Origin of the sequence: Shewanella sp. Isolate11 (assembly GCF_022398315.1) — a bacterium.
Lineage (GTDB): Bacteria > Pseudomonadota > Gammaproteobacteria > Enterobacterales > Shewanellaceae > Shewanella.
Genome location: NZ_JAKEVF010000001.1, coordinates 807,402 through 1,207,500, shown reverse-complemented (window position 1 = coordinate 1,207,500; position 400,099 = coordinate 807,402). Strand labels below are relative to the sequence as shown.

The following is a 400,099-nucleotide window of genomic DNA, read 5'->3' as shown; positions in this document are numbered from 1 at the left end:
CTCTTGTAAAACATGAGCATAAGACATATTGCTATGAACACTCTTCACTATTGCTAGTGACAAATTGCATTGAGAAATAAATCGTTTTCGATTAACTCAATACCTGTGAGTGTCCCTTCACTATTGCTAGTGACAAATTGCATTGAGAAATAAATCGTTTTCGATTAACTCAATACCTGTGAGTGTCCACACAGATTACTTGATAAATTGTTAAAGAGCGTTAGCGCATCTCGTCGTTCCGAGTGGCTAGGGCTGCGTATTCTACTCAGAGCGAGCATTACGTCAACCCCTTTTTCAAGATTGTTTTAACAAAACAGTTTGATCGATTAAATATCAAACAATGCGAGTATATTTACATCGTTTCGAGCTTATTTAGTCGCAATAATAGTTCTGCTATAGCAGAACTATTATAACGCTTTGTCATTGTTCGATGACTAGAATGCATATGACATTAGGTATAGATCCCGCTTATAGCGATTTTAAGTAAGCAGGTACATCGGCTATCGAATCTAAAACAATAGTGGCTTCGTCTATGGCTTCCTGAGTAACGTCTTTGCCTGTACGAACCAAAATACGTGTTGGAATACCAGCAGCTTTAGCTGCCAACATATCATCGCGTTTATCACCAACCATTGCAGATTTCGATAAATCGATTTTTAAAAATTGCGCCGCACTGTTGATCATTCCTGGCTTAGGTTTGCGACAATCACAATCTTGCTTGTATTCACCGATACCTTTTTCGCTGTGATGAGGACAATAGTAGATTCCATCGAGTTCGACGCCTTTATCGACAAAGTTCCAATCCATCCATTCTGTTAATGTATGAAACTGGTCTTCAGTATATAAGCCGCGAGCAATTCCAGATTGATTTGTCACCACAGCAAGTTTATATCCCATCTGCTTTAACGCCAGACAAGCATCGAATACCCCCTCGACATATTCAAAGTCATCAACTTGATGCACGTAGCCATGGTCAATATTGATCACACCATCTCTATCTAGGAACACAGCAGGTTTCACAGACAAATACCTCTAATTAGATCGAACTCAATAGTTAGCCTTTATTATCACACCACTATGGCAGAAATGCACCGCGGTGAAGCTAATTATTCATGAAAAAATTTCTGACATTAAAGCAAGTTACTACAGAATTGACTCTATACGATGTTGTAATTCAGGTAACAGTTGCTGCTCGAACCAATCATGACGTTTTAACCAAATATTATTACGCGGGCTAGGATGAGGTAACGGGATTAATCTATCGCCGTAATCTTTCCAGTGGCGAACTCGCTCGGTCAGCGAACGATTATCCATACAATGATAATGTTGCGCATATTGGCCTATCGCTAATGTCAGCTGGATATTAGGTAAATGATTGAGTAACTGAGCCCGCCACTGCTTGGCACATGCTTTAGGTGGTGCTAAATCACCACTTTTACCCTTACCGGGATAACAAAATGCCATTGGCAAAATAGCAAATAAATTGCTGTCATAAAATTGCTGCTTCGAAACGCCTAACCACTGACGTAAACGATCGCCACTGAGATCATCAAATGCAATACCTGATTGATTAGCAACCACTCCCGGCGCTTGACCAGCAATTAAGATTCGCGCTTCAGTACTCGCTTGAATAATAGGCTTAACACCATCGGGTAAATTGGCCTCACACAAACGGCACACCTGTACCTGTTTTATTAGTGATGCGAATCCAGATGTAGATTGTAGTGGTTTGTTTTTCATGTAATTTAGAACAACTATATTTTGACCATTTATGTTCTGACCATCTCGGACAAATTTTCCTTCCAACGTCATTCTGATAACTGTCCATCTTGATTCATGACTTAACTCTAGATTCATGACTTATTGCAGGCCACTCGCAAGACTAATTAATAGGGTCAGTTCACATAAAAATAGCTTTTTAAACCCATCTTGTTAACCTTAGTCATGTAACAGACATCGGCACTGCAACTGGCTATGGCGCATTTTATCATTAGCCAATGGAAGCAGGAAATCATGGTTTTCCTTTATTTATAGCGTTATAAACGGTAACCTTACTCGGATCTGTACCAATATCGCTATTAACAATACGGGAACTATGAGCCAAGAAACGTCAAACGTTCATGTAACACGCACTCAAGTTGTAGTAGAAGCCATTAGAGAGAAGATTCTTTCCGGTGACATAGCAGCAGGCAAACCATTACGCCAAAGTGCTTTAGCTCAATCCCTTAATGTTAGCCGTATTCCAATCAGAGAAGCATTAGTGCAATTGGAAGCGGAAGGTTTGGTGAAATTTGAGGCGCATAAAGGTGCGACGGTAACAGTACTCTCCGCCGAACAAGTAACAGAGCTATTTGAACTCAGGGCCTTGATTGAAACAGACCTTTTGCAAAAGGCGATGTTGAACATGACAGATGCCATTTTAGATAAAGCACAGGCTTATCTTGATGAGTTAGAAACCGCCTTTAAAAATCAAGACTCCATCAGCAGTTGGAGTGTATTGAATACTAAATTCCACAGTTGTTTATATGAAGCGGCTAACCGCCCTCATACACTTGAAGTGGTTCATGGCCTTAATACAAACTGCGACCGTTATATTCGTCTACAGCTTTTGACAGAAGGCGGAATTCCCAAGGCGGAGCAAGAACACAAACAACTGCTTGAGTATTGTAGAAAAAAAGATATTGCTAAGGCCACCATGCTACTCAAGACACACATATTACATGCAGCTGAGACTATCCGTAAATTAGTTGCTAAGCAGGTAGGTTAATAAAGACCACCTATTTTAGATTTTTTAATTTTGTTGAGATAAAGCAGATCTTCCTACTGTCTTTATCATTTTGAGAGAATATATGATGCAGTACGCTACTATCACAGGTTGGGGAAAATGTGTTCCCCCCGCGACACTTACAAACCATGATCTTGCTACCTTTATCGATACTTCTGATGAATGGATTAAGCCGCGTACAGGGATCAGCCAACGTCATATCAGCCACGTAGGCACTTCTGAACTCGCCTCAGTAGCCGCAAAGAGAGCTCTAGCAGCTGCAGGACTTGAAGGCAGCGATATTGATCTTATCATCTTAGCAACTGCTAGCCCTGATACCTTGATCCCCAATATTGCCTCAACTGTACAGGCTAATATTGGGGCCAACTGTGGTGCTTTCGATATCAACGCGGCCTGTAGTGGTTTTTTATATGGTATGGGTCTAGCCAGTTCACAAATTAAGAGTGGTCAATGTAAGCGCGTGTTAGTGATAGGCGCTGAACGTCTTTCTTTCTATCTTGATTGGTCACGTCGTGAAACTGCCGTTCTATTTGGTGATGGCGCTGGGGCTGTGGTACTCGAAGCCAGTGACCAAGAAGGTGGAGTGTTAGGCTATGAGCTAAATAACGACCCCGCTGGTCGTGATATCTTAAAGGCAGGTTTTGGTACTGCAATGGACAGATTCAATGCCGCCTCTCTGGATTTCTTCATCGAGTTCAACGGCCAAGAGATCTTCAAACGCGCTATCGCGGGTATGGGTAAACTCAGCACCACAGTACTAGAGAAATGTGGCGTAGACAAAGATGAAGTGGATTTAGTCATTCCACATCAGGCCAACGAGCGTATCATAGATACCTTGATTAACCGTATGAAGATCCCGAAAGAGAAAGCTATCGTTAACATCGCTAACTACGGTAACACTTCGGCGGCAACGATTCCCATCGCGATTTGTGATGCACTGGAAAATGGTCGTATTCAACCTAATCAAACTATTCTTTCTTGTGCATTTGGCGCAGGTTTAACCTCTGCAGCCGTGCTGTTTAAATGGGGCGATAGAGTGACACCACTGAAACAAAGTGATGCAGAGTTACCCCCATGCGATAAAACAGGTATTGAGTTAGTGGCTCCAGCAGTAAAGCACTTCTGCAGCTAACCCTCCCTACACTCAAATTAAAACGCCAGCTTTTGCTGGCGTTTTTTATTACACTATGGGCAACATAATCTCTATTACTTAACCCGTTGTAATTCATCCCAATAGATGGCTTGTTTGAAATATTGCCCCAGTAAACGATTGAGCTTAGCAAAACTGCTAACCGGAAGTTCCTCGCCAGAAACACAAGACCACACAAAACGGTGACAATTATTATCGAATAGATCGTAGTCTCGATATTGATAAATCGCCTGCTCGGCGCGAATTAAAATCTTGTCAGCAATCAAAGGTTGATGCTGATGATCGCAAGCTTGAAAAATTCGACTACCACTCCTGCCCGCTAGAAAGCGCGCAGATGAAATAGGTCTGATTAACCCGCTGCCATGAAGTTCTAATAAGGTATCCTCACCGAGCCAGATCCCCGTATGTTCAATCACACCAAATACAAAACAACAGACAATTGAGCCGGGCTTGGGCGCGACTTTAACCTCGCCCAAATGCCACAAACTCGGTGATAACGGTGAGGCCTGCTGCTGATCAGGCGCTTTAGGCGCACGACCAAGACGTCTATCAACAGTAAGCTGCTTTTGCTTACTACGCTCATCCGCTACCAGCATAGCCCCTAAGGCCGCACCACCAAGCCAGATTAAAGGTAATGCCATAAAAACTCCCATTATCATTCGCGTTACTTATTATGACTGTAACCTAAGCAACAGGTTTTGAATGCGAATATCAGCTAGGAAAAATGTAACTAATGCTGTCGAAACCACTCATAGCTCGAAAGCTGGCTCTAACAAAACAGATCGCTGACCTTTAATTGTTTAGCGCCGCCCATTGTTGCCATCTGAGCCAATAACAATTCGCCACAAGCTAAGGCATCGATTAATGCATTATGAGCCGCATATACCGGTAATCCATAACGCTCACGACTAGCCCCAAGCCGCAGACTGCCCTCTTTTATGGTTTCGTGCTGGCGTAGCAAACGTTTTCTTTCTAAGGCTAATGTATCGACCGCCATTAACTTAGGTTTATTGAATCCCTCCTGAGATAATGCCGCCTGTAAAAAAGCCAGATCTAAAGGAGCATGATGTGCCACTAAGACTTTGCCTTGAGTCACGCTTAAAAACCAATCCATCACTTCATGTAAAGGTAAAGCCTGATGGAGGTGGGCATCCAAAATACCGTGGATAGTGGCGCTTTGCCCTACACTTCCCTCTATTTTCAGTAATTTATGTTCAGCTTGTTTTAAAATAACTTGTCCTTTTTCAATGGGCACTAAACCCATGCTGAGGATCTGATCATCGCTAGGGTTAAGTCCGGTCATCTCAAGATCCAGCACCATAAAGGACGCATCGAAAGCTGATTTATCCAGCATCGGCATTAAGGCTTGGTAATAAGATTTGAGCACACTGTTTTGGCTCTTAAAGGCGCGCCAACACAGTTGGCTTTTCACCAGTTGATGATGCAGCACCTTAGAAACTCCGAGTAAACTTAAGTTTTAGACCCGCCTGCGCATCATGCACAACTTTAAAAGCATCACGAAGTTGATGGCGAACCAAAGATGAAAGCTGCTGTGGCTTGAGATAATTACTTAACGCTTCATTATGGGTAAACTGATACCCCTGATTCGATAGCCGCATGTGGGCGATAAACTCATGAGCATCGGCCAGATTCAAGGCATCTTTGCGATTAATAATATTTTGCTCCATCAACAGACGAATACGCTTAGCAGTATTAACCTCTTTAATTCCCGCAGAAAGAGCATAAATACGTGCAATATCATTAATTAATGCGCTGCCCTTGTGCTTTAAATCGATTCCCTTCACCTCTTGGCCATCGCGCTCTAAGACAAACTTCTTAAAAAAGCCTAGCGGTGGAGAAACTTGTAATGAGTTGCCCGCCATCCCAGCTAAAAAAATGTCATTGTCTTTGGTGAATTCCAGCACCCGAGTTTGTAAGCTATCAAATAACGTAGATGGACCATAAACACAGCGCATATCGAAAAAGATACTGGCATGCATCAGCGCTTTCGGCTCGGGTCTTTGAACCCAATTTTCAAACTGTTGCTGCCACTGTTTTAATGTCATCCGCCACTTGGGGTTTTGCGCCATAATGTCACCCGGACAATAGACATAGCCACAAGCATCCAATCCTGCACACACCGCCTTTGTCAGGGCTTCAAAATAACCCTGTGCCTGCTCGTCCATCTCTTCGGCAACTAACAATCCATTATCTTGATCTGAGCAAGCGGCTTGATCTTGCCGCCCTTGAGAGCCAAAAGCTAGCCAACAAAAAGGCAACGGTGCCTGTCCTAAAATCTGTTGATTAAGCACAATTAAACGCCGGGTTAACGCATCGGTTACTGAAGTTAATACTCGGCCTATCTCTTCTGCGCGAGCATCGGCACTAATTAAATTTTGCAGCAACAATGGGATCTGCTTACTAACATTAATTAAGCTTTCTAAACTATTCTGCCGCTCAATTTCGCCAATCAACAATAATGGCTGCGAGCTTTGTCCCCGTAGAATATCGGTACTGGTGATCACCCCGATAGGCAGGTCGTGGTCCATGATGGGAAGGTGATGAATATTGTGCTGACTCATCAATAGCATAGCTTCAAAAACTAGTGCGCTGGAATGCAAATAGGTTGGAGAAGGTGTCATGGCTTTATAAACAGGAAGATCACCATTTAAGCCCTCGGCTAATACCCGGTTTCTTAAATCTCTATCGGTTAAGATCCCGACTAGCTTTTGATTATCGAGAATCAACACAGAAGATACCCGAGCGTTACGCATTAACCGCGCCGCCTCACTGACGCTGGCTTTGACATCCAAAGTCAGCGGCTGGTTCGACATCAAACTACTTACCCTATTGGTCGAACCTAGCTCTGCCGCCTTAAATCGTCCTTGATGCCGTAAGCGTTTAGCAAATGCCCGATTAAAAAAGCGGTCAAATTCACGACTTTCGCTACGCAATGCATTAAAGGTTTCAGGATCGAGATGATACACCAGTCCATCTTCTAAGATCTGAATGCGATTACTGATTTTCTCTCCCGACAATAACGAGGGAAAACCAAAGAAATCACCATCCCCTAACCGGTCGATTAGCTCACCTTGCTCATCACGCACTTCAAAAGCACCGCTTCGAACAATATACAACTGCGGATGAGACTCATCTAAAGGCACATATTTAGACGCCTTACTGTAATAGCCAACGGTTAATGAGCGGCAACAGCGTTCTAAGGTTGCTGCCGACAAACTATCAAAAGGAATTAGCTGGCCTAAAAATTGTACTACGGGTTGTAACTCGCTCGCGTCCATAATCTCTCTCAGAGTAAGCGCTGTTTTAACAACTATAGCCTTTTCTTACAAACAGTTGCCATACGACTTAAGGCCAGCCCATTAAGGCTAAATAATACAAAGTTTCCTCACCTCTTATCGATAGGATGACATCAGCACTCCTGGGATAAATTTGCCTATAGATATCGGCAGCCTCAAAGCCTGTAAACTCAAACGGCTAACTTAAAAACTCAGCTTGATACTAGGGCGTTATCAGTTTCTAACCGGTTTTGCATAAAAAAAGGAGCGCAATGCGCTCCTTTTTAATTAACTTATCAAGCATTAGTGATCGTGTGCTTCGCCAGACCCTTTAGGGAAACGAATTGACTCAACCATATCAACCACATTTTGCGGTACCGCAGTCGTGACTTTACTAACGGCAAAGGCCACTGCAAAGTTAATCATCATACCTAACATACCGATACCTTCAGGAGAGATCCCAAGGAACCAGTGATCAGCACTGTTAGCCGCTGGATTAATAAACTTGAAGTAGATGATATATAGTGCCGAGAAACCAAGGCCTAAAACCATACCTGCGATAGCACCTTCTTTGTTAACGGTTCTAGAGAAGATACCCATGATAATTGCTGGGAACAGCGACGATGCCGCTAAGCCGAACGCAATTGCCACAACCGCAGCCACAAAGCCTGGTGGATTAATACCGAAGTAACCCGCCATCACAATGCCTGCCGCCGAAGCAATACGAGCATACATCAACTCTTTCTTATCGGAGATATCGGGCATCAAATTCTTCTTCAACAAATCATGAGACACTGAGGTTGAAATAACCAAGAGTAGACCCGCTGAAGTTGATAATGCTGCCGCTAAACCACCTGCTGCCACTAATGCAATCACCCAAGCTGGTAAATTAGCAATTTCTGGCGTAGCAAGTACCATGATATCGCGGTCAATCTTCATCTCATTGGTATCACCTTTGGCATAATAGATCTTACCATCGGCATTCTTATCATCCCATTGGATTAGACCGGTTTTTTCCCAGTTTTTAATCCACTCAGGAGCAGTTTCATAAGCAACACCTGTCGACTCTGGACCATTGATGGTTTCAATCATGTTTACACGAGAGAAAGCCGCCAATGCAGGAACAGTGGTGTACATAATGGCAATGAATACCAACGCCCAACCTGCAGAGATACGCGCATCTTTCACTTTAGGCACAGTGAAGAAACGCACGATAACGTGAGGTAGACCCGCAGTACCGAACATTAGCGCACCCGTGATGAAGAACACATCAAGCATACTCTTAGAACCTTCGGTATATTGGGAGAAACCAAGTTCACCCGATAAGCCATCGAGCTTATCTAACAGATACACCCCAGTATTATTGCCCGCTGCATCAATCAACTGCGCACCAAAGCCAAGCTGAGGTAAAATGTGGCCTGTCATCATCACAGAGATAAAGATAGCCGGTACCATAAAGGCAAAAATTAACACACAGTATTGAGCCACTTGGGTGTATGTGATCCCTTTCATACCGCCTAATACCGCATAGAAGAACACCACGGCCATACCGATATAGACACCCGTTTCGATATCTACTTCTAGGAAGCGAGAGAACACCACACCCACACCACGCATTTGGCCCGCGATATAAGTGAAACTGATGAAAATGGCACAAATAACCGCAACAGTACGTGCGGTTTGTGAGTAGTAACGATCACCGATAAAATCGGGTACCGTAAACTTACCAAACTTACGTAAGTAAGGCGCCATACATAAGGCTAACAGCACGTAACCGCCAGTCCAGCCCATTAAGTAAACCGAGCCATCATAACCGACGAAAGAAACAATACCTGCAAGAGAGATAAATGATGCTGCCGACATCCAGTCTGCCGCCGTCGCCATACCGTTCATCACAGGATGAACTCCACCGCCAGCAACATAGAACTCTTTTGTAGAACCAGCACGAGACCAAATCGCAATGCCGATATATAGGGCAAAGGTGAAGCCTACAATAAGGTAGGTTAAAGTTTGAACATCCATACTCGTTACTCCCTAATCTTCCTGAACGTTATACTTTTTGTCTAACGCGTTAGCTTTCTTCACGTAAACAAAAATAAGTGCAACGAATACGTACATCGCGCCTTGTTGAGCAAACCAGAAACCCAGTTTGAAGCCCATCAGGTGGATCTCGTTAAGTACATCAACCAGTAAAATGCCACAGCCAAACGAGACTGCGGCCCAAATTCCTAGCAGTCCAAGTACAAGACGTAAATTCTCACGCCAGTAACCTTCTGCCTTTTCGTTATTTTCAAAAGCCATTACGACTCCCCTATGCTGATTATGATTAAGTCATCGATTAATCTAGCAAGCGAGGATATTACGACAATCGCGACCTTAGTCTAACGCCAACGTCAACCCGAAACAAAAAACCAACATAGTCATTTAAAAACAGATAGATACAAGTTAACGCTGGCGTCAACTTTAGTTATTTTCAAACACTTAGGTTAGACTAAGGTCGAACTGAAATGTAATGAAAATGTACAAAAAAACCGCCATGTGGCGGTTTAGTATTTTTGCTCTACTGGCTGTCAATTGAAGAATTACTCCAGCGTAGAAAGGTATTTTAATAGAGCAGAGAGTTCTTCTGGTGAGCGAGTTTTATTGGTCACCATGTACTTACCATTGACTAATAAGGTCGGTACACCCCGAATTCCAGCCAACTCGGCTTGAGTATCATAATTCGATAACGCCAGTTGGCTATCTGCCGATGCCATAGCCTTTTCAACATCACTTTGTGGCACACCCTCGGCCATAAAGAATTGGCTTAACTCTTCCTTACGAGTAAAGGCACCTTGTCCTTCATGGATGCGCTTAAACAGATTGCCATGGGCCTGCTCGGTTACCTTGAACTTCTGCGCTAAATAATAAGCTTCTTGGCTTAACTGCCAACTTGGGCGTCCTGCACCAACAGGGGTACGTTCAAAATCGACCGAATCACCTAACTTTTCCATGGTGGCCTTAAACAAACCATCTTGTCGGTAACAATGGGGACAGTTATACGAAAAGAACTCTCGTACTACCGGCTTAGTCGCCTCAGGGATGCCCGCCACTTTCACGTAATCACGACCTTCTATAAATTGCGCTTGAGCAGCTACTTGCACCGCAAATAACCCCGCAAAAATAACCATCATGAAACGGACTACATAAGTGATTTTTTTCATATTATTCTCTTTCTAATTGATTTAAATGCATTTTACGATTCAAAATTTAGCAACACTGCAACGCTTCAAACAGATCCACATGCCGATACTGATATCCCAGTTGCCGACTGATTAGCGAGCCATCGACCCGTTTATCCTCATTCGCCTCACCCAAAGTATCAAACTGTGGTGCAGTTAATTCAAGCCCTTCGGCCGCCTGCTGATAAAATGCCTGTTTACTGGGATGATGAGCGGTGCAGACATTATAGATAGGCGCTAATGGACCTAAGTGAGCCAAGATGCAGCTAACCGCAGCAACGGCATCATCCAGATGCGTCATATTAACGGCTAAGTTTGCCCCTTTAAGCCCAGTTTTACCGGCTAAAAATCGCCCAGGATGACGCTTAGGCCCCATAAGCCCTGCAAACCTAACAACTGTTGCCGAAGCAAAAAAAGATTCCGCCTTTAGTAAGGTTTCACTGCTATTAGAGTGAGCCTCAGCATCGGCTTCAGTCATTAATTTACCATTTGCAGGATAGACACCTGTGGTACTGATAAAAACGATTTTTTGGTAGATATGAGCGCCAATTAAATCAACTAAGCGGCTGAGTCGCTCGAGGTAATCATTATCGCCACGACGCAGACCGGGAGGAATGTTAATCACGATAGCATCGGCGTGTAACTTGGCTAAGTCGGGTGGGTTAAGTTTGACATCATGGGTTAAATCGAGTTTAAACCCATCAATTCCATCTTGGTTTAACCCTAGTGCCTTCTGGAGATCTCGCTTAGAGCCACTCACTTTGATACCTTGAGTGACAAGCGCTTTGGCCAATGGCAGTCCAAACCAACCACAGCCTACAACGGCAACTGAATTTATCATTTATCTTTCTGTTTAAGCAGTTTGTAAACTTAAAATACCTTAAAGGAAAGCTTGATTAAAGTCGCTTGTTACCGCTAGCAAAAATAAAAACAGATCCCTTCCTGAACTTTTAAGATTCTACTGACACTTTCATCTAACTCATCGAGCTTGACCGACTCAACCACTTCGACCGATTCATTTTCGAGCACACGTAAACTCGGCTCTGCGCCATCGACGTCACAAGCCCAAACATTTGGCCGCTTAGCCGATGAAGTGGTTCGCATCACCTTAGCAATACTCCCATCAGACAACTTCACTATGGTGCCGGGTGGATAGATCCCAAGCGCCTTAACTAACGCAGCTATCAAGGATTCAGCATGTTTTTGACGGTGGTTTTTAAATAAATAACCTAAGGCAATCTGAGGAGAACGTCCCTCGCCCACACTAATCAAATCCATGTAATCATTGGCTAAACTGACTAATTGAGTATTAAGCGATAATGCAGCTTCAGTTAGCCCATGTGGATAACCTGAGCCATCGACAAACTCATGGTGATGCAACACGATATCTAGCACCTCGGGGCTATATAGCTCTGTCTTAGCCAACATCTCATGACCAAAATTCGGGTGCATCTTTAAGAAATTAGTTTCAGAGGTCGTCAAAGGTAACTTCTTACGCTTGATACTCTCAGGAACTTTCAGCTTACCAATATCATGGAACAAACAGCCTAACGCAATATCGCGCATCGCCACTTTAGACAAGTCCAATGCCTTAGCCAGACTCAATGCTATTACCGCAACAGTAATACCATGCTGAATTTCGTTTTGTTCAGCTCTACCGGCACTTACCAGAGCAAAATGTGGCTGAGTTTCCTCATATAAATGTTCAAGCAGGGCTTCAGTTAAACTCGAGCCTTCACGATAAGCTCCGCTAGGATCGCTGGCTATCTTGCTAAAGATGGTGCGATTTTGTTCAACAGAATCATTAAAGCGTTTTTGGCTATACCTGAGGGATTTACGCAGAGACTGACGAGCAGCCATGACAAGATCGGGTTTGGGAACAGCTTTGTGACTCTCGTGGCTATCATCCTGATCACTCTCGTCATCAGCAACATAATCACCCTCCAATAAAATGACAAAAGGCACATTCAAGCTTTTGATCAGTTCGATTTGCTCTTCTTGATCTATTTTGATGCGGTTGCGTAGAAAGGGATGATTTTTCCAAGACAGGGGCAGCTTTACCGTCTGACCGATCTGCAACTTAGCAATAGGTATGGTTAGGGGCTCAGTTTTGGCCACTGTCGGCAACTCCACTCAATCACGTCATTCCCAGAACAGCAAAATCAAAGTTTCGCCTTACCCAGAAATTTATCTTACAAATAGATAAAACATGATTAAGTTTAATAACATAAACGCCGACAATAGCAACTTAAAACACCAAAAAAGTCATAATATTGACAGTTAGGTTAATGTTTGGCTTGCAAATAGAGTATTAAAGTAACTACTCCGCTTTCCAGTCATTAAGGTAGTAAAGCAGGTGTTTAGACTTAGCAATGAAGATGGAGCTCCAAAATAGGAATAAGGCGTCAAGCCCCACACTCCAGGTAAACAGGAAGTGACCATGGATTAAACGTTGCAGTAATAGACTCGCATCGACAATCAATAGCAGTATCAGTAACCATTTGAGTTGATTAAACAAGGGGCGGGCCCAAGAGGGAGAACGTTTACGCTCGGCGATCACCAAACCGTAGAGAATAATAGCACCAAAACCTGCCGCCAATGACAACAAAAAGTCTGACTTTTGTGGATAAATAAGAGCGACAAGTCCAGCTCGATCACTCGCTTGAGTCAACGAAGCGATAAACACACACCAACCACGCGCAATGAAAGCCAGCATCAGATACAGCATCAAAGGTGGCTTGAAATGGCCTTTGTCATCGAGCCAATTAATATGGGAAAAATTCAACCGTGGTCTCCACTCTTTTTCTTATATATGGTGACACAAACCCTAATTTCAATTGTGATGAATCACTTAATGTAAAACGCCATCCGAAGATGGCGTTTTTGTGCAAGCAAACAGTTAGCCGAGTAAAGCCAACAGCTCCGCTTCATCGATAATTTTAATCCCTAACTCTTGTGCTTTTGTTAACTTAGAGCCCGCGTTTTCTCCAGCCACTAAACAATCGGTATTTTTAGAGACACTCCCTGCAACCTTAGCGCCTAATGCCTGAAGTTGTGCTTTTGCATCATTACGATTTAACTGAGTTAACGTGCCAGTTAATACCCAAGTCTGTCCTTTTAGCGACAGTTCGTCTTCGGACACTTCTTCAATCGCAGGCCAATTTACACCGGCATCGATAATGCCCTGTACCACCTCTAGGTTATGAGGCTGGGCAAAGAAGTGCACGAGATGCTGCGCCACAATCACCCCCACATCTTCGACTTGCATAAACTCATCGGCATTGGCCTGAATGAGTTTTTCATAGGTTTTAAAGTGACTCGCCAAATTCGCCGCCGTTGCCTCGCCCACTTCGCGGATCCCTAAAGAGTAGAGAAAACGCGCAAAAGAGGTTTGTTTGGCGTGCTCGATGGCGGCAACTAAATTGGTAGCCGATTTCATTCCCATACGATCTAGCATGGTAATAGCCGAGGTCGTGAGCTTAAACAGATCTGCGGGGGTCTCTATCAGCTCTTTATCGATCATCTGCTCAACGACTTTATCGCCTAAACCATCGATATTTAACGCCTTGCGAGAAGCAAAATGTTTTATCGCCTCTTTACGTTGGGCTTCACAGAATAATCCGCCACTGCAACGTGCGACGGCTTCACCTTCTACACGCTCCACATCACTGTTACACACAGGGCAAGTGGATGGAAAACTAATATCCATGGCATTATCTGGACGCTTGTCAGCAACGATAGCCACGATTTGTGGGATCACATCCCCAGCACGACGAATAATGACACTATCGCCAATTTTCACCCCTAAACGGGCAATTTCATCGGCATTATGTAAGGTGGCATTTGACACCGTTACGCCACCAACAAACACAGGTTTTAAGCGCGCCACAGGAGTCACTGCACCGGTGCGCCCCACTTGAAAATCAACCCCTTCAAGCACAGTGATTTCTTCTTGTGCAGGGAACTTATAAGCCGTTGCCCATCGTGGAGCTCGAGCCACAAAACCTAAGGTTTGCTGCTGAGCAATATCATTGACCTTTAACACCACACCATCAATTTCATAGGCCAGTTCACTGCGGCGCTGCAAAATATCTTGATAATAATGCAATATCGCCGGAACATCATCGCACAATTTAACTTCACTACTAACCGGGAACCCCCAGCCTTTTAGCTGCATCAATTGTTGATAATGGCTATCGTCCATCGGCCATGATGTGGGCTCAACCACACCCAGCGCATAGGCATAAAACGCCAATGCTCGACTGGCGGTGATCTTGCTGTCGAGTTGGCGTAAACTGCCTGCCGCAGCATTTCGCGGATTTACAAACAGCTTTTCACCTTTTTGACGGGCTTTTTCGTTAACGGCCTCAAAAGCAGCCTTAGGCATAAATACTTCGCCGCGAACTTCCAATAAAGGCGGGAACTGCTCACCGCGCAGTTTCAAAGGAATCGATTTAATGGTGCGCACGTTCTCGGTAATATCTTCACCGACACTACCATCACCACGGGTAGCAGCACGCTCGAAGATACCATCACGATAAAGCAAGCTTACCGCTAAGCCGTCGAGTTTTGGCTCGCAGCAAAATGCTGGCTCAGCCACGGTTTTGTCACTCACTCGCTTATAAAATGCATTAAACTCAGTTTCACTAAACACATTGTCTAGGCTGAGCATCGGCTTTAAGTGGGTCACTTGCTCAAATTTTGCTAGCGCTTCACCACCCACACGTTTGGTCGGTGAATCTGGCTCTGCAAACTGCGGATATTGTGCTTCTAATGCTTGCAGACGACGCAATAATCTATCGTACTCGGCATCGGGAATAGAAGGCATATCATCGACATAATAGCGATAATTATGTTGATTGATTTCGCTGGTTAGCTGTTTAATTTCATCTTGTATTGCTGACATTGTCTCTATCCAAATCAAGCAATAGAGGCCGCTGTTGCGGCCTCTATTTTTCTAGGAATTAATACCTTTTATATAAGCGCTCTAATCCGCTGTAAGTAGGCTTGTTTCTTCTGCTCGTTCCAGTTTTCACGGCCACCGTCGAGTAATTCACCACCGAGGTCGTCGGCAATTTGGTGGGCAGAATTAAGCATATTGGAGAAATTCATTAACGGATCGCCATAACATGGGATCGTCATAAATAGCACCACACCTTGAGTGGTAAACTGCTCCATTTCATCGGGATTAAATATCCCCGGTTTAACCATGTTCGCTAATGAGAATAAGACTTTACCCGTTCCGGCATTATCTTCATGGCGATGGAAAATATCCATATCACCAAACTTGAAGTTAAGGGTCAGCAAGCTAGGTAACAATTCAGCACCGTTAAGCTCCTCGCCCTCTTTCGCCACCACATGCAATACCAGTACATCTTTAGGTTCTGCTAAAGTTTCCTCTTGCTTCTCTTCACCTGCTGATGAAACTTCGGCGTCACCCGATAGCGGCTGCGACACCAGGCTTGTGGTTTGCGGCTCAATATCAACTTCAGTCTCAACCGGCTTTGGCTGATTCGCTTGTGGCTGTGGCTCGCTGGTTTGTGACTGGCTGGATTGTGGCGCTGCCGTCTTAATTTTTTCAGGCTTTCGATTGACAACAGGATCTTCAAATAGCGAAGGCTGTGGTTGAGCTTGTGGCGCTTGGCCTAAACCCAACTCCATCTGCTCAATGGTTTCAGATTCATCGGACGTAATTGAAGGTTCATGACGAGTCTTAGGCGCCTTCTTTATCGGTGAATCTGATAAGGAAAATGATTCAGTTTCAGCTGAAGTCTCAGTCGATTCAACCTTAACGGTGGTGTCTTGTTGAGCTTCAGCAGTCGCTTCGGTTTCACTGGCTTTACGCACGCGCACTTCACCAATACCATCGGCATCGAAGCCATCGGGGTCGCGTTTTTTATCCGTGTAAAGATCTGCGATGGGAGTTTCTTTATATGACTTAGGCTGTTGCCTTCTAATGGACCAAAAACCATGCACAAGTACCGCGATAATGGCTATCGCTCCTAACACAGACAATACCAGTTGCAAATTTTCCATTGATTACCCTGCTCTTCCCAAAATTATCCAGCGTCGGCTAATGCCACCGCTTCATCAATATCTACGGCGACTATACGCGACACTCCAGGTTCGTGCATAGTGACACCTATTAGTTGATCTGCCAATTCCATGGTGATCTTATTGTGACTAATATAAACAAATTGTACGCTTTGAGACATCTCTTTTACTAAGCGACAAAAACGCTCAACATTGGCATCATCAAGCGGTGCATCGACTTCATCCAACATACAAAACGGCGCAGGATTCAGCCTAAAAATAGCAAACACCAATGATAAAGCGGTTAACGCTTTTTCTCCACCCGAAAGCAGATGAATAGTGCTGTTCTTTTTCCCCGGAGGCCTTGCCATAATGGTAACTCCGGTTTCCAGCAAGTCATCATCGGTCAGAGCCAAATGAGCGCTACCGCCGCCAAACACTTTCGGAAACAATAAACCTAAATCTTGGTTTACCTTATCAAAAGTGGTTTTAAAACGTGTCTTGGTCTCTTTATCAATCTTACGGATCGCTTCTTCCAGACTGTTAATGGCCTTATTAAGATCCGCATCTTGATGATCAAGATAGCGTTTACGTTCACTCTGCTGTTCAAACTCTTCGATGGCGGCCAAGTTAATTGCCCCCAAATGCGCAATTCGCGCGCGAGTACGTTCCAATGACTTTTGCCGCTTCGACAAGGACACACTGTTATCCAGCTTGGCTGTCACCATTTCGATATCAATATCATGCTCAACTAAGATGCCTTGTTGGCTATCGGCTTGTCCATTAATGCCTTCGCGTCGTAACTTTAACGTGCTGATAGCTTGAGTCAAGTGCTCTATCTTACCAAGTTGTTGTTTTTGTTTTGATCCTAGCTCATCAAATTGACTCTGAAGCAGAGCTTGCTCACGGCGTAAACTGTCCAGCTGCAACTGTTTTTGCTGTTGCTGCTCAAGCAATTGCGTCAATTGTTGCTGCACTTTATTGGTAGAATCATGGTTATTGGCTTGATACTGCTGATCCAGTTGATTTTGCAGTGCAGCCAATCCTTGAGTGAGCTCAGCAACTTGCTTTTGGTACTGCTGCTGTTGCTGCAAATTAAGCGCTTTTTCGGTATCGACAGCTTGTAATAACCGCTGACTTTGAGCGTATTGCTGAGTAAGCTCTTGTTTAGATTGCTTTAAGCGTTTACTGAGCTGATGGCTTTCTTGATAAGTCTTAGTCACCAACTCAAACTGCTGCTGTAATTGCTGAGTTTGCTGCATATCGGCTTCAGCCGCATCGCTTAACTGCAGTAATTGTTGTTCATCTGCAATCAAACTCTCTGTTAGTTGCTTTAGCTGCTCAGTTAGCTGTTGCCGTTGTTGCTGAGTTTGGACCTGTTGCGCGCGCGTCACATCAATTTGCACTTTTAGACGTTCAAGCTCTAACTGTTGCTGTTGTAACTGCTTAGTCAGTTGCTGTAATTCGCCGCGCTGAGTTAATAACTGCTGCGCCACCTTACTGCTATCCGCGCGAAGTAACCCTAAGCTCTGCTCACTTTCGGCAATGCTCTGGCTTAACGCCTCTTGTTCCATCTTAAGTTGAACTAGCGAGCTACCCTGTTGGCTTTTTTGCAAAATAAAGCCATGACCCACAAGGTAACCATCAGCGGTCACGATGCGCTCATCATCAGCAATCGAGCTCAGCAAGGCTTGAGCTGCAGCAAGATCTTTTGCCCAGCGAAGATGGGCTAACCAAGGTGCCAAATTGACAGGGGCACTCATCCCTTGCCAACGATTATCCCTTTGCCATTGTTCAGATTTAACGAAACCGCTAGCGGTATCATCATTAACCGTTTGGGTTAACACCCCTTCAAGCGCCAAATCTACTGCGACTTCCCAACCGGGCTCAACGGTTAAGGTTTGCCACAGTGCCTGAGATTTTCCAGTGTCGCCTTTAGGTAACAATCGTTGAACCACATTAAAGCGACCACGTTCTTCTGCAAGAGATTGTGATAACGCATCAATCTGACTCAGTAACTTTTTATCTTGCTGTTCAAGCTGAGTGAGTTGTTGCTGTTTTTGCTGCTGAATTTCGACTGACTGCTGACACTGCAAAGATAAGTTGTCGCAGTCTTGAAGTTGCTGGGATAACTTATCCTCTTTTTGCAGTTCAGCTAGCTTGGCTAACTGATTCGAAAGCACCAATTTTTGCTGCTGTTTTTGTTCTAGATTACGGCGTAAATGTTTCTGTTCTGAGCCCGTCATCTGCGCTTGCAATTGCTGCTGGTGTTGCTGCTGTTTTACTTGAGCTAAGGCGTCGCTATTTTGCTCTAAGGTTAATTCGGCTTCAGACAATTGCTCGTCGATCACCTCTTGCTGTAGCTCAAACGCTTGTAATTGCTGCTGTGCCTGTAGATGACGTTCAGACAACTGGGCTGCGGCACTGACAATCGATTGTAGATTTTGCTGAGTATCGGCAAGTTTATTTTGGGTTTCTTGAATGCGGCTATTTAAGTGAGCATCTTGCTCTTGGCGATGCTTTAACGACTGCTCCAGCTTAGCGATTTGATTACCGCTTAGATAGAAAGCTTCTACCTGACGGTGCTCATCTTGGTCTAATTCATCGAGTTTGACTTTCAAAGCCACGGCTTGTGTTTCTATTGCTTGGCGCGCCGCATCTTGCTCACTCTTATCACGCTCTTGCAAACCAATATCGGCTGATAACTTTTCCAGCTGAGACTGAAGCTCTAACCAACGCGACACATTTAACTCGGCATCTTGTTCACGCTCAGCCTGTTTCAATTGTCGGTATTGCTTCGCGGCCTCAGCTTGCTCGGCGAGCTTGTCGATTTGCCGACCTAACTCTTGGCGAATATCGCCTAAACGTTCAAGATTCTCACGGGTATGACGAATACGGTTTTCGGTTTCACGACGACGCTCTTTATAGCGTGAAATACCGGCCGCTTCTTCAATAAAAACCCTTAGTTCTTGTGGCTTAGATTCGATAAGTCGAGAAATGGTGCCCTGTTCGATAATGGCATAACTGCGCGGCCCAAGTCCGGTGCCCATAAACAGATCGGTAATATCTTTACGGCGACATTTTTGACCATTAAGGAAATAACTGGCATCGCCATCGCGGCTTACCTGACGCTTGACGGCGATCTCTTGATAACTGGCATATTGTCCTGCAAGGCGACCTTGCTGATTGTCAAACAGCAACTCGACGCTGGCGACAGAAACAGGTCTACGTGCCGATGAGCCATTAAAAATGACATCGGCCATGGAATCACCGCGTAAGTGTTTGGCTGAACTTTCGCCAAGAACCCAACGAACGGCATCGATAACATTGGATTTGCCACAACCATTAGGACCAATAATTGCGCTAAGCGGTTGGTTAAATGGGATTTTAGTTAGATCTACAAACGACTTAAATCCAGCAAGTTTTATCTGTTTGAGTCTCATTGGGTCGTTTAGTCGTCTTGATGAACGGCGATAAAAATACGCCTGTTGTTATTAAAACTCACTTTATCAAAGCGAGCTGCATTTTGTAACGTTTTTTCTCGCCACTTGCTTCATTTGTCACTTGTTTTTGTGACTATGCTGGAACACAATCGAAATCAAACACAGCTCATGACTAAAAGATATTATGGATAAAACAGCCGTTTCCTCTTCTAAAAGTGGAGTGAACTACTTTCTTGAAGGATTTCATTTAATTAAGCAGCCAGGATTGCGCCGTTTCGTGTTTATTCCGCTGTCGATCAACATCCTGCTTTTTTCCGCCGTAATCTATATTGCCATTGGTCAATTAGATCAGGTCTTTAGCTGGATGAATAGTCAAATCCCCGACTACCTTAGCTGGCTTAACTTCCTGTTATGGCCCATCGCAGTTCTGGCACTGTTAGTGGTGTTGTCATTTTTGTTTAGTTCGGTGATGAACTGGATAGCAGCGCCGTTTAACGGCCTATTGGCTGAAAAGGTCGAGCAATATTTAACTGGCAAAAGCCTTAATACTGGCGGCACCATTGACCTAGTTAAAGACTTGCCGAGAATATTAGGCCGCGAATGGATCAAACTTAAATATTATTTACCCCGTGCCATCATATTCCTGGTGTTATTTTGGATCCCCTTCATAGGTCAAACTGCGGCGCCAATATTATGGTTTATGTTCAGTGCCTGGATGATGGCGGTGCAGTATTGCGACTACCCGTTCGATAATCATAAAGTGCCGTTTAAAGAGATGAAGTTCGCACTCAATCAAACCAAAGGCAGTAGCTTTAGTTTTGGCGCGGCGGTAACGCTATTTTCGATGATCCCTATCGTTAACTTTATCGTTATGCCAGTCGCGATTTGTGGTGCCACCTCGATGTGGGTTGATAAATATCGTGCGGCTTATAAAAATAACCAAATCGCACCAGATTGATTTTTTTTGCGATAATGAAAAAGCCTCAAATACCCACGGTATTTGAGGCTTATTTAATAAAACCCATCGAGTTAATTTATTGATAACCCAATTGGGCTTTATCCTCTTCTGTTAACTGTTTTGCTTTACTTAAATCAATCACCACAGTGGCAGAAATCTTATCTTGTATCGCTTGTCGATTCGCATCCCATAAAATCTGCATAAAACCTAACAAGCCGGTAGCAAAACCGGCACCATAACCACCATATCGCCCAAAAGCGCCCCAGAGTGTAATGGGACTAGAATCGAGTTTAATGACTCTAATATTAAGCAATTTCTTGCCCAAAGTTTGCCCATCAAACCAGGCAATAAAAACCGTAAAATAGAACGCCGCCCAACCGAAGCCTAACCCTAAATCATTCAGTAATCCTTTAGCCCAGTTGATAATACTATAATTTGAACCTTTATCTTGATCACTATCTTCCAGTTCTAACTTTTTGTTAGGCAGCTGAGTATCAATCACTTCATCGACTAATGCTTGAGGATCAGGACTCAACTCGGATTGTGCTTCAGACTCATTGTGCTCATCAATTGTTTCAGAGGCTTTAGTTTGAGGTACTTTGTTGTCTACTATTCTTTCTAAAGCATGACGTTGAGGCTCTGTTAAGTCTAAATCCTCAACCAGATCACCTAACACTCGGCGCTTTTTCTTCGACGTCATTTCGGTACTATTAAGTAAATCGGCAATCTGATTAAAATGTTTATCGATGCAAATAAAATCCTCACAACTCTTCAGGGCTATAATATCGATAATGGAGATAAAAGCTGCCACATCAGGATCATCAATCTTCACTGTTTCTTCTGACGTCCTAGGTACCGTATCTTCACTGCTTTGATAATCAATCAAATTGTCACTGGTCACAAAAATCGCCATGATCAACATCGAAAGATATAAACACCATTTCAATACCTCACCAATTTGATGGCTACGTCGCTCGATTAAAATCGTTAATGCCACCAGCAGAATAAATATAAACCCAGCCTGCTCGGCGAGTACACTGATCAATAGTCCATCAATCAATATGGCAACGCCACGCTTAAACGGCGAGGCTAAAGGGGTATAAAGCACATTGGGCGCGATATTAAACGCCAACGGTGTGACTAATGTTTGTGGATCTTTATCAGGCTTCACACAGGTACTCCAAACAGAATTCACTCTAATAATAACGTTATTAACAATTCAAAAATCAAAATTTAATCACCAACTTATCAACCAGATTCGCTTTGTACTAGTGTTCCAGTCAATACATTAATGATAAATAATATACATTTAATAACTAAAAGGAATAACGAAGATGAAACTAGCATTTCTAAACTGCTGATTTCGCACTATGATTTATCTGTATAACTTTAAGGAGCAAGCAATCCATGAGTAAAATTTTCGAAGATAATTCACATACCATAGGTAACACACCTCTTGTTCGCCTAAACCGTGTAAGTAACGGCCAAGTTCTGGCTAAAGTTGAAGCGCGCAACCCAAGCTTTAGCGTTAAGTGTCGTATCGGTGCCAACATGATATGGGATGCTGAGAAAAAAGGCTTACTCACTGCGGATAAAGAGATCATCGAACCGACTTCAGGTAACACAGGTATTGCCTTGGCCTATGTTGCTGCGGCTCGTGGCTACAAGTTAACCTTAACTATGCCAAACACCATGAGTCTGGAGCGTCGTAAATTGCTTAAAGCCTTAGGTGCTAACTTGGTACTTACCGAAGGTGCTAAAGGCATGAAAGGCGCTATCGACAAAGCCGAAGAGCTACGTCAATCAGCACCAGAGAAATACCTTATCTTAGGCCAGTTTGATAACCCAGCGAACCCTGAGATCCATGAAAAAACAACCGGCCCAGAAATTTGGAACGATACAGACGGCACTGTCGATGTCGTCGTTGCTGGTGTGGGAACAGGTGGTACTATCACAGGTGTGAGCCGTTATATTAAAAATACCCAAGGTAAAGCAATTACTTCTGTTGCCGTTGAGCCTGTGGATTCTCCAGTGATAGCTCAAACTCTAGCGGGCGAAACGGTTCAGCCTGGTCCTCATAAGATCCAAGGTATCGGTGCTGGTTTTATCCCTGGTAACTTAGATCTTGATTTGATTGATCGTGTTGAAGCGGTAAGCAACGAAGATGCTATTGAGATGGCACAACGCTTAATGAAAGAAGAAGGTATCTTAGTTGGTATTTCTTCTGGCGCCGCTGTAGTGGCAGCCAATCGTATTGCCGCATTACCTGAGTTTGCAGGCAAGAATATTGTTGTCATTCTTCCTTCAGCTGCAGAGCGTTACTTATCTTCTGTATTATTCCAAGGTCAGTTTAGTGACGCGGAAAATATCCAGTAAGTTTAAGTAGACACTAGCGACAAAACTAAAGCCCCAGAGACCAAGCCAGCAAAGCTGACACTCTAGGGCTTTTTATTATCTATTTAAGGATTTTCAACAGATGAAAAAACAGCTGACACATAATGCTCTGTTAGCCTGTTTGACTTAGCACAATGCACTAGCTATTTCACTTTAACTCGCAGTATTTAAAGCAATTTCGCGAACTAGCTCGATTATTAACACTTTGATTAGTGCCTTAATCCGCTGTTACAGGTAGAGTGATAGCTATTATTGATTAATTCATTGCAAGCCGAGGCTCTTTCACAGTGACTTTCTATCAAAACCCAAAATCGATAAAAGCTTTTGATGCTAAATTTGAAGCGCAGAAAATCGCCTTCGCTCCCGTCGCCTTTCAAGTCGCCCGTTGTCTCTTAAAATTCAATATCTTGGCCTATATCGACAAGGCTAAAGGTGAAAACTGTAGTCGTTCCGACATCGCCAGCCAGTGTAATATCAGCGAGTACGCCGCCGGAGTTTTGCTTGATATGGGCTTGAGCATGGGGTTGTTGTGGCTAAAAGATGAACAATACCAATTAGATAAAATTGGTGACTTCATGCTTAACGATGAAATGGCAAAGATAAACTTAAACTTCATCCACGATGTCTGCTATCAAGGTTTATACGATTTAGATGCCTCTTTGCTTGAAGGAAAGGCTAAAGGGTTGAAAGTGTTTGGCGACTGGGAAACCATCTATCCTACCTTGAGTGAATTGCCCCTAGAGGCGAAAAAAAGCTGGTTCGAATTCGATCATTTCTACTCCGACTTTGCCTTTGAAGCCTTATTACCTCTTATCTTTCAACATCAGCCTAAGACCATTGTCGATATTGGCGGTAATACAGGTAAATGGGCATTAGCTTGCACTGGCTTCGATAACAAGGTGAAGGTCACCATTATGGATCTGCCAGGGCAATTACGAGTCGCTCTTGCCAATGCAAAAACACAAGGGGTAGCAGATCGAGTCTCTGGCTTTGAATGTAACTTATTAGATGAAAACACCCCATTCTACTCTGGGGGCGATCTGTACTGGATGAGCCAGTTCTTAGACTGTTTTTCAGAGCAAGAAATTTTGACCATCTTAAAAAATACCGCCGCCAATATGCGACCTGATAGTGAACTGTGCATATTAGAAACCTATTGGGATAGACAACCCTTCGAGGCGGGAGCCTATTGCGTCAACGCGACCTCACTCTATTTCACCGCCATGGCTAACGGTAACAGTCGTATGTATCACTCAAAAGATATGTTAAAGCTTATCTCTAAAGCGGGACTCTTTGTCGATCAAGATATCGATAATATTGGCTTAGGACATACCTTATTGCGCTGCAAGCTAAAGCCATAATTTTTAATCATCGTATTTAACCATTTGATAAAAAACCGATGAGAAAGGGAGCCGTAGTTACTGGCTCCTTTTTGATATTACATATCAAAGCCTTATAAACATTCCATTCATAACAATCCTGCAGTAGCAATCATAAAAGCTCCTTACCGATAACCCACACTCAAATCGATTTAATACCAATCGCAGTAATTATCTGATCATTCTTGCTAGTTAAAATTGCCGATAACCGTGTTGTAAATTTTGTTATTAGAATAACTATTTACTGCAATTTACGCCTTGTTCTCGACAATTTTTCCTTCGCCCTTTTCTGTTACAAACGGGCTGACCACTAATTTACTTTGATTGGTATAACAGCCGTTATAGCCAGCTCTAGTAGGATAAAACGGTAAAAAACGCTCTTATGCACAGATACATTTTCATTATTCTCAATATCGGCCAAGCAAATATTGTAAAAATCTTATGATACATAGCTCACAAAAAGTTCAATTAATTTATAATTTATTTCTTTACCTATGTTTATTTAACTAACAATTTAACCAATAAAAAAACAATTACCATCAAATTAAAAAACATTTAACGAAAAATAAATCAACCAATAAAAAACAAAACACATACAAACCACACAAAATAAAAACAACTCTCCACAAAGAAAAGCACATTGAGTACAAATCAAACAAAAATACCTAACCAAGGTTTTATTTAAGTTAATAAAATGAAAATTTATTTATCAACATAAAATAAAACATCCCTGTAACAGCCATGTTGCAGTTGTTATCTCCCTATGATTATATCGCTGCCGAGTTAAAAGCTTGTCAACATAAGTGATGAATTGAAAAGCTTTATCTAAATTAAAAAAGCTTTATCAAAATAAAGTTAACACTAAAAATTATAATGTCGTTCCAGGGAGAAAATAATGCAGCCTAATACTATATTGGCTAAAGCTGTGCGTTATGCATTAATTGGTGGTGCTGCCACTGCTGCACTGAGTGCCCCAGCTGTGTATGCAGCAGCTGATGATGAAAAAGTTGAACGTATCGAAGTTACAGGTTCACGTATTAAGCGTACCGATATGGAAACAGCAACACCTGTTACCGTCATGAGCGCTGATGACATGGCAAAACAAGGTTTCAACAATATTCAAGACGCACTACAAAGCTTAACTTCTACTACGGGTGCAATGACCACTCAAGAAGTACATGGTTTTACTCCTGCAGCTTCTTCTATCAGCCTTCGCGGCGCTGGGGCTAACCGTACTCTAACCCTGATCAATGGTAAGCGTCTAAACCAATATCCAAAAGCAGCTGGCGGAGTAAACAACTTCGTCGATACCGCTAACCTGCCAATGGAAGCGGTACAACGTATCGAAGTATTGCAATCAGGCGGTTCAGCGATTTATGGTGCCGATGCTGTAGGTGGTGTTGTTAACATTATCTTGAAAAAAGATTTCGAAGGCGCGGCAGTCAAATATCGCCATGGCGATACCAGCAATGGTGGTGGCGAAAGTGACCGTGTTGCACTCTCTCTAGGCTCATCGTCTGACCGCGGTAATATTTCGACCTTTATCGAATTCACCGACACTGAAGTACTAAGAGCAACGGATCGTGAAAACTTTGGTGTTCATACCGATAAAGTGGCTACTAGTCCATATTCAGCATACAGCTCGTACGGTGCTCGTATTGCGGGTACAGGTAGCGGATACCGTGTGCTAACTGCAGATGAATGTGCTGCAGGCGGATTTGTTTGGACAGGTTCAACTTGTGGTTATGACCGTTCTTCTGAGCGTGATCTTTCTCCAGAAAATCGTCGATTCATTAGTACTACGACATTCAACTATGAGCTCAACGACGACATAAGTTTCGTCGGTCGTTTAGATTTCGCCGAAGCCAAGTCAACGACTAACATTGAATCAATGGCAATTGATGACTACGACATTACTGTTAACGGCAATAGCTTAACGGTTTCATCTGGCAATCTAAGCAAAACCTTTAACGATAAGACAACGGCTCTTGGCGGTGACTTTGCAAACGCTACCGATGGCGAGTATTACTATGCTCGTCGCCTGCACGAGTTTGGTAGCCGAACAACTGAAACTAAGACCCGTAACTATTTCTTCAGTGCCGGTTTCGAAGGCTTACTCGCCGATGAATATAGCTGGGATGCCTCAGTTAACTATGGCCGTACCAATGTTGATGCTACCCGAAGCGGTTACGGTACCATTGCTAGCGTATTTAACTACATCACAGCAGGTACTGACGGTAATTCACTGCTAAGTCCTATTGCGGCAAGTGATGTTGAAGCGATGTCTTACACCCCATTTGAAGCTGCACAGTCAACCCAGAAAAACGTTCAAGCTAACATTTCTGGTCACGCCTTTGAAATGCCAGCAGGCGATGCACAATTTGCATTTGGTGCTGAATATACCAAGCAAGATTACGCTTCTAATACCGATTCAGAAACCTCTCTAGGTAACGTTTTAACCACAGGTGGTTCTTCTGGTCACGGCGAGCGTTCATACTGGGCAACCTATGCAGAATTAAGCGTACCTGTACTTGAGGACCTCACTGTTAACGGTGCAATCCGTTACGACGACTACAGCGATTTCGGTGGTAACGTTTCACCACAGATCACTGTTGAATATCGCCCTATCGATGAACTATTGATCCGTGGTGCCTATTCACGCGTTTTCCGTGCTCCAGACATGCACCGCGTATATGGCGATCCAACCAATGGTTTCAACACGGTTATCGATTTTAAACAGTGCCAAGCCCTAGGCGGTACTCCAGGTCAAGTCAATGCCGATGCACATATCAATGAAGTGTGTAATGAACTGCATATCACAACCACTGGTGGCGCAAATAAAGACCTCAACGCTGAAACAGGTTACACAGCTAACATCGGTGCAGTTTGGGGTGGTGACAGCCTAAATGCTTCGTTCGATCTTTGGGAATGGAAACTTGATGATATGGTCAGCAGCATTAGCGCAAGCAAGGCTGCACGTGAGTACCAACAGTATGCAAACATGATCACTCGTGATGCAAGCGGTACAATCACTCATATCAACGCTACGGCTCAAAACCTTGCCTTCCAAAAAGTCCGAGGAATCGACCTAACTGTTGGTTATGGTTGGGATCTAGCTTCTTTCGGTGATCTAAAGCTGAATGTTAGCGGTACTTATATCCTTAACTCTGAGTACCAACTTTCACCAACGGATCCGATTGAAGATGACATCGATAACGGTGGCCTACCACAATACCGCACTAACGCAGTACTTGGCTGGTTCATTGACGATGTAGAGTTAACGATTGGCGCATACCATACCGCTCGTATGCACGGTGTAAACTACAAGTCACTGAAAGCATCTGCCATCGCTAACGGCGCTGACTTCAATGAGAGTGATTATGAAGTTGCTTCGCAAACCACTTGGAATTTAACCAGTGCTTACCATGTGTCTGATAACATCAAGCTCTCAGCGGGTATCGTTAACTTGTTCGACGCAGGTCCTAACTTCGATCCAACTGACACTAGCTGGCCACACTACCCACGTTCAACTTACAATGCACGTGGACAAGAGTGGTTCATCGAAGGTGAAATGAGATTCTAATTCTCAGTTAACTTAAAACCTAAAAACGGCATCATAAGATGCCGTTTTTTTATCACTAAATGTAATCAATTAATCAACTCAAACAACACTTAATTATTGCTCGTTTTTGATATAAGAAGGCAATCAAAAAGTTTAATAAAAATAGTCAGACTAATGCATTAGTAATCCAACTTATTAAACCATTCTCATCCGATAAAATTCACACTCTAAACCTAATCCACAATATACAATAAACTTATTACTCATTGCTTTTGCTGGATCACTCAAACCTTTAAAATAAAACCATTTCATCTTAAAAGATTTAACAGTTTTAACTTGAACACTTTTAATAAAATTCAAGCGCATCAAAATCTTAATACCAGCCGGTTTCATGGGCAACAATAACCAGTACGCTCGATACTAAAAATAACGCCAACATAAAACGCCAAATAAACTTTATCCATACTCCCCAATCGACACGACACACACCTAACGTCGCCATTAAAGAAGCGGAGGTTGGTAATAACACATTGGTAAAGCCATCGCCTAATTGAAACGCCAACACAGCCACCTGACGGCTAACACCGACAATATCGGCAAGGGGAGCCATTAACGGCATGGTTAACGCCGCCTGGCCAGAACCTGAGGTAACAAAGAAATTAAACAGCGACTGGAATAACAACATAAACCAAGCCGATAACGCCCCAGGTAATTCACCAATAAAACTCCCAGCTCCATTTAACAAGGTATTAAGCACACTCGGAGTGGTTGGATCGCCACCGCCAAGCAAAATTAAGATCCCTGAAGCGCTACCGACTAAAATAGCCGGCTCAAGCATAGTGCCAGCCCCTTGCTTAAAGCTGGTTGCGACACGGTTGATAGTCATGCTATTGAGTTTAAACAGCACACCAATGATCCCCACTACAATCCCCATGGTAAAGAACTGGCTAGCTATTTCAGGGATAAACCAAGCATTAGCAATCACGCCCCAAATGACCCAAATGACCGTTAACAAAATGGTCAGTAACACTAAGATATCACCTAGATTAAAGCGGCTGTCGAGACTGGCATGACTTTGATGTTCACGAAAATATTGATCGCTTTGATAACTGTAAGAACGCTGTGGATTGGCACGTATTTTAGCGCCGTAGCGCATAGTGAATATGACCCCCATTAAGGTAAATCCTGCCCACATTACACCACGTACGCCAGCTCCCGATAACACTGGCACACCTGCAATACCCTGAGCAATCGCCACACTAAAAGGGTTCATCCAAGAGCTGGCAAAACCAATCTGAGTGGCGACATAGGTCACCATGACTGTCGTGATGCCGTCAAACCCCAAACGGATCATCAAAGGACAAATAATGATCGCGAACGCGATTGCCTCTTCACCCATTCCGAAAACCGCACCGCCCAAAGAAAACAGTGTAAACAGCGCCGGAATAAACAATGCTTCATTACCACGGGTTTTATCGATCAGCCGTAAGATGCCATTATCGATAGTGCCGGTCTCCATCACCACACCAAAGGCGCCGCCGATGACCAACATAAACATGATGACACCGATGGCCGTTCCCCATTTTGAGCCCGAGGTCAGTCCCTCGAATGCAAAATTAAAGAAACCGACACCACCGTCACCTTGAAACAAAGCCACAGGCTGCTTCATGGCTTCACCAGCAGCATCGAGTTGAAATCGAAATGAGTTAGGGTCGACTACATTACGGCTTTTATCGCCTGAATCGGTTTGATAGATGATCTCTTGCGTCTCAAATGAGCCAACGGGAACAAGGTAAGTCAGTAACATCGCCGCAAAGGCAACAAAGAAGATGATGACCAGTGTATCTGGCATCTGCCAGTTTTTTACGTTCTGATGTTTATCTACACAAGTCTTTTCGACATTTAAGGACATGGGAAAACCAATCTTATGATTATTTTCCGGCAAATATAAACCAATTCAACAAGGATTACACTTAAGAGGAATTGTTAGGGGGATTTAGAACAATTAAGGCTCGCATCACGGAATTTTGATGCGATGAACCTAAACCCGTTGGCCAAAGAGTGGCCAACGGAGGTGATGACTATAGGTAATAGTCCATCTTAAATTAGCGCTAAGGAGAAAACTAACGCTGAATAATATCTGCGACTCTATCCTTATTGTTGTGCATATCCGCTTGTGAACAGATGCTTTTTAGCAAATCTTGCTGAGTCACATAACCGATTAATCTCTGCTTCGCATCAAGTACCGGTGCACCACTCTCACCCGCCTCATTGAGACATTTAAAACCTTCAAATACCGACTGTTCGGAATGAAGCGTAATAGGTACTTGATTCATCACATCATTAATATGCAATCCCGCAGTAGGTTTACTTACTTGTGCAGTGACCGGTGGGTTTTGTGACGCTTGCGCTGTCTGATTAACACGCTGAGTCAACCAATAACCTAAACCAACAAATACCCCACCACCGACAATATTGCCTAGCACCACAGGAAACAGGTTATGAGAGACAAAGTTACCAAGGGTTAAATCACTAAATTCAGCGGCACTGACGCCTACCAAATCAAAAAAACCACTACCCGCAAAGTTAGCAACCAAAATACCGTATGGCACCATAAAGAGATTGGCGATACTGTGCTCGAAGCCGCTGCTGACAAACATCGCAACCGGTAAGATTAAAAGCATAACCTTAGTTAATACATCTTTGGTCGCAAAGGTCATCCACACACCAAGGCATACCAGCATGTTACACAGAATGCCCAGAGCAAATGCTTGTCCCCATGTGTGATGCAATTTGTGCTGCGCAATATGTAGCGCATTTAATCCCCAGGCGCCGCCATCTAATTGATGCATTCCACCAACAAATACTAAGCCGATGACTATTATTGCACCGACAAGGTTGCCCACGAAAACTCGAGCCCAAACCACGGCTAATGTTTTACTGCTGATCCTTTTTTGCGCCCAGGCGACACTGGTTAAAACAGTGCTGGTAAATAACTCACCACCCGCAACGACAACCAAAATAAGTCCTAAACTGAAAGCTAAACCGCCCGCCAGTCGAATCAAACCCCATGGGCCTGTTGCTCCCGTGGTCACCGTAATATAAAACACAAAAGCTAAAGCAATAAACGCCCCAGCAAACACTGCAAGCATGAATGATTCCAGTGCAGATTTACCGATTTTAGCAACGCCATATTGTTCAGCATTTTGATAAGTACTATTGCTGACATTACGCTTGCCTGCACTGATTTTAGCGTCTAATACCTGAGGACGCTGCGAGAAAGATGGCATGACTTTCTTCCTTTTGGATAAAATTCTAAAGCTCTAACCCAATCGTACTCAGCTTGTATTTCAATGCCGTATGTGACACAAGTTTGAATACGAAATAGACAAATATTGTAAATTGGTATGACCATTTATAAAAGTAAAAACAGCTCAAAAAGTGACCTCAAGCAAATAAACGCCTCAGTCGCAAATTTCACCCTAAGGTTAACCATTAGTTACAGCAAGGTAAATCGCTTAAATCTAAATAACTTAATAAAAGCACACTATGGGTTTAGTCAAATTTACTCATTTTAGCTCTTGGATCCATTACTGATAAAACTCCTAAGCTTTTTATAAAGCGGCAGTATATAAAAAGACATCAAATAAACAACCTCATCTAACAACTGCGCTTTAAAACCTATTTAACACAGCTAAATTCAACCTACCTTTAGAGGCTCATAATAAGAGAAAAACACTTATTAACTCCCTCAGCAAACTTACCAATAAGTCTTATGCTAAAACTGTAGAACAAGCCTCCCTCTTGACTCAATGCTTTCTCCTATACTTACTGGGATAATCTATAGGAAGCTAACTTATACACTAGTCCTGTTTTAGCACCATGTCATACAGATTGATGATTGCATGACCGCAACATTAGCGATAACTTAACTATATTGTTGTAAATATTGTGATATAAAAAATGAGTCGCAATAGCGAAACAACACCAAAATGATAGCTTGTTAACAGTTTTGACAATCTGTTCAGCTATTCTGGTGCAGCGATATAGCAGGTATGTTAATATCAACAGGGTAAATTGGTCTTACCAATTATATTTTTAATCAGTTTCAATGCATTCATCTCTGTCTTATTTACACTGCTGATAATGAAACTGCTCAATTAAAGAAAATTTCATCGACACGTTAACACGGTTCGATACACAGCTTCTCAGTCAGGTGATATTTGTAGAAGCTGTTAAGATTTAGCTATTGGTGTATCGCGACACTTGCTCAGCCTAATCGATACCCAATAACCTTTATATCAAACAGAAGGTATTAGTACGATGACGGATAAAACTGAATTATTCACCAAAGCGTGGGAAGGTTTTACACCTGGTGATTGGAAGTCTGAAGTAAATGTACGCGACTTTATTCAAGCTAACTACTTACCCTATGAAGGAGATGAGTCTTTCCTAGCAGATGCCACTGAAGCGACTTCCCAGTTATGGGATAAAGTGATGGAGGGGATTAAACAAGAAAACCGCACTCATGCCCCTGTCGATTTCGACACTTCAAAAGTATCTACTATTACCTCTCATGAAGCTGGTTACATCAGCAAAGACCTTGAGACCATCGTTGGTCTTCAAACTGAAGCACCTCTTAAACGTGCCATGTTACCTAACGGCGGTATCCGTATGGTTGAAGGCTCATGTGCCGCCTACGGCCGTGAACTCGACCCTAACGTCAAATACGTTTATTCAGAGTTACGTAAAACCCATAACCAAGGGGTATTCGATATCTACACCCCAGAGATCATGCGTTGCCGTAAATCAGGTATTTTAACTGGTTTACCCGATGCTTATGGTCGTGGGCGTATTATTGGCGATTATCGCCGTATCGCGCTTTACGGTATCGACTACCTAATGCAAGACAAGTTTGCTCAGTTCTCTTCACTACAAGAGCGTTTTGAAGCGGGTGAAGACTTATCAGCAACCATGCAACTACGCGAAGAGATTGCCGAGCAGCACAAAGCCCTAGGCCAGATGAAACAGATGGCGGCAAGCTATGGTTGTGATATCTCAGCGCCTGCAACGAATGCTAAAGAAGCGATTCAGTGGACTTACTTCGGCTATCTAGCCGCAGTGAAGAGCCAAAATGGCGCGGCAATGTCTTTGGGCCGTACTTCAAGCTTCCTCGATATTTATATCGAACGTGATATCAAAAACGGCACCTTAACTGAGCAACAAGCTCAAGAGATGATTGACCATTTCGTGATGAAGCTACGTATGGTGCGTTTCCTACGTACTCCTGAATACGATGAGCTATTCTCGGGCGATCCTATCTGGGCCACAGAATCAATTGCAGGTATGGGATTAGACGGTCGTACTTTAGTGACCAAATCTAGCTTCCGTTTCTTGCACACTCTTTACAACATGGGGCCAAGCCCAGAGCCAAACATCACTGTGCTTTGGTCTGATAAATTACCGCTTAACTTTAAAAAGTACTGCGCTAAAGTCTCTATCGACACTAGCTCAATTCAGTATGAAAACGATGACCTAATGCGTCCCGATTTCAACTCTGATGATTATGCCATCGCTTGTTGTGTAAGCCCTATGGTCGTTGGTAAACACATGCAGTTCTTCGGCGCGCGAGCCAACCTTGCTAAGACGATGCTTTACGCCATCAACGGCGGTGTTGATGAGAAGCTAAAAACGCAAATTGGTCCTAAATTCACACCTATCGCTGATGAAGTCTTAGGCTTTGATGACGTGATGGGTCGTCTAGATACCATGATGGACTGGCTAGCCAAGCAATATGTTACTGCGCTAAATGCAATCCACTTTATGCACGACAAATACTCTTATGAAGCGGCCCTAATGGCACTGCATGATAGAGATGTACGTCGTACTATGGCTTGTGGTATTGCGGGTCTTTCTATCGCTGCCGATTCACTTTCAGCGATTAAGTTTGCCAAAGTGAAACCCGTTCGTGACGAAAACGGTATCGCTGTCGATTTCGAAATTGAAGGCGATTACCCTAAATTCGGTAACAATGACGCCCGTGTCGATGAGTTAGCCACAGAGCTTGTAGAGCGCTTTATGTCTAAAATCCGTCACTTAAAAATGTACCGTGACGCGATTCCAACACAGTCTATTCTTACCATTACCTCAAACGTGGTTTACGGTAAGAAAACCGGTACAACACCTGATGGTCGTCAAGCAGGTGCACCATTTGCGCCAGGTGCAAACCCAATGCACGGCCGTGATGAGAAAGGCGCTATCGCCTCACTAACCTCGGTCGCTAAACTGCCTTTTGCTCACGCACAGGACGGTATTTCATACACCTTCTCTATCGTGCCAAATGCTCTAGGTAAAGATGATGATGGTCGCCGGTCTAACCTTGCTGCGCTAATGGATGGCTATTTCGCGAACAACGAAGCACGTGAAGGTGGTCAACACCTCAACGTTAACGTAATGAATCGTGAAATGCTTGAAGATGCCGTTGCAAATCCTGACAAGTATCCACAACTGACCATCCGGGTTTCAGGTTACGCTGTACGCTTTAATGCGCTTACACCTGAGCAGCAACAGGATGTGATCACCCGTACCTTTACCAAAGGGATGTAATTCTCTGCAACCCCATGCTTTAACGGTAGATTTTTACTGAATTTAAGTTAGGCTGTTTAGTGATTAACAACAGCCTAATTTATTCAGATAAATGGAGTCGCAATGACAGTAAAAGGTCGGATTCATTCGCTAGAATCCTTTGGTACAGTTGATGGCCCTGGCATTAGGTTTATTACTTTTATGCAAGGCTGTTTAATGCGCTGCCAATACTGTCATAACCGAGATACATGGGATCTGCATGCGGGTCGTGAAATAGAGGTCGATGAGCTAATGCAACAAATCATTAGCTATCGACCTTTTCTCGAATCTAGCGGTGGTGGTGTAACAGCCAGCGGTGGCGAAGCCATACTGCAGGCGGAATTTGTCGCAGAGCTATTTAAGGCCTGTAAAGCACAAGGCATACATACCTGTCTTGACACTAATGGTTTCGTGCGTAAATACACACAAATCATCGATGAACTCCTCGATAACACCGATTTAGTCTTATTAGATATCAAGCATATCGATGACGACAAACACAACCTATTAACTAAAGTCAGCAATCACCGTACCCTCGCCTTCGCCCACTATTTACAACAGCGCCAGCAAAAAACCTGGATACGCTATGTAGTAGTTGGTGGCTACACGGATGATGTTGAGTCTGCAAAAGGTCTGGCAGAATTTATCAAACCCATGACCAATGTAGAGAAAGTCGAATTATTACCCTATCACGAATTGGGTAAGCATAAATGGGAAGCCTTGGGTGAAACCTACGAACTTGATGGGGTGTCTCCCCCGAGCCGAGAAACCATGGAGCAGATAAAGCAAGTCTTTACCGATGCGGGCATCAATGCCATCTATTAACGATAGCAGTAATAATTAAAGCTCTTCCCAGTAACTGCGGTCGAGACGCTCGAAAGCAATTTTTAAGATAACGGCCATATCCTGATAACAGGCTTTGGCACCCAGAGGGGAACAAGTCACCCCCATACCTTGCAGTTTGGTAGAGAGATTATTACACCAATCAAACAGGGATAATGGTAACGGATGATTAGCTCGCCATCCCAGCCATAATAAGCCTTGAAGAGGCAGACTGATAAAAAATAGTGCGATAGTAATAGCTTGTGGCAATGCAGCCCAACCATCAGCGTAAAGTTGGCTACTCGCTGCAACCACGGCTAACGGCGGCATAAGACGAATCGCCAGCTCAGTCGCACGAACAACACGATATTCTGGAAAGTAAAAACTGAGCTGCCTGACCATAGGCCACGTCTTCATATAATGACGTCCCTTATTTAAGGTCTTAAACACATTTACAGTCAATGATGACACCTGAACAACGAAACAATGTCTTTACTCTAGCACAAGCAATAACAGAGTCCCAAGCTCTCGCTCCGCTAGCCTGACAGTTTTCAGCCCGTTTAATTGGGCAAAATGACTTAGCTTGCACTACATATTATTGCAGCCATTAAATTTTAGTGAACCTAATTGATTCATCTACTTTGCAAAAGGTTTTAACATGTCAAATAAATTGGTATTAGTCCTCAACTGCGGCAGCTCTTCATTAAAGTTTGCCATTATTGATGCCCTAACAGGTGATGAACAAATTTCTGGTTTAGCCGAATGTTTCGGTCTTGAAGATTCACGTATCAAATGGAAAGTCGACGGTCAAAAATCAGAGGCGAAACTTGGTGCCTTTACCGCTCACCGTGAAGCCGTCGAATATATCGTTACTCAGATTTTGGCCGATCATCCACAAATTGCTGAACAGATCCAAGCCATTGGCCACCGCATCGTTCACGGTGGTGAGAAGTTTACCCACTCAGTAATCATCGATGAAAACGTGATCCATGGCATTGAAGATTGCGCAGCTCTGGCACCGCTGCATAATCCGGCACACTTGATCGGTATTCGCGCCGCCAAGGCATCATTCCCCAAATTACCACAAGTCGCCGTATTCGATACCGCATTCCACCAAACCATGCCAGCACACGCCTATGTTTATGCTCTGCCCTATAAGTTTTACCGCGAGCATAATATTCGTCGATACGGTATGCATGGCACCAGTCACCTATTTGTCAGTCGTGAAGCGGCAAAGGCGCTAGGTAAAGATTTATCTGATACCAACGTTATTTGTGCCCATTTAGGTAATGGCGCTTCTGTGACAGCTGTCAAAGGCGGCAAGAGCGTCGATACCTCGATGGGACTAACACCACTGGAAGGGTTGGTGATGGGCACACGTTGTGGTGATTTAGACCCATCCATCATCTACCACTTAGTCGATCGCCTCGGTTACACCCTAGATGAAGTTAACAACATCATGAACAAACAAAGTGGTCTACTCGGTATATCTGAGCTGACTAACGATTGCCGTGGTATCGAAGAGGGATATGAACAAGGTCATAAAGGCGCAACTTTGGCGCTGGAAATTTTCTGCTACCGTTTAGCCAAATATATCGCCTCTTATACAGTGCCACTTGGCCGCTTGGATGCGTTAGTTTTCACTGGCGGCATCGGTGAAAACTCGGATGTGATCCGCGAGAAAGTGCTTAACTTATTGGAAATCTTTAATTTCGAAGTGGATAAAGAACGCAACCTCGCAGCACGCTTTGGCAAACAAGGTCAAATCACCACAGACAACGGCCCTATTGCTATGGTGATTCCAACCAATGAAGAGTGGGTCATCGCCGAAGATGCCGTATCACTTTTAAAGTGAATCAAGCTTCAACAGCAGTAAACACAGCGGGCTATCCCCTGTGACACAGAATTTTATTAAGCTGCCAACCTTGAGTAAGCAGTGTAAAAAGAGGTCATTATGTCTCGCAACATTATATTAATTCCCAATGGAACCGGCGTTGGTTTAACGTCTATCAGCCTAGGGATGGTGCGTGCCTTAGAGCGTCATGGCGTCAAGGTACGTTTCTTCAAACCTATCGCCCAGCAGCGACCAACTGACTCAGGCCCTGAGCGTTCGACTACCATCCTCAGTAAATCACCCACGGTCAATCCATTAGAGCCGTTTGATATGGCTCATGCGGAAAACTTAATTCGCACCGATCAGACTGATGTGTTGATGGAGCAGATCATTGCTCGTGCTAATGAATTTGCCGAGCCAAGTGAGACCCTGATTGTCGAAGGTTTAGTACAAACCCGTAACCACCCTTTCTCTGATGACGTAAACTATCAGATAGCCAAGGCACTGGATGCGGATATTATTTTCGTCGCCGCGCCCGGAAATGAGACACCTACGGCGCTGATGAATCGCCTCGAAATCGCATACAACGCTTGGGGTGGCATCAAAAACAAACGTCTCATTGGTGCTATCATCAACAAAATTGGCGCTCCGGTTGATGACGAGGGCCGTGCTCGCCCAGATCTCTCAGAAGTGTTTGACCCGAATACCACGCAACGCCCTGACACCGCAAGCATGTTCCAACTGCCGGGTAAAAGTAAGCTCAGAATTCTCGGTAGCGTGCCTTATAACCTAGACTTAGTCGCACCACGGGCATCTGATCTAGCAAAACATTTACGTGCTCGCATCATCAATGCCGGTGAAATGAATACCCGTCGTCTCCGTAAAGTCACCTTCTGTGCTCGCAGTATTCCAAATATGGTGACTCACATTAAGACTGACTCTTTGTTGGTGACATCGGGTGATCGCTCAGATGTTATAGTCTCAGCCTGTTTAGCCTCGATGAACGGTGTCAAAGTCGGCGCCCTACTTCTTACGGGTAGCTACGAACCTGAGCCAGAGATCATGTCCTTATGTGAGCAGGCCTTCGAAACCGGTTTGCCGGTATTTTTAATCGATACCAACACCTGGCAGACCTCACTCAATATCCAACGTTTTGACCATGAGGTCCCTGTCGATGATTCTGTCCGTATCGAGCAAGTACAGGAATATGTCGCCAGCCACATCGATCAGCATTGGGTTGAAACCATCACCGAAAATTCCCCTCGCGAACACCGTTTGTCACCGCCTGCATTTAGATACAAGCTTACTGAGCTTGCTCGTGCTGCTCGCAAAACCGTGGTATTGCCAGAAGGTGACGAGCCCAGGACCATTGAAGCCGCCGCCATTTGTGCTCAACGAGGCATTGCACGTTGTGTTTTAATTGGACACCGAGAAGAGATAGAACGTATCGCTAGCCAACAAGGTGTGATACTCGGTGATGGGGTTGAAATTGTCGAACCTGAAGCGGTACGCGACCGCTATGTCGAACCTATGTTGGATCTTCGCCGTCATAAAGGGCTTACCGAAGTGGTTGCTCGTGAGCAACTTGAAGACAACATGGTGCTCGGTACCATGATGCTAGCTCAAGGTGAAGTCGACGGTATTGTCTCTGGTGCAGTAAACACCACAGCCAACACCATTCGTCCGCCACTGCAGTTGATTAAAACGGCACCGGGTTCTAGCTTAGTCTCTTCAATCTTCTTTATGTTAATGCCAGACCAAGTGCTGGTTTATGGTGATTGCGCGATTAACCCAGATCCCAATGCTGAACAGCTCGCCGATATCGCAATTCAATCGGCAGAAAGTGCAGCGGCCTTTGGTATCGAACCTCGTGTCGCCATGATCAGTTATTCAACAGGAAGCTCAGGTACTGGCTCTGATGTGGATAAGGTGCGTGAAGCGACTCGCATTGCCAAAGAGAAGCGTCCGGATCTAATCATCGATGGTCCTTTACAATATGATGCGGCAGTCATGCCAAATGTAGCCCAATCGAAAGCACCTGATAGCCCTGTAGCGGGTAAAGCGACCGTTTTCGTATTCCCTGACCTTAATACAGGAAACACGACTTACAAAGCGGTTCAACGAAGTGCCGAGCTCATCAGTATTGGCCCCATGCTACAAGGGATGCGCAAACCCGTGAATGATTTATCACGAGGTGCCTTAGTCGATGATATCGTATACACCATTGCACTGACTGCGATTCAAGCTTCACAAAATGAATAAACTTCCTATATAAGTGCAACATTAAAAAGCCTGTCGATAGACAGGCTTTTTAATTTAAGTCGCTTAAAAGAGAAATATAATCGAGTGAAATAGTTCACTTATCACTATGCGTCAAAAAATGAACAAGAAATATTAACCTTTTAGTTCAACAACTTAATAATTATGCCATCACTCTTCAACATACTTGTCCACAGAATCTGTGGATAACCATTGAAATTGCAGCCCCATGATTAACCATCAACACTTGCAGCTGCAAACCGGTTTTAATGGTTTTTCTGATGGCTATAAAAAATCAGGTTCATACTATAGTCTTGCCAAACAATAATAGAATCGAGATACTTGATAACAAATTCTTAGCGCTATCACTCATGAAAAACTGCTTTCTTATCCTACTATTGCTGCTGACCGGTTGTAACCCTGACTCTGAAACCATGCAAGGCGCACAAACTCCAGAGCAAGTCTCACTGGGTTTTTTTAATGCTATCTATGTCGATAGAAACGTCGAGCAAGCGAAAGAGTATGTTGACGATTCGATGAAGCAAGTACTCAGCCACTACTACATAGCCTCTGCGGTACAAAGACACGTGCTGAACTTATCCATGACTGACGTGACCATGGAGATTGAAGAGATTGATATCGATTTCTTCCGTAAATTTACTAAAGATGTCACCGTGATCGTAAAAATGTACGGCAAGAAAGGCGGAGAACAATGGATTGACGATCGCACGATTCGTTTACATAAGGTCAAAAACCGCTGGCTGATTGTCGAAGTGCTGCCCGAAAAAGGTAATATTAACTAATTAGAACTCGGGAAAACGGGTCAATTTCAAATTCAACACAAAAAAATAGCAACCTTAGGTTGCTATTTTTTTAGTCCAGCAGACATTTGCATCTATCTTTTAACGCCGAAACTTTTACCAGGATGATTAGTCGAGGAAGGCCTCTTCATCCTTTTCTACAGGTAGTGATTCAAGTACTTCATCTTTAACTTGATAATAAGCACTTTCGTAATCGTGAGCTTCCATAACAACTCCAGGTCTTTGTAGGTCTAGGCATGCATTTATCTGATGCATTTTGCCTTAGGTATTAAGTTGGCCTATCGGCTAACCATTTGAGCAGCATCATACCTCAAAAAAACATGACTTTCAAAAAACTTTCAGAAAAGTTAGTCAAAAAGCACTAATAAACATAAAAATCACCAGTATATGAAAAAAAACCTGAAAGACTTTCACTTTATTAACACTTATAGCGATTAAAATGTGAACACTTAAATCCAAACAATCTAGGGGAATGCCACCAAACTGCTATGAATTAGTATATGAGGCCAGAAAGTGATTTGTATTTTAGAGAGGTGTTCAATGAATGCTTTGGTAGAATTTGAAGCAAAACGATTGGCTGATCTACTTCACAAAGGAGATTTGCTTTCCATCCATATGTTTATGGACTCCATGTCGATGCCATTCGACGTTCAAAGTAAATTGATGAGCGAATTTGCTTCGTTAAAAAGCCCCGATCACAACAGTATTGCCGCGCTGATTGAATCCCATAGCAATTCATCGCTCAATGAGTACTTAGGCTATTGACTAGGTTTAGTTATTAATTAGATTTTAGAGATTAGCTACGATGATTAACCAGAACTCATCCATAAAAAAAGGGCTTAAATAAGCCCTTTTTTACACCCCAAGCTCATGGAGTCTCTCACCTAAATTAAAAATCAAACATCTGATTGATGTCTGTAGCGCAAAACTTTCAGTGCTTTGTTCGGATCTATATCGATGAAAACTGAAGGATTAGCCAACTGCTCGACAAACTCAAGTGTCGGGCATTGGTCAATGACTTGCTGCTTCAGAAAAGCAATATCTAGCTCTGGTGCATTTAAACACAGCAGCAGATCCCCCTGCTCAGCGAGCAAACTCGGCAAGCGCTTTAATAGGCGCGCATAATCTTTAGTCGCAACAAAACTGCCACGTTGGTTACTTGGCGGATCGGCAATGATGAGATCATAAGGTCCAAACTTAGTCAGCTTACCCCAAGACTTAAAAATATCATGCCCGAAAAAACGCGCCCCATGGGCAAAATCATTTAGTAGATGATTTTGCTTACCGATGGATAACGCCCCTTTGCTCATATCGATATTGATCACTTCATCGGCACCGCCTTGCAATGCCATTACAGAAAAACCACAGGTATAAGCAAACAAATTAAGTACTTTACGCTGCTTGGCGTGTTGTTTAACCCAAGCTCGCCCGGCACGCATGTCGAGAAATAAACCGTGATTTTGGCCTCTCAGCAGATGCACTTGAAACTTAGCGCCATTCTCCATCACATAATGGGGCTCAGGCACTTCGCCCTGCAACACTTGCGTCTGAGTTTGACCACCGCAGCGATGTTGAAACACCAAATTAACGGGGATATCCTGGACTGCGCTACTAAAACGCTGGTTTATCGCCTCGGTTAGACGAGTAACTTCATCTTGAGTGATTTCTTTAAAGCTGGTCAATAACAACACCGGCGGAAACCAGTCTAAACAGAGATGCTCACTCTCAGGGAACATTCCACCACGGCCGTGAAAAAGGCGCTCAGCATCTTCACCTAAAGTGATCTGCTGTAACGCCTGAATAAATAACTGCATTAAATCTATTTACCTTTAATTTTGATCACTTTTTAAAACGGCTTTACCGCTCGTTTCCACGACTAAATCATCCACTCTGTCGGCTAACAAAATGGCCAACCAGCTGCCACTTTGGCTCGATTCTAAAGCAATTTTAACGATCATAGTTAATGGTACCGATAACAGCATTCCTACCGAGCCCAGTAACCAACCCCAAAAAATCAATGAAAGAAAGACCACCAGAGTCGAAAGCCCTAAGCCGCGGCCCATATACCTAGGCTCGACCACATTGCCCATGACCATATTAGTCGCGAAATAGAGTAGCCCTACGCCACCTGCCGTCGCTGGCCCCATCTGAATAAATGCCAACAATACCGCAGGAATCGCTGCGATAATTGAACCGATATTAGGTATGTAATTAAATAAAAACGCCACTACAGCCCATAGCAAAGCGTAATCGACACCAATCAATGACAAGCCGACACCAACTACCAAACCTGTTCCTAGGCTCACTAACGTTTTAATCACCATATATTGATTAACCGAGTGAAGAAACTTATCAATTTGCTTGAGGCGCATATCGGGATCGTCCAAGGCAAAGTGCAACTTCTTGGGTAAGTTTTCCGACTCAAACAGCATAAAAACCACAGTTAAGATGATCAGAAACAAGTTGGCCATAACCCCACCGACACTGGATAACATGTTAGTGGTCATCGACAAGGCAACCCCGGGATCGAAATAAGCTAAAATCTGCTCGCGAGACAATTCGATATTTAAGGTCTTAAGCTTTTCCAATATCCATGCAAACTGATCGACTAATTGAACTCGATAAACAGGAAGCTGCTTAGAGAACTCATTAATCGAACTGCCAACTAGAGAGGCGAGCCACAATCCCATTAATACGATGACAATCATCATAAACATCACAGCTAGAGCTCTGGGAATTTTAAACTTAGTCATGCCATTAATAGCGGGATTACAGATCACCGCAATAAATGCCGACAATACAAAAGGCACAACGATGGGACTGGCGGCTTTCATGCCCGCCATAATCACCACAAGAAACGCCATGATCGCAAATCCCTTAAAAGCGACACCTTGGTTTTCAAATCGAGTCATCTAAATAAAATCCTTCTGAATACTCCATAAAATTGATAGGCTTAAATTACCTATACATACACGCTAATGCTTATGAATCCTGAAATCGCCATCATTCGAATCAAAAACTTACGCCTACGCACCTATATTGGCATAAAAGAAGACGAAATAAATAATAAGCAAGACGTCACCATTAACGCTGAAATCCATTACTGTGCGGCCAAAGCCCGCAACAGTGATAATATGGAAGACGCTTTGAATTATCGCACAATAACTAAAAAAATCATTGCTTTGGTTGAGAATAATCGCTTTTCACTACTGGAACACTTAACCGATCAAGTACTCAATATTGCCAGCGAACATGATTGGGTCGACGTCGCCAAAGTCGAAATTGATAAACCACACGCACTGCGCTTTGCCGATTCGGTCTCCATGCAGCTGTGCTACAAGAAACCGACTCAGTAATAATTGTTAGGCCAAAAGCCTCTCCTTTTCGCCTGTGGGAGCAATTCCCGCAGGTAAATTACCGACAACGCCAAACAGACCTCATCCTATGAAAAATGGTGAAATGTGATCCTAAATTGATGTCGTAGTGTATATTTTTCTTATTACAGCTAAAAAGAAACCGCTATGAAAATACTCATCACTGGTGGTACCGGATTTATTGGTCGACAACTGGTTAAAGCATTAAGCCCAGCGAATGAGCTGACACTACTGACGCGCTCAGCAGGAAAAGCACATCTCGAACTGGGACAGCAACATAAACTTCTCGGTAACCTTAGCGCCCTTAACTCGCTCGATGCTTTCGATGCAGTGATTAACCTTGCCGGTGAACCCATTGCCGACAAACGCTGGAGCCTGGCACATAAACAGGTCATTTGTTATAGCCGCTGGGATATCACAGCTAGACTCAGTCAACTTTTTAAAGCCAGTAAAAATCCGCCATCGGTATTTATCAGCGGCTCAGCTATTGGTATTTATGGCAACCACGATAGCCAAACTCCCCTCGATGAGCATTTTAATCTGGCTCACTTTCATGACACCGATGACAAAGAAAAATTTCCCCACAGCGTATGTTCACGCTGGGAAGAGCTGGCCTTAGAAGCCGAGCCTTATACTCGCGTCTGTATTATCCGAATTGGACTGGTACTGGGATTAAACGGCGGCGCCATGAAAAAGATGTTACTGCCATTTAAATTAGGTGTAGGAGGCATTGTTGGCTCAGGTGAGCAAGGAATGAGCTGGGTACATCAACAAGATTTAATTCAAATCATCTTGTTCCTACTGGAAAATACTCAATGCCAAGGGATCTATAATGCAACCGCACCACACCCTGTCAGCAATAAAAAATTTACTCAGTCCTTAGGTAAAGTCCTCAATCGACCGACATTATTGCCTATACCAGCGTCAGTACTCAGTATCGCTTTAGGTGAACTATCAGAACTCTTGTTAGAGGGACAATACGTTTATCCCAAACGTCTTCAAGCGGCAGGCTATCAATTTAAATTTACCGATTTAGATAACGCATTTAACGAGCTGTTTAACCGAGATTAAACAGCTCGTTGTGATTACCCTGTTATAACTCAAATCACGCCTTGAGCAGGTCGCTACAGGACTTTTGAAGTAGCTGCCTACAGCGCCAAGTGCCAAGCAGTGCCACGACTAATGCACCACATACTGGCGCTAATAGCCACCAATTCCAATGCATATAGACGACAAGTTCAAACACCTGAGTTTTAAGTAGATATAAGGTAAATTCAGCCACAATAACGGCTAACAGCCCAGAAATGGCGCCTAGTAAGGCAAACTCGAGTGCAGTAGCCATACGCAATAACCAGCCTGAGCCCCCAAAGGTACGTAGCACCGCAAGCTCTCGCTGCCGAGTTGCCATTCCCGCCTCAGTTTGGGCTATCATCACTAAGCTACTCGCCAGTAATACCAGTACTAATACCAATGTCAGCGACAAAGAAACCTGATCGATAATCTGTCTTAATTGCTTCACCATAGCTCCAATATCTATGATAGATACGGTCGGAAATGACCGAATCAACTCAAGCACTAAAGGTTTCTGATTATCATTAAGATAGAAACTGGCCATAGAGGTATAAGCAAAGGGCGCTAACGCTTCTTTGCTAAAAATCATGAAGAAATTAGGCTGTAACGTCTCCCAATGTACGCCTCGGATACTGGCAATCTTGACGGTTAACTTTTGATTGTCGATAACATAAGTCAGGCTGTCTCCAATGCCGACCCCAAGGCGCTCTGCAACACCGGATTCTACAGAAACCTCATCGGCACTCTGATTAAACTGGCCTTCCAGCAGATCATTATTGGGCGGCATACTTTCGCGCCAAGTCAAATTCAACTCACGAGAGATCCCCACTCGACCTTCTACACCTTCATCGGCTTGTTCCCGTGAGATTAAGGTTTCACCATTAATCTCAACTAATCGGCCACGGATCACCGGATAGATATCAGTTGCCTTTATTTGATGCTGATTAAAATAATCTTCCAGTGGTTGCTGTTCATCAGGCGCAATATTGACCAAGAAATAGTTGGGAGATTGCTCTGGCAGCTGTTTCTGCCACTCATCTAAGAGATCTTGACGCAAGGCTATAATGGTCAACAGCAGTACCAAAGCACTACTAAAGCCGACTAACTGCACCGCATTTTGCTTGGCTCGACGTCTCAGCCCGGCCAGTGCTAATTGCAATGGATTGGTGGTTTTCATACCGACGCTGTGACCAGCCCGGATCAGCAAAAAGCCGCAGACACTCAGTAACACACCCAGTAGTAATACCCCAGCCACAACCGTCATGGTTAACGCCAAGCTTTGTGAATAGAGATAACCCAGCAGCGCCATAGCGGTAAGGCTCAATAACAAGTGTAACCACATCCCCAACTGCACACCTTCAAGCTGGCGTTGTAACACTCGCAATGGTGGAATGGACAACAAGCGCATCAACGGATAAGCCGAAAACATAAATGCCGAAATTAACCCAGTTGCTACGCCAAGTAGCAAGGGGCGAGTTAATGGCGCGCCATAATCCGCAATCGATTGCGGCAGATAAGCGGTGATCAACGCATCCAGTGCTATGCCTCCCACTAAACCAATGACAACTCCTAATGCCGTTACCAACAACAGGTGCAAACCAAATAAAATACGGATCTGTTTTGCCGAGGCGCCAAAGGTTTTCAGCATGGCAACGACATCGAAATGACGCTGACAATAACGCTGCGCAGCAATACCTATGGCGGCGCAAGCCAGCGCAATACCCAGTAAACTGGCCAGCAATAAGAATCGTTCTGCGCGCTGCACAGCATTAGCAATTGGAGAGTCTCCCGACTGCACATCAACCCAACGCTGACTGTTATTCAATAATGGCTTCACCGCGGTTTCAAACGCCGTTAGCGCAGCTGCATCACCAGTAAATTGATGCACGTAGCTGACGCGGCTTCCTGGCTGAATCACACCGGTTTTATCGACATCATCTAAACGCATGAGCACGACCGGAGAAGAAGCGAATGGATTAAACCCCGCATCGGGTAAACGTGCAATTTCTTCACTTAGGTTAAATTGCGCATTCCCCAACTCCAAAGACTTAGGATGAGCTAAAATTCCGCCTAAACGAGTTTCATACCATAAACTACCGGATTCGGGCAGTTTATCGGTGGCGCCTTGAGTTAATTCGATCTGACCTTTAAGGGGATAGCCGTCAGCAACCGCCCTCACTGTCACTAATTGAAAATTATCATTAGCAAACACCATTGAATTAAACTGCATGCTGGCCACATGCTTTAATCCCAATTCATCTGCCTTAGCAACAATTTGTGGATCAAGTGGCACTGGCGAATTAATGATTCTATCGGCAGCAATAAACTTTGATGCCTGGCCATTAATGGCAATCTGTAATCGTTCACTCACTCTGGCGAGACCGGTAACCGAAAGCACAGCAAGAGAGATAGCCAAGATGATCAACATCAGCTGACCTTGAAATAGTTCGCGCTTAAATAACTTCCAAGCGATGCGCTTTTCCATTAACTGGCCTCCACTGAAACCGAGTTGTTTTCCTGTGTGGCTGGCTGCTCGACGAGAGTGGATTCACTTAGCCTGCCAGCCTCCATGATAAATTGACGTTCGCAGCGCTGAGCTAAATGTAAGTCATGGGTCACGAGCACTAAAGTGGTGTCACTTTCACGATTAAGTTCAAACAACATATTGGCGACTTTATCACTGTTAGCTCCATCGAGATTACCTGTGGGCTCATCGGCAAACAGCACCTTAGGTTCACAAATAAAAGCGCGAGCAATAGCCACTCGCTGCTGCTCACCACCGGATAACTGGTTAGGGAAATGAGTCAATCTGTGGCTCAACCCCACACGTTCCAGCATCGCCTCGGCTTTTTCTCTGGCCTGTTCTATACCTGAAAGCTCAGCCGGCAGCATCACATTTTCAAGGGCGTTTAGGGTATCTACTAACATAAAGGATTGGAAAATAAAGCTGATTTTTTGCTTACGCAGTGCCGCTTTGGCCTCTTCATCTAAGCCATGAAGCGGCGAACCATCGAGATAAATCTCACCCGAAGTAGGTGAATCTAATGCCGCAAGTAATCCGAGTAAGGTCGACTTACCTGAACCCGATGGGCCGAGAATCGCCACACTTTCGCCTAACTTGACATCTAAGTTGATGCCGTTGAGGATAGTAAGCCTTCCCTCTTGGGTAGCCACTGACTTAATGAGATTATTAACCGTGATAGCGCTATTATCTGACATAAAATCCTTATTCACTCATCGTTTTACTATGGTTTCTAGGCTGTTAGGAATGGCCTTGATACTCTTTATCGTCCCCGCCCATGCTAACCCGATATTGATCTTAGGTGATAGCTTAAGTGCAAGCTATGGTATGGAGCAAGATAAAGGTTGGGTACATTTATTACAAAATAAACACCCGGAATTATCGATCATTAATGGCTCTGTCAGCGGAGAAACATCGGCTGGCGGCGCCCGTAGATTGCCCGCTTTACTCGAATCGACTCAAGCAAAGCTGGTGTTAATTGAACTGGGAGGAAACGATGGCCTACGGGGTTTCTCACCCAAACAACTGAAAGAAAATCTTACAAAAATGATCCAGCTGAGCAAACAGGCTGGTGCCCAAGTATTGCTAAGCGAGGTCATGGTGCCGCCCAATTATGGCCCGCGATACGCCAAGATGTTTACTCAGGTTTACCAAGATTTGGCCCAAGAGCAACAAGTCACCCTAATGCCTTTCTTCATGACGGATATCGCAATTCACCCTGAATTGATGCAGGCGGACGGTATTCACCCAAATGAAGACGCCCAAGCGCAAATCGCCGACTTCGTGGCGCCTTGGCTGAAAAAATCCAGCACTCAATAGCCAAAATGCAAAAAGCCCACAATGATGTGGGCTTTTTGTTGACTAACAGCAATAGAATCTAACTTAGAGGCTGATTCTTCTCTGCCATACGATTAAATACCGCATTGACGCAAAGTGATGCTCCATGCGCAATTTTATCGGCAATCTTCTTCTTAAGCTGATAACGCACCTTAATGACCGTCTTATCTTTCGCTAGTGACATCATGACATCGTCACTGGTTGATAGCCCATCGATAAGCCCAAGTTCTAACGCCTGCTGTCCATACCAATGTTCACCGGTAGCCACTTTGGCGATATCAAGCTCAGGGCGATATTTAGCAATAAAGGCTTTAAACAGCACATGAGTCTCTTCCAACTCTTGTTGGAACTTCTCACGCCCTTCGTCAGTATTCTCACCAAAAACGGTTAGCGTGCGCTTAAAATCACCCGCAGTATGCTGCTCATAATCAATATCATGTTTCTTCAGCAGACGATTGAAATTCGGGATCTGCGCGACAACACCGATAGAACCGACAATCGCAAATGGCGCAGCATAAATTTTATTCGCCACACAAGCCATCATATAGCCACCACTGGCGGCGACTTTATCGACACAGATGGTCAAAGGTATATCGGCACTTCTTAGGCGATCAAGTTGGCTAGAAGCCAATCCATAACCATGCACCATACCGCCGCCACTTTCGACATTAATCACCACTTCATCATTAGGTTCAGCAATGGTCAAAATGGCGCTGATTTCTTCACGCAACGAAGCCACTTCGCCTGCATCGATACTGCCTTTAAAATCAATAACAAAAACTCTAGGGGTCGTCTCTGGCTCAGTTTGTTTCTTCTCAGCCTTATCTTTCTGTTTTTGCTCGGCTTTGAGACTTTTTTCGTAGGCTTTAAACTGCTTCTTAGTTAGCAGTTCCTCTTTTAAATCATGTTTTAATTTTTCTAAATCATCAGAGATATTGGTTAGCTTAAGCTCACCTTTATCAGCCTTTTGCTTAACCGCTGAGGCTAAAATAATAATCACCACTGCTGCAATCGCGACAACGATAGTGATAGCTTTAGCTAAGAAGAGTCCGTACTCGTACAAAAATTCCAAAATTAAGCTCCGTTAAGGCCATTTATCCCAATTCCAATATGAACTGCTCACCAAAGCATTTACTGTAATGGATATGACTGTTTTTTAATTGCTCGCTATTCTATCAGCACTGTCTTGAATAATACCAATGGATGTCACCAACTGGTTAAATAATAACCGTGACACCAACAAGAATACCTTAGTAAAAATCCACCTTCATAGAAGGTGGCTTTGATTGGCCCCCTATAAGGGGGCTTATTCATTAATCAACGTTCAATTGTAATTGACGCTCGGCTTCTTCCTTCTCTTGTTTGTCTTGATGTCGCACATATCGCCTAATTATTTCTTCGNAGTAAAAATCCACCTTCATAGAAGGTGGCTTTGATTGGCCCCCTATAAGGGGGCTTATTCATTAATCAACGTTCAATTGTAATTGACGCTCGGCTTCTTCCTTCTCTTGTTTGTCTTGATGTCGCACATATCGCCTAATTATTTCTTCGTTTGCTCCTACCGAATCAACGAAATATCCTCGCTGCCAGAAATGATTACCCCACAACTTCTTCTTTCTTAAATACGGATACTTCGCAAACAATCTAATCGCTGTTCTTCCCTTTAATACACCAACCAGTTCTGACACGCTTAAACTCGGCGGCGTTCTCACAACAAGATGAACATGATCCAACTGAACATTTAATTCGACTACTTTACATTTCTTCATATTACAGAAGATGTAGATACTACGATGAACCTCTTTACYCACATTTCCTTTTAGAATTCGATACCTATACTTTGGAGTCCAAACTATGTGATATTGGCACCTGTAGAAAACGTGCGAAGCTGATTCATATCTGCTCATGCTATTTACCTCTCTTTATTTGCTGGTTACAAACAAAGTTAGTATTTAGCATGAGCAACCTTCAGGCATAGCCTAAATCAGACGTTCACCACCTCCATAGGAGGTGGTTTTAGAATGACAANCGTGCGAAGCTGATTCATATCTGCTCATGCTATTTACCTCTCTTTATTTGCTGGTTACAAACAAAGTTAGTATTTAGCATGAGCAACCTTCAGGCATAGCCTAAATCAGACGTTCACCACCTCCATAGGAGGTGGTTTTAGAATGACAACAAAAAGCCCAGCCGAAGCTGGGCTCTTACATCAAACCTGCGAGGTTACTGACAAGGTTGGATCACAGTACTATCTGTCACCATGATTGTCGCTTGACCTTGGCCAGCACTATTGGCAAAACCAGCCACCTGCTGCTGCATTTCAGCCGTTGCGGCCGCAGCGCTGCCATCGGTCACACTAGGCACTTCACTTGGGCTCACTATCGAGCTGTGATGCCCTTTGGTAAAGCGAACAGCACCAGAACCTGCCGTAGTGCTGTCAATACAGCCTAAGCCAAGGTTTGCAATAAAGGGTTCGGTACCCGCTGTCGGGAAGTTATCGACGCTATTAGGCAAAACCTGATCGGCTAAATTGCTACCATCGCCCACCACTTCGATAACATGAACCGGTAAGCCCGTATCTTTTAACATTGCCGCATGGTTAATCGGATCAGCGCCATCGATCACGGTTTGTACCGCAAAGGCAAACGTCGGTAAAAACTCAGCATAAACGGCTTGCACTAGGGCGGCATATTCAGTGCTACCAGGCGCATAACCTTGAGTATTAGCGGCATCAACCAAAGCTTGGAACGTCGCGCTTGCTGTGACATTGGCAAACAGGACTGGTCCAAAAGTGGCTGAACCAATAAAGGTACCCGATAATCCGCCCGATGGTGCAACCAAAGACACCGCATTTAAGGCATGAACATAACTTAAATCGCTGCCATCAGGGTGAGTCAAACCGCTATTGGCATAAGTTGCAAAATCGGCTCCTACAATGGCACCTAAACTAAGTCCCTGAGCACTGATCTTGCTCACATCAAACATCTGCGGCATTTGCGCTTGCTCCAGACCACCAGCTAGTCCGGTAAGTGCGACACGCAACGCAAGATGATCAACCGTAGCTTGTTTAAAGTTGTCACGGACAGACAAGGTACTTTCGATATTCACAAACACTAATGGATTACCATTATTAAAGGCATCAGGTGTACCGATAATCGCCCCAAAACTTGGATCTGTTGCAGAAACCTCATAGATGCCATCGCCGTCAGCATCGAATGAACGCGCGCCATGCAGTGGCATATCGATGGCAATAGTAGCAACGCCCATTGCAGCATAGCTACCAGCATAAGCCAATGACATCTCTTTCGCGCCGCCTAAACCATGCATCGCAATCGTCGTTGGCCAGCCTGCTGTCGGTGGAGTGAAAGTTCCTCCCTGACTGGCATAAAATGCAGCCAAACGCTGAGCATTCGGCATTGAAATCAACACTGGCACAGTTTCACTGCCAGTAGGTGCAGGAATGGGATTAAATTTGGTCAGATGTTTTGCCTTATCTGCGGCCGTACCATCATCGAGTAACCAAGCTTTACCAGCTAACAAGGCCGGATCGGCAAGAGCCGCTGTAGGGTCTATGCCATAAGCCATGGCTTGAGCAGCATAATTTTGCTGACTCATGGTACCCGCCTGCAGCGCAAGCAATACAGCAACAGGACTGTCGCCTAGGGCTTTCCAATGGCCATCGATACCAGAACAACTTGCCGAACTACAGCTGCCATAGGTTGGTAGTGTGAGTTCTGCGACATATACATCGGCCAAACTAGCAAGCGCATAAGCCACACCATCTGCCGAAGTTAATCCCGCCGCCTGAGCAACTGTCAATCCAAGTGGATGTGGCTGAGGCACTGTCATCGATGGCGCAAAAGGAGAACCATCTTGCAGCATCAATAATTTGGTCGTCTCATAGACGTCAGCAATCGATTGGGTCGTGAACAAACCAGAATAGGTAATGGTCGATGTGTCGACGCCGTGCTCAGCTGACATCCCTTTTTCATAGCTATTGACTAAAGTTTGCAACATCAACTGATCGTCGGTTTCCAGCGGTTGCGTTTCGATATCCAGCTTTAACGAGTTATAGCTTGAAGACGCAGCAACCGCCTGACCGGCAGAGTCTTGGATCAGTGTTGTGGTTGCATAAAGATATGATTGCCCAGGTTTCAGTGGCTTTAGCGGCACGATGGCGATGGTATTACCCGATGCTTTTGAAACAAAATCAACGCCAAACTGTAATTCATCACCGACTTTACAAGCCGATACCGAAGGCGCTGACTGACATTCTGGATCCGATGATAACGGCCCACCAACGGTTGCCTCAAAAACGCGTACTGCTCCAGGTTGAAATACCGAAGCGGCAGACAAACTTTGCGGATTGCCATCATGATCATCGGCTGGATCAACTGAGATTGAAATAGGAGATGTGGTAGACCAACCATCGAGAGCGCCCAAGGCCATCTGAGGATCGGTATAGTCGCTGCTACCGTCACTCATTTCGCCTGGCATAGTGAGAGTGCCATCGGTAGTACCACTAAATAACAGGTCATTTGGTAGCGGTACAACACTATTAGCAGGATCAAATGCAATATGAGATTGAGGAAGCAGTGGTTGAGTATTTGCTGCCAGTTCATCAACACTGTCTTCACTACAGCCAGCCATTCCTAATGCGGACGCAATTGCGACCCCTAAAAAGAGTCTTTTCATCTTTTTTCCCCAAATCTTGTTGTAATAATTTTGTTTTCCCAAAAAATTGGTCACAATAGTCATCCATGCGTGACCAATAGGACTTTTTTAGTCCTTAGTATTAATCAAGTTAACGTAAAATTAGTGAGTTAGCTACATTTTTGTCACATCTGAACAATAGATAAACAGCCTGAAATGAATCATTTGTTTTAAACGCTTGTTTTAGGCTTATTTAAACCATAGAAATAGCGGGTAATTCCGCTAACAGGAAAAATGAACTCATGTTGGAATATCAGGCAGCAAAAGATTTATTAACAGATAAAACGATTCTTGTCACAGGAGCAGGTGATGGTATTGGGCGTATTGCCGCACTGACTTATGCCCAGCATGGCGCTACCGTTATTCTACTTGGACGCACAGTCAAAAAACTTGAAGCTGTTTATGACGAAATAGAACAAGCTGGCTACCCTACTCCAGCAATTGTGCCTTTAGATCTTAATGGCGCAACGGAGCAAAATTATATTGATATGGCTGAGACCATTGAACAGCAATTTGGTCACCTTGATGGCCTACTGCACAATGCCAGTTTATTAGGGGTGCTTGGTCCATTTGAGCATATCTCTATGAGCTCAGTAAAAGAGGTACTTCAAGTTAATTTGGTTGCAGAGATCATGATGACCAAAGCGCTAATCCCGGTAATGAAAAAAGCGCCGAGTGCGTCAATCATATTTACCTCTAGCAGTGTGGGTCGACAAGGACGTGCTTTCTGGGGCGAATACGCTATTTCAAAATTTGCCACCGAAGGAATGATGCAATCAATTGCCCACGAATACCAAGGCACTTCACTTCGCGCCAACAGTATTAATCCCGGCGCCACTCGCACTAAGATGCGTGCTAATGCTTATCCTGCAGAAAATCCGCAGACATTAAAAACACCCGAAGAGATCATGGCGACTTATCTTTATCTTATGGGTGATGACTCAAAAGAGATCACTGGCCAGCAGCTTAATGCTCAATAAGAGTAAGGCCAATCAATATAAGACGATAGCCACAATATACGTGAACCAAATGCACGTAAATTAACTCACTTGTTTATGCCAATCGAGCTTAAATAAGGAAACAAAAAGGGAAGCCATAAGCTTCCCTTTTTTATTGAGTCATTGCTGTAGGCAATTACTTATATTTACGCATGACCAAAGTTGCGTTGGTACCACCGAAACCGAAGCTGTTGCTCATAATAGTATTCAGTTCAGCATCGCGATATTCTGTCACAATTGGCATACCAACCGCTTTCTCATCAACATTATCAATATTGATGCTTGGCGCAATAAAGCTGTTTTCCATCATGATTAAGCTATAGATAGCTTCATGTACACCAGCAGCACCAAGGGCGTGACCCGTTAGCGACTTAGTCGATGCAATTGCTGGAAGCTTATCACCAAAGGTTTCTGCTAGCGCTTCGAGTTCACGCATATCACCCACTGGCGTAGAAGTACCATGAGTGTTGATGTAATCGATAGGCGTATCAACATCAGCCAAAGCCATCTGCATACAACGCACAGCACCTTCACCTGAAGGAGCAACCATGTCATAACCATCAGAAGATGCGCCATAACCAATCACTTCAGCATAGATTTTTGCGCCACGAGCAAGTGCATGTTCAAGTTCTTCGACAACTACGATGCCGCCACCACCAGAGATAACAAAACCATCACGGTCAGCATCATAAGTACGTGAAGCCTTTTCTGGGCAATCATTGTACTTAGTAGATAGTGCACCCATAGCATCGAAGCCCATGGTGAGCGTCCAATCAACTTCTTCTGCACCACCCGCAAACACCATATCTTGTTTGCCCATCTGGATCAGTTCAACCGCGTGGCCAATACAATGAGCACTGGTTGCACAAGCAGAGCTAATTGAATAGTTCATGCCTTTAATTTTAAATGGTGTCGCTAGACAAGCACTCGCAGTACTCGCCATGATACGAGGAACGATATAAGGTCCAACGCGCTTAACCCCCTTTTCACGCAGGGTATCGGCAGCTTGTACTTGGTTAGCCGATGATGCACCACCTGTACCGGCAATAATACCTACACGGGGATTTGAATATTGCTCTTCAGTTAACCCTGCATCGGCGATTGCTTGCTCCATTGCGATATAAGCGTAGGCAGCTGCATCACCCATAAAACGTAACGCTTTACGATCGATATGTTCTTTAGGATCTAACTTGATATCACCCCAGACATGACTACGTAGGTTCATCTCTTCAAACTGATCTGAGTGAGTAATACCACTGCGACCCGCTTTGAGTGATTCGGTGACTTCTTGCTTGTTATTACCAATACTTGAAACGACGCCAAGCCCGGTGATCACGACTCTTTTCATTATTTACTATCCATTCCGTACATCTAGTACCAATTTTGCTGCGCCAATAGTAGCGCTTTTAGTGCAATTAAGTGGTCAGCTTTCCATAAAGGCAGGTAAAATAATGCCTAATAACGGTTTAAGAGTAAATTCCTTAACCGCAGAACGCGAACAAAAACCGCAAATGAGTATAAATATAAGTGATAAAAAAACGATGACAGATTTATTAAGCCGTTCTGACACACAACAGTCACCTTGTATCGCCATAATGGGAGAGCAACTCACTCCCCTATTACAGCGATTCGCTGTCATCCCATCATCTATCACTATAGTTGTTCATCTATTTATTGCTCAGCACCATGATTTAGCTGATTTAGTCACGCAGTGTCATACCTTTGATGGCACAAGCTTAGAAGACATTCGCCTGCAACTTAACGATATCTATCGCAGCGAATGCCAAGGTAGCCACACAGTTATTGCCCGAGAGGGAAAATCACGTATTCATCTGCATATTGGTGAGATTGAAACTAGCCTAAGAAAGCTTTGCAGCAATGGCGCACAAGGGATTAGCCATTGGATCCCCAGCAGCATTAACGTTATTGATTCCTTGTCCCAAGGTGCTCTATGGCAAATGGCTAGACTTTCAACGCCACAAAGCCAAGTGTTATTGCCAAGCGATCTTTATCAGCAGCTGAGCAGTGAAGCCATCAATAGCTTCTACCCTAAGGCCAATCAAGCAGGCTTTGCACTTCATATATTAGGCCGTGACAGTGAGAGTAAGAGTGGGCATGAAAGTGACAAACTCTACATCGAAACAAAGCCGGTTTTTAATGTCGATAACATCAGTAAAGAGATTGCTCTCAAAGAGCGCCAAGCGCTAAAACAGCAGCAAGATGCCAGCCTAAACGACAATCCTTTAGAGGCTGCTAATACAGGAAATATCGCCATTATCGGGGGAGGAGTCGCGAGCGCCTGCCTAGCACTATCGCTTGCTGAGCGCGGCCAAGCAGTATCACTGTTTTGTATGGATCAAGCACCAGGGCAGCAAGCCTCAGGCAATAAACAAGGCGCCATCTATCCACTACTGACACCAGAACATGGAGTGCTTAGCCACTATTTCATACAAGGTTATCTATTTAGCCGACAACGCATTTTATCTTTGACTCAGCAAGGATTTGATATCAGCCATGATTTTTGTGGCATATTGCAAACCGGATTTGATCAACGCAGTCATGCTCGCTTAGACAAAATTATCACCAGCCAGCCTTGGGCGGCATCTATTGCTCAAGCCGTTAGTGCAGAAAAAGCGAATCAAATTGCCGGCATTGAGATCAATCATCCTGGGATTTATTACCCACTTGGCGGCTGGGTTTCACCGCAACAATTAAGCCACGCGGCTATCGACAAGGCGGCAAAAATCACCCAAGTCGAACAACACTATCAAACTCATATAAGCGAAATACACCAACGAGATGGTATGTGGTACCTAGAGGCTAAACAGGGTGAACAGCAGATGCAATTTGGCCCATTTAGTAATGTGGTTCTGGCAAATGGCCGTCACCTTACCGACTACCCACAAACCCAACATCTGCCTATCAGCGGTTTTCGCGGTCAGGTCAGCCACATTCCATCACGGGGTGAACTTAGATCGCTTAATACTGTACTTTGTTCCCACGGCTATTTAACACCATCCCATGAACAACTGCATTGCACTGGAGCCAGTTATATTAAAGATCCCGACAACCTCGACTACAGCAGCAAGGAACAACTGGACAACTTATATAAAATCCGCAGCAGCTATGATGCAAAGTGGGCACAAGAACAAGTCGATATCAGTGGTCATTCCGCCAGAGTGGGAGTACGCATGGTCACACGAGATCATGCGCCCATGATGGGCTGTGCGCCCGATTTTGAATCTATATTAAGCCGCTACCAAGCGCTACCTCAAGGCAAGGCGCACGGTCAATATTGGCAAGCCTATCAGGCGCCGATTCATCACGGCTTATATGTCTTAGGTGGATTAGGTTCTAGGGGACTAACATCTGGTCCGTTAGCTGCCGAGCTGCTCGCAGCCCAGCTATGTGGTGAGATCATTCCGACCTCTGTTGACGTGCTAAGGCTGCTCAACCCTAACCGCATGTGGATGCGAAAGTTGGTTAAAGGCAAGGCCCTGTTTTAAAATGCTTTAGGCGTTTTTATGATCTTTAACTTTAACCCGGTTATTGGTGTCACGGCTTTGGCGGATCAGTTCATCACTGCCCTGTGTATTACTCTTAGCCAAACGATCATACAGCAGAACGTTGACCGATGAAGCAAGATTCATACAGCCCACGGTGGGAACATACACCACGGCATCGGCGTTATCCACCAGCGATTGGTCTATGGTGCCATCTTCAGGGCCAAATAGATAAATCGCTTTGTCAGGGTGTTGAAACTCAGGTAAAGGAATGGCGCCTTCGACCAAATCGACACAGATAACCTGAGTATCTTCATCGAGTCCATCTAACAAATTATCGACGCCAATCAGTGGAATATTCCGGCTCACGCGTTTGGTGTCGGTATTGTATTGCTCACCTCGATGTGAAGCAGCTAAAGCATAACGCTTACCCGTATACCTCACCTCATCGGCTTGATAACAACCCGCCGCGCGCATTACACCGCCAACATTCGTCGGGCTTTTAGGGTTCACTAGCCCAATGGTAACCAAGCGGGTTTGGGCAGGTTTCTCTGTCATAGTTAGGCTGCAATACCTGAATTGATCTGCTGGCGTAGCTCATCCCAAGCATCTTGCACTAACACGAAATCTGCGGGCTCTAATTCCGTTTTGGCTGTAGCTAAACAAAGCTGCATCTTTTCTGCCAATGCCTGTTGCGACAAATCTTGCTCAACTTCAAGCTGAGATAGCACCACGGCAAAATGTCCCTGCAAATAGCCACTGGCAAAAAGTTGGTCGTCATCACCTTGAGCGACTTTAGTTTCAATCCATTGGTCTAATGCTTGTTCATACTGCTCTAACATGGTTACTCCAGTTTTATTCAAATCTATTTATGCCGTGACAAGATCAGGGTTCGCAACCTGATACATCACATAATCATGGTAGCCCGTGACAATTTTATAAAAGCCACAAAGCTCACTATCGAGTTCAGGGTCGCCACTATCCACAATTAATGGCCGACCTTCAAGTGCTTTTAACTTGGTTTTTGTGGCAAGAATTATAATATTGTCTTTACCTACCTGACGAACAAGCTGTGGCGATAACTGCTGATTGCCACGACCAAGAATATGTCCTTGGCCACCAATTAAGGTGATCACTAACTTACAAGGACGATTAACTGTTAACGCTAGCAATTGAGCCGCGCTTAAATCGCTTGCGACTAGCTGCTGATGTTGGATCAAATCGACCCCAAGTAGGGTGTTATCTAATCCCAGTTCTTCCATCACGGCAGCGACCGTACTTCCAGACCCCATAATGAACAGCTCATCTTCCATCTGCTCAATGGCTTCGGCAGCAATATCGCTAAGCACCAACTTATCAACCTCTTTGCCCCCCATCTTCACCGCTTGAATATAGCGCGGCTCGGCTGGAACTAACATCTCACCGAAGCGGCGGGCACGAACAGTACCAGCTCGAAATGCAGTTTCATCGATGTCCATAACATCAGCAGACATCAAGCTTACCAGCTCACCATCGAGCAACATCTTCAGCACCATTCCCGATGCATGTGGCGTAATGCCATACACTCCCGAATGGATTTTCACTCCCGCAGGCACACCCAATACCGGTAGAGTTTCATCGACAACATCAAACAGATCCCGAGCAGTGCCATCACCACCCGCAAACAGTAACAAATCTAAATTATGTTGCTGAATAGCTTTGGCGGCTAACTGAGTATCCTCGGCGCTGGTGTTTACACTGGTTTGATAAACCACCTGCACATTAAAGCCGAGTGATTTAGCAAGCTCCCCACCCATCGCCCCCGCAGCGGTAATGACCTCTATGCGTGATTGATAAGCTGCAACCACCTGTAATGCCTGTGTCATTCGCAAATGAGCTTTAGGTTCAGCGCCGCGAGCCAATGCTTGATCGGCAACACCATCGCTACCTTTCAACGCGACACTGCCGCCTAAACCAGCCAGAGGGTTAATGATTAAACCTAAACGAAACCTGTTATTCACCCTGCTCTCACCTTTTACTTATATGCTTAATTGACACAGTTAATCTAACTAGTAGCTTGGATATTATCATTGCGCTGTTCACGTTTAGGAATGCACAACACCGCTAACATCGACAAACCCGCACAACCAGCAGCAACCGCCCAACACAACCAGGTTTGTGAACCGTCACCCCAAATAAAACCACACAACCAAGTGCCTAAAGCACCACCGACACCAAAACTCAAACTGGCATACAGAGCTTGGCCTTTACTGCGGTGACGAACGCCAAAACGTTGATGCACAAATTGAATTGAAGAGGCGTGTACCAAACCAAACGTAAATGCATGCAATATCTGACTTAATCCCAACAGCAGCATATATTGCGCGCCAAAGGCCATCAATAACCAACGAACCGCGGTCATTGCCACGCTGACAAAAAGTAAAAACTTGACCCCATAACGCCCAATCAATCTCGGCGCAAACATAAACATGACGATCTCGGCTATCACCCCAAATGCCACAAATACACCCGCGGTAAACTCGGTATAGCCCAGTTGTTTAAGATAAAGAACGAAGAAGCCATAAAACGGCCCAGAACTCATTTGCAGCAACAGAGCCGACAATAAAAACCAAAATATACCTTTATCAATTTTAAGGGGTTGGCTATCAATATTCTTATCGACCACAATTCGGGTATTTGGCAATGACAGTGAACAGCCAAATAATGCCAAAAATAATCCTAAGCCAACAAAGGGCAAAATTTCAGTGCCCCACTGGCTAATCCCAAACCCCATCGAAACCACAAACACCAAATAACCTAAGCTGCCAAAACTGCGGATTCGGCCGTAACCCCCACTGTTATCACCCAAGGTTTCTAAGGTGATCACCTCAAGTTGGGCTAAAATCGCATTCCAGAAAAACGTATAAATACAAAGGCTCACAGCAAGATAAATAAATCCGCCATGATAAAAGAAGGTTAAAAAGGTTACCGCCGAACAAGCAGAGCCCAGCTTAACCAGTTGGCCACGCATTCCGGTTTTGTCGGCCACTGCTGCCCAGATATTGGGCGCTATGATTCGAGTCGCCATTAAAATCGCCAACAGGAAACCAATTTGCTGCGCATCAAACCCTCGGTGCTCGAAAAACACCCCAAGATAAGGAACGAGAACCCCAAGAATGGCAAAAAAGAAGAAATAGCAGGCGCTAATCCAACTTAACGGTTGTGGCGATTGGGACAGGCTCATGGTGTACGGCTTAATCTCATGAAAGGTGAAAACGAAAGAAGGCACCTTAACGTGCCCTCTTTTTATCAGGTTGATTTATTATCGCATGCCGATGACGGGAGTGGCACTTTTAACGTCGCTGTTTTGAGCACGATGACGCAACAAGTGATCCATTAACACTATGGCTAACATGGCCTCGGCAATAGGAACTGCGCGGATCCCAACACAAGGATCATGGCGACCTTTAGTCACCACTTCTGAGACTTTACCATCGATAGTCATACTCTCCCCAGGCACACTGATACTGGATGTCGGTTTCATCGCAATATGAGCCACAATCGGTTGTCCAGAAGAGATACCACCGAGAATGCCACCAGCGTGGTTTGAAGCAAACCCGGCGGGAGACATCAAATCTCGATGTTCAGAGCCTTTTTGATTAACCACATCAAAACCATCGCCTATCTCGACACCTTTGACCGCATTAATCCCCATGAGCGCATGAGCAATATCGGCATCGAGTCTATCAAAAACCGGCTCACCTAAACCTACAGGTACATTGGTTGCAACCACAGAAACTTTGGCACCGATTGAATCGCCGCTTTTTTTCAGCTCACGCATATATTCATCCAGCGCGTCGAGCTTATCAACATCGGGGAAGAAGAATGCGTTTTGCTCCACTTGCGCTAAGTCGACCTTACTAGCGGTGATTGGCCCGAGCGCTGATAAGTAACCGTTAATCTCAATACCATGAACTTGCTTTAGGTATTTTTTGGCCACCGCCCCAGCCGCAACTCGCATTGCAGTTTCACGAGCGGAAGAACGACCGCCGCCACGATAATCACGTAAACCATACTTTTGCTGGTAGGTATAGTCGGCATGACCTGGGCGGAACTGATCTTTAATGTTGGAATAGTCTTGGCTACGCTGATCGGTATTTTGGATCACTAAGCCAATTGATGTTCCTGTGGTTTGACCTTCAAATACACCAGATAAAATTTGTACCTCATCGGCTTCGCGTCTGGCCGTAGTGTAGCGAGAAGTGCCTGGACGACGGCGGTCAAGATCGTGTTGCATATCGGCTTCGCACAGCTCGAGTCCCGGAGGGCATCCATCAATAATGCAGCCTAACGCTTTACCGTGGCTTTCACCAAATGTTGTCACCACGAAATTTTGACCAATACTGTTTCCCGACATCTGCGACTTTCACCCCATTTTGTTAATAGACGCTTCGAGCATAGCTCAAATTTAATCTGATATATATTCCTAAATAAGCTAACTCATTCAGAAACTTATTGGTTATTCACTGTCTTTATAGATAGCAAAAAGTGATTCATTCTCAATCAATTGGTCGCGCGTAAGCACAAACACACCATCACCACCGTTCTCGAAGCTTACCCAAGTAAATGGCACATCAGGGAATTGTTCGATCAGATGCACCATAGAATTACCCACTTCAACCACTAACAAGCCATCTTCGGTTAGGTAGTCCGATGCATTTGCCAAAATACGCTTGGTTAGATCGAGCCCATCTCGGCCAGAAGCCAAACCTAACTCTGGTTCATGGTGATATTCATCAGGCATATCACCAATATCTTCGGCATCGACATAAGGCGGATTTGATACAATCAAATCATATTGTGGCGCGCGGGGAATCGCGGCGAACAAATCTGACTCGATTGGGAAAACTCTGTCCATGACACCTAAGGTTTCAACATTTATTTGAGCAACATCAAGCGCATCGGTACTTAAATCGAGAGCATCGACTTCGGCATCTTCAAACTCGTAGGCACAAGCAATTGCAATGCAACCACTCCCGGTACACATATCTAGAATGCGGTTAACGGGTTTGTTGTATAACCAAGGGCTAAAGCGGTTGGCTATCATTTCGGCGATGGGTGAACGTGGTACAAGCACTCGCTCATCGACAAAGAATTCAAGTCCAGCAAAATAGGCTTTGTTAGTCAGATAAGGAACTGGTAGACGCTCACGAACACGGCGAATGATCAGCTCAACAATTTTATGTTTTTCACTGCTGGTTAAATTGGCATGAATAACCTGCTGACCAATCTCTTCAGGCAGATGCAGCGCATGGAATACTAAAGCAATCGCTTCATCCCACGCATTATCAGTACCGTGACCGTAATAGATATTGGCATCATTAAAACGGCTGACAGCCCAACGTAACATATCGCCGATTGTACGTAATTCCGTCACGGCTTCATCAACAAAAATCTTATCCAAAACTTACTCCAGCTTGATAGTTCCGACTCATTGTAACTGAAGTCTATTCAGATGGCATCGGATTCAATAAAATAGCCCCATGAATAAAGAAAAAGATGATGACTTAGGCCTATTTTCGGCGCTAACTCAAGGCATAAAGCCGTTAACACAGGATAAGCGCCACTTTAAAGCGCCGCCTAAACAAAAACGTGAGCTGGAGGTGAAAACCACACAGCTACATGCTGATACTTACTTTTCAGATACTTATCAACCACACTTGCCTCTAGAAGGCGCAATGCGTTGGTCTCGAGAAGATGTGGACAGTTATGAGGTCAAACGGCTGCGCCGCGGAGACTATCAGCCCGAGCTACTGCTCGACCTACACGGCATGCGTCAAACAGAAGCAAAATTAGAACTAGCCGCTTTGATCCAGGCCTGTATTAAGCAGCATTGTGCTTGTTGTTGCGTGATGCACGGCCATGGCACCGGCATTTTAAAGCAAAATATTCCGATGTGGTTAGCACAACATCCGCATGTCAAAGCGTTTCACAAAGCCCCTAAAGAATGGGGTGGCGATGCTGCGTTATTGGTATTAGTCGATATTGGTGACAGCCCGCAGTGGTCTTAAACTGCCCTGTAATAAAAAAGGACGCTTAAAGCGTCCTTTTATGTTTCGATTTCTAAATTATTGAGCGAGTAAAAATCAACCCACGGTATGGGGAGTATTTTGCCAAACAATTTCGCCATTACTGCCCTGTTTATCTATCAGGGTAATTCCCGAGGTTGCAAATAAAGGCGGTTCGACTCCAGCTACTAGCTCGCTAACCATATAACCTAGTAACGGCATGTGAGCGATAACTAACACTGATTTAGCATTATATTGTTCAGCATAAGCCAAGACCAATTCAACGGCAGTTTGCGGATCGGCAGAAGGCGTAACTTCATCGAGCACTAACCATTTCTTAGGCTCAGGAAAATGTTTACTCACTTCCTGCCAAGTTTGCTGCGCACGTAAATAGGGGCTCACCACTACTAAATCAAATTCGTTAATGTCCTGGACAAGCCAATTGCTCATGATCCCAGTTTGATAACGACCGACCTCTGTCAATACACGTTCTCGGTCAGAATGTGCGTTGTACCCAGCCTCACCATGCCGCATCAAAAATAGCTGCATACTACTTCTCACTGTATATTTTGTTATTCAACGCAATTGTAGCGCTAAAGTCGCAGGCAACAAACCTAAAGTCAGTTAATAATTAGTCGAATAGAAGATAAGATATTTGCTAAAGTAAAATTTCCAGCCCAATATGTAGGTTTACTGTTTTAGTTAACTGATATTTCAATCAATTAGCGTCTCTTTTTTCAGCATTTAAGGATAAATCACACTTGCCGAGCACTAAGTTCATCACTAAAAGTCCTAATGACCATCGTCAATATCAATTTATTCAACTTGATAATGAGATAAGAGTGCTTTTGGTTGAAGATATGCAAGCGACTCAGGCCGCAGCCTCTATGGTGGTGAATGTGGGTCACTTTGACGATCCGGTATCACGCCCTGGTATGGCGCATTTTCTTGAACACATGCTATTTTTGGGTACGAAGAAGTATCCAGACTCCGGTGAGTATCATCAATTTATTAACCAACATGGCGGCAGTAATAATGCTTGGACAGGTACCGAGCAAACCAACTTTTTCTTCTCGGTCGACAGTGAGGTTTTTGAAGAATCTCTCGACCGCTTCAGCCAATTTTTTGTTGCGCCTAGCTTTAATCTAGAACTGGTCGACAGAGAAAGACACGCCATTGAGTCCGAATTTAGCCTAAAACTCAAAGACGATATACGCCGTATTTATCAAGTGCAAAAGGAAACTGTCAGCCCGAAGCACCCGTTTTGTAAGTTCTCTGTTGGCAACCTAGAGACCTTATTCGGACCAGAACAGCAACTTAGAGATGAATTAATTGAGTTTTATCAGCAGCATTACAGCGCCAACTTAATGACCCTTTGTTTGGTTGCACCTCAGCCATTAGCTCGCCTGCTGCAGTTAGCACAAACTTACTTCAATGGGGTGAAAAACCGTCAGCTGACAAAACAGTACCCTGACACTCCGATTTATGGCGCTGAACAACTAAAGCAGCAAATAAATATTGTGCCGCTAAAAGAGCAGCGCAGGGTCGCCATCACCTTTACCCTACCAGCTATTGAGCAATTTTATAAACGCAAGCCGCTCACCTTTATCAGCCATTTACTGGGCTATGAAGGCGAAGGCAGTCTGCTGAGTTATTTAAAACATCGCGGCTTAGCCAGTAACCTCTCTGCGGGAGGAGGCGTCAATGGCTATAACTTTAAAGATTACAATATCAGTGTTCAGCTAACCGAAAAGGGGTTGAATCAACTGGATGATATCATTCAAGCCGCTTTTGAATATTTAAAGCTGATAAAAACACAGGGATTAGAACAATGGCGTTATCAAGAAAGAGCCAACCTGCTCAAACTCGCATTTAAATATCAAGAACAGATTAAACCGCTAGATTTAGCAAGTCACCTCAGCATCAACATGCATCACTATGATCTCAATGATGTGATTTATGGTGATTACCGCATGGATGGCTTGGATATTTCACAAACCATGGAGTTACTTAACTTAATGACGCCAGACAATATGCGCATTCAGTTAGTCTCCCCAGGCCTTGATACCGAAAAGCAAGCCGCATGGTACCATTCACCTTATCAAGTAAAGGAGATTGATGAGTCACGACTGACTAAATGGGTTAACCCATCCATCCGTGAGGAACTTACCTTACCTGAAGCCAATCCTTTTATTATCGAAGACTCTATCGCTCGCAATGATAAGAGTAAACACCCTGTCCCTACAGTCGTGTCGCAAGAGAGTGGCTATCGTATTTGGCATCGTAAAGACGATGAATTTAATGTCCCCAAAGGCCACATGTATTTATCGTTAGACTCACAGCAAGCCGCTTTAACACCACGTCATGCCGCACTGACTCGTTTATATGTCGAAATGCTGCTGGACTACTTAATAGAATGTACTTACCCCGCAGAAGTGGCAGGTCTGAGTTACAATATTTATCCTCATCAAGGCGGTATCACCTTACATTTGACCGGCTTCACCGGCAAACAAGAAGCTCTGCTTTCTTTGCTAATAAATAAAGCCAGAGAGCGCAATTTTACTGCCGATAGATTTAAGCAAATTAAACGACAAATCTTACGCAACTGGTATAACCAAAGCCGTGCCAAGCCTATATCACAGCTGTTTACCAGCCTGACGGTGACCTTGCAAAAACGCAGTTACGAACCTTTACGCTTAGCCGAAGAGCTTGAAGATCTGACCCTTGACGACCTGCATGATCATGTACGTAACTTCTATGAAAAAATCCATCTCGAAGGCTTAGTTTATGGTGATTGGTTAACTAAAGAAGCCCAAGCATTAGGCAAACGATTAGACCATATCTTATCTCTGGTATCTTCACCGAGTGCAGAGTCTGAGCGAGAATTAATTAATCTCAATAATCTGGGTACTCTAGTCAGAGAGGTATTAGTTGAGCATCAAGACAGTAGCATTATTGTCTACTATCAATCGGCCGAAGCAACACCATTAAAAATGGCGCTATTTAGCCTACTTAATCACACCATGTCATCGACCTTCTTTCATGAATTAAGAACCAAGAGACAGCTCGGTTATATGGTGGGTACGGGCTACTTACCCTTAAATCGCTACCCTGGAATGATTTTCTATATTCAATCTCCGACGGCAGGCCCACTGCAGTTACTCGAGGCTATTGACGAATTTATTGCGGATTTCAACTACGCCGTTATGCAGATCACCAACGAGCAATGGGAACAAACCAAGCAAGGACTCATCAATCAAATAATGGAACACGATCCGAATTTGAAAACCCGCGGGCAACGTTATTGGTCGAGCATTGGTAATAAAGATTATGAATTTAATCAGCGAGAGTTGGTGGTTGATGAAATAGCCCAACTCACACGTTCCGATCTGATTAAATTTATGATGCAAAAGATGCGAACCAAACACTGTGATCGTTTAGTACTCTTTACAACTGGAGAGCAGCACAGAAACCAAGACCGATTACCTTCAGATAATATGATCACCGATCTGCGTAGCTTTAAACAACAAGCCACTAAATTTAACTATTAATTTATCGATATCCCCCTAAAAGGGAAGCCTATCTGCTCTCCCTTTTAATACTGCAGACAACACCTTGAAGAAGCACAAAAGCATAATAGAGCTAAACTTATTGTTCTGTTTGTTATCGAGAAACATTTATAAAATCACCTATCAACCCACTCTAAATTGTCAATTTTTAAGCAAATTGACAAATAAAAGTGCAAATAATAACGATTAATAGGCTTGTAACTCGCTAGTTCTTTGACAAATCATTTACTTTCTGGAAAAGTAGATTAAACATCCAGCGCCTACAAGCATTACAGGCTAATAACCAAACAAACAATATGCCTAAGATCCTGACAACGCTCGTCACCATAGTCATGTTAGCAATCACGCTGACAGGTCAAGTTTTCGCCAGCGAACCATTACTAAAAGTTGATCACTTTAATGTCGCGGAAGGTCTTTCTCAAAGTACTGTTACTTCTGTTGTAGAAGATCAATATGGATTTATTTGGTTAGGCACACTAAACGGACTAAATCGATTCGATGGTAAAAAATTTAAACATTATTATTCAAACAACAAGAATTCATTACCGAGCTCCTTTATTAGAAGCTTATTTATTGATAACAACAATCGATTATTAGTCGGAACAGATAAAGGACTAGTAGTATACAATCCAGAGTCAGAGAAATTCGACCAAATAAAAACTATAAAAGACATTCAAAACACTCCTATATGGTCAATTAGTCAAACAAATAAAAAACTGTATATCGGAACAGAAAACACTGTAATTATAGTCAATAATGATTCGTTTGAAGTTGAAGAAGAAATAAAAACAGAAATTAGCGGAATAAAAAAGATAATCCCTTTTAATAACAAATTATTTATAAGAACCTATAATGGGATAATTTTAAAGATTGAAGATTCTAAAGCGGAAAGGGTTGAGAACGCCGACAATATTGCAATATTAAATAACAATATAGTGTTCTTTAAAGATGGATTAGCTCTCGATGAAATTCGAGAAAACAAACCACCTCAATATACCTCAATATCTCAAAATGAAAATGGCGCATATAGTTATTCAAATAATTTACTATATAAAACAGATGAAAATGGAACATATGCCATAGGAGAAATACCACTAGAGAATGTGGACATATCAAAGCCAGATATTTATATCGGAAGTAACAATATATTCCTTACAAGTCAAAACAATGGCGTTATTATTGTAAACAAGAAACAAAATACATTAAAAACATATAGCATAGATCATAATATATGGTCTTTAAGCAAATTGAATAATAAGAGTTTACTAATCACATCTGACTCCGAATACATCTCGGTCTATGATAAAGACCTTAATAAGCTAGAGAGTTATAATTCAGGAGTTTCGGGGCCTAAAACAGCCGTATCAGATATTAAACATATTTATGCCGGAACTGCAAATGGCTTAATATCAATTGATATAATGAATAGAAACACCGAGATAATCAACAATAGTCAGTTTTTTGTTGTAAAAAAGTTCAATAATATTCTTGTTGCAGGAACACTCAATGGCAAGATTATAAAAATTAATTTAAAAAATGGAAAACAAGAAGAAATAAGTATAGATCCAGGAAATCCGATCTATGATATAATTTTATTTCATGAAGATCAAATCATGGTTGCTAGTCAAGGAGGCTTGTTTCACATTTATGAAAACCAAGTTCGTCATATATTTAAGGATGACTTAGTAACAAACCTACATTATAAAAATGGTGAAATACTTTTTGGAACCAGAAGCTCATTGTTAAGTTACAACATTAAAAACGATGAGGTAACACAATTAATATCAACAAACAAGCCTATATACTCTATTGGAACATTCGAAGACAGTATAATTGCAGCATCTAATTCTGAAATCATATTTATAAGCAAAGATAGAAGCTCAACAACATTTTCATCAAACTACGGAAGTCAATCTGAATACAATACTCAATCAATTGTAAGAATAGATGATATGTTTTACATTGGTGGATTTGAAGGTGTCACCAAATTATCAGTAAAAAAAATCACTGATAAAATAAAATCATCACCTCTCCCAGCAACTTTTCTCGATGAAATACTAATATTTAATGTTCCTCAAGAAGTAGGCAGCCAAACACTAAATAAAGGGTTATCATTCTCAAATAAACTATATTTAAGATATTCTGATTACCCCTTTACACTCAAGTTTGTCACTCCAGGTAACTTAGACTCTAGCCTTGAATACTCTTACCAGATGCAAGGTCTTTCTGATACATGGATTGGATCTAAAGGAAATGATTCAGCAACGTATACAAACTTATCTCCTGGTGAGTACACCTTCAAAGTTCATGCAATCGATCCTTTAACCAACAAACCCGGTCCGACAAAAAGTATAGATATTGAAATCACCCCACCTTGGTGGTTATCACTAAGCGCTAAATTGGTATATTTATCAATTGTTATTGTCATAAGTGCCATCATGATTAAGGCCTTTTTGCGTCGACAAGAAGTTCAACGTCAAATCGCGAAGTCAGAAGAGCGTCTGAAGCTTTCACTTTGGGGTAGCGGCGATGAAATGTGGGACTGGGATATCGAAACTGGACAAATATATCGCTCCAACATTTGGGGTTCATTAGAATTTCCACGCGATGGTCAGCGATCAGGTGAAAGCGGAGAAGAAAGTAATATCCACCCAATGGATCAAGAGCGAGTTAATACGGCTCTTAATAATCATTTTTATGGCGTTACCGATCACTTTGAAGCAGCATATCGAGTTAAAGGTAAGGATGATCAATGGGTGTGGATTCTAGATAGAGCTAAAATCGTAGAAAGAGATGAAAACGATAAAGCCCTACGTATGACAGGTACCATCAAAAATATTAGTAATTTCAAACAGGCCGAAGAACAGCTTAGATTGTTTGAACGTGCAATTGAGAATATTTCTGAAGGCATGTTCATCTTAGATAACCAATTTCACTTTGTCGAAGTCAACACCGCCTGTTGTGATTTATCTATCATGAATCGTGACGAATTTATCGGTAATATCTTAAAATTTAGTCTTTACCCGCCCAGTTATTCACAACAAATCCGTACAATTCTCCAGCAACAAGGTAGTTGGAGCGATGAAGTCGAAGCGTCTAAGGGCGATGGCTCCAGCTTTTTAATGGAATTAACCATTGATGCCATTTACGATGAGCAAGGAGTATTAACCCATTATGTTGGCGTTTTCTCAGATATCTCCAGACGTAAGCGACAAGAAGAAGAACTGCGTAAGTTAACCAACAACGATCTACTCACCAACTTACCCAACCGTTCGAGTTTAATGGTAACCCTTGGTAACTTAGTTAAAAAAGATATTCACCATACCTTAATGGTGCTCGACCTTGATAATTTCAAGAAGATTAACGACTCTCTCGGACATCAAGTGGGTGATGAACTACTAATCAAAGTGTCGCGAAGAATCGAATCTACCATACCATCACATACCACCATCTATCGATTGGGTGGTGATGAATTTGCTATTTTGATTGATAACAACCCAGACATAGGCTCTAGTGCCGTAATCGCTAATAATGTTGTCGATGCATTCAGCCAACCCTTTGAGTTAACCAATGACCGTGTTGTTGTCGGGGTGAGTATTGGTATCGTTCTCTATCCAGAAGATGATCAAAACGAGCAGGCATTACTCCGAAAAGCAGATATCGCCATGTATCATGCCAAATCCGCAGGCGGTAATCGTTATCAATTCTATTCTGAATCACTTAATAAAAACGCCATCCGTCAATTAGAAGTTGAGAACCTGATTCGCGAAGGGCTACGCGACGATAGGTTTGAAGTTCACTATCAACCTAAAATTGATTTGAAAACTGGCAAAATGGCCGGTATGGAAGCCTTAGTCCGCTTAAATCATCCCGAACATGGCCTGATTTCTCCTGGTGAATTCATCCCACTGGCCGAAGAAAATGGTCTTATCGTTGAAATTGGTGAGGTGGTATTACGTAAAGCCTGTTTCGCTGCTCAAAATTGGCGACAACAAGGTTTATTCAATGGACGAGTAGCCGTCAATTTATCGTCACTCCAATTTGCTCTACCCGATCTTGAGCAGCGAATAGCGTCAATTTTACGTCTAACTCAGTTACCTGCAGCTAATTTAGAGCTAGAAATCACTGAAGGTACCGTCATAAAACAGCCGGAAAAGGCTATTAAAGTCATGATGCAGCTATCAAAAATGGGAGTTAGCCTCGCATTAGATGATTTCGGTACTGGTTACTCCTCTCTTTCATACTTAAAACGTTTTCCAATCGATACGTTAAAGATTGATAAGGCTTTTGTTGATGATATCGACAAATCTGACCGTGATTTAAAAATGGTCGATTCCATTATTACTATTGCTCACAATATGGGGCTATCCGTGGTAGGTGAAGGTGTCGAAGATGCTTCACAACTTAGCATATTAAAGGCACTTAAATGCGAGGAAATACAAGGATTTATATACAGCAAAGCGGTATGTGAACAGGACTTCTCTTTGCTGCTAAAGCAAGATTTCATCCCTGCCCACTCTTTGAAAAAGGCTAAATAACAGGATAAATAAACCCGACATAAAAAACAATAAATCTACTTTTTTGCAAAAAATAAAAAACATTGGCATAGCAGTTGCTTAACTTATCTCAAGTGTCAACAAAGTGTTGGTTGGCTAGATAATTACTAACTCAGAGAGAATTAAGACAATGATTAAAGGACTAGTTACTGCTTCAGCGTTCGCCCTAGTGTTCAATGTTACTCATGCAAATGAAAGCCAAGATATACTAATAAAAAATAAGTCTGAACAAACTGCTGGCTTTCCTCATGTAAAATTCAAACCATTGGAAATGGAACTCGCAGGTTTTCCCCATGTGAAGTTTAAGCCGATGGAAGTTGCTGGATTCCCTCATGTGAAGTTTAAGCCAATGGAAGTTGCTGGTTTCCCTCATGTCAAGTTTAAGCCAATGGAAGTTGCTGGTTTCCCTCATGTCAAGTTTAAGCCAATGGAAGTTGCTGGTTTCCCTCATGTGAAGTTTAAGCCAATGGAAGTTGCTGGTTTCCCTCATGTGAAGTTTAAGCCGATGGAAGTTGCTGGTTTCCCTCATGTGAAGTTCAAGCCAATGGAAGTTGCTGGTTTCCCTCATGTGAAGTTCAAGCCAATGGAAGTTGCTGGTTTCCCTCATGTTAAATTCATCAACTCAGCAGTTGCTTAAGTCTTAGGAGAATTATTATGATTGATTCATTGAAAAAAGTACTTGGACTTAACCACAAGCCACAACGCAAAAAAGCTAAATTACCAGCTGGTTTAGAACACCTAGAAGTGATCCCAGCAAAAGGCTGGTGGAACTAAGCCACAAATTTTATTCTCTCGAGTAAACTAAAAAAGGAGCATATATGCTCCTTTTTTAATGTCTAAATTCATTTGATAAATGCAGGCTAGAGGCTCAATTGAATACAGTTATCACCTTGGGCGCGCTTTAGTGCAAAACGTCTATGTGTTGAAAATAGCGGATAGCTAAGAGGTCCCATAACCAAACCTAATACAGCCCAACGCTTGACCCCCAATCCAGACCTAAATGCTAAATTCCCCATGACGATACTACTAAGAACAAGAATACTCACTATTAATACAACCACTTAAACCTCTTCACCATCTATAACAAGCTTTCCTGCCAACTAAGAGCCATCCATAGGACGCCATACAAGGCCTTCCCCCTGAGGAAAAACTTAAGCATCATACTTAAAACAAGGATAGATGCGAATAAAAAATGAGCACAAATTGGTTCTAAAAACAAAAAATGCGACCTATTCGTCGCATTTTTAATAACCTAACAATTGTTTCAACCGTTAGTCGTGAAAGCAGGCACCCGTTGCCGCCATTTCCTGTAATTTGTCACAGGGCTTAAAACGCTCACCATGCTCACTAGCATATTGATTAAGCATAGCCACCAAGTTATCTGCGCCTAATGTGTCAATATAGCGGAATGGTCCACCCAAAAATGGAGGGAAACCAATACCGAATATGGCACCAATATCACCATCGCGAGCAGAAGCAATAATCCCCTCTTCTAAACAACGAACGGCTTCATTAAGCATCTGCACTACACAACGTTGTGCCAATTGCTTTTCATCGCCCTTCGCAGATGGAGTGACACCTAAAACGCCATAAACGCTTTCGTCTACTCGTTTCTTATTGGCCTTACTCTTAGCGCCATACTGATAAAAACCTTTAGCGTTCTTACGACCTTTACGATCATCAGCAAGTAACTTGTCAAATGCGGCCGGTGCTTTAAATCGCTCACCAAGTTCTCCCTCTAGGATTGGTGAGATCTTAGCTCCCACATCGATACCAACTTCATCGAGTAATGTCATTGGCCCAACAGGGAAACCAAACTTAACCAAGGCTTTATCAAGATGTTCCACACTTTGACCTTCAAGCAGTAAATTTGCCGCTTCGTTCATATACAAGGCTAAGATACGGTTGACATAAAAACCTGCGCCGTCTTGAACAACAATGGGTGTCTTACCTTGTTTACGAGCAAATGCCACCGTGGTAGCAATGGTTTGCGCCGAAGTTTGTTTGTGGGCAATCACCTCTACCAATGGCATTTTCTCCACTGGCGAGAAGTAATGTAAGCCAATCACATTCTCAGGACGTGACGCAGCTGCAGCAATCTGCGAAATGGGTAACGATGAGGTGTTGGACGCAAAAATAGTGTGTTCATTACACTCTCTTTCAACATCCTTCACCATTTGATGCTTGAGATTTAAATCTTCAAATACCGCTTCAACCACCATATCGGCATCTTTAACACCCTGATACTCAGTTGTCGTTGTCATCAGAGACATTAAGTTATCACGCGCAGCAGGTGTCATATGACGACGTTTGACGCCTTTGTCGAGCAATTTATAAGCGTAGGATAAGGCGTTGCTTAAACCCGCTTCGTTGATGTCTTTAACCCTTGCCGGAATTTTGGCTTTGGTGGTGGTTACCGATGCGATGCCGCCCCCCATCAAACCACCGCCTAATACCATCACTTTATTAACAGCTTTAGCTTGAACCTCGCCTGCTCCGGACTCTTTCTTCATTTCGGTTGTAGCAAAGAAAATGCTACGCAGTGCGGCTGATTCTGGCGAAATCACTAAATCACCAAAATGACCAGCTTCCACTTCTAACCCCATAACCATGCCTTTGCTCATCCCTTGGCGAACACAATCGATGATCTTGGCTGGCGCAGGATAATTCCCTTGAGTCTTACGGTTCACTTGCTTTAACGCTTGATCAAAAATGATGTTACGTCCTACAGGCGTGCCTTCAAGTAAACGATTAACTAACGAGAGTTTGCGTTTAGGTTGAACTTTCTTGCCCGTCAGAGCCATTTCGATAGCAGTTTGGAGCAAGATAGATTCTGGCACTACATCATTAACAAGCCCCATTTTTATCGCCTGTTTAGGACGTAACTGTTTACCCGTTAGCATCATGTCTAATGCTGTCGTAATGCCAACCAAACGCGGTAAACGTTGAGTGCCACCACCGCCAGGCAGTAAACCTAACTGCACTTCTGGTACGCCCATCATGGTTTTAGGGCTGTCGCTACACACTCGTTGATGACAAGCCAGCGCCAGCTCTAAGCCGCCACCTAAACAAGCACCATGAATTGCCGCAACCACAGGAATATTAAGTGACTCTATAGCGAAGAAAACTTCATGTCCCTGCTTTGAAAGCAGCTTGGCATCGTCAGCTGTTTGGCAAGCTGCCAACATAGAAATGTCGGCGCCAGCGACAAATGAATCCTTCTTACCCGAAATAAGTACCAAACCTCGGATAGATGCATCGGCTTTGATCTCGGCGATAACTTCAAATATTTCGGGACCAAATTCGGCTCGCAAGGTGTTCATTGTCTCACCCGGAACATCCATGGTGAGGATCGCAATACCATTTTCTAGTCGCTTTAAACTAAAACTCTTTTCCATGAGATCACTCCACTTCTACAATCATTGCTGCGCCAAGACCACCTGCTGCACAAGCCGTTGCTAAGCCTGTTCCGCCACCACGACGTTTAAGCTCACGACACACTTGAGTAATTAATCGAGTCCCCGTCGCCGCAAAAGGATGACCATAGGCTAGTGAACCACCAAGCACATTAAACTTACTCATATCGATTTCGCCGATGGCGCGACTACGGCCCAATTTTTCTTCGGCAAACTTCTTCGAGGCAAACATCTGCATATTGGCCAAAGTCTGCGCCGCAAAAGCTTCGTGCATCTCAATCAAGGTTAAATCTTCCAGCTCCATCCCTGCACGCTGAAGTGCTAGAGGCGTCGCATACGAAGGCCCCATCAGCATATCCTGCCAAACATCAATTGCAGTAAACGCATAACTCTTGATGTAACCAATTGGCTGGTAACCCAGAGCCTTGGCACGGCTCTCACTCATTAACAATACAGCAGAAGCACCATCGGTCAGCGGCGTACTGTTTGCCGCTGTCACAGAGCCATGTTTACGATCAAATGCTGGGCGCAATTTGGCGTAAGACTCAAGCGAAGAGTTAGCACGAATATTGTTATCTTTTTCGATAAATGATTTATAAGGCGGAACATGAGCAGTCATCACCTCATGATGCAGATATCCAGCATCCCAAGTTTGACTGGCCAATGTGTGAGAACGATGGGCTAAGGCATCCTGATCTGCTCGGCTAATATTGTAAGTTTTTGCCATTTGCTCGGCGGTTTGCCCCATAGACAAACCAGTTGAATACTCAGCAACCGCTGGAGGCACTGGTAGCAAGTCTTTCAGCCCTAGTCTTTTAATAATCGCCAACTTTTGCCCAAAACTTCGGGCTTTGTTAAGGTCAACTAAAGCATGTGCAAGCTTTTTTGATACACCGATAGGTAAAACAGAAGAAGAGTCGGCACCGCCAGCAATACCAATATCGATATTGCCCGCCATAATCGATTCGGCCACATTAACGGTAGATTGAAAACTGGTAGCACAGGCACGAGTAACACTGTAAGCATCGGTCGCGACATTCATGCCGGTACCAAGCACAATTTCGCGAGCAATATTGGGCGCAGCAGGCATCTGTACAACTTGGCCATACACTAACTGCTCAATCTCTTTGGGGTCGAGTTCAGAACGAGCCAATAACTCATTGACCACCATCTTCCCCATATCCAGCGCCGACACACCGTGAAATGCAGTCGCTTGTTTAGCAAAAGGGGTTCGCAGCCCCGCTACAATCGCAATACGATCGCCTTTTGCATTGGTTACTTGCTGTAAATCACCCATCTTTTCCCCTTACGTTACCCAACTCACCAAAGTGAAAATGGTGTAATCATTGTTTCCCTACGTTGTTGTTATACTAAACCCACAACAGGTCAGACCATTAAAGTGTGATCTGATTCTAACTTCTTATTTTACAATTTTAAACACCCGTTTAGTTTTTAATCTTAAATAATCTGTTTAGGATTAATTAATATTGATTAATAAACGCTATTTCACTCGCTGGAGCAGTTTAAATCCCTGATCAGTCATGCTAACGTTAATCGCCTATTTAGCGATAGACCAAGTCCCGTTCTCAGGCGGTTTACAGCGATAAAAACCTGATGAACTCAAACTTGACTGAATTTTTTTACATAAGCTGCTGTCTACAGCACACTATTAATAAAACAGAGTAGCAACATGCCCTTAAGCCGATTTCATGCATTACGTGATTACCTAAACAAAGTTATCCTTGGTCAGCCCACTCTCACAGAAAACTTATTAATAGCCTTGATTGCCGATGGTCACTTATTAGTTGAGGGACCTCCAGGTCTTGCCAAAACCCGTGCAGTGAAAGCGCTTAGTGATGGCGTCGAAGGTGACTTTCACCGTATTCAATTTACTCCGGATCTGCTTCCTGCAGATTTAACCGGTACCGACATCTACCGCGCACAAACTGCGACTTTCGAGTTTGAGGCAGGTCCAATTTTCCATAACTTAATCTTGGCCGATGAGATTAACCGCGCTCCAGCCAAAGTGCAGTCGGCGCTGCTAGAAGCCATGGCAGAAGGCCAAGTCACTGTGGGCAAACATAGCTATAAGCTACCAAAACTGTTTTTGGTGATGGCAACACAGAACCCACTTGAAAATGAGGGCACCTATCCCCTACCAGAAGCGCAGTTAGACCGTTTCTTAATGCACCTAAACTTGGATTATCCCAGTGCGGAAACCGAATTTGAAATCATGCGTTTGTCACGCAATGAAGCCAAGACTCAAAGCTTACCTAAAGTCTCGCCGATAGCAGAGGCCGAAGTCTTTGCCGCCAGATCCGAAGCGTTAGACATCTATCTTGCCGAGCCTTTGGAGCAATATATCGTCAATATTGTTATGGCCACTCGTCAGCCACAGCGTTATAACGATACCTTAGCCAACTGGCTCGAATATGGTGTCAGTCCACGGGCGACCATCTCTATTGAGCGCTGCGCTCGCGCCCGAGCATGGTTAATGGAACGCGACTTTGTGTCGCCAGAAGATATTCAAGCAGTCGTGCCTAATGTCTTGCGTCATCGCCTATTACTTAGCTATCAGGCTCAGGCCGAAGGTGTCGATGCCGACACGGTGATCAGTCATATACTTAGCCAAGTTGCGGTGCCTTAATGTCCAATAGTGAACTTCCGCTATTTGCCGATGGCGTATCACTCAATCAGAAAGAACTGCTCGCCTGCCAGAATATTGCTCGCGCCCTGCCCGAGCGCCGCACTAAAGCCCGTGCCGCATTAGCGGGTCATAGAGCCAGCAATATTAAAGGCAGAGGCATGGAGTTTGCCGAAGTGCGCCATTACCAAAGTGGTGACGATGTGCGCACCATAGATTGGCGTGTTACGGCTCGAACTGGCAAGGCACATACCAAACTGTTTGTCGAAGAGCGAGAACGTCCAGTTTTGATCTTGCTGGACTTAAGTCATAGCCTGTATTTTGGTTCGAGTTTGATGTTACAAGCGGTGCAAGCCTCTCACCTTGCCGCCACTTTAGGTTGGAGCGCTGTTGGTCATGGGGACCGATTAGGGGCACTATTAGCCAGTGAACAGCAACATATTGAGCTTAAACCTCGGAGTCGTCAAACGGCCATGCTAGCCTTGATTTCGGCAGTGCAAAAATTGCATCAACAGCAGCTAGATGGTCTCGAACAATTTCAAAATGAACCAGAGCATCTGCTGCGAGCCTGTCAACGACTGAGACGTATTGCCAAACCCGGTTCACTTATCTGGATCATCAGTGATGGGGCAAATTTTACCCCTCAATGTCTTGCACCATTAAGCGAACTCAAGCGCCACTGCGATATAGGCGCCTTTTTAATTTCAGACCCCTTAAGACAAGGAGAACTGGCTTTACCCTCACAATTTCAATTACCGGTGAAAGATGGCAACAGTGAGTTACTCCTTAATCGCCAAAGTTACAATAACTGGTTGGCAACACAGCAGCAGCAACAACAGCAATTTATCAGCATGATGACCCAGCTCAACGCACAACCTAAAGTGATCAGCGCCGCCAGGCCATTGAACCAACAGATTGGAGCCCTAAGATAGATGCCTTCGGCTAGCAACAATCCCGCTCTTACAGCAATGAAAGATATTCAGCCGCCAGCAGATATAGGGGCATGGCCCCTCGCCTATGGCTATTGGTTGCTATTAGCCTTAATCATCATCGCGGTGATAGGGTTAACCATTATCTTAATTAAACACCACCGTCACCGCGCCGCAAAACGTGAAGCCTTGATGCAGTTATCTCAGCTTGATAGTACTCACCCACAGCTGGCAATCGAAGTAAATGCACTACTTAAACGCAGTGCCATGAGCTATCTTCCCCGACAACAAGTGGCCGCACTCGATGGTGCCGCTTGGCATACATGGTTGCAGCAACAAGTTAATCAGTTTGATAATAATCTGGCGCAGTTGCTCGATAAACGCTATCAACCTCAGCCGTTAACTGCAGATGAAGCACTGCAATTGAAAGCTGCCGCCGCTCAATGGCTAAAACAGGCGCTGCCGTTAAAACAGCAAAACAGTCGCAAGGAGGAGCCATGTTGACATTAGCTTGGCCTTGGTTATTACTGTTATTGCCATTACCACTGATTTTTTGGAAACGTTCTCAAAGCCAACAAGTCAAAACCGGCGGTCACCTGAACTTGCCCGGAGTTGGCGATAATGGCGCGATTAGCCAACAATCCTCCAGTAAATCTAGTCAGTTCCCACTGTGGATCATTTGGGTGTTACTGGTCTTTGCCGCCACTCGTCCGCTTTGGGTTGGTGATGTTATAGAACTCCCCAGCAAAGGGCGTGACCTCATGCTGGCTATCGATTTATCTGGCAGTATGCAAATTGAAGATATGGTGCTCGACGGTAAGCCCGTCGACCGCTTTAGTATGGTTCAACATGTGATGAGCGACTTTATCGAGCGCCGCAAAGGTGACAAACTCGGGCTAATTCTGTTTGCCGATCATGCCTATTTGCAAGCGCCACTGACGCAAGACAGACGCTCCATCGCCCAATTCTTGTCAGAAGCGCAAATCGGTTTAGTCGGTAAACAAACCGCCATTGGTGAAGCGATTGCCCTAAGTGTAAAGCGCTTCGACCAAGCTAAAGAAAGCAATCGGGTATTAATATTATTAACCGATGGTTCCAACAATTCTGGCTCCATCTCACCCGATGAAGCCGCAGCTATTGCCGCTAAACGCGGCATCACAATCTACACCATAGGTGTCGGCGCCGACGTGATGGAAAGACGTACCCTATTTGGGCGGGAAAGAGTCAATCCGTCAATGGATCTCGATGAAGCGCAATTAACCCGTTTAGCCACTACCACCCATGGCCAATATTTCCGTGCTCGTAATTCACAAGAGCTGGAACAGATTTACCAAGAGATTGATAAATTGGAACCCACGGATAGCGATCAACTCAGCTACCGCCCGCAGTCTGAACTATTTTACTATCCACTCGCACTGGCGTTATTGGTCAATGTGTTACTGATGTTATGGCGTCTGCCTTTTATCGCAACTCGCCTAACCTTGAATAAATCGGGGGCGCAATGATCCACTTTCTTCGCCCCGAATGGCTATTAGCCTTAATCCCACTCGCCTTACTATTATGGTTGCTTCGCCGCGATGAACAGCAGCAATCGAGCTGGAATAAATATATCGCCCCGCACCTTGCGAAAGTCTTGGTATCGACGCGGGCTCAGAGTAAAAAAAGCGATCTCAATGTGATCACTTTTTGTTGGTTAGTTGCAGTTATCGCCCTTGCAGGCCCGGCATTTAGTAAACAGGATTTACCCGTGTTTGAGGCCAATCAAGGCCGAGTGATTGTCATGGATATGTCATTATCAATGTACGCCACCGACCTGGCCCCCAATCGCCTCACCCAAGCTAAATTTAAGGCCACCGATTTAATCAAAAGCCTTAAGGAAGGTGAAACGGGATTAGTCGCTTATGCTGGCGATGCATTTACCATCAGCCCGCTAACCCGTGACATGTCGACTCTGCTCAACTTACTACCAACACTCAGCCCTGAGATCATGCCAGTAAGAGGTTCCGATCTCCCGGCTGCGCTTACACAAGCTAAGAGCCTACTCACTCAAGGCGGGCATCTAAAAGGTGACATTATCTTGCTCACCGATGGTGTCAGTACAAATCAGATAAACCAAGCTAAAAGCGTATTAGGTGGGAGCCAATATCGATTATCGGTATTAGCTTTGGGGAGTCCACAAGGTGCGCCTATTCGTTTACCCGATGGCCAGTTAATGCGCGACAAAAGCGATCAAATCATCGTGCCTAAAACAGATTATGATGCGTTAAACAACATAGCCAAAGATAACGGTGGCCAGTTGTTTAGTTATCGCGCCGATGGTGGCGATCTACAGGCGCTCAATAAATGGCTAGCACAGAGCCAATCGACGAAAGCGTCAGATTTACAAGGTGAAACTTGGCTGGATGTCGGCCCTTATATCGCGCTTTTATTGTTATTACCTGCGCTACTGAGTTTTAGACACGCGCTAGCCGTATTCGTCTGTTTGCTGATTTTTACCCCGCCAACTCCCGCTTATGCCGATAGTTGGCAACATCCTTGGCAAACCGATGACCAGAGAGCGATGCAAGCTTATCAGCAGCAAGACTATGCCGAGGCGGCTTCCCTGTTTAGCGATCCTAACTGGCAAGCGAGTGCCCACTATCGCAATGGCGATTATCAGCAAGCACTCGAGTTATACCAGCAAGATAACTCAGCCAAAGGTTTATACAACCAAGGCAATAGTCTGATGCAATTGCAAGACTATGACGCCGCGATTAAGCGCTACCAAAAAGCCCTTGAACTAGATGCAAATTTAACCGATGCCAAGGCTAACCTGGAACTGGCTGAACAGTTAAAACAACAATCAGAGCAGCAAGACTCTGATCAAAAAAGCTCTGATCAACAAAGCTCTGATCAACAAAGCTCTAATCAGAATAATTCTGAGCAGCAACAGAATAAAGACCAGTCTCAACAAAACGATCAGTCTAACAACAATCAAGGTCAGCAAAATAGCCAAGATCAGAACCAAGGAGATCAAAACCAATCGGATAATCAGCAAGGCGAACAAAGCCAAGCTGAGCAGCAGGATGCCCAAGGGCAAGATGAGCAAAATCCTAAGCAGCAGGAGCAAACTGACCAAAACCAGCAAGACTCACAGCAAACGCAAAGCAATCAAGCCAATAGCAGTGAAGAAAATGATAATGAAGCTCAAATGAGTGCCAATCCTGATAGCCAATCTAAGGCTCACCAAGATGACGCTCAACAACAAGCCAATTCTGCAACACCAGAGCCACAGGCAAAAGAGCAGCAACAACGCTCCAGCCAAACGGCGCAACAAGCCGCAGCACAACAGGCTGAAAATGCAGATAAAGATAACCAAGGTGATGAACAGGCTCAGGCGCTGACAAACGCAATCGCCCCAGAAGAACTGCCGCCACAGATGCAACGAGCACTGGGCAGCGTTATCGATGATCCTCAAGTCTTGCTTCGCAACAAAATGCAATTGGAATATCAAAAACGACGTCGTCAAGGCGTGACATCAAAGGATAGCGAACAGTGGTAAAACGATACTTTGTGACTTTAGCCTTATTGACACTTTGCCTTTGTGAACCGGCTTATGCACTCACTAAGTTGGAAACCTCCGTCGATAGAAATCCAGCGATTGAGGGCGAATACTTGGTTCTGACAATTAAAGCGGATGATGAAGTCGATAATGCTAGCTTAGATACCAGAGCCCTACTGAAAGACTTTATCGTCGGCCGCACCAGTGTCAGTCGCAGTACTCAGATCATGAATTTCGATGCCAGTAAGGAAACTCGCTGGCAGATCCTGCTGGCGCCCAAGCAATCGGGAATCATAACCATTCCAGCATTGACCATAGACAAGGTCAGCTCAGATCCCATCACCCTAAAAGTTGCCGCCACTGGCAGCCAACCTGAGCAGATGAAGAACCTGTTTATCCGCTCAACGGTTTCTACCGAAGAAGCCTATGTCGGCCAATTGATCACCTACAAGGTCAAGCTTTATCTGGCTGTAGAACTACAACGAGGCGTATTGAGCGCGCCTCAAGTCGAAGGAGCTCAACTCAAACAACTGGGAGATGATGTCGACACCACCGAAATTCTCGACGGTCGCCGTTACCGAGTTATCGAACGTACCTATAGCGTGATAGCCGATAAGCCAGGGACTCTATCGCTCTCTGGCGCCAGTTTCTCCGGCGATGTGCTCGTAGATACCTCACGCCGTGGAGGCATGTTCTCTTTCAATCAGAGTCGTCCGATGGAGGCCAAAGCGGCGCCAAGCGAAATTACCATTTTACCGGCACCCGAGCATTACCAAGGGAAATGGCTGGTAAGCGATCTTGTCATTATTAAGGAAGATCAGCCAGATACCAACACGGTTGAAGTGGGGTCGCCTATCACCCGCAACATCACTTTAATCGCCTCAAATAGTGATGAAAGCAGTTTACCCGAAATCCCAATGTCGCTGCCGGATAGCTTCAAAACCTACCCTGAAAAACCGCAGCGACAAACCTTTGTGCGGGAAAAACAGGTGGTCGCTCAACTGACACAAACCACAGCAATCGTTCCAACAAAAGCAGGCACTTATACTCTGCCTGAAATAAAGGTGCCTTGGTGGAATAGCCACAGCCGAAAACAAGAATTCGCCACACTACCAGAGCGTACTATTACCGTGACTGCAGCAGAAAATAGCAATGCAGTGACACCCACTTTAGTAAGTGAAGCCAAGCAAACCGACTCGGGTTACTGGCCCTATTTAACAGCCCTATTTGCGGCGCTGTGGCTGCTAACACTATTGCTTTGGCGTAAGCAATATCGTGAAAAAGTAACCATGAGTCCTTCATTTGCTGAGCCAGTATCACCAAAAAAAGCGCCCAATGGCGATCTGCAAACACTCACGGCAGCCTGTCAAACAGCAGAAGCAGGTAACATTATGCTAGCGCTACAAGCATACTTCAGCCAACGGCTGAATCGTGCAATGACCCTAACTGACATTGGAGCATTAACGCCTGAGCTGGCTCAAGCAATCACTCAATTACAACAGGCCAGGTACAGTAAAACCCACCAGCCAATCGATACCAAGGCAATTATTAACGCGGTTAAACAAGCTTCTATAACGGGTCAATCGGCGCAGAAATCAGCACTTTCGCCCTTGAATCCGTCAGTTTAATCGCCACTTGCTTAAGGTTCGTCAAAAGGGGTAACGTAGGCTTGCCCCTTTTTTATGGCGTTGGTTAGGCCAGCGAGTCGAGCAAGAGGGAAAAATGTTTAACATTGCCCGCAATAAAACTGCTAAAGCCTCGGTCAATAATGACATGCTAAGTAAACAACGACGCTACGATAGCCTTGTCAGGGCACTTCATGCCGATCTGTTCCGCTATGCCTTTTGGCTTTGCGGCGATAAACATATTGCTGAAGATATCACTCAAGAAACCTTTCTTAGGGCTTGGCGCTCTTTAGAATCCTTAAAAGATGATAAAGCCGCTAAAGCTTGGCTGATCACCATTTTAAGACGTGAAAATGCCCGCCGCTTCGAGCGTAAGCAGTTTAACTATAGCGACATAGAACAATCGTCTCTCGAAGATACGCATTCACCCTCTTCAGAAGACAATATGGAACAACATATTGTGCGAAAACAGATAAGCCGTCTGGAAGTGGAATACCGCGACCCATTGATTTTACAAGTGATTGGCGGTTTTAGTGGCGATGAAATCGCAGACATATTACAACTGAACCGAAATACCGTTATGACACGTCTATTTAGAGCGCGAAATCAGCTCAAGGAGATGCTTGACGACACGCACAATAAGGGGCATTCACATGGATGAATTAACCTTCCGCCGCGAAGCCTATGCGAATCCACATAATCAACAAGCCGAGTTTTTGGCAGCAATGCAGGCATCAGATCAAAGAGTCACCTTCGTGAATGACCTAAAACAGTTAGATAAACAGCTCGAAGCGGCCATGAAAGTCGAGCTACCCGAAGGATTAGAAGCCAAGTTATTACTCAACCAACAACTACATCGTCACCAGCAGCAAAGACGTAAAATCGGCTTTGTTGTTACTTTAGCCGCCTCGATTGCCTTTATTGCTGGGATAGGTTTCAGCTTGCTACGACTTTCACCTGTCGATTTAGGCCAACACGCCCTTGCTCATGTTTATCATGAGGTCAAGGCGATGCAGAGCGAGCAAAACATCAGCTTCAATAGCATCAATACCCAATTAGCCTCACTGAGCGGCTTAAACCATGCACACTTTACCCAACAGCCTGGCCGAGTGCTCTACAGCTCCTACTGTGATTTCCAAGGTGTCAGGAGCCTTCATCTGGTAATGCAAACCGAACAAGGCAAGGTTAGCGTGTTTATCGTGCCTAAAGAGCAGAGAATGACCTTAGCACCGAGCTTTGCCGATAAACGATACCAAGGTATGGGATTTAATGCTGATAACGCCTATTTAGTACTGGTTGCCGAAAACAAAAATGAATTAAGCGATGTTAAAGAAGAAATAAAACAAGCCTTTATTTAATGTCACATAACTTCATGGCTTCAATAAATTTACTCCACTATGGCTATCGATAGCAGGCTTTACGCTACAGATAGCCAGTTTCATAAACTCGCACTAGCGCCAACATGCTCTTAATCACTCAGTTATTGTGATCTACGTCAAATTCTTGCTAGCATAACGGCTTTAAAGATTCGCAATCACAATAATAAATCGCGACCCATTGCGACTAAAAATATTGGCAATAAGAGTAAAATTTTCTTGAAGTCGCCTGACTGCATCCAAAATTTTACGCTGTTATCGACGTTTTTAACCTGCAACAACGACCTTAAAAATTATTGCGACTGCTAATTAGTACGCGTTGAGCTTTGAAGTTTTTTGCAGCAGTTTATTAGATAACCTGAGCGAGTGATAAACAGAGCCGCTGAATAGATTTTTTATTTTCAAACTAATCACTTGTATCGTTGATTTAGCTTGTTAAATTTAAATTTTTCGACACTCATCATCCCGAGTTCATGTTTGATATTGATACACAGCAGCGCTTTTGAACTGTGGTTATTCCACATGAAAAAGTGCTAATGCAGTAGAAATAACAACGAAGCTCAACACGCCTTCAACATAACAATAAAAATGGCTTACGCATGACTATTGAATTACCAATCTTAATTACTTTTGTTGGCTATCTCGTGTTAATGATGGGAATTGGCCTTTGGGCCTATAAAGCCACTGACTCAGTTGACGATTATATCTTAGGTGGCCGTTCTATGGGGCCAGCAGTAACCGCACTTAGCGTCGGCGCTTCGGACATGTCCGGTTGGCTGTTATTGGGTTTGCCTGGGGCAATTTATCTTGGCGGTCTGGGCGAATCATGGATTGGTATCGGCCTAGTATTCGGCGCCTGGCTAAACTGGCTTTTCGTCGCCAAACGCTTACGTATCTATACCCAATTTACCGATAATGCCCTCACCCTACCTGATTTTTTCGAAAAACGTTTCGATGATAAAAAAGGCATTCTCAAGCTAATTTCGGCCGTCACCATCTTATTGTTCTTCACCTTCTATACCTCCTCTGGCATGGTCGGTGGCGCCATCTTATTTGAAAAAGTCTTTGGTTTAGATTACACCATCGCCCTTATTATCGGCTCCATTATTATTGTGGCTTATACCTTTGTGGGTGGTTTTTTTGCCGTGAGCTGGACCGATTTTTTCCAAGGTTGTCTGATGTTGGCCGCGCTACTGTTTGTGCCTATGGCTATTTTTTCGGAGCCCGCCACCCAAACGGGTTTAAAACAGCTCGATCCTCAAATGCTGTCGATGTTTAGCGAAAACACCACCTTTATAGGCCTAGCTTCTTTGCTGGCTTGGGGCTTAGGATATTTCGGCCAACCGCATATTTTATCTCGATTTATGGCCATCGGCAGCCCAGATGCGCTTAAGTTATCCAGACGCATCGCCATGAGCTGGATGATCGTCGCCTTAATTGGTGCGCTTGCAACAGGCATTGCCGGAAGCCTCTATTTCGCGAAAACACCATTGGAAAATTCAGAAACGGTATTCATCCACTTAGCCCACGCAGCTTTTAATCCTTGGATTGGGGGATTACTAGTGGCGGCTATTCTTTCTGCCATTATGAGTACAATCGATTCACAATTGCTGGTTTGCTCTAGCGTGATCACCGAAGATTTCTACAAAAAATGGTTGCGTCCACAAGCCAGCAGTAAAGAACTGATGCTAGTAGGGCGTATTGGTGTGTTGGCCATTGCGGTTATCTCGGGTGTTATTGCACTTAATCCTGATAGCAGTGTATTAGGCTTAGTGAGTTACGCTTGGGCAGGTTTTGGCGCTGCATTTGGCCCTGTGGTTATCTTGTCACTGTTTTGGCAGCAATATAGTCGTAATGGCGCGATTGCAACGATTCTAGTGGGTGCTGTCACCGTAGTGCTATGGAAACAAGCCAGCGGTGGATTATTTGATCTATATGAAATCTTGCCAGGTTTTGCTTTTGCGACACTGGCGGGAATAGTGGTGAGTCTAATTTCTAAACCCAGCGCGCAGATAACAGAGCAGTTCAAACTGTTTAACGCCAAACTGTAATCGACAAACTGTAATCGACAAAAAAAGTTGACAGAAATCACAAAAAGCGTACACGTGTACGCTTTTTTTATTTGTTTCAATTTTGGCTGTTTTGGTATTTTTATTTACAAAAAATTAACCTACTTAGAAACGGCATAACCCCTGAAATCCCCAGTGGTTAAGGCTATGCAGCAAAATTAAAACAAGCTTAACGCCACACTCCTCTTACCACTCAAATTTATAACAATTAACAAACAAATTTTAGACACTGGTCGGAGTTGTTAGCCGTTCTTCACATCCCTACTATGCAGCAGACTAAAAATGGATCTCTGTGGATGGTATATGCCGATTCATATAAACAGAGGCCAATAATAATGAGAATGAATCATGAAATTATTTAACAAGACGCTATTAGCTGTTGCCGTAACACTTGCAAGTTCACAAGTTATGGCTTCAGGTTTTCAATTAAACAGCCAATCAGCAACCGGTATTGGCCGTGCATTTGCTGGTGACGCCGTCATTGCTGATAACGCATCAGTACTTTCTCGTAACCCAGCGGCAATGGCGCTGTTCGATACAGACGCTATCTCTGTAGGTTTAACCTATGCCGATATCAGCGTTGATGTTAAAGACGTGAACTTTGCTGGCGGTGCTGTAGATTTAGGCAGCATCGACGATGCAGGTACTTCAAAAGCTATCCCTAACCTGTATTATATTCATCCTATTAACGACAAATTTGCTGTCGGATTTGCTGCATTTTCTAACTTCGGTACCGGTACCGATGCTAGCTCTTTATCAAAAAACCAAGCAGCAGCACCTTTTGACCTGCTGGGTGAAACTGAAGTGACTACTGTTAACTTCAATACCAGTATTTCTTACCGCATCAACGACATGTTCAGCATTGGTTTAGGCATAGATGCCATTTATGGTGAAGGTCTGTTAACTCGCAATGCTGGAGCCACGCCATTAGTCGATGTTGATGCCGATGGCTGGGCATTTGGCGGTATCCTAGGTGCAACCTTCGAGCTAGATCAAGACAACCGTTTCGGTGTGAGCTATCGCTTCAGCCCAACCGTTAATGTAAAAGGCGACATCAATACCATTACTACTCAGGACCTGTCTGCTGCAGGCTTGGGTAACCAAGTCATTGCAACTTCATTTGACAGCCTAGATGTGCCATTAGCGGATATTTTCCAATTCGCCGGTTTCCATCAATTGACCCCTAAATTTGCCGTTCACTACACTGTACAGCACACTTCATGGAGTGTTTTTGAGCAGATCACGGCTAAAGATGGCGCCAATACCATTGCAACAGGCCAACTCGCTGGCACTCAACTTCCAGCAGTGAGTTCAGTTGCATTGAAAGAGTACAAATGGAAAGATTCATGGTTATTCAGTGTCGGTGGTACTTACACCATCAACGATCAATTCACAGTACGTGCAGGCTATATGCATGACCAAGGTATTGTTGATGAAATCAGCTCAATTTCATTCCCTGACTCAGACCGTAACTGGTTCACAGCAGGTATGAGCTACAATATTAACCTACACAACACCCTTGATTTTGGTATCGCCTACATCAAAGGCGATGAAGTGAACATGATTGAAAACAGCGCAATTACCGGTCCTGTAAATGCAATTACCGAATCTAGCGGTATCTACTACTCAGTACAATACAGCTATAGCTTCTAAATTGTCGCTCTAATCACCGTTTAAAAACCGCACTTTTAGTGCGGTTTTTTTGTGCTTCTTAAAAATCTTTTCTACAGTTAATAAGACCGTTAATGACTAGGGGGAGATTATGGCCAAAGTAATTGGTTTAGGAGGAATATTTTTTAAAAGTCCCGATCCGAAAAAGCTGGCACTTTGGTATCAAACACACCTGCAATTGCCCGTTGAAGACTGGGGTGGTGCAGCCTTCTATTTAGACAATCTAACTGCCCTCGCCCGCAGCGGCTACAGTGTCTGGACTCCTATGTCGTCAGATTCTGATTACTTCACCCCTTCAAACAGTCATTTCATGTTTAACCTGATTGTCGATGACCTTCATCAAGCCTTGCTACAAGTGCAGCAAGGTGGCGCACAAGTGATGGGAGAAACCGAAGACTCAGAGTTTGGAAAATTTGGTTGGTTTATCGATCCTGACGGTAACAAAGTAGAGCTCTGGCAACCTAATATCAAGACTTAAGCAGCCATATACAGACTCACATCGCAGAGCAAAATCTCATTGAATAACAGCGGCTAAAAATAACACTATCACAGGAGTATAGCTCCATCGTATTTTTCTAATAAAAGATTGCGATTAACACCAAACTCCATTAGAATTTTCTTATGAAGTTAGAAAAGGTCAGTTACAATATGGGTATTCAACAACAAGTATTAATGGGTTTTCTGCTTACATTCGCTGTGTTTTCTGCATCGGCAGAGCCTATCGCGACTATTACTATTGTTGCAGAAACGCAACCAGAACGTCTCACACTGGATGCGCAACTCGAAGCCACCAAGGCTGCGACCGTTTCAGCACAAACCTCTGGGCGTATTATCAAGATCAATTATGATGTCAATGACATAGTGCCTCAGGGCGCGGCATTACTTGAAATAACCAGCAAAGCCCAAGGAGCCGAATTAGCCGCAGCAGAAGCCGAATATGCTAAAGCTGTCGCCCAAAATGAAGAAGCGCAAAAACAACGTAGCCGTTATGCGCAGCTGTTTCCTCAAGGGGCTATATCACAAGGCGATATGGATCAAGTGATTGCCAACGCCAGAGCAACGGCTCAAGCGGTCAGTGCCGCCAAAGCACGTATTGTTCAAGCAAATGAATCACTGCAGTACACCGTCGTTAGCGCGCCATTTTCAGGTGTCGTTACTCAGCGTTATGTGGAACAAGGTGAAACCGTTGCCCCAGGCCAAGCATTACTCAGTGGATTTTCTACCGAGCAGATGCGCGCGGTCACTTATATCCCACTAAGATATTTAGATGCGTTACGAGCACAATCACAGGTGAAAATTAGCCTCAATGATGGTCAACAATTACTGTCTGATAAATTCACAATTTTTTCATTCGCCGATCCGAGTAGTCACAGCTATAAGGCGCGTATCGATCTCCCCAAAAACCAGCCAAATCTAATGCCCGGAATGTGGGTTAAAGCTCAATTTATTACCGGAGAACGATCGGTCATTACTGTGCCTAAATCGGCTATCAGTTTTCAAAATGAGATGAGCGCCGTTTATCTTCAGCAGCACGGCTCATATCAACTCAGTCAGATCCGTTTAGGCACCATGATTGACGGCCAATATGAAGTGTTATCCGGCTTGACAGTGGGAGATGTTATCGCCGCCGATGCTTATCAAGTACTACTTAATTTAGATAAATAATGGGCTTGAGCCGTATTGAGGAACCATAAATAAGATGACTTCTAAGCAGATCAATCAAGGCGACACCCCAAATCCAGCCCACACTAAATTGGGATTTTCTGGCCGTTTGGCAGCTCTATTCCAACTCAGTGCCATTACACCATTGCTAGCCTTACTCGGGCTATTATTGGGTTTATTCGCCGTAATAGTCACTCCAAAAGAGGAAGAACCACAGATAGATGTGACCTTTGCCGACGTCTATATCCCCTTTGTTGGTGCCAGCCCCAGTGAAGTTGAGCGTGTCGTCACTCATCCCATGGAGCAGGTGTTGTCACAAATTAAAGGCGTAGATACCTTATACTCATTCTCGCAACCCGACGGCGCTATGCTTATCGTGATTTTCGAGGTGGGAATTCCGCGCAATGATGCCATTGTGACCCTGTATAATCAGGTGTATTCCAATATGGATAAGGTGGCGACTCAGGCCGGTGTAGGTCAACCACAGATCAAGCCTCGTGGTATCGATGATGTGCCTATTGTTAGCCTGACACTTTGGTCTAAATCTAACAATATCTCCACTGAGCAACTCACCGACGTGGCTAAAGGATTAGAAACCGAACTTAAACGTATTCCAGGTACAGGTGAGATCTATACCATAGGCCGTCACGATATTAGCCTGAATGTGCGTATCGACCCCACTAAGCTTAACTTTTACGGCTTAACCTATGACGACATCAGCCAAAGCTTGGCCAGTAACAACCATGTGTCACAGCCTGTTTCACTGACTCAAGACAATCAAGAAATTAAAGTTCAAACTGGGCAATTTTTAAGTTCCCAACAAGAAGTTGAGCAACTGGTTGTTGCCGTATATCAAGATGAATCAGGGAACAGTTCACCTGTCTATTTAAGCGATATCGCTAATATCACTCTTAACAGTGACATTCCGACACAGAACGTCTGGCACAGTGACAAACAAGCCAGCTATCCAGCGGTCACCATTGCTATCGGTAAGCAAGCAGGTGAAAACGCCGTCGATATCGCCGACGCCATTTTAACTCGCATCGACAAAGTCGAAAATATACTGATCCCCAAAGATATCCAGCTCACCACGTCTCGTAACTATGGTAAAACAGCCGGTGATAAAGCCAACACCTTGATGTTGAAGCTAGTGTTTGCCACCACTGCGGTGGTGACTTTAGTCTTCTTAGCCATGGGGCTGCGCGAAGCCATCGTCGTGGGTATCGCCATTATTATTACTTTAGCATTAACTCTGTTCGCCTCCTGGGCTTGGGGATTTACACTCAACCGTATCTCTTTGTTTGCACTGATTTTCTCAATTGGGATCTTGGTCGATGATGCCATCGTCGTGGTCGAGAATATTCACCGACACATGGCTTTGGGTAAACGCTCATTTACCGAGCTTATTCCCATTGCAGTAAACGAAGTTGGCGGCCCGACAATATTAGCGACACTGACGGTGATCGCAGCATTGATGCCAATGGCATTCGTATCTGGCCTGATGGGCCCATATATGAGTCCGATCCCTATCAACGCCAGTATGGGGATGTTAATCTCGTTGGCCATTGCCTTTATCGTTACCCCTTGGCTAGCGGCTAAGCTGCTAACAAATGAGGGTCACAAACCACATAAAGACGAGACAGATACCAGCTCGAATCCGATGATGAATCTGTTTACTTGGCTTATTTCACCCTTTGTAGTTGGCGACCATGCAGCTAAAGCACGTTTAGGACTCACTGCCGCTATCGCCCTATTAATAGCGATAGCTATCGCCTTGCCGATAAAGCAATTGGTGGTGCTAAAAATGCTGCCATTCGATAATAAGTCAGAATTTCAAATTATGGTCGATATGCCTGAAGGGACGCCTGTGGAGCAAACCCAGCGTGTATTAAAGGCTTTGGGACAGAAACTAGATCATCTTGAGGAAGTTGAACATTACCAGCTTTACGCAGGTAACAGTGCACCGATGAACTTTAATGGTTTGGTGCGTCACTACTTCCTAAGACAAAGCCAAGAAATAGGCGATATCCAAGTTAACTTAGTCGATAAATCCGAGCGTCATCGCGATAGCCACAGTATCGCTGTTGAAGTCAGAGAGTCGTTACAACCAGTGGCTATGCAATACAACGCTAATGTCAAAGTGGTCGAAGTCCCCCCTGGACCGCCGGTTTGGTCGCCAATTTTAGCTGAAGTGTATGCGCCAAATGACGCACTACGAGAAACTGCGGCGCAGCAGTTGCAACAGCTGTTTAAACAGACCCAAGATGTGGTCGACATTGACATTTACCTCCCTGCCGCACAGCAGAAATGGCAGGTGAATATCGATCGCTCCAAAGCCAGTATTTTAGGTGTGCCTTACAATAATATCGTCCAATTAGTTGCCACTTCCGTGGGCGGTAAAGAGGTTAGCTACCTACACAAGCCTAATAGAAATACTCCTATTCCTATTAAGCTACAGTTGGATGAAGGCGCTAAAGTCGATTTAGAACAGGTGCTCAATCTACGCCTAAAAAGTCAAAATGGCGGCTCAGTGCCCGTTTCAGAGTTGGTTCATATTAATAAAACCCATATCGATGCGGCGATCATCCACAAAAATATGATCCCGATGATCATGGTAGTAGCCGATATGGCAGGCCCCTTAGATAGTCCCTTATACGGGATGTTTGAAATGGCCTCAGCTATAGATGATCCTGAAGGGCTGGGGTTTGAGCAGCATTTCGTCAACCAACCAGCAGGGCTAGATAACATTGCCGTGTTATGGGATGGCGAGTGGAAAATCACCTATGAGACATTCCGTGATATGGGTATCGCTTATGGGGTGGGCATGATTGCGATTTACCTGTTAGTAGTGGCGCAATTTAGATCCTATATCGTGCCACTGATCATCATGGCACCGATCCCACTCACTATCATAGGTGTTATGCCAGGACACGCATTATTAGGCGCACAGTTCACCGCCACCTCTATGATAGGTATGATTGCTCTTGCGGGGATTATTGTTCGTAACTCCATATTATTAGTGGATTTTATTAATCAAGAAACCGCATCAGGAGTCCCGTTAGAGCGAGCCGTTATTCATTCAGGTGCCGTGCGGGCGAAACCCATCATGTTAACCGGGTTAGCAGCAATGATTGGCGCACTGTTCATTTTGTCGGACCCTATATTTAACGGCTTAGCCATTAGCTTAATTTTTGGCATCTTGGTATCCACCCTATTAACCCTAATTGTGATACCTGTGCTGTTTTACGCAGTGATGCGTAATAAACCCGTCAATAAAGCAACAAACTAACACGCAAAATTAAGGAGCTTATCATGTCTATCGAACGTTCAATCTTCGCCTTTGCCGGTTTTATGGTACTGCTATCATTAGTACTTACTGCATTAGTGAATCACAACTTTATCTGGCTTACCGTCTTTGTTGGCGCTAATCTATTTCAAAGTGCATTTACGGGGTTTTGCCCGGCAGCCATGATCATGAAAAAATTTGGCATGAAGAGTGAAGCCGAAATCGCCCTCGGAAAACCCAATGCTTAATCTCAACCTGTAATTATATTGGAGCGCCCATGCCACTAATTTTAAATCGAGTTAAATCGTTTATCGCATTGTTGTTTATTGCTGCTTTAGGTTTCTCTTCTGCCAGCTTTGCTAAAGATGAAGCGGGCGAAATCGCCTGGAAGATGATCGACCAAGGGGCGCTAGTGGTCGATGTACGTACACCTGAAGAGTTTAGCCAGGGTCATCTCGCTAATGCGATAAACATTCCTTATGAGCAAATTGCCGAGGAGTTTACCAAACGTAAAATAGCCAAAGATACACAGGTCGTGCTTTATTGTCGCAGCGGTCGTCGTAGCAGCATTGCGCAATCTAGCCTGGTCGAACTTGGCTTTAGCCACACCCATAATGGTGGTGGTTACCAACAACTGACTGAACAAAAACCTGAGTAATATTGTAAACAGTTAACGATTCAATGCCTGCCCGCAAACACTGGCAGGCATTTTGTTTTTCGGCGTCGAATATAGCTGATACAATTAGGCTAATTCACACAGACAATACGATATCGATGACACAAGCTAACAACCCATTACATGGAATTAAACTCGCAGACTTGCTCAATGACTTAGTCGATCACTACGGCTGGGAGGAGTTAGGTGCCCGTATCGATATTCGCTGCTTCAACCACGACCCCAGTATTAAATCGAGCCTCAAATTTCTACGCAAAACCCCCTGGGCCAGAGAAAAAGTCGAATATCTTTATTTAAAGATGAATAACTTACCTCTACCAGCACCTAAGCCTTATGCAGAAACAGGCATTAAAGATAAAGCAGTTGAAGACAAGCCAAGCGGCATCAATGCCGATATATGGGGTAAAAATCAGCCTAATTAAGAGGCGATATAAACAAAAAGCCAATCCCTAAAGATTGGCTTTTTGGCTATTAAGCAGCTTTAAAAGCTAGCTAATGTTTAATTTATGCTCAAAGCTAGCTAATGTATTAATTTCTGCTCAAAGCTAAATTTCGCTATCACCCTGTTTAGCAAAGTGATGCTCAGACATCATGTGACCAAGCTCAGTCGACTTTGTTTTAAGATAAGCTTCATTGTAACGATTCTTACCCACCTGCAGCGGAACACGTTCAATTACTTGAATACCAAGTTCTTTCATTGCTTTTACCTTGCGTGGATTATTGGTCATCAGCTTCACTTGCTGCACACCAATTTTCTCCATCATAGGCTTAATCATGTCGTACTTACGCATATCGGCTTCAAAGCCTAATTGCTCGTTAGCCTCAACCGTATTGGCACCTTGATCTTGCAGCTCATAGGCGCGGATCTTATTCAATAAACCAATACCACGACCTTCTTGACGTAAATAAAGAATAAAGCCCTGTCCCGCTTCAGCAATGTTTTGCATTGCCGTCTGCAACTGAAAACCACAGTCACAACGTAAACTAAACAGTGCATCACCCGTTAAACATTCCGAATGGATACGCCCCAGCATAGGCGCATTGGCATCCAGCTCGCCGAACGTTAACGCAACATGTTCTTTGCCTGTGTCAGTATCTTCAAATCCATGCATGGCAAACACGCCCCATGGCGTGGGTAGTTTTGAAGTGGCGACATACTTAATCGACATGAAATAACCTTTACTGCTTGCTGTGTCAGAGACGTAGCGATAATGAAATGATAAGGGAAACCAGCTACCTTATTCTCAGACCGAGCATTCTATGTGTTTTTGCCTATCAGTGAAATAGCCAACAACGGGAGTTGGTTGCTGCTTCACCTTCATTGTGTATTGGAAAGTGCATCAAAGATACGCTGTCAGTCGAATGAGTGATATGACCTTGCTCACTCATTCGACATAAACTGGCATCTTAAAATGCTTTGGGAGCGTAACCAGTGACTTTAGTCAAGCCCATTTCACGACCTAAAGCTGTCATTGGGTGAACAACCACCAGCCCGCGAACCGATTTCTTTAATTTACCCATATCGGCCTGTTCAGCCTTAGTCAGCTCTCGACTAAAAGGTAAAGATTTCACATCGGTACCTTTTTTGTTTAATTGTCGAGTTTGCTGATTTTTTACATGAGCAATCTGCTTAGTTACGGCATTGATCTCTTGCTTAAATTGTAAAATTACCGCGTGATCACCGCGCTTTTCTGCAGCGGCGAGTTTACGACGATATTTATCCAGACGATCATTAAGCTGCTGTAACTCTTGCTTTAAATTCATTGTTTTGCCTTAAAAAATAACTTTATTGCCAAGGTTTGCAGATTAAATCTGTCCAGATTGGCGAATTCAATCCGGCATTATATCACTATTGATGCAGCTGATGGATCACTTGATTACGACTTCCACGAAACTGCAAGCTGGGATCGGCTTGCGATTGTTCAAACTTACCATCTACCAGCACATCGATATATTCGAGAACTTGGCTTTGCGCATCGGTTAACTCCGCTTTTTGATAGCCAGTCCATAACCAAATATCTTTATCGGGACACTCGGCTTTTACCCGCTTAACCAAGGCTAAAATCGCGTCGACATTCTGAGGAAATAACGGATCACCACCGGTTAACGATAAGCCCCTACGTTTAATTCGAGTGTCATTTAAATCTTTGATGATCTGCTGCACCATCTGGTCATCAAATTCATGGCCTGAATCTGGACTCCAAGTAGATTGGTTATAACATCCACGGCATTGATGTTCACAGCCCGAGACAAACAGAGTCGCACGCGAACCAGGGCCATTCACCACATCCAGAGGAAAGTATTGCTGATAATTCATCTTTTACCTTTTTGACACAAAAGGCGCCTATACAGGCGCCTTGGCTTTCTCACTACCGACTATAGATGTTTTACTCGGCGTTTCACTTCTTCCTGCTTACCATAGTTAAATGGCCTGGCATCAGGGCTACCCAGATAGCCGCAGACTCGACGGGTAACCGACACTCGGCTTGGTTCATGGTTGCCACATTTAGGACAAGTAAAGCCCTTGCTGGTACAACTAAATTCGCCAGTATAACCACAGTCATAACATTCATCGATTGGGGTGTTGGTACCATAGTAAGGCACGCGGCTATAGCTGTAATCCCATACGTTTTCTAGCGCTTCGATATTGTGCTGCATATTCGGATACTCACCGTAGCAGATAAAACCACCACTGGTCAGAGTCGGATATGGCATTTCGAAATCGAGCTTATCGTAAGGATTCACTTTCTTCTCGACATCAAGATGGAAACTGTTGGTGTAATAACCACGGTCGGTTACGCCATCAATCACGCCGAACGCCTTAGTATCAAGTTTACAGAAACGACTACAAAGGTTCTCACTTGGCGTACTGTACAGACTAAAGCCATAACCAGACTCTTCACGCCAGCGAATCGTTGCTGCTTTTAGATACTCGATAATCGCAATGGCTTTAGCACGAAGCTGCTCACTATCGAACAGGTGAGTATTTGTACCATAAAGTGCATTCACCGTTTCATGTAAGCCAATATAGCCTAACGAAATTGATGCACGGCCATTTTTAAAAATCTCACTGATATCATCGTCAGCGCGAAGACGAACACCACAAGCGCCTTCCATATAAAGGATAGGTGCGACTCGGGCTTTTACCCCTTGCAGACGTTCAATACGCGTATCGAGTGCGCGGCGAGCCACCACTAGACGTTTATCTAAAATGGCAAAGAATTCGGCTTCATCGCCCTTAGCTTCAAGCGCCATACGAGGCAAATTAAGACTCACTACACCTAAATTGTTACGGCCTTCATGGATCAACTCGCCCTCTTCCTCATAAGTACCAAGGAAACTGCGACATCCCATCGGGGTCTTAAATGAGCCAGTGACTCTTTCGACTTGCTCATAATTTAAGATATCGGGGTACATACGCATGCTGGCGCATTTCAGTGCCATCTGCTTGATATCGTAGTTACAATCACCGCCTTTATGGTTAATGCCATCGCGGATCGCAAATACCAGTTTTGGGAATACCGCCGTTTTACGGTTCTTGCCCAGTCCCGCCATACGCACTTTTAACATCGACTCTTGAATTAAACGCGATTCCCAAGAAGTCCCCAGACCAAAACCGAAGGTCACAAATGGGGTTTGTCCATTAGCGGTATGCAGAGTATTAACTTCATACTCAAGCGATTGGAATGCGTCGTGACACTCTTTTTCCGTCTGCTGAGTCGCAAAGGCTTTGGCGTCAGTGATACTCCATTTGAGAGCAATTTGATAATGCTTTTCGTAACTTTTGGCCACAAACGGTGCGAGCACTTCATCGATACGATTAATCGTGGTACCACCATAAATATGGCTGGCCACTTGCGCGATAATTTGCGCGGTCACAGCTGTCGCAGTAGAAATCGACTTAGGGGTTTCAATCTCGGCGTTACCCATCTTAAAGCCCTGAACCAACATGCCGGACAGATCGATCAGCATACAGTTAAACATAGGGAAAAATGGTGCGTAATCAAGATCGTGATAATGGATCTCGCCAGATTCATGAGCCGACACCACATCCTTTGGCAAAATATGACGAGTAGCATAATGCTTAGCCACAATACCAGCTAACAGATCGCGCTGAGTCGGGATCACCTTAGAGTCTTTATTAGCATTTTCATTTAATAAAGAAGCATTACTCTGCTCAACCAAACCACGAATATCGCGATTGAGTCGACTACTGACTTCGCGATGGACATCTCTATCATGACGATATTCGATATACACACGAGCAAGGGACTTATAAGGCCCTTCCATCAATTGGTTTTCAACTGCATCTTGTAGATCATGAATATCCACTTCTTCCAGATGCGCTAAAGCTTGGGTAACTTGACTGGCGACTTGGGCTGCGTAGGTAACATCATCAATACCTGCTGAGTTAGCAGCGGCGACCACTGCATCTCTAATCCTTGTTTCGTCAAAAGGCGTGCGGTAACCATCCCGCTTAATAACTACTGGCATTGTTCAATACCTCCCTAAGTAACGTTTAAATAAACACCATATATAGTGATAATTAAATACCAAAACACAATATATAGCGCATTAAGCTACAAACTGATTAAGAGTACATTGATCCAGATCATGATTTTACTGATGGAATTTTGTGACAAAAGATTAGTGCAATCTGTGCCACCAAACGTAAAAACTTGCCTTGACCGACAGTCAAAACAGCGCTAGATGAGGTAAAAAATTGGGACAAACTGTGGACAAGTGTAGCCAAGTTACGTAATTCGCTGAGTTCAACCAAATTATCGATAACTAAGCTAACGAGATGAGTTGAAAATTTACTTTTCTGCCCTTGGCTAACAAGCAGCCAAGGGCAAACCACTAGATTTTATGTTCGGCAAAAACCGCTTCAATTATGTGAGCGACTTGTTTCACAGCCTGCTCACCCGCAGCGATGGCTTCGTCAGCATGATGAAACTCCATGGTGCCAATATCTGCCACATTAGGCGTAATCAATAACTCTGGAGGATCGCCCATCAGACGAATCCGCTTATGGCGCTGCTCAAGGATATCCATTGATTGTGACATCACAGCTAACATGCCCGGTTGCGTTTTATTGCCCAAAGAAAACTTATCGGTTAATCCAGAGACATATTCTCGGCCTCTGGCGAGCAGATCCATAAAGCCAACATCATGATTTTGCTCTTTTACCTCAGTAGCCTCTTCGCTGACTACCTCTTGAGTCGATGATATCGAAACTGGGATCTGTTCTAAACGGGTTTTACGATGACCATACAAATCGACCGCAATCACTAAATCGACGCCCATCGCCCGGCTAACAGAAACAGGAACTGGATTCACAACCGCACCATCGACCAACCAACGTTCACCTATCTTAACCGGAGGTAAAATCCCCGGCATAGAACAAGAAGCTCGCACCGCATGCCGCAAATTTCCCTGCTTAAACCAGATCTCCTGACCACTATAGAGATCGGTAGCAACGGCGGCGAAAGGTAAATTCATCTGTTCGATATTAAGATCGCCAATATGCTGCTGCATCACATCAAACACTCTATCGCCACCAATCAAGCCACCTTTGCGCCAGCTCAAATCCATCAAGCCTAGTACATCCCAACTAGAAAAACTGCTGACCCACTGCTGCAATTCCGGCAGTTTATCCTGAGCATAGGCTGCACCGACAATGGCACCAATAGAGCAACCAGCCACCTTATCTGGCTTAATGCCCATCTTTGCCAGTTCATTTAACACGCCTATATGCGCCCATCCTTTTGCCGCGCCACTACCTAGGGCGATGCCAATTGTTGCCATGGATTTGCTCTCCAATAAATCCTTAAACCACTATGAGTTCATCTTATGCCAAAGTTAACCTCTCAGCAGCAAACTAATGATATTTTTTGCTGAGCTGTTAATTGCCTTATTAACCTGAACTCGGGATAACGAGTGTCGGAAAATCTAAATTTAACAAGCAAATTCAATGCCATAAAGGATTAGTTCGAAAAGGAAAGTCTATTTCCTGACTGAATGCGCAGATTTTTGAGCATATCAAGGCGCTCTGTCGTACACCATAGCGAGCTATGGTTAGGCAGAGCAACGCAGAAAGGCACGCAAAGATGCCTATTCAGCGGCTCTGCTTATCTAGAGCTCAGGTTTATTAGTCACATTCTTTACCCATACCATCTCAGCAGAAAATCACGGGGCTAGACCTGAGTTCTACGCCAAAGCCAATGGCTGAAATGCCTAAGTCGTTGTATAATGCCGCCCTAGGATAATATTGGAGCACACCTTTGCAATTTTCAGATTTTTCACTCGATAAACGTCTACTGACTAGCCTTGAACATATGGGTATCGAAACGCCAACCGAGATCCAAGCGCAATCGATACCTGTGGGTTTGTCGGGAAGAGATCTGATGGCATCCTCTAAAACTGGCTCAGGGAAAACCTTGGCATTTTTGCTGCCTGCGATGCAAAGAGTGATCGCCACTAAGGCGCTGAGTAAACGTGATCCTCGAGTATTAATTTTATTACCTACTCGCGAGCTAGCGACCCAAGTCTATAGCCAACTCAGATTATTGGTGGCTAACACCCAATATAAAGCGATGAAAATTTTGGGTGGTGAAAACTTTAACGACCAGGCTAAAGCACTAGCAAAAGATCCTCACTTTGTAGTGGCAACCCCTGGTCGTCTGGCCGATCACCTTAAACAAAATCACCTTTATCTCAACGGTCTAGAATTGCTTATCTTGGATGAAGCCGACCGTATGCTGGATCTTGGTTTTGCCGAGCAGCTAAAAGCCATCAATAGCGCAGCCGATCATAAACGCCGTCAAACGTTAATGTTTTCAGCCACGCTAGATCACGGTGAAATCAACGATATTGCCGCCGAGTTATTAAAAGATCCTGAGCATGTCGCCATTGGTGCCTCTCATGTTGAAAACCAGGACATTAGCCAAAAAGTTTACCTGTGTGATCATCTTGACCATAAAGAACAGCTATTACTGGCACTGCTAAAACAAGATCAACAAAAACAAGTTATTATCTTCACCGCCACCCGCAGTGACACCGACAGGTTAGCCACTAAATTGGCCGAACAGGGTTACAGCACGGCATCATTAAGCGGTGAACTAAAACAGGCAGCACGAAACCAGATCATGGATCAATTTAGCCGTGGACAGCAGCAAATATTAGTGACAACTGACGTGGCCTCTCGTGGCCTAGATCTGCTAAATGTCTCGTTAGTGATCAACTTCGATATGCCAAAACTGGCTGAAGAATATATTCACCGCATTGGCCGAACTGGTCGTGCAGGCGCAAAAGGGGATGCTATTTCCCTTGTTGGCCCTAAAGATTGGGACAACTTCAAGCAGGTACAGCTATTTTTGCGTAAAAACTTCGAGCTGAGCGAGATAGAAGGATTAAAACCTAAATTCAGCGGTTTAAAACCTAAGGTAAAAACACCCAAACAGAGTAAAGCAAAAAACACTAAGGCTGAAACTAACAAGGCGAAAGCAAAATCCTCAGCTAAGCCTAAGGCCAACCGAGATAAGCGATTTATTACAGGAGTCGATGTGGGTGATGCGCCTATGCTGCGAAAACCCAAATCTAAATTGCAAGATACGCCGGAAGAGTAAGCCTACGACTCTGACGAGTCATCGCTTAAGTCTATCAGGCGCCCGCTTATAACATAAGCGGGCGCCTTGCTTTTTGCGTTATTGAAGCTTTCTCGATGAATTTATTGCGCTAACTACTGCTCAATTGTCCATTTAAGGTTACAATAAACGCCATCTGTTTTTTTATATTAGGTTTATCATGAGAGTTTGTGGCGTTGAGTTAAAAGGTGGCGAAGCCATCATCAGTTTATTAAGTTATGAAGGCGATACTTTTAACATGCCTGAATGCCGTTCTCGTGCGTTGACCATCTCGAATTCAGCCAAAACAGAGTCGATTAAAGAATTTCACTTTGCCTTTTGCAAGCTGATGCAGGATTACAAAGTCGATGAAGTCGCAGTGATTGAGCGAGAGCAAAAAGGTAAATTAGCCGGCAGTGCCACCAGTTTTAAAATGGAAACCGCGATTCAACTTTGTGGTTTGCCAGTACAGCTTATTTCACCGCAAACCATTAAAGAGCAACTGAAACGTAATCCACCTATGGTCGATTTCGAAGGCTTAGATCTTAAACGTTTTCAAAAAAGCGCTTTCGAAGTTGCTTATACCCTACAAAACAAGCACATTTTTGCTAAAGCAGACTAGCGGTCGTTTAACGCTGGGGAGCCTTCCCCAGCGAAATTAAGTATGAATACACTTCCCTACCTTCAAGGTTACAGCAGCGAAATTCTCGCTCAGGTACAGACACTGATCAGTGAAAATCGCCTCAGAGCGGTAATGGAAAAACGTTATCCTGATATTCACGATATCCGCAGCGATAAAGCCCTGTATGACTACACCATAGCACTGAAAAACCGTTACCTTAAAAAGTCTTCGCCCCTAAACAAAGTCTTGTACGACGATAAGATCACTCTAAAGAAGCAGGCGCTGGGCTTACACAGCTATATTGCTAAAAATCATGGTGGTAAAACCAAGTCAAAAAATGAAATCCGTATTTCGTCGAAACTCAGACAAGTGCCAGAACCCTTATTGCGTATGGTCGTGGTCCATGAACTGGCACATTTGAAAGAGAAAGATCATAACAAGGCTTTTTATCAACTTTGCTGCCATATGCAGGGCGATTACCACCAATTAGAATTCGATTTACGGCTCTGGCTTACCATGCTTGAGCTTGAAGACTAATTAAATTGATTTAATAACATGTTTTAACTTTATACCTGTCCCATCATCATCTTGCGCACTTTCACCAATTGGCTAAATTCCTGCATCTGCTGCTTTGACAGGGTGCTTGCCATAGGAATATTGGCTTTCATCGGATCCACGGGACGACCGTTAACATGGAATTCATAGTGTAAGTGTGGCCCAGTAATGCGACCAGTTTTGCCAGAAAGCGCAATAACCTGTCCACGTGAAACACGCTGACCTTTATGCACCAAGGCTTTAGACAAATGCAGATAACGAGTACGGTATTTGCTGCCGTGATCGATCACCACGTACTTACCGGCATACCTATGATCGGTCACCATAGTCACTATACCATCACCTGGAGCGACTATTTTAGTGCCAATAGGCGTGGCAAAGTCAGTGCCATTATGTGGCGCAGTACGTCCGGTGACAGGATGATGACGATGACGATTAAAACTGGAACTGATACGATAATTTCGCTGTAGAGGAATACGCTGGAATGCTCTGGCTAAGCTACGGCCCTGCTCATCATAAAAGTTACCATCGCTGTTTTGATAGGCATTAATGCTGCTGCTACCTCGTTGGATCATCACCCCTAAAATGTCGCTATTGCCCGTCATCTCACCATCAATATATTGCTCGCTGATCAATACAGAGAATTGGTCTCCTGCACGTAAATCACGGGAAAAATTGAGCTTTTCTTTAAGTAGTGATTCAATGCGTTGGATTTCTCCAGCATTCAATCCAATATGTTGAGCCGATAGATAGAAAGAGCCTTGAATCTCACCCGTTAACGCCCGATTTTGCCAGATACCTTCAACATTAATCTCATCAACTTTAAAGCCCCCTTCTTCATAGCGGCTGAACACCACTTGGCGAGCAGCGCTAAAGTAGAGCTCAAGTTTTTGCAACTCGCCGCTGTCATCCAGCCAAAAGCGGATCTGGTTACCCGGCATCAGGGTATCAAGCGCCAGAATGTTGAGGTCGGCCTCGAGCACGCGATACATGGTTTGTTGATCAACATTGGCCTCAACAAACAGCGCACTCAAAGTGTCGCCTTTAACTATGGTTCGTTGAAAATCAGCAAGGTTAGCGTCTATTTGCAGACTATCATCAGCTGTAAAGCTAGTTACAAATGATTCTACATCCAGTGCAACGGGGATCCGCTGAGGTGAGTTCACTCTATCAGTTGGCATTAACAGTGAGATACCGACAAGCATACCCACACCAAGCAAGAGCTTTTTGTGTAGCGGAGGTAACATCAATATACGAGATGGAGACATATTGGAAAAAAAATTTTTACTCTGACGCAACCTATGCCTCAATTTTCGATAACTTAGTGATCATTTCCCCCAAAAGCGCCAGTGGCAGGGAGGTCGATGCTCTTTTATATCAAAAAATAGCCAATTTACAAAAGATCCATCGCACAAATTAATCGCATGGATCACAACTTAAGTATTTAAACTATAGATAAGTCGACCTTAAAACATAAAAAAACCTGTAAATTCAGCAGGTTTTATTATTCATTTTTACAATAAATAGCCATGTTGTGTTGAATTAAAGTTTGTTTAAACTCTATGGCCGATAATTTAAGGCAAGGCCAATTCGATTCGGCTACCCGAGGCGGTTTTGATAATATCGATTCGGCTACCTAACTGCTCTTTCATCTCGCTCACGTGAGAGATCACGCCAACCATTCGCCCTGCCGATTGCAGGTCCATCAAGGTTCGAATGGCGAGTTCCAACGAATCTTGATCTAGGCTGCCAAAACCTTCATCGATAAACAAGGTATCAAGCTTGATCCCCCCCGCGTAGGCTTGCACGACATCGGATAAACCCAATGCCATAGACAATGCCGCCATAAAGCTCTCGCCACCACTTAATGTCGCCACTGAGCGTACTTTTGCGGTGTAGGCATCTTCCACCTCGAGTTCAAGCCCAGAAGCTTTATTGCCCTTGGCTCTATCTTCTTTTCGCAGCAGACGATAACGCCCTTTACTCATTAGCTGTAGTCGCTGACTCGCCTCGAGTAACACGTCATCAAGCAGGACACTCAGCACAAACCTTTGCAGGCTAATCTTATTACCTGTGTTGCCATTGGCCACATCCGATAAGGTGCCCACAACCGCATATTGCCCTTCTAACTTAGCCGCCTTAACGTCCAACTCTTTTAACTGCTGACGGGTTTGTTCCAGCTGGCGCATACGTCCGCTCAATTGTTGCCATTGGCTTAACTGGCTTTGCTGTTGCTCGACTAACTCGGTTTTATGTTGAGTTAACTTGTCTACATCGGGTAAGGCTTTATCTTTAAGCTTATCGGTTAACTGTTTGATATTGGCCTGATTACTGATGCATTGCTGCTCATAATGTTTAATCTGTTGCTCTAAATTCACCGCCTCATCATCTGTGATGATGGCCGATTTAAAAGCCTGTTCTGAGGCAAATTTTGACTGAGTTAGTTGTTGGTTAAATTCATCATTAGCCAGCGTCAATTGAGATTGTGCCCGTGACGCACTCTGTTTATTCGACTCAAAATTAGCCTTGGCAGTTGCCGCTTGTTGCTCAGCCTGCTGATGCTGTTGACGCAATGAGTTAATCTGTTCTCTCTGGGTCGATGCTAGCTTATCGACTTTGGCTATTTCCTGCTCAAGGCTGGCCAAATCATGTAACTCGGCAGGAATGGCTTGTTGTAGATGTTGCAGTTGACCTAAAGCGCTTGAGTGACTTTTCTCAAGTTGACGATATTGCTCTCTATCTTGCTCAAGCTGTTGATTAAGCTGCTCTAGCTGACTTTGCCACTGACTGAGACTCAGCTCAATTTCTGTCACTTGCTGCTGAGCTTTATTGGCTTGTTCAAAGCCATGTTGCAACTGAGCCTGTTTAGATTCAAGCTGCTCAAGTGTCAACTTATCGATGTCTTTCACTTGCTCAGCCACTTCATGTTGACGCTGCTGAGCATGGGTTAAGCTTTGTTGTAATATGCGATAGTCGCTTCGTGCTTGGTTTAACTCTGTTAATGCATTTGATTCCTGTAACTGGGCAACCTCACGGGCTTCATCACTGGGAATGTCATGCTCACTTTGAGCCAGATTTGGATGCTCGACACTACCACAAACGGGGCAAGCGTCACCCGGACTGAGTTTGGCAGCCAATAAGGCCGCCTGCCCCTGATGCCAACGTAACTGTAATTGCTGACTATACTGCTGATGTTGTAAATGTTGAGCTTTTAACTCAGCCCCATGAGCCTTAGCTTTGGCTAACTTAAGTTCAATTGCATCAATCTCGAACTGAGCGGTTTGCCACTGCGTGAATAGTTTGATCTGTAGCTTAATCTCACTTAGCTGTTGCTGTAATGGCAGTTGCTGCTCACTTTGGGCTTTCAATGCAGGCAATTGTTTCTGAGCATCTTGTTGCTGATGATTAAGCTGCTGTAGTTGCCCCTTAAGCTGTTGCCCCTGCTTTGCAGCCTGTTGCAATAGTTGATCACTCTGGGCAACACCTTGTTTTAGCTGCTCTAATTGCTGTAATTGTGGTAACCGGGCTTGATGTTGCTGTAACAGATTTAGGCTTGTCTGTAGCTGGGTTTCCAACGCGGGCAGTTCAGCTATCGCGACTTGGGTCTTATTCAGATTTTCTATACTTTGCGTATATTGTGCCTGCGCCGCTTGTAGCTGAGTTTGTGCCTCGTTATACTCCTGCTTTCTAGCACTAACAGATTGATAAACAACCTGTAATTGCTTAGCTGCCTGAGCTAAGCGAAATTTATCTTGTTTATCATCTATTTGCTGTTTTTGACCTGCTAAGTCCTTGGCGGTAGCTTTTAACAACTCAAGGGCGTTAAATTCATCGGCTAATTGATTAGCTTGCTCAAGCTGCTGAGTCGCAATGATGACTTGTTTATCTATGGCTTGTTTTTGCTGATTAGCATGTTCAAGCTGAGGAGTCAGACTTTCTAGCTCTCTAGATAAAGCCTCATCATTTTCAAGCTCGGCACCATCAAGAATACCGTCACGACGATGACGCATCGCCTCGACCTCTTTTTTGATCCCTGCGGCTTGAAATTTGAGTTTGTCTTCGATTTTTCGATAGATATGAGTTTGAAAAAGCTGGCTAAAAATCTTCTCGCGCGCTTTCGAGTCGGCCATTAATAGCTCGCGAAACTTCCCCTGGGGCAATACCATAACTTGGCGAAACTGATCCACATCCAGCCCAGTAAATTGTTCTATCTGTGCTGTCGCCTCTGACACTTTAGCCGCAACCAACAAGGTTTCGCTACCATCAGTTTCGATTCGAGTCAGCTGCGCCTCTGGCTTGTGAACCGTAAATCCCTCGCCACTTTTCTTGGCTCGGGGTTGTTCAGGCACACGACGAATATGGTAACAACGATCGCCCAACTCGAAAGTGAAACTGACTTCGGTAAGCAATTCATCATCGGCCATATCGCAGCGCATCTGCGCCCCTTCGCGCTCATCGCCTGTAGTCTTGCCATAAAGGGCAAAACAGATGGCATCTAAGATGGTGGTTTTACCTGAGCCAGTGGGGCCATTGATCAGAAACAGCGGATTTTTACCTAGCGCATTAAAATCTACCTTCTGCTTAGCCGCAAACGGACCAAAGGCTACCATCTCCAATGATAAAGGTCTCATTGGTCCTCCTCCGCTTTATGCAAAGTATCGACAATATCGACCATCAAAGCTTGTTGCTCATCGCTCATCGGCGCGCCTGCTACTTGACTAAAAAAGTCACTAAACATATCCAGCTCACCTTTTTTAATCTGATCACTTCTGATAGCGAGTTGCTCACTCTTGGCCATCAGTCCAGTACGCTCAAGATGCAGTACGTTAGGATATACCGCTCTTAACTTACCCATGGGGTCTAAGATGGCATTAGTGTCTAGCAGGCGTACCATCAAATAATCATCGCGATGGGGATCACTGATGCCCTTCTCTAATAACTCGCTTAACAAGCCTTCAACAATGCGCACATCGCGCAACGGGCTTAGTGGCAATAACTCAATGCTGGCTTTCCCCGCTTGATCCAACTCAACCAAGGTGACCGATTTTTTCTGATTTTGCTCGCTAAATGAATACTTTAAAATAGAACCAGAATAGCGAATATTCTCAGAGCCTTTATATTGAGGACCATGCAAATGTCCAAGCGCGGTATAAGCAAACTCATCAAATAGACTAGGAGAGATTTTATCTGCTCCCCCGATACTCAGCGGCCGCTCAGAATCTGATTCGCTACCCCCATCGAGAAAACAGTGACTGATCACAACCTTGGCTACCCCCTGACTGTCATGGGCTTTAACCTGCTCGAGTAAGGCTATCATCGCCTCTTCATGACTCGTCGCTTCGCATTGAAAAACATTGCGTACGGTTGCAGGTTCGGCATAAGGCAGCGGATAAAACAGCGCAGAACCTGATTGGCCTTCTATGGTAATTGGAGCAACTTGTTGACGTAATGGTCCGGTAATATGCAGGCCACTTTGCTGCATCTGCTGTGAAGCAAAGCCTAGACGTTCATGACCATCATGATTGCCAGCGATCAAAATGGTTGTAATACCCAGCTCATGCACCAGTTGATTGAGCACCTCATCGAGCAATGCAACCGCATTAGCCGGCGGAACAGAGCGATCATAAATATCCCCAGCCACAATCACGGCATCGACTTGATGAGTCTTAGCCAATTCGATAATTTGCGACAATACATGACGCTGATCATCCAACAGACTTTGATTATGTAACTGACGACCAATATGCCAGTCCGAAGTGTGGATAAATTTCATCAGTTCTCGCTTAAAAATGAGCAGGATAGGTGCGAATGGAATTAAGTTATAGTAAGAAATGCCAAGCCATTAGGCAATCACCTTAGCGGTAATCACAACCGGGGTTCGACGCGGCCAATGGCTTGGTTAAAGTTCATTTAAGACAATAGCCTCAAAGTGGCAATCTAATTGATGACGGCTAAAACCAGCTAGCGACATCATATTGGTCGGAAAGTAGCTTAACGCTCATGGCAATTGACATGATAACCACTAATGGCCTAATGAGCTTAGTGCCTTTGGTCATCACCATACGAGAGCCTAGTGTCGCTCCAATAGCTTGGCCAACCAACATGGCTAAACCTAATAACCAAACGACTTTTCCACCTATGGCGAAGAAGATAAGTGAAGCGATATTAGTTGAAAAATTAAGCACCTTGGCATGAGCCGTTGCCTTGGCTAAACCATACCCTGCAAGTGAAACAAAGGCTAAAGCAAAGAAACTCCCCGTCCCTGGGCCGAAAAAACCATCATAAAAGCCAACGCCTAAACCGGCAGTAAAGCCAAAGGCGGTGGGCGTGAGCAATTGCTGCTTATCTTCTTCACTGATTTTTTTTGAAAAAAGAAAATAACCACCGATGGCCAATATCAGAAAAGGCAGTAAGAACTGCAATACGGAAGTGTCGATCAACTGCACCGCGATAGTACCCAGCGCCGAGCCCACAAAAGCACACAAGATGGACCATTTCATCTTGCTCAGACTCACGAAACCTTTTCGCACAAAATAGAGACTGGCAAAAAAGCTACCACCGCAGGCTTGCAACTTATTAGTTGCCAGTGCGGCCGTAGGAGGCAATCCAGCCCACATCAACGCAGGAATAGTGATCAGCCCGCCGCCACCGGCAATTGCATCAATAAAGCCTGCAATCATGGCAACAGCAAAAAGCACGGCGATTAGCTCATAAGTGAGTTCAAATGACATGGAATAGATTTACCTAAACAACTAAATAAGGAGCCGCTATTAAACGCGCTTTACTATCACAAGGCAAAGAAGATTTTTACCATTGAGCCTTGATTGCGACATAAGCTGATCGAATCAAGGCTCAATAACATTAACCACTACTCATTTCGAATTCATAGCCGTTAACTAACTGACTTTAACCTACCGTCTCAAAGAGTAACATCGAACGCTTCAAGGTAGTTTTTACCTGCGGCATCAAATTCAAACTTCAATACCTGTAAACAGGTCTGGTAAGTTTGCTGGCTAAACCAAGTACTATCCAACGACTCAAACGCATGAATAATACCTAACTGACCACCATCACCTTGCATATCTACTGGCGTTAGCGCCGCTATAAAGCTAGCCACCAAACCATAGAGATCTCGCTCTGCCTCCCCTTCCGCCTGCCACAATACCGGATCGGCATAACGGCTGGCATAATGACTCGTTGCAATATCCAGCCCTATACCAAAATTCACCAAAATGGATTTCTCTCGGTTACAAATGATATTTTTCGGACAGATAGCTCCATGATAAATATCCATCTGATGCAGATATTGCAACGCAGATAATAACTGACTAAACCACATCAAAGGCTGCCCTGACTTAATCTCTTGTTGCTCATCTAACGCAACACCAAACTCCCATGCTCTGGCAATAAACAGCTCTTCACTCTGAGGTAACTGCCCAAACGCGAGCACTTTTTCAACATGGGGATGATGTAACTTTGATAAACTTCGGTAAAGGTTACTCAGACTTAACCAATCATTTTCAACATGACTGTATATGGACAAACCAGATTGATAATTGCCCTGTATATGTCTGGCTCGCCAAAACTGACTATGCTCAGTTGCGGCAATAAACTGCTCTAGGCGATAATGGTGATCAATAATGGCACCATTTTTTATCTCGATACGCTCAGGCAATGTATCGCAAACCCCATTGTCAATCAGTGCCGACAGGTCGCATCTCAGGGCATCTAAATCTACTGTGCCACCAATGGCGGCCAATCTAAACCACTGATAAACCCTAGGTTGTTTGGTTTGCTCTGCTAACGCTAAAAACCCTATGGCGTAAGCTTTGATATCTTCACTGGTATTGAGGTTATCTTTAATATCGATAAACTCTACATCGCCTTGATCAGAGACGAACACACAATTGCTTGTCCAGCCGCCAACAGTAAAGCCACGGCGATGGATCTGCTGCAACCCAGTCACCGAGCGACGAAGTATTTCCAGCAGCTGATAAGTGGTAAAGCGCTTATAGTCAAGCACATTAAGCGGTACACCACGAGGCATTCGGATCGGTAAAACCAATTGTTCGCCATCTTGAATTAGCGGTGCACAATGAGGCACACCACTACACCCAGATAACGATTGTAAGCGTTTGAACTCATCTCTTAGGCGTATTTCATAGTGGTGTGACTCTTCGCTGTTTTCAAATTGAGTCGGCACCAATATTTTAAGCAGCCAAGGCGCGGTCCAATCGCCGGGATTATATTCCGACTGCCATACTTCCAAACCACTTTGAATAAACAAACATTTAAGTTTGATAAAGTCTTGGATCTTATTATTACGCTGTTCAACCAAAGCCACTTGACCAATGGTTGCTAGAACCATCTCTTTCTGCTCATCAGTCACTTGATGTTTATGGGGCGCGGTTAAACCCCATTCGGTGGTTAAGGCCGATACAATTTGTGCCGGCGTATAGATACTCAAAGAACCTTGCTGTTTCTCCAGTTCAATTTCTTCGCCCTTACGACCGGTAACAAATACCATTCCCTGACACCAAGGCGCATAAACCCCCACCGGAATTTTATGTTTGACGTTTCCCGCCAGCACCCTGGCAACATAGTTCGCTTTGGCTAAGCTGTTATCCACCTGACGACCATCTAAAGACCAAGCATGGAGTCCTGCATCTAAGCGACCGATATAACCTTTGACATCGACCACATAAACTCCCCACTCGCCAATGACTAAAGCATCCACTTCCATGGCTTGCCCGGATTTAGTAGGGATCTCAACATTGGTGAGTAAGATATAGTTCTCAGGGAGCTCATCGGCGAGCATAGAGAATGCCCAACGCTCTGCATCATTAACTGGGGTACCAAAACTGATCTGCTTTGCCATTCTTGTCTCCGTGTGTGGCAATAAATCGGCTCAAGCCGATGCTAATTAAGTCCAATCAGAATAAGAAAGTGTGCTACTCAGCGCGTTTTTGGCGACTCATGCAAGGCAGTGGATGATGGAATGGTGATTCCCTCATGGCCATTTAACGCAAAATAATACGCCTTAAAGGCGAGTTTTAGCACTTCTGATGTTGTGTTAACGCGTTTAACCGTAGAACAACTATGCTCTTGACTCGTTGCAATCAACATGGATGTTGTGAATGCCTTTCATGTAGGAGCTGTCTCAGAAGCGCTAAATTCTCGCTGAGCGATCACATCTTTATACTGATTGGTATAAATCCAATTTACCCCATAAAAAAGCCACTATAAATAGTGGCTTTGGAAATAGTGAAATCGCTTAATGCTGACAATCATCGCTACATTGATGGTCATCATCACTAAATTCATCATCGCCCTCTTGATGCTGCATCACACCCCAACCATCGGTGGCACCACCAAATTCGGCCGCAAAATTATTGAGTTCGACTTCTTGATCGACAATCGCCTGATATTCTGGAACCATGTTTAAACACACGATCAGTTCCCATTTACCCAATTCATCATTAAGATGAAGCTCGATTTCTCCTTCGAGATCAGATTGTGTCAGCTCTTCAACCGCCGATTCGGCATCACGCTGGTCTTCAAATACTAAAAAGAAATCAACATCTAAAGCTTTAGTAAGATCGATACCCGCATCCGCCATGGCCGCAAGCATTTTACCATTGTCATCATCAGGAAATTGCATAATAAACCCCATTAAGATTAAAACTTATTCTGCCGCAACGACAGTGACACTTTCGCCGTTAAAACTAACAACCTGACCCGCGACAACTTTTTTGCGCTTACGGGTTTCCACTTCACCATCGAGCGTGACCATCCCTTCGCTGATAACAAATTTGGCTTCGCCACCACCGCTCGTCATCGACTGAACTTTGAGGATCTTATAGAGTTCAATAAACTCTTCCCCTGGCAATAATGCGAGGGTTTGTACTGCTGTTGTCACTGTAAACACCTTCTTTAAAATCGATGCCGCGATTATAGCATATTAACAACTACGTTCATGAGCGAGTAAGCCGTAGTAACAGTCATCAACCCACTGTTGAGCCAACTTATAGTTATGACGTAATACGCCTTCGAGTTGAAAGCCACACTTCTCAAGTACTCGCTGAGAAGCTTTATTTCCCTGAGCACAGACACCGATAAACTTATGCACCTGAAAAGCTAAACAAGCCCAATCGATCACCGCGCTAAGACTTTCGGTTGCATAACCTTTACCCTGGCCATCTTGCCCGAGCATATAACCCACTTCAACTTGAGCAAGCGCCAAGTTACTAGCATAAAAGCCAGTAAATCCTACCGCCTGACCCGTGCTGATCTCTTCGATAGTCAATGTTAACCATTCACCAGACTCGAACTGCCACGGCTGAAGACGACTATCGAACTTTGCTCTGTTCACCTCTAGGCTATCAGGCGCTCTGACAAACTGATTCAGCTGAGGATCTTGCTGTATGGATAAAAACAGCGGCCAATCCTCAGGCTGTAACGTTCTAATCTTCAGTCTCTCGCTATAGAGTTCGAGCATAACAATCGAAATTAACCGCGACTGGTCACTTCAAGTAAGTGATAACCAAACTGAGTCTTAACAGGGCCTTGAACTTCGTTTAGTGGTGCACTGAATACCACTTCATCAAACTCACGAACCATCATGCCTGGACCAAACGAACCTAAATCACCACCTTGTGCACTTGATGGGCAAGATGAATGAGCTTTAGCGACTTCAGCGAAATCTGCGCCCTCTAGGATCTGTTGTTTAAGCTGCTCACACTGCTCTTCGCTGCTAACTAATAGATGACGTGCTGTTGCTTGTACCATGTCGTGCTCCTGATTCTCAAACAGATAAATACGATGATTATTTGAACCTTATCGCGATTCATTTAATCACTTACATTAACATAACCTGAGCTCTGGATAAGCAGAGCCGCTGAATAGGCACCTTTGCGTGCCTCTCTGCGTTGCTCTGCCTAACCATAGCTCGCTATGGTTAGGCAGAGCGCCTTGATATGCCCAAAAATCTGCACATTCAGTCAGAAAATAGACTTTCCTTTTCGAACTAATCCTTTATAGCATTGAATTAGCTTGTTAAATCTAGATTTTCCGACACTCGTTATCCCGAGTTCAGGTTAATATAAAACCCAGCAAGTATAACATTTGCTGGGTTTAAAAAACGACGAAACAAAGATTATTCGTTAGGCTTTTTTAGCATCAATCCAATGATGAATTTTTTGCTCCATCACCGCCATAGGCAATGAACCCGAAGTCAAAATTTGATCATGGAACTGCTTAAGATCAAACTTATCTCCTAAGGCCTTTTCCGCTTCGGCGCGCAAAGCAAGGATCTTCAGCTGGCCAACCTTATAAGATAATGCTTGACCCGGTAGCGCCATATAACGCTCAACCTCGGCAATAATGTCAGACTCAGCCATTGGAGAGTTATCTTTCATATACTGAATGGCTTGCTCGCGGCTCCAGCCTTTTGCATGAAGACCGGTATCGACCACCAAACGCATCGCACGCAGCATCTCGTCAGACAATTTACCAAAGTATTGATAAGGATCTTCAAACAGTCCCATCTCAATGCCAAGATATTCAGCATACAAAGCCCAACCCTCTTCAAACGCGGTATAACCGCTAAAGCGTTGGAACTCAGGAACCCCAGTAAGCTCTTGTTTAATCGCTATTTGGAAATGATGGCCTGGCGCAGCTTCGTGCAGCGACAATGTTGTCATGCCCCACTTAGGCTGAGCCTTTAGGTTATAGGTATTGATGTAAAACACCCCAGGGCGAGAACCATCCACCGCTGGTGCATCATATGAGGCACCCGCCGCTGACTTTTCTCGGAAACTCTCAACCGGCTTAACCACATAGTCAGCCTTTGGCATCACGTTAAAATATTGCGGTAACACAGCATTAATTTTATCTTTTAACACCATGTAGCCATCAATCAAGCCTTCACGCTCGGTAAAGAAATATTGCGGCTCAGATGAAAGCGATGCGAAAAATGCTTTTAAATCACCTTCAAAACCCACTTGCTGACGTACTTTATCCATCTCACCTAAGATACGTGATACTTCGGCCAAACCGATTTGATGGATCTTATCTACAGGCATCGTCGTTGTAGTATGGGCATTGGCTAAATGTTGATACCACAATTTACCATTGGGCAATCCCCACCAACCATCACTTGAACGTGCTGCAGCCAAATAGGTATTTTGGAAATAATCCGTTAACTGGCTTAATGCCGGTACTAATTTATCATTGATAAATGCAGAGTATTCATCAGTTAACTGCTGCTTTTCTTCGGCTGTAAAGCTATCTGGAAACTGATTAATTGGCGCATAAAACAAACTGTCTTGGGCCTTATCGACAAGTTGGGCCTGCAGCTGAGGAATAATGCGCTCAACCAATACACGAGGCAGTACGACTTTGCTCTCGATCCCTTCGTTCATACGCGTCTGTGCCAGTTTAGTCCAGTTAACGAAGCCAGATAGTCGCGACAACCAGTTTTGATAATCTTCAACGGTTTTGAAAGGCTGAGCACTCTCGCCACTTCCAAGCTGAACCATAGTAAACACTGTGCTATAAAACTGATTCATTGGCATAAAGTGTTCAGGGAAGGTTTCGCCGACTAAAGCGATGTTTCTATCATAGCTAAACAAGTCATAGCTAAGTTGTAGTGACTCGGGTAACGCACTACGATCGATAGCTTTAACGGCTTTTAAATAGTGGGTGTTAAGATCATGGCGCTGCTTTAAATACTCATCGGTTAACGCACCGCCAAACTGAGCGTTATAATCATTTACGCCAACGAAAGTTGCAGAAATCGGATTAAGTTTTAAGCTGTCTTTGAAAAACTGATCCACCAATGCAAGATAAGCCTGCTCGGCACTCTGAGTTTGAGCGACTACAGCCTGCTTTTCGACCGGCTTATTAACACTGTTATGTTGCGCATCCGAGCAACCTACTATGGCGAGCCCCATAGCTATCGTCATTGCAAGTAGGGTTTTATTCATTTTGTTAATATCCTTTATATTCTGTGCAATTGTGCTTAGTTATCTATAACCTGAACTCGGGATAACGAGTGTCAAATATTTAAATTTAACAAACTAAATCAATGCTATAAATGATTAGTTTGAAAAGAAAAGTCTATTTTCTGACTGAATGTGCATATTTTTGTGCATATCAAGGCGCTCTGCTTATCTTGAGCTCAGGTTCTATACTTACCAAAAGTGAGATTGAGGAGCAGCCGATGATCTATTCATTTAGTAACTCAGGATACCGAGACCCAGAAACGGGGGTCTACAACCAAACCTATTTTATGGAGATCTTCAATCGTGAATGGCACCGTCATATACGGGAAAACCAATCTCTGGCCTTATTGTATCTGTGCCCACACATTGATGAAACACTTAAACAACCGCATCTACTCGAATTATTCATAAAAAAAGTTCAAGAAGGCATTATGCGTACCACTGATGTAGTCGCGCGATTAAACCTAGATAACTTCGCCTTAGGTTTATTCAATATCGATCAATCTGGCACTCAAACCGTAATTGACCGCATCGAGCTTAAACTGATTGAATTTAATCTAGAATATCAGAAAAAACATCCACATCAGATAGAGTATGAAATAGCAGCCTGCGTTTGTAGGCCAAAAGCCGATCTTAATATTGAAGCGATATTTGAAGATATGAATGACTTATCACATCAATTAGAGCAACAAAGAGAACGCCACTATGCGATGCATTGCATCAACCTGCATTAAATCATCACAGTTCAGCGTAGCGATATCAGGCAAGGTTAAATTGAAACCATAAAAAAAGCCCCTTACGGGGCTTTTTAGACAATCAAAGAGATTAAAGTGAAACGTTATAAATACGTGCTTTCTCTTTGATATAAGCTAAGTAGCTGTTTGCTGTACGTGCCGTCTTATCATCTTTAGCTGCTTTTAAACAAGCATTATAAGCGGCTTTAAGCTGCTTATTACCTAGATATGCTAGGGCTAATTCAAATTCGACTTCACCTTCACTTACACCACCAGCGGCTAGCGCTTGTCTCAGAACAGGGATTGAATCCTTGTACTTCTCTTGTAATGTAAGTAAACGCGCTTGCTTAAGGTATAGCTTACCATCGTTGTTAACTGCGGCAGCCTTACCGTAATAGTATGCTGCTTCTTTTAACTCTTTAGCATTATGATAGAAGCTAGCAAGGATAGAGAAGCTACGCTCTTCTTCCTTGATCAGGCCACTCTTCATATGCTTTTCATAGATTTTCGCCGCACGGTATGGAGAACCACTTTGTGCTAGCAATTGGGTCAGACGGGTAATGTTAGCCGACGTCTCCAAAAATCCATTCATGTAAGCTAAGTCATAAGTAGCTACTGACTTTTCATAGTCTTCAGTCATCAAATAAAATTGCGCTAACTGTACCCAGAGGCGACCATCATCTTGGAATAATGGCACCATAGTTTCGAGCACTTTAATCGCATTTTTATAATCTTTCTTGTTGAAGTAAGCGGTTAGCTTCATTTGGTACAAGCCTTTATCTGGCTTAGTACTGATGGCTAGACCTTTATCAACAACCTGAAGCACTTTATCCCATTGTTTCATTTCTGAGTGGGCGATAGCTATACGGCGATACACTTGTGCATCTTCCTTACAGGTAAATTTCATCCAATCATAATAAACAGGGATAGATTCTTTGAATTTTTTCTCTTGAATCAATAAGTCAGCGTATAAACGTAAGGTTGCACCGTGGTCGGTACCGCCCAGAATATCCGCATCGACAGCTTGCTTTAGATACTTGATAGCTGTCGACATTTGACCTTTTTCAGCGTAGAAGTTACCCAACATACGGGCAATATACGCCTTATCAAAGTCGTCACGCGGACTGGCTTCAAGTAAAACCGCGATAGCTTCGTCAATGTTGCCTTCTTGATAAGCTTCGAAAGACTTTTGTACTTTCTTGGCAGAACCTTGGCCTACGGCCTTAGACTGTCGCTTCTCAATTGGACACTTTTCAGCGGCATTCGCTACAGGTGCAATTAGAGTTCCACCGATAGCAAGCAATAGTGCAGCTGCAAGCGTATTAACTTTTTGCATCTCTATTTGCCTCCATCAAGTTTAAAGTCTAATTGAACTGTCATGCCTGGTTGTTTAAGGGCTTTGCCATCAACAATCTTTGGCTTGTATTTCCACTTTTTCAGAGCGCGTTTAGCTTCTCTGTCGAAAATACGCTTAGGGTCAGCATTAATTACTTCAACATCATCAACACCACCTAATTCATTAATGGTGAAGCTAAGTTGTACCCAACCTTCTTTACCATCACGAGCGGCAGCAATTGGATACTGTGGCTCAATACGAACGATAGGTGTTGCATCACCGTCACGGGTCATCATGTTACCAAGCTTAAAGCCGGTACTTGCTGAACCTGCAACTACACCAGACATGTTAAATGCCATGTTGGTGTCGATGTCAGACGAACTATCTGGCGGTGGCGTATCTGGTAATGGTGGCTGCTCAGGCGGTGTAGGTGGCTTAGGTTTAACCCTAGGCTTATCCTGCACTTTTGTATCCTGCTTTTCCATACTGATCTCAATCACCGGAGAATCAGTTGCTGTGTCGGCGCGTTTAGCGCCGCCACTGACCAAGAAGGCCATGAAAACAAACAGGGCAAAAGTAACAGCACCACCAACTAATAATGATACTATTGCTCTCAGCATATTACTCTTTCCCCGCTGAAACCGAGATTTTATCGATACCCGCTTTCTTCACGTTATCCATGACTTTGATTACAAGACCATGCTGTGCTTCTTTGTCTGCTTCGATCAAAACGGCAGCTTCTGGTGATTCAGCTAACATACGTTCAACGTTTGCTGTTACACGCTCGATGTCAACCTGACGGTTTTCCATCTTGATGATGCCGGTCTTGCTCACACCGATAAAGATGTTTGCAGACTTCTTAGTTGTCGCTTGTGAAGCTTCTGGCTTGTTATAGTCAAGACCAGATGGCTTAATGAACGACGTTGTTACGATAAAGAAGATCAGCATGATAAACACGATGTCGAGCATCGGCGTCATATCAATTTGCGCTTCTTCTTCTATACTTGAATGCTTTTTACGTGCCATGTTCAATACTCTCTCTAGTGGTGTGGCAAGCTATCTTTGAGCTTTTCTAAACTGATTTTCATTTTCGCGTCTAATCGAGTGCTAAAGAAAACGCCCGATAACGCTGCGACCATACCTGCCATCGTCGGCATTGTGGCCATTGAAATACCAGCTGCCATCATACGAGCGTTACTCGTACCATGAACTGCCATCACATCGAATACCTGTATCATACCGGTTACGGTACCTAGTAGACCGATCATAGGACAGATGGCTACTAAGGTTTTGATAATCAGCATACGAGCATTCATATCTTGTTTCGCTTGGGATACCCAAGCTTCACGGATACGGTGTGCATGCCAAGAGGTAGAGTCCTCTCTTTTATCCCATGCGGTGATAATGTTCTTGTGCTCTTTTGGCGCAATCAAATTGAGATACCAATAGCGCTCAAGCATTAACACCCACATTAGGAATAGCACTGCCGCAACCAACCAGAGGACGTCGCCTCCGGAGGCCATGAAGCCCCTGACGGAATCCCAGATGTCCATCAGGTATAGCATCATTAGGCTTTCCTCTTCTCAGCGTGCTCAGCAACAATACCAGCACTTTGCTCTTCAAGAACTTGAACAACTGACTTGCTACGTGCAATAACGATTGCGTGCATAAGCATTAGAGGTAGTGCAGCAACTAGACCTTGTACCGTTGTCATCAGTGCCATAGAGATACCACCAGCCATTAGCTTTGGATCACCTGTACCGAATAACTGGATACTTTGGAAGGTTGCAATCATACCGGTTACGGTACCAAGTAGACCCATCATAGGCGCGATAGCCGCTAGAACCTTAATGATTGAGATACGTGTTTCAAGCGCTGGCGTTTCTTTCAGAATTGCTTCATCTAGTTTTAGCTCAAGCGTTTCAACGTCAACATCTTTATTGTCTTGGTAAGCTTTAAGAACACGACCAAGTGGGTTATTACCTGGGTTATCAATGTTCTTACGTTGTGCATTAACTTTGGCACCAACAACATAAAGCGTGATTAGACGTTCGATAGAGATCAACGCACCTAATGCAAGAAGAGCAATAATGATGTAACCGATAGTACCACCCGCTTCAATACGCTCTTCGATTGTCGCTTTTTGAGTGAATACGTTTAGTAGCACACCACGTGCAGGGTCAACAAATAACTTGTGAACGCCAGAAGTTTGACCTTCGAACCCTTTAACACTAGCTACTTGCTCGCCACCAGGCTGTTGAGACAGCTGCTGGATTAGGCCTAGATCAGAGTTGTAAACAACATATTGACCATCAGCTAGTAGGTTATAAGCACCTACACGAGTTACTTGAGTGTTATGCACGCTGCCGTCGATTGCTGTAATAGCACCGTCGAAAGTAACCACTTTTCCAGACTCAGCCATTTCAAACAACTGAGCTTCCCAGAACTTTTCTAGTTCTTCGATTTTTGGTAGTTCTTTACGCGCGCCAAGTTCAGCAATAAACGTTGCACGGCCAGGGTACTGGGCACTTACGTTTGAAGACATAAGCTTACCAGCGAAATCGCCCGCTTCACCTTTAACAACACCAAACATCTCACCCAAGTCACCTTGAGCAATTTTTTGGTCTTCTTCTAACTGAGCAATTTTACGCTCGTTGTCTGAGAAAGCTTGTGAAAGGTCTTTACCACGTTGTTCTTCAGCTGCTAGAGCCGCTTTTTCGCGCTTAAGCAGAGCCGCTTTATCGCCACGCTCAGCTTGGAACTCAGCTTCACGCTTTTTGTTCACTTGTGCAGCTGCAGCACGATCAGTTTGAACTTGCTTTAGTAGCTGGTCGATATTCTTAGGCGCATCAGCAGCACTAACCATACCAGCAGTCAATGATAGAGTAGCAGCAACGATTGCTGTAGAGATTAACTTTTTCATTATTGTGCAGCCTCCGCAGCTGGGATTGGTAACGCAAACATATCTGGAGCACCTTGGCCACGAGCCTGGCGAATTGCTTTAGTAATGTTACGTAGGTAGCTATCTTCTAGCTTGTCCCATGCTTTAGACTCTGGGTTAAACATCCATGCAGACTTCTGGTCTAAGCTTTGTGCGTAGTAAGCAACGCGACCGAAGTTAAGGAAATCAACTAGGATTTCTTTACCATCGATTTGAAGCTGTCCAGTTTCAACATTTAGTTTTGAACCGTATTCACGCTCGATGTTGTATGCGTCTAGAATTAGACGATATTTTTCAGCAAGAGTTACGTTTGCAGTGTTTAGCGTGTCACGAAGACGTTGAATACGCTCATGACGAGTTTCTAAGTTAAATGGCAGATCAAGAGCAACGAACTGCTCTAACGCATCAACCATTTTGAACATTAGTGGTACAACACCTTGACGAAGTTTATCAACACCGTTGATATCTTCTTGAATAGCTTTCATTGTTGCTTCTTGGTCTGCAACCAAACCTGCAACGTAATCGTTATATGACTTAGTAGACTCACGAGTGTCTACAACTTGGCCATACTCAAACGCCATGTCTTGCGCTTGATCGTAGAATTTATCAACTTTCTTTTGTGATGCTGCTGCATCAGCGTGAATTTTTGAATCCGCTTTCTGAACGTTAGAAAGTGGATCTGCAACCACTAAGTTACTGCCTGCTAAGGCCAGCGCGCCTACGAGCGCTGTAGCGATTTTAGTTCTATTGCTTACCTTGGACATAGTTCCCAACCAATTTGAAGTGAAAAATAAAAGGTTTAACTTTATAGCAACATGGTGTTTCTGCTTATCTTGCAAGAATTCCGCCGCTATAAATGTGCATTTCTCTTGTGATTGTTAGTTATTATCTTCCTCTTCTACACCCTGTCAGGTGTAGACCCGCAGGCATCATTTCACAAAATGTTGACCTGTGTCAACATTTCAAAAGCGCTAAAACTAGCGGAAAAAACGATTAGACCTGCTAATTTGCCTAAGAGGTGTTTTTTCGGACAAGTTACTGTTCCCAAAAATGATGACCGTTTGAGCTAAATCACTATTTCAAGCATTTAACATATTAAAATTTAAAACATTTAAACAAAAACATAAAACACACTTTACATTAACAACTTGGCAACCAAACCTTTGTTATAGAATTTATATTTCGTCATTTTTACGAATTAAGATAAATAAATTCTCAGTAAAACATCGCCACCATAGGCATGCATAAACGCATTCAGCTAACTTAAGCGTTTTTAATGGCAGAGATCCTCCAGGCTAATAATTGCTTGTCACTATCTTCAACTGGGGTTACACCTTCGATAGTGGCACCATTGTGGCTGAAAAGGGACTTCAGCTTTAAAGTATCGTCATTGCTAAGTGCTGCTGAAGCCAGCTCTGTCAGTCTGTGTTTTAGCGTTGCGATTTGATTTTTTGCATAATCAACATATTGCAACTTTTGCTCAACTGTCCAAAACAAGCCTTGTTTAAAAATTGCCATAATATAAGAAAGCAACTCGCTATCCTTTAAGGCTGATTCATCACGGGCAGCCAATGCTGCAACCAATGTGTTCAATCGCTTTCTTATTTGTTCACAAGCAGGGTCATTCTTTATTGCCTCTAATGCTTTGGAGTCACTGATATGTCCCATGCTATTTATTAGCTCCACAAGCACGTTAAATACCTCATCAACTTCCTTTGATGACACTAAAGTTAATATGTTCTGGTTACGAATGATGATCATCGATTTATGATGATGTGTCACTATCACTAATCGCCCTTGCGGTTTGAGCACTCTCAATGCTTCTGGTATTGATCGGCTTAAATCTGAGTACTCGATGCCATATTGCGACATCACCAGATCATAGGTCTCACTAGCAAAAGGCAACTGACAACAATCTATCGATGATTTAAGCTCTAAACTCACCTCCTCTGCCAACAACTGCTTACTTAGATCAGTGTTAATCACAGCTAAGTCAACACCGTCGACCCTGCCGCGTTTATCTTTGCCTTTAAAGTATTGGTTGACTAGCAAGGGTAAAGCACCATTACCGGTTGCCAAATCTAATAACTTGAATGCTTCAGGGAGTTTTTCAAACTCCTCAATCCAAACCGTCTGTAAGACTCCAGAATAATTTCCTGTAAAACTCTCGCCAAAAGAGGTTAGATGCCCTTGCTGCCAATATTCATCCCAATGCTGACTCATCTGTTCCTCCTTAATTATCCTTGTTCAGCGCTTCTATTTAAGCATAAAAAAAGGCCCATTTATGGGCCTTTTTGAAGTTTACTATTTTATATATCTATATGTATTACTTAATTGTCTTAGAACTAATTCTTAGAACTTAAGTGTATAACGTGCAGTGTACTCACGGCCATAGTTGTTATACAGGCTTGGGTTTTCATACTTTCCGTCTGAAGATAGTACTGGATCTTCATCAGTTAAGTTGTTCACGCCAACCATGATAGAACCGAATTCGCCGATATTATAAGTATATGTCACGTTGTGAATTAACCATGAATCCAAGCTACCTTCTGGAACTAGGTCACCATTGCTATCATAAGTGCTCGACTCATAAGTGCTATCGGTATAGTTCATGTTCCAAGAAACACGGTGATCACCCATAGTGTAAGTGGTAGTTAACACAGACTTGAAGTCTGGTTGTCCAGACCAACCAGCAGTATTCACTGCATCGGTACCACCTTCAACTTCTTGAGTATAATCAAGTACAAAGCTGTTGGTCCAGTTTACACCGAAATCACCAATGCTAGTTTCGAAGTTACCGTTAAATGCAACGTCAACACCCTTAATGGTCAGCTTATCAGTGTTACCATAACCTGTACCTACTTGAATTGCTGGGCCTAAGTTACCACCTTGACCTGGAGCACGAGTGACATAGAAGGTGTTAGATGTTGCTAAGCTACCACTTGCAATACCACGCATTACGTTAGTGATAGAACGTTGGCTAATTACATCATCAATTTGAAGATCGAAGTAATCAACTTTAACACCTAGGTTCTCAACGATATCCCAAGCCAAACCTAAGTTTAAGTACTTAGAAGTTTCAGGACCTAGATCTTTGTTAGCGCTGATGTAAGTATCATATTGTCTTGAAGAACAAGCAGAAGCTGGCGTACCTACAGAATCACAGTAAGCGTAATCGGTACCAGTTTCAGCACTGAAAGTGGTTGCTGCGTATAGTTGGTCTAGAGCAGGAGCTCGGAATGCTTCTGAGTATGAAGCACGAACCACTACGCTATCAAGCGCTTGCCAACGAACAGAGGCTTTAGGCGCTACGTTAGTACCAAAATCATCATAATCATCGAAACGAGCAGCAAGGTTAACTTCTACAGTATCGGTCACAGGTAGCGCCGCTTCGTAGAATGCAGCCCATACTTGACGATCGCCACCGGCAGAGTTACCCGCACTACCACCAATTAGACCCGCTTCTGACTGTGCGTCGTATTGTGAGTTATATTCTTGGCGGAAGTATTCCATACCGAAGTAATGCGCAACTGTACCACCTGGGAGTTCAAACAGGTCAAAACCGATACCCGCGTTGTACTGATGGAATTCAGCAGTATCTTGCGTCAGGGTTGTCGCCTTTAAATTGTTAACACCTTGCTCAGATCCTAAATCGATACCATTTGCTTCGTTGTATGCAAGACCTGAATAGCTTAGGTAGTATTCACCGATAGACTTGTTATCAGCCTTATTGAAGTGGTAGTAGAATTCCCAAGTTGCATCGTTCCATGCACCGATAGAGCCACGAAGACCTGTTAGGTAATCTTGGTTGTAATCGTCAACGTTACCGTCACGAGTACCAATACCAACCCAACGCCATAGACCGTATGCACCGTCTTGACCGTATGGGTTATTTGGGTTGCTTGCTGACATATTTGTCCAAGCCGCCGCTGGAGGAGCGTAACGACCAAACGAGTTGTTCTGAGTGAACATGACACGACCGAACCACTCAACATCATCGAATACTTCATAGTTAGCATCTACGTATACCGTGTTACGGTCAACTGATGCTTTGTTGTATGAAACGTTACCATAAGCATACATACAGTATGTTGAACCTGGACCCCAGTCATCATCTGCAGCAACTTCTTTAAATACGTCATCACCATACTGAGCGGCTAAATCGCCACAAAGTGGTGAAGCTTGAGCCTCTGAGAAATCAGGAGTAAGCACGGTAGCACCGTAGTAAGACCAGCCATCAGTTTCTGAGTAAGCTTGGATAACACCATCGCCATTAAGATCTTTCATCCAAGGTGCAGTGAATTCACGGTCACCATCAGAAATACCTAGACGATCTTGATGGTCGAATGCAAAGGTAATGTTACCCTTATCCATTTCATAACCAGCAATAACCGAAAATTCTTTACTTGTTAGGCCGCCATCACGATCACGTGAACCGCCACCAACACTAAATTCAATACCTTGGTAGTTCTTCTTCATGATGATGTTAACAACACCAGCAATTGCGTCAGAACCGTAAGTAGATGAAGCACCATCAGTTAGGATTTCGATGCGCTCAACCGCTGCCATTGGAATAGCGTTAAGGTTAGCTGAAGCACCACCTAAAGTTGGTGAACCTGGGAAACGCTTACCATCAATCAGTACTAGAGTACGGCTTGAACCCGCACCACGTAGGTTGATAGTCGCTTGAGACTGTGCAGAGCTACCTGAACGCTCAGAGAAAGAACCAAAAGAGTTAAGGTTACTGTTACGTAGCGCATCAGCTACAGTAAAGTTACCTTCAACTTTCATATCTTCTGCAGTAATAGTTGTAACAGGTGAAGCACCTTCAAGATCACTACGCTTAATGCGTGAACCTGTAACTTCAATTCGTTCAACTTTATCTGCTGACTCTTCGTCTGCTGCATAAACTGCTGGTGCAGTAAACGCTGTCATAGCCGCACCACTAATTAGTGCAAAGCGCACTGAATTAGCTAATAAGCTGTTCTTATACATGTTGTTTCTCCCTGGACTTTATTTTTTATTTTTTATGTGAACGTAAACACTATCAACGCCATTCGTTACACATGTGTACATTCGCAAACAAATAAAACCATAACTGAAACATTTAATCAACATTTGCATCATTGAATTTACAGATTTATGAATCATGTGGTCGTTTTGTAGACGAAGCCCACACTTCTTAGTTAATTAGTGATGTTGAACGGGTTAAGCATAATGAAAACTGAATTATCGACTGATTATTACCAAACACATTGAATAATGAAGAATAACCATTCAATAACAACAACTTAAATATATAATTCAATGAAGATAAATATCCCAGGATATATTTTAGTGACATTATAAATGAGTCGGTGTTGTAACAATTGATACGTTCAGTAACAGGTTAATAACTGAATACTGATACAAGTGATAAGTTGTAAAATGTGGTAAATACTATATTCAGTACCACATTCGTAAACTATTAATTACGCAGTAAGTGATATCTTGACTAAAGGGATTTAGATATCAAAGTCGCTCATTATTTATACAAAATTTAAAAATGACGACTTTCGATTGATAGCGTTTAAAACCTCAATCAATTAGGTAGGAACTAAACAATGAGCAATTGATAGGGGATAAACTTTTATCACCTATACCTTGAGAATATAAAATTGAATAGGGCGCTGTTTGGCAATAATACCAATCAGTAAAGATGTGAACGCTCTGCGAGAATATCAAGATTCTGAGACAATGCCTTTAATTGCTCCTGCATTGAAGGCATTCACAACATCCATGTTGATTGCCCTCAATTGCTCCTGCATTAAAAGACATTCACAATATCCTGGTTGATTGCAAAGAGTGAGAACATAGTTGTGCTAAGAGCAAACTCATTAAAGCAGTATCTTAAGTGCTTAAGTGCTAAAACTCACCGAGTAGCCCCCCTCTTAATATGATTGAGTACATCTGATATTTTCTGTGCAATAAAAAAACACGCTCTAAGGCGTGTTTTTTTGCAAATGAAGCAATAAAGATCAAAGTGAGTAACGTATACCTATCGCTACGCCATCTTCTTCATCTTGAGCCATCGCTTCGGCGTCTCGTAGGCCTTCCACAGTAACCGCATCGAATTCGCTGTAATCTTTACGCCCTTCGATATACAGCACTGTATGGTTGTCCCACACATAATGCAAACCCACAACGACAAACTGGCGCTTAAAGGTAGACTCTGGATCAACATTATTTGGCTGAGTGATATAGTTTTTACCCGCATCTAAAATGTTGTAAGAGATAAATGGACGCCAACCATTTTCAAATTTATATGAGAATAGAGTTTCGATACCGTATGAATCTTTGATCAATCGGCCTAAATTATCTGTGTCATGATTCTCATTGTAGTTGTAGTTTGCTGCAGCATAAAAGCCATCATCATCAAACCCACCCCAAGTGATCCCTGCACCATAGATCATATCGGTTGCGCTGATTTTATTACCCGACCCCCTGAAAGTCACATCAAACTCACCACGGTTAAGACCTGCAGTCAACATGAGTTTATCTGTCACGTTATATGTGACAGCGACACCATAGGTATGACCATATTCGACCTCTTCGGAATCAAGACCTTGGTCCCAACGCTCTTGACAGTCTGAGGTTGATATTCCGTCATTTTCACAAGTATAAAAAGTATCGTTTTTTAACTGTGTTTGAACGGCAAAACTAAAGTCACCAAATTCATTACGATATTGGACGGTTTTATCACCACGACCAACACCATTTACCGCACCATCCGCCTTATTGTAGGTATAAACACCAGCGGCGTTGCCGTCCCACACAAAACCATAGTTAGTGTTGTAAACCACATCATACCAAGCCCCCCATTGCTTACCAATTGTTAAGCTACCGTATGAATCATTGGCAACACCAACATAACCAAGACGGTTGTTTAAAAATTCTCCGCCTTGAGATTCAAAGTTACTCTCACTGCTATATACAATGGTACTGTTACCAAACGGGTTAACACCCCACTCTAACTTCGTAAAGGCTTTCCATCCGTCACTTAATTCACGAGTGAAACCAAAATTAATACGTGATGCGCCGTTGACCACTTCCGTTACACCATGAGTGTCAATAACACGAGCATCAACAAAGCCACCAATTTCAACGGCATTTTTATCGTCTTTATAAATCTCAATCGCAGATGCAGTTGGTACAACAATCACTGTTGCTAATGCAGTTGCTAATAAACTTTTTTTCATCTGTTTACCTATCCTTCTATCAGTATTCCGCTCGCATTCAATTTGGTACAAGGGTCGTTGCTTAATTTCGTCATTATTTTAATAGAGATTAGCAAAACAACAGCAGCCTCTCATAGATGAATATCACAAATAATGCACCTCGCATCGAACATATAAACGTAAAAATTCCTTTTAAATCATACTAAAAACTATTTTTTAACATTGTATCGAGATAAGTACAACTTAACATCAACCTCACCCTAATTAAATTAACGATAGCTGTTTTGAAGTAACTTCGCTGAAACTCGTATTTAATAATGAAAGTACAGGATCAGAAATAGGCGCGATTTGTTTATCTAAATAATATTGATAGTCAATCTGCCCCTGACAACAGGCAATGGGTTGCGCCCCGTTGGTGGTGATCACATACTCAACTTTAGCCCCACGTTTTCCATATCGGGGATCGCCACTGCGTTCACACCATAAACCTGCCGCTTTAACATGGGGAGACGATTTAGCCGTGTAATCCTCAATATCTCTCCTTAAGCGCTTTGTAAACACCAACAGCTCATCTAACTCACCCGACTGCAACGCTTGTGTTATTCCTGCTAAATATTCGACTACATCTTGCTTAGCAAACAAACGGTAATACAACTGAGCTTGTACCTGTCGAGCAAGTGGACTCCAATCACTACGTACCTGCTCCATGCCCTTAAATATTAACTTCAACTCACCATCAGGTTGTGTATATGCACCAACATAACGTTTCTTAGACCCCTCGGTTGAACCGCGCAGCGTTGGCATAAAAAACTGCTCATAATGGCGTTCATATTCAAGCTCAAGGTAACAGTCTAGATCATAGTCCTGTTTAAGCAATTTCTGCCATTTCAGATTAATCCTTTTAACTAACTGTTTTGCAAAATCATCTATATCCTCAATTGAGCTCACATCTGCCAAATGGACAAAGGTGGAATCGGTATCGCCATAGATAACCGTTAACCCAAGCGCTTCAATCCAAGCTCGGGTCTGCTTCATGATTTGGTGCCCACGCAGGGTGATCGAACTGGCCAGTTTGGCGTCATGAAACACACACCCTCTCGAGCCAAGCACACCATAAAGGGAGTTCATAATAATTTTAATCGCTTGGGATAAAGGGGCATTCTGATGTTTTTTAGCCAGCTCCCGCTGATTGGCTAATTGTGCAATCAGTTTAGGTAAGATGGGGTCTTGGCGACTAAAACGCCCGCCTAAAAAACCACTAACGGTTTGGCCTTCGTCCTGTAATAGCCCTTCTACCAACCCCTTAGGGTCGATCAAAAATGTACGAATAATTGAAGGGTATAAGCTTTTAAAGTCCAGCACTAAAATATTTTTATACAAGCCGGGTATCGAATCCATAACATAGCCACCGGGGCTTTCGATGCCATCACTAGCTGGCTCACTCGGGGCAATATAGCCAGCTCGGTGTAGATGGGGTAAATAAAGGTGATTAAATGCCGCTACCGACGCCCCCACTCTACCCAGTTCTAAACCCGTTAATCGTGAGCGTTCCAATGCGAATTCGGTTAATGCTGTTTTCTGAAAAACATCCCAAACCAACCGACAATCAGTCAGATTATATTTAGCCAATGCCACTTTATCTTGATGAAACATCTGAGTGATACCTTCACCACGATTAGCAACATCATCAATAGCTTTACCTTCACCTAACAACTCCCGCGATACATACTCTAACGAGTAACTATCAAATTGATAAAAAGCGGCCTTTAACCAATCGATACCATCTAGCACAACCCTTCCAGGTAGTACCAAGGTTTCTGGACGAAACTTGTCTTCTACCTTCCAAGTTAAAGGCTGGTGATTGCGCCCGAGAAGAAGTGGAATATGATGTTTAGCAGCGCGGCGATACAATAAAGCTAAATCAAAAGTTACCACAGCCCAGCCGATGATAATGTCGGGGTCCACGGCTACAAACCAATCTATTAATGCCTGAATTAAACTGGCTTCATCTTTAACCCATTGAATTTCAAAAGCTGTATTAGATTGATCATCAAACACTTTAGTCTCTTGTGCAAATTGAGTCTGTTGCTGATGACTGTCGTCCACCATGATCACACGCGAAATATCCTCGCCATACAAGCCAACACTGTATAACTCGCCATTCATGGCACATTCAAAATCCAGCGAGACAATAGACAGCGGCACATCGACCTCCGCCTTACGAGCACGAGTTGCAATCATGGATGACATGTTATGTGACGATTCATATTCGCCTACAAACTCCACGTCTAAGGCGATAAAACGTTCTATGAGATATCTCTGCTCAGGCCTAACATCGGCCTCATAGAGTGCAATGCCTAAATCGGTGGCATTTTTAGACACGGCCCGAAAGCTGGCATTACCGGAAAGATATAACGCAGACACAGGCTCTTGCTTGAAAGTTTTAAGCGCTAAATCTTCATGGCGAATGCCCTGAACTCCCGTCGCAGTCAGCAGACGTGAGCAATCTTGAGTACGGCAAAAGCAGACTCGTTCAGTATTATTAACCACCACTCGCAGCGGTCCATCTGGTGTTTTAAGATAATAATGCAGCGCATTACCAACATAGTGGCGGGTTAATATTCTGCCTTTAACAAATCTGGCTGTTGATGAATTCAAGAATACTCACTTACGCAATTAATTCATAAAGTTACATGGTATTTAGCGAAAAACTATTGAAATAGTCTCCCCAGCTCTTCTTAGGCTATGTAATCACTGTTATTATGTACAGCATTATTTATCTGCCGCCAGCTTACATGTTATCAGCTAATGTCAAAACTCAGATCCGCACCATCTATAAAGATATTGCGACATCACTGCCTAATTTTCGCTCACGCCGAGAACAAAATTACATTGTGGCCGAAATCTCGAAAACTTTGGCTGGCGAATATGACAAGCATAGACGCATCATCGTCGTAGAGGCCGGAACCGGCATTGGTAAATCATTAGCTTATATTCTTGGCACAATCCCATTAGCCTTAGCCAGTAAGAAAAAAGTTTGTATTGCAACGGCTACCGTGGCATTGCAGGAGCAATTGTTAAATAAAGACCTGCCCTTCTTCTTACAACATTCGGGTTTAGATTTTACCTTCGGCTTAGTGAAAGGTCGGCAACGATACGTCTGCTTAGCCAAATTAGAGATGTTGATTGGCAGCGATGATGGAACTCAAATGGCCATGTGGCAAACTAAACCCGATCACAGCCAAATTGAGCTACTACAAACCTTACTAAAAGATTTTCATCAAGGACGCTGGAATGGTGAGCGCGACACCTTAACGAGTCCATTACCAGATCACCTGTGGGCTCAGATCTGCTGCGATAAACACAGCTGCCATCGTCAACTGGCAAGCCATAGGCATTGCCCTTTTCATAAGGCCCGTGAAGATATCAATGATTGGGATGTGTTAATTGCTAACCACAGTTTGTTGTTCGCCGATTTAGAGCTAGGCGGCGGGGTTATTCTTCCCGAACCTGATGAACTTTTTTATGTTATCGATGAGGCGCACCATCTTCCCATCGTCGCCAGAGACTTTTCCAGTGCTCAGGCGACTCTTCGCGGTGCGATCGATTGGCTGGAAAAAATTGCGAAAACCAGTGCCAAATTACAAAACCAGCTTAAAAGCAATCACATTATCGCACCAGCCCAGGCAATGATGGATCATATTACCGATTTAACAGGCCTGTTAAATGGGGTAGCACAATACTGTGATGGACAGGCTGCAGCTTTTGATAACCCAGAAAATCGCATTCGTTTTGAACATGGCAAACTTCCACAAGCCTTAGTGATCCAAGCCGAAAACTTGTCTACGGCCAGTAATGGTGCGCTCAAGCAATTTAATAAGATGCTAATTTTACTAAATGAGAGTATCAAAGATGGAGAACTGCCCAAACATCAGGCAGAGCAACTGTTGAGCGAAACTGGTTTTATGCTGCAACGCCTAGAGAACTTGCATAAATTATGGAAGATGACCGCTAAGCCAGACAATAGCAAAGGCGCTCCAATGGCAAGGTGGGTAGAACAACTACCCGGTAAACAAAATGATTATCTATTTAATGTCTCCCCCATCGAAGTCGGTTTTATGCTGGAGTCCTTATTATGGGAGAAAGCCGCCGGTGTAGTCTTATGTAGTGCTACCTTGCGAGCATTAAATAACTTCAATCATTTTACCCACCAAGTGGGCTTATCGGTTAATGATGGCAGTCGTTACTTAGCTATGGATAGCCCATTTGATTTTGAACAAAATGCCACGCTGTTTATTCCAAAGATGCGCTCAGAGCCCACGGATGAACGCTATACCGATGAACTAGCAGAGCAAATTCTCACATTAATAGAAGGTGAAACGGCTACCTTAGTATTATTTGCCTCTTACTGGCAGATGGAAAAAGTGGCCGATTTAATCCGTCCTAAAATTAAAACCCATTTGCTCATTCAAGGTGAAGATTCACGTCAACAGCTATTAAAGCAACACAAACAGCGCTGCGATGATGGCCAGATCAGCATCATCTTTGGCACCGGCAGTTTTTCAGAAGGTTTAGACCTTCCCGGTGAGTACTTAACCAATCTGATTATAACTAAACTACCTTTCGCAGTGCCCACCTCGCCGGTTGAACAAGCCCATGCAGAATATATCAAGGCCAAAGGGGGTAATCCCTTTTTGCAATTAACTATTCCAGATGCGTCGCGTAAATTGATCCAAAGTTGTGGTAGATTACTGCGTAAGGAAGAGGATTATGGTCGAATTAGCATATTAGACCGACGCTTGGTGACCAAGCGTTACGGCAAATCACTCCTCGATGCCTTACCGCCATTTCGCCAAGTGATAGAATAGGAACACCTTTGGAGTTACTTTTAGAACCAAGCAGTTGGGCAATTTTAGTCGCAACCGGTTTTCTCGCTGGGTTTATCGATGCTGTCGTTGGCGGCGGCGGACTATTATCTATTCCGGCCTTGTTGACCATAGGTATTCCTCCACATTTAGCATTAGGTACCAATAAACTCGCAGCCAGCTTCGGCTCATCGATGGCCGCTTTTACCTATTACCGTAAACACTATTTTACCCCACAATTTTGGTATCACGCCGCCATCGCTACCTTCATAGGTGCGGTTATCGGCACCTTTGTGGTTTATCTGATCGACAGCCAATGGCTAGAGAAACTACTGCCTATCATCATAATAGTAATTGCAATCTATACCTTGCTAAAACCTGGTTCTATGGGCAAAGCAACCTACAGCGCTCCGTCAAAGTCTCCTTCAAAATTTAAGCAGTGGCGCCAAGGGCTACCACTAGGATTTTATGATGGTTTTGCCGGTCCCGCCGTTGGTGCTTTTTGGACCATCAGTAGCGTGTCACAATATAAACTGCCGGTACTCGAAAGCTGCGGCTTAGCCAGAGCAATGACTTTTATCAGCAACCTCACCTCTTTATTAGTCTTTTTGGCGCTAGGTCAAGTCAATATCATGATAGGTTTAGCCATGGGGATATGCATGATGTTGGGCTCATTTGTTGGTGCTCGCACTGCAATTAAGTTTGGTGTCCCCTTTATTCGTCCGCTATTCATCACCATTGTTATCTTAATCGCGGTTAACTTAGCTTGGAGTGCATGGGCATGAACACGGCTGAACTAATTTATCGTTTAAGAGTCCAACTCAAACAGCTAGAACAGGAAGTATTACAACATGATAGCCAGCTTGCTAAAGGCCAGCGCAAACTCTTGCATGATACTGAACGTTTTAATCATGGTTTGTTTCAACAAACCGGTGCGCAGCTAGCACCTTGTATTGAACAGATCAGTAAAAAAATCACTCAACTGGAGCAACTACTAAAAGGTAATATCTCGAATGACACGATAGCGTTAAGCTGTGAAGGCATTCACGATAGGTTTACCGCTCTTCGTCGGGCGCTGAACACCACCAGTTTAGATGTGAAGTCAGCAGAACAGCAACGTGACGCTCGTTTCGCCCATGCTAAAAAACGTAGACAAAAATCCCACGAAGAGAGTGGTTTTAGTTGGATTGCTTCCGGAGTGATGCACAACAGCCATCAGCTCTATGATGAACTGAATAAGCATCTCAATTGGGTTAAAACATTTGAGCAAAAAATTGAATATTTGCAGTTAAAATTAGAAAACTGTCATAGTTCAGAAAAAATTGCACTGCAAAATGAGATACTTTTAGTGCATCGTCGCTTAGGAAAGTGTCGACAGGCAATTAGTTATATTGAAGACCGTATTCAGGCGTTTGAACGCCCATATAAGGGTCAAAATCGTTAAGGAGCAACAATGAAATCAGTATTACCCTTCACCGCCATTCTCGCTCTATTCGGTGGATCATCGGCAATGGCTGCCAATTTGACGATTCCTATGTCATTTGAATATTTAGCGCTCGATGGTAAAAAAGTCGAAAGCAGCCTGTTTAACCACAAATCGGATCTTGAGTTAGACAATGGCAGCCATAAGATAGCTATCCGTTATCATGAGATGGTTGAAGATGATTTCAGCGATAGCCAAAGCTTTATAAAATCATCCCCCTTTATTGTAACCATTGCGGTGGATGGAGATCATAGCTATTCACTTATGCCTGCTGAAGGTGACGTTGTTAAGCGTCCAAAAAGTTTTGCCAAGTCACCTCAAGTGATTATTAAGCGCAAAGATGGTGGCGAGGTCAATTATAAAGTCACCCAAACCGATCTCACTGAAGACAGCTTCGTTGCCAAGCTATTTAATGGTAATAGCCAAGATATCGAAGTAGCCGCCGCAGCAGCAACCAGCACAGCCGTTGCCTCCAGTAGTAACGCAGCTAATACCTCAACAATCGAAGCTAGAACCTTGCCAGCAAAAATCCCCACTAGTGACGTGGATCATGCTCAGCAGATGCTGCAGTATTGGTGGTTACATGCCGATGATAAAACTCGTAAAGAGTTTATGAGCTGGGCCATAAAGCAATTATAATATTTGGTTATGCTACCGCTTATTTATCACGCCAGCTACTCGCAGCTGGCGTTACCTTTACACCACAGATTTCCGCAATTCAAATATCAGCAGCTTTATCAATATTTAATTGATAACCAAATCGCTAACGCTGAACAGTTCCACCAGCCAAGTGCCGTTGATCGCCATTGGCTAAATCAAATCCACAGTCCCGATTACGTTACGCAGTTATTAAGTCTAAGCTTGTCGAGTCAAGCCGTTAGGCGCATGGGATTACCCCTTACTCCTGCAGTGATAGAGCGTTCACTACATTCTGTCTCAGGCACTATGCAAGCTTGTGATTTAGCCATTCAGCATGGTATCGCCCTGCAACTGAGTGGCGGCTATCATCATGCTCATTATGATTTTGGCAGTGGTTATTGCGTCTTTAACGATTTAATCGCCTCCGCAGTACATGCAAAGCAGTCTCATGACTTATCCAGAGTGCTGATCTTTGATTGTGATGTGCATCAGGGGGATGGAACGGCGACCATGAGTCAGCAATATCCCGATGTGATTAGCTGCTCGATTCATTGTCAGCAAAACTTCCCAGCCAGAAAACAGCAATCAGATATCGATATTGAGTTACCTAAAGGAACCCAAGATTCTGTCTATCTCGACGCCATAAAACAAACGTTAGACCTTGCCATTCGCTTCTATCAACCGGAACTGATCATTTATGATGCCGGAGTCGATGTTCATCATGATGATGATTTAGGCCACTTCGATATTAGCACTCAAGGAATTTATCAACGGGATCATTTGGTACTGAGCACGGCAAAAAAGCTAGAAATCCCGATTGCTTGCGTTATTGGTGGCGGCTATAGCAAACAGCCACAGGCGTTATCAGAACGTCATGCACAAGTTTTTATTGCCGCCAGTACAATATGGTAGCAAACTGATACTTGTCTAATAAACAAGCTAATAGGGAGACGCCAATGCAACTGGAAATTCGCAACTACTATGAAATACTTTTGATGGAGCAACTTTCCGATGAAGGTTTACTCGACGAGTTGCCAGCCGACTATTTAGCCGATCTATGCTGCGTCACGCTCAATCAACTACCCGTTCGTTATATACGCCATCTGGTCGATACATACTTCTTCGAAGACCAACATGAACTCAAGCAAATGAAACAACAAATTCAAACAGCACTGGAAAAGTCACGAGCCTTTTTAAAACGTCAACAAGCTAAAGAGAAAGCAGAAAACGAATAGTTGTGTCTACGAATAGGTGTTTCTGGTAATTAATAACTGCGCAAGAAAATACGATAATATAAAGGCAGAGAGGTTTTGGAGGTTCCCCTAGAGCCACACTCCGGCACATGAGTCGCCTGCTGCGGTTGCTCCCTTCCGGGCCTGGCCGAGTTCACAAGTTATCATTGCGGAGGGACCCTAGGGTCACCATAGATTCTTAAGAAAGCCTTCCTTAAGACGGCGAGCATTATCTACTATGGCCGCGATGCAATCAAGTGATTATCCCAATGATCGCTCCTGTTTGTCATTAACTGCACACTCAGTATACAAATGCCCGTCAAGACGGGCATTATATCCATTAAAGTTTAGTCGCTAGTCAACATCGAAACCTGTAACTAGCAAATAATCTTACAGAGAAAGATTGGCGCGATTCTGCTCCAAGAGTTTAGTTCCAATGCCTTTAACATTGGATAACTCGTCAATCGAAGCGAATTTACCATTAGTATTACGATATTCAATAATAGCGATTGCTTTGGACTCACCTATACCTTTTAACTGGGTAAGTTGGCCAACATCGGCACTATTGATATTAACGGTCAGAGGAACAACTTGTTGATTGTCGACTGTGACTTTTTCAGCAGCCAGCGCAGGCGTCATCACCATAGCACCAGCCAACACAGCGGTTAGCAGCATTTTCATGGGTATCTCCTTATTAATCCTTAATGATATTCGCGGCCTAACATTCCCTCTCCTTGGCCACGCATACAAACATAGGACAACATCAAAAATTACGCCAATGTGTGATAACCCCCTTTCAACCAAAGTAAAATAGTGATCAAATTCACAAGCAATGAAATCTCAATTTATTTCATAAGTTTATCAAAAGATGAATTAGCGGCTATTAATTGAAAAAAAGATGAATTTTTTCTACTAAATTGTCATGCCGTTATCACCAAGGCACTAAAAAATCCGATCCTGCGCACATAATTTTGTTGCTAACAATGTAAGCCGATAACAAGATAAAAAACTTGGTGCTTGTTTAGCCCTGAGATAATGTGGCCTGCACAATAGAAAATAGGGATTTTTCGATGCAGACCCCAGCGACACAAATCACATTAGAGAATAAAGCCACCAGCTCCAAAAACTTGCTCATCTTGTTTGGCAATATTGTGCTGTTTGCCTTGCTCTATCTGTTTTTACCCTTCGAACAGAATATCAATACAGGGCTATCTATCCTTATTTTTGCAGCAATTCTCTGGCTCAGCGAAGCAATCCATATCAGTATTACCGCCATATTAATTCCTATATTGGGAGTTGTACTAGGCGTCTTTGAAACCAAAACTGCCATGAGCAATTTTGCCAACCCGATCATCTATCTTTTTTTCGGAGGGTTCGTTCTCGCTGCGGCCCTTAATCATCAAGGCATAGATAAGCGTATCGCCCACAAGGTGATCACCGTATCGAAAGGTAAATTGAGCATCGCTTGTATGATGCTATTCGGTATTACGGCACTGTTATCAATGTGGATAAGTAACACTGCCACAGCCGCAATGATGTTACCGTTAGCCTTAGGGATCTTGCAGCAACTGGATATCAAAGAGCATCGCAATACCTACTTGTTTATCCTGCTTGGCATCGCATATTCAGCCAACATAGGTGGCATTGGTACCTTGGTAGGAAGCCCTCCAAATGCAATTGCTGCCGCTCAGGTTGGTTTAACCTTTGCCGATTGGCTTGAATTTGGTTTGCTCACCGTCGCCTTAATGCTGCCTAGCATGTTGATCGCGCTCTACCTTTACTTCAAACCGAATTTGAATGTGGTTTGTGATATCCCTAAGAGTGAGCAACAACTCACGCTGGAAGGTAAACTCACCCTACTCATTTTCATTGCAACTGTGTGCTGCTGGATCTTCAGTAAACCGCTTTCTGCTGCACTCGGCGGGATAGCGCAATTCGATACCATTGTAGCTCTTAGTGCTGTCGTATTATTGGCAGGGCTAGGACTGGTTGAATGGAAAAAAATTGAAAAGACTACCGACTGGGGCGTGTTGATCTTATTCGGCGGAGGCCTGACCTTAAGTGCCATTTTGAAAGCCACTGGCACCAGCGTATTTTTGGCCCACTGGGTTACCGATATCTTTGGTAACACTCATATGGCTTTATTTATTTTTGCAGTGATTTTCTTTGTGGTGATGCTAACTGAGTTTGCCAGTAATACCGCTAGCGCTGCGCTATTAGTGCCCGTGTTTGCAGCCATTGCTGAAGCCTTAGGTTTGTCTCCAGTAATGCTATCGGTATTGATCGGTATCGCTGCCTCTTGCGCCTTTATGTTACCAGTTGCAACGCCGCCTAACGCCATTGTTTATGGCTCAGGTTATATTAAACAGTCTGAGATGTTACGTGCTGGTGCCATCATCAACTTCATCAGTATGCTGGTACTGTATGTTATTTCGCATCTGTTCTGGACGATATAGTTTTTATTAGCGATACAATAGCAGTCGAGAAGTTGATTGCCATCGATTAAAATCATCAAAAAAATAGCGACTTAGCCTAGGGTAAGTCGCTATTTTTACTACAGGTAACCTATCAGACTCTCGAAGTTTAAGCCCTTTGGCTCAGCTACAGATCTCGCTTGGTTTTAGCACTCTCTTTGCTGGCGGTGGCTTTAGCCGATGAGGATTGTCTAGCCTTACCCGCCATTGCTGCTTTACTCATCGCCGACAGGGAAAAGTCTTTCAGCTCACCAAGTAGCGCACTATGAATTTTTGTCAATTTAGGTCTCGCCTCTGCGCTAAACACCACTGGCCGGCAAAGCGCCATGGTTTGATATCCAAGTCGCGCGGTGAGTAATCCACCACCTAACCCTTGTGCCATACGGGTTGAGATTTTACCGGACAATTCCAACGACAATAATTGGGTACCAATATCGGTAACCACTTCACTGGTTCCCGCATAAATAATATTGGTGATCACCGAGCGAATAAGCTTAATCCGACTCCAATAGCCCAATTCAATCCCATAACAACGAGCCAATTCTCGTATCATCTTCTGATTACGCCATAAAATAATCGCCATATCCAACACCGCTATCGGGCTCGCAGCCAGAAGCAATGCCGACTCGGTCGCATAGCGATGAACCAGCTTCTTTGCCCGTACATCAATTTGATTTAGAACCGTCGACTCAAACAGTAATACTCGTTCGGCATCATTATGCTCATCACTGAGATGTTTTTTGTACTGATTAATATCAATCTCTGTCGGCAACTTGTTTAAGATATTGTCGATAAAGGGATCGGCTTCGCCAACTTGCATACTCTGAGCTAAGCGCTCACTTACCTGCTGCGCCTCTTCGGTTCCCCGCAGTCGTTTAAGCTGTCGCCACTCTTTAAGCCCAATACTACTTGCCCACAACACCACGACGCCAGTCACCGCAGTATAGATACCAAACAGCCATGGACTTTGAAGCCAAGCAGAATGCAAAGATAATAGGGTTTCCAAAATGGCAATAACACCGATCCCCAACAAGCTGCCCTTAGCTAACCAAGACCAGCGACGCTTAATCGGCTTGCTCCATAAAGAGAGCGTTTTTTTGTCTTCGAACACTTGCTCCAATTGAGCCTCTTGGTGTTGTTCTTCTGACTCCGTAAGCAGCTTCTGGCCGTTAAAGTGCTTGGCGGTCTTCAATGTGATAGCAAGATCGGCTTGTTGATGTTCAAACACCTGCTTTTTTTTGATTGAACCAGATTGCGATTTCATCTTCTACCCTTTTACACCAATTCAGTATTAGAGCCTCAGAAATGCGAAATTCTCGCTGAGCGATAACATCTTTATACTGATTGGTATTATCCTGTGTACTTTCAGATCTATCTGACCTATTAAGCAAGCTTGTCGCCCAGCAAGTACTGTAATAAATGATCGAGCCGAATATGCTCAAAGTGACTGTCTTTCGGTGTGGTCGCTAATAATGGCGGAGCAAAGTTTACAAACTCGAAGCCTTGATTGTCCCAGAACTCGGCTTGAGGTAACTGCTTAGGCACTTCACCGGGAAACAAGGTGATCTCTTGATGGGTTGCCATATCTCGACCTTTAACAACCTCAATCTGAGCACCGCCATCTTGCACCATGCCATGTTGTGTCGCTTTAATTGCGCTAATTGCCATCACCTCAACATCACAACCTTCAAACTGTGCATGTTGTTGACTGTGTTTAACCAGCTGAGTTAAAAGAGACAATACATTGGCCTGTTGAGAGCGAGTAATATGATCGACCTTGCTAGCGGCAAACAGCAACTTATCTATTCGAGGTGAAAATAGGCGTTTTAACAAATTAGATTGGCCGAAATGAAAGCTTGCCATAATGCCATCGATCGCCAGTTTCATATCGTCAAATTGAGCCTTGCCGCGGTTGAGCGGTGTAAAACAATCTACCAGCACAACTTGGCGGTCAAACTTAGCAAAGTAATCACTATAAAAGGGCTTTACTACCTGGGAAACATAGCTGGAATAACGCCGTTTAAGTACATGATAATAACTAGACTTGGATGAAGCCTCCAGCGTCTCTAACTGCGCTGCTTGCATGCCAAATAACGGAAAAAACGCTAAGATAGGCGTATCGGCTAGCTCTCCTGGCAATAACATCCTTCCTGGTTGTGCATTATAAAACCCATGAGTCTCAACACTATCTACCAATAACTCCTGATACTGCTTTGCAATCGTTTTTAATACTTGCTCATCAGCACTGGCCGACAAATCAAGACCCGCACAGGCTGCAATAAATGGCTGATAATATTGACTCAGAGCCAAAATGGCAGCTCTTTGATATTGTTGATCAGACCATTGCTGATAGCTGAGTTTTAACATGGGCAAATCCAGCAGCCACTCACCAGGATAATCGACAATATCCAAATAAAGCGTCGAGCTATCACTGAATTTGGCAAGTAAGCCTTTTTGCGGTTGATAGCGAAGCGCCAGTCTTAGCTCACTGATGTTTTTAGTCGACTCAGGCCAATAAGGTTCATCGGCACACAAAGAGTTCATCGCGCCTTGATAATCAAAACTCGCAATCGTCATGTCAGGCTGCATCGTACGTTTAACACCGTACAAACGCTCTTCACGCGATACTTGCCAAAGCGGCAGCCCCTTATCTTTGCTTACCGTCAGCAATTGATTAACTAAGCCGGTGATAAATGCGGTCTTGCCAGCGCCAGAAAGCCCGGTAACCGCTAAACGAATATGATTATCAGTAGTGCGCTTGACTAAAGATTTTGATTGGGATTTAAGCTTTCTCAATGAGCGATTAAATGAATTCATTGGCTAATCTTAGCAAACCGTAGCAATGGCAAAGGGCGGTGTATGCCGCCCTTTGGAAGGATTATAAATTATTGATCTCGCGTTTAAGATCGAAAGTATCGGAAGTAACATGACGCTCCAGATTTTGCAGTCTAATTTCTAGTTGTCTAAATTGACTACTCACATCTTTTAAAGCCGCGGTGGCAGGCTCTCCGGCTTGCCAAACCTTCTTCTTCAATTCAATCTCTTTATGAGACTGTTTGCTCTTTGAACTGCCGGGTTTGATATCCAAAATCATCCAAAGTAGCACATAGATGATAATCACAATTCCCGAACCACCCAATAAAAATATCGATGCTGCTAAGACTCGCACTAACCAGGTTTCAAAGTTGAAGTAATCGGCAATCCCTGCACATACTCCAGCTATTTTTCCTGATTCAGGAATTCGATACAAGGTACGTCCGTTAGATCCGCTCATCTCGATTCCTCCACTGTGGAGCCTCACTATCCAAAATCGCTTCCAATGTTTCGATGCGTTGGGCCATCTTGTCAGCTTTGCCGATTAACTCATTAAGTTGAGTAAACTCTTCTTCAGTGAGTCCCTGGCTCACTTGGCGTTTACTACGGTAATGTAGTATCAACCAGATGGGCGCCACCACAACCATGAAAACAATAATGGGGGCAATTAATATGTCCATATCCATAACTCACCTCTAAATCGTAATTATTTAGTCTGCTTTTTCGCTTTGCTTGCTTTTACTTTCGCTTTCAAAGCTTCAAGCTCAGCGCTCACCGCATCTTCGGCTTCTAATGCTGCAAACTCGTCATTAAGCGTTTTTTGATTACCTAAGTCGTAAGCTTCAACTTGAGACTCAAGGCCTTCAACTCGGCGCTCATATTGCTCAAACTTACTCATAGCATTATCAATTTTGCTCGAATCTAACTGGCGTTTCACTTCTAAGCGTGAAGAGGCAGTCTGTTTACGCATGATTATGGTCTTTTGACGCGCCTTAGCATCGGCTAGCTTCTCTTGTAGCAGGTTAACTTCTTCTTTTAAGCGGCTGATCTGCTCTTCAATCACCACGAGCTCTTGCTCTAGCGTCATTGCCAATTCAACGGCTTTCTGCTTTTCAAGTAATGCTGCTTTGGCTAAGTCTTCTCTGCCTTTCGACAATGCAAGCTCGGCTTTCTCCTGCCAATCTTGAACTTGCTCTTGCACTTTAGCAATGCGACGAAGGATCTCTTTCTTTTCTGCTAGTACCTTAGCCGAAGTTGAACGCACTTCAACTAACGTATCTTCCATCTCTTGAATGATCAGACGAACCATTTTTTCTGGATCTTCCGCTTTATCAAGTAGTGCGCTGATATTAGAGTTAATGATATCCGCGAAGCGAGAGAAAATACCCATAATACTGTCCTCAAAATTAATGTTGGTTTCGCTAAAAACAATACATTTAGCATGCCAACTTTTTATAACCCATACAATACAAACACTTAACTAATATTTTAACTTTTTCTTTATTTTAATACCTGAGGCACATATTATAATTTTCACCAATTATTAGTGTTAAAGACTAAAAATAATCGTGGCTAATCAATTTCAGCAAGATAATCTCATCGGTCAATCTAACGCCTTGTTAGAAGTACTTGAACATGTGTCCAAAATCGCGCCTTTATCGAAACCGGTATTAATTATCGGTGAACGCGGTACCGGAAAAGAACTTATCGCCGAACGATTACATTATCTGTCAAAGCGTTGGGATCAAAGTTTTATCAAACTGAATTGCTCATCCTTAAGTGAGAACTTACTCGAAAGTGAGCTCTTTGGCCACGATGCAGGCGCCTTTACCGGTGCCAATAAAAAACATGAAGGCCGTTTCGAACGCGCCGATGGCGGTACCCTGTTCCTTGATGAATTAGCCAACACTTCGGGTCTGATCCAAGAAAAATTATTACGGGTCATCGAATACGGTGAATTTGAGCGAGTCGGTGGCAGTAAAACAGTACAAACTGACGTACGCCTTATTTGCGCCGCCAATGAAGATTTGCCATCACTGGCCCAAGCCGGTGAGTTTAGAGCCGATCTGCTAGACCGCTTAGCATTTGATGTGATCACCCTGCCGCCATTAAGACACAGGCCAGAAGATATCATGCCTTTAGCAGAGTATTTCGCCGTGGGGATGGCAAGGCAATTACAACACGAGCTGTTCGATGGCTTTACACCTAACGCCGTAAAACAGTTAATGGAATACAGCTGGCCGGGTAATATCCGCGAATTAAAAAACGTAGTCGAACGTTGTGTCTACCGTAATACCGATCGACATGAGGCGATTGATTCCATTGTAATTGACCCCTTCGCATCGCCTTATCGTCCGACCACCCGAGTGAAAACTCAATCACGACAGGCCAATGTTCAAACTAGTGGTACTACTGCGGCAACAAGTGAAGTGGCACCAGTAAGCACAGCGCCTCAAATTAAATCAGCTGAAATCAGTTTCCCACTAGACTTTAAAGAGCACTGCGAAAACCAAGAAGTCACACTGCTTAAAAAAGCGCTAGAAGCAGGCCAATATAACCAGAAAAAAACAGCAGAACTGCTTGGTCTAAGCTACCATCAATTACGTGGAATCTTGAAAAAATACAATTTATTGGATAAATAATTGCCTTAGGGACAGATGAGGTTTGCGCCCAGCTCCATAGCGCTGTTAAAATGAACATCTTCATTCAAACAACAATTACATCTATTGATGAAAGTGCTGCTTAAGCGTCTCACGTTAGGTTCGGCGTTCTGCTGGCTAGTTCCGCTGCTAACAGCCTGTGGCCCCTCACAAGTTCCTTCGGGCTTAGTTTATTGCTCCGAGGGTAATCCTGAATCATTTAATCCTCAGCTCGTAACTTCAGGCACAACCGTAGATGCCACTTCGCAACTTTACGACGGCTTAGTTAATTACGAGGCTAAATCCGGTGAAGTCATGCCAGCATTAGCCAGTGATTGGACGATCAGTAATGATGAGCGTGTTTACACTTTTACTCTGCGTACTGGGGTTCATTTTCATCATTCGAAGCACTTTAGCCCAACACGTAATTTTAATGCAGACGATGTCCTGTTTTCATTTAATCGTATTATCGATACCAGTAACCCTTACCATCATATTGCCAAAACCGGATATCCATTTTTTGAGAGTATCGACTTCGCCCAGCAGATTGAACACATTGAAAAAATTGATGATTATCACGTTGCCTTTCACCTTAAACGTAAAGATGCGTCCTTTTTATCCAACTTAGCCACGGGCTTTAGCGTGATCTTGTCAAAGGAATATAGCGACCAATTAATAAAAGCAGGTGAACCTGAACTGTTAGATAAATATGCTATTGGTACAGGACCATTTAGGCTCGTGGATTACGTTAAAAATGACTTTATACGATTTTATCGCAATCATCATTACTGGCGCTCAACTCCAGAAGTGGAGCAATTGGTTTTCGATATCACCCCTAAAAGCACCACACGCTTAGCTAAACTAATCACAGGTGACTGTAATATATCAGCACTTCCTAAGGCCGGTGAACTACAGGTTGTTATCGATAAAGCAGATTTAGAAGTCGACTCTTTACCTGGATTCAACGTGGCATTTTGGGCATTTAATACCGAGCGCATACCATTCAACGATGTGCGGGTACGTAGAGCTCTTGCCTATGCTGTTGATAAAGACAATATTTTAAGGGCTGTTTATCAAAAAACAGCTGTCGAAGCTAAAGGCGTCTTAGCGCCTTTATCTTGGGCATATTCGCCCAATGAAAGCTTGCTTGAATACAATCCAGAAAAAGCCAAAGCCCTATTAAAAGAAGCCGGTATTAATGATCTGACCATTGATATCTGGGCCATGCCGGTGGCACGTATTTATAACCCAAATCCTCATAAAACAGCTGAGTTAATTCAGGCGGATTTAGCTAATATTGGCGTAAAGGTCAACATTGTTACCTATGACTGGAGCGTATTTAATCAGAAGCTAAGTAAGCAGAGTTACGATTCGGTTTTAATTGGCTGGAACGCCGATAACAGTGACCCAGATAACTTCTTCACTCCAATCTTAAGCTGCGCCTCAGCCAGTACTAACAGTAATCGTTCGCGCTGGTGCAATCTTGAGTTTGACCAGATATTAGATAAAGCAAAATCCACCACTAAACGCCGTGAACGGACTTTGTTATATCAACAGGCTGAGAAGATGATCGCTGAGCAAGTACCACTATTACCTTTAGCTCACGCCACACGGTTAGTGGTCAAGCAAAAGAGTGTTAGCCAATCTAAGTTGACACCTTTTGGCGGTATCTCTTTTACCAATACCACAAAACTCAGCCAGCAAGCCCCTGCTTTCAAGGAGGCTAACTGATGGCCCGTTATCTTATTCGACGTTTAAATCTATTTTTGGCCACCTCTTTTGTGTTGTTCATAGTGATGTTTATGGCGACTACTAAGTTCCCCGTTGATCGCACCGTGGCGCTTACTGGAATTCAATCACCAACAGCACAAGAACTGAGCGTGATCAATCAAGATTACCGCTTAAGCAGCAATTCGATAAGCCAATTTGTCGCCTATTTGGAGCAACGCCTTTCTGGTAATCTGGGTATATCGACCACTTCACAAAATCCGGTTATTGATGAACTTTCAACAGTATTGCCAGCCAGTTTTGAACTGGGATTTTTTGCCGGTTTTCTGGCGCTGTTGTTTGGTATTCCATTAGGTGTATTAGCCTCCTTAAGTAATAATAAAATCACTCAACATACCATCATGGCTATTACACTAACCGGTTATTCTATCCCCGTATTTTGGTTGGGATTAACCTTATCATTATGGTTTGGAGTACGTTTAGGCTGGCTACCCATTTCGGGGCAAATCAATTTATTGTACGAGATAAAATCGGTTACGGGCTTTCTGCTGATCGACACACTATTATCAAATTCAAAATATGCAATCTCGGCATTTATCGATGCGCTGCATCATATTATTTTACCTGCGGTCACGCTCGCCATTCTGCCCTTCACTGTAGTGGTGCGTATTACCCGTAGTGCCATGATAGCCATTATGGAAAAAACCTACATCAAAGCCGCTGAAGCTCGCGGTCTGGTGACATCGACAATCGTATTGCGCCACGCCTTACCCAATGCCTTTATTCCGGTTTTAAAAAACCTAGGTTTAATGCTTGGAGCATTCGCCAGTTATGCCATTGTGGTTGAAGTGATTTTTAGTTGGCCAGGAGTAGGAGCTTGGTTAGTGTCGGGGATTTATCAACGCGATTATACTGTTATTCAGGGCGGTATCTTAGCTGTGGCATTGATTATCATTTTCTTAAGTATTTTAATTGAAGTGATGCATACGACATTGAATCCCATCAGCAGGAAAGAACTCTATGCCTCAAATTAAAATCTATCAAGAGGATCACATACCTTCTCCCCTGAGCCGAATTTGGAGTGCTTTCACAGACAATCCCTTCGCCTTTGCAGGTCTGTGGGCGGTTTGCTCCTTGATATTACTGGCCATATTTGGTCCTCTTATCGCGCCTTTTGCACCCGAACAACAAGACCCTCACGCGTTATTATTGCCACCTTCATGGGATCCTGCAGGCACTGTTGAACACTTTCTCGGCACCGATGATTTAGGCCGAGATATTTTCAGTCGCCTATTGCATGGAGCTCATCTGACCTTTGGCATGGCCATAGGAATCGTTGCCACAGCATTAGTATTAGGCTTTGTTATTGGTTCGATTTCCGGCATGATGAAAGGCTTAAAATCCAGCGTGCTCAGCCACCTATTAGATGCACTGCTGTCTATCCCCTCTCTACTGATGGCGATATTAGTTGTCGCGGTCACAGGCCCTGGTCTGGGTAATGTGTTCTGGGCTGTAGGTATCGCCCTCACACCTCAATTTGTTAGGGCTATTCATCAAGCGGTACACGAAGAACTGCAAAAAGAGTACGTCACAGCCGCTCGATTAGATGGTGCCAATCCATTACAAATCTTTTGGTATGTCATTCTGCCTAATATTTTAGATACTATGATTATTCAAACCACACTTGGGATCTCTGCAGCGATTCTGGATATTGCGGCGCTAGGTTTTCTCAATCTAGGGGCACAAGCTCCGAGCCCAGAATGGGGAGCTATGGTATCACAAGGGCTCGATAACCTGCTCACGGCACCTTGGACAGTATCTATTCCGGGCGTCGCCATTCTTTGTAGTGTGTTAGCCATTAATCTAGTAGGTGATGGGCTTCGCTCAGCACTGTCACCGATCCGCCATTGATGGAACTGTCTTATGCCACTGTTGGATATTAGAAACCTCACTATCGAACTTAACACTCCTCACGGCCGTGTTAAGGCCGTTGAGCGTGTCAGCCTGACCATCAACCCCGGTGAAATTCATGGCCTTGTGGGTGAATCTGGCTCTGGTCGTTCCTTGTTAGCCAGAGCCATATTAGGCATTCCAGGGCATAACTGGACCATACAAGCCGATCGGATGATGTGGGAAGGCCAAAACCTGATGGACATGACCTCAAAAGAGCGTCGTGCATTAATGGGCTCCGAGATGGCTATGATCTTCCAAGATCCGATTAGCAGTCTCGATCCAACCATATCCGTTGGAGTGCAGATAATTGAAGCAATGCCGGAAAATCGTACCCTCCCTTGGTGGAAGCGTGAAAAGGATAAGCGTGTCAAAGCTCAGCAATGGCTGCATAAAGTCGGGGTGAAAGACGCCCAAAAAGTCATGGGCAGCTACCCTTGGGAGTTGTCTGATGGTGAATGCCAAAAAGTGATGATTGCTATCGCCGTCGCCAACCAACCTAAACTGCTGATTGCCGATGAGCCAACAAACTCGATGGAAGTCAGAACTCAGGCGCAGATATTTCGTTTACTCAGTAAGCTTAATCAATTGCAAAATGTCTCTATTTTGTTGATAAGTCATGAACTTGAGACATTATCTCAATGGTGTGACCGTTTATCTGTCATGTACAGTGGACAAATTATGGAGTCAGGGCCGACCAGCGAATTAATCGCTCAGCCTTATCATCCTTATACTAAGGCGCTACTGGATAACATTCCTGATTATTCAAATCCTGAACATCATAAGACCATGATGAACACATTGCCGGGCTCAGCACCAGCATTACAACATTTACCTATTGGTTGTCGACTCGGTCCCCGCTGTCCACAAGCACAGAAACTTTGTGTTAATCAACCTAACCTATGTCACCAGAAAGATCGCTATTTTGCGTGTCATTTCCCTTACCATAACGAGCCATGTAATGACGAGTCCCTTACTAAAAGTTAGTGAGTTGAGCAAAACCTTTTATGCCGGTTATAAAGGCTTTAAGCGTCAATATAATCGTGCATTGGAACCAATTTCGTTCGAGTTAAATCGCGGCGAAACCTTGGCAATTGTAGGTGAAACCGGCTCAGGGAAAAGTACCCTTGCACGGATTTTAGTCGGTGCCGAAGAGCGATCCAGTGGAGAAATACTGTTTGAAGGCGAAGTATTAGAAAGTCGTAACCTTAAACAGCGCTGCCGTTTAATCCGGATGATTTTCCAAGATCCTAATACCTCCTTGAACCCCAGTATTACCGTAGGTGAATTATTAGATGAGCCACTGAAATTCAATACCAAGCTCGATAAGCATGAAAGACGCGCTCAGGTTATCGATAGATTACGTAAAGTGGGATTACTGCCGGAACATGCGGATTTTTATCCGCACATGATTTCAGAAGGGATGAAACAGCGTGTCGCCGTTGCTCGAGCTCTGATGCTTGACCCCAAAATTATTATTGCCGACGAAGCGTTAACTGCGTTGGACCTTTCGGTTCGCTCGCAAATTTTAAACCTGCTACTAAAATTGCAGCAAGAGATGGGGCTGTCTTATATTTTTGTATCCCATAACATGAATATTATTCGTCATTTCAGCGATAAAATCATGGTACTTCACAATGGGAAAATGGTGGAGAAGGCAACAACAGAAAAATTATTCAATGAGCCTCAGCATGAGTACACACAAAGGCTTATTCAGGAGCAAACCATGTTCTCCTATAAACGCTAAACTGCTCCAACCACTGGGATTAACTAACCTAATTACTAAAAAACATGTGCCATTTCATATTGGTTTAATTATCCTTATGGCACTTTTTCAAGAGAAGCAGAAACATGATAATCAAACCCAAAACACGTGGCTTCATTTGTACAACTACTCATCCGGTTGGCTGTGAAGCAAATGTACTAGAGCAAATCAATATCACCAAAGCTAACGGCCCTGTAGCTAATGGCCCTAAGAAGGTATTAGTGATCGGCTCTTCAAGCGGCTATGGTCTGTCTTCGCGCATCGCAGCAGCCTTTGGTAGCAATGCAGCCACGCTAGGCGTCTTCTTTGAAAAGCCTGGTACAGAAACCAAACCAGGTACTGCTGGCTGGTATAACTCTGCCGCGTTTGACAAATATGCCAAAGCAGCGGGACTTTACTCTAAGAGCTTAAATGGCGATGCCTTCAGCCACGAAGCTAAGCAACGTGCGATTGAGATCATTAAACAAGATCTTGGCCAAGTGGATATGGTGGTTTATTCACTAGCATCACCTGTGAGAAAGCTACCAGACTCTGGCGAGCTGATCCGCTCATCGCTAAAGCCAATTGGTGAAACCTATACTGCAACTGCGGTAGACACCAACAAAGACCTTATTATCGAAACCAGTGTCGAGCCTGCAACCGAGCAAGAGATCAAAGACACAGTAACAGTAATGGGCGGTGAAGATTGGGAATTGTGGATCAATGCCCTATCGGATGCAGGCGTATTGGCTCCTGAATGTAAAACTGTTGCTTATAGCTATATCGGCACCGAGCTAACTTGGCCTATCTACTGGCATGGTGCTTTAGGTAAAGCCAAAATGGACTTAGACCGCGCTGCTAATACACTCAATACTCAACTTTCAACGACTGGTGGCAGTGCCAATGTCGCCGTACTGAAAAGTGTTGTTACTCAAGCAAGCTCTGCGATTCCTGTCATGCCTCTGTATATCGCTATGGTCTTTAAAAAGATGCGTGAAGAAGGTTTACACGAAGGTTGCCAAGAGCAAATTAACCGTATGTTCAACGAACGCTTGTTCCGTGCCGATGGCACAGCGCCAGCTGTTGATGATGCAAACCGTCTTCGCTTAGACGACTGGGAATTGAAAGAAGATATCCAGCAACATTGTCGCGATTTATGGCCACAAGTAACCACAGAGAACCTAAGCGAACTTACTGACTATCGCGAATATAAAGAAGAGTTCTTGAAGCTGTTTGGTTTTGGTGTCGCATCCGTTGATTATGATGCAGATGTGAACCCGGAAGTTGACTTCGATGTTGAGCAAATTTAATCGTTAGCTAAATGCCTAACTCATATAAAGCCACGATCATTATCGTGGCTTTTTTATTGGGTTGACTCAAACTGATGATAGCTCGCTCATATTTAAAAGTAAGGCTCTGGCTCCTAGCAATAACAACCAACAATGGCTAAAACCAACAGATGGACTCCAAGTAACAGCAACTGTATAGCTAGCTTAAAATAACAGTAAAAAAAAGCCCGTTGAATATTCAACGGGCTTTTTTAAGTGCTATTCAAGCTAAAGGTATTACTCGGCAGCAGTATAAACCACTTCACTGTTAGCTTTTAACAAGCTGATAAGTGAACGGTAATCATTTTCGCTGTACTGTGAGTTCAAACGCTGTTTAAGTGCATTAAGGGTACTGTCATCAATACTCTCAGCCTGATTGACCTTATCAAGCACAATCACGGCATAACCATTGGCTAGTGCCGCAGTATCAACCACTAAAGCGTCAGCAGGCTGAGCCATTTTGAACGCTTTAGCCACTATTGAACTGTCAATAGCTTGATCTGTACGCGCTACCTTAGTCGCCGCAGTCAGTTCAGTGCTAGTGTCGCCAGCTTTAATTGCTGTCATTAATGATTGCGCCTGTTCACGAGCTAGCTCGTTGGCTTTATCTTGCTGAAGACGAGCAACAATAGAGGCTTTGACGGTATCAAAGTCTAAAGTACCTGCAGCAGTATGGCTATTTACGCGAACAACCAACACATGATTCGGGCCAAGCTCAATCACGTCACTGTTCATGCCATCAAGCAATACAGAATTAGAGAAAGCGGCTTTAATCACCTCTGGCGCGTTAAATGGCGCTGGAGCGTTATCACGTGAGAATACTGCAGTGGTTTGAACACTCACACCCACTTCTTTGGCTGCTTCAGTTAGTGTATCAGGAACTTCGTAACTGACATCTGCTAGACGTTGTTGTAAACCATAAAACTCATCAACAGCATGCTTAGTCTTAAGTGTGGCGATAATCTTATCTTTAACATCACTAAATGGTGCTGTAGCGGCAGCTTGAGTATCAAGTAATTTAATGATGTGATAACCAAAGCTGGATTTAACCACTGGAGAATATTGGCCTTGCGCTAGGCTAAATAATGCGTCATCAAAAGCAGGATCCATGACCCCTTTCTCGAACCAATCTAATTCACCACCTTTTTCGGCACTGAATGTGTCATCAGAGTTGGTTTTAGCCAGTTCAGCAAAATCGTCACCCGCTTCAAGCTTAGCGTAAAGTGCATCCGCTTTTGCCTTAGCATCATCATCGCTGCCATTAATAAGAATATGTGCGGCTAGACGTTTTTCAGGCTGTAGATATTGTGCCTGGTTATCGTCGTAGTAGGTTTGAGCCTCTTGCTCAGAAACCTCAACGCCGATAGCCATATTATCGGCATTCAGTTCGATGTAGTTTAATGAAACGGTTTCAGGACGAACAAACTGATTTTGGTTTGCTTGATAGTAACTATTAGCGTCATCATCAGAAACGGAAACTTGATCGATGAAAGGAGCTGAATCAACAACATGATAACGAATATCACGTGTTTGCTGTTGGATTTGTGCTAAATGATCGGCTTCACCCGCTAGAACGAATTCAGAGCCAACTAACGATACAACTAATTGACGACGTGTCATATCATTACGCATCATGTCGCGGAATGTGCTAGCAGAATAACCAAGTTGGCGAATAAGCGCTAAATATCTGTCGTTATCGAATTTGCCATCAGTTTGGAACGCAGGCTCATTCATGATGGCATTCTTAATTTGCTCATCAGAAACGGTTAATCCTAGCTCAACTGCTGTTTGGTCGACTAGTTTGTCGGCAATCAGGCGATCTAATACGCTCTGTTTTACACTGGCTAAATAATTTTCATTATTTGCAAGTGCGCTATACATGTCACCTAATTGCTGCTCTAATCGAGCTCGCTCGCTTTGATAGGCTTGTTCTAAGGCTGATTTACTGATCTCATCGCCATTCACTGTCGCAACAGTTGGCTCAGAAGATGAACCTAAATAGCTACTCACACCAGTAAATGCAAAGGACAATATGACAACGACGAGAATGCTTTTTGCAATCACGCCTTGTGAACCTTCGCGAATCTTTTCTAACATCAGATTTCTCGCTCGTTACATTAAAAAATAAAAAGGCGCATCACCATGGAGGATGCGCCATTTTTGTAAAGTGTTAGACCTAGTTTACATGATACGTAAGTTAGGCCAACGTCATGATAATCAAATAAATTATCAATTCACCTACTCGTAAAAAGCACTGTCTGAACAGTGCTTATCGCTTTACGTGTATGGCTTACAAAGGCCACCTTGACTAAGAAATTCTTAGTTTACAGCGTCTTTAAGTGCTTTACCTGCTTTGAACGCAGGAATGTTTGCCGCAGCAATTTTGATCTCTTTACCCGTCTGTGGGTTGCGACCAGTACGCTCTGCACGTTGACGAACTTCAAAAGTACCAAAACCAACTAGAGAAATCTTATCGCCATCTTTTAGGCCATCAGTCACAGCAGAAATAAAAGAATCTAGAGCACGGCCAGCTGCCGCTTTAGAAATATCAGCACCAGAAGCGATTTTCTCGATTAGTTCAGATTTGTTCATGTCATCCCCTTGAAATTAATTTTTTTGCGCCGCAACCAAATCCTTCTTAGAGCGGTCTGCGGAGGCTTTTTATAACAAGCTTGAAACTAAAGTTCAAGCCAAATAGGAAAACCAAAGAATTAAAATTGGAATAAGCTCAAAACCAGTAGCGCCAAGGCCTGTAGCTAAAAGTTATCCACCAACCTAGGCTACCACAGGTTTCGATTTTAAAAAGCCCCTTTTTGCATTTTTTTTAATGCAAATAGGCATTTTCTTGCGTTACCCCAAATTTTTAACAACTTCAAAGCCTTCAATTGGTCGTTCTAGCGCCAATTCCAACACTTCGTCGACCCAACGCACCGGACGAATTTCTAGATCGGCGACTACATTAGCTGGAATTTCCTCTAAATCGCGCTCATTCTCTTTAGGAATCAACACTAATTTAGTACCACCGCGATGAGCTGCTAAGAGCTTTTCTTTCAATCCGCCGATAGGTAATACTTCGCCTCGTAAGGTGATTTCCCCAGTCATTGCCACATCGGCGCGAACAGGGTTGCCTGTGAGGCTAGAAACCAGAGCAGTACACATAGCTGCACCGGCCGAAGGACCATCTTTAGGCGTGGCGCCTTCAGGCACATGCACGTGGATATCACGCTTCTCGTAGAAGTCAGGATTAATCCCCAGTTGTTCAGCACGCGCTCGTACCACTGTCATCGCCGCTTGAATCGACTCTTGCATGACATCACCAAGTGAACCTGTATAGGTTAGCTTGCCTTTGCCTGGTACTGAGGTCGCCTCAATCGTCAACAAGTCACCGCCGACTTCTGTCCAAGCTAAACCTGTCACTTGTCCAATCTGGTTATTCGATTCAGCCTTACCGTAGTCGAAACGTTGTACCCCAAGAAATGACTTCAAGTTATCTTGGTTAACATCGATATGTTTAACCGACTTGTCGAGTAAAATTTGCTTAACCACTTTACGACAGATTTTCGATAACTCACGTTCAAGGGCACGCACCCCCGCCTCACGAGTGTAGTAACGAATAATGCCGATAATGGCACTGTCTTCGACCTTGACTTCACTGGCTTTCAGGCCATTACGTTCGATCTGTTTGGGTAATAGATGTTGCTTAGCAATATTAAGCTTTTCATCTTCGGTATAACCCGAAAGACGAATGACTTCCATACGATCCAATAACGGGCCAGGAATATTCATCGAGTTCGATGTCGCCACAAACATCACATCGGACAGATCGTAATCGACTTCCAAATAATGATCGCTAAAGGTCGAATTTTGCTCAGGATCGAGTACTTCTAGCAGTGCCGAAGCTGGGTCACCACGCATATCCGAGCTCATCTTATCAATCTCATCGAGCAAAAATAGTGGGTTTTTAACCCCTACTTTGGACATTTTTTGAATCACTTTACCCGGCATAGAACCGATATAAGTACGACGATGGCCTCGGATTTCCGCTTCATCACGCACGCCACCTAATGCCACTCGAACATATTTACGTCCTGTCGCCTTAGCGATAGATTGTCCTAGTGAGGTTTTACCTACACCTGGAGGTCCCACTAAACACAAGATAGGCCCTTTAAGCTGCTTTACGCGGCTCTGTACGGCAAGATATTCTAAAATACGCTCTTTTACCTTCTCTAAACCGAAATGGTCGGTATCCAGTACATCTTGCGCCTTAGCTAAGTTACGCTTAATTTTGGAACGCTGCTTCCAGGGCACAGAGATCATCCAATCAACATAGCTGCGAACCACCGTCGCTTCTGCTGACATTGGAGACATCATTTTTAATTTATTTAGCTCAGCAGTTGCCTTGTCTTTAGCTTCTTCAGGCATACCCGCTTCTTCAATCTTGCGAGTTAAGGTCTCAAACTCATCATGAGACTCGTCAATATCACCAAGCTCTTTTTGAATCGCCTTCATCTGCTCGTTGAGATAATACTCACGCTGGCTCTTTTCCATCTGCTTTTTCACTCGAGAGCGAATACGCTTCTCGACTTGGAGCAGGTCGATTTCAGACTCCATCATCGCCATCAGATATTCCAAACGCTCAGAGACATTAATCATCTCCAGTACGGTTTGTTTATCTTCAAGTTTTAATGGCATGTGTGCCGCCATGGTATCGGCAAGACGTGCAGCTTCATCGATACCCGACAATGAAGTTAATACTTCAGGTGGGATCTTCTTATTCAGCTTGATATAGCCTTCAAACTGGCCAATTGCCGAACGAACCAGTACTTCCTCTTCTTTATCGACAATGTTGTCTGATTCAAGATACTCGGCCGAGGCTACAAAATATTCTGTTTCCTGACTGTACTTAACAATACGCGCACGTTGTCCGCCTTCGACTAGGACTTTAACTGTGCCGTCAGGTAATTTGAGCAGTTGTAAAATAGAAGCAACGGTACCGACTTCAAAAATATCATCACTGGTCGGCTCGTCTAGTTCTGCATCTCGCTGCGCCACTAAAATAATCTGCTTATCTTGCTCCATAGCAGCCTCAAGACAGCGGATGGATTTTTCCCGACCAACAAACAGCGGGATCACCATGTGGGGATAAACCACAACATCTCTTAAGGGGAGTACAGGGAGTTCGATTCGCGCTTCACGCTCTAAGGTCATAGCTCGATTCCGTTTGCTAACAATGTTAATGAGTATATTGGGGTATATCGAATGGTTTCAATGGCAAATATAAAAAAAGGAGCCCAATGGACTCCTTAATCATAAATTAGCGTTACGTTAGGCTAATTATTATTCAGCAACCGCAGGTTGTGGCTCTGCCGATTCATAAATCAAAATCGGTTCGGATTCACCACTAACAACTGATTCGTCAATAACAACTTTAGCCACATTCTCAGATGAAGGCAGGTCATACATGATATCCAGCAGCATGCCCTCAACAATTGAGCGTAAGCCACGTGCACCTGTCTTACGGGTCATCGCTTTTAGCGCAATCGCTTTGAGCGCATCTTCTCTGAATTCAAGCTCAACCCCTTCCATGTCAAACAAGGCAGCAAACTGTTTAGTTAGGGCATTTTTAGGCTCAGATAAAATCTGAATCAGTGCTTCTTCGTCAAGCTCAGCCAAGGTCGCTAACACAGGAAGACGACCGATAAACTCAGGAATAAGACCATATTTAACTAAATCTTCTGGTTCAACCTGACTTAACATATCAGAAATGGTTGCTTTATCTGCTTCGCCTTTAACTTCGGCGCCGAAACCTATGCCGGTACCGACGTGTGAGCGTTGTTCGACCACCTTTTCAAGGCCCGCAAACGCACCACCACAGATAAACAAAATCTTAGAAGTATCGACTTGTAAGAACTCTTGCTGAGGATGCTTGCGTCCACCTTGTGGAGGAACAGCGGCAACCGTACCTTCAATCAGTTTAAGTAAGGCTTGCTGAACCCCCTCACCTGATACGTCACGGGTGATCGATGGGTTGTCAGACTTGCGGCTGATTTTGTCAATCTCATCGATATAAACAATACCACGCTGAGCCTTCTCAACATCGTAATCGCACTTTTGCAGTAGCTTTTGAATGATGTTCTCAACATCCTCGCCCACATAACCCGCTTCGGTTAGTGTGGTCGCATCGGCCATGGTAAACGGCACATTGAGAAAACGCGCTAAGGTCTCTGCAAGTAACGTTTTACCACTACCTGTAGGACCTATCAGCAAGATGTTACTCTTACCCAGCTCAACTCCATCAATTGGTGAAGCATTCTTTAAACGCTTGTAATGGTTATAAACCGCAACAGATAAAACTTTTTTAGCCTTATCTTGCCCAATCACATAATCATCAAGATGCGCTCTGAGCTCATGTGGCGTTGGCAATTTATCTTGATCTTGCTTTGGTGATATCTCTCTGATCTCTTCACGAATAATATCGTTACAGAGCTCTACACACTCGTCACAAACATAAACAGAAGGACCAGCAATTAGCTTACGAACCTCATGCTGACTCTTACCACAGAAAGAGCAGTACAGCAGTTTTCCGCTATCACCGTTGCTTTTGTTATCGCCCATTACTCTACCTCTTTTGCAGTTTCACTCACTGCACAATTCATCTTTCAGTCGCTTCTTTGAGCATAGCTCAGCAAGCGACAATTATCAGCCTCGTTTATCCAGCACTGAGTCAACTAGACCGTAAGTTTCGGCTTCCATTGCACTCATGAAGTTGTCGCGATCGGTATCGCGCTCAATCACTTCTAATGGCTGCCCTGTATGATCGGCTAACATTTGGTTTAATTTGTTCTTAATTCCCAAGATCTCTTGCGCGTGAATTGCGATATCAGACGCTTGACCTTGAAAACCACCTAATGGCTGGTGAATCATCACGCGAGAGTTTGGTAAACAATGGCGCTTGCCTTTAGCACCACCGGCTAATAAAAATGCACCCATGCTGGCAGCTTGGCCAATACAAACCGTACTTACGTTTGGCTTAATAAACTGCATTGTATCATAAATCGCCATCCCCGCAGTTACTGAACCGCCAGGCGAGTTGATATAAAGATAAATATCTTTATCTGGACTTTCTGATTCCAAAAACAGCAACTGGGCCACAATCAGATTTGCCATATGCTCTTCAACTTGGCCAACTAAGAAGATGACTCGCTCTTTTAACAGGCGAGAATAGATATCATATGAGCGTTCACCTTTAGCTGTTTGTTCAACAACCATGGGGACAAGTGCATTCAGTACTGATTCCGGCGCATTTTGCATTATTTATTTCCCTAAAATAAAAATGGCTCGTACGAGGAGCCTCATACGAGCCATTATAAATGGCTAATAGCCATTTAAGTCAAGCATAGGTTACGCTTGTGCAGTAGCCTTGTTCATAAATTCTTCGAAATTGACTTCTTTCTCGGTCACTTTCGCAGATTTTAGTAGTGCTTCAACTGCTTGCTCTTCTAGCGCAACGTTGCGCATGTTCTGCATCATCTCTTGGTTGTTGTTGTAGTATTCAACAACTTCACTTGGATCTTCGTATGCAGAAGCCATAGAAGCGATTAACGCTTGTACACGCTCATCTTCAGCTTTTAGCTCGTTAGTCTTGATCACTTCACCAAGAAGTAGACCTACTTTTACGCGGCGCTCAGCTTGTTCAGTGAATAGATCCGCTGGAAGCTCAGGCATGTTAGCCGCTTGCTGACCAAAACGCTGCATCGCTTGCTGACGCAGTACGTTTACTTCACCATCGATAAGTGCTTTTGGTAGATCAATTTCGTTTTGCTCAAGCAGACCGGTAAGAACTTGATCTTTTACGTTTGCTTTAAGCGCTTGCTCAAGCTCACGAGTCATGTTTTTAGTGATTTCAGCTTTAAGTGCTTCTAAACCACCTTCAACCACACCAAATAATTTTGCGAACTCATCGTTAACTTCTGGTAGGTTTGCCGCTTGAACTTCTTTAAGAGTAATAGCGAACTTAGCCACTTTACCTTTTAGGTTTTCAGCGTGGTAATCTTCAGGGAAAGTCACTTCGATATCGAACTCTTCACCGGCTTTATGACCTTCAACACCAGATTCGAAACCTGGGATCATGCGGTTGCTACCTAGTTGCAGTTCGAAATCTTCAGCTTTACCGCCTTCAAATTCTTCACCGTCGATAGAACCAACGAAGTCAATTTTAGCTTTGTCGCCGTCAGTCGCTGCGCGGTCAACTGCTTCAAAAGTCGCGTGTTGCTTACGTAGTGTTTCGATCATTGCGTCAACATCAGCGTCTTTAACTTCAGATACTGGCTTCTCAACTTCGATAGCTTCTAGACCTTTTAGTTCTACTTCTGGGTAGATCTCGAAAGTTGCTACGAATTGGAAGTTTTCAGCATCGGTTTCACCAGGAACGAAAGTCGGTGCACCCGCTGGGTTTAATTTTTCTGCAATGATGGCTTCAACGAAGTTACGCTGCATCACTTCACCAGTGATATCTTGACGAATAGCCTTGCCATAACGCTTGTTAATTACGCTTACAGGTACTTTGCCTGGGCGGAAACCTGGGATACGCGCACGCTTAGCTTCATTTTTCAGACTATCAGAAACGGCTTTTTCGATCTGTTCAGCTGGAACAGAAATCGTTAGGCGGCGTTCTAAACCTTGTGTTGTTTCTACAGAAACTTGCATTGTTTTACCTCGAAATATGTCAAACATCTTTTTGTAATAGTCGAATTTTCAACTATTAAGGTATTCGTTTCTTGATCTAAAAAAACGACTAAAATGGCTTGGTAACTGGGCTTGGCAGTCGTTGCACATAGTTGAAATTTATCAAGACGCGACATTATAGCCACGGTTTTCCGCATAGTCGAGCCTCAAAGACCGAATTCCGGACGTAAAAAAAGCGACCAGAGGTCGCTTTTTTAATTTCTTTATATAAAAGAAGTGGGGTGACTGATGGGACTTGAACCCACGACAACCGGAATCACAATCCGGGGCTCTACCAACTGAGCTACAATCACCACTGTTTGGTACGCCCGGCAGGATTCGAACCTGCGGCCATCCGCTTAGAAGGCGGATGCTCTATCCAACTGAGCTACGGGCGCTTCGCTATGAACACGGTTCATATCCTAACTGGGCTAAATAACGTGATACGCTATTTTTAAAAATGGTCGCTGTTATAAAAGAGAGGATTTTACCTCTTTTCAACTCTTAGTTAACTATAACTACCATTTTTTGAATTTGGTCGGTGATAGAGGATTCGAACCTCTGACCCTCTGGTCCCAAACCAGATGCGCTACCGGGCTGCGCTAATCACCGAAGGTATTACTTTTGTTCGACAATTTAAGAGTGTCTAACTCTGTCCACTTTAACCTTAATACTTAAGGTACGCACTGAACCGCGCATTTGCTGGACTCGGCTAAAGTTAACTAGCGAGGCGCAAAGTTTACGACGTAAAGCCTCTCGTCGAGAACGGAGCGCATCTTATCCCCTCACTTAATGGGCGTCAACGATTTTTTTGAAAAGCCTATTTAGATGCTTAATTTAGCACCTATTAGCGATTAAGTCATTGCCAAACACTGCAGTAAAAAACCACCAGATATGATACTTAGTGGCATCAGCTTGCAGCATCGAATTTCTATTTCTGTGGTAATTCGATTTAGTCAGTTTAACAAAAGTGCCTTGCTGCGGGATTATCCTAAATTTAAAACGGTCTGTTATACAGCTAAATCAATGACACCAACCATTGCCCCTGCTAAAATGTCGCGGTTTTTATTATCGCGCCATATAAAGGAAATCCTACCCCCATGACAGCCAAATTAATCGATGGCAAAGCGATTGCTCAATCCATACGAACTCAATTAACTGCTAAAGTCACTGCCCGTAAAGAAGCTGGTTTACGTGTTCCAGGTTTAGCGGTCATTCTTGTGGGCGCCGATCCGGCATCACAAGTTTATGTTGGTAGTAAACGCCGTGCCTGCGAAGAGGTCGGTTTCCTATCACAATCTTTCGATTTACCGGCTGATACTTCAGAAGAAGCCCTATTAGCACTCATTGATAAGTGCAATGACGCTCCTGCGATTGATGGAATTTTGGTGCAACTGCCTTTACCTAAGCACATTGAAGAATCAAAGGTCATCGAACGTATTCGCCCTGATAAAGATGTCGATGGTTTCCATCCATATAACGTGGGGCGTTTAGCTCAGCGCATTCCCGTACTGCGCTCATGCACGCCAATGGGGATCATGACACTCATCAAATCTACCGGCGTTGATACCTATGGTTTAGACGCTGTAGTCGTTGGCGCCTCTAATATTGTCGGTCGTCCTATGACGCTGGAATTATTGCTAGCAGGCTGTACGACAACCACTTGTCATCGCTTTACCCGCGATCTTGAAGACAAGGTTCGTCGCGCAGATCTAGTGGTAGTTGCTGTTGGCAAAGCTAACTTCATTCCTGGTGAGTGGATTAAACCTGGCGCGATTGTTATCGATGTGGGCATTAACCGCCTCGAGAACGGCACTTTGGTAGGTGATGTTCAATTTGATGTTGCGGCTGAATCAGCCAGCCATATTACCCCTGTACCGGGTGGTGTTGGTCCAATGACTATTGCTAGCTTGTTGGAAAATACCCTTTACGCCGCCGAGAATTATCACGACTAAGCCGGTTGCGCATTAAGTGTAAAAAAGCCTGCATTATAAATGCAGGCTTTTTTGTATTAGCGCTATTAAATCGCGAGTTACTTCTTACGCCAAGTCGTCCCTTCAGGGCCATCTTCTAAGATCACACCAAGTGCGTTCAAACCATCACGGGCAATATCGGCAGCAGGCCAATCTTTCTCGGCACGGGCACGATTTCGTTCGACAATTAATGCTTCGATTTGTGCCACTTCATCATCACTGCCCTGCCCCTTGAAGAAAGCATCGACATCTTGATCTAAAATACCAAGCACATCAGCAAGCTGCTTCATGCTCACACCTAGCGCAGAAGCTGCAACTAAATCATCAACCTTCAAACGATTAATTTCACGCACCATATCAAACAGCACAGAATAAGCTTCTGGTGTATTAAAATCATCATCCATGGCTGCAGTAAACTTAGCCACAAACTCAGTCGCGGGGGCTGCTTTAACAGTAAGATCAAGCCCTTTCAATGCCGTATAAAGACGCTCTAAAGCCGCCTTAGCCTGCTTAAGGTTATCTTCTGAATAATTAAGCTGACTACGGTAATGACCCGATAGTAAGAAATAACGTACTGTCGAAGCATCATAATGGGCTAACACATCACGGATAGTGAAGAAGTTATTCAGTGACTTTGACATCTTCTCTTTGTCGACCATCACCATACCTGTGTGCATCCAGTAGTTCACATAAGGCGTGTCATGAGCACAGCAAGACTGAGCGATTTCATTTTCATGATGCGGGAACTGTAAATCTGAACCACCACCATGAATATCAAAATGCTCACCTAAATGTTTGCTATTCATCGCCGAACATTCGATATGCCAACCAGGACGACCTGGGCCCCAAGGAGAATCCCAAGTTGGTTCACCAGGTTTAGACATTTTCCATAAGACGAAATCCATAGGATCACGTTTATTTTCATCGACCTCTACTCGCGCACCGGCTTGCAGTTGATCTAAATTTTGCCCTGAAAGACGGCCATATTCAGGGAACGAAGACACACTGAATAAAACATCGCCGTCATCGGCAACATAAGCATGGTCGCGTTCAATTAAACGCTCAACCATTTCGATGATTTCAGGGATATGTTGTGTTGCCCGCGGCTCAAAATCGGGACGCTGCATATTAAGCGCGTCAAAGTCACGATACATCTCTTGTGTCAGCCGCTCTGTCAGAGAATCACAGCTCTCATTATTTTCGGCCGCACGCTTAATGATCTTGTCATCAACATCGGTAATGTTGCGCTGAAAATTCACTTCGTAACCACGGAATCTCAGGTATCGGACTATCATGTCAAAAGCAACAAACGTACGTCCATGACCGATATGACACAAATCATAAATGGTCACCCCGCAGACATACATGCCAACTTTTCCTGGCTGTAATGGCTTAAATTGCTCTTTTTGGCGGGTAAGACTGTTGTATAGCTTCAACATGGAGATTCTCTATAAATAATTGACAACAAATAGGCTATTGAGTCTATCACCTGAAAACCGACGCTTCCAGCATGAGAGCGCGAATGCAGCGCGTTTTTTGCCCTTGGACACATTAACGCCAAGCCAAAGCCTAAAAGCGCAGCAAAAATAAGCTGGTTTGAATGAAAGTGGAGCGAATCGCTTTATGCTATACCCTGAATAGGCTAGAATCTGGCGCTATCAATCTAAGACTAACCAAGAGAAAACTCTAATGATCTTAATGCAAACCAATCACGGCGACATCAAAATTGAACTGAATGCAGAAAAAGCCCCTGTCACTGCGGCTAACTTCACTCAGTATGTTAAAGATGGCTTTTACGATGGTACGATTTTTCACCGCGTGATCGACGGTTTCATGGTTCAAGGCGGCGGCTTTACCGAAGATATGACACAAAAGCGTCCGAATGAGTCAATCAAAAACGAAGCTAACAATGGGCTATCAAATAAAGTAGGCACCATTGCAATGGCACGTACTTCAGATCCACATTCAGCCACGGCTCAGTTCTTTATCAACATCAACGACAACACTTTCCTCGACTTCAAGTCTGAATCAGGCCAAGGCTGGGGTTATTGTGTATTTGGTGAAGTGGTTGAAGGCATGGATGTCGTCAATAAAATCAAAGCCGTTGCAACGGGTAACCGTGGCATGCATCAAGATGTACCACTAGAAGCGGTTATCATCGAAAAAGTCACTATCGCTGAATAACTGACTCGAGTAATCATCCGTTGAATTACACACTCTTTGTGGGCGATTTGCACTTAAGTGCCGATCGCCCCGATATCGCTAACGCGTTTTATCGTTTTCTCGACAACCACACTGAAAATTGCGATGCCCTGTATATTTTGGGCGATCTATTTGAAGTTTGGGTAGGCGACGATATTGCCGAAGCTTTTGCCCTTGAATTAGCCCAACGTCTCAAACAATTCTCCAGCCACACGCCTATCTATTTCATTCATGGTAATCGTGATTTTTTACTCGGTAAGAAATATGCCCAGTTGGCGGGGATGACATTGTTACCAGAGGTGCACTGTATCGACCTGTACGGCAAAAAAACGGTGTTATTACACGGTGACAGCCTATGCACCTTAGATAAAGCTTATCAGCGCTTTCGCCGCTTTAGGAATCAAGCTTGGGCAAAGTTTATCTACAATCATCTTCCTAAAAAGCAACGCCTTGCCATCGCCAGTAAATTGCGCAATAAGAGTCAGCAAGGTAATCAGCAAAAAAGCTATACCATTATGGATGTCGAGCAAAACGCTGTAGCTGAGCTAATAGCGCAAACCGAAAGCAAGCTGATGATCCATGGCCACACTCACAGACCCAAGATCCATCAGTTGCCAAATGAGTGTCAGCGTATTGTGGTTGGCGACTGGTATGATCAAGGCAGTGTCTTAACTATCTCTGCAACCGATACCCGACTCGAAACCTTACCCTTTACCGATTAAGTGTCACTCGAAGCTCTCATCTCAAGATCAGGCTTCAAGCTCATAGCTAATCTCATACCTAAGCACATAGCAAAACTCAGTTTAGCTCGGCCGACCCGAATGGAATTTGAATTCATCATCTTGGGAGACAATTAACTGCGCCTCTACCTGAGCAAAATGTTCCACCCGTTGCTTGATATCTTCTGTGGCAATCGATTGCGCTAGCTTAAGGTAATCTTGGTAATGACGCGCTTCTGAGCGCAGTAATGACACATAGAATTTCTGCAACTCACTATCCAAACGCGGTGCCAGTTTGGCAAAACGCTCACAAGAGCGAGCCTCGATAAAGGCACCTACAATCAGCTTATCGACAAGCGTCGCTGGCTCATGAGTACGAACGTGTTTCATCAGCCCCTTTGCGTAACGTCCTGCAGTTAAGTTTTGATACTCGATGCCTCTAGCCTGCATAATCTCAAGCACTTGTTCGAAATGATGAAACTCTTCTTTGATTAAACGCACCATTTTTGCAATCAAATCGCTGCCAAAGTCGACACCCGCTTTCGGCTGTAACTCCCCGACCAGCTCATTTTTTTTCACATCTCGAGCCAAAAACTCACTGATAGAGCGCTGTTTGTTATAAACAAAATCTTCGTAAGGCTTAGCCCAACTCAGCAGCAACTCACCACTGGTTTTATCGATGGCATATTTGCGGATCATGAACATCGCGGTCTGAGCCGCTTTTAGCTCGCAATTGCAGTGGTCGATAAGCAGCTCATTCAGCCGCTCAGGGTGACAGGCCATTGCAATCCATTCATCAGGGGTTTCACATTTTAAAAACTGCTTAATTGGGGCTAATAAAGTTTGCATCGACTCTCTAAATAACTTGGCTCTAATCTGGCTGAGCATTTTAGCAATAAAACCACAGTTAAAATATCCTCTGACTCCAACTGAGTACAGATATTGCCAATTGAATAAATGCTAAGAGTAGCTACAGCGAAAATAATGAGACAAAACGATAAATTACCATCGGCTGGTGATTCTCATAATCCCATTTTGATGCATAAAACAGATGATGTTTATCATGGCTATTTTAATCTGCCGGTAGATTCAAATCAGGACGCGAGTAGTTATTAGCTTGACTAGTGTTCTTTTATGTTCAATAAATAAACTATATCGGTCACATTGATGTGACTGTTTGGGGGCCTAAGGTCTATTGGCTTGCAGACCAAAAGGCATATGGGTTCGTCTGTAGTTTGGCGAGCACGATATAAGAGCTGAACAAGGATAACTATAATGATATTGAATCACTTAATGGGGTTATACACACATCCAAAAGAAGAGTGGCATACTATTGAAAAAAACCATGAGGCCGTTAAAAGCAGCCTTAGTCATGTATTACTCATTGCACTCATACCCACCATCTGTACCTTTATCGCATCAACCAAGATTGGCTGGAACCTCGGGGTTTCCGAGCCACTATTTCTCACTGCCAATAGCGCATTAATGATGTCTGTCAGCATGTACTTTGGTTTGATCGCCGGGGTCTTTGGACTCGCCTACCTCGCCTTTTGGATGGCAAAAACCTTCGATGCCAGCCCAAGTTTTACTCAAGCTTTAGAGTTGGCATCTTATACTGCCACACCCTTGTTTATGGTGGGTTTAGCCGCCTTGTATCCTTCACTATGGTTTATGATGGTCGTTGGTTTAGCCGGTTTAACCTATTCGGTTTATCTGTTGTATACCGGGGTACCAATCATCATGAATATTCCTGAGGAAAAAGGCTTTATCTATGCCAGCTCAGTGGTGACTGCCGGCCTAGTGTTATTAGTCGCCTTAATGGCATCGAGCATCATTTTATGGAGCTTCGGACTCGGTCCAATGTATCAATAGCTAACATCATTAACGATCAAAAAAAGGCTTTAGATTTCTCTAAAGCCTTTTCTATTTGAGCCTCTAGCCCTGTAACAGAATCAAATATTAATTTGACGAGTCGCGTAATGGTACAGTTAAGTTAAACACTAAACTGTCTGGCGTTGAGTCTTTATTATCAGCACAGAAATAACCTTCACGCTCAAACTGATACGCCTTTTCTGCTTCAGCATTCACGAGTCCTGCTTCGACAACACCGTTGCGCACAACCAATGATTCAGCATTAAGCACTTCATCAACAGTCTCCGCCGCCGCTGGGTTCGCTTGGTTAAATAGCTTGTCATAAAGACGAAATTCCGCCTTCACCGCAGTAGTGGCTTCAACCCAATGAATAACCCCTTTCACCTTACGACCATCTGCAGGGTTTTTCCCTAATGTCTGATCATCATAAGTACAGTAAATAGTGGTCACATTGCCATCGGCATCTTTTTCACAGCGTTCAGCCTTAACCACGTAAGCGTTACGTAAACGTACTTCTTTACCTTGTACTAAACGCTTATATTTCTTATTGGCTTCTTCTCTGAAATCATCGGCATCGATATAGATTTCACGGCCAAAAGCTAATTCACGTGTTCCCATCGACTCAATCGTTGGGTGCACCGGAGCGCTTACCGACTCAGTTTGGCCTTCGGGATAGTTTTCGATAATCAACTTAACCGGATTAATCACCGCCATAGCACGAGGCGCATGCTCGTTTAACTCTTCACGAATACACGCATCGAGCATACCCACTTCAACCATGTTCTCTTGTTTCGTCACACCGATGCGGCGACAAAACTCCCGGATCGAAGCCGGCGTGTACCCACGACGACGTAAGCCTGCAATAGTAGGCATACGTGGATCATCCCAACCTGAAACCAAGTTACGTACCACTAAGTCATTCAGCTTGCGCTTAGACATCAAGGTATATTCAAGATTAAGACGTGAAAACTCGTATTGACGTGTGCGATTTGGGGCTTGGAAATCATCAAGATTATCCAATACCCAGTCATACAAGCGACGGTTATCTTGGAACTCTAAAGTACATAGTGAATGGGTAATATTCTCAAGCGCATCCGAAATACAATGGGTGAAATCATACATAGGATAGATGCACCACTTATCACCGGTTTGATGATGATGTGCAAAACGAATACGGTAGATAATGGGATCACGCATGCACATAAATGGCGAGGCCATATCGACTTTTGCACGCAGGGCACACTCACCCTCTTTGAATTCACCTAAACGCATTTTTTCAAATAACGCTAAGTTATCTTCGATAGAGGTATCGCGATAAGGGCTGTTTTTACCAGGCTCTTTCAATGTGCCACGGTATTCACGAGTCTGTTCGCCATTAAGAAAGCAGACATAAGCTAGCCCTTTACTGATCAACTCTACCGCATATTGATGTAATTGCTCAAAATAATTAGATGAATAGCGAATTTCACCATCCCACTCAAATCCTAACCAATGCACGTCAGCCTGAATCGAATTAACATAATCGATATCTTCTTTTTCAGGGTTGGTATCATCAAAACGTAAGTTACATTGCCCCTTATAGTCCTTAGCTAAACCGAAGTTCAAGCAAATAGACTTAGCATGACCGATATGAAGATAGCCGTTCGGCTCAGGTGGAAAACGTGTGTGCACGTGGTCGTGCTTACCGCTTTCTAAATCTTCATCAATGATGTTACGAATGAAGTTACTTGGACGAACTTCTGTGTCCACATGACTCATGGATATCCTCTTTACCAACTGTGCTATGACTAATCCGCATTTTAGCCGATCAGTATCGATTAGGGAAAACCAGCATATTCCTACAGATCTGATTGAGTTACAACGTCTCGCCGCTAAAAACTGGTCTCATTTACCACAAAAACAAAAAAGCAGCGAATAATCGCTGCTTTTGTTAGCAAAATGCCCTTTTATTCAGTAACCACATTCACTACTGGGATCAAGGTTTGCTGCTTTATGCCTTTGCGCTTAAGCCATAGATAAAAGCCAATCAACGCAATGATAAAGAAACCAATCCATAATGACGATTGTAGTGGATGCTCAGCAAAGGTTGCCGCCTGATAAAATACCGTTGCTGTGCCATAAGCTAAAGCAAAGGTCCAAGCTGCTGCAAAGGTCGCCCAACGTGAACCAAACTCACCTACTAAGGCCCCCATTGCTGCAACACAAGGTGTGTAGAGCAAAATAAACAACAAGTAAGCGAAAGCTGCGACAATACCAGTAAAGCCTGCATGCAATGCTGTAAAGGTACTAGTATCAACTTCTAACTCTGCAGAAGCCGCCTCAACCGTCGATACGTCACCAACAGACATAGAAAGAGGATCATCTGCTGCGATACCAAACAAGTTCTCAGGTATGGTCGCTAACGCTTCACTGAAGCTTTCTGATAACGGAGTCAAGGCCTCATCTTCATCGCTAGGTGTTGAATATAAACTGTTTAATGTTCCAACCACCGCTTCTTTAGCGAAAATACCCGTAATAATCCCCACTGTTGCAGGCCAGTTGTCTTGTTCGATACCCATTGGAGCAAACAGCGGAGTCACTTTCTGACTGGCAACACTCAATACTGACTCAGAGCTGTCTTCGTGGCCAAATGTGCCGTCGATACCAATCGCATTAACAAAGTTTAGCAAGGTCACCACGATAACAATGGTTTTACCCGCACCTTTAATAAAGCTCTTGGTACGCTTACCCGTACGAGCCATCACTGTCTTAAATTTTGGCTTCTCGTAATTAGGCAACTCCATGACCACGGCACTGCTGACGCCGGGTAAAATTGTTGAGCGTAACAGCAAGCCTGTACCAATCGCAGCCAAAATACCAATGAGATACAGTAGGAAAACTAAGTTTTGTCCCGACTCAGGAAAGAAGGCAGCTGCAAATAAAGCATATACTGGTAAACGTGCACCACATGACATAAATGGCGCCATCATACCAGTAACGATACGCTCACGTTCGCTACCTAAGGTTCGAGTTGCCATGATGGCAGGCACCGAACAACCAAATCCAACAATCATAGGCACGAAAGCCTTGCCCGGTAGACCTATACGACGCATCAGGCCATCAACCACAAAGGCCGCTCGCGCCATATAGCCTGAGCCTTCGAGAATCGACAAGGCTAAAAACAGCGCCGCAATCACAGGAATGAAGGTGGCAACGGTTTGAATACCTTGGCCAACACCACCAGCAACAATCGTCACCAACCAAGCTGGAGCACCGAGATTCGACATCAAGGCGCCAAAATGATCCACAAATAATGCACCTGCGGTGATATCGAAGAAATCGATAAATGCACTGCCCACGTTGATGCTGAACATGAACATCAGATACATGACGAATAGGAAAATCGGAATTCCGGCAATGGGGTGTAGCACCAGCTTATCGAGTTTATCGCTTACCGTTTGTACATCACCATTGCTAACCGCACTATTATAAGCCTGCTGTACAAAGTCAAAACGCGTGGTTGCCACCATGATCTCGATGTCTTTGCCATCGGCAGCCAGTGCTTCAGAACACTGTGCCACTTCAGTCAACATCTGGCCATTTTTGCACTTACCGCAACCTAATCCATTTGCTAACATCGCTAGCGCACGGCCACGACTTAACTGATTATCACGCTCAAATAGTGCCTCGATACCTGATTCAATTTGCTTGTCATAGCTAAGGACTAATGGCGCTTCAGAGACTTTGCCCTCAAGAAGATCAACAACCTGCGCTTTAACTTGTAAGATATCCGCTTCTTCACGCGAACAAACGGCGATCACTGGACAACCAAGTTGCTCGCTCATCTTAACGACGTCTATATCGATTCCATGGGCTTTAGCCACATCAATCTTATTGATCACCACCACCATAGGTATACCCAGTTCTCTGAGCTGAACCGTTAAATAGAGGTGTCTTTCGATATTGGTAGCATCGATCAGATTGATAATGCCGTCCATCTTGGCATCGGCCAGATACTGCTGGGCAATCTGCTCGTCCAAAGAACAGTCGCAGCTACTTCCTGCAGGAAGCAGATCATAAATACCAGGTAGGTCAGTTAGAAATACATCGGCCCCATTTAAGGTAAAGTGACCGGTTTTTTTCTCGACAGTCACACCCGACCAATTACCTACCTGCTGGTTAGCACCAGTGAGCGCATTAAACAGAGTCGATTTACCCGCATTAGGATTACCAACCGTGACACAATGAAATTGTTTAGCCATGAGCAACATCCACCTCAATTACATCCGCTAAATCTTTACGCATACACAACTTACTACCACGAATAGCCAACTCTAGACCCGAGCCCATAGGCGCACGTCTAAGTAGAGTAAAAGAGGTGTTTGGGGTGATTCCCATAGATAACAACTTGCGTTTAACGACAGAAGGCAACTGAATTTGGCCAACTTCTGAAATAACTGCACTGTCGCCAGGCTTTAATTCACTCAATTTCATATCGTAGTACTACCCTTTGAGGTCTTGCATATTCTCAACTAGCTTCGATTCTAACCAAGCACAGATCCAAATAACTTTACCTAGATCAACATTTGGGAGTGGAAACGATAATAGTTTTCAATTGAGTTATATTATGTGACATATCTCTCAGTGAGTAAAACCCTTTTGTAAATGATAATGATTTTTATTTCGATGCAATTAGGGCGCCGCGTATGCCTTGCATTTGTGATCGTCATCACACTTATCACCAATACCATGGGGATTTTCAGTTTTATCGACTAAAAGCCAACAACTTTTTCACACAAAAGAAACATTTTCAGCCTATTATTTAGGCTTAGCGAATTTAGCAAATCATTAAACATAAAAATTAAAATCCGCTTCTTTAGTGCTTGGGATGAAAATGATGAAAATGGACTCTACGTGGATGAAACGATTCAACTTAATGACCTTACTGGCAAGCTTTCTGCTGGTGAGTACTTCTGTTATTGCAACCCCCTGGGATGATATGCCTGCCAAAGACGTCGAGAAGGTTCTCGATGAAAAGTTTGCCAAAGGCGAATACTCCCCTAAAGGTGCTGATACATGTTTAATGTGCCATAGAAAAAACGAAAAAGTCATGGCGCTTTTCGATGGGGTGCACGGAAATCCGCAAGTCCAAGGCTCGCCAATGGCAGACCTACAATGTGAGGCTTGTCATGGCCCACTAGGTAAGCACAACCGTGGTGGCAAGGAACCCATGATCACCTTTGGTTCCAACTCTCCGGTTCCTGCAGCAAAACAAAATAGTGTGTGTATGAGTTGTCATAACGATGACAAGCGCATGGCATGGGAAGGAAACCATCATGATAACGCCGACGTCGCCTGTAGTGACTGCCATCAGGTGCATACGGGCCATGACCCTATCTTGAGCAAAACAGAAGAAGTCAGCGTTTGTACGACTTGTCATACTCAACAAAAAGCCGATATGCACAAACGCAGCTCACACCCTATGCAGTGGCAACAGATGGTATGTAGCGATTGCCATAATCCTCATGGCAGCTTAAACGAATCAAGCTTAAAGCAGATGAGTGTTAACGAGAACTGTTATGCCTGTCATGCTGAAAAACGGGGTCCCAAATTATGGGAGCACGCCCCAGTTACCGACAACTGCGCAAACTGTCACAACCCACATGGCAGCGTGAACGAAGCGATGTTAATAAGTAAACCACCACAGTTATGTCAGCAGTGTCACGCCTCGGTCGGCCATACCTCAAACGCGGTCTTCGGTAATATGCCTAACGCCTTTAATGCTGGCCAAAGTTGCATGAATTGCCATAACCAAGTTCATGGTTCTAATCACCCATCTGGCAAGTTATTGCAACGTTAATAGGGAGTATTGACATGAAGAACCACAATGGACATCGCACGCTCCCGATAAAACTCAGCGCTATCACCTTGGCCATCATGAGTTCAATGGCTTATGCAGATGGTTATGGTATTGCATCGGCTAACCGTGAATCCCTAAAGCAAGATGGCTGGGACTGTAAACGTTGTGAACTAAAAACCGGCACTCAGGGCACTATCGGTGTTGGGGTAGCAAGTAATGATGGTGAAGACAGCCGTTTTGGCAATACCACAGGCACAGATGAAGACGGCTTTGTTGCCAGCGTTGAAGCCGACGTTTCACATTTAACTGAGTCGGGTTACCAGACCCGATTTAACGCCGATAAATTGGGCTATGACAACGGTTCAGCGGATCTAACAACAGGCCGCCGTGGACAATACAGTATCAATGCGTCGTATCGAGGCATCACGCGTTACGATACCAACAGTGCCATGAGCCCATTTAGCCGCCAAAACAATCAGTGGTTACTTCCTTCACAGTGGCAGTCCGCCGCCACAACAGATCAAATGAGCGACCTGCAAACTGCGGCTATGCCCATTGAATTGAAAATTGCCCGAGACCGATTCAATTTAGGCGCCGATTACAACGGCAGCTTCTATAAAGCCAATATCGACTATCAACATGAACAACGAGAAGGCTATCGCACGAGCAGCGCTAACTTACTCAGTAACAGCGTGCAGCTGGCACAACGTGTGGACGACTCGACAGATAATGTCACCTCAAAATTTTATCTTAGGGGTGATAGCTGGTTAGCTGGGATAGATGCGGGAGTCAGCTATTATCGTAATGATGAAGAATCTCTCTATTGGCAATCACCATTTTCGCCCACCTTTGGTGCTGCTTATTTTGGCCAAAATGCAGTTGCACCGGACAACAAAGCCTATCGCATTGCTGGCAACTCACAATTTTCAAGCGACGGACAACAAGTACTAATGCATGTGGGTTTTACCCGCATGACTCAAGACCAAGCCTTTTTACCCGCAACGATCAATGGCCCATCTCCAGTGCTTCCTAACGACAACTTGGATGGTCAAGTCGATATTTTAGAAATGAAACTGAACTATTCAGGGCGATTAACCCAAGATTTGTCCTTAAGAGCAAGTTATGACTATCGCGATCGTGACAATAAAACTGAATTTGACAGCTACCCTCAAGTGATCACCGACAGTTTCTACAGTGGTGATGCAACACCTGCAGAATATGATCGCACTCGTCAGCAAGCAGCGGTTGCAGCTAAATATCGCTTCAGTCGCGCGATTTATCTCGATGTCGGTTACGATTATGACTACAACACCTACAGTGATTTAGATCGTCAAACCCTGCGAGAAAACAGCATTTATGGCAAGCTAAACTACCGTATCACATCACAATGGTTAGTATGGCTAAAAGCATCTGGAAGCGACCGAAGCGGTAGTGAATATATGCCAGTAACGACCACTGCGAGCCCAAGTAATCCTCTGCTACGCAAAAGCTATTTAGCCGATAGAGAACGTCAGCAATATGGACTCTATGCCAGTTACTCAGCCGGAAGTTTAGGCGTCACAGCAAACCTTCATTGGATGCAAGATGACTATAACGAAACCCTTATCGGCCTTACCGAGGTCGAAACTCAAGGCTATGACTTATCGGCCAACTATGCGATTAACGACAACATCAGCTTAAACGCTTTCGTCAATCAAGATTGGCGCGACAGCGATCAAGCTGGCAGTAGTAATTTCGGTACGCCTAACTGGTTTGCCACCGCTGAGGAGCAATCCACCCTCATAGGGACTGGAATCAATTACGGCAACTTAATGGATAACAAGCTCAATCTGGGTCTGGATTACACCTATTCCGATGGCCAGAGTGATACCCAAGTCACTCAAGGCTTACAATCTCCTTATGGCGATTATTACTCGACTAAACACAACGTTAATGCCTTTGCACGCTATCAAGTCAGCGAAGCTGTCGGTTTACGATTCGACTGGATTTATGAGCAATACCAAGATACAGATTGGGCCAACCAAGGGCTCACTTTGGATGCGATACCCAATGTATTGAGTTTTGGAGATTTAAGCCATGATTACAGCTCCCACTACTTTGGACTGACATTAAGTTATCAGCTCTAACTGATGCCACAAGACTAATTTCCAAGGAAGAGATGATGAAAACAATGACAAATCTTAAACGTTATGGAACCACAGTAGCCTTAGCAATCTTACTAACGGCTTGCGGAGGAGACGATGGCGAACCGGGTGAGCCAGGTGAACCAGGCGGCCAACCCGCTGTTGATATTAGTTCTCTGCATATCACTTTTAGTGATATCACTATGGAAGATGGTGTCGCTACCGTAAATTATCGTGTCAGTAACCAAGATGATGATCCTGTAGTGGGCATTCCCAGCACCACTTATATCGCCGCACAATTATTACCCCAAGGCTATACCGGGTCTGGCGATAGTTCACAATGGCAATTTTTCACTTCTGAGACTTGCCCAACCAGTTGTGTTGGTGAGTATACCGATCATAAAAACGGCTATTACAGTTACCAATTCAGTGCTGCTTTCGACGGTATGAATAATATTGAATACCAAGCAGGTTCGACGCAACGTCTGGTCATTAAATTGGGCGGAGACAGTCTCCCTGATGGTACCGCTTTGCCATTAATTAATGAGCATTATGACTGGCAAGCTCCCAATAATGGTGAAAGTAGTGAGCCAACTTATACTCGCAACTTAATTAAAATTGAGACCTGTAATACTTGTCACAACGACCTCGCGTTTCACCGCGGCAGATACAACCAAGTTGAAACTTGTGTCAGCTGTCATAACGCTGACCACGTTAGCAATCCTGAAAACATCTTCCCACAGATGATCCACAGCAAGCATTTAACCGGTTTCCCTGGCTCAGTCGCTAACTGCCAAACCTGTCATGCCCAGGATGATACGCTGCCTGAAAATGCGAATTGGGCTCAAGTCCCCACCATGGAAGCTTGTGGTTCATGTCATACCGCTATTGACTTCAAAGCCGGACAAGGTCACCCAGCCCAAGCTAACAATAGCAACTGTGTTGCTTGTCATAACCCAGATTGGACCGCGAGTGCCCATAATGACAGCGGCGATGAGTCGGCTCTTGAGCAATTTAAGGCCGAAATCACAGCGGCATCGCTCAGTGGGGACACTGTATCACTCACATTAAAATTGAGTAATCCTGCAACCGGCACAGCATATACCGACAGCGCCGATAAACTCGACTTTTTGTCAGACCTTCGAGTCTACGCAAACTGGGGAACAAGCTTCGATTATTCAGCCAGCTCTGGTTCGAATATTCGCTTGAAAAATATTACACCTATATCGGGAAGCGCCGGCAGCTACAACTATGAAATATCGGGTTTAACTGTCCCCGCAGGTAGCGAAACTGATACGGGTGTATTAGCTATTCAAGGACGGATCTGCGCCGCCGATGGCGTGTTAGGCGACTGCGCTGATACTAGCTTTAGTACGGTAAATATCAAGTCAAGCCACCAGTTCTTCAATGCTCAAGCATTAACAGACTCAGGCAGACGCGTAGTCGTGACCAATGAAACCTGTGGCAGCTGTCATGGTGATCAACAGCTCAACATACATGGTTCACGCAATGACTTAGAGGGTCAATGTCAACTGTGTCACAACCCGAATAGACAAGCCGATTCAACCGTGGCAAATCCATCCAATGCGAATGTGGATTACAAGCACTTTGTTCATAGCATTCACAGTGGTAACCACGCCGACTTTGCCGACATTAACTACCCGGGCAATATCGGTAATTGCGGCCAATGCCATACCGAAAACAACGGTGTATCAACGGTGGCTTTACCTCTTATTAGCACCATGAAGCCACTGGCGATTGATGATGGCACCTTTACCAGCCCTACAGCGGCTATTTGTAGTGATTGCCACCTAAGTGATGCAGCTAAAAACCACATGACGCAGCAAGGCGCTGTGTTTATGGGTACAGAAGCCGATGCAACCGCTGGCACTGAAAGTTGTGCAACCTGTCATGGACAAGGTAGCAGCTACGACGTGTTGAAAGTGCATCCGATTCAATAGCAAAGCATTAGCTTACTGTATTGATTAATGATTTAGCTCTACAAGGAACGCAATGATGAAGAGAACAGCAAAGGGACTAAATTTCGCAATGGGGCTGGTGACCGCAACCACCTTGTTACTACTTTCCGCCTGTGGCGGTGACGATGGCAAAGATGGTGAACCCGGAAAACCAGGCCCCGTTGGCCTTGATATAGCTCAGGCAACGAGCCTGAATATTGAGCTTGAAAACCCGATGATTGAAGAAAATACCATTAGCGTTGATCTAGTGTTGACCAACGCCAATGGAGTGCCAGTCACGGGATTAGAAAGTTTTGCTGATGCCAATATCTTCGGCTTAGGTATAGCTAAGCTCGTTCCACAAGGCGGTAAAGGTTACAAGACACCCCAGTGGATTAGCTATATCAATGCAATGCGTTCCCCAGATGCAGCAAGAACCTTGACCAATTTTACTTATACTGAAAATGGTCAAGATGTTGCGGTTAACTTCACCCCAGGGGATGCAATACAAGCCGGTATAGAGTCCGGCTGTGGTGTAACTTGTGTCACTGTAGTCGACCCTGGAGTTTATCGTTATACCTTCGAGACTAAGCTGGATGCGCTGACCGAAATTGACGATCTAGATTTAAGCTATGATCCAACTTTAGTTCATCGTATTACACTTGAATTCCAGGCAAATAGCGATCGTGAAAAGCTGGTGAATGCGCATATCGACTTTATTCCAGAAGAAGATTTTAGAACCGCCGAACCAGAAGAGACTCGCACCGTTGTTAGTATCGAAGATAACTGTGTCGCGTGTCATAACACCAACTATGCCGATACATCAGCAACCGCCAAACCGCTGTTGCTGCATGGTGGTAGACGTTATGACACGGCAAACTGCCAAATGTGCCACAACAGTTACAGTACCGACCCTGAAACAGGCTCATCTTTAGACCTAGCCGCCATGGTACATGAAATCCATAAAGGCGATTACATCATGGTAGGGCGTGGCACCATTCATGACTTTAGCGGTGCTATAGCCAAAGCCGCCAACGATCCCAACATTGGTTATCCTCTTTATCGAGATGGACAAGATGTCTCTGAAAAAGTGACCCTTCCGGTAGACATTGGCAACTGCCAAAGCTGTCATAGCACAGATGGTAATGGCCCTGCCGATGCCACTGCATTTATGCACCACCGAGGACTTGCTTGTGCCTCGTGTCATATGACGGGCTTTAACCCTATCGACAACCCTGAGTTCTTAACACCACCAGCGGGTCAAAAAGATAGGGGCTACGTAGGTAACTATTTCCATTACTATTCAGATCCTGCAACCGATGGTATCCCTGGCGCTGACGTAACAGGTGTATTTAACAGCGGTGGATGTGGTTCATGCCATGCAGAAGAGGATGAACAAGGCAGTGCTCAATACCATTTAGCAAAAGCTAATATCAACCAATCTCTGCGTGAAAAATACACTTATAGCATCGGAAATGGTACCTTTGATGCGGCTACAGGTGAACTCAACTTTATCGTTGATTGGAGCAGTGATGTTGCACCACAAACTGACCCTAACGTGAAAGAATTTTGGGTAAGTTTAACGGCATTCGATGGAACCGAGTTCACTATGGGCCCTCGCCCATCAAGTGGTGCCTTAGGTCGCAGTGAGAGTCGAATCTCAGTTAATTTAGCAGGGGTTGATACTAATGCGAACCTCACTGCAGCGGCTAATGGCTCGGCAATCACTTATACCTTAACGGGCATCACTATTACTGGCGGTACCTCCCCAGAGCCTTACTCGCAGATAGTCAATTTAGGCCAAGGTTTCATGGATGGAAAACTGCTTATTTGTGCCAATTCAGATGAAATCGATCCAACTGCTGATGCGGCGATTGATTGTAGTGATACCACAGCCACTATCTCAGAAGTCATTGTCGGCAGTAACAAAGCCTCTTTCTCATCGACTGGCGATGCCATTGATAGTCGTCCGCTGTTGGTGTCTGAGGCAAAATGTGCTAATTGCCATGGTGAACAAGCCGATTTCTCGCAAGCCCATTCAGGAACTCGAGGAGATTATGCCCCTGATAATAGCTGCGGAACCTGTCATTCAGCGATACCAAATACCGCTGTAGCCTTAGCAGATGGTAGCTGTGTTACATGTCACAATGGTGCTCCAGCTCATAGCATTAAGCCATTTGAACGCGGATTTGATTTTAAGGTGATGATCCACGAAATTCATGCCGACACTCGTAGTCAGCGCCGTACAACCACAGAAGGTATTACCTTCCCAGAAAACCCTGCTAACTGTGCAGCTTGTCATGATGACGGTCAAATTAGCCTGAGTAATTTGGCTAACAAACCCGCCTTTATGGCTAGCAATGGTGAGTTCTCGCCCATAGTCGCTGCATGCGCTTCTTGTCATGCACCTACCCGAGCTGAGTCTGCATCAACAGTAAGTCACTTCGAAGGTAATGGTGGTGTTTATGAAGGTACTTCTGGCACCTACCAAGTGGGTGATGAAACCTGTGCTCTGTGTCATGATGCAGGAAAATCAGCAGGGTTTGACTCAAACCACCCTATCAAGTGGTAACACTATTGGCTGTTTAACCTTTAATCTATAGTGAACAAAGCGGTGCATTAGCACCGCTTTTTTATGCCTGAAAAAATAAGTAAATACCTCGCTTCTATCTATGCATCAATATCGATAATAAGCCGAGGCCCTCCCCTAGCGACCAATTTTTACTTATATAAAGTCTCAACCCCGTTGTCCTTAAAACGATAAGGGTTACAGCTTAAATCCGCTCAGGATTCCTTTGTTGCTTAAACATCAAAAATACAAGTAAATTACTCTTTATTCATAACACTATGTGTACAATTTACAAACAACATAACTCGCCGATATTTTGATCTAAAACATATTTTTTGGCCCTGAATGACTACCTCTTTAGAAATAGAAAGATCTGCCTCACACATTAGCATTAGCTTGGCAGATTTTAGCTATTCATTGCGTTAGCATTTCTTTGGGGATTTCTATTTCCAGCATTAACTTAAGTCGCACAACAGCTAAATATGATTCGGGTAGATAACACTATCTATGCGCTTAAAGTGATGCCAAACCTATGCAGGGAAAAAATGATGATCGTAAAAAATAAGTTAACGCTGCTGTTAGCAGCAGGAGCTGTATCACTCGCCCTTGGCGGCTGTGGTGGCAGCGATGGTAAACCAGGTGAAGATGGTAAACCAGGTGAAGTTTCTGTTGATATCAACAGCATCAATGCCGTTCAAACTCAGGTTGAACAAGCTAGCTATGATGACGCTAGCAAAACCTTAACCGTTGAATTTAGTCTTTTGAATGCTAATGGTGTCGCTGTTACCGGTCTTGAAAACACCGATAACTCAATCAGAATATCTTTTGGTCGAATAGGCACACGTAGCGAAACCTTCACACCATTTGCATTGGCTGATGCGACTCAAGTCAGCGCACGTGCCGATGGCGATGAGCAAATTTGGTTATCTTATCGCAATAAAGATAAAGGTAACGGAGCATTTTCTGGTAGCTCATACTGGAGTTCAACGTCAAGCTGCGCCGACGGCGAAACCTGTCTGACTTATTTAGGTCAAGGTAAATATCAAGCTGTCGCGACCGATATTATTGATACCTTAGACTTTGGATACGGCTATGATGCCAATCAAATCCAAGGTATTTATCTCCAAACTAACAATGTTGGCGACAATAAGATCAGCAATGTTGAAACCTATTACTGGGATCCACAAACAGAGAAATCAGTAAGCTACCCATTAGCGGCTGTAACAATTGATACTTGTACCAACTGTCACGTTGGACAAGTAAATATTCATCATGGTAACCGTGGTAACACTGCTGAACAATGTACTTTCTGTCACACCGACTACACAACCTACAGTAGTGAAGGTACAGATGCCGCTGGTAATACCGTTCAATTTACCTATGACGGTTCTATCAAAGGCTTAGTTCACGCAATACATACAGGTATCACTGAAGGTGAACGTCGCAAGATTGGTAAATTTGAGTCAGTGATTACTGATGAAGCTAAAAACCCAGCCTTCGCCTATAAGTTTGATGGTGCCGCCCTTGATGCCAATGGCGACCCAAAGAAAGACTTAAACTTCCCAGCCTCTACAGCCAACTGTGAAAGCTGTCACGTGAGCTATGAGACTACTGCAGATACACTGCCAGCTGACTTAAGCGAAAATGCCCTAGGTTGGTTTGCTGATACCGATGTTAACAGCTGTCAAACTTGTCACGGTAACTATCACCACGGTGATGAAGTTGAAACCGTCGATAATGACACTGTGCTGGTAGGCTGTGTGTCATGTCACAACTCAACAGACAGTGGACGCGGCGGTGCTTTCCGTCACTTTGCTGGTACAGGCCAAGTGGGCAATGAAGCTGCATCTCAAGCAGGGATCTTAGTTGAAGCCAGCTACAGCAATCTAGCTTGGGATAATTCAACATCAACCCTAACCTTTGACATCAACTTAACTAAAGATGGCGTAGCGGTTACAGGTGATTATGTACCTAGTGTGGGTTATTTAGTCAACGCAGTAGATAGCGCAGCTCCTGATGCATTTATCGCAGCAAGAGCACGTGGTAACGCGACCGCTAATGCCGATGGTAGCTTCACAGCCACCGTCGATGCTTCTAGCGCAGATTATAGCTTACCCGCCCTTGCCGATGCGCTGAATTCTGGTGCAGATGTTGCAATTGCGACCAGTTTCAGCACTTGTATTAAAAACAAGAGTTCAGAGCTTGTTGCACTGATTGATACCGATGGTGACGGCGATCCTGACTGTGATGGCGTTGATTCTCGCGGCCGTGCAGCTAGTGTATTGAGCCCTAATGCTGCTAAGACTGTGTTCCTAAAACTGGATGGCAGTGCAGGTGCTGAACGTGCAAGTGCAGCCAATTACGATAGTTGTGCTAATTGTCATAACAACGACATGGTTGTACGTCATGAAGCACCTCATTACCGTAATGCTGATTTAAACACCTGTGCTCAGTGTCATGAAGCCGGTGATTACAACAGCTTAATTGTCCGTGTTCATGGCACTTTCGGTAAGGCACATGGCCGCGAAGATGTACAAGCACTGGTTAGCAGTGCGGCATGTAGCGCGTGTCACAGCGACAGCGATTACTCACTAGACAATGCTCGTTCAACACCTATGCGTTGGAATAGAAAAGATGATACTTTCTCTAGCCCACAAGCCGGTGTATGCGCATCATGTCACGTGTCAGACAGCTACGATATTGGTAACGGTAAAGACTCTGCCAAGTCACATATCGAAAGCATGGGTGGCATCATTGCTGGTACTTATGGCGAAGCCGGCTTAAATGGCGAATCTTGTGTAACCTGTCACAACGCTGACAACATCAAGAAAAATCACGCTGTAGATTAAGCTCCCAGATATCCATCAAAAAAAGGTTGGAAGTGTAAACTTCCAACTTTTTTATTGGGCCACACTCAGGTGACTTGATGCCGCATTAGCTCAATGAATAAAGTGAATAATTAATACCAATCAGTAAAACCTCCCCCGCACCTCTATCTCGACGCCTCTATCTCGACGCTTTTGTCCTACTATAAGAAAGCAATTCACTTAGCCAATTTTTATTCAAAAAGTAGCACTAATATTGATCTAAAACTAATTTATCCACCCCTCCCAACTACCCCTTTAGAAATAGAAAGATCTCGGTCACACATTAGCATCAGTCTGGCAGATTTTAGGCTTACATTACGTTAGCATTTCCTTGGGGAATTCTATTTCCAGCATTGACTTAGGTTGCATAGCTTACAAATGAGAATCGGTACAGAAAACTGTCCATGCGCTTAAATTAATGCCAAACCTATGCAGGGAAAAAATGATGAACGTACAAAAAAATAAATTTGCGCTGCTTCTAGCAGCAAGTGCCGTATCCATAGCGCTAAGTGGTTGCGGCGGTGATGATGGTAAAGATGGTGAACCTGGTAACTCAGGCGGAACAGCTGCTCAAGAGATCAACACACTAAATCTTGATATCACGCAAGTGACTTATAACGATGGTGTGCCAACCGTTACCGTTTTTGCGACTAACGAAAAAGATCTGCCTGTTGTTGGCTTAAAAGATATCGAAATTGAAAATGCAGCGCAGCTAATCCCACAAGGCGCAGCTCATCCTGGCGATAGCGCAAACTGGCAAAAGCTAGGTTCGACAGATCAATTTGTCGATAATAAAGATGGTAGCTATCAATTTACTTTCGATTCTTTCAGCACTGATGTGTTCGATCCGCAGCTAACTCAACGTTTTAATGTTGTTGCACCAGCATCGACATTACTCGATGGCGTAACTCCTGTTCCTGTGCGTGAAATCGTTGAAGATTTTGACGGTGAAGGAAATGAAGCCCTTTACACCAAGAATGTTGTGTCTCACGAAGTGTGTGCTTCTTGTCACGTTGAAGGCGAGAAGATTTACCATAGAGCCACTTCAGTAGAAACTTGTATCACTTGTCATACTCAAGAGTGGGCAGAAAGTCGTGGTAAACCAGAAGTCGCTTTCAGCCACTTAATTCATAATGTTCATAACGATGCCAAAGTTTTTGGCCGTAATGACAAGCTACCCGAAACCGCTCACAAGATTGTTCAAGATAACTGTCAAGCCTGTCACGTACAGTCTGACGAGTTAACTGAATGGGGTAACTGGTCTCGCGTTCCAACGATGGAAGTGTGTAGCAGCTGTCACGTCGATATCGACTTTAAAGCTGGCCAAGGTCATTCGCAGCAAAATGACAACAGCAACTGTATCGCTTGTCACAATGCGAGCTGGACAGAAACTATCCACACCGAAGCTTCGACTCAGAAAAAAGCATTAATTGACCAGTATGGTATCAATGTTGAATCGACTATCGATGCAACGACTCAAGCAGCAACAATTAGTATTGCTGTTGTCGATGCTGCAGGTAATGCCGTTGACATCAACACCGTACTCCCTATGGTGCAACGTTTCGAAGTGGTCACTAACGTGGGTCCAAACAACGTAACTTTAGGCTACGGTGGTAAAGACTCAATCAATGCGGTGACTAACGGCGTTCTTGCTGCTGGCGTAACGATTGATGCAGGTAAACTGGTTTACACCACCAGCAAAGATCTTAAATTAGGTGTAGCCGGTGCCGATGATGAAACCGCCTTCACTTTCGTAGGTTGGGCAATGTGCTCCACAGATGGAGCCTTCGTTGACTGTGATCCTGCATTAGATGCTGACAACGTTAGCCTATATACAGGCATGAAAGCGGGCTTAGCTTACGCGACACTTTCTGGCCAAGAGCCAAGCAAGCGTCACGTAGACTCTGTCGCGTTCAGTGCTTGTGCTAACTGTCACACCCCTGAGTTCGAAGTGCACAAAGGCGGCCACCACGCTGGTTTCGTCATGTCTGAGCAACTTTCACACACAACCGATGCCAATGGTAATGCCATTATCGGTGTTGATGCTTGTGTTGCCTGTCACACTCCTGACGGTACTTATGCCGGTGGTACCAATAAAGGCGCATTAGAGATGAAACTTCACGTAGTTCACGGTCAAGAAGGTATCATCAAAGATTGTGCTCAGTGCCACAATGACTTCAACTTAGACTCATTCCAAGTTAAAGGTGCATTAGCCACAGCTGCAGGTACTTACACTACGCCGATCACTGCGACTTGTACTTCATGTCACACCAGCGACAGCGTGAAAACCCATGCAACTAGTCAAGGTGCTGTTATCGATGGCGCTAAAGATGTGGCTAATGATGCGGCTCAGCTAGAAAGCTGTTTCTTCTGTCACGCTCCGGTCATTGAAGATCACACAAAAATGAAGATGTAATTTGCTCATCTTCAATTGAGAGTGGGGAACTGTTCCCCACTTTCGCGCTACATTTTTGTGCAGATTAGGAAGTCTAATATGAAAATCATCAATAAATTAAAAAGCGTTCTTCCAGTTGCCATGGCGACTGTGGTGCTTTCATTGAGCATGAGCCACAGCGCAGTTGCGTCTAAGTGGGATGCAAAAATGACACCGGATGAAGTCGAAGCAACCCTAGATCAAAAGTTCGCTGAAGGTCAGTATTCACCTAAAGGCGCCGATTCATGCCTAATGTGTCACCGTAAATCAGAGAAAGTGATGGATCTGTTTAAAGGTGTTCACGGTGCGACTAACTCAAGTAAGAGCCCAATGGCCGGCTTACAGTGTGAAGCCTGTCACGGCCCTATGGGTAAGCATAATCGCGGCGGTAATGAGCCTATGATTACCTTCGGCCCTCAATCGACCCTATCGGCTGAAAAACAAAACAGTGTCTGTTTAAGCTGTCACCAAGACGATAAACGTATGTCTTGGAACGGTGGTCATCATGACAACGCCGATGTGGCTTGTGCCTCATGTCACTCAGTGCATACAGCCCAAGATCCTGTGCTTTCAAAGAGCACCGAGATGGAAGTATGTACAAGCTGTCATACCAAACAAAAAGCAGACATGAACAAGCGCTCTGCTCACCCAATGAAATGGGCACAAATGGTATGTAGTGACTGTCATAATCCACATGGCACCATGGCTGATTCAGACTTGACCAAGCCAAGTGTTAACGAAACCTGTTACTCCTGCCATGCAGAGAAACGCGGCCCAAAGCTATGGGAACATGCTCCCGTGACCGAAAACTGCGTAACTTGCCATAATCCACATGGTAGTGTGAATGAAGGCATGTTAAAAACCCGCGCACCTCAACTATGTCAGCAATGTCATGCCAGCGATGGCCATGCAAGCAACGCATACTTAGGTGAAACTGGACACGGCTCAACCGTAGGTGGAAACGCATTTACTGGTGGTCGTAGCTGTTTGAACTGTCATAGTCAGGTTCATGGTTCTAACCATCCATCTGGCAAACTGTTGCAGCGATAAGGAGACGAGAAGATGAAATTCAACTTAAATTTGGTCACCCTCGCCCTCATTGCTAACGCCAGTGTTTTTGTTCCAAACATGGCTTTCGCTGGTGGCTATGGCGTTCAAAATGCCAATACCGACAAGGTAAAGTTCGACAAGTGGGAATGTAAAAACTGTAAAGTCGAATCTGGTGTTACAGGCACTGTTGGCGCTGGCTTTGGCTACAACAACAGTGATGACATTCATTCGGCAAATGCGTTTGCTGCAGAAAATGCTTTTGCTGGTAAAGTCGATGCCGACGTCAACTATATCAACGAATCGGGTTATCGCTCGACTGTCGAAGCCCATGACTTAGGCATGGAAGACGGCCGTTTTGATGTCAACACAGGTAAAATTGGTAAATATAAGATTAACGTCAACTATCGCCAAATTGCCACTTATGACACTGATAGTGCTATGAGCCCTTACTCAGGGATTGGCGGCGATCACCTGACCCTAGCTAACAACTGGCAAACCGCCGGTTCAAGCCAAGATATGCTTGACCTATACAACAGCCTAAACCCTGTTGAATTGTCACTAAAGCGTAAGCGTGCAGGCCTAGGTTTTGAATACATGGGTGATTCATTATGGAGCACCTACGTCAACTATCAGCGTGAAGAAAAAACCGGTTTAAAAGCCGCATCTGGCAGCTTCTTTAACCAGTCTATGATGCTGGCCGAGCCTGTGGATTACACCACAGATACCGTTGAAGCCGGTATCAAACTACGTGGTGATAATTGGTTTACAGCCTTAAGTTACTCAGGTTCAAGCTTTAAGAACGAGTACAGCCAACTGCGCTTTGATAACGCGTTTAACCCAACATTTGGGGCGCAAACTCAAGGCACTATGGCACTCGATCCTGATAACCAAGCGCATACGGTTTCATTGCTGGGTCAATATACTGCAGGCAGCACTATCATGAGCGGCCGAGTACACTATGGCCAAATGACTCAAGATCAAGCCTTTGTAACTTCTGGTTACGGCTATCAACTACCGACTGAATCACTCGACGGTAAAGTCGATATGAGTGGCGTCAACTTAAAAGTGGTCTCACGCCTTAATCGTACTGTGCGCCTAAACGCCAGCTACGACTACAGCGATCGTGACAACAAGACCAATATTGAACAGTGGACTCAGATCAGCATCAACGCGACCAACGGCCAAGTGGCTTATAACACGCCTTATGACATCACCACCCATCGCGGTAAAGTCGGTGCCGACTTTAATCTAGCACGTGGTATGAAATTAGAAACGGGTTATGATTTCCGCCGCGATGAGCGTAGTAACCAAGACCGCGAAACCACAGATGAAAATACACTTTGGACCAAGTTCCGTTTAAGTGCATTAGACAACTGGGATATGTGGATCAAGGGCAGCTATGGCGAGCGTGATGGTTCAAAATATGAAGCATCACAATGGACTTCAAGCCAGTCAAATGACTTGCTACGTAAGTACAACCTAGCCGATCGTCAACGTACCATGGTTGAGGCTCGAGTTAGCCACACGCCAATCGATACCTTAACGATTGACTTCGGTGCACGTTATGCGCTGGACGATTACAACGAAACCGAAATTGGTTTAACTGAATCGAAAGACCTCAGCTACGACGTTAATGTTAACTATATGCTGACTGACGATATGATGATTAACGCCTTCTACAATCGTCAAAATATCAATTCAGAGCAAGCAGGTAGCACAAACTTTGGTGCCGCTAATTGGTTTGGTGAAATTGAAGATCAGGTCGATGTCATTGGTACCGGCTTTAGCTATAACAATCTGTTAGAGAAGAAACTCCGCCTAGGCGTAGATTACACTTACTCAGATTCAAACAGTAACACCCAAGTCACCCAAGGTATTAGCGGTGATTACGGCGATTACAGTGCTAAAGTCCACAACGTCAATGTGTATGGTCAGTATCAGGTTTCTGAGAAACTTGCCGTTCGCCTTGACTACAAGGTGGAAAAATACAACGACAACGACCCAGCCAACAGCCTAGCAGTTGATGCCATTCCAAATGTGGTCAGTTTTGGTTCAAACGACCATGACTATACTGCGCAGTTAATCATGTTCAGCATGAGCTACAAGCTGTAACTCACTCGAGTCAGTAACTAAAAACCCGCTTTATAGCGGGTTTTTTTATGGCGTATAACACACGCTTTGACAAAAGCCCTACTGGGCTCTAGTGCATTAGCAGAGATTACCGTAAGCTCTATACAAACCTGTATCGCTATTAAATCCCATGTATTTTCTAGACTCTCAACTCGCCCAACAGATTGTCGACCGAACTATGGCAATCATAGATCACAACATCAACGTGATGAATAACCAGGGTGTTATCTTAGGCTCTGGCGATCCTCATCGTATTGGTTTCGTCCATGAAGGCGCGCTACTTGCGATCAGTCAAAATCGCACCGTCACCATCAATAGTGCCAGTGCATCGAGCCTACATGGGGTCAAACCGGGAATTAACTTGCCATTGCATTTCCAAGGGGAAATCATCGGCGTAATAGGCATTACCGGCGATCCACAACACCTTAACGCCTATGGCGAACTATTAAAGATGAGCGCCGAGATGATTGTCGAACAGGCTAACTCTCTCGAGCTTGCTCAATGGCAAAATCGACAGCAAGAAGAGTTTATTCTGCAGTTTATTAAGGGGGAATACAGCGATATAGCGCAGTTAGAGGCCTGGGCTAACCGACTCAATATCGACCTGTATATGCCGAGAGTCGCGGCGGTAATTGAAGTGCAAGACGGTGGCCATGCTATTGGCAATTCACTGCTAAAGCAGGTACTTAATCTTCTGGAAAACCCCTCTCGTGGCAATCTTATCGCCATGACCTCGATGACCGAGTTAGTGATTTTAAAACCGGCATTTTTAGACGGCAAACAGTGGAATGCCAATCTAGAGAGTCAACGTATCGATCAGCTTCTGAAACGTATCCCTAACTCGATGCGTACTCACCTAAAAATAGCTTTAGGCCATTACTTCCCTAACCCAACGGACATTCATCGTTCTTACCAAACCGCCAAAGAGACTCTGCAATTTGGCATACAGATGCAACCAGATAAGAGTAAATATCTGTTCGAAGATTTCTCATTATTGGTGATGTTATCTGGCTTAAAACAAGACTGGCGCGGTCAGCAGCTACTCACGCCTTTTCAGAAGCTCATTGCCCATGATAATAACCAGCAGCTGCGCAAAACTCTAACCGCCTACCTTACTCATTTTGGCGATCAAGGTGCCTGCGCTAAGCAGCTGTATATTCATCGAAATACCTTGCGTTACCGTCTCGACAAAATCACTCAAATCACCGGAATCGAGCTCAACAAACTCGATGGTTTATTGCAGTTATATTTGGGACAGATCTTACTGACCAAAGAGTAATTGAAGATGCTGCGTGTTAAAACTCGGCATCGACCTCAAAACACATCCGCTCATGGGTAAACGGATGCTCAAAAGCCAGACGCTGAGCATGCAGATGCAATCGTTCGGCCTTAACGCCATATAAGTCGTCGCCGATAATAGGCAGATTGAGTCCTTGTTGATGTGCACAATGCACTCTCAGCTGATGAGTTCGTCCCGTTTTAGGGTAGAGATACAACCAAGTATGATGTTTGTCTCTTTGCTTTACCTGCCATAAGGTATGCGCCGACTTGCCATGTTGATAGCAAACCAACTGCCTAGGCCTATCATCCAGATCGACTCGCAGCGGCAAGATGATCTTCCCCTGATCCGCCTCAACAATACCGGCTAATTTAGCGACATAGCGCTTTTCGACACTTCGGCCAATAAACTGCTGTACTAAGGCTTTGTTAGCTTCACTACTCAATGCAATTACCATCAATCCCGAGGTCGACATATCCAAACGATGAACAATTAAGGGCCCTGTCGCGTCAGGAAATTGCTGCCGCATACGACTATAAACCGAGTCGTTAATGTTTTTCCCTGGAACCGAAAGAAACTCAGCAGGTTTGTTGACCACAGCAATAGCTTCATCCTGATAGATGATCTCGAGCGGTTTACCCTCAGCAGGATTAGTCAGCAGCGGATCGGCATCCATCTCAATGCCTTTGAGCATATGCCCTAAAATCGGTTTACATTTCCCCTGACAAGCACCATAGAATTGCTGATGCTGCTTAATCTCAGACTTAGGTGATGCACCCCACCAAAACTCCGCCATCGCCAAGGGCTTTAATTGATGCATAAAGGCAAATTGCAATAACTTAGGTGCGGCGCATTCACCGGCCCCCGCAGACGGCTGTTTACTCGGCGAATTGGCAAATAACTGATTCAAATCTTGATAGTCACCAGCCCGATTTAAAAAGCGATATTGAGCAAATAACTTAGTCTGCAGTTCATTAGACTGCTGGGCACGCTGGGCTTTAAGCTTGGTAATATCCTCAAGTAAATCGCTTAGGGTTTGTTGATGCAGTTCAATCCGTTGCTGCCAGTGTAACTTCAGTGCTTTTAACTGATTTTTCTCAGCAACGCTTTGTTTACTCAGTTGCAGGTTCACCTCGGCTATCTGCTCTGCTGCCATTGTCGCTTCAGCCTCTGCTCGCGCGAGTTTACGTCCCTTTCTGGCTTCAACAATTTGTAACCTAACCTCTTCAATTTCAGCTGCACTTTGGCTTGTCAGTTTGGATAATTCAGCACGAGCCTGTTCGAGTCTAGGAGAAGCTTGTTGGGCGTGCAGCTTTTCGGTTAGCTGGTTGATAGCTAATTGCTCACCGTGGAAGAAGCTTTCTTCGGCCAACATATCAAATACCGGAGGCACAAAGCCTTGCAACAAATTACTTTCGGCCAACTTACCAGAAAAACCGGCCAGATAGCCGATATCCCCATTGAGATTTTCGACTACCAATACGCCAAACATCTTGCCGATAGCGCCCTTTTTATCATCGCCTAAGCCAAAGTTGTGCTGCCAGTCACTCTGATGCTCAAGATAATCTTGTAGCTGTTTAGCTGCCAAAATCGATAGCGGATGCGGCTCATAGTAAAATGGAAAGGTGAAACGCTCAGGCAGCGCGATATCTTCAATAGGGGCTTTGAAAGTATGCAGGCATAGCGCGGGATCAAACTGACTGGCACTTGATACCCTTGAATGGCTCAATTCAGAGCTAGACCCTAATTGACTAAGAAAAGAGTTACTAAGAAAAGAGTTGCCAAGACTGGGGTTACCGAGAGTTGGCTGACTAAGTACAGATTCACTCAGTTCCGATTGACTCAGTTGCGATTGACTTGTATTGGCGCGTTTAGAGAATGTCATGGGCTAACTGCTTTTTGATGAACGAATACCACTAGCCAAGCATGACCAGAGCCTTTAAGTGGCGCGATTTTACCCTGCATCGCCACACTTGTCATCAGAGCCCTCCCATTGTGCAGTGCAGCGAATCACCTGCCGTAATTGCAGCTAGCCTCAGGATTAAGCCTAAAAGCAGAACAAACACTTGCCGTAAGCTGAGTGACAGATCACACTCTTTGACCAAACGCCCCAATTTATTGTGCAAATGCACAACAATTAGACTTTGACTCAGCGAAATCCTATTAAGATACATAAAGCCAAATTATCTGCTGCTACGGATAATAGCTTTAGCCTGAAATTCCTTGGCCGTGTCGTCGTACGGCTGACAATCGGGTCCATGTTCGATCAAGTTATAAAAATAATTTAAGACCTAGTTCCACCACACTATAAATATAATTTAAGACAAGGACACCTTATGAGCCTAGTAATCATCCTACTAGCCGTGATCGCCTTTATCGTGATTGCGACATCCAAGTTTAAGTTACATCCCTTTTTAACCCTGATATTAGCGTCGTTTATTGCGGCATTTGCCTATGGCTTGCCAAGTAGCGACATCGCCAAAACAATCACCTCTGGTTTTGGCGGCATCTTAGGTTATATCGGTCTAGTGATTGTTTTGGGGACAATCATAGGTACCATCCTAGAAAAAAGCGGCGCTGCCATTACCATGGCTGACGTGGTGATTAAAGTCCTGGGTAAACGCTTCCCAACGTTAACCATGTCTATCATCGGCTACTTAGTCTCAATTCCTGTGTTCTGTGATTCAGGCTTTGTGATCTTGAACTCGCTGAAGCAGTCGATGGCCAATCGCATGAAAGTGTCGAGCGTCTCTATGAGTGTCGCGCTAGCCACTGGTTTATATGCGACTCATACCTTCGTGCCACCAACACCCGGCCCTATCGCTGCGGCAGGTAACTTAGGTTTAGAATCAAACCTTGGGCTAGTGATTGTCGTCGGTATCTTCGTTGCTGCCATTGCTGCTCTAGCAGGTATGCTATGGGCCAACCGTTTTGCCGGTGTTGAGCCTGACGGCGAAGGCGCAGAAGAGTTAAAAACCAGTGCTGAAGATTTTGAAAAGCTCAAGGCAGCTTATGGTCAATTACCTAGCCCAGCGAAAGCCTTCGCACCTATTTTTGTTCCTATTCTATTAATTTGCTTAGGCTCAATCGCCAAATTCCCTTCAAGCCCATTGGGTGACGGTAGCCTGTTCGATATCTTAGTGTTCCTAGGACAACCTGTGAACGCCTTGATGATTGGTCTATTTTTATCCCTCTCTCTGCTAAAAAGTGACGATAAAATCAAAGAGTTCAGCGATCGCATCAGCCACGGCCTAGTGGTTGCCGCCCCAATCCTATTGATCACAGGTGCCGGCGGCGCATTTGGTGCGGTGTTAAAAGCAACAGATATCGGCACCATGCTAGGCAGTACTTTGTCAGCATTAGGAATTGGTATCTTTATGCCTTTCATCGTTGCCGCAGCCCTGAAGTCGGCTCAAGGCTCTTCAACCGTAGCATTAGTGGCAACTTCAGCATTAGTTGCTCCTATGCTAGGCGATATTGGCTTAGCCAGTGATATGGGTCGCGTACTGACCGTAATGGCAATTGGTGCCGGTGCAATGACAGTTTCACACGCTAACGACAGCTTCTTCTGGGTTGTAACTCAGTTTAGTCGTATGAGTGTTAAACAAGCTTATAAAGCCCAAACCATGGCAACCTTGATTCAAGGTGTCACCGCGATGATTCTAGTTTACCTACTTAGCCTAGTACTACTGTAAACCTCAACTCACAGCCATGATGCGAAAAGCATCATGGCTGATATCCCTTTTACTCCCTCACTGACAGGAAATATTAATGAAAATCGTCATTGCGCCCGATTCATACAAAGAAAGCTTGAGCGCCATGGAGGTAGCCACCGTCATCGAACAGGGATTTCGTCAAGTTCTACCCAAGGCCAACTACGTCAAAGTCCCAGTGGCCGACGGCGGTGAAGGCACAGTACAGTCTATGATTGATGCTACCGGGGGGCATTTAGTCAACCTAGCGGTCACCGGACCATTAGGCACTAAAGTAAAGGCCCACTATGGCATTTTAGGTCTTACCCATTCACAACAGAGTAATGAAAAAACGGCGATTATCGAAATGGCCTCAGCCTCAGGTTTACATCATGTCGCCAGTGGTGCTCGTAATCCCTTAATGACCACCAGCTTCGGCACCGGCGAGCTGATTGCCGATGCGCTCGATGCTGACATCAACCATATCATTATTGGTTTAGGCGGCAGTGCTACCAACGATGGCGGCGTGGGAATGCTACAGGCTTTAGGGGCACAATTTCTCGATATTAAGGGCAATGAAATTGCCGTTGGTGGCGCAGCGCTTGCCAATATCGACAGCATCAACATCAGCAAGCTCCACCCTAAACTCGCGAGTTGTCATATCGAAGTGGCTTGTGACGTTAATAACCCACTTTGTGGTGAGCAAGGCGCATCAGCTATTTTTGGCCCACAAAAAGGGGCCTCTGACGCCATGGTGACGCAGCTTGACCAAGCCTTAAATCATTTTGCCGACAAAACCGTCGCCGCAGGAATAAGAGAGTGCCGAAATATAGCTGGCGCTGGCGCAGCAGGCGGAATGGGTTATGCGGTACTAGCCTACCTCAACGCCCAATTACGCCCAGGGATAGATATCGTGATGGAAACCGTTGACCTTGCAAGCCATCTTGTTGATGCCGATTTGGTGATCACCGGTGAAGGCCGACTCGACAGCCAAACCTTAATGGGAAAAACCCCAATGGGCGTGGCCAATGCCGCCAAACAATTTGGCGTTCCCGTTATCGCTATCGCCGGTTGTGTCAGTGAAGATGCCAACATATTATTGCAACATGGCTTTAATGCTATTTTCTCTGTCACCCCAAGGGCAATGGAATTACAACAGGTGCTGTCCAGTGCTCAACATAACCTGTTGAGTACTGCGGTGAATATCGCCGCCTTATACAACACCAACCGTTAATCTACCAGTCTAAGTATCTGTTTAACCGCTGATACTTATTTGAGTACATCAAACCCAATACGCCGAGACAGAAACTGTACTCGGCGTTTACTTTCTCAGGCTTTAATGCGAAATATCTAAGATATTGCTACAAAACGGCCATTTCACTTTTCCTCTTGATGCGGTATAAAGCTTACAGTAAAGTTAGCTCCTTTTTTTCGACCACATGCTGCACATTGCATGTGCGTCACAGGTTAAGCGATGCACCTCGATGACATCTAAACAGATACGAAAAGCGACGGCTTCAGAAGATGCGTTATTGCGTATTTTCACGCTACCGGAAGCACCAAGCTCTACCCTTAGTCAGATTGAGAAAAACCTGTCACAGAACTTGATGGGATTTTTGAAAGAGAGCATCGTTGCGGTAGAAAAACCGCTTTCTGAAATCGAAAAAGATTTCCAAACTCACCAAATACCGGCCTCACCTAGCTTCGTTTCTGACTATGCAGAGCAGATGATGCAAACCTTGGTCGCTCACAGCGTACACACCTCTGCGCCAAGTTTTATCGGTCACATGACCTCAGCACTGCCCTATTTTGTGTTACCGCTGTCGAAGATGATGGTGGGGTTAAATCAAAACCTAGTCAAAATAGAAACCTCTAAGGCATTTACGCCTTTAGAACGCCAAGTGCTTGGCATGATGCACCATCTAGTCTACGACCAAGATGAGACTTTCTATCAAGATTGGATGCACAGTGCCAACCATTCGTTAGGGGCTTTCAGCTCAGGCGGAACGGTCGCGAACATCACTGCATTATGGATAGCCCGTAATCGACTACTCAAGCCGACAGACGATTTTAAAGGCGTGGCACAAGCCGGATTAATCTCTGCATTACGCTACTACGGCTATGACGATCTCGCCATTTTAGTGTCGACCCGTGGCCATTACTCTTTAGGTAAAACCGCAGATTTACTCGGCATTGGCCGCGACAATATCATCCAGGTGCCTTGTGCTAAAGACAATAAAGTCGATGTCGCTAAGATGCGTGCCACTGCCGAAGCGCTTAGTCAGCGAAACATTAAGGTGATGGCCATTGTTGGTGTCGCCGGTACTACCGAGACGGGTAATATCGATCCCCTTAACGAGCTTGCTTGCCTCGCAGAGGAACTAGATTGTCATTTCCATGTGGATGCTGCGTGGGGCGGTGCCAGCCTATTATCGCGCAAATATCGTCACCTGCTGAGCGGCATAGAACGCGCCGATTCTGTGACCATCGATGCGCACAAACAGATGTATGTGCCTATGGGCGCGGGCATGGTGCTATTTAAAGACCCACAATTTGCCGATGCCATTAAGCATCACGCCGAATATATTTTACGTAAAGGTTCTAAAGACTTAGGCAGCCAAACCTTAGAAGGTTCTCGCCCCGGAATGGCGATGTTAGTCCATGCTTGCTTACAGGTAATTGGCCGTGATGGCTATGAGATCTTAATTAACAACAGCCTGGAAAAGGCCCGCTATTTCGCAGAAATGATTGAGCAACAAGATGATTTTCAGTTAGTTTCACGCCCCGAGCTGTGTTTGCTGACCTATCGTTACGTGCCAAGCCAAGTGCAGACATTATTGGCACAAGCCGCAAAGCAGCAAGACTTAAACAAGCTTAAACAGATCAATGCTCTGCTCGACGGTTTAACTAAGTTCATTCAAAAGCGCCAACGTGAACAAGGAAAGTCCTTCGTGTCACGCACCAAGATCATCCCAGAAAACAACCTGGATCTGACTGCTGTGGTGTTCAGGGTCGTGTTAGCCAACCCGCTAACAGGCAATGATATCCTGCAACAGGTATTGGCCGAACAGCGAGAGATTGCACAGCAGGACGAGCATTTCCTACCCGAGCTATTAGCGCTTTCATAAAATCTGTCCGATCATAAAAAACGCCTCAATGTTGAGGCGTTTTTTATGGGCTCTAATTAATTTTTACTTGGGTAAGGATTGCTGATGTAACTCAATCAGCTTAGCCATAGACTTGGCTGCTTTAGCTTGCACGTCAGCTAAGGTTTCCTGTTCAGCAAAGGCCTCAACCACTTCGTAATAACACTTCACCTTAGGCTCGGTACCGGATGGTCTGACTATCACCCTCGCCCCGCCCTCGAGCCGATAAATCAACACATCACTGCTAGGCAAGTCGATGGCGTCAACCTTACCATCGCTAAAATAACGTTTACCGACACTGATATCGTCGATTGATAATACTGCTAGTCCGGCAATCTGCTTAGGCACATCGGCTCTGAGCTGCTCACCTATGGTTGGTCTGTTGGCATCCCCTGTCAGCGCGATACTCACCTGTTGGTTAAGATAGAAGCCATACTGACGATAAATAGCTTCGAGTCGGTCCCATAGGGTTTGCCCTTTAGCTGTCAGCTCCGCCGTTAACTGGGCAAAAGCGAGCAGCGCCGACAAGCCATCTTTATCCCACACCAGTGTACCAATGGTGTAACCCAGCGCCTCTTCATAGGCAAACAAAAAGCGATGGGTGTCAGTTTGCTTAGCCATGCCCACATTTGTCAGCCACTTAAATCCGGTTAATGTGGTTTCACATACGGCGCCCATCGATTCGGCTATTTTAGACAATAGACTGGATGACACGATAGTACAGCAGGTTAAGCCTTGATCTTTACTGGCATGACTCAATAGATAATGACCGAACAGCACACCAACTTGATCGCCAGTAAGCATCTGATAGGCATCTACCGCTGCCATATCGGCAGTGGCATCGGGCTTTCTGACTGCAACAGCAAAGCGATCAGCATCGGGATCATTAGCACAAGCCAACATCGCACTCTGTTTATGAGCCTCTTGCATAACCAAGTCCATGGCTCCCGCCTCTTCGGGATTTGGAAAGTTCACCGTTGGGAAATCACCATCTGGCTCACGCTGCGCTGCCACAGAAAAAACTTGGGAAAACCCAGCATCTTTTAATACTGTTTCAGCCATTTCGGCACCAACGCCATGCATCGCGGTATAAGCCAGACTCACCTGCTGAGGATTTTGATGATTTTGCAACGCTTCAGCCTGTTGGATCCCCTGACGATAGGCTTGATAAAACTCATCGCCAAGTAGAGTTAACAAGCCTGCCGCGCTTGCTTCATCATGATCCATTAGCGTCACAGCTTGAGTTGCTGCCTGCTCGATACGTGCCGCGATTCCGCTGTCATGAGGAGGAATAATCTGCGCGCCATTACCCCAATAAACCTTATAGCCATTGTATTGCGGCGGGTTATGACTTGCGGTCACCACAATGCCAGCCGCAGCACCAAGATGTAAAACACCAAACGCCACTAACGGGGTGGGTGCGACTTTGTCAGTCAAAAACACCTTAATACCACTAGCCGCTAGAACGCTGGCAGCATCATGAGCAAATCGCTTCGAGTCATGACGACCATCGTAACCAATCACGACTCCGCGACTGGCGGCATCTTTAAATTGCGCCTTTAGATATTCAGCAACCCCTTTTGAAGTTTGCTGCACTACCAACGGATTCATTCGCATTGGGCCGGCGCCGACCACGCCACGGATCCCTGCGGTACCAAACATCAAGCGGCCACTGAATCGCGCCGCAAGTTCAGCATGCTCGCCGTTGTCGACTAACCTTTGTATCTCGTTGCGGCTGCTTTCATCGCCGTCGAGGTCGAGCCAATGTTTAATCTTTGCCTGTAAATGGGTGTCCATATTTCGCCTCTTTACGCCTTAGCCAGATATTGGTAGCAAGGAATTATGATACTGATTGGTATTACTACTAACCTTAAGTCGCTCTGGGAGTAAGAACAAGTCGATTTGCATTAAAACCGTACTATGGCATTAGCCCAAGTTGATGCTTGCAAGGGATTGCGCCACAGTAACAGCAAAATAGTGTAAACTTGCCGCCATTACCTTAACTAAAGCACTATTTTTACCATGAGTCAGCCTCCGAGTCCGAGCCAATATCAAGTCTGCATTACTCAAGCGGGTGAAGATGCATGTGCACTCTTGGCCGCAGAAAGTCAGTTATCTAAACAAGCGGTAAAGCAGGCGATGGCGAAAGGCGCTGTATGGCTCAGTCGAGGGAAATATACGCAAAGATTACGACGCGCAAAGAAGCCGCTACAACCCGGCGATAAATTATATTTTTATTATAATGCTGAGGTTCTGACCCAAAGCGTTGATGATGCCCAATTACTGTTAGACAAAGGCGATTACAGCATCTGGTATAAGCCCTATGGTATGTTATGCCAAGGCTCAAAATGGAGCGATCACACCACGATTAATCGCTTCGTTGAAACCCATCTAACGCCGCAGCGTCCGGCGTTTATTGTGCATCGACTCGATAAAGCCGCTACCGGGCTTATTATCATAGGTCACACTAAAAAAGTGACTGCGAAACTGGCTGCGCTATTTGAACTGCGCCAACTGGATAAACAATATCGAGTGATCGTGAACGGAGAGTTTCCCGCGCAGATGCAAACCATCAATAGCGAGGTCGATGGTAAACCCGCTTGTTCCCATGCCTATTTAGTGGAATATGATGCCGAGCACAATCGCTCGCTGGTACAGGTAAAGATAGACAGTGGACGTAAACATCAGATCCGCATCCACATGGCCAGCATAGGCTTTGCGGTGATTGGTGACAGGCAACATGGTAACGCACAACTAGGCGATCCTAACCTACAGTTAACCGCCTGTTTCCTAGATTTTATTTGCCCGTTAACTTCTGAGAAAATACACATATCCTTGCCAGAGGAATTGCAGCCTCAACTAGCTAAGTTAAATGAAATAAGCTGACTGAAATAGGTTGAGTCAAATAAGCTAGGTTAAAGTCGATCGAAAGCGGACTTAATCAAATTCAATCTGATAGCGTTTGATCTGCTCGCCCTCAAAGCTATAGCTTTCCATTAGGGTCATGCCCGCTTTTTCAAGCACACGTTGAGACGCTATATTATCCAGCAACACCTCAGCCTCAATCTTGCTTATCCCCAAATGTTGGTGGGCATAATCAATACAGGCCTTCACCGCCTCGGTCGCGTAACCGCGCCCCCAATAGTCAGGCAGCATACGATAACCTATGTCGATCCCCCCCGCGCCACGGTTCAACAGTGGCTCAACCTTGATGCCGCAAAAGCCTATCAGTTGACTATCTTGTTTGCAGATCAGTGCATAGCGGGCAAAACCATGTTGACGATAAGCACTGAGCCACGCGGTTTCAATAAGCTGGCGCGCATCTTCAATACTTGCTATACGGCCGCTGTCCCCAGTATATCGATTGACTTGCGGGTCGGTGGCAAAACGCAATACAGCAGCGGCATCATCGAGGGTGAACTCGCGCATCATTAGTCTTGGAGTATCAATAATGCAGCTGGTCATCTCTTTCCTTAACGCAGGACTTTTTAACGGTTTTTAGCTAATAGGCTATTATACCGATTGATATTACTCTTTACTCGAGCTTTCCCAAGGCGTGATCCCCGCCATATCTTCAAGATTATATGGCGTTAACTGGTAAACGTAATAGTTAAGCCAATTACTGATCAATAAGCTGCCATGTCCATGCCAGCGAGCCACAGGGGCTTGCTCAGGGTCATCGTGACGAAAATAGTTCAGCGGCACATCAGGGTTTAACCCTTCGGCTAAATCGCGTTGATATTCGTCCTTTAAGGTCGACTTTTGATATTCAGGATGTCCCATTACAAACAGATTGCGATTACTCCGGCTAAGCACCATATAAGCGCCTGCTTCATCCGATTCAGTCAAAATTTGCAGCTCTGGATGAGTGCGTAAATCTTCAACATCCATTTCGGCAAACCGTGAATGGGGCGCAAAGAACTCCTCATCGAACCCGCGTAATAAGGGGAAATGCTTGGAAGTACGCTGATGGCAAAACACACCAGAGCGCTTTTTGTTCAATAATTTACGCTGTAATCCATAGAGGTGATAAAGCGCAGCATGCGCCGCCCAGCATAAAAATAATACCGAGGTGACATGGTCTTGCGACCAATCGATGATCTCACGAATATGATCCCAGTAGCTGACCTGTTCAAATTCAATCTGACCAAGTGGCGCCCCCGTGATAATAAGACCATCATAATTTTTATGGCGCACATCTTCGAAATCACGATAGAAGTTATTCATGTGATCGCTTGGGGTATGTTTGGATTCTTTATCGTGGATACGCAATAAATCGACATCGACTTGTAACGGCGTATTACCCAGTAATCTAAGCAGTTGGGTTTCTGTCTCAATTTTATTAGGCATCAGGTTGAGGATCAGCACCTTCATCGGTCTGATATCCTGATTCGCAGCCCGAGTTTCGGACATAACGAAGATATTTTCTGATTCGAGGATCTCTGCTGCTGGCAGATTATCAGGAATTTTTACCGGCATACCGCGCCTCTTTCACATGTTACACATACTTTAAGGGTATGCGATGACAATTAAATCGGCGCGATAACCTTAAATTTATCGTCCGACTCGTTGAACTAACACCGATAGCGACTCTGGAGAGCCAACATCGACTTGATAGGTTTGAGTATTAATAAACAGTAATTTATCGTTATGGTGGATCTTGGCACCAATGGCGTAAGTATGTCCCTTCTGGAACTGATCTGCGGGGATCACAAACTTAAACGCAGCAGGCGAAACAACCGGTGTTTGCGCAATTTCAGCCAATATCACAGCTGCCGTATCCATTTTTGAAATATCTTGCACTTGCACGGTCAACACGGCATCTTGAGGTAAGGCGATACGTTCCTTGAACCAAACCTCACCCACAATTTCAACACTGCTATTTGAACTGGCACACCCAGTAAATAAGCCCAAAGCCATTAATGAAGTTAACGCTAATTTAAACCACAGTTTCATACTCTTCTCCCTAATCATACATAAAGACTTCTAGATGTCTACAAGTCTATATTATAAATCTTGTTCTCCACCCATTATCTTCTTATCATAGGTCAACCATTTGCTATCGAAAACCTCCATGACACAAGCAACAGCCATTATTGTGGGCGCGAGCTCACTTCTCAGTCGTGAAATAGCCAAGCAACTCGCCGATCAGGATGTCGAACTAGTGTTACTCGCACAAGATCCTGAATCTTTGACCGATTTTGCCGCCTCCTTAGCCACTAAAGTCACTGTGCATGGCTTACAGATAGATCAGCCACAGACGATAATTTCAACCTTGGAATCATTATGGCAACAGTTGCAAGCCGTGCATTTAGTTGTGGTTAATACCGGCCTTAACAGCTATGACCCAAGCCTACCCTGGCAACCCGAAGCCGACATTATTACCGTCAATGTACAAGGCTTCAGTGCGGTTTGTAATACGGCATTTAGGTTATTTACCGAACAGGGATATGGTCAACTGGCAGCGGTAAACTCAATTGCAGGTCTACGCGGTGGCCCAAGTGTGGCTTATCATGCCTCTAAAGCCTATGCGAGCAATTATCTTGAAGGTTTGAGCATGCATGCACAGCGTCTCAAATTACCAATCACCATTACCGATCTACAACTGGGGCTACTAGATAAAGCCGCAATGCAGCAAAGCCGCCTATGGCTATCTCCTCCTGATGTAGTCGCCAGACAAGTCGTCAAGGCAATGCAATCAGCCAAACGTAAAGCCTACATCACCAAGCGCTGGCGTTTGGTGGCTTGGTTAACCGTATTGCTGCCTGAGTTTATTTATAATACTCGTCACTGGCGCACCAAAGAGCAGCGCAAAGCCGAAAAAGCGGCTAAAAAAGCTAAGTAACCTGAGCTCGCAGCAAAATTCAACTGACCTAATGTCTGAAAACGAAAAAGGAGCTCAACGGCTCCTTTTTTACATCCATAAAATTGCAACATCAATTATTGCATTGGCACTCGCTTCATCAAAACTTCCGTGGTGTATTTTTTATTGTGAATCACAGGAAACCGATCATAAGTCTGAAATATGACTTTGCCCTGATATTGAATCATCGCCACGACACCATAGTTAATTGACTTATCTATCGTCTCGGATGCAAAAGTAAACTTAAACGGCACAGGGGCTCTGGCAATATCGAAGCTCTTCTGCGCAACAATCACCCCGGGGGTATCGAGATCGATCACTGCAATGGTGATTGAGCTACCTTGCGGTAGAGGGATCTTCTCTAAATAACCTGCAGCCCCATTAACAATCACTGGAGGCTCAGGCTCAACAGTGACACAAGCACTCAGTAGTATTAAACAACAAAGGCTAATAATGGCGTGAATTTTTGATTTCATAATCTCATCCTATAAACAGCCGTTAATTAACATCGGCATATCGAATTAAACCTTCCTGTGTCGCCGAAGCAACTAATTGTCCATCTTGGGTAAAAAATTCACCTCTGACAAAACCTCTACCACCACCGGCATTCGGGCTATCTATGCTATAGAGCAGCCACTGATTAAGATCCAGCGGGCGATGGAACCACATTGCATGATCTATTGTAGCCATTCGCACACCCGGTGTTAAAAATGACACACCATGTGGCTGTACTGCTGTCACTAAGAAATTAAAATCGGCAGCATAAGCCAGCAAGTATTCGTGCATTGCCAAATCATCGGCAATCTTGCCATTGGCTCTAATCCACACATAACGTTTTGGTTCAGATTCTGCTGGTGCAACAGGACTACTGGGATTCACCAATCGCATCTCTAATGGCGAATCGGCCATGAATTTTTCCAGCACATGAGCAGGGACTTTGTCACGTAATGTCATCGCTAGTTCCTGCTGATTCAATAAGCCTTCAGGGCCAGGCACATCGGGCATCTTGCTTTGATGTTCGAAGCCTTTCTCAACCGCTTGAAATGAACAGGTCATGTAAAAGATGGGTCTACCTTTTTGGATCGCTTTGACCCGTCTAGCGCTAAAACTACCGCCATCACGCATGATTTCAACATCATATACAATAGGCAGTTTCTCATCGCCAGCACGTAAAAAATAGGAATGGAAAGAGTGAACTTGTCGATCGCTATCGACAGTTTGCGCCGCTGCACTTAGGGCTTGTCCCATCACCTGGCCACCAAAAACATGACCAAAACCTAAATCTTGGCTTTGCCCTCGGTATAGACCAACTTCGATTTGTTCAAGCGAAAGCAGCGATAACAGATCATCTAAAACTTGGCTCATTACACTTCACCAACAACATAAACTTATTAGCGCCAAGCTTACCTTAGAAAGGCATTATGTTGCTAGCTTACTGGTAATATTGAAGTTATCAGACTCACTTGTGAACTAGAATGAAAACACTGAATTAAACATCAGAGTTAACAACTTCGTTATGCGCCAAAACTACTCGATATCGATCCCGCGACTTTGCGCACGACGGCGTGCCCAAGCTGTGACCTGCGCCTCAGCACTGGCATGTTGACAGCAAGGCGCGGCATGCATAATTTCATGCCAACGGTCGTGAACCTTCTCAGGTTTGCAATCCTCTTCTTCAATAGATACGTGGACAAATTCGGTAAATCCACCGCGACTCACACTTCCCGCGCCTACCAGAAGATGCTGGCCTGTCGGCGCTAACTTAGAGCTGAGAAATAACATGACGGCTTTCACCGAGGACATGGAAAAAAGTGCTTTTACTTCAGGCGCAAGATGGTTTTCATTCATCTTGGTTAAGGCGTGAGGAATAATGGCATTAACACAAATATTATAATCAACCCCTTCCATAGACAGGCTATTGACAAAACCGACCAGCGCCATCTTACTCGTGCTAAAACAGGTCTCATAAATATTGCCATACAGCCCGCTGGCCGCGCTACTGACAATTATTCGGCCGTAGCTTTGTTGCTTCATGATAGGCCAAATCAGTTTAGTCAGATTAAAGCAAGCATTCACATCGACATCTAGTTGCCGCTGCCATTGCGCTTTAGTTAACCGTTCAAATGCACAAGGTTGATGAATACTGGCATTGTGAATTAAAACATCGACCCGTCCCCAGCGCTTGATAACCTTGTTGACCATATCGGCTATCGCCACCTCATCACAAACATCGATGGCAAACGCAGACGCTTCGGCACCTATTTTACTTACGGCATCTATGGTGGATTCCAGTTCGGTACGACCTGTTTTAATATCTTGTTCTTGTGAATATCCGGAATCGATTAAAGCAACATGCGCTCCCCTTTGAGCTAAGGCAATAGCATAGGCTCTGCCCAACCCTGTGGCGGCTCCGGTAATAATCGCAACTTGCCCATCAAAACGCATCACCTGAGAATTCCTTTTATTAACGCAAGCTTAGCTGTTATGACTCCTAACTAATTTAATAAAGTAGTTAAATATTAATTAGATAGAATAGAAACATCTATAGCCCACTTATCCGATAGCTTCTTACATAGGAGCATATTTAAAGCAATTATTCTTTGAAGTTAACAGCAGATTTAATTATGGATTTAGCGATAAACGTGCGTCCCTTCAAGCTTTTAGCAATTAGTCCACCAGCAGGCTGTTAACCCTTTAAAAAATCCGTCATTACACTCGTCCATACATTGAAAATAAACCGAGGCTGTTCACAGATTGCTAATACAAGCGCTTCATCGACTTAGTATTTCTTGCTATGCTTGCAGCAGATCACTCTCCTCATATTGCATTAGCAACATAACGACGAACTTAGATAATGAATCCTTGGATCCTTGCTTCACGCCCTCGCACACTCCCAGCCGCGATAGGCCCTTTACTAGTCGGTAACGTTTTAGCGTTTAACCTCGAATCATTTAGCTGGTTAATTGCACTCACCTCGATGCTTTGTGCCGTCCTACTGCAAATTGCAGTGAACTTAGCCAATGACTATTTTGATTTTAAAAGTGGTATCGATACTCAAGAGCGAATCGGGCCATTACGAGTAACCCAAAGTGGCTTACTCGCCCCCCATAAAGTACGTAATGCAATGATCTTATGCCTGTTATTGGCATTAGCAGTTGGCTCTTTACTTATTCATCACGGCGGCTGGCCAATTGCCATTTTAGCCGCGGCCTCTATATTAGGTGCGCTGGGATATAGTGGCGGCCCTTACCCGTTGGCTTCCCATGGTTTAGGTGAAGTCGCTGCGTTTGTCTTTTTTGGTTTAGTCGCTGTGGTAGGAAGTTATTTTCTGCAAGCCCAAGACACTAGCACCAGTGCTTGGGTTTTGGGTAGTGCCATCGGCTTATTTAACGCAGCGGTGATGTTGGTAAACAATACCCGCGATATCGACACTGACAAGAAAGCAGGCAAGTTTACTTTGGCGGTAAAAATTGGTGAGGATCAGGCAAAAGTAGTTTATCAAGCCCTAGTTTACCTGCCGTTTGCATTGATCATTGGCAGTTTCTTATTGGGTATTTTACCGGGCTTACCTGTGCTGCTAAGCGGCCTGTCATTAATCCTAGCCCGCAAATTAAATCAACAATTTAGTGTTAATTCTGGAGAAACCTTGAACCCCTTATTAGGCCAGACGGCTAAACTCACAGTTATTTTTAGCGCGTTATTCAGTATTGGATTCGTTTTCACTTTATAAGCTAAACAAAAAGCCGTAAATGATTGGTTTAAGCACTATATTCATTCAAGCTAAATTTATTCAAGCTATAGCTACACAGTGCGTTGACCTATCAATTACGGCTTATTGGATGTTACTTAATACTTGTTTCTTACTCTTTGTCATCTGATGCAAAAGTTAAAAATTCAAGTATTTCACCTGTCGATTACAGCTCATAAGGCTCGCCATCTTTAGCAGTAAACTGCTTATTGCGATGATCAACCTGTCCACTGATCAGGCTTGTCCAGCTGCGTGATGCGGGTGTACTCTCACGGCTAACTATGGTCATTAATGCTGCTTCCACTTGCACATCTTCAATTCCTGCTAAATCACAAATCTCATGCTTGCCCTTAGCCGCTAAAGAAATCTCAAGATGAAAACCATTATTTTTCATCAAAATGGTGCTGGGTTCACATTTATGTCCAGTGAAGGCAACAAACTGTCTTGGTTGCGCCAAACCACTTTGCTGACCATTAGCAAAAAAAGCCAGTAACTGATTGTAATAAACCACATAACTGCATACATCTTGGTGCGAGCCATGGCTCAAAGGAAAGTACTGATCGAGGATCTGCTTGGCGTAGACCATATTATCCGTCTCTTGCTGAGCCTGATCTAATGCGTTATTTCCATTGGTCAGTGTCATAGGCATCACCTGCTTGATGAAGTTGTATATAGGTTGCTCGATTATGTCCTGTTGCTCAGCCTGAATATTCATAGCCTCATCCTTTACGTCTTGTGATTTATTGCTAACTCGGTTTGTAAACCATACTGTTAGAAGTCGTGATAAGCATTGCTGCTATCTTTATCACCCTGAGTCCTAAGTCGGTTTGGTTGCCTAGTTTTTAAGCTAGTATTTGTAGTCTAGCCACTTTTTGATTACAATTTCACAATAAAAATTTCACAGTGTGAATTTTACAAAATGAAAAACAACAGCAGCTTGATGAGAAAATCTCACTTTCTAGGCACTAAAATCCGTAACCTACGAAAGCGAAACAATTTAACGATGGAAGATCTCTCGGCCCGTTGTATTCGAGTGGATGCCGAATCTGCGCCTTCTGTGTCTTATCTGTCGATGATTGAACGGGGTAAACGGGTACCGAGTGCAGGTATGTTGGCTGTGATTGCTGCCGTATTTCAAAAAGAGGTCGACTGGTTTCTTGACGATGCACCAGAGGCACACGCAATCACTCCCGTTAAAGGTACCCGCGGCGGTATTAGCGGTATGGCGCTGGAACCCAGTTTTTTATTCTCCAATGAAATTTTACAAATTGCGATCCCAGAGATGTTGTCACAAACGGGGATCAGCGGCAGGCAATTTGCTCATTTACTCATCCGCGCCCATCAAGAACATCATCAAAATCATTTTCCCGATCTCGAACGCGCTGCCGAAGAAGTCGGTCAAAAACGTATGCCGCTAAGCTTAGATGATCTTTTGGACATCACCGCAAGCTTAGGTCTTAAAGTCAATTGGTTCGACCAAGCCCCCCAGGTAATAAAAAAAGAAGCGAATGCTACTGATGAGCATATCATCACCTCTTATTTCGAATTACCTAACCATATTTATGTCAATAAGTTACTGGAAAAACACACTAATCGACTCAAATATGATTTAGCGGTTCATATTGGTCACTGTGTATTACACAACAAAGATGGCCTAAAAAGCATCATGGTTGCGGGTCGCAGCCACGGCACCAGCCTTGGCGATGTCAGTATTAACTCGTCAAATTCATCGAGTGTCGATCCCCAAGATATTTTGCATGCTTGGCGTGACTTTGAGTCTAGTTTTTTTGCTGGCGCACTACTCTGCCCTAAAGTGCCTTTCAGACAACTGCTAGACCGCCACGGCTATGAGATTGATGTAGCGAAAAAAATCGGCGTTTCCCCCTCGGTGGCAATGCGTCGAATGACGGCGGTGTCCCCTTATCGTTATTGGCACTATTTCGATGCCTATTCGCCGGGTAAATTAAAAGCGGTTTATCGTGGTAACGGCATTCCACTGCCTTGGGGCAATATGCGACAAGTGGAAGATCCCTGTCAGCACTGGGCGGTATTTAGAATGATTAACGCCCAATCGACAGGAAGCTCAGCACAGCTTTCCATTCTTGATGTGGCCAAAGAGCCTAAGATCTATTGCTGCGAGTCAATACGTGTCAAGGACTTAGCGGGCAATCCCCATGTGCTTTGTGCCGGCATCGATCTTAATCCCGCTATCGAAGCTCAAGGCGGTGATGCCGATGCCATAGCCAGAGAGCTAAAACAGCTTTGTGTCGATAACCATGGCTCTGCGCCACTACCTTCGGGACTCAAGAGTGACATTAAGCGCGTGGCTAAAATATTAAATATCAACTGGGTTGAACGTGGAATGGACAGTGAGGCAAGATTGATCTGCTCTCGTGGTGCCAGTTGTCCCAGAGAGCCAAGCTGCTATGCCAACGGCCAATGCGCTGGTTAATACCCGTCAATAGTCTACTCAACATAAAAACGCCTCCAATTGGAGGCGTTTTTTCTCAACCATTTAAATTTAAAGCTTATCTAGCGTCCGCTGTTTATGGCTCCAGTTGAGATGATATTTCTCACCGCTCGGCTTATCTGTACGCTCGAAGGTATGAGCACCAAAAAAGTCGCGCTGGCCTTGGAGTAAGTTCGCAGGTAAAGTCTCACAGCGATAACTATCGTAATAGGCTAGTGCCGAGCCGATACAAGGGACAGGTACACCACGTAGCGTCGCAATAGCAACGGCACTGCGCCAATCGAGTTGTTTGGCCGATAACGCAGAGCTAAAGCTGTCAGCCATAAGCAAATTAGCTAAACCCGCTTGATTATCGGCTTGTTGGTAAGCCTCGGTGATCGACTGCAGGAATCGAGCACGAATGATACAACCGGCACGCCAAATCTTAGCAATCTCGGCAAAGTCCAACTGCCAGCCATTTTCTGTGGCCGTCATCGCCATCAGCTGAAAACCTTGGGCATAACAAGCAATTTTGGCGCAATAAAGTGCACTCTCAAGTTGGTCTATAAATACCGCACGCTCTTCGCCGGTTAACGGCTCAACACTTGGGCCTGCAAGCCGGTGACTCAACTGCTGACGCTGCGATTTTTGAGTGCTAACCGCCCGAGCATAAACCGCTTCAGCGATCGTTGGGGCTGGGCAACCAATTTGCAAACTGCTAACAGCAGTCCATAAACCGGTTCCCTTTTGACCGGCTTTGTCGAGAATCATCTCCACCAAAGGCTTACCCGTGATAGGATCGGCTTGAGCCAATACATCGGCGCTGATCTCCATCAAATAGCTGTTTAAACTGCCGCGATTCCAGCGCTCAAATACTTGGCTAATTTCGCTAGCGGTCATTCCACAAGCATTACTAAGCAGATGATAAGCCTCACAAATTAGCTGCATATCGGCATATTCGATACCATTATGCACCATCTTCACATAGTGACCCGAGCCCGCAGGGCCAATATAAGTTGTGCAAGGCTCACCTTCTGTCACCGGATTACCCGGTTCTTGACGCTCTATTGGCAGCCCCGTGTCTGGGTCAACCTTAGCGGCAATCGCTTCCCAAATGGGTTTAATGCGATTCCAAGCGTTCAAGTCACCACTTGGCATCAAAGAGGGGCCAAAACGGGCGCCCATTTCTCCACCGGATATAGCGCAGCTAAAGAAATTAAACTTACCAGCATATTGGCCTTCACGAGCCACAGTATCTGTCCATAAACTATTACCGGTATCGATTACGATATCGTCAGCTTCGATACCTGCATCTAACAAAGCACTGCAGACACCGTCTACCGGGCCACCTGCAGGGACAGATAAAACAAAAATACGAGGTTTAGCGAGCGTTGAAACCATTTGTGAAAAATGACTACAGCCGACAATCCTTTGTCCCTGGCCTGCAAGTCGTTCACTTTGTTCCTGTTCAAGCAGTGCTTCAATCTTGGCAACATCAAGATCGAAAGCTGCCACTTTGTAGTGATTATCGGCGATATTGAGCGCAAGATTTTTGCCCATCACGCCAAGTCCAATCACGCCAATATCATATAGGTCAGAATGATTTTGCATTTGATTTTCCCCACGGGAAATAATGATTATGCCTACGCTAAGCTTATTTATTTTGTAATTTCATGATTACATTAGAGTTATAATTAAGTCTTTCGCTTAAAAGGCTTAATTAAGCATAGCTGACAGGCTTGAAGTGAGCGCAATTATACTCAATCCTCTTGTGTTGTGACCAGTTGATATTTCAGATCAAGCTAATCACTAAAACAGATTTACTGTTTGCAAAATCAAGCAAATATTCGATTAATTTATGTCTAATATTTCAAACTTCAGTGATGTGAAGTCACAGGGGTATTAAAGCAACAAGAACACAAGCGCCATAAAAAAGGAGCCTAAGCTCCCTTTTTCAATTTTCCATTAATCCCTTGCCTCTAATCATTAACACATTAGGCAAGCTCATTATACGTGCGCATCAGCATAACCCATTCGGGTCAACACATTGCGTACGAGTTCTAGAGTGTAAGGATCTTCAATGGTCGCAGGCATGTTATAGCTTTGATTGTCTGCAATTTTTCGCATAGTGCCACGCAAAATTTTACCCGAGCGAGTCTTAGGCAGTTTAGGAATGGCACTGACGAGTCTAAACGCCGCAACGGGACCTATCTGCTCGCGCACTAAGGCAATCAGTTCTTTGTAAAGCTGCTCATCTGTTAAGGTGCAGCCTTTCTTTAGCACTACAAGTCCAAGCGGCACCTGGCCTTTTAGTTGGTCCGCAGCGCCAATCACTGCCGCTTCGGCAACAGCCTCATGCTGACACAAGACCTCTTCGAAACGTCCAGTCGATAATCTGTGGCCAGCAACGTTAATCACATCATCGATACGGCTCATAATATAAAGATAGCCATCTTCATCCATATATCCTGCATCACCCGTGAGGTAAAAGCCGGGATACATAGATAAATAACTGTCTTTGTAACGGGCCTCATTATGCCAAAGCGTGGTAAGTGTCCCCGGTGGTAGCGGCAGTTTAATCACCACATTACCGGTTTGATTGGCTGAGACTTCATCACCCATTTCATCGACCACTTGCACGTTATAGCCCGGAACAGCCAAAGCTGGCGAACCAGCTTTTACTGGTACTGGCGCGACGCCCATCAAGTTGGCCGCAACCGGCCAGCCTGTTTCTGTCTGCCACCAATGATCGATCACAGGCTTTTTCAGTTGTTGCTCGGTCCAATGTAAAGTATCGGGATCACATCGTTCACCAGCCAAAAACACAGTGCCCAATCCACTGAGATCAACATTATTCAAATATTCACCGTCAGGATCGTCTCGCTTAATAGCTCTGATTGCCGTTGGCGCGGTAAAGAAACTCTTCACCTTGTACTTATCGATAATACGCCAGAAAATCCCAGGATCTGGAGTGCCTATCGGCTTACCTTCAAACAGCAAGGTAGTCGCCCCCACCAACAAAGGCCCGTAGACAATATATGAGTGTCCCACAACCCAGCCCACATCGGATGCTGCCCAGAACACATCTCCGGCTTCGATGTTGTAAACATTCTTCATCGACCAACTTAGCGCCACCCCATGGCCACCATTATCACGCACCACACCTTTAGGTTGCCCCGTGGTACCCGAGGTATAAAGCACATAAAGGGGATCGGTTGCCGCAACAGGCTGACAAGCGATATTTGGCGCGGTGGCCATCGCACTCTGCCAATCGACATCTCGTCTTTCGACCAGCTCAGCCGTTAACTGAGGACGATTTAAAATAAGGCATTGACTCACCTGATGTTTGGTCTGGCTCAGCGCCTCATCAAGCAAGGGTTTATAAGCCACGACACCAGAAGGCTCAATGCCGCAAGATGCCGATAGGATCATGCTTGGTTTGGCATCATCAATACGTGTTGCCAACTCGTTCGCCGCAAAGCCACCAAACACCACAGAATGGATAGCACCTAGGCGAGCACAGGCCAACATGGCGTAAGCCGTTTCAGGCACCATAGGCATGTAAATCACCACTCTGTCGCCTTTATTGACCCCTTGAGCGGCCATGTAACCCGCAAGACGACTGACTTGTGCCTGTAATTCGGTATAAGTGATGCCATATTCAGTATCGGTTATTGGACTCACATACTGGATTGCAATCTGCTCTCCACGTCCGGCCTCCACATGACGATCAACTGCGTTATAGCAGGTATTGAGCTCTCCCCCACTAAACCAACGGTACATGGGTGCATCATTATCATCCAATACCCGAGAGAATGGTTTATCCCACATTAGACTCTTTGCTGCCTCTTCCCAAAAAGCATTAGGATTTTCAATTGATTGCTGATGTAGCTGCTTATGTAATGCCTTCATGACCCTCTCCCAATGATATGCCTCTAATTGAGCTCCATACCGGCTTGTCCTTAAACTTTACATGGGTATTGATCCCTATTTCATTATGGAGAGCGCAATAAGATTTCCCATTAGACCTTTGCCTAACACTAACGTTAACTTCAAATAGGAGTGTCATGCTGATGATTGAATGTGAACTGAGATTGACAGCTGTAGGGGAGTTTTTTAGGAAATAGCGAAGATTTGACCACTGCAAATCTTTACCTTTACGTAAACTTCATATATCGTGCTATCAAAGTTAATTGTTATGGTAATTTTTAATGAATGATAAACACAGTCCAAAGACGACTTATTCGATTAGCGATCTGTCAAAAGAGTTCGATATCACTACCCGAAGCATCCGCTTTTATGAAGACCAAGGTCTACTGAAACCTAAGCGCCGCGGGCAGACTCGCATCTATGGCCTTAAAGACAGAGTGCGTCTCAAGCTGATTTTACGCGGTAAACGTCTCGGATTCTCATTAGCCGAAACCCGCCGTCTATTCGAGCTCTACGATGCCGACAAAAACAGTAGCTCTCAGCTGCACACCATGCTCGAACTGGTGGAAGAGAAAAAAAGTGCCCTGCAGCAACAGATGGATGATATCAAAGTGGTACTGATGGAGCTGACCTCAGCAGAACAACAATGCCGAGAAGCATTAGCACTGCAAGAATCATAATTGCCGTACCGTACTCAATAAATTTAATACCATAAAAATTAACACAAGCAACTGATATTAAAAATATTAACAACAAATAATTATTATAAAAATAGACCTGTAGGATAACACAATGACTCAACTCTACTCATCTCTCAACTTCGGTCTTGGCGAAGATGTCGATATGCTCCGCGATGCCGTACAAGGCTTCGCCGCCAATGAAATCGCGCCTATCGCAGCCAAGGTCGATCAGGATAACGCCTTTCCAAACGAGTTATGGCCAGTACTCGGTGACATGGGGTTGTTGGGTATTACTGTGCCTGAAGAGTTTGGTGGTGCCGATATGGGTTACCTTGCTCATGTGGTAGCGATGGAGGAGATCTCTCGTGCATCGGCGTCTATCGGCTTAAGCTACGGCGCCCATTCGAACCTTTGTGTTAACCAGATCAACCGTAACGGTAACAGCGAACAAAAAGCCAAATATCTTCCTAAACTGGTCAGCGGTGAACATATCGGCGCCCTCGCAATGAGTGAGCCCAATGCTGGTTCTGACGTGGTTTCAATGAAGCTTAGCGCTCAAAAGCAAGGCGATCGTTATATCCTTAACGGTAACAAGATGTGGATCACCAATGGTCCTGACGCCGATACCTATGTTATCTACGCCAAAACCGATATGGATAAAGGCCCTCACGGCATCACCGCATTTATCGTTGAACGAGGCTTTAAAGGCTTTAGTCAGGCGCAGAAACTCGACAAACTCGGAATGCGTGGCTCGAACACCTGTGAATTAGTATTTGAAGATTGTGAAGTCCCTGAAGAGAACATTCTTGGCGGCCTAAATAACGGCGTAAAAGTATTGATGAGCGGCTTAGATTACGAACGCGTAGTGCTATCTGGCGGCCCACTTGGGATAATGACCGCTTGTATGGATATCGTCATTCCTTACATCCATGAGCGTGAGCAGTTTGGTAAATCTATCGGTCAGTTCCAATTAGTCCAAGGCAAACTTGCCGATATGTATACCGGCATGAATGCGGCTAAATCCTATATTTACAACGTGGCCAAGTCGTGCGATCGCGGTGAAACCACTCGTAAAGATGCCGCAGGCGCTATTTTATATTCTGCGGAGTTGGCGACCAAAATGGCACTCGATGCTATCCAGCTACTTGGCGGCAATGGCTATGTTAACGAATACGCCACAGGCCGATTACTTCGTGATGCCAAACTATATGAGATTGGTGCGGGTACCTCAGAAATCCGCCGCATGCTAATTGGCCGTGAGCTTTTTAACGAGTCGAAATAAGCACTAATCACCCGTACGGCCGGGTCAAGACTCGGCCAACGGGAGCATTCACTCCCGTTTAAACCGTCTTACAAGGAACATTGCCGTGACTCAACTCAGCAGTCGAATCAATCCCCGCAGCGATGAATTCAAAACCAAACAGCAGCAAATGAGCGCCGTGGTCGCTGACCTGCAACTTAAGCTGGCCGAAATAGAACAAGGCGGCGGTGCCGTCGCGATGGAACGTCATCTGGCACGTGGCAAACTCTCTCCTCGTCAACGGGTAGAAAAACTGCTCGATCCAGGCTCACCATTTTTAGAAATCTCCCAATTTGCCGCATATCAGGTCTACGATGATGTGGTGCCTGCCGCAGGTATTATCGCGGGTATTGGCCGAGTCAGTGGTGTCGAATGTATGGTGATCGCCAACGATGCCACCGTAAAAGGCGGCACTTACTACCCGCTTACGGTCAAAAAACACCTTCGTGCTCAAGATATCGCCAAGCGTTGCCACCTGCCTTGTATCTACTTGGTCGACTCAGGCGGCGCCAACTTACCCCGACAAGATGAAGTGTTTCCCGACAGAGATCATTTCGGCCGCATCTTCTATAACCAGGCGCAGATGTCTGGTCTAGGGATCCCGCAAATTGCCGTGGTAATGGGTTTATGTACCGCAGGCGGCGCGTATGTACCTGCTATGGCGGATGAATCGATTATCGTTAAAGAGCAAGGCACGATTTTCCTTGCGGGGCCACCACTGGTTAAAGCGGCGACTGGCGAAGAGGTTTCTGCCGAAGAACTTGGCGGCGCAGAAGTGCACACCAAGATTTCGGGTGTGGCAGATCATCTGGCACAAAATGATGAACACGCACTGGAGTTAGCGCGCAAGGCCGTCACTCGTCTTAATCATAATAAGCAGATTGAAAGCCTGCTAAGCCCGGTTAAACCACCTAAATTCGATATCAATGAACTCTATGGCATCGTCGGCACCGACCTTAAAAAGCCCTTCGATGTCAAAGAAGTGATCGCGCGTATCGTCGATGACTCTGATTTCGACGAGTTCAAAGCCAACTACGGCGCCACTTTGGTCTGTGGTTTCGCACGAATTCATGGCTACCCCGTTGGTATTGTGGCCAATAATGGCATCTTGTTCTCTGAGTCAGCACAAAAAGGGGCTCACTTTATTGAGCTATGTTGCCAGCGCAAGATCCCACTGCTGTTCTTACAAAATATCACTGGTTTTATGGTGGGTAAAAAGTATGAACATGAAGGCATTGCCAAACACGGAGCCAAGATGGTGACCGCCGTCTCTTGTGCCAATGTGCCTAAATTCACTGTGATCATTGGTGGCAGCTATGGCGCGGGTAACTATGGTATGTGTGGACGAGCTTTCGAACCCACCATGATGTGGATGTGGCCTAACGCCCGTATATCAGTGATGGGCGGCGAACAAGCCGCAGGCGTATTGGCAACCGTGCGTCGTGATGGTTTAGCCCGTAAGGGAGTCGAGTGGTCTCAAGAAGATGAAGCCGCCTTCCGCGCGCCAATTGTCGAGCAGTATGACAAAGAGGGACATCCTTATCATGCCAGTGCAAGGCTGTGGGACGACGGCATTATTGACCCAGCACAAACTCGAGACGTTGTCGGCTTAGCCCTGTCAGCCGCCTTAAATGCCCCCGTTCAGGAGACCCATTTTGGCGTATTCCGCATGTAAGCGAAGCGACTAATGGTACTGAACAAGAGTTAAGGACACGGATATGACAACGCCCATAGACCCATGCAAGACCAGATTTAACTATTTAATCTGCTCCCTCAATCAAGGGGTTGCAGAGATGGTGCTTAACCGCGCCGACAAACATAACGCCTTCGATGAGGTGATGATCAGTGAAATGATCGCCGCGCTAGACGGTTTTGCCAGCAATGATGACTGCCAGCTGTTAGTGATCAAAGCCGAAGGCAAAAACTTCAGCGCCGGTGCCGATCTCAACTGGATGCGCAAACAAGCCAACATGGATTTCGCGCAAAACTTAACTGATGCTAACGAACTCGCCAGCTTGATGCATAAACTGGATAAGTTTCCAAAGCCCACCATCGCCTTAGTACAAGGGGCAGCCTTTGGTGGTGCCCTAGGACTGATTTGCGCCAGCGATATCGCCCTCGCCAATCAGCGCGCCAGCTTCTGTTTAAGTGAAGTCAAACTGGGATTAATTCCAGCAGTGATAAGCCCTTATGTGGTTCGCGCCATGGGGCAAAGAGCGGCACGTCGTTATATGTTGACCGCCGAGCGTTTTGACGCTGAAACCGCATTGAAACTTAACGTCATTCATGAAATCGATGACGACCTAGATAGTGCAGCAGCGCCTATCATTGCAGCGCTTCGCAGTAATAGCCCACAAGGCATGGCGTGGGTCAAAAAGCTGCTCTCTCGTCTCGAAGATGGCGTAATAGATGACAGCACTTTAGCCTACACCAGCGAACGTATCGCCAGCATCCGCGTGTCGGATGAAGGTCAGGAAGGACTCAATGCCTTCTTCGACAAACGCAGCCCCAAGTGGAAGTGATATGAAAATAATAACCACAAAATCACTGATAAATATTACCCAGCCGTCTGTCACAGCTGTATTGCACGGAGTCGTTGATTATGTTTAATAAATTACTGATCGCCAACCGAGGTGAAATCGCCTGTCGCATCATTAAAACCGCCAATGCAATGGGCGTGAAAACCGTTGCGCTGTACTCTGATGCCGATAAAGATGCCCGTCATGTGGCCATGGCCGATGAATCTTTCTATCTCGGTGGTAGTGCACCTAGCGAGTCCTATCTTAAAGGCGAGTTGATCATCGATATCGCTAAACGCAGCGGCGCTCAGGCAATCCATCCCGGCTACGGTTTTCTGTCTGAAAATGCCGAGTTTGCCCGTCAATGTGAACAAGCCGGTATCGCTTTTGTCGGCCCAAGTAGCGAATCTATCGAAGCCATGGGAAGTAAAAGTGCCGCTAAAATCATCATGGAAAAGGCGAATGTACCTTTAGTGCCTGGCTATCATGGGGATGATCAAAGTGACGCCAGCTTACTTGCGGCCTCGAAACAAATAGGCTTTCCGCAGCTGATCAAAGCCGCTTATGGCGGTGGTGGTAAAGGTATGCGTATCGTCGAGTCAGAAAGTGAAGCTCTTGCAGCTATCAACTCGGCTCGTCGTGAAGCGGCCTCCTCTTTTAGTAACGATAAGCTACTCATTGAACGTTACCTAAGACAGCCTCGCCACGTCGAAGTACAAGTGTTTGCCGATAGCCAAGGCAACTGTATCTATCTGTCAGATCGCGACTGCTCAATCCAGCGACGTCATCAAAAAGTGGTTGAAGAAGCCCCAGCTCCGGGACTGAGTGATAGTTTGCGCCGAGCCATGGGAGAAGCCGCCGTAGCCGCCGCTAAAGCCATCGATTATGTCGGTGCAGGTACGGTTGAGTTCCTGCTCGATACCCATGCGACAGAAGAAGCCAATAGCTTCTACTTCATGGAGATGAATACCCGTTTACAGGTCGAACACCCTGTCACCGAAATGGTCACCGGCCAAGACTTGGTTAAATGGCAGCTGATGGTTGCCAGCGGCAGTGAACTGCCACTAAGCCAACAGGAAGTACGCATCCATGGTCACTCTTTCGAGGTGCGTATATACGCTGAAGATCCACAAAATGATTTTCTACCTGCCAGCGGTAAGCTCAACTTCCTGCGTGAGCCCGAGCAAAACCGTTTCGTGCGTATCGATTCAGGTATTCGTGAAAATGATGTGATCAGTAATTTTTACGATCCGATGATTGCCAAGCTCATTGTCTGGGATGAATCTCGTCCACGCGCCTTACAACGTCTGGTGCATGCCTTAGAGTCATATCAGATCAGCGGTCTGAAACATAACATCGAATTCTTAGCCAATATCGCTGAGCATCATGCCTTTGCGGCTGCAGACTTTAGCACTGACTTTATCGAGCGCTACGGTGAAACCCTGATTGGTACGAACCTTGATGCCGACAACAGCAACGAACAAAATGCGGCGCTCGCCTTGGCGGCGCTATACCACCTTTGCGCCCAAAAAGAGCAAGCTAAACTCAATGCCATTAATAGTAACGACCCATACTCTCCTTGGGGGCAAGTCAGTGGTTTTAGGTTGAACCGCAGCGGCGTACATCAGTTATCTTTACTCGATGATCAGCATCAATTGCAACAGCTTAATCTTTCTCAAGTGGGTGAACATTACTTGCTTGAGCTCAACCAGCAACAACTCAACCTGAGCGGTAAGCTGGTTGATGATCTGCTCCATGCCGAGATCAATGGTCATAAGAGCAAGATCCCTGTGAGTCGTGAAGGCGAAGATTTCACCCTATTTCTGCCCACTGGTAGCTATCACTATCGTGCGATTCAAACCGAACAGGTAGAAGAACAAGCCAGCGCAGAAGATAAGCTTAAAGCACCGATGAACGGCACCATAGTCACTCATTTGGTCAATGTTGGCGATAAGGTTGAAAAAGGCCAAGGCTTAATGGTGATGGAAGCGATGAAGATGGAATACACCATAGAAGCCCCCTTTAATGGCACAGTGGCAGCGTTCTTCTTCGAGCCGGGTGAATTGGTGAGCGACGGCGCCGTGTTACTGGATGTCACCGCCGCTGAGGAGGCGTGATCATGTTTGCAGACAAAGATGCATCAGCCAACGTCAGCGAAGTCAGCATTTTTGAAGTGGGTGCCAGAGATGGGCTGCAAAATGAGCGCGCCGTGAGCACTCAAGCTAAGCTGGCACTCATCGAGCAACTGGCCGACGCAGGACTTAAGCGTATTGAAGCTGGCAGTTTTGTGTCACCTAAATGGGTGCCTCAAATGGCCGATTCTGGCGAGATATTTAACCGCCTACCGAAACGCAACGGCGTGATCTACAGTGCTCTGACGCCCAACCTGAAAGGGCTGGAACTTGCACTTGACGCTGGTGCAGACGAAGTTGCTATCTTCGGCGCCGCCTCGCAAAGCTTTAGTCAGCGAAATATCAATTGCTCGATTGAAGACTCGATTGAGCGCTTTATTCCTGTAGTAGAGCTGGCTCAAGCTCGCAACATCAAGGTGCGTGGCTACGTGTCATGTGTCTTAGGCTGTCCCTATGAAGGGGATATCGCCTCAAGCGAAGTCGCTCGAGTGGCAGAGATCCTTTACAAAATGGGCTGCTACGAGATCTCACTGGGTGACACTATAGGCGTTGGCACACCGCTAAAGGCCCGTAAAATGGTGCAAACGGTAGCCGAGCGGATTCCCGTCGATAAATTAGCGCTGCATTTTCACGACACTTACGGTCAGGCACTGGCCAATATCTTAGCCTGTTTAGACACGGGCGTGACTGTGTTCGATAGTTCAGTCGCCGGACTCGGCGGTTGTCCTTATGCCCAAGGGGCATCGGGCAATCTCGCCACCGAAGATTTAGTGTATATGTTGCATGGTTTAGGGATTAACACTGGCATTGACCTCAATCGTTTAATCCAGGCCGGCAACCATATCAGCCACGAATTAGGCAGACCGAGTGGATCTAAGGTCGCCCGAGCATTAACAGAAAGCTCGCAATAATATAGCAGCTGGAGTTTGCTCCAGCTTGTTCTCAAAGGAGAAAGGATAATGGCAGGACTCAATAAGCTGGTTGGCAGCTATGAAGAAGCATTGGCAGGCCTAACCGATAATATGACAGTCATGGTGGGCGGTTTTGGCTTGTGTGGTATTCCTGAGGGATTAATTGCCCAGATGGTTAAAACCGCCGCGACGGGCCTGACAGCGATTTCAAACAACGCTGGCGTAGATGATTTTGGCTTAGGACTTTTACTTAAAAGCCGTCAAATCAGCACAATGATCGCTTCATACGTGGGTGAAAATGCCACTTTCGAACAGCAAATGCTGTCGGGCGAATTAAATGTTATTTTGACGCCTCAAGGCACTTTAGCCGAAAAAATTCGTGCAGGCGGCGCAGGCATTCCCGCTTTCTTCACCGCGACTGGCTACGGTACTCCTGTTGCAGAAGGCAAAGAAACCCGTGAAATCGATGGCCGTCATTATGTGCTTGAACCCGCACTGACTGCTGACTTTGCCTTAGTCCGCGCCTGGAAAGCCGATACCATGGGCAACCTCGTGTTCCGCAAGACAGCAGCAAACTTCAACCCTATGATGGCGACAGCCGGCAAAATTACCGTTGTCGAAGCCGAACATATTGTTGAGCCAGGTGAACTCGATCCAGACCATATCCATACACCTGGCATCTATGTCGATCGCCTTATTCAAGGCTCGTTCGAAAAGCGTATCGAACAACGTACCGTTAAGAGCAAATAAGGAGGCAACATAATGGCATTATCAAGAGAACAACTTGCACAACGTGTTGCTCAAGAACTACAAGATGGTTATTACGTTAACTTAGGAATAGGTATCCCCACTTTAGTGGCGAACTACATACCACAAGGTATGCAGGTGATGCTGCAATCGGAAAATGGTTTGCTGGGCATGGGTGAGTTCCCGACCGAAGAAACCATAGATGCCGACTTAATCAACGCGGGTAAGCAAACCGTAACGGCCGTCGATGGCGCGTCATTCTTCTCATCGGCTGAAAGCTTCGCCATGATCCGTGGCGGGCATGTGGATTTAACGGTGTTGGGCGCCTTTGAAGTGGATGTCGAAGGCTCAATTGCCTCTTGGATGATCCCCGGAAAACTGATTAAAGGCATGGGCGGCGCGATGGACTTAGTGGCTGGCGCCGACAATATTATTGTTACCATGATGCACGCCGATAAATACGGCAACTCTAAATTATTACCTAAGTGCGAGCTGCCATTAACGGGTTATGGTTGTATTAAACGTGTGCTTACCGACTTAGCTTTCCTCGAGATTAAAGAGGGAGCTTTCCATCTGTTAGAGCGCGCCCCAGGAGTCAGTGTCGAAGAGATTATCAGTAAAACCGCAGGCAAGTTAGTGGTACCTGATAATGTCCCTGAAATGCAGTTTTAATAGCAATTAGTTTTAATAGCGATCAGTTTTAATAGCAATTAGTGTCATCAGCCATAAACATCAAGCCCAGATACTACTCTGGGCTTGATGCTATTTAGTAATCCAAATCAGATGAAAGCTGGGGCACAATTAGATGATAAAAGCACCATCATCAAGCCTGCACGCTTGATTTAACATTTTATTATCAGTCAAACTGAGCTAATGGTATTAAACTCTGATAAATTATCTTCATGGATCGAAAAACGACTTTAGTTCACTGTTTGCTTTACTTATCACTACTGCTTATGAGCGGTCAGCTTGATGCCGCAAACAATGCCGATAACAACCAAACTGGAAGTAACGATCTATTCAATGAGCCACTTATTTTTGGCATTGCCATTGGCTTTCCTCCCTATCAATTTAATCAAAACGGACAGGTTGCAGGCTTCGATGCTGATGTTGCAAAAGCATTGATCGCACATTTAAATCAAGATTATCGCTTTAAACAAGATAATTGGGATACGGTACTCAATGATTTAAGGTTTAAACAAAACGACTTGATTGTGGGAATGGAAATCAACCCCGTCAGACAACAGATATTTGACTTTTCACAACCCTATTATTTTCGCCAAGATGCATTTTTTGTACTCGATGAGAACCAAAGCATCAGACAAGTAGGCGATTTAGGCGATATGCTCATTGCCGGTGACAGGCACTCATCTATCGAAGATTTATTAAAACAAAATGAACGACTCTATGATTATCGACTTATTACTACGCTCTCTAAAGCCGATTCCATGCAGCGTTTAGCCAGCGGAAAAGTTGCCGCAGCCATTATGCCAAAAGCGGTGGGCTATTACTTAGCGAACCAACAAGGCATTAAAGTAAGAATCTTGGATTTTCCGACCCAAGGAACTCCGGTAGCGATCGCGGTAAAAAAAGGTGAACAGCAGCTGCTAGCACGAATCAATGTTGCTCTAGCGCAGTTAATAAATGATGGCACCATCGCTGCCTTATATAAGCAATGGTTCGCACAACAAGAAGAGTCAAACTGATTTTAAGCCGAGCTCAAGAGAATGTGAGTCGACCTAAAACCCGCTTTAACCTATGCGGTTAATCCCACAAGAACTCACGGAAGTGTTTACGGCACACAGATTCATAGCGCTCATTACCGCCAATCGCAACCTGCTCCCCTTCTTTCATTGGCTTACCGTCGCTATCGAGACGTAGCACCATATTGGCTTTACGGCCACAATGGCAGATAGTCTTTAGCTCAACCAATTTATCAGCCCAAGCTAAAAGATATTGGCTACCGCTAAAAAGCTCACCTTGGAAGTCGGTCTTGAGGCCATAACACAGGACGGGAATGTCTAGAATATCGACAACATAAGTCAGCTGCTGTACCTGTGCTTTACTCAAAAACTGCGATTCATCAATTAAAATACAGTGCAGCGGCTGCTTTAAGCTAGCTTCACGGATCATCACAGCCACATCGTCGTTACTGCCAAATACTTGTGCTTCGGTTTCGATACCAATGCGTGAAGAGACTTTACCCACGCCGTAACGGTCATCAATAGAGGCTGTCATGACTAAGGTATTCATACCTCGTTCACGGTAGTTATAAGACGATTGTAATAATGACGTCGACTTACCGGCATTCATTGCCGAATAATAAAAATAAAGCTGAGCCAAAACAGATTCCTTTTAAATAAATTGCAGCAGTTTAATAGCCACTCAAGTGAGCCTAAGTGTATCACTCTCATGGGCGCTTGATGAGTTTCTGTTTGTGAGCCAGATGGCAAGGTTAACAACTCATCGATGGTGACTAATTATTCAGGCTAAAGTTAACCAAGCAAGTATCCCGCATTAAAAAATCTTAGGATTCATAGCATTAACAATGTAGTAGCTGTTCAGATTCAGTGGGAGACTAAATCGCTCATAAATTAGAGTAAAACATCAGTATGTTTCTAAAATGTAAAGCCAAACTTAATTCAACCTTAATTGTTGTTTTATAAGATTTTTCTAACGGTATTTTTATGTGAAAAATGCGATCTACCTCCAAAGTAATAGTGCTTGTTGCGATTGACCTCAAAAAAAAATCACCGAGTAAACAGTAGACTTTCTTCGAGCAAAAAAATGCGTGCTCGCATAAAAAATATAACTCGTATTCAATATAAAAATAACGACTCGTTTCGATGCTGATGATCCCCTGCAAGATTGAGCGCTGTGACCAGTCAAATTTCAACATATTGGGTCAATGGAGAAAATGATGAAATTTTTCAAATCTAAAAAGCTGGCATACGTTGTTGCCGCTGTACTAACCGGAGCGCTAGCCGGTTGTAGCGGTGATGATGGTAAAGATGGTGTTGATGGCACCGATGGTGATCATGGCAACTCTTGGACACCACCGGTTGTAACCACATCAGTCGAAACTAACGTTAATGTGATTAACTATGCCTTTGATGAAGGCTCAATCACTTATGAGTTTGAAGTTACCAATGAAGACGGTGAACTGATCACTGGTCTGTTAAAAGCAGAAGGTAAAGTTGCTGCCTTAACCGAAAAAGGCTTTATCAACAATCGCACTGAAAGCGAAGAAGATAACGTAAACATTGGTGGTTACGGTGGCATCAACATGGAGTCATCAAGAACTCCTGATACTGAAGGTGCTACTATCACTGAAATCAGCGATGGTCACTATGAATTCTTCCTACCGTTAGCAGGTGTTAACGCGGGTACTGAAGGTATCGTTTGGCTACGTGTTGGCGGTAACTCAACAACCGGTATCGCAAGCTCAACTCAGTTAGTGGTTAACAAGCCTGAAGGCGCTTTCTCTACCAGCACTGAAGCTTGTTATTCATGTCACGTTGATTACTCAACCAGCCCTAACCGTCATGCTAGCTATGTTGCCCAAGGCATGGACGGTCAAGTAAACTTCGTTGAAGGTTGTCTAGTGTGCCACGGTTCAGTAAGCCGCACAGCAACTAACGATGAAGACTTCTCTATCGGTGGTTACGCAAGTAACACCCTATCTAAGATTGGTCACATTAATCACCAAGAGTTCGAAACTGGCTTTAGCGTAATGAACTGTAGTTCTTGTCACGTTGAAGAAACAGTGAACATCAACATTGCAGGTCCTGGTTGTATCGACTGTCACGACACTGGCGGTATCCCTGGTGATATCTTGCCAAGCAATGGTGCTGATCTACGTGCACTGCACGAAGGTAAAGCATTTATCACAGAAAGAAATACCATCAAAGACAGCTATAAAGTCACTGGTACGCCATTAACTTTAGATGCAACAACTAACGCATGGTGTACCACTATGTCACTTATTGAAGTGGCTGCTGACGGTACTGAAACTGTAGCGGATCTACACAGCATGTATGATGCTGGCACTGTAAGCTACACAGGTTCATACCTACACGGTGTGTACAATAAGTCTGTCGTTGGTCGTATCTCTAACAGCTATGCTGAAAGCTATGAAGCCGATGGCAGCAAAACCATGTGTTATGACGCTGCAGCTATCGACCCTGTAGCATGGGCTGATGCAGGCCTAATGGCATCATTACGTGTAAGCTTCACTACTGCTGACGGTAACGAAGATCAAATCACCACCATCCACGGTTACACTGATGTGACTAACCAAGTTGATGCGACTGTAGCTGATTACGACCGTCGTCATGCGGTAGGTAACGATTCTTGTACCACTTGTCACAACAGCGAAGCCAACTTCCACAAAAACGGTAACTTCGCCGAAGGTGGTCTAGGTTGTATCGCTTGTCACAACAACGGTCAAGACCGTCGTGCTGGCAACTCAGCACCTGGCTTTGGTCCTATGGTTCACAGCATGCACTGGGGTGTAGGTAGTGTAAGCACTGATGCTAATGGCGATGAAGTGTCAAATGCGGCAAGCGTTATCGCACCACAAACTAGCTGTGTGGCTTGTCACGACAGCGGCGTGGTTGACTTGAAAGCGGTTCCAAACCAATTCATCAAAGCACGTGCGTTCGGTGTAAGCGACAAGATGGCTAGCCCAATCACAGCTAACTGTTATGCATGTCACCAGTCAGACAGCGCGCTGAACCACATGACTCAAAATGGTGGTACTATTTCTGAAGATGTGGTTGACGGTTGGTACAAGCTAACCACTCAAGAGTCTTGTGCAACCTGTCACGCTGAGGGTAGCAGTGTTGGTATCGAGAAATACCATAACTTTACTCGCTAATTAGACTCATCATCTAGTTAGCTCTCGAAAGAGAGTCCCTGCTAAAACAAAGAGCCTAACTCACGTTAGGCTCTTTTTTTATTACTTGATGACTTTGGTAGAGCCGTTTAACACCACAAAAATTAAAGTAAAAAACACACTAAACATCACCTATTTAATCCTCAATTAAGTCACTTAAGCTAAATTAATTGATCAATTTGAGTGCCCTAGCCTCAAGGGAAAAATAAATAACTATAAAGCGGTTGCATATCGCTACTTACAACAAACAAAGGATGCTATTTTCAATGAAAAAAAGTTTTGTCGCCCTAGCCGTAGCTAGTAGTATATCTGCCTCTTTATTATTAGCTGGATGCCAAACGGCTCCCCAGCAAAGCGAAAACACTCAAGCAGTCGTCACCATGAACGCCAGTAATCCGTTTTTTGCCAAAAGCACCCTGCAATACCAGGCTCCAAACTTTGCCATCATCAAAGATGATCATTTTCAGCCCGCTTTAGAGCAAGGTATTGCCCAGCATTACCAAGAAATCTTGGCTATCGCCAATAACAGCGAAGCGCCAACTTTTGCCAATACCATAGTGGCAATGGAAACCTCAGGTGAGTTACTGAGCCGTACTTCAAGTGTTTTCTACAATTTAACGGGTTCAAACAGCAATCCGACTCTACGTAAAGTTCAGGGTGAAATGGCGCCAAAAATGGCTGCCCACAACGACAACATCCACCTCAATGCTGAGTTATTTGCTCGTATCGATTCGTTGTACCAACAACGTCAGCAACTCGGGTTAACGGCCGAAGAAGTGCGTTTAATCGAGGTTTATCACCAACGATTCGTCATGGCAGGCGCTAAGTTAACTGAAGCGCAAAAAGCAAAAATTCGCCTGTTGAATGAAGAGCAATCAACCTTAACCAATGAATTTGGCCAACGTCTATTACGTCTCACCAAAGAGATCGCCGTTGTTGTTGATTCAGAAGCTGAACTTGCCGGGTTATCAGCGAGTGAAATTCGCAGCGCTAAAGCCGACGCGGAAGCCGCTGGCCATCAAGGTAAATACCTTATCAGCATCACCAACACCACACGTCAGCCTATTTTAGCTAAGCTAGAAAACCGTGAGTTACGTGAGCGCGTATGGACAGCTTCAGCCACTCGTGGTCTGACTGGCGAGAATGAAACCGCCTCACTGGTTGCCCGTCTTGCACAGCTTCGTTCTGAGCGTGCGGCTTTGCTTGGTTATAATAGCTGGGCTGATTATCGCCTAACGCCACAAATGGCCAAAACCCCTGAAGCGGTTTACAAAATGTTTGGTTCAATGGTGCCTGCCGTTGTGGCTAACACCAACAAAGAATCTGCAGACATCCAAGCGATGATCACTAAAACCGGTGGTGACTTTACTGTTAAACCATGGGATTGGGCGTTTTATGCAGAGAAAGTACGTCAAGAAAAATTTAGCCTCAACGAAGCATCAATTAAGCCTTACTTTGAATTTGAGCGTGTACTAAAAGACGGTGTGTTCTTCACCCTAGAAAAACTTTATGGCGTGACATTGAAGCCGCGTCCTGATCTGCCGGTATACCATGAAGATGTAAAAGCCTACGAGATGTTCGATGCCGATGGCAGTTCTATGGCGATTTTCTATGCCGATTACTTCTCTCGTGAAGGTAAACGTGGCGGTGCATGGATGAGCTCGTTTGTAGGCCAGTCAGAGCTGCTTAACAACAAGCCTGTCGTCGTTAACGTGATGAACATTAAGAAAGCACCTGAAGGTGAACCAACATTCGTTAGCTATGATCAAGTGACCACCATGTTCCATGAGATGGGCCATGGAACTCACGGCATGTTCTCTAAAGTGAAATACCCAAGCCTTGCTGGCACAGCGGTATCTCGTGACTTCGTTGAATTCCCGTCAACTTTCGAAGAAGATTGGGCCGCTCACCCAGAAGTGCTAGCAAACTATGCTAAGCACTATGAAACAGGTGAAGTAATCCCAGAAGCCTTGCTACAAAAACTACTTAAATCACGAAGCTTTAACCAAGGTTTCGACACACTTGAGTACATGTCAGCAGCTTTAGTCGATCTTGAGTGGCACTCATTACCTGCAGGTACGCCACTGCAAGATGTCGCCAAGTTTGAAGCGTCTGCGTTAGAGAAGCATGGAGTTAACCTTGCTGCGGTACCACCACGTTATAAGTCAACCTACTTCGCTCACGCCTTCCCAGGCGGCTACTCAGCGAGCTACTACGCCTATATGTGGAGTGAAATCTTAGCCGCCGATGCCTTTGCCTATGTGCAGACTCAAGGTGGACTAAACCGTGAAATTGGTATGAAGTTCCGTAAAACCATACGTGAAGTGGGTAACAGCGTACCACCAATGGAAGCCTACAAAAACTTCCGTGGTCAGGAACCCACTACCGATGCACTGCTTGAGCGTCGTGGATTAAAGTAATCCGCTTAAAATAGCCATTAAAAATGCCGCTAAGTTTTAAAGCTTAGCGGCATTTTTTTATCTCAAATACAATAATCGTTACGGCTGATTAGCCTTATATCTGAGTATAAATATGCTCAACACAAACATCACACCACAAGTGATCAAACCCGCTGTCACCGACTCAGTAAAGCCAAGCACTATGTAACCCACCAAGCTGATAAAGGCCACGATTAACGCATAAGGCAGCTGAGTCAATACATGGTCAATATGATGACAATTCGCGCCGGTGGATGACAAAATTGTCGTATCCGAAATTGGCGAACAATGGTCACCAAATACCGCACCAGCAAGCACGGCAGCAAGCATAGGCAGCATCATGTTGCTATGTGATCCCATGGCCATATCGGCAGCAATTGGCAGCATAATACCGAATGTGCCCCAACTGGTTCCGGTAGAAAACGCGGTGATCCCCGCCAGTACAAATAACACAGCAGGCAGTAAAGCAAATGGAATGCTACCCGTGGCGAGGTTAGCCATATATTTACCGGTTTCCATTTGGCCAATGACACCCGCAATGGTCCAAGCAAATAACAAGATATAGATGGCAGGTAACATAGACTTGGCGCCGACAATCAGACCTTTAAAGATCATTGCCTTGTCTAAACCTTGGCTGAGCACCAACACTAATGTCGTGGCTAAACCCACAAGTGAGCCGTAAAACAATGATAATGCCACATCGGTTTTTTCAAAGGCGCCAATAACACTAAATGGCAAGCCTTCGGCTGCTAGCGATTCAGCGCCGCTGTTTATCAGAAAATAAACGGTCGCCAATACTAAAACGCTGATAGGCAAAAACAAACCTAAAATCTTGCCTGAATCGGCTTCAGGCAGCTCATGACTGGCACCAGGAGGTAAACCTTTAGATTCATCATAGAGGTTACCTTTTTGCGCATTCATCTCATGTTGACGCATAGGACCAACATCTAAACCCATAAAGGCTACGCAAAGCAGTAATAACAACGCGAAGATGGCGTAAAAGTTCATTGGGATCATCTGTACAAATACACTCAGATGTCCTGAATCAGTAAAGCCGTGGGCCGTTAAGATGCCACCTATCAAGGCGATAATATAAGCGCCCCAGCTCGATACGGGAGAGATAACACAGATAGGCGCGGCAGTAGAGTCCAGCAGATAGGCCAATTTACTGCGCGATACATAATATCTGTCGGTCAGCGGACGAGCGACACTACCCACGACCAAGCTATTGAAATAATCGTCAATAAACACCACACAGCCAAGGAACATGGTCAGCAGCTTAGCATCACGTTTATTCCGTATATGCTGGCGTGCCCAATCGGCAAAGGCTTTAGCCGCACCACTGACGGTAATTAATGCGGTGATCATCCCCAGCACAATAAGGAAACCGAGTAGGTAAACGTTCCAGCTATTTAATGCGCCATCATCCCAAACTAAACCGACCACTTGCTGACCGAGATATTGACCCGTTCCAAGCAAGGAGTAATCGGTAATAAATATGGCCCCTAATAAAATCCCAAGTCCCAGTGACAATAAGACACGGCGGGTAAAAATAGCCAGTAAAATAGCCAATAATGGCGGCAGCAAAGAGAGTGCCGAATCGGCATAACTTAAAGTTGTCATTGTTTAATTGTCTTCGTTAAATTACGAATGGAGAGCAACTGAAGAGGTTGGATTTGACACCTGTCCTATCAGTAGCGCTCCATAGTGATACCAAAATCAGTATATTTTCTTTTTATCGTTGCCGATAAAAAGCACTATGGCAGTACTGTATCTATTCGATAACAGTCCCAGCAATGAGCTTTGATACACTCATCACTTCGGCGTGAAATCCTTTCCTATTCACTAAATACGGCATCACCCTAATGAATAGTACTGATATTTAACGCACCTCTACGTATCAGGACGTCAACCAAAAGCATGATCGGTTAACGTGACCGCACATAAAAACACAGGCGGCTTTGAAGATGCTACTTCAAAGCCGCCTATCGTGATTTATATCACATTATATTTTAAATATACACCAAGCGGTTTACCGTCTGGTTACATCTAAACTAACAATTACAGCTGTTCAATCAGCTTAGGGATAGCTTCAAACAGATCGGCTTCTAAACCATAATCGGCAACCTGGAATATAGGCGCTTCAGGATCTTTGTTAATCGCCACGATCACTTTTGAATCTTTCATACCAGCCAAGTGCTGAATAGCACCAGAGATCCCCACGGCAATATACAGATCAGGCGCGACAATCTTACCGGTTTGTCCAACTTGAAGATCGTTAGGTACATAGCCCGCATCGACTGCCGCACGAGAAGCACCGACTGCGCCGCCCAGTTTATCCGCCAACTGCTCAAGAATAGCAAAGTTCTCACTACTGCCTAACGCGCGACCACCTGATACCACCACTGAAGCGGCACCCAAATCGGGACGCTCAGACTCAGTCAAGGTTTGCGAGATAAACTCGACTTGACTATTAAACTCACCATCGAGCTGCTCAACTTCAGCAGCGCCATCGTTAGCGACCGCATCGAAAGCACTCACGCGCACTGTCATCACTTTTACATCATCTAAGCTTTGCACTGTCGCCAATGCACTACCAGCATAAATAGGACGAACAAAAGTGTCTTCGCTGACCACTTCAACCACTTCAGATAGCTGAGCAACGTCCAGTAACGCCGCGACTCTAGGCAGTAAATCTTTACCCTGGCTCGATGCTGCTGCCAAAATATGCTGATAAGCACCAGCAATCGAAAGCACTAACTGAGCACCGCTGTCGGCAACGCCATTGGCATAAACAGGTTTATCGGCAACCAGTACTTTTCTAACACCAGAAAGTTTACTCGCTGCTTCGACAACGGCTGCACAATCATGACCGGCCACTAATAAATCAACTTCAGCGCCAATAGCTTGACCACAAGCAACCACTTTTGCGGTATCGAGTTTTAGATTTGCATTATCATGTTCTGCAATAACGAGAATAGCCATTAGATCACCTTCGCTTCATTTTTTAGCTTTTCAACCAACTCCTCAACAGAAGCCACCATCACACCAGCTTCGCGCTGTTTCGGCGTCGCCACTTTAAGCAGTTTATGATGTTGCTTGATGCTCACACCTAAACTGTCGATAGTGATGGTATCTAGTGGCTTACGTTTGGCCTTCATAATATTGGGGAGTTTAGCGTAACGCGGTTCGTTCAAACGTAGGTCTGTGGTAATAATGGCTGGCAGAGGTAATTTAAGTGTCTGCAATCCACCATCAATTTCACGAGTCACTAGTACCGTATTACCTTCCACTTTGACTTCAGAAGCAAAGGTCGCTTGCGGCACACCAGCCAGCGCAGCTAGCATCTGCCCAGTCTGGTTGTTGTCACCATCGATAGACTGCTTGCCTAAGATGATAAGCTCTGCCTGTTCTTGGCCTTGAATCGCATTAAGAAGTTTGGCAATAGATAGCGGCGCAAGCTCTTCATCGGTTTCGACATGAATACCACGATCGGCACCCAGTGCCATCGCAGTACGTAACTGTTCTTGAGCGGCCTTAGGACCGATAGTCGCGACCACTATCTCAGTGACAATACCGGCTTCTTTCAAACGAACCGCTTCTTCTACGGCAATCTCACAAAATGGGTTAATAGCCATCTTTAGGTTTGCGGTATCGACATGGGTATTGTCAGCGTTCACCCTGACTTTCACATTGGCATCGACGACGCGTTTAACTGGCACCAATACTTTCATAATGCTTCCTTCTTACGTCTTTAAATCTGGAAAAATAGTGCATAGCAGGGCTATCACAAACTCATGCCACTTTACGTGCTGTTGACGTTAACGTCAACAAGAACTATCGACTTAATTGATATCTATCAATATCGGTTTAACCTTTGCTTGCAAGCTTATATTGATGAAAAGAATGCTAACCGAATTAACAGTTTTAAATAATATTGATAAATAATGATTTATAGGTTTGATTAAATAGTTATTAGTTTCTATTATTAAGCCCGTATTTAAATTTACTTTGTATATTTTCGAGTGGGAAATAATTAACATGAGCGAGTTTCTAGATATTTTAACCCATGGTCGTCGTTTTAAAGCTGCGGTCAAAGAACTTTCAGTTGAAGATTTAAAAGATGTAGCAAGTAAGCTCGAAAAAATCATTACTGAAAAAGCAGAACAAGCCGAAGAAGAACAAGCGGCTATGGCTGAGCGTAATGCTAAAATCGAAGAGATCCGTCAACAAATGGAAGCCGTTGGTTTATCAATTGATGATCTCGGTGCTGTAGCGGCAAAACCAGCACAAAAGAAACGCGCTCCACGTCCACCAAAATATAAAATTGAAGTTGATGGTGAAACCATCACTTGGACTGGTCAAGGCAGAACACCTACGGTATTTAAAACCGAATTAGATAAAGGCCGTAGTTTAGAAGAGTTTTTAATCTAAGCTAAAAAGTAGCTGATATATCATTGCGACTTTTTAAATAGAAGCCAACTTCAATAAGTTGGCTTTTTTGTTAGAAATTGTTACCACTAAATGGCTGATTATCGCTACAGCCCAGTACAGTTGAATTAACCATGTTTCCCCTTGCTATCTGAGCTTAAAAGCTCACTTGATCATTGTTCGCAAATTAAGATAATCTCTTACAATCACCGGGCCCGACATAATAAAAATACCTATGCATAAATATACAATCCCGGCGGCGTGTGGCATCTCAACGCTCATGCTCGCTAGCTTTCCGCTGTACGCTAATTCTCAACTTACTGATAATACTCCAAAGATAACCGCTCTCTCTAATGCCACATTAATGATTGAGCCTGGTAAAACAATTAGTAATGCCACTCTATTAATTGAAAACAGTAAAATTAAATCGATTATTACTAAAGGAAAAATTCCTGAAGACGCTTACATAATCGACATGAGCAATAAAGTAATCTACCCCGGGTTCATCGACCCTTATGCCGATTACGCCATCGACTTTAAATATGACCAACAAAAAGTCACGCCCCCTGTATACGAAATTAAACGTATTGGTGGTAATGCAGAAAATGGGGCTATCCATGCTGAAAAAGAGTGGTTCAACTATATCTATCCAGATAAAACTTCGGCAAAAAAATGGTTAGATAATGGCTTTACCAGTGTGCAAACCGGATTACTCGATGGCATATTCCGAGGCCGTGCTACCACAGTGTCTTTGGCGCCCTTAAAAGCGAATGACGTAATATATCGCTCAAAGTCGAGCCACTTATTAGCATTCGATAAAGGCAGTTCGCTTCAAGATTATCCTGGGTCTTTAATGGGTAGTATGGCACTTATTCGCCAAACCTTATCCGATGCCAAATGGTATAAAGACAACTATAGTAAATCGGCCAACACCAGCTCTATCGATAAAGTAGAATTCAATATCGCTTTAGATAGACTCGGTAATATTGATAAAGAAAACAGCTTATTTGCCACGCAAGATTTAAATAGCCAATTAAGAGCCGCGCGATTATTAAGCGAATATGGTCTTAAGGGTAGTTTATTAGGCAATGGGCACGAATATGCTCGTATTGATGAAGTTAAAGCGACTGGTTATAGCATTATTCTACCGCTTAACTTTCCAGCAGCCCCTGATGTTAAAAATGACACGAATGAACGAAATATTTCTTTAGCTCAGCTACGTCATTGGGAAAGAGCCCCCTATAACCCCAAAGCGCTGCAAGATGCCAAAATCCCCTTCGCGCTAACCCTAAATGGCATTAAAGGCGATGCGTTTTGGCCAAGATTAAAGCAAGCTATTGATGCCGGACTCAGTAAAGAAGCCGCGTTGGCAGCACTAACCACAGAAGCCGCTGAGTTAGCCGGAATAGGTGAATTCAGTGGTCGCCTCAAGCCAGGGTACATGGCCGACCTCGTGGTTGCCGACGGTGATCTGTTTGAAAAAGGCAAAATCGAAAGTGTATGGCTACAAGGGAAAGAATCACAACTGATCCCTCGTGATACCAAGTGGTTAGCTCAAAGCTACCAATTAGCCTTAGGCGAATTAAGCTTAGATTTAGCCATTGAACAAGGCGATAAATTGTCAGGCAGTTTAAGTAGTGGAGAGCAAGAGATCCCACTGAATGCGATTGAATATGCTAATCAAAGATTACTATTTAATGCCGATTTAACTGAAGCAGGATACCCAGGTATTAACCGCTTTACCTTGTGGTTCGATGAGCAAGGTATTCACGGTCGTATGTTAGATAAGAACAATCGCCAGCATCCTTTAGCCGGCGTGGTTATCGACAGTGCAGCAGAAAGTGACAGCGATAAACCGCAACAATCCAAAGTACTCGTATCACAACTCACCACGCCCAATGTCGCCTATGGCTTAGCTCAGCAACCCGAATCGGAAAAGCTACACATTAAAAATGCCACTATCTGGACCTCCAGTGAACAAGGCATTATTGAGCATGGCGACCTGTTAATTAACCGTGGTCGCATAGAAAAAGTGGGCCAAAACCTGAGCACACCATCGGGTTACCAAGTGATCGATGCTACCGGCAAACATGTCACTGCGGGGATCATCGATGAACACTCACATATTGCCCTCAATGGCGGCATTAACGAAGCAACCGATGCCATTACTTCTGAAGTTCGTATTGGTGATGTATTAAACCCCGATGATATTGCTATCTACCGTGCGATTGCAGGTGGAGTCACGACTGCGCAAATTCTTCACGGCAGTGCCAACCCTATTGGCGGTCAGGCGCAAGTGATTCAGATGCGTTGGGGCGAAAGCGCCGAAGGGATTAAGTTTAAACAAGCGTTGGGCAGTATTAAATTTGCCTTAGGTGAAAACGTTAAGCAGAGCAACTGGGGTGATAACTTTAATCGCCGCTTCCCTCAAAGTCGTATGGGTGTGAAATCTCTATTTGAAGAAGGCTTTAACGAGGCCATTGCCTATGATAAAGCACTGGCGGATTATGATGATTTACGCTCTAGCGAACAACGCCGGCAAATTGCCCCTAAGCCCAACCTTCGTCTGCAAGCCATCAGCGAAGTGCTCAAAGGCAAACGCATGGTGCACATTCACTCTTATGTACAATCAGAGATTTTAATGTTCTTGCGCCTCGCTCAAGCTTATAACATCAAGCCAATCACCTTCACGCATATTTTAGAGGGCTACAAAGTCGCCGATGAAATGGCAGCCCAAGGTGCCTATGGTTCAACCTTCTCTGATTGGTGGGCTTATAAATTTGAAGTTTATGATGCCATCCCGATGAACACTTGCCTGATGCACAACAAAGGCGTGTTAACTAGTATCAATTCTGATGACTTTGAGATGCAGCGTCGTCTCAATCAAGAAGCCGGTAAGTCGGTGATGTATTGCGATATGAGCCCTGCCGATGCTTGGAATATGTTAACTATCAATCCGGCTAAACAACTAGGCATAGATAAAGTTGTCGGTTCTATCGAAGAAGATAAACAAGCCGATATCGTACTGTGGGATCACTCTCCTCTATCTATTTACGCCAAAGTCGACAGCACTTGGATTGAAGGCCGTCGTTACTTCGACCGTGTACGTAATAATAAAACCCAACAAGCCATTGCCAGTGAGCGCGCCGCATTGATTCAAGCGGTACTCACCAGTGATAAACCTAGCGTTCCCGGAGAACTCCCCATTGAAAATAATGAGCCACAATGGCACTGCGATACCCACTATGATGTTTGGCGTCAACATGCCAGCACTGCGCTAAGGGAGGCTCACTAATGAAGTCATTTAAATACAGTTTAGCCGCAGGTTTAAGCATGGTCAGTTGCAGTCTGTTGGCCCATGACATGGTGCCCGCTCAGTCGCAAAGCCAGCCTATCGTGATTCAAAATGCGACGATTCATACGGTGAGTAACGGAATCTTACAAGGCAGCGATGTTCGCTTCGAAGCCGGTAAGATCACGGCCATTGGTCAGCAACTTGCCACAGATAACGCGCAAGTGATCGATGCCACTAATCAACACCTCTACCCTGGACTTATCGCGTTAGACACAAGTATTGGTATCGTCGAAGTGGCCATGATGCGCCCCAGTAACGATAGCTATGAAGTGGGCGAAAGTAATCCACAACTGTTGGCGGTTAGCGCCTATAACCCTGACTCGGAAATCATCCCAACCATTCGCGCCAATGGCATTACCCATGCTCAGGTGGTCCCTAAAGGCGACGCCCTTGCGGGCCAATCTTCACTGGTTGCTTTAGACAGTTGGACCATCGAAGATGCCTTAGTCACCACACCAGAGCAGTTCCATCTGTATTGGCCTAGCATCCGCCGCTTATCCAATGATGATGAAAAGCGTAAACAGCAACAAGAAGAGTACGCCAAGCAACTTAAAGCTATCGAGTCAGCACTGCTAGACGGTTACCGCTATGAGCTTGCAGCCAAAGCCGATACCGTCAGCAAAATCGATAATCGTTGGCAAGCCATGCTGCCGCTCTATGAAGGCAAGGCGCAGCTATTTGTCCACGCCGACACGAGCGAGCAAATCGAGCAGGCGATCAATATGACTCGTCCCTATGGCTTTAAGCTAGTGTTTGTCGGTGGTTATGATGCTTGGCGTGTGGCCGATCAAATTAATGAGATAGGCGCTTCAGTGATCTATACCGATACCTTTAGTCTGCCAATGCGTAAAGATGAACCGATCGCAATGAACTTTAAAATCCCAAGCTTACTGCAAGGTGCAGGTATCCCTTTTGCCATTGGATTTAGCGGCGATTGGGATGCTCGTAACCTGCCCTTCGCAGCGGGTCAAGCCATGGCATACGGACTGACCGCAGAACAAGCGCTGAAAAGCATCACCTTAAATGCGGCGAAAATCCTAGGGATTAACGATATGGGTGCCATTGAAGCGGGTTATCGTGCCAACCTAGTGCTTTCCGACGGCGATATCCTCGATCCCTTATCCAACAAAGTCAAAGCGGTATTTATTGATGGGCGACAAATAGATCTCAATAATCGTCACCAACAACTTTATCAAAAGTACCTTAAGCGCTAGAATTGCCTTTCTAAGCCGTTCAATATTGGCCACTTATTCGGTGGCCAATATTCATACGGCATTCTAATCAAACAGGCCCGTTTCATGAAAAAGACCATCTTTATCATCTCAACCTTACTACTCAGTGGTTGTGCCGGCGATTATGCTTTTCACAGCAATTTAGACGGTGAGGCCATCGATAATTACTTTAAAGTGGGTGATGTGGTTGTGTATCAAAACAATCAACATCCTACTGGTGCCTATGAGCTAAAAAGCTTAGTCGAAGGTGAATCTTGCCAAGAAAAGCCTAATGATGTTCCCGCTTCTATTGCCGATGCGCGTACCAATGCACGTCGCGCGGCAGCTGAACTTGGAGCCAACGGCCTGATCATCAAAAGCTGCGTGTTATTTGAAGAAGCCACCAACGCCTGTATCACCAATGCAATATGTATCGGCCAAGCGATATTAACGCCTGAAGCCAAGGCCGAATAATCACAGCTTAATGATCTTGAAAAAAGTTTGTGAATAGCGTCTCGTAAACAGAGAGTTAAATGACCTTTAGTAATGAAATTCAGGCGGTCGCCATTTGCCGAACCCCCTATAAACAGAAGTTTGGTATTCCCAGACAACCGGGGCTTGCCACATCTGCACGTGGATTTGTCGAGCTACAAGCCCCCTTCAATCATATCGATAGCGTACGCGGGTTAGAGCAATATTCTCATATCTGGCTACTGTTTTGTTTTCATGAAAATTTAGCCCAAGGCTGGAAAACCACGGTGAGACCCCCTCGCCTAGGTGGTAACGAAAAGCTCGGTGTATTTGCGACTCGCTCTACCTTTCGTCCCAATGGCATTGGCCAGTCGGTGGTGAAACTACATGCTATCCACCAGCAAAAAGGTAAAGTGATGCTTGAGATCTCCGCCATGGATCTTCTCGATGGCACTCCTATTGTCGACATCAAACCTTATATTCCTTTCTCTGATGCGATTACTGATGCCAAGGGCGGAATTGCACATGAGGCCCCCATATTGGCTCAAGTCAGTTTCTCTACTGAAGCACTAAACCAACTGGAAAAGTATGATGCCGAGCGTTACCCCAAGCTCAAAAATATTATCCAAGAGGTATTAGCCCAAGATCCACGCCCAGCTTATAAAAAGGCGAAATTTGACCCCAAGCAATATCAAGTTGCCCTGTATGACTTAGATATTCTGTGGCGCGTGCAAGATGAGCAGATTCTGGTTGAAACCATCAGAGCTTCAACGCTGACGGCTCAAGATCAATAGGAATTGAATCATGTCTGAGTCTATTGATTATCAAGCCCAACACAAACAACGCTTAGCTTATATGCCTTGGTTATATTTCTCTTTAAAGCCTAAACACCTGTGCTGGGCTAAACCTTGGCAAGAGCAAATTCAGGCCAGATTGATGGCACTCGAGACCATTTCAATTGGCAACAACAGCTTTATAGCGCCTCAAGCAAACCTATTTGCCGAACCCGGACGCGACATCATCATAGGTGATAAATGCATGATCGCCGCCGACAGCTTTTTACATGGTCCGATAGAAATGGGCAATGAAGTGGCGGTTAATCATGGCTGTTCACTCGATGGTGGCCGCGGAAAAATCATTATCGGCAATCAGACCCGTATCGCCAACAATGTCACCATTTATGCCTTTAACCACGGCATGAAACCTGAGACGCCCATCTATCAGCAAAGTGCCAACTCCAAAGGCATTGTGATTGGCAAAGATGTATGGATTGGTGCTCAGGCTGGCATTGTCGATGGTGTGAATATTGGCGATTGTGCCGTGATCGGCATGGGCGCCGTTGTGACCAAAGATGTGCCTGCCTACGCAATTGTCGCAGGGAATCCGGCCAAAATTATTGGTGACAGACGCGATAAAACATAAGCAATTGTCACTACACTTATTTTTCACCCGCTCTAAAAGGATCTTATCTGTGAAGACTGCTGCAATAATAGGTTTAATTGGCACAGCGCTACTTTGCCATGCCCAAGCCGCTCCCTTTAAGTTTGACGAAGCCAGTTACCGCACCGATGTGCAAACCCTCGCCAGCGACGAATTTGAAGGCCGTGCGCCTCTGTCTCACGGTGAAAAACTGACCGTTGAATACCTTGAAAGTGCCTACAAATCCATGGGACTCAAGCCGGCTTTCGGTGACAGCTATCGTCAAAGCGTACCTATGGCCAAAATCACTGCCGATCAAAACATGCAGCTCAAGGTGGGCAAGTTAACTTTTAGCAACGGCAATGAGTTTACTGCTCGCACCGAGCAAGTCGAGCCTTCTGTCACCCTAGATAATAACGACATGGTATTTGTTGGCTACGGTATTAACGCCCCTGAATATCAGTGGAACGATTACGCCAATGTCGATGTAAAAGGCAAGACAGTGATCCTCTTGGTTAACGACCCCGGCTTTGCCACTCAAGACCCGAATGTATTCAAGGGGAATGCCATGACCTACTACGGTCGCTGGACCTATAAATATGAAGAGGCGGCCAGACAAGGCGCTAAGGCGGTCTTTATTGTTCATGAAACCGCGCCAGCCGCTTATGGTTGGAATGTGGTTCAAAACAGTAATACCAACAGTAAATTCACCCTAGTCGATAAAAACAATAATCGCTCCCACATCGGTGTAATGGGCTGGATTCAACATGCCACAGCGCAAAAAATCTTTGCCGAAGCAGGATTCGATTACGATCAACTTAAGCTTAAAGCAGCCAAACCTGGCTTTAAGTCTCTACCTTTGAAACTTAAAGCCAGCCTCAAGCTGGATAACCAAATTGAGTTAGCCACGTCATACAATGTCGCGGGTTTACTGCCGGGTTCGACCCAAGCCGATGAATGGTTAGTGATGCACGCGCACTGGGATCATTTAGGTAAAACGCTTAAAGACGGTAAGACTCATATCTACAACGGCGCCGTCGATAATGCTTCGGGTGTCGCGGGTGTGTTACAGCTAGGACGTTATTTTAAAAGCCTTAAAGGCGACGCCGCACCAAAACGCTCTATGCTGTTTGCCACCTTCACCGCTGAAGAAACGGGTCTGATTGGCGCACAATATTTTGCCGAAAATCCGCCGGTTGCCACAAAGCAGTTAGTCTCATTTTTGAATATCGATGGCATGAATGTTGGCAAAGGGGTCGATTATATTCTGCGTTATGGAGAAAACGTCTCCGAACTGGAACAATACCTCGACGATGCGGCTAAGGCACAAGGTCGTACCGTTAAGGCCGACCCAAGACCACAAAACGGCCTGATGTTCCGCTCAGATCATTTTGCTCTGGCTCAACAAGGTGTGCCGGGATTGATGTTTATGAGCCTAGGAGATACCGATCCAGACTACATCGCCCATAAATATCATCAACAAGCCGATGATTATGATCCTAACTGGAATTTAGGCGGCGTATCTCAAGATTTAAGCCTAATAAGCGACATCTTAAATAAACTGGCCAACAACAATGACTGGCCAAAATGGCTTGAAGAATCTGACTTCAAGAAACGCCGTGCTAAAGATGGTTTATAGGTCGCTGATTAAATTAAGTAGAATGACCAGTTAGCCATACTCACTAGCGGGACTGATGTAAATAGGATTCATTAGTCCCGCTAAATTTACGAAAAACCACTGATTTATGGTGCACAATTAAGCCATCAATTTTACACATCACCTCCCCCCATGCCCCGCTTTTGAAAAGACAAAACCTAGCTTATTCCCTCATTAGCCTAGCAATGATTTCTACCCGTCACAGAGCCAACAAACTAGGTGACATCAACATTCAGGGTGCTAAAATGTCGGCCTATTTCATAACATAACTGGATTTTGACAATGCGAGCGAGCAAGTACCTGCTGTCAACACAAAAAGAGACCCCAGCAAACGCTGAAGTGGTCAGTCATCAATTAATGCTACGTGCGGGTATGATCCGTCGTAACGCATCAGGTCTTTACAGCTGGTTGCCCACAGGTTTGCGCGTGCTTCGCAAAGTGGAAGCTATCGTTCGTGAAGAGATGAACAATGCAGGTGCCGTTGAGATCTTAATGCCTATGGTTCAACCCGCTGACCTTTGGGTTGAAACTGGCCGTTGGGAAAAGTTTGGTCCCGAACTATTGCGCTTCCAAGACCGTCATAACCGTGACTTCGTCTTAGGCCCAACTCACGAAGAAGTGATCACTGACATCATTCGTAAAGAGGTTAACTCTTACAAGCAGTTACCCCTGAATCTGTATCAGATCCAAACCAAATTCCGTGATGAAGTTCGTCCACGTTTCGGCGTAATGCGTTCACGTGAGTTCTTGATGAAAGATGCATACTCTTTCCATATCGATCAACAAACCATGGATGAAACCTATCAGGCAATGTTTACTGCCTATAGCAACATTTTAGGTCGTATGGGACTGGCCTTCCGCCCTGTATTGGCCGATACCGGTTCAATCGGTGGCAGCTTGTCACACGAATTCCACGTATTGGCTAACAGTGGTGAAGACTTAATCGCTTACTCGACTGAAAGTGATTACGCTGCCAACATCGAAAAAGCCGAAGCGCCAATTCCAACAGAGCCTCGCGGTGCAGCCACTGAAACCATGAGCCTTATCGATACGCCAAACGCTAAGTCCATCGAAGAGTTAGTCGAGCAGCATGGTATTGCGATTGAGAAAACCGTTAAAACCCTTATCGTTAAAGGTGCCAATGAAGATGCGCCACTAGTGGCCATCATCGTCCGTGGCGACCACGAGCTTAACGAAGTTAAAGCCGAGAAGATTGACGCCGTATTGGCTCCATTTGAATTTGCCGATGAAGCCGATATCCGTAACGTCATTGGTGCAGGTCCTGGTTCTCTAGGCCCTGTGGGACTGAACATTCCAGTTTACGTCGATCACAGCGTCAATATCATGAGCGACTTTGCCGCTGGCGCAAACCAAGACGGCAAGCACTATGTAGGCATCAACTGGGAACGCGATGTGCCAGAGGCTCAAGTAGCCGATCTACGTAATGTTATCGAAGGTGAAGCCAGCCCATGTGGAAAAGGCACTATCGGCTTACTACGCGGTATCGAAGTAGGTCATATCTTCCAGTTGGGTACTAACTATTCTGAGTCTATGGGCGCTAACGTGCTTGACGAAAATGGTAAGTCTAAAACGCTACTGATGGGTTGTTATGGTGTTGGCGTAAGCCGTATCGTGGCTGCTGCTATCGAGCAAAATCATGACGACCGCGGTATCATCTGGCCAGACGCTATTGCACCGTTCAAAGTGGGCATTCTGCCAATGAACATGCACAAGTCTCATCGTGTTAAAGATATGGCCGAGCAGCTGTATCAAGACTTAAACGATGCGGGCATCGAAGTGATGTTTGACGACCGTAAAGAACGCCCTGGTGTAATGTTTGCCGATATGGAACTTATTGGTTTACCGCACGTTATTGTTATCGGCGATCGCAATATCGACAACGGCGTATTCGAATACAAGAATCGTCGCACTGGCGAGAAGCAAGATATTCCATTCGATGAAATTATCGACTTTATCAAGTCGGCTAAATAATACCAATCGGTATAACCCAATCGAAACCCAAAAGCCCAGCAACAATGCTGGGCTTTTTTCTGTTTGTTGGAAATGACCCAGCGGAACCTAATTTGGTCGCTCTAGCAATTAAAGTCGCGTAAAAGCGTTATTGTTTAAATAAACTACGGCAATCTTCCCATGCAAAGACACCTGCTTCACATTACAAGTTTGCCTCTGTATATCTACATTTTTCATTATCTTCAGAATAACTAATTGAACTTGCCAACACGCTTAAAAGACCATTTATGACATTGGTCGAAGTCGCTCTAGAATTTTCTCTTACGTGACTTCTCGACTCTCGTTCTCTAATTCTTGCGTCACTTTCAGCTGCACCGATCACAAAAGAACAAGCTGATTCTTGGAAATGATTAGAGGAACATGCACATAAACAAAATATACATAAGGAAATAATGTATTTCTTCAACATTGATTTCCAATTTGAAATACAACTAAAAGCGGGGAGCGATAAAATCCTTTTCACACCAAACATCCTTTACAACAAAGCTGACTTACGACATTAGTGAACAATAAAATAATAAGCAATAATAAAATTCAAGGGTTACAAAAAATATAGCTAACACTCAGCATTCAATTCGATGCGATGTACACACAATACTTAAAGTGCAAATACTACAATAGTCTTGAACTACGTTTGTGGGTCACATATTCTAAATTTATACAGTAACCGTTTAACCCATAAATAAAAAAACAAATCAATCCAACAAAAACAGATGGAAACTCTCGCGGAATAAGGGGTCAGTGTGCCGGATAAAACAGCGTTAGTCTTAGGCGGTGGTGGTGCACGGGCGGCGTATCAAGTTGGCGTGCTTAAGGCGGTAGTGCAAAACTATCCCCGTAACCATGGCGTCCCTTTTAAGATCATCTGCGGCACTTCTGCAGGGGCGATTAATGGCACCTCCATTGCTACTCACGCCTCTTGTTTTCATCTTGGAGTGCGAAAACTCGAATGGGTTTGGCGCCACTTCAACACCCATAAAGTGTACCGTTCCAGTTTTGGTGGCATATTTTCTCATATGCTACAGATGATGATTATGGGTCTGCAAGATGAGAAAATAAATCCCGAAGCCGGTAGCTTATTCAATAATGAACCACTGCGAGAACTGCTCAACGAACTGATTAATTTTGCGCGTATCGATCGTAATATTGCTAATGGCGCACTCGACGCTCTCTGTGTCGATACCTCTTGCTATAACTCTTCCCGCTCGGTGAGTTTTTTTCAGGCTCAGCATGATATTGACGAGTGGGTAAGAGCCAGACGTGGCGGCCAACGCACTCACCTTAATACCGAACACCTGTTAGCCAGCTCAGCAATCCCCTTGGTATTCCCCTCGATTAAACTTAATAGAGGTTACTATGGTGATGGCTCTGTGCATCAACTGGCTCCGCTCAGTAGCCCAATTCATTTGGGTGCCGAAAAAATTATGGTGATCAACCTAGATAGTCCACACAAACAGGTACATCAAGAATTAGAGCATCACCCAAAGACGGCGACCATTGCGGGTCACCTGCTGGATACCATCTTCTCTGATACGCTTAATAGCGACTTAGAAAGGTTGCAGCGGATCAACGCCACCTTACAACTCATTCCTGAACAGAAACGCGCCGAGTCACCACTAAAAACTATCGAGACGTTAGTGATTAAACCCAGCCAAGATTTAAGTCTTATCGCGGCACAGCACTTTCATGACATGCCTCTGGCGGTGCGGCTGTTACTCAGGTTGATTGGCATTAATCAGCAGTCAGATTCGAGTATCGTCTCCTACCTACTATTTGAGCAATCTTATTGCAGCGCATTAATCAACTTGGGATATCTGGACGGTATGACACAGATGGATGAAATTAAGCACTTTTTTAAACTCGATTAATGGCAAAGATGAGCGAGAAAGCGCTTAAGCCAATGTCGCGCCCTGCAACAGATATTGTTCCGCTTTTTCTATACGCCTAGGTTTACCCAGCAAAATTAAGATATCCCCGCGACGAATTTTCCAATCTATCTCAGGGCTTTCAACCTCGGCTCCAGCTCGGCGTACCGCCCTGAGTTCAACCCGTAATTTCTGCCACGGAATATCGGCCAGAGTCAGACCAATCACCTGCGCCCCTTTGGGTAATGCCACCGCATGTAGTAGCTCTAAACTAAAGTCCGCCGATGAACCAGAAAAGAAACCATGCAGATATTGATAGTGGTTGCGGCGCTCATACTCTAAACGTTTCAAAATACGATTAAGCGGAACCCCACACTGAAACAAGACCTGTGACACCAGCATCAAACTGCCCTCTAACGATTCAGGGATCACCTGACTCGCTCCTGCTTTTTCCAGCTCAGCTAAGCCTTCATCGTCGCGGGTTCTCACTAAAATTTTTGCCTCAGGAGCAAATTGGCGACACAGAGGCAATACATCCTCTAAGGTGCGATGACCATCGAAAGTCAGCACAATCAATTTGGCTTCACGAATATGTGCCTGTTTTAAAATAGCTCGTTTAGTCGCATCACCAAAATACACTGGCTCGCCCGCTCGGCGCGCCTCGGCAACACGAGTGGGGTCAAGATCCACCGCCAAATAGGGGATCGCTTCGGTTTTCATAAAGCGGGCAATCGTCTGTCCAACTCGGCCATAGCCTAAGATCAATACCAGATCGTTTGCATGCTCTATCAGCGGAAAAGTTTCAGCCGCCTGATCCTGTCGAGCACTCACTCCATGCAATCGTCTAGCGATATCGACACTGTGTTTTACCAGCCAAGGGGCTAACGCCATGGAGATCACCGCCACCATCACCAGTTTTGTGCTTAGGGTGATCTCAAGCAGTTGATAATTCACCGCCAGCGCCAATACCACAAAACTGAATTCACCCACTTGAGCTAGGCTAATCGCGGTCGCAACTGAGGTTCTAAAGGTCTCTTTGGCCGCTCGCAGTAGACCGAATACAATCAAAGCTTTAGCAATAATAACTGCCACAACTAATAACAACACTTGCCACCAGAACTGCAGCACCAAACTAAAATCTAATAACATGCCGATAGAGATAAAAAACAGCCCCATGAGCAGGTCACGAAATGGTCGAATATCTGCTTCGAGCTGGCGCTTATACTGACTCTCTCCCAACAGCATCCCTGTCATAAATGCTCCCAATGCCATCGACAGACCAATCCATTGGGTAAAGGCACCAGTCGCCAAGGCCACCACTAAGGTGGATAACACAAATAGCTCATTGGAGCGAGAGCGAGCCACCTCATCGAAAATTTTCGGCAGCGCCCATTTACCCACCGCCATTAAAATAATGAAGGCTAAAACTCCTTCAGCCATGGCATAACCGATTTCACTCCAGGTGAGAACCTCACTGTCGGACGCCAACAATGGCATAAGGATAAGTAGCGGAACTACGGCTAAGTCTTGAAATAACAACACACTGACAGACAACTCGCCATGTCGCTTTCGCAACCAACCTCGCTCATTTAACAGCTTGAGTACAATCGCGGTAGAGGAAAGAGCAATAGCCGAGCCCACCACAATTGCGCCATTGAGGTTAAGCCCAAACAACATGCTGATACACATGGTTAGCACCGCAGTGATAAACACCTGTGCACTACCTAAACCAAACACGGTACGCCGCATTGCCCATAATCGTGGCAATGAAAACTCTAAACCGAGGGAGAACATCAACAACACCACCCCAAGTTCGGCGACCGAGTGGATCTGTTGCTGTGTAAACCAATTAAATACCGAAGGACCACTGATCACGCCAGTGATGAGATAAGCCAAGATCGCAGGTAAACCTGCGCGGCGGAACAGAGCAATTGCGACAACCGCAATAATCAACATCAATAAGATTTTAATAAGAAAGCTATGTTCCATTACGGCTCCAATTAAAGGATGGATCGCTTAATCAACATTAGCGACCAAGTGTGGAAGATCGCCTATAACACTAAACTGTTTGTTTTTTATTCTCTGCCAGAATAATGACTCTTGTTTCAATGTAGCAAACTGACTAACTAAATGACAAACATAGATAAATTTAATTTAATAACAGGCACGAAATTTGCTTTTAATTGGATATATACCGAGTCCGAACCGATGTGGAGTAATCTATGGACTTTGCCTTAGCGACAGAATTTTCGCCAAGTGCTTACCGCTATCACTCAGAGTCTCATTACTCTGACAAGGGTGCCCCTAATATGGTCACCATTTTACAGCAGTTACATCAAAGCCTTGATCCACGGACGGTATTTGCCTGCTTCGGCAAAATAATAGGCCAATATTTGCCGGTTAACGGCATTCAACTGCACCTCAAAGAGTATCGACTAAGCTGGGGGCGTGAGCAAGGTTTACAGGTCAAACAACATCTCACCTTAGATGATGTAGATGTTTGTATCCATTACCGTTTACATGAGCCATTGCAACATTCACAAACTGAGTTATTTCATCAATTGCAGGAATTACTATTACGACCACTGATAAACGCTATTGATTACGATCAGATATCTCGTCAGGCCATGTTCGATGCGCTCACCCATCTGGGAAATCGCCGTTATTATAACGAGATGGTCAAACAAACGATTGCTCGTTCGCAGCGTAATGGTGAACCCTTTGCGTTAGTGGTCTTGGATCTGGATAACTTTAAAACCTTAAATGACCAACATGGCCACCTTATTGGTGACGATGTACTTCTTAGCTTTGCTCAGACGTTACAGCAAGCGATTCGTGAAAGTGAGCTCGCCTTTAGGATCGGCGGTGATGAGTTTGCAGTATTAATAAACGGCGACACGGATGATGCCAGCGTACTGTGTCAGCGAGTATTGCAGATGGTTGACAGCAACAACTTACTCAATCGCTTTAATGTACAAACCAGTATCGGCGTCGCTCAGTGGCAAACACAGCAATCTTCCTCAGAGTTGTACTTCAACGCCGATAAAGCACTGTACCAAGCTAAAGCGGCCGGCAGACGCTGCTATCGAATCGCTGCCTCGGTATGAATTCAGTGCAAGATTAATTGAGATGAAAAACCAGCCCCGGCTGGTTTTTTGTTGCCAGAAATGACTTTTCAACCCAATAACCGACAGCGGCAACTAAGCGATCATCAAAATAGATCAGCGGGACACGACAGCGAAGCCAGGGTGGCACCGCCAACTCTTGCCACAGCTTTTTCAACTCCCGCCCTTTATCTCGAAAATGAGGATGACAACGCAGCGAACTGGTTGCGCCGAAGCGAACACTCACCCGTTCAGTCTCTTTAGGCAGTCGTAGGCGTATACCCTCTTCATGGCGCTCGGCCAATAAACTCACGCCAGCGTCCAACAGCCAGCATTGAGATTGACTCTCGGCCACTTCGGCCAGTGAAATCACTTTTGTCTGGCGATAAACCAAGTTATCAAGCTCACTTTCGACATAGAGGCAATGCTGAAAACGTCGCAGCACCATGGTACCGATTTTCAACTCTACCTTAGCATCGACTTTGGCTTGTAACAGCTGGCTGAGTATTTGTTTAAGCTGTGCCGACGAAGGCATTTCAAAACCAATATGAGCGATAAAGCCGCGTAATATTTGCGCTTGCCATAGCGCAGATTGCTGCGCAAGTAAGCTTAAATCTAAGGCGGGAATACTGGCGTGCGCGGTATTGACTAACATGGCAGGTAAGCGAGCATTTACCTCTTGCTCAATCAAAGCCTGTTGCTCGGCGCATAGTTGAGCACTGCGTGTGGCAGTTTGTGCAATCGCTGGCCAACGTGACTTTAACGCCGGAATAACTTCTAAACGCAAAAAGTTACGGTCAAAACGATTATCCTGATTACTCTCATCTTCGATATGAGAGATGTGATGAGTTTCAGCGTATGTCTCTATCTCGCTGCGAGCGACATCAAGCAAAGGGCGTAACAGCCAGCAACGCTTGTCAAAGCTTTGCACCTTGCCCATGGCGGCTAAGCCTTTAGGCCCCAGGCCACGTTTTAACGCCAACAGTATGGTTTCTAACTGATCGTCTTGATGATGAGCGGTCAGTAACACGTCACCCCTTGTCAGTGTTTGTTTCAGCGCATGATAGCGTGCTTCTCGGGCGCTGGCTTCAAGGCTGACTCTAGCACCTTGTTTAACATCAACCCGTTTGATCTCAATGGCTAAATCATACTCTCGCGCCATGGCTTCGCAGTGCTGCTGCCAAATTTCGGCATTATCGCTCAGCCCATGATGCACATGCACCAGCAGATATTGAAATTGGCGATGCTGATTGGCGAACTCGGCTAATCCCGCCGCCAATACCTGTGAGTCGACGCCGCCACTGTAAGCCAGCACTAACTTAGTACCAGCCTTGAGTTGTAGTGGCTCGATTAATGCTGAAATCAGCGCCGCTGGCGACAATTCAGAGCCGTTCATATTAGAACAAGATCCTTACCTTATCTGAGCCGGTTAGGGTTTCTAGCGCCAACATCAATTCATCGCTAGGATTCACTCGCCACTCATCACCCAGCTTAAATTGCGCCTTTGCTTGTGGCTGAGCGTAATTAAGCACCACAGGCACACTGCCTGCCTTCCAAGGGGTTAACGCCTCTTGAAAACGATTTAACCACTGAGGATCTACAGCAGTGGCATCCACATCGACTTCGACCGCATGCGCGAAATGACTGCGCGCTTCGCCCATGTCGATAATATTTCTTGCCGTCATGCGATTGCCGCCAGAGAAGTCATCGAAACTCACTTCCCCTTCGACGATCAAGATACGGTCTTTCTCTAATAGCTCGCTAAATTTTTCAAACGCCTCGGTAAATAACATTACCTCGAGGCGAGCGCTCTTATCGTCTAAAGTCACCAGGCCCATCTTAGAGCCGCGCTTGGTCATCATCACTCGTGTTGCGACCACTAAGCCAGCGGCCTTAATGGTTTTCCCTCGCTCAGTAGGGTGCACATCTTTCAATCGACCCGAAGTGTAATGTTTCAGCTCTTTCAGATACTGATTAATCGGGTGACCTGTGAGATATAAGCCTAAAGTTTCACGCTCTCCTTCCAGCCAAACTTTGTCAGGCCAAGGTGTACACTCAACAAATTGCTGCTTACTGTCTTCGGGTTCGCTATTAAGCAGACCAAACATATCGTGCTGACCAATGGCCTCGGCTTTAGCATGTTGATCGGCGGCGCGAATGGCCTCAGGCAAGGTGGCCATCATCGCGGCACGATGCGGCCCTAGAGTATCGAGTGCACCTGCACAGATCAGTTTTTCAATCACTCGCTTATTCAGCTTTTTCAGATCGACACGGGCACAGAAGTCAAACAGATCGATAAAAGGACCATCTTCACGAGCTTTAAGAATAGATTCAACTGGGCCTTCACCCACCCCTTTAATCGCGCCGATGCCGTAGACAATTTTAAGATCTTCATCGACGGTAAAACGGAACAAGCCTTTGTTAACATCGGGCGGCAATAAAGGTAAGTTCATCCGATCACACTCATCGACTAACGTCACGATCTTATCGGTGTTATCCATATCGGCCGACATTACTGCCGCCATAAACTGCGCAGGATAGTGGGTCTTCAGCCAAAGAGTTTGATAAGAGACTAACGCATAAGCGGCTGAGTGAGATTTGTTAAAACCATAGCCCGCGAACTTCTCCACCAAATCGAAGATCTTCATCGACAGTTCGCCATCGACGCCGTTATTGATCGCGCCCTCTTTAAAGATGCTGCGCTGCTTGGCCATCTCTTCAGGTTTTTTCTTACCCATAGCACGACGCAACATATCGGCGCCGCCCAAGGTATAACCCGACAACACCTGTGCAATCTGCATCACCTGCTCTTGATACAAGATGATGCCGTAGGTCGGCTCGAGTAACTGTTTTAACGATTCATGTTGATATTGCGAGTCAGGATAAGAAACCTCTTCCCGGCCATGCTTACGCTCAATAAAGTTGTCAACCATGCCCGACTGCAGCGGCCCGGGACGGAACAACGCCACCAGTGCGATCATATCTTCGAAACAGTCAGGTTGCAGACGCTTAATCAAGTCTTTCATCCCGCGAGATTCCAGCTGGAATACCGCGGTGGTTTCATAGCGCTGCAATAACCGGAATGACGCGGGATCGTCTAAAGGAATCGCCTCAATCTGAATGGGGTCTTTACCCTGCTTAGCCAGATGTGGGTTAATCATCTGCAGCGCCCAATCGATAATAGTTAGGGTACGCAGCCCCAAGAAGTCGAACTTCACCAGACCGGCGGTTTCCACATCGTTTTTATCGAACTGAGTAACGGGGTTATGCCCTTCAGAGTCACAATAAAGCGGCGCAAAATCGGTGATCACCGTTGGTGCGATAACCACACCACCGGCATGTTTACCCGCGTTTCGGGTCACCCCTTCGAGAATGCGGCACATGTCGATAAGATCTTTTACATCTTCATCGCCATCATAGGCTTCAGGCAATGCCGGTTCGGCCTCAAAGGCTTTTGCCAACGTCATTCCGGGTTCTGCTGGGATCATCTTCGAAATACGGTCAACAAAACCGTAAGGATGCCCAAGAACTCGGCCAACATCTCGCACTACCGCCTTGGCCGCCATGGTACCAAAAGTGATAATTTGCGATACCGCATCGCGGCCATAAAGCTCGGCAACGTGGTCAATCACTTCATCACGTCTATCCATGCAAAAGTCGACGTCGAAATCGGGCATGGAAACACGTTCAGGGTTCAAGAACCGTTCGAACAGCAGGTCAAATTCTAATGGGTCGAGATCGGTAATTTTCAGCGCATAGGCCACTAATGACCCCGCCCCCGAACCACGGCCAGGACCGATTGGAATACCATTATCTTTACCCCACTGAATAAACTCCATCACGATAAGGAAGTAACCGGGGAACCCCATGTTATTAATCACCGTCAGCTCAATATCAAGCCGCTCATCGTATTCGGGACGTCGTTCTGCGCGCACCGCTTCATCGGGAAACAGAAACTCAAGACGCTCCTCTAAGCCCTTTTTCGACACATCAACAAGGAAGTCTTCAATTGATAGCTCACCGGTAGGGAAATTAGGTAAGAAATACTCCCCCAGACGCACGGTAACGTTACAGCGCTTAGCAATCTCGACTGTGTTTTGTAACGCCTGAGGAATATCCTCAAATAACTCACACATCTCATCCTGACTACGGAAATATTGCTGCTCACTGTAATTGCGAGGCCGTCTTGGATCGGCAAGAGTAAAGCCATCAGAAATCGCCACCCTGATCTCATGGGCTTCAAACTGCTCAGGCTGAATAAACACCACTTGGTTCGTTGCCACAACCGGCAGATTTTTCTCGCTGGCTAACTCGACTGCCATGTGCAGATAGCGCTCTTCATCGGGGCGGCCAGTACGGATCAATTCAAGATAATAACGATCAGGAAAATGGGTCTGATAAAACTCGACTAATGAGTCGACCTGACCACGGTTACCTTTAAGCAGCGCCTTACCCACATCGCCATCTTTGGCGCCAGAGAGCAAAATCAGTCCTTCGCTGTATTTAACCAGCCAATCTTGATCTATGGTTGCACGATCGCGAACGTGGCCTCGCAGATAGGCGTCACTGATCAACAAAGTCAGATTTTTATAACCCTCATTGTTCATCGCCAGCACAGTGATAGCGCAAAACTCATCTTCAAAACCCGGCACAAGCATAGAGAAGTCGGTGCCAATAATCGGTTTGATACCCGCGCCATGACAGCCACTATAGAACTTTACCAAACCACACAAGTTGGTCTTATCGGTTAAGGCAAGTGCAGCCATCTCAAGCTCGGTTGCCTTGGCAAGGATCGGCTTAACTTTGGCAAGTCCATCGGACATGGAGAAATCACTGTGAACGCGCAGATGCACGAAACGAGGTTCTGACATAATTGATAATATCTTTTATTATTTTGGCAAATCTCAGCCAATAAGGATCACAAATTGAGATTAACAGACTCACGCACGCCAAGCTAGTTTAGCTCGAGACGCTTGCCTCAAGCCCTGCAAAACCCGCTAAATGCATTAGCAAAGCCAAATCAAGACTAGAGCTAAATCCGTTGAAGGCTCTGGTAAAACGGCTAAAGGCTCTAGCTAAAACAGCTAAAGGCTCTGGTAAAACCGCCGAATGCTCTAACCCTGCTGCAAACGCTCCTGAACTGGACGAAAACTTTTTCGGTGCTCGGCCAAAACGCCATGCTGTGCTAACGCTTCAAAATGCGCCTTAGTGGGATAACCTTTGTGCTTAGCAAAACCAAATTGCGGATACTTGGCATCGAGCTCGTCCATCTCTTTGTCTCTCACCACTTTAGCGATGATCGAGGCGGCACTGATCCCAGCAATCAAACCATCGCCTTTGATAACCGCATGAGCTTCGACCGAAAACTCAGGCACCCGATTACCATCGATAAGAATTCTATCTGGCGTGGCTCTAAGGCCAGCAACAGCACGCTGCATCGCCAACATAGTGGCATGTAAAATATTAAGCTCATCAATTTCAGCCGGACTGGCTCGACCAACGGAGACATCTAACGCCTTTTGATAAATCTCATCATACAGCGCGAGGCGTTTTTTCTCGGTGAGCTTCTTAGAGTCGTTAAGTCCTGCGATAGGATTATTGGGGTCAAGCACCACGGCTGCAGTCACCACATCGCCCACCAAGGGGCCACGACCGACTTCATCGACGCCAGCATAATAGCCAACGCAAAGGGTCTGAACTTGTTCGTCAGTAATATTCTTATAAACGGCCATTATCGCCCTCAATCAGAGCGGCAACCGCATCGGCGGCGCGCTCACTCGCATTACACTTAAGTAGCTTGTGAAGCTCGGTAAACTTATCGATTAACCCAGTATGATCGCCATCGAGCTGAGCTGACACAGCCTCTGCAATCTTCTCGGCGGTACAATCGGCTTGAATAAGCTCAGGAATAATATCTTCACCTGCTAATAAATTCGGCAAGGAATAACGGTCAATCTGCATCATCCCTTTGGCGATTTTGTAGGTAATAGGACTAACCCGATAAGCCACCACCATAGGACGTTTAACCAACATAGCCTCTAATGTCGCTGTTCCTGAAGCCAACAAAATGGCATCTGCCGCCGCCATTACGGTACGAGACTGACCTTCAATAAGATGAATATCGAGATCCGGCGCATGAGTCTTAAGCGCCAGCTCAAATTGCTCACGCCGCTTTGCATTCACGAGAGGAGTGACAAATTTCAGATCGGGATATTGCTGGCGTAACCGCTGCGCCGCTTTAACAAAAGGCTCGGCTAACTGTTTTAACTCACCACCGCGAGAGCCGGGTAACACCGCCAAATATTCCGCATGATGATCGAGTCCAAGTTGCGCTCTGGCACTGTCTTTATCACTCTGCAGTGGAATATCATCGGCTAAGGTATGGCCGACAAAGGTGCAAGGTACATGATGTTTATCGTAAAACGCTTTTTCAAACGGCAGCAAAGACAACACCATATTGGTCGCCTTGGCAATTTTAAAAATGCGTTTAGGTCGCCATGCCCACACAGAGGGACTGACATAATGCACAGTTTTAATGCCACGTTGCTTTAATTTAAGCTCGAGGCCGATATTAAAATCAGGCGCATCGATACCTATAAAACAATCGGGGTTGAGCCTAGTGATCTCATTAATTAAGGTTTTTCTTACCTTAAGTAATCTTGGTAATCGTGATAACACTTCAACGATACCCATCACAGCTAATTCTTCGAAGGAAAACAAAGACTCGAAACCTAGCTCATCCATTAGCGGACCGCCAATACCGACAAACCTTGCATCGGGATAACGCTGTTTTAGCGAGCGGATCAGTCCTGCACCAAGAATGTCACCAGAAAGCTCCCCGGCAACCATGGCAAATATTTTTTGTTTGTTGTCAGTCGTCATCAGAATTTTCCGCACGATTGAATTAATATCTTGTCATAAAAAAAGCCCGTCTAAACGAGCTTTTAATCTGTGACCAATAGAGACTTAACGAATAATGCCTCGGCTGGAATTGACCACAAAGTCGATAAGCAATTTCACTTGTTCATCTTGCATATCATCAGCCAATTCAGCCACCGCTTCATCTACGGTGAGTCCTTTACGGTACAACGCCTTATAAGCACGACGTACCGCAAGTTGGCTCTCTTTAGAGAAGCCACGACGTTTTAAGCCTTCACTGTTTAAGCCACGAGGAATCGCAGGCTGACCCGATGCCATCACAAAAGGTGGCACGTCTTGTAAGATCAACGAATATCCAGCAGTAAAAGCATGAGCACCAATATGCACGAACTGATGCACTCCCGTCATACCACCAAGAATTGCCCAGTCCCCCACATGCACATGGCCCGCAATTGAGGCATTATTAGCCATAATCACGTTATTACCCACTACGCAGTCATGAGCAATATGCACATAAGCCATAAACAGGTTGTTAGAACCGATTATGGTTTCGCCCTTATCTTGAGTGGTACCACGGTGAATGGTCACCGACTCACGGATCACATTGTTGTCACCTATGATAAGACGGGTCGGTTCACCCGCATATTTCTTATCTTGGCAATCTTCACCCACTGAGGCGAATTGGAAAATACGGTTACCCTTACCTATTACCGTAGGACCCTTCACCACAACATGTGAACTTAGGTGACAATCGTCACCAATTTCAACGTCGGCGCCAATGTAGGTCCAAGGTCCAATTGTGACATTGTTACCTATTTTGGCATCTGGATGTACGTAGGCTAACTTATCGATCACTTGCTAATCTCTCTACGGGCACACATGATTTCGGCAGAACATACCAGTTCGCCATCGACTCTTGCTTCACCGGTAAACACGCCGATTCCGCGGCGCTCTTTAATCATTTTTACTTCAAAATGAAGTTGATCACCTGGCTCAACAACGCGCTTAAATCTGGCATTATCGATCCCAGCAAAATAGTAGAGTGCGTCACTAGAAGGCGTATCACTCATGGTCTTGAAAGCTAACAAACCCGTCGCCTGAGCCATAGCTTCAAGGATTAACACACCAGGCATCACGGGAGCCACAGGGAAATGACCTTGGAAGAAAGGCTCATTTATCGTGACATTTTTGATCGCATGCAGTGTTTCACCGGGAGTAAAATCTAAGACTCTATCGATCAATAGAAATGGATATCTATGGGGTAAAAACTTTAGGATCTCTTTGATATCCATTGTGTTTAATTGATTTGACACTCAACTTTCCTTAGCTGCCACAAGGCAGTTAATCATCTGATTTAACGTTTTTTTCAAGCTTTTTCACGCGATGGAACAACTCATCAAGTTGTCTAAATCTAACAGTATTCTTGCGCCAAACTTTATTTTCCATCGCAACGGTTGCCGAAGAGTATACACCAGGCTCTCGGATAACACTCGTCACGTTTGTAGAACCTGAGATATGGGTACCATCGACGATAGAAAGATGACCCGCAATGGCACAACCACCACCAATAATACAATATTTACCTATAGTTACACTGCCTGCAAAGGTAGAACTGCCAGCTAGCGCACTATTTTCACCCACAATCACGTTATGGGCAATTTGTACTTGGTTATCGATAATCACACCATCATGGATTTCAGTATGATCCAGTGCACCACGGTCAATAGAAGTGCAAGCACCAATTTCTACTCGATTACCGATACGGACACCGCCAGTTTGCGGGATCTTGATCCACTGGCCGCGTTCGTTAGCATAGCCAAAACCATCAGAGCCTATGACTGTCCCAGAATGAACAATACAGTCTTGTCCAAGCTGCACATCATGATAGATGGTGACATTGGCCCATAAAATGGTACCAGAGCCGATAATTGAGTCTTGGCCAACCACACAAGCTGCTCCAATTTGAGCTTGCTCACCAATTATTACATTAGCACCAATAACGGCATTAGCACCAATGGCAACCCCTTCACCTAATTGCGCACTAGGGTCGATAACGGCACTAGGATGGATTGATTGCGCTGCCTTTGGTGTGGTATCGAGTAACTGAGCAATTCGAGCAAATCCGACATAGGGATCGTTAAGTACAACGGCATTACCTGAATAGGTTTCTGCCATTTCAGGTGTAAGTAACACAGCAGATGCCTGCGTTCCTGCCAACTGATTTTGATATTTACTGTTTGCTAAAAAAGCGATTTCACCCGCTTGTGCCTTTTCTAAGGTAGCGACACGATTGATTTCAACCGTGTCGTCGCCTTTGATTGAGGCATTTAAATGGGTGGCAATCGCTTTTAATGTGTAGCTTTTTGTCATCAAATGTGACCCTTTACTTGCTTAGGGCTTCAACAACCTTGTTGCTGATATCAGCCGATGGCTTGACATAAATCACTGCGCCACGTTGCAATACAACATCATACTTTTCTTTTTCAGCAATGGTATTGATCGCTTTTTGAACTTCAACTAACAGCTTGTTTTGCTCTTCACCGTTACGACGACGCATATCTTCATCGAGTGCTTTACCTTTCAACTGAAGTTCAGACTTAAGTGATTCCATCTTACGAACCATCTCAGTTTTTTGGCTTTCACTCATTAGTGCTGCATCACGTTGCTGCTTTTCTAGCATGCCACGCAATTCATCTTGCATTTTTTGAACGCCGGCAACACGGTCACCGAATTCAGCCTTAAGTGTTTTGCTTACTTCTTCACGCTGTGGAAGCTGCTCGAAAACAGACTGCATATCCACTACGGCAATTTTTTCTGCTTGTGCCGCAATTGGTGCTCCTAGAAGAACCAATACCATCATTGCGCGATTAAACATCTTTTTCAAAATAAACTCCTTTATTGCCAGCAAAACTTGCCGCATCTTTTTTTATTAAAATTAATTCTTGTTTAGAAAGTTTTACCAATATTGAATGAGAAGATTTCAGTATCGTCATCTTCGTATTCTTTAATCGGCCATGCAAGACTAAATACCATAGGACCCATTGGCGATATCCACTGTACGCTCATACCAGCCGAAGCACGAATACGAGATGGGTCTGAGTAATCGTCTAACTCATAAAATTCTTCTGCTGGAAGGAATTTATATGAATCATAATCAAACTCGGTGTCCCATACGTTACCCGCATCGACGAAGAAACTAGTACGAACCGAATTTGTATAAGCCTCATCCAGGAATGGCGTCGGTACAATTAGCTCCAAACTTGCCGTTGCAATGGCGTTACCACCGATTGAACGTCCGCTACTAACACTAACCTGATTTGGATCGCCGGGCAAGGTGCAAGAATCACCTGAGATATCTGGTGCACAGGGTTCACTACCGCGATAGAGATAGAATGAACGTGGGCCAACAGAGTTTGACTTAAAGCCACGTAACGAGCTGCTACCACCTGAGTAATAGTTTTCCCAGAACGGAAGGATCTGCTCGTTATTATGATACTTACCATAACCGTTCGCGTAACCTAATCGTGCTTTAGTCAAAATCACAAAGTTATGACTGCGGGTGATTGGGAAATAGAAACTGGTGTTGAAGTCAGTCTTAAAATACTGCAGGTCTGAGCCCGGAATCGTCATCTTACCCGTTAAACGCTGTGAAGAACCATCTGTTGGGAAAGTTCCTCGGTTAAGGGTACTACGATACCAACCTAAGGTGGCTTCGAAGTTATCAAATGACAAGTCAGCATTTGGATCGTTCGGGTCACGATAGATGTTGTAGAAGCGCAGCGCCTGTTCGTAAGCTGAAATCTCAGAAATCGTGTTATGACGATAGCCTAAACCACCGTTGATCCGGTTATATTCGTTGATCGGGAAGCCCGAGTTTATCGCAATACCGTAAGAACTGTTCTTATAACGCTCAAGGTTAGCTTCATGAGCGTCAAATTCGTTCCAGAAAATGCTGCCACCTAAGCTGACGCCATCTTTGGTAAAATAAGGGTCTGTGTATGAAATGTTTACACTCTTAGAGTAACGGTTAGTATTCATGCTAATACCCGCCTGATTACCCGTACCTAAGAAGTTACTTTGCTGTACACCAAACTGCAGACTCAGTCCCGATTCGGTACCATAACCGATACCGGCGTTAAATGAACCCGATGGCTGCTCTTTCACATTAAATGCAACATCAACTAAATCATCAGTACCAGGAACTTGAACGGTTTCAGTATCAACTGTTTCAAAATAACCAAGGCGGTTAAGACGCGCTTTTGATTGCTCAACTTGTGCCGAGTTCAACCATGCCCCTTCCATTTGACGTAGCTCACGACGTAAAACTTCATCTTTGGTGACTTGGTTACCGGTAAAGTTGATGCTGCGAACATACACTCGTTTACCCGGTTTAATGTTAACGTTGAGAGTCACCTCTTTGTTCGCATCGTCAATTTCAGGGTAAGTTTTTACTTCAGGATAAGCATAACCGAAACGACCTAAGTACTTACCATACATCTCTTCGGTAAAGGTTACGTCTGCCCCATTATAAGTATCACCGACTTTCATCGGTAAAATAGCCTCAAGCACCTCTTCACGGCCCATCAGGTCACCGGTCAAGTTAATATCTTTAACCTTATAGGGTTCGCCTTCATTGACATTGATGGTGATATAAAGTCCTTTACGATCTGGGGTCATCGCTACCTGAGTCGAGGTAACAGCAAAACGGATATAGCCCCGATTATGGTAGAAGGTTTTAATGGTTTCTAAGTCAGCTTCGAGCTTCTGTTTTTGATAACGTCGCTCGCCAAAAAGATCCCACCAAGCCACATAATCTTTCAGTTCAAGCATACCGATCAATTCAGAATCGCTGAAAACCGTATTACCAACGACATTGATCTGACGAATTTCAGCCGCTAAACCTTCTGTAAACTTGAATTTAAGCTCCACACGATTACGAGGCAAATTGATCACTTGAGCTTCCACTTTGGCGCCATATTTACCTACGCCATAATAGAAGTCTTGCAGACTTTTTTCGATACCAGTAAGCATGGTGCGGTCTAATGACTCACCCGCTTTAACGCCGCTACCATCAAGACTTTCTTGTAGCTGCTCATCTTTAATATCTTTGTTGCCTTCGAAAGAAACCACACTAATGGTCGGACGCTCTTTGACCGTCACAACTAACACAGTGCCGTCTCTACTCACTTCGATATGTTCGAAGTTTGTCGATGTGTATAAACTCTTAATCGCTTGCTGCAAGCGAGTTTCGTCAATGGTATCGCCGACTTTAATAGGTAAATTCAACAGTGCCGCACCAAGTGCAACGCGTTGTAAACCTTGCACTTGTATATCGGTAACCTCAAAAGGCTGGAAGGTTTCTGCCCAACCGTTCCCTGAAAAAGACGCACCGACCAATAACATCGAGGCAAAAATTTTATTCAATCTCATAGAGCACTTCTTATTATTTGTGTGTCCTTGCTCAGAGTCGGGAAAAATCGTTGAATAGCGCAATACTCATCAACATTAGCAGCACTGCTGCCCCAAATCTGAATCCAATTTCCTGTACCTTTTCTGGTACAGGCCTGCCTGTGATCACTTCGACGAAGTAATATAAAAGATGCCCACCATCCAGCACTGGCAAAGGCAATAAGTTAATAATGCCTAAGTTAACGCTAATTAATGCTAGGAACCCTAAAAAATAAACTAATCCATAGTTAGCACTACTTCCCGCACCTTGTGCTATTGAGATAGGCCCACTGAGATTTTTTACCGAAACGTCACCAGTAAATAATTTGCCGATCATCTTAATGCTGACTGACACAAGTTGCCACGTTTTATCCGCTGCAACCATAAAAGATTCACCTAACCCGTATTCCATTTGTAGTCGCATTGATTCAGGCCATGGAGCCTGTGTGGGTGCAACCCCTATAACGCCCTCCACTTGTCCATTATCTGTTACACGAGATTTAGGTGTCACCGCTAAATTTAACTGCTCGCCCGCACGCCTCACGGTGATCATCATCTGTTTATCAGCTGAGCCTTTGACCTGCTCAACAAAAGTATCCCAATCTTGGTAATCGGCTCCATTGACCGCCACTAAGGTATCTCCAACTTGCATACCAGCCGCATGAGCCGCACCATCATCGCTGACCAAACCCAGTTCAGGCATAATCTGAGGACGATAAATATCTAGACCTAATGAAGTAATTGGTGACTGCTTCTCAGGATCAAATTTCCACGCACGAGTATCGAGGCGATAACTACGCTCCTCCCCCATAACGCCGCCAACCGGTGTCAGCGTAAGATCGATATGCTCATCACCAATATGACTCACTAGAGCATAAGTCACCTCTTCCCAGTTACGCACGCTCTGCTCACCCACCGCAATCACTTGCATAGGCTTGTTCACTTGAATTACGGCTGCGGGAGAGTTGTCTTGGGTTGATTCGATAACAGGCTTTATTGAAGGCACACCAATTAGATACATGATGTATAAGGCGAAAATAGCAAAGATAAAATTTGCCATCGGCCCCGCACCAACAATCGCGATACGTTGCCATACCGATTTGCGGTTAAAGGCTTGAGATTTCAGCTCCTCAGGCACGTCCTCAACCCGCTCATCGAGCATCTTGACGTAGCCGCCTAAAGGGATCAGCGCAAGCACATATTCAGTACCATCGGCCCCCACTTTACGCCAAATGGCTTTACCAAAGCCGATAGAAAAACGCTCGACTTTAACACCGCAGCGTCTTGCGACCCAAAAGTGACCATATTCATGCGCTGTGATCAACACACCTAAAGCAATGGCGAAGGAACCGAGGTTCCATAAAAAGTCTAGCATTACAATCCTTTATTACTGCTTAATTCGTTTAATTTGCTCAGCTGCAATGCGACGCGTTTCGCTATCTAAGGCTAAAATAGCCTCGATAGTGTTCAGACTCTGTTTCGCCACCTTGGTTAAACACAGTTCATTCACTTTCGCGATATCGGTGAAACGGATTTTACCGTCTAGAAATGCTGCGACTGAAATTTCGTTAGCAGCATTAAGCACCGTCGTCGCTTCTTGTCCCTGTTCACACGCTTCTATTGCCAGTGCAAGACAAGGGAAACGATCAAAATCAGGTTCAAGAAAGCTTAATTGTCCGACTTTGAAAAAATCTAAAGGTTCAACCCCAGCGAAAATTCTTTGCGGATAGGCCATACAATGAGCAATTGGGGTACGCATATCCGGATTTCCCATTTGCGCCAATACTGAACCATCGAGATACTGCACCATAGAATGAATTACACTCTGCGGATGCACCACCACTTTTAATTGTGATTTGGTGGCATTAAACAACCAGCGAGCCTCAATATACTCGAGACCTTTATTCATCATGCTAGCGGAATCAACCGATATTTTACGTCCCATCGACCAATTAGGATGCTTGCAAGCTTGATCGGGCGTCATCCCAGAAAGCTGCGACAGTTCGGTATTGAGAAATGGACCGCCTGAGCCGGTCAATAAAATATGCGAGATACCGGCTTGCTCTAACTCACAGGCGCCAATCTGTTGCTGCACCTGTTGCGGTAAACATTGGAAAATGGCGTTGTGTTCACTGTCTACGGGTAATACCGTTGCGCCTGAACTTTGCATCTCATCGATAAACAAGCGACCAGACATCACTAATGACTCTTTATTAGCCAGTAACACTCGTTTACCCGCTTTGACCGCCGCCAGCGTAGAAGGTAACCCTGCTGCGCCGACAATGGCGGCCATCACGGTATCGACCTCTGGCAAAGCCACTATGCTTGCCAGTTCATCTTCGCCTGAAGATACAGCGATGGCCAAATGCGGTGGCAACCGACGTTGCAATTGGGCGGCAGCTTGAGGGTCGACCATATGGGCTATCGACGGATTGTATTTAATACACAAGTCCAGCATCTTATCGACACTTCGGTGCGCCACTAAAGTATGCACCGAATAAGCCTCAGGGTTTTGTTCAATAACACTCAAGGTACTGGCACCGATAGAGCCTGTGGCACCAAGAATCACCATATTCTGCATGGTTACATCCAAAATGCGATATAAATAAGCGTGAACACGGGTAAGGCAGCGGTCAAGCTGTCAATACGGTCAAGCACTCCACCGTGGCCAGGAAGAATGGTACCTGAATCTTTAATCTCGGCGACACGCTTAAACATGCTTTCAGACAGGTCACCCACTGCAGAAACCAATGCAACAAATAGAGTTACTGCAACGACTAATCCCAGTTCTTGCTCTGGCGAGCAATACATGACACCCGCCACCACCACCATAGTAGTCACAAGCCCACCGAGTAGACCTTCAATGGTTTTTGCAGGACTCACGTTAGGCATTAATTTATGTTTACCCAGTGCCTTACCGACGAAATAAGCCCCTGAATCAGTTGCCCATACGGTTAACATCACCAAGAAGACCAATGCGCCACCATAAAATGGTGTCATCTCACTACTCAGCGCCTTAAGCGCAATCAAAGCGGTAAAACAAGGGATTAAGGTCAGTTGGCCAAACATAGACTTCAGCATATGGCTCTTACCCCATAGCGCTGAACTCTTAGGAAATGTTAGGACTAAAAGGAGTGATATAGCCCACCAACAGGCTCCAATAATTAAGATCGCCAAATAGATGGGGTGTAAACTACCCTTAAACCAGATGTCATGACTGGGGATTAAGAGATTTAACGCGACAAGCAAGATCCCTATGGTGAAAGTGAAGCTCCATTGAGTGACATTGCAACGCTTATCTATAATGCGTCCCCACTCTTTTGCGGCAATTAAAAACACGGCCACTAATGCCCATGAAAAATACTCCACAGGGAAAAAGAATATAGCTCCCAAAACCAATGGGATTAACCATACTGCTGTTATTATTCTATGTTTTAGCAAAAACTTTCCCTCTTATTCTATTTATCGCTCTGCCTGTATTGTCTCAATTTGAGAACCCGTCAAACCAAAACGGCGCTGACGAGTAGCAAATACGGCTATCGCATCTTTAAAGGATTGCTCATCAAAATCTGGCCAAAGGACGTCAGCAAACACTAACTCCGCATAAGCAGCTTGCCAGAGAATGAAATTACTTATGCGATAATCTCCACCTGTGCGGATCATTAAATCAACTTCCGGCTGATTTTGCATGCTTAAATGTTGGCTTAACGCCTCTTCAGTGAACTGACTGCTGCTCATTTCGCCAGATTCAACCTTTCGTGCTAGCGTCTGTGCAGCTTGCATGATATCCCAGCGCCCACCATAGTTCGCTGCGACATTTAAAATAAGACCGTTATTATCAGCTGTTTTGGCCATTGCGGTAGCAATCTGCTTCTGCAATCTGTCAGAAAAACGGCTGATATCTCCTATGATATTAAGCCTGACACCGTTTTTATGCAGTAACTTAAGCTCACGCTGCAAAACGGTAAAAAACAGCTCCATCAACAGGCTGACTTCTTTATCAGGTCGACGCCAGTTCTCACTTGAAAAGGCAAACAGTGTCAACGACTCTACTCCCATCTCTCTCGCAGTACTCACGGCGCGTCTCACAGCCTTAACGCCCGCCTTGTGCCCTAAGACACGCGGCTTACCCTGGGCCTGAGCCCAACGCCCGTTACCATCCATAATGATAGCAACATGCTTAGGTATAGACTGTTTAACTAGCTCTGTAAGTGCTTCGTTTGAAAGCTCAGTGCTAGATGGAGATTCGATCGACATCTATTACAACCCTTTAAAATAGCAAACGCCGTGTAGTATACCCCTACACGGCGTGTTAACTCTAGTCACTAAACAGCAGATTAGACTTCCATCAACTCAGCTTCTTTAGCGGCCAAAATCTCATCAATTTGCTTAATATGCGCATCGGTGAACTTTTGGATTTCGTCTTCAGTGCGACGTACATCGTCTTCAGTACACTCTTTTTCTTTCTCAAGTGCTTTCACGTCAGAGTTAGCGTCACGACGTACGTTACGTACTGCGATACGACCATTTTCAGCTTCAGCACGAACCACTTTAATTAGATCTTTACGACGCTCTTCGGTCAAGGCTGGAAGTGGAATACGAATAGTCGTACCCGCAGACATAGGGTTTAAACCTAAGTCAGAACTCATGATCGCTTTTTCTACTACCGGGATTAGGGTGGAATCGAAAACAGTTACAGCAAGAGTTCTTGAATCTTCAATAGACACGTTACCCACTTGCTTAAGCGGAGTCATAGAGCCGTAATATGACACTTTAATTGAATCAAGTAGACTTGGGTGAGCGCGTCCAGTGCGGACTTTAGCCATTTGGTTCTTTGTCGCTTCAACACATTTAGCCATACGGCTCTGTGCATCTTGTTTGATTTCGTTAATCACGTTTAATATCCTTTTGGGTTACTAATTTTTGTTAGTATAAAACGAATTTATTCGGCGGTTTTCGCGCGGCTACTCTTAATTAAAGTGCCCTCATGGTCGCCCATAATAACACGACGTAGCGCCCCTGGTTTATTCATATTAAATACTAAAATAGGCATATCGTGATCTCTCGCCATGGTAAAGGCGGCAAGATCCATCACTTTTAATTCTTTTTCTAACACTTCACCATAACCCATTTCGTCAAATTTGACTGCGTCAGGGTTTTTCACTGGATCGTCAGAATAAACACCATCGACCTTAGTACCTTTCAGTACGACTTCGGCTTCGATTTCAATCCCACGTAAACACGCTGCTGAATCAGTAGTACAGAAGGGATTACCTGTACCCGCAGCAAAAATAACCACTCGACCCGACTTCAACAAACTAATTGCTTCAGCCCAGTTGTAATCGTCACACACACCTTTAAGTGGAATCGCTGACATCAAACGCGCATTAACATAGGCGCGGTGTAATGCATCACGCATCGCTAGGCCATTCATCACTGTTGCTAGCATGCCCATGTGATCTCCCACAACACGGTTCATTCCCGCTTTTGCAAGCCCTTCACCACGGAAAAGGTTACCACCGCCAATCACAACACCAACCTGAATACCGAGCTCAACCAGCTCTTTAATCTCTTGTGCCATGCGGTCAAGTACTTTTGGATCAATACCAAAGCCCTCTTCGCCCATTAGGGCCTCGCCACTCAATTTGAGAAGAATACGTCGAAAAGCAGGTTTGGGGTTTGTGCTCATTATTATTGTTCCTAATAAATGCCGATGGGTTGTTACCAATTATATCGAAAAAAATGCATTGCGCAGCAATCTAATTGGCATAATAAAACCGCAGCGATTGCTGCGGTTTTAAGGGTATCTTACAAGTGGCGATTAAGCCTTAGAAGCGGCGATTTGCGCTGCAACTTCAGCAGCAAAATCTTCTTCTTTCTTCTCGATACCTTCACCAACTTCTAGACGAATGAAGTTTGATACTGTAGCGCCTTTCTCTTTAAGAATTTCGCCAACAGTTTTCTTTGGTTCCATGATGAAAGCTTGACCAGTAAGAGAGATCTCACCAGTAAACTTCTTCATACGACCAACAACCATCTTCTCAGCGATTTCAGCAGGCTTACCTTCGTTCATCGCGATTTCAATTTGAAGCGCTTGCTCTCTTGCAACTACGTCTGCAGGAACATCTTCAGGGTTTACGAACTCTGGCTTAGATGCAGCAACGTGCATAGCGATGTGCTTCAAAGTGTCTTCGTCAGCTTCACCAGTTACAACAACACCGATACGCTCACCGTGACGGTAAACTGCAGCGTTTTCGCCATCGATGTACTCAACGCGACGAACGTTGATGTTTTCACCGATTTTAGCCACTAGCGCAACACGAGTTTCTTCGAATTGTGCTTGTAGATCAGCGATAGCAACTTTAGCTGCAGCAGCAACTTCAAGTACTTCGTTAGCAAAAGCTAGGAAGTTCTTATCTTTTGCTACGAAGTCAGTTTGACAGTTAACTTCAAGCAGAGTGGTGTAACCAGCGCCTTGCTTGATAAGAATTGTACCTTCAGCGGCGATGTTACCCGCTTTTTTAGCCGCTTTAGCAGCACCGCTCTTGCGCATATTATCGATCGCAAGTTCCATGTCGCCATTGGTTTCGGTTAGTGCTTTTTTACAATCCATCATGCCAGCGCCAGTGCGCTCACGTAGTTCTTTAACTTGGGCAGCAGTAATTGCCATTGTTAAATCCTCTAATAGAAAACTTTCAAATCAAATGTGAAAAAACAGGGGCACTAGGCCCCTGTTCACCAATCATGTTTCTTGGTTAATAAGGGCGATGAAATTCATCTCGCCTTATTATTCAGCTTCTACGAAACCGTCTTGCTCAGCTTGAACAGCTAAATCTTGACCACGGCCTTCTTTAGCAGCTGCAGCAACAGACTCAGTGTACAGACGGATAGAACGCATAGCATCATCGTTACCAGGAACGATATAGTTGATGCCGTCTGGAGAAGAGTTAGTATCTACAACAGCAACAACTGGAATACCTAGGTTGTTAGCTTCTTTAATAGCGATATGCTCATGGTCAGCACCGATCACGAAGATCGCATCTGGTAAACCGCCCATGTTTTTGATACCACCAAGAGACTTTTCTAGCTTCTCAAGCTCACGAGTACGCATAAGCGCTTCTTTCTTAGTAAGCTTATCGAAAGTACCATCTACTGACTGACTTTCTAGTTCTTTAAGACGCTTGATTGATTGACGAACTGTTTTCCAGTTAGTCAACATACCGCCTAACCAGCGGTTATCAACGTAGTATTGATCACAAGAAATTGCCGCTTCTTTGATAGCTTCGCTAGCAGCGCGCTTAGTACCAACGAAAAGGATTTTACCTTTCTTAGAAGCTACGTTGCTGATGAACGCTAATGCTTCATTGAACATAGGCACAGTGTGCTCTAGGTTAATGATGTGTACACCGTTACGAGCACCGAAGATGAAAGGCTTCATCTTTGGGTTCCAGTAACGAGTTTGGTGACCGAAGTGAACACCGGCTTGAAGCATGTCGCGCATTGAAACTGTAGTCATTTTATTACCTTAAAATTTAGGGGTTAGACCTCCACGCATCCCATATCTCCGACCTAAAAAGGCACCCCGGAGAACGTGTCGATACGTGTGTGATTTAGTATTTAGTCATAGCCATGTATAATGGCTGCCACATTCTCTCTTGAGCCCATTGTCAACGACAAAGTGAAACAAGAGACAAACATAACGGCGCGCTTTATACCATAATACCTACGCAAACACAAATTTTTAGCGTTGGAATAGGCATAAATGGCGACTGCCAAAACAGACAGAGAAAGCTTAATGAGTATAGTGATAAAAACAGCCGAAGAGATCGAAAAAATGCGCGCCGCGGGTAAATTGGCAGCCCAAGTATTAGAGATGATTGAGCCTCATGTAAAAGCCGGTGTTACCACCAATGAGCTTAATGATATTTGCGCCAAATATACCGAAGAGCAAGGAGCCATTTCTGCACCGCTCGACTATCACGGTTTCCCTAAGTCTATCTGCACCTCAATTAACGAGGTGATTTGTCATGGTATCCCTAGCGATAGAGCCCTAAAAGATGGCGATATTATCAACTTGGATATCACAGTGATCAAAGACGGTTATCACGGTGATACTTCTAAGATGTTTTTGATTGGTGATGTGAGCCCTAGAGACAAGCGTCTTTGCCGTATTGCGCAAGAGAGCCTCTACGAAGCGATTAAAAAAGTGCGCCCAGGCATGAAGCTAGGTGAAATAGGTACCATTATCGAAAAATACGTGAAAGGCAAAAAAACCGGCTTAGAAAAATACAGCATAGTTACTGACTATTGTGGCCACGGTATCGGTTCAGGTTTCCATGAAGAACCACAGGTAATGCATTACAAAAATAATGACAAAACCTTATTGCGCCCTGGCATGTGTTTCACTATCGAACCTATGATCAACGCCGGACGTCATACCAGCGTATTAGATAAAGACGATAACTGGACAGTCACCACATCCGATGGCAAAAACTCTGCTCAGTGGGAACACACTTTATTAGTCACTCCAACTGGCGTTGAAGTGTTAACTTTACGCGAAGAAGAAAATTTCCCTCGCACGATTAATCATTAATCGTGCATTATAGCGATATCAGATCGCCATAGTTCCAGCACACTTGTGTCAAGGTAACCACAAGATAGCAAGCTCATCAGCTTGCTATCTTTAAAAAATACCGAAAAATAATCAGAACATTGCCCAACAAAAACTCCAATTCAAGCCAAAGTTTGCCCTAATACATTTCAAACAAATTCTTGGGTGATTTTAACCAGTAACAATGATTAAATAACCTGAACTCTGGATAAGCAGAGCCGCTGAATAGGCATCTTGGCGTGCCTCTCTGCGCATTCAGTCAGGAAATAGACTTTCCTTTTCGAACTAATCCTTTATAACATTGAATTAGCTTGTTAAATTTAGATTTTCCGCCACTCGTTATCCCGAGTTCAGGTTAAATAATAACTGTGATTGCAACAGCCATAGGGACAATAATGAACACAGCGCTAACAGCAAAGACCGCTTTAAAACAACAAAATCAAAGCCTATTAGAGCGATTTAGCGCAGGAGAGTCGGTAACCAAGTTAGTTAACCAGCGTTGCCAATTTGTCGATAACCTGCTCATAGAGCAGTGGCAAGAACACGGACTCAACGATCATCCTATCGCCTTGGTTGCCGTGGGTGGCTATGGACGCGGTGAACTCCACCCTCACTCAGATGTGGATCTGCTATTTCTTATCGATGGTGAATTATCCGGCCATGGTGAAAGTCAGCTAGGGCAATACATTGCTTTCTTATGGGATGCAGGACTCGAAGTGGGCCACAGTGTTCGAAGCCTCAAAGAAACCCTTACTCAAGGCCGCGGTGACATTACCATTGCCACAAACCTGTTAGAAGCTAGACTGCTGTGTGGCTCTCAGTCTCTATTTGACAAACTGCATCAAGGTGTACGAGATGCCGATTTTTGGCCTGCAAGCGATTTCTTTGTCGCCAAGCGCGATGAACAAGTTGATCGTCACGCAAAAGCCAGTGCCTTCGATTTGGAACCTAACCTGAAATCATGCCCTGGTGGTTTACGCGATATCCAAACCATTACTTGGGTTACCATGCGTTATTTCGATGCCAGCTGCGCCGAAGAACTGCTGGCCCATGGTTTTTTAGAGCAAAATGAACTCGATGAACTACTTGAATGCCAAGAATATCTATGGCAATTACGCTTTGCTCTACATTTGATCTCTGGCCGCGATGAAAACCGTCTGTTATTCGATTTACAGCGACAGGTAGCCGAACTGCTGGGCTATAAAGATGAAACTCAGCTCGCTGTCGAACAGATGATGAAACGCTATTATCGCACCGTTCGCCGAGTAATGGAGCTAAACCAGATGCTGTTACAGCTATTTAAGCGGGCAACACTGGGGCACACCAAGGCACTAGAAATCCAGCCAATTAATGAAAACTATCAGCGCCGTGGTATCTTTATCGAATCATTAAAAGCCGATGTGTTTGATGATCCCGCGCAAATCATGGAGCTTTTTTTACAGGTCGCGCGCAACTCAAATGTCAAAGCAATTTATGCACCGACCCTGCGCAGTTTACGCCGCGCCAGACGTGCGCTAACCCAACCTCTAATGGAAAACGAGCGCTGCCGTGCGGTATTTCTCGAGATTTTACGTCATCCACGAGGCATCACCTCATTATCATTAATGCACAGTCATGGCATCTTATCTTCCTATCTGCCGGCTTGGCGCAATATTGAAGGCCAGATGCAGTTCGACCTGTTCCATGCTTATACCGTCGATGAGCATACCCATAGATTATTGATGAACATCGAGCGCTTCTCGCAATCGGAGCAGAAAGAGGAGTTCCCACTTGGCTCTGTGTTGATTAATCAATTGCCGAAAAAAGGCCTATTGGTACTGGCGGCAATTTTCCACGATATAGGTAAAGGTCGTGGTGGCGATCACAGCAAACTCGGTGCCGTAGATGCACAAGCATTCTGTGATTTACATGGCCTAAACAAACACGATGGCCGCCTGGTAAGCTGGCTGGTAGAAAATCATCTAGTGATGTCAGTGACCGCACAGCGCCGTGATATTTCCGACCCAGATGTGGTTGCCGAATTTGCAGATAAAGTGCGTGATGCGGTGCATTTAAGTTACCTCTATTGTCTCACTGTTGCCGATATCTGTGCCACCAACGAAAAAACCTGGAACAACTGGAAAGGCTCACTTCTGCGTGATCTGTACTTCTCGACTCAGCGGGTACTCGCCAGAGGCAAAGAGAAGCCAGTCGATATCCGTGCTCGAGTGAGAGAACACCAAGCTAAAGCCAAGAAAGAGTTACTCAGACGAGGCATAAAAGAGAAAAACCTCGACCTATTGTGGCAACGTTTTAAAGCGGATTATTTTTTACGCCATCAGCCCAATCAGCTTGCTTGGCACGCCGAAGCAATCTTGAAACATAAGCAAAATGAAACCTTAGTGTTGATTTCAAAACATACGACCCGCGGCGGCACTGAGCTATTTGTTTACGGGCCAGATAAACCTAAGCTATTCGCAACCGTGATGGCGGTACTGGATAACAAGAATATCGATGTTCATGACGCCAGCATCATGAACTCAAAAGATGGCTATGCACTGGATTCTTTCGTCATTTTAGAGCAAGATGGCAGCCCCGTGGCGCAGATCTCTCGTATTCAAGGATTGAAAAAGGCACTCGTAAAAGCCTTGAGTAGCGACACGGCTAAATTGCCTAAATTTAAGAAATTGCCAAGGCAGATGAAGCCCTTTAACGTGCGTACTCAGGTGAGTTTTCTGCCAGCACGTAAACAAGGCACTAGCATGATGGAATTAATCGCCCTAGATAGCCCTGGCTTACTCGCGAAAGTCGGTGATATTTTCTATCGTTGTAATGTCAGTCTGATCGCCGCGAAAATTACCACCATTGGTGAGCGAGCAGAAGATTTCTTTATGCTACAAACTGCTGAAGGCAAACAGTTAAACGAGATTCAGCAAGACGAATTAAGTGCAGCACTTGTTCAGGCACTGTCTGAGCCTGCACATTAAAATAGAAGTATTGTATTCATTTATTATTGGGAGACGTTATGGAGGCTTTACGCCAACGTATTGAAGCAGCTTTTGAAGCTCGCGCAGAAATTACACCTCACACAGTCGATGCCAGCATTAGAGCTGACGTTGAACGCGTGATCGACATGCTAGACAAGGGCGAAGCCCGTGTTGCAGAAAAAATTGATGGTCAATGGCATGTACACCAATGGCTAAAGAAAGCCGTTCTGCTCTCTTTCCGTATTTTTGACAATCAAATTGTTGATGGCGGCGAAACCAAGTACTTCGATAAAGTACCTATGAAGTTTGCGGACTACGATGAAGCACGCTTTAAAGAAGAAGCGATTCGTGTTGTGCCACCAGCAGCTGTTCGTAAAGGATCGTACATTGCTAAAAACACCGTGCTGATGCCTTCCTATGTCAACCTCGGTGCTTTCGTAGATGAAGGATCTATGGTCGATACATGGGCGACTGTGGGCTCTTGTGCTCAGATAGGTAAGAATGTTCACTTATCTGGCGGTGTTGGCATTGGTGGCGTATTGGAGCCATTACAAGCCGGTCCAACCATTATCGAAGATAACTGCTTTATCGGCGCGCGTTCTGAAATTGTTGAAGGTGTCGTTGTTGAAGAAGGCTCGGTGATCTCTATGGGGGTTTATATCGGCCAGAGCACACGTATTTTTGACCGTGAAACCGGCGAAATCCATTATGGCCGTGTACCGGCTGGTTCTGTGGTTGTTTCAGGTAACTTACCATCTAAGTGCGGCACTTACGGCCTGTACGCAGCCATCATTGTTAAGAAGGTTGATGCGAAAACACGTGGTAAAGTGGGTATTAACGAATTACTGCGTATCGTAGATTAGTTTCTACCTCGCGCCCTAGTCAAAAAAGCCAAACTTTATGTTTGGCTTTTTTGTTGCGCTTTAAACCCATTTCCCAGTTTATCTAACCAGCAAACTCGACTGTTAATAGTAATTACTCGTATTCGTACACACTTTGTTACCCCCAGACACACACTGATCCACACAACACATCAGGATACATTTAGCGACAATTGGCTAACAGCTTTTGTTCAAATTAGCGGCTTTACTGATACTCGACACCAACGAAATGCTAGGAGCACCAAATGAATAAGCTATGTTCAATTGCCGTCATTGCATTAGCCCCGCTTGCCTTTAACGCTCAGGCTGCAATGTCACCTCAGATGGAAAAGACCCTTGTGGCCGTATGTAAAGCCGGCGCCAGTAATAATATGATCCAATTTAATGGAACCCTGAAAGAGTATCGTATTAACGAGCAGCGTGTATTCCCACGTCTTGTGTGTAACGGCGAAAACTTCCACCAGTTTGCACTGAATCAAGGTGCTGATCGTACTGCGCGAAAAATTGCCCCTTACACAGCGACGGTAACCATTAAAGATATTGCGATGACATACGGTTCAGATCAAATCATGGCAGTAAACTACTAATCTGCCTAAATTACTCCGTATAAAGCTAGACATTTCATCGATTAAAAAGAGCCTACGGGCTCTTTTTTCAATGATGTTTACCACTCTCAGCAGCAAGCAATGAAGCTAAAACTTCCCTTGATTGATAAGCGTTTAGGACTTTTAGTTAACATATAAAAGCCGCTAATTCGCGGCTTCTATATCACTTCAACACTTTAAAACACCACGGTTTTATTGCCGTATACAATGACATCTTCTTGCATGACTAACTGTAACGCTTTACTGAGGACACTTTTCTCAACATCACGGCCACACTTAGCCAGCTCTTCAGCACTGTAGGTATGGTCAACAGGGATCACGTCCTGCTTAATAATAGGTCCTTCATCGAGACAGTTATTGACGAAATGCGCCGTCGCGCCAATGATTTTTACCCCCCGCTCCCACGCCTGACGATAAGGTGCAGCGCCAACAAAGGCAGGTAAAAATGAGTGATGAATATTGATAATTTTATTGGGATATTGCTCAACAAACTCTGGAGTCAACACCCGCATAAATTTGGCTAAAACCAAATAATCAGGCTGATAAGAGTCAATCAACTTTAACATCTGCTGTTCATGTTCATGACGAGTCAACCCTTCATGGGAAACCTCATGAAATGGAATATCAAATTTATCGGCTAACGGTTTTAAACTGGAGTAATTACCGATAATTGCGGCGATGTCGACATCCAAACCGCCATAATAGGCTTTCATTAACAGGTCACCCAGACAGTGTGCTTCTTTGGTCACCATGACGACGATGCGTTTAGTACCTTTAGTCACCAACTTTAAATGCCGCTGCTCTGGTAATACATTATCGATATCGGCCAATAAACGCTGATCATCAATCATCCCTTCCAACTCGGTGCGCATAAAAAATCGCCCTTGAGCATTATCAACAAACTCGCTGTTTTTGATGATATTTAATCCATGTGCAAAACAGACGCTGGTGATCTTAGTGATCAAACCTGGCGCATCGGCACAATCGGTGATTAACACTTTTCGTTGCATCTTAGCCTCTACTTCTCAAAATCAATCTTGTTGGCGGTCGAGATAACGCTGCAATAATTGCCTTACCCGCTCGGCTTTGGTGCCATAAACAATCTGTACCCCATTACCCACCAACACGACCCCTTTCGCCCCGAGTCTGTCTAAAGTGGCTTTATCAACCATGGCCGCCTGCTTAACACTGATCCTTAAGCGCGTAAAACAGGCATTCAAGTCGATAATATTAGCTTTGCCACCGAGCGCCTTGATGATCGAAAGCAGTCCAACTCGGTCCAAATCATTGTCAGCCATTCGGCCCGGCGTCTTAATGTTAAACGCCATGATTGAGGCTCTAAAAACCAGATAATAAATCACAGCAGTTAATGGCCCCAAAATCCAAAACCATTGTATATTCTGCGCCTGCGGCAGCAATAGAATGAAATCAACTAAGCCATGAGAAAATACCACGCTATGGTGTATGTCTAATGTAATAGCCACCGCAAAGGCTAAGCCAGTTAACAAAGCATGCACCAGATAAAGCAGTGGCGCGACAAACATAAAGGCAAACTCGATTGGCTCAGTGACACCTGTCAACCAACAAGCCGCTGCGGCCGAAAACATCAAACCGGCAACACGATTGCGTTCACTGCTATCGGCGCAGCGCCAGATTGCCAATGCTGCTGCCGGCAACCCCCACATCTTAATTAAATAGCCTCCAGCTAAATTTCCCGCCTGAGGATCGCCAGCTAAATAGCGACTCATTTCACCTCTGACGACTTCAGCACCCGAAGTGTATTGCCCCATCTCAAGGAAAAAAGGCGCGTTCCAAATATGATGTAATCCAAGTGGGATTAACAAGCGCTCCACCGTGCCGTAAATCGCAAATGAAAGCGCAGGCGCTTGATACACCGCCCAATTAGACACTTGTTCAATCCACACCGAAATTGGCGGCCACACCAGAAAAAACATATAGGCGAGAAAAATGGCCAAGGGCAACATGATTAAAGGAACACTTCTGTGTCCTTCGAAAAAGGAAAACATCGCGGGTAACCGCAGCTTTTCACTCAGCTTCACCGCAACACAGGTGATCGCACCGAGCACCATTCCCCCCGCAATGCCGGTATCTATGGTTTCGGTTCCAAGCATCTGTTGAGTATCAACATGGTTGATTTGTACCAGTGCAGAAAGGCTGGAGAAGAAAACCCCATAACCGAATGCAGCACTAAAAGCGGCAATCCCTTGGTCGCGACAAAAGCCGATGGCGATAGCCACAGCAAATAACATCGGCATCATGGTAAAAATCAGATTGCCGATGTTGAGCATTAAGGTAGATACATCGTTAGAAATAAAAGGAACAGAATTGGAAGCAAGACCAAGCATTACCCCTGCGGCGGGTAAAATAGCAATAGGCAGTAACAGCGACTGACTTAATCGCTGAGCAAATTTAAACCAATGTCGACTAAGAGCGCCTAATCGATCGGATTGCTGGCGATGAGTTTGGTCCACTCGCTTAGCCACTCCTTAGCATCTACTTCTGGTTCCATGGTTTCACAGGCATCAATCTTCAATAGCTCACCAATTCGAGTGGCACCCAGCTCGGTAAAGAGCTCGTCAAAACGAACACCAGCATTACAGAAGGTTTCATAGCTTGAGTCACCTAATGCGATCACCCCATATTCGAGTTTGGGCAAATAAGGCGCGTCGCCTCTGAGGGTTTCGAACCACAAATTGAGATCGTCAGGAATATCGCCCTGACCAGTGGTCGAGGTGACAATCAACAATAACTCATCTTCAGGTGGTACAAATCCAGATAAAGTCTCTGGCGTCATCAAGTTAGCCTCGCGACCCGTTGCGACCAGTTGTTCCTGAACAGTCTGCGCCACAAATTGCGCATTACCGTAAACAGTTCCAAAAACCAGATTCACTTTTCTCATGTTTTATTTAGCCCTTAACCCATAATTTACTTATAATTCAAACATACTTTATTGCAGGCTCGATAGCTAGATTGAGCTTCAGGATCGACAGATGCGACACTCCAGCCGTAAAAAACATTTAAAACATGTTCAGCGTTGTGCCCATATTCGACGAATGTGTTATTTCAGAACGGCGCAAGCACTAGAGCATCAATCCTCTGCCACCGACAATCCTAACCAGCATCAAGAAAAACCATTCGAGTTTAAAGCTGAAGTCATTGAATACAATGAATAATACCTATCAGTATAAGTAACAGCAAAGCATTAACTCAATTAGTGTCAATTCTCAAGTGTTACTGAATATACCAGCTGATCAGCAAATAAGTTGACTCGGCGAATTATCAATAGATTCATCCCAACCAAATGCGCTAAACAGAGTCAGCCATTCTGCTTCCAATTCGGTTTCGACGCTGACCCGCTCACCCGTTCTTGGGTGATTAAAGCTCAATTTTTTAGCAATCAGCCAGAGTCGATTTATCCCAAAATGTTCACGAAAGAACCGATTCTGTTTACCATCACCATGGGTAGTGTCACCAATAATAGGGTGACGTAGATGCGCCATATGGCGACGAAGCTGGTGTTTGCGTCCCGTATGTGGAGTTAATTGTACTAAAGCAAAACGACTGGTTGGATAACGTCCAGATGAATAAGGGATCTCACAATTTAACAAGGGTTGATAAGAGGTCTGCGCCTCTTGGGCAGCCTTATTCGGATCCACATGCTTGTCACCGAGTTCGTCAAATTCCTGTTTCAGCGGATAATCCAATAAATCACCTTGTAAGACGTTACCGCGCACAATCGCCAGATACTGTTTTTCTACCACCTTAGAGGCGAACTGTTCACACAATACATTGGCCATCTCGGCACTTTTGGCAAACAGTAATACACCCGATGTCGGTCTGTCTAAACGATGCACAGGAAACACATGACAGCCCACTTTGTCTCGGGTCATCTGCATCGCAAAAAAGCGTTCACGTCTGGCAAGATAACTGCGATGCACCAATAAACCGGCGGGCTTATGGATCACCACTACATCGTCATCTTCAAACAGTATGGTTATTTCGGGAGCTTGTTCTAGCTCATCGGCATTGATGGCATCCTGTGGTTGTTGCATTGGCTTATCTTGGTTCACTCAAACACTCATCTAATTGGTTTAAAAGAAAGATCAACTGACGCATTTCGCTGCGTTCTTGCCATAGGTATTCGGCCATCGGCGCTAATGCAATTTTTGTCGGCAAGCTGGTTTTCTGAGCTATTATCTCGCTCATTTTTGGAATAAAAATAAACTGCAACCACTGCTCAAAAGCTAATGACTCACAAGCAAATGGGGTTGGATCTGCTAAGGCTTGAGCCGAAGGCATTTGACTAGACCATAAGCCCAGAGACTTTAATTCCAGCTCTATCAATCCCAGCTGTTTTTGAGTAAAGAGGTACAACATCACAATTCCTATTTTAGCCATATGCTTCACCGAGTCAGATGACGCTTATCTTGGCTATTTAACGGCAAATTATATCATCTCATCTAACTTGTACCTATTAGAGTCTGTTGTCCCTAACCCATCTCACTGAGTAAAAAAGAGGCGTTTATTAACAAGAATCAAGTCACATCGACTTTCTTATCTCTAATTCAGGTTATAATGGCGACTATTGAAATTTGTTTTTAGAGTTAATGGCCTTCCGATGACTGATATCACCACCCTCACCCAGTTTTTAAATGCAGCTAATACCCAATTTGAAGTTTATGAACTTGGTCGTCGTGTTCAACATATCGCTCCCCTAGCCTTTTCACAAATAGAGCAACTTGCTACCCCTTATCCTGCGCCTATCCAAGGCCATGCCCAATTTGCTATCGTTTTTTGGGATGCCACTGAACAATATTACATCTGGTTTCTCAAACTGCCATTAGATGAACGTGGACTTTTGTCGCCTGCGCCAAGAACCCAATTTATTCGCATGGTACTGGAAGCCTTAGGCAGCGATCCGACCCAGCCGATGTCTGAGGCCGATCAAGACAAACTGGCCAATCATCCGTTTGCCTTTAAACCTGCGGCTGAAAAACTAGCCTTATTTAATGCCTTGGTAAAAAAGCAATTGGCTAAACCTGCCTCACCACAGTATGAATTTGCCTATCAGTATCTTTCAGGACAAATGGAGAGTGATCGTTGGCAAGATGTAGGGTTACAAGGGATCGCCGATATTTGTGTACGTGCCGATGAACTCGATCATCAACAACAAATTGAAAATGCCTTCCAACACAGTGCAATCGAAGTGCAAATCGCCCTTTGTCAGCAACTGGAGCATCTAAATATCCATGCTGACCTGGCCGAGCGTTTGCTAGAAAAACTTTATCAATCTGCTCCAGAGCACAAACTGTACTTCATGCGCGCCCTCGCTTCACTGCCGCAATATTCTCAACGTGCAATCCAATATCTGGCTCAGCAAGATAATTTGAATGATGAAGCTTTAATCACTATTGCCGCACGTAACTGGACAGCATTAAAAGACGATCAAACTCGCACTCTTTATCTCGAAGCGTTGGCAAAACAAGAACAACACTTCTTTAACCAAATTTTTGCTGATATCGTAGCTATTCCGGCGATTAGACCCGAACTGCTTATGGCACTTCGAAATCCAGATCGCAGCCCAGCATTGTCAGCCGCCATTGGCGGACTGTTTAAGGTAACCAAAGCATGATGACAGATTTTTTATTGATCGCTGCCTTAGTCGTGATCATCGCTTTTTTTTGGCAATTAAGACAGATGGCCGAGATCAGCCGTCGATTTGCTAACAGTGAATGCCGTAAGCAGAAAGTCCAACTATTAGCCATCGCAATGGAATCCGCTCGTCCCAGTATAGGTGGGAGCAGCGGATTAACCTGGAAAGCGAAGTTCTTGATGGAATTCAGTACCGATGGCATCAATCAATATCAGGCAAATTTCTGGATGCATGGTAAAAAAGTTGAGCGAATTCAATGGCCAATCTTCCCTGAGCCAGAGTGGCTTGAAGCACCTCAAACCTCAGGCACTATCGGTGGTTGTGGTGGTGCGAGTCGTGGCGGCTGCAAAAGCGGCGGTTGTAAGTAATATAAATCGCAGATAAAGAAAAAGCGCGGCTCAGTTAAGAGCCGCGCCTTCTGTCTTTTTGCTAAGCTATCCCGCTATAACTGTGCTCCCTGCACCATCCATGCGATCACTTTGCTCCTTGCTTCATCCCTGTTTCCCTACTTTTCCTTGTACCCAAAGGCACCTTCCCTTTCACTTGGTTATCCATGACCAAGTTTGTATTATCCTTAATACATGTCCAAAGTTCATCCTTGAGAATCCATTCATCACTTTCCGTGTTAACCACCATCCTAGGTGGAAGAGTGTCGTCCTTGAACGCAACTAATTCTATGATACCTAGACAAATTTAATCTCTGGATATTTACAAACTTTAAACACGATAAATTTGTAATACAAATTCAACATACCATTAACGTATTGTTATTAATGAAATAAAAATATCCATAAAGAGATAGATAGATTAAACAAGCTTATTTGTCTCACATTCTTGTAAGAGATCTCTTACACAGGCTTAAGCAAAAGGTACGCTATGGATTACATTTAAAATAGGCAAAAGAAAAGGCGCACTTTAAAAAGTGCGCCTTCATACTGCTCTTCAATTAGCCATCCCGCTATTTAAATGCTCCCTGCATCATCCTTAAAATGCTAGCAACCCTGCCAGTCCCTATCATCCATTAACGTCCTGTTACTACATCCATGTTCAGTTAAATCATTTAACCGAAACTCCTCATCCTTAAAGATATTTAGCACATCCTGTACTAAGTTCCATAATCCATTTGGCTTGAATCTGCTGCATTTCCTTCTGAGCTATGTCCCTTTAGCATGAACATTTCCTATGTTCTTCCTTAACACCGTCTACCCAAATGTTTATCCAAACATGTGATGACCTATGGCGATTCAAGCTCAATCCGTTGCCTGAAGATTTAGTATAGGCAATCCACGACATCAATATAGCCTATTAAAAAACAATATCTTATCGAACAAAAAACAATCACAAACAATTATGATATAAACAATTGATTTATAAAATCTTTATATTGTACCCATATAAAAACAGTGGTTATAACGAGCAAATGTATTACACGGTTGTGAGAGATCTCGCACAAAACACCAAGGCATTGAGCGAAAAAAATGAAGACGTATTAATCGATTACAGCACTTCTACATAAAGCTACACAACCAAAGTTATTGCGATGTTAATGCAAAGTAGACAAACACATTAAAAATTAAATTACTGTCTCAGCATCAGTTAACTCGATTTAAAAATTGAACTCAGCCACTGCGCTAACATTAACCAATCCGCCATAAAGCTATATAAAGGGTGCTCAAAAGTGGCTGGTCGATTATGTTCAAAAATACCATGACCTAACCAGGCAAAACCATATCCAGCAATCGGCGTTAATAGCAACCAAGTCGCATTTTGAAATAACAGACTAAATCCTATGATGATCAAGACTGAAATACTGCCAATATAATGTAAAGCGCGACAACGGGGATCACTGTGTTCAGACAGGTAATAGGGATAAAATGCCCAGAAACTATCGAAGCGTTGATTCACTTTCCTGACTCCGGTAAAACAGCAATTCCCCCTCGACATCGGCAATAGTCAACTTTTCTAACGCAGCAAAACCCAAACCAGAGAACAACTGAGCGTGACTCTCTTGCGTCACATAAACACCAATACCATCGAGCTGAGGTTGTTCATCACACCAACTCATCACGGCTTGCACTAACCGGGCACCAAGTCCTTTGTGTTGCTCAATCGGGGTTAAGGCAATAAATTGCACAATACCGCAATGGGTACTGGGCAGATGCTCTAAGATAGAAGCTTCCTTCTTCATCAATGCTTGAGTCGATTGCCAGCCAGCGCTCAACAACATTTTTAAGCGCCAATGCCAATAACGTGCTTCTCCTAGTGGTACTTGCTGGGTCACGATACAAGCAAGCCCCACCAGGCGGTCATCATCAAACAAGCCAATTAATGCTTGTTCTTCCTGCCAAAGAGTATGCAGTTCTTCACGAATAGCGCCTCTGAGTTTTTGTTCATATTGTGCTTGGTCACCTTGATGCAAGGCGGAAATAAAGAAGAGATCATCATGGTAGGCGTTATACAAAATAGAAGCGGCAACGCGCAGATCTTCTGCGGTTAAATATACAGCTTTATAATTATTGAGCGTGTTTTGTGCTGCATGGTCATTCATCACTGGTTTCCTTATTAGCGATCAACCATCCCAATGTAACAAGCTTGTAAAAAAGTGCAAACTTTAATCAATATTGCTTTAAAGGGGTTAAGACACTGCTGAGTTAAAGGCGACAGTTAGAAACTTAACCAGATCCGTTCCATACTATGAGCAACAGGATAAAATAGATGCGCTAATTCAAGAGGGCTTTATTAATGGACATTAACCAACCCAATTTTCAATCGCTATTCGACCAACTCGGTCTTCCTAGTAGTGAGCAAGCAATAGAGCAATTTATCAGTCAGCATAATATTGATGCCCAAACACATCTGGTTGATGCCAGTTTCTGGACTCAAGCGCAAAAGCATTTCATCAAAGAAGCATTAGAAGAAGATGCCATGTGGACAGAGATAATCGATCAACTCGATGCTCAACTTAGAGGCTAGAGATTAAAAATTAAAAGCCTATCTACTACAGCAAGTAGATAGGCCAAATTCACATTACATGCTGTGGTAAGCTTTTTCACCCCAGCCAACAACAGCATTGTCGGCTAACACTATAGGAGTGCACTCCTCTTTAGTGGTGGTGCCATCGCCTTTAACTCTTTGGGTACGATAATAAAGCACAAAAACTTGTTTATCTTGCTTCAAATAGGCTTCATTAAAGTCTGCCGTTCCCATCAAGGTCATCACTTGATCACGGCTCATTCCTAAGCTTAATTTAGCTAAATTAGCGCGGTTTTGATCTTGTACACGCTCCCAAGAATCGCCCTTATCCCAATTGCCTTCACCATCACCGATGTTAAGTACACAACCAGACAATGCTACACTTGCAGCCCCAAAAAGTACCAAACTCAATAATTTTGTTTTCACTTTAACTTCCTGTTTATCTATTATAACTAGCATCAGAAAAGCAAAGCCTGTGCCAAAAACATAAACACTTGATTTTAAATGAGTTGGTTATTATTTCATACTCGACTTAAGGTAAATCTTACTAACATTTAAGGAATCTCACCAACTATGACACCCGTTGATCAAGTGCTAGCTGCGGCAAAGCAGCTCCTCTCTTCAGGAAAAACACCGAGTATTGCCTTGCTCAAATCTAAACTGGGCAACAGCGTACCTATGCCCGTCATAATACAGGGATTACAACGCTTTAAGTCATTATCAAAATCAGAAATTGCCGCATTGCAATCAAGTACCGATGCAGTACAAACTGCACAGCCAGAGCCACAAACCATCAGTCTTATAAGCTTGAATCAAGAAATACAAAGCTTGCGTGAACAACAACAAAAACTACTTGATAGAGTGGCGCAACTAGAGTCGGCATTACAGCAAAAGGAAAATAGCTAATGCATGTGGTAGAGCTGAGGTTTGAATGTTTCGACAACACCACGATCACAGCGGCAGAACAAGCTATCAATGGTTTACTGGAAGCCTACCGCGCCAATGGCCAAATATTAGGCCGAGAATTTGCCGTGGCTTTTAATGACGGTGAATTTCGAGTCCGATTATTGATGCCAGAAAAAAGCAGCTTAGCCAAACGCTACAACAGCCCTTGGGTCAGTAACGCCTTGACGCAACTAACCGAGGCGAAACTGCTTCACCCGCGTGAGAAGTATATCGGTCAAGACATTAATTCCGAAGTCAGTAGTACGGAAACCCCAAGCTGGCAGCTAATTTACACCAGCTATGTACACATGTGCTCACCTTTGCGTAACGGCGACACCCTACAGCCAATTCCGCTGTATCAGATCCCCGCGACATTTAACGGCGATCATAAACGGATCATTAAATGGCAAACCGAATGGCAAGCCTGTGATGAACTGCAAATGGCTGCAGCCACTAAAGCCGAATTTGCTGCATTAGATGAATTAACCCGTTGCGACAGCGACCTGTTTCGCCGTGGCTGGGATCTCCGTGGCAGGATAGAATATCTGACCCAAATACCAACCTATTATTATCTCTATCGGGTGGGTGGCGACAGTTTAGCCGCCGAGAAACAGCGTCCCTGTCCCCGCTGTGGTAATCAAGATTGGTTACTTGATGAGCCCTTATTAGACATGTTCCACTTTCAATGTAAAAGCTGCCGTATCGTGTCTAACATCTCTTGGGATCATCTGTAGCCAGCAGTTACAAGGTTCAGATTAAAAACCTCAAACCGCTTTAAGCTTTACCGGTAAGATTTCGCCACATGATCTTAATCCGTTGCCAAATACCAGGATGATCCAGCGCTGGCATGGTTTCCTCAACCAAAGGCGTTGGCGGGCAGACTCTTGGTTTTAGCTGACAAATAAACTGCTCTAGACTCTCGGCTAATTGCTGCTCTGGCATTTGGCCGGGGCTCTCTATCCACACGCTACCATCGTTATTATCGACCACTAACATCTGATCGCCCTCACCTAAGACACCGATAAACCAAGTGAGGCTCTGCTTCAGCTTTTGCTTCATCATCAGGTGGCCAATCAGGTTTTGCTGCAAATATTCAAAGTCTTGCTGATTCCATGGTTGCAATAATTCACCTTCCCCCCATTGCGAATCAAACTGCAATGGCGCAGCAAAATAACGGCCATAAAAATCGCTAATACTCGAATGCAGTTCAAGCGTTAATGCATGCTCAATATTATCAAATCGACCTTGTGGCTGACGTTTGACCGCTTGCCATTGTAGGGCGATATGCTGTTCATTTAGCTTGCTTTTATCTTCCTTCAATAGACAGTCAGAATCTTCACCATGAGGATAGTATTTAGGTAATTCACCTAGCTTATCCAAGTAGCTTTGTTGATAGTGTTCAAAAAAATTGTCTAACGCAGGTAGAGAAGACACGTAGCAGCGACCTAAAATATAAGTATAATATGCGCCTATTTTGACATGGAACACCCAGCGATGACACCAGTTCATGACCCATACCGTGATGCACCAGACCTTTCAGAACTCACCCTAGGTAAATCGACTGGTTACCAAGAGCAATACGACGCCTCACTTTTACAAGGCGTGCCACGCAAGCTTAATCGTGACGCCATCAAGCTTATCGATAACTTGCCATTCCACGGGGCGGATATCTGGACTGGCTATGAACTCTCCTGGCTTAACAGCAAAGGCAAGCCCATGGTGGCGATTGTCGAGGTCAGTCTCGACATTAACAGCGCAAACTTAATCGAATCTAAGTCCTTTAAGCTTTATCTTAATAGTTTTAACCAAACTAAATTTGATTCAATAGAACAAGTTCAACAGACCCTAGCAAACGATTTAACAGCCTGCGCTAAAGGCGAAGTCAGCGTCAATATCATCGAACCTAAACAGTTCAGTCACCAACGAATTGTTGAACTACCAGGCACTTGTATTGATGATTTAGATATCGAAATCAATGACTATCATTTCAGTAGTAATTATTTGCTAGACAGTACCGATGACAAATCTGTGGTAGCGGAAACATTAACCTCAAACTTGTTGAAGTCTAACTGCTTAATCACGTCACAACCGGATTGGGGCACGGTAATGATCCGTTATCAAGGCCCGAAGATCGACCGTGAAAAACTGCTGCGTTACCTGATCTCTTTTAGGCAACATAACGAGTTTCACGAGCAATGTGTCGAGAGGATTTTTGTCGACCTCAAAAAACTGTGTCACTGCGCTAAACTAACCGTGTATGCCCGCTATACGCGCCGTGGCGGATTGGATATCAACCCGTATCGCAGCGACTTCGAACATCCTCCAGAGAATCAGCGTCTCGCTCGCCAGTAGTTTCAACCGCAATAAAAAAGCCCATCTATGTGGGCTTTTTTATTGCACAATCATAGTGGCAGCTAAACAAACGGCGGTCACACCAGCGACAGTAACCGCTCACCACTCAGCTGATAAGCAATTAATTGAGGTGGCTGCGGACAATCGACGCAAAGTGCAAAACGATATCCACAATCAACTGTTGCCTGCTCGGCTGCTGAATATATTGCTAGCTGGCCTAGCAATACCTGCCAGCTCGATGCATTTTCAGGGTTTAGCTGTTTATCTAAATCTAGGTCTAAGTCTAAGTCTAAGTCTAAGTCTAAGTCGATATTACGCCTGATTCTGGCGCTCAATTGAGGCGCCGATGATATATCTGCCTCGGCAGAATTCAGATTATCAATGCTTAAGTCATCGACACAGATACTTGGCCAACCGTTACTTGAACAACTGTCAGTATTTGCACAAGACTCACCGCGAGCCTTTCCCTGTTGCTGATCCAATTTAAAGCTAAACGATTTCAGCGACAGGGCTAATCCCAACCCTTTTGCCTTAATATATGACTCTTTTAACGCCCATAAATCGAAAAAACGTGGCCGCTGCTGGTGCTCAGGCAATGCCAATAAATCATCGGTTTCACTTTGGGTAAAGTAGTGATTCAAAATCGAGTAAATTTGAGTCGATTGCCTTAGCCGCTCAATATCGACACCCAGTTGTAATTCCTCATCAGCCAGCGTTAATGCCAGTAACAAGTGCTCCCCACTATGACTCAAGTTAAAAACTATCGGACAACGCGCAACACTTTGCTTGGCAAGTACCGGTTTGCCCCTTTCAAGATAATTAAACTGCCACTCATCTGGGGAAACAGCAATCCCATGCTGTTTCGCAAATAGCGTCAACACACCGCGCAAGTAGCCTCTAACTAATAAGCCCTTAATGCGCGCATCTTGCTGTAAAAAACGATCGGCTTTGGCGATTTCATCTTCTGCCAGCCAGCCTCTAAATTGCCCTAATAACAGTTCATTAGCAGCGGCCACTGAGAGATCGCAAAAATAGAGCGAAACGGCGGGTAGATCCTTAACGTGTGACATTAGCCACCACAATTAGCCGCGGCCACAAAGGCAATCTCGACTAAATAGTTAGGGTCGGCCAGTTCAGCTTTGACACAGGCTCGACTCGGAGCGCAGCCCGCAGGTAACCAAGCATCCCAAAGCTGATTAAACTCAGGCAAGTTAGCAAAGTCGGTAATATAAATGGTGGCAGAGAGTAAACGTCCATTATCACTATTAATCTGCGCCAAAGTCGCTTGCGCCTGCGCAAAAATCTGCAGCGTCTGTCCCTTCATATCCGCGCTGGTATCGGCGGCAATCTCAACAAAATTCACTATGCCATTAAAAACCGTAGCATCTGACCAACGCGGCGTTGGATTTAATCTTTCAATATTCAATCATCTACCCTCATATCTAATCAGCGCTAATACTACTACATGCTCATAAACTTGACCGCGTTTTTCCCATTGAAAAAATCTAAACTTAATTTAACAAGACCACATAGCGCACACTTGTACGCTAAAGATACGCTAAACTGACGGATTTAAGTCCCAGGTGATTGTATTGGCCTTAAAGCTCATGTAGTCTGCAAGACCGATATGGATTAGCCATAAATATATTTGCCTAGCTGCCAGTAAAAAATACACACAGATGTGATAAGCACTCACACTACTTTACAGCTAAATTTGCAGTAAAAATGCCATTTGTCCCAACTGATTATGATGGAATGAAACCGAGTCTATGGTTGAATTTGATGAACAAGAGGTGCTGACTGAACGGGTGATTTCGGATAAGTGTACGCAATACACTAACGAATTCAGTCACAAAAATGCGACAACAACACCCGAGATGCGCCGTTTTATTCAAGAGTCGTCCCTGCCCGTCAGCCAATTAGCCAAGGTGCTGAATATCAGTGAAGCGACGGTTCGTAAATGGCGCAAGCGTGATTCAGTTAACAATACACCCAATACGCCACACCACCTCAATACCACACTCACACCGATGCAGGAATATGTGGTGATAGGCCTGCGCAGCCAATTGAAGATGCCCTTAGATAGATTGCTCAAGGTCACTCAGCAGTTTATCAACCCCAATGTGTCACGTTCAGGTTTAGCTCGCTGCCTTAAGCGTTATGGCGTATCGCGAATGAGCGATATCGATAATCTCGATGTACCAGAAAATTACTTCAATCAACTGCCCATTGCCCAAGGCAGTAATATCGCCACTTATACACTGAACACCAAAACCTTGGCGAAAACGCTGGCATTGCCAAAGACAGATGCCGATACCGTGGTGCAAGTGGCGTCTTTAAGTATTCCACCGCAATTAACCGACTCAAAACCCAGTTCGGTTTTATTAGGTATCGACCCCCATAGCGACTGGATTTACCTCGACATCTATCAAGATGCAAACACCCAAGCAACGCGGCGTTATATCGCCCATGTCTTGCGTCAGGGGCCGTTTCATCTGCGTAAACTATTAGTACGTAACTATCACACTTTCTTACAGCTGTTCCCAGGCGCCGAAATGCCTCAAGGGATGCCCAATGCTGACTCCCAATTCAAGCAGCCTGAGGTTCAGGCGACCACTGGAGACTCATAATGAGCCAGAGTGAAACACCGACTATCCAGCAAGAAGGCGCACAACGCGACTCTCGTCTGAACAAGCGTCTTAAAGACACGCCTATCGCCATTGTTGGCATGGCAAGTATCTTTGCTAATTCGCGCTATTTAAATCAATTTTGGGATTTAATCTGCGACAAAATTGATGCCATTACCGAGGTGCCCGACACCCACTGGCAAGCCGAAGATTATTATGATGCCGATAAGAGCAAGGCCGATAAAAGCTACTGTAAACGCGGTGGTTTTATGCCAGAGGTTAACTTCAACCCCATGGAGTTTGGCCTGCCGCCTAATATCTTAGAGTTAACCGACTCTTCTCAGCTTTTGTCACTGATCGTGGCGAAAGAAGTCTTAAATGATGCCAATCTGCCTGCCGGTTATGATCGCGACAAGATAGGTATCACGCTAGGCGTGGGCGGCGGTCAAAAGATCAGCCATAGCCTCAATGCCAGGCTGCAATATCCTGTATTGAAAAAAGTCTTTAAAAGCAGCGGTATTAATGACGCCGACAGTGAAATGCTGATCAAGAAGTTCCAAGACCAATATGTGCACTGGGAAGAGAACTCTTTCCCCGGCTCACTTGGTAACGTGATTGCCGGACGTATTGCCAACCGCTTCGATTTAGGCGGCATGAACTGTGTCGTCGACGCGGCCTGTGCCGGTTCGCTTGCTGCCATGCGCATGGCGCTGAGTGAATTGGTCGAAGGTCGCTCGGAGATGATGATCACAGGTGGTGTTTGTACCGACAACTCACCTTATATGTACATGAGCTTCTCCAAAACTCCAGCTTTCACCACCAATGAAACCATTCAGCCCTTCGATATCAACTCCAAAGGGATGATGATTGGCGAAGGCATTGGCATGGTAGCGCTAAAACGCTTGGAAGATGCCGAGCGAGATGGCGATCGTATCTACTCAGTGATCAAAGGTGTTGGTGCCTCATCGGATGGTAAATTTAAATCCATCTATGCACCCCGTCCAGAAGGTCAGGCTAAAGCACTAAAACGTGCCTACGATGATGCCGGTTTTGCACCGCACACCTTGGGGCTGATTGAAGCCCATGGCACAGGCACTGCTGCCGGTGATGTTGCCGAATTTAACGGACTTAAATCTGTATTTAGTGAAGATAATACTGAGCTGCAACATATCGCTCTAGGGTCTGTTAAATCGCAAATTGGCCACACCAAATCCACGGCAGGAACCGCAGGTTTGATAAAAGCGGCGCTGGCGCTACACCATAAAGTGTTACCGCCCACTATCAATGTCAGTCAGCCTAATCCCAAGTTAGATATTGAGCAATCGCCTTTCTATCTCAATACTCAGACGCGTCCTTGGATGCCGCGCCCCGATGGCACGCCACGCCGTGCTGGGATCAGCTCATTTGGTTTTGGCGGAACTAATTTCCACTTCGTGCTCGAAGAGTACAGCAGTGAACATCAACGCGATAATGGAAAACTCAGTCAATACCGCCAGCGAGAGGTCGCCCAAAACTTGTTGCTCAGCGCCGCCAATGACTCAGGTTTAATCGCAGAGATTGACCAAGTGATTGCCGCTGCCGAATCTGAGCGAACGCTGGTAGAAATAGCTAAATCTTATGCGGTGCGCACTCTCACAGCCACTGAGCCACGTTTAGGCTTAGCGGTGAACAGCAAGGCGGAGCTGATAAAGCAATTGAATCAGGCGAAAGCCAAACTTCAAAACGATCAGGCTGAAGCAACCGATAGCCATGCAGCTTGGTCGCTGCCGTCTGGCGTACATTATCGTGCAGCAGCGCTAAGTCATAACGACGCAGATGCCAAAGTCGCGGCATTGTTTGCGGGACAAGGCGCGCAATATCTCAACATGGGATTAACTCTCGCTTGTCACTTCCCTGAAGTGCGTCAGCAGTTTGTGCTTGCCGATAAAGTATTTGCCTCTCATGGTAAAACTCCACTGTCACAAGTTGTTTATCCTAAGCCAGTATTTAACGACCAAGATAAACAGGCGCAAGAAGCGCTGTTGACCAATACCGCCAATGCCCAAAGCGCCATTGGTGCGATTTCGATGGCACAGTACCAACTCTTCACCGCCGCTGGTTTTAATGCCGACATGGTCGCGGGTCACAGCTTCGGTGAACTCAGTGCGCTGTGCGCTGCCGGCGTGATCAGTCTCGAAGATTATTATCAACTGACCTTTGCTCGTGGCGATGCCATGGCACAAAAATGCATAGATGAAAAAGGTAATCAACAAGATAGCGGCGCAATGTACGCCATTATCACTGAGTCAAAACAAGATATCGATAAACTTGAGCATTGCATTGCCCAGTTTGATGGCGTCAAGGTTGCTAACTACAACTCACCAACACAGTTGGTGATTGCAGGCCCAACCACCGCTTGTGCCGATGCCGCCAAGGCACTGGCCGAGTTAGGCTTTAAAGCGATAAACTTACCCGTTTCAGGCGCATTCCACACCCCACTTGTGGGTCATGCTCAGGCGCCGTTTGCTCAGGCAATCGACAAGGTTAAGTTTACCCAAGCCAAATTACCTCTATATGCCAATGCCACAGGGCAAGTTTACGATAGCGCCGCCAAAACCATTAAGCGTGAATTCAAGCAGCACATGTTGCAGTCGGTTCGCTTTAGCGAGCAGCTGGAAGCCATGTATGACGCAGGCGCTCGTATCTTCGTCGAGTTTGGTCCCAAGAACATTCTGCAAAAACTGGTACAAGCCACGCTTAGCGATAAATTAGCTCAGTTATGTTGCATCAGCCTAAACCCCAATGCTAAGGGAGATAGTGACTTGCAGCTTCGCCAAGCAGCAGTGCAACTGGCCGTGGCAGGCATCGCCCTTGAAAACCTTGACCCTTATGCCGCTGACATCGCAGCAGAAGAAGCACCGTCGGCGATGAATATTAAGCTGACCGCAACCAATCATATTAGCGCCGCCACCCAAGCTAAAATGGCGAGCTCGTTAAATTCAGGCACGATTTCAGTTGAACATACGATCGAAGAGAAGATTGTTGAAGTTGAAAAGATTGTCGAAGTAGAAAGAATCGCAGAAGTAAACCCTGTGGACGCTAACGGAATGAATATTAATAGTGTGAGTGCTAGAAACGTTAACGTTACAAAACAAGAAGTTGAGAACAACGTGGAAAAAAATCAAGCTCAAACCCCAGCATCGGCTCAAAGTACCAATCAAACCACTTCGTCAGTGACTCACTCAACTGCTCAAGCAGCTAGTAGTGATGCCCTAAGCCAATTTTTTGCCGCACAGCAGCAAACCGCGCAGTTGCATCAACAGTTTTTGACGATTCCACAACAGTACGGTGAAACCTTCAGCGCCCTGATGACAGCGCAAGCACAGATGGCTGCGGCAGGCGTTGCCATACCTGAAAGTCTGCAACGCTCGATGGAACAGTTCCACCAGCATCAAGCGCAAACATTACAGAGTCACAGCCAATTTTTAGAGCTTCAAGCCCAGAGCAATGCCAACGCACTAAACCTGTTAGGCGGTACAACGACAAGCGCTGTTGGAGCCAATTTTCCAGAGAACCAACCAGCAGTAACAGATTCTGCAATAACAAATGTTCAACCTGCACATGTGGCAACACAGGCGGCACAAGCTGCTCCAGCTGTTGCAACACCCCAGCCCACAGTCGCAGTTCAAACTGCGCCTGTTCGAACTAAAACCCAGCCTAACTCTCAAGCTAGCATACAGTCTGAACCTAGCCAGCCTGCTACAGTAGCAACTGCGATGGTAGCGCTTTTAGCAACAAGCGTTTCCGGCTTAAGCAATGAGCAAGTACAACAAACCATGATGGCCGTGGTCGCCGATAAAACCGGTTACCCGACCGAAATGCTAGAACTGAGCATGGATATGGAAGCCGACTTAGGTATCGACTCAATTAAGCGAGTGGAGATCTTAGGTACAGTTCAAGATGAACTGCCTGAATTGCCTGAACTTAGCCCTGAAGACTTAGCCGAGTGCCGCACCTTAGGTGAGATCGTCAGCTACATGAACAGTAAGCTCGTGCCAGCAATTCCTGTTGAGTCACCAGCACCTACCCTGTCTAGTACACTAGAGACTAACGCATCTGAAGCTATCGCCTCTGGCCTGACTCATGAGCAAGTACAACAAACAATGATGGCCGTGGTCGCCGATAAAACCGGTTACCCGACCGAAATGCTGGAACTGAGCATGGATATGGAAGCCGACTTAGGTATCGACTCAATCAAGCGAGTAGAGATCTTAGGTACAGTTCAAGATGAACTACCAAGTCTGCCTGAACTTAGCCCAGAAGACTTAGCCGANAGGTATCGACTCAATCAAGCGAGTAGAGATCTTAGGTACAGTTCAAGATGAACTACCAAGTCTGCCTGAACTTAGCCCAGAAGACTTAGCCGAGTGTCGCACCTTAGGTGAGATCGTCAGCTACATGAACAGCAAGCTCGTGCCAGCAAATGCGGCGGCAATCGTAACTCCTGTTGAATCAGCAGCACCGGCCCTGTCTAGTACACTAGAGTCTAACACGTCTCAATCAACCGCCTCAGGCCTGACTCATGAGCAAGTACAGCAAACCATGATGGCCGTGGTCGCCGACAAAACCGGTTACCCGACCGAAATGCTGGAACTGAGCATGGATATGGAAGCCGACTTAGGTATCGACTCAATCAAGCGAGTAGAGATCTTAGGTACAGTTCAAGATGAACTACCAAGTCTGCCTGAACTTAGCCCAGAAGACTTAGCCGANAGGTATCGACTCAATCAAGCGAGTAGAGATCTTAGGTACAGTTCAAGATGAACTACCAAGTCTGCCTGAACTTAGCCCAGAAGACTTAGCCGAGTGTCGCACCTTAGGTGAGATCGTCAGCTACATGAACAGCAAGCTCGTGCCAGCAAGCACAGCAGCAGTCGTCGCTCCTGTTGAGTCAGCAGCACCGGCCCTGTCTAGTACACTAGAGTCTAACACGTCTCAATCAACCGCCTCAGGCCTGACTCATGAGCAAGTACAGCAAACTATGTTGACCGTGGTCGCCGACAAAACAGGTTACCCGACCGAAATGCTGGAACTGAGCATGGATATGGAAGCCGACTTAGGTATCGACTCAATTAAACGAGTGGAGATCTTAGGCACCGTCCAAGATGAACTGCCTACATTGCCAGAATTAAATCCTGAAGATTTAGCCGAGTGTCGCACCTTAGGTGAGATCGTCTGCTACATGAACAGCAAGCTAGGCGGTGCACAGCAGGAAACGGCTCCAAGTAAACCGGCGCCTCTGAGCAATGACCCCTTAGTCGAGCTACCACCACATAGCGAGGTGGCGCTAAAAAAGCTTGAAGCGGCGAAGCAAGCTAGCAGCTGTTTCGCCGCCAACGCCACTCTTGTGATCAACGATGATGGTCACAATGCAGGGGTGCTAGCTGAGAAACTATTAAGCAAGGGCCTCAACGTCGTTGTGGTACGTCAAATTGAAGGCGCGCCGCAATCACCACTCAGCAGTGACGTGGCGAGCGTACAAGCAAAAGGCCAAACTGAAGCTGATATTCAGGCGCTTATCGAGCAGATCAACGCCGAGCACGGTGATATTCACGGCTTTGTTCACCTGCAACCTTTAAGCAATTCAGCTTGGTTACAGCCACAAAAACCACATTTAGACGAAACGGCTTTAGGCCATGTCGCGACTGCGTTCCTGTGGGCAAAATTGCTACATGGCTCTCTCTCTCAAACAACAACGACTCAGGCAGGGATAACCCCAAATGCCAATAATCGCCATAGCTTTATCACCGTCAGTCGTATCGATGGTGCATTCGGTTATAGCAAAAGTGATTCAAGCAAAGAAACATTTGCCAACGCCGAGCTCAATCAAGCTGCGCTTGCCGGTCTAACAAAAACCCTAAACCATGAGTGGCCAGAAGTCGTTTGTCGCGCCTTAGATATCGCACCAACACTGAATGCCAGTCAGCTGAGCCAAGCCATTGTTGCCGAAATTCTAGCCGATGGGTCTGAGCCAACCGAGGTTGGTATCAGTCTAACAAGCAAAGATATCTTAGAGCGAGTTGCGCTAATAACAGGCGATGCGGCCACAAAAAATGCAAAAGCAGAGTTAAATAGCACAGATAAAATACTGGTGACCGGAGGAGCAAAAGGCGTCACTTTTGAATGTGCCTTGGCCCTTGCGAAGCGTTGTCAGTCACACTTTATCTTAGCCGGACGCAGCAAGCATTTGAGCGCGGATGAGATGCCAGTATGGGCTCAAAATCAGCAGAGCCATCAGCTAAAGGCTGCCGCCATTAGCCACATCATGGCCAGTGGTGATAAGCCAACGCCAAAACAGATTGATGCCCTCGTCTGGCCAATTCAGAGTAGCCTTGAGATCGATGCTGCATTGCAAGCTTTCAGTGATGTGGGCGCGTCAGCCGAATATATCGCTATGGATGTTTCAAGCGCGTCTTCAGTTGAAAACAGCTTAAGCTTCATGCAACAGATAACACCGATCACCGGCCTTATCCATGGTGCAGGCGTGTTAGCAGATAAGCATATTCAAGACAAAACCTTAGCCGAACTTAACAAGGTCTATGGTACCAAAGTGGGCGGCCTAAAGGCCCTGCTTAATATACTTGATGTCAATCAGTTAAAGTTGGTCGCTATGTTCTCATCTGCTGCGGGTTTCTATGGTAATACAGGTCAGAGTGACTATGCGATGTCAAACGAAATCCTCAATAAAGCCGCCTTGCAGCTGACCAAACTCAACCCTAATGCAAAAGTGATGAGCTTTAACTGGGGTCCTTGGGATGGCGGCATGGTCAATCCGGCATTGAAGAAGATGTTTACCGACCGAGGCGTCTATGTGATCCCTCTGCAAGCTGGCGCCGAGCTATTTTCCAATCAACTGCTGAGCGACACTGGTGTACAACTGCTGATCGGCAGCGATATGCAGGGTAATCAAAATACAGCCGCAAGTAAGGCCGATACAGTAAAAAAGTCTAATGCGGATGAGAAGCCAACTGCTGCTCGTCCGCAAAATGATACTCGTTTGTCACCTGTGACCCTTGAGCGAGACATTACGGTGGAGAGCATCCCTTTAGTGGCAGATCATTGTATTGGCGGCCATCCGGTGTTGCCGACAGTTTGCGCCATCCAGTGGATGCGTGAGGCGGCACATCAACAATACGGCATCAGCTTTGATGTTGAGAATTATAAGTTACTCAAAGGGATCATATTCGATACCGATAAGCCACAAGGCTTAACGCTTGAATTAACCCCAGAGTATGAATGTGACAATGATACGTTAATGGCAGTAAAAGCCTTTATTCATTGTGATAATAAGCCGCAATATCAAGCCCGTTTGGTCAAGGCTCAAACCGATGCCCCAGAGGTTAATGTTTTAGAGGCTAATGTCTCTAAAAATAAACATAACTATCAGCAGCTTATAAAATTACCAGCCATCGCAGATAAAGATGCGCTATATCATGATGGAACCCTGTTCCATGGCCCCCGATTACAAGGGCTTGATAAAGTGATTCGCTTTGACGATCAAGGTCTAGTTGCAAGCTGTAGCATGCCTGCGTTGTTCGAACAAGATTATGGCAGCTTTGCTCCAAGGCTATCCCTTGGAGGTTCTCAGCCCGTTGCCGAAGATCTGTTATTACAGGGGATGCTAGTCTGGGCGCGGATGAAATATGGCGCTGCGAGTTTACCTTCGAGTATGGCGCAGTTTATCAGCCATAAGCCTCTGCAAGCCGGTGATAAAGGGTTTATCGAACTGAAGGTGATCAAAACCACCAGCCGGAGTTTGATCGCCGATGTTGCGCTGTATCATCAAGATGGGCAGCTTAGCGCCATAATGCGCGGTGCCAAGGTGACGATAAGTAAAAATCTTAATAGTGCCTTTATTACAGAGAGGGTTTCTGACAGGGTTACTGACAAGCTTACTGATGCCACTAGCACAGGTTCGCTATAACTATGTCTGACACTAAGTCTGCAGCAACACTAATTACTCGCAAAGAGAATCAAGCGATGCCACTGCGCATCGCTATCTTGCTGCTTGAACATGGGCAGATACCTGCACAGTTGGCTCAAACCAAGGTGCATTCGCTTACGCTAACCAACCTGCGTTTGGATCTCGAGCAAGCTATGAAGTTGCTAGCCTCTGGTGAAGTGGTGCAGCTCGGTACATTAAACAGCAAATTACTGTTATTGCCCGCACTCACGGCGGCGCAGCTAAAACTGCATCCCCACGCCTATCTCGCAGCTATGCAGACAGCAAAGAAGCAAGGGCAAGCCTTAAAGCAGGCGCTGAAACAAGCCAAACGGCAAGATACCGATCTTAGTCATCACCGCTGTAATCAACTCTGTAACACTGCCTCTGGTAGCGTTAACGACTTTGACGCATTGGTTAATCTGGTTGCCGATATCGCTTCGCGCACACAGACTCACGCTGATGGCAGACAACATTTTTGGTTTACGGCGCCTCACCAAGGGCGCGTTGCCAGCTTAAGCCTGCAACTTATGCCAGACAACGAATCTCTGACTTTAATCGTCACTCAGGCAACGGGAAAACGACCGCCTAAGTCACTGTTAACCGCTCAGCGTTTGCTGTTTGTTGTCGCCGCCGATGACCGAACACAGTTAACACTGCAGCTGCAACAACTCGAACATCGACTGGCTAATTTGAGCCAGGAACCGCTCGCGCTGCTGCAACTAATGCATCGCAATCTAAGCGAATTTAGTCAGCAACACGATCCTCGCTTTGCCATCACACTTCAGGCCTGCGGGCTTGAGCAGTTGAGCCAAGAAATAACAGCAGTCAAGACTAAGCTTGCCTCCTTTTTTGCAATCTCAGTCAGTGAAAATCAAGGCGCCAAAACGACTGCAGCGCGAAATCAATATCAGTACAAGACGCCTGCGGGCAGTTATTTCACCGCAGCGCCATTACGACAAGAGAAACTGGCGTTTGTCTATCCTGGTGTTGGCACCGTATATCAACAAATGCTGAATGAGCTGCACCAATACTTCCCCGAACTCTATGCAAAACTGGAGCAACAAGGCGACCTGAACGCCATGCTGCAAGCCGATATCCTCTATCACAGTGATAAGCAATTGCTGACCAATATGCCGCTGTGCAACTCGGCAATTGCTGGGGTCGGTGCCAGCTATTTACTCACCAAGTTACTCACAGATGAGTTCGGAATTCAGCCCAGCTTTGCCTTAGGTTACTCCATGGGAGAAGCTGCAATGTGGGCAAGTTTGGATGTGTGGCAGCAGCCTCATCAACTGATCCAAAAGACCTTGAGCGATCCGCTATTTACTTCGGTGATATCCGGCGAATTAACCGCGGTACGTCAAGCCTGGGGATTAAATGAACAAGAAGTGATTCAGTGGAATAGCTTTGTGGTGCGCAGCCAGCCAGAGGAGATTCAAGCGCTATTGCCAGACTACCCGAGAGTCTATTTAGCCATTACCCAAGGAGGTACTTGCGTCATCGCCGGCTGTCAGCAAAGCTGCCAGAGCCTACTGAAAAAGCTTGGAAAACGTGGCATAGCTGCAAATCGCGTCACCGCTATGCATACGGCGCCAGCCTTGAGTCAACGGCAACAAGTAAGCGATTTCTATTGCCAGCCAATAAAGCCTAATGCAATTCAGCATAAGGTGAAATTTATCAGCGCAGCGAACAGCAATATAGGCATCGATGCGCCACTCAATCAAGAGATCCCCTTGTCTTCGCAATTAGTTGCCGACGCCATCAGTCAGACCTTTTGTCAGCCTCTGGATTTTAACGCCCTGATCCAAAGCGCTGCTAGTCAAGGCGCCAGACTGTTCGTTGAAGTTGGCAGCGATAGACAAAACTGCACCCTGATAGACAAGATTTTACACTCTGAAACCCAACTCAACTACACCACAGTGGCCACCAACGCCAAGGGCAGCGACACAATTTCTACGCTATTAAAGGCTATAGGTCAGATGATTAGCCATCGCCTGCCGGTCAAATTAGATGGGTTGCTACAAGGGCTTGAACATCAAATCGCCCAACTAAATTTCACAGCTAGCCTAGCAGAACATGCCTCTGCACAGGCCAATACTCTATTTAAAGAGGAAGCATAATGCCTTCAAACGAAGTGCCTTCTCAACACACTAATGCGCAATCGTCCCGCGTAACCAAGATCGCCATCGTCGGTCTGGCGAACCTGTATCCTGATGCCAAAACACCCGATCAATTTTGGCAAAACCTGCTGGATAAGCGTGACTCTCGTAGCCAATTAAGCCATCAAAAACTCAACGCTAATCGCGATGATTATCTTGGTCAGCAGGGAGAGTCTGATCGCTTCTATTGCGATAAAGGCGGTTACATTGAAGATTTTAATTTCGACAGCAGTGGCTATAAACTCAGCGGCGAACAGCTTTCAGGCCTAGATGACAGTTTCTTATGGGCACTCGATACCAGCCGTAAGGCGCTGCTCGATGCTGGCGTGTCTCTGGACTCACCTCTACTCGCGCGCACCGGAATCATCATGGGAACCCTTTCATTCCCGACGGCGAAATCCAACGAGTTATTCCTGCCGCTTTACCATAATGTGGTCGATAAAGCCCTAAAACAAAAACTTGGCAGTGAGCATTTTCAGCTGGCATCATTTAATCAGCAGCGAAAACAAAGTCATAATAACCAACTCAATTATGCCAATGGTGCCATCGCCCATAATGCCTCGAAAGTGGTCGCCGATGCATTAGGATTAGGTCGTGTGCAACTCAGCCTAGATGCCGCCTGTGCTAGCTCAGTGTATTCTCTCAAATTAGCCTGCGACTATTTGGCTACAGGTAAGGCCGACATGATGTTAGCTGGGGCGGTTTCCGGTGCCGACCCTTTCTTTATCAACATGGGGTTCTCCATTTTCCACGCCTATCCTGAACATGGTTTCTCTGCCCCCTTCGATAAAAACAGCAAAGGGTTATTTGCCGGTGAAGGTGCTGGAGTGCTGGCCCTCAAACGCTTAGAAGATGCCGAGCGAGATGGCGATAACATCTATGCCGTGGTCAGCGGTATCGGCTTATCAAACGATGGTAAAGGCCAGTTTGTATTAAGCCCTAACAGCAAGGGACAAGTTAAAGCCTTCGAACGCGCCTATCAGGCCAGCAATATTGAACCTGAAAATATCGAAGTGATCGAATGTCACGCCACAGGTACCCCACTGGGTGACAAGGTAGAGCTGGCTTCGATGGAGCAATTTTTTGCCCCACGACTTCAAGGCTCTGTCGCGCCTATGATTGGCTCGGCTAAATCGAACTTGGGTCACCTACTGACAGCCGCAGGAATGCCGGGGATTATGAAGATGGTCTTTGCCATGCGCCAAGGCGTGCTTCCACCCAGCATTAATATCAGTGAGGCGATAAGCTCGCCCAAGGGGTTATTTGGGGTTGATACTTTGCCGAATCAAGTCACCCCTTGGCCGGTTAAAGCCCACAATCAAACCCGACTCGCAGGGGTCTCAGTATTTGGTTTTGGTGGTTGTAATGCTCACTTGTTATTGGAGTCTTATCAGCCCAATTTGCAAGCAGAAACCAAGCTGGAAGCTCAGCCGAAAGCGACTAAAGCCAACATTAATACTGAGTTTACCATCACAGGGATAGCGGCCCATCAAGGTTCACTGAGCAGCATTCACGCCATTGACGACACCTTGAGCGTTGGCGGTAATGCCTTTAGTCAACTACCGGCAAATCGCTGGAAAGGGTTAAATAAACATCCGGAACTACTAGCCAAGGCAGGACTAAAAACCGTGCCGAATGGCGCCTATATCGACAGTTTCGAGCTGGATTTCCTGCGCTTTAAATTGCCGCCCAACGAAGACGATCGCCTTATCGCCCAGCAGTTGCTGTTGATGAAAGTCACCGACGAAGCGATCCGCGATGCTAAGCTACAAAATGGGCAAAATGTAGCCGTATTAGTGGCGATGGAAACCGAACTTGAATTGCATCAGTTCCGTGGTCGAGTCAACTTGCATACTCAGCTTAAACAGAGTTTTGATACCATGGGCGTTGCGCTGAGCGCACAAGAATATCGCGAACTCGAAGCCCTCACCATGGACAGCGTACTCGATGCAGCCAAACTCAATCAGTACACTAGCTTTATCGGCAACATCATGGCCTCTCGCATCGCCTCTTTATGGGATTTTAATGGCCCCGCCTTTACTATTTCAGCAGGCGAGCAATCGGTTAGTCGCGCGCTAGATGTCGCCGAAAACATGATGCAGCAAGAATCATTAGATGCGGTCGTCATCGCAGCCGTTGACCTATCAGGCAGCATCGAGCAACTGGTGCTAAAAAATGCCATCAGCCCACTCTCAGATAACCAATGGTATTTAGGTGAAGGCGCCGGTGCCTTGGTGTTGCAGCAAACAAGTCATATTAATGAGCAAATCTTAGGTTATGGCACCATCAAAGCGCTGAATTTTGGTCATCTGCAGCAGTTGAATCAGCTGCAAACTCAACTGTTTGAGCGCAGCCAAACCGCGCAGCAACAGATTGGATTTGCCGAGCTAAATCTGGCACCTGCTAGTGAAATTGATATAATAAGCCTGCAGACTGAACTTGCACTGAATAACAGCGACAAGGGCCTCGCACCTAAAGTAGAACAAAGCGATAAACAGCTTGGACACAGCTTCGCCGCCGCGGGCATGAACAGTTTGATCTACAGTTTGCTTCGCCTGAAACAACTCAAGCTGGAACAGGCACTGGTAGTCAATGTTAGCGAGAACCAAGCTGCGCTAATCCATCTCAGCCAGAATGAACAGCAACGCGCCGCGCTTTTGCAGCGACTGGGGCACAATATCACCACTCACAGTGAGCGTAGCTTAGTCAAACGCGTCACCTTAGGCGGTCGAGATATGTTTGCTCATATTACCGAAGCGCCGATGACCCATATTGAATCGATTAAAAATAAACTTGCCGCCGCAAAACCGACTACGGCAACAAAGCTAGAGTTACCTCAAACCATGACAGATAACACGACATCTCCAAACGATGCCCAAGCCCAAACCTCTGCCGCTTCAGTGCAAAAACTGACGGCGTTTCAACATAATCAGCAATTGGCAAAACAGGCACACCTTGCCTTCTTAAAAAACCGCCAAAGCGGACTACAGCTGGCAGACCAGCTTCTTAAACAACAGCTTGCAGGCATGACAGCAAATAGCGAGACAAGCCTTGGCACCAGCTCAGCGAAAGCTAATGCGCCGCGACCACAAATTTGTCCTGTCGCACCATTGGCACCAAGGCATGATCTTGTCGAACCTTATCGTGCACCTGTCCCCGCCCAAAAGCCTTGTATCTGGGATTATCATGATTTGGTGGAATATGCCGAAGGTGATATCGCTAAAGTGTTCGGTGAGCAATACGCCATTATCGACAGCTACCCTCGTCGCGTTCGCCTGCCAACCACAGATTATCTACTGGTTTCTCGCATCACCAAACTCGATGCGCAGATCAATCAATATAAACCCAGCTCGATGACCACAGAATACGATATTCCGCTGGACGCGCCCTATCTGGTTGATGGCCAGATCCCTTGGGCCGTGGCGGTAGAGTCCGGACAATGTGACCTGATGTTGATCAGCTATTTAGGCATAGATTTCGAGAATAAAGGTCAGCGCGTCTACCGCTTACTCGACTGCACCCTCACCTTCCTTGGGGATCTTCCCAGAGGCGGCGACACGCTTCGTTATGATATTAAGATCAATAACTTTGCCCGTAATGGCGACACCTTACTGTTCTTCTTCTCCTATGAATGTTTCGTCGGCGACAAGATGATCCTCAAGATGGATAACGGCTGCGCCGGCTTCTTCACCGATGCCGAACTCGCCGATGGTAAGGGGGTTATTCGCACCGAAGATGAGATAAAAGCGCGTAATAACACCGTTAAGCAAGGCTTCAATCCGCTACTGAATTGTCCGCAAACTCAGTTTGATTACGCTGCGATCCATAAACTGTTAGCGGCAGATTTTGCTGGCTGTTTTGGCTCATCACATATTGGCGCGGCGCAGCCTTCACTGTGTTTTGCCTCGGAAAAGTTCTTGATGATTGAGCAGGTCAGCAAACTGGATAGACAAGGCGGAGCCTGGGGATTAGGTTTGGTCGAAGGCCATAAACAGTTAGCGGCGAATCACTGGTATTTCCCTTGTCACTTTAAAGATGATGAAGTGATGGCAGGTTCCTTGATGGCCGAAGGTTGCGGCCAGTTACTGCAGTTCTACATGCTGCATCTTGGCATGCATACTCTCACTCAAAATGGTCGTTTCCAACCCCTGGAAAATGCTTCACAAAAAGTACGTTGTCGCGGTCAGGTTTTACCTCAATCGGGACAGTTAACCTATCGCATGGAAGTGACCGAAATCGGTATCAACCCACGCCCTTATGCCAAGGCTAATATCGATATTTTGCTTAATGGCAAAGTAGTAGTGGATTTCCAAAACCTCGGGGTGATGATCAAAGAGGAGCAGCAATGCACTCGCTATTCAGATACTAATGTAATTTCAAGTTCAGGCTTAAATTCAAATGCTGGCTTAAGTTCAAGCACTGGCTTAGCCGATACCCAAGCAGTCAATAAAACCCATCGAGGTACATCGGCAAACGCACCGTTAATGGCGCAAGTTCCTGACTTAGCTGCCGAGCCCAATAAAGGCGTTATCCCCCTAGCCCATGTGGAAGCGCCACAAATCCCTGACTACCCCAATCGAACGCCGGATACTGTGCCATTCACGCCCTATCACCTGTTCGAGTTTGCCACTGGTAATATCGAAAACTGCTTCGGCCCTGAGTTCGCAATTTATCGCGGCATGATCCCGCCACGAACCCCTTGTGGCGATCTGCAGCTGACGACTCGGGTCATTGAAGTCAATGGTAAGCGTGGCGACTTTAAGACACCATCGAGCTGTATCGCCGAATATGAAGTGCCGCATGATGCGTGGTACTTCCAAAAGAATAATCACCATGCGCTGATGCCTTATTCGGTATTGATGGAAATTTCATTACAGCCTAATGGTTTTATTTCCGGCTACATGGGCACCACGTTAGGCTTCCCCGGACTCGAACTGTTTTTCCGAAACCTAGACGGTAGCGGTGAGTTATTACGCGAGGTCGATCTACGTGGCAAAACGATAGTGAACGACTCACGTCTGCTATCGACCGTCATGGCGGGCACCAACATCATTCAGAGCTTTAGTTTCGAGTTAAGCACAGATGGCGAGCCTTTCTATCGTGGCACCGCCGTGTTTGGCTACTTTAAAGCCGAAGCCTTGAAAGATCAGTTGGGCTTAGATAATGGCAGAGTCACCCAACCTTGGCATGTGGCTAAAGGCATTGCTGCCGATACCAAGGTAAACCTACTCGACAAAACCGGACGCCATTTCAACGCCCCAGAAGGTCAACCTCATTATCGCCTAGCGGGTGGTCAGCTTAACTTTATCGACAGCGTAGAAATCGTTGATAATGGCGGCACCGAAGGCTTAGGCTATTTGTACGCCGAGCGCACTATCGACCCTAGTGATTGGTTCTTCCAATTTCATTTCCATCAAGATCCTGTGATGCCGGGTTCTCTGGGCGTTGAAGCGATTATCGAAACCATGCAAACTTATGCCATCAGCAAAGACCTAGGCGCAGGCTTTAATAATCCTAAATTTGGCCAAATCTTATCCAACATAAAATGGAAGTATCGAGGTCAGATCAATCCGCTCAATAAACAGATGTCGATGGATGTCTCGATAACGTCGATTAAGGATGAGCAAGGCAGAAAAGTGATCACAGGTAACGCCAGTCTAAGTAAAGATGGGCTGCGGATCTATGAAGTCACAGACATTGCCATCTGCATCGAAGAAGCGAAATAAGTCGCCAAACCAAATAAATTGCAATAAAAACGAATCATAAAAATTAAGGGTAAGATTTAAATGGATCCTACGACAACCAATAAGCCGTTATCACCTTGGCCTTGGCAAGTGGCCGACAGTAATGTCAGTTTCGATACCGACGCTATGGCCGCTCAGCTGAAGGATTTTAGCCGAGGCTGCTATGTAATTAACGACCTTGATAAAGGCGTAGGTATTGCCACCCAAGCCAGTTTAGCCACAGACGAGAAAGCCAACGGCCATCCAGTGAGCGCTTTTGTCCCCGCCTTAGGTACAGAAAGTCTTGGCGATAGTAATTTCCGCCGGGTTCACGGAGTTAAATACGCTTACTATGCCGGTGCGATGGCCAATGGCATTTCATCGGAAGAGCTAGTTATATCGCTAGGTAAAGCCGGCATTTTATGCTCATTTGGCGCGGCAGGTTTGATCCCTAGTCGTGTCGAAGCGGCCATCGAACGTATTCAAGCGGCGCTGCCTAACGGCCCTTATATGTTCAACCTGATCCACAGCCCTAGTGAGCCCGCACTAGAACGTGGCAGCGTTGAACTGTTTTTAAAGCATAAGGTGCGCACCGTTGAAGCCTCTGCATTTTTAGGGCTGACACCACAAATCGTCTATTACCGCGCGGCGGGATTGAGCCGAGATAACAAGGGCAACATCATCATAGGCAACAAGGTCATCGCTAAAGTGAGCCGCACCGAGGTAGCTGAAAAATTCATGATGCCAGCACCGGAAAAATTACTGCAAAAACTCGTCGACGAAGGCTTAATCAGCACAGATCAAATGAGTATGGCGCAGCAAGTTCCTATGGCCGATGACATCACTGCCGAGGCCGATTCCGGGGGGCATACCGATAATCGTCCGCTGGTTACGCTACTGCCAACCATTTTGGCGCTTAAAGACGAAATTCAGGCTAAGCATCAATACCCCACACCACTTCGTGTTGGCTGTGGCGGCGGTGTCGGTACCCCAGATGCGGCATTAGCCACCTTTAACATGGGCGCCGCTTATATCGTCACCGGCTCAATCAATCAGGCCTGTGTCGAAGCTGGCGCCAGTGAACATACCCGCAAATTGCTCGCCACCACAGAGATGGCCGATGTCACCATGGCACCCGCCGCCGATATGTTCGAGATGGGGGTAAAGCTACAAGTGGTCAAGCGCGGAACCCTGTTCCCGATGCGGGCCAACAAGTTGTACGAGATCTACAGTCGCTATGACAGCATCGAAGCCATCCCAAGCGATGAGCGGGAAAAGTTAGAAAAGCAGGTATTTCGTGCCAGTTTAGATGAAATTTGGGCCGGCACAGTGGCTCACTTTAACGAGCGAGATCCCAAACAGATCGAACGTGCCCAGGGGAATCCTAAACGTAAAATGGCATTGATCTTCCGTTGGTATCTTGGCCTCTCTAGTCGCTGGTCAAACTCCGGCGAAGCGGGACGTGAAATGGATTATCAAATTTGGGCCGGCCCAGCTCTAGGCGCGTTTAATCAATGGGCCAAAGGCAGCTATCTCGATGATTATCAGAAGCGCCATGCTGTCGATTTAGCCAAGCACCTGATGTACGGTGCCGCCTACTTAAACCGTATCAACAGCATTAGCGCACAAGGGATCAAATTGCCTCAGGCACTGCTTCGTTGGAAGCCAACAGAATCGATGATTTAACAGTTAGCTAGCAAGCTTAGCGAATAAAGCTTGACTAATAATACTGACCTAAAGAAAGACAAAACCACCAGAGTCTTTAACGACGATGGTGGTTTTTTATTAGCTTAGTTGATTGGCCGAATCAGATGTCGATAACCTAAATTATTTAATTGCTATTTTAGTTTTTCAATGGCCTTAAGGTTAGCTTTTCCTCTATCGCTTGGGGTAATAATGGCGTCGACTTTTGCGCCGCATATTCATCAAAACCTTTACGATAGAAACGCGATAACGGATGTCCTGATTGTCCCCCTGGCACGGTTAATATTGCCCTATCCTCCAACCCTGGCTGCACAATAAAACGTTGTGATGCCCCAAAACTTCGCCCTTGAACCGCTGGCATAAAGGTATCGCCAAAACCCACCACTGTAGGCATATCGAGGAAACGGCTTAAAATAGGCATCTGGCGACTAAACGGATGCTGAATAGCCAAGGTATTAACCTTGCCCCAAGCTAAATCTTGATAATCATTGGTGCTACTGTATTTAGTCAACAGCGCTTGGGTTGATTGCAAATAACTATCGATAACAAACGCTTGCCAGCTGGCGAACTCGGCCGGAAGCCAGCTGCGTGGTTGCTCACGCAATAACTGCCACATCGCAGGTTCGAGATAACGTTTCACCGGCCCCAAACTAAGGGATAAGCTATTTAACTCAGTTTCAAGTGGTGCAAAGCTGCGATCGATCAGTCGACTCCTGAAATATTTAACCAAGGTAAAGCCAATCGAGTCGCTGCAAGCACAAGCTTGCCACTGCTTAAGGTATTGAATGTCTTTTGCAAAGCGCTGCGGCTGACTCATCAACGCCGTGATCAACATATCCTGCCAGGGCAGATAAAAAAGAGCTTGGTTATCGAGCTGAATCTGATAGAAGTCCTGCTCATCGAACGTCTGTTGCTGCTGTAATCGGTCACGAATTTGCGCGCTTCTGGCGCCCAACGCATAGCCACCATCACCAAAACGCTGAGCATCTTGAGTCGACATCACCCGCGCGTTAGCACTCCAAATCAAACCATTATTAGGAGTTAACACCTGAGGAATATCGGTAATTCTGTCTGCCCACAGTGCTTGGTTCACCTTGGAGGCTTCGAGCGCCACATCGCTGGGTTGACGCCGAGCTGGATATGCCCCCGCGACTCGCCAGCCAGCATCGCCTTGTGCATCGGCAACCACTAAGTTTTGCACAGGTATGCCAAAACGACTGGCATTTTCCAGCGCCTGTTTGACATTTTTAGCTGTCTCTAGCGTCATCAACTCCATATCGACCGCGTAAGCTTGGTGAGCAACCCAAGCTAAGGCATAAGATTGACCATCGATATTTTTTACCGGACCAAACTTTGAAACCGACAGCGGATAGTCTACTTCACCTTGGGGCAACTTAATGGTTTCATTCACTATGGTAATAGGTTCGTTGTCATCGAGCGCTATCCAATCGGCGGTATCGATATAAGCATTAGTAAAACCCCATGCCACCATACCATTACTGCCAACGACAATAGCTGGCGCGCCGGGCAAAGTCACGCCGGTCACCTGATGCTGTTCGCCAGCGGCATCAGGATAATTTAACTGCGAACGATACCAGATAATAGGCACCGCAAACGACAGGTGCATATCATCGGATAACATGCCACGGCCTGACTGAGTATGCTCTCCGGTGACCGCCCAGTTGTTACTACCAAGTTCTTGTGGCTCATCGATTACACTATCTCTAGCACTGGTTAACAGCTTAGCAGCTAAGTCCGGTAAGGCTGGCGGATCTGAAGGGAACAAGCTGTCATCTAACGCAGCCTGATAATTGGACGTCTGAGTGATAAAGCGCCTCATGGGTTTACCAAACTGGCTTTCTATCATCGTCAGAGTCATATCTCGGTTTATGGTATTACTCTGTAAATCGAGATACATGCTGTAGATCACCAAGATGCTATCGCTAGGACGCCAAGGCTGGGGCTTCGCCTGTATCAGAATATATTCAAATGATCTGAGTTTTTGTTGCGCCAATGCGGCGTTAACCCCGGCACTATAGTGCTCCAGCAACTGTTGTTGAGCTTGAGGCAGTTTGGTAAAAATCGCCTCAGCGCGTTTTCTGAGTTGATGAAAACGATGACGTTTATCCAGCTCAATAGCGCCAGCGCCAAATAGCTCAGATAACTCAGATAACTCACCCGCCGCATTGCGTCTTAAAAGATCCATCTGAAAAAAGCGATCTTGTCCGTGGGCGAACCCTAAGCCGTACGCAACGTCCTGACGATGTTCACCGTTAATCACGGCAGTACCGAGGCGGTCGCGCTCAATTGTTACCGTTTGTGATATTTGCGCTGTGCTCATCTCCCCCGTTAATCTCGGTAAACTCAACTGCAAACCGATATACAGGCTAGCGATGGCAAGAAAAATAAGAGAAAGCAGTGTAACAATGGAAATTTTTATGATTTTAATCATGCAGTAACGCCAATGTCCCTATTCAGTCTTTAATATATCTAAGTTACACAGGTGTGAACAGCTAGAATTCGCAATCGTTAAAGTTAGTTAATCGCCAAAATGAATCACCTTATGTAGGCCATTCTAAAGGAGGTTATCGACGTAAATAATCCGCGAACCTAGCAAGCAGAGATTATACTTAGCGGTATGTTGACGACTTAAGGGCGAACTATCTCAACCGCAAAATGTGGTGATATTGCACGCAATAACAGATGTATGAATACCTTAATTAAACTCTGGAGCACCACCCCTGAATTAATCAAACCACTCTTAATCCTAAGTCTGGTTTTCCTGTTAGGATTAATCGCGTTTGTGTTGGGCAAAGCCCTCGGCGTGCTAATTTATCTGCTGTAGTTCGCAACGGCCATGCTCTTTATAGACGAATATTGCCAAAAATCTTAATTAAAATGGGACATTTTGTCTGGTAAATAGATTAAATTAGCGATCTCTGTAACAACTTCATTTTTAGCCGAATAGGCACACTTGCCTCGTCGTGCGAACTAGGCTTTGATACGCCAGTTAACACTGATAAGGAAAGCTTAAAAATGAGCAAAAAATGGATATTCAGCACGATATGTTTGGCCATCATGAGCACGAATATTTACGCCCACGAAGACCCAATTGAATTTCGAGCCGCTGGGAGCTTAAAGTCAGCAATGACTGAGATAACCAGCGCATTTGAGGCTGATAAGCAGCTCAAAGTGGCCTCGCAATTCGCTCCATCCGGTCTACTGAGAAAACGCATTGAACAAGGCGAAAAAGTTGACCTTTACGCTTCAGCCAATATGAAACACCCCACCACTTTAAATCAAGCCAAGCTTAGTGGGGATGTGGTGCTGTTTGCTCGCAATAAATTATGTGCCATTGCCCAGCCAGAAGTCTCTGTCACTAGCGACACTTTATTAGCTCAGATGCTCGACAAAAATATACGTGTCGGCACCTCAACTCCTAAGGCTGACCCTGCTGGTGATTACGCGTTTAAGGTATTTGAACGTGCAGAGAAGCTTCAAGCCAATGCCGAAAAACAATTGAGCGAAAAAGCACTGCAACTGACCGGAGGCCCCAATAGTGCAAAAGCCCCCGCAGGTCGCAATCCTTACGGCTGGGTAATGGAAAACAAACAGGCAGATATTTTCCTCACTTACTGTACTAATGCGGTACTGGCACAGAAAGAGGTTAAGCAGCTTAACATTATTCAGCTACCAGAAAACCTCAGTGTTGGCGCAAACTATGGTCTGACTCTAATTAATGGCGCGCAAGATCATGCTGCTGAATTAGCACTATTTATCCTATCGCCAACGGGACAGTCAATTTTAGCCCAATATGGTTTTGATACTCCAACACACCCCTAACCGTCACGGTTCAAGTTTAAGCATGGCCTAGGCCATGCTTAATCATTCAACCTGAGTTCAACTTGCCATTTATGCCATTAATCGGTAGTTTCTTACAGCTAAAGAGAGACAGACAATAGTCTCCAAATTGACAAATTTTAAGGAATCATTAATGGGGAACATACTTTGGGTGGCTTCTTACCCCAAATCAGGCAACACTTGGGTTCGCGCCTTCCTAGAAAACTATATTCAAAATGGCGATCGGGCGGTTGATATCAACACCATGCACACCATCTCCACAGCAGAGTCCGCTGCGCATAGATTCCAGCCCCATCTTAGCGGTGATAAGAAAACAACCGATCTTAGCTTAGAAGAGATCTGCGCCCTGCGCCCATTAGTCCAAGCCGATATTGCTAGGCAAGCACAAGGCACCACTTTCGTTAAGACTCACAACTACTTAGGCACCTATAACGAACATCCATTACACAATTCGCAAGTCACTTCTGGCTCAATTTATGTTGTGCGCAATCCCTTGGATGTCACCGTATCTATGGCCAATTATTTTGACTACAGTATCGATGAAACCATCGCTTACATGGCCGAAGAGATGACGGGCACACCGAACGAGCCAGAAAACGTTCCTCAAGTTATCACCTCATGGTCAAAACATGTATCGAGTTGGACCGACTTAGCCGAAGATGCCAAATTAATTATTCGCTACGAAGATCTGCTTGACGACCCCAAGAAAATGTTCAGAAAAATAGAATCCTTCTTGGGGCTGAAGAAAGATCCTAAGCGTCTTAAAAATGCGATAAAACACTCGTCTTTCGCTCAGCTAAAAGCTCAAGAAGCACAACGGGGATTTGTTGAAAAACATGAAAATGCCAACCGATTCTTTCGTCAAGGTCAGAAGCATCAATGGCGTCAGGTATTAAGCGAACAACAAGTGGCACAAATTATCGAGCACCATGGTGAGCAGATGGCCAAATTTAATTACCTACCCAAATAGCGATCAGGCAAACGCTATGACGCTAGAATCAAAAACTACCGTACTGAAATCAAAAACGCAGCCTTAAGGCTGCGTTTTTATTTTTCCAAAAATTGCGACGCTTTAACGGTTAAAACTGCAGCCCTTTAAAATTGATAGTGCAGCCCTAAATAAACATTACCCAAGTCACTATCCATGGTGTCATCCAGATCGGGGGCTTCTAGGTCGGTCTCAATTTTCTCGTAGGCTAGACGCACATTAATATTATTACTAAACGCCATATTAAAACCTGCGCTCCACAACCAACCGATACCATCATAATTATGGTCGCTATCGAGATTCATCGAAGCCACACCCGCCTTAATAAACATCGAATAAGTGTTGCTAAAATAATGATGAAACTTAGCCGCTAGCGAAACATAGTTATTATCCACATCGCCATTATCGACAATATCACTGGTGCGCACATAGGTGGTTTCTAAGGCGAAGTTTTTACTGGTGTAGTAACCAGCATACACACCATAGTTCATGGCTGAATCATCAATATTACTGGTTTCAAATTCGGTATAACCCACCATGCCCCCCAAGTAGTACCCCTTAATATCGGCTATCGCCGTCGCAAAGGTTGAGGTTGACATCAAGGTGCCAATCAAAGTCAATATGAGGATAAATGTTCGCTTCATCATTCCACCAAGCGGGACAGTAACAAGTACATAACATACTAGACTATAAATAGAGATAAATTAAGTCTTTAAACGAGAAATCACTTCACCCGTTACTGTCTAATATCGCTGACACGCAGCAAGGCTTACACATTTGCTATACAGCGCTTCGGCGCACTGCCAACAGTAGTAACAAGGCCAATATTGAGCCAAGGGTTACACTGCTGCCACTCACAATGACCTCAGTTTCTACATAGTAGTCGTCTCTGTCAGCACTCTCTAACGGCAAGGCATATAAATCATCCACATCATCACTGCTAATGGTGGCAACAATATCGTTATAACCCACTTCATAAAGGTCGATAAGTACATCGTAATGATCGCTATAATAACCTCTATGTAAGCTAGTTAAGACCTCAAAATCGTCATCGCTGGCATCGTCAACAATAGTGAAAATATCTGTTGTATGGTAAAGCTCCCAAGGCCCACCGTTACGACTCAGATAAAGGTCGGCGTAAACCTCTGCATATTCACCTGTGTAATAGCCTTGTACATCAGCATCGAAAGTCACACTGAAAGTTTGATAAAATCCATCACGATCAATATCTTCAAACAGGCGGCTGGTCGCCTGATAAATATAGAATTGATGATAAATACCTGCATTGAGTCGGTCTGCTGCAGAGCGCAGTATCTTACTGGTGTTACTGGTGTCGGTTCGCTCAACAATGACCTGCTCACGAGTCTTACCCACTAGAGGATTTTGCTGAACCTGGCTTAAATCGCCATTGAGCATTTGTTTTAGCTGCAGCGAAGCTTTCAGTTCAGCACTATTCATCTCTGATGCAGCACGGCTAAAACGGCGAGAGTCTTCAACTGGCGATGACACAACAGTGATTGAGGCGACCGTTAATGCTGTGATCGACTCACTATCATTAGCTTGCCTCTCAAGCTGAGGTGATTCAGCAAAAGTCTGCCCGACAAAAAGCAGAGCAAAAGTGGTGAGTAATACTTTTGACCAGAAACAGCCACTAGGGCTTAATCGGTTAACGGGCTGAGTTTCAGTCTGAGTATTTGACTTCAATAATCTATTCATAATGCTCTCCATCAAAGAGATGAGATTGACTTAACCGCTATTAAAGCCTGTCCAAAATGAACATAAGCTGAACATTAAAAATCGAATAAATTCATAATTATTCAATATGATACAAAGTATCAGCGTTCAGCTTATATTCATCTTCAATCTTGAATAATCTCTATGGATATATATTAGAGGTAGGCGAATACGGATGTTTGACGCCACGAAGTAAGGTGACGAAAATAAGCTTTATCAACAGCATGAAAGGCTTGATATGTTTCTTATTGTTAGCGGATCTTTTACACTGAGAAAATATCAACAAAACAGGTACATTTGATGAAATTGGCTCTCAGCTTAATAGCTTCAATCTGCTTATTATTGGCAACGGTTAGCGAGGCCTCTGCAAGTCATGTTCCTAGCTCAAGTTTCACCAGCCTGTCGATAAGCGCAGCCGCTATGGCCGGACAGAAGAGTCCTAATAAACTCAAAGTAAAAAACCGTCAACAAGCCACCCAAATGGTTCAAGGACACTACGATGGTAAGGTACTGAGCATTCAATCCACTCGAGTTAATGGCAATCCTGGATATAAAGCCAAAATTCTCAGTGCTGATGGCGTGGTATTTTATGTCTCAATCGATGCCCTCACAGGGCGAATGAGCCGACGTTAATGGCATCAAGGAGTTAGGCATGCGATTACTTTTGGTTGAAGATGATCTGCCACTACAAGCCAACCTAAAGCAACATCTATTAGATGCCCATTACACCTTAGATGTGGCCAGTGACGGTGAAGAGGGGTTGTTTCAGGGGCAGGAATACAACTATGATGCGGCCATTATCGATGTCGGCTTGCCAAAGCTCGATGGTATTCAACTCATCACCCAATTACGCCAACAAGGTATCGATTATCCAGTATTAATTTTAACCGCTCGTGATAGCTGGCAAGACAAGGTCGAAGGGCTAGACGCCGGCGCCGATGATTACCTCACCAAACCTTTCCATCCCGAAGAATTAGTGGCGCGTCTGAATGCTCTGATCCGCCGCTCAGCAGGAAAATCCAGCCCGATCATCACCAATGGCCCCATCAGCCTTAACACCAGCAGTCATGAAATCATGCTTGCTCAACAAACGGTCAGTTTAAGTGGCTCTGAGTACAAACTATTTGAATATTTTATGTTGCATATCGGCGAGGTGAATTCTAAAACGACCCTGATTGAACATATTTATGATCAAGACTTCGACTTAGACTCTAACGTGATTGAAGTATTTATTCGTCGTCTGCGCAAAAAGCTCGACCCAGATGGAAGTTTAGCCATTATCGAAACTCTGCGTGGTCAAGGCTATCGCATGCGTCAGCTAAATGATTAATCGGCTCAGATGACTAGCTCTCAAATAAAAGCTCCAACACAAATACCCTCACGATTAAATTCACTGAGCACTCGCTTAATGCTCAGCGCCTTATTGCTAATCGTCGTATTACTACCTGTTATTGGCATCGCGCTCAACAATGCCTTTAAACAGCAGGTCATGCTCAATACCCAAGATCAACTCAGTGCCTATCTTTACTCGGTGCTCGCGGTTACCGATATGGATGAAGGTCAGTTACAGATGCCGGAGCTCTTGTTAGACAACCAATTTAATGTGATTAATTCAGGCCTGTATGCCTTGGTTTCTCAGGCTGATGATGGCGAAGAATCTGAACTTTTATGGTCATCAAAATCCTTTTTAGGTCATAGCGCGCCCGAGCAGCTACCTCAACCTAAGTTAGGGCAGCGGCAATTTAGTCAAATTTTATTAAACGACCAGCCACAGCTGATTTACAGTTTTAGTGTACGTTTCGATACGGGTAGCCATGCCAAGCCAATCACCTTACATATCATCAAAGACCTCGACACAGTCACCCAACAGCAACAGGCATTTAGCCAACATCTGTGGATCTGGCTGCTGATATTGATGCTGGTGTTATTGGCGATTCAATTGGCCTGGTTAACCTGGACTCTCAGGCCTCTGGCCAAATTTAAACAAGAGCTAAAGTCGGTGCAGATGGGAGAAAGCCAAAACATTTCCGGGCAATACCCCAACGAGTTACAGGCGGTAGCCAAACAACTCAATACGCTGCTGACTACCGAACAGCGCCAACGCAGTCGTTATCGCAACGCGCTCTCCGATTTAGCTCACAGCTTAAAAACCCCCTTAGCGGTGATCCAAAGCCAGAAAGATCTTAACACTACTTCCATCGAGCAGGTTAATCAGATCAATCGTACCATTAGCCACCAGCTCAAACGTGCCCAAAGCGCTGCGGGTAGTGCTTGGCATCTAGGCATAAAAATTCAACCTATCACAGATAAGTTACTGCGAACCCTAGGCAAAATTCATCCTAATATCGCAATAAACTACGTAGCAGAGTCTAGCGCCCAGTGCGTGTTTTATGGCGATCAAAATGATCTCACCGAATTAATCGGTAATCTATTAGACAACGCCTGCAAAGCCGCCAAGACGCAAGTATTGTTATCCATAGAAACTCTGCCCAATCTGCTAATAATCCAAGTAGAAGATGATGGTCTAGGTGTACCCGTCGAGCAAAGACAAGCCATTTTAGAGCGCGGAAAACGCGCCGATACCTATGCTAAAGGCAATGGCATTGGCCTAGCTATTGTTTGCGATCTTGTAGACAGTTACCAAGGTAAATTGACTATCAGTCAATCGCCTCAACTCAAAGGCGCCTGCTTTACGCTAAGCTTTACTCAGCAGGTCTTATACCAATCAAAGTAAATGAGTGATCAGCCCGCTTTATAAAAGAATGGCCGCAGAAAAAATTGTCGAAAACAAGGCGTAAATTGCAGTAACGAGTTATTCTAATAACAAAATTTACAACAGGGTTATCGGCGATTTTAACTAGCAAGAATGATCATATAATGACTGCGATTGGTATTAAAATAGTGTCGACCTAAAATTAGCGTCGAGCATTAGTTAAAAAATGGTTTGGTTAGCGTCCCCCTAACTTTCAGCTTACGTTCATCTTCAGTTATTTAACATGAGGCTAAATCATGGAAAACTGATACTTGGAGACGATATGAACAGCATAAAATTATGGGTGGCCACCCTAGTCTTGGCCCTGTCAGCATCACTCTATAGCCCTAATTTACTGGCAGCAAATGACAAATCAAATGAAGCGATGTTCAGCGAACCTGAACTGGCACAGATTCTTGCCCCTATTGCGCTTTATCCCGATAGCCTACTGACTCACATCTTAATTGCATCGACTTATCCTATTGAGTTAGTCCAGGCAAACCGCTGGCGTAAACAACATGCCTCGCTATCGGCAACCGACGCGGTAAACCTTGCCGAAGATCAAGATTGGGATCCCAGTGTCATCGCCCTAGTCGGCTTCCCTGAAGTACTGGAAACCCTAAGTAAAGACCTTGACTGGACCCAAAAGCTGGGTGATGCCTTCTTGCAAAATGAGGCGCAAGTACTAGCCAGTATCCAAACTTTGAGGCAACAAGCCGATGCTGCAGATAGCTTAGCTAACATGGACAAGATGCGTGTTACTAAGGTGAATAATGAAATCATCATTGAACCAATACAAACTCAGGTGGTGTATGTGCCCGTGTATGATCCTCGTGTCGTTTACGGTAGCTGGCGCTGGTACAACTATCCGCCGGTATATTGGGATTCACCTTCTTATGTCAGTGTCGGTTTTTCTCACCATGGCAGTAGTCTGTTTTTCTGGAGCAGCGGCATTCGTATCGGGTTCAACTATTACTTTAGCGCGTTTCGCTGGCATGACCGTCACATCATAGTGACTCAACATAGACATTCGAACCACTATCGTTCACATACCCGTATCGTTTCGAGTTATGGTGCCCAGCGTTGGACCCACAAACCTCATCATAGACGGGGCGTGGCTTACCGTACCAAGGTAGTTAAACAGCGTTACAACAGTCATAGACCTAGCTTGATGCATGAGAAACAGCAGCGCAAAATGGTAACCCCCCCCCCTATGGTAAACGGTGCTAAAAGCTCTATATCGAGAGCTAACTCGCCTAAAAATATGGCAAAAGATCAACACAGCTCGAAGCAACAAAGACGTAAACATGCAGAGTTAACCGCTAGACTACATGATCAGCCTAAATTGCAAAATCGTTCTAAGGCACAAAGCAATAACAGCGATAAACTGCGTAACGACAGGACTGCTAATAACAAGCACAGCAACAAAGCGCAACGTGCTGAGCGAATCAATAAGCAGCTTCAGCGACAAAACAATAGAGCATCAACTAAAGTGATTAATGCCCATCAATCTCAAACGAAAAATTGGCAATCAAAGCCAGCTCAACATCGTTCTCAGCACTACCAAAAAGAACAACGAGCTCAGATAGATAGGTCGAACAAAGCGATTCAGTCAAACCCAAGCTATCTGCCAAACAAAACAAAGCAAGTTAGAGAGCAACATAACGTCACCCGAAATAGCTCAGTCAGAAATAGCTCAACCAGAACCAACTCAGTAAGACATACGAGTAATAATCAAAGGCAGAACAGCCAAGGACGTAATAAACAAAGAGAACATTAGACTATCATTCGTTTTAAGCAATAAGGCTCAGCATTTAGCTGAGCCTTATTATTTTTACCGTTCAATCTATATCACCATGACACGAGACCGTGGCCATTTAACTGACTTTTTGCAATTTGAGTGTCACCCCATAGTAGCGGTAGTACCCCACTAAATTACTGCAGATAAAGGCAAACTCCATCAAGGCTGCCATAGGTGATCCCACCAATAAGTTATTGAGTAGCCAGATACTGGTACCAATAATCATCAACTGTCTAAGTAATTGATCAGTTTTACAAAAAGTCGCTAAGGTTTGCATTGTACTGCCTGCAAAGCTTACCAAGCTCAAGACTCCCGCAAAGGTAATGTAAGTCAACACACTGTTGAGGCTGAGAAACAGCACTAACAGCCGTTTATCGTGGCTAAAGATAGTGACAAAATAACGTATCGCCGCCATCATCATTAATGCCGCTGCCGTCCACTGCTCTAACAAGACAAAATGCGTGCTACTCAACACGCAAGAGACAGCTAAACAGGCGACAATAAAGCGCTTCTGTTTAAATTGAAATGAGATTAAATCAAAAATAATCGCAACCGTAATAAGCAGTTGCGAAAGCATAAATGCGGACATAGGTCACCTCTATCGGAAAGTGACGCTATGATGCAGGCAAGCTAGTAAGGTTGCATTAACTTAGGTTAAGCCGATGATGAGAAGTGGATCACGAAACGTCCATCTCGGTGAGATTATCGCTTATCAACTCAGTTCGAGCCAATACGTGCTTTCAGCCTAGATAGGCTGACTGGACTAATCCCAATATAACTAGCCACTTGCAAGCTGTTAAGCTGAGTCAGCCAGTTTGCTCTGTGCTCAAGTAGATAACGGTATCGCTGCTCTGGTGTGTTCAGCAGAAAAAACGCCTCTTTCTGCTCTTTATAAATGAGCTGTTGACTGATCAGTACCAGTTTCACTTGCAGCCATTCTGGGCGGTCTAATAATGACAAAGGCAGCCGGATCAACTGAGCGGCTTGCAACACTTCCATTTGATATTGCGCAGGCTCTTGGGTAAGCCAGCTACCATATAGAAAACACCATTCACCTTCGAAGTAATATTCTTTAACCAGCGAAGTACCTTTATCGGCGTAATGGCAGGCTTTTAAGATACCCGATTGAATAAAGTAGCCATACTGCTGTACTTGCCCCTGATGCAACAAAATATCACCTGCAACACCATGAAGCCGTTTAGCGTTCTCGCGCACGACACCAAGTGCATCTTGGTTTAAACCAAGCTGAGTTAGAAAATCAATCAAGGGCGTAATTTGACTCACAATAGGACTCGCCTAGCTATCAGAGAATACAGATGAACTGGTGCCAACTTTAACATTTGCCCATCCGGTGCCCAAGCTAATTAATTTTAAAAAGCGGCACTATTAGACGAAACTCATTAATTCATGGCGATAAGGGAGATTCAGACACCGAGTTTGCAACCTCTTTTGGGATTATTGGTTTACAATGCTTTTTTTGGTTAAAAGGTATAAAACATGTCGACACGTATTTTTGTTATCGCGCAATTCCGCCCTAAAGCCGGTAAGCAAGCCGAATTATTTGAAGTATTAAAAGCACTGGAACCAGACTCGCTGCGAGAGCAAGGCTGTATGCAATATATTGTCACTCGACAAATCGACCATCCAAGTGCAACTCGTAATGATTATCCTATTGTGTTTAACGAGATTTGGGCTGATGCACAAAGCTGGGCAGCTCATGGTCGACGTCAACAAATTCAGCAGTTTTTCGAGACTCAAGTCGCAGCTGCAGATGGTCTAGTCGAAGATGCCATCGTCACCGCTTACTCTGATGAAGGCGAACAATACGACGCGCCCATATTTAGTTAAATCTGCTAGTTAAATCTGCCAGCTAAATCTTTTAGCTAAAATTAAGCCGCGGAGTCAGCTAGCTGAATTGGTCTTAATCCAAAAGATCATCATCTAACACGCGGCCTCTACCAAGCCGTGTTTTAGACGAGTTTTAATCACTTTTCTTTTGGGCCTGTTATCGTCAGGTTTATTGACCTTCAATAAGTAAAGCGCTATCCATTGACAGACTCTTGAAGCAATTCATCGTTTTCTCGCCTTAAAACCTCATGTTCTCCATGCCAGCCGCTACACTTAGCAATGTTAATTTCGAAGTGGAAGCTTCTTAAAATGAAAATAGAAGAGGTACACTATGAGTGAAAAAAGTCTTTATGATCGCCTCGGTGGCGAGTCAAACATAGCCCACATTGCTGCGGATATTTTCGACACCCATGCCGTCAACCCCCTAATCGCCAGCCGTTATATCGATTCTAATCGAGAACGAGTGATCCAAAAAGTCACTGAGTTTTTGTGTATGGCAACAGGCGGGCCGCAAGCTTATACCGGTAAAAACATGGTCGATACCCACCGTGGGATGAATATCAATGAGCGAGAATATGTGGCTGTGCTCGATGATATTTTATTGGCTCTCAATAAAAATGATGTCGGCCAGAAGGAGCAACAAGAGTTACTGATGGCAGCTTATTCGTTAAAAGAAGAGATTGTCGGCCAATAACCTCTACTCCATTCGATAACCTTTAACTGCAGTAGGGTTATCGAATTTATCCTTAATAGCCAGTCTGTTGCCCAACTCTTGCCCTTAACAGCTTAAATTTGTGAAAACCTAAATCACTCAAACGCTGTAGATCAAAATCGACCATGCCCTGCATCTCTCTGTGTTTAAGATCTTGAGAACATTTAAACTCACCGCCCTCGCCTTTATTAAACTTAGAGATGGATTTGTAACAGATCCGAGCCGGACAGGTGTAGGCACATCCCGCATTGGCAAATAAACGAATCCGCTGTTTATCTGGCAGCGCGGATAGCAAAGCCTCATTATCATTAAGCACCATAGGCAGCACAACAGTGTCATACAAAGACAAGGCCTGCTCAATCTGCTCTGTTTTAGTCAGATTCTTAATCACACTGGCTTCGATGTCGTAATCGGGATACTCCTGTTTAATCCAATAAGCTAAATCATCATTGGTACAAATAATGGAGTTACGAGGATGATGGTATTTGGCGAGTAGAGGCCGATTCGCATCAAATTCTGCCTGAGTAGCAAAGTGATTAGTTAATGGAATTCGAACACCTATGCCATTATCAGCCAGTAAGCCGACATCTCGGTCTGATAACTGACGTATCAGATAAAACCGCCCCCCGTAAAGGGTCGACCGCTCGACAAAACCAAATATGCTCTCAACTTGCTTGAGTGGCACTGCCGCAAAGTTGTGCCTGAGAAACTTCATCACCGACTGATGATCGGCCTTACCTCGTGCCGAAATAGTATAAGTATTTATCGATTGGCTAGCCCCGCTGTCGCTTAGGTTATGACTTTGGTTTCCGCTCTTATAAAAGTGATTTGAATACTGGCTCATGCTGCTCGTTTTGTTAACCTTTAGATAACAAATACTATAGAAGGCAGACAGCTACGACTCCATGATGTGGATCAACAGCTTTGGCATACAGCGGCAATAAAAAACGCAGCCATTGGCTGCGTTTTTAGTCTTAGGATTAAATCAAAGCTTAATCGCCAAAGTCATCGAGCAAGATATTCTCTTGTTCAACCCCTAAGCTTTCGAGCATAGCGATCACCGATGAGTTCATGATTGGAGGGCCACACATGTAGAACTCACAATCTTCCGGCGCCTTATGATTTTTAAGATAGCTCTCATAAATCACATTGTGAATAAAGCCGGTGTACCCATCCCAATTATCTTCTGGCAATGGATCCGATAACGCCACATGCCATTCAAAGTTTTCATTTTGCTCGGCTAACGTATCGAAGTCTTCTTGATAGAAAATTTCGCGACGAGAACGTGCACCGTACCAGAAGCTCATCTTACGCTTAGTCTTTTCAGACTTAAGCTGATTAAAGATATGTGAGCGCATCGGTGCCATACCTGCACCACCGCCGATAAACACCATTTCGGCATCGGTCTCTTTAACAAAGAACTCACCGAAAGGTCCCGAAATCGTCACCTTATCTCCAGCTTTGAGGTTAAAGATGTAAGATGACATCTTACCTGGAGGCAGCCCCTCTTCTGGTGGCGTTGCAATACGCACGTTAAGCATGATGCGGCCTTTCTCGTCAGGATAGTTCGCCATCGAGTAAGCACGTAATACATCTTCGTTAACCGTCGACACAATGTCGAATAGGCCGTATTTCTCCCAATCATCACGATACTCAGCAGGAATATCGAAATCACTGTATTTCACTTCATGGGCTGGGGCTTCAATCTGAATATAACCACCGGCTTTAAACTTAACGTCTTCACCTTCAGGCAATTTAAGCAGTAACTCTTTAATAAATGTTGCCTGATTATCGTTAGAAATCACCTCACATTGCCATTTCTTAACGCCGAAGATCTCTTCTTCCAACTCAAGCTCCATGTCAGTTTTCACCGCCACTTGGCACGCAAGACGACAACCTTCTTTAGCCTCTTTCTTATTAATATGATCACGCTCAGTTGGCAGAATATCGCCACCGCCCGACTTCACTTTAACCCGACATTGACCACAAGTTCCGCCACCGCCGCATGCCGATGGAATAAAGATATTTTTGCCGGCTAATGCGCCTAATAGCTTATCGCCCGCTGCGGTGGTGATGCTCTTCTCGTCATCTTCATTAATGTTAATTCTGACATCACCATTGATGACCAATTTGCTTTTGGCCAGGAGAATCACCATAACCAGCACACACACCACTATGGTGAACATGCCTATGCCTATTGCCATTTCCATCTAATTACCCTTTTCTTTAATGCATTTGAATTAAGTAGATATCGCGCTACTTAAAACGAAATCCCAGAGAAAGACATAAAGCCCAAAGCCATCAAGCCCGTAGTAATGAAAGTAATACCTATGCCCTGCAGACCTGCAGGAATAGCATGAAACTTCATTCGCTCACGCAGCCCCGCCAGCATCACAATCGCAACAGCCCAGCCAAAACCTGAGCCAGCAGCAAATACCACAGACTCACCTAGGTTGTAATCGCGGTTCGCCATGAAAATCACCCCAGCGAAAATCGCACAGTTAACGGTTAATAGCGGCAAGAAGATCCCTAAACTTTGGTACAGGCTAGGAATGTACTTATCTAAGAACATCTCCAAAATCTGTACTAAGGCCGCGATCACCCCGATAAAAGTGATCAATTGCAGATAACTTAAATCCAGCTCAGGAAAACCCGCCCAAGCTAAGGCCCCTGGCGCTAACACATTGACATAGATGAGTTGGTTTACAGGAACCGCTAGCACCATCACAACAATTACTGCAATACCTAAGCCTAAAGAGGTTGAGACTTTCTTCGATACTGCCAGAAAGGTACACATCCCGAGGAAGAAAGTGAGCGCCATGTTGTCAATTAAAGCGGCTTGAATAAAAAGATTAATATAGTGTTCCATAATCGTTCCTTATCCTCGCTTACGCTGCACAACATTGATGGCCCAAATTAATAAGCCAATCAGGAAGAAGGCACTCGGTGCCAATTTAAACATCTCGTTGCTCAGGTACCAGCCACCATTAGCCACAGTGGTAATGATGTCATGGCCAAACAAGGTACCGCTGCCAAGCAGTTCACGCACAAAGGCAACTGAAAGCAAAATCACGCCATAACCCAGTGAGTTACCTAGCGCATCCACCACAGCTAGATGAGGTGGCATCTTCATAGCGAAGGCTTCTGCACGGCCCATAATGATACAGTTAGTAATAATCAGACTGACAAATACCGATAGTTGACGCGATAATTCATAGGCGACATCTTGCAAGATCATGTCGACAATAATCACCAGAGAGGCAATTACCGTCATCTGCGCGATAATACGTACACTATTAGGAATAAAATTGCGGATCAGCGAAATAAAGAGGTTAGAAAATACCAGAACAAAGGTCACAGCTAATGTCATGACCAATGCGGTTTGCATTGAGTTACTGACCGCCAATGCGGAACATACACCCAATACCTGCATCGCAACTGGGTTGTTCGCAAAAATCGGCGTGGTCAGAATATCTCGAGTTGCTGTCATACTTTTACTCATCTTACACCCCCGCTGCTTTTAGCTTGTGTAGGAAGGTTTCGAACCCTTCACTGCCAAACCAGAACTGGATGGCTCGTTGCACACCGCGCCCTGTCATGGTTGCACCACTGACCGCATCGACACCATGAACATCACCCGGTTTCGCACCACCTTTAACGATACTAAATGACACATGACCTTTATCACCGAAAAGCTGCTTACCTTTGAATTTCTTAGTCCACTCTGGATCATCAAGGAAATCGCCAATACCTGGCGTTTCTCCATGCTCATAGAACACCACATTTTCAATGGTATTAAAGTCAGGCTGTACCGCCACGAAGCCATAGATCATCGACCATAAGCCTTTACCATAAATTGGCAGCACCACAGCATGTAACTTGCCATCCTTATCCAAGACCTTAAACACTCGAGCCTGGTTGGCGCGGGTCTTAATCTTGGCGGTATCCTTTTTCGGTTTAATTGACGTTTCGGGATTAATGGCCGCCATGCGATCATCAAAGTCGAGTACATTTTCAGTAGACGCTACTTCGCCGCTATCGATATCGATCAACAAGGGCGAGACTGACGTCTCAAAAATCTGTCTAAAGTCTTTATCGCCACTTAAATCAATATCCGCGGCGAGTAGTACATTGCGCTTGAGTTCATCACGCTTTTTAACCAGCTTGCGCTCTTTTAATATCTCGGCGGTTCCGGTGATCATAAATGAACAGGATAAGCAGAGAATGATGGTGAAGATCATGGTCCCCACAACAGTGTCTTTCTTAAATGCCATTAGGATTTATCTCCCATGTCGACGCGCATAAAGCGGTTAGAAAGTCGAAAATAAAACGATTCGATTATCGATGACCAAAGGCTTGCAGTTTGCACCTGTAGCATCTGTTGAGATTTATAAGGCATTGCGCTTCAGTCTCCGTTTCATATTAAGACGAGCCACAGCATAGTCGAATAAAGGTGCCCAAAGGTTGGCAAACAAAATCGCTAACATGATCCCTTCAACCAGTTTCAGGTTCAGTACACGAATGAGCACAGTCATAAAGCCCACCATCAGGCCGAACATGATCTTACCTTGACGGGTATAGGAAGTGGTTACCGGATCAGTAGCCATGAACATCATGCCAAATGCAAAGCCACCACTGACAAGGTGCCAGGTCCAAGGCATTGCAAACATCGCGTTTTTGCTAGAACCAATCAGATTGAACAAAGATGCGGTAATGATCATCCCTAGCAGAACGCCGAACACAATGCGCCAATCGGCGAGACGAGTTAGCAATAACAAACTGCCACCAATCAAAATCGCTAGAGTGCTGGTCTCAGCAATAGAACCGACAGTAAAACCGTAGAAACTATTCCACCACTGCGGGTCGGTGAAAACCTGATACCAACTTTGGTCTGCAAAGCTCATCTTACCGGCAGCGGTCTGCATTAATGTGGTTGCACCGGAAAAGCCGTCTACGGCAACAAACTGACTGATTTCAGCCACTTTAGAGGGATAAGCAAAGTAGATAAAGGCATAACCTGCCAATGCAGGATTGAGGAAGTTATACCCCATACCACCAAACACCTCTTTCGCCATAATCAGGCCGAAGGTGATCCCTAATGCGACAATCCATAAAGGTGTTGAAACTGGTAGAATCACGCTAAACAACAATGCAGTAACGAAGAAGCCTTCATGTAACTCTTGCTGACGCACTCGGGCGAATACCACTTCCCAGAACAGACTGACCAGCAGTGCCGTAAGGTAAATCGGTAGATAGAAACTTAATCCATAACCAAACAGGCTCAAGCCGCTAGTTTGCTCGGTCATCCCGCCAGTCAGGGCATTAAATGCCACTAATTGCCAGGCATCTGGGGTTGATAAGCCACCAGCTACGGCAAGCTGAGCCTGTAGTCCTAAGTTATAGATACCAAAGAGAATCGCTGGCAGTAAACATAAGCCCACTAAGGTCATGGTACGTTTAACATCAATGGCGTCACGCACATGCACTTTACCTTTGGTACTGGCGCCTTTGGCATAAATTAGCGAGCGTAAGTAGCTACGCATTGACTCACCATGTGCATAGTAGTCATTTTGAACGTCAGGTTTTTTGTTCGACTGACTCATTAACCTTCCCTCTCAATAATATCTAAGCAGACGCGTAACTCTTGTCCGAAGTCATATTTACCAGGACAAACAAAAGTACATAAGGCTAAATCTTCTTCATCTAACTCTAATGCGCCCAACTGCTGCGCCTCATCGGTATCGCGAACCACGAGATCACGTACCAGCAATGTAGGAAGAATATCCAACGGCATAACCCGATCCAGTTGACCGAATGCCATCATGGCACGCTGTGAGCCTCCAGCATGGGTGGTTAAATTAAACAAACGCTTAGCGCCACCGAAGCCTGAGGTAACCGCACGAGTGATGGAGAACTTCTCAGAACCACCACGTACCCAAGGTAGGAACTGATGTTGCTCATCCTCCTCAAGCACCGAGATTTGTTGATGGAAGCGGCCTAAATAATCATAAGCATCTGTCGCTGTATGACCCGATAAAATCGAACCAGAGACCACACGCTGATTCCCCGGTTTTATCTCACCTTCAGTTAACAGGCTCAGCTGAGCGCCTAATTGAGTACGGATAAGCCGCGGCTCGATAACACTCGGACCCGCTAATGCAACGACTCGATCGGTATAAAGTTCACCGGTTAAAAATAGCTGACCAAAAGCAATCACATCTTGATAGCCCAAATGCCACACTGGCCGCTCAACACTTGCAGGTTGAATAAAATGTATATGGGTCCCCACAAGCCCAGCAGGATGAACACCGCCAAATCGATGACTTGTCACATGAGAAAGCTCGGCACCAGGTAAGACTTCACCTTGGTCATGACAAAGATGGAGCGGCCCTTGAGTTAAATAACTCAACACCTGCAAGCCCGCTTTAAAGGCCTCTGCTTGCTCAGCAATGATAATTCTAGGATTGGCAGCTAATGGATTAGAATCCATCGCATTGACGAAAATAGCCGATGGCTGACTATTTAGCTCTGGGACGCGGGAGAAAGGACGAGTTCTTAATGCTGTCCAGAGACCACTCCGAACCAGATTCTGCTGCACTAATTCTTGGGTTAATTGAGAAAGGTCGTCGTAACTTGCAAATGAACATTGCTCATTACCTTCAACAGCAATCACCACAGATTGTAAAATCCGCCGATCTCCTCGATTGATCTCAACCACGACACCGCTGGCGGGTGAGGTAAATAAAACACCGGGGGTCTTTTTATCTTCGAATAAGGGTTGACCTTTTTTGACGCGATCGCCAACTTCAACCATGAGGGTGGGCTTCAAACCTACATACTCTTCACCGAGTATTGCCACTTTCACAGGTGACGCGACATGGTCAATCTCCTGCTTAGGCTCACCGGCGATAGGCACATCTAGGCCCTTCTTAATTATCTTAATCTTGTCTGAGAGTCTTGCCATCGCAAACATCAACCTTAGAAATTAGGGAGTTTCAATCGTAGTTGAAAATTAACTAAAATACCGATATTGAAGTCACATTCTCACACAAAACTGTAACTTAACAACAATACCTAGCTTGACAGCGTGACAGAACTCACTTCAAACCGGCGGCAAGCGACATTAATGTAGTTTTATAACAATAAAACCAGCAAATAAGCATACACTTATTTAGATTTAAGTTAATGATGTATAACAGCATTTTTATATAGCAGAAAACTTAGTTGTAAAATATTTATCGGAAAAAATGATCATTTGATGGCATTGACAATATTAATGTTTCGCTAAACAAAGTCCGTTCTTCATAAAGAAATAAAAAACCGCCTAATAAATAAGCGGTTTTTTAATCATATGTCTATAAAGTTACATACAGTTTGGGCAGCAACCTGTCATCAATTGGCTTCTAAATAAGCCCATATTTAATGGCTTTTGCAAAAAGCACACATCCGAATATAGATGGTGATCGAGTATCTCACTCTTATCATTGGCCGATAAAATGAAATAACGTACCGAGCTATCATTGCAAGCCAATTTCATTTGGCGGATCAAACTTAGGCCGTCGGTTTCAGCTAAACGATAATCGACAATCACCACTTTAGGCTGTAATTCAGCCTGCAACGCTAATGCCTCTGACGCGGTATCAACTCCCACTGCCGCTATCTGGTTTTTCGCTAACAACGCTTTAGCCGCCTCCAAATTAAACCGATTATCATCGACTAATAATACAGGCTTCTCAATTAAGGCTTTAGATAGCTGAGGATTCTTAGTTAAACGGCGACAGGGAAACCTAAATAACACCTTAGTGCCGTTGCCTCTACAGCTACTTAGTCTAAATCGCCCTCCAATCAAGGAGACAATACGCTTACAGGTGTATAAACCTAGGCCGATACCCGATTGCGGCTGAGCGATAAGATTATCGGCTTGAATAAACGGACGATCCAATACTCCTTTAGCCTGTTTGGTCATCCCTTCACCAAAATCACGAATATAAACCCGAAGGAAACCTGGTTGACTCTGACAAACGCCCTTGTCTTGTACATAATCCACATGCAGTTCAATGCGACTCTCTGTACTGTATTTGAAGGCATTATTAATAATATTGGTGATCAATTGAAACAGCTTCGCACTGTCTAGCTCCAAAAAGTTAGCTAAATCGTCACTATAATTAACGACTAAATACTTATCAGCACTGTAGCTAAACGATTGATAATATTGTTCAATATTATTTAAATAATCACGAATGTTAACTCTATCGCTATTCAGTTCTAAGGTTCCAGTTTCCGCCTTACTGTAATTTAAGGTATTTTCTGCAACCGAATTCAGCAGATTAGCCGACCAGATCATTTTGCCAATAATGCTTGATTGTGATGCTGTCAAATGGGCTTCATCACGCAGCTGCTGACTATAGCCAACCAAAGCATTGATCGGAGTTCTAATCTCATGATTAATACTAGATAGAAGCGCGATTTTGGAACGATTTTCAATTTTAACCTCTTTCATCAGACTGGTATTTCTTACCTTAAAAAACCATAAAATTGAACAAGCTAAACCTAAAAATGCGGTCATAAATAAAATCAAACTTAATCGAATAACCTCTCGCGTAGGAACCGCATATTCAGTCTTTAGCGAATAAGCGCTAAAATGCTCTGTCGCTGGAAAATACACCACATCAGAGTAATAGAACCAAGAGAACAAAAAGCCCGAACGTATAGCTTGGCAGTTAGCACTTTCCATTACTTGGTCTTCATGATGGTAGGAGATACAAATACTGCTATCTTTATCCATCCTCTCTTGCATACGCTGATGTGATATCGCATACACCAAATAGGGCATATTGGGTTCATCGATCGCTAGCGTCATAAAACTATAGCGTGGCAAGGCCACTAAAGGCATGCCATTAAAATCAGTACTTAAATGAATATTATCAATGTCATTCTTAAAATCAGGATCGGAGATATATTTCACTTTCATATCAGATGATAAAGTAAGAGCAACCGCTGATTTCATTTTAAGCAATTCTTTAGTAAAAATTTGAAACTCACCTAAAGAGACCGTTTCCGAAGCATTAAAAAACGATTGAATAGAATCAATCAGTATTTTATGTTGAAAAAACATATCTTCTGAAGAGTGCATCACAGCAGTTGATTGCTTATTATAAACTTCTTCAAACTCATAGTTTGAATGCTCCCACTCGGTCAACATAATGACCAAAGTAATAAACAATCCCAATATGAAGCATAGGCATGCCACTCGATTATAAATCAAAAAAACCTCAAATTCTCTTTACCTACAATGATGAAAATATATAATAAATTGACTATATTTAATCGTATACTTAACCGACTTTACACAATAAGAAAATAATACCACCGCTGACTTAAAATTATCTATTACACAAGTTAGACAAATAAAGTAAGGTAATTCCTACAAAAACATCCACATCATAAACCAGCAAATAACCTAATACTGATTTTATTGTAAGAATTAACCTACAAGAACAACAAGAGACTGATTTTAAATAAATTAATCTATGTGAGTAATTTATTGTAAATTGACGACAAACTAATATTAATTCAAAATCCTCTCATAAACTGACCTAGTCATTAACTCTGCCATCATTCTAGTGGTTCAACTGTATTTAAAATCAAGTTACCAATGAAAATAAACTATCAGTCAAGAGTAGCTACATTAAGCCTGTGGCCTAGAGTCACTGCCGTCGTTACTGGCGAAAACACCAAACTATCAAACATGTTTAAACACATGCTTGAGTCTATTGGTATCGAAACAAAGTATACTAAAAACTGCGGCAGAAATATTACCATATCATTAGTTCAACACTCTTGTGATGGCAATTTCATTAGAGCAGACGATATAGATGAAAAAAAATTTATTTATTTAAAAAGTCAGGATACTGAAAGAAAACCCAGTGAATTATACAATCACTTATTAAACTGGATGACAGTAAATTTATTAAGTAGCAGAAAATTTTTCCGCACTGCCAAATTACAACAGCATGTTCCTGATGGGTTAACACCTAAGCTTTCAGAGTTCAATAAAGTTGATGCGAAAAAGTTAACAAAAACATTTAGAGTCATGATGTCACAAGATGTAATACTGCTAAAAAATCACATTAAAGAAAATGAATTCACAAAAACATTAAGATTGATTCACAAAATAAAAGGTTCTTCGAGTATTGCTGAATCTACATTAATAACTCAATACTGCAAAGAAGTTGAAGACTTTAGCAAGGTTGATCATAACGAAAACAGTACATTCATTATGACTATTATTTTAATTGAAACAATTCAAGATATGCTTGAAGTTATAGACAGGTCTTAAACTGATGTCAGATACCAAAGCCATTAATATATTAAACATAGAAGACTGCCCGTTCCAACGTGCAGCCTACTCAACTATGCTTAATGAGCTGGGTTATTACAATATAACGGAAGCCTGTGATGGAGAAGAGGCAATCTCATTCATCGTAGAAAATCAGTACGACCTTATTTTAACTGATATCAATATGCCAAAGATCAATGGCATAGAATTACTGTCATTCTTAAAGCAACATAATAATAGTAGCAATTTGATTATCACAACATCTATGGATAAACCTATGATTGAACTCATTAAATCTATGAGTGCTCATCTTTCATTTGGTTTATTTGAAGTCTTACCTAAGCCTTGCAGCAAATCGATATTGAAAGAATTAATCGACAAACTGCACCGCTGCCAATGTATAAATATTAAGCGCGATAACAAATGTAAAATAATCTCAGCAAACGATTTCAAATCTGCCTTAACTCAAGGTGATATCATCAACTACTATCAACCACAAGTTTCACTCGATGATGGTGAACTGCTGGGCGTTGAGGCACTGGTCAGATGGAATCACCCTGTATATGGTATTTTATCGCCCTATGAGTTTTTACATTTTTGCCAAGATGAAGATGTCGATATAACGCTATTTGAAACCGTCTTACGTAATGCCATTATCGACTGCAAAAGTCACAAAATCGAGTGTCAGTTGTCTGTAAACATCAGTCAGAGATGTTTAGAGTCAGACTCCTTGATCGATACCATAATTGATATCACTAACCAATATGATTTCGATAAATCAATGCTAACGATTGAGCTAACGGAATCTGATGCCTACATAGAATCACTACAGATGCTGACCAACCTCTGCAATCTGCGTTACCACAAAATCAAATTATCAATTGATGACTTCGGCACTGGTTTCTCTTCGCTACAAAAACTCATCAGCTACCCCTTCTGTGAGCTCAAAATCGATCGCAGTTTTGTGTCGACCTGCCTCGAAAATAACACCACAGATACAGTAACTCAGATGTCTATAGCGCTTGGTAAACGATTAGGGTTATCGATCGTCGCAGAAGGCGTAGAGAACCGAGAAACATTAGAACACTTAAAAGAAATTGGTATTGATAAATGCCAAGGGTTTTATACCGGTAGGCCGATGCCGGCTTTGAATATACAAACATTCGCAGGGAGAAATGGATAAATGAATAAGCAACTGACAGTCCTAGTTGTTGATGACCATCCTTTAGTTTGTACGGCATTACAGCTGCTGTTGGAAAAGGAAACCTATATAGCAAAAGTCATCTGTGCTGGAAACTACCAGGAAGCACTACAACAATATCAATCAACAAATCCCAATTTTATTATTGTCGATGCGGATCTCGGCTGCACTACTGGTAACGGCTTCCAGTTGTTCACTCAATTAAAAAAGCTCAACTTCCAAGGCCACTCTTTATGTATTTCGGCAAATGATAATCCCTTGCTGTCTGAAGCGGCATTAAAAATCGGCATGAGCGGGTTTATTGATAAAAATCAGCATACTAGCTCTGTAAGCAGAGCGATTCAAACCATCATGTGTGGTTATAACTTCTTCAAATTAAATAAAGAAAATAGCTTCTTATCTAAAAGGGAATCTGAAATTGCCTCTATGTTAATCAATGGGCTTAAAAATAAGGATATTGCTTTAAATCTTAGTATCAGTCCTAAGACGGTATCGACCTATAAGACACGAATTTTAACTAAATATAATGTGAACAACATTATCGAATTAACTAGTTTCAAAGCCATTACAGATTAATTGATATGATAAAAAAATTGATTCTCTCTTTTATCCTTGCGCTCATTCTGTCCAGTTTTGTCGCTGTCTATTTCTTCATCAAAGCCATGAGCAGTGAAGATTACCAGCTAGAAAAAAGCAATGACAGAACCGCAGTCATTTTCAAATTCATCGTCGATAATGCCAGACTCAAACGCATTATCGCTGCCGACCTATTGGAGGTTAATAACAAAGATCAAGGGTATGATTTCCATAGCACCGCACTCGACTTAAGAAACAAAAAACAGTTTTCCTTTTACAACCTCTCTAATCTCGACTTCTATTTAGATGAATACCTGCCCGATAGCGGCAATCAATTCATCAGATATAAGCTAACCGGGTTGAGCCATAGTAATGATTTTCAGCAAGATCTTAAGTCGGATAAATGCTGGCAATTAGAAAAGTGTCAACGCGAAATCTCGCTAATACCGTCCCATATCAGTCAGTCAAACTTTATGACCAGCTATAACGATAATGGCACCATCAACATCGAGTTTCCCATTTTCAAGAATGAAACCAACATCTTCATAGGAAAATTAGCAGTTAAGGTCAACCTGGCTGATGCCTTAATATATCGCTCTCATGATGTAACACTTTTAAAAGGGGCTGATTTAGACAGCTCAGTGAGCAATCTCAAATTTGTGGATAAAAAAGCGCTGTTTGGTGAACGTTTTTCCTATACCAAAACTCACTTAATCGGAAATAACCTCACCTTGACGATTTTCACACCTTATACCTCGTTAATCCGCGAAAAGTTAGATGGTGTGAAGTTGTTGTTTGTCACCCTATTTGTTCTATTTTTTAGTATATTCAATTTATTAGAGCAGCGGAAAAACAATGTTAAATTACAAAGTATTACTTATAACGATCCACTGACAAACCTATATAACAGGCAATATTTTGATAGTACTGAGTTTTTGAATGACAACCAAAAACACTTAAAAGAAGGTGGAAAATTAAGTGTCATAGTTATCGATGGCGATGGTATCAAGAGCGTTAACGATCAATATGGCCACGCAGTGGGTGATGCGGCCATTCAGCATATCGCCAATACAATTTCTGATTGTACTCGAAACACCGATGTCGCCTTTAGAACTGGTGGCGATGAGTTTGTGGTTATTCTGCGTTCAGACCTAAAGGCGGCTGAATCCTTGACTCAACGAATCAAAATAGCGGTACAGTCTGATAAGCTCGATATTATGAATATCCATATCAAAATTAGTGCCGGCTTCACTGAATTACAAGATGGAGAATCGCTAGACGTCGCTCTCAATCGAGCTGATAAGTTATTGTATGTCGACAAGGCAAATAATCATCAGCAAGCCCACAAGGCAACCGATAAAAGCCAGCTATAAACAGATAAAGGGATAACAGGCTACAGAGTTTAAGAAGTCTTCATTCTGCCTCTATGCCTATACAAAGCATCATCAAACGACAAACAGAGCCTTGTTTATCGTACCAATGCCAGTCAACTTATTATCAAGCTGACTGGCATTGTCACATCTAAAGCCAACAAACAGAGTCTAAACCTTTATGTCTTACGACGAACAATTGTAGGACTACATTGCTATAAGATTCTGACTCGCCTTTACATTCATAAAAGTAAAAAATGCCTTATTTTATAATCCTTTTACTAACAATAAATTAAACGGGCTGACTACTGGTATAACCAGCTCCTACACTTGTAGGAAATGTCGGTTTTCCTAAAAGACAATTCCTACCTGATAGCATCTTTTACAACACCTATTAGGAGATGCCACCATGCCAACACAGCTAACTCACATCAATTTATTAATTGTCGAGCCAAACCCGTTACTTCAAATAGAGCTTGGGAATATCGTCAAACAACAATATCCAGATGCGATCGTGGTCCCAACAAAATCTATCGCTGAAGCAACCAAGAAACTAACTGAACAATCATTCGATCTGGCGATCCTCGAATCAGATATTGAGAACTATGACGGCTTCCAATTGATCAATAAAATCGTCACATCTCAACCTAACTGCAAAGTACTATGTTACTCCAATGGTAACTGTAAATTGGCTCCCTCTTTATCACAGGAGTTTGGTGCAAAAGGCTTCATTAGTAAGCATTCTACGGCAAATGAAATTATGAGTGCGGTCAATTGTCTTTTAGCCGGTTTCATGTTGTTTAAGCCAGATGATCTACAAGATATGCGTAAGCTGTCAAAACGCGAAAAACTCGTATTCCTTTATTTATCGAAAGGCTTAACCAACAAACAGATTTCTGCCAAGTTATTCCTGAGTGAAAAAACCATAAGCACTTATAAAGTAAGATTACTGAAGAAATTCAACAGTCAATCATTCGTGGCACTGATGAACTATAAACAGGCGGTATTAACGGCATAAATTTAACTATCGGCAACACTCTTTTGAATAGCTGAAATGATGGTTTTATGCCGAGTTGAGTTCATAAAATTAGCTTTAATGTTGATACAAAGCTTTAAACTATGATTTATCACACTTTCAGGGATAGCTAAGGTAGCAAAGCCTCCGGAAAGATCGAATAACTCAACAGGCGCGATCATCACCAAATCGCTTTCAAAAATCAGTTCTTTGGCGATAGCAAATTTATCGACAACTAGCTTATTTTTAATACTATAGCCGTTAGACTGTAGCGCTTCTAAAAACACTCTGCGGTTTTCATTCCACCCCGGAATATTTGAAATAACCATGGTGCGCTGTTTAAGATCGTCGAGTGAAGATACGGGATGTTTTGCACTCGACACTATAGCTAAATGAATATTTTTAATCGATAACTGCCGGATACTCTGACTTCTTTCTTGATTAAATAGATGAAAACCAATATCAACCTCTTCGTTAAGTAGGCCTTTTTCAGTATCTGCGCCCCAATTACGTATCGTGAACAAAGCTTGAGGAAACTCAAGCTTGAGCTGCTGATAAATTTTTTTACCATATATTTCAAAAAGGTGGCTATTCAAAGCCAACGTAATTCTGCCAGTGAATTCACTTGCAACAAACTCACTGGGTAACAAGGTATTGTCGAGCTGCGAAAAACCTTGCTCTAACTTGGGCAGCAATTCCCGCATAAAAGGGCTTAACTGATTTTTACCCTCGATACGGGAGATTAATGGATCCTGCAACTGCTCTCTTAACTTGGCTAAGTCTTTACTGACCGCACCTTCCGAGCGCATTAGTTTAGCTGCAGCTTGTTTCAGTGTAGAACTCTTGGCCATCACCACTAAATTATGCAATAAGTTGTAATCCATACCACTCACTCTCCCTAACTTATTGAATTACCATTCGAGTACTTACATTTATACTTTTGCACTGTCACGACGTTGCTGTTTGGCATCCAAAATCTGCATACCTGCAGTAATCGCCACGACAGCTTTGGATTTAAACTCACGCCGGAACAAGGTATATACCACCACTAAACTGGCCAAAATAAATAATAGAGGGTGGAAGAACCAGCACAACACAGCCATAGAGAAATAATAAGAGCGCAAACCATAGTTATAGGTATGTGCAGCCTGATCTTGTACCGTTGCCATTTGTTCAGCGTATTGTTTTAGCTCAAGGTCATCACCCGTCTTATCTACCGGCGTAGCACCAATCATCACATTTAAAAAACCATATTGACGCATAGACCAGGTAAATTGGAAAAATGCCATCACGAAAATGAAAGTCAGTAAACCCAATTTTAACTGTATAAGTAAATGCACAGGTGGCGCAGTTAACGGGATCGATGCTATCACCTCTTCTAAACGCTCAACTTGAGCAAAAAGAGTCAATACACCGGCAAGTACCAGCATAGTAGTAGAAGCAAAAAAAGTGATGTTACGCTCAAGGTTGGCTAACAGTGCGGCCTCGGAAACCCGAACCTCTCGACTCAGCAATTGGTACATCCAGTGAATTCGATGCTGATGCAAGCACTTGGCAATACAGTTAGTGGTCTTTGCCTTTTTGCGAGCAAAACGGGCATAACCCACCCAGCAAGTAAAAAAACAAACGACAGCGATAATATCAAGCATCGAATATGGCATAGATCTCTTATACCTTTAAATTAAACCTAGGTATTTGTGAATTAAACCTAAGTACCTGTGACTTCTAAACTATTTACTTTAATCACCCAGCAGCATAATGCAATAAATTACGTATTTTTCCCCTTAGGAATAATTTATTAATTTGACTGACGTCAAGACTGACATTGATTAAGCATCTGTTATAGAATTGTTTTATTGGTTATCAAACCAGCAGTTAGCGGTTCTCCACTTGTGGATGAAAAATACTAATTTACAAGGATTGATTATGACGTTTTTTCGCTTGTCTCAACTTGGTGGTTTTCTTGCCAGCACGCTGATTTTAACGGCTTGTGGCGGTTCCAGTAGCGATAACAAAGAGGAGTTGACTTGGGTTCAAGGAGAGTTTGCCCCCTACAGCACCTTTGCTGGACAGTGTGAAGCAAGCAACAGTAACTTCGCGCTTAACGAGAAGCTTTGGTTACGCTCTTGGAGTAATGACACTTATCTTTGGTATGACGAGATTATCGATACCGACCCTACACCATATAGTGTCTTAGAGTATTTCGATCTGTTAAAAACCACTGAACTCTCCCCTACGGGCAATCTTAAAGATCAATTCCACTTTTCCATGCCTACCAGCGAGTGGGAAGCATTAAACCAATCAGGGGCTTCTGTTGGCTACGGCTTTAATATTTACCTACAACAAGCCAGTGCAACCACAGATAGGCAAGTGACAATTACCTATAGCGAACCTAACTCACCAGCGACAGATGCCAGTATTGAGCGCGGCGCAATAATTGTCAGTATCGATGGCGTTAGTGTTAAAGATGCGAATGACAGTGACTCCATCGCCATCTTAAATAACGGTTTATTCCCCGATGAAGATGGACAACAAACCCTATTCGGTATTCTCGATTTAGGAGCTACTCAAGTGCGCAATGTAACGCTCACCGCGCAAACAGTAACTTCGACACCGGTACAAAATGTGAAAACGCTCAGCACTACTTCGGGCAACGTAGGTTATATGCAATTTAACTCGCATATTGCCACCGCCGAACGTGGCTTGTTTGACGCTATCACCTCCCTTAAGAATACTGGAGTTAGCGATCTGGTACTCGACCTACGTTATAACGGCGGAGGACTGCTGGCCATGGCTAGTCAAATGGCTTACATGGTTGCAGGATCTCAGGCCACTCAAAACAAAATTTTCGAATTGAGCACCTTTAACGACAAGTATCCAACCACTAATCCTGTCACCGGTGAAACCTTATCTCCGATGCCGTTTTACAACTCAACCTTGGGTTTCAACACTTCACTGTTGTCTTCAGGACAAGCCTTGCCTACATTGGATTTAAAACGTGTCTATGTGCTCACGACTGATGATACCTGTTCGGCCAGTGAGGCTATTATCAATAGCCTAAGGGGAATTGATATCGAGGTGATTCAACTCGGGTCTACCACCTGTGGTAAGCCTTATGGCTTCTATCCAACACCGAACTGCGGTGAAACATATTTCTCAGTACAATTTAGAGGCGAAAATAACAAAGGTTTTGGCGATTACTCAGATGGCTTTATGCCGAGTCAAAGTCCAACTTTAGAGAGTGAAATTCAGGGATGTCAGTTAAGTGATGACTTTGAACATGCTTTGGGTGACCCCAACGAACGCTTATTATCGGCCGCACTCTATTATCGTGATAACGCCAGTTGCCCAGCGGGCACTCGAAGTATCGCCAAAATGCCCACTCAAACCCAGTTCGTTGATCAAGGTTTTATCTTGCAAGATACTCGTATGCAGACTGTGCTTAAAAATAGTCGTATTTTGAGTCAATAACCCGAGGTGAATATGAGTTTTCATCGCACACTCATCGCCTCGTTAGGGTTGGTATTGCTACTTTCAGACTGTTCATTGCAGGCAGAAAGTAGCCCACAACCGCTTAAACCTGGGCTCATCATCAAGCCAAACCCCGCTTGCACGGCGGAGTTACAACAGGCCATAGCCCTATTGCTCGACGTAGAACAAGTCACAATTGCCAGTGATGCTTTTACCCAATCTAACCGACTGACATTGGAGCGCAAACAACATCGAGATGCTAACGGCCAACTGGTCATGGGACGAACCTTGACCATACCAACAAACGTGCAGCTTCTGATGCAGGGAAAACAATATTTGCTTCAAGATGAACAAGGTAATCAAACTCAGTTGCTAAGTTCCGAGCTTTGCAAGCTTAGTGCGAAAACAAGGTAGTTAAAATAAGTACGTTAAAATAAGCTCTCTGTACTCATACCCAGTATGGTTCCAGTATTGCTTATCAGATACTTCAACAAAAAAGCCACCGCGACAAGCAGTGGCTTTTCATTGAGGATCGATGGAAGATTAACAATGATGTTTATACCTATCAGTTTATCGCCAGTTTGTTGACTAAATCCTGCTTTACGATTTCCAGCGCAGCTAATGCAACTTTGGGCTCAATTCCGTGAGTTTCCAGCAGATAGATTAAATCTACCGCCAACTTTACTTCATCACTGGCCTGCGCGAGTGCCGAATCATTATCTAACTTAGGCTTTTGATCTGCTGTCATTATCTAATATTAGTTATCATTTAATCTAACAAGTTTCACACACTTATTTAGCTGCAACAAGCTTAAGCGTCAGCCATAAAAAAACGCAGCATAAGCTGCGTTTTTTATCTTATATTAAAGATTAAAAGACTACCGTTACATCCGCAGTACAGGTTGAAGTACCCGCATCACATGCTTTGTAAGTATAGCTTCCGCCACCTTTAGTATTAATAACGTCAGCATAAGTAGTGCTTGCTGAAGTGGTCGCAATTTGACTGCCATCACGATAAACATCAACACTAGCCCCTGCTGCTCCGCTGAAGGTTAAGTCAACGTTTTTAACACCTCTACTCTTATAACCATTAGCAGAGATAGTGAAGTCACCACCCGTTTCACCGCCAGTATCACCACCGTTATCGCCACCAGCACAGCCATTAGCTGTCAGGTAAGCATCTGCAGCCGCTGCCTGAACGATACCGTAACCGAAGTACTCATCGTGACCTGAAGCACCGCTGTCCATGGCTGTAGCTTTAAGAGCCTCACGGATCTCACTACCCGTACATTCATTATGGTTAGACCATACCAATGCCGCAACACCTGATACCGCTGGCGTAGCCATAGATGTACCACTCATAAAACCATAATCAGCAGTACCAATATTCACAGTAGCAGTCGACGCTGCTAGGATAGCCGCGCGATCTTCAAATGCTGCACCAACCGCTGGAATAGAAGTGGTATTGGTGTCACCTAGAGTACCGTATAGCATGCCTGATTCGTTATTAATCACGATAGCACCTATACCACCAGAGGCCTCACAGTTAGCTACTTTGTCATGGAATGAAATTGTGCCGCGATCGATAACACAAATGTTACCGTTAGCACCTGTATCAGTTGTATCAGCAATGCCCATGTAATAGGTATTTCCTGAAGCATTACCCGAATTTTCCATTGCACTGCTAGCAATAAAGCCACCATCAACCGTCAATGCAGCCGATGTCGCCATACCTGCAGGATAAGTTGACAGCGTATCTACACCACCCGCAGTAACTTCAACACAAATGGTTTCATCGGTAGTCGCTTTTTTACCACGACCTGTTGTACAAGAAGGGAATTGCGAGAAATCGGCAATATCGTTGTTGGCATCGTTAGCACCGACCATCATTACCGAAGAATAACCGGCTGGATAAGAACGGACATTATTGCCATCGTTACCCGCAGCAGCAACCACGAGTCCCCCTGCATCAACGAAGCCTTGGAAAGCATTCGATTCAACAGAGCTAGCACCACCACCACCAAGACTCATACTGATAATGTTGGCACCCGCTGCGCTACATAAATTAGTCGCATGAGCGAGATCAGAAGAGTATCCCCAACCATCTTCGTTGAAGACTTTAATAATGTGCATATCCACACCTGGTGCCATACCGATAACACCTATATTGTTATCTTCGGCACCAATGGTCCCTGCAACGTGGGTACCGTGTGGCCCCCCATTGACGTTCCAGCTACCAGTGCCAGAATCGTTATCACCAGAAATATTATTCCACACAAAGTCAGGGTTAGATGCATCTAAGCCTGAATCGATAATACATACTTTCATACCGGCTGCGCTATTGAATGAAAGCTGATCAGCTTGAGATTGATACACAGCGTAAGGAGTCACTTGCTGAGTCATAGGATCACCAGCATCGTCACTAAAACTCATCAGGTGACGGCGTTGATCCGCTTCCACCAACTTAACATGAGGGTTGTTCAGCAAGCCTTTAACTTGAGATAGGTCTTTACCACTAAAGGTCGCAGCAATAAAACCATTACCATCGACGTGGACCTGAGCACCTAATTGCTTGGCTAAAGCTTTAACAACACCTTTGTTGGCGTTGTCGACTTGGATGATATAACGGTTATCATCAGCGAAAGCTTGAGTAGAAATGCCTAATCCAATGGCAATTAGCGTAGTTGCTAACTTCGTAAGTTTCATTAAGGTCTCTCCATTATAATTTTTTATCTAGAGTTACTTATGTGAATTCTATTCAAAACAGCCAATACAACAATATTAACGTCTGAGGTAGCCGCTAATTTTGGTGTTTTCCACCACATAGTCAGCACAAACTATCACACCAACCAACCAGCAACAAGCGATTAACACTGGTGAAACATTAATTATATTTCGTCATACAAAATGACAAAAGCCACACACCAAACCCACCTAACGCTTAATTTAAGCTGATAATGATTCGGGTGTGTTGTTCTTTGCTGTTTTGAAAGATCAACCCGCCATATTTATAGAGATAAGCACTGCAGGCTGCCGAATAAGGCTGATATACTCAGCAAAAGATAAATAACCCATAGTGATTTAGATTATGAGCGATACAAGCGTCCCTAAGACACAGAAGTTAGATTTTTCGGCCATCAATAGCAGCACGGCAAAATCATTTAATGAGCAAAAAAATCTAATTAAAAGATTGTTTAAAGGCAAAAGTGCCAACTGTGAAGTGTGCCAGCAACCCTTACAATTAATCGTGCCAGCCGACAATCAAACCCGCGGAAAATATGGTGTATTTTGTAAAAAAGGCTGCACCGATATTGAGCTAGAAATGGAAGTGATTGGCTAGCAGCCCATATTAATTAAAAAGTGCCAATGAAAAGCTGCTAATTAAATTATTTAACGCTTGTGATAGCGGGTAATAAACTTATCCAATTGATTGGCGAAAGCCTGTTTTTCGCTTTGGCCAATCGCTGCGGGCCCGCCAGTTTGTACTCCGCTGGCACGCATCGTATCCATAAAGTCACGCATATTGAGAATAGATTTAATATTATGGATGCTATATAACTCCCCTCGAGGGTTTAGCGCCACGCCACCTTTATCAATCACTTCTGACGCTAAGGGAATATCAGCGGTGATCACTAAATCCCCGGCATCCAGACGCTTCACAATTTCATCATCAGCCACATCGAAACCCGACGAAACCGTCAACAGTTTAATAAAACGCGATGGCGGAATACGCATACTATGATTAGCCACTAAAGTCATTTCAACTTCAGCGCGATCCGCTGCACGAAATAAGATCTCTTTAATTACGCCTGGGCAAGCGTCGGCATCGACCCAAATTTTCATCTCTTTATCCTACTTAACAGCTCTCTTTATTGGCCAATACTTTAACAGCTAATCGACCAAATCTCCTGCATGAATATCTGTGAATCACGCGGAATTTTTGGAGTAACACTTTAGCGATGAATATGATAATTTTAAATCAGACTTCACTCACCTTAACCCATTATGCCTCAAGCCGGAACTCAACCAAGCAACACCTTTTTTAAGCCCGAGTGCTTAGATTTTCTCGCCAAACTGCAGGCCAACAATAACCGTGACTGGTTTAAAACCAATCAAGCCCAATATGAAGCTCAAGTTCGCACGCCGGCGCTGAGGTTTATCGAAGCCATGGCGCCTCAAGTTAACCAATTATCACCAAGATTAACCGCAGTAGCCAAAAAAGTCGGCGGCAGCCTGATGCGTCCACAAAGAGATGCGCGCTTCAGCCACGATAAGACGCCCTATAAAATCAATGTCGGTATTCAATTTCGCCACTTTCAAGGCAAAGATGTCCACGCACCCGGTCTTTATCTGCATATTGCTAACGAGGGCTGTTTTCTTGGCGCCGGTATTTGGCATCCAGATAGCAAAGCACTAAATCAAATTCGCAGCTGTATTGATGACAATCCTAATGCCTACAAACAAGCCTTAGTTCAATTGAGTAAGGCCGGTTTTGCCATGCAAGGTGATAGTCTGATCAGACCGCCTAAAGGTTTTGACAAAACTCACCCCATGTTAGAAGAGTTGAAGCGCAAAGATTTTATCGCTATCAAACCTGTCAGCAAGGAACAATTATTGAGCCAACATTTCGATACTTGGTGTACTGAACAATTTTTACAAACCAATAAGCTTATGAGTTATCTCTGTTTTGCACTCGAGCTCGATTACTAACTTTAAGGATAAAGTAGCCTATGAAACTCTACGAACTAGCCATTACTCCCAATGCCAAACGTGTCAATATTTTCCTCAACGAAATGGGGATTGAAATAGAACGAGTAGTTGTCAATGTTCGCGCCGGGGAGAACCTTAATCCCGAGTTTAAATCAAAGAGTATTAATGGCCGTATCCCACTGCTGGAACTCGATGATGGTCAAACTCTATGTGAGTCTGTGGCAATTTGCCGCTACTTCGATGAACTCAATCCCAGCGAACAATCGCTATTTGGCAACACTCCACTGGAAAAGGCACAAATAGAGATGTGGCAGCGAATTTGTGAACTACAAGGATTAAACTATGCGACTCAGGCCTTTAGAAATATTACCCAAGTTTACCAAGATAGAGAGCGCTGCGTAGCAGCATGGGGACACGAATCGCGTCTTAGGGTCATTGAATTTTTACCGACACTAGAAAAACAACTTCGCCAACAAGCTTATATCGCAGGTGAACGATTTACTATCGCCGATATCACAGCTTACACCTTCATCACCATGCTACCCAGACTCGAAATTAGCTTAGATGAAAAATTCACTCATTTATTAGCTTGGATAACTAAAGTAGAACAACGCCCAGCCATTATTGCGGTGAATAGTGCTTTACCAGCTTAAGCAAGGTATCGATTAACAAAGACGAAAAAATTAAGCTGGTGTAATTACTCACCAGCTAAAAAATCCAACAATTTAGGAATAAACGCTTTGCCCTCTTGCACACCACGATAATAAACTGCAGAGACTTTACTGATATCACGTTCCAATCGGGATAACCCCAGTGGTGTTACAGGCTGTAACACCAATGCCGAGCCTTGGCTTTGGGCTTTCTCTAAATCAACTAATGCCTGATTATAAACCTGATGGCGTTCGAGTAAGGCGTTAGCCACCTTGGGATAACGGCGATAAACCCGTTTGGCAAGCCACTTTAATTTAAACGCTGATTTTCGGTATTCACTTTCTTGGGTCAAAATCACCACTTGGCGCGAATAGCCATCTTTTCTCGCCTGAGCTAAAGGAATGGGTGCGCCAATGCCACCATCGAGATAGGGCACAGTGTCGATCACTGTCGGTTTAGAAATAAAAGGTAAGCTGCTGGAGGCGATTAATACATCAAGAAATCGCTGATGGTTGCTAAAGTCCTTCATACCAAAAAAGTCCGTTTCGCCGCTTAGGCAATTAAACGCACCGACTTTAAACTCACTACCACTGCTGGCGAAGGTATCAAAATCATAAGGCACTAATTCATTTGCCATGCGGCGATAGGTAAAATCGGTATTTACATAATTGCCGTCACGCAAGAGATGCTTCAATCCCATATAGCGTTTGTCACTCAAGAAGCCTTGCTGGATCTCGAGATTACGTCCTTGTTGACGGGAGAGGTATGATGCAGGGTAAATGGCACCTGCTGATACACCGACAAGATACTCAAAATGAATGTCTGCTTCGAGTAAAGCATCCAATACACCAGCAGTATATATAGCCCTAAGCCCACCGCCTTCGAGCACTAATGCCGTTTTAGCCGGCGTACAAATTTGAGTCATGGATCATGGGTTCCTGCATTAGCTCACAATTAAAGTGAGCCCAATTTATGCATCCTCAGGTTGAATATGGCCGACCAAAAGCACTGGGGCCGCATCAATTTCATTAGCATCCATCATAGAGGCAATACGCTCAACAGCTGACAACAACTGACTCTGCTCCCACTCTTCAAGGTTTTGATAACGTTTAATAAAGTGATCTTGTAGTGGCTTAGGCGCAGCACTCAAAATGGCAATCCCCGCCTCGCTCAGAGACAAATGCCATTTACGCTTATCTGACTGACTACGAGTCCGCACCACCAGCTCTCTCGCTTCGAGGCGATCAATAATGGTAGCAACGGTCGCTGGACTCAAAGCCACCTCTTGTGCAATATCTTTCGCCAACGGCCGATCCAGCTGGGAGATGGTTTGCATTACCATCAATTGAGGCCCAGTTAACCCCGACTGTTTATTGAGTTGCCGAGAATGTATATCGATAGCTCGGATCACTCGGCGCAGTGAAATTAATAGTTGTTCGTACTTTTCCATAACTCCCCTCTCATTTCAGCCGCACCATAACAGAAATAGTCTCTAAACACATGTCCCGAATAATAAAATAGTTAGGGTAAAGAGAGTATGATTATCTTTTAAACGGCTAATACCTGCATTTAATTGTAGCTAGTGACAATCTCGTCGCCATGGTGCAAACACTTCTGGTAAACTTGCGCTCATTACACCCAATTCGGCTAGGCATATTTTCATGGGCGACTCCAACACATCTTCATTTACATCTTCAGCTAGCGAGATTGAGGAGCAAATACAACAACTGCATCAAAATCTTGATGCGAACACCCCAGCCCAAAAGCGCGCATTAAGCTATAGCATTACTATTTGCCAACTGTTCAATCAAGTGCTGCAAAGCAAACTACCAGCCGATCGTATCATTGCCGAGTATTTTCGAGCCCATAAAAAGCACGGTTCGAAGGACCGACGTGTCATACGCGAAACCTTGTTTGCATTATTTCGTTGGTATGGCTGGTTACTGCAATTTAACGACCAGTATGACCTTAGCAGCAGCTGGTTTACCTCCTTGGTTATCACTGCAAAACTTGAACAGCACACTTGGCAAGATATCAACTTGGCTTGGCAACAGTTTGCTGGCCGACCAGAATTAGAGTCGATAATATCAATAGACGTTGAGCCACAACTGGTCGCCAAACAACACTGGTTGCAACAGGGTTTCCCCAAGCTTGATTTTGCCATTAAGCGTTTATTACCCGCTTGGTTTTGGTCTCATGCCCCCAAGTTATCTCACCAAGAGCAAGATGCTTTAGTCGAGTCTTTGTGCTCTCGCCCCCCTATCTGGGGACGTTTACAGGGTATTTCATTTAACGAAGCAATCGCTAAACTCAGCGCTGCCGATATCCAAGCTCAGGCTAGTCACTATTTTACCGATAGCATCAACTTAGGCCATAAGAGCATTAATCTCAATGGCTTATCTATTTATCGTGATGGTAAAGTTGAGATCCAAGATCTCGGCTCTCAGGTTATCGGTAATATTTGTGCTCCTAAGCCTGATGATAATTGGTGGGATTGTTGCAGTGGCGCTGGCGGAAAAAGCCTACAGCTGCGCTCCTTGATGTTACAACAAGACGCTTCTAGTACAGGAACCCTAGTCGCCTCAGATATTCGCCGTAAACCTTTAGCCGAACTAGAGAAAAGAGCACTGCGCGCCGGATTCAACAATATCAGCCTCTCACCTTGGCAAACCGACGAGCTACCAGTACCAGAAAGTCATTTCGATGGTGTGTTGGTCGATGCTCCTTGTAGCTGTACCGGCACTTGGCGACGTAATCCCGATATGCGCTGGTTAGATGATGAATCAGCAATTACTGATAAAGCGAGTCTGCAGTTGGATATTTTAACTCGCGCCTCCAAAGCGGTAAAAGTTGGCGGTCATCTTGTGTACGCCACTTGCTCCATAAGCCCGCAGGAAAACGAAGCTGTCGTCGAAGCATTTTTAGCCCAACATCCTCAGTTCCAAATTGAAACCGTGACCCACCCGTTTACTCAAGTGCAAGTGGAGATGTTAACTGTCCTTCCCTATCAAGCCGATAGCGATGGTATGTTTGTCGCTCGGATGATTAAAAATTAGCTTCACTTGGCCTTCATCATAATGCCCAAAAACTGTCACTGCATTGTCACTTTATCCTCTTAGGATGCGGTTAGCCGCTATGACGTGCTAAAACTGACAATGCAGAGGTATTTAATGTCGTATATTGATCATTCAGAAATTAATGAATTCGAATTGGGCGAAAATGACATCAGTCATCATGAAATATCAGACGAAGATGTCCCCTTGTGGCAACAAGATGACCAAGCCTGTTTGAAATCTAAACGCACTCGTGATCGTCGCCGTCAATATCAACAGCAAGAAGATAACAGTACAGATAGAAGCTATCGTGAATCCCGCTGGCGTTAGGCGCTAGTTATTCGATAGACGCAGGCACAAACAGCTAAGTAGTAACCACTTCTGGCTGGGCTGAACAAAGCTTATATCGCTATAAACCAAGCCTCTGCGCTTGGTTTCGTTTTACTCTGGTTTCAAAGCTTAGTTTTTAACTGTGATTTCAAACTCAATCTCTTAACTATGGGCACTAAACTTTGGTTTTATAGCTTGGCTCCCCAGTAACCCCTTTAGCCATCTTATTTAATTTTTATCTATAAAAATCAGAAAATAATAACTGAATCATCAAAGATGTCCTCCTTAAGACTGCTTAATTACTGTAATTTAGACAAAATTAAATTGCACACAATTTAATTTTACACTAGACTAATGATATTCAATATAGGAGAACACCATGACCAGCCAATCAAACTCTATCTATGATTATTCCGTCACCAACATCGACGGCACTAGCCGTTCAATGAGTGATTTTAAAGGTAAGGTATTACTGATAGTAAATACCGCAAGTAAGTGTGGCTTCACTCCACAGTACAAAGCACTACAAGCGCTTTATGATACTTATGGTGCTGATAAGTTTGCTGTTCTCGGTTTTCCTTGCAACCAATTTGGCAAGCAAGAACAAGCTGATGAAGCAGAAATTAGCCAATTCTGCGAACTTAACTTTGGGGTTAATTTCCCACTTTTCGCCAAAATCGAAGTCAATGGTGATAAAGCAGATCCCTTATACAAGTTTTTAAAAAAACAAGCTAAGGGATTATTAGGTAGTGAATCCATTAAGTGGAATTTCACCAAGTTCTTAGTCAGCGCCGAAGGCCAAGTATTAGAACGCTTTGCTCCAACAACGACACCAGAATCTTTGGAACAAAAAATAAAAGCTTTAGTTAATTAATCCAAACATTTATCGAGAATGATACAAAAAAACAAAATAAAGCTGTTCATTTTTTGAACTTATTTTAATTCAATAACTCCAATTATTGAACGCGAAGAGTTTGTTTTCATGTTCATCATTCTCCCTGGGACTTCTAGCGCAGTCCCCTTGATCTTAAATAGATCGACAGGCAACCTCCTAGGTTGCCTTTTTTTATGGTTTGTTTTTAAATAAAAAAAACAACCACTTAATATTAACATCGAAAGAAAATGCAAAATAAATCAAAAAAATCTCATCCTGCAGTGAACTAATTTATATTTTATCACTCTGATAATATGTAACAGATTTTTCATCATTTTTGTTCATTCTCCTCCCTTTGGTGACAGTTTAAGTCCCAAGAGCATCGCCACCGCTAGCGCACTTGGCCAGATGACTCGTAAATACTTCGTTATGGCAACCTTGGGTTGCCATTTTTTTTAAACAATTTTCATCTAGAAAGACAATTTAAGCCTTAATACTAATGGCAATAACAGATCAAAAGTTTAGGCTTGGGTAGAGAAAACTAGTGAATTCATAATCAATCGAAATTTTTTCATCACTGACGGGAACTAAGATTATTTTTTCCACTCTGATATTAGGTAACAGATTTTTCATCATTTTTGTTCATAACCTCCCTTTGGTGACCGACTGGTCCCAAGAGCATCAACCAACGCTAGCGCACTTGGACAGATGACTCGCAAATACTTTGTTTATGGCAACCTTTGGTTGCCATTTTTTTTGCCTTCTCAAATCTAGTTTTTAGAAATAGCAGCCCCTGCTAATCCATTAGCCCACGATCAGCTAATAATACCAATCGCAGTAATTATCTGATCATTCCTGCTAGTTAAAACCGCCGATAACCATGTTGTAAATTTTGTATTAGAATAACTAGTTACTGTAATTTACGCCTTGTTATCGACAATTTTCCCTGCGCCCATTCTTTTATAAAGCGGGCTGATCACTAATTTACTTTGATTGGTATAACAATCGGTATAAAAGGCAGACTATAAAAAAGCGGCCACTAGAGCCGCTGTTAATCAAACTGAAATCGATTTAATCAGTTAAAAAGTCACTTAATTGTTTATCTAACTGCACGGCTAATGAAGGGTGATAGCCAGCGCGAGCTTGACGATAGACAGCCTTAATATCCGTTTTATAGCCCGCCACTTGAAGCGCCGCATATAGAGGCCGGACAAACTTGGCTCTACCTATGCGGCTCAAGTAGGATTCGACTAACGGCAACACTGCATCATAATGATTACGAATGGTTACTTTAAACCAGTCACAGGCGATTTCAGCATTAGTCGAATGACTAAAATCAAATTGACTGTCTAGCTGCTGCAACTGCTGATGAGTGAGTATTTGTGGCAAACTGGCCAAGAAGTATTGCCAATGATGTACGCGCCAGCTCTCGGTACCCTGCTTGTCTATTTCACCAGTCGCTTGCCAATGCTTCAACAAGCTATCGACTTTATCTAGACTGTCTGAGGTCGGTGCAACAAACCAACTGGGCATGCCAGTGGCATAAACCCACTCTAACAGCTCTTGCTCGCTGATCTTGTCTTTATGCTCAACCAGTAACGTCCGCTTAGCGTAATCGACAAAAGTTTCTGTGGTTATGGCTTTAAAGGCAAAATGATTCACATAAGTAAACAAGAAACGGTCAAACTCATTGCGTCCAAGACGCTTTTCCAGCTCATGGACAAACATCGATGCTTTATCGTAAGTAAAACGATTAAACGCATCATTTGGATCCCCTTGTTGTACATTTGCCGGTAAGGTTTGCGTTTCTAATGGCAAAGTAGACAGTTCTTGCTGTAAGCGACCATACTCTAACACCACTTCAAGCTGAGCTAGCTCTTTACCATAAACAGCTTCGACGATGCGATTGGTAAAATATGTGGTAAAGCCTTCGTTTAGCCATAAATCGCGCCAAGTCGCATTACTGACTAAATTGCCCGTCCAAGAATGGGCTAATTCGTGAGCAACTGTGGATACCAGACTCTTATCACCAGCAATTAATGTTGGTGTCATAAAGGCCAAGCACGGATTTTCCATACCACCAAATGGAAAGCTCGGTGGCAGTACTAACATATCGTAACGTCCCCACTGATAAGGCCCGAGTAACGACTCGGCAATCTCCACCATCTGCTCGGTATCTTCAAACTCACAAACTGCTGCCTGTAACACTTCCGGCTCGGCATACACGCCGGTACGGTCACCTAATGCACCAAAATCTAGAGCGCCTACCGCAATCGCCATCAGATGCGTTGGCATCGGCTTTTCCATGGTAAAACTAAAACAGCCATTTAAAGCGGCTTGAGGATCATTCATCGCACTCATCACCGCACGCATACCTATTGGTGCTGTAACTTTGGCGTCAAAGGTGATTCTGGCTTTAGGAGTATCTTGCAAAGGGATCCAGCTACGGGCATTGATCGGTTGAGACTGGCTAAACAGGAAAGGCTGCTTTTTACCACTGGTTTGTGCAGGAGTTAACCATTGTAAGCCTTGAGCTTTGGGACTGGTCTGATAATCAATCTGCACATGCGACGTTGCAGATTGCAATGTGATAGCCAATCGTTGACCGCGAATCGAATCTTGTTGATCAAAACTAAAACACAATAGTTTGCCATCTTGATCAGATACTTTTTCAATAAGCAAATCTCGACTATCTAAATACAAGTTACGACAGCTGGAATCGACATAGTTTAAATCTAAGCGTGCACAGCCCGTTAGCCGCTTTTGCTCAAAATCCACCTCAAGCTCAAGGGTTAAATGTGATACTTGAATTTGCTCTACATTGGCAAACGAATGGTAGTCATGATTATTATCCCATTGCTCTAACACTGGCTTTCCTTTCGTGATTGATTTTTATTAGTTTTGATTATCGGCTGTTATTACTCAGATTTGCAGCAGGTATTTATTACCGTAATTTGTTACAGCCACTTGTTGCAGCCATCCATAGCCGAAAACAGCAATAGTGCATTTTAGCTCTAGGCAAAGAGGTTGTCATTGAGATTGGCCTACTATAGTGAGGCTATTTTAGCTGCTTAAACACAAGGTTAACTTTTATTAATGCAAAAATTTTAAATTATTTCTGAACTAATCTGAATCTAAGCACTCTGAATATATGAACAGAATTTACAGTGATTAATTGTTATTCCCTGCAAGAGTTCAATTAATCATTAATGCTTTCATAGTTCATCATCATTCCCTTTTAGATAGTTTTTAGCGCAGCTATCACAAGCTTCCAATTTGGAACTTTAGGCGACCTAATTTAGGTCGCTTTTTTTATGCTTTCCCATCAACGACTAATTCAAAAGTAATCACATAAAGCTGATCTACATTGGGATAAATATCGCCAATAATAAGTTTTAACTCAGCCAATGTTATGTTTTCTTGCTTGGCATGATATGTAGTTAACTCTCCATACCTAACCGGCACGACAGAGATGACTTTTATCGCAGCAAACCAACGTCCGTCTTCAAAAGTCGACAGCTGAACAATGCTCCCAGGCTCAAGCTCTTTTTCTGTAGCATCTCGAATGGTGATGGTTTTCTTTCCCGATAAAATATCGGCTTCAAATCGTTCAAAGAAAGTGATTTCAGATAAACTCATGGCGATCTCTATTAGCAAAGACAAACTGGTATTGAGTGCTAACTGTAAACACTATTGCGAAACTAAAGAAGGTTGGCAGAAGAAACAATCTAAAAGTTTTAGGCTTGGGTATTTTGGTTCACAAGAAATGTTCCAGACACAAATATCAAACCTGTCCATCCCTGGGGTTTGACATAAGTGTTCCAGACACAAATATCAAACCTATCCATCCCTGGGCTTTGACATAAGTGTTCCAGACACAAAAAAGGCCTCAAATGAGGCCTTTTTGCATAAGGTTCGAAAGTTATAGGCGGATGCCTGCTTTCTCTAGGTCTTTAGCCGTTACACTGCGAGGAAGTGGAACATAACCATCTTTCTCAACGATTTGCTGACCTTGCTTAGATAAGATAAAGCGTAGGAACTCACGTTCTAGTGGCGCTAAATCTTTGTTTGGATGCTTGTTCACGTAGACATATAGATAACGTGATAGTGGGTAGCTACCGTCAGCAGCGTGCTCTGGTGTCGCAGGGACAAAGTCATTGCCTTTCTTAGAGATAGCTACGGCTTTAACACCCGCAGTCTTATAACCAATACCAGAATAACCAATAGCGTTAAGTGACTGAGATACAGATTGTACAACAGACGCAGAACCCGGTTGCTCGTTCACATTAGCTTTGAAGTCACCTTTACACAGTGCTTTCTTCTTGAAGTAACCGTAAGTACCCGATACTGAGTTACGACCATAAAGCTGTACGTCTTTAGCTGACCAGTCACCCGTTAGGCCAAGGTCACCCCAACGCTGAACGTCATTACCGCCACACTTGTGAGTCGCAGAGAAGATACCGTCAATTTGGTCAATACTTAGACCTTGGATTGGGTTATCTTTGTGTACGAATACGGCGAGAGCATCGATAGCAACACGGATCATTGTTGGTTGGTAACCATAATGCTTTTCGAACGCTTCAACTTCGTTAGGCTTCATCTTACGGCTCATTGGGCCGAACTGAGAAGTACCTTCAGTAAGTGCTGGTGGCGCAGTAGAAGAACCTGCTGCTTGGATTTGGATATTAACGTTAGGGTACATCTCTTTATATTCTTCAGCCCATAACGTCATCATGTTGGCTAGCGTGTCTGAACCGACAGAAGACAGGTTACCCGATACGCCACTGCTTTTTTCATAAGTAGGTAATGATGGGTCAATAGCGGCCATCGAGGCTGCTGAAAATACACTAGCGGCCGTTAAACTCACCGCACCAACAAGCTGTTTAAGTTTCATTCTATGCTCCAGTGTTAAGCGAACTTGCTTACTCTCTCTATTTAAGTTGCAGCTAGTATCAAACGCCACGATGACAAGTCTATGACTGAGATGTGACACTTAGATGACAAAACGCACTATTTTCGCTTTTTTAGGATTTTTTCTGGTTCTATTGTCAAATCATAGTCATTTGAAATGACAAACGCCGTCATAAAAGACGGCGTTTGTGTAACAATTCCTGAGCACTACTCCAGCAAGTGATTTGGAATAATAAAACTAAAGCGACTGCCTTTACCCACTTTACTCTCTATCATCAAATCACTTTGGTGATGACTCAAGGCATGTTTAGTGATTGCTAGCCCCAGACCCGATCCACCGCTTTGGCGAGAACGCGCACTATCGACTCGATAGAAACGCTCAGTCAAGCGCGCCAAGTGTTGCGGCGCAATTCCCTCACCGGTATCGGTAACACTAAACTCGGCACCTAATGCAACTCGTTTCCAAGCAATTGCTACCTTACCACCGGGCTCAGTATATCGAATCGCGTTGGACACTAAGTTAGAGCAAGCACTTCTCAGTAACATCTCGTTGCCGTAAATATTAAGCTTAGGCGTACTGTCGAAACTTAATTCGTATTCATCCATTGCCAGCGCTTTGGCTTCTTCTTTTAAAGTATCCATCAACACAGTCATGTTAACCTTGGCTTCAAGATTAACAGCAGAGGCATCTTCGATACGCGAGAGCACTAATAACTGCTCAACCATAGAGCGCATACGATTGGTCTGCTGCTGCATCTGATCCATCGCCTTAATACTGGGCGAATTAGGCTCAGCCATTCCCTGCATCATTTCAAGATAGCCTTGCAGTACCGTTAATGGCGTTTTAAGTTCATGAGAAACGTTGGCGACAAACTCTTTACGCATGCCTTCAAGCTGACGAATACGGGTTATATCTCGGGCAATCAATAATAATTGACCGGCACCATAACCCATAATACGGATTTCGAGCACCCGCCCTTCACTTTGGGTATCAATATACTCAAAGGGATCATCAAACTGAGCTTTTCTGAGATAGAGAGAAAAATCGGGATGGCGGATCAGGTTATCAATTCGTTGCCCATTATCTTGTGGCCAAACAAGCCCCAATAACAGCTGAGCTAATTTGTTACACCACAACATATTGAGTTGCGAGTCCAACACCACTGCCGCATCGGGCAGCGCTTCGGCACCTTGACGGAATCGGCTTAATAGATGCGCCAACTGGCCTACACGTTTACGATTCTTGCCTTGTAAACGATAGATACCATTAAACACCCCTTCCCAACTGCCATTGCCATTAGGTGGTGTCAGTCGTTTATCACGCCATAACCAAAAGTTAAGCCTAGATAACTGCTTGTAATGCCATAGAAGTAATCCAATACTAGCAAGCAACATCACCCACAAGACTTGGCCTACAACCAATCCAACCACAAAACTACACAGCAGAAAAAGTACTAAACGAGAAAGAAGTCGATACCCAGAATATGATTTAAACATAGAGAAACCATTGCGAGCAATTGGGCACAAGATAACGTAAATCGTCATCTGTGCCTATCAATTTACTAGAGCCTTGTTGAGAAGCGGTAGCCTGCACCCCGAACGGTTTGGATCAGACGATCATGATTTGACGGTTCAACAGCTTTACGCAATCGACGGATATGTACATCGACAGTACGATCTTCAACATACACGTTAGTGCCCCAAACATTATCTAACAACTGTTCACGGCTATAGACACGCTCAGGGTGCGTCATAAAGAAATGCAGTAGTTTAAACTCAGTTGGGCCCATATCTAAAACTTGCTCACCCACGGTCACACGATGACTGACAGGATCGAGTACCAGTCCTTGCACATCGATAGGCTCTTCTAGCGCAGTGGGGGCACTACGGCGCATTACAGCTTTAATGCGAGCCACCAGCTCTTTAGGAGAAAAAGGCTTAGTAATATAGTCATCGGCGCCCACTTCTAAACCTTTGACCTTATCTTCCTCTTCGCCACGAGCAGTCAGCATGATCACCGGAATATGGCGAGTATATTCATCTTGGCGCAATTTTTTGGCTAATTGAATACCGCTCCCACCGGGAAACATCCAATCGAGTAGGACTAAATCTGGGTAAGGCTCAGACAACATATCCAACGCTGAATCGAAATCTTCCGCAGATGTTGTCGTAAATCCATGTTGCTCTAGTACAAAGGTCAGCATCTCACGGATGGCTAACTCATCTTCAACTATTAAAATCCTTGCAGTCATAATGCGATCTTCTATCAGTGAATTCCCACAGTAGCATTATTAGTCTGTTTTATTACAAAATTATGAAACAGCCTGCTTATATTGTCATAAAGTGGTAATTTTTGTCATAAAAGTTAAAAACAATAAATCGAGTAAAACAAAAGGGAGGCCTAAGCCTCCCTTCATCGGATCGATAAACTTGCAGCCTTGTTTAGAACTTGTGTTCTAGACCAACACCGAAGAATTTATCGTCGATATCATCACCTTCCATTGAACTATTAGTATAGAAAGCGAATAGTTTTGTCGGCTTACCTAGCTTGTAGTCACCACCAACTGACCACATATCGCCTTTGTCTTCCATATCTTGGTACTGTGCTTTTAACACAATCGCATCGATAGTATAAGCCGCGCTGAATAGATAGCCTGACTGGCTGTCACCCGATACTGGGTCACCGTTTTTATCATAAGTTTCTTCTTGCTGCTGGTACATACCGCCAAGAACTAAACCAGCAATTTTACCTTGAACAGTCGCACGAACCACTTCGTAGCCTTTCACGTCTGAATCATAAGCAACAGAAGCATAAACTGGGGTTTTCTTCAGTTTTGCATCACCATACATTGCTGCAACACTGAAACCATCTTGACCGTATTGAGAGCTAGAACCTTCAGCACCATAGGTAACACCCACTTTGAAATCACCCAGTGATGGAGTGATATAAGTTGCTGTTTGCTCTAGGCGGTTTTCACCTTTAAATAAGGTTTTTAAATCACCTGATAAATCGTTGAATTGGTCAACCTTACCTTGTGAAACTTTCAACATGGTGTCGTTACGACCCACAGAGAAAGCACCAAAGTTACCTTTTAAACCAACGAACTGGTTACGGGCTTTGAAGTTTTCCTTCACATCATCGCCAGTATCTACTTCGTACTCGATGGTGTAGAAAGCTTCTAGTGAACTGCTTAGCTCAAAGCCACCTTTCGCACCGAAACGTGAAGAATTGCTTTGAATCGTAGTGGTTGCATCATCATCCACATCATTTGATTGTGCAGTGACGTTTAATTTGCCATAAACCGTTAATGGTTCTGCTGCATGAGCAGAAGCTAAAGTGGCAGAGGCTAGCGCAGAAGCAAGTAGAGTTTTACAAAAAACGTTCATCATTTCATCCTTTCGACTTTGGTTCGTCTTGGTTATTGGTTTGGACGGCCGAAAGTGTGCAACTTTTATGTTTCAGTTTTATTTCATCGAAATCCCATTGTCATCAAACAGCGATAAGCCATCAGACTCACTAATAGAGAAATCCAGTATTTATGGGCGTTGCAGACAATTAAAACCCAATATTACAATTTGATGAATTATGACATTAACACTGCAATTAATGGTTTTTAATGGACAACAATTGCGGTTTACCCGACGTCGACAATGACTTACACTGCGGCTTTATTTTTGATTGAGCGCCTATCATGTGGTTTAAAAATCTTACTGTTTATCGTTTCAATAAACCTTTCTCTGTCGATGCTGAAGCGCTAGAGAAGTCATTGGAAGACTTTACTTTTTCTCCTTGTTCTAGCCAGGATGTTAGCAAATTTGGTTTTTCTAACGCCTTAGGAAAGTTAGGCCAATCTTTAGTTCATAGTGCCGAAAATCGTCACCTTATCTGTGCGACAAAAGAGGAGAAGATCCTACCGTCACAGGTGATAAAAGAAGCACTCGAAGAAAAAGTGGCACTCATCGAAGATCAAGAAAACCGTAAACTGGCGAAGAAAGAGAAAGACTCGTTAAAAGACGAGATCACCACCACCTTATTGCCACGCGCATTCTCACGCCGCAGCCAGATCCATGCGTTGATCTTGCCTGAAATCGAAATGATCTTGGTCGACAGCTCGAGTGCAGCCAAAGCTGAAGAATTACTGGCACTTCTGCGTAAAGCCCTTGGCAGCTTACCCGTTATTCCGATGAGCGTGAAAACACCTATAGAAACTCAACTGACTCAATGGTTGCAAGCCAATGAAGCGCCAACGCCATTTGAGATCCAAGATGAAGCCGAGCTGAAATCAGACTCAGATGAAGGCGGCATTGTGCGTTTCAAGCAGCAAGATCTTACTGAAACTGAGGTGCTGGCTCACATCGAAGTGGGCAAACAAGTGCATAAACTGGCGCTACACTTCGGCCAGTCAATCGCCTTTATCCTGCAATCAGATGCGGGCATTAAGCGCCTCAAATTCTCGGAAGAGTTCAGAGCCGGTAACGATGAAGTCGGCACTGAAGACCCTATCGCCAGACTCGATGCCGATTTTGCACTGATGGGCAGTGAATTAGTCGCCCTAATGAAAGCCCTAGTCGAAGCCCTAGGCGGAATGGAAGATAGCCTGTAACAGCTTATTGGCGATGTTAAAACCTAGGTTTTAAATACATAGCTTTTAAAGACATAGCTTTTAAAGACATAGCTTTTAACCCCTTAGCTGTAACCCATAAAAAACCACCGACTTTCGGTGGTTTTTTATGCTCGACTCAGATTAGTTCGAATCGTTTTTGCTATTGAGTTTGCCATCGTTATCAAATGGCCAATCAATGCCTAACCAAGCTTTAAAGAAAGCTTTTTGCGCCTTAGATGGCTTATCGACAGCTTTAAGTGTCAGCTTGCCACTTTGCTTCTCAGCTAAGGTCAAAGAGACTTGCTTTAAGCGTTGATCACTAAATAACGTGACCTTAATGGTATCACCAGGTTTGAAATCTTTAATGCGCTCTTCGAAACCTTTAGCGCTAACTTGCAAGTCATTGATCGCCACTAATTCATCATCGGCAACAATACCGGCATTCCAAGCAGGACCATCGCGCAGCACATGGCCAAGGCGTAATGAATCACCCGCCAATTCCATGCCAGCAAAAGCTACCGCTTTACTGTCTTTACCATAACTTTGCACTAAACCGGCTTGAGCAAGTACAGTTTCAAAATCGAGAATCAATGGCTGATTCACATGATGCTGCCACCAGCTTTGATAATCTTTTCCCGTTAACTGTTTCAAGATCTGCTGTACATCGTTAACGCTATAACCCACTGGAATACGGTAATGCTGAAAGAGCTGCTGATGCACATCACGATAAGAACGTTTCAGCTTAGTATCTTTAAGCACTGAGAAATCCAATGCCAGCGATGCTAAATAACCTTCGGAGTAAATATTGGCACTGTGATTTCTAGCATAATCACCACCGGTACTGACCCACGAACCAGCACTGGCTTGCGCCACTGACTGAACCTCACGACCTGGCGTCATCTTATTGCGCTCAATACGTTTAGCTAAATCTTCTAAAAACTCTTTTGGCGTCATCACTCCGGCACGAAGCAGTAATTGACCTTGGAAATAACTCGTCGAACCTTCTGCCATCCACAGCAGTTCGGTAATGCTTTCGTGCTGATAATCGTAAGGTACTAGCCCTTGTGGACGATACGCTTTAACGTTCCAAGTATGAATAAACTCATGTGATGCGGTACTGATAAAGCCAAGGTAATCTTGACGAGTACGGTACTTAAAGCGAGGACGCTGGATCACAGTCGAATTCAGATGTTCTGTCGCACCGCCGGCACCACTGGTGGCATGCACCATATACACATAACGCTCAAATGGATAGCCATCCCAAATCGCTTTCGCCTGACCGCTGAGCTTGGTCAAATCCGCTACCATCTTATCGACATCGTAGTTACCTTCTCCCCAGATCACTAACTCATAATCACGGCCATCGGCACTAAACTGTCGATGCGTGCTCACGCCCGTTTCGATGGGAGAGTCCACCAACACATCATAATTGGCAGCCACAAACTGATGCTGACCTTCACCACGATTCATACCTGAATAGCTATTCCAGTCTGCAGGAACTTTAAGCGAAACATCGACGGGCTGCTGACGGAATTCAGGGCTATAAACAAACACTCCACTGGCATCGAGATAAGCGTGAGAAGCATCAATGTGGCTAACCCTTTGACCTAATTTATTAGCATAAAGCTGATAAGTGATGGTCACACTGGTGGGTTTCTGTAGCGACACTAGCCATTCGCCACTGGCACTGCGTCGCCATGCTAAATCCTTGCCCTGCTCATCTTTAGCAGTAAAATTGCGTACGCTATCGGCCAAAGGCAAAACCTGATACTTGCCCGTACGCCACACAGGTAGATTAACGGTCAATTCTTTACTGCTTGATGATGGAAAAGTCACCACAACCTGAGCCAAGTGATGCTTTGGTGAGGTTAGATCGATCTGATAATTAACCTCGGCATGGGCTGAGGTTATAAAAAAGCTGCTAAAAAGCAAAATCAAAGGTACAACTAGTTTCACGCTCGCTTCCTTCTGTTATCATTGTTTTAATATGAAGTCCGCCATTATAACTAAAATTAACCCCCGAATGCGGACAATAATTTAAAAACATAACAAACCCTATAAAGGGTTGGCGATAAGATACTTATGCGATTTTTTTTATTCGGCTTAGTTTTGTCACTGTATTTGTGGCCTCATTGCGTTATAGCTTCTGCTGCTCAGCAAATTGCCAATGAAGTAAAACTTCGAGAGTCCCCGGCAGAGTTTTATCAAGAGATCAATCAACGTGTTAATTTTGCGCTACGTTTTAATGACGTCCAAGAGTTCGAGCTACTGGCCAAAACACAAGGCTTTACCCCAGACGAATTAGAAAGTGAGATCCGTTGGTTAACCCGAATTAACTTAGAAACCGGTACAGGTATCAAAGCTGGAGTGCAAAACGCCATCACCCTGATCGACTTCCTCAAAGTGATTGCCAATACCCCATTTGATCAAGCTTATCTCGCCCTGCTAGAAGGCCGCAAAGAAGGACGTCAAACCCAAAACTATCAACAAGCCATCGCTCTGACCAAACAAGGTCTGCAACAAAACCTTGACGAAGGTGTGCAAGAAACCTTGCTACTACACGACCTTCATTATCAATTAGGTGACCTTTACCGCATCACGCTGCAGCCTAATTTGTCGCTGAAACATTTTAACGAAACCCGTGAGCTCGCTTATCAACTGAGAGATAACTACCTGATTGCAAGGGCAGAAGCTGCCTTAGGGCGGTTCTATAATATCGATAAGCAATACACCAAATCACTGCAACATTACATCGAAGCCATTCGACTATCTGACAGCCTAGATAAAACCTACTTAAGCTCAGTATTGTCGATTCGTTTAGCCAGTGTTTACCGCGACTTAGGCGAATGGAAACAAGCTTTAAAATACGCCCACAAAGCTGCCGATGGTTTTGAATCGATACAAAGCTGGCCTCGCTTATCCCACAGCATGACGATTATTGCCATGATTTATGGTAAGCAAGGGCTGTGGAATCAAGCCATCGATTATTATTTAAATGCGTTACAAATCGATATCGACCACGGCAATTTAACCGGCCAGGCCCTAACCTATCACAACTTAGGCGAAGCCTACTTTAATAACCATCAAGACGAGATCGCCCTAGATTTTTTGCTTAAGGCGCATCAGGCTTTTAGTCAAAAAAATAGTAAACAATACTTGGTTTACAATAACCTACTGATTGCAGAAGTCGCTGCCAGCCGCCAAGATTGGCAAACGGCTAGCTCCTATGCAGCTCAAGCATTACCCTTGGCAAAAGAGCAACAACTCAATCCTCAAATTATCGAAGCCTTGCAGTACCAAGCCAAAGCGCTGAAAGAGCTAGGACAAATTGATGACTCTCTCAACGCTGTCGAACAACTGCTGAGTTTTAGCCAACAACAGCTAGAATTAAACAGTCAAACGCCATCAGAAGGCTCAAACAGTCTTGCTGAACAGCAATTAAAAATGCAGTTAAACCAAATACAGGCCCAGCAAAAAAACAGTCTGCAACAGCTAGATCAATACCGACTACAGCTCATTTTTAGTCTATTTATTGCCTTTATCATTGCCTTGGTTTGCTACAACCAATGGCGCAGCAGGCAAACACTTAAACAACAGCAAGTGCTGTTGCAACAGGAGATGATTAGAGATCCTATTAGTGGACTTGTCGGCTATACCGGCTTTGTTAATCAACTCAGTCAACCCAACAAACCCGCTATGCTGGCATTACTCTCCTTACATAATAAACACAATAGCGATGTCGAATTAGGGCAAGAAACCAATCAACGAATGAATCAAACGCTGCTGGACAACTTAAGCGAATCTCTCACCAGTCAAGTATATTTTATCCGTCCTGGTGTTTGGCTATTGGCCATAGAAGTCGCTGATGAACACCAACATGTTCTGCAACAGCTGCGCACAATTATCGACAGTCAAACTTTACTCAAACAAGCAAGTTTACAGGTGGGTATTATCGACTTACCCTTAATCGATAACAGTGAAATAAAACTGTCACCAGAGATCTATTTTAACGTGCTACAAATGACGATGGCAGCGGCAATGAGCCTAGGTAGCGATAAAGATCATTTTGTGACTATTTCACCATTCAATTTTGCGCCGGCAAGCATTTTTTCTGCGCCACTTTATCTTAACTTAGGAAACGCCATACAACGCGGTTTGGTAAAAGTTAACAGTAACGAAAACAAAGAACTAATTAACTGGCCGAAATGGATAGGCAATCAAAGCGAAAATACAGTGGTTAAAAAACATTCCGCCGAAGTCACATAGCGGCTAATGCTTATTTGCATAGCATTACGGATGAGATACCATATAGCACAGTAATTAAACTATCCGACAGACTCAGCGACTTCTAGACATAAGTAGAGAAGATTTTTTAGTCACAACAAACAAAAATTATACTTACAAGGTCTAGAATGAAGGACACTTTGGCAAGCGTTTCACAAATATCGCTACTACAACAAAAGCTACACGGTGCCAAATTAGCACTCGCTGAAATGCGCGATCAAAAAGCGCAAAATCAGCATTCTTTGTTGCAGTTTATCGGTCATTTGAGTCTAGCTTGTAAAGGCCAAAGTATCGAACTCGATAATAAACTTGCTAAGCTACGCATTCACCTCACCAATATCGAACACATAGAGCAAGCCCTACCCGAACTGGTAGAAGTCGAACAACTGCTCAAGCATCAATATCGACATGTGATGCTGCAATTAGAAGATGGTCGAACTCGACTGTCTCAGGTCATCCGTCAATTACAACGTGTCAATTCAGCCCCTGAAAAGCTCAAAAAAGAGATCAGTTATTTCAAACAAGAATTAGCGAAACCTTTTCATACCTATGGTGACTATCTGCCTAAGGTTGAACGCTTAATTGGTTTTTATGAAACCATTTTGCAAGAGCATCTTGAACAGGGGCAGACACTTGAGGCCTTGCCTAAACACCGTCAACTGGCACTCGAATTGGCGCAGATGATCAATGATATTGAGTTTAGAAAAGATCAATCGGAACAGATTCTGGCAATCAAAGAATATCTGGCAAATGGCATCGAAGTCGATGGCCTGCTTGATGCTTATCAAAATATTTTATCCTTATTGCTCAGCAACATTGCCCTAGAGAAGAGTGCTTCACAAGAATTCCTCTACGCACTAAACGATGCTTTGTCGGCAGTAAGAGAAGTGGTTGGAGATTCATATAATGCCAATCAGCGCAGTTTTCAGTTAAAAAAACAGCTTAATAGTGAAATAAACTCCAGTGTCGATAATGTAGGTGTCGCTATCAGCGATATTGACGATATCACCCTGTTAAAGTCCAAGGTTACCGAACAACTCGCTTCCATTCGCACAGCACTCGGCCGCAAAGAAGCACTCGAACAACGTGAACAAGCCATGTTACGTCAAGCCATGGATACTATGCGTAGCGAACTTAACCAATTAAGCGATGAAGCCAACACTTATAAAGAACGTCTGTTTGAACAGCAGAAGATCAATATGCTCGATTCGCTTACCCAGCTACCAAACCGAGCCGCATTAGAGGATAGAATGGAGCGTGAGTATCGTAACTATTTGCGCACTAAGAGCACCCTGTGGATTGCGGTTGCCGATATTGATCACTTTAAATCGATTAATGATAGTTTCGGACACAGCACTGGCGATAAAACTCTGCAAGTGATCTCAATGGCATTGAAAAACTCGCTACGCGAATCTGAGTTTGTCGCTCGTTATGGCGGCGAAGAGTTTGTATTGCTCATTCCTGATGTAACAGCAAATGATATTGAGCATCTGTTAAATCGACTCAGAGAAAAAGTAAAAAATATCCCATTTAAGTTTAAAGATCAGCGAATTACCGTTACAGTATCTATAGGTGCTGCGCAAATTATTGGCAATGAGCAGATCAGTGAAACCTTTGAACGTGCCGATGCTGCGCTGTATAGAGCCAAACATGAAAGTAGAGATAGAGTGATTATTGACGCTTAACACAGTGCTCGCTGTAGTTTAATTTTCCCAGTCAACTTCATGCTCAACTCTACTTAAGGAGTTGCCATGATCATTAATATCAGCCCCCGAGGCAGCCTCGATCAACTCTCCCAACTCGAAGTTGATCGCCTCAAACAAAATGCCAGTAGTGAACTCTACCAACTGTTTCGCAGTTGCTCGTTGGCGGTACTCGCCTCTGGTGCACAAACCGATGATGCAGAAGATCTATTCGAGCAATTTAAGCATTTCAATATCAATGTCCTCAGACGTGAGCGGGGTATAAAACTCGAACTGGTTAATCCGCCAGAAGCAGCCTTTGTCGATGGCAATATTATTGCCGGGATCCAAGAACACTTGTTTGCTGTGCTACGTGATATCGTCTACCTCAGCGATAGATACGATAACCTCAAGCACATTAACCTGACTAACTCCAATCACATCACAAACGTGGTGTTTGACATCCTACGCAACGCTAAAGCCATTCCCCGTAATGAACCCAAAGTTGTGGTCTGCTGGGGCGGTCACAGTATCAACCCAATAGAATATCAATATACCCGAGAAGTAGGATATGAATTAGGACTGCGAGATCTCGATATCTGTACAGGCTGTGGTCCTGGAGCCATGGAAGGCCCAATGAAAGGCGCCGCCATTGGCCATGCCAAACAAAGGGTCAGAGATGCCCGTTATATTGGTCTAACTGAACCCAGTATTATTGCCGCCGAGCCACCTAACCAGATAGTCAATGAACTGATCATCTTGCCCGATATTGAAAAACGCCTCGAAGCCTTTGTTCGCTTAGGTCATGGGATCATTATCTTCCCTGGTGGCGCAGGTACTGCAGAAGAATTATTGTATTTATTAGGTATTTTACTTAATAAAGAAAATAGCCAGCTGCCCTTCCCGTTGGTATTAACTGGGCCGAAAGAGAGCGAAGAGTACTTTAGCCAGATAGATCAATTTATTGCGGCAACCTTAGGTAAAGAAGCGCAAGACAAATATGAGATCGTTATCGACGATCCGGTTCGAGTCGCGAGGATTATGGCTCATGGTATGGATCAGATAAAAGAGCAACGCAAAGCGATGGGCGACTCTTATCAATACAATTGGTCACTCAAAATCGAACCCGAATTTCAACTGCCCTTCATCCCCAGCCATGAGGTGATGAGCAACTTAAACCTCTATTTTCAATCCAATAAAGCAGAATTAGCCGCCAACCTAAGACGTGCTTTTTCTGGTATAGTCGCAGGCAATGTAAAACTGGATACCATTAAAGCTATCAAAAAAAATGGTCCGTTTGAGTTAAATGGCGATCCAGTATTGATGAAATTGATGGATACCCTACTGCAAGCTTTTGTCCAGCAGCAGCGTATGAAGTTACCTGGCAGCGAATATATTCCCTGCTATAAAATCGTGACTTAACTAACACCTAAAGCGACGAACTAAAGAGCACAAACAAGCAATGAACACTCTGTTAATTATCGATGGTCTTAATCTTGTGCGGCGACTACACGCTGCCCAACCCAACGAAAATGATGTTAATGGCTTAGCTCAACGTGTCGCTGCTAGCTGTTTAAAGTTAATTAAGCACCAGCAACCTAGTCATATCGCAGTAGTCTGGGATGGTGATGCCACCTCTTGGCGTAAGCACCTCTATGAAGATTACAAGAAGGGGCGTAAACCCATGCCTCATGCGTTGGCTGAGCATTTAAGCGAGATTAAAGCTCACCTTGCTGGCTTAAATATTAATTCGATAGATGCTGAATCTGAAGCCGACGATGTCATTGCCACCTTAGCCACTAAGATGGCTCAATCTCATCGCGCTATTATTGTTTCCACCGACAAAGGCTTTACTCAGCTGCTAAATCCCAATATCAGCCTCTGGGACTATTTCAATCAGCAACCGCTAACCATAGAAGAACGCGAACAAAAACTCGGTGTCGATCGCAGCCAATTTATCGACTACCTTGCCTTAGCTGGTGACAGTGGCAATAAGATCCCGGGGGTGCCGGGGATCGGCCCAAAATCTGCGGCAGAGCTATTAAAAACATTCCGTACTTTAGGCAATATTTATAGCTCTTTAGATAAAATTGGCACTCGTCAGGCTAAGAAACTCGAGGAAGGACGGCCACTCGCCAGGCTCAGTTATAAATTAGTCCAGCTACAGACCGACATTCCCCTCAATACCAACTTGGCCCATTATCGTGTTAAACCGATAACATCCGACGAAGCAAAGGTTACGTAAACATTCGCTTACTGATTTTTGCGCCTCAGCTGCATTATCGGGCTATCTTCCTATTTTCATCTGTTTTATATTGTAAATGGTATGTTGCATAGGTAATTTATGCAACGCTATGACGTTATTGTAACAAGGATCTGTAACTACAATGAAATCAAAAGTCCCTGTCATCATAGGCTCCATTTTTGCTGCCTACCTTGCCTTTGTTGCCGTTGTCGTATTGGTCTATGAACCCACGCCCGAAGATATGGACTGGGAAGATAGGCAAGCCTATAACAATGAAAAAATCACCGAAATGAAACTCGGCTTACCGCTAGCGCAAGTGACAAGCTTATTGGGAAAACCCGACTTTTCTGAAGCGAAAACCAGCGACGATGCCAGCTTGATGGTGCTGTTTTATCGTACCCGTCATGGTAAGTCCGACGGGGAAACCACTCGCGATGAATGTACGCCGCTACTGTTTAAAAATGATAAATTAATCGCCTGGGGTGAAGATACCTATCAGCAATATCTTGCCGCCGCGATTCAAGGCTAAACGCTTTTCTTGATTGCTAATCGCCACCAATTATAGCGTTAGCAATCAAGCGTATCGCTCGATAACTCAGACCATAAAGGCCAATATAGCAAATTCTGCTACACAAAAATTCTCATCATTAGCGCAGATTTCCTCTTGGCAATTTTGCCACTTCGATTTAATCTCCAGCAAAATAAGTTACACATCGCCATAGGAAGCTATGTTCTCAATTAGAAAAGCAGTAAAAAAGGATGCTGCAAAAATTTATGCGATTCGATGTCGTGCCATTTTGGCTGAATGTTCAGGCTTTTACAGCGACAAACAGCTAGCCCTATGGACTGAAGGCGATTATTCGTCCCATTTTGCCGAAGATGTTACCGACAATTTTTATGTAACTGAGAAACAAAGCAAGGTGATTGGCAGCGGTAAGTTAGATCTCGACACTGGCGTAATTGATGCCATCTTCGTTGACCCGGATTATTTTGACCAAGGAGCGGCCAAATTGATGCTGGCCTTTCTTGAACAACTGGCTCTGAAAAACGGCTTATCAATACTCAGGCTTGACTCAACCTTGAATGCGGCGGCGTTTTACCGATCACAAGGCTTTATTGGTAATTCCATATCCAGTTATCACTCACCAAGAGGCATCTGCCTAGACTGTATTCCAATGCAAAAAGCGTTACTCCTAGCCGATTAACAGGCTAAATCCAGCGACGAACCTTATTGCAATATTGCGCATAATCTTGCGGGAATTTCTGTTGCAAATAACGCTCTTCCCGCTTTATGGCAAGATGATAAACCGTGAAACAAGCCGGTAAAAAACTCGAGATTAACCACCATGAGCTTTCAATACAACCCAGCCCTACCGGATAGAAACAAAACGTCAGATAGATTGGATTACGCGAAAAGCGATAGTAACCACTGGTAATAATGTGAGTGGTGGGTTTCCATGGTTCAACCGCCGTTTGTTGACGCTTAAACATCAGTAACATATGCAGCAGAAGTAAGGCCGCAATCAACATCAATATCACGGCAACTTGCTTTATCGATTCGGCAATAACTAAACCAGAAGGCAGCCACTGCTCGATAGCGTAAGCCGTCAGCATCCATAAAATAAAAATCAGTGGTGGCGGCACTTTAACATTGGCACCTTTTTGATCCTCTTGAGACACGCTATCTCCAATTTAGTCGGCTCAAACTTAGCCAGCTCAAACCTCAGACTGATTTGATAAAACCGTAAACACTTTGAATAGAGTGATTTCGAAGTAGCTCTATCCCAAAAACTAATCACACTGCTTACTCGGCTGGAAAGCCGTCGTTTGTGAACAGAGACTCGTCCAGTTTGCTTAACAGCTTCTTTTACCCACTCATGCGGAATGGCTTATAAAACATACTGATATGATGGTCTTGGCAGAACTCCACAGTGTTCTGCAACTCTTTAGAAAACTCAGACATAAAAAATCGGTCTCAACACTGTTGAGACCGATTATGAAGCCATCTGAGAATCGTTCAATGACTTAAAACGATTAGCATGAGCCTTTATCTGCGCTTTTTAATCTTTCATATTGAGGTAGGCTATTAAAAAATATCTAAAAAAATCAAACTAAACCTGCGCCTCAAACTACTTTTTTAAACAAAGTTAGACTCTAAAAATCGCTTCAACCGACAGTCCTTGAGCACCCAATAAATCTTTCAGACGCTTCAAGGCTTCAACTTGGATCTGGCGTACGCGCTCTCGAGTTAACCCTATCTCCTTACCTACATTTTCTAAAGTAGATGGCTCATAACCCAATAAACCAAATCGACGCGCTAACACTTCGCGTTGCTTACTATTAAGCTCATCTAACCAACGCACCACTGACTTGGACATATCTTCGTCTTGTACCTTGTAGTCAGGTCCTACGCAATCATCGTCAGCCAACACATCCAGTAACGCTTTGTCGTTATCGCCACCTAATGGCGTATCCACAGAAGTAATACGTTCATTTAGTTTCAGCATACGACTCACATCGCTGCTAGGCAGATCTAACTGTTCAGCAATCTCTTCAGCCGTAGGTTCATGATCGAGCTTATGCGCGAGCTCTCGAGCGGTACGAAGATAAACGTTTAGTTCTTTAACCACATGAATAGGTAAGCGAATGGTGCGAGTTTGGTTCATTATCGCCCGCTCTATGGTCTGTCTTATCCACCAAGTCGCATAAGTTGAGAATCTAAAACCACGCTCAGGATCAAATTTTTCCACTGCTCGGATCAGGCCTAAGTTACCTTCTTCGATAAGGTCAAGTAATGCTAAACCACGATTATTGTAACGACGAGCGATTTTAACGACGAGTCTGAGATTGCTCTCAATCATACGGTTTCTGGACTTTCCACAACCTTTTAAGGATTTACGTGAAAAATAGACCTCTTCTTCCGCACTCAATAGGGGGGAAAACCCAATTTCACTCAGGTATAACTGAGTGGCATCAAGATTCTTTTGTAAATCATCTTGTACTTGCTGATCTAATTCAGCCTCTTTAGCAATTTCCTTGCTATTAGTTGTTGAACTATTTAACTCATCCTTTGACAAGTCAACTAAGGGCTCCGCAACTGCGGTTGATTTTGTTCGACCCATAATAATCTCTCCCAAATTGTACTCACTATTTACTGCACTCTTCTATCCTCCAATTGCCAAAACGGCACCTAAAAAAATTATGTTTTAGGTAAATATTTAAGCGGGTCGACGGATTTGCCATGATACCGAATCTCAAAATGCAGCATCACTTGATTGGTACCCGTGTTTCCCATACTTGCGACAGTCTGTCCAGCCGTCACAAATTGTTTTTCCTTGACCAAGATTTTATCGGCGTGAGCATAAGCGCTTAAGTAGTCATCGCTATGCTTAATAATCACCAAATTTCCGTAACCACGAAGCGCGTTTCCGGCATACACTACACGTCCATCGGCAGCAGCCTTAATGCGATCGCCACGAGATCCCGCAATCTTAATCCCTTTATTACCCTGCTCGTTGGCAGAGAAACGGCTAATCAACTTGCCTTTAACGGGCCAATGCCATTTATAAACTTTATTCGGCAACACCGAATGAGGCTTGTGGATAACCTCGTTAATATTTTGTTGACTAGTTGTTTCAGAGTACGCAGGTTTTTTGTACTGATCAAGCGATTTTTTCGCCACTATGGTATTTTCTGTCGCTGCGGAAGAAGTTGATTTAACCAATTGTTTTTTAACATTATTGGTATTTTTTGTTGCAACTTTAGTTTGATTTTTTTTCGACAAATCAGTCTTTTGTCTATTCGACTTAGACTTTGAAAAGTTTAGATTCAAGACTTGTCCAGGATAGATGGTATATGGCTGTTTTAAGCCATTATTGTTAGCGATATCAACGAAATCTTTATTAGCTGCCCATGAAATAGAGTATAAAGTATCACCTTTTCTTACTTTATATTGCTCGGAGGTAAGACCACCTCTATGATAGGTTTTTTTTACCGGACTATTGAGGCTGACGACAGGCGCTGGCGTTTGTGCTTGAAAACTACAGCCAGATATAAGTACACCAATAAGCAGCATCACTACACGTGACAAGCGGTTTCTCAACTTAAGCTGATAGCCTATTGTAAGATTGGATGCGGCACTACTATTTAACTGATCAACCATATTAAACCCGCAGGCAACATCAAGCGAGTTCACCATTAACTAAAGGGACAAATTTCACCATTTCGATGGTTTCGGTGTGATAACTAGATTCTGTGCGAGTTACACGAAGCAGTTGTTGTACCGCCTCTCCCACAGGAATGATCAGCACGCCATTGGTGGCAAGCTGTTCCAATAAAGCTTGCGGCACGCTGCTCGCAGCAGCGGTCACCATAATGGCATCGAAAGGACCTTTATTAAGCCAACCTTGCCAACCATCACCATATTTAAATGACACATTATGTAGGTCGAGTCTTTTCAGGCGTTGCCTGGCTTGTATTTGCAAACTTTTAATCCGCTCAACAGTACAAAGCTGATCAACTAGCTGCGCCAAGATAGCAGCTTGATATCCCGAGCCTGTGCCAATCTCTAGTACTTTCTTAGGGGCTTTTTCAAGTAGCAGTTCCGTCATTCTCGCCACTATATAGGGCTGAGATATAGTCTGTCCCTGACCTATAGGTAATGCGGTATTCTCATAAGCTTTATGCCCCAATGCGGCATCGAGAAAAAGCTCCCTTGGCGTTTTGGCAACCGCCGAAAGCACATCTTCATTACGGATCCCTGCCGTTTTTAGATGATTAGCTAAATTCAATGCTGATCTTGTGGCAACGCCATTCATAGGTGTTCAATCCATTGTTTCATTGTTGAAAGCTGTTCATATGCAGTCAAATCGACGGTTAGCGGTGTCACCGACACATAACCATTAGCGACCGCATGAAAGTCTGTCCCTTCACTGGCATCTTGTTCATCACCCGGTGGGCCGAGCCAGAAAATCTCTCTACCTGCCGGATCTTGAGTTCGCACCATGCCTTCAGCCTTGTGTCTTGCCCCAAGACGAGTCACTTTAATGCCTTTGATCTCCGCCAGCGGTAGATCCGGTACGTTAACGTTTAATATCTGATCATGTGCTATTGGCTTCTTGACCAATCCAGCAACTATCTTACAAGCAAAGTGTGCAGCCGTTTCATAATGCTTGAGCTCACGGCCCACCAGTGATATCGCAATCGCAGGCAGGCCTAAAAAACGCCCTTCCATTGCCGCGGCGACGGTTCCCGAATACAGTGTGTCATCACCCATATTGGCGCCAGCATTAATGCCTGATACCACAATATCCGGCTCTTGTTGGTAAAGTTCACGTATTGCCAGATGCACACAATCAGTCGGTGTACCACTGACTGAAATATAACCATTATCTAACTTATTAATTCGCAAAGGGTTAGTCAAGGTTAATGAATTACTGGCACCCGAGCAATTACGATCAGGCCCAACCGTTTTCACTTGATAATATTGTGATAACGCCTCTGATAATGCGGCTATTCCAGGAGCCGAAACCCCATCATCATTACTCACTAAGATATTAATCATTGGTTTTGTTCGCTATTCGCTAGACGTCTTTGTTTAAATTCACGTTCATTAACATCTTCATAATTGACTAGCTCTCGAAGTACCGATGTAGCGAAGCACCCCGCTGGCAAGGCAAATTTTAACACCAGAGTATCAGCATTAACTTCATAACTTAAATGTTGCGGTTCTAGTAATAGTGTACGCCTTTCTTGGTTCAATCCCGCTTGCTCTAAACCTGAACAGTCTTCACTAAATGGCTCAATAACCTGTGATTCAAATTCAAGCGCATCCCCTTGTGACAAAGCTTGTCCTCGCCCCCACAAGGGGGCAGAGAGTTGAATATCTTTTTGCTGTAAACGTGAATGTAAGGCTTCATCCCAAGGATTAGCAACAAAATAGCTCTTACTACCACTGAGCATGACACAATCGCCATCCAATACCTGAGTGCCGTATTGAGCTAGACGGGCTGAGACCACTTGGTTAAATAAGTATGAACGTACTGCAGATAAATACATGCTGCGTTTATTGCGATCTTTTACTTTCTTACCTGCGAGCATTTGTCGACCAAAGATCAAATTCTTACCATCATGGCCGAAACGTTGTTCGCCAAAATAGTTGGGCACGCCAGTTTGCTGTACTAAAGCAATTCGCTTAAGCAAATCTTCCACATTAGAAACGGCTCGCAATGTCAGGGTAAATCGATTGCCCGCTAATGCTCCCGTACGCAGCTTTTTACTGTGACGGCTACTGCTGAGTAGAGTTAATTGCTCAGTATTCAGCGCTTGCCAATCCGGTGTCTCTTTGCCCGGAATTCGCACCCCAAACCATTGAGTTGTGATTGCGTTCTTATCTTTTTGGCCTGCAAAGGTCACCTCTTTAGGATGAACACTGGCAAAACTGGAGATCATTCTGGCGACATCTGCCGTGTTGAGCCCCTCTTTACGAATGTGCAGCATATGATGCTCACCTTCGCCCGTAGGCATAAAAGGTAAGATCTCATCGACCATAAAATCACTATTGTGAGTACGTAAATCGGCAGTCGATAATGGCTGACCATGTAAATAATGTAGGGAACTCATAAACTTCACTTGTCTATTAATTTAATTTGGTTGATTAACTTTGGTTATTAATTGGGGTCATTTATTTGAGCCATTAAGACTACAGCTTCGACAGCAATGCCCTCTTTACGCCCCGTAAATCCTAATTTCTCTGTAGTCGTAGCCTTGACGTTGATATTATCGACAGGACTTACCAGGTCTTCGGCTATGCACAAGCGGATCGCCTCAATATGCGGCAGCATTTTCGGCGCCTGAGCAATCACAGTGACATCCAAATTACCTAAACAGTAACCTTTATCCAAGGCGAGTTGATAACAATGACGCAGTAACACTCGACTATCAGCGCCTTTAAATTCAGCATCAGTATCGGGAAAATGCTTGCCAATATCACCTAAAGCCATAGCACCAAGAATCGCATCGGAGATCGCGTGTAACACCACATCACCATCGGAATGGGCAATTAGGCCTGTTTCATATGGCACTTCCACTCCACCGAGTATCAAAGGCAATTCACCGCCAAACTTGTGTACATCAAAACCGTGACCAATACGAATATTCATTTCATTACCTATCTTTTATTTTTATTGCTCTGATTCAGCTTAAATATGAACACTGAACCCAACTCAATTGAACCGTTTATCGTTTGATGCACTGCTCTCACTTTATCGTCGTTTAGCAAAAATATGACTTCAACTAAAATCCTCTTGAGACAGAAACAACGCCGCAAGCCGCAAATCATCAGGATGAGTCACCTTAATATTATCGCCACGACCCGGGACTAGATGCGGCTTAGCCCCAGCCCATTCCATCGCCGAAGCTTCGTCGGTAATATTGACCTTGAAGGCTAGGGCATTAGTCAGATTGTTTTTTAAAATGCTCGCTGGAAATAATTGCGGGGTTAGCGCATGCCACAGATTATCGCGAGATACAGTCTCCTCAATATCCCCATGGCGATCACTCCGCTTCATGGTATCGCGCACAGGCATCGCCAAAATAGCCCCTTGAGGCTCACGGTTCTGACTCATTTGCTGTTCGGCAGTTTCAATCAGTTTGTCGATATCGCTGCAATGTAAACAAGGTCTGGCGGCGTCATGTACCAAGGCCCAACTTTGCTCTTCAGTCAGTTGAGACAGGCCCGCTAACACTGAATCAGCTCTCTCATTTCCGCCTGTGACGCGGGTTAATTTAGGATGCTTGGCCTGAGTTAAGGCATCAAAATAGCAATCCTCAGGATGCAAGGCTACGATCACTTGCGTGATCCGTGGGTGATTTAACAGTATATCGAGAGTATGGCCGATAATAGGCTGCTGATTTAGCATCAAATACTGCTTTGGAAGTTCGGCGCCCATGCGACTACCAATCCCAGCGGCGGGAACAATTGCAATTAGATGCTCAATAAGTGGCTTCATTGATAAAAACTCATGTCAGGCAATTGTGACTTGCATAACAGGTCACAAAATATTGAAGATCAACGATTGAGATGCGCTTCACGTTGCGGCTCACCGACAACACGGAAAAAGGTTTCCCCTTCTTTGACCATGCCTAATTCGTTACGCGCACGTTCTTCGAGTGCTTCGGTACCACTACGCAGATCATTGATCTCCTCTTTGAGTACTTGATTACGTTCGATCAGCTTGGCATTACTCTCTCTTTGCAGCTTTATCTGCTCTTGGATTTGAAAAGATTCAGGCAAACTATTTTCGCCCACCCAGAGTCGATATTGAAGCAGGCAAAGTAAGACTATGATGGCAATAAGAAGACGGTTCATCCTTAGTGGCTTGGTCTCTATTAAAAAATCTAGATTGATATTACAACAAAAAAGGCCACCAAGTGGCGGCCTTTTTACAAATTAAGCATTATTTCGCAATTATGCTTGTCCTTTGATCTCGCTACGACCTTTATAAGGTGCTTTTTCACCCAATTGCTCTTCAATACGTAGCAATTGGTTGTACTTAGCCACACGGTCACTACGACAAAGAGAACCTGTCTTAATTTGACCCGCTGCCGTTGCAACTGCTAGATCAGCGATTGTCGCATCTTCAGTTTCACCACTACGGTGTGAAATCACTACTGTGTAACCCGCTTCTTTCGCCATGCGAATTGCCGCTAGGGTCTCAGTCAATGAACCGATTTGGTTAAACTTAATCAGGATAGAGTTAGCAATGTTGTTTTCGATACCACGGCTTAGGATCTTAGTGTTGGTCACAAATAGATCATCACCCACTAGCTGGATTTTATCGCCAAGGATTTGAGTTTGGTATGCCCAGCCATCCCAATCTGACTCATCAAGTCCATCTTCGATAGACACGATTGGGTATTCTTCAGTCAGCGATTTCAAGAAATCAGAGAAACCGTTTGAGTCGAATACTTTGCCTTCACCAGAAAGATCATATTGACCATTTTTGTAGAATTCAGAAGCCGCACAGTCCAGTGCTAAAGTCACGTCTTCACCTAACTTATAGCCTGCTTTTTCTACTGCAATTTTAATGATAGCCAGCGCATCAGCGTTAGAAGCTAGGTTAGGCGCAAAACCACCTTCATCACCTACTGCAGTATTTAGGCCTTTTTCTTGTAGTACTTTCTTCAAGTTATGGAAGATTTCAGCACCCATTCGCAGTGCTTCACGGAAGCTCTTAGCACCAACAGGCTGAACCATAAACTCTTGAATATCGACGTTGTTATCAGCGTGCTCGCCACCATTAAGGATATTCATCATAGGAACTGGCATTGAGTACTGCCCTGGAGTACCGTTTAGCTCAGCGATATGTGCATAAAGAGGCATGCCTTTGAACGCTGCCGCCGCTTTAGCCGCCGCTAGAGAAACCGCAAGAATAGCATTAGCACCTAGCTTGTCTTTGTTCTCTGTGCCATCAAGATCGATCATGATTTGATCAAGCTCTGCTTGAGCAGTGGCATCTTTACCTAGCAACGCATCACGGATTTGACCATTGATGTTAGCAACCGCAGTCAATACCCCTTTGCCCATATAACGGCTTTTATCGCCATCACGAAGTTCTAGCGCTTCACGACTACCCGTAGATGCACCAGAAGGTGCCGCTGCCATGCCAACAAAACCACCATCTAGATGAACTTCAGCTTCAACCGTTGGGTTACCGCGTGAGTCCATGATTTCGCGACCAATGACATTGATAATTTTAGCCATAATTTCCTCGACTGTAAGTTTAAGATTTAAGTTTAAAAAGTTAATGCAAAACTAAAATTCTTATCACTAAATTTACATCATCTAAAACAAAAAAGCCGCCTCCGAATCACGGAGGCGGCTTATATTTTTAGCTTAGCCTAAATCGTTTTTTTGATATGCGACGGCTGCTGCGACAAAACCTTCAAATAATGGCTGACCATCACGAGGTGTCGATGTAAATTCAGGATGGAACTGACCCGCCACAAACCAAGGGTGGTTAGGGAGTTCGATCATTTCTACCAGCTGGCGATCTGATGATAGACCACTAAATACTAAGCCAGCTTTCTCTAAACGTTCTCTATAAGTGTTGTTCACTTCGTAACGATGACGGTGACGCTCAACACAAGTTAAGCCTTTGTATGCCGCTGCCGCTTTGGTCCCTTCAATCAGATGACAAAGCTGTGCGCCTAGACGCATAGTACCACCTAAATCCGACTCTTCATGACGTTGCTCGACATTGCCTTTTTCATCGATCCACTCAGTGATCAAACCGACAACAGGATGCGGTGTTTCAGGGTTAAACTCTGAAGAATGCGCACCTTCAAGCCCAGCAACGTGACGAGCAAACTCAATCAGCGCCACCTGCATACCTAAACAGATACCAAAATAAGGCAGGTTATTTTCACGTGCATATTGTGCCGCTAAAATTTTACCTTCAACGCCACGTTGACCAAAACCACCTGGAACCAGGATACCGTCTAAGCCTTCAAGCACTTCAACACCTTTGGCTTCAACCGTTTGTGAGTCAATATACTTGATGTTAACCGATACACGGTTAAATAAACCGGCATGTTTAAGCGCTTCGTTAACAGACTTATAAGCATCGGGTAGTTCAATATATTTACCCACCATACCAATGGTGATTTCACCAGTAGGATTAGCTTCTTGGTAAATTACATTTTCCCACTCAGCCAAATCGGCTTCTTTGCATTCGATACCAAAGCGTTTCGTCACTAAATCATCTAAGCCTTGCGCCTTCAATAACGCAGGGATTTTATAAATACTGTCAACATCTTTTAATGAAATAACCGCACGCTCTTCGACGTTACAGAATAACGAAATTTTGGCTTTTTCATTTGATGGAATGGCACGGTCACCACGGCAAACCAACACATCTGGCGCGATACCGATTGAACGTAACTCTTTAACTGAATGTTGCGTAGGCTTGGTTTTCACCTCACCTGCAGCCCCTAAGAAAGGAACCAGTGTCAGATGCATAAATAACGAGCGGTCGCGTCCTAGTTCAACGCCCAACTGACGAATAGACTCAAGGAACGGCAGTGATTCGATATCACCTACTGTGCCGCCAATCTCAACGATTGCCACATCATGACCTTCACCGCCTTCCAACACTTTCTCTTTGATAGCGTTAGTGATGTGAGGAATAACCTGAATGGTTGCACCTAAATAATCACCACGACGCTCTTTGCGTAACACTTCTTCGTAAATACGGCCCGTCGTGAAGTTGTTACGACGATTCATCTTGGTACGGATAAAACGTTCATAGTGACCTAAATCAAGATCAGTTTCAGCACCGTCTTCGGTGACAAATACTTCACCATGCTGAGTTGGACTCATGGTACCCGGATCCAAGTTAATATAAGGATCCAGCTTCATAATGGTTACATTAAGGCCTCTAGCCTCTAAAATTGCCGCCAAAGATGCTGCTGCAATGCCTTTACCTAGTGATGAAACCACGCCACCAGTAACGAAGATATACCTTGTAGTCATGCTGAACCTGAGAAAATGAGTTGGAAATATGTGCTTGTAAGAAAGCACTAGGACGGGGCGTTATTATACCAAAGCAGTTGAGCTTCGACAAACAACTAAGCGATATATTTTTACCATTTATAACGAGTTTGGCTCTGCTGGCACTATTTTATTCACCTAAAAAGCGAGTCCCATTTATCAACACATGTCAGCCAAGCAGTATGTAGCCTGAATATCCCGATTAAATCACGCATCAGAACAAGGTTAATCTGGTGATATAAAATAATAGCGCTAGGCCACTAACTCATTTCAATACAAGCCCATTGACTCATATCAACACAGAGTCATTCGGCTCTAGACAGAGAATGAGCCTCACTTTTCCGTTAGTTTAACTCTATCCCAATAACTATCTAACTCAGCTAAGGTGTGCTCAGCCATCTGCTTATCTGCAGCCGCCGCTAAGGCTTCGACACCCCGAAAGCGACGCTCAAATTTAGCATTAGCCAGTCGCAGCGCTTGCTCCGGCTCAACACCAATGTGACGCGCAAGATTAACCACTGCAAACAATAAATCACCCATCTCTTCTTGTACTTTATTTTTATCGGGTGCATCGGCATTCACTTCCACCAGCACTTCATCGATTTCTTCATGCACTTTCGCGACCACAGGCGCTAACTCATTCCAGTCAAATCCCTGAGTCGCAACGCGACGCTGAATTTTCGCCGCACGGCTCAAAGCCGGTAAGTTAAGCGGAATATCATCCAGTACTGAGGTTAACGATCGCCCCGCTCTTTCTGAGGCTTTAATACTCTCCCAAGTTTGTTTCACCTCTTGACTGCTAATTTGTGCAGGCTCAGCAAACACATGCGGATGACGTTCCGTCAATTTACGACAAATTTTATCCACCACATTGGCAAAATCGAATCGGCCTTGTTCTTTACCAAGCTGACAATAAAACACCACCTGAAATAATAGATCACCTAATTCACCAGGAAGTTCATCGAAAGCACAGCGCTCTATGGTATCAGCCACTTCATAGGCTTCTTCTAAGGTAAACGGCACTATAGATTGATAATCTTGTGCTAAATCCCATGGACAACCCGAATTGGGATTTCGTAGCTGCGCCATGATATCTAATAGACGCTGAATATCGTGAGTCTTGGGAGTATTGGATTGAGTCATTTGCTTCTCTCAAAAGATAAGGCGACTCAACTAATTGAATCGCCTTTTTAAAATATACGGTATCTTTATATATGGTATAGGTAAGTCACTAACCTAGTACACCTTATTGGCCTTAGCTGAAATTACAATCTTCTAGCCTCAATGACACCATCAACCTGTGATAATTTCGCGATCACTCGCGACAAACCTTCAAGATTATAAAGTTCAAGTTCAAGCTCAATAGCCGCAGTTTGGGTTTTAATATCCGATGATGAACTCATGGCAAATACATTTGATTTTTCAGCCGCCAATACCGAAGTAAGGTCTCTGAGCAAACCACTACGATCATTAGCAATCACCCGAATTCTTAATTTGTAACCACCGGAATAATTCTCCCCCCAAACCACATCAACGCCACGCTCAGGCTGTACTCGCATCAGCTCTTTCACCTGCTCGCAATCGGCTCTGTGTACAGAAATACCGCGGCCTTTGGTGATAAAACCTAGAATTTCATCACCTGGAACAGGCTGGCAACACTTAGCAATATGGCTCATCAGGTTACCAACACCATTAACCTCAACCTGCCCTTTACTCTTGGCATCACTGCGTGGCTGATGCTTCTTGAGCAAGTCTTCAAGCACTTCCTCTTCAGACACCTCATTATTGCGAAGCCGACTCTGAACGTGATTAACCACCTGATTGAGACGCACATCGCCACCACCAATGCCCGCCAACAGATCATCCATACCGACCATGTTAAAGCGCTCAACCGCACTGTGGGCATCTTTAATGGTTAAGCCGCTACGAGATAGCTCCGCTTCGAGCATTTCACGCCCGGCAACAATATTCTTATCTCTGTCTTGCTGCTTAAACCAATGTTGGATCTTCGAGCGGGTTCTCGACGCCTTCACATAACCTAAGTTAGGGTTCAACCAATCACGCTTCGGATTTGGGTGTTTAGAGGTGATGATCTCGACCCGTTCACCGGTTTCCACCTGATAGGTGAAGGGCACGATACGGCCATCTACCTTGGCGCCAATGCAGCGGTGACCCACTTGGGAATGAATATAATAGGCAAAATCCAAAACGGTGGAGCCCATCGGCAAGTCAACTACATCGCCATTAGGTGTGAACACATAGACTCGGTCTTCAAACACCTGACTGCGTACTTCGTCGACCAAATTACCACTCTCGGCCACATCTTCCTGCCACTGCAAAATTTTACGCAGCCAGTTAATCTTCTCTTCGTAGCCGCTTTGTTTGCCTGTGGTGCCCTCTTTATACTTCCAGTGTGCCGCTACACCTAATTCGGCATCTTCATGCATCTGTTCGGTACGAATTTGGATTTCAACGGTTTTACCTTCAGGCCCCACCACTATGGTATGAATCGACTGATAACCGTTGGGTTTGGGATTAGCGACATAATCGTCAAACTCTTTGGGAATGTGGTGCCACAGAGTATGCACCACGCCTAAGGCGCCATAACAATCTTGTAGTCGCTCGGTGACGATACGCACAGCGCGCACATCAAAAAGTTCATCAAACTTTAGGTCTTTACCACGCATCTTTTTCCAGATGCTGTAGATATGCTTAGGTCTACCGTAAACTTTGGCGCGAATTTGATCGTCATCGAGACGCTGTTGCAGCTGATTGACAAAATTGTCGATATAGATCTCACGATCGACTCGTTTACCATCTAACTGTTTAGCAATCTCTTTGTAGGTGGTGGGATGCAGATAACGAAATGAGATATCTTCCAGCTCCCACTTGAGCTGACCAATACCTAAACGGTTGGCAAGAGGCGCATAGATATCGGCAATTTCACGGGCCAGTAGGACACGGGTTTCTTCATCGGCATTTTTCACTTCCCGAAGCAGGCAAATACGTTCGGCCAGCTTGATCACCACGGCGCGCACATCTTCCACCATGGCCAGTAACATGCGTCTGATATTATCGATTTGCGGCTCGGCGTTACGGCTCTGCTCATTAACCTTTAACGCCCCGATAGCGTCCATGGTTACGACACTATTAACTAAGGTCGCTAGCTTGGCACCGAATAAGGTTTCAACCTGCTCGGCATCGATTACTTTGGCATCAAAAACCACGAAGATAACGGCCGCTTGTAGGGTTTCGATATCCATGTTCAGTGGCGCTAAAATCTCAATCATCTCGCGCGCACGATGACTTAATAAACTCTCTTTATCGAGGTTACCGGCTTCATTTTTAGCAACTAATGCTTCCACCTGCTTCATTAAATCCAGCAAGGATTGCGCATCATCGGCGTCGTCAAGGTATCGATTAACCCACTCAGTTAATTGAAAGTCCTTATCATTAAAATGTGCTTCTCTAACCGATACCATCTAAAGATTGTCCTTAAATTACTTCATTACACGTTGACTAAGCCGACACTTTATATCGAGATAGCTATCTACGTTCACGTCCACATTACTGATGAAATGACTATCTTGAACAATCTGACTTTATTGTCAATTAACAAAGGCTGAAAGATTGTTCATTTGTGGCCGTTTTCCTGGCTATTAATCCAATTCAAACAGCGCCATGGCTTCGATATGATGTGTTTGCGGAAACATATCAATCAGCCCCAATTTTTGCAGTCGATAACCTTGCTTGATTAATGGCGCACAATCTCGAGCTAAACTCACCGGATTACAGGAAATATATACGACAGATTTTGGCTTCATTTTCTTCAACCATTGTAGACTTTCAAAGGCACCGGCTCGTGCAGGGTCAAGCAAGAGTTTATCAATTCTTCCAAGCCATTTTTGATTAGAGATATCGGCACTCAAATCCGCATGATAAAACGCTACCTGTTCAACCCCACTCTGCTTAGCGTTGACTTTAGCCTGCTGTACCATAGCCATCACACCTTCGACGCCAACCACTTCGGCACCGGTTTTCGCTAATGGAATCGTAAAATTGCCTACACCGCAAAACAGATCCAGCACGCGCTCGCCCGGTTTAACATCTAGCCAATTAATAGCTTGCTCCACCATCTTGCGATTCATTTCGCCGTTAACTTGAATAAAGTTCCCTGGAGAAAAACTCAGCTGACATTGATTATCTAAACGATAAAATGGCAATCTTGCCTCGCCATTAAGCTGCTCAAGCTCGGCATGCTCATCAAGCAAAACCAGCTCCACCTTATGAGACTGGCCGAACTCGCTCAACAATTGCTTGTCCGACTCATCTAAGGCTTGGGTTATTCTAATCACCACTAAGGCGCCAGACTCGACGGCAATCAACTCAACATGGCCCAAGCTGCGTCTTGCTGACAATTGATTCAGGCAAACTTTTAAAGGGCTGATCAAGGTCGACAACTCAGCGGCTAAAACCGGACATTGTTCGATATCGATAACTTGATTGCTCGCCTGAGCGCGAAACCCTAAAGCCAAGGTTTTCTGGTCACGATCATATTGAGTCGCAAGACGAGCCTTGCGTCGATAATGCCATGGTTCACCCACTAGCGCTGGCTCCACTTCATCGGCTTGCATCTGGCCCATCTTATCGACCAAATTCACCAAAGCATTCTGCTTATAGTGACGCTGCATAGTTAAATCCAAATGCTGCTGATCGCAGCCACCACATTGTCCATAATAGGGACAAGCGGGTTCAACTCTATGACTAGAGGCCGTATTAATGTTTAACAGCTTAGCTTTAGCATGGCGCTTTTTCTGCTCAACCACCTGCGCTGTGACTTTTTCATCAGGCAAAGCGCCAGCAATAAAAACGATTTTACCTTGGTGGTGCGCAATTCCCGCGCCGAGATGATCTATATCGCTCACGTCAAACAGCTGCTTAGCCGCCATTTGTTTTGATTTATTGGGTTTAGGTTTAAAAAATTGTGCCATTTCGGCCTCTAAAACAATAAAAATACTAGTAAATACTGCACAAAGTCTGGCAGTCTAAGGTAACCTATATCTACCAAAGAACTGATTTAGCCAACGCCATGAATCGTACCGAAAATATGACTAAATACAGCTTAAGAGCTTGGGTTCTTGTGCTGGCGTTAGCGCCTACTATTTTGGTCGGTATTTTGCTTGGCAGTTATTTTACCATAAATCGCTTCTATGAGCTGGAACAAAGCTTAATCGAACGCGGCGGCAATATCATCGAGCCACTGGCTATTGCCGCGGAGATTGGACTTGAAACCAAAAACTTCGAAACCACCAAAAGACTCATCACCTCTGCTCAGTTAAACAAATCAAATTTGGTGCAATTTATTGCTATTTTCGATACCAACAATCGGGTTATCGTGACTTCGCATCACTATAAAAGTCATGAGTTTATGCGTTATAACAAGCCAATTGATTCACTCAACGCTACCGAGCTTGAACAGTTTGGCGACAGCATCATTCTGCGCAGTCCGATTTTCTCCAGTCAACGAGAGTTGATTGTCAGCCCCTATGATAATAATTCAACCGCCAACCAAGTGAACTCGGCTCGCTTGGGTTACATTGCTGTGCTGATCAACAAAGAAAATGCCCTACTGGAACAGCACCGAGCAGCTGTAGCCGCATTCATTATTGTGTTGATTGGGGTACAACTAAACTTATTGTTCACCTTCAGGCTGGTAAAAAATGTGACTAAGCCCATCACCGAGATGGTGCGAGTGGTAGCAAAGATCAGGGAAGGTAAACTCGACACCCGAGTCGATGGTAATTTGATTGGTGAGCTGGACTTGCTGAAACGGGGGATCAACGCCATGGCGGTCTCCTTATCGGATTACCACGAGGAGATGCAACAAAATATCGATCAGGCAACTTCAGATTTACGTGAGACCTTAGAGCAGATTGAGATCCAAAACGTCGAGCTGGATCTAGCGAAAAAACGTGCATTAGAAGCCAGCCGAATCAAGTCAGAGTTCTTGGCTAACATGTCTCACGAATTGCGAACGCCGCTTAATGGCGTAATTGGCTTTGCCAAGCAACTGTTAAAAACACCACTGCATTCCAGCCAGCAAGATTACATCAAAACCATCGAAAAAAGTGCCACTAACCTGCTGGATATCATTAACGACATCTTAGATTTCTCGAAACTCGAAGCCGGTAAAATGGTGTTAGAAAATATGTCATTTGCACTGCGTGAAGTGATAGAAGATACCATTTCACTGCTTGCCAACAGTGCTAAAGAGAAAGAACTTGAGTTGGTTATCGATATCGACCCCGACATCGATGACAATGTGTCTGGCGATGCGTTACGCGTCAGCCAAGTGCTGACAAACTTGGTAGGTAACGCCATTAAATTTACCGATAGCGGCAGCGTGCAGCTTAAACTCATGCTCACCAGCGAGACCTCGGATCAACTGAATATCCGCTGTGAAATTACCGACACGGGTATTGGCATAGATAAACATCATCAAAAGCAGTTATTTCAAGCTTTCGGCCAAGCTGACTCTTCGATTTCTCGCCGTTTCGGCGGTACTGGTTTAGGCCTGGTGATCACCAAGCGCTTAATCAATCAAATGGGTGGCCAAATTGGCTGTCTATCTAGCCCGAATAAAGGCTCTACTTTCTGGTTTACCCTGCCGTTAAAGCTGAGTAAATATCCGATAAGTCAAACCCTAGAAATTAACAAGCTTAAGCATAAATCGATTTTATTATTCGAGAGCAAGCCACTTTCGAGACAGGTGCATGAGAAGCTATTCAAACATTGGAAGATGCGGGTCACCAGCGTTACCAATCCAGATGAACTCGATGAGGTTTTCAGCCAACACCAGCACTTTAATTTCGCCTTAATCAGCTGTAAAGAGTTAGCCGAAAGCGCTAGTCTTAACGCCATTCTCAACCGAATAAAGCAGCTAAGTGATTATTCACTCTATCTGTGTACCAGTAACAATAGTGCTGCCAAGATAGGCATGTTCCAGCCCAGTGTCGATAAAGTCTTACACGCTCCTGTGGGTGAGCGTACTTTAGCTGTAGCCCTATTAAACCCTCATAAAGCGCCATTAGCAGCGCAGACAATTGAACCAACTGATGATTTACTCAGCCGCGAGCCATTGAGTGTGCTCGCTGTGGATGATAACCCTGCCAACCTCAAACTTATCGATACCCTACTGCGAGAACTGGTGACGCAAGTGACGGTAACCGATAAAGGTCAAAGCGCAGTTGAAATTGCCAAAACCCGTAGTTTCGATCTGATCTTTATGGATATTCAAATGCCTGGCACAGATGGCTTTAGTGCCACCAAACAGATCCGTGAGCACTCACTCAATCGCAATACCCCTATCATTGCGGTAACGGCACATGCGATGGCGGAAGAGCGAGAGCGTATCAATAAATCGGGGATGGATGGTTATCTGCCTAAGCCCATAGATGAAGCGGCACTTAAAGGTGTTATCAGCCGCTGGAAAGTGAAACCTAAGTTTACTCACTTCGATCTGCATACCCTTAATTGGGAACTGTGCTTAACTCAGGCTAATCATAAAGCGGATTTAGCACTTGAGATGCTACAGATGTTACTCGACTCCTTACCTGAAACTCGCAATCACCTTTCTCAGGCTCTCGATCAGTTAGACAGTCAAGCGATGATCTCGCATGTACATAAGCTGCATGGCGCAAGCTGTTATTGCGGCGTGCCGACGACACAGCGGCTTTGTAGGGAAATCGAGCAAGCCTTGAAAAAAGGCGCTAAGGTCGAAGATGTAGAACCGGAAATACTAGAGTTACTTGATGAGCTTTCTAAGGTAGAATCAGCAGCTAACCAAGTACTATCCCAGTTATCTATGGATGTGATCGATGAGTAATAAGCCCGGGTTTTTCAAACGACTAAAAGCGCTCGAACTTGAGCAGAAAAAATTATTTGCCATTGCGCTTTGCCAACGTATGTACCCCAACTACCAGCTATTTAGTGAGGTATGTGAATTTGGTGACCCTCAGGTACTCGACACCACGCTGAACTTGTTATGGCAATCTATGTATGACAAAAAGTTGAAGCTAAACATCGATCTTTATCTTGAACGCTTAGACCTTAATACTCCAGAGCCAAGTCAATTTGATGCTTATGGCGTTTATCCCGCAATGGACGCTGCTGTAGCGCTGACCGCTCTGCTAAGCGCCTTGCAAAGCAAAGTGGAAGACGACATCACCAATATCAGTAAACTCTCTTCAAGCACAGTGGCTAACTATATAGAAGCGACGATTGAAGAGGAAATGGAAGAAGAAGCCCTCGATGATTTCATCTTTAATCATGAGGTGATGCAAGAGGAGAAAGCCCTGCAAGCTTCACTGTTAGAGATTATCGAAGAAAATCCAAAAATCAGCGCAGAATTCGTTAAATCACTACGCAAAGAGATCATTCAATCGGGTGTATCGAATCTAGGCATAGCGCTTAATTAACGCTATTGTCCCGTCCTAATACCCAACAGTATAAAGATAAATCCGCTCAGCGAGAATTTAGCGCTTATGAGGAAAGGCCTTTAATTGCTCCTGCATTAAAGGCATTCACAACATCCCTGTTGATTGCCCTTAATTGCTCCTGCATTAAAGGCATTCACAACATCCCTGTTGATTGCAACAAGTGAAGCGCATAGTTGCTCTACGGTCAAACTCAATAGCACAGCTATCAGAAGTGCTAAAAACACCTTGAGTAGAGTACTTTTCTTATACTAATTGGTATTAAACCCATTTAGCATCGACTTGACGCTGTAATTGCAATAATAAGTTTGCTAGATGTTCAATGCTTTGTCTGACAACTTTAGGCATGGCATCAAATTCGATACTCAGCAGTAAGTTTTTCACTTCCAGCCCTAACTCGGTGTCGCCTTCGATAGCCAATTTACGTTGGAAAAATAGTGTGTCAGGATCTTCTTTAGCCGCCGCGATCAATACTAACTCTTTGGTTGGAGCACTAAAGGTCACTTCCGCATCCCCTTGCTCACGCACCTTGAACCGATTTTCGAAGCTCACTTCAAAACTTAAGTTCATGTCTTGAATTTCAATTTTTACCCAGCGCTGCTTAAGAAAATCAAGCTCTTCATCTGCGATCTGCTGAGCCATTAATTGATCGAGGATCTTTTCGATCACTCGTGCTTTAACACTAAATGGCACTATGGCTAACGGTTTAGCCATTGCCTTGGGACCATAACGCAGCACATTTTCGGCAACATTGGCTAGCACACTCTTTTGCATCAATAACTCTCCTACAGCAGGCCATTTTATTGCGCTAAATCGCCTGTGGTTTCAATCATAAGCTCAACAAATAAGCTCAAATAGACAAATATTTCATTTTAACTATTTTTCTATTCTCAAACCTGTTTTACATCAATATTTTGCTTATCAAATCCCATTACACTGCACACTTTTTGAGGAAAAAATCGCAATGGAACTCTTGTGTCCTGCAGGTAATCTTGCATCACTCAAAGTCGCGCTCAATGCTGGAGCCGATGCGATCTACTTAGGTTTGAAGGATGATACCAACGCCCGTTCATTCGCCGGTTTGAATTTCACGCCCAAAAAACTAACGCAGGCGGTCGAGTACACTAAACAACAGGGAAAGAAAATCTTTCTCACCATTAACACTTTCCCAAGCCCCAATGAAGAATCTCGTTGGTATCAAGCCATCGACTTGGCTGCCAATTCGGGGATTGATGCGCTGATCATGGCGGACCTATCACTACTCGATTACGCCCATAGCCGCTATCCTCATCTGCCCTTGCATTTATCGGTTCAGGCCAGTGCCACCAATGTTGGCGCACTCAACTTATACAAACGTGAATTCAATATCGAACGTGCCGTATTACCTCGTGTATTGTCGATGAAGCAGGTGCGAGACTTAGCCAAAGTCAGTCCAGTCGATCTTGAAGTTTTCGCCTTTGGCAGCCTATGTATTATGGCCGAAGGACGTTGCCATCTGTCCTCTTATGTTACAGGTCAGTCGCCCAATACAGGCGGCTCCTGTTCGCCAGCAAAAGATGTTCGCTGGCAAGAAGTAGGCGATAAGAGCCAAACCAGACTCAACAATGTACTCATAGATCAATCGAGTACCGATGAGCAGATGGGGTACCCTGTGGTATGTAAAGGTCGCTATTTCGCGCAAGATGAACATCAAGCGAGTCACCTATTAGAGTCGCCCACCAGCCTAAATACCCTCAGCTTGTTACCTGAACTGGCTAAAGCCAATATTGTGTCGCTAAAAATTGAAGGCCGCCAGCGCAGCCCCGCTTATGTCGAGCAAGTCACTCGCGTGTGGCGACAAGCCATCGACACCTATTTAACAGATCCAAGTGCCTACAGCAGCCAAATTCAGTGGGATCAAGCTCTAGCTAAAGTGTCCGAGGGACAAGTCACCACCTTAGGTGCTTACGAAAGAACATGGCAATAATGAATCCAGAAGGAACCCATATGAATATAGCCCTTGGCCCTCTTCAGTATTGCTGGCCGAAAGCCGATGTAACCGAGTTTTATCGACAGGTTGCTGACAGCAATATTCCACTGGTTTATTTAGGAGAAACGGTCTGTAGCCGTCGCCGCGAATTGAAATTCAAAGACTACATGAATTTAGCTCAGATGCTTAAGGAAAGCGGCAAGCAAGTAGTACTATCCACTCTGACTCTGATCGAGGCCCAATCGGAATTTAGCTTGATACAGCAGCAAGTCGATAATGGTGAGTTTATAGTTGAAGCCAACGATTTGGGCACAGTTGATATTGCTAAGTCACTCAACTTGCCCTTTGTTTGTGGCCCAAGCATGAACAACTACAATAGTGCGGTGTTGAAAAAGCTAGCCTCTTGGGGAATGCAACGTTTTGTGATGCCGCTCGAACTGTCGAAATTATGGCTCGAACAAATCATGGCAGAACTTGCCAGCAGCAATATTCAAGTGGAAGTGTTTGGCCATGGTTATATGCCGCTGGCACATTCTGCGCGCTGTTTTACCGCCCGCCATAAAGGACTCAGCAAAGATAGCTGCAACACCATTTGTATCGATTATCCCAAAGGCATGTTAGTACAGACTCAGGAGTCGCAACCTTTGCTGCGTTTAAATGGTATTCAGACTCAGTCGGCCAGTTTTATCGATCTACGGGATCAACTAGATGAAATGCAACAGCTTGGGGTCGATTACTTCAGGGTTTCGCCATCTTCATTCGCATCAATTGAACTGGCAAATGAATTGGTGAGTGGCAAATATTCTCGGTCGCTGAGTTCGGACGCTGCAGCACATCCTTGTAATGGTTACTGGTTTAATCAGCCCGGACTCGACTTCAAGCAGCGCACGTCACAATAATCAATATAAAGGCTAATCTCTTCTGGCTTCTCGCTGGCTCCATACCAGCGAGAAAACCCACAACATAAACATTAATAACGATAGCCACTCTAATAAGGCTGGCCACCATAAGTCGGGGCGAGGCTCAACCATGGTCATATCATGATAAAACCAACGCCCTTCCGCTACTAATCCCATATCCACATGTGCTAGCACAATAAATAGCCCAAAAACCATCACATTGGCCAGACAGAGAATAAGACTTCCTTTATTGGCAAAGCGTTTCGGCTGTTTGGTTTTTTGTACTAAATAGATCAAATAACTAGCAACACTCAAAGCGGCAAAATGGAAAAAATATTCCACACCAAATTTATGTAGGTGATAGACATTTATCGGAAATAACCCTGTAATAGCCAGCCCCAGCAAGGCGATAACGGCTAAGATTAAACAGGGGTACAACCATGGGTTATCGCTGTTTTGCAGTGAGAATAAACAAAACAGCACTAAACTCAGACTGCCAAAAAATAAACCGCCATTAAACACCACCGCTAATTGAGAATGGCCATACTGTCCCAATTCACTCAAACTGAAATTGAGAAAGCTAAACCCCTGTTGATTGAAATCGCTAAAGGCGAGATAGGCGATAACTAAGCCGATGAGGTGACCAACGAGCCCAAGCAAGCCAAATCTAAACGCGAGTTTCGATAATTTACGCTCTCTTGAAGTCATGATCCCTTGATGATTGCCTGATGTCATTTTCCTAACATATATCGAATCGTGATTTTCTGCAGCGTCCTGGCGCATATTTTTTTACTTTTAACTAAAATAATTCGTAACTTAAAATAACGAAATGCATAAATACGCGCGCAGTAAGCGAATATTTTCGATTATCGGTTTAGACATTAGTTGCACATAGACTGATTGTAATATCACAATCAAGATGCTTTACCTCTTGCTAATATGCCTCTGCGAGTTACCCGATAATGGCTTAAAGAATGTGACACTGTAGATTGAACTAAGATAAAGGTTTTACAACGCTTGATTTAGGCGGTAATCTGCCCCGCTCAAAGATGCAAAGATATTCATCGTAACCTTATTTTACGAATTTTTGATTAATTTGTTGCCGTTATATAAACAGCAAAATTTAGGGAAAATAAAGTGGCTGAAAAACAATCCCATAGTGTAAAAACGTTTCTAACTTTTCTGATCCCTTCACTGATCGGTCTATTGCTGTTTATGACGCCAATCAGTTATCAAGATGCGATCACCATTCCTATCGCTATTGTATCAAAAGCGCTGCAGAATTTACTCGGTGAAGCAATCACCCTTATCGTATCAGCCATTGTGGTATTTACCGCTGTAGCCACTCTGCTTTACAAACTATTCAAACCGAAATTTTTACTCAAGAGCGAGTTTGTCTATGCCCTACTTAATGTCAGTCCTATGTGGGCCATTATTCGAATCTTAGGTGCGATATTTATCGTACTGACATATTTAGGTATAGGCCCAGAAGCCATCCACTCAGGGGATACGGGGACCTTAGTGCTTAATGATTTGCTCCCCGTACTGTTTTGCGTGTTTATCTTTGCAGGAATGTTATTGCCGCTGCTACTTAACTTCGGCCTGCTAGAGCTATTTGGTACCTTACTAACCAAAGTCATGCGTCCAGTATTCAACCTTCCAGGTCGCAGCGCTATCGACTGTATGGCCTCATGGCTTGGAGATGGTAGTGTGGGTATCTTGATGACCAGTAAACAATATGAGTCACGCTTTTATACCCAAAGAGAAGCGGCGGTAATTGGTACTACCTTCTCAGCAGTCTCTATTACCTTCTCACTGGTTGTGATCTCACAGGTAAAACTAGAACATCTATTTGTGCCTTTCTATCTCACCGTCTGTTTTGCTGGGGTTGTCGCGGCTATCGTAGTGCCTAAGCTGCCACCGTTATCTTGGAAAAAAGATCATTATATCGACGATACACCACGCCATCCTGACGATGAAGTGATCCCACAAGGTAAAGGGGTATTTTCATGGGGTTTTGAGCAAGCCATGTTAAAAGCCGAGAAATCGGAAGGTATTGTCCATACTCTCAAAGACGGCTTAAAAAACGTTATCGACATGATTTTTGGTGTGATCCCCATCGTTATGGCCATAGGTACCATCGCCTTGATCATTGCCGAGTACACTCCGGTATTTGACTACCTTGGAATGCCATTTATCCCTCTGTTAGAGCTACTGCAGGTTCCTGAAGCCACAGAAGCTTCAAAAACAATTGTGGTAGGTTTTGCCGACATGTTTATTCCTTCAATCCTTGCCAGCTCGATTGAATCAGATATGACCCGTTTTATTATTGCAGCCATGTCTGTGACTCAGCTGATCTACATGAGTGAAGTCGGCGCATTACTGATTGGCAGTAAAATCCCGGTAAATATTGTGGAACTGTTTGTTGTCTTTATCCTGAGAACATTGGTGACGTTACCGGTTATTGCAGGTTTGGCACACCTGATTTTCTAAACCTCAAAATAATATTTCAAAATAATGCTTTAAAATAATGGACCAGAGCAGTTCGCTGCTCTGGTTTTCACTTTATTTACTACACTCGCCATTTTACTCTTCCCCCTAATCTTTAGATTAAGTTGTTGCTTTATTAAGCGATTACCATGTGAAGCCGATCATTGCCTAAGAAATGCGATCTAGCACAAGTTTATGTCACTTTAACTCATGCTAAAACAAGTTAACCACAGTCGTTAATTTCAATGTTGTAGTTAACCATGCAATTAAGAACGAATACGAATAACGGTTGACCCCGAAGAGAAGCAGTGCCTATGATGGCACCTCTATCCATAGCTTAGGTAGGTAATTTATGACAGCGATTTCCCATGTCTACAACTATACAGTTCGATGCCCGCATATTAAGGATCCCGCCCATCCCACCACATGGCAAAACCATGTCGAATTTAATGAATCATGTGAAATTGGCTTAAGTCGTATTACTAAATGGCATGACCGCTCCGGTCACCGTATTTTTGAACAAGATGGCTTTACGGTGAGAGAAGCCGATGGCGAAAGCTCCTATTTCTCGATGCAAAGTGGACGACTAAAAGGTGACGGCCATATCTTAGTCACCTTTAAGATCTATATGGATGACTCAACTAAAGACAGTTCAGTGCAAGAGATCATGGCCTATTTGATCAAGGACTATCAGCAACGACTCAGTAAGCTGGATTAGAGGTACATTAACCTGAAACTGAGCTTTAGCCTTGAGAAATACAGGGCTTTACTCAATATCATAAAAGGTTAAAATGGAAGCACAACTAATCTAATTTACACTGATATATGAAAATATTGATTGCTGCTTTTACCCTAGTTATTGCGATAACAGGCTGCGCCGAAATGAAAGAAGCGGGTCGTGATATCGGTCATGCGACCAAAGAAGTGACCACTGACATTGGTCATGCAACCCGTGACGCTACTAAATCAGTGGGTCACGCATCTCGTGATGCGGCTAAATCGGTAAAACAAGATCTCAGTAAAGAAAACTAAATTAGGCATATACCTGAGCGCTTGATTCATCAAGCGCTCAATCCTCCTCCACCTAGCTCTTAGACTTAGGCTGCATTAGCCCGCATACCATGAGGCTTAGGCAAGCCGGTTTCATCCACGTTAACAAAAATCATCTTATCGATAGTGACCACTGGCAATAGCGACATCTTATTGCGTACTTCACAGCGCACAGTGATCGAGCTGACCCCAGCACTGATCAATTCTAAGCCAAACTCAATCACATCCCCCTGCCTAGCGGGAGTCATAAAATTAATTTCCGAAATAATCTTGGTCACAATACTCTGGCTATTCATCTGACAAGCAGCAAAAATTGCCGCCTCTTCATCAATCCAACTTAATAACTGGCCGCCAAAAAGCGCATTAGCGGGATTAAGGTGTTCAGGTTTGATGAAACGTCGACTGTAAAACTTCATAACTAGGCCTCCTACATAATATTGATAAATCAACATCAAAAATTAAGCCAAAAATTAAAAGAGTTAATAATCAACACATTAAAATCAAACCTTTAATATCGACAGCACTGTTATGGTGCCAATTCGCACCAAATTCATACATTAATGGATATTTAGTTATGCCGATTCATATAACTGCAATATCGCTGACCCACCTTTGTCATACCCATAGATAACAATCCCTTCGCTTTATTTAAAACGCCAATTTTCAATCTACATAATGGATGATGAAAGTAATGAATTTAAACAAGTTAGCAGCGTTGATCTCGCTCAGTTTGGTTTCGGTGACCGCCCATAGCGCCGTATTACCCAAGGTACAATCCGACAGTACTTGGTTTCAGGATAGTGCCCAATTAGTCGAACAAAAAGCCAATCAAACCAGCCAGACTAAAGCAAAAAATGTCATCTTGTTCGTGGGTGATGGCATGGGTATTTCAACCCTTACCGCTGCGCGTATCTATCAAGGACAGCAGCAGAATGGTAATCAAGGTGGTGAAGAAAACCTCCTGAGTTTTGAGAAGTTTAATCACACCGCCTTAGTTAAAACTTACAACACTAACCAACAAACCCCTGATAGTGCAGGCACCATGACCGCTATCGCCACAGGGGTAAAATCTAAGGCTGGGGTAATTTCTGTGTCTGACACTGCATTGCGTGGTAACTGTTTATCATCTCAAGGAAATGAGCTCATCAGCTTGGTTGATCTAGCTAATGCTAAAGGCTTATCTACCGGCGTAGTGAGTACCGCACGTATTACCCACGCCACTCCCGCTGCAACTTATTCTCACACTCCAGAACGTGACTGGGAATCAGACAGCAACTTAACTGAAGAAGCCCGTCAAAACGGTTGTACCGATATCGCCTATCAAATGGTGATGCGCGATAGAGATAATGCCCTTACGGTCGCTTTAGGTGGTGGACGTAAAAACTTCCTGCCTAACTCTGTCACCGATGGAGAAAACAAAACCGGTGCCCGTGAAGATGGTTTAGATCTTACCCAAGCTTGGATGGATAACTTCGATAACGCCGCCTACGTGTGGAACCAAGATGAATTTGACGCTATCGATGTCGCCAATACCGACCACCTATTAGGCCTGTTTAATGCCTCACACATGGAGTACGAACTCGATCGTGCAAATGATGTTGGCGGCGAACCTTCACTTACCGAGATGACTCAGAAGTCTATCGAGATACTAAATAAAAACGATCAAGGTTACCTACTGATCGTCGAATCAGGTCGTATCGATCATGGTCATCATGCGGGTAATGCCAAACGTGCACTTGCCGATACCGTGGAACTATCAAACGCGGTACAAGCCGCCTATGACAACACCAATCCTGATGAAACCCTAATTTTAGTTACCGCCGATCACAGCCATGTGTTCACCATCGCAGGTTATCCAAAGCGTGGTAACCCTATTCTTGGTTTAGTTCATGGCGTCGATGGCTCGGTAACCACGGCATTGGATGGCAAGCCCTACACCACTCTTGGTTACACCAATGGTCCTGGTGCCATAGTGGCGAGTCGCGATGACTTAAGCTCTGTAGATACTCAAGATAACGACTTTATGCAGCAATCATTAATCCCTATGGGTAGCGAAACTCATGCTGGCGAGGATATCAGCTTACATGCGACTGGCCCTGGTTCAAACTTGGTTCAAGGGGTTATCGAACAAAGCGTCATTTTCCACATTATCAACCAAGCCCAACAGCTTGGCGGTACTAAGTACTAATTGGGAGCAGAAAGATGAATAAAACATTACTAGTACTGTCTATGGCAGCAATTTTAGGCTTAGCTGCTTGTGGTAGCGATGGCGACAAAGGTTCAGATGGCGTTGCAGGTGCAGCTGGAAGCGACGGCGCGAACGGTGATTCAGGTAAAGATTGGAGCTCGGTTAATCAATGGTATGTAGATGGCCAACATCGCGTCAGCAAAGCCGAGGCGATGACACCTAACAAGGATGCAGGCAGCGCGAAGAATATCATTCTATTCGTTGGTGACGGTATGGGCGTGTCTACGATCACAGCCGCTCGCATCTTAGATGGTCAGCTACATAGTAATACAGGTGAGGAAAACTCACTTTCATTTGAAACCTTACCGCACCTAGGTCTGGCGAAAACCTATAACGTTGACGCACAAACTCCTGATTCAGCAGGGACCATGACAGCCATGATGACAGGGGTTAAAACCGATGCAGGTGTGATTTCACAAGCTGAAGGGGTTGTGCGTGGTAACTGCGCCTCCGCCGCAGGGCAAGATCTGGTTACCGCCTTAGAGTTAGCCGGTATTGCAGGTATGTCCACAGGGGTTGTTTCAACGGCTCGAGTAACTCATGCAACACCAGCATCTACCTTCGCTCATGTACCCGACAGAGACTGGGAGTCAGACAGCAACTTGCCAGCAGAAGCTGTCACCAACGGTTGTAAAGATATTGCAGCACAACTGCTCGATTTCAATCAAGGTCAAGGCGTCAATGTGGTCATGGGTGGCGGTCGCCGTGAATTTATTCCCAACACCATGACAGATCCAGAAGGTAAAACAGGTAAACGCAGCGATGGTCGTGACCTCACTGCCGAGTGGCTTAGCCAATATACTAACGCGGCTTATGTTACTGACCGTGAAGCCTTCTTAGCCTTAGATACGACCAACACCGACCACGCATTAGGTCTATTTAATTCATCACACATGGATTATGACTATGACCGCGTCGAAGATGGTGTTCAAGGCGAACCCTCATTGGCCGAAATGACCGCTAAGAGTATCGATATCCTCAGTAAAAACGATAAAGGCTTTGTACTGATCGTTGAAGCGGGACGTATCGACCATGCTCATCACGCAGGCAATGCGGCCAGGGCCTTATACGATACTATCGCCCTATCGGACGCGGTTCGTGTTGCAATGGAGAAAACCTCGGAGGACGACACTTTGCTAATGGTCACGGCGGATCATAGCCATGTATTTACCATTGCAGGCTATCCAACTCGTGGTAATCCTATCTTAGGTTTAGTTAAGAGTAACGATGCACACGGTGAGCCTAGTATCACTAACTCTACCGATGCTAACGGTATGCCATATACGACTGTCGGTTATGCCAACGGCTTAGGTTATGCCTCATTAGCTATGGGGGGAGATGAGCGTTATATGTATGCAGCGCTTGCTGGACGTGTCGATCTTAACTACGTCGATACCCAAAGCGCAGGTTTCCACCAAGAAGCTGCGGTACCTCTGGAAAGTGAAACCCATGCTGGTGAAGATGTTGCTATTTTTTCTCGTGGTCCAGGGGCCAGCTTAATTGAAGGTACAGTCGAGCAAAATCATCTGTTCCATGTAATGAATTATGTTGGCGACTTAGTCAATAAAGCCGAAGCGGTGACGCCTTAACGGCTCAGGATGTTAGCGAGCTAAATCCATTAGCAGCCGGGCTATCTCGGCTGCTAATTTATAGCTAGCAATGCTTACAAAAGATAAAAACTATATTTTACAACCAGCTATTTCCACATATCAGGAGATTGATTTCCTATGGGTTTGCCTCACTCTTTGTCACAGCATAATACTAAATGGCTAATCGCTTGTTCCATATCAGCCATGGCCTTACTCAGCTATTCGGCTTTTGCTCAACTCGCTGATTCTGAACATGCTTCTAAATATGAGTCCAAACACGGCTCTGAACATAAGGCGGACGCTGCCGAAACGCGCTCCGACGACTCTATCAGCTGTCATAGCACACTCTCTGCGACCCAATACCAAGCCAGCTATCTTATTACCTCAACTTCAAAGCAAGCACCAAGTCACAATGCGGTCAACTTAACCCTGAGCCGCTTCAATGACAGCATAATCTATCAACATACTGCCGAAACTCTAGCCAGCGAAAACGCCCCGAATCAACAAGTCGCCACCAGTTTAGAAGCATGGAATAAAAGCGGTGAATATGTTCGCTATTTCCCCGCAGAAAAACGCTCGATTAGCTACCAACGTGGTGATCTGTTAGCACTGAATATTCATACCGACGTCGATAAACAGTTTCATTTAATCTCACAAGCCGAGCGCAACCAATTCACTCAAAAACGTATTGAGCAAGGCCAATGCTTTAGCGAGCAAGAGTTGCAGAATCATCAGGGGCAGCCGAGAGTCAATGTCACTTGGCTCACTGAAATGTCACTGCCCAAATCAATCACGCTACATCATGGTGAACAGGTTATTCATTATCAATTGACTCAACTTGTTCCTTTTAGCCAATCAGATTTTAAACAATTAACCTCAGGTTATCGTGATATGGACTTTGCCGATGTCGGCGACAGTGAATCTGATCCTTTTATCGCCAAGATGATCACCCAAGGGTTTATTCAACATGGTAGTTCAGGTTTCTACTCTGCCGATGGAAGCTCCCTTGAAGGCGGTAATCATGGCCATCATCATTAAACCCAATATCTAGTTCTACTGAAGCCAATTGAAGCATAACAAAGCCATCGCAAAAGGATGGCTTTTTATTGGGTCGCAAAGCAGGTTAACCTCAAAGCAATGCTTTTAATGCCTTGATAAAGACATCGATATCACTGCGACTGATATCTGCATGAGTCACCAAACGCAGAGTCTTGCCCGCGCTAATCAAAATCCCCTGCTGCTGTAATGCTGCGGCAACGACGCCAATATCAAGCTTGTCACTCACTGCCGCAAACAACATATTGGTCTGAACTTGAGCCAAATCTACCTCAAATTCATCTAACTGATTCAGCTGATCTGCAAGGTATTTGGCATTGTCATGGTCACAACTTAAACGCTCAACCTGCTCATCCAAGGCAATATGCGCTGCCGCTGCAAGAATGCCTGCTTGGCGCATAGCTCCACCTAACATCTTGCGCCAGCGACGCGCCTTGCGGATCAGCAGCTCATCACCCAATAACAACGAACCTACAGGTGCACATAATCCTTTTGAAAGACAAATAGAAACCGAATCAAAATATTGGGTGATCTCACTAATATCACATTGCTGCGCGACTGCGGCATTCGCAACCCGAGCGCCATCTAAGTGGATGCGTAAACGGCGGTTAAAGGCGAGCTCTTGTGCCTTAGCCAGATATTGCATGGGCAGCACCTTGCCACCTATGGTGTTTTCTAGGCTAATAAGCTTGGTATTGGCAAAATGGAAATCGGCCGGTTTAATGGCGGCTTCAATGTCGCTCAGTAATATCGAACCATCATCCTGGTTGGTTAATGGTTGCGGCTGAATGCTACCTAACACGGCAGCACCGCCCCCTTCGAATTTGTAGTTATGAGCTTGCTGACCACAAATATATTCATCACCACGTTCACAATGAGACATCAATGCTAACAAGTTTGCTTGGGTACCTGATGAGGTAAATAAGGCACTATCAAAACCAAAACGCTCAGCAGCCATCGACTCTAAGCGGTTAACACTTGGATCATCACCATAAACGTCATCGCCAACTTCGGCGTTTGCCATAGCTTGGCGCATCTTTTCTGTGGGCTTGGTTACAGTATCACTGCGAAAATCGATCATCTTCCCCTTTCCTAATCACAACATCAGTTTATGACAGAGCATCTTACTCCTAGCCAATTACGGCTGCCAGCCCTTTTCTAATGATTTACCGTTCAAATTTAGATAAGAAAAAAGGCCAGCATTTGCTGACCTTTTGCGATGTAAAAATGTACTACGCCGCTGGAGCTTCTTTGACGTAAATATCCATTTGTGGATAGGGGATACCAATATTGGCTTCATCTAGCGCCAATTTAATCTGTTCTAAAATCTCAAAACGTGCAGGCCAGAAATCGGCACCTTTTACCCAAGGACGAACAACAAAGTTGATTGATGAATCTGCGAGCTCGAGTAAAGCAACCGTATAAGCAGGATCTTTAAGCACATAACTACTATTATCCAGTACCTTTTTCAGCACATCTTTGGTCTGCTTAAGATCGGCATCGTAAGAAACCCCAATCACTAAGTCGATGCGACGCGTATCCATTGCTGAATAGTTAACAATAGTGCCGTTCATTACCGCCGAGTTTGGCGCCACAATCACTTTGTTATCAGGACTACGTAACTTGGTCGAAAAGATAGTGATTTCATCTACAACACCGGCAGTACCCGCAGCCTCAATATAATCTCCAACTCGGCAGGGACGGAATAATACCATCAACACTCCTGAAGCAAAGTTTGATAACGAGCCCTGCAGCGCTAAACCTACCGCTAAGCCTGCGGCACCGATAACCGCAACTAATGACGCTGTTTGAACACCAATTTGGCCCAGGGTCGCAATCACAGTGAATACAAACACTACCGCCCATGCCATATTGGCGACAAAACTCACCACCGTCTTATCGATTTCGCGTTTAGTAAGCAGTTTAACGGTTAGCTTTTTCGCTACATTAGAGAAATACTTACCTAAGATAAAAATGACTAAAGCTAAAATCACCTGCACACCATAGGTCATGATGAGTTCAGGTGCTTTTTCAATATAACTATCCAAGTTTTCCATATAACGCTCCCTACAAATTCGGCCCGATATTAGCGTGCCTTAACAATAAATTAGGTATTAATCACTTGATAACTCAGCGGCTGTTCACCAGTGTACTGAGTGCTTAAACATAAACGATTTTAACTGAAACTATTTGGGGATTCTGTCCCACACGCTTTCATTCATAAAGCTTTAAAGACTCAGGCTAAATATCTGCTTACCTTTTACCATTAGTTGTTGCAAAACAAAAGCCTAATTACTTACAACAGGTTTATTTTACAGCCAAAAACACTTAAAAATACAAAATAGGCTGTCCATCATCCTTTTTGATGGCAACAGGGTAGATAAAAATACTTAAGTGCAGTAAGTAGAAGTTAACAACTCTAGCCAGTTTATGAATATAAGTTAGTTAGCCAAATTTAAAAAAGCCAATGAAATGACCTAAATATCAGCAATAAAGACAAGAAATTAAAAATAATGGGCAAAAAAACTGACTTTGCCCATCAATACGAAGGAAGTTATAAAGAGGTGATTGCAGCCTGTTGATACCAGTTCTGCCATGCAGGTTTAACCGTCTGTTGAACTTGAGATTGCATCCCTTCTAACAAACGAATTAATAACGCTTTATCATCGGACTTTGCCGAATAGAATAGTGGATCGTAGAAACAGCGACGCTGTAAAGGTTCAAGCTGGGTATCGAAGCCTTTATTGACCCCTGAAACACATAGTTCTCGCGCCTTGGCTTGTAGCATCATTAGGTTATCGTCGCCGAGCAAGTGCGCTACCGGTCCCATTAATAAGATTAACGCGAGTCTTCCCGGCGGGTTTCTTTGCCAAGTGTCTAGTTCACCTAATTTGGCTTGATCAAGAAGCTGTTGCCAGTTTTCTAAGGTTTGCCGACTAAGATTATCGATTTCAACACCGGATCCTTTTTCATAGTGACAAAACCACTGCTGTAAGAACTGCTCCACTTCGCCTCCATAATCCATTTCAATCAAGGATTGCCAAAATAACATTAGCTGCTGGGTTACGTATCTAGCACTTTGGTCTAAAGATGATAAAAGTCGGCATTTTTTAGTTGTTAAATACAACAAAAGCGGCCTAAGCCGCTCTTTTATATCACCAAATATCAGTCTTATTGAGATTTAGGTGGATAAGCTTGCATCATTTGTGCGATAGCTTTATTCACCACTTCGATTCGCTCTTCTGGGGTGTTTTTTTCTCTGATGGTATCGGCGACTGAACCACGCCAGATTAACTTACCGGTTTCGGTACTGACTAAATCGATAACTAAGGTACCCACTTCATATTCGCGTACTGTGGTTTGAGTACTCATATTACCGCCCCATCCCCAGCCCGGACCATAATAGGGGTTATAACCAAAATTAGTATTGAATGTGTCGACGTTAATTTTCTTATCAACTTTAGTGAAGTAATTCACAAGCACGTCAGCCTGAGCCTCATCTGTTTTACTCAAACCTTTTAGCTGTAACTCTGCATCGACGGCATTTTTAACCCTTTGCTCCATTAAACCGTCAAGCTGATAAGTTGCATCATCATTTTTTTGCACAACCCAAGCATAATTTTTAATGCCACTGAAATTCACATTAGGATCATAATCTGAGCTCGATTTCAGCGTGCTACAAGCTGACAACGCCAACATAGCTGCCAAGACGATTACGTGTTTCATAAATACTCCAGCGATAATAAGTTGAAAATACACAAAAGATATTAATTTAAGCTTACAGAGCATCTTAATACTCTACAACTTTAACTGTGTAAAAAAAGCCAATCATACAGCTTGACTTCAGCAATCGATTTAAATGATAATGATTATCAATTAGATTGATTGGAGATTTTTAGCATGATGTGGTTTATCAGCGCCATCTTAGTTGCAAGTGCCATCTTTATGTTTGCCCCTAATTCATTAGCGACGTCAAACTCAGTTGTGACCGAGCAGCCCAAAGGGCAAAAAATCTTATTTTTGTTTCCTCTTAGTGCCGTCATTGTATTATCAATCGTGCTCTTTAGTGGTCATCAATCGACTAACGCATTGATTGCGATAAGTTTCGCTCTTACAGGCTGCGCGGTAGCGATATCTCAGCTGCACAGGTTTATCCTACCTTGTGCCGGGCTTACCGCAGTGACATTGATATCTATGCTGGTAAAAGTCTTTTAAATAAGTTTTCTCACTACTTGCGCTAACTTAAATCAGTAAACTGAGGTTAGTTGCTTTGGGATAATACAGGCCTGATATCTCCCTGCAGATCGATATTTAGCCTCATCCATGACCACATTTAGTGGTCTTTTTTTTCGCTATTATTCCTAAGCGCTCCCACAACA

General features: G+C 44.5%; 319 protein-coding genes, 3 tRNA genes, 1 other RNA gene, 2 pseudogenes and 1 riboswitch. Of the genes and pseudogenes, 151 read left to right on the top strand and 174 right to left on the bottom strand.

What is annotated here, in order from left to right; genetic code table 11:
- Positions 1-468: 468 nt before the first annotated feature.
- Positions 469-1,020 carry a D-glycero-beta-D-manno-heptose 1,7-bisphosphate 7-phosphatase gene (gene gmhB, locus L1D21_RS05165; RefSeq protein ID WP_239844145.1) on the bottom strand — a complete coding sequence of 184 codons (552 nt, stop codon included), beginning with the start codon at positions 1,018-1,020 and terminating at the stop codon, positions 469-471.
- Between the two features lie 123 nt (positions 1,021-1,143).
- Positions 1,144-1,740, bottom strand: coding sequence for a uracil-DNA glycosylase family protein (locus L1D21_RS05160; protein WP_239844144.1), 597 nt, complete (start codon positions 1,738-1,740; stop codon positions 1,144-1,146).
- Between the two features lie 355 nt (positions 1,741-2,095).
- On the opposite strand from L1D21_RS05160, the gene L1D21_RS05155 reads away from it, so the two are divergent.
- Positions 2,096-2,767 carry a GntR family transcriptional regulator gene (locus L1D21_RS05155; RefSeq protein ID WP_239844143.1) on the top strand — a complete coding sequence of 224 codons (672 nt, stop codon included), beginning with the start codon at positions 2,096-2,098 and terminating at the stop codon, positions 2,765-2,767.
- An 85-nt stretch (positions 2,768-2,852) separates the two neighbouring features.
- Complete coding sequence (locus L1D21_RS05150; protein ID WP_239844194.1) at positions 2,853-3,917, top strand: ketoacyl-ACP synthase III; 1,065 nt, start codon at positions 2,853-2,855, stop codon at positions 3,915-3,917.
- 74 nt (positions 3,918-3,991) lie between these two features.
- On the opposite strand, the gene L1D21_RS05145 is transcribed toward L1D21_RS05150, so the two are convergent.
- The 12 genes from L1D21_RS05145 to L1D21_RS05090 form a co-directional block, all read right to left on the bottom strand.
- The gene (locus tag L1D21_RS05145) at positions 3,992-4,576 is read right to left on the bottom strand and encodes a lecithin retinol acyltransferase family protein (protein WP_239844142.1); all 585 of its coding nucleotides are present in this window, start codon (positions 4,574-4,576) and stop codon (positions 3,992-3,994) included.
- Between the two features lie 128 nt (positions 4,577-4,704).
- Positions 4,705-5,382, bottom strand: a complete 678-nt coding sequence (locus L1D21_RS05140; protein ID WP_239844193.1) for an exonuclease domain-containing protein — start codon at positions 5,380-5,382, stop codon at positions 4,705-4,707.
- 4 nt (positions 5,383-5,386) lie between these two features.
- Complete coding sequence (locus tag L1D21_RS05135) at positions 5,387-7,234, bottom strand: DUF294 nucleotidyltransferase-like domain-containing protein (protein WP_239844141.1); 1,848 nt, start codon at positions 7,232-7,234, stop codon at positions 5,387-5,389.
- A 300-nt stretch (positions 7,235-7,534) separates the two neighbouring features.
- Complete coding sequence (locus tag L1D21_RS05130; protein WP_239844140.1) at positions 7,535-9,253, bottom strand: sodium:solute symporter family protein; 1,719 nt, start codon at positions 9,251-9,253, stop codon at positions 7,535-7,537.
- Between the two features lie 12 nt (positions 9,254-9,265).
- Positions 9,266-9,532, bottom strand: a complete 267-nt coding sequence (locus tag L1D21_RS05125) for a DUF4212 domain-containing protein (protein WP_239844139.1) — start codon at positions 9,530-9,532, stop codon at positions 9,266-9,268.
- Between the two features lie 281 nt (positions 9,533-9,813).
- On the bottom strand, positions 9,814-10,434 hold the full coding sequence (locus L1D21_RS05120; protein WP_239844138.1) for a thiol:disulfide interchange protein DsbA/DsbL: 621 nt from the start codon (positions 10,432-10,434) through the stop codon (positions 9,814-9,816).
- Positions 10,435-10,480: 46 nt separating this feature from the next.
- The gene (locus L1D21_RS05115) at positions 10,481-11,293 is read right to left on the bottom strand and encodes an SDR family oxidoreductase (RefSeq protein ID WP_239844137.1); all 813 of its coding nucleotides are present in this window, start codon (positions 11,291-11,293) and stop codon (positions 10,481-10,483) included.
- A gap of 74 nt (positions 11,294-11,367) precedes the next feature.
- Positions 11,368-12,570, bottom strand: a complete 1,203-nt coding sequence (locus L1D21_RS05110; protein ID WP_239844136.1) for an HD-GYP domain-containing protein — start codon at positions 12,568-12,570, stop codon at positions 11,368-11,370.
- Positions 12,571-12,772: 202 nt separating this feature from the next.
- Positions 12,773-13,237, bottom strand: a complete 465-nt coding sequence (locus L1D21_RS05105; protein WP_239844135.1) for a DUF2919 domain-containing protein — start codon at positions 13,235-13,237, stop codon at positions 12,773-12,775.
- 114 nt (positions 13,238-13,351) lie between these two features.
- Positions 13,352-15,358, bottom strand: a complete 2,007-nt coding sequence (gene ligA, locus L1D21_RS05100; RefSeq protein WP_239844134.1) for an NAD-dependent DNA ligase LigA — start codon at positions 15,356-15,358, stop codon at positions 13,352-13,354.
- A 68-nt stretch (positions 15,359-15,426) separates the two neighbouring features.
- The gene (zipA, locus tag L1D21_RS05095; RefSeq protein ID WP_239844133.1) at positions 15,427-16,488 is read right to left on the bottom strand and encodes a cell division protein ZipA; all 1,062 of its coding nucleotides are present in this window, start codon (positions 16,486-16,488) and stop codon (positions 15,427-15,429) included.
- Positions 16,489-16,511: 23 nt separating this feature from the next.
- Positions 16,512-19,928 (bottom strand): chromosome segregation protein SMC, encoded by a 3,417-nt coding sequence (locus tag L1D21_RS05090; RefSeq protein WP_239844132.1) that lies wholly within the window; start codon positions 19,926-19,928, stop codon positions 16,512-16,514.
- Between the two features lie 184 nt (positions 19,929-20,112).
- On the opposite strand from L1D21_RS05090, the gene cysZ reads away from it, so the two are divergent.
- A complete protein-coding gene (cysZ, locus tag L1D21_RS05085) occupies positions 20,113-20,886 on the top strand; it encodes a sulfate transporter CysZ (protein ID WP_239844131.1) in 774 nt (257 codons plus the stop codon).
- Positions 20,887-20,962: 76 nt separating this feature from the next.
- Here the strand turns inward: cysZ and L1D21_RS05080 are convergent, their stop codons facing one another.
- Positions 20,963-22,057, bottom strand: coding sequence for an RDD family protein (locus tag L1D21_RS05080; protein ID WP_239844130.1), 1,095 nt, complete (start codon positions 22,055-22,057; stop codon positions 20,963-20,965).
- A gap of 236 nt (positions 22,058-22,293) precedes the next feature.
- Between L1D21_RS05080 and cysK the strand changes: the two genes are divergently transcribed.
- From cysK to L1D21_RS05065, 3 genes are all read left to right on the top strand, one after another.
- Positions 22,294-23,262, top strand: coding sequence for a cysteine synthase A (cysK, locus tag L1D21_RS05075; protein WP_239844129.1), 969 nt, complete (start codon positions 22,294-22,296; stop codon positions 23,260-23,262).
- Positions 23,263-23,567: 305 nt separating this feature from the next.
- Complete coding sequence (locus L1D21_RS05070) at positions 23,568-24,641, top strand: methyltransferase (RefSeq protein ID WP_239844128.1); 1,074 nt, start codon at positions 23,568-23,570, stop codon at positions 24,639-24,641.
- Positions 24,642-25,554: 913 nt separating this feature from the next.
- Positions 25,555-28,242, top strand: coding sequence for a TonB-dependent receptor (locus L1D21_RS05065; protein ID WP_239844127.1), 2,688 nt, complete (start codon positions 25,555-25,557; stop codon positions 28,240-28,242).
- Positions 28,243-28,594: 352 nt separating this feature from the next.
- Here the strand turns inward: L1D21_RS05065 and yfcC are convergent, their stop codons facing one another.
- Together yfcC and focA are read right to left on the bottom strand one after the other, a co-directional pair.
- The gene (gene yfcC / locus L1D21_RS05060; protein WP_239844126.1) at positions 28,595-30,133 is read right to left on the bottom strand and encodes a putative basic amino acid antiporter YfcC; all 1,539 of its coding nucleotides are present in this window, start codon (positions 30,131-30,133) and stop codon (positions 28,595-28,597) included.
- Positions 30,134-30,344: 211 nt separating this feature from the next.
- Entirely contained in the window at positions 30,345-31,511 is a 1,167-nt protein-coding gene (focA, locus tag L1D21_RS05055; protein WP_239844125.1) for a formate transporter FocA, read from the bottom strand.
- A 1,033-nt stretch (positions 31,512-32,544) separates the two neighbouring features.
- Between focA and pflB the strand changes: the two genes are divergently transcribed.
- Together pflB and pflA are read left to right on the top strand one after the other, a co-directional pair.
- Entirely contained in the window at positions 32,545-34,827 is a 2,283-nt protein-coding gene (pflB, locus tag L1D21_RS05050; protein ID WP_239844124.1) for a formate C-acetyltransferase, read from the top strand.
- A gap of 102 nt (positions 34,828-34,929) precedes the next feature.
- Entirely contained in the window at positions 34,930-35,670 is a 741-nt protein-coding gene (gene pflA / locus L1D21_RS05045; RefSeq protein ID WP_239844123.1) for a pyruvate formate lyase 1-activating protein, read from the top strand.
- Between the two features lie 15 nt (positions 35,671-35,685).
- Here the strand turns inward: pflA and yfbV are convergent, their stop codons facing one another.
- Complete coding sequence (yfbV, locus tag L1D21_RS05040) at positions 35,686-36,129, bottom strand: terminus macrodomain insulation protein YfbV (RefSeq protein ID WP_239844122.1); 444 nt, start codon at positions 36,127-36,129, stop codon at positions 35,686-35,688.
- Between the two features lie 196 nt (positions 36,130-36,325).
- Here yfbV and ackA point away from each other — a divergent pair, with 196 nt between their 5' ends.
- The 4 genes from ackA to L1D21_RS05020 all read left to right on the top strand — a co-directional run bounded on the left by ackA (position 36,326) and on the right by L1D21_RS05020 (position 41,346).
- Positions 36,326-37,522, top strand: coding sequence for an acetate kinase (gene ackA / locus L1D21_RS05035; protein WP_239844121.1), 1,197 nt, complete (start codon positions 36,326-36,328; stop codon positions 37,520-37,522).
- 99 nt (positions 37,523-37,621) lie between these two features.
- A complete protein-coding gene (pta, locus tag L1D21_RS05030; protein WP_239844120.1) occupies positions 37,622-39,763 on the top strand; it encodes a phosphate acetyltransferase in 2,142 nt (713 codons plus the stop codon).
- Between the two features lie 368 nt (positions 39,764-40,131).
- Positions 40,132-40,563, top strand: coding sequence for a hypothetical protein (locus L1D21_RS05025; protein WP_239844119.1), 432 nt, complete (start codon positions 40,132-40,134; stop codon positions 40,561-40,563).
- Between the two features lie 558 nt (positions 40,564-41,121).
- Positions 41,122-41,346: a hypothetical protein gene (locus L1D21_RS05020; protein WP_239844118.1), complete on the top strand. Its 225-nt coding sequence runs from the start codon at positions 41,122-41,124 to the stop codon at positions 41,344-41,346.
- Between the two features lie 131 nt (positions 41,347-41,477).
- Here the strand turns inward: L1D21_RS05020 and L1D21_RS05015 are convergent, their stop codons facing one another.
- Positions 41,478-42,395: a class I SAM-dependent methyltransferase gene (locus L1D21_RS05015; protein ID WP_239844117.1), complete on the bottom strand. Its 918-nt coding sequence runs from the start codon at positions 42,393-42,395 to the stop codon at positions 41,478-41,480.
- Between the two features lie 15 nt (positions 42,396-42,410).
- Complete coding sequence (locus L1D21_RS05010; RefSeq protein WP_239844116.1) at positions 42,411-43,493, bottom strand: AI-2E family transporter; 1,083 nt, start codon at positions 43,491-43,493, stop codon at positions 42,411-42,413.
- Positions 43,494-43,565: 72 nt separating this feature from the next.
- On the opposite strand from L1D21_RS05010, the gene folX reads away from it, so the two are divergent.
- Together folX and L1D21_RS05000 are read left to right on the top strand one after the other, a co-directional pair.
- The gene (gene folX / locus L1D21_RS05005; protein ID WP_239844115.1) at positions 43,566-43,937 is read left to right on the top strand and encodes a dihydroneopterin triphosphate 2'-epimerase; all 372 of its coding nucleotides are present in this window, start codon (positions 43,566-43,568) and stop codon (positions 43,935-43,937) included.
- 165 nt (positions 43,938-44,102) lie between these two features.
- Positions 44,103-45,026, top strand: a complete 924-nt coding sequence (locus tag L1D21_RS05000; RefSeq protein WP_239844114.1) for a TIGR01777 family oxidoreductase — start codon at positions 44,103-44,105, stop codon at positions 45,024-45,026.
- Positions 45,027-45,060: 34 nt separating this feature from the next.
- Here L1D21_RS05000 and L1D21_RS04995 read toward each other — a convergent pair whose 3' ends face one another.
- Positions 45,061-47,511, bottom strand: coding sequence for an FtsX-like permease family protein (locus L1D21_RS04995; RefSeq protein ID WP_239844113.1), 2,451 nt, complete (start codon positions 47,509-47,511; stop codon positions 45,061-45,063).
- Positions 47,511-48,245 carry an ABC transporter ATP-binding protein gene (locus tag L1D21_RS04990; RefSeq protein WP_239844112.1) on the bottom strand — a complete coding sequence of 245 codons (735 nt, stop codon included), beginning with the start codon at positions 48,243-48,245 and terminating at the stop codon, positions 47,511-47,513. Before L1D21_RS04990 ends, L1D21_RS04995 begins: the two co-directional genes overlap by 1 nt.
- A 49-nt stretch (positions 48,246-48,294) precedes the next feature.
- Between L1D21_RS04990 and L1D21_RS04985 the strand changes: the two genes are divergently transcribed.
- Positions 48,295-48,867: an arylesterase gene (locus tag L1D21_RS04985; RefSeq protein ID WP_239844111.1), complete on the top strand. Its 573-nt coding sequence runs from the start codon at positions 48,295-48,297 to the stop codon at positions 48,865-48,867.
- A gap of 58 nt (positions 48,868-48,925) precedes the next feature.
- On the opposite strand, the gene sohB is transcribed toward L1D21_RS04985, so the two are convergent.
- The 4 genes and pseudogenes from sohB to L1D21_RS04965 all read right to left on the bottom strand — a co-directional run bounded on the left by sohB (position 48,926) and on the right by L1D21_RS04965 (position 53,580).
- A complete protein-coding gene (gene sohB, locus L1D21_RS04980; protein WP_239844110.1) occupies positions 48,926-49,957 on the bottom strand; it encodes a protease SohB in 1,032 nt (343 codons plus the stop codon).
- A 241-nt stretch (positions 49,958-50,198) separates the two neighbouring features.
- Positions 50,199-50,285: pseudogene (locus L1D21_RS04975) on the bottom strand (IS200/IS605 family transposase); the annotation flags it as partial.
- Between the two features lie 63 nt (positions 50,286-50,348).
- The gene (gene tnpA, locus L1D21_RS04970; RefSeq protein WP_239844109.1) at positions 50,349-50,792 is read right to left on the bottom strand and encodes an IS200/IS605 family transposase; all 444 of its coding nucleotides are present in this window, start codon (positions 50,790-50,792) and stop codon (positions 50,349-50,351) included.
- Between the two features lie 316 nt (positions 50,793-51,108).
- Complete coding sequence (locus tag L1D21_RS04965; RefSeq protein WP_239844108.1) at positions 51,109-53,580, bottom strand: VolA/Pla-1 family phospholipase; 2,472 nt, start codon at positions 53,578-53,580, stop codon at positions 51,109-51,111.
- 260 nt (positions 53,581-53,840) lie between these two features.
- Here L1D21_RS04965 and L1D21_RS04960 point away from each other — a divergent pair, with 260 nt between their 5' ends.
- Positions 53,841-54,578, top strand: coding sequence for a YciK family oxidoreductase (locus L1D21_RS04960; protein ID WP_239844107.1), 738 nt, complete (start codon positions 53,841-53,843; stop codon positions 54,576-54,578).
- A gap of 154 nt (positions 54,579-54,732) precedes the next feature.
- On the opposite strand, the gene fabB is transcribed toward L1D21_RS04960, so the two are convergent.
- A complete protein-coding gene (gene fabB / locus L1D21_RS04955) occupies positions 54,733-55,944 on the bottom strand; it encodes a beta-ketoacyl-ACP synthase I (protein WP_239844106.1) in 1,212 nt (403 codons plus the stop codon).
- A gap of 193 nt (positions 55,945-56,137) precedes the next feature.
- Here fabB and mnmC point away from each other — a divergent pair, with 193 nt between their 5' ends.
- Entirely contained in the window at positions 56,138-58,102 is a 1,965-nt protein-coding gene (gene mnmC / locus L1D21_RS04950; RefSeq protein ID WP_239844105.1) for an FAD-dependent 5-carboxymethylaminomethyl-2-thiouridine(34) oxidoreductase MnmC, read from the top strand.
- A gap of 6 nt (positions 58,103-58,108) precedes the next feature.
- Here the strand turns inward: mnmC and L1D21_RS04945 are convergent, their stop codons facing one another.
- The 6 genes from L1D21_RS04945 to prmB form a co-directional block, all read right to left on the bottom strand.
- The gene (locus tag L1D21_RS04945) at positions 58,109-58,657 is read right to left on the bottom strand and encodes an RNA methyltransferase (protein ID WP_239844104.1); all 549 of its coding nucleotides are present in this window, start codon (positions 58,655-58,657) and stop codon (positions 58,109-58,111) included.
- Between the two features lie 2 nt (positions 58,658-58,659).
- Positions 58,660-58,941 (bottom strand): YfcL family protein, encoded by a 282-nt coding sequence (locus tag L1D21_RS04940; RefSeq protein ID WP_239844103.1) that lies wholly within the window; start codon positions 58,939-58,941, stop codon positions 58,660-58,662.
- A gap of 27 nt (positions 58,942-58,968) precedes the next feature.
- Positions 58,969-60,099, bottom strand: coding sequence for an ATP-NAD kinase family protein (locus L1D21_RS04935; RefSeq protein WP_239844102.1), 1,131 nt, complete (start codon positions 60,097-60,099; stop codon positions 58,969-58,971).
- 44 nt (positions 60,100-60,143) lie between these two features.
- A complete protein-coding gene (locus L1D21_RS04930; RefSeq protein ID WP_239844192.1) occupies positions 60,144-61,322 on the bottom strand; it encodes an MFS transporter in 1,179 nt (392 codons plus the stop codon).
- 78 nt (positions 61,323-61,400) lie between these two features.
- On the bottom strand, positions 61,401-62,495 hold the full coding sequence (gene aroC, locus L1D21_RS04925; RefSeq protein ID WP_239844101.1) for a chorismate synthase: 1,095 nt from the start codon (positions 62,493-62,495) through the stop codon (positions 61,401-61,403).
- A 102-nt stretch (positions 62,496-62,597) separates the two neighbouring features.
- Positions 62,598-63,542 carry a 50S ribosomal protein L3 N(5)-glutamine methyltransferase gene (gene prmB, locus L1D21_RS04920; protein ID WP_239844100.1) on the bottom strand — a complete coding sequence of 315 codons (945 nt, stop codon included), beginning with the start codon at positions 63,540-63,542 and terminating at the stop codon, positions 62,598-62,600.
- Between the two features lie 79 nt (positions 63,543-63,621).
- On the opposite strand from prmB, the gene smrB reads away from it, so the two are divergent.
- Positions 63,622-64,149: an endonuclease SmrB gene (gene smrB / locus L1D21_RS04915; RefSeq protein ID WP_239844099.1), complete on the top strand. Its 528-nt coding sequence runs from the start codon at positions 63,622-63,624 to the stop codon at positions 64,147-64,149.
- Between the two features lie 75 nt (positions 64,150-64,224).
- Here smrB and sixA read toward each other — a convergent pair whose 3' ends face one another.
- On the bottom strand, positions 64,225-64,695 hold the full coding sequence (gene sixA, locus L1D21_RS04910) for a phosphohistidine phosphatase SixA (RefSeq protein WP_239844098.1): 471 nt from the start codon (positions 64,693-64,695) through the stop codon (positions 64,225-64,227).
- A gap of 212 nt (positions 64,696-64,907) precedes the next feature.
- On the opposite strand from sixA, the gene L1D21_RS04905 reads away from it, so the two are divergent.
- The 3 genes from L1D21_RS04905 to L1D21_RS04895 all read left to right on the top strand — a co-directional run bounded on the left by L1D21_RS04905 (position 64,908) and on the right by L1D21_RS04895 (position 72,908).
- A complete protein-coding gene (locus L1D21_RS04905) occupies positions 64,908-67,697 on the top strand; it encodes an insulinase family protein (RefSeq protein ID WP_239844097.1) in 2,790 nt (929 codons plus the stop codon).
- Between the two features lie 314 nt (positions 67,698-68,011).
- On the top strand, positions 68,012-72,253 hold the full coding sequence (locus L1D21_RS04900) for an EAL domain-containing protein (protein WP_239844096.1): 4,242 nt from the start codon (positions 68,012-68,014) through the stop codon (positions 72,251-72,253).
- Between the two features lie 148 nt (positions 72,254-72,401).
- Positions 72,402-72,908 carry a hypothetical protein gene (locus tag L1D21_RS04895; RefSeq protein ID WP_239844095.1) on the top strand — a complete coding sequence of 169 codons (507 nt, stop codon included), beginning with the start codon at positions 72,402-72,404 and terminating at the stop codon, positions 72,906-72,908.
- A gap of 634 nt (positions 72,909-73,542) precedes the next feature.
- Here L1D21_RS04895 and fadJ read toward each other — a convergent pair.
- Entirely contained in the window at positions 73,543-75,669 is a 2,127-nt protein-coding gene (fadJ, locus tag L1D21_RS04890) for a fatty acid oxidation complex subunit alpha FadJ (protein WP_239844094.1), read from the bottom strand.
- A gap of 4 nt (positions 75,670-75,673) precedes the next feature.
- Complete coding sequence (gene fadI, locus L1D21_RS04885) at positions 75,674-76,984, bottom strand: acetyl-CoA C-acyltransferase FadI (protein ID WP_239844093.1); 1,311 nt, start codon at positions 76,982-76,984, stop codon at positions 75,674-75,676.
- A gap of 393 nt (positions 76,985-77,377) precedes the next feature.
- On the opposite strand from fadI, the gene L1D21_RS04880 reads away from it, so the two are divergent.
- From L1D21_RS04880 to L1D21_RS04805, 16 genes are all read left to right on the top strand, one after another.
- On the top strand, positions 77,378-78,334 hold the full coding sequence (locus L1D21_RS04880) for a MoxR family ATPase (RefSeq protein WP_239844092.1): 957 nt from the start codon (positions 77,378-77,380) through the stop codon (positions 78,332-78,334).
- On the top strand, positions 78,334-79,263 hold the full coding sequence (locus tag L1D21_RS04875; protein ID WP_239844091.1) for a DUF58 domain-containing protein: 930 nt from the start codon (positions 78,334-78,336) through the stop codon (positions 79,261-79,263). Before L1D21_RS04880 ends, L1D21_RS04875 begins: the two co-directional genes overlap by 1 nt.
- Positions 79,264-79,764 carry a DUF4381 domain-containing protein gene (locus L1D21_RS04870; protein WP_239844090.1) on the top strand — a complete coding sequence of 167 codons (501 nt, stop codon included), beginning with the start codon at positions 79,264-79,266 and terminating at the stop codon, positions 79,762-79,764.
- Positions 79,758-80,765, top strand: a complete 1,008-nt coding sequence (locus L1D21_RS04865) for a VWA domain-containing protein (protein ID WP_239844089.1) — start codon at positions 79,758-79,760, stop codon at positions 80,763-80,765. Before L1D21_RS04870 ends, L1D21_RS04865 begins: the two co-directional genes overlap by 7 nt.
- Entirely contained in the window at positions 80,762-82,801 is a 2,040-nt protein-coding gene (locus L1D21_RS04860; protein WP_239844088.1) for a VWA domain-containing protein, read from the top strand. The genes L1D21_RS04865 and L1D21_RS04860 overlap by 4 nt, the downstream gene beginning before the upstream one ends.
- Entirely contained in the window at positions 82,795-84,429 is a 1,635-nt protein-coding gene (locus tag L1D21_RS04855) for a BatD family protein (protein WP_239844087.1), read from the top strand. Before L1D21_RS04860 ends, L1D21_RS04855 begins: the two co-directional genes overlap by 7 nt.
- Before the next feature lie 94 nt (positions 84,430-84,523).
- Positions 84,524-85,087 (top strand): sigma-70 family RNA polymerase sigma factor, encoded by a 564-nt coding sequence (locus L1D21_RS04850; protein WP_239844086.1) that lies wholly within the window; start codon positions 84,524-84,526, stop codon positions 85,085-85,087.
- Complete coding sequence (locus L1D21_RS04845) at positions 85,080-85,784, top strand: DUF3379 family protein (RefSeq protein ID WP_239844085.1); 705 nt, start codon at positions 85,080-85,082, stop codon at positions 85,782-85,784. The genes L1D21_RS04850 and L1D21_RS04845 overlap by 8 nt, the downstream gene beginning before the upstream one ends.
- A gap of 617 nt (positions 85,785-86,401) precedes the next feature.
- Positions 86,402-87,853, top strand: a complete 1,452-nt coding sequence (gene putP, locus L1D21_RS04840) for a sodium/proline symporter PutP (RefSeq protein WP_239844084.1) — start codon at positions 86,402-86,404, stop codon at positions 87,851-87,853.
- Positions 87,854-88,219: 366 nt separating this feature from the next.
- The gene (locus tag L1D21_RS04835) at positions 88,220-89,524 is read left to right on the top strand and encodes an outer membrane protein transport protein (protein WP_239844083.1); all 1,305 of its coding nucleotides are present in this window, start codon (positions 88,220-88,222) and stop codon (positions 89,522-89,524) included.
- A gap of 109 nt (positions 89,525-89,633) precedes the next feature.
- Complete coding sequence (locus L1D21_RS04830) at positions 89,634-90,020, top strand: VOC family protein (protein WP_239844082.1); 387 nt, start codon at positions 89,634-89,636, stop codon at positions 90,018-90,020.
- A 170-nt stretch (positions 90,021-90,190) separates the two neighbouring features.
- A complete protein-coding gene (locus tag L1D21_RS04825; protein ID WP_239844191.1) occupies positions 90,191-91,207 on the top strand; it encodes an efflux RND transporter periplasmic adaptor subunit in 1,017 nt (338 codons plus the stop codon).
- 34 nt (positions 91,208-91,241) lie between these two features.
- Entirely contained in the window at positions 91,242-94,493 is a 3,252-nt protein-coding gene (locus tag L1D21_RS04820) for an efflux RND transporter permease subunit (RefSeq protein ID WP_239844081.1), read from the top strand.
- Positions 94,494-94,516: 23 nt separating this feature from the next.
- Positions 94,517-94,738, top strand: coding sequence for a DUF2892 domain-containing protein (locus L1D21_RS04815; protein WP_239844080.1), 222 nt, complete (start codon positions 94,517-94,519; stop codon positions 94,736-94,738).
- Positions 94,739-94,767: 29 nt separating this feature from the next.
- Positions 94,768-95,148: a rhodanese-like domain-containing protein gene (locus L1D21_RS04810; protein WP_239844079.1), complete on the top strand. Its 381-nt coding sequence runs from the start codon at positions 94,768-94,770 to the stop codon at positions 95,146-95,148.
- 116 nt (positions 95,149-95,264) lie between these two features.
- Positions 95,265-95,588, top strand: coding sequence for a VF530 family protein (locus tag L1D21_RS04805; RefSeq protein WP_239844078.1), 324 nt, complete (start codon positions 95,265-95,267; stop codon positions 95,586-95,588).
- Positions 95,589-95,711: 123 nt separating this feature from the next.
- Here the strand turns inward: L1D21_RS04805 and ribA are convergent, their stop codons facing one another.
- The 5 genes from ribA to rssA form a co-directional block, all read right to left on the bottom strand.
- Positions 95,712-96,335: a GTP cyclohydrolase II gene (gene ribA, locus L1D21_RS04800; protein WP_239844077.1), complete on the bottom strand. Its 624-nt coding sequence runs from the start codon at positions 96,333-96,335 to the stop codon at positions 95,712-95,714.
- 238 nt (positions 96,336-96,573) lie between these two features.
- A complete protein-coding gene (locus tag L1D21_RS04795) occupies positions 96,574-96,930 on the bottom strand; it encodes a YibL family ribosome-associated protein (RefSeq protein WP_239844076.1) in 357 nt (118 codons plus the stop codon).
- 85 nt (positions 96,931-97,015) lie between these two features.
- The gene (gene nrdG / locus L1D21_RS04790; protein WP_239844075.1) at positions 97,016-97,483 is read right to left on the bottom strand and encodes an anaerobic ribonucleoside-triphosphate reductase-activating protein; all 468 of its coding nucleotides are present in this window, start codon (positions 97,481-97,483) and stop codon (positions 97,016-97,018) included.
- Positions 97,484-97,542: 59 nt separating this feature from the next.
- Entirely contained in the window at positions 97,543-99,660 is a 2,118-nt protein-coding gene (gene nrdD, locus L1D21_RS04785; RefSeq protein ID WP_239844074.1) for an anaerobic ribonucleoside-triphosphate reductase, read from the bottom strand.
- A 366-nt stretch (positions 99,661-100,026) separates the two neighbouring features.
- Positions 100,027-100,974, bottom strand: a complete 948-nt coding sequence (gene rssA / locus L1D21_RS04780; RefSeq protein ID WP_239844073.1) for a patatin-like phospholipase RssA — start codon at positions 100,972-100,974, stop codon at positions 100,027-100,029.
- 476 nt (positions 100,975-101,450) lie between these two features.
- On the opposite strand from rssA, the gene L1D21_RS04775 reads away from it, so the two are divergent.
- From L1D21_RS04775 to L1D21_RS04765, 3 genes are all read left to right on the top strand, one after another.
- Positions 101,451-102,794 (top strand): DEAD/DEAH box helicase, encoded by a 1,344-nt coding sequence (locus L1D21_RS04775; protein ID WP_239844072.1) that lies wholly within the window; start codon positions 101,451-101,453, stop codon positions 102,792-102,794.
- Between the two features lie 178 nt (positions 102,795-102,972).
- The gene (locus tag L1D21_RS04770) at positions 102,973-103,413 is read left to right on the top strand and encodes a DUF3010 family protein (RefSeq protein ID WP_239844071.1); all 441 of its coding nucleotides are present in this window, start codon (positions 102,973-102,975) and stop codon (positions 103,411-103,413) included.
- Between the two features lie 42 nt (positions 103,414-103,455).
- Positions 103,456-103,950: a M48 family metallopeptidase gene (locus tag L1D21_RS04765; protein ID WP_239844070.1), complete on the top strand. Its 495-nt coding sequence runs from the start codon at positions 103,456-103,458 to the stop codon at positions 103,948-103,950.
- Positions 103,951-103,979: 29 nt separating this feature from the next.
- On the opposite strand, the gene L1D21_RS04760 is transcribed toward L1D21_RS04765, so the two are convergent.
- The 10 genes from L1D21_RS04760 to L1D21_RS04715 form a co-directional block, all read right to left on the bottom strand.
- Entirely contained in the window at positions 103,980-105,236 is a 1,257-nt protein-coding gene (locus L1D21_RS04760) for a peptidoglycan DD-metalloendopeptidase family protein (protein WP_239844069.1), read from the bottom strand.
- A 306-nt stretch (positions 105,237-105,542) separates the two neighbouring features.
- Positions 105,543-108,599 (bottom strand): SMC family ATPase, encoded by a 3,057-nt coding sequence (locus L1D21_RS04755; RefSeq protein ID WP_239844068.1) that lies wholly within the window; start codon positions 108,597-108,599, stop codon positions 105,543-105,545.
- On the bottom strand, positions 108,596-109,741 hold the full coding sequence (locus tag L1D21_RS04750; protein ID WP_239844067.1) for an exonuclease SbcCD subunit D: 1,146 nt from the start codon (positions 109,739-109,741) through the stop codon (positions 108,596-108,598). Before L1D21_RS04750 ends, L1D21_RS04755 begins: the two co-directional genes overlap by 4 nt.
- Before the next feature lie 178 nt (positions 109,742-109,919).
- On the bottom strand, positions 109,920-110,699 hold the full coding sequence (locus L1D21_RS04745; RefSeq protein WP_239844066.1) for a TSUP family transporter: 780 nt from the start codon (positions 110,697-110,699) through the stop codon (positions 109,920-109,922).
- A gap of 188 nt (positions 110,700-110,887) precedes the next feature.
- A complete protein-coding gene (locus L1D21_RS04740; protein ID WP_239844065.1) occupies positions 110,888-112,846 on the bottom strand; it encodes an NERD domain-containing protein kinase family protein in 1,959 nt (652 codons plus the stop codon).
- A gap of 396 nt (positions 112,847-113,242) precedes the next feature.
- On the bottom strand, positions 113,243-113,629 hold the full coding sequence (locus tag L1D21_RS04735) for a ribonuclease E inhibitor RraB (protein ID WP_239844064.1): 387 nt from the start codon (positions 113,627-113,629) through the stop codon (positions 113,243-113,245).
- Positions 113,630-113,653: 24 nt separating this feature from the next.
- Positions 113,654-113,887, bottom strand: a complete 234-nt coding sequence (locus L1D21_RS04730) for an RNA-binding S4 domain-containing protein (protein ID WP_239844063.1) — start codon at positions 113,885-113,887, stop codon at positions 113,654-113,656.
- A gap of 42 nt (positions 113,888-113,929) precedes the next feature.
- Positions 113,930-114,466 carry a GNAT family N-acetyltransferase gene (locus tag L1D21_RS04725; protein WP_239844062.1) on the bottom strand — a complete coding sequence of 179 codons (537 nt, stop codon included), beginning with the start codon at positions 114,464-114,466 and terminating at the stop codon, positions 113,930-113,932.
- Positions 114,467-114,477: 11 nt separating this feature from the next.
- The gene (locus tag L1D21_RS04720) at positions 114,478-114,780 is read right to left on the bottom strand and encodes a peptidylprolyl isomerase (protein WP_275658923.1); all 303 of its coding nucleotides are present in this window, start codon (positions 114,778-114,780) and stop codon (positions 114,478-114,480) included.
- Positions 114,781-115,130: 350 nt separating this feature from the next.
- Positions 115,131-116,954, bottom strand: coding sequence for a DUF885 domain-containing protein (locus L1D21_RS04715; protein ID WP_239844060.1), 1,824 nt, complete (start codon positions 116,952-116,954; stop codon positions 115,131-115,133).
- Between the two features lie 236 nt (positions 116,955-117,190).
- On the opposite strand from L1D21_RS04715, the gene L1D21_RS04710 reads away from it, so the two are divergent.
- A complete protein-coding gene (locus L1D21_RS04710) occupies positions 117,191-117,706 on the top strand; it encodes a diguanylate cyclase (RefSeq protein ID WP_239844059.1) in 516 nt (171 codons plus the stop codon).
- 91 nt (positions 117,707-117,797) lie between these two features.
- Here the strand turns inward: L1D21_RS04710 and L1D21_RS04705 are convergent, their stop codons facing one another.
- The 10 genes from L1D21_RS04705 to L1D21_RS04660 all read right to left on the bottom strand — a co-directional run bounded on the left by L1D21_RS04705 (position 117,798) and on the right by L1D21_RS04660 (position 131,858).
- Complete coding sequence (locus tag L1D21_RS04705; protein ID WP_239844058.1) at positions 117,798-119,042, bottom strand: tetratricopeptide repeat protein; 1,245 nt, start codon at positions 119,040-119,042, stop codon at positions 117,798-117,800.
- Positions 119,043-119,044: 2 nt separating this feature from the next.
- Positions 119,045-119,662, bottom strand: a complete 618-nt coding sequence (locus L1D21_RS04700; protein WP_239844057.1) for a TonB family protein — start codon at positions 119,660-119,662, stop codon at positions 119,045-119,047.
- A gap of 1 nt (position 119,663) precedes the next feature.
- The gene (locus L1D21_RS04695; RefSeq protein WP_239844056.1) at positions 119,664-120,068 is read right to left on the bottom strand and encodes a biopolymer transporter ExbD; all 405 of its coding nucleotides are present in this window, start codon (positions 120,066-120,068) and stop codon (positions 119,664-119,666) included.
- 14 nt (positions 120,069-120,082) lie between these two features.
- On the bottom strand, positions 120,083-120,610 hold the full coding sequence (locus L1D21_RS04690; protein ID WP_239844055.1) for a MotA/TolQ/ExbB proton channel family protein: 528 nt from the start codon (positions 120,608-120,610) through the stop codon (positions 120,083-120,085).
- A complete protein-coding gene (locus tag L1D21_RS04685) occupies positions 120,610-121,965 on the bottom strand; it encodes a MotA/TolQ/ExbB proton channel family protein (protein WP_239844054.1) in 1,356 nt (451 codons plus the stop codon). Before L1D21_RS04685 ends, L1D21_RS04690 begins: the two co-directional genes overlap by 1 nt.
- Positions 121,965-122,747, bottom strand: coding sequence for a DUF3450 domain-containing protein (locus L1D21_RS04680; RefSeq protein ID WP_239844053.1), 783 nt, complete (start codon positions 122,745-122,747; stop codon positions 121,965-121,967). The genes L1D21_RS04685 and L1D21_RS04680 overlap by 1 nt, the downstream gene beginning before the upstream one ends.
- A 499-nt stretch (positions 122,748-123,246) precedes the next feature.
- Positions 123,247-124,206, bottom strand: a complete 960-nt coding sequence (locus L1D21_RS04675; RefSeq protein ID WP_239844052.1) for a class I SAM-dependent methyltransferase — start codon at positions 124,204-124,206, stop codon at positions 123,247-123,249.
- A 129-nt stretch (positions 124,207-124,335) separates the two neighbouring features.
- A complete protein-coding gene (locus L1D21_RS04670; protein ID WP_239844051.1) occupies positions 124,336-126,978 on the bottom strand; it encodes a TonB-dependent receptor in 2,643 nt (880 codons plus the stop codon).
- Positions 126,979-128,000: 1,022 nt separating this feature from the next.
- Positions 128,001-129,221, bottom strand: coding sequence for a porin (locus L1D21_RS04665; protein WP_239844050.1), 1,221 nt, complete (start codon positions 129,219-129,221; stop codon positions 128,001-128,003).
- A 243-nt stretch (positions 129,222-129,464) separates the two neighbouring features.
- A complete protein-coding gene (locus L1D21_RS04660; protein WP_239844049.1) occupies positions 129,465-131,858 on the bottom strand; it encodes a DNA polymerase II in 2,394 nt (797 codons plus the stop codon).
- A gap of 137 nt (positions 131,859-131,995) precedes the next feature.
- Between L1D21_RS04660 and dinG the strand changes: the two genes are divergently transcribed.
- From dinG to L1D21_RS04630, 6 genes are read left to right on the top strand one after another with little or no spacing between them, the layout of a single operon-like run.
- A complete protein-coding gene (gene dinG / locus L1D21_RS04655) occupies positions 131,996-134,068 on the top strand; it encodes an ATP-dependent DNA helicase DinG (RefSeq protein WP_239844190.1) in 2,073 nt (690 codons plus the stop codon).
- Between the two features lie 8 nt (positions 134,069-134,076).
- On the top strand, positions 134,077-134,850 hold the full coding sequence (locus tag L1D21_RS04650; protein WP_239844048.1) for a TSUP family transporter: 774 nt from the start codon (positions 134,077-134,079) through the stop codon (positions 134,848-134,850).
- Positions 134,847-135,509: a primosomal replication protein gene (locus L1D21_RS04645; RefSeq protein WP_239844047.1), complete on the top strand. Its 663-nt coding sequence runs from the start codon at positions 134,847-134,849 to the stop codon at positions 135,507-135,509. Before L1D21_RS04650 ends, L1D21_RS04645 begins: the two co-directional genes overlap by 4 nt.
- 9 nt (positions 135,510-135,518) lie before the next feature.
- Positions 135,519-136,187: a DUF2057 domain-containing protein gene (locus L1D21_RS04640; RefSeq protein ID WP_239844046.1), complete on the top strand. Its 669-nt coding sequence runs from the start codon at positions 135,519-135,521 to the stop codon at positions 136,185-136,187.
- A 9-nt stretch (positions 136,188-136,196) separates the two neighbouring features.
- Positions 136,197-137,099 (top strand): histone deacetylase, encoded by a 903-nt coding sequence (locus tag L1D21_RS04635; RefSeq protein ID WP_239844045.1) that lies wholly within the window; start codon positions 136,197-136,199, stop codon positions 137,097-137,099.
- Between the two features lie 44 nt (positions 137,100-137,143).
- Complete coding sequence (locus L1D21_RS04630) at positions 137,144-137,422, top strand: late competence development ComFB family protein (RefSeq protein ID WP_239844044.1); 279 nt, start codon at positions 137,144-137,146, stop codon at positions 137,420-137,422.
- Positions 137,423-137,506: 84 nt separating this feature from the next.
- On the opposite strand, the gene ffs is transcribed toward L1D21_RS04630, so the two are convergent.
- Both ffs and L1D21_RS04620 read right to left on the bottom strand, forming a co-directional pair.
- Positions 137,507-137,603: signal recognition particle sRNA small type (gene ffs, locus L1D21_RS04625), an RNA gene on the bottom strand.
- A 206-nt stretch (positions 137,604-137,809) separates the two neighbouring features.
- Positions 137,810-138,100, bottom strand: a complete 291-nt coding sequence (locus L1D21_RS04620; RefSeq protein ID WP_239844043.1) for a helix-hairpin-helix domain-containing protein — start codon at positions 138,098-138,100, stop codon at positions 137,810-137,812.
- A 389-nt stretch (positions 138,101-138,489) separates the two neighbouring features.
- Between L1D21_RS04620 and L1D21_RS04615 the strand changes: the two genes are divergently transcribed.
- On the top strand, positions 138,490-139,875 hold the full coding sequence (locus L1D21_RS04615; RefSeq protein WP_239844042.1) for a DASS family sodium-coupled anion symporter: 1,386 nt from the start codon (positions 138,490-138,492) through the stop codon (positions 139,873-139,875).
- A 145-nt stretch (positions 139,876-140,020) separates the two neighbouring features.
- On the opposite strand, the gene L1D21_RS04610 is transcribed toward L1D21_RS04615, so the two are convergent.
- The 5 genes from L1D21_RS04610 to pspA form a co-directional block, all read right to left on the bottom strand.
- Positions 140,021-141,157 (bottom strand): TIGR01620 family protein, encoded by a 1,137-nt coding sequence (locus tag L1D21_RS04610; protein ID WP_239844041.1) that lies wholly within the window; start codon positions 141,155-141,157, stop codon positions 140,021-140,023.
- Positions 141,158-141,276: 119 nt separating this feature from the next.
- Positions 141,277-142,710 (bottom strand): YcjX family protein, encoded by a 1,434-nt coding sequence (locus L1D21_RS04605; RefSeq protein ID WP_239844040.1) that lies wholly within the window; start codon positions 142,708-142,710, stop codon positions 141,277-141,279.
- A 61-nt stretch (positions 142,711-142,771) separates the two neighbouring features.
- Positions 142,772-143,167 (bottom strand): envelope stress response membrane protein PspC, encoded by a 396-nt coding sequence (gene pspC / locus L1D21_RS04600; RefSeq protein WP_239844039.1) that lies wholly within the window; start codon positions 143,165-143,167, stop codon positions 142,772-142,774.
- Entirely contained in the window at positions 143,154-143,393 is a 240-nt protein-coding gene (gene pspB / locus L1D21_RS04595) for an envelope stress response membrane protein PspB (RefSeq protein WP_239844038.1), read from the bottom strand. Before pspB ends, pspC begins: the two co-directional genes overlap by 14 nt.
- 20 nt (positions 143,394-143,413) lie before the next feature.
- Positions 143,414-144,097, bottom strand: a complete 684-nt coding sequence (gene pspA / locus L1D21_RS04590) for a phage shock protein PspA (protein WP_239844037.1) — start codon at positions 144,095-144,097, stop codon at positions 143,414-143,416.
- Between the two features lie 178 nt (positions 144,098-144,275).
- On the opposite strand from pspA, the gene pspF reads away from it, so the two are divergent.
- From pspF to fabV, 7 genes are all read left to right on the top strand, one after another.
- Positions 144,276-145,349 carry a phage shock protein operon transcriptional activator gene (pspF, locus tag L1D21_RS04585; protein WP_239844036.1) on the top strand — a complete coding sequence of 358 codons (1,074 nt, stop codon included), beginning with the start codon at positions 144,276-144,278 and terminating at the stop codon, positions 145,347-145,349.
- A gap of 87 nt (positions 145,350-145,436) precedes the next feature.
- Positions 145,437-147,077, top strand: coding sequence for an ABC transporter substrate-binding protein (locus L1D21_RS04580; protein ID WP_239844035.1), 1,641 nt, complete (start codon positions 145,437-145,439; stop codon positions 147,075-147,077).
- Positions 147,077-148,108 (top strand): ABC transporter permease, encoded by a 1,032-nt coding sequence (locus tag L1D21_RS04575; RefSeq protein ID WP_239844034.1) that lies wholly within the window; start codon positions 147,077-147,079, stop codon positions 148,106-148,108. The genes L1D21_RS04580 and L1D21_RS04575 overlap by 1 nt, the downstream gene beginning before the upstream one ends.
- Positions 148,095-148,985 (top strand): ABC transporter permease subunit, encoded by an 891-nt coding sequence (locus L1D21_RS04570; RefSeq protein WP_239844033.1) that lies wholly within the window; start codon positions 148,095-148,097, stop codon positions 148,983-148,985. The genes L1D21_RS04575 and L1D21_RS04570 overlap by 14 nt, the downstream gene beginning before the upstream one ends.
- A gap of 12 nt (positions 148,986-148,997) precedes the next feature.
- Complete coding sequence (locus L1D21_RS04565) at positions 148,998-150,011, top strand: oligopeptide/dipeptide ABC transporter ATP-binding protein (protein ID WP_239844032.1); 1,014 nt, start codon at positions 148,998-149,000, stop codon at positions 150,009-150,011.
- Complete coding sequence (locus L1D21_RS04560) at positions 149,986-150,771, top strand: ATP-binding cassette domain-containing protein (RefSeq protein ID WP_239844031.1); 786 nt, start codon at positions 149,986-149,988, stop codon at positions 150,769-150,771. Before L1D21_RS04565 ends, L1D21_RS04560 begins: the two co-directional genes overlap by 26 nt.
- Before the next feature lie 104 nt (positions 150,772-150,875).
- Positions 150,876-152,078, top strand: a complete 1,203-nt coding sequence (gene fabV / locus L1D21_RS04555; RefSeq protein ID WP_239844030.1) for an enoyl-ACP reductase FabV — start codon at positions 150,876-150,878, stop codon at positions 152,076-152,078.
- Between the two features lie 255 nt (positions 152,079-152,333).
- On the opposite strand, the gene ppiD is transcribed toward fabV, so the two are convergent.
- The 9 genes from ppiD to L1D21_RS04510 form a co-directional block, all read right to left on the bottom strand.
- On the bottom strand, positions 152,334-154,193 hold the full coding sequence (gene ppiD, locus L1D21_RS04550; RefSeq protein WP_239844029.1) for a peptidylprolyl isomerase: 1,860 nt from the start codon (positions 154,191-154,193) through the stop codon (positions 152,334-152,336).
- 222 nt (positions 154,194-154,415) lie between these two features.
- Positions 154,416-154,688 carry an HU family DNA-binding protein gene (locus L1D21_RS04545; protein WP_011866302.1) on the bottom strand — a complete coding sequence of 91 codons (273 nt, stop codon included), beginning with the start codon at positions 154,686-154,688 and terminating at the stop codon, positions 154,416-154,418.
- 258 nt (positions 154,689-154,946) lie between these two features.
- The gene (lon, locus tag L1D21_RS04540) at positions 154,947-157,304 is read right to left on the bottom strand and encodes an endopeptidase La (RefSeq protein ID WP_239844028.1); all 2,358 of its coding nucleotides are present in this window, start codon (positions 157,302-157,304) and stop codon (positions 154,947-154,949) included.
- A gap of 129 nt (positions 157,305-157,433) precedes the next feature.
- Complete coding sequence (gene clpX, locus L1D21_RS04535; protein WP_239844027.1) at positions 157,434-158,711, bottom strand: ATP-dependent protease ATP-binding subunit ClpX; 1,278 nt, start codon at positions 158,709-158,711, stop codon at positions 157,434-157,436.
- 84 nt (positions 158,712-158,795) lie between these two features.
- A complete protein-coding gene (gene clpP / locus L1D21_RS04530) occupies positions 158,796-159,407 on the bottom strand; it encodes an ATP-dependent Clp endopeptidase proteolytic subunit ClpP (RefSeq protein ID WP_239844026.1) in 612 nt (203 codons plus the stop codon).
- Between the two features lie 90 nt (positions 159,408-159,497).
- Positions 159,498-160,802: a trigger factor gene (gene tig, locus L1D21_RS04525; RefSeq protein ID WP_239844025.1), complete on the bottom strand. Its 1,305-nt coding sequence runs from the start codon at positions 160,800-160,802 to the stop codon at positions 159,498-159,500.
- Positions 160,803-161,058: 256 nt separating this feature from the next.
- Positions 161,059-161,134, bottom strand: a tRNA-His gene (locus L1D21_RS04520).
- Between the two features lie 7 nt (positions 161,135-161,141).
- A tRNA-Arg gene (locus L1D21_RS04515) sits at positions 161,142-161,218 on the bottom strand.
- 137 nt (positions 161,219-161,355) lie between these two features.
- Positions 161,356-161,432 (bottom strand) — tRNA-Pro (locus L1D21_RS04510).
- 488 nt (positions 161,433-161,920) lie between these two features.
- Between L1D21_RS04510 and folD the strand changes: the two genes are divergently transcribed.
- Positions 161,921-162,775 (top strand): bifunctional methylenetetrahydrofolate dehydrogenase/methenyltetrahydrofolate cyclohydrolase FolD, encoded by an 855-nt coding sequence (folD, locus tag L1D21_RS04505; protein ID WP_239844024.1) that lies wholly within the window; start codon positions 161,921-161,923, stop codon positions 162,773-162,775.
- Between the two features lie 77 nt (positions 162,776-162,852).
- Here the strand turns inward: folD and cysS are convergent, their stop codons facing one another.
- Positions 162,853-164,232, bottom strand: coding sequence for a cysteine--tRNA ligase (cysS, locus tag L1D21_RS04500; protein WP_239844023.1), 1,380 nt, complete (start codon positions 164,230-164,232; stop codon positions 162,853-162,855).
- A 250-nt stretch (positions 164,233-164,482) separates the two neighbouring features.
- On the opposite strand from cysS, the gene L1D21_RS04495 reads away from it, so the two are divergent.
- Both L1D21_RS04495 and L1D21_RS04490 read left to right on the top strand, forming a co-directional pair.
- Positions 164,483-164,977, top strand: a complete 495-nt coding sequence (locus L1D21_RS04495) for a peptidylprolyl isomerase (RefSeq protein WP_239844022.1) — start codon at positions 164,483-164,485, stop codon at positions 164,975-164,977.
- 20 nt (positions 164,978-164,997) lie between these two features.
- On the top strand, positions 164,998-165,717 hold the full coding sequence (locus L1D21_RS04490) for a UDP-2,3-diacylglucosamine diphosphatase (protein WP_239844021.1): 720 nt from the start codon (positions 164,998-165,000) through the stop codon (positions 165,715-165,717).
- An 81-nt stretch (positions 165,718-165,798) separates the two neighbouring features.
- On the opposite strand, the gene miaE is transcribed toward L1D21_RS04490, so the two are convergent.
- Positions 165,799-166,563: a tRNA isopentenyl-2-thiomethyl-A-37 hydroxylase MiaE gene (gene miaE / locus L1D21_RS04485; protein ID WP_239844020.1), complete on the bottom strand. Its 765-nt coding sequence runs from the start codon at positions 166,561-166,563 to the stop codon at positions 165,799-165,801.
- Positions 166,564-166,989: 426 nt separating this feature from the next.
- Between miaE and L1D21_RS04480 the strand changes: the two genes are divergently transcribed.
- Complete coding sequence (locus L1D21_RS04480) at positions 166,990-167,586, top strand: Yip1 family protein (protein ID WP_239844019.1); 597 nt, start codon at positions 166,990-166,992, stop codon at positions 167,584-167,586.
- An 87-nt stretch (positions 167,587-167,673) separates the two neighbouring features.
- Here L1D21_RS04480 and glnS read toward each other — a convergent pair whose 3' ends face one another.
- The 3 genes from glnS to L1D21_RS04465 all read right to left on the bottom strand — a co-directional run bounded on the left by glnS (position 167,674) and on the right by L1D21_RS04465 (position 172,059).
- Positions 167,674-169,344: a glutamine--tRNA ligase gene (gene glnS, locus L1D21_RS04475; RefSeq protein ID WP_239844018.1), complete on the bottom strand. Its 1,671-nt coding sequence runs from the start codon at positions 169,342-169,344 to the stop codon at positions 167,674-167,676.
- A gap of 188 nt (positions 169,345-169,532) precedes the next feature.
- Positions 169,533-171,827, bottom strand: coding sequence for a Fe(2+) transporter permease subunit FeoB (gene feoB / locus L1D21_RS04470; RefSeq protein ID WP_239844017.1), 2,295 nt, complete (start codon positions 171,825-171,827; stop codon positions 169,533-169,535).
- A complete protein-coding gene (locus tag L1D21_RS04465; RefSeq protein ID WP_239844016.1) occupies positions 171,820-172,059 on the bottom strand; it encodes a FeoA family protein in 240 nt (79 codons plus the stop codon). Before L1D21_RS04465 ends, feoB begins: the two co-directional genes overlap by 8 nt.
- Positions 172,060-172,501: 442 nt before the next feature.
- Between L1D21_RS04465 and L1D21_RS04460 the strand changes: the two genes are divergently transcribed.
- The 9 genes from L1D21_RS04460 (at position 172,502) to L1D21_RS04420 (ending at position 189,835) form a co-directional block, all read left to right on the top strand.
- Positions 172,502-173,425 (top strand): DmsE family decaheme c-type cytochrome, encoded by a 924-nt coding sequence (locus L1D21_RS04460; protein ID WP_275658922.1) that lies wholly within the window; start codon positions 172,502-172,504, stop codon positions 173,423-173,425.
- A gap of 14 nt (positions 173,426-173,439) precedes the next feature.
- Positions 173,440-175,551 carry an MtrB/PioB family decaheme-associated outer membrane protein gene (locus L1D21_RS04455; RefSeq protein ID WP_239844015.1) on the top strand — a complete coding sequence of 704 codons (2,112 nt, stop codon included), beginning with the start codon at positions 173,440-173,442 and terminating at the stop codon, positions 175,549-175,551.
- Between the two features lie 35 nt (positions 175,552-175,586).
- The gene (locus tag L1D21_RS04450; protein ID WP_239844014.1) at positions 175,587-177,509 is read left to right on the top strand and encodes an OmcA/MtrC family decaheme c-type cytochrome; all 1,923 of its coding nucleotides are present in this window, start codon (positions 175,587-175,589) and stop codon (positions 177,507-177,509) included.
- A gap of 55 nt (positions 177,510-177,564) precedes the next feature.
- Complete coding sequence (locus L1D21_RS04445; protein WP_239844013.1) at positions 177,565-180,078, top strand: OmcA/MtrC family decaheme c-type cytochrome; 2,514 nt, start codon at positions 177,565-177,567, stop codon at positions 180,076-180,078.
- A gap of 545 nt (positions 180,079-180,623) precedes the next feature.
- Positions 180,624-182,924 (top strand): hypothetical protein, encoded by a 2,301-nt coding sequence (locus L1D21_RS04440; RefSeq protein ID WP_239844195.1) that lies wholly within the window; start codon positions 180,624-180,626, stop codon positions 182,922-182,924.
- A 463-nt stretch (positions 182,925-183,387) separates the two neighbouring features.
- Entirely contained in the window at positions 183,388-185,358 is a 1,971-nt protein-coding gene (locus tag L1D21_RS04435; RefSeq protein WP_345773503.1) for an OmcA/MtrC family decaheme c-type cytochrome, read from the top strand.
- Between the two features lie 78 nt (positions 185,359-185,436).
- Positions 185,437-186,426: a DmsE family decaheme c-type cytochrome gene (locus L1D21_RS04430; protein WP_239844011.1), complete on the top strand. Its 990-nt coding sequence runs from the start codon at positions 185,437-185,439 to the stop codon at positions 186,424-186,426.
- Between the two features lie 12 nt (positions 186,427-186,438).
- The gene (locus L1D21_RS04425) at positions 186,439-188,538 is read left to right on the top strand and encodes an MtrB/PioB family decaheme-associated outer membrane protein (protein ID WP_239844010.1); all 2,100 of its coding nucleotides are present in this window, start codon (positions 186,439-186,441) and stop codon (positions 188,536-188,538) included.
- Between the two features lie 148 nt (positions 188,539-188,686).
- Positions 188,687-189,835 (top strand): sugar diacid recognition domain-containing protein, encoded by a 1,149-nt coding sequence (locus tag L1D21_RS04420; RefSeq protein WP_239844009.1) that lies wholly within the window; start codon positions 188,687-188,689, stop codon positions 189,833-189,835.
- Between the two features lie 16 nt (positions 189,836-189,851).
- Here the strand turns inward: L1D21_RS04420 and L1D21_RS04415 are convergent, their stop codons facing one another.
- Positions 189,852-191,720: an RluA family pseudouridine synthase gene (locus L1D21_RS04415; protein WP_239844008.1), complete on the bottom strand. Its 1,869-nt coding sequence runs from the start codon at positions 191,718-191,720 to the stop codon at positions 189,852-189,854.
- A 451-nt stretch (positions 191,721-192,171) separates the two neighbouring features.
- Here L1D21_RS04415 and L1D21_RS04410 point away from each other — a divergent pair, with 451 nt between their 5' ends.
- The 3 genes from L1D21_RS04410 to panP all read left to right on the top strand — a co-directional run bounded on the left by L1D21_RS04410 (position 192,172) and on the right by panP (position 196,655).
- On the top strand, positions 192,172-193,530 hold the full coding sequence (locus L1D21_RS04410; protein ID WP_239844007.1) for a GntP family permease: 1,359 nt from the start codon (positions 192,172-192,174) through the stop codon (positions 193,528-193,530).
- A gap of 76 nt (positions 193,531-193,606) precedes the next feature.
- Entirely contained in the window at positions 193,607-194,761 is a 1,155-nt protein-coding gene (locus tag L1D21_RS04405; protein WP_239844006.1) for a glycerate kinase, read from the top strand.
- A 250-nt stretch (positions 194,762-195,011) separates the two neighbouring features.
- Positions 195,012-196,655, top strand: coding sequence for a pyridoxal-dependent aspartate 1-decarboxylase PanP (gene panP / locus L1D21_RS04400; protein WP_239844005.1), 1,644 nt, complete (start codon positions 195,012-195,014; stop codon positions 196,653-196,655).
- Between the two features lie 63 nt (positions 196,656-196,718).
- Here panP and L1D21_RS04395 read toward each other — a convergent pair whose 3' ends face one another.
- Positions 196,719-198,470 (bottom strand): phospho-sugar mutase, encoded by a 1,752-nt coding sequence (locus tag L1D21_RS04395; protein ID WP_239844004.1) that lies wholly within the window; start codon positions 198,468-198,470, stop codon positions 196,719-196,721.
- A 225-nt stretch (positions 198,471-198,695) separates the two neighbouring features.
- Between L1D21_RS04395 and L1D21_RS04390 the strand changes: the two genes are divergently transcribed.
- The gene (locus L1D21_RS04390) at positions 198,696-199,559 is read left to right on the top strand and encodes an RluA family pseudouridine synthase (RefSeq protein ID WP_239844003.1); all 864 of its coding nucleotides are present in this window, start codon (positions 198,696-198,698) and stop codon (positions 199,557-199,559) included.
- A gap of 51 nt (positions 199,560-199,610) precedes the next feature.
- Here L1D21_RS04390 and L1D21_RS04385 read toward each other — a convergent pair whose 3' ends face one another.
- From L1D21_RS04385 to L1D21_RS04375, 3 genes are all read right to left on the bottom strand, one after another.
- Positions 199,611-200,138 (bottom strand): GNAT family N-acetyltransferase, encoded by a 528-nt coding sequence (locus L1D21_RS04385; protein WP_239844002.1) that lies wholly within the window; start codon positions 200,136-200,138, stop codon positions 199,611-199,613.
- A 63-nt stretch (positions 200,139-200,201) separates the two neighbouring features.
- Entirely contained in the window at positions 200,202-201,152 is a 951-nt protein-coding gene (metA, locus tag L1D21_RS04380; protein ID WP_239844001.1) for a homoserine O-succinyltransferase, read from the bottom strand.
- A gap of 75 nt (positions 201,153-201,227) precedes the next feature.
- Positions 201,228-201,629: a YbaY family lipoprotein gene (locus L1D21_RS04375; RefSeq protein ID WP_239844000.1), complete on the bottom strand. Its 402-nt coding sequence runs from the start codon at positions 201,627-201,629 to the stop codon at positions 201,228-201,230.
- Between the two features lie 118 nt (positions 201,630-201,747).
- On the opposite strand from L1D21_RS04375, the gene L1D21_RS04370 reads away from it, so the two are divergent.
- Positions 201,748-202,518 carry an SDR family NAD(P)-dependent oxidoreductase gene (locus L1D21_RS04370; RefSeq protein ID WP_239843999.1) on the top strand — a complete coding sequence of 257 codons (771 nt, stop codon included), beginning with the start codon at positions 201,748-201,750 and terminating at the stop codon, positions 202,516-202,518.
- A gap of 95 nt (positions 202,519-202,613) precedes the next feature.
- Here L1D21_RS04370 and L1D21_RS04365 read toward each other — a convergent pair whose 3' ends face one another.
- The 3 genes from L1D21_RS04365 to L1D21_RS04355 all read right to left on the bottom strand — a co-directional run bounded on the left by L1D21_RS04365 (position 202,614) and on the right by L1D21_RS04355 (position 204,981).
- Entirely contained in the window at positions 202,614-203,012 is a 399-nt protein-coding gene (locus L1D21_RS04365) for a YbaY family lipoprotein (protein WP_239843998.1), read from the bottom strand.
- A gap of 22 nt (positions 203,013-203,034) precedes the next feature.
- Positions 203,035-203,901: an acyl-CoA thioesterase II gene (tesB, locus tag L1D21_RS04360; protein WP_239843997.1), complete on the bottom strand. Its 867-nt coding sequence runs from the start codon at positions 203,899-203,901 to the stop codon at positions 203,035-203,037.
- A gap of 162 nt (positions 203,902-204,063) precedes the next feature.
- Complete coding sequence (locus L1D21_RS04355) at positions 204,064-204,981, bottom strand: SDR family NAD(P)-dependent oxidoreductase (protein ID WP_239844188.1); 918 nt, start codon at positions 204,979-204,981, stop codon at positions 204,064-204,066.
- 409 nt (positions 204,982-205,390) lie between these two features.
- Between L1D21_RS04355 and L1D21_RS04350 the strand changes: the two genes are divergently transcribed.
- Entirely contained in the window at positions 205,391-206,266 is an 876-nt protein-coding gene (locus tag L1D21_RS04350; protein WP_239843996.1) for a 1,4-dihydroxy-2-naphthoate polyprenyltransferase, read from the top strand.
- Positions 206,267-206,450: 184 nt separating this feature from the next.
- On the opposite strand, the gene L1D21_RS04345 is transcribed toward L1D21_RS04350, so the two are convergent.
- Complete coding sequence (locus L1D21_RS04345) at positions 206,451-206,999, bottom strand: malate synthase (protein ID WP_239843995.1); 549 nt, start codon at positions 206,997-206,999, stop codon at positions 206,451-206,453.
- A 204-nt stretch (positions 207,000-207,203) separates the two neighbouring features.
- Between L1D21_RS04345 and L1D21_RS04340 the strand changes: the two genes are divergently transcribed.
- Positions 207,204-208,736 carry a DUF3612 domain-containing protein gene (locus tag L1D21_RS04340; RefSeq protein WP_239843994.1) on the top strand — a complete coding sequence of 511 codons (1,533 nt, stop codon included), beginning with the start codon at positions 207,204-207,206 and terminating at the stop codon, positions 208,734-208,736.
- A gap of 69 nt (positions 208,737-208,805) precedes the next feature.
- Here L1D21_RS04340 and gndA read toward each other — a convergent pair whose 3' ends face one another.
- Together gndA and L1D21_RS04330 are read right to left on the bottom strand one after the other, a co-directional pair.
- Positions 208,806-210,344 (bottom strand): NADP-dependent phosphogluconate dehydrogenase, encoded by a 1,539-nt coding sequence (gndA, locus tag L1D21_RS04335; RefSeq protein WP_239843993.1) that lies wholly within the window; start codon positions 210,342-210,344, stop codon positions 208,806-208,808.
- Positions 210,345-210,740: 396 nt separating this feature from the next.
- Positions 210,741-212,645 (bottom strand): propionyl-CoA synthetase, encoded by a 1,905-nt coding sequence (locus tag L1D21_RS04330; RefSeq protein WP_239843992.1) that lies wholly within the window; start codon positions 212,643-212,645, stop codon positions 210,741-210,743.
- Positions 212,646-212,944: 299 nt separating this feature from the next.
- On the opposite strand from L1D21_RS04330, the gene L1D21_RS04325 reads away from it, so the two are divergent.
- From L1D21_RS04325 to L1D21_RS04285, 9 genes are all read left to right on the top strand, one after another.
- A complete protein-coding gene (locus L1D21_RS04325; RefSeq protein WP_239843991.1) occupies positions 212,945-213,343 on the top strand; it encodes a MerR family DNA-binding transcriptional regulator in 399 nt (132 codons plus the stop codon).
- A 112-nt stretch (positions 213,344-213,455) separates the two neighbouring features.
- Positions 213,456-214,625, top strand: a complete 1,170-nt coding sequence (locus L1D21_RS04320) for an isovaleryl-CoA dehydrogenase (RefSeq protein ID WP_239843990.1) — start codon at positions 213,456-213,458, stop codon at positions 214,623-214,625.
- Between the two features lie 85 nt (positions 214,626-214,710).
- Entirely contained in the window at positions 214,711-216,318 is a 1,608-nt protein-coding gene (locus L1D21_RS04315) for a carboxyl transferase domain-containing protein (protein ID WP_239843989.1), read from the top strand.
- Between the two features lie 43 nt (positions 216,319-216,361).
- Positions 216,362-217,165, top strand: a complete 804-nt coding sequence (locus L1D21_RS04310) for an enoyl-CoA hydratase-related protein (protein ID WP_239843988.1) — start codon at positions 216,362-216,364, stop codon at positions 217,163-217,165.
- A gap of 80 nt (positions 217,166-217,245) precedes the next feature.
- Positions 217,246-219,279, top strand: coding sequence for an acetyl/propionyl/methylcrotonyl-CoA carboxylase subunit alpha (locus tag L1D21_RS04305; protein ID WP_239843987.1), 2,034 nt, complete (start codon positions 217,246-217,248; stop codon positions 219,277-219,279).
- A gap of 2 nt (positions 219,280-219,281) precedes the next feature.
- Positions 219,282-220,205, top strand: coding sequence for a hydroxymethylglutaryl-CoA lyase (locus L1D21_RS04300; protein WP_239843986.1), 924 nt, complete (start codon positions 219,282-219,284; stop codon positions 220,203-220,205).
- A gap of 48 nt (positions 220,206-220,253) precedes the next feature.
- Positions 220,254-220,955 (top strand): CoA transferase subunit A, encoded by a 702-nt coding sequence (locus tag L1D21_RS04295; RefSeq protein WP_239843985.1) that lies wholly within the window; start codon positions 220,254-220,256, stop codon positions 220,953-220,955.
- Positions 220,956-220,967: 12 nt separating this feature from the next.
- Positions 220,968-221,624 carry a 3-oxoacid CoA-transferase subunit B gene (locus L1D21_RS04290; RefSeq protein ID WP_239843984.1) on the top strand — a complete coding sequence of 219 codons (657 nt, stop codon included), beginning with the start codon at positions 220,968-220,970 and terminating at the stop codon, positions 221,622-221,624.
- A gap of 230 nt (positions 221,625-221,854) precedes the next feature.
- A complete protein-coding gene (locus L1D21_RS04285; RefSeq protein ID WP_239843983.1) occupies positions 221,855-222,658 on the top strand; it encodes a transporter substrate-binding domain-containing protein in 804 nt (267 codons plus the stop codon).
- Between the two features lie 58 nt (positions 222,659-222,716).
- Here the strand turns inward: L1D21_RS04285 and L1D21_RS04280 are convergent, their stop codons facing one another.
- The gene (locus tag L1D21_RS04280; RefSeq protein WP_239843982.1) at positions 222,717-223,295 is read right to left on the bottom strand and encodes a thymidine kinase; all 579 of its coding nucleotides are present in this window, start codon (positions 223,293-223,295) and stop codon (positions 222,717-222,719) included.
- Positions 223,296-223,872: 577 nt separating this feature from the next.
- On the opposite strand from L1D21_RS04280, the gene L1D21_RS04275 reads away from it, so the two are divergent.
- Together L1D21_RS04275 and L1D21_RS04270 are read left to right on the top strand one after the other, a co-directional pair.
- Positions 223,873-225,831 carry a cytochrome C gene (locus tag L1D21_RS04275; RefSeq protein ID WP_239843981.1) on the top strand — a complete coding sequence of 653 codons (1,959 nt, stop codon included), beginning with the start codon at positions 223,873-223,875 and terminating at the stop codon, positions 225,829-225,831.
- Between the two features lie 284 nt (positions 225,832-226,115).
- Entirely contained in the window at positions 226,116-228,269 is a 2,154-nt protein-coding gene (locus L1D21_RS04270) for a M3 family metallopeptidase (RefSeq protein ID WP_239843980.1), read from the top strand.
- 78 nt (positions 228,270-228,347) lie between these two features.
- Here the strand turns inward: L1D21_RS04270 and L1D21_RS04265 are convergent, their stop codons facing one another.
- The 3 genes from L1D21_RS04265 to L1D21_RS04255 all read right to left on the bottom strand — a co-directional run bounded on the left by L1D21_RS04265 (position 228,348) and on the right by L1D21_RS04255 (position 232,021).
- Entirely contained in the window at positions 228,348-229,910 is a 1,563-nt protein-coding gene (locus L1D21_RS04265) for a Na+/H+ antiporter NhaC family protein (RefSeq protein WP_239843979.1), read from the bottom strand.
- 64 nt (positions 229,911-229,974) lie between these two features.
- Positions 229,975-230,191: riboswitch (Lysine riboswitch) on the bottom strand.
- A gap of 157 nt (positions 230,192-230,348) precedes the next feature.
- The gene (locus tag L1D21_RS04260) at positions 230,349-231,272 is read right to left on the bottom strand and encodes an FAD-binding protein (protein WP_239843978.1); all 924 of its coding nucleotides are present in this window, start codon (positions 231,270-231,272) and stop codon (positions 230,349-230,351) included.
- A complete protein-coding gene (locus L1D21_RS04255; protein WP_239843977.1) occupies positions 231,272-232,021 on the bottom strand; it encodes an electron transfer flavoprotein subunit beta/FixA family protein in 750 nt (249 codons plus the stop codon). The genes L1D21_RS04260 and L1D21_RS04255 overlap by 1 nt, the downstream gene beginning before the upstream one ends.
- Positions 232,022-232,328: 307 nt before the next feature.
- On the opposite strand from L1D21_RS04255, the gene L1D21_RS04250 reads away from it, so the two are divergent.
- The 9 genes from L1D21_RS04250 to L1D21_RS04210 all read left to right on the top strand — a co-directional run bounded on the left by L1D21_RS04250 (position 232,329) and on the right by L1D21_RS04210 (position 244,730).
- Positions 232,329-232,721 (top strand): H-NS family nucleoid-associated regulatory protein, encoded by a 393-nt coding sequence (locus L1D21_RS04250; RefSeq protein ID WP_239843976.1) that lies wholly within the window; start codon positions 232,329-232,331, stop codon positions 232,719-232,721.
- Between the two features lie 277 nt (positions 232,722-232,998).
- The gene (locus tag L1D21_RS04245) at positions 232,999-236,013 is read left to right on the top strand and encodes an amidohydrolase family protein (RefSeq protein WP_239844187.1); all 3,015 of its coding nucleotides are present in this window, start codon (positions 232,999-233,001) and stop codon (positions 236,011-236,013) included.
- Positions 236,013-237,287 (top strand): amidohydrolase family protein, encoded by a 1,275-nt coding sequence (locus L1D21_RS04240; protein ID WP_239843975.1) that lies wholly within the window; start codon positions 236,013-236,015, stop codon positions 237,285-237,287. Before L1D21_RS04245 ends, L1D21_RS04240 begins: the two co-directional genes overlap by 1 nt.
- Before the next feature lie 84 nt (positions 237,288-237,371).
- Positions 237,372-237,758, top strand: a complete 387-nt coding sequence (gene rcsF, locus L1D21_RS04235; protein WP_239843974.1) for an Rcs stress response system protein RcsF — start codon at positions 237,372-237,374, stop codon at positions 237,756-237,758.
- Positions 237,759-237,817: 59 nt separating this feature from the next.
- A complete protein-coding gene (tsaA, locus tag L1D21_RS04230; protein ID WP_239843973.1) occupies positions 237,818-238,549 on the top strand; it encodes a tRNA (N6-threonylcarbamoyladenosine(37)-N6)-methyltransferase TrmO in 732 nt (243 codons plus the stop codon).
- Positions 238,550-238,559: 10 nt separating this feature from the next.
- Positions 238,560-239,177, top strand: coding sequence for an acyltransferase (locus L1D21_RS04225; protein WP_239843972.1), 618 nt, complete (start codon positions 238,560-238,562; stop codon positions 239,175-239,177).
- Positions 239,178-239,253: 76 nt separating this feature from the next.
- Positions 239,254-240,813: a M28 family metallopeptidase gene (locus L1D21_RS04220; protein ID WP_239844186.1), complete on the top strand. Its 1,560-nt coding sequence runs from the start codon at positions 239,254-239,256 to the stop codon at positions 240,811-240,813.
- Positions 240,814-241,113: 300 nt separating this feature from the next.
- A complete protein-coding gene (locus tag L1D21_RS04215) occupies positions 241,114-242,823 on the top strand; it encodes a proline--tRNA ligase (protein WP_239843971.1) in 1,710 nt (569 codons plus the stop codon).
- 782 nt (positions 242,824-243,605) lie between these two features.
- Positions 243,606-244,730, top strand: coding sequence for a patatin-like phospholipase family protein (locus tag L1D21_RS04210; protein WP_239843970.1), 1,125 nt, complete (start codon positions 243,606-243,608; stop codon positions 244,728-244,730).
- 24 nt (positions 244,731-244,754) lie between these two features.
- Here the strand turns inward: L1D21_RS04210 and L1D21_RS04205 are convergent, their stop codons facing one another.
- Positions 244,755-246,716: a monovalent cation:proton antiporter-2 (CPA2) family protein gene (locus tag L1D21_RS04205; RefSeq protein ID WP_239843969.1), complete on the bottom strand. Its 1,962-nt coding sequence runs from the start codon at positions 246,714-246,716 to the stop codon at positions 244,755-244,757.
- Between the two features lie 233 nt (positions 246,717-246,949).
- Between L1D21_RS04205 and L1D21_RS04200 the strand changes: the two genes are divergently transcribed.
- Positions 246,950-247,834, top strand: coding sequence for a GGDEF domain-containing protein (locus tag L1D21_RS04200; RefSeq protein WP_239843968.1), 885 nt, complete (start codon positions 246,950-246,952; stop codon positions 247,832-247,834).
- Between the two features lie 13 nt (positions 247,835-247,847).
- Here the strand turns inward: L1D21_RS04200 and tilS are convergent, their stop codons facing one another.
- From tilS to rpsB, 17 genes are all read right to left on the bottom strand, one after another.
- Positions 247,848-249,227 (bottom strand): tRNA lysidine(34) synthetase TilS, encoded by a 1,380-nt coding sequence (tilS, locus tag L1D21_RS04195; protein ID WP_239843967.1) that lies wholly within the window; start codon positions 249,225-249,227, stop codon positions 247,848-247,850.
- Position 249,228: 1 nt separating this feature from the next.
- On the bottom strand, positions 249,229-252,702 hold the full coding sequence (gene dnaE, locus L1D21_RS04190; RefSeq protein WP_239843966.1) for a DNA polymerase III subunit alpha: 3,474 nt from the start codon (positions 252,700-252,702) through the stop codon (positions 249,229-249,231).
- A 243-nt stretch (positions 252,703-252,945) separates the two neighbouring features.
- A complete protein-coding gene (gene rnhB / locus L1D21_RS04185) occupies positions 252,946-253,563 on the bottom strand; it encodes a ribonuclease HII (RefSeq protein WP_239843965.1) in 618 nt (205 codons plus the stop codon).
- Positions 253,550-254,713, bottom strand: coding sequence for a lipid-A-disaccharide synthase (gene lpxB / locus L1D21_RS04180; RefSeq protein WP_239843964.1), 1,164 nt, complete (start codon positions 254,711-254,713; stop codon positions 253,550-253,552). Before lpxB ends, rnhB begins: the two co-directional genes overlap by 14 nt.
- A gap of 84 nt (positions 254,714-254,797) precedes the next feature.
- Positions 254,798-255,565 (bottom strand): acyl-ACP--UDP-N-acetylglucosamine O-acyltransferase, encoded by a 768-nt coding sequence (lpxA, locus tag L1D21_RS04175; RefSeq protein ID WP_239843963.1) that lies wholly within the window; start codon positions 255,563-255,565, stop codon positions 254,798-254,800.
- Positions 255,562-256,023 (bottom strand): 3-hydroxyacyl-ACP dehydratase FabZ, encoded by a 462-nt coding sequence (fabZ, locus tag L1D21_RS04170; protein ID WP_239843962.1) that lies wholly within the window; start codon positions 256,021-256,023, stop codon positions 255,562-255,564. The genes lpxA and fabZ overlap by 4 nt, the downstream gene beginning before the upstream one ends.
- Before the next feature lie 28 nt (positions 256,024-256,051).
- Complete coding sequence (lpxD, locus tag L1D21_RS04165; protein WP_239843961.1) at positions 256,052-257,080, bottom strand: UDP-3-O-(3-hydroxymyristoyl)glucosamine N-acyltransferase; 1,029 nt, start codon at positions 257,078-257,080, stop codon at positions 256,052-256,054.
- 13 nt (positions 257,081-257,093) lie between these two features.
- Positions 257,094-257,585, bottom strand: a complete 492-nt coding sequence (locus L1D21_RS04160) for an OmpH family outer membrane protein (protein ID WP_239844185.1) — start codon at positions 257,583-257,585, stop codon at positions 257,094-257,096.
- 71 nt (positions 257,586-257,656) lie between these two features.
- A complete protein-coding gene (gene bamA, locus L1D21_RS04155) occupies positions 257,657-260,140 on the bottom strand; it encodes an outer membrane protein assembly factor BamA (protein ID WP_239843960.1) in 2,484 nt (827 codons plus the stop codon).
- Between the two features lie 31 nt (positions 260,141-260,171).
- On the bottom strand, positions 260,172-261,533 hold the full coding sequence (gene rseP / locus L1D21_RS04150; RefSeq protein WP_239843959.1) for a sigma E protease regulator RseP: 1,362 nt from the start codon (positions 261,531-261,533) through the stop codon (positions 260,172-260,174).
- A gap of 12 nt (positions 261,534-261,545) precedes the next feature.
- The gene (gene ispC, locus L1D21_RS04145) at positions 261,546-262,739 is read right to left on the bottom strand and encodes a 1-deoxy-D-xylulose-5-phosphate reductoisomerase (RefSeq protein ID WP_239843958.1); all 1,194 of its coding nucleotides are present in this window, start codon (positions 262,737-262,739) and stop codon (positions 261,546-261,548) included.
- Between the two features lie 2 nt (positions 262,740-262,741).
- Positions 262,742-263,599, bottom strand: coding sequence for a phosphatidate cytidylyltransferase (locus L1D21_RS04140; RefSeq protein ID WP_239843957.1), 858 nt, complete (start codon positions 263,597-263,599; stop codon positions 262,742-262,744).
- A 21-nt stretch (positions 263,600-263,620) separates the two neighbouring features.
- Positions 263,621-264,415: a polyprenyl diphosphate synthase gene (gene uppS, locus L1D21_RS04135; RefSeq protein ID WP_239843956.1), complete on the bottom strand. Its 795-nt coding sequence runs from the start codon at positions 264,413-264,415 to the stop codon at positions 263,621-263,623.
- A gap of 80 nt (positions 264,416-264,495) precedes the next feature.
- Positions 264,496-265,053 carry a ribosome recycling factor gene (gene frr, locus L1D21_RS04130; protein ID WP_239843955.1) on the bottom strand — a complete coding sequence of 186 codons (558 nt, stop codon included), beginning with the start codon at positions 265,051-265,053 and terminating at the stop codon, positions 264,496-264,498.
- Positions 265,054-265,100: 47 nt separating this feature from the next.
- On the bottom strand, positions 265,101-265,847 hold the full coding sequence (gene pyrH, locus L1D21_RS04125; RefSeq protein WP_239843954.1) for a UMP kinase: 747 nt from the start codon (positions 265,845-265,847) through the stop codon (positions 265,101-265,103).
- A 132-nt stretch (positions 265,848-265,979) separates the two neighbouring features.
- Positions 265,980-266,828: a translation elongation factor Ts gene (tsf, locus tag L1D21_RS04120; protein ID WP_239843953.1), complete on the bottom strand. Its 849-nt coding sequence runs from the start codon at positions 266,826-266,828 to the stop codon at positions 265,980-265,982.
- 117 nt (positions 266,829-266,945) lie between these two features.
- A complete protein-coding gene (gene rpsB, locus L1D21_RS04115) occupies positions 266,946-267,674 on the bottom strand; it encodes a 30S ribosomal protein S2 (RefSeq protein WP_239843952.1) in 729 nt (242 codons plus the stop codon).
- Positions 267,675-267,953: 279 nt separating this feature from the next.
- On the opposite strand from rpsB, the gene map reads away from it, so the two are divergent.
- From map to L1D21_RS04095, 4 genes are all read left to right on the top strand, one after another.
- A complete protein-coding gene (gene map, locus L1D21_RS04110) occupies positions 267,954-268,751 on the top strand; it encodes a type I methionyl aminopeptidase (RefSeq protein ID WP_239843951.1) in 798 nt (265 codons plus the stop codon).
- Between the two features lie 413 nt (positions 268,752-269,164).
- Positions 269,165-271,735 carry a bifunctional uridylyltransferase/uridylyl-removing protein GlnD gene (glnD, locus tag L1D21_RS04105; protein ID WP_239843950.1) on the top strand — a complete coding sequence of 857 codons (2,571 nt, stop codon included), beginning with the start codon at positions 269,165-269,167 and terminating at the stop codon, positions 271,733-271,735.
- A 38-nt stretch (positions 271,736-271,773) separates the two neighbouring features.
- Entirely contained in the window at positions 271,774-272,598 is an 825-nt protein-coding gene (gene dapD, locus L1D21_RS04100; protein WP_239843949.1) for a 2,3,4,5-tetrahydropyridine-2,6-dicarboxylate N-succinyltransferase, read from the top strand.
- A 263-nt stretch (positions 272,599-272,861) separates the two neighbouring features.
- Complete coding sequence (locus L1D21_RS04095; protein ID WP_239843948.1) at positions 272,862-273,203, top strand: DUF3718 domain-containing protein; 342 nt, start codon at positions 272,862-272,864, stop codon at positions 273,201-273,203.
- A 194-nt stretch (positions 273,204-273,397) separates the two neighbouring features.
- Here the strand turns inward: L1D21_RS04095 and purU are convergent, their stop codons facing one another.
- The 3 genes from purU to L1D21_RS04080 are packed head-to-tail and all read right to left on the bottom strand — an operon-like array spanning position 273,398 to position 276,141.
- Complete coding sequence (gene purU / locus L1D21_RS04090; protein ID WP_239843947.1) at positions 273,398-274,231, bottom strand: formyltetrahydrofolate deformylase; 834 nt, start codon at positions 274,229-274,231, stop codon at positions 273,398-273,400.
- 21 nt (positions 274,232-274,252) lie between these two features.
- On the bottom strand, positions 274,253-275,725 hold the full coding sequence (locus tag L1D21_RS04085; protein ID WP_239843946.1) for a PTS transporter subunit EIIC: 1,473 nt from the start codon (positions 275,723-275,725) through the stop codon (positions 274,253-274,255).
- Complete coding sequence (locus L1D21_RS04080; RefSeq protein ID WP_239843945.1) at positions 275,677-276,141, bottom strand: flavodoxin; 465 nt, start codon at positions 276,139-276,141, stop codon at positions 275,677-275,679. Before L1D21_RS04080 ends, L1D21_RS04085 begins: the two co-directional genes overlap by 49 nt.
- Before the next feature lie 91 nt (positions 276,142-276,232).
- Between L1D21_RS04080 and L1D21_RS04075 the strand changes: the two genes are divergently transcribed.
- The gene (locus L1D21_RS04075; RefSeq protein WP_239843944.1) at positions 276,233-276,415 is read left to right on the top strand and encodes a hypothetical protein; all 183 of its coding nucleotides are present in this window, start codon (positions 276,233-276,235) and stop codon (positions 276,413-276,415) included.
- Between the two features lie 78 nt (positions 276,416-276,493).
- On the opposite strand, the gene truC is transcribed toward L1D21_RS04075, so the two are convergent.
- Positions 276,494-277,294, bottom strand: coding sequence for a tRNA pseudouridine(65) synthase TruC (gene truC, locus L1D21_RS04070; protein ID WP_239843943.1), 801 nt, complete (start codon positions 277,292-277,294; stop codon positions 276,494-276,496).
- Positions 277,295-277,298: 4 nt separating this feature from the next.
- The gene (locus tag L1D21_RS04065; RefSeq protein WP_239843942.1) at positions 277,299-277,640 is read right to left on the bottom strand and encodes a YqcC family protein; all 342 of its coding nucleotides are present in this window, start codon (positions 277,638-277,640) and stop codon (positions 277,299-277,301) included.
- 220 nt (positions 277,641-277,860) lie between these two features.
- Here L1D21_RS04065 and L1D21_RS04060 point away from each other — a divergent pair, with 220 nt between their 5' ends.
- On the top strand, positions 277,861-278,874 hold the full coding sequence (locus L1D21_RS04060) for a DUF3549 family protein (RefSeq protein ID WP_239843941.1): 1,014 nt from the start codon (positions 277,861-277,863) through the stop codon (positions 278,872-278,874).
- Positions 278,871-279,263, top strand: coding sequence for a DUF3301 domain-containing protein (locus L1D21_RS04055; RefSeq protein WP_239843940.1), 393 nt, complete (start codon positions 278,871-278,873; stop codon positions 279,261-279,263). The genes L1D21_RS04060 and L1D21_RS04055 overlap by 4 nt, the downstream gene beginning before the upstream one ends.
- A 1,228-nt stretch (positions 279,264-280,491) precedes the next feature.
- On the opposite strand, the gene L1D21_RS04050 is transcribed toward L1D21_RS04055, so the two are convergent.
- Together L1D21_RS04050 and L1D21_RS04045 are read right to left on the bottom strand one after the other, a co-directional pair.
- Entirely contained in the window at positions 280,492-280,800 is a 309-nt protein-coding gene (locus tag L1D21_RS04050; RefSeq protein ID WP_239843939.1) for a DUF962 domain-containing protein, read from the bottom strand.
- Positions 280,781-281,443: a GNAT family N-acetyltransferase gene (locus L1D21_RS04045; protein WP_239843938.1), complete on the bottom strand. Its 663-nt coding sequence runs from the start codon at positions 281,441-281,443 to the stop codon at positions 280,781-280,783. Before L1D21_RS04045 ends, L1D21_RS04050 begins: the two co-directional genes overlap by 20 nt.
- A gap of 194 nt (positions 281,444-281,637) precedes the next feature.
- Here L1D21_RS04045 and L1D21_RS04040 point away from each other — a divergent pair, with 194 nt between their 5' ends.
- A complete protein-coding gene (locus L1D21_RS04040) occupies positions 281,638-281,868 on the top strand; it encodes a DUF2789 domain-containing protein (RefSeq protein ID WP_239843937.1) in 231 nt (76 codons plus the stop codon).
- A 54-nt stretch (positions 281,869-281,922) separates the two neighbouring features.
- Here L1D21_RS04040 and L1D21_RS04035 read toward each other — a convergent pair whose 3' ends face one another.
- Positions 281,923-282,327: a DUF3192 domain-containing protein gene (locus tag L1D21_RS04035; protein WP_239843936.1), complete on the bottom strand. Its 405-nt coding sequence runs from the start codon at positions 282,325-282,327 to the stop codon at positions 281,923-281,925.
- A 114-nt stretch (positions 282,328-282,441) separates the two neighbouring features.
- Here L1D21_RS04035 and L1D21_RS04030 point away from each other — a divergent pair, with 114 nt between their 5' ends.
- Positions 282,442-282,774, top strand: coding sequence for a hypothetical protein (locus L1D21_RS04030; protein ID WP_239843935.1), 333 nt, complete (start codon positions 282,442-282,444; stop codon positions 282,772-282,774).
- Positions 282,774-283,547: a Zn-ribbon-containing protein gene (locus tag L1D21_RS04025; RefSeq protein ID WP_239843934.1), complete on the top strand. Its 774-nt coding sequence runs from the start codon at positions 282,774-282,776 to the stop codon at positions 283,545-283,547. Before L1D21_RS04030 ends, L1D21_RS04025 begins: the two co-directional genes overlap by 1 nt.
- A gap of 40 nt (positions 283,548-283,587) precedes the next feature.
- Here L1D21_RS04025 and syd read toward each other — a convergent pair whose 3' ends face one another.
- Positions 283,588-284,247 carry a SecY-interacting protein gene (gene syd, locus L1D21_RS04020; protein ID WP_239843933.1) on the bottom strand — a complete coding sequence of 220 codons (660 nt, stop codon included), beginning with the start codon at positions 284,245-284,247 and terminating at the stop codon, positions 283,588-283,590.
- Positions 284,248-284,307: 60 nt separating this feature from the next.
- Here syd and queF point away from each other — a divergent pair, with 60 nt between their 5' ends.
- Positions 284,308-285,165, top strand: a complete 858-nt coding sequence (gene queF, locus L1D21_RS04015; protein WP_239843932.1) for an NADPH-dependent 7-cyano-7-deazaguanine reductase QueF — start codon at positions 284,308-284,310, stop codon at positions 285,163-285,165.
- A gap of 77 nt (positions 285,166-285,242) precedes the next feature.
- Here the strand turns inward: queF and L1D21_RS16515 are convergent, their stop codons facing one another.
- On the bottom strand, positions 285,243-286,235 hold the full coding sequence (locus L1D21_RS16515; RefSeq protein ID WP_275658886.1) for a 4'-phosphopantetheinyl transferase superfamily protein: 993 nt from the start codon (positions 286,233-286,235) through the stop codon (positions 285,243-285,245).
- Positions 286,235-286,591, bottom strand: coding sequence for a RidA family protein (locus L1D21_RS04005; protein WP_239843931.1), 357 nt, complete (start codon positions 286,589-286,591; stop codon positions 286,235-286,237). Before L1D21_RS04005 ends, L1D21_RS16515 begins: the two co-directional genes overlap by 1 nt.
- A 343-nt stretch (positions 286,592-286,934) precedes the next feature.
- Here L1D21_RS04005 and L1D21_RS04000 point away from each other — a divergent pair, with 343 nt between their 5' ends.
- The 5 genes and pseudogenes from L1D21_RS04000 to pfaD all read left to right on the top strand — a co-directional run bounded on the left by L1D21_RS04000 (position 286,935) and on the right by pfaD (position 305,344).
- On the top strand, positions 286,935-287,795 hold the full coding sequence (locus L1D21_RS04000; RefSeq protein ID WP_239843930.1) for a transcriptional regulator: 861 nt from the start codon (positions 286,935-286,937) through the stop codon (positions 287,793-287,795).
- Positions 287,795-295,755, top strand: a pseudogene (locus L1D21_RS03995) (beta-ketoacyl synthase N-terminal-like domain-containing protein). Before L1D21_RS04000 ends, L1D21_RS03995 begins: the two are co-directional and overlap by 1 nt.
- A gap of 2 nt (positions 295,756-295,757) precedes the next feature.
- The gene (locus tag L1D21_RS03990) at positions 295,758-297,896 is read left to right on the top strand and encodes a PfaB family protein (protein WP_239843929.1); all 2,139 of its coding nucleotides are present in this window, start codon (positions 295,758-295,760) and stop codon (positions 297,894-297,896) included.
- On the top strand, positions 297,896-303,661 hold the full coding sequence (locus L1D21_RS03985) for a beta-ketoacyl synthase N-terminal-like domain-containing protein (protein ID WP_239843928.1): 5,766 nt from the start codon (positions 297,896-297,898) through the stop codon (positions 303,659-303,661). The genes L1D21_RS03990 and L1D21_RS03985 overlap by 1 nt, the downstream gene beginning before the upstream one ends.
- Before the next feature lie 60 nt (positions 303,662-303,721).
- Positions 303,722-305,344, top strand: a complete 1,623-nt coding sequence (gene pfaD / locus L1D21_RS03980; protein WP_239843927.1) for an eicosapentaenoate synthase subunit PfaD — start codon at positions 303,722-303,724, stop codon at positions 305,342-305,344.
- A 157-nt stretch (positions 305,345-305,501) separates the two neighbouring features.
- Here the strand turns inward: pfaD and L1D21_RS03975 are convergent, their stop codons facing one another.
- Positions 305,502-307,814, bottom strand: coding sequence for a penicillin acylase family protein (locus tag L1D21_RS03975; protein WP_239843926.1), 2,313 nt, complete (start codon positions 307,812-307,814; stop codon positions 305,502-305,504).
- A 584-nt stretch (positions 307,815-308,398) separates the two neighbouring features.
- Here L1D21_RS03975 and L1D21_RS03970 point away from each other — a divergent pair.
- Together L1D21_RS03970 and L1D21_RS03965 are read left to right on the top strand one after the other, a co-directional pair.
- Entirely contained in the window at positions 308,399-309,205 is an 807-nt protein-coding gene (locus L1D21_RS03970; RefSeq protein ID WP_275658885.1) for a molybdate ABC transporter substrate-binding protein, read from the top strand.
- A gap of 151 nt (positions 309,206-309,356) precedes the next feature.
- Positions 309,357-310,193, top strand: a complete 837-nt coding sequence (locus L1D21_RS03965; RefSeq protein ID WP_239843925.1) for a sulfotransferase domain-containing protein — start codon at positions 309,357-309,359, stop codon at positions 310,191-310,193.
- A 125-nt stretch (positions 310,194-310,318) separates the two neighbouring features.
- Here L1D21_RS03965 and L1D21_RS03960 read toward each other — a convergent pair whose 3' ends face one another.
- Both L1D21_RS03960 and L1D21_RS03955 read right to left on the bottom strand, forming a co-directional pair.
- The gene (locus L1D21_RS03960; RefSeq protein WP_239843924.1) at positions 310,319-310,855 is read right to left on the bottom strand and encodes an outer membrane beta-barrel protein; all 537 of its coding nucleotides are present in this window, start codon (positions 310,853-310,855) and stop codon (positions 310,319-310,321) included.
- Between the two features lie 136 nt (positions 310,856-310,991).
- Complete coding sequence (locus tag L1D21_RS03955; protein ID WP_239843923.1) at positions 310,992-311,927, bottom strand: choice-of-anchor H family protein; 936 nt, start codon at positions 311,925-311,927, stop codon at positions 310,992-310,994.
- 318 nt (positions 311,928-312,245) lie between these two features.
- Between L1D21_RS03955 and L1D21_RS03950 the strand changes: the two genes are divergently transcribed.
- The 4 genes from L1D21_RS03950 to L1D21_RS03935 all read left to right on the top strand — a co-directional run bounded on the left by L1D21_RS03950 (position 312,246) and on the right by L1D21_RS03935 (position 316,477).
- Positions 312,246-312,578, top strand: coding sequence for a PepSY domain-containing protein (locus L1D21_RS03950; RefSeq protein ID WP_239843922.1), 333 nt, complete (start codon positions 312,246-312,248; stop codon positions 312,576-312,578).
- Positions 312,579-312,597: 19 nt separating this feature from the next.
- Complete coding sequence (locus L1D21_RS03945) at positions 312,598-313,275, top strand: response regulator transcription factor (RefSeq protein WP_239843921.1); 678 nt, start codon at positions 312,598-312,600, stop codon at positions 313,273-313,275.
- Positions 313,276-313,353: 78 nt separating this feature from the next.
- On the top strand, positions 313,354-314,679 hold the full coding sequence (locus L1D21_RS03940) for an ATP-binding protein (protein ID WP_239843920.1): 1,326 nt from the start codon (positions 313,354-313,356) through the stop codon (positions 314,677-314,679).
- 301 nt (positions 314,680-314,980) lie between these two features.
- Entirely contained in the window at positions 314,981-316,477 is a 1,497-nt protein-coding gene (locus tag L1D21_RS03935; protein ID WP_239843919.1) for a DUF3300 domain-containing protein, read from the top strand.
- Between the two features lie 97 nt (positions 316,478-316,574).
- Here the strand turns inward: L1D21_RS03935 and L1D21_RS03930 are convergent, their stop codons facing one another.
- Both L1D21_RS03930 and L1D21_RS03925 read right to left on the bottom strand, forming a co-directional pair.
- On the bottom strand, positions 316,575-317,087 hold the full coding sequence (locus L1D21_RS03930) for a YgjV family protein (RefSeq protein WP_239843918.1): 513 nt from the start codon (positions 317,085-317,087) through the stop codon (positions 316,575-316,577).
- 128 nt (positions 317,088-317,215) lie between these two features.
- The gene (locus tag L1D21_RS03925) at positions 317,216-317,782 is read right to left on the bottom strand and encodes a Crp/Fnr family transcriptional regulator (protein ID WP_239843917.1); all 567 of its coding nucleotides are present in this window, start codon (positions 317,780-317,782) and stop codon (positions 317,216-317,218) included.
- Positions 317,783-317,995: 213 nt separating this feature from the next.
- Here L1D21_RS03925 and L1D21_RS03920 point away from each other — a divergent pair, with 213 nt between their 5' ends.
- Positions 317,996-318,346, top strand: a complete 351-nt coding sequence (locus L1D21_RS03920) for an antibiotic biosynthesis monooxygenase (protein WP_239843916.1) — start codon at positions 317,996-317,998, stop codon at positions 318,344-318,346.
- A 331-nt stretch (positions 318,347-318,677) separates the two neighbouring features.
- Positions 318,678-319,040 carry a group 1 truncated hemoglobin gene (locus L1D21_RS03915; protein ID WP_239843915.1) on the top strand — a complete coding sequence of 121 codons (363 nt, stop codon included), beginning with the start codon at positions 318,678-318,680 and terminating at the stop codon, positions 319,038-319,040.
- 52 nt (positions 319,041-319,092) lie between these two features.
- Here the strand turns inward: L1D21_RS03915 and L1D21_RS03910 are convergent, their stop codons facing one another.
- The 8 genes from L1D21_RS03910 to L1D21_RS03875 all read right to left on the bottom strand — a co-directional run bounded on the left by L1D21_RS03910 (position 319,093) and on the right by L1D21_RS03875 (position 328,065).
- Positions 319,093-319,902 carry a hypothetical protein gene (locus L1D21_RS03910; RefSeq protein WP_239843914.1) on the bottom strand — a complete coding sequence of 270 codons (810 nt, stop codon included), beginning with the start codon at positions 319,900-319,902 and terminating at the stop codon, positions 319,093-319,095.
- 148 nt (positions 319,903-320,050) lie between these two features.
- Positions 320,051-321,268: an NADH:ubiquinone reductase (Na(+)-transporting) subunit F gene (gene nqrF, locus L1D21_RS03905; RefSeq protein ID WP_239843913.1), complete on the bottom strand. Its 1,218-nt coding sequence runs from the start codon at positions 321,266-321,268 to the stop codon at positions 320,051-320,053.
- Between the two features lie 50 nt (positions 321,269-321,318).
- The gene (gene nqrE, locus L1D21_RS03900) at positions 321,319-321,927 is read right to left on the bottom strand and encodes an NADH:ubiquinone reductase (Na(+)-transporting) subunit E (protein ID WP_239843912.1); all 609 of its coding nucleotides are present in this window, start codon (positions 321,925-321,927) and stop codon (positions 321,319-321,321) included.
- Positions 321,928-321,936: 9 nt separating this feature from the next.
- Complete coding sequence (locus L1D21_RS03895) at positions 321,937-322,560, bottom strand: NADH:ubiquinone reductase (Na(+)-transporting) subunit D (protein WP_239843911.1); 624 nt, start codon at positions 322,558-322,560, stop codon at positions 321,937-321,939.
- 1 nt (position 322,561) lies between these two features.
- The gene (locus L1D21_RS03890; RefSeq protein ID WP_239843910.1) at positions 322,562-323,332 is read right to left on the bottom strand and encodes a Na(+)-translocating NADH-quinone reductase subunit C; all 771 of its coding nucleotides are present in this window, start codon (positions 323,330-323,332) and stop codon (positions 322,562-322,564) included.
- 114 nt (positions 323,333-323,446) lie between these two features.
- A complete protein-coding gene (locus tag L1D21_RS03885; protein ID WP_239843909.1) occupies positions 323,447-324,661 on the bottom strand; it encodes an NADH:ubiquinone reductase (Na(+)-transporting) subunit B in 1,215 nt (404 codons plus the stop codon).
- Positions 324,661-326,022 carry a Na(+)-translocating NADH-quinone reductase subunit A gene (locus L1D21_RS03880; RefSeq protein ID WP_239843908.1) on the bottom strand — a complete coding sequence of 454 codons (1,362 nt, stop codon included), beginning with the start codon at positions 326,020-326,022 and terminating at the stop codon, positions 324,661-324,663. Before L1D21_RS03880 ends, L1D21_RS03885 begins: the two co-directional genes overlap by 1 nt.
- 399 nt (positions 326,023-326,421) lie before the next feature.
- A complete protein-coding gene (locus L1D21_RS03875) occupies positions 326,422-328,065 on the bottom strand; it encodes an ATP-binding protein (RefSeq protein WP_239843907.1) in 1,644 nt (547 codons plus the stop codon).
- Positions 328,066-328,713: 648 nt separating this feature from the next.
- On the opposite strand from L1D21_RS03875, the gene L1D21_RS03870 reads away from it, so the two are divergent.
- From L1D21_RS03870 to L1D21_RS03850, 5 genes are all read left to right on the top strand, one after another.
- Positions 328,714-329,397: an Hpt domain-containing protein gene (locus L1D21_RS03870; protein ID WP_239843906.1), complete on the top strand. Its 684-nt coding sequence runs from the start codon at positions 328,714-328,716 to the stop codon at positions 329,395-329,397.
- A 4-nt stretch (positions 329,398-329,401) separates the two neighbouring features.
- Positions 329,402-330,580: an EAL domain-containing protein gene (locus tag L1D21_RS03865; protein ID WP_239843905.1), complete on the top strand. Its 1,179-nt coding sequence runs from the start codon at positions 329,402-329,404 to the stop codon at positions 330,578-330,580.
- Positions 330,581-331,174, top strand: coding sequence for a response regulator transcription factor (locus L1D21_RS03860; RefSeq protein WP_239843904.1), 594 nt, complete (start codon positions 330,581-330,583; stop codon positions 331,172-331,174). It abuts the gene before it with no gap.
- Between the two features lie 5 nt (positions 331,175-331,179).
- Positions 331,180-332,547: a GGDEF domain-containing protein gene (locus tag L1D21_RS03855; RefSeq protein WP_239843903.1), complete on the top strand. Its 1,368-nt coding sequence runs from the start codon at positions 331,180-331,182 to the stop codon at positions 332,545-332,547.
- Between the two features lie 406 nt (positions 332,548-332,953).
- Positions 332,954-333,562, top strand: coding sequence for a response regulator transcription factor (locus tag L1D21_RS03850; protein ID WP_239843902.1), 609 nt, complete (start codon positions 332,954-332,956; stop codon positions 333,560-333,562).
- Between the two features lie 2 nt (positions 333,563-333,564).
- On the opposite strand, the gene L1D21_RS03845 is transcribed toward L1D21_RS03850, so the two are convergent.
- Positions 333,565-334,443, bottom strand: a complete 879-nt coding sequence (locus L1D21_RS03845; RefSeq protein ID WP_239843901.1) for a LysR family transcriptional regulator — start codon at positions 334,441-334,443, stop codon at positions 333,565-333,567.
- Positions 334,444-334,491: 48 nt separating this feature from the next.
- Positions 334,492-335,220: a DUF599 domain-containing protein gene (locus L1D21_RS03840; protein WP_239843900.1), complete on the bottom strand. Its 729-nt coding sequence runs from the start codon at positions 335,218-335,220 to the stop codon at positions 334,492-334,494.
- Positions 335,221-335,485: 265 nt separating this feature from the next.
- Between L1D21_RS03840 and L1D21_RS03835 the strand changes: the two genes are divergently transcribed.
- Positions 335,486-337,030, top strand: coding sequence for a S41 family peptidase (locus tag L1D21_RS03835; protein ID WP_239843899.1), 1,545 nt, complete (start codon positions 335,486-335,488; stop codon positions 337,028-337,030).
- Between the two features lie 12 nt (positions 337,031-337,042).
- Positions 337,043-337,444, top strand: coding sequence for a hypothetical protein (locus tag L1D21_RS03830; RefSeq protein WP_239843898.1), 402 nt, complete (start codon positions 337,043-337,045; stop codon positions 337,442-337,444).
- 151 nt (positions 337,445-337,595) lie between these two features.
- On the opposite strand, the gene rsmS is transcribed toward L1D21_RS03830, so the two are convergent.
- Positions 337,596-337,778: a pleiotropic regulatory protein RsmS gene (gene rsmS / locus L1D21_RS03825; protein WP_239843897.1), complete on the bottom strand. Its 183-nt coding sequence runs from the start codon at positions 337,776-337,778 to the stop codon at positions 337,596-337,598.
- Positions 337,779-337,899: 121 nt separating this feature from the next.
- Positions 337,900-339,735, bottom strand: coding sequence for a S8 family serine peptidase (locus L1D21_RS03820; RefSeq protein WP_239843896.1), 1,836 nt, complete (start codon positions 339,733-339,735; stop codon positions 337,900-337,902).
- A 382-nt stretch (positions 339,736-340,117) separates the two neighbouring features.
- Here L1D21_RS03820 and L1D21_RS03815 point away from each other — a divergent pair, with 382 nt between their 5' ends.
- The gene (locus L1D21_RS03815) at positions 340,118-340,369 is read left to right on the top strand and encodes a hypothetical protein (RefSeq protein ID WP_239843895.1); all 252 of its coding nucleotides are present in this window, start codon (positions 340,118-340,120) and stop codon (positions 340,367-340,369) included.
- Positions 340,370-340,419: 50 nt separating this feature from the next.
- On the opposite strand, the gene L1D21_RS03810 is transcribed toward L1D21_RS03815, so the two are convergent.
- Positions 340,420-340,872, bottom strand: coding sequence for a YaiI/YqxD family protein (locus L1D21_RS03810; RefSeq protein WP_239843894.1), 453 nt, complete (start codon positions 340,870-340,872; stop codon positions 340,420-340,422).
- A gap of 162 nt (positions 340,873-341,034) precedes the next feature.
- Here L1D21_RS03810 and L1D21_RS03805 point away from each other — a divergent pair, with 162 nt between their 5' ends.
- Positions 341,035-341,739: a DUF2461 domain-containing protein gene (locus L1D21_RS03805; protein ID WP_239843893.1), complete on the top strand. Its 705-nt coding sequence runs from the start codon at positions 341,035-341,037 to the stop codon at positions 341,737-341,739.
- A gap of 20 nt (positions 341,740-341,759) precedes the next feature.
- Positions 341,760-342,392, top strand: coding sequence for a glutathione S-transferase (locus tag L1D21_RS03800; RefSeq protein WP_239843892.1), 633 nt, complete (start codon positions 341,760-341,762; stop codon positions 342,390-342,392).
- A gap of 44 nt (positions 342,393-342,436) precedes the next feature.
- On the opposite strand, the gene L1D21_RS03795 is transcribed toward L1D21_RS03800, so the two are convergent.
- Both L1D21_RS03795 and L1D21_RS03790 read right to left on the bottom strand, forming a co-directional pair.
- The gene (locus L1D21_RS03795) at positions 342,437-343,315 is read right to left on the bottom strand and encodes a patatin family protein (protein ID WP_239843891.1); all 879 of its coding nucleotides are present in this window, start codon (positions 343,313-343,315) and stop codon (positions 342,437-342,439) included.
- A 45-nt stretch (positions 343,316-343,360) separates the two neighbouring features.
- Positions 343,361-343,840, bottom strand: coding sequence for a MarR family transcriptional regulator (locus tag L1D21_RS03790; RefSeq protein WP_239843890.1), 480 nt, complete (start codon positions 343,838-343,840; stop codon positions 343,361-343,363).
- A gap of 211 nt (positions 343,841-344,051) precedes the next feature.
- Here L1D21_RS03790 and L1D21_RS03785 point away from each other — a divergent pair, with 211 nt between their 5' ends.
- The 3 genes from L1D21_RS03785 (at position 344,052) to L1D21_RS03775 (ending at position 346,647) form a co-directional block, all read left to right on the top strand.
- A complete protein-coding gene (locus L1D21_RS03785; RefSeq protein WP_239843889.1) occupies positions 344,052-345,446 on the top strand; it encodes an RsmB/NOP family class I SAM-dependent RNA methyltransferase in 1,395 nt (464 codons plus the stop codon).
- Between the two features lie 114 nt (positions 345,447-345,560).
- Positions 345,561-345,773, top strand: a complete 213-nt coding sequence (locus tag L1D21_RS03780; RefSeq protein WP_239843888.1) for a hypothetical protein — start codon at positions 345,561-345,563, stop codon at positions 345,771-345,773.
- Positions 345,774-346,152: 379 nt separating this feature from the next.
- Complete coding sequence (locus tag L1D21_RS03775) at positions 346,153-346,647, top strand: glutathione peroxidase (protein ID WP_239843887.1); 495 nt, start codon at positions 346,153-346,155, stop codon at positions 346,645-346,647.
- A gap of 1,071 nt (positions 346,648-347,718) precedes the next feature.
- Here L1D21_RS03775 and L1D21_RS03770 read toward each other — a convergent pair.
- From L1D21_RS03770 to L1D21_RS03745, 6 genes are all read right to left on the bottom strand, one after another.
- On the bottom strand, positions 347,719-349,515 hold the full coding sequence (locus tag L1D21_RS03770; RefSeq protein WP_239843886.1) for a M1 family metallopeptidase: 1,797 nt from the start codon (positions 349,513-349,515) through the stop codon (positions 347,719-347,721).
- Positions 349,516-349,959: 444 nt separating this feature from the next.
- Positions 349,960-350,286 (bottom strand): N(4)-acetylcytidine aminohydrolase, encoded by a 327-nt coding sequence (gene yqfB / locus L1D21_RS03765; RefSeq protein WP_239843885.1) that lies wholly within the window; start codon positions 350,284-350,286, stop codon positions 349,960-349,962.
- Positions 350,287-350,569: 283 nt separating this feature from the next.
- Positions 350,570-351,541, bottom strand: a complete 972-nt coding sequence (locus tag L1D21_RS03760) for a phosphate ABC transporter substrate-binding protein PstS family protein (RefSeq protein WP_239843884.1) — start codon at positions 351,539-351,541, stop codon at positions 350,570-350,572.
- 224 nt (positions 351,542-351,765) lie between these two features.
- Positions 351,766-353,055: a phosphate regulon sensor histidine kinase PhoR gene (gene phoR / locus L1D21_RS03755; protein WP_239844183.1), complete on the bottom strand. Its 1,290-nt coding sequence runs from the start codon at positions 353,053-353,055 to the stop codon at positions 351,766-351,768.
- A 65-nt stretch (positions 353,056-353,120) separates the two neighbouring features.
- Positions 353,121-353,810 carry a phosphate regulon transcriptional regulator PhoB gene (gene phoB / locus L1D21_RS03750; RefSeq protein ID WP_239843883.1) on the bottom strand — a complete coding sequence of 230 codons (690 nt, stop codon included), beginning with the start codon at positions 353,808-353,810 and terminating at the stop codon, positions 353,121-353,123.
- 190 nt (positions 353,811-354,000) lie between these two features.
- Complete coding sequence (locus L1D21_RS03745; protein ID WP_239843882.1) at positions 354,001-354,948, bottom strand: porin; 948 nt, start codon at positions 354,946-354,948, stop codon at positions 354,001-354,003.
- Positions 354,949-355,250: 302 nt separating this feature from the next.
- Here L1D21_RS03745 and rdgC point away from each other — a divergent pair, with 302 nt between their 5' ends.
- Positions 355,251-356,162, top strand: a complete 912-nt coding sequence (rdgC, locus tag L1D21_RS03740; RefSeq protein WP_239843881.1) for a recombination-associated protein RdgC — start codon at positions 355,251-355,253, stop codon at positions 356,160-356,162.
- A gap of 141 nt (positions 356,163-356,303) precedes the next feature.
- Here the strand turns inward: rdgC and L1D21_RS03735 are convergent, their stop codons facing one another.
- A complete protein-coding gene (locus tag L1D21_RS03735; protein ID WP_239843880.1) occupies positions 356,304-358,118 on the bottom strand; it encodes a PDZ domain-containing protein in 1,815 nt (604 codons plus the stop codon).
- Between the two features lie 126 nt (positions 358,119-358,244).
- Between L1D21_RS03735 and L1D21_RS03730 the strand changes: the two genes are divergently transcribed.
- The 6 genes from L1D21_RS03730 to L1D21_RS03705 all read left to right on the top strand — a co-directional run bounded on the left by L1D21_RS03730 (position 358,245) and on the right by L1D21_RS03705 (position 365,578).
- Positions 358,245-360,428: a tetratricopeptide repeat protein gene (locus tag L1D21_RS03730; RefSeq protein WP_239843879.1), complete on the top strand. Its 2,184-nt coding sequence runs from the start codon at positions 358,245-358,247 to the stop codon at positions 360,426-360,428.
- A 146-nt stretch (positions 360,429-360,574) separates the two neighbouring features.
- A complete protein-coding gene (locus L1D21_RS03725; protein WP_239843878.1) occupies positions 360,575-362,131 on the top strand; it encodes a diguanylate cyclase in 1,557 nt (518 codons plus the stop codon).
- Between the two features lie 66 nt (positions 362,132-362,197).
- Positions 362,198-363,550, top strand: a complete 1,353-nt coding sequence (gene ppnN / locus L1D21_RS03720; RefSeq protein ID WP_239843877.1) for a nucleotide 5'-monophosphate nucleosidase PpnN — start codon at positions 362,198-362,200, stop codon at positions 363,548-363,550.
- Between the two features lie 40 nt (positions 363,551-363,590).
- Positions 363,591-364,373: a flap endonuclease Xni gene (gene xni / locus L1D21_RS03715; protein WP_239843876.1), complete on the top strand. Its 783-nt coding sequence runs from the start codon at positions 363,591-363,593 to the stop codon at positions 364,371-364,373.
- A 142-nt stretch (positions 364,374-364,515) separates the two neighbouring features.
- Positions 364,516-364,902, top strand: a complete 387-nt coding sequence (locus tag L1D21_RS03710; protein WP_239843875.1) for a DUF3192 domain-containing protein — start codon at positions 364,516-364,518, stop codon at positions 364,900-364,902.
- 199 nt (positions 364,903-365,101) lie between these two features.
- Positions 365,102-365,578 (top strand): GNAT family N-acetyltransferase, encoded by a 477-nt coding sequence (locus tag L1D21_RS03705; RefSeq protein ID WP_239843874.1) that lies wholly within the window; start codon positions 365,102-365,104, stop codon positions 365,576-365,578.
- 4 nt (positions 365,579-365,582) lie between these two features.
- On the opposite strand, the gene L1D21_RS03700 is transcribed toward L1D21_RS03705, so the two are convergent.
- From L1D21_RS03700 to rlmD, 14 genes are all read right to left on the bottom strand, one after another.
- On the bottom strand, positions 365,583-366,053 hold the full coding sequence (locus L1D21_RS03700; protein WP_239843873.1) for an isoprenylcysteine carboxylmethyltransferase family protein: 471 nt from the start codon (positions 366,051-366,053) through the stop codon (positions 365,583-365,585).
- Positions 366,054-366,520: 467 nt separating this feature from the next.
- Positions 366,521-367,495, bottom strand: a complete 975-nt coding sequence (gene rpoS / locus L1D21_RS03695; protein WP_239843872.1) for an RNA polymerase sigma factor RpoS — start codon at positions 367,493-367,495, stop codon at positions 366,521-366,523.
- A gap of 77 nt (positions 367,496-367,572) precedes the next feature.
- A complete protein-coding gene (locus L1D21_RS03690) occupies positions 367,573-368,448 on the bottom strand; it encodes a peptidoglycan DD-metalloendopeptidase family protein (protein WP_239844182.1) in 876 nt (291 codons plus the stop codon).
- Between the two features lie 106 nt (positions 368,449-368,554).
- Positions 368,555-369,190, bottom strand: a complete 636-nt coding sequence (locus L1D21_RS03685) for a protein-L-isoaspartate(D-aspartate) O-methyltransferase (protein WP_239843871.1) — start codon at positions 369,188-369,190, stop codon at positions 368,555-368,557.
- Positions 369,187-369,936 carry a 5'/3'-nucleotidase SurE gene (surE, locus tag L1D21_RS03680; protein ID WP_239843870.1) on the bottom strand — a complete coding sequence of 250 codons (750 nt, stop codon included), beginning with the start codon at positions 369,934-369,936 and terminating at the stop codon, positions 369,187-369,189. The genes L1D21_RS03685 and surE overlap by 4 nt, the downstream gene beginning before the upstream one ends.
- Entirely contained in the window at positions 369,933-370,994 is a 1,062-nt protein-coding gene (locus L1D21_RS03675; RefSeq protein ID WP_239843869.1) for a tRNA pseudouridine(13) synthase TruD, read from the bottom strand. The genes surE and L1D21_RS03675 overlap by 4 nt, the downstream gene beginning before the upstream one ends.
- A 47-nt stretch (positions 370,995-371,041) precedes the next feature.
- Positions 371,042-371,533 (bottom strand): 2-C-methyl-D-erythritol 2,4-cyclodiphosphate synthase, encoded by a 492-nt coding sequence (ispF, locus tag L1D21_RS03670; RefSeq protein ID WP_239843868.1) that lies wholly within the window; start codon positions 371,531-371,533, stop codon positions 371,042-371,044.
- A 129-nt stretch (positions 371,534-371,662) separates the two neighbouring features.
- Complete coding sequence (gene ispD, locus L1D21_RS03665) at positions 371,663-372,382, bottom strand: 2-C-methyl-D-erythritol 4-phosphate cytidylyltransferase (RefSeq protein ID WP_239843867.1); 720 nt, start codon at positions 372,380-372,382, stop codon at positions 371,663-371,665.
- A gap of 59 nt (positions 372,383-372,441) precedes the next feature.
- A complete protein-coding gene (ftsB, locus tag L1D21_RS03660; RefSeq protein ID WP_239843866.1) occupies positions 372,442-372,741 on the bottom strand; it encodes a cell division protein FtsB in 300 nt (99 codons plus the stop codon).
- Positions 372,742-372,840: 99 nt separating this feature from the next.
- Positions 372,841-374,136, bottom strand: coding sequence for a phosphopyruvate hydratase (gene eno, locus L1D21_RS03655; protein ID WP_239843865.1), 1,296 nt, complete (start codon positions 374,134-374,136; stop codon positions 372,841-372,843).
- A 132-nt stretch (positions 374,137-374,268) separates the two neighbouring features.
- Positions 374,269-375,906, bottom strand: coding sequence for a CTP synthase (locus L1D21_RS03650; protein ID WP_239843864.1), 1,638 nt, complete (start codon positions 375,904-375,906; stop codon positions 374,269-374,271).
- 351 nt (positions 375,907-376,257) lie between these two features.
- Positions 376,258-377,067, bottom strand: coding sequence for a nucleoside triphosphate pyrophosphohydrolase (gene mazG / locus L1D21_RS03645; protein WP_239843863.1), 810 nt, complete (start codon positions 377,065-377,067; stop codon positions 376,258-376,260).
- 122 nt (positions 377,068-377,189) lie between these two features.
- Positions 377,190-379,406, bottom strand: a complete 2,217-nt coding sequence (gene relA, locus L1D21_RS03640) for a GTP diphosphokinase (protein WP_239843862.1) — start codon at positions 379,404-379,406, stop codon at positions 377,190-377,192.
- Positions 379,407-379,583: 177 nt separating this feature from the next.
- Positions 379,584-380,915 carry a 23S rRNA (uracil(1939)-C(5))-methyltransferase RlmD gene (rlmD, locus tag L1D21_RS03635; RefSeq protein WP_239843861.1) on the bottom strand — a complete coding sequence of 444 codons (1,332 nt, stop codon included), beginning with the start codon at positions 380,913-380,915 and terminating at the stop codon, positions 379,584-379,586.
- A gap of 98 nt (positions 380,916-381,013) precedes the next feature.
- On the opposite strand from rlmD, the gene barA reads away from it, so the two are divergent.
- Both barA and L1D21_RS03625 read left to right on the top strand, forming a co-directional pair.
- A complete protein-coding gene (gene barA / locus L1D21_RS03630) occupies positions 381,014-383,809 on the top strand; it encodes a two-component sensor histidine kinase BarA (protein WP_239843860.1) in 2,796 nt (931 codons plus the stop codon).
- Positions 383,802-384,401, top strand: coding sequence for a YjaG family protein (locus L1D21_RS03625; protein WP_239843859.1), 600 nt, complete (start codon positions 383,802-383,804; stop codon positions 384,399-384,401). The genes barA and L1D21_RS03625 overlap by 8 nt, the downstream gene beginning before the upstream one ends.
- A 279-nt stretch (positions 384,402-384,680) precedes the next feature.
- Here the strand turns inward: L1D21_RS03625 and L1D21_RS03620 are convergent, their stop codons facing one another.
- Positions 384,681-385,193, bottom strand: a complete 513-nt coding sequence (locus tag L1D21_RS03620; protein WP_239843858.1) for an SCP2 sterol-binding domain-containing protein — start codon at positions 385,191-385,193, stop codon at positions 384,681-384,683.
- A 190-nt stretch (positions 385,194-385,383) separates the two neighbouring features.
- Between L1D21_RS03620 and L1D21_RS03615 the strand changes: the two genes are divergently transcribed.
- Both L1D21_RS03615 and L1D21_RS03610 read left to right on the top strand, forming a co-directional pair.
- Positions 385,384-386,385: a peptidase U32 family protein gene (locus tag L1D21_RS03615; RefSeq protein ID WP_239843857.1), complete on the top strand. Its 1,002-nt coding sequence runs from the start codon at positions 385,384-385,386 to the stop codon at positions 386,383-386,385.
- Positions 386,386-386,405: 20 nt separating this feature from the next.
- Complete coding sequence (locus L1D21_RS03610) at positions 386,406-387,287, top strand: U32 family peptidase (protein WP_239843856.1); 882 nt, start codon at positions 386,406-386,408, stop codon at positions 387,285-387,287.
- Positions 387,288-387,299: 12 nt separating this feature from the next.
- On the opposite strand, the gene L1D21_RS03605 is transcribed toward L1D21_RS03610, so the two are convergent.
- Positions 387,300-388,022, bottom strand: a complete 723-nt coding sequence (locus tag L1D21_RS03605) for a DUF998 domain-containing protein (RefSeq protein WP_239843855.1) — start codon at positions 388,020-388,022, stop codon at positions 387,300-387,302.
- Positions 388,023-388,424: 402 nt separating this feature from the next.
- Between L1D21_RS03605 and L1D21_RS03600 the strand changes: the two genes are divergently transcribed.
- The 3 genes from L1D21_RS03600 (at position 388,425) to L1D21_RS03590 (ending at position 390,809) form a co-directional block, all read left to right on the top strand.
- Positions 388,425-389,780, top strand: a complete 1,356-nt coding sequence (locus L1D21_RS03600; protein ID WP_239843854.1) for a YjiH family protein — start codon at positions 388,425-388,427, stop codon at positions 389,778-389,780.
- A 349-nt stretch (positions 389,781-390,129) separates the two neighbouring features.
- The gene (locus tag L1D21_RS03595) at positions 390,130-390,495 is read left to right on the top strand and encodes a cytoplasmic protein (protein WP_239843853.1); all 366 of its coding nucleotides are present in this window, start codon (positions 390,130-390,132) and stop codon (positions 390,493-390,495) included.
- Between the two features lie 107 nt (positions 390,496-390,602).
- Complete coding sequence (locus L1D21_RS03590) at positions 390,603-390,809, top strand: hypothetical protein (protein WP_239843852.1); 207 nt, start codon at positions 390,603-390,605, stop codon at positions 390,807-390,809.
- Positions 390,810-390,874: 65 nt separating this feature from the next.
- Here L1D21_RS03590 and L1D21_RS03585 read toward each other — a convergent pair whose 3' ends face one another.
- Positions 390,875-391,243 carry a hotdog domain-containing protein gene (locus L1D21_RS03585; protein WP_239843851.1) on the bottom strand — a complete coding sequence of 123 codons (369 nt, stop codon included), beginning with the start codon at positions 391,241-391,243 and terminating at the stop codon, positions 390,875-390,877.
- Positions 391,244-391,518: 275 nt separating this feature from the next.
- On the opposite strand from L1D21_RS03585, the gene L1D21_RS03580 reads away from it, so the two are divergent.
- From L1D21_RS03580 to L1D21_RS03570, 3 genes are all read left to right on the top strand, one after another.
- A complete protein-coding gene (locus L1D21_RS03580) occupies positions 391,519-393,015 on the top strand; it encodes an alkaline phosphatase (RefSeq protein WP_239843850.1) in 1,497 nt (498 codons plus the stop codon).
- Between the two features lie 14 nt (positions 393,016-393,029).
- On the top strand, positions 393,030-394,664 hold the full coding sequence (locus tag L1D21_RS03575; RefSeq protein ID WP_239843849.1) for an alkaline phosphatase: 1,635 nt from the start codon (positions 393,030-393,032) through the stop codon (positions 394,662-394,664).
- 138 nt (positions 394,665-394,802) lie between these two features.
- On the top strand, positions 394,803-395,702 hold the full coding sequence (locus L1D21_RS03570) for a hypothetical protein (protein ID WP_239843848.1): 900 nt from the start codon (positions 394,803-394,805) through the stop codon (positions 395,700-395,702).
- Between the two features lie 91 nt (positions 395,703-395,793).
- Here L1D21_RS03570 and ltaE read toward each other — a convergent pair whose 3' ends face one another.
- The 4 genes from ltaE to L1D21_RS03550 form a co-directional block, all read right to left on the bottom strand.
- Positions 395,794-396,801: a low-specificity L-threonine aldolase gene (gene ltaE / locus L1D21_RS03565; protein ID WP_239843847.1), complete on the bottom strand. Its 1,008-nt coding sequence runs from the start codon at positions 396,799-396,801 to the stop codon at positions 395,794-395,796.
- 151 nt (positions 396,802-396,952) lie between these two features.
- Complete coding sequence (locus L1D21_RS03560) at positions 396,953-397,777, bottom strand: mechanosensitive ion channel domain-containing protein (protein WP_239843846.1); 825 nt, start codon at positions 397,775-397,777, stop codon at positions 396,953-396,955.
- 497 nt (positions 397,778-398,274) lie between these two features.
- Entirely contained in the window at positions 398,275-398,772 is a 498-nt protein-coding gene (locus L1D21_RS03555; protein ID WP_239843845.1) for a DUF924 family protein, read from the bottom strand.
- A 119-nt stretch (positions 398,773-398,891) separates the two neighbouring features.
- Entirely contained in the window at positions 398,892-399,446 is a 555-nt protein-coding gene (locus L1D21_RS03550) for a DUF4136 domain-containing protein (RefSeq protein ID WP_239843844.1), read from the bottom strand.
- Positions 399,447-399,620: 174 nt separating this feature from the next.
- Between L1D21_RS03550 and L1D21_RS03545 the strand changes: the two genes are divergently transcribed.
- Positions 399,621-399,935 carry a hypothetical protein gene (locus tag L1D21_RS03545; protein WP_239843843.1) on the top strand — a complete coding sequence of 105 codons (315 nt, stop codon included), beginning with the start codon at positions 399,621-399,623 and terminating at the stop codon, positions 399,933-399,935.
- The last annotated feature ends 164 nt before the right edge of the window (positions 399,936-400,099 follow it).

Excerpts from the sequence above, each read along its gene's own strand:
- L1D21_RS04690 (WP_239844055.1), bottom strand. The coding sequence starts at position 120,610 with ATGATGCTATACCTGATGGACATCTGGGATTCCGTCAGGGGCTTCATG.
- L1D21_RS03805 (WP_239843893.1), top strand. The coding sequence starts at position 341,035 with ATGCCTCAAGCCGGAACTCAACCAAGCAACACCTTTTTTAAGCCCGAG.
- L1D21_RS04440 (WP_239844195.1), top strand. The coding sequence starts at position 180,624 with ATGATCGTAAAAAATAAGTTAACGCTGCTGTTAGCAGCAGGAGCTGTA.
- L1D21_RS04965 (WP_239844108.1), bottom strand. The coding sequence starts at position 53,580 with ATGAAAAGACTCTTTTTAGGGGTCGCAATTGCGTCCGCATTAGGAATG.
- L1D21_RS05150 (WP_239844194.1), top strand. The coding sequence starts at position 2,853 with ATGCAGTACGCTACTATCACAGGTTGGGGAAAATGTGTTCCCCCCGCG.
- L1D21_RS05000 (WP_239844114.1), top strand. The coding sequence starts at position 44,103 with ATGAAAATACTCATCACTGGTGGTACCGGATTTATTGGTCGACAACTG.
- L1D21_RS04795 (WP_239844076.1), bottom strand. The coding sequence starts at position 96,930 with ATGAATTTAAAGCAAGAGTTACAGCAGCTTAATGATCGTCTGGATAAA.
- L1D21_RS03625 (WP_239843859.1), top strand. The coding sequence starts at position 383,802 with ATGAGTAATAAGCCCGGGTTTTTCAAACGACTAAAAGCGCTCGAACTT.
- L1D21_RS04570 (WP_239844033.1), top strand. The coding sequence starts at position 148,095 with ATGCCTCAAATTAAAATCTATCAAGAGGATCACATACCTTCTCCCCTG.
- miaE (WP_239844020.1), bottom strand. The coding sequence starts at position 166,563 with ATGCAAACTTTATTAGCCCCAATTAAGCAGTTTTTAAAATGTGAAACC.
- L1D21_RS04875 (WP_239844091.1), top strand. The coding sequence starts at position 78,334 with ATGTCCAATAGTGAACTTCCGCTATTTGCCGATGGCGTATCACTCAAT.
- pyrH (WP_239843954.1), bottom strand. The coding sequence starts at position 265,847 with ATGAGCACAAACCCCAAACCTGCTTTTCGACGTATTCTTCTCAAATTG.
- clpP (WP_239844026.1), bottom strand. The coding sequence starts at position 159,407 with ATGCAAAATGCGCCGGAATCAGTACTGAATGCACTTGTCCCCATGGTT.
- L1D21_RS03555 (WP_239843845.1), bottom strand. The coding sequence starts at position 398,772 with ATGTTATTTTGGCAATCCTTGATTGAAATGGATTATGGAGGCGAAGTG.
- L1D21_RS03940 (WP_239843920.1), top strand. The coding sequence starts at position 313,354 with ATGCTCAGCGCCTTATTGCTAATCGTCGTATTACTACCTGTTATTGGC.
- L1D21_RS03620 (WP_239843858.1), bottom strand. The coding sequence starts at position 385,193 with ATGCAAAAGAGTGTGCTAGCCAATGTTGCCGAAAATGTGCTGCGTTAT.
- ppiD (WP_239844029.1), bottom strand. The coding sequence starts at position 154,193 with ATGTTAGAAAAGATTCGCGAAGGTTCACAAGGCGTGATTGCAAAAAGC.
- L1D21_RS04945 (WP_239844104.1), bottom strand. The coding sequence starts at position 58,657 with ATGACAGAGAAACCTGCCCAAACCCGCTTGGTTACCATTGGGCTAGTG.
- L1D21_RS04255 (WP_239843977.1), bottom strand. The coding sequence starts at position 232,021 with ATGAAAGTATTGGTGCCAGTTAAACGCGTCGTCGATGCCAATGTGAAA.
- ltaE (WP_239843847.1), bottom strand. The coding sequence starts at position 396,801 with ATGATCGATTTTCGCAGTGATACTGTAACCAAGCCCACAGAAAAGATG.
- rnhB (WP_239843965.1), bottom strand. The coding sequence starts at position 253,563 with ATGGCCGTTTATAAGAATATTACTGACGAACAAGTTCAGACCCTTTGC.
- clpX (WP_239844027.1), bottom strand. The coding sequence starts at position 158,711 with ATGGGCGATAACAAAAGCAACGGTGATAGCGGAAAACTGCTGTACTGC.
- L1D21_RS04455 (WP_239844015.1), top strand. The coding sequence starts at position 173,440 with ATGAAGAACCACAATGGACATCGCACGCTCCCGATAAAACTCAGCGCT.
- nqrF (WP_239843913.1), bottom strand. The coding sequence starts at position 321,268 with ATGGAAATGGCAATAGGCATAGGCATGTTCACCATAGTGGTGTGTGTG.
- L1D21_RS04630 (WP_239844044.1), top strand. The coding sequence starts at position 137,144 with ATGCAACTGGAAATTCGCAACTACTATGAAATACTTTTGATGGAGCAA.
- L1D21_RS04750 (WP_239844067.1), bottom strand. The coding sequence starts at position 109,741 with ATGAAATTTATCCACACTTCGGACTGGCATATTGGTCGTCAGTTACAT.
- ispF (WP_239843868.1), bottom strand. The coding sequence starts at position 371,533 with ATGAATATTCGTATTGGTCACGGTTTTGATGTACACAAGTTTGGCGGT.
- L1D21_RS03745 (WP_239843882.1), bottom strand. The coding sequence starts at position 354,948 with ATGATGAACGTTTTTTGTAAAACTCTACTTGCTTCTGCGCTAGCCTCT.
- L1D21_RS03865 (WP_239843905.1), top strand. The coding sequence starts at position 329,402 with ATGTCAGATACCAAAGCCATTAATATATTAAACATAGAAGACTGCCCG.
- L1D21_RS03945 (WP_239843921.1), top strand. The coding sequence starts at position 312,598 with ATGCGATTACTTTTGGTTGAAGATGATCTGCCACTACAAGCCAACCTA.
- L1D21_RS03880 (WP_239843908.1), bottom strand. The coding sequence starts at position 326,022 with ATGGCAAGACTCTCAGACAAGATTAAGATAATTAAGAAGGGCCTAGAT.
- rcsF (WP_239843974.1), top strand. The coding sequence starts at position 237,372 with ATGAAAAAGACCATCTTTATCATCTCAACCTTACTACTCAGTGGTTGT.
- mazG (WP_239843863.1), bottom strand. The coding sequence starts at position 377,067 with ATGACTCAATCCAATACTCCCAAGACTCACGATATTCAGCGTCTATTA.
- L1D21_RS04705 (WP_239844058.1), bottom strand. The coding sequence starts at position 119,042 with ATGCAAAAAGTTAATACGCTTGCAGCTGCACTATTGCTTGCTATCGGT.
- tesB (WP_239843997.1), bottom strand. The coding sequence starts at position 203,901 with ATGAGCCAAGTTTTAGATGATCTGTTATCGCTGCTTTCGCTTGAACAA.
- lon (WP_239844028.1), bottom strand. The coding sequence starts at position 157,304 with ATGACCTTAGAGCGTGAAGCGCGAATCGAACTCCCTGTACTCCCCTTA.
- L1D21_RS04900 (WP_239844096.1), top strand. The coding sequence starts at position 68,012 with ATGCCTAAGATCCTGACAACGCTCGTCACCATAGTCATGTTAGCAATC.
- L1D21_RS04325 (WP_239843991.1), top strand. The coding sequence starts at position 212,945 with ATGAATGATAAACACAGTCCAAAGACGACTTATTCGATTAGCGATCTG.
- L1D21_RS04460 (WP_275658922.1), top strand. The coding sequence starts at position 172,502 with ATGACCTTACTGGCAAGCTTTCTGCTGGTGAGTACTTCTGTTATTGCA.
- L1D21_RS04580 (WP_239844035.1), top strand. The coding sequence starts at position 145,437 with ATGAAAGTGCTGCTTAAGCGTCTCACGTTAGGTTCGGCGTTCTGCTGG.
- tsaA (WP_239843973.1), top strand. The coding sequence starts at position 237,818 with ATGACCTTTAGTAATGAAATTCAGGCGGTCGCCATTTGCCGAACCCCC.
- L1D21_RS03795 (WP_239843891.1), bottom strand. The coding sequence starts at position 343,315 with ATGACTCAAATTTGTACGCCGGCTAAAACGGCATTAGTGCTCGAAGGC.
- pflB (WP_239844124.1), top strand. The coding sequence starts at position 32,545 with ATGACGGATAAAACTGAATTATTCACCAAAGCGTGGGAAGGTTTTACA.
- L1D21_RS04880 (WP_239844092.1), top strand. The coding sequence starts at position 77,378 with ATGCCCTTAAGCCGATTTCATGCATTACGTGATTACCTAAACAAAGTT.
- L1D21_RS04250 (WP_239843976.1), top strand. The coding sequence starts at position 232,329 with ATGAGCGAGTTTCTAGATATTTTAACCCATGGTCGTCGTTTTAAAGCT.
- L1D21_RS03760 (WP_239843884.1), bottom strand. The coding sequence starts at position 351,541 with ATGAAACTTAAACAGCTTGTTGGTGCGGTGAGTTTAACGGCCGCTAGT.
- L1D21_RS04240 (WP_239843975.1), top strand. The coding sequence starts at position 236,013 with ATGAAGTCATTTAAATACAGTTTAGCCGCAGGTTTAAGCATGGTCAGT.
- ackA (WP_239844121.1), top strand. The coding sequence starts at position 36,326 with ATGTCAAATAAATTGGTATTAGTCCTCAACTGCGGCAGCTCTTCATTA.
- L1D21_RS04275 (WP_239843981.1), top strand. The coding sequence starts at position 223,873 with ATGAAATTTTTCAAATCTAAAAAGCTGGCATACGTTGTTGCCGCTGTA.
- L1D21_RS04560 (WP_239844031.1), top strand. The coding sequence starts at position 149,986 with ATGACGAGTCCCTTACTAAAAGTTAGTGAGTTGAGCAAAACCTTTTAT.
- L1D21_RS04495 (WP_239844022.1), top strand. The coding sequence starts at position 164,483 with ATGATCTTAATGCAAACCAATCACGGCGACATCAAAATTGAACTGAAT.
- L1D21_RS04305 (WP_239843987.1), top strand. The coding sequence starts at position 217,246 with ATGTTTAATAAATTACTGATCGCCAACCGAGGTGAAATCGCCTGTCGC.
- L1D21_RS05120 (WP_239844138.1), bottom strand. The coding sequence starts at position 10,434 with ATGAAAAAAATCACTTATGTAGTCCGTTTCATGATGGTTATTTTTGCG.
- L1D21_RS04200 (WP_239843968.1), top strand. The coding sequence starts at position 246,950 with ATGGACTTTGCCTTAGCGACAGAATTTTCGCCAAGTGCTTACCGCTAT.
- L1D21_RS03580 (WP_239843850.1), top strand. The coding sequence starts at position 391,519 with ATGAATTTAAACAAGTTAGCAGCGTTGATCTCGCTCAGTTTGGTTTCG.
- ispD (WP_239843867.1), bottom strand. The coding sequence starts at position 372,382 with ATGAAGCCACTTATTGAGCATCTAATTGCAATTGTTCCCGCCGCTGGG.
- L1D21_RS04465 (WP_239844016.1), bottom strand. The coding sequence starts at position 172,059 with ATGAAATTGAGTGAATTAAAGCCTGGCGACAGTGCAGTTATTTCAGAA.
- L1D21_RS03650 (WP_239843864.1), bottom strand. The coding sequence starts at position 375,906 with ATGACTACAAGGTATATCTTCGTTACTGGTGGCGTGGTTTCATCACTA.
- rssA (WP_239844073.1), bottom strand. The coding sequence starts at position 100,974 with ATGGCAACAATTGGCATCGCCCTAGGTAGTGGCGCGGCAAAAGGATGG.
- L1D21_RS04990 (WP_239844112.1), bottom strand. The coding sequence starts at position 48,245 with ATGTCAGATAATAGCGCTATCACGGTTAATAATCTCATTAAGTCAGTG.
- L1D21_RS05065 (WP_239844127.1), top strand. The coding sequence starts at position 25,555 with ATGCAGCCTAATACTATATTGGCTAAAGCTGTGCGTTATGCATTAATT.
- L1D21_RS04710 (WP_239844059.1), top strand. The coding sequence starts at position 117,191 with ATGATCTATTCATTTAGTAACTCAGGATACCGAGACCCAGAAACGGGG.
- L1D21_RS04345 (WP_239843995.1), bottom strand. The coding sequence starts at position 206,999 with ATGAATATTCAGGCTGAGCAACAGGACATAATCGAGCAACCTATATAC.
- L1D21_RS03845 (WP_239843901.1), bottom strand. The coding sequence starts at position 334,443 with ATGGATTACAACTTATTGCATAATTTAGTGGTGATGGCCAAGAGTTCT.
- L1D21_RS04265 (WP_239843979.1), bottom strand. The coding sequence starts at position 229,910 with ATGACAACTTTAAGTTATGCCGATTCGGCACTCTCTTTGCTGCCGCCA.
- L1D21_RS03690 (WP_239844182.1), bottom strand. The coding sequence starts at position 368,448 with ATGCTGCTTATTGGTGTACTTATATCTGGCTGTAGTTTTCAAGCACAA.
- L1D21_RS04340 (WP_239843994.1), top strand. The coding sequence starts at position 207,204 with ATGAAAAACAACAGCAGCTTGATGAGAAAATCTCACTTTCTAGGCACT.
- yfcC (WP_239844126.1), bottom strand. The coding sequence starts at position 30,133 with ATGTCCTTAAATGTCGAAAAGACTTGTGTAGATAAACATCAGAACGTA.
- dapD (WP_239843949.1), top strand. The coding sequence starts at position 271,774 with ATGGAGGCTTTACGCCAACGTATTGAAGCAGCTTTTGAAGCTCGCGCA.
- truC (WP_239843943.1), bottom strand. The coding sequence starts at position 277,294 with ATGCAACAACCACAGGATGCCATCAATGCCGATGAGCTAGAACAAGCT.
- ftsB (WP_239843866.1), bottom strand. The coding sequence starts at position 372,741 with ATGAACCGTCTTCTTATTGCCATCATAGTCTTACTTTGCCTGCTTCAA.
- L1D21_RS04415 (WP_239844008.1), bottom strand. The coding sequence starts at position 191,720 with ATGACATTCTCTAAACGCGCCAATACAAGTCAATCGCAACTGAGTCAA.
- L1D21_RS04270 (WP_239843980.1), top strand. The coding sequence starts at position 226,116 with ATGAAAAAAAGTTTTGTCGCCCTAGCCGTAGCTAGTAGTATATCTGCC.
- L1D21_RS04420 (WP_239844009.1), top strand. The coding sequence starts at position 188,687 with ATGTATTTTCTAGACTCTCAACTCGCCCAACAGATTGTCGACCGAACT.
- nqrE (WP_239843912.1), bottom strand. The coding sequence starts at position 321,927 with ATGGAACACTATATTAATCTTTTTATTCAAGCCGCTTTAATTGACAAC.
- rpoS (WP_239843872.1), bottom strand. The coding sequence starts at position 367,495 with ATGGGTCGAACAAAATCAACCGCAGTTGCGGAGCCCTTAGTTGACTTG.
- ispC (WP_239843958.1), bottom strand. The coding sequence starts at position 262,739 with ATGCAGAATATGGTGATTCTTGGTGCCACAGGCTCTATCGGTGCCAGT.
- L1D21_RS03950 (WP_239843922.1), top strand. The coding sequence starts at position 312,246 with ATGAAATTGGCTCTCAGCTTAATAGCTTCAATCTGCTTATTATTGGCA.
- aroC (WP_239844101.1), bottom strand. The coding sequence starts at position 62,495 with ATGTCGGGAAACAGTATTGGTCAAAATTTCGTGGTGACAACATTTGGT.
- dnaE (WP_239843966.1), bottom strand. The coding sequence starts at position 252,702 with ATGTCAGAACCTCGTTTCGTGCATCTGCGCGTTCACAGTGATTTCTCC.
- L1D21_RS04940 (WP_239844103.1), bottom strand. The coding sequence starts at position 58,941 with ATGTTAGAGCAGTATGAACAAGCATTAGACCAATGGATTGAAACTAAA.
- pflA (WP_239844123.1), top strand. The coding sequence starts at position 34,930 with ATGACAGTAAAAGGTCGGATTCATTCGCTAGAATCCTTTGGTACAGTT.
- L1D21_RS04830 (WP_239844082.1), top strand. The coding sequence starts at position 89,634 with ATGGCCAAAGTAATTGGTTTAGGAGGAATATTTTTTAAAAGTCCCGAT.
- cysK (WP_239844129.1), top strand. The coding sequence starts at position 22,294 with ATGAGTAAAATTTTCGAAGATAATTCACATACCATAGGTAACACACCT.
- panP (WP_239844005.1), top strand. The coding sequence starts at position 195,012 with ATGACATCTAAACAGATACGAAAAGCGACGGCTTCAGAAGATGCGTTA.
- zipA (WP_239844133.1), bottom strand. The coding sequence starts at position 16,488 with ATGGAAAATTTGCAACTGGTATTGTCTGTGTTAGGAGCGATAGCCATT.
- L1D21_RS04575 (WP_239844034.1), top strand. The coding sequence starts at position 147,077 with ATGGCCCGTTATCTTATTCGACGTTTAAATCTATTTTTGGCCACCTCT.
- fabV (WP_239844030.1), top strand. The coding sequence starts at position 150,876 with ATGATAATCAAACCCAAAACACGTGGCTTCATTTGTACAACTACTCAT.
- L1D21_RS04765 (WP_239844070.1), top strand. The coding sequence starts at position 103,456 with ATGAATACACTTCCCTACCTTCAAGGTTACAGCAGCGAAATTCTCGCT.
- L1D21_RS16515 (WP_275658886.1), bottom strand. The coding sequence starts at position 286,235 with ATGTCACACGTTAAGGATCTACCCGCCGTTTCGCTCTATTTTTGCGAT.
- L1D21_RS05115 (WP_239844137.1), bottom strand. The coding sequence starts at position 11,293 with ATGATAAATTCAGTTGCCGTTGTAGGCTGTGGTTGGTTTGGACTGCCA.
- L1D21_RS04635 (WP_239844045.1), top strand. The coding sequence starts at position 136,197 with ATGCTACCGCTTATTTATCACGCCAGCTACTCGCAGCTGGCGTTACCT.
- L1D21_RS04365 (WP_239843998.1), bottom strand. The coding sequence starts at position 203,012 with ATGAAATCAAAAATTCACGCCATTATTAGCCTTTGTTGTTTAATACTA.
- L1D21_RS03685 (WP_239843871.1), bottom strand. The coding sequence starts at position 369,190 with ATGAATGGCGTTGCCACAAGATCAGCATTGAATTTAGCTAATCATCTA.
- L1D21_RS04310 (WP_239843988.1), top strand. The coding sequence starts at position 216,362 with ATGACAACGCCCATAGACCCATGCAAGACCAGATTTAACTATTTAATC.
- L1D21_RS04160 (WP_239844185.1), bottom strand. The coding sequence starts at position 257,585 with ATGTTTAATCGCGCAATGATGGTATTGGTTCTTCTAGGAGCACCAATT.
- L1D21_RS04620 (WP_239844043.1), bottom strand. The coding sequence starts at position 138,100 with ATGAAAATGCTGCTAACCGCTGTGTTGGCTGGTGCTATGGTGATGACG.
- L1D21_RS04260 (WP_239843978.1), bottom strand. The coding sequence starts at position 231,272 with ATGGCTATTCTCGTTATTGCAGAACATGATAATGCAAATCTAAAACTC.
- L1D21_RS04760 (WP_239844069.1), bottom strand. The coding sequence starts at position 105,236 with ATGTCTCCATCTCGTATATTGATGTTACCTCCGCTACACAAAAAGCTC.
- L1D21_RS04370 (WP_239843999.1), top strand. The coding sequence starts at position 201,748 with ATGACACAAGCAACAGCCATTATTGTGGGCGCGAGCTCACTTCTCAGT.
- L1D21_RS04410 (WP_239844007.1), top strand. The coding sequence starts at position 192,172 with ATGAGCCTAGTAATCATCCTACTAGCCGTGATCGCCTTTATCGTGATT.
- L1D21_RS03990 (WP_239843929.1), top strand. The coding sequence starts at position 295,758 with ATGTCTGACACTAAGTCTGCAGCAACACTAATTACTCGCAAAGAGAAT.
- L1D21_RS03965 (WP_239843925.1), top strand. The coding sequence starts at position 309,357 with ATGGGGAACATACTTTGGGTGGCTTCTTACCCCAAATCAGGCAACACT.
- L1D21_RS04995 (WP_239844113.1), bottom strand. The coding sequence starts at position 47,511 with ATGGAAAAGCGCATCGCTTGGAAGTTATTTAAGCGCGAACTATTTCAA.
- L1D21_RS04025 (WP_239843934.1), top strand. The coding sequence starts at position 282,774 with ATGCATGTGGTAGAGCTGAGGTTTGAATGTTTCGACAACACCACGATC.
- tig (WP_239844025.1), bottom strand. The coding sequence starts at position 160,802 with ATGCAAGTTTCTGTAGAAACAACACAAGGTTTAGAACGCCGCCTAACG.
- yqfB (WP_239843885.1), bottom strand. The coding sequence starts at position 350,286 with ATGAGTTTATCTGAAATCACTTTCTTTGAACGATTTGAAGCCGATATT.
- lpxD (WP_239843961.1), bottom strand. The coding sequence starts at position 257,080 with ATGACAAAAAGCTACACATTAAAAGCGATTGCCACCCATTTAAATGCC.
- L1D21_RS04480 (WP_239844019.1), top strand. The coding sequence starts at position 166,990 with ATGATATTGAATCACTTAATGGGGTTATACACACATCCAAAAGAAGAG.
- L1D21_RS04330 (WP_239843992.1), bottom strand. The coding sequence starts at position 212,645 with ATGAAGGCATTACATAAGCAGCTACATCAGCAATCAATTGAAAATCCT.
- L1D21_RS04350 (WP_239843996.1), top strand. The coding sequence starts at position 205,391 with ATGAATCCTTGGATCCTTGCTTCACGCCCTCGCACACTCCCAGCCGCG.
- L1D21_RS04605 (WP_239844040.1), bottom strand. The coding sequence starts at position 142,710 with ATGAATTCATTTAATCGCTCATTGAGAAAGCTTAAATCCCAATCAAAA.
- gndA (WP_239843993.1), bottom strand. The coding sequence starts at position 210,344 with ATGCAAAATCATTCTGACCTATATGATATTGGCGTGATTGGACTTGGC.
- rdgC (WP_239843881.1), top strand. The coding sequence starts at position 355,251 with ATGTGGTTTAAAAATCTTACTGTTTATCGTTTCAATAAACCTTTCTCT.
- smrB (WP_239844099.1), top strand. The coding sequence starts at position 63,622 with ATGAATAAAGAAAAAGATGATGACTTAGGCCTATTTTCGGCGCTAACT.
- pta (WP_239844120.1), top strand. The coding sequence starts at position 37,622 with ATGTCTCGCAACATTATATTAATTCCCAATGGAACCGGCGTTGGTTTA.
- folX (WP_239844115.1), top strand. The coding sequence starts at position 43,566 with ATGAATCCTGAAATCGCCATCATTCGAATCAAAAACTTACGCCTACGC.
- L1D21_RS03960 (WP_239843924.1), bottom strand. The coding sequence starts at position 310,855 with ATGAAGCGAACATTTATCCTCATATTGACTTTGATTGGCACCTTGATG.
- L1D21_RS04745 (WP_239844066.1), bottom strand. The coding sequence starts at position 110,699 with ATGTCATTTGAACTCACTTATGAGCTAATCGCCGTGCTTTTTGCTGTT.
- L1D21_RS03955 (WP_239843923.1), bottom strand. The coding sequence starts at position 311,927 with ATGAATAGATTATTGAAGTCAAATACTCAGACTGAAACTCAGCCCGTT.
- pspB (WP_239844038.1), bottom strand. The coding sequence starts at position 143,393 with ATGGATATGGACATATTAATTGCCCCCATTATTGTTTTCATGGTTGTG.
- L1D21_RS04685 (WP_239844054.1), bottom strand. The coding sequence starts at position 121,965 with ATGAAAAAGTTAATCTCTACAGCAATCGTTGCTGCTACTCTATCATTG.
- L1D21_RS03915 (WP_239843915.1), top strand. The coding sequence starts at position 318,678 with ATGAGTGAAAAAAGTCTTTATGATCGCCTCGGTGGCGAGTCAAACATA.
- L1D21_RS05145 (WP_239844142.1), bottom strand. The coding sequence starts at position 4,576 with ATGGCATTACCTTTAATCTGGCTTGGTGGTGCGGCCTTAGGGGCTATG.
- L1D21_RS03870 (WP_239843906.1), top strand. The coding sequence starts at position 328,714 with ATGAAAATAAACTATCAGTCAAGAGTAGCTACATTAAGCCTGTGGCCT.
- L1D21_RS04060 (WP_239843941.1), top strand. The coding sequence starts at position 277,861 with ATGACTGATATCACCACCCTCACCCAGTTTTTAAATGCAGCTAATACC.
- tilS (WP_239843967.1), bottom strand. The coding sequence starts at position 249,227 with ATGAACGGCTCTGAATTGTCGCCAGCGGCGCTGATTTCAGCATTAATC.
- rseP (WP_239843959.1), bottom strand. The coding sequence starts at position 261,533 with ATGCTAGACTTTTTATGGAACCTCGGTTCCTTCGCCATTGCTTTAGGT.
- fadJ (WP_239844094.1), bottom strand. The coding sequence starts at position 75,669 with ATGGAAAAGAGTTTTAGTTTAAAGCGACTAGAAAATGGTATTGCGATC.
- L1D21_RS04080 (WP_239843945.1), bottom strand. The coding sequence starts at position 276,141 with ATGAGAAAAGTGAATCTGGTTTTTGGAACTGTTTACGGTAATGCGCAA.
- ribA (WP_239844077.1), bottom strand. The coding sequence starts at position 96,335 with ATGTCGATTAAGTATGTCGCCACTTCAAAACTACCCACGCCATGGGGC.
- L1D21_RS05025 (WP_239844119.1), top strand. The coding sequence starts at position 40,132 with ATGAAAAACTGCTTTCTTATCCTACTATTGCTGCTGACCGGTTGTAAC.
- L1D21_RS03785 (WP_239843889.1), top strand. The coding sequence starts at position 344,052 with ATGGGCGACTCCAACACATCTTCATTTACATCTTCAGCTAGCGAGATT.
- folD (WP_239844024.1), top strand. The coding sequence starts at position 161,921 with ATGACAGCCAAATTAATCGATGGCAAAGCGATTGCTCAATCCATACGA.
- L1D21_RS04810 (WP_239844079.1), top strand. The coding sequence starts at position 94,768 with ATGCCACTAATTTTAAATCGAGTTAAATCGTTTATCGCATTGTTGTTT.
- L1D21_RS03800 (WP_239843892.1), top strand. The coding sequence starts at position 341,760 with ATGAAACTCTACGAACTAGCCATTACTCCCAATGCCAAACGTGTCAAT.
- L1D21_RS04670 (WP_239844051.1), bottom strand. The coding sequence starts at position 126,978 with ATGTATAAGAACAGCTTATTAGCTAATTCAGTGCGCTTTGCACTAATT.
- L1D21_RS04405 (WP_239844006.1), top strand. The coding sequence starts at position 193,607 with ATGAAAATCGTCATTGCGCCCGATTCATACAAAGAAAGCTTGAGCGCC.
- L1D21_RS04770 (WP_239844071.1), top strand. The coding sequence starts at position 102,973 with ATGAGAGTTTGTGGCGTTGAGTTAAAAGGTGGCGAAGCCATCATCAGT.
- L1D21_RS04215 (WP_239843971.1), top strand. The coding sequence starts at position 241,114 with ATGCGAGCGAGCAAGTACCTGCTGTCAACACAAAAAGAGACCCCAGCA.
- L1D21_RS04715 (WP_239844060.1), bottom strand. The coding sequence starts at position 116,954 with ATGAATAAAACCCTACTTGCAATGACGATAGCTATGGGGCTCGCCATA.
- L1D21_RS04675 (WP_239844052.1), bottom strand. The coding sequence starts at position 124,206 with ATGAGTCAGCATTGGGATGAATATTGGCAGCAAGGGCATCTAACCTCT.
- map (WP_239843951.1), top strand. The coding sequence starts at position 267,954 with ATGAGTATAGTGATAAAAACAGCCGAAGAGATCGAAAAAATGCGCGCC.
- L1D21_RS05160 (WP_239844144.1), bottom strand. The coding sequence starts at position 1,740 with ATGAAAAACAAACCACTACAATCTACATCTGGATTCGCATCACTAATA.
- L1D21_RS04040 (WP_239843937.1), top strand. The coding sequence starts at position 281,638 with ATGGACATTAACCAACCCAATTTTCAATCGCTATTCGACCAACTCGGT.
- L1D21_RS04850 (WP_239844086.1), top strand. The coding sequence starts at position 84,524 with ATGTTTAACATTGCCCGCAATAAAACTGCTAAAGCCTCGGTCAATAAT.
- L1D21_RS03920 (WP_239843916.1), top strand. The coding sequence starts at position 317,996 with ATGTCGACACGTATTTTTGTTATCGCGCAATTCCGCCCTAAAGCCGGT.
- L1D21_RS04395 (WP_239844004.1), bottom strand. The coding sequence starts at position 198,470 with ATGGACACCCATTTACAGGCAAAGATTAAACATTGGCTCGACCTCGAC.
- L1D21_RS05130 (WP_239844140.1), bottom strand. The coding sequence starts at position 9,253 with ATGGATGTTCAAACTTTAACCTACCTTATTGTAGGCTTCACCTTTGCC.
- L1D21_RS04245 (WP_239844187.1), top strand. The coding sequence starts at position 232,999 with ATGCTCGCTAGCTTTCCGCTGTACGCTAATTCTCAACTTACTGATAAT.
- L1D21_RS04320 (WP_239843990.1), top strand. The coding sequence starts at position 213,456 with ATGACTCAACTCTACTCATCTCTCAACTTCGGTCTTGGCGAAGATGTC.
- sixA (WP_239844098.1), bottom strand. The coding sequence starts at position 64,695 with ATGCAGCTATTTTTGATGCGGCATGGTGAGGCTGGGTACAACGCACAT.
- L1D21_RS03575 (WP_239843849.1), top strand. The coding sequence starts at position 393,030 with ATGAATAAAACATTACTAGTACTGTCTATGGCAGCAATTTTAGGCTTA.
- L1D21_RS03815 (WP_239843895.1), top strand. The coding sequence starts at position 340,118 with ATGAGCGATACAAGCGTCCCTAAGACACAGAAGTTAGATTTTTCGGCC.
- L1D21_RS03675 (WP_239843869.1), bottom strand. The coding sequence starts at position 370,994 with ATGAGTTCCCTACATTATTTACATGGTCAGCCATTATCGACTGCCGAT.
- L1D21_RS04000 (WP_239843930.1), top strand. The coding sequence starts at position 286,935 with ATGGTTGAATTTGATGAACAAGAGGTGCTGACTGAACGGGTGATTTCG.
- L1D21_RS04895 (WP_239844095.1), top strand. The coding sequence starts at position 72,402 with ATGATTAAAGGACTAGTTACTGCTTCAGCGTTCGCCCTAGTGTTCAAT.
- L1D21_RS03875 (WP_239843907.1), bottom strand. The coding sequence starts at position 328,065 with ATGAAATCAGCGGTTGCTCTTACTTTATCATCTGATATGAAAGTGAAA.
- L1D21_RS03550 (WP_239843844.1), bottom strand. The coding sequence starts at position 399,446 with ATGAAACACGTAATCGTCTTGGCAGCTATGTTGGCGTTGTCAGCTTGT.
- L1D21_RS03590 (WP_239843852.1), top strand. The coding sequence starts at position 390,603 with ATGAAAATATTGATTGCTGCTTTTACCCTAGTTATTGCGATAACAGGC.
- bamA (WP_239843960.1), bottom strand. The coding sequence starts at position 260,140 with ATGAGATTGAATAAAATTTTTGCCTCGATGTTATTGGTCGGTGCGTCT.
- L1D21_RS03890 (WP_239843910.1), bottom strand. The coding sequence starts at position 323,332 with ATGGCATTTAAGAAAGACACTGTTGTGGGGACCATGATCTTCACCATC.
- L1D21_RS03595 (WP_239843853.1), top strand. The coding sequence starts at position 390,130 with ATGACAGCGATTTCCCATGTCTACAACTATACAGTTCGATGCCCGCAT.
- L1D21_RS04075 (WP_239843944.1), top strand. The coding sequence starts at position 276,233 with ATGCGACACTCCAGCCGTAAAAAACATTTAAAACATGTTCAGCGTTGT.
- L1D21_RS04300 (WP_239843986.1), top strand. The coding sequence starts at position 219,282 with ATGTTTGCAGACAAAGATGCATCAGCCAACGTCAGCGAAGTCAGCATT.
- L1D21_RS04865 (WP_239844089.1), top strand. The coding sequence starts at position 79,758 with ATGTTGACATTAGCTTGGCCTTGGTTATTACTGTTATTGCCATTACCA.
- L1D21_RS04735 (WP_239844064.1), bottom strand. The coding sequence starts at position 113,629 with ATGCAATTTCCTGATGATGACAATGGTAAAATGCTTGCGGCCATGGCG.
- relA (WP_239843862.1), bottom strand. The coding sequence starts at position 379,406 with ATGGTATCGGTTAGAGAAGCACATTTTAATGATAAGGACTTTCAATTA.
- L1D21_RS04385 (WP_239844002.1), bottom strand. The coding sequence starts at position 200,138 with ATGACCAGCTGCATTATTGATACTCCAAGACTAATGATGCGCGAGTTC.
- L1D21_RS03860 (WP_239843904.1), top strand. The coding sequence starts at position 330,581 with ATGAATAAGCAACTGACAGTCCTAGTTGTTGATGACCATCCTTTAGTT.
- L1D21_RS03885 (WP_239843909.1), bottom strand. The coding sequence starts at position 324,661 with ATGAGTCAGTCGAACAAAAAACCTGACGTTCAAAATGACTACTATGCA.
- L1D21_RS03585 (WP_239843851.1), bottom strand. The coding sequence starts at position 391,243 with ATGAAGTTTTACAGTCGACGTTTCATCAAACCTGAACACCTTAATCCC.
- L1D21_RS04390 (WP_239844003.1), top strand. The coding sequence starts at position 198,696 with ATGAGTCAGCCTCCGAGTCCGAGCCAATATCAAGTCTGCATTACTCAA.
- rpsB (WP_239843952.1), bottom strand. The coding sequence starts at position 267,674 with ATGACTACAGTTTCAATGCGCGACATGCTTCAAGCCGGTGTTCACTTC.
- L1D21_RS03975 (WP_239843926.1), bottom strand. The coding sequence starts at position 307,814 with ATGATTAAAATCATAAAAATTTCCATTGTTACACTGCTTTCTCTTATT.
- ligA (WP_239844134.1), bottom strand. The coding sequence starts at position 15,358 with ATGTCAGCAATACAAGATGAAATTAAACAGCTAACCAGCGAAATCAAT.
- L1D21_RS04610 (WP_239844041.1), bottom strand. The coding sequence starts at position 141,157 with ATGAAATCGCAATCTGGTTCAATCAAAAAAAAGCAGGTGTTTGAACAT.
- putP (WP_239844084.1), top strand. The coding sequence starts at position 86,402 with ATGACTATTGAATTACCAATCTTAATTACTTTTGTTGGCTATCTCGTG.
- L1D21_RS03605 (WP_239843855.1), bottom strand. The coding sequence starts at position 388,022 with ATGACATCAGGCAATCATCAAGGGATCATGACTTCAAGAGAGCGTAAA.
- L1D21_RS04095 (WP_239843948.1), top strand. The coding sequence starts at position 272,862 with ATGAATAAGCTATGTTCAATTGCCGTCATTGCATTAGCCCCGCTTGCC.
- L1D21_RS03780 (WP_239843888.1), top strand. The coding sequence starts at position 345,561 with ATGTCGTATATTGATCATTCAGAAATTAATGAATTCGAATTGGGCGAA.
- xni (WP_239843876.1), top strand. The coding sequence starts at position 363,591 with ATGAACACTCTGTTAATTATCGATGGTCTTAATCTTGTGCGGCGACTA.
- phoR (WP_239844183.1), bottom strand. The coding sequence starts at position 353,055 with ATGTTTAAATCATATTCTGGGTATCGACTTCTTTCTCGTTTAGTACTT.
- nrdD (WP_239844074.1), bottom strand. The coding sequence starts at position 99,660 with ATGCCAGTAGTTATTAAGCGGGATGGTTACCGCACGCCTTTTGACGAA.
- L1D21_RS04545 (WP_011866302.1), bottom strand. The coding sequence starts at position 154,688 with ATGAACAAATCTGAACTAATCGAGAAAATCGCTTCTGGTGCTGATATT.
- L1D21_RS04805 (WP_239844078.1), top strand. The coding sequence starts at position 95,265 with ATGACACAAGCTAACAACCCATTACATGGAATTAAACTCGCAGACTTG.
- dinG (WP_239844190.1), top strand. The coding sequence starts at position 131,996 with ATGTTATCAGCTAATGTCAAAACTCAGATCCGCACCATCTATAAAGAT.
- feoB (WP_239844017.1), bottom strand. The coding sequence starts at position 171,827 with ATGGCTAAACAATTTCATTGTGTCACGGTTGGTAATCCTAATGCGGGT.
- L1D21_RS03775 (WP_239843887.1), top strand. The coding sequence starts at position 346,153 with ATGACCAGCCAATCAAACTCTATCTATGATTATTCCGTCACCAACATC.
- L1D21_RS04725 (WP_239844062.1), bottom strand. The coding sequence starts at position 114,466 with ATGCTCGAACTCTATAGCGAGAGACTGAAGATTAGAACGTTACAGCCT.
- L1D21_RS04680 (WP_239844053.1), bottom strand. The coding sequence starts at position 122,747 with ATGTCCAAGGTAAGCAATAGAACTAAAATCGCTACAGCGCTCGTAGGC.
- L1D21_RS04845 (WP_239844085.1), top strand. The coding sequence starts at position 85,080 with ATGGATGAATTAACCTTCCGCCGCGAAGCCTATGCGAATCCACATAAT.
- L1D21_RS04695 (WP_239844056.1), bottom strand. The coding sequence starts at position 120,068 with ATGGCACGTAAAAAGCATTCAAGTATAGAAGAAGAAGCGCAAATTGAT.
- L1D21_RS03855 (WP_239843903.1), top strand. The coding sequence starts at position 331,180 with ATGATAAAAAAATTGATTCTCTCTTTTATCCTTGCGCTCATTCTGTCC.
- ppnN (WP_239843877.1), top strand. The coding sequence starts at position 362,198 with ATGATCATTAATATCAGCCCCCGAGGCAGCCTCGATCAACTCTCCCAA.
- L1D21_RS03970 (WP_275658885.1), top strand. The coding sequence starts at position 308,399 with ATGAGCAAAAAATGGATATTCAGCACGATATGTTTGGCCATCATGAGC.
- L1D21_RS05135 (WP_239844141.1), bottom strand. The coding sequence starts at position 7,234 with ATGGACGCGAGCGAGTTACAACCCGTAGTACAATTTTTAGGCCAGCTA.
- L1D21_RS03545 (WP_239843843.1), top strand. The coding sequence starts at position 399,621 with ATGATGTGGTTTATCAGCGCCATCTTAGTTGCAAGTGCCATCTTTATG.
- barA (WP_239843860.1), top strand. The coding sequence starts at position 381,014 with ATGAATCGTACCGAAAATATGACTAAATACAGCTTAAGAGCTTGGGTT.
- rsmS (WP_239843897.1), bottom strand. The coding sequence starts at position 337,778 with ATGACAGCAGATCAAAAGCCTAAGTTAGATAATGATTCGGCACTCGCG.
- L1D21_RS04290 (WP_239843984.1), top strand. The coding sequence starts at position 220,968 with ATGGCATTATCAAGAGAACAACTTGCACAACGTGTTGCTCAAGAACTA.
- L1D21_RS04835 (WP_239844083.1), top strand. The coding sequence starts at position 88,220 with ATGAAATTATTTAACAAGACGCTATTAGCTGTTGCCGTAACACTTGCA.
- surE (WP_239843870.1), bottom strand. The coding sequence starts at position 369,936 with ATGATTAATATCTTAGTGAGTAATGATGATGGGGTTTCGGCTCCTGGA.
- L1D21_RS03810 (WP_239843894.1), bottom strand. The coding sequence starts at position 340,872 with ATGAAAATTTGGGTCGATGCCGACGCTTGCCCAGGCGTAATTAAAGAG.
- L1D21_RS04960 (WP_239844107.1), top strand. The coding sequence starts at position 53,841 with ATGTTGGAATATCAGGCAGCAAAAGATTTATTAACAGATAAAACGATT.
- L1D21_RS05015 (WP_239844117.1), bottom strand. The coding sequence starts at position 42,395 with ATGCAGTTATTTATTCAGGCGTTACAGCAGATCACTTTAGGTGAAGAT.
- L1D21_RS04205 (WP_239843969.1), bottom strand. The coding sequence starts at position 246,716 with ATGGAACATAGCTTTCTTATTAAAATCTTATTGATGTTGATTATTGCG.
- L1D21_RS05125 (WP_239844139.1), bottom strand. The coding sequence starts at position 9,532 with ATGGCTTTTGAAAATAACGAAAAGGCAGAAGGTTACTGGCGTGAGAAT.
- eno (WP_239843865.1), bottom strand. The coding sequence starts at position 374,136 with ATGGCTAAAATTATCAATGTCATTGGTCGCGAAATCATGGACTCACGC.
- L1D21_RS05090 (WP_239844132.1), bottom strand. The coding sequence starts at position 19,928 with ATGAGACTCAAACAGATAAAACTTGCTGGATTTAAGTCGTTTGTAGAT.
- fadI (WP_239844093.1), bottom strand. The coding sequence starts at position 76,984 with ATGGGTGATTTACAGCAAGTAACCAATGCAAAAGGCGATCGTATTGCG.
- glnS (WP_239844018.1), bottom strand. The coding sequence starts at position 169,344 with ATGAGTCATGTGGACACAGAAGTTCGTCCAAGTAACTTCATTCGTAAC.
- L1D21_RS03730 (WP_239843879.1), top strand. The coding sequence starts at position 358,245 with ATGCGATTTTTTTTATTCGGCTTAGTTTTGTCACTGTATTTGTGGCCT.
- L1D21_RS03570 (WP_239843848.1), top strand. The coding sequence starts at position 394,803 with ATGGGTTTGCCTCACTCTTTGTCACAGCATAATACTAAATGGCTAATC.
- L1D21_RS04985 (WP_239844111.1), top strand. The coding sequence starts at position 48,295 with ATGGCCTTGATACTCTTTATCGTCCCCGCCCATGCTAACCCGATATTG.
- queF (WP_239843932.1), top strand. The coding sequence starts at position 284,308 with ATGACACCAGTTCATGACCCATACCGTGATGCACCAGACCTTTCAGAA.
- uppS (WP_239843956.1), bottom strand. The coding sequence starts at position 264,415 with ATGTCGATCGAATCTCCATCTAGCACTGAGCTTTCAAACGAAGCACTT.
- tsf (WP_239843953.1), bottom strand. The coding sequence starts at position 266,828 with ATGGCAATTACTGCTGCCCAAGTTAAAGAACTACGTGAGCGCACTGGC.
- L1D21_RS04640 (WP_239844046.1), top strand. The coding sequence starts at position 135,519 with ATGAAATCAGTATTACCCTTCACCGCCATTCTCGCTCTATTCGGTGGA.
- L1D21_RS03830 (WP_239843898.1), top strand. The coding sequence starts at position 337,043 with ATGAGTTTTCATCGCACACTCATCGCCTCGTTAGGGTTGGTATTGCTA.
- L1D21_RS04055 (WP_239843940.1), top strand. The coding sequence starts at position 278,871 with ATGATGACAGATTTTTTATTGATCGCTGCCTTAGTCGTGATCATCGCT.
- L1D21_RS04045 (WP_239843938.1), bottom strand. The coding sequence starts at position 281,443 with ATGAATGACCATGCAGCACAAAACACGCTCAATAATTATAAAGCTGTA.
- purU (WP_239843947.1), bottom strand. The coding sequence starts at position 274,231 with ATGCAACGAAAAGTGTTAATCACCGATTGTGCCGATGCGCCAGGTTTG.
- L1D21_RS03615 (WP_239843857.1), top strand. The coding sequence starts at position 385,384 with ATGGAACTCTTGTGTCCTGCAGGTAATCTTGCATCACTCAAAGTCGCG.
- L1D21_RS03705 (WP_239843874.1), top strand. The coding sequence starts at position 365,102 with ATGTTCTCAATTAGAAAAGCAGTAAAAAAGGATGCTGCAAAAATTTAT.
- L1D21_RS05010 (WP_239844116.1), bottom strand. The coding sequence starts at position 43,493 with ATGACTCGATTTGAAAACCAAGGTGTCGCTTTTAAGGGATTTGCGATC.
- L1D21_RS04285 (WP_239843983.1), top strand. The coding sequence starts at position 221,855 with ATGGATCGAAAAACGACTTTAGTTCACTGTTTGCTTTACTTATCACTA.
- L1D21_RS04225 (WP_239843972.1), top strand. The coding sequence starts at position 238,560 with ATGTCTGAGTCTATTGATTATCAAGCCCAACACAAACAACGCTTAGCT.
- L1D21_RS03935 (WP_239843919.1), top strand. The coding sequence starts at position 314,981 with ATGAACAGCATAAAATTATGGGTGGCCACCCTAGTCTTGGCCCTGTCA.
- L1D21_RS03895 (WP_239843911.1), bottom strand. The coding sequence starts at position 322,560 with ATGAGTAAAAGTATGACAGCAACTCGAGATATTCTGACCACGCCGATT.
- L1D21_RS03710 (WP_239843875.1), top strand. The coding sequence starts at position 364,516 with ATGAAATCAAAAGTCCCTGTCATCATAGGCTCCATTTTTGCTGCCTAC.
- L1D21_RS03985 (WP_239843928.1), top strand. The coding sequence starts at position 297,896 with ATGCCTTCAAACGAAGTGCCTTCTCAACACACTAATGCGCAATCGTCC.
- L1D21_RS04435 (WP_345773503.1), top strand. The coding sequence starts at position 183,388 with ATGAACGTACAAAAAAATAAATTTGCGCTGCTTCTAGCAGCAAGTGCC.
- L1D21_RS03840 (WP_239843900.1), bottom strand. The coding sequence starts at position 335,220 with ATGCCATATTCGATGCTTGATATTATCGCTGTCGTTTGTTTTTTTACT.
- L1D21_RS04450 (WP_239844014.1), top strand. The coding sequence starts at position 175,587 with ATGAAAACAATGACAAATCTTAAACGTTATGGAACCACAGTAGCCTTA.
- L1D21_RS04700 (WP_239844057.1), bottom strand. The coding sequence starts at position 119,662 with ATGCTGAGAGCAATAGTATCATTATTAGTTGGTGGTGCTGTTACTTTT.
- L1D21_RS04355 (WP_239844188.1), bottom strand. The coding sequence starts at position 204,981 with ATGCGTTTTGATGGGCAAGTTGCGATTATTACCGGAGCCGCCACAGGG.
- L1D21_RS05155 (WP_239844143.1), top strand. The coding sequence starts at position 2,096 with ATGAGCCAAGAAACGTCAAACGTTCATGTAACACGCACTCAAGTTGTA.
- L1D21_RS03610 (WP_239843856.1), top strand. The coding sequence starts at position 386,406 with ATGAATATAGCCCTTGGCCCTCTTCAGTATTGCTGGCCGAAAGCCGAT.
- fabB (WP_239844106.1), bottom strand. The coding sequence starts at position 55,944 with ATGAAAAGAGTCGTGATCACCGGGCTTGGCGTCGTTTCAAGTATTGGT.
- cysS (WP_239844023.1), bottom strand. The coding sequence starts at position 164,232 with ATGTTGAAGCTATACAACAGTCTTACCCGCCAAAAAGAGCAATTTAAG.
- L1D21_RS04860 (WP_239844088.1), top strand. The coding sequence starts at position 80,762 with ATGATCCACTTTCTTCGCCCCGAATGGCTATTAGCCTTAATCCCACTC.
- metA (WP_239844001.1), bottom strand. The coding sequence starts at position 201,152 with ATGCCGGTAAAAATTCCTGATAATCTGCCAGCAGCAGAGATCCTCGAA.
- L1D21_RS04665 (WP_239844050.1), bottom strand. The coding sequence starts at position 129,221 with ATGAAAAAAAGTTTATTAGCAACTGCATTAGCAACAGTGATTGTTGTA.
- L1D21_RS03560 (WP_239843846.1), bottom strand. The coding sequence starts at position 397,777 with ATGGAAAACTTGGATAGTTATATTGAAAAAGCACCTGAACTCATCATG.
- L1D21_RS05020 (WP_239844118.1), top strand. The coding sequence starts at position 41,122 with ATGAATGCTTTGGTAGAATTTGAAGCAAAACGATTGGCTGATCTACTT.
- L1D21_RS04445 (WP_239844013.1), top strand. The coding sequence starts at position 177,565 with ATGAAGAGAACAGCAAAGGGACTAAATTTCGCAATGGGGCTGGTGACC.
- L1D21_RS04030 (WP_239843935.1), top strand. The coding sequence starts at position 282,442 with ATGACACCCGTTGATCAAGTGCTAGCTGCGGCAAAGCAGCTCCTCTCT.
- L1D21_RS03835 (WP_239843899.1), top strand. The coding sequence starts at position 335,486 with ATGACGTTTTTTCGCTTGTCTCAACTTGGTGGTTTTCTTGCCAGCACG.
- L1D21_RS03790 (WP_239843890.1), bottom strand. The coding sequence starts at position 343,840 with ATGGAAAAGTACGAACAACTATTAATTTCACTGCGCCGAGTGATCCGA.
- L1D21_RS04035 (WP_239843936.1), bottom strand. The coding sequence starts at position 282,327 with ATGCTAGTTATAATAGATAAACAGGAAGTTAAAGTGAAAACAAAATTA.
- rlmD (WP_239843861.1), bottom strand. The coding sequence starts at position 380,915 with ATGGCACAATTTTTTAAACCTAAACCCAATAAATCAAAACAAATGGCG.
- L1D21_RS04645 (WP_239844047.1), top strand. The coding sequence starts at position 134,847 with ATGAACACGGCTGAACTAATTTATCGTTTAAGAGTCCAACTCAAACAG.
- L1D21_RS04565 (WP_239844032.1), top strand. The coding sequence starts at position 148,998 with ATGCCACTGTTGGATATTAGAAACCTCACTATCGAACTTAACACTCCT.
- L1D21_RS04430 (WP_239844011.1), top strand. The coding sequence starts at position 185,437 with ATGAAAATCATCAATAAATTAAAAAGCGTTCTTCCAGTTGCCATGGCG.
- L1D21_RS04930 (WP_239844192.1), bottom strand. The coding sequence starts at position 61,322 with ATGAGCCTGTCCCAATCGCCACAACCGTTAAGTTGGATTAGCGCCTGC.
- phoB (WP_239843883.1), bottom strand. The coding sequence starts at position 353,810 with ATGACTGCAAGGATTTTAATAGTTGAAGATGAGTTAGCCATCCGTGAG.
- L1D21_RS04815 (WP_239844080.1), top strand. The coding sequence starts at position 94,517 with ATGTCTATCGAACGTTCAATCTTCGCCTTTGCCGGTTTTATGGTACTG.
- L1D21_RS03820 (WP_239843896.1), bottom strand. The coding sequence starts at position 339,735 with ATGAAACTTACGAAGTTAGCAACTACGCTAATTGCCATTGGATTAGGC.
- L1D21_RS04425 (WP_239844010.1), top strand. The coding sequence starts at position 186,439 with ATGAAATTCAACTTAAATTTGGTCACCCTCGCCCTCATTGCTAACGCC.
- lpxB (WP_239843964.1), bottom strand. The coding sequence starts at position 254,713 with ATGACGACTGACAACAAACAAAAAATATTTGCCATGGTTGCCGGGGAG.
- L1D21_RS04870 (WP_239844090.1), top strand. The coding sequence starts at position 79,264 with ATGCCTTCGGCTAGCAACAATCCCGCTCTTACAGCAATGAAAGATATT.
- L1D21_RS04820 (WP_239844081.1), top strand. The coding sequence starts at position 91,242 with ATGACTTCTAAGCAGATCAATCAAGGCGACACCCCAAATCCAGCCCAC.
- L1D21_RS03850 (WP_239843902.1), top strand. The coding sequence starts at position 332,954 with ATGCCAACACAGCTAACTCACATCAATTTATTAATTGTCGAGCCAAAC.
- L1D21_RS03725 (WP_239843878.1), top strand. The coding sequence starts at position 360,575 with ATGAAGGACACTTTGGCAAGCGTTTCACAAATATCGCTACTACAACAA.
- L1D21_RS04740 (WP_239844065.1), bottom strand. The coding sequence starts at position 112,846 with ATGGCAAAGCAGATCAGTTTTGGTACCCCAGTTAATGATGCAGAGCGT.
- L1D21_RS04825 (WP_239844191.1), top strand. The coding sequence starts at position 90,191 with ATGGGTATTCAACAACAAGTATTAATGGGTTTTCTGCTTACATTCGCT.
- nrdG (WP_239844075.1), bottom strand. The coding sequence starts at position 97,483 with ATGAATTATCAGCAATACTTTCCTCTGGATGTGGTGAATGGCCCTGGT.
- L1D21_RS04755 (WP_239844068.1), bottom strand. The coding sequence starts at position 108,599 with ATGAGACCTTTATCATTGGAGATGGTAGCCTTTGGTCCGTTTGCGGCT.
- L1D21_RS04295 (WP_239843985.1), top strand. The coding sequence starts at position 220,254 with ATGGCAGGACTCAATAAGCTGGTTGGCAGCTATGAAGAAGCATTGGCA.
- glnD (WP_239843950.1), top strand. The coding sequence starts at position 269,165 with ATGAACACAGCGCTAACAGCAAAGACCGCTTTAAAACAACAAAATCAA.
- focA (WP_239844125.1), bottom strand. The coding sequence starts at position 31,511 with ATGCCATCTTTCTCGCAGCGTCCTCAGGTATTAGACGCTAAAATCAGT.
- pfaD (WP_239843927.1), top strand. The coding sequence starts at position 303,722 with ATGGATCCTACGACAACCAATAAGCCGTTATCACCTTGGCCTTGGCAA.
- cysZ (WP_239844131.1), top strand. The coding sequence starts at position 20,113 with ATGGATAAAACAGCCGTTTCCTCTTCTAAAAGTGGAGTGAACTACTTT.
- L1D21_RS04375 (WP_239844000.1), bottom strand. The coding sequence starts at position 201,629 with ATGAAACTGTGGTTTAAATTAGCGTTAACTTCATTAATGGCTTTGGGC.
- L1D21_RS04065 (WP_239843942.1), bottom strand. The coding sequence starts at position 277,640 with ATGGCTAAAATAGGAATTGTGATGTTGTACCTCTTTACTCAAAAACAG.
- pspC (WP_239844039.1), bottom strand. The coding sequence starts at position 143,167 with ATGAGCGGATCTAACGGACGTACCTTGTATCGAATTCCTGAATCAGGA.
- mnmC (WP_239844105.1), top strand. The coding sequence starts at position 56,138 with ATGACAGATTTATTAAGCCGTTCTGACACACAACAGTCACCTTGTATC.
- L1D21_RS03910 (WP_239843914.1), bottom strand. The coding sequence starts at position 319,902 with ATGAGCCAGTATTCAAATCACTTTTATAAGAGCGGAAACCAAAGTCAT.
- L1D21_RS03930 (WP_239843918.1), bottom strand. The coding sequence starts at position 317,087 with ATGTCCGCATTTATGCTTTCGCAACTGCTTATTACGGTTGCGATTATT.
- pspA (WP_239844037.1), bottom strand. The coding sequence starts at position 144,097 with ATGGGTATTTTCTCTCGCTTCGCGGATATCATTAACTCTAATATCAGC.
- L1D21_RS04615 (WP_239844042.1), top strand. The coding sequence starts at position 138,490 with ATGCAGACCCCAGCGACACAAATCACATTAGAGAATAAAGCCACCAGC.